411 protein-coding genes, 6 pseudogenes and 2 riboswitches (2 of these 419 running past the window's edge) are annotated in these 461373 nt (G+C 53.9%); of the genes and pseudogenes, 214 read left to right on the forward strand and 203 right to left on the reverse strand.

Annotated features, from left to right (window positions below; translation table 11 throughout):
* From K5Y32_RS10550 to K5Y32_RS10560, 3 genes are all read left to right on the forward strand, one after another.
* Positions 1-830: the 3' portion of a LysR family transcriptional regulator gene (locus K5Y32_RS10550; protein WP_222184288.1), read on the forward strand. 55 nt of this gene lie to the left of the window's left edge; only the last 830 of its 885 coding nucleotides appear in the window; its start codon lies off the left edge, out of view; its stop codon occupies positions 828-830.
* A gap of 305 nt (positions 831-1135) precedes the next feature.
* A complete protein-coding gene (locus tag K5Y32_RS10555; RefSeq protein ID WP_222183490.1) occupies positions 1136-2311 on the forward strand; it encodes a glycosyltransferase family 4 protein in 1176 nt (391 codons plus the stop codon).
* Between the two features lie 210 nt (positions 2312-2521).
* Positions 2522-3427, forward strand: a complete 906-nt coding sequence (locus tag K5Y32_RS10560; protein ID WP_222183492.1) for an alpha/beta fold hydrolase — start codon at positions 2522-2524, stop codon at positions 3425-3427.
* A gap of 45 nt (positions 3428-3472) precedes the next feature.
* On the opposite strand, the gene K5Y32_RS10565 is transcribed toward K5Y32_RS10560, so the two are convergent.
* Complete coding sequence (locus K5Y32_RS10565) at positions 3473-4675, reverse strand: MFS transporter (RefSeq protein ID WP_222183494.1); 1203 nt, start codon at positions 4673-4675, stop codon at positions 3473-3475.
* A 66-nt stretch (positions 4676-4741) separates the two neighbouring features.
* Here K5Y32_RS10565 and K5Y32_RS10570 point away from each other — a divergent pair, with 66 nt between their 5' ends.
* Together K5Y32_RS10570 and K5Y32_RS10575 are read left to right on the forward strand one after the other, a co-directional pair.
* Positions 4742-5764, forward strand: coding sequence for an AraC family transcriptional regulator (locus K5Y32_RS10570; protein ID WP_222183496.1), 1023 nt, complete (start codon positions 4742-4744; stop codon positions 5762-5764).
* Between the two features lie 241 nt (positions 5765-6005).
* Positions 6006-6446, forward strand: a complete 441-nt coding sequence (locus K5Y32_RS10575; protein ID WP_222183498.1) for a GNAT family N-acetyltransferase — start codon at positions 6006-6008, stop codon at positions 6444-6446.
* 133 nt (positions 6447-6579) lie between these two features.
* On the opposite strand, the gene K5Y32_RS10580 is transcribed toward K5Y32_RS10575, so the two are convergent.
* A complete protein-coding gene (locus K5Y32_RS10580; protein WP_154182749.1) occupies positions 6580-6954 on the reverse strand; it encodes a VOC family protein in 375 nt (124 codons plus the stop codon).
* A gap of 353 nt (positions 6955-7307) precedes the next feature.
* Between K5Y32_RS10580 and K5Y32_RS10585 the strand changes: the two are divergent.
* Together K5Y32_RS10585 and K5Y32_RS10590 are read left to right on the forward strand one after the other, a co-directional pair.
* Positions 7308-7655, forward strand: a pseudogene (locus K5Y32_RS10585) (cupin domain-containing protein).
* Positions 7656-7944: 289 nt separating this feature from the next.
* Positions 7945-8160 (forward strand): YdgH/BhsA/McbA-like domain containing protein, encoded by a 216-nt coding sequence (locus K5Y32_RS10590; protein WP_008102115.1) that lies wholly within the window; start codon positions 7945-7947, stop codon positions 8158-8160.
* Between the two features lie 105 nt (positions 8161-8265).
* On the opposite strand, the gene K5Y32_RS10595 is transcribed toward K5Y32_RS10590, so the two are convergent.
* Positions 8266-8622: a DUF4440 domain-containing protein gene (locus K5Y32_RS10595; protein WP_222183500.1), complete on the reverse strand. Its 357-nt coding sequence runs from the start codon at positions 8620-8622 to the stop codon at positions 8266-8268.
* 90 nt (positions 8623-8712) lie between these two features.
* Positions 8713-9183, reverse strand: a complete 471-nt coding sequence (locus K5Y32_RS10600) for a DUF1203 domain-containing protein (RefSeq protein ID WP_222183502.1) — start codon at positions 9181-9183, stop codon at positions 8713-8715.
* 321 nt (positions 9184-9504) lie between these two features.
* On the opposite strand from K5Y32_RS10600, the gene K5Y32_RS10605 reads away from it, so the two are divergent.
* Positions 9505-9957 carry a GNAT family N-acetyltransferase gene (locus K5Y32_RS10605; protein ID WP_222183503.1) on the forward strand — a complete coding sequence of 151 codons (453 nt, stop codon included), beginning with the start codon at positions 9505-9507 and terminating at the stop codon, positions 9955-9957.
* 242 nt (positions 9958-10199) lie between these two features.
* Here the strand turns inward: K5Y32_RS10605 and K5Y32_RS10610 are convergent, their stop codons facing one another.
* Positions 10200-11795 (reverse strand): bifunctional aspartate transaminase/aspartate 4-decarboxylase, encoded by a 1596-nt coding sequence (locus K5Y32_RS10610; RefSeq protein WP_222183505.1) that lies wholly within the window; start codon positions 11793-11795, stop codon positions 10200-10202.
* Between the two features lie 34 nt (positions 11796-11829).
* Entirely contained in the window at positions 11830-13521 is a 1692-nt protein-coding gene (gene aspT / locus K5Y32_RS10615) for an aspartate-alanine antiporter (protein ID WP_222183507.1), read from the reverse strand.
* A 511-nt stretch (positions 13522-14032) separates the two neighbouring features.
* Between aspT and K5Y32_RS10620 the strand changes: the two genes are divergently transcribed.
* Positions 14033-14557 (forward strand): phenolic acid decarboxylase, encoded by a 525-nt coding sequence (locus K5Y32_RS10620; RefSeq protein ID WP_222183509.1) that lies wholly within the window; start codon positions 14033-14035, stop codon positions 14555-14557.
* Between the two features lie 228 nt (positions 14558-14785).
* Here the strand turns inward: K5Y32_RS10620 and K5Y32_RS10625 are convergent, their stop codons facing one another.
* Positions 14786-15253, reverse strand: coding sequence for a hypothetical protein (locus K5Y32_RS10625; protein ID WP_222183511.1), 468 nt, complete (start codon positions 15251-15253; stop codon positions 14786-14788).
* Between the two features lie 615 nt (positions 15254-15868).
* On the opposite strand from K5Y32_RS10625, the gene K5Y32_RS10630 reads away from it, so the two are divergent.
* The 3 genes from K5Y32_RS10630 to K5Y32_RS10640 all read left to right on the forward strand — a co-directional run bounded on the left by K5Y32_RS10630 (position 15869) and on the right by K5Y32_RS10640 (position 20941).
* Positions 15869-17569, forward strand: a complete 1701-nt coding sequence (locus K5Y32_RS10630; RefSeq protein WP_222183513.1) for an ABC-F family ATP-binding cassette domain-containing protein — start codon at positions 15869-15871, stop codon at positions 17567-17569.
* Between the two features lie 262 nt (positions 17570-17831).
* Positions 17832-19007: an efflux RND transporter periplasmic adaptor subunit gene (locus K5Y32_RS10635; RefSeq protein WP_222183515.1), complete on the forward strand. Its 1176-nt coding sequence runs from the start codon at positions 17832-17834 to the stop codon at positions 19005-19007.
* Complete coding sequence (locus K5Y32_RS10640; RefSeq protein WP_222183517.1) at positions 19004-20941, forward strand: MacB family efflux pump subunit; 1938 nt, start codon at positions 19004-19006, stop codon at positions 20939-20941. The genes K5Y32_RS10635 and K5Y32_RS10640 overlap by 4 nt, the downstream gene beginning before the upstream one ends.
* Positions 20942-20996: 55 nt before the next feature.
* Here the strand turns inward: K5Y32_RS10640 and K5Y32_RS10645 are convergent, their stop codons facing one another.
* Positions 20997-21824 (reverse strand): MurR/RpiR family transcriptional regulator, encoded by an 828-nt coding sequence (locus tag K5Y32_RS10645; protein WP_222183519.1) that lies wholly within the window; start codon positions 21822-21824, stop codon positions 20997-20999.
* Between the two features lie 152 nt (positions 21825-21976).
* Between K5Y32_RS10645 and K5Y32_RS10650 the strand changes: the two genes are divergently transcribed.
* Both K5Y32_RS10650 and K5Y32_RS10655 read left to right on the forward strand, forming a co-directional pair.
* Positions 21977-23536: a PTS transporter subunit EIIC gene (locus K5Y32_RS10650; RefSeq protein ID WP_222183522.1), complete on the forward strand. Its 1560-nt coding sequence runs from the start codon at positions 21977-21979 to the stop codon at positions 23534-23536.
* Entirely contained in the window at positions 23533-24222 is a 690-nt protein-coding gene (locus tag K5Y32_RS10655; protein ID WP_222183524.1) for an N-acetylmannosamine-6-phosphate 2-epimerase, read from the forward strand. Before K5Y32_RS10650 ends, K5Y32_RS10655 begins: the two co-directional genes overlap by 4 nt.
* Positions 24223-24424: 202 nt before the next feature.
* On the opposite strand, the gene K5Y32_RS10660 is transcribed toward K5Y32_RS10655, so the two are convergent.
* From K5Y32_RS10660 to K5Y32_RS10680, 5 genes are all read right to left on the reverse strand, one after another.
* Positions 24425-24736 carry a cupin domain-containing protein gene (locus tag K5Y32_RS10660; protein ID WP_110866789.1) on the reverse strand — a complete coding sequence of 104 codons (312 nt, stop codon included), beginning with the start codon at positions 24734-24736 and terminating at the stop codon, positions 24425-24427.
* A 142-nt stretch (positions 24737-24878) separates the two neighbouring features.
* The gene (locus K5Y32_RS10665) at positions 24879-25094 is read right to left on the reverse strand and encodes a YdgH/BhsA/McbA-like domain containing protein (RefSeq protein WP_110866788.1); all 216 of its coding nucleotides are present in this window, start codon (positions 25092-25094) and stop codon (positions 24879-24881) included.
* Between the two features lie 194 nt (positions 25095-25288).
* Positions 25289-25504 (reverse strand): YdgH/BhsA/McbA-like domain containing protein, encoded by a 216-nt coding sequence (locus tag K5Y32_RS10670; RefSeq protein ID WP_007890154.1) that lies wholly within the window; start codon positions 25502-25504, stop codon positions 25289-25291.
* Positions 25505-25625: 121 nt separating this feature from the next.
* Positions 25626-26519: a dihydrodipicolinate synthase family protein gene (locus K5Y32_RS10675; protein WP_222183526.1), complete on the reverse strand. Its 894-nt coding sequence runs from the start codon at positions 26517-26519 to the stop codon at positions 25626-25628.
* Positions 26520-26635: 116 nt separating this feature from the next.
* The gene (locus K5Y32_RS10680; RefSeq protein ID WP_222183528.1) at positions 26636-27724 is read right to left on the reverse strand and encodes a YncE family protein; all 1089 of its coding nucleotides are present in this window, start codon (positions 27722-27724) and stop codon (positions 26636-26638) included.
* Between the two features lie 451 nt (positions 27725-28175).
* On the opposite strand from K5Y32_RS10680, the pseudogene fhuE reads away from it, so the two are divergent.
* Positions 28176-30329, forward strand: a pseudogene (gene fhuE / locus K5Y32_RS10685) (ferric-rhodotorulic acid/ferric-coprogen receptor FhuE).
* 37 nt (positions 30330-30366) lie between these two features.
* On the opposite strand, the gene K5Y32_RS10690 reads toward fhuE, so the two are convergent.
* Complete coding sequence (locus K5Y32_RS10690; RefSeq protein ID WP_101761687.1) at positions 30367-30918, reverse strand: C40 family peptidase; 552 nt, start codon at positions 30916-30918, stop codon at positions 30367-30369.
* A 239-nt stretch (positions 30919-31157) separates the two neighbouring features.
* Complete coding sequence (locus K5Y32_RS10695; RefSeq protein ID WP_222183530.1) at positions 31158-32135, reverse strand: isopenicillin N synthase family oxygenase; 978 nt, start codon at positions 32133-32135, stop codon at positions 31158-31160.
* A 45-nt stretch (positions 32136-32180) separates the two neighbouring features.
* On the opposite strand from K5Y32_RS10695, the gene K5Y32_RS10700 reads away from it, so the two are divergent.
* From K5Y32_RS10700 to K5Y32_RS10710, 3 genes are all read left to right on the forward strand, one after another.
* Positions 32181-32474 (forward strand): hypothetical protein, encoded by a 294-nt coding sequence (locus tag K5Y32_RS10700; protein WP_222183532.1) that lies wholly within the window; start codon positions 32181-32183, stop codon positions 32472-32474.
* A 168-nt stretch (positions 32475-32642) separates the two neighbouring features.
* Positions 32643-33611 (forward strand): ABC transporter substrate-binding protein, encoded by a 969-nt coding sequence (locus tag K5Y32_RS10705; protein ID WP_222183534.1) that lies wholly within the window; start codon positions 32643-32645, stop codon positions 33609-33611.
* Positions 33612-33618: 7 nt separating this feature from the next.
* Positions 33619-35034 (forward strand): amidohydrolase family protein, encoded by a 1416-nt coding sequence (locus K5Y32_RS10710; RefSeq protein ID WP_222183536.1) that lies wholly within the window; start codon positions 33619-33621, stop codon positions 35032-35034.
* Between the two features lie 5 nt (positions 35035-35039).
* Here the strand turns inward: K5Y32_RS10710 and K5Y32_RS10715 are convergent, their stop codons facing one another.
* Complete coding sequence (locus tag K5Y32_RS10715; RefSeq protein ID WP_222183538.1) at positions 35040-36560, reverse strand: MDR family MFS transporter; 1521 nt, start codon at positions 36558-36560, stop codon at positions 35040-35042.
* Positions 36561-36639: 79 nt separating this feature from the next.
* On the opposite strand from K5Y32_RS10715, the gene K5Y32_RS10720 reads away from it, so the two are divergent.
* Positions 36640-37323, forward strand: coding sequence for a TetR/AcrR family transcriptional regulator (locus K5Y32_RS10720; RefSeq protein ID WP_222183540.1), 684 nt, complete (start codon positions 36640-36642; stop codon positions 37321-37323).
* Between the two features lie 56 nt (positions 37324-37379).
* On the opposite strand, the gene K5Y32_RS10725 is transcribed toward K5Y32_RS10720, so the two are convergent.
* Together K5Y32_RS10725 and K5Y32_RS10730 are read right to left on the reverse strand one after the other, a co-directional pair.
* On the reverse strand, positions 37380-37862 hold the full coding sequence (locus K5Y32_RS10725) for a type II toxin-antitoxin system YhaV family toxin (protein ID WP_222183542.1): 483 nt from the start codon (positions 37860-37862) through the stop codon (positions 37380-37382).
* A 17-nt stretch (positions 37863-37879) separates the two neighbouring features.
* Positions 37880-38218 (reverse strand): type II toxin-antitoxin system PrlF family antitoxin, encoded by a 339-nt coding sequence (locus K5Y32_RS10730; protein WP_222183544.1) that lies wholly within the window; start codon positions 38216-38218, stop codon positions 37880-37882.
* 215 nt (positions 38219-38433) lie between these two features.
* Between K5Y32_RS10730 and K5Y32_RS10735 the strand changes: the two genes are divergently transcribed.
* Genes K5Y32_RS10735 through K5Y32_RS10750 form a run of 4 tightly spaced genes read left to right on the forward strand, consistent with a single transcriptional unit; the run spans position 38434 to position 41436 of the window.
* Complete coding sequence (locus tag K5Y32_RS10735) at positions 38434-39000, forward strand: peroxiredoxin (RefSeq protein ID WP_101761694.1); 567 nt, start codon at positions 38434-38436, stop codon at positions 38998-39000.
* 15 nt (positions 39001-39015) lie between these two features.
* Positions 39016-40245 (forward strand): protein-disulfide reductase DsbD, encoded by a 1230-nt coding sequence (locus tag K5Y32_RS10740; RefSeq protein WP_222183546.1) that lies wholly within the window; start codon positions 39016-39018, stop codon positions 40243-40245.
* Positions 40246-40262: 17 nt separating this feature from the next.
* Positions 40263-40820 (forward strand): sigma-70 family RNA polymerase sigma factor, encoded by a 558-nt coding sequence (locus tag K5Y32_RS10745; protein ID WP_222183548.1) that lies wholly within the window; start codon positions 40263-40265, stop codon positions 40818-40820.
* Positions 40807-41436, forward strand: a complete 630-nt coding sequence (locus tag K5Y32_RS10750) for an NrsF family protein (RefSeq protein ID WP_222183550.1) — start codon at positions 40807-40809, stop codon at positions 41434-41436. Before K5Y32_RS10745 ends, K5Y32_RS10750 begins: the two co-directional genes overlap by 14 nt.
* A gap of 40 nt (positions 41437-41476) precedes the next feature.
* On the opposite strand, the gene yiaK is transcribed toward K5Y32_RS10750, so the two are convergent.
* Both yiaK and K5Y32_RS10760 read right to left on the reverse strand, forming a co-directional pair.
* Positions 41477-42493, reverse strand: coding sequence for a 3-dehydro-L-gulonate 2-dehydrogenase (gene yiaK, locus K5Y32_RS10755; protein WP_222183552.1), 1017 nt, complete (start codon positions 42491-42493; stop codon positions 41477-41479).
* The gene (locus K5Y32_RS10760; RefSeq protein ID WP_222183554.1) at positions 42474-44039 is read right to left on the reverse strand and encodes an MFS transporter; all 1566 of its coding nucleotides are present in this window, start codon (positions 44037-44039) and stop codon (positions 42474-42476) included. The genes yiaK and K5Y32_RS10760 overlap by 20 nt, the downstream gene beginning before the upstream one ends.
* Before the next feature lie 289 nt (positions 44040-44328).
* Here K5Y32_RS10760 and yahO point away from each other — a divergent pair, with 289 nt between their 5' ends.
* Entirely contained in the window at positions 44329-44598 is a 270-nt protein-coding gene (gene yahO, locus K5Y32_RS10765) for a DUF1471 family periplasmic protein YahO (RefSeq protein ID WP_222183556.1), read from the forward strand.
* 155 nt (positions 44599-44753) lie between these two features.
* On the opposite strand, the gene K5Y32_RS10770 is transcribed toward yahO, so the two are convergent.
* The 3 genes from K5Y32_RS10770 to K5Y32_RS10780 form a co-directional block, all read right to left on the reverse strand.
* Positions 44754-45890 (reverse strand): HlyD family secretion protein, encoded by a 1137-nt coding sequence (locus K5Y32_RS10770; protein WP_222183558.1) that lies wholly within the window; start codon positions 45888-45890, stop codon positions 44754-44756.
* A 3-nt stretch (positions 45891-45893) separates the two neighbouring features.
* Complete coding sequence (locus K5Y32_RS10775) at positions 45894-46208, reverse strand: DUF3302 domain-containing protein (RefSeq protein WP_222183561.1); 315 nt, start codon at positions 46206-46208, stop codon at positions 45894-45896.
* A 473-nt stretch (positions 46209-46681) separates the two neighbouring features.
* Positions 46682-47749, reverse strand: coding sequence for an SDR family oxidoreductase (locus K5Y32_RS10780; protein ID WP_222183563.1), 1068 nt, complete (start codon positions 47747-47749; stop codon positions 46682-46684).
* A gap of 100 nt (positions 47750-47849) precedes the next feature.
* Here K5Y32_RS10780 and K5Y32_RS10785 point away from each other — a divergent pair, with 100 nt between their 5' ends.
* Positions 47850-48752 carry a LysR family transcriptional regulator gene (locus tag K5Y32_RS10785; RefSeq protein WP_222183565.1) on the forward strand — a complete coding sequence of 301 codons (903 nt, stop codon included), beginning with the start codon at positions 47850-47852 and terminating at the stop codon, positions 48750-48752.
* Positions 48753-48943: 191 nt separating this feature from the next.
* Here the strand turns inward: K5Y32_RS10785 and K5Y32_RS10790 are convergent, their stop codons facing one another.
* The 7 genes from K5Y32_RS10790 to K5Y32_RS10820 all read right to left on the reverse strand — a co-directional run bounded on the left by K5Y32_RS10790 (position 48944) and on the right by K5Y32_RS10820 (position 57068).
* On the reverse strand, positions 48944-49594 hold the full coding sequence (locus tag K5Y32_RS10790) for a methionine ABC transporter permease (protein WP_061719142.1): 651 nt from the start codon (positions 49592-49594) through the stop codon (positions 48944-48946).
* Entirely contained in the window at positions 49578-50678 is a 1101-nt protein-coding gene (locus K5Y32_RS10795) for a methionine ABC transporter ATP-binding protein (protein WP_222183567.1), read from the reverse strand. The genes K5Y32_RS10790 and K5Y32_RS10795 overlap by 17 nt, the downstream gene beginning before the upstream one ends.
* A gap of 2 nt (positions 50679-50680) precedes the next feature.
* The gene (locus tag K5Y32_RS10800; RefSeq protein WP_222183568.1) at positions 50681-51487 is read right to left on the reverse strand and encodes a MetQ/NlpA family ABC transporter substrate-binding protein; all 807 of its coding nucleotides are present in this window, start codon (positions 51485-51487) and stop codon (positions 50681-50683) included.
* A gap of 20 nt (positions 51488-51507) precedes the next feature.
* On the reverse strand, positions 51508-52869 hold the full coding sequence (locus K5Y32_RS10805; RefSeq protein ID WP_222183569.1) for an LLM class flavin-dependent oxidoreductase: 1362 nt from the start codon (positions 52867-52869) through the stop codon (positions 51508-51510).
* Complete coding sequence (locus K5Y32_RS10810; protein ID WP_222183570.1) at positions 52866-54068, reverse strand: SfnB family sulfur acquisition oxidoreductase; 1203 nt, start codon at positions 54066-54068, stop codon at positions 52866-52868. The genes K5Y32_RS10805 and K5Y32_RS10810 overlap by 4 nt, the downstream gene beginning before the upstream one ends.
* A 9-nt stretch (positions 54069-54077) precedes the next feature.
* Complete coding sequence (locus K5Y32_RS10815) at positions 54078-55283, reverse strand: SfnB family sulfur acquisition oxidoreductase (protein ID WP_222183572.1); 1206 nt, start codon at positions 55281-55283, stop codon at positions 54078-54080.
* A gap of 360 nt (positions 55284-55643) precedes the next feature.
* Positions 55644-57068 carry a hypothetical protein gene (locus K5Y32_RS10820; RefSeq protein WP_222183574.1) on the reverse strand — a complete coding sequence of 475 codons (1425 nt, stop codon included), beginning with the start codon at positions 57066-57068 and terminating at the stop codon, positions 55644-55646.
* A 253-nt stretch (positions 57069-57321) separates the two neighbouring features.
* Here K5Y32_RS10820 and K5Y32_RS10825 point away from each other — a divergent pair, with 253 nt between their 5' ends.
* Together K5Y32_RS10825 and K5Y32_RS10830 are read left to right on the forward strand one after the other, a co-directional pair.
* Positions 57322-58716, forward strand: coding sequence for an amidase (locus K5Y32_RS10825; protein ID WP_222183576.1), 1395 nt, complete (start codon positions 57322-57324; stop codon positions 58714-58716).
* Between the two features lie 118 nt (positions 58717-58834).
* Entirely contained in the window at positions 58835-59782 is a 948-nt protein-coding gene (locus K5Y32_RS10830; RefSeq protein WP_222183578.1) for a helix-turn-helix domain-containing protein, read from the forward strand.
* Here K5Y32_RS10830 and K5Y32_RS10835 read toward each other — a convergent pair.
* From K5Y32_RS10835 to K5Y32_RS10865, 7 genes are all read right to left on the reverse strand, one after another.
* Entirely contained in the window at positions 59771-60349 is a 579-nt protein-coding gene (locus tag K5Y32_RS10835; protein ID WP_222183580.1) for an ANTAR domain-containing response regulator, read from the reverse strand. The two genes, K5Y32_RS10830 and K5Y32_RS10835, sit on opposite strands and share 12 nt — an antisense overlap.
* Before the next feature lie 158 nt (positions 60350-60507).
* Entirely contained in the window at positions 60508-61212 is a 705-nt protein-coding gene (locus K5Y32_RS10840; protein ID WP_222183582.1) for an ABC transporter ATP-binding protein, read from the reverse strand.
* Positions 61205-61936 (reverse strand): ATP-binding cassette domain-containing protein, encoded by a 732-nt coding sequence (locus K5Y32_RS10845; RefSeq protein ID WP_222183584.1) that lies wholly within the window; start codon positions 61934-61936, stop codon positions 61205-61207. The genes K5Y32_RS10840 and K5Y32_RS10845 overlap by 8 nt, the downstream gene beginning before the upstream one ends.
* Positions 61933-62961 (reverse strand): branched-chain amino acid ABC transporter permease, encoded by a 1029-nt coding sequence (locus K5Y32_RS10850; RefSeq protein ID WP_222183586.1) that lies wholly within the window; start codon positions 62959-62961, stop codon positions 61933-61935. The genes K5Y32_RS10845 and K5Y32_RS10850 overlap by 4 nt, the downstream gene beginning before the upstream one ends.
* Positions 62961-63830 carry a branched-chain amino acid ABC transporter permease gene (locus K5Y32_RS10855; RefSeq protein ID WP_222183588.1) on the reverse strand — a complete coding sequence of 290 codons (870 nt, stop codon included), beginning with the start codon at positions 63828-63830 and terminating at the stop codon, positions 62961-62963. Before K5Y32_RS10855 ends, K5Y32_RS10850 begins: the two co-directional genes overlap by 1 nt.
* Positions 63831-63841: 11 nt before the next feature.
* A complete protein-coding gene (locus tag K5Y32_RS10860) occupies positions 63842-65083 on the reverse strand; it encodes an ABC transporter substrate-binding protein (protein ID WP_101761714.1) in 1242 nt (413 codons plus the stop codon).
* A gap of 326 nt (positions 65084-65409) precedes the next feature.
* A complete protein-coding gene (locus K5Y32_RS10865; RefSeq protein WP_222183590.1) occupies positions 65410-66522 on the reverse strand; it encodes a lactonase family protein in 1113 nt (370 codons plus the stop codon).
* A 388-nt stretch (positions 66523-66910) separates the two neighbouring features.
* On the opposite strand from K5Y32_RS10865, the gene K5Y32_RS10870 reads away from it, so the two are divergent.
* Entirely contained in the window at positions 66911-67549 is a 639-nt protein-coding gene (locus K5Y32_RS10870) for a LysE family translocator (protein ID WP_101761716.1), read from the forward strand.
* A gap of 36 nt (positions 67550-67585) precedes the next feature.
* Here the strand turns inward: K5Y32_RS10870 and K5Y32_RS10875 are convergent, their stop codons facing one another.
* The 4 genes from K5Y32_RS10875 to K5Y32_RS10890 all read right to left on the reverse strand — a co-directional run bounded on the left by K5Y32_RS10875 (position 67586) and on the right by K5Y32_RS10890 (position 72933).
* Positions 67586-68386 (reverse strand): inositol monophosphatase family protein, encoded by an 801-nt coding sequence (locus K5Y32_RS10875; protein WP_101761717.1) that lies wholly within the window; start codon positions 68384-68386, stop codon positions 67586-67588.
* A 14-nt stretch (positions 68387-68400) separates the two neighbouring features.
* Positions 68401-69462: an ABC transporter ATP-binding protein gene (locus K5Y32_RS10880; RefSeq protein ID WP_222183592.1), complete on the reverse strand. Its 1062-nt coding sequence runs from the start codon at positions 69460-69462 to the stop codon at positions 68401-68403.
* Positions 69459-71681 carry an iron ABC transporter permease gene (locus tag K5Y32_RS10885; RefSeq protein ID WP_222183594.1) on the reverse strand — a complete coding sequence of 741 codons (2223 nt, stop codon included), beginning with the start codon at positions 71679-71681 and terminating at the stop codon, positions 69459-69461. The genes K5Y32_RS10880 and K5Y32_RS10885 overlap by 4 nt, the downstream gene beginning before the upstream one ends.
* 223 nt (positions 71682-71904) lie before the next feature.
* A complete protein-coding gene (locus tag K5Y32_RS10890; RefSeq protein ID WP_222183596.1) occupies positions 71905-72933 on the reverse strand; it encodes an ABC transporter substrate-binding protein in 1029 nt (342 codons plus the stop codon).
* A 217-nt stretch (positions 72934-73150) separates the two neighbouring features.
* On the opposite strand from K5Y32_RS10890, the gene K5Y32_RS10895 reads away from it, so the two are divergent.
* Positions 73151-74185, forward strand: a complete 1035-nt coding sequence (locus K5Y32_RS10895) for a LacI family DNA-binding transcriptional regulator (RefSeq protein WP_222183598.1) — start codon at positions 73151-73153, stop codon at positions 74183-74185.
* Here the strand turns inward: K5Y32_RS10895 and K5Y32_RS10900 are convergent.
* Positions 74143-75078: a LysR family transcriptional regulator gene (locus K5Y32_RS10900; RefSeq protein WP_222183600.1), complete on the reverse strand. Its 936-nt coding sequence runs from the start codon at positions 75076-75078 to the stop codon at positions 74143-74145. The two genes, K5Y32_RS10895 and K5Y32_RS10900, sit on opposite strands and share 43 nt — an antisense overlap.
* Before the next feature lie 132 nt (positions 75079-75210).
* Between K5Y32_RS10900 and K5Y32_RS10905 the strand changes: the two genes are divergently transcribed.
* Positions 75211-75891: an SDR family NAD(P)-dependent oxidoreductase gene (locus K5Y32_RS10905; RefSeq protein ID WP_222183602.1), complete on the forward strand. Its 681-nt coding sequence runs from the start codon at positions 75211-75213 to the stop codon at positions 75889-75891.
* Between the two features lie 135 nt (positions 75892-76026).
* Here K5Y32_RS10905 and K5Y32_RS10910 read toward each other — a convergent pair whose 3' ends face one another.
* Positions 76027-76956 carry a LysR family transcriptional regulator gene (locus K5Y32_RS10910; protein ID WP_222183604.1) on the reverse strand — a complete coding sequence of 310 codons (930 nt, stop codon included), beginning with the start codon at positions 76954-76956 and terminating at the stop codon, positions 76027-76029.
* An 82-nt stretch (positions 76957-77038) separates the two neighbouring features.
* Between K5Y32_RS10910 and K5Y32_RS10915 the strand changes: the two genes are divergently transcribed.
* Positions 77039-77878, forward strand: a complete 840-nt coding sequence (locus K5Y32_RS10915) for an MBL fold metallo-hydrolase (protein WP_222183606.1) — start codon at positions 77039-77041, stop codon at positions 77876-77878.
* A complete protein-coding gene (locus K5Y32_RS10920; RefSeq protein WP_222183609.1) occupies positions 77865-79193 on the forward strand; it encodes an amidase in 1329 nt (442 codons plus the stop codon). Before K5Y32_RS10915 ends, K5Y32_RS10920 begins: the two co-directional genes overlap by 14 nt.
* A 13-nt stretch (positions 79194-79206) precedes the next feature.
* Here K5Y32_RS10920 and K5Y32_RS10925 read toward each other — a convergent pair whose 3' ends face one another.
* Genes K5Y32_RS10925 through K5Y32_RS10940 form a run of 4 tightly spaced genes read right to left on the reverse strand, consistent with a single transcriptional unit; the run spans position 79207 to position 82784 of the window.
* Positions 79207-79614 (reverse strand): DUF2000 family protein, encoded by a 408-nt coding sequence (locus K5Y32_RS10925; RefSeq protein ID WP_222183611.1) that lies wholly within the window; start codon positions 79612-79614, stop codon positions 79207-79209.
* Between the two features lie 34 nt (positions 79615-79648).
* On the reverse strand, positions 79649-80506 hold the full coding sequence (locus K5Y32_RS10930) for an AraC family transcriptional regulator (protein WP_222183613.1): 858 nt from the start codon (positions 80504-80506) through the stop codon (positions 79649-79651).
* Between the two features lie 21 nt (positions 80507-80527).
* Positions 80528-81826: an SLC13 family permease gene (locus tag K5Y32_RS10935; RefSeq protein ID WP_222183615.1), complete on the reverse strand. Its 1299-nt coding sequence runs from the start codon at positions 81824-81826 to the stop codon at positions 80528-80530.
* A gap of 58 nt (positions 81827-81884) precedes the next feature.
* On the reverse strand, positions 81885-82784 hold the full coding sequence (locus K5Y32_RS10940; protein ID WP_222183617.1) for a LysR substrate-binding domain-containing protein: 900 nt from the start codon (positions 82782-82784) through the stop codon (positions 81885-81887).
* A gap of 99 nt (positions 82785-82883) precedes the next feature.
* Between K5Y32_RS10940 and K5Y32_RS10945 the strand changes: the two genes are divergently transcribed.
* A complete protein-coding gene (locus K5Y32_RS10945; RefSeq protein WP_222183619.1) occupies positions 82884-83654 on the forward strand; it encodes a 2OG-Fe(II) oxygenase in 771 nt (256 codons plus the stop codon).
* Here K5Y32_RS10945 and K5Y32_RS10950 read toward each other — a convergent pair.
* Both K5Y32_RS10950 and K5Y32_RS10955 read right to left on the reverse strand, forming a co-directional pair.
* Entirely contained in the window at positions 83649-84722 is a 1074-nt protein-coding gene (locus K5Y32_RS10950; protein ID WP_222184291.1) for a DUF2817 domain-containing protein, read from the reverse strand. The genes K5Y32_RS10945 and K5Y32_RS10950 overlap by 6 nt on opposite strands.
* A gap of 73 nt (positions 84723-84795) precedes the next feature.
* Complete coding sequence (locus K5Y32_RS10955) at positions 84796-85566, reverse strand: transporter substrate-binding domain-containing protein (protein WP_222183621.1); 771 nt, start codon at positions 85564-85566, stop codon at positions 84796-84798.
* A 259-nt stretch (positions 85567-85825) separates the two neighbouring features.
* Between K5Y32_RS10955 and K5Y32_RS10960 the strand changes: the two genes are divergently transcribed.
* The 3 genes from K5Y32_RS10960 to K5Y32_RS10970 are packed head-to-tail and all read left to right on the forward strand — an operon-like array spanning position 85826 to position 88660.
* Positions 85826-86587: an alpha/beta hydrolase gene (locus K5Y32_RS10960; protein ID WP_222183672.1), complete on the forward strand. Its 762-nt coding sequence runs from the start codon at positions 85826-85828 to the stop codon at positions 86585-86587.
* A 22-nt stretch (positions 86588-86609) separates the two neighbouring features.
* Positions 86610-87284 (forward strand): heavy metal response regulator transcription factor, encoded by a 675-nt coding sequence (locus tag K5Y32_RS10965; RefSeq protein ID WP_222183678.1) that lies wholly within the window; start codon positions 86610-86612, stop codon positions 87282-87284.
* The gene (locus K5Y32_RS10970) at positions 87281-88660 is read left to right on the forward strand and encodes a heavy metal sensor histidine kinase (RefSeq protein ID WP_222183684.1); all 1380 of its coding nucleotides are present in this window, start codon (positions 87281-87283) and stop codon (positions 88658-88660) included. Before K5Y32_RS10965 ends, K5Y32_RS10970 begins: the two co-directional genes overlap by 4 nt.
* Positions 88661-88761: 101 nt before the next feature.
* Here K5Y32_RS10970 and nfsB read toward each other — a convergent pair whose 3' ends face one another.
* Entirely contained in the window at positions 88762-89415 is a 654-nt protein-coding gene (nfsB, locus tag K5Y32_RS10975; RefSeq protein WP_222183687.1) for an oxygen-insensitive NAD(P)H nitroreductase, read from the reverse strand.
* A gap of 112 nt (positions 89416-89527) precedes the next feature.
* Positions 89528-90529: a zinc-binding alcohol dehydrogenase family protein gene (locus K5Y32_RS10980; RefSeq protein ID WP_222183690.1), complete on the reverse strand. Its 1002-nt coding sequence runs from the start codon at positions 90527-90529 to the stop codon at positions 89528-89530.
* Positions 90530-90671: 142 nt separating this feature from the next.
* On the opposite strand from K5Y32_RS10980, the gene K5Y32_RS10985 reads away from it, so the two are divergent.
* Both K5Y32_RS10985 and K5Y32_RS10990 read left to right on the forward strand, forming a co-directional pair.
* Positions 90672-91580: a LysR family transcriptional regulator gene (locus K5Y32_RS10985; protein WP_222183691.1), complete on the forward strand. Its 909-nt coding sequence runs from the start codon at positions 90672-90674 to the stop codon at positions 91578-91580.
* 95 nt (positions 91581-91675) lie between these two features.
* Positions 91676-92626, forward strand: a complete 951-nt coding sequence (locus K5Y32_RS10990) for an aliphatic sulfonate ABC transporter substrate-binding protein (protein ID WP_222183692.1) — start codon at positions 91676-91678, stop codon at positions 92624-92626.
* A 42-nt stretch (positions 92627-92668) separates the two neighbouring features.
* Here K5Y32_RS10990 and K5Y32_RS10995 read toward each other — a convergent pair whose 3' ends face one another.
* The 4 genes from K5Y32_RS10995 to K5Y32_RS11010 form a co-directional block, all read right to left on the reverse strand.
* Complete coding sequence (locus K5Y32_RS10995; protein ID WP_061719402.1) at positions 92669-93442, reverse strand: FCD domain-containing protein; 774 nt, start codon at positions 93440-93442, stop codon at positions 92669-92671.
* A 78-nt stretch (positions 93443-93520) separates the two neighbouring features.
* Positions 93521-93838: a PTS sugar transporter subunit IIB gene (locus K5Y32_RS11000; RefSeq protein ID WP_101761733.1), complete on the reverse strand. Its 318-nt coding sequence runs from the start codon at positions 93836-93838 to the stop codon at positions 93521-93523.
* Positions 93839-93847: 9 nt separating this feature from the next.
* The gene (locus tag K5Y32_RS11005; protein WP_222183694.1) at positions 93848-95275 is read right to left on the reverse strand and encodes a glycoside hydrolase family 1 protein; all 1428 of its coding nucleotides are present in this window, start codon (positions 95273-95275) and stop codon (positions 93848-93850) included.
* A gap of 9 nt (positions 95276-95284) precedes the next feature.
* Complete coding sequence (locus K5Y32_RS11010; protein ID WP_061719102.1) at positions 95285-96619, reverse strand: PTS sugar transporter subunit IIC; 1335 nt, start codon at positions 96617-96619, stop codon at positions 95285-95287.
* A 168-nt stretch (positions 96620-96787) separates the two neighbouring features.
* Here K5Y32_RS11010 and K5Y32_RS11015 point away from each other — a divergent pair, with 168 nt between their 5' ends.
* Positions 96788-97099 (forward strand): PTS lactose/cellobiose transporter subunit IIA, encoded by a 312-nt coding sequence (locus K5Y32_RS11015; protein ID WP_222183696.1) that lies wholly within the window; start codon positions 96788-96790, stop codon positions 97097-97099.
* Between the two features lie 93 nt (positions 97100-97192).
* On the forward strand, positions 97193-97822 hold the full coding sequence (locus tag K5Y32_RS11020) for a LysE family translocator (protein ID WP_222183698.1): 630 nt from the start codon (positions 97193-97195) through the stop codon (positions 97820-97822).
* Positions 97823-97891: 69 nt separating this feature from the next.
* Here K5Y32_RS11020 and K5Y32_RS11025 read toward each other — a convergent pair whose 3' ends face one another.
* Together K5Y32_RS11025 and K5Y32_RS11030 are read right to left on the reverse strand one after the other, a co-directional pair.
* A complete protein-coding gene (locus K5Y32_RS11025) occupies positions 97892-98377 on the reverse strand; it encodes a hypothetical protein (RefSeq protein ID WP_101761737.1) in 486 nt (161 codons plus the stop codon).
* Between the two features lie 172 nt (positions 98378-98549).
* Positions 98550-100646 carry a TonB-dependent siderophore receptor gene (locus K5Y32_RS11030; RefSeq protein ID WP_255602602.1) on the reverse strand — a complete coding sequence of 699 codons (2097 nt, stop codon included), beginning with the start codon at positions 100644-100646 and terminating at the stop codon, positions 98550-98552.
* A gap of 369 nt (positions 100647-101015) precedes the next feature.
* Between K5Y32_RS11030 and fes the strand changes: the two genes are divergently transcribed.
* The 4 genes from fes (at position 101016) to entS (ending at position 112570) form a co-directional block, all read left to right on the forward strand.
* Positions 101016-102374: an enterochelin esterase gene (fes, locus tag K5Y32_RS11035; RefSeq protein ID WP_222183715.1), complete on the forward strand. Its 1359-nt coding sequence runs from the start codon at positions 101016-101018 to the stop codon at positions 102372-102374.
* Positions 102367-102588: an MbtH family protein gene (locus K5Y32_RS11040; protein WP_222183719.1), complete on the forward strand. Its 222-nt coding sequence runs from the start codon at positions 102367-102369 to the stop codon at positions 102586-102588. The genes fes and K5Y32_RS11040 overlap by 8 nt, the downstream gene beginning before the upstream one ends.
* A 172-nt stretch (positions 102589-102760) precedes the next feature.
* Positions 102761-111160 (forward strand): non-ribosomal peptide synthetase, encoded by an 8400-nt coding sequence (locus tag K5Y32_RS11045; RefSeq protein ID WP_222183721.1) that lies wholly within the window; start codon positions 102761-102763, stop codon positions 111158-111160.
* A gap of 147 nt (positions 111161-111307) precedes the next feature.
* Positions 111308-112570, forward strand: a complete 1263-nt coding sequence (entS, locus tag K5Y32_RS11050; RefSeq protein ID WP_222183724.1) for an enterobactin transporter EntS — start codon at positions 111308-111310, stop codon at positions 112568-112570.
* On the opposite strand, the gene fepB is transcribed toward entS, so the two are convergent.
* The 8 genes from fepB to K5Y32_RS11090 form a co-directional block, all read right to left on the reverse strand.
* A complete protein-coding gene (gene fepB, locus K5Y32_RS11055) occupies positions 112567-113517 on the reverse strand; it encodes a Fe2+-enterobactin ABC transporter substrate-binding protein (RefSeq protein ID WP_222183726.1) in 951 nt (316 codons plus the stop codon). The genes entS and fepB overlap by 4 nt on opposite strands.
* Positions 113518-113728: 211 nt before the next feature.
* On the reverse strand, positions 113729-114658 hold the full coding sequence (locus K5Y32_RS11060) for an ABC transporter substrate-binding protein (RefSeq protein ID WP_222183729.1): 930 nt from the start codon (positions 114656-114658) through the stop codon (positions 113729-113731).
* 9 nt (positions 114659-114667) lie between these two features.
* Positions 114668-115402 carry an ABC transporter permease gene (locus tag K5Y32_RS11065; protein WP_222183731.1) on the reverse strand — a complete coding sequence of 245 codons (735 nt, stop codon included), beginning with the start codon at positions 115400-115402 and terminating at the stop codon, positions 114668-114670.
* The gene (locus tag K5Y32_RS11070; RefSeq protein WP_222183733.1) at positions 115386-116102 is read right to left on the reverse strand and encodes an ABC transporter ATP-binding protein; all 717 of its coding nucleotides are present in this window, start codon (positions 116100-116102) and stop codon (positions 115386-115388) included. The genes K5Y32_RS11065 and K5Y32_RS11070 overlap by 17 nt, the downstream gene beginning before the upstream one ends.
* Complete coding sequence (locus K5Y32_RS11075; RefSeq protein WP_222183735.1) at positions 116099-117064, reverse strand: HesA/MoeB/ThiF family protein; 966 nt, start codon at positions 117062-117064, stop codon at positions 116099-116101. The genes K5Y32_RS11070 and K5Y32_RS11075 overlap by 4 nt, the downstream gene beginning before the upstream one ends.
* Before the next feature lie 11 nt (positions 117065-117075).
* Positions 117076-117834, reverse strand: coding sequence for a thiazole synthase (locus K5Y32_RS11080; protein WP_222183737.1), 759 nt, complete (start codon positions 117832-117834; stop codon positions 117076-117078).
* 3 nt (positions 117835-117837) lie between these two features.
* The gene (gene thiS / locus K5Y32_RS11085) at positions 117838-118035 is read right to left on the reverse strand and encodes a sulfur carrier protein ThiS (RefSeq protein ID WP_110866723.1); all 198 of its coding nucleotides are present in this window, start codon (positions 118033-118035) and stop codon (positions 117838-117840) included.
* Positions 118019-118963, reverse strand: a complete 945-nt coding sequence (locus K5Y32_RS11090) for an FAD-dependent oxidoreductase (protein ID WP_222183740.1) — start codon at positions 118961-118963, stop codon at positions 118019-118021. The genes thiS and K5Y32_RS11090 overlap by 17 nt, the downstream gene beginning before the upstream one ends.
* A gap of 129 nt (positions 118964-119092) precedes the next feature.
* Positions 119093-119212: riboswitch (TPP riboswitch) on the reverse strand.
* A 175-nt stretch (positions 119213-119387) separates the two neighbouring features.
* Here K5Y32_RS11090 and K5Y32_RS11095 point away from each other — a divergent pair.
* Positions 119388-119825: a 6,7-dimethyl-8-ribityllumazine synthase gene (locus K5Y32_RS11095; RefSeq protein ID WP_007891239.1), complete on the forward strand. Its 438-nt coding sequence runs from the start codon at positions 119388-119390 to the stop codon at positions 119823-119825.
* A 94-nt stretch (positions 119826-119919) separates the two neighbouring features.
* Here the strand turns inward: K5Y32_RS11095 and K5Y32_RS11100 are convergent, their stop codons facing one another.
* Positions 119920-121233 carry an MFS transporter gene (locus K5Y32_RS11100; protein ID WP_222183742.1) on the reverse strand — a complete coding sequence of 438 codons (1314 nt, stop codon included), beginning with the start codon at positions 121231-121233 and terminating at the stop codon, positions 119920-119922.
* Positions 121234-121420: 187 nt separating this feature from the next.
* Positions 121421-122146 (reverse strand): pirin family protein, encoded by a 726-nt coding sequence (locus tag K5Y32_RS11105; RefSeq protein ID WP_222183744.1) that lies wholly within the window; start codon positions 122144-122146, stop codon positions 121421-121423.
* A 123-nt stretch (positions 122147-122269) separates the two neighbouring features.
* Here K5Y32_RS11105 and K5Y32_RS11110 point away from each other — a divergent pair, with 123 nt between their 5' ends.
* On the forward strand, positions 122270-123145 hold the full coding sequence (locus tag K5Y32_RS11110; RefSeq protein WP_222183746.1) for a LysR family transcriptional regulator: 876 nt from the start codon (positions 122270-122272) through the stop codon (positions 123143-123145).
* Between the two features lie 104 nt (positions 123146-123249).
* Here K5Y32_RS11110 and K5Y32_RS11115 read toward each other — a convergent pair whose 3' ends face one another.
* The 5 genes from K5Y32_RS11115 to K5Y32_RS11135 form a co-directional block, all read right to left on the reverse strand.
* A complete protein-coding gene (locus K5Y32_RS11115) occupies positions 123250-124482 on the reverse strand; it encodes an MFS transporter (protein ID WP_222183755.1) in 1233 nt (410 codons plus the stop codon).
* Between the two features lie 203 nt (positions 124483-124685).
* The gene (locus K5Y32_RS11120) at positions 124686-125618 is read right to left on the reverse strand and encodes an ROK family protein (protein WP_222183758.1); all 933 of its coding nucleotides are present in this window, start codon (positions 125616-125618) and stop codon (positions 124686-124688) included.
* A complete protein-coding gene (locus tag K5Y32_RS11125) occupies positions 125615-126481 on the reverse strand; it encodes an ABC transporter permease (protein ID WP_222183760.1) in 867 nt (288 codons plus the stop codon). The genes K5Y32_RS11120 and K5Y32_RS11125 overlap by 4 nt, the downstream gene beginning before the upstream one ends.
* Positions 126481-127401, reverse strand: a complete 921-nt coding sequence (locus K5Y32_RS11130; RefSeq protein ID WP_101761054.1) for an ABC transporter permease — start codon at positions 127399-127401, stop codon at positions 126481-126483. Before K5Y32_RS11130 ends, K5Y32_RS11125 begins: the two co-directional genes overlap by 1 nt.
* A gap of 18 nt (positions 127402-127419) precedes the next feature.
* Positions 127420-128955: an ABC transporter substrate-binding protein gene (locus K5Y32_RS11135; RefSeq protein WP_222183762.1), complete on the reverse strand. Its 1536-nt coding sequence runs from the start codon at positions 128953-128955 to the stop codon at positions 127420-127422.
* A 201-nt stretch (positions 128956-129156) separates the two neighbouring features.
* On the opposite strand from K5Y32_RS11135, the gene K5Y32_RS11140 reads away from it, so the two are divergent.
* The 3 genes from K5Y32_RS11140 to K5Y32_RS11150 are packed head-to-tail and all read left to right on the forward strand — an operon-like array spanning position 129157 to position 133543.
* Positions 129157-130290 carry an ROK family transcriptional regulator gene (locus K5Y32_RS11140; RefSeq protein ID WP_222183764.1) on the forward strand — a complete coding sequence of 378 codons (1134 nt, stop codon included), beginning with the start codon at positions 129157-129159 and terminating at the stop codon, positions 130288-130290.
* An 11-nt stretch (positions 130291-130301) separates the two neighbouring features.
* Positions 130302-131744: a M81 family metallopeptidase gene (locus K5Y32_RS11145; protein ID WP_222183766.1), complete on the forward strand. Its 1443-nt coding sequence runs from the start codon at positions 130302-130304 to the stop codon at positions 131742-131744.
* Positions 131741-133543, forward strand: a complete 1803-nt coding sequence (locus K5Y32_RS11150; RefSeq protein WP_222183769.1) for an ABC transporter ATP-binding protein — start codon at positions 131741-131743, stop codon at positions 133541-133543. Before K5Y32_RS11145 ends, K5Y32_RS11150 begins: the two co-directional genes overlap by 4 nt.
* Positions 133544-133652: 109 nt before the next feature.
* On the opposite strand, the gene K5Y32_RS11155 is transcribed toward K5Y32_RS11150, so the two are convergent.
* Positions 133653-133865, reverse strand: coding sequence for a hypothetical protein (locus tag K5Y32_RS11155; RefSeq protein WP_222183771.1), 213 nt, complete (start codon positions 133863-133865; stop codon positions 133653-133655).
* Between the two features lie 362 nt (positions 133866-134227).
* On the opposite strand from K5Y32_RS11155, the gene K5Y32_RS11160 reads away from it, so the two are divergent.
* Positions 134228-134518 (forward strand): hypothetical protein, encoded by a 291-nt coding sequence (locus tag K5Y32_RS11160; protein ID WP_101761060.1) that lies wholly within the window; start codon positions 134228-134230, stop codon positions 134516-134518.
* Positions 134519-134593: 75 nt separating this feature from the next.
* Here K5Y32_RS11160 and K5Y32_RS11165 read toward each other — a convergent pair whose 3' ends face one another.
* Positions 134594-135868: a Glu/Leu/Phe/Val dehydrogenase gene (locus K5Y32_RS11165; protein ID WP_222183773.1), complete on the reverse strand. Its 1275-nt coding sequence runs from the start codon at positions 135866-135868 to the stop codon at positions 134594-134596.
* 491 nt (positions 135869-136359) lie between these two features.
* Between K5Y32_RS11165 and K5Y32_RS11170 the strand changes: the two genes are divergently transcribed.
* Positions 136360-137787 carry an amino acid permease gene (locus K5Y32_RS11170; RefSeq protein ID WP_370635098.1) on the forward strand — a complete coding sequence of 476 codons (1428 nt, stop codon included), beginning with the start codon at positions 136360-136362 and terminating at the stop codon, positions 137785-137787.
* A gap of 8 nt (positions 137788-137795) precedes the next feature.
* Here K5Y32_RS11170 and K5Y32_RS11175 read toward each other — a convergent pair whose 3' ends face one another.
* The 5 genes from K5Y32_RS11175 to K5Y32_RS11195 form a co-directional block, all read right to left on the reverse strand.
* On the reverse strand, positions 137796-138965 hold the full coding sequence (locus tag K5Y32_RS11175) for an ROK family transcriptional regulator (RefSeq protein ID WP_222183775.1): 1170 nt from the start codon (positions 138963-138965) through the stop codon (positions 137796-137798).
* A gap of 144 nt (positions 138966-139109) precedes the next feature.
* Entirely contained in the window at positions 139110-139376 is a 267-nt protein-coding gene (locus K5Y32_RS11180) for a hypothetical protein (RefSeq protein ID WP_222183777.1), read from the reverse strand.
* 306 nt (positions 139377-139682) lie between these two features.
* Complete coding sequence (locus K5Y32_RS11185; RefSeq protein WP_222183779.1) at positions 139683-141227, reverse strand: methyl-accepting chemotaxis protein; 1545 nt, start codon at positions 141225-141227, stop codon at positions 139683-139685.
* Positions 141228-141776: 549 nt separating this feature from the next.
* Entirely contained in the window at positions 141777-143030 is a 1254-nt protein-coding gene (locus tag K5Y32_RS11190; protein ID WP_222183794.1) for a sensor domain-containing diguanylate cyclase, read from the reverse strand.
* 505 nt (positions 143031-143535) lie between these two features.
* Positions 143536-144408: a LysR family transcriptional regulator gene (locus K5Y32_RS11195; protein ID WP_222183797.1), complete on the reverse strand. Its 873-nt coding sequence runs from the start codon at positions 144406-144408 to the stop codon at positions 143536-143538.
* A gap of 101 nt (positions 144409-144509) precedes the next feature.
* Between K5Y32_RS11195 and K5Y32_RS11200 the strand changes: the two genes are divergently transcribed.
* On the forward strand, positions 144510-145361 hold the full coding sequence (locus tag K5Y32_RS11200) for an alpha/beta fold hydrolase (RefSeq protein WP_255602566.1): 852 nt from the start codon (positions 144510-144512) through the stop codon (positions 145359-145361).
* A 4-nt stretch (positions 145362-145365) separates the two neighbouring features.
* On the forward strand, positions 145366-145968 hold the full coding sequence (locus K5Y32_RS11205) for a glutathione S-transferase (protein ID WP_222183798.1): 603 nt from the start codon (positions 145366-145368) through the stop codon (positions 145966-145968).
* Positions 145969-146936: 968 nt separating this feature from the next.
* Here the strand turns inward: K5Y32_RS11205 and K5Y32_RS11210 are convergent.
* Positions 146937-148925 (reverse strand): sigma-54-dependent Fis family transcriptional regulator, encoded by a 1989-nt coding sequence (locus tag K5Y32_RS11210; RefSeq protein ID WP_222183800.1) that lies wholly within the window; start codon positions 148923-148925, stop codon positions 146937-146939.
* A 113-nt stretch (positions 148926-149038) separates the two neighbouring features.
* Between K5Y32_RS11210 and K5Y32_RS11215 the strand changes: the two genes are divergently transcribed.
* From K5Y32_RS11215 to K5Y32_RS11235, 5 genes are all read left to right on the forward strand, one after another.
* Entirely contained in the window at positions 149039-150586 is a 1548-nt protein-coding gene (locus K5Y32_RS11215) for a sugar porter family MFS transporter (RefSeq protein WP_370635099.1), read from the forward strand.
* A gap of 26 nt (positions 150587-150612) precedes the next feature.
* The gene (locus tag K5Y32_RS11220) at positions 150613-151620 is read left to right on the forward strand and encodes a Gfo/Idh/MocA family oxidoreductase (RefSeq protein WP_222183804.1); all 1008 of its coding nucleotides are present in this window, start codon (positions 150613-150615) and stop codon (positions 151618-151620) included.
* A gap of 9 nt (positions 151621-151629) precedes the next feature.
* Positions 151630-152409, forward strand: coding sequence for a TIM barrel protein (locus tag K5Y32_RS11225; protein ID WP_222183814.1), 780 nt, complete (start codon positions 151630-151632; stop codon positions 152407-152409).
* A 91-nt stretch (positions 152410-152500) separates the two neighbouring features.
* Positions 152501-153397, forward strand: coding sequence for a myo-inosose-2 dehydratase (gene iolE / locus K5Y32_RS11230; RefSeq protein ID WP_222183816.1), 897 nt, complete (start codon positions 152501-152503; stop codon positions 153395-153397).
* Between the two features lie 759 nt (positions 153398-154156).
* Complete coding sequence (locus K5Y32_RS11235) at positions 154157-154393, forward strand: hypothetical protein (protein ID WP_222183818.1); 237 nt, start codon at positions 154157-154159, stop codon at positions 154391-154393.
* Between the two features lie 89 nt (positions 154394-154482).
* On the opposite strand, the gene K5Y32_RS11240 is transcribed toward K5Y32_RS11235, so the two are convergent.
* The gene (locus K5Y32_RS11240; RefSeq protein WP_222183820.1) at positions 154483-155031 is read right to left on the reverse strand and encodes a TetR/AcrR family transcriptional regulator; all 549 of its coding nucleotides are present in this window, start codon (positions 155029-155031) and stop codon (positions 154483-154485) included.
* A 133-nt stretch (positions 155032-155164) separates the two neighbouring features.
* On the opposite strand from K5Y32_RS11240, the gene K5Y32_RS11245 reads away from it, so the two are divergent.
* The 6 genes from K5Y32_RS11245 to K5Y32_RS11270 all read left to right on the forward strand — a co-directional run bounded on the left by K5Y32_RS11245 (position 155165) and on the right by K5Y32_RS11270 (position 159837).
* Complete coding sequence (locus tag K5Y32_RS11245; protein ID WP_222183823.1) at positions 155165-156256, forward strand: alkene reductase; 1092 nt, start codon at positions 155165-155167, stop codon at positions 156254-156256.
* Positions 156257-156330: 74 nt separating this feature from the next.
* A complete protein-coding gene (locus K5Y32_RS11250; protein WP_222183825.1) occupies positions 156331-157113 on the forward strand; it encodes an SDR family oxidoreductase in 783 nt (260 codons plus the stop codon).
* Between the two features lie 132 nt (positions 157114-157245).
* Positions 157246-158064, forward strand: a complete 819-nt coding sequence (locus K5Y32_RS11255) for an oxidoreductase (protein WP_222184297.1) — start codon at positions 157246-157248, stop codon at positions 158062-158064.
* The gene (locus K5Y32_RS11260; protein WP_222183827.1) at positions 158065-159087 is read left to right on the forward strand and encodes an NADP-dependent oxidoreductase; all 1023 of its coding nucleotides are present in this window, start codon (positions 158065-158067) and stop codon (positions 159085-159087) included.
* Positions 159088-159314: 227 nt separating this feature from the next.
* Positions 159315-159539, forward strand: coding sequence for a hypothetical protein (locus K5Y32_RS11265; RefSeq protein WP_222183829.1), 225 nt, complete (start codon positions 159315-159317; stop codon positions 159537-159539).
* A 70-nt stretch (positions 159540-159609) separates the two neighbouring features.
* Positions 159610-159837: a hypothetical protein gene (locus tag K5Y32_RS11270; protein WP_222183831.1), complete on the forward strand. Its 228-nt coding sequence runs from the start codon at positions 159610-159612 to the stop codon at positions 159835-159837.
* Positions 159838-159993: 156 nt separating this feature from the next.
* On the opposite strand, the gene K5Y32_RS11275 is transcribed toward K5Y32_RS11270, so the two are convergent.
* Positions 159994-160422 carry a cupin domain-containing protein gene (locus K5Y32_RS11275; RefSeq protein WP_255602567.1) on the reverse strand — a complete coding sequence of 143 codons (429 nt, stop codon included), beginning with the start codon at positions 160420-160422 and terminating at the stop codon, positions 159994-159996.
* A 303-nt stretch (positions 160423-160725) separates the two neighbouring features.
* Between K5Y32_RS11275 and K5Y32_RS11280 the strand changes: the two genes are divergently transcribed.
* Positions 160726-163188, forward strand: coding sequence for a membrane-bound PQQ-dependent dehydrogenase, glucose/quinate/shikimate family (locus tag K5Y32_RS11280; RefSeq protein WP_370635100.1), 2463 nt, complete (start codon positions 160726-160728; stop codon positions 163186-163188).
* Between the two features lie 517 nt (positions 163189-163705).
* On the opposite strand, the gene K5Y32_RS11285 is transcribed toward K5Y32_RS11280, so the two are convergent.
* Positions 163706-164323 (reverse strand): TetR/AcrR family transcriptional regulator, encoded by a 618-nt coding sequence (locus K5Y32_RS11285; RefSeq protein ID WP_222184303.1) that lies wholly within the window; start codon positions 164321-164323, stop codon positions 163706-163708.
* Positions 164324-164474: 151 nt separating this feature from the next.
* Between K5Y32_RS11285 and K5Y32_RS11290 the strand changes: the two genes are divergently transcribed.
* The 3 genes from K5Y32_RS11290 to K5Y32_RS11300 all read left to right on the forward strand — a co-directional run bounded on the left by K5Y32_RS11290 (position 164475) and on the right by K5Y32_RS11300 (position 166119).
* The gene (locus K5Y32_RS11290; RefSeq protein WP_222183833.1) at positions 164475-164765 is read left to right on the forward strand and encodes a glutathione S-transferase N-terminal domain-containing protein; all 291 of its coding nucleotides are present in this window, start codon (positions 164475-164477) and stop codon (positions 164763-164765) included.
* Between the two features lie 177 nt (positions 164766-164942).
* A complete protein-coding gene (locus K5Y32_RS11295; protein WP_222183835.1) occupies positions 164943-165242 on the forward strand; it encodes a putative quinol monooxygenase in 300 nt (99 codons plus the stop codon).
* A 178-nt stretch (positions 165243-165420) separates the two neighbouring features.
* On the forward strand, positions 165421-166119 hold the full coding sequence (locus tag K5Y32_RS11300) for a FadR/GntR family transcriptional regulator (RefSeq protein ID WP_222183837.1): 699 nt from the start codon (positions 165421-165423) through the stop codon (positions 166117-166119).
* A 42-nt stretch (positions 166120-166161) separates the two neighbouring features.
* On the opposite strand, the gene K5Y32_RS11305 is transcribed toward K5Y32_RS11300, so the two are convergent.
* The 3 genes from K5Y32_RS11305 to K5Y32_RS11315 all read right to left on the reverse strand — a co-directional run bounded on the left by K5Y32_RS11305 (position 166162) and on the right by K5Y32_RS11315 (position 169450).
* Positions 166162-167496, reverse strand: a complete 1335-nt coding sequence (locus K5Y32_RS11305) for an MFS transporter (protein ID WP_222183839.1) — start codon at positions 167494-167496, stop codon at positions 166162-166164.
* A 96-nt stretch (positions 167497-167592) separates the two neighbouring features.
* On the reverse strand, positions 167593-168585 hold the full coding sequence (locus K5Y32_RS11310) for a transketolase family protein (protein ID WP_192413355.1): 993 nt from the start codon (positions 168583-168585) through the stop codon (positions 167593-167595).
* Between the two features lie 28 nt (positions 168586-168613).
* The gene (locus tag K5Y32_RS11315) at positions 168614-169450 is read right to left on the reverse strand and encodes a transketolase (RefSeq protein ID WP_222183841.1); all 837 of its coding nucleotides are present in this window, start codon (positions 169448-169450) and stop codon (positions 168614-168616) included.
* 202 nt (positions 169451-169652) lie between these two features.
* On the opposite strand from K5Y32_RS11315, the gene K5Y32_RS11320 reads away from it, so the two are divergent.
* Together K5Y32_RS11320 and K5Y32_RS11325 are read left to right on the forward strand one after the other, a co-directional pair.
* A complete protein-coding gene (locus tag K5Y32_RS11320; RefSeq protein WP_222183843.1) occupies positions 169653-170615 on the forward strand; it encodes a LysR substrate-binding domain-containing protein in 963 nt (320 codons plus the stop codon).
* Positions 170616-170729: 114 nt separating this feature from the next.
* On the forward strand, positions 170730-170996 hold the full coding sequence (locus K5Y32_RS11325; protein WP_370635104.1) for a VOC family protein: 267 nt from the start codon (positions 170730-170732) through the stop codon (positions 170994-170996).
* Between the two features lie 140 nt (positions 170997-171136).
* On the opposite strand, the gene K5Y32_RS11330 is transcribed toward K5Y32_RS11325, so the two are convergent.
* Positions 171137-172087, reverse strand: a complete 951-nt coding sequence (locus K5Y32_RS11330; RefSeq protein WP_222183845.1) for an AraC family transcriptional regulator — start codon at positions 172085-172087, stop codon at positions 171137-171139.
* 96 nt (positions 172088-172183) lie between these two features.
* Here K5Y32_RS11330 and K5Y32_RS11335 point away from each other — a divergent pair, with 96 nt between their 5' ends.
* The 3 genes from K5Y32_RS11335 to K5Y32_RS11345 all read left to right on the forward strand — a co-directional run bounded on the left by K5Y32_RS11335 (position 172184) and on the right by K5Y32_RS11345 (position 174872).
* The gene (locus K5Y32_RS11335) at positions 172184-172927 is read left to right on the forward strand and encodes an SDR family NAD(P)-dependent oxidoreductase (protein ID WP_222183847.1); all 744 of its coding nucleotides are present in this window, start codon (positions 172184-172186) and stop codon (positions 172925-172927) included.
* Positions 172928-172944: 17 nt separating this feature from the next.
* Positions 172945-173349 (forward strand): VOC family protein, encoded by a 405-nt coding sequence (locus K5Y32_RS11340; RefSeq protein ID WP_222183849.1) that lies wholly within the window; start codon positions 172945-172947, stop codon positions 173347-173349.
* A gap of 620 nt (positions 173350-173969) precedes the next feature.
* Complete coding sequence (locus K5Y32_RS11345; RefSeq protein ID WP_222183851.1) at positions 173970-174872, forward strand: GGDEF domain-containing protein; 903 nt, start codon at positions 173970-173972, stop codon at positions 174870-174872.
* Between the two features lie 184 nt (positions 174873-175056).
* Here the strand turns inward: K5Y32_RS11345 and K5Y32_RS11350 are convergent, their stop codons facing one another.
* Entirely contained in the window at positions 175057-175440 is a 384-nt protein-coding gene (locus K5Y32_RS11350; RefSeq protein WP_101761070.1) for a Rid family hydrolase, read from the reverse strand.
* Positions 175441-175836: 396 nt separating this feature from the next.
* Positions 175837-176433: pseudogene (locus K5Y32_RS11355) on the reverse strand (MFS transporter); the annotation flags it as partial.
* On the opposite strand from K5Y32_RS11355, the pseudogene K5Y32_RS24895 reads away from it, so the two are divergent.
* Positions 176424-176540: pseudogene (locus tag K5Y32_RS24895) on the forward strand (LysR family transcriptional regulator); the annotation flags it as partial. The pseudogenes K5Y32_RS11355 and K5Y32_RS24895 sit on opposite strands and share 10 nt — an antisense overlap.
* A gap of 155 nt (positions 176541-176695) precedes the next feature.
* Here the strand turns inward: K5Y32_RS24895 and K5Y32_RS11360 are convergent.
* A complete protein-coding gene (locus K5Y32_RS11360) occupies positions 176696-179005 on the reverse strand; it encodes an FdhF/YdeP family oxidoreductase (RefSeq protein WP_222183858.1) in 2310 nt (769 codons plus the stop codon).
* Positions 179006-179648: 643 nt separating this feature from the next.
* Complete coding sequence (locus K5Y32_RS11365) at positions 179649-179918, reverse strand: DUF3606 domain-containing protein (RefSeq protein WP_342455165.1); 270 nt, start codon at positions 179916-179918, stop codon at positions 179649-179651.
* Positions 179919-180202: 284 nt separating this feature from the next.
* Between K5Y32_RS11365 and K5Y32_RS11370 the strand changes: the two genes are divergently transcribed.
* Positions 180203-180442: a transcriptional regulator gene (locus K5Y32_RS11370; protein ID WP_222183860.1), complete on the forward strand. Its 240-nt coding sequence runs from the start codon at positions 180203-180205 to the stop codon at positions 180440-180442.
* Between the two features lie 64 nt (positions 180443-180506).
* On the opposite strand, the gene K5Y32_RS11375 is transcribed toward K5Y32_RS11370, so the two are convergent.
* Positions 180507-181385, reverse strand: coding sequence for a LysR family transcriptional regulator (locus K5Y32_RS11375; protein ID WP_217547631.1), 879 nt, complete (start codon positions 181383-181385; stop codon positions 180507-180509).
* A 104-nt stretch (positions 181386-181489) separates the two neighbouring features.
* Here K5Y32_RS11375 and budA point away from each other — a divergent pair, with 104 nt between their 5' ends.
* Genes budA through K5Y32_RS11390 form a run of 3 tightly spaced genes read left to right on the forward strand, consistent with a single transcriptional unit; the run spans position 181490 to position 184757 of the window.
* Positions 181490-182272, forward strand: a complete 783-nt coding sequence (gene budA / locus K5Y32_RS11380; protein ID WP_222184305.1) for an acetolactate decarboxylase — start codon at positions 181490-181492, stop codon at positions 182270-182272.
* Positions 182273-182287: 15 nt separating this feature from the next.
* A complete protein-coding gene (alsS, locus tag K5Y32_RS11385; protein WP_222183862.1) occupies positions 182288-183967 on the forward strand; it encodes an acetolactate synthase AlsS in 1680 nt (559 codons plus the stop codon).
* Positions 183968-183983: 16 nt separating this feature from the next.
* A complete protein-coding gene (locus K5Y32_RS11390; RefSeq protein WP_222184307.1) occupies positions 183984-184757 on the forward strand; it encodes a (S)-acetoin forming diacetyl reductase in 774 nt (257 codons plus the stop codon).
* A 394-nt stretch (positions 184758-185151) separates the two neighbouring features.
* Here the strand turns inward: K5Y32_RS11390 and K5Y32_RS11395 are convergent, their stop codons facing one another.
* Positions 185152-186012, reverse strand: a complete 861-nt coding sequence (locus K5Y32_RS11395) for a LysR family transcriptional regulator (RefSeq protein ID WP_222183865.1) — start codon at positions 186010-186012, stop codon at positions 185152-185154.
* A gap of 101 nt (positions 186013-186113) precedes the next feature.
* Here K5Y32_RS11395 and K5Y32_RS11400 point away from each other — a divergent pair, with 101 nt between their 5' ends.
* Positions 186114-186965 carry an alpha/beta fold hydrolase gene (locus K5Y32_RS11400; RefSeq protein ID WP_222183867.1) on the forward strand — a complete coding sequence of 284 codons (852 nt, stop codon included), beginning with the start codon at positions 186114-186116 and terminating at the stop codon, positions 186963-186965.
* 4 nt (positions 186966-186969) lie between these two features.
* Positions 186970-187572, forward strand: coding sequence for a glutathione S-transferase (locus K5Y32_RS11405; RefSeq protein ID WP_222183869.1), 603 nt, complete (start codon positions 186970-186972; stop codon positions 187570-187572).
* Positions 187573-187777: 205 nt separating this feature from the next.
* On the opposite strand, the gene K5Y32_RS11410 is transcribed toward K5Y32_RS11405, so the two are convergent.
* The 3 genes from K5Y32_RS11410 to K5Y32_RS11420 form a co-directional block, all read right to left on the reverse strand.
* Positions 187778-188383 (reverse strand): N-acetyltransferase, encoded by a 606-nt coding sequence (locus K5Y32_RS11410; RefSeq protein ID WP_222183871.1) that lies wholly within the window; start codon positions 188381-188383, stop codon positions 187778-187780.
* A gap of 124 nt (positions 188384-188507) precedes the next feature.
* Positions 188508-189641, reverse strand: coding sequence for an aminotransferase (locus K5Y32_RS11415; RefSeq protein WP_222183873.1), 1134 nt, complete (start codon positions 189639-189641; stop codon positions 188508-188510).
* A gap of 1 nt (position 189642) precedes the next feature.
* Positions 189643-190605, reverse strand: a complete 963-nt coding sequence (locus tag K5Y32_RS11420) for an ornithine cyclodeaminase family protein (protein ID WP_222183875.1) — start codon at positions 190603-190605, stop codon at positions 189643-189645.
* A 281-nt stretch (positions 190606-190886) separates the two neighbouring features.
* On the opposite strand from K5Y32_RS11420, the gene K5Y32_RS11425 reads away from it, so the two are divergent.
* The 6 genes from K5Y32_RS11425 to K5Y32_RS11450 all read left to right on the forward strand — a co-directional run bounded on the left by K5Y32_RS11425 (position 190887) and on the right by K5Y32_RS11450 (position 197125).
* The gene (locus K5Y32_RS11425) at positions 190887-191522 is read left to right on the forward strand and encodes a transcriptional regulator (RefSeq protein WP_370635105.1); all 636 of its coding nucleotides are present in this window, start codon (positions 190887-190889) and stop codon (positions 191520-191522) included.
* A 578-nt stretch (positions 191523-192100) separates the two neighbouring features.
* A complete protein-coding gene (locus tag K5Y32_RS11430; RefSeq protein WP_222183877.1) occupies positions 192101-193348 on the forward strand; it encodes an extracellular solute-binding protein in 1248 nt (415 codons plus the stop codon).
* A 9-nt stretch (positions 193349-193357) separates the two neighbouring features.
* Positions 193358-194266: a carbohydrate ABC transporter permease gene (locus K5Y32_RS11435; protein ID WP_222183879.1), complete on the forward strand. Its 909-nt coding sequence runs from the start codon at positions 193358-193360 to the stop codon at positions 194264-194266.
* Positions 194256-195095, forward strand: a complete 840-nt coding sequence (locus K5Y32_RS11440; protein WP_222183881.1) for a carbohydrate ABC transporter permease — start codon at positions 194256-194258, stop codon at positions 195093-195095. Before K5Y32_RS11435 ends, K5Y32_RS11440 begins: the two co-directional genes overlap by 11 nt.
* A complete protein-coding gene (locus K5Y32_RS11445) occupies positions 195095-196039 on the forward strand; it encodes a carbohydrate kinase family protein (RefSeq protein WP_222184311.1) in 945 nt (314 codons plus the stop codon). The genes K5Y32_RS11440 and K5Y32_RS11445 overlap by 1 nt, the downstream gene beginning before the upstream one ends.
* A 3-nt stretch (positions 196040-196042) precedes the next feature.
* Positions 196043-197125, forward strand: coding sequence for an ABC transporter ATP-binding protein (locus tag K5Y32_RS11450; protein WP_222183883.1), 1083 nt, complete (start codon positions 196043-196045; stop codon positions 197123-197125).
* Positions 197126-197365: 240 nt separating this feature from the next.
* On the opposite strand, the gene bamA is transcribed toward K5Y32_RS11450, so the two are convergent.
* Both bamA and K5Y32_RS11460 read right to left on the reverse strand, forming a co-directional pair.
* Positions 197366-199798 (reverse strand): outer membrane protein assembly factor BamA, encoded by a 2433-nt coding sequence (gene bamA / locus K5Y32_RS11455; RefSeq protein WP_222183885.1) that lies wholly within the window; start codon positions 199796-199798, stop codon positions 197366-197368.
* Between the two features lie 214 nt (positions 199799-200012).
* The gene (locus K5Y32_RS11460) at positions 200013-201422 is read right to left on the reverse strand and encodes an MFS transporter (protein ID WP_222183892.1); all 1410 of its coding nucleotides are present in this window, start codon (positions 201420-201422) and stop codon (positions 200013-200015) included.
* A gap of 115 nt (positions 201423-201537) precedes the next feature.
* Between K5Y32_RS11460 and K5Y32_RS11465 the strand changes: the two genes are divergently transcribed.
* Complete coding sequence (locus tag K5Y32_RS11465) at positions 201538-202392, forward strand: helix-turn-helix transcriptional regulator (RefSeq protein ID WP_222183893.1); 855 nt, start codon at positions 201538-201540, stop codon at positions 202390-202392.
* 4 nt (positions 202393-202396) lie between these two features.
* On the opposite strand, the gene K5Y32_RS11470 is transcribed toward K5Y32_RS11465, so the two are convergent.
* The gene (locus tag K5Y32_RS11470; RefSeq protein WP_222183894.1) at positions 202397-203389 is read right to left on the reverse strand and encodes a glycosyltransferase family 32 protein; all 993 of its coding nucleotides are present in this window, start codon (positions 203387-203389) and stop codon (positions 202397-202399) included.
* Between the two features lie 336 nt (positions 203390-203725).
* Here K5Y32_RS11470 and K5Y32_RS11475 point away from each other — a divergent pair, with 336 nt between their 5' ends.
* Positions 203726-204433, forward strand: coding sequence for a phage antirepressor KilAC domain-containing protein (locus tag K5Y32_RS11475; protein WP_222184313.1), 708 nt, complete (start codon positions 203726-203728; stop codon positions 204431-204433).
* A 193-nt stretch (positions 204434-204626) separates the two neighbouring features.
* Here the strand turns inward: K5Y32_RS11475 and K5Y32_RS11480 are convergent, their stop codons facing one another.
* Positions 204627-205118, reverse strand: coding sequence for a GNAT family N-acetyltransferase (locus K5Y32_RS11480; protein WP_222183895.1), 492 nt, complete (start codon positions 205116-205118; stop codon positions 204627-204629).
* 261 nt (positions 205119-205379) lie between these two features.
* Between K5Y32_RS11480 and K5Y32_RS11485 the strand changes: the two genes are divergently transcribed.
* Together K5Y32_RS11485 and K5Y32_RS11490 are read left to right on the forward strand one after the other, a co-directional pair.
* On the forward strand, positions 205380-205919 hold the full coding sequence (locus K5Y32_RS11485) for a GNAT family N-acetyltransferase (protein ID WP_255602569.1): 540 nt from the start codon (positions 205380-205382) through the stop codon (positions 205917-205919).
* A gap of 108 nt (positions 205920-206027) precedes the next feature.
* On the forward strand, positions 206028-207455 hold the full coding sequence (locus K5Y32_RS11490; protein WP_255602570.1) for a trehalose-6-phosphate synthase: 1428 nt from the start codon (positions 206028-206030) through the stop codon (positions 207453-207455).
* A gap of 46 nt (positions 207456-207501) precedes the next feature.
* Here the strand turns inward: K5Y32_RS11490 and K5Y32_RS11495 are convergent, their stop codons facing one another.
* Positions 207502-208353, reverse strand: a complete 852-nt coding sequence (locus K5Y32_RS11495) for a DMT family transporter (RefSeq protein WP_222184319.1) — start codon at positions 208351-208353, stop codon at positions 207502-207504.
* Between the two features lie 143 nt (positions 208354-208496).
* On the opposite strand from K5Y32_RS11495, the gene K5Y32_RS11500 reads away from it, so the two are divergent.
* Positions 208497-209831 (forward strand): PLP-dependent aminotransferase family protein, encoded by a 1335-nt coding sequence (locus K5Y32_RS11500; RefSeq protein WP_222183896.1) that lies wholly within the window; start codon positions 208497-208499, stop codon positions 209829-209831.
* 18 nt (positions 209832-209849) lie between these two features.
* Here the strand turns inward: K5Y32_RS11500 and K5Y32_RS11505 are convergent, their stop codons facing one another.
* The 4 genes from K5Y32_RS11505 to K5Y32_RS11520 all read right to left on the reverse strand — a co-directional run bounded on the left by K5Y32_RS11505 (position 209850) and on the right by K5Y32_RS11520 (position 213269).
* The gene (locus tag K5Y32_RS11505) at positions 209850-211031 is read right to left on the reverse strand and encodes an FAD-binding oxidoreductase (RefSeq protein WP_222183897.1); all 1182 of its coding nucleotides are present in this window, start codon (positions 211029-211031) and stop codon (positions 209850-209852) included.
* 118 nt (positions 211032-211149) lie between these two features.
* Positions 211150-212091, reverse strand: a complete 942-nt coding sequence (locus K5Y32_RS11510) for a 2-hydroxyacid dehydrogenase (protein WP_222183898.1) — start codon at positions 212089-212091, stop codon at positions 211150-211152.
* Between the two features lie 141 nt (positions 212092-212232).
* The gene (locus K5Y32_RS11515) at positions 212233-212808 is read right to left on the reverse strand and encodes a PIN domain-containing protein (RefSeq protein ID WP_222183899.1); all 576 of its coding nucleotides are present in this window, start codon (positions 212806-212808) and stop codon (positions 212233-212235) included.
* A complete protein-coding gene (locus tag K5Y32_RS11520) occupies positions 212808-213269 on the reverse strand; it encodes a helix-turn-helix domain-containing protein (RefSeq protein ID WP_222183900.1) in 462 nt (153 codons plus the stop codon). The genes K5Y32_RS11515 and K5Y32_RS11520 overlap by 1 nt, the downstream gene beginning before the upstream one ends.
* Before the next feature lie 256 nt (positions 213270-213525).
* On the opposite strand from K5Y32_RS11520, the gene K5Y32_RS11525 reads away from it, so the two are divergent.
* From K5Y32_RS11525 to crtB, 5 genes are read left to right on the forward strand one after another with little or no spacing between them, the layout of a single operon-like run.
* Positions 213526-214431: a polyprenyl synthetase family protein gene (locus K5Y32_RS11525; RefSeq protein WP_101761112.1), complete on the forward strand. Its 906-nt coding sequence runs from the start codon at positions 213526-213528 to the stop codon at positions 214429-214431.
* A 14-nt stretch (positions 214432-214445) separates the two neighbouring features.
* A complete protein-coding gene (locus K5Y32_RS11530; RefSeq protein WP_222183901.1) occupies positions 214446-215723 on the forward strand; it encodes a glycosyltransferase in 1278 nt (425 codons plus the stop codon).
* Positions 215723-216889: a lycopene beta-cyclase CrtY gene (gene crtY, locus K5Y32_RS11535; protein ID WP_222183902.1), complete on the forward strand. Its 1167-nt coding sequence runs from the start codon at positions 215723-215725 to the stop codon at positions 216887-216889. Before K5Y32_RS11530 ends, crtY begins: the two co-directional genes overlap by 1 nt.
* The gene (locus K5Y32_RS11540) at positions 216886-218367 is read left to right on the forward strand and encodes a phytoene desaturase (protein ID WP_222183903.1); all 1482 of its coding nucleotides are present in this window, start codon (positions 216886-216888) and stop codon (positions 218365-218367) included. The genes crtY and K5Y32_RS11540 overlap by 4 nt, the downstream gene beginning before the upstream one ends.
* A complete protein-coding gene (crtB, locus tag K5Y32_RS11545; protein ID WP_222183904.1) occupies positions 218364-219293 on the forward strand; it encodes a 15-cis-phytoene synthase CrtB in 930 nt (309 codons plus the stop codon). The genes K5Y32_RS11540 and crtB overlap by 4 nt, the downstream gene beginning before the upstream one ends.
* Here the strand turns inward: crtB and K5Y32_RS11550 are convergent.
* Positions 219232-219765, reverse strand: coding sequence for a sterol desaturase family protein (locus K5Y32_RS11550; RefSeq protein WP_222183905.1), 534 nt, complete (start codon positions 219763-219765; stop codon positions 219232-219234). The two genes, crtB and K5Y32_RS11550, sit on opposite strands and share 62 nt — an antisense overlap.
* A gap of 229 nt (positions 219766-219994) precedes the next feature.
* Between K5Y32_RS11550 and K5Y32_RS11555 the strand changes: the two genes are divergently transcribed.
* Positions 219995-221185 (forward strand): MFS transporter, encoded by a 1191-nt coding sequence (locus K5Y32_RS11555; protein ID WP_222183906.1) that lies wholly within the window; start codon positions 219995-219997, stop codon positions 221183-221185.
* Here K5Y32_RS11555 and K5Y32_RS11560 read toward each other — a convergent pair.
* From K5Y32_RS11560 to K5Y32_RS11570, 3 genes are all read right to left on the reverse strand, one after another.
* A complete protein-coding gene (locus K5Y32_RS11560; RefSeq protein WP_222183907.1) occupies positions 221178-221522 on the reverse strand; it encodes a helix-turn-helix transcriptional regulator in 345 nt (114 codons plus the stop codon). The two genes, K5Y32_RS11555 and K5Y32_RS11560, sit on opposite strands and share 8 nt — an antisense overlap.
* Positions 221523-221617: 95 nt before the next feature.
* Positions 221618-222559 (reverse strand): sugar phosphate isomerase/epimerase, encoded by a 942-nt coding sequence (locus K5Y32_RS11565; protein ID WP_101761122.1) that lies wholly within the window; start codon positions 222557-222559, stop codon positions 221618-221620.
* An 8-nt stretch (positions 222560-222567) separates the two neighbouring features.
* On the reverse strand, positions 222568-223746 hold the full coding sequence (locus tag K5Y32_RS11570; protein WP_176972035.1) for a Gfo/Idh/MocA family protein: 1179 nt from the start codon (positions 223744-223746) through the stop codon (positions 222568-222570).
* Between the two features lie 405 nt (positions 223747-224151).
* Between K5Y32_RS11570 and K5Y32_RS11575 the strand changes: the two genes are divergently transcribed.
* The 5 genes from K5Y32_RS11575 (at position 224152) to K5Y32_RS11595 (ending at position 230048) form a co-directional block, all read left to right on the forward strand.
* The gene (locus K5Y32_RS11575) at positions 224152-225165 is read left to right on the forward strand and encodes a LacI family DNA-binding transcriptional regulator (protein WP_110867234.1); all 1014 of its coding nucleotides are present in this window, start codon (positions 224152-224154) and stop codon (positions 225163-225165) included.
* 17 nt (positions 225166-225182) lie between these two features.
* Positions 225183-226007, forward strand: coding sequence for a sugar phosphate isomerase/epimerase (locus K5Y32_RS11580; RefSeq protein ID WP_222183908.1), 825 nt, complete (start codon positions 225183-225185; stop codon positions 226005-226007).
* A gap of 208 nt (positions 226008-226215) precedes the next feature.
* On the forward strand, positions 226216-226944 hold the full coding sequence (locus K5Y32_RS11585; RefSeq protein WP_137387185.1) for a gluconate 2-dehydrogenase subunit 3 family protein: 729 nt from the start codon (positions 226216-226218) through the stop codon (positions 226942-226944).
* Positions 226945-226962: 18 nt separating this feature from the next.
* The gene (locus tag K5Y32_RS11590) at positions 226963-228732 is read left to right on the forward strand and encodes a GMC family oxidoreductase (protein ID WP_222183909.1); all 1770 of its coding nucleotides are present in this window, start codon (positions 226963-226965) and stop codon (positions 228730-228732) included.
* 2 nt (positions 228733-228734) lie between these two features.
* Complete coding sequence (locus K5Y32_RS11595; protein ID WP_222183910.1) at positions 228735-230048, forward strand: cytochrome c; 1314 nt, start codon at positions 228735-228737, stop codon at positions 230046-230048.
* Positions 230049-230103: 55 nt separating this feature from the next.
* Here the strand turns inward: K5Y32_RS11595 and K5Y32_RS11600 are convergent, their stop codons facing one another.
* Together K5Y32_RS11600 and K5Y32_RS11605 are read right to left on the reverse strand one after the other, a co-directional pair.
* Positions 230104-230568 (reverse strand): heme-degrading domain-containing protein, encoded by a 465-nt coding sequence (locus K5Y32_RS11600; RefSeq protein ID WP_222183912.1) that lies wholly within the window; start codon positions 230566-230568, stop codon positions 230104-230106.
* An 82-nt stretch (positions 230569-230650) separates the two neighbouring features.
* On the reverse strand, positions 230651-231001 hold the full coding sequence (locus K5Y32_RS11605; protein ID WP_222183914.1) for a cupin domain-containing protein: 351 nt from the start codon (positions 230999-231001) through the stop codon (positions 230651-230653).
* A gap of 145 nt (positions 231002-231146) precedes the next feature.
* Between K5Y32_RS11605 and glsB the strand changes: the two genes are divergently transcribed.
* The 3 genes from glsB (at position 231147) to K5Y32_RS11620 (ending at position 234675) form a co-directional block, all read left to right on the forward strand.
* Positions 231147-232070, forward strand: a complete 924-nt coding sequence (gene glsB / locus K5Y32_RS11610; protein WP_222183916.1) for a glutaminase B — start codon at positions 231147-231149, stop codon at positions 232068-232070.
* A gap of 379 nt (positions 232071-232449) precedes the next feature.
* Complete coding sequence (locus K5Y32_RS11615; protein ID WP_222183918.1) at positions 232450-232866, forward strand: DUF2946 domain-containing protein; 417 nt, start codon at positions 232450-232452, stop codon at positions 232864-232866.
* A gap of 72 nt (positions 232867-232938) precedes the next feature.
* Complete coding sequence (locus K5Y32_RS11620; protein WP_222183920.1) at positions 232939-234675, forward strand: DUF2534 family protein; 1737 nt, start codon at positions 232939-232941, stop codon at positions 234673-234675.
* Positions 234676-234726: 51 nt separating this feature from the next.
* On the opposite strand, the pseudogene K5Y32_RS11625 reads toward K5Y32_RS11620, so the two are convergent.
* Positions 234727-235742 (reverse strand): annotated as a pseudogene (locus K5Y32_RS11625) (NAD(P)-dependent alcohol dehydrogenase).
* Between the two features lie 261 nt (positions 235743-236003).
* On the opposite strand from K5Y32_RS11625, the gene K5Y32_RS11630 reads away from it, so the two are divergent.
* The gene (locus tag K5Y32_RS11630; protein ID WP_222183922.1) at positions 236004-236771 is read left to right on the forward strand and encodes an FkbM family methyltransferase; all 768 of its coding nucleotides are present in this window, start codon (positions 236004-236006) and stop codon (positions 236769-236771) included.
* 202 nt (positions 236772-236973) lie between these two features.
* Here K5Y32_RS11630 and K5Y32_RS11635 read toward each other — a convergent pair whose 3' ends face one another.
* Positions 236974-237990 carry an NAD(P)-dependent alcohol dehydrogenase gene (locus K5Y32_RS11635; protein ID WP_222183925.1) on the reverse strand — a complete coding sequence of 339 codons (1017 nt, stop codon included), beginning with the start codon at positions 237988-237990 and terminating at the stop codon, positions 236974-236976.
* 122 nt (positions 237991-238112) lie between these two features.
* Positions 238113-238382 (reverse strand): hypothetical protein, encoded by a 270-nt coding sequence (locus K5Y32_RS11640; RefSeq protein WP_222183927.1) that lies wholly within the window; start codon positions 238380-238382, stop codon positions 238113-238115.
* 280 nt (positions 238383-238662) lie between these two features.
* On the opposite strand from K5Y32_RS11640, the gene K5Y32_RS11645 reads away from it, so the two are divergent.
* From K5Y32_RS11645 to K5Y32_RS11655, 3 genes are all read left to right on the forward strand, one after another.
* On the forward strand, positions 238663-239223 hold the full coding sequence (locus K5Y32_RS11645) for a thioredoxin (protein WP_222183929.1): 561 nt from the start codon (positions 238663-238665) through the stop codon (positions 239221-239223).
* A 114-nt stretch (positions 239224-239337) separates the two neighbouring features.
* Positions 239338-240261 carry an extracellular solute-binding protein gene (locus tag K5Y32_RS11650; protein ID WP_222183931.1) on the forward strand — a complete coding sequence of 308 codons (924 nt, stop codon included), beginning with the start codon at positions 239338-239340 and terminating at the stop codon, positions 240259-240261.
* Positions 240261-241016, forward strand: coding sequence for a molybdenum ABC transporter permease (locus K5Y32_RS11655; RefSeq protein ID WP_222183933.1), 756 nt, complete (start codon positions 240261-240263; stop codon positions 241014-241016). The genes K5Y32_RS11650 and K5Y32_RS11655 overlap by 1 nt, the downstream gene beginning before the upstream one ends.
* A gap of 65 nt (positions 241017-241081) precedes the next feature.
* Here K5Y32_RS11655 and K5Y32_RS11660 read toward each other — a convergent pair whose 3' ends face one another.
* The 9 genes from K5Y32_RS11660 to K5Y32_RS11700 form a co-directional block, all read right to left on the reverse strand.
* Positions 241082-241552 carry a heme-binding protein gene (locus K5Y32_RS11660; protein WP_222183935.1) on the reverse strand — a complete coding sequence of 157 codons (471 nt, stop codon included), beginning with the start codon at positions 241550-241552 and terminating at the stop codon, positions 241082-241084.
* Positions 241553-241638: 86 nt separating this feature from the next.
* Positions 241639-242250, reverse strand: a complete 612-nt coding sequence (locus K5Y32_RS11665) for a response regulator transcription factor (protein ID WP_222183937.1) — start codon at positions 242248-242250, stop codon at positions 241639-241641.
* 4 nt (positions 242251-242254) lie between these two features.
* Positions 242255-243586: a sensor histidine kinase gene (locus K5Y32_RS11670; protein WP_222183939.1), complete on the reverse strand. Its 1332-nt coding sequence runs from the start codon at positions 243584-243586 to the stop codon at positions 242255-242257.
* 259 nt (positions 243587-243845) lie between these two features.
* A complete protein-coding gene (locus K5Y32_RS11675; protein WP_222183941.1) occupies positions 243846-244622 on the reverse strand; it encodes an ABC transporter ATP-binding protein in 777 nt (258 codons plus the stop codon).
* Positions 244619-245305, reverse strand: a complete 687-nt coding sequence (locus K5Y32_RS11680; protein ID WP_222183943.1) for an ABC transporter permease — start codon at positions 245303-245305, stop codon at positions 244619-244621. The genes K5Y32_RS11675 and K5Y32_RS11680 overlap by 4 nt, the downstream gene beginning before the upstream one ends.
* 9 nt (positions 245306-245314) lie before the next feature.
* Complete coding sequence (locus K5Y32_RS11685; protein WP_222183944.1) at positions 245315-246034, reverse strand: ABC transporter permease; 720 nt, start codon at positions 246032-246034, stop codon at positions 245315-245317.
* Between the two features lie 12 nt (positions 246035-246046).
* Positions 246047-246895 (reverse strand): transporter substrate-binding domain-containing protein, encoded by an 849-nt coding sequence (locus tag K5Y32_RS11690; RefSeq protein ID WP_222183945.1) that lies wholly within the window; start codon positions 246893-246895, stop codon positions 246047-246049.
* Between the two features lie 16 nt (positions 246896-246911).
* Positions 246912-248102, reverse strand: coding sequence for a M20 family metallopeptidase (locus tag K5Y32_RS11695; RefSeq protein WP_222183948.1), 1191 nt, complete (start codon positions 248100-248102; stop codon positions 246912-246914).
* A gap of 249 nt (positions 248103-248351) precedes the next feature.
* Positions 248352-249242 (reverse strand): LysR substrate-binding domain-containing protein, encoded by an 891-nt coding sequence (locus K5Y32_RS11700; protein ID WP_222183950.1) that lies wholly within the window; start codon positions 249240-249242, stop codon positions 248352-248354.
* Between the two features lie 105 nt (positions 249243-249347).
* On the opposite strand from K5Y32_RS11700, the gene K5Y32_RS11705 reads away from it, so the two are divergent.
* Complete coding sequence (locus K5Y32_RS11705) at positions 249348-250052, forward strand: SDR family oxidoreductase (RefSeq protein WP_222183952.1); 705 nt, start codon at positions 249348-249350, stop codon at positions 250050-250052.
* Positions 250053-250386: 334 nt separating this feature from the next.
* Here K5Y32_RS11705 and K5Y32_RS11710 read toward each other — a convergent pair whose 3' ends face one another.
* Positions 250387-251319 (reverse strand): AraC family transcriptional regulator, encoded by a 933-nt coding sequence (locus K5Y32_RS11710; RefSeq protein ID WP_222183954.1) that lies wholly within the window; start codon positions 251317-251319, stop codon positions 250387-250389.
* A 159-nt stretch (positions 251320-251478) separates the two neighbouring features.
* Here K5Y32_RS11710 and K5Y32_RS11715 point away from each other — a divergent pair, with 159 nt between their 5' ends.
* Entirely contained in the window at positions 251479-252210 is a 732-nt protein-coding gene (locus K5Y32_RS11715; RefSeq protein WP_222183956.1) for an SDR family oxidoreductase, read from the forward strand.
* A gap of 45 nt (positions 252211-252255) precedes the next feature.
* Here the strand turns inward: K5Y32_RS11715 and K5Y32_RS11720 are convergent, their stop codons facing one another.
* The 3 genes from K5Y32_RS11720 to K5Y32_RS11730 are packed head-to-tail and all read right to left on the reverse strand — an operon-like array spanning position 252256 to position 254477.
* The gene (locus K5Y32_RS11720) at positions 252256-252942 is read right to left on the reverse strand and encodes a DJ-1/PfpI family protein (RefSeq protein WP_222183958.1); all 687 of its coding nucleotides are present in this window, start codon (positions 252940-252942) and stop codon (positions 252256-252258) included.
* A 52-nt stretch (positions 252943-252994) separates the two neighbouring features.
* Entirely contained in the window at positions 252995-253963 is a 969-nt protein-coding gene (corA, locus tag K5Y32_RS11725) for a magnesium/cobalt transporter CorA (protein WP_222184321.1), read from the reverse strand.
* A gap of 43 nt (positions 253964-254006) precedes the next feature.
* Positions 254007-254477, reverse strand: a complete 471-nt coding sequence (locus K5Y32_RS11730) for a GNAT family N-acetyltransferase (RefSeq protein ID WP_222183960.1) — start codon at positions 254475-254477, stop codon at positions 254007-254009.
* A 93-nt stretch (positions 254478-254570) separates the two neighbouring features.
* Between K5Y32_RS11730 and K5Y32_RS11735 the strand changes: the two genes are divergently transcribed.
* Entirely contained in the window at positions 254571-255113 is a 543-nt protein-coding gene (locus K5Y32_RS11735) for a GNAT family N-acetyltransferase (RefSeq protein ID WP_222183962.1), read from the forward strand.
* On the opposite strand, the gene K5Y32_RS11740 is transcribed toward K5Y32_RS11735, so the two are convergent.
* Positions 255095-255415, reverse strand: coding sequence for an AzlD domain-containing protein (locus tag K5Y32_RS11740; protein WP_008109204.1), 321 nt, complete (start codon positions 255413-255415; stop codon positions 255095-255097). The genes K5Y32_RS11735 and K5Y32_RS11740 overlap by 19 nt on opposite strands.
* Positions 255405-256079: an AzlC family ABC transporter permease gene (locus K5Y32_RS11745; protein WP_110867038.1), complete on the reverse strand. Its 675-nt coding sequence runs from the start codon at positions 256077-256079 to the stop codon at positions 255405-255407. The genes K5Y32_RS11740 and K5Y32_RS11745 overlap by 11 nt, the downstream gene beginning before the upstream one ends.
* Before the next feature lie 102 nt (positions 256080-256181).
* Between K5Y32_RS11745 and K5Y32_RS11750 the strand changes: the two genes are divergently transcribed.
* Complete coding sequence (locus K5Y32_RS11750) at positions 256182-256730, forward strand: helix-turn-helix domain-containing protein (RefSeq protein WP_061719009.1); 549 nt, start codon at positions 256182-256184, stop codon at positions 256728-256730.
* A 139-nt stretch (positions 256731-256869) separates the two neighbouring features.
* Positions 256870-257391, forward strand: coding sequence for a GNAT family N-acetyltransferase (locus K5Y32_RS11755; RefSeq protein ID WP_222183964.1), 522 nt, complete (start codon positions 256870-256872; stop codon positions 257389-257391).
* On the opposite strand, the gene K5Y32_RS11760 is transcribed toward K5Y32_RS11755, so the two are convergent.
* The 4 genes from K5Y32_RS11760 to K5Y32_RS11775 are packed head-to-tail and all read right to left on the reverse strand — an operon-like array spanning position 257388 to position 262031.
* Positions 257388-258791, reverse strand: coding sequence for an ABC transporter ATP-binding protein (locus K5Y32_RS11760; protein ID WP_222183966.1), 1404 nt, complete (start codon positions 258789-258791; stop codon positions 257388-257390). The two genes, K5Y32_RS11755 and K5Y32_RS11760, sit on opposite strands and share 4 nt — an antisense overlap.
* Positions 258788-259573 (reverse strand): ABC transporter permease, encoded by a 786-nt coding sequence (locus K5Y32_RS11765; RefSeq protein WP_222183968.1) that lies wholly within the window; start codon positions 259571-259573, stop codon positions 258788-258790. Before K5Y32_RS11765 ends, K5Y32_RS11760 begins: the two co-directional genes overlap by 4 nt.
* Positions 259570-260505: an ABC transporter permease gene (locus K5Y32_RS11770; RefSeq protein ID WP_222184323.1), complete on the reverse strand. Its 936-nt coding sequence runs from the start codon at positions 260503-260505 to the stop codon at positions 259570-259572. Before K5Y32_RS11770 ends, K5Y32_RS11765 begins: the two co-directional genes overlap by 4 nt.
* Positions 260505-262031, reverse strand: coding sequence for an ABC transporter substrate-binding protein (locus K5Y32_RS11775; protein ID WP_222183970.1), 1527 nt, complete (start codon positions 262029-262031; stop codon positions 260505-260507). The genes K5Y32_RS11770 and K5Y32_RS11775 overlap by 1 nt, the downstream gene beginning before the upstream one ends.
* 167 nt (positions 262032-262198) lie before the next feature.
* Between K5Y32_RS11775 and K5Y32_RS11780 the strand changes: the two genes are divergently transcribed.
* Complete coding sequence (locus K5Y32_RS11780; RefSeq protein WP_008109189.1) at positions 262199-262384, forward strand: tautomerase family protein; 186 nt, start codon at positions 262199-262201, stop codon at positions 262382-262384.
* A 154-nt stretch (positions 262385-262538) separates the two neighbouring features.
* Positions 262539-263279, forward strand: a complete 741-nt coding sequence (locus tag K5Y32_RS11785) for a GntR family transcriptional regulator (RefSeq protein WP_222183972.1) — start codon at positions 262539-262541, stop codon at positions 263277-263279.
* On the opposite strand, the gene K5Y32_RS11790 is transcribed toward K5Y32_RS11785, so the two are convergent.
* The 4 genes from K5Y32_RS11790 to K5Y32_RS11805 all read right to left on the reverse strand — a co-directional run bounded on the left by K5Y32_RS11790 (position 263266) and on the right by K5Y32_RS11805 (position 268106).
* Complete coding sequence (locus K5Y32_RS11790; protein WP_222183974.1) at positions 263266-264246, reverse strand: PfkB family carbohydrate kinase; 981 nt, start codon at positions 264244-264246, stop codon at positions 263266-263268. The two genes, K5Y32_RS11785 and K5Y32_RS11790, sit on opposite strands and share 14 nt — an antisense overlap.
* Complete coding sequence (locus K5Y32_RS11795; RefSeq protein WP_222184325.1) at positions 264233-265255, reverse strand: ADP-ribosylglycohydrolase family protein; 1023 nt, start codon at positions 265253-265255, stop codon at positions 264233-264235. The genes K5Y32_RS11790 and K5Y32_RS11795 overlap by 14 nt, the downstream gene beginning before the upstream one ends.
* A gap of 17 nt (positions 265256-265272) precedes the next feature.
* The gene (locus K5Y32_RS11800; protein ID WP_222183976.1) at positions 265273-266547 is read right to left on the reverse strand and encodes a nucleoside permease; all 1275 of its coding nucleotides are present in this window, start codon (positions 266545-266547) and stop codon (positions 265273-265275) included.
* A gap of 182 nt (positions 266548-266729) precedes the next feature.
* Positions 266730-268106: an aldehyde dehydrogenase family protein gene (locus tag K5Y32_RS11805; protein WP_222183978.1), complete on the reverse strand. Its 1377-nt coding sequence runs from the start codon at positions 268104-268106 to the stop codon at positions 266730-266732.
* Between the two features lie 481 nt (positions 268107-268587).
* On the opposite strand from K5Y32_RS11805, the gene K5Y32_RS11810 reads away from it, so the two are divergent.
* From K5Y32_RS11810 to K5Y32_RS11820, 3 genes are all read left to right on the forward strand, one after another.
* The gene (locus K5Y32_RS11810) at positions 268588-269517 is read left to right on the forward strand and encodes a RepB family plasmid replication initiator protein (protein ID WP_007886110.1); all 930 of its coding nucleotides are present in this window, start codon (positions 268588-268590) and stop codon (positions 269515-269517) included.
* 1570 nt (positions 269518-271087) lie between these two features.
* Complete coding sequence (locus tag K5Y32_RS11815; RefSeq protein WP_222183980.1) at positions 271088-272287, forward strand: AAA family ATPase; 1200 nt, start codon at positions 271088-271090, stop codon at positions 272285-272287.
* A gap of 7 nt (positions 272288-272294) precedes the next feature.
* Positions 272295-273266 carry a ParB family protein gene (locus K5Y32_RS11820; protein WP_110867047.1) on the forward strand — a complete coding sequence of 324 codons (972 nt, stop codon included), beginning with the start codon at positions 272295-272297 and terminating at the stop codon, positions 273264-273266.
* A gap of 449 nt (positions 273267-273715) precedes the next feature.
* On the opposite strand, the gene K5Y32_RS11825 is transcribed toward K5Y32_RS11820, so the two are convergent.
* Positions 273716-275644: a sigma-54-dependent Fis family transcriptional regulator gene (locus K5Y32_RS11825; RefSeq protein WP_222183982.1), complete on the reverse strand. Its 1929-nt coding sequence runs from the start codon at positions 275642-275644 to the stop codon at positions 273716-273718.
* Between the two features lie 274 nt (positions 275645-275918).
* Here K5Y32_RS11825 and ssuD point away from each other — a divergent pair, with 274 nt between their 5' ends.
* The 8 genes from ssuD (at position 275919) to K5Y32_RS11865 (ending at position 285386) form a co-directional block, all read left to right on the forward strand.
* Positions 275919-277091 (forward strand): FMNH2-dependent alkanesulfonate monooxygenase, encoded by a 1173-nt coding sequence (gene ssuD, locus K5Y32_RS11830; RefSeq protein WP_101761167.1) that lies wholly within the window; start codon positions 275919-275921, stop codon positions 277089-277091.
* A gap of 14 nt (positions 277092-277105) precedes the next feature.
* The gene (locus tag K5Y32_RS11835) at positions 277106-278506 is read left to right on the forward strand and encodes an FAD/NAD(P)-binding protein (RefSeq protein WP_370635101.1); all 1401 of its coding nucleotides are present in this window, start codon (positions 277106-277108) and stop codon (positions 278504-278506) included.
* Positions 278507-278580: 74 nt separating this feature from the next.
* The gene (locus K5Y32_RS11840; protein ID WP_222183985.1) at positions 278581-279975 is read left to right on the forward strand and encodes an LLM class flavin-dependent oxidoreductase; all 1395 of its coding nucleotides are present in this window, start codon (positions 278581-278583) and stop codon (positions 279973-279975) included.
* Positions 279972-280991 (forward strand): methionine ABC transporter ATP-binding protein, encoded by a 1020-nt coding sequence (locus tag K5Y32_RS11845; RefSeq protein WP_192235401.1) that lies wholly within the window; start codon positions 279972-279974, stop codon positions 280989-280991. Before K5Y32_RS11840 ends, K5Y32_RS11845 begins: the two co-directional genes overlap by 4 nt.
* Complete coding sequence (locus tag K5Y32_RS11850; protein ID WP_222183987.1) at positions 280988-281686, forward strand: methionine ABC transporter permease; 699 nt, start codon at positions 280988-280990, stop codon at positions 281684-281686. The genes K5Y32_RS11845 and K5Y32_RS11850 overlap by 4 nt, the downstream gene beginning before the upstream one ends.
* Positions 281683-282558, forward strand: coding sequence for a MetQ/NlpA family ABC transporter substrate-binding protein (locus K5Y32_RS11855; RefSeq protein ID WP_192414680.1), 876 nt, complete (start codon positions 281683-281685; stop codon positions 282556-282558). Before K5Y32_RS11850 ends, K5Y32_RS11855 begins: the two co-directional genes overlap by 4 nt.
* Positions 282559-282735: 177 nt before the next feature.
* Positions 282736-284175: an MFS transporter gene (locus K5Y32_RS11860; protein WP_222183989.1), complete on the forward strand. Its 1440-nt coding sequence runs from the start codon at positions 282736-282738 to the stop codon at positions 284173-284175.
* Positions 284172-285386: an acyl-CoA dehydrogenase family protein gene (locus tag K5Y32_RS11865; RefSeq protein ID WP_222183991.1), complete on the forward strand. Its 1215-nt coding sequence runs from the start codon at positions 284172-284174 to the stop codon at positions 285384-285386. The genes K5Y32_RS11860 and K5Y32_RS11865 overlap by 4 nt, the downstream gene beginning before the upstream one ends.
* A gap of 75 nt (positions 285387-285461) precedes the next feature.
* Here K5Y32_RS11865 and K5Y32_RS11870 read toward each other — a convergent pair whose 3' ends face one another.
* Positions 285462-286409 carry a sulfonate ABC transporter substrate-binding protein gene (locus tag K5Y32_RS11870; protein WP_222183993.1) on the reverse strand — a complete coding sequence of 316 codons (948 nt, stop codon included), beginning with the start codon at positions 286407-286409 and terminating at the stop codon, positions 285462-285464.
* 254 nt (positions 286410-286663) lie between these two features.
* Here K5Y32_RS11870 and K5Y32_RS11875 point away from each other — a divergent pair, with 254 nt between their 5' ends.
* On the forward strand, positions 286664-288721 hold the full coding sequence (locus tag K5Y32_RS11875; RefSeq protein WP_222183994.1) for an FUSC family protein: 2058 nt from the start codon (positions 286664-286666) through the stop codon (positions 288719-288721).
* 15 nt (positions 288722-288736) lie between these two features.
* The gene (locus K5Y32_RS11880; protein ID WP_222183997.1) at positions 288737-289426 is read left to right on the forward strand and encodes an aspartate/glutamate racemase family protein; all 690 of its coding nucleotides are present in this window, start codon (positions 288737-288739) and stop codon (positions 289424-289426) included.
* Between the two features lie 37 nt (positions 289427-289463).
* Here the strand turns inward: K5Y32_RS11880 and K5Y32_RS11885 are convergent, their stop codons facing one another.
* Positions 289464-290531: a LacI family DNA-binding transcriptional regulator gene (locus K5Y32_RS11885; RefSeq protein WP_222183999.1), complete on the reverse strand. Its 1068-nt coding sequence runs from the start codon at positions 290529-290531 to the stop codon at positions 289464-289466.
* Positions 290532-290630: 99 nt separating this feature from the next.
* Between K5Y32_RS11885 and K5Y32_RS11890 the strand changes: the two genes are divergently transcribed.
* A complete protein-coding gene (locus tag K5Y32_RS11890; RefSeq protein ID WP_222184001.1) occupies positions 290631-291398 on the forward strand; it encodes a YdcF family protein in 768 nt (255 codons plus the stop codon).
* A 30-nt stretch (positions 291399-291428) separates the two neighbouring features.
* Here K5Y32_RS11890 and K5Y32_RS11895 read toward each other — a convergent pair whose 3' ends face one another.
* On the reverse strand, positions 291429-292340 hold the full coding sequence (locus K5Y32_RS11895; RefSeq protein ID WP_222184003.1) for a ketopantoate reductase family protein: 912 nt from the start codon (positions 292338-292340) through the stop codon (positions 291429-291431).
* Positions 292341-292708: 368 nt separating this feature from the next.
* Here K5Y32_RS11895 and K5Y32_RS11900 point away from each other — a divergent pair, with 368 nt between their 5' ends.
* The 6 genes from K5Y32_RS11900 (at position 292709) to K5Y32_RS11925 (ending at position 300307) form a co-directional block, all read left to right on the forward strand.
* A complete protein-coding gene (locus K5Y32_RS11900; protein WP_222184005.1) occupies positions 292709-293707 on the forward strand; it encodes a ComEC/Rec2 family competence protein in 999 nt (332 codons plus the stop codon).
* Entirely contained in the window at positions 293704-294828 is a 1125-nt protein-coding gene (locus tag K5Y32_RS11905) for a hypothetical protein (RefSeq protein ID WP_222184007.1), read from the forward strand. Before K5Y32_RS11900 ends, K5Y32_RS11905 begins: the two co-directional genes overlap by 4 nt.
* Before the next feature lie 8 nt (positions 294829-294836).
* Positions 294837-295268 (forward strand): hypothetical protein, encoded by a 432-nt coding sequence (locus K5Y32_RS11910; protein ID WP_222184009.1) that lies wholly within the window; start codon positions 294837-294839, stop codon positions 295266-295268.
* Between the two features lie 6 nt (positions 295269-295274).
* A complete protein-coding gene (locus tag K5Y32_RS11915; RefSeq protein ID WP_222184011.1) occupies positions 295275-297332 on the forward strand; it encodes a hypothetical protein in 2058 nt (685 codons plus the stop codon).
* A gap of 116 nt (positions 297333-297448) precedes the next feature.
* Positions 297449-299545 carry an elongation factor G gene (gene fusA / locus K5Y32_RS11920; protein ID WP_222184013.1) on the forward strand — a complete coding sequence of 699 codons (2097 nt, stop codon included), beginning with the start codon at positions 297449-297451 and terminating at the stop codon, positions 299543-299545.
* Between the two features lie 168 nt (positions 299546-299713).
* Positions 299714-300307: a LuxR C-terminal-related transcriptional regulator gene (locus K5Y32_RS11925; RefSeq protein WP_222184015.1), complete on the forward strand. Its 594-nt coding sequence runs from the start codon at positions 299714-299716 to the stop codon at positions 300305-300307.
* 151 nt (positions 300308-300458) lie between these two features.
* On the opposite strand, the gene K5Y32_RS11930 is transcribed toward K5Y32_RS11925, so the two are convergent.
* The 4 genes from K5Y32_RS11930 to K5Y32_RS11945 form a co-directional block, all read right to left on the reverse strand.
* Entirely contained in the window at positions 300459-301625 is a 1167-nt protein-coding gene (locus K5Y32_RS11930; RefSeq protein WP_222184017.1) for a CfaE/CblD family pilus tip adhesin, read from the reverse strand.
* A gap of 9 nt (positions 301626-301634) precedes the next feature.
* Positions 301635-304373, reverse strand: a complete 2739-nt coding sequence (locus K5Y32_RS11935; protein WP_222184019.1) for a TcfC E-set like domain-containing protein — start codon at positions 304371-304373, stop codon at positions 301635-301637.
* A 76-nt stretch (positions 304374-304449) separates the two neighbouring features.
* On the reverse strand, positions 304450-304953 hold the full coding sequence (locus K5Y32_RS11940; protein WP_101761189.1) for a CS1 type fimbrial major subunit: 504 nt from the start codon (positions 304951-304953) through the stop codon (positions 304450-304452).
* A 102-nt stretch (positions 304954-305055) separates the two neighbouring features.
* The gene (locus tag K5Y32_RS11945) at positions 305056-305853 is read right to left on the reverse strand and encodes a fimbrial protein (protein ID WP_110867068.1); all 798 of its coding nucleotides are present in this window, start codon (positions 305851-305853) and stop codon (positions 305056-305058) included.
* Positions 305854-306341: 488 nt separating this feature from the next.
* On the opposite strand from K5Y32_RS11945, the gene K5Y32_RS11950 reads away from it, so the two are divergent.
* The 8 genes from K5Y32_RS11950 (at position 306342) to K5Y32_RS11985 (ending at position 316687) form a co-directional block, all read left to right on the forward strand.
* On the forward strand, positions 306342-307214 hold the full coding sequence (locus K5Y32_RS11950; RefSeq protein ID WP_222184021.1) for a hypothetical protein: 873 nt from the start codon (positions 306342-306344) through the stop codon (positions 307212-307214).
* A gap of 159 nt (positions 307215-307373) precedes the next feature.
* Entirely contained in the window at positions 307374-308987 is a 1614-nt protein-coding gene (locus K5Y32_RS11955; protein WP_222184023.1) for an ABC transporter substrate-binding protein, read from the forward strand.
* A 734-nt stretch (positions 308988-309721) separates the two neighbouring features.
* Positions 309722-310246 carry a GNAT family N-acetyltransferase gene (locus K5Y32_RS11960; protein WP_110867071.1) on the forward strand — a complete coding sequence of 175 codons (525 nt, stop codon included), beginning with the start codon at positions 309722-309724 and terminating at the stop codon, positions 310244-310246.
* Positions 310247-310282: 36 nt separating this feature from the next.
* Positions 310283-311896, forward strand: coding sequence for an ABC transporter substrate-binding protein (locus K5Y32_RS11965; protein ID WP_222184025.1), 1614 nt, complete (start codon positions 310283-310285; stop codon positions 311894-311896).
* Between the two features lie 13 nt (positions 311897-311909).
* The gene (locus K5Y32_RS11970; RefSeq protein WP_222184027.1) at positions 311910-312902 is read left to right on the forward strand and encodes an ABC transporter permease; all 993 of its coding nucleotides are present in this window, start codon (positions 311910-311912) and stop codon (positions 312900-312902) included.
* Positions 312899-313732 (forward strand): ABC transporter permease, encoded by an 834-nt coding sequence (locus K5Y32_RS11975; protein WP_154190070.1) that lies wholly within the window; start codon positions 312899-312901, stop codon positions 313730-313732. Before K5Y32_RS11970 ends, K5Y32_RS11975 begins: the two co-directional genes overlap by 4 nt.
* Positions 313729-315336, forward strand: coding sequence for an ABC transporter ATP-binding protein (locus tag K5Y32_RS11980; protein ID WP_222184029.1), 1608 nt, complete (start codon positions 313729-313731; stop codon positions 315334-315336). Before K5Y32_RS11975 ends, K5Y32_RS11980 begins: the two co-directional genes overlap by 4 nt.
* Before the next feature lie 10 nt (positions 315337-315346).
* Positions 315347-316687: an LLM class flavin-dependent oxidoreductase gene (locus K5Y32_RS11985; protein ID WP_222184031.1), complete on the forward strand. Its 1341-nt coding sequence runs from the start codon at positions 315347-315349 to the stop codon at positions 316685-316687.
* A 50-nt stretch (positions 316688-316737) separates the two neighbouring features.
* Here the strand turns inward: K5Y32_RS11985 and K5Y32_RS11990 are convergent, their stop codons facing one another.
* Positions 316738-317523, reverse strand: coding sequence for a phosphate/phosphite/phosphonate ABC transporter substrate-binding protein (locus K5Y32_RS11990; RefSeq protein ID WP_370635102.1), 786 nt, complete (start codon positions 317521-317523; stop codon positions 316738-316740).
* Positions 317420-318487: a fatty acid desaturase gene (locus K5Y32_RS11995; protein ID WP_222184035.1), complete on the reverse strand. Its 1068-nt coding sequence runs from the start codon at positions 318485-318487 to the stop codon at positions 317420-317422. The genes K5Y32_RS11990 and K5Y32_RS11995 overlap by 104 nt, the downstream gene beginning before the upstream one ends.
* A 204-nt stretch (positions 318488-318691) precedes the next feature.
* Here K5Y32_RS11995 and K5Y32_RS12000 point away from each other — a divergent pair, with 204 nt between their 5' ends.
* Positions 318692-319714 carry an LLM class flavin-dependent oxidoreductase gene (locus K5Y32_RS12000; RefSeq protein ID WP_008104762.1) on the forward strand — a complete coding sequence of 341 codons (1023 nt, stop codon included), beginning with the start codon at positions 318692-318694 and terminating at the stop codon, positions 319712-319714.
* A gap of 154 nt (positions 319715-319868) precedes the next feature.
* On the opposite strand, the gene K5Y32_RS12005 is transcribed toward K5Y32_RS12000, so the two are convergent.
* The 6 genes from K5Y32_RS12005 to K5Y32_RS12030 form a co-directional block, all read right to left on the reverse strand.
* Positions 319869-321140: an alanine racemase gene (locus tag K5Y32_RS12005; RefSeq protein ID WP_222184037.1), complete on the reverse strand. Its 1272-nt coding sequence runs from the start codon at positions 321138-321140 to the stop codon at positions 319869-319871.
* Positions 321141-321151: 11 nt separating this feature from the next.
* Positions 321152-321889 (reverse strand): amino acid ABC transporter ATP-binding protein, encoded by a 738-nt coding sequence (locus K5Y32_RS12010; RefSeq protein ID WP_008109157.1) that lies wholly within the window; start codon positions 321887-321889, stop codon positions 321152-321154.
* Positions 321886-322530: an amino acid ABC transporter permease gene (locus tag K5Y32_RS12015; RefSeq protein WP_154156654.1), complete on the reverse strand. Its 645-nt coding sequence runs from the start codon at positions 322528-322530 to the stop codon at positions 321886-321888. Before K5Y32_RS12015 ends, K5Y32_RS12010 begins: the two co-directional genes overlap by 4 nt.
* Positions 322527-323264 carry an amino acid ABC transporter permease gene (locus K5Y32_RS12020; protein ID WP_101761202.1) on the reverse strand — a complete coding sequence of 246 codons (738 nt, stop codon included), beginning with the start codon at positions 323262-323264 and terminating at the stop codon, positions 322527-322529. Before K5Y32_RS12020 ends, K5Y32_RS12015 begins: the two co-directional genes overlap by 4 nt.
* A gap of 50 nt (positions 323265-323314) precedes the next feature.
* Positions 323315-324151 (reverse strand): transporter substrate-binding domain-containing protein, encoded by an 837-nt coding sequence (locus K5Y32_RS12025; protein ID WP_222184039.1) that lies wholly within the window; start codon positions 324149-324151, stop codon positions 323315-323317.
* Between the two features lie 142 nt (positions 324152-324293).
* Positions 324294-324686 (reverse strand): RidA family protein, encoded by a 393-nt coding sequence (locus K5Y32_RS12030; RefSeq protein WP_217547803.1) that lies wholly within the window; start codon positions 324684-324686, stop codon positions 324294-324296.
* Between the two features lie 391 nt (positions 324687-325077).
* Between K5Y32_RS12030 and K5Y32_RS12035 the strand changes: the two genes are divergently transcribed.
* The 3 genes from K5Y32_RS12035 to zigA all read left to right on the forward strand — a co-directional run bounded on the left by K5Y32_RS12035 (position 325078) and on the right by zigA (position 328437).
* On the forward strand, positions 325078-325830 hold the full coding sequence (locus K5Y32_RS12035; RefSeq protein ID WP_222184042.1) for an IclR family transcriptional regulator: 753 nt from the start codon (positions 325078-325080) through the stop codon (positions 325828-325830).
* Between the two features lie 116 nt (positions 325831-325946).
* Positions 325947-327053 (forward strand): ABC transporter substrate-binding protein, encoded by a 1107-nt coding sequence (locus tag K5Y32_RS12040; RefSeq protein WP_222184044.1) that lies wholly within the window; start codon positions 325947-325949, stop codon positions 327051-327053.
* 163 nt (positions 327054-327216) lie between these two features.
* Entirely contained in the window at positions 327217-328437 is a 1221-nt protein-coding gene (zigA, locus tag K5Y32_RS12045; RefSeq protein WP_222184054.1) for a zinc metallochaperone GTPase ZigA, read from the forward strand.
* 33 nt (positions 328438-328470) lie between these two features.
* Here the strand turns inward: zigA and K5Y32_RS12050 are convergent, their stop codons facing one another.
* The gene (locus K5Y32_RS12050) at positions 328471-329139 is read right to left on the reverse strand and encodes an O-methyltransferase (RefSeq protein ID WP_222184056.1); all 669 of its coding nucleotides are present in this window, start codon (positions 329137-329139) and stop codon (positions 328471-328473) included.
* 90 nt (positions 329140-329229) lie between these two features.
* On the opposite strand from K5Y32_RS12050, the gene K5Y32_RS12055 reads away from it, so the two are divergent.
* From K5Y32_RS12055 to K5Y32_RS12085, 7 genes are all read left to right on the forward strand, one after another.
* Positions 329230-329868: a TetR family transcriptional regulator gene (locus K5Y32_RS12055; RefSeq protein ID WP_222184058.1), complete on the forward strand. Its 639-nt coding sequence runs from the start codon at positions 329230-329232 to the stop codon at positions 329866-329868.
* Between the two features lie 121 nt (positions 329869-329989).
* Positions 329990-330811, forward strand: coding sequence for a Cof-type HAD-IIB family hydrolase (locus K5Y32_RS12060; RefSeq protein ID WP_101761208.1), 822 nt, complete (start codon positions 329990-329992; stop codon positions 330809-330811).
* Positions 330812-331402: 591 nt separating this feature from the next.
* Positions 331403-332350, forward strand: a complete 948-nt coding sequence (locus K5Y32_RS12065) for a DMT family transporter (RefSeq protein ID WP_222184060.1) — start codon at positions 331403-331405, stop codon at positions 332348-332350.
* Complete coding sequence (locus tag K5Y32_RS12070) at positions 332307-333557, forward strand: ATP-grasp domain-containing protein (RefSeq protein WP_222184062.1); 1251 nt, start codon at positions 332307-332309, stop codon at positions 333555-333557. Before K5Y32_RS12065 ends, K5Y32_RS12070 begins: the two co-directional genes overlap by 44 nt.
* Positions 333558-333580: 23 nt before the next feature.
* Entirely contained in the window at positions 333581-333892 is a 312-nt protein-coding gene (locus K5Y32_RS12075) for a hypothetical protein (protein WP_222184064.1), read from the forward strand.
* A 226-nt stretch (positions 333893-334118) separates the two neighbouring features.
* Entirely contained in the window at positions 334119-334562 is a 444-nt protein-coding gene (locus K5Y32_RS12080) for a hypothetical protein (protein WP_222184065.1), read from the forward strand.
* Positions 334563-334722: 160 nt separating this feature from the next.
* On the forward strand, positions 334723-335325 hold the full coding sequence (locus K5Y32_RS12085; protein WP_255602612.1) for a DUF6421 family protein: 603 nt from the start codon (positions 334723-334725) through the stop codon (positions 335323-335325).
* Between the two features lie 77 nt (positions 335326-335402).
* Here the strand turns inward: K5Y32_RS12085 and K5Y32_RS12090 are convergent, their stop codons facing one another.
* Positions 335403-336296 (reverse strand): SDR family oxidoreductase, encoded by an 894-nt coding sequence (locus K5Y32_RS12090; protein WP_222184069.1) that lies wholly within the window; start codon positions 336294-336296, stop codon positions 335403-335405.
* Between the two features lie 103 nt (positions 336297-336399).
* On the opposite strand from K5Y32_RS12090, the gene K5Y32_RS12095 reads away from it, so the two are divergent.
* Positions 336400-337224 carry a helix-turn-helix transcriptional regulator gene (locus tag K5Y32_RS12095; RefSeq protein ID WP_176973275.1) on the forward strand — a complete coding sequence of 275 codons (825 nt, stop codon included), beginning with the start codon at positions 336400-336402 and terminating at the stop codon, positions 337222-337224.
* Here K5Y32_RS12095 and K5Y32_RS12100 read toward each other — a convergent pair.
* Positions 337166-337597: a helix-turn-helix domain-containing protein gene (locus K5Y32_RS12100; protein ID WP_176973274.1), complete on the reverse strand. Its 432-nt coding sequence runs from the start codon at positions 337595-337597 to the stop codon at positions 337166-337168. The two genes, K5Y32_RS12095 and K5Y32_RS12100, sit on opposite strands and share 59 nt — an antisense overlap.
* Positions 337598-337708: 111 nt before the next feature.
* Here K5Y32_RS12100 and K5Y32_RS12105 point away from each other — a divergent pair, with 111 nt between their 5' ends.
* Together K5Y32_RS12105 and K5Y32_RS12110 are read left to right on the forward strand one after the other, a co-directional pair.
* Positions 337709-338758: an NAD(P)-dependent alcohol dehydrogenase gene (locus tag K5Y32_RS12105; protein ID WP_222184070.1), complete on the forward strand. Its 1050-nt coding sequence runs from the start codon at positions 337709-337711 to the stop codon at positions 338756-338758.
* 405 nt (positions 338759-339163) lie between these two features.
* Positions 339164-339556, forward strand: a complete 393-nt coding sequence (locus K5Y32_RS12110; protein WP_222184072.1) for an adenylyltransferase/cytidyltransferase family protein — start codon at positions 339164-339166, stop codon at positions 339554-339556.
* Positions 339557-339596: 40 nt separating this feature from the next.
* Here the strand turns inward: K5Y32_RS12110 and K5Y32_RS12115 are convergent, their stop codons facing one another.
* Positions 339597-340658 (reverse strand): CDP-glycerol glycerophosphotransferase family protein, encoded by a 1062-nt coding sequence (locus K5Y32_RS12115; RefSeq protein ID WP_222184074.1) that lies wholly within the window; start codon positions 340656-340658, stop codon positions 339597-339599.
* A gap of 284 nt (positions 340659-340942) precedes the next feature.
* Here K5Y32_RS12115 and K5Y32_RS12120 point away from each other — a divergent pair, with 284 nt between their 5' ends.
* Together K5Y32_RS12120 and K5Y32_RS12125 are read left to right on the forward strand one after the other, a co-directional pair.
* Positions 340943-342778 carry a methyl-accepting chemotaxis protein gene (locus K5Y32_RS12120; protein ID WP_222184077.1) on the forward strand — a complete coding sequence of 612 codons (1836 nt, stop codon included), beginning with the start codon at positions 340943-340945 and terminating at the stop codon, positions 342776-342778.
* Positions 342779-342950: 172 nt separating this feature from the next.
* Entirely contained in the window at positions 342951-344027 is a 1077-nt protein-coding gene (locus K5Y32_RS12125) for a diguanylate cyclase (RefSeq protein WP_222184079.1), read from the forward strand.
* 1 nt (position 344028) lies between these two features.
* Here K5Y32_RS12125 and K5Y32_RS12130 read toward each other — a convergent pair whose 3' ends face one another.
* Positions 344029-344490, reverse strand: a complete 462-nt coding sequence (locus K5Y32_RS12130; protein WP_222184081.1) for an OsmC family protein — start codon at positions 344488-344490, stop codon at positions 344029-344031.
* Between the two features lie 352 nt (positions 344491-344842).
* Between K5Y32_RS12130 and K5Y32_RS12135 the strand changes: the two genes are divergently transcribed.
* The 3 genes from K5Y32_RS12135 to K5Y32_RS12145 all read left to right on the forward strand — a co-directional run bounded on the left by K5Y32_RS12135 (position 344843) and on the right by K5Y32_RS12145 (position 346471).
* The gene (locus K5Y32_RS12135; RefSeq protein ID WP_222184084.1) at positions 344843-345346 is read left to right on the forward strand and encodes a hypothetical protein; all 504 of its coding nucleotides are present in this window, start codon (positions 344843-344845) and stop codon (positions 345344-345346) included.
* Positions 345343-345690, forward strand: a complete 348-nt coding sequence (locus K5Y32_RS12140; protein ID WP_222184086.1) for a hypothetical protein — start codon at positions 345343-345345, stop codon at positions 345688-345690. Before K5Y32_RS12135 ends, K5Y32_RS12140 begins: the two co-directional genes overlap by 4 nt.
* Before the next feature lie 232 nt (positions 345691-345922).
* Entirely contained in the window at positions 345923-346471 is a 549-nt protein-coding gene (locus K5Y32_RS12145; protein WP_222184088.1) for a GNAT family N-acetyltransferase, read from the forward strand.
* Here the strand turns inward: K5Y32_RS12145 and K5Y32_RS12150 are convergent.
* From K5Y32_RS12150 to K5Y32_RS12165, 4 genes are all read right to left on the reverse strand, one after another.
* Positions 346452-347531, reverse strand: coding sequence for a mechanosensitive ion channel family protein (locus K5Y32_RS12150; RefSeq protein WP_222184090.1), 1080 nt, complete (start codon positions 347529-347531; stop codon positions 346452-346454). The two genes, K5Y32_RS12145 and K5Y32_RS12150, sit on opposite strands and share 20 nt — an antisense overlap.
* Positions 347532-347780: 249 nt before the next feature.
* Complete coding sequence (locus K5Y32_RS12155) at positions 347781-348650, reverse strand: ATP-grasp fold amidoligase family protein (protein ID WP_222184093.1); 870 nt, start codon at positions 348648-348650, stop codon at positions 347781-347783.
* A gap of 5 nt (positions 348651-348655) precedes the next feature.
* Positions 348656-349891, reverse strand: a complete 1236-nt coding sequence (locus K5Y32_RS12160; protein WP_222184095.1) for an oligosaccharide flippase family protein — start codon at positions 349889-349891, stop codon at positions 348656-348658.
* Positions 349892-350255: 364 nt separating this feature from the next.
* On the reverse strand, positions 350256-350828 hold the full coding sequence (locus tag K5Y32_RS12165; protein ID WP_222184097.1) for a TetR/AcrR family transcriptional regulator: 573 nt from the start codon (positions 350826-350828) through the stop codon (positions 350256-350258).
* 94 nt (positions 350829-350922) lie between these two features.
* On the opposite strand from K5Y32_RS12165, the gene K5Y32_RS12170 reads away from it, so the two are divergent.
* The gene (locus K5Y32_RS12170) at positions 350923-351816 is read left to right on the forward strand and encodes an ABC transporter six-transmembrane domain-containing protein (protein ID WP_222184099.1); all 894 of its coding nucleotides are present in this window, start codon (positions 350923-350925) and stop codon (positions 351814-351816) included.
* A 106-nt stretch (positions 351817-351922) separates the two neighbouring features.
* Here the strand turns inward: K5Y32_RS12170 and K5Y32_RS12175 are convergent, their stop codons facing one another.
* Complete coding sequence (locus tag K5Y32_RS12175) at positions 351923-352675, reverse strand: FadR/GntR family transcriptional regulator (protein WP_222184101.1); 753 nt, start codon at positions 352673-352675, stop codon at positions 351923-351925.
* Positions 352676-352870: 195 nt separating this feature from the next.
* Here K5Y32_RS12175 and K5Y32_RS12180 point away from each other — a divergent pair, with 195 nt between their 5' ends.
* The 8 genes from K5Y32_RS12180 to K5Y32_RS12215 all read left to right on the forward strand — a co-directional run bounded on the left by K5Y32_RS12180 (position 352871) and on the right by K5Y32_RS12215 (position 359306).
* Positions 352871-353611, forward strand: coding sequence for an SDR family oxidoreductase (locus K5Y32_RS12180; protein WP_222184103.1), 741 nt, complete (start codon positions 352871-352873; stop codon positions 353609-353611).
* A 13-nt stretch (positions 353612-353624) separates the two neighbouring features.
* Positions 353625-354473 carry a fumarylacetoacetate hydrolase family protein gene (locus tag K5Y32_RS12185; protein WP_222184105.1) on the forward strand — a complete coding sequence of 283 codons (849 nt, stop codon included), beginning with the start codon at positions 353625-353627 and terminating at the stop codon, positions 354471-354473.
* Positions 354470-355756: an L-fuconate dehydratase gene (locus tag K5Y32_RS12190; RefSeq protein WP_222184107.1), complete on the forward strand. Its 1287-nt coding sequence runs from the start codon at positions 354470-354472 to the stop codon at positions 355754-355756. Before K5Y32_RS12185 ends, K5Y32_RS12190 begins: the two co-directional genes overlap by 4 nt.
* Before the next feature lies 1 nt (position 355757).
* Positions 355758-356612 carry an amidohydrolase family protein gene (locus K5Y32_RS12195; protein WP_222184109.1) on the forward strand — a complete coding sequence of 285 codons (855 nt, stop codon included), beginning with the start codon at positions 355758-355760 and terminating at the stop codon, positions 356610-356612.
* On the forward strand, positions 356590-357366 hold the full coding sequence (locus K5Y32_RS12200; protein WP_222184110.1) for an SDR family oxidoreductase: 777 nt from the start codon (positions 356590-356592) through the stop codon (positions 357364-357366). Before K5Y32_RS12195 ends, K5Y32_RS12200 begins: the two co-directional genes overlap by 23 nt.
* On the forward strand, positions 357363-357713 hold the full coding sequence (locus K5Y32_RS12205; RefSeq protein ID WP_222184111.1) for an L-rhamnose mutarotase: 351 nt from the start codon (positions 357363-357365) through the stop codon (positions 357711-357713). Before K5Y32_RS12200 ends, K5Y32_RS12205 begins: the two co-directional genes overlap by 4 nt.
* 36 nt (positions 357714-357749) lie before the next feature.
* Entirely contained in the window at positions 357750-358976 is a 1227-nt protein-coding gene (fucP, locus tag K5Y32_RS12210; RefSeq protein WP_222184114.1) for an L-fucose:H+ symporter permease, read from the forward strand.
* A 141-nt stretch (positions 358977-359117) separates the two neighbouring features.
* On the forward strand, positions 359118-359306 hold the full coding sequence (locus tag K5Y32_RS12215; protein ID WP_222184327.1) for a YjfB family protein: 189 nt from the start codon (positions 359118-359120) through the stop codon (positions 359304-359306).
* 110 nt (positions 359307-359416) lie between these two features.
* Here the strand turns inward: K5Y32_RS12215 and K5Y32_RS12220 are convergent, their stop codons facing one another.
* The 6 genes and pseudogenes from K5Y32_RS12220 to K5Y32_RS12245 all read right to left on the reverse strand — a co-directional run bounded on the left by K5Y32_RS12220 (position 359417) and on the right by K5Y32_RS12245 (position 366369).
* Entirely contained in the window at positions 359417-360025 is a 609-nt protein-coding gene (locus K5Y32_RS12220; protein ID WP_222184115.1) for an SIS domain-containing protein, read from the reverse strand.
* Positions 360022-361662 (reverse strand): FGGY-family carbohydrate kinase, encoded by a 1641-nt coding sequence (locus K5Y32_RS12225; protein WP_222184117.1) that lies wholly within the window; start codon positions 361660-361662, stop codon positions 360022-360024. The genes K5Y32_RS12220 and K5Y32_RS12225 overlap by 4 nt, the downstream gene beginning before the upstream one ends.
* 28 nt (positions 361663-361690) lie before the next feature.
* Positions 361691-362633, reverse strand: a pseudogene (locus tag K5Y32_RS12230) (ABC transporter permease).
* 1 nt (position 362634) lies between these two features.
* Positions 362635-363624: an ABC transporter permease gene (locus tag K5Y32_RS12235; protein WP_210080148.1), complete on the reverse strand. Its 990-nt coding sequence runs from the start codon at positions 363622-363624 to the stop codon at positions 362635-362637.
* The gene (locus K5Y32_RS12240) at positions 363617-365137 is read right to left on the reverse strand and encodes a sugar ABC transporter ATP-binding protein (RefSeq protein WP_222184120.1); all 1521 of its coding nucleotides are present in this window, start codon (positions 365135-365137) and stop codon (positions 363617-363619) included. The genes K5Y32_RS12235 and K5Y32_RS12240 overlap by 8 nt, the downstream gene beginning before the upstream one ends.
* A 245-nt stretch (positions 365138-365382) precedes the next feature.
* Positions 365383-366369, reverse strand: a complete 987-nt coding sequence (locus tag K5Y32_RS12245; RefSeq protein ID WP_192235288.1) for an autoinducer 2 ABC transporter substrate-binding protein — start codon at positions 366367-366369, stop codon at positions 365383-365385.
* Positions 366370-367006: 637 nt separating this feature from the next.
* On the opposite strand from K5Y32_RS12245, the gene K5Y32_RS12250 reads away from it, so the two are divergent.
* Positions 367007-368302 (forward strand): MFS transporter, encoded by a 1296-nt coding sequence (locus K5Y32_RS12250; RefSeq protein WP_222184122.1) that lies wholly within the window; start codon positions 367007-367009, stop codon positions 368300-368302.
* 15 nt (positions 368303-368317) lie between these two features.
* Complete coding sequence (locus K5Y32_RS12255; RefSeq protein ID WP_222184124.1) at positions 368318-369124, forward strand: substrate-binding domain-containing protein; 807 nt, start codon at positions 368318-368320, stop codon at positions 369122-369124.
* Here K5Y32_RS12255 and K5Y32_RS12260 read toward each other — a convergent pair.
* The 3 genes from K5Y32_RS12260 to K5Y32_RS12270 form a co-directional block, all read right to left on the reverse strand.
* Positions 369099-369998, reverse strand: a complete 900-nt coding sequence (locus tag K5Y32_RS12260) for a LysR family transcriptional regulator (RefSeq protein WP_110867105.1) — start codon at positions 369996-369998, stop codon at positions 369099-369101. The genes K5Y32_RS12255 and K5Y32_RS12260 overlap by 26 nt on opposite strands.
* Positions 369999-370134: 136 nt before the next feature.
* The gene (locus tag K5Y32_RS12265; RefSeq protein WP_255602585.1) at positions 370135-370926 is read right to left on the reverse strand and encodes a cytochrome c oxidase assembly protein; all 792 of its coding nucleotides are present in this window, start codon (positions 370924-370926) and stop codon (positions 370135-370137) included.
* Positions 370927-370938: 12 nt separating this feature from the next.
* Positions 370939-371415 (reverse strand): DUF2243 domain-containing protein, encoded by a 477-nt coding sequence (locus K5Y32_RS12270; RefSeq protein ID WP_222184127.1) that lies wholly within the window; start codon positions 371413-371415, stop codon positions 370939-370941.
* Positions 371416-371655: 240 nt separating this feature from the next.
* Between K5Y32_RS12270 and K5Y32_RS12275 the strand changes: the two genes are divergently transcribed.
* The 5 genes from K5Y32_RS12275 (at position 371656) to K5Y32_RS12295 (ending at position 377928) form a co-directional block, all read left to right on the forward strand.
* Entirely contained in the window at positions 371656-372270 is a 615-nt protein-coding gene (locus K5Y32_RS12275) for a TetR/AcrR family transcriptional regulator (RefSeq protein ID WP_222184129.1), read from the forward strand.
* A gap of 73 nt (positions 372271-372343) precedes the next feature.
* On the forward strand, positions 372344-373444 hold the full coding sequence (locus tag K5Y32_RS12280) for an efflux RND transporter periplasmic adaptor subunit (protein WP_222184131.1): 1101 nt from the start codon (positions 372344-372346) through the stop codon (positions 373442-373444).
* Complete coding sequence (locus tag K5Y32_RS12285) at positions 373441-376491, forward strand: efflux RND transporter permease subunit (protein ID WP_222184132.1); 3051 nt, start codon at positions 373441-373443, stop codon at positions 376489-376491. Before K5Y32_RS12280 ends, K5Y32_RS12285 begins: the two co-directional genes overlap by 4 nt.
* A gap of 835 nt (positions 376492-377326) precedes the next feature.
* Positions 377327-377611, forward strand: coding sequence for a hypothetical protein (locus tag K5Y32_RS12290; protein ID WP_222184135.1), 285 nt, complete (start codon positions 377327-377329; stop codon positions 377609-377611).
* A 65-nt stretch (positions 377612-377676) separates the two neighbouring features.
* Complete coding sequence (locus K5Y32_RS12295; RefSeq protein WP_101761239.1) at positions 377677-377928, forward strand: biofilm development regulator YmgB/AriR family protein; 252 nt, start codon at positions 377677-377679, stop codon at positions 377926-377928.
* A gap of 114 nt (positions 377929-378042) precedes the next feature.
* On the opposite strand, the gene K5Y32_RS12300 is transcribed toward K5Y32_RS12295, so the two are convergent.
* The 5 genes from K5Y32_RS12300 to K5Y32_RS12320 form a co-directional block, all read right to left on the reverse strand.
* Entirely contained in the window at positions 378043-378327 is a 285-nt protein-coding gene (locus K5Y32_RS12300) for a biofilm development regulator YmgB/AriR family protein (RefSeq protein ID WP_101761240.1), read from the reverse strand.
* Between the two features lie 249 nt (positions 378328-378576).
* Positions 378577-378819, reverse strand: a complete 243-nt coding sequence (ycgZ, locus tag K5Y32_RS12305; RefSeq protein WP_101761241.1) for a regulatory protein YcgZ — start codon at positions 378817-378819, stop codon at positions 378577-378579.
* Positions 378820-379159: 340 nt separating this feature from the next.
* Positions 379160-379429: a hypothetical protein gene (locus tag K5Y32_RS12310; RefSeq protein WP_101761242.1), complete on the reverse strand. Its 270-nt coding sequence runs from the start codon at positions 379427-379429 to the stop codon at positions 379160-379162.
* Positions 379430-379855: 426 nt separating this feature from the next.
* A complete protein-coding gene (locus tag K5Y32_RS12315) occupies positions 379856-380116 on the reverse strand; it encodes a hypothetical protein (protein ID WP_192235272.1) in 261 nt (86 codons plus the stop codon).
* Positions 380117-380752: 636 nt separating this feature from the next.
* A complete protein-coding gene (locus K5Y32_RS12320) occupies positions 380753-381370 on the reverse strand; it encodes a dTMP kinase (RefSeq protein WP_222184137.1) in 618 nt (205 codons plus the stop codon).
* Positions 381371-381895: 525 nt separating this feature from the next.
* Between K5Y32_RS12320 and K5Y32_RS12325 the strand changes: the two genes are divergently transcribed.
* Entirely contained in the window at positions 381896-382402 is a 507-nt protein-coding gene (locus K5Y32_RS12325; protein WP_222184139.1) for an ATP-binding protein, read from the forward strand.
* A gap of 257 nt (positions 382403-382659) precedes the next feature.
* On the opposite strand, the gene K5Y32_RS12330 is transcribed toward K5Y32_RS12325, so the two are convergent.
* Both K5Y32_RS12330 and cspA read right to left on the reverse strand, forming a co-directional pair.
* Positions 382660-382989, reverse strand: coding sequence for an NIPSNAP family protein (locus K5Y32_RS12330; RefSeq protein WP_222184141.1), 330 nt, complete (start codon positions 382987-382989; stop codon positions 382660-382662).
* 515 nt (positions 382990-383504) lie between these two features.
* Positions 383505-383717: an RNA chaperone/antiterminator CspA gene (gene cspA, locus K5Y32_RS12335; protein ID WP_007885867.1), complete on the reverse strand. Its 213-nt coding sequence runs from the start codon at positions 383715-383717 to the stop codon at positions 383505-383507.
* 246 nt (positions 383718-383963) lie between these two features.
* Between cspA and K5Y32_RS24900 the strand changes: the two genes are divergently transcribed.
* The 3 genes from K5Y32_RS24900 (at position 383964) to K5Y32_RS12345 (ending at position 386396) form a co-directional block, all read left to right on the forward strand.
* Positions 383964-384092, forward strand: coding sequence for a hypothetical protein (locus tag K5Y32_RS24900; RefSeq protein ID WP_255602586.1), 129 nt, complete (start codon positions 383964-383966; stop codon positions 384090-384092).
* Positions 384093-384331: 239 nt separating this feature from the next.
* Positions 384332-384889 carry a lipid IV(A) palmitoyltransferase PagP gene (gene pagP / locus K5Y32_RS12340; RefSeq protein WP_370635106.1) on the forward strand — a complete coding sequence of 186 codons (558 nt, stop codon included), beginning with the start codon at positions 384332-384334 and terminating at the stop codon, positions 384887-384889.
* Entirely contained in the window at positions 384879-386396 is a 1518-nt protein-coding gene (locus K5Y32_RS12345; protein WP_222184145.1) for a carboxylesterase, read from the forward strand. Before pagP ends, K5Y32_RS12345 begins: the two co-directional genes overlap by 11 nt.
* Here the strand turns inward: K5Y32_RS12345 and K5Y32_RS12350 are convergent.
* Genes K5Y32_RS12350 through K5Y32_RS12360 form a run of 3 tightly spaced genes read right to left on the reverse strand, consistent with a single transcriptional unit; the run spans position 386383 to position 391402 of the window.
* Positions 386383-387348, reverse strand: a complete 966-nt coding sequence (locus K5Y32_RS12350; RefSeq protein ID WP_222184155.1) for an acyltransferase — start codon at positions 387346-387348, stop codon at positions 386383-386385. The genes K5Y32_RS12345 and K5Y32_RS12350 overlap by 14 nt on opposite strands.
* Positions 387345-390407, reverse strand: a complete 3063-nt coding sequence (locus K5Y32_RS12355) for an efflux RND transporter permease subunit (protein ID WP_222184158.1) — start codon at positions 390405-390407, stop codon at positions 387345-387347. Before K5Y32_RS12355 ends, K5Y32_RS12350 begins: the two co-directional genes overlap by 4 nt.
* Positions 390407-391402 (reverse strand): efflux RND transporter periplasmic adaptor subunit, encoded by a 996-nt coding sequence (locus K5Y32_RS12360; RefSeq protein ID WP_245250666.1) that lies wholly within the window; start codon positions 391400-391402, stop codon positions 390407-390409. The genes K5Y32_RS12355 and K5Y32_RS12360 overlap by 1 nt, the downstream gene beginning before the upstream one ends.
* Before the next feature lie 851 nt (positions 391403-392253).
* Here K5Y32_RS12360 and K5Y32_RS12365 point away from each other — a divergent pair.
* Both K5Y32_RS12365 and K5Y32_RS12370 read left to right on the forward strand, forming a co-directional pair.
* Positions 392254-394941, forward strand: a complete 2688-nt coding sequence (locus K5Y32_RS12365) for a cation-transporting P-type ATPase (RefSeq protein WP_110867122.1) — start codon at positions 392254-392256, stop codon at positions 394939-394941.
* 125 nt (positions 394942-395066) lie between these two features.
* On the forward strand, positions 395067-396107 hold the full coding sequence (locus K5Y32_RS12370) for an AI-2E family transporter (protein ID WP_222184160.1): 1041 nt from the start codon (positions 395067-395069) through the stop codon (positions 396105-396107).
* A gap of 69 nt (positions 396108-396176) precedes the next feature.
* Here the strand turns inward: K5Y32_RS12370 and K5Y32_RS12375 are convergent, their stop codons facing one another.
* Complete coding sequence (locus tag K5Y32_RS12375; protein ID WP_222184331.1) at positions 396177-399221, reverse strand: efflux RND transporter permease subunit; 3045 nt, start codon at positions 399219-399221, stop codon at positions 396177-396179.
* Positions 399221-400309 (reverse strand): efflux RND transporter periplasmic adaptor subunit, encoded by a 1089-nt coding sequence (locus tag K5Y32_RS12380; protein WP_222184162.1) that lies wholly within the window; start codon positions 400307-400309, stop codon positions 399221-399223. Before K5Y32_RS12380 ends, K5Y32_RS12375 begins: the two co-directional genes overlap by 1 nt.
* Before the next feature lie 506 nt (positions 400310-400815).
* Here K5Y32_RS12380 and K5Y32_RS12385 point away from each other — a divergent pair.
* Positions 400816-403515: a cation-transporting P-type ATPase gene (locus K5Y32_RS12385; RefSeq protein WP_222184164.1), complete on the forward strand. Its 2700-nt coding sequence runs from the start codon at positions 400816-400818 to the stop codon at positions 403513-403515.
* A 36-nt stretch (positions 403516-403551) separates the two neighbouring features.
* Here K5Y32_RS12385 and K5Y32_RS12390 read toward each other — a convergent pair whose 3' ends face one another.
* The 4 genes from K5Y32_RS12390 to K5Y32_RS12405 all read right to left on the reverse strand — a co-directional run bounded on the left by K5Y32_RS12390 (position 403552) and on the right by K5Y32_RS12405 (position 409725).
* Positions 403552-406617, reverse strand: a complete 3066-nt coding sequence (locus tag K5Y32_RS12390) for an efflux RND transporter permease subunit (protein ID WP_222184165.1) — start codon at positions 406615-406617, stop codon at positions 403552-403554.
* The gene (locus K5Y32_RS12395) at positions 406614-407759 is read right to left on the reverse strand and encodes an efflux RND transporter periplasmic adaptor subunit (protein ID WP_222184166.1); all 1146 of its coding nucleotides are present in this window, start codon (positions 407757-407759) and stop codon (positions 406614-406616) included. The genes K5Y32_RS12390 and K5Y32_RS12395 overlap by 4 nt, the downstream gene beginning before the upstream one ends.
* An 89-nt stretch (positions 407760-407848) precedes the next feature.
* On the reverse strand, positions 407849-409033 hold the full coding sequence (locus K5Y32_RS12400; RefSeq protein ID WP_222184168.1) for a cell wall metabolism sensor histidine kinase WalK: 1185 nt from the start codon (positions 409031-409033) through the stop codon (positions 407849-407851).
* On the reverse strand, positions 409030-409725 hold the full coding sequence (locus K5Y32_RS12405; protein ID WP_101761262.1) for a response regulator transcription factor: 696 nt from the start codon (positions 409723-409725) through the stop codon (positions 409030-409032). The genes K5Y32_RS12400 and K5Y32_RS12405 overlap by 4 nt, the downstream gene beginning before the upstream one ends.
* A 124-nt stretch (positions 409726-409849) precedes the next feature.
* Between K5Y32_RS12405 and K5Y32_RS12410 the strand changes: the two genes are divergently transcribed.
* On the forward strand, positions 409850-410635 hold the full coding sequence (locus tag K5Y32_RS12410) for a MipA/OmpV family protein (RefSeq protein ID WP_222184170.1): 786 nt from the start codon (positions 409850-409852) through the stop codon (positions 410633-410635).
* A 71-nt stretch (positions 410636-410706) separates the two neighbouring features.
* Here K5Y32_RS12410 and K5Y32_RS12415 read toward each other — a convergent pair whose 3' ends face one another.
* The 3 genes from K5Y32_RS12415 to K5Y32_RS12425 form a co-directional block, all read right to left on the reverse strand.
* Positions 410707-410937, reverse strand: a complete 231-nt coding sequence (locus K5Y32_RS12415) for a YgdI/YgdR family lipoprotein (protein ID WP_222184172.1) — start codon at positions 410935-410937, stop codon at positions 410707-410709.
* A gap of 27 nt (positions 410938-410964) precedes the next feature.
* Complete coding sequence (locus K5Y32_RS12420) at positions 410965-411198, reverse strand: YgdI/YgdR family lipoprotein (protein ID WP_007885913.1); 234 nt, start codon at positions 411196-411198, stop codon at positions 410965-410967.
* A 130-nt stretch (positions 411199-411328) separates the two neighbouring features.
* The gene (locus tag K5Y32_RS12425; RefSeq protein WP_222184174.1) at positions 411329-412099 is read right to left on the reverse strand and encodes a GntR family transcriptional regulator; all 771 of its coding nucleotides are present in this window, start codon (positions 412097-412099) and stop codon (positions 411329-411331) included.
* Positions 412100-412178: 79 nt separating this feature from the next.
* Here K5Y32_RS12425 and K5Y32_RS12430 point away from each other — a divergent pair, with 79 nt between their 5' ends.
* The 6 genes from K5Y32_RS12430 to K5Y32_RS12455 are packed head-to-tail and all read left to right on the forward strand — an operon-like array spanning position 412179 to position 419717.
* Positions 412179-413459: a M20 family metallopeptidase gene (locus tag K5Y32_RS12430; protein WP_222184176.1), complete on the forward strand. Its 1281-nt coding sequence runs from the start codon at positions 412179-412181 to the stop codon at positions 413457-413459.
* A 20-nt stretch (positions 413460-413479) separates the two neighbouring features.
* Positions 413480-415078 carry an ABC transporter substrate-binding protein gene (locus K5Y32_RS12435; protein WP_222184178.1) on the forward strand — a complete coding sequence of 533 codons (1599 nt, stop codon included), beginning with the start codon at positions 413480-413482 and terminating at the stop codon, positions 415076-415078.
* A gap of 9 nt (positions 415079-415087) precedes the next feature.
* Positions 415088-416035, forward strand: a complete 948-nt coding sequence (locus K5Y32_RS12440; protein WP_222184180.1) for an ABC transporter permease — start codon at positions 415088-415090, stop codon at positions 416033-416035.
* Entirely contained in the window at positions 416028-416843 is an 816-nt protein-coding gene (locus tag K5Y32_RS12445) for an ABC transporter permease (RefSeq protein WP_222184182.1), read from the forward strand. The genes K5Y32_RS12440 and K5Y32_RS12445 overlap by 8 nt, the downstream gene beginning before the upstream one ends.
* The gene (locus K5Y32_RS12450) at positions 416843-418480 is read left to right on the forward strand and encodes an ABC transporter ATP-binding protein (RefSeq protein WP_222184184.1); all 1638 of its coding nucleotides are present in this window, start codon (positions 416843-416845) and stop codon (positions 418478-418480) included. The genes K5Y32_RS12445 and K5Y32_RS12450 overlap by 1 nt, the downstream gene beginning before the upstream one ends.
* A gap of 10 nt (positions 418481-418490) precedes the next feature.
* Positions 418491-419717 carry a M20 family metallopeptidase gene (locus tag K5Y32_RS12455; protein ID WP_222184194.1) on the forward strand — a complete coding sequence of 409 codons (1227 nt, stop codon included), beginning with the start codon at positions 418491-418493 and terminating at the stop codon, positions 419715-419717.
* 177 nt (positions 419718-419894) lie between these two features.
* On the opposite strand, the gene K5Y32_RS12460 is transcribed toward K5Y32_RS12455, so the two are convergent.
* Positions 419895-420584, reverse strand: a complete 690-nt coding sequence (locus tag K5Y32_RS12460) for an NYN domain-containing protein (protein ID WP_137387070.1) — start codon at positions 420582-420584, stop codon at positions 419895-419897.
* Positions 420585-420920: 336 nt separating this feature from the next.
* A complete protein-coding gene (locus K5Y32_RS12465; protein WP_008110643.1) occupies positions 420921-421187 on the reverse strand; it encodes a DksA/TraR family C4-type zinc finger protein in 267 nt (88 codons plus the stop codon).
* Positions 421188-421310: 123 nt separating this feature from the next.
* Positions 421311-421438: riboswitch (TPP riboswitch) on the forward strand.
* Positions 421439-421539: 101 nt separating this feature from the next.
* Here K5Y32_RS12465 and K5Y32_RS12470 point away from each other — a divergent pair.
* From K5Y32_RS12470 to K5Y32_RS12480, 3 genes are all read left to right on the forward strand, one after another.
* Positions 421540-422622: a long-chain fatty acid--CoA ligase gene (locus K5Y32_RS12470; protein WP_222184196.1), complete on the forward strand. Its 1083-nt coding sequence runs from the start codon at positions 421540-421542 to the stop codon at positions 422620-422622.
* Positions 422619-424067 (forward strand): acyl-CoA reductase, encoded by a 1449-nt coding sequence (locus K5Y32_RS12475; protein ID WP_222184198.1) that lies wholly within the window; start codon positions 422619-422621, stop codon positions 424065-424067. Before K5Y32_RS12470 ends, K5Y32_RS12475 begins: the two co-directional genes overlap by 4 nt.
* Positions 424068-424168: 101 nt before the next feature.
* Positions 424169-424936 (forward strand): 3-oxoacyl-ACP reductase, encoded by a 768-nt coding sequence (locus K5Y32_RS12480; RefSeq protein WP_222184200.1) that lies wholly within the window; start codon positions 424169-424171, stop codon positions 424934-424936.
* Between the two features lie 30 nt (positions 424937-424966).
* Here K5Y32_RS12480 and K5Y32_RS12485 read toward each other — a convergent pair whose 3' ends face one another.
* Positions 424967-426442, reverse strand: coding sequence for a Sapep family Mn(2+)-dependent dipeptidase (locus K5Y32_RS12485; RefSeq protein ID WP_222184202.1), 1476 nt, complete (start codon positions 426440-426442; stop codon positions 424967-424969).
* A gap of 210 nt (positions 426443-426652) precedes the next feature.
* On the opposite strand from K5Y32_RS12485, the gene K5Y32_RS12490 reads away from it, so the two are divergent.
* The 11 genes from K5Y32_RS12490 to K5Y32_RS12540 all read left to right on the forward strand — a co-directional run bounded on the left by K5Y32_RS12490 (position 426653) and on the right by K5Y32_RS12540 (position 439666).
* Positions 426653-428710 (forward strand): hydantoinase/oxoprolinase family protein, encoded by a 2058-nt coding sequence (locus tag K5Y32_RS12490; protein ID WP_222184204.1) that lies wholly within the window; start codon positions 426653-426655, stop codon positions 428708-428710.
* The gene (locus tag K5Y32_RS12495; protein WP_222184206.1) at positions 428707-430737 is read left to right on the forward strand and encodes a hydantoinase B/oxoprolinase family protein; all 2031 of its coding nucleotides are present in this window, start codon (positions 428707-428709) and stop codon (positions 430735-430737) included. Before K5Y32_RS12490 ends, K5Y32_RS12495 begins: the two co-directional genes overlap by 4 nt.
* Positions 430721-431797 carry a PotD/PotF family extracellular solute-binding protein gene (locus tag K5Y32_RS12500; RefSeq protein ID WP_222184209.1) on the forward strand — a complete coding sequence of 359 codons (1077 nt, stop codon included), beginning with the start codon at positions 430721-430723 and terminating at the stop codon, positions 431795-431797. Before K5Y32_RS12495 ends, K5Y32_RS12500 begins: the two co-directional genes overlap by 17 nt.
* Positions 431794-432876 carry an ABC transporter ATP-binding protein gene (locus K5Y32_RS12505; protein WP_222184211.1) on the forward strand — a complete coding sequence of 361 codons (1083 nt, stop codon included), beginning with the start codon at positions 431794-431796 and terminating at the stop codon, positions 432874-432876. Before K5Y32_RS12500 ends, K5Y32_RS12505 begins: the two co-directional genes overlap by 4 nt.
* Positions 432876-433742 (forward strand): ABC transporter permease, encoded by an 867-nt coding sequence (locus K5Y32_RS12510; protein WP_101761280.1) that lies wholly within the window; start codon positions 432876-432878, stop codon positions 433740-433742. The genes K5Y32_RS12505 and K5Y32_RS12510 overlap by 1 nt, the downstream gene beginning before the upstream one ends.
* A complete protein-coding gene (locus tag K5Y32_RS12515) occupies positions 433735-434541 on the forward strand; it encodes an ABC transporter permease (protein WP_217547923.1) in 807 nt (268 codons plus the stop codon). The genes K5Y32_RS12510 and K5Y32_RS12515 overlap by 8 nt, the downstream gene beginning before the upstream one ends.
* Positions 434542-434776: 235 nt before the next feature.
* Positions 434777-435475, forward strand: a complete 699-nt coding sequence (locus tag K5Y32_RS12520; protein ID WP_222184212.1) for a hypothetical protein — start codon at positions 434777-434779, stop codon at positions 435473-435475.
* A gap of 197 nt (positions 435476-435672) precedes the next feature.
* Complete coding sequence (locus K5Y32_RS12525; RefSeq protein ID WP_222184220.1) at positions 435673-436152, forward strand: type VI secretion system tube protein TssD; 480 nt, start codon at positions 435673-435675, stop codon at positions 436150-436152.
* A gap of 1114 nt (positions 436153-437266) precedes the next feature.
* Positions 437267-437746: a type VI secretion system tube protein TssD gene (locus K5Y32_RS12530; protein ID WP_210080182.1), complete on the forward strand. Its 480-nt coding sequence runs from the start codon at positions 437267-437269 to the stop codon at positions 437744-437746.
* Positions 437747-437785: 39 nt separating this feature from the next.
* The gene (locus K5Y32_RS12535) at positions 437786-438304 is read left to right on the forward strand and encodes an O-acetyl-ADP-ribose deacetylase (protein ID WP_222184222.1); all 519 of its coding nucleotides are present in this window, start codon (positions 437786-437788) and stop codon (positions 438302-438304) included.
* 150 nt (positions 438305-438454) lie between these two features.
* Positions 438455-439666 carry a DUF4236 domain-containing protein gene (locus K5Y32_RS12540; protein WP_222184224.1) on the forward strand — a complete coding sequence of 404 codons (1212 nt, stop codon included), beginning with the start codon at positions 438455-438457 and terminating at the stop codon, positions 439664-439666.
* Between the two features lie 183 nt (positions 439667-439849).
* On the opposite strand, the gene malG is transcribed toward K5Y32_RS12540, so the two are convergent.
* The 3 genes from malG to malE are packed head-to-tail and all read right to left on the reverse strand — an operon-like array spanning position 439850 to position 443521.
* On the reverse strand, positions 439850-440740 hold the full coding sequence (gene malG, locus K5Y32_RS12545) for a maltose ABC transporter permease MalG (RefSeq protein WP_008110659.1): 891 nt from the start codon (positions 440738-440740) through the stop codon (positions 439850-439852).
* 9 nt (positions 440741-440749) lie between these two features.
* Positions 440750-442270, reverse strand: a complete 1521-nt coding sequence (malF, locus tag K5Y32_RS12550; protein WP_222184226.1) for a maltose ABC transporter permease MalF — start codon at positions 442268-442270, stop codon at positions 440750-440752.
* A 60-nt stretch (positions 442271-442330) separates the two neighbouring features.
* Positions 442331-443521: a maltose/maltodextrin ABC transporter substrate-binding protein MalE gene (gene malE, locus K5Y32_RS12555; protein ID WP_222184228.1), complete on the reverse strand. Its 1191-nt coding sequence runs from the start codon at positions 443519-443521 to the stop codon at positions 442331-442333.
* 363 nt (positions 443522-443884) lie between these two features.
* Here malE and malK point away from each other — a divergent pair, with 363 nt between their 5' ends.
* The 3 genes from malK to malM all read left to right on the forward strand — a co-directional run bounded on the left by malK (position 443885) and on the right by malM (position 447357).
* Entirely contained in the window at positions 443885-444994 is a 1110-nt protein-coding gene (malK, locus tag K5Y32_RS12560) for a maltose/maltodextrin ABC transporter ATP-binding protein MalK (RefSeq protein WP_222184230.1), read from the forward strand.
* 41 nt (positions 444995-445035) lie between these two features.
* Positions 445036-446337 (forward strand): maltoporin, encoded by a 1302-nt coding sequence (locus tag K5Y32_RS12565; RefSeq protein WP_222184232.1) that lies wholly within the window; start codon positions 445036-445038, stop codon positions 446335-446337.
* Positions 446338-446433: 96 nt separating this feature from the next.
* The gene (malM, locus tag K5Y32_RS12570; protein ID WP_110867146.1) at positions 446434-447357 is read left to right on the forward strand and encodes a maltose operon protein MalM; all 924 of its coding nucleotides are present in this window, start codon (positions 446434-446436) and stop codon (positions 447355-447357) included.
* Positions 447358-447898: 541 nt separating this feature from the next.
* Here the strand turns inward: malM and malQ are convergent.
* A complete protein-coding gene (gene malQ / locus K5Y32_RS12575) occupies positions 447899-449941 on the reverse strand; it encodes a 4-alpha-glucanotransferase (RefSeq protein ID WP_222184234.1) in 2043 nt (680 codons plus the stop codon).
* On the reverse strand, positions 449938-452331 hold the full coding sequence (malP, locus tag K5Y32_RS12580; RefSeq protein ID WP_222184236.1) for a maltodextrin phosphorylase: 2394 nt from the start codon (positions 452329-452331) through the stop codon (positions 449938-449940). The genes malQ and malP overlap by 4 nt, the downstream gene beginning before the upstream one ends.
* A gap of 274 nt (positions 452332-452605) precedes the next feature.
* On the opposite strand from malP, the gene malT reads away from it, so the two are divergent.
* Complete coding sequence (malT, locus tag K5Y32_RS12585) at positions 452606-455308, forward strand: HTH-type transcriptional regulator MalT (RefSeq protein WP_222184238.1); 2703 nt, start codon at positions 452606-452608, stop codon at positions 455306-455308.
* Positions 455309-455328: 20 nt separating this feature from the next.
* Here malT and K5Y32_RS12590 read toward each other — a convergent pair whose 3' ends face one another.
* Positions 455329-456162 (reverse strand): MBL fold metallo-hydrolase, encoded by an 834-nt coding sequence (locus K5Y32_RS12590; protein ID WP_255602589.1) that lies wholly within the window; start codon positions 456160-456162, stop codon positions 455329-455331.
* A 139-nt stretch (positions 456163-456301) separates the two neighbouring features.
* Here K5Y32_RS12590 and K5Y32_RS12595 point away from each other — a divergent pair, with 139 nt between their 5' ends.
* A complete protein-coding gene (locus tag K5Y32_RS12595; protein ID WP_222184240.1) occupies positions 456302-457180 on the forward strand; it encodes a LysR family transcriptional regulator in 879 nt (292 codons plus the stop codon).
* A gap of 2 nt (positions 457181-457182) precedes the next feature.
* Here the strand turns inward: K5Y32_RS12595 and K5Y32_RS12600 are convergent, their stop codons facing one another.
* The gene (locus K5Y32_RS12600; RefSeq protein WP_222184242.1) at positions 457183-457719 is read right to left on the reverse strand and encodes a GNAT family N-acetyltransferase; all 537 of its coding nucleotides are present in this window, start codon (positions 457717-457719) and stop codon (positions 457183-457185) included.
* Between the two features lie 29 nt (positions 457720-457748).
* Positions 457749-458258 carry an N-acetyltransferase family protein gene (locus K5Y32_RS12605; protein WP_370635107.1) on the reverse strand — a complete coding sequence of 170 codons (510 nt, stop codon included), beginning with the start codon at positions 458256-458258 and terminating at the stop codon, positions 457749-457751.
* A gap of 63 nt (positions 458259-458321) precedes the next feature.
* Between K5Y32_RS12605 and K5Y32_RS12610 the strand changes: the two genes are divergently transcribed.
* Positions 458322-458894, forward strand: a complete 573-nt coding sequence (locus K5Y32_RS12610) for an XRE family transcriptional regulator (RefSeq protein WP_222184246.1) — start codon at positions 458322-458324, stop codon at positions 458892-458894.
* A 60-nt stretch (positions 458895-458954) separates the two neighbouring features.
* On the opposite strand, the gene eptB is transcribed toward K5Y32_RS12610, so the two are convergent.
* Entirely contained in the window at positions 458955-460607 is a 1653-nt protein-coding gene (gene eptB, locus K5Y32_RS12615) for a kdo(2)-lipid A phosphoethanolamine 7''-transferase (protein ID WP_222184248.1), read from the reverse strand.
* Between the two features lie 452 nt (positions 460608-461059).
* Here eptB and K5Y32_RS12620 point away from each other — a divergent pair.
* On the forward strand, positions 461060-461373 hold part of the coding region annotated (locus K5Y32_RS12620) for a POTRA domain-containing protein (protein ID WP_304624034.1) (this coding region is incomplete at its 3' end). 141 nt of the annotated region lie beyond the right edge of the window; 314 of 455 annotated nt are visible.

Here is a 461373-nt window from a genome sequence, read left to right on the forward strand (position 1 = left end):
AGGGAAGTTTTACCGCCGCAGCGCAACGCCTTGGACTGGCACAATCAGGTATCAGTCGTTCAGTACGTGAACTTGAAGAAAGGCTGGGCGTTCAACTCATTGTTCGTACTACGCGCAGGTTATCGCTCACTCATGCTGGTGAGCAGCTCTATCAAACCGTTGAGTCAGGATTCGATGCTTTAGATATGGGACTCGCCACGCTGGCCCATTATCGCCAGACGCCATCCGGTACGGTGCGCATCAATGCCAGCCAGCACGCGATAGATAAAGTACTCCTGCCGAAACTTGCGGTATTCAAACAACGCTACCCGGATATCAGGCTGGAACTCATCAGCGAAAGCCGGTTTGTGAATATTATTGCGGAGAGATTCGATGCGGGTGTACGTCTGGGGCCGGAAGTTGGCAGCGGCATGATCGCTATACGCATTTCGCCCGACATGGAGATGGCTGTTGTCGGTACGCCAGAACACTTTCGTCGCTACGGTTTCCCGCAGACCCCCGCAGAATTGGCCGTTCATCCCTGCATCGCTTATCAGTTTGGCGATGGCAGCCTTTATGCCTGGGAACTTCATCAGGATGGCAAAAAAATCACCCATCGACCGCAAGGCCAATGGGTTTTTGCTGACAGCTATATGGAAGCTAAAGCTGCCACTCTGGGGCTCGGGCTGGCTTATGTCCCGGAAGAATTGGTTAGTGAGGATCTGGAACAAGGGAAGCTGATCAGGGTGCTGCAACGTCACAGCCAACGTCTGGAAGCTTCATTTCTCTATTATCCGCATCGCAATGTGTCACCCGCTTTGCGCGCGGTTATTGATACATTGAGAATTTAAGCGATAAAAAGGCTTATTACTTCATTTAGCATTGGTACTTTCTCTCCCGTAGTTTTCCGGAAAGCCATAAAAGACCTACAAATATACGCATTTTGCATGCCTGCCCGTGCATAATTAGACATGTCGGGAAGCGGTTGCAAAAGGCAGATTTTGCGCTGGTATTAACAGCCTGTGTAACCATGACGCATTCAGGTCTTATCTGGAAAACCATAACCTCATATTAAGCCAAACACTTTTTATCCTCGTAATTACAAGGATACTTAAATTTATCCTGTTATTTTTTGCACTCGCCAGCAGGGGGAAGAATGAAAATTATCGTGGGTGGTAACGGCTACCCGGAAAAGAGAAACATCATTACAGACCCTTCACATCGCTATCTTGATTACCGGCCCAGAAACATCTGGACCTGGATTAACGTCATAAGGCAGCGCTTATTTCATAAAAATAAACTTTTTATTTTCCGCCCACTGCCGCTGATGTCTTCAGTAGATGCAGACATTATACACCTTTTTAACGAAGTCTCTTCGGGGTCAGGCGACTGGGTGGCGACCTTTGAAACCGAACTACCCCGTGTTCTACCCGTTAAGGGAATACCCAAATTTGCCAACCCCGAGCTGGCGCGGGAACTCCGGTACGTCTGCTCTCCGCGCTGCAAAGGCATCATCGCTATCTCAGAAGCCACACGGCAGATCCAACTGCGGCTGCTGGAACATTTCCCCAGAGAGCAAGCCATCATCGGGCCCAAACTGCACGTACTGCATCCCCCGCAGCCGGTACTGCAGGAAAAAAAAGCTGTGGTTAAGGAAGGACCGTTGACTTTCACCTTCGTGGGTAATGAGTTTTATCGCAAGGGAGGTGCAGAAATTGTGCTGGCCTTTAGCCAGCTATTAAGGGAAAACCTGATAAGTGTCAACGATGTGCGCGTTAACCTGGTTGGTGATCCTGGCAGAACGCATAACGTGGCTCACCAGGCGTTCCAGGATGACGACGTTTTTAGAAAAAGCGTGGAGGACACGCTACATAATTGCCCGATATTCCGTCACCATACGTCGCTAACCAACGACGCGGTACTGGCGTTAATTAAGACTTCTGATGTCGGGCTGCTACCAACCTGGCAGGAGACATACGGCTTTTCCGTTCTGGAAATGCAGGCCTGCGGCTGCCCGGTAATAACGACGAATGTCAGAGCCTTGCCTGAAATCAATCCGGAAAATGCCGGCTGGCTGATTCGCTGCCCCCTGAATCCGATGTTGGAGCTGACGGTGGCATCAGTAAGTGACAAAACCTCTCTGAGAAGTGCCATAATATCTCAGCTTAAAACCTATATATTGCAAATTATTAGCGATAGAAAAATCGTATCAGAGCGCGCTAAAAATTCATTAGCGCGAATATGTCTGGAACACGATCCAAAATTATTCAGAAAGCGACTCAATACGATATATATGGGTTTTGAGACCGATAAAAATAAAACGTTTTTCTAATCGGAAGCAGTCCATATTGCTTATGGCGGGTGAATTGTTCACTTTTATTCAACTCAAAATACTGCCAGTTATCCACATTTTTGACACGAAACTGTAACCGGAACATTAAAAAAACTTTGTATCTACCCCTTAATAATTTTACCTTTTATGACATACTCTTATGTCAGCCAAACCCGGTTTATCAGGGCTAAAATATAAAGGACTAAATTCATGCCTAGCGCAAATATACGTGCCACGCTCGGAGAGGTGCTTCTATTGATGTCCGTTTTAGTTTCAGCGTCAGAAATTCAGCCGATACCTGCAGTGCATTCGAACTCGCAACGCATCTCTGTAGAGACGCAAGGCTCAGGACCGGATGTCATATTGATTCCGGGGCTGGCGTCGTCTCGCGAAGTTTGGACTGATTTAGCAGCAACTTTACGTAAAAGCCACCGAGTTCATCTTGTTGAACTTGCTGGCTTTGCAAGCACACCTGCCCTTTCGAATCCAGATGGCAAGGTCATCGCTCCGGCAGTTGACGCCATCGCTGATTACATTCAAACCCAGCACATTGAAGCACCGGCGATCATTGGCCATTCTCTTGGTGGTGAGATTGCCCTGATGATGGGGGCCCGTCATCCCGACCAGGTCAGTCGTTTGATGATCGTCGATGCCTTGCCATTCTATACTTTGATGATTGATCCTGCGGCGACCACCGAGACTGCTGCACGACATGCCACAGTGACGCGGGATTGGCTACTGGGACAGTCGCCGCAGCAATTCAAAGAGTTTCAGAAAACATCCATCATCCGTTTAGTGAAGACTGAGGCGGTGAGACCAGCTTTGGTGACTGCGGGACTCAATTCTGATCGCAAAACAGTTTCGGATGCCGTGTATGAACTGATGATTACCGATCTGCGCCCCGAACTTGCCCGCATCAAGGCGCCGATGGAGATCGTGTACGCGTATGACGCTTTATTCGGCGTTCCTGCAGCCAGCGTGGATACCATGTACCGTCAAGCCTATGCATCTGCATCCGATATCCATTTCACGCGAATCGATGACAGCTTTCACTTTGTCATGCTTGATCAGCCAGAACGGTTTTCCCGCGCGGTAACGTCATTCTTAAATCAATAAAGGATGTAGCTGGCCTTCATTTGACGCGTTGTTGTAGGGAAATATTCAGGTCAGCGTGTCCCTCACCTTTAATCCAATAACAAACGTTGCAAAAAACATTATGCAACCAGCGGTGATGAAAACACCGGTTACGCCGCTGATACCAAAGAGTAAACCTCCCAACGCAGCACCCGCAGCAATTGAGGACTGAACGGCTGCGACTACCATGCCGCCAGCAGTTTCAGCCTGATCGGGAACGGAACGCGCTACCCAGTTTGACCACGCAACGGGTACGCCACCAAATGCCATTCCCCACAACGCGACGAACAACATCAATCCTGTTTCCTCAAGTGGCAGCAAAATCATGCTTAATGCAGCTAAACCAACAAGCGCGGGCATCAGTATCAAGGTAAGACGCAGGCTTTTCTCCATCAGCCACCCGGCCAGCAGCGTACCGATAAAATTAGCGACGCCAAATCCAAGCAGAATTAAAGACAAACGATCCACATCAAGTTGAACGATTTTTTCAAGAGCCGGACGAATATAGGTAAACAGCGCATACTGACCCGTATGGGCAATAACACATCCCGTCATTCCCATCGCAATGCCTGGGCGGCGGAGTAAATCCATTACAGATGCCGTTATCATCATTTTACGCGGAGGCATCCCGGGAAGGGTAAACAGCTGGAAGAGCAGTGTCAGCCCGCCTACTGCGGTTGCAGCGATAAAAGCACTACGCCAGCCATAAAGCCCACCTAAATAGCTTCCCAGCGGGATCGAAACCACGGTACCGACAGCAATACCGCTAAAAATAATGGAGAGAGCACGCGGAACGCTTTTAGCAGGTACCAGCCGCATAGCGACGGCAGCAGCCATACTCCAGAAGCCTCCCAGCGCGATGCCCAGCAAAATACGCATGACTAATAGAACAGCCAGACTGGAGGAGAGTGCGACAAGCAGGTTGGAGGCGATCATCAACACGGTGAAACCCAGCAAAACAGTTCGGCGATCATAATTACGCGTCAGGCGTGGAACCATCAGACCCGCAAACAGGGCCACCACAGCCGTTACCGTCACAGCCTGACCAGCAAGCGCTTCGGTCACACCGAGATCGGCGGCCATGGGTGTCAACAGGCTGGCTGGAAGATATTCCGCAGTCAGCAAGCCAAACACGCCCATAGTCAGTGAAATTACGGCCATCCATGCGGATTCTTTGGGTTCCGAACTGTTCAAACTAGCGGATATAGTTTCAGTTGCTTCATTTCTCATAACACACTCTTTTTTTTGGAGAAAAAATGATAACTCCAAGTCTAGAGTCGAGCTGCTGGACGATCTATGATGGTACATCCTGATTTTTTACCCGAAACTCCGATTATGCATGTGAATAACCATTTTGCCCTGTCATCCGAACTCATCAGCGAATTGCTGCTGGAGATGCGCCTGCGTGGCGTGCAGTATCGTCGTTTACAGACGGGTTCTGAGTTTGGCGTCGGTTTTAACAACAGGCCGGGCCACGCCTATTTTCATTACATCGCTGTGGGTACTGCTCTGCTTCGCACAAGCGATGGTACGTTGCACGAACTGAAAGCCGGAAGCATGGTATTCATGCCGCAGGGTGAAGAGCATCAGCTTTTATCGGATGTCAGCTGTTCATTTCAACATATCGACACGTTCGGCTCTGCTCCTTTAGGCGAGGCCGTCAGCGGAATTGATACTTGCCCGAGTTCGCACCCGACACCCAGCACGGTCCTGTTTTATGGTTGTATGGAGTTCGATCTCGGTGGAATGCAGGGCCTTGGTAAACTAATGCCGCACGCGATAGTGGTTGAGGCAAATGAACAGATTTATCCGGGGCTGGTTCCCATTATGGGCGCGATGAAAGCTGAAATCTGTTCTGGACGCGCTGGCTTCGCGGGCATTCTGGCACGCCTCGCAGAAGTCGCGGCTGCCATGATTGTGCGTGGATGGATCGAAAACAGTAGCGAGAACGCCGCAGGCCTGATCGCTGCGTTACGTGATCCACGACTTGCCCGGGCTATTCTTTCCATTCATCGCGATACGAGTCGCGAGTGGTCTGTGGCTGAGCTTGCGGCCCAGTCGCATGTGTCGCGTTCTGTTTTTGCTGAACGCTTCAAATCAATCATCGGCATACCTCCTCTGCGCTATGTAAGGGAAGTACGAATGCGCATTGCAGGTCACTGGATTATGCACGATAAGATCTCAATCGATACCGTTGCTCTGCGCCTCGGTTATGCCTCACAGGCAGCGTTTAGTAGGGCTTTTAAGCGCATCAATGGCTATTCGCCGGGCGCTATGCGTCAGCGACCAGAGAGAGGCTCTAATGCTGTAAATGAGTGAATGTCATTTTTATCATATGCTGGGTTAACTTTAGGGGGCCGTTCTCTACATTAAAAACTGAGCGGTTCAATAAGTGTGTTGCATCCATCGGTTGAACTCACATCACAAAGCGGCCAAACCCGAGGAAAACAACGTCTGCTGTGAGCGAAAAGCTGACATAATTAGCCGCCTTAAATTTTATATTCCGTTGACTTTTTTACATTATTATCAAAATTATTTCGTCATACATTGAGTAAGACTAATGAGTATCTACATAAGAACAGCTCGACTTTCTAATATCGAGGGTATGTTCGACGTCAGAACATCGGTAATCGAGAACCACCTGAGCCGTGAAGAGATGCGGCAGATGGGTATTACCGAAAGCGTCCTAGGCGATATGGTTGAAAAAAGTCTTTCCGCATGGGTTGCGACAGAAAATAATAAAATCATTGGCTTCTCCATAATATTTCCGGATGAAGGCTGTCTGTTTGCGGCCTTTGTTCTGCCTGAATATGAAGGCAAAGGAATAGGTCGCAGGCTTGTTATGCTCGCCGAGCAGGAGTTATTCCAACATCATGAAATTCCCTGGTTGGAAACCGATAAGAATAGTCGCTCGGCGAAATTTTATATGCAGCTAGGTTGGGGTAATGAAACAGATCTCAATGGCACTGACATCAAATTAGAGAAATCTCGTGACGTTTAATTCACAGAATTTTCATCGATTTCCGCTCATGGCACTAAGCGGACAACTAATTTGAACACCGTCCGCTGTGAGCGACGAGCAGACCGTCAGGTTTGCCGCAAGACGGCCAGTGAACTTGCAATAGTAATTTAAATTATACCCATGCCTTATTTTGGATAACCACTCTGTATCCATCTGGGTCAACAAATGTCCTTCCGTTGATATCCCAGTAAGGATTAAATGAATTCGTCATGTTGAATCCGGCTTCTATCATCCTTGCACAGGCATCTATCCACGCATTTTCATCTGAATAATAAAGAACGAGTAAATCCTCCTCAGTTTGCAAAGGTTGAATGGGATGACTAAGGCAAAAGGTGAATTCAATGTGCCAGTCTAAGCCCTTCCGCCCTAACATCAGTCCATTGAAACCGTCATGATCATTGAATTCAGCTATTTTGTGTAAATCCAGTCCCTGACTGTACATCAGAAAAGATCGTTCAAGATTGGAGACGGGTTTGGCAATACGCATATGAGTAAACAATTGGATGTTCTCCGCTGAAGCTTTTTTCTTGAGCGTTAAAATTCAGCTCAAGTTTACACATGATCATATTTTCAATTTATCCAGGAGAGCTTACAAAATGTCGTTATTGACGCGAAGCGACCTGTGCGCTGCACGGTCTGCAATGAGCGAAGGACGGACGTTACGGTCCTGCCTGGATACTGCTATACCATTTCATTCATGACGGCCAGATAGGTTGAATGATGCAGTTCGGGACTTAAAGGAATTAACAAAAAGCATAACCTATTGTGAAGCTAAAGAATCTCTCGGTATAACCTTCTTAAGGTATAGAGAGACGCACACAGGTATAGAGGAGAAGGATAATGATTTCAAAGGATAATGCAGAGCATTATGTCTGGGGCGACGATTGCGACGGTTGGTATCTGTTAAACCGCCCGGACATGCTGGTTATTCATGAACAAATGCCGCCGGGCACTTTTGAAAAAAGACTCTTTCACTCCGTTTCAAGGCAGTTTTTCTTTGTTATTACTGGCATTCTTTCCATGGAGTTGGAAGGTGAAATTCATAATATTAAGGCTCTGTAGGGCCTGGAAATCCCACCGGGTTCAAAGCATCAAGCCAGAAATGACACTGGGTCTCCCGTAGAGTTTATTGTAATTTCGCATCCGACAACACGAGGGGATCGTTCTGACCTTCCTTCACCCTACTGACAGCTCGCGAGTATTTGCCAGTCCGCTACTGGCACGAAGCGGTTATCTGACAGACCTGAAGGTCCACTGTGAGCGAATAGCGGACGTCAAAATGATAGCTACAGGGATGTTCTCCACATCAAACATAATAACCCAGCGCCGAACCCCTCATCGAGTAAACCTATTGCCGCAATAGTTAGCATAATCACAATATCGGCACTTATTGTTAATTTACTAATAGTAACCTTGGTTATCATTAACTCATCGAAAGCAAACTTGCTTTCAACCATAAAAACCAAGGATAAAGACCATGAAAACCATCAAAGCTATGTCTATCGCCGCCGTTGCCGCTCTTTCACTCATGTCAGCCGCCAGCTTCGCGCAGAGCGTTACCGCAACGTCCCTGACTATGGACGGTGCCGAGGCCAAAATCGCCGCGCAAGCCCAGCAGCAGGGCGCGCAGTACAAAATCATTGAGGCCAGCAACGGCAACGTCGTTCATATGACCGCTGAGCTGTACAAATAACGGATGGTCGCAAAAGGAAGTGCCAGGAAAGGTCGCCCACGGGCGGCCTTTTTTGTATCTGAACCGTTATAGAGGCAAATTGAACAGAACTTCTCAGCAGCGAACCTAAGCAGTGCCTTTAGCTGGCGTTCCCTGGTGAAAAACCAGAGTCCAGTGTCCTTTATCCGAAAACAGCCAGCAGGAAGAACGCAATGCAGGACGACTGCCGTCTGCATAAGACGTCCGGTAGTGAAGCATGGCGCAGCCTCCCCCCATTTCGGTGAGTCGGAAATGACTGCTGATAATAGGCGATGCAGTTTTCTCGTTTAATAGCGACGTAATCGTCTCTGAACGATCAACCATCACGCCTGAACGTGTGATTTCCAGAAATTCAGGGTGGAGAAGCCGCTCAAGCCACTCCCGATCTTTTCGCCTGTCATCGTGAAGGCTGCATTCCAGCAACCTGAGCTTTTCCAGAAGCATTCTGCTTGTCCTCAAGTGATCCTACCGGATGATCTCTTCTAACATAAAAGTGCTTCACTGAACCGCTGTAGGCTCTTCTATTTTGTAATTTCATTCAAAACGCTCAGCCAAACATGCGTAGCATCCCTGTTTCGTATTGTGTATCTGGATATAGCTAATCTGCGGGTCGGCAAAGAAAATCTCTATGAAATTTTCTACAGCTTGGCCCTCGCAAATATCTGCCTTTATTAGAAAGTGCTTTTTGTTATATGCTCGTAATGAAAGGACTCTGCCATTCATAACTTCAGGTAATTCGTTGATATAAATTCCTTGCTCGGTACATCCCTCCCAAATATATATTGCATGAGAGCCGCGATAGGGTGTATCTGCTGGCTGATAAATGTGGTTGATAAGCAGAGCGGTTTCGCCAACAGGTATATCGCATAATGAGATCCTGTCGGGATAACCGGGGTATCTAGTGACAATTTGTCTTACTGCTCCGTATCTTCTCAGATAGCCATCACTACGCCCAAAAAGATGAGTAAACTTCTCGGCTCTAAGGCCAAAAATTCTATATTTCATGATGCCTCCAGTAGTATCAGCATCACCTTAGTGGTTTTTCTATGAAGAAACTCGCTGTTTCCGGTCAGGGAAATATTGGTTATTGGCGAGTATGTAATTTTCGCATAATGGCCGCTCCCCATTGCTTAACACAGATTGTTATTAGCTACTTCAGCTCCTGACACGAAGCGGACGCGCATGCCACGTCTACTATGAGCGAAGAGCGGACATTGCATCCCCGATAAAGTCAGGGATCAGTGTTGTCCCATTATCTGTTCTGAAATGGTGATTTTTCATACAGCATACTTTATTCTGGTTAAACTCCCTTTGCAGGATCTAACCATGATAACCGTAGAGAAATCAGATCCATTTTCTTCAGAATCCCATCGCTTAATCGAAATGCTGTCAGCTGAACTTGCCGCTATTACTGGCGATAATGGCAAAACCAACTTCACCGTTGAAGCTATGAACAATGACAAAGCATTATGGGTATTGGCAAAAAATGCATATGGCGATGCGATAGGATGCGGTGCAATCCGCCCATTAACACAAAACATAGCCGAGCTTAAAAGAATGTTTTCAGACCGAAGCGAGCCAGGAGTAGGTCGTGCTTTACTCACTTTTCTGGAAACTTCCGCAAAACAAATGGGATATCGTGAACTAAAGCTGGAAACACGATATATCAATCATCGGGCCATCAGTTTTTACGAGAGAAATGGATACATCCAAATTGAGAATTATGGCCCATACGTAGGTAGAGAAGAGGCTATCTGCTTCTCAAAGGTATTGTGCTGATTATATTTATCAGACCTCACTTCCGCTTCTGGCACAGGGCTGCTGTTGCAGCCCTCATGAATTAGACTTCATTCGATTCAGATATCTCAAGGGCATCATCGACTTCAATGCCAAGGTCACAAATAAGGGCTGCAATGCAACCCTTTGAAAGTGAAATTTTAGGTTTAAGTTTCTGCTTTATCTGAAAAATTACAGTGTATTTTCATCCCTGAAAACAAAAGCGCCTTAACTTAATTAACTATTTATTTTCTCTTCGCTCCGGAACGGTATTTTTCATAATATTGCTCCATCAATTTTCTTAATGACTTACCGATGGCGGCGTACTCATATTCATTTAAGTTAGCCAGAGATATGCGCCCCGCGGGCTTCAGACTGCCGAATCCGGTTCCCGGAAGCATGACTATTCCCGTCTCTTCGGCAATTCGGAACAGGATATCGGTCGGATTGAGCGTTTTATTCACCCAATCAGCGAACTCGTCACCATAAACTTGTCGGGATATCGCTTCGAGATCCAGCAACGTATAGTAATCCACGGCTTCTTCTGTATCGATATGCGTTATACCCAGCTCACGATACAGCACAGCCTGACGGCGACGAATAATTTCTGACACCGCCGCCTTGTATCCATTCTCCCCATCCATAAGGGCAAAAAGACTGAACAACACCATCTGCACCTGTTGCGGGGTGGATAAACCGGCGGTGTGATTCAGTGCTACGCTTCTGCTGTCAGCTACCACCCTGTCAAGAAAGCGCAATCCGGGTACATCCGGAGTCAGTGAACCGTAGCGCTGGTTAAGGCGCTCTTTTTCTACATCACTGATTTTATCTAGTTTCTCATCAAGGACATTGAGCTGATGAGTCGCGATTACACCCAGGCGCCAGCCCGTTGCTCCAAAATATTTAGAAAAGGAATATACCAGTATCGTGTTCTGCGGACAGGTGGCGAACAGTGATTTGAAGTCGTTGGCGAAAGTTCCATATACATCATCGGTAATAATAATGAGATCTGGACGCTGCTCAACAATGCTGACCATTTTCTCGAGCGTACGCTCATCCATTTTGACTGAAGCAGGGTTGCTCGGATTAACACAGAAAAAGATTTTTATCGCAGGATCCAGCAACTTATTCAGCTCTTCATCGGGATACTGCCAGTTATCATCCGGGGACGCATTAATCATTACGCTTTCCAGACGGTAGTCTTCCAGCTGCGGAATTTCGATGTACGGGGTAAATATTGGTGCTCCCATTGCCACTTTATCACCGGCAGTGACCAGGCCATTCGTACGCAGCGTGTTAAAGAGGTAGGTCATGGCGGCTGTGCCCCCTTCAACTGCGAACAGGTCGACATCTTCAGCTGAAATCAGGCCACCGATCATCTCTTTAACGATATATTCACGCGTGATTTTTTCACTGAGAGCCAGCATTCGCGGCGGAACCGGATAATTAGAACCGAGAATGCCTTCCACCATTTCATGTAAAAAATCCGAAGCGGAAAGTCCTAACTGGTCCCGTACATAGCTTACTGCTCGTGATAAAAAAGCCACGCCCGGCTGCTCATGGCCACGTGCCAGGAATGCATCAAAACGCGCCTCGATCCCCTCAATGTGCGGTAACCCTCCAATCCCATGCGGCAGGTAAGAGTAAGAACGCTCCGCCTCTTCGGTAGCAAACAATCCAAGGCGCCAGAAAGCACGGCGTGGCAAGGTGGCAAGAAAGTTGGGATTTCCTCTGCCGGCATTCAGCATCAGGCGGTCGGGTTTGCCCGAAGCTAACTTAATCAGGGCGTCTTTAAGTTCGAAGGGACTAAGTGATGCATATTGTTCGTAAGGATTTGACATAGAAAACATCTCCAGATGATGAAGCATTTAAACGTCATACCAGGGCGACGATCAGCGGGCCCAGCAGGGTAAGAAACACATTTGCCAGACCGTAGGTCACAGCAAATGGCGCAGTCGGAATGGCATTACCAGCTTTATCAAGAATTTCGCCAAAAGCAGGATTGGCGCTGCGGGTACCAGACAACGCACCGGCAAATATCGCCGTATTGTCATAGCGCAGCAGGTAGCGGCCGATCAATAAGGTGATCATCAGGGGGACAACAGTAACCACAATGCCGATCAGGAAAATAGAAATACCGTTGTTCCTGACGGTCTCTACGGCCTGCAGGCCAGACTGTAAACCAACCACGGCAACGAATCCTGCCAGGCCCAGATCGCGAAGCAGGCCAGAGGCTGGCAAAGGCATATTTCCTGTCAGGGGCTTCCGCGCTTGATACCATCCAAACAGCAAGCCAGAAAGCAATGCACCGCCGCCACTGCCGAGCGTCAAAGGAACAGAACCGATGCGAAGTACCAGTAATCCCAGCAGCAGACCAAACGCAAGGCCAAAACCGTGGAACATCAAATCCGTTTTTGGGCTTTTTAGCAGCACCGGTCCCGCCAGCGCCACCGCACGCTGGATATCCTGCTCGCTGCCATAGAGCGTCACAACATCATTGCGTTCAACTACGGAGTCATCTTTGAAAGGCAGCACTGTCTCACCGCGCTTAAGCGCAGTCACATAGATACCGTGACGCACATCGCCCGAAATTTGGTTACGCAGTTCAGCCACCCGCTTGCCCGTCAGCGCGGGATTGGTCAGTAAGACTTCGGATGTCTTCATGGTCATTTCCGGCCCATCCTCCGCATTCAGCTCTTTTCCAAGGGAGGGTGCGAGGGCCACAATACCTTTGCGGCGGCCTACAAGGAGCAGCACGTCGTTATCATTAAGCGGCATGTCAGGCGTAACGGCGATGACTTTATCGCCGCGTTTAATGCGTTCAACGGTAACCGGGAAAAGTGGATTAGCTAACGCTTCAATCTGAGCAACGCTTCTGCCTGCTGCCGGTCCTACCAGAAACACCCTTCCTACCAGTTCAGGTAAAGCAGGCATCTGACCTGGCGCCAGTATGATTGCGCCATGCATCAGTTCCTGTTCAGCTTTTATTGCGTCTTCACGAATAGAGCGCCCCATAATTTTGGGAAGAATGTTAACGCAGATAATGATGGCACCCAGGGAGCCGAAGATGTATGTCACCGCATATCCCACCGCGACATTCCCCTGCATCTGCTGGAGCTGTGCTGGATCAAGATTCAGTTTTGCGATGGCGGCACTGGCAGTACCGATAATCGCTGACTGGGTTAACGCACCAGCGGCGATGCCGGCCGCAATTCCCTTGTCCAGCGCAAATATTTTTGCCATCACGACAAGAGTGGCTAAGGAAGATACAACCAGAACCAACGCAAGGGCGATCTCACGCAATGTCCGCCGGCCCAGAGAGGAGAAAAATTTGGGGCCACTTTCGAAGCCCACAGCGTAAATAAAAACGGCAAATAGAACGTTTTTAATGCCGCTGTCGATGGTGATACCAACCTGGCTTATCAGCACGGCAATGAGCAATGCTCCGGCGACGCCACCAAGCTGGAAAGCGCCCAGTTTAAATTTACCGATCCACGTGCCTACAGCGAGAGAAAGAAAAAGCGCCAGCTCCGGTGATAATCGAAAAACTTCATGAATCAAATCCATAGAAATATATCCCGCAGAGAAAATTCTTAGGGCTCAGGCATATTTTTCTGCCTGAAGAGTGATTATTCAGTTAGAAGAAACGTCAGCGTTTGATGCTTATCTCAGGGTAGCTTTATAATTTACTTTCGCAAATTTAAACCCTAAGAATCAGGTTTAAGGTAGTGCAAAACACTGATAAATAGTCTAATTTTAATCGTTACATTGTGAAGGCGAACCGGCAATTTATTACATACGGTTAACCTTTTTATTCATTTTGCGACTGAGTCAAACTATTTAGCATTATAAAATGGTTAATCATTATGGAAAATTCATGCAAAGTGGCTATATTATCCCTAAGCAAATGACCTGTATCTGTCATCTAAGTGCTAATATTATGTAAATAATTGATATGCAAATGCTTGCGCATTGTTTCATAAAATGCTCACCACGTGACGCTACAGTATTTAGATTACGCGGGTGCAGCAAGTAACACTCCACACTTCGCCACTCTATCGGAAAATATGAGGTCGTTATGTCAAGTGAAACAGTTAATGATATATCAAAAGACTTATCCGCCTTTGTAGGGACGCATTTTGTCTATACCTATGATAATGGATGGAAATATGAATGGTATGCGCGTAATGACAATACGTGTGATTACAGGATTCATCAGGGGTTGGTAGGTGGTCGTTGGGTGACAAATCAAAAAATGAATGCCGTGCAGTTCGCACCTGGCATTTATAAAGTCGACTGGCACGAGCCGACAGGAACCTGTGTGAGCCTGTTATTTGATATTGAAAGAAAGATCATTCATGGCACCATCTTCTTTCCTCAGTGGATTGCAGGTGAAAATCAACATCCTGAAAAAACAATTTGTTATCAAAACGAGTTTATTGAGGATATGCATCGCTTCCGCGATGAAGGACCGGCATATCCCTATGTTGTGATACCCGAATTTGCCAGGGTCACGTATATGAAAAATGAAGGGCCTGATAATGATGCTGTTATTAATATGCCCCCAGGTCAACTTCCGGATGATTTCTTCGATGGGAAGTAATTAATTTCCGCGCCAGGGAAGGTGCCTGTACAGAAAAAATTGCAAAACGCAGCTTGTAATTTTCATATTGTAGCAGTCAATGGTGACAATATTTTAAGAGGATTTTTTATTTTTGCTTTTAATGGTTCTTCTGCTGTTTATAAATTACCATGCGCCAATATTGTTATCTGCTCATGGAACAAAAGGATAGCTGGGAAGGCACCGTCCGCTAAGAGCGAGAAGCTGAAGTTAAACTGATGGTGAATTTCGAGTCGATTTTAATTCCCGAACAACAGAATGCGGTAAGCAACGTCCAGATACTATGGATGAGTAATCTCGGTCAGTATCATCAGTTATCTTACAGGTGCATTGAAAAGGTTCGCCTGAGTTGGTGTCTTCGTACAATTTTGCATGTTTCGCATTAACGTTAAAGTCGATCATAATGACCGCGTTGCTTACCCAGAGGCTAGGTAATTTCTGTTTAAATAAAAGGTTTTTGAGCATTTCAGCGTAGCGGTGAACCGTGTAGATTTGCAAATTAGATGCAGGGTTGGTCATAGGAAAGGTGAGAGGAAAAGTTACTGAAGTAAGGCCGTTATCAAGAGCGTACGATCTAATCTGTCCTATTGACCAGTATCCATTAAAGTCGTTGTTTCTGCTAACAAAACTCTCATTAATACTATTAGCTATACCTTTTAATTCACTACGACGTGCCATAAGTTACTTCCTGATACTGCCCATAATCATTTTGAGCAACTTTAACGTTCATTAACATGAGGGCACAACCTCTAAGGCTTCCTTATGAGCTTAGGAGGATTATCAGCAATTACCACTGGCGATTAATTAAGTCCGCTCTTGGCACAAAGCGGCCTTCCACACTTTCTTTTGGTCTGCCATCTAATAAGAAAACCCAAGCTTAAAAGGCAGAATATTTTTCGACCAGTTTTGCTGGAGTTTTTGCAGAAGAACTCTGAAGGAGATTTTCACCGACGAGGCTCATTATCGATGCCAGCACCCTACCCGGCACGTCATAGCGATCGCTGCCACATCTCTGGCATTTATCACTGGAAAGTGCCGCTTTTCGCCACTATTATCAGCTTACTTATTCACCCACTGATAACTAAGGAGGATTACTATGCTGCTGTGTGAATTGTTTCTTTACTCACACTTCTATAGTAATTGGCCGCGTTCAGGCATTTCCGCACTCGTGCTGCGATAATCCGTCCTGAGCGAAGTTTACTGAAAATCTAATCCCTTCCTCCGGCTTACCGGGTTGTCGTCAGCGATTTCTGATGTCGGGCCTTTTTGCGCCTGCAACTTATGAGTAAGCACATGAGCACATTATTATCCGCCCACGCTGTCGGCTTCGATAATGCCTTCGGCACGCTGTTTCACGATATTCATTTCAGCCTGAAAAAAGGCGATCGCATCGGTTTGCTGGGTGATAACGGCACCGGTAAAAGCACCTTATTGAAAATTCTCAGTGGTGAACTGGAAGCCAGCCACGGCAGCGTTACGCCGGCTAATCACTGTTTACTGGCGCGCATCGAGCAGCATCTGCCAACAGAACTGCATAATGATTCGCTGTTGGATGGCGTAATGGCGCGCCTGCCGGAACAAGCCGATCGCTGGCGCGCCGAAGCGCTGCTGGGTAGCTTGGGTTTCTCGGCTGATCAACAAACGCAAACCGCCGCGACCTTAAGTGGTGGCCAGCATATGCGCCTGCTGCTGGCGCGCGCGCTGATCCTGCAACCTGATCTGCTGCTGCTCGATGAACCCAGCAACCACCTCGATTTGCCAACGCTGTTATGGCTGGAGAATTTCCTTAACGGCTGGAGCGGCAGCTTCGTTCTGGTTTCCCATGACAGCACTTTGCTCGATCGGGTTACCAACTGCAGCTGGATTCTGCGCGATCGCGGTCTGCAATTCTTCCGTCTGCCCTGCAGCGCGGCGCGTCTGGCGCTGGATGAGCAGGATGAAGCGGATGCGCAGCGCTATCAGGCTGAGCAGAAGGAGATCGAGCGCGTCGAGAAGAGCGCCAAACGACTGGCGATTTGGGGTCGCACCTACGATAACGAAGGTTTATCGCGCAAGGCGCAGCAGATGGAGAAGCGTGCCGGCTGGTTGAAAGAGGCACAAACCACGCTGAGCGAAGGATCGCTGTGGCAGCTGCAACTGCAAGGTGAAGCGCTGGATGCCGATCGCGTAATGGCATTGCCGGAGATGTCGATTCATCCAGCCGATGACGCGCCTGCACTGTTTTCATTGCCGACGCTGCAGGTGAAAAGTGGCGATCGCGTGGCGATTGTTGGCCGCAACGGTTGCGGTAAGTCGTCGCTACTGCGGCACTTATGGCGTGAATATCAACAAGCCGATAGTGCGCTGTTTCATCCCCGCGTGCGGCTCGGTTATTACGATCAAAGTCTGCATCAGCTGCACGATACGGAAACGCTAAGTGACGCGCTGGCGCATTTTGCGCCGCTCAGCGATGAGCAGCGCAAGATGGCGCTGATCGGTGCGGGTTTTCCGTATCTGCGTCATCAGCAGCTGATTGGATCACTCAGCGGCGGCGAGCGCTCGCGCTTATTGTTTGTCGGGCTGACGCTGGCGCGCTATTCGCTGCTATTGCTTGATGAACCTACCAACCATCTGGATATGGTAGGTAAAGAGGAGCTGGCGGAGGCGCTGAATCAGTTCGAGGGCGCGGTGTTGCTGGTGTCGCACGATCGTCAGTTAATCGCCAACAGCTGCAATCGTTTCTGGCTGATAGAGGACCAGCAACTCAGCCAGTGGCACGATTTTGACGCGGTGACCGAGCGCCTGCGTGCTGAGCAGGTGATATCCATGTCTGAGGTTGTTGCACCTGCGGCGACGGAAAACGCGTTGGACGAAGATGCTTTATTGCTGGCGTTGCTGGAGGTGGAAAGCAAGCTGGATGAGGATCTGGCGCGCAAGCCGAAGCATCAGAAACCGGCGTTGCAGGCGCAGTGGCGTGAGGAGATCGCGAAGCTGAAAACCCAGCTCGATCTATAGTGAAACGGTCGCCATAAATGGCGACCCTACCGCGCGTTTCGTAAGGTGGTCAATCATGACCACCTATTTTCCGGTGGCCATTCATGGCCACCCTACGCCCAAACAGTGACTCAGATACGCAGTAAACGACTCAGCCGCCATTTCAAATCGGAAAAATTTAATCATTTTTCAACCAGCGCGCATTACCCAGATAAATCCGGCGAATTTTCTCCAGTTTGTTCCCTTTAGTGATTATGATTCTCACTTCATAAAAGGGACGCTTATGCTCAATATCTCAAAAAAGTGGCTACTCGCCACGCTCGCTGCTGTCATTCTCCTGCTGTTGATCTGGCATTTCGCCGGTTCACGCCATAAACCTAACGCGGTGGTCACCGCCGAAGTGCGTCAGGGAAATATCGAAAACGTGATTGCTGCCACCGGCAAAATGGATGCGGTTGAACGCGTCAACGTCGGTGCGCAGGTTTCTGGTCAGGTGAAAAAGCTCTATATCAAAGCCGGCGATAGCGTCAGCAAAGGCCAGCTAATCGCCGAAATTGACGATCAACCACAGCGCAGCGATTTGCGTAACGCGCAGGCGGCGCTGAGCGTGGCGCAGGCCGATCTGGAAACCCGCGAAGCCGCGCTGGTGCGACAGCAAGCGCAATATCAGCGCTTGCAGCAGATGATTAAAACCAATGCGATCTCGCGTCAGGATTTTGATACCGCCGAACAAGACTGGCGCAGTGCACGCGCCGAGCTAACCGCGCAAAAAGCGCGCGTGATTCAGGCGCAGATTGAGGTGGATAAGAAGCAGCTCGATCTCGGCTATACCCGCATCATGGCGCCAATGGACGGCACGGTCATCGCCATCGTCACTAAGCAAGGTCAAACGGTGAATGCGGTACAAACCGCGCCGACCATCGCTAAGCTGGCGCAGCTCGGCACCATGACGATTAAAGTGCAGATCTCCGAAGCCGACATCAACAACGTGCAGCCCGGCCAGCAAGCGTGGTTCACCACCTTCTCCAATCCAGACAAGCGCTACAACGCGACTCTGCGCAGCCTCGAACTGGCACCGGAATCGGTGATGAAAGATGACGCGCTGATGGGCAATAGCGAAAGCACACCGAGCAGCAGCAGCAACGCCGCGGTCTATTACAACGCGCTGCTGGATGTGCCAAACCCCGACAACGCGCTGCGCATCTCCATGACGGCGCAGGTCAATCTGCTGCGTGATTCCGCCAAAGAGGCATTGCTGGTGCCGGTGCAGGCGACGAAGAAAGATGCGGATGGCAAAACCTACGTGGAAATCCCCGATCAGGATAATCAGCCGGTGAAACGCATCATCACCACTGGCATCACTGACAGCGTTGATATTCAGGTACTGAGCGGATTAAAAGTCGGCGAGAAAGTGATCCTTGCCACGCAGACGGCGGGCGCCGACAAGGTGGTGATGTGAATATCATCGAACTGAAAAACATTCAGCGCAGCTATGTTAACGGTTCGCAATCTCTGCATGTGCTGAAAGACATAAATCTGAGTATCGCCAGCGGTGAACTGGTGGCGATTATCGGGCCGTCCGGTTCGGGTAAATCGACGCTGCTGAATATTCTCGGCTGCCTTGATGCGCCGGATAGCGGCGACTATTTCATTAGTGGCCAGAACACCGCCACGCTGTCGCCGGATGCATTGGCGAAAGTGCGCCGCGAGCATATCGGCTTTATCTTCCAGCGTTATCATCTGATGCCGGATCTCAGCGCCTTGAGCAACGTCGAGATTCCGTCGATCTACGCCAATCTGCAGGGCAAAGCGCGGCTGCAGCGCGCGGCGGATCTGCTGGCGCGTTTAGGTTTGCAGGGCCGCGAGCATCACAAGCCGGGCGAGCTGTCCGGCGGCCAGCAGCAGCGCGTCAGTATTGCGCGCGCGCTGATTAACGGTGCCGAAATCATTCTTGCCGATGAACCGACCGGCGCGCTGGATTCGCACTCCGGCGAAGAGGTGCTGCGCATCCTGCACGATCTCAATCGCGAAGGTCACACGGTGATCATCGTGACGCACGACATGAAAGTGGCGCAGCACGCCGATCGCATCATTGAGATTCAGGACGGCGAGATTTTTGCCGATAGCGGCCGCAAACAGGATGCAACGCGCGCGCAATATGCACCCGCCGCGCGTAAAAGTCAGAGCAAGCTGCGCGGGTTTCTCGATCGCTTACGTGAATCATTGCGCATGGCGCTGAATGCGATGAACGCGCATCGACTGCGCACTGCGCTGACCATGACCGGGATTATTTTTGGCATCGCGGCGGTGGTCACGGTGGTGGCGCTCGGCCAGGGCGCGCGGCAAAAAACGCTAGAGAGTATTTCCGGGCTCGGCACCAACGTGGTGTCGATCTATGCCGGCGGTGATTTCGTCGAGGATGAAGCGCATCCGGTATTGACGCTGGTGATGGCGGATGCCGACGTGATTGGGCGTCAGCAGTTTGTCGCGGCGGTCAGCCCGGAGATGATCGCCAATCAGCCGATTCGCTATCTCTCCAACGCCTCCAAAACCTCGGTGTACGGCGTCGGTAAGGAGTATTTCCAGATTCAGGGCATTAAATTGCTTGAAGGCAGCAACTTCAGCGATGAACGTCACGCGCGTCAGGAGATCATTATCGATACCAACACGCGCAACAAACTGTTTGGCGAACACGGGGAAAGCCCAATTGGCAAGATGGTCGTGCTGGGTTCGGTGCCGGTGCGCGTGATTGGCGTGGCGGATAATAACGATGGCTTGTCGCCCAATCGCCTCAGCGTGTGGCTGCCGTGGAGCACCGTGATGTACCGCATCAGCGGGCAAACCGCGCTAACCAGCATCAGCATTAAGCTGAAGGACGATGTGGTGAGCGGCCCGGCGGTGGAATCGCTGACGCAACTGCTAACCGCGCGTCACGGCAGCAAAGATTTCCTGGTGTTCAACCGCGACAAATACCGCAAAGCGATTGAAGATGCTGCCGCGACATTAACGCTGTTGATTCTGCTGGTCGCCTCGATTGCGCTGATGATTGGCAGCATCGGCGTGATGAATATCATGCTGGTCTCGGTAACGGAGCGTACCCATGAAATCGGCGTGCGCATGGCGGTGGGCGCGCGGCGCGGCGACATCATGCAGCAGTTTATGATCGAAGCAGTTTTGGTCTGTCTGGTGGGCGGATCGCTCGGCGTCGCGCTAGCGCTAATGATTGGACCGATTATCAGCCTGCTGGCGGGCGGCATGATCACGGCGATCTTCTCGTGGCAGTCCGCGGGCGCGGCCTTTGCCTGCTCCACCATCATCGGCATGATTTTTGGTTACTTGCCCGCGCGCAAAGCAGCACGCATGGATCCGGTAGCGGCACTAGCTAGCGAATAATATTTTTTCTCCGTAGGGTCGCCATTCATGGCGACCTCCCCCCATCCCACTCAAATCACATCAACATCGGCAAGGTCGCCGTTGCCGTTTGCTGGCTCGCCGCCAGATAACTGGCATCATGCGTCATTAACTCGTTAATCAACACTTCCACCAGCAGCATCGCGCCCACTTTACCGCTCAGCGCGCCAGCGTTGAACGGGCCTTCCGGCCGCGCAGCCACCAGCAGCATATCGGCTAAGCTGCCCATCGGGCTGCGCAGCGTGTTACTCAGCATCAGCACGCGCGCGTTTTGCTTCTTCGCCAGCTTCACTACGTGCATTACATCTTTAGTCGAGCCGGAAGCGGAGATGGCGATCACCAAATCGCCCTCTCTGAGCGTCGAGGCATTCATCGCCGCGCGATGCATATCACCAAACAGCTGCGCCGATTTACCCAGGCGCAACAGGCGATAGTGCAAATATTCACCGGTAATCGCGCTGGCCGCCACGCCGTAGATCTGGATAGTTTTAGCCTGATGCAGCGCTTCCACCGCGCTCTGAAGTATCTCGCGGTTAATGAATTTCCCGGTATCGCGCAGCGCCTGCACCGTTTCCTCCACCAGCATGTCGATGCTGTCACCGCTAGCGACGGCGGCGGGCTGATTGTGTTGCACATCCAGCGCCAGCGCCATTTTGAATTCGGTATAGCCTTTGCAGCCGAGATGACGACACAGCCGCGTCACGCTTGCTTCGCTGGTGTCGGTCTCGCGCGCTAATTCAGTGATGGTGAGATACAGCACTTTCTGCGGGTCGGTGAGGATGAAATCGCCCAGCTTTTGCAGCGTCGGACTGTAGCCCGGCAAGCCCTGGCGCAGGTGCAGCAAGATGTTTTCGTTGTCCGTCATGGCGGCCTCTTCTTCACGACATTAATGGCGCACAGTGTGCAGCAGATTAGGGCATAAGTGAAAGCTATCACAATAATGATGGAAATTTTCATCTTATGAATTAGATTGTGATAATAATTTTTACCACAAAATCACTTCAGGGATAAAAATTTATGTCATCACTGTTCAGCGGTGCCTCTTCAGGGGGTTGGTTTGAAAAAGCCCAGCGGTTTGGTAAGTCGTTCATGTTACCGATCGCCGTGCTACCGGCGGCCGGTTTGCTGCTGGGCATTGGCGGCGCACTCTCCAATCCCAACACCGTCAAAGCCTATCCATTCCTCGATGTCGCCTGGCTGCAAGGCATGTTCACCATCATGGCGAGCGCCGGATCGGTGGTGTTCGCCAACCTCGCGGTGCTATTTGCGGTTGGCGTAGCGGTAGGATTGGCCAAAAGCGACAAAGGCACCGCCGGATTGGCCTCGCTGCTGGCTTATCTGGTAATGAACGCCACCATCAATGCGCTGCTGACGCTGACCGGCGTGCTGGCGCAGGGCAACCTTAGCGCGGTGGGACAAGGCATGGCGCTCGGCATTCAGACGCTGGAAACCGGCGTATTTGGTGGCGTGGTGATCGGGCTGGTGACGGCCATGCTGCATAATCGCTACAACAAAATCGCCCTGCCGCAGTTCCTTGGCTTCTTTGGTGGCTCGCGCTTCGTGCCGATTATCAGCTCCTTCGTCGCCATTGTGGTGGGCGCGGCGATGACCATCGTCTGGCCGCATTTCCAGAAGCTGATTTTTGGCATGGGCGGATTGGTGGATGCCACCGGCTATTTCGGCACCTTTATTTACGGCTTCGTGCTGCGCATGCTCGGCCCGTTCGGCCTGCATCACATCTTCTATTTGCCGTTCTGGACCACCGCACTCGGCGGCAGCGAAGTGATCAACGGACATCTGGTGGAAGGCACGCAGCGCATCTTCTTCGCCCAGCTTGCCGATCCCCACACGCAACAATTCTACATTGGCACCGCGCGCTATATGTCCGGGCGCTTCATCACCATGATGTTTGGCCTGATCGGCGCGTGTCTGGCGATGTACCACACTGCTAAGCCGGAAAACCGTCAACGCGTGGCCGGATTGCTGATGTCGGCGGCGCTGACTTCTTTCCTTACCGGCATCACCGAACCGATTGAGTTCTCGTTCCTGTTTGTCGCGCCGGTGCTGTATGTCATCCACGCGCTGTTTGATGGGCTGGCGTTTATGATCGCCCACATCCTGCACATCACCATCGGCCAAACCTTCTCGGGCGGCCTGATTGATTTCATTCTGTTCGGCGTATTGCAGGGCGAAGCGAAAACCCATTGGTGGTATGTCCCGCTGATAGGCGCGCCGTGGTTCCTGCTCTATTACTTTACTTTCCGCTTGCTGATCACCCGCTTCAATTTCAAAACGCCGGGGCGCGAAGACGTCAGCGTTGAAACTGTGCCTATGGTCGCCGGAGAACGTCCACTGCAGGTGATCGCGGCTTTAGGCGGCAAGCAGAACATCGCCGAACTGGATTGCTGCGCCACCCGTCTGCGCATCACGCTGATCGACAGCAGCAAACTCGATGAAAACGCATTGAAAGCTACCGGCGCACGCGCCGTGATCCAACGTGGCAAAGGCGTGCAGGTGATTTATGGCCCACACGTCACCATAATCAAAAATGAAGTAGAGGAGTTACTCGCGCTATGAAAGCACCGATGCTGGCCCAGATTCAGGGAAAACTGGTGGTCTCGTGTCAGGCTCTGGAAGATGAGCCGTTACACAGCCCGTTTATTATGTCGCGCATGGCGTTAGCGGCGATGGAAGGCGGAGCGGCGGCGATTCGCGCCAACAGCCTGATCGACGTGCAGCAGATTATGCAAACCGTGGATTTGCCGATTATCGCCATTATTAAGCGGGACTATCCCGGCAGCGATGTGTATATCACCGCGACGCTGCGGGAAGTGGATGAGTTGATGGTGGCGAATCCGGCGATGATTGCGCTGGATGCCACGTTACACACACGTCCCGGCGATTTGCAGTTGCCGGCGTTGGTGGCAGCGATTCGCCAACGCTATCCGCAACTGTTGCTGATGGCGGACATCGCCACGGTGGAAGAAGCGCGTCAGGCGTCGCAGTTAGGTTTCGATTGTGTCGGCACCACGCTGCACGGCTACACCGCAGAAACGCAAGGCTGCTATTTGGCCGCCGATGATTGCCGCTTCTTGCGTGACGTATTGGCTGCGGTAAAGGTGCCGGTGATTGCCGAGGGGAATGTTGAAACGCCGGAAATGGCGGCGCATTGTCTGGCGCTGGGCGCGCATGCGGTGGTGGTCGGCGGCGCGATTACGCGTCCACAGCAGATAACGCGCCGCTTTGTGAATGCCATCAATTAATTTTTGAGGTGCCCATTAGGCACCTCGCCTAAGGTTATCCACAATCCCCGTGCGTAGAGTCGCCGTTAACCTGTGGATAAAACTCGCCTCGCACCACACCGCGCCCGATGCGCGCAGGCGGTTACTTTTCGCACGATTGTGAATCTCAAACACGCTAAAACACTTGATGCGTTAGCGTGTTTAGGTGAGTCAGTATCCGGCGTTAAACCGAATCTTCTTTTTCGATCACTAATACGCGCGCTTCGCCTTGCGGGTGCGCAACATGCTCGGTGCCGATGCTGGCGTAAAAAATGTCGCCGCTATTCAGCAGCACTTTCTTGACCTCGCCCGCTTCGCGGTAATGCATTTCTACCGCACCATCCAGCACTGCAAACACTTCTTCGCCATCATTGATGTGCCACTTGTAAGGTTGATTGGTCCAGTGCAGACGCACGCTGGTGCCGGCGAAGTTGGCGATGTCTAACGCTTCCCAGGCTATGGCAGGAGAGAAGTTTTTGCTGACGTAGGTTTTCATGCGATATCCGTGTGGGGGAGAACTGCGTTGATGATACACACAGCCCGGGCGTGCGGCGGGACATGCGTAGGCCATTTACGGACATTCAGATACAACAAAGCCGCCCGAAGGCGGCCTTAACACAACTGCTTGTGCAAATAACTTATTTGTATAACTCGGCAGTCATGTGTACGCGGTTGTTAGTGTTGGCTTCAGTAATTTTGTACTGAGCGCCCTGCTCTTGTGCCTGCGCAGCGATTTTCGCCTCTGCACCATCCAGAGTAGAAGACTCAACAGATATACTCTGTGCAAAGCTAGCAGCAGACATCATTGAAAGAGCAGCAACAGCGGCGATAGACAGTGTTTTGATAGTTTTCATGGTCATAATCCTTAGTGGTTTAACGAGAAGGCTGTGTGCCTTCGATGAGAATAATAATAACTCAGGTTATCGTTTCAATATTAACCATTAGTGCGATCACGATAACTTACGTAACTATACAGTTTCTGCGTTATATCGACAAAAAAGGCCGCCCGTGGGCGACCTGTTCTGGCACATCCGTATGCAACCATCCGTTATTTGTAAAGTTCTGCGGTCATATGTACGACGTTACCGTTGCTCGCTTCAAGAATTTTGTATTGCTCACCATTCTGTTTTGCCTGTGCAGCGATTTTGGCTTCAGCGCCATCCAGAGTCAGCGAAGTGGCTGAAACGGTTTGTGCGAAGCTGGCAGCAGACATCAGAGAAAGAGCGGCAGCAGCGGCGATAGTCAGAGTTTTGATAGTTTTCATGGTTGTATTCCTTTGGTTGTTTGATTTGAAGGCTGTGCGCCTTCGATGGAAACAATGATAACCATTGAAACTATTATCATATTAACTATTAGTGCGATCACAGTTAATCAACTCATTATCACTACGCCAGATCGAGCTCTGTAATGACCCTTTTGACTTCTGCCACATCCGCCGCCGACAGCGAACGTAACGGGCGCGGCAGGGAATCGATCTCTACAAGGCCCAGCGCGCTGGCCGCTGCAGAGATAACGCGGATACTGCCGCCATGTTGGGTAAACAGCGCCCAAAGTGGTTCCAGCCGCTGCGACTGTTCAGCCACCGATGCAAAATCCCCTGCCATCGCAGCATCCGTTAGCGCTTTAGCGGTGCGCGGGAACAGTCCGCCGCACACGGAATACCACACTTCACAACCGGCGTTTAGGCCCACTGCGGCAAAGGCATCACCGCTGACACCAATAGTGACGTCTTCTGGCAATTGAGCGCGCAAAGCGCTGACCCGTTGCGTAGCTGCGGTGATATCGGCAGGCACGCCGGGAATTTTTATCGAGGCGATATGCGGCAGCGTGGCAATACGCGCATGCAGCGCATCGGAGAACACAAAGTGGCTGGTGCCTGGATTGTCATAAATACACACCGGCAGCGAAACGTGGCGCGTGACATCCTGATACAGGCCAAACACCTCGTCATCGTTAAGCTTCTGATAGGAAACCGCAGGCAGCAGCAATGCGCTGGCACCGGCCTGTTGCGCATCCTCGGCAAGTCGTAGCACTTCATCGGTGCTCACCGCGCCAATGCTGACCATAACCGGAATCGCCTCCGCATGCTGCACCGCCAGCGTCGTGATGCGCTTGCGCTGTTCGCGCGTGAAATAGGCGTAGCTACCGGTGGATCCCAGCACGCCAAGCGAATCCACTTTTGCTTCAGTGAGCCTCACGAGGAGAGTGAGAAAAGCGTGCTCGTCGATACCAGAAGCATTCAGCGGGGTCAGGGGAAACGCACTCAATCCTTTAAACATAGCCAGCGCCTTATTCATTATTAACAGAGGAAAACAGCTTAACCTGCACTGTTATAAGCCATCAGAAACAAAAATGCCCTCTTACGAGGGCATGGATTATCGCTACAGGTCGGGGATTATTTCAGTGCGATGCGCGTAATCTGATCCTGGCCTTTGGTTGAGGAGTCTTTATTGAACTCCGCTTTCAACGTGACATACAGCGTGTTGTTGTCCGGGCCAATCAGCAGGCTGTTTGGATTGTTATCAAACGACCAGCTGTTTTTCACTGCGTAAGTGGTGGCATCCAGCTGCAGCACTTTCTTCGATTCGCGCTGGCTGATGTAGATCTCATTACGCTTAGCGTTGAATTTAATCGCTAGCGCATCACCTTCAATACGCTTGATCACTTTACCTGTGCGCTCATCAAACACCAGCGTGGCTTTGCCTTTCGAATCATCGGTTACGAACAGGCGGCCGGTAGCCGGATCTTCCGCCATGTTCAGGAACAGATACTCTTTACCGTCGCCGGCGGTCCAGCGCTTCTCAATTTTGTGGGTGCGTGGATTGATCACCAGAATCTCGCCCGCGCCGTTGGTTGCGTAAATGCGCTCAGTCAGCGGGGAATAGATGATGCCGGTTACCCATTTGCCTGCATTCTTGATGGTGGCTTTCAGCTTGAAGGTTTTCTCATCAACCACCGAGATGTAACCCGGATCGGCTACGCGACCGACATACAGCTCGTTGCCGTGCCACAGCACTTCACGCGCGCCCGCCGGATAACCTTCTTTATCTTTCTTACCTGGGAAGACTAAACGTTCCAGCACTTTGCCGCTCTGCGCATCCACTTTAGAGATAGCGCCATCCAGCGAGTTGGTGGTGTAGAACACGTTGCCCGCTTCATCGATCGCCGTACCAAAGTTTTTCAAATCGGTATGCGTAACGCCTTTGGTTTCCAGTGTGGTTGGGTCGAGACGATAAATTACACCACCGTTAACGTCTTTAAAGCTCTGCGCGCTGGCAACGTATAACGCTTTCGCAGCAGGCGAATACGCCATTTCATACAGGCCATCGCCCAGCGTGCGCTGGGTCAAAGAAGTATCAACTGGCTTGGCAGCGGCGGCTGGCGCTTCGGCTTTTTTCGCCGGAGCCTGGCAAGCGGTCAGGCTGAATGCAGCGACGATCGCTGCCGCTACGGCGGCTTTGCGCGGGCTAAATAACGATTTCATGCTCAACTCCATCAATGGATGAACGGCTCCGTTACGCGCATACGCGTACGGAAAATACAAGAAGAATGAGAATCATACGCATTAGCATGAACTTAGCAACTTTCTCGACGATCTTGCTTACGTTGCCGAAAATCGATTCCAGCAAGCCGCGCACCTTTCTTTACTAAAAACGTCCAAATATCGCCTTAAAAATAGGAAAACGTTAGCAATTAACAGGTTAATTTAAATTGTAACCATATGATTAATATCTAAATTACATATTATTACAATTACAGTTGCAACCTTCCGCAGATTCTTTAAAGCAAATGATTATCATTGGCTTTCTCAATAAATAAGCAGTGGCGCTTTGCGTGCCTTCTCTTCTGCCCTTTTGGGCGAATGAGTTACACCGTAAACGATAAAAAACGAAGCAAAACAGCTTCCTATAACACGCGTTTCAACAGGAAATTTTATGTCTGGCATCAGGAAAACCTCTAACGTCTCACTGCTGGCGGTGACGATCCATGCCCTGCTTACGCCAAGCCTGGCGCAGGCAGCGAGCGATTCGCAGCAGGATTTGGTGGTCGATGCATCCGCAAGAGGCGACAGCGATAACAATGAAAAGCAGGACTACGCGGTAAAAACCACGTGAGCGGGCACTAAGCTGTTGCTGACGCCACGCGATGTACCGCAGTCGATGAGCGTGGTAACGCAACAGCGCATGCAGGATCAGAACCTGCAATCGGTGAACGATGTGCTGACCAACGCCACCGGCATCTCGACCAATCTGATCGACAGCGAGCGCTCGGAATATTATTCGCGCGGCTTTAAAGTCACCAACTTCTCGTTCGATGGCATCCCGACCTCGGTTAATGACGCCTGGAACTACGGAGATGCCGCTTCTGATACCGCCATTTACGAGCGTATAGAGATCGTACGCGGCGCCACCGGATTGATGACCGGTGCGGGCAGCCCGTCAGCCTCGATCAACATGGTACGTAAACACGCCGACAGTAAAACCTTTACCGGTACGGTCAGCGCCAGCTACGGTAGCTGGAACAAACAGCGTTATGTTGCGGATCTCTCAGCACCGCTAAACCAGGATGGCAGCCTGCGCGGACGCGTGGTAACCGGTTACAGCGATGAAGACAGCTGGCTCGATCGCTACCACAAAACCAAAAAATTCCTCTACGGCGTGATTGATGCCGACATCACTGAGCACACCACGCTGTCGCTGGGCTACGACTACGAAGATGCTAACACCGGCAATCCAACGTGGGGCGGCTTGCCGATGTTCTACAGCAACAACGCCACCACGCATTACGAGCGCAGCCTCAACACCGCCGCCAACTGGGCGCGCTACAACACCAATTCGCGCAAAATATTCGCCGACATCGATCATAACTTCGATAACGGCTGGAACATCCACGTCAACGGCACGCACGCCGAGAACACCTTCAACGATAAGCTGCTGTATGTGATGGGCAGCGCCGATCAGGACAGCGGCGAAGGCACCACCGGCTACGGCAGCATGGATCGCGGTAAACGTCAGATGGATTCGTTCGACGGCTACGCCAGCGGTCCGTTTGAGCTGTTAGGTCGTCAGCATCAGTTAATGGCGGGCGTGAGCTACAGCCGCCAGCACAACGCCACTTATAGCCAGGATGGCGTTACCGATCTGGAAAACTACAACATCGCCTCAAACGATATGGGCATTTTCAATAACAGCTGGAACGGCAACATTGCCGAGCCGCAGTGGCAAGGTTGGTATCAGAATGCCGACGATACCATTCGCCAGAAATCGGCTTATACCGCCGCACGCTTCTCGCTGGCCGATCCGCTGTCGCTGATTATTGGTGCGCGTTACACGCAGTGGAGCACCAACGGCAGCAGCGGTGATATGACGAACAATAACACCACGCCGTACGCTGGTTTGGTGTACGACATCAACGATACCTGGTCGGCGTACGGCAGCTATACCTCGATCTTCCTGCCGCAAACCGATCGTGACATCAACGGTAAATACCTGTCGCCGGTAACCGGCAAAAGCTATGAAACCGGTCTGAAGTCCGCCTGGTATGATGGTCGATTAACGGCGACGGTGGCGGTATTCCGTATTGAGCAGGACAACGTGGGTCAGGCGATTAATGGCGTCTACCTGAGCGGCAACGAACAGGCTTATGCGCCCGCCAAAGGTGCGGTCAGTAAAGGTGCGGAGTTTGAGCTGAATGGCGCGCTAACGGATAATCTGCAGCTGACGTTCGGTGCCACACGCTACGTGGCGCGGGATAAAGAGGGACGTTTCAACAGCTATCAGCCGCAAACTTCCTTCAAGCTGTTTAGCCGTTATCAGCTGCCGATGTTGCCGGATCTCACGGTTGGCGGCGGCATCAACTGGCAGAACCGCGTGTTTGAAGATGCCACCAATGCCAGCGGCGATAGCGTGCGTGTTTATCAGGGCAGTATTCCGCTGGCTTCGCTGTTTGCGCGCTATCAGGTGACTAAGCAGGTGGCGGTGCAGGCGAACGTCGATAACCTGTTTGATCGCGAATATTACAGCTACATGAACAGCTACGTTTATGGCGCACCGCGCAGTGTTTCGATGAGCGTTTCGTATCAGTTTTAAGTAAAGTTTCAAGGTGCGCATTTATGCGCACCTCTCATCAAACCTTGTTTTTATAATTGAAACTGATCTGCGAATTCTGTTCTTTCGGCAAACGGCGCGCCTCTAAATAAACCGATTTCCAGTACGGATTATTTAGCGAAGAGCGCATCACGCCCTGACTCACCGACGCGTGCAGGAACTGATGATCGGTGTCATAAAAGCCGACGTGCAGCTCACGTTTAATGCGGAAGAACACTAAATCACCGGGTTGCAAATGCGCCTGATCCACCGGTTTGCCCATGGCAATTAACTCTTTGGTGGTGACGCGATCCATCGGAATATTGAAACGATCTTTCAGCGTGCGCCAGACAAATCCCGAGCAATCGACGCCGGTTAATTGTGTGCCACCCCACTGATATTTGGTCCCTTCCCACGAATGCATTTGATCGTGCAGCGCGGCAATCACCGGGATTAAATCGGGCTGTTTGCCGTTGTCTGCCGAGGTATCAACGCTTTCCTCAGCAGGCGCATGCGAAGACTTCGAAGAACAACCTGCCAGAGTGAAAACAAACAGGCAGGCGATAACTTTGCTGGCGGCAGAATTGATCATGTGTTGGTGATTTCGCTGAGGGAGACAGTGGTCAGAGATTTATACCGTAAAAAAGTTGCAGAAATAAATAGGCGTGCAGTGAAATCTTTTATTTGCGGGTTGTTTTTACCTAAGTTTACGCAACGGTAACATCTTGTATTTGAGTTAAAAATCTATTTCCCGCGCTGCGCTTTTTCTGTGCAGGAGAATATTGGCGCTCCTGCACAGAACGACATCAATTTCGACTTACAGCTGTACGTTTAATACTTGCCGGAGAAATTGGCGCTAATACGCTGCGCCAGATAATCCTTCGCGGAAATAGGCGGATATTTTTTCTCCGGTCCTTCAATAATCACATCTTCGTTAGCCTGGCAGAAAAACGCCAGGCTGTAGCGTGCCGGCACCGATTCACCCGGCAGCGGATTGCTGACGCGATGGAAATTCGACGGCAACTTGTCATCACTCCAGCGCATCAACATATCGCCGATATTACAGGTAATTAAGCCTTCCAGCGGCGGGATCGGCGTCCAGATTTGCTCTTCCATCTCTTTGCCCGGACACACCTGCAAACCGCCCTGCCCATCACGCTGGAACAGCAAGGTCAGACAATCGAAATCGGTGTGCGCCCCGGCGCGCCACGGACCATCTGGCTCGCCGCTGATGGCAAAGTAGTGCAGCATCCGCAGCGTGCTTTGGTAGGTTTCGCGCGAAGGCTCATGCGCTTTGGCAAAGAAATCGTCGGGGAATCCCAGCTTCAGGGCAAAACAGGAGAGCAAGCGCATGCCGACTTCCCAGCACTGACGCTCGAACTTCAGTACATCATGCTGGAAACCCGGCAAGGTGGCCTCATCCGGCCACAAGCCTGCCATGCGCGGACGCGTCACCTGATACGACTCTTTTTGGTCCGGTTTACCGGTAGATGGACGGATTTGCGCGCGGTATTCCCAGCCGGCATTGCGGCTGAGTGGATGACGCGCTTTGTCACTTTGCGGCAGCGAGAAAAAGCGCTCTGCGTTAGCAAAAGCCGCATTGATGTCGTCGAGTGGAATACCATGGCCGGAAACCTGGAAAAAACCAATCTCGGTGGCGGCTTGCCACAGCTGATCGGCTATTTCCGCTTTACGTTGGTCGAAATCGGAGAGATCGATGATACGCACATCACGTGCAGCTTCTTCGCCGCGCGCGCCCATACGCGACTCTTTCGCCAGTTCATGCATGTCATAAGTGGTCTTTTCCATTGGTGCACCTCGTTATTGAGCGATAACGGATGACTTACCCGCAGCGTGGCAGTCATCCCCGCGCCTGCTGAATGCCGCAGGCGATCGAGCAATGACCCACCGGGTGAAACCACGGTTGACAGCTTCTACTCAGTTTCAGCCAAGCAAAGGCTGTGCCAGCACGCTGCGCCGCTTAAAATCAATACGTTAGGGAATCTGCCACATCCGGTCTGCACAATGGCGGTGCAAAACGCGCTGATTTGCCTCATCAATGAGCGGTCAATGAAGCAAAAGCCCGGCATCATCAATATCAACTATATTGCTTTCAGTGGGTTGCACGAATGGCATGCGCTTTGCTAAATCCCCACTGAGTATAAGCGGTCAGCGTGACAACAGATGCACGCAGGACATTGCTCTACAGCATTAGCTGTACCTCGTCAGGGGACGATGCGCATACGCATCGTGAGCACGCCATGCGCCGCTACGCCCCTGATGACGACAACAAACTCAACGTTTATTGGGGGTTATATGACAATGTCGCGTTTCCGTTTCTCCTTATTCGCTGCTCTGCTGAGCAGCTCTGCACTGTCGCACGCCGCCGACAAACTGGTATTGCAAACCACCTGGGTCGCGCAGGCTGAACAAGGCGGTTATTACCAGGCGCTCGCCACCGGCATTTATAAAAAATATGGGCTGGATGTTGAGGTGCGCTCCGGCGGGCCACAGCTGAATAACATGACGCTGCTGCTGGCGAATCGTGCTGATGTCATCGTCAGCTATGACCTGCAAGTGCTGCAGGGCGTTGAGCGCAACTTCCCACTGAAAGCCATCGCCGCGCCGTTTCAGTTTGATCCGCAAGGCATTGTCACCCACGGCGATGTGAAGTCGCTGGATCAACTGAAAGGTAAAACCATACTGGTTTCTGCCAGCGGACAAGCCAGCTGGTGGCCGTGGCTGAAAGGCAAATATCAGCTTCAGGATGGTCAGGCGCGCCCTTACACCTTCAACATGCAACCGTTTCTCGCCGACAAAAACACTGCGCAGCAAGCCTACGCCACCTCCGAAGTGCAGCAAATTGAAGAGGTGCAGCCGGACAGCAAATTCTATCTGTTTGCCGATTATGGCTATCCGGCATACGGCGGCATTCTGGTGACGCGCGACGATTTACTGCAAAAAGAGCCGGATGTCCTGAAGCGTTTTGTGGCGGCATCGATGGAAGGCTGGAAATCCTACCTTGCCAATCCGGCTGCCGGTAATGCGCTGATCAAAAAAGAGAACCCGCAGATGACCGACGCGGTTTTGGCCTTTGGCGTATCGCAGATGAAAGCCCTGCACCTGATTGACGGCGGCGATGCCGCGCAGCAAGGCTTAGGCGTGATGACGGATAAACGCTGGCAGGCAACGCGTGACTTTATGGTCAACGCCGGTTTACTCAAAGCGTCCACCGACTGGCAGAGCGCGTTCAGCACGCAGTTTGTCGCGGCGAAAGCGGAGTGAGGTGCTCATGAGCCAATTGCTAATTCAACACTGCGCCGCGATCCTGACCGGCGATAAACAGCAACCGCGCAGCAGCGCGCGCGATATTCGACTGCGCGATGGCCTGATTGTGGAGATGGGTGAACTCGATGCTGACGCCGATGAAACCGTGATCGACGCCCGCGATTGCGTGGTCTATCCCGGCTGGGTCAACACCCATCATCATCTGTTTCAATCGCTGCTGAAAGGCGAGCCCCAAGGTCTGAATCTAAGTCTGGGCGGCTGGCTGGCGGCGACGCCGTATCGCTTTCGTGGTGCCTTCGACGAACAGACATTTCGCATCGCCGCGCGGGTGGGTCTGGTCGAGCTGGTGCGTTCCGGCTGCACCACCATCGCTGACCATCACTATCTTTACTGGCCTGATATGCCGTTTGATGGCGCAGAAATCCTGTTCGATGAAGCCGACAAGCTAGGCGTGCGCTTCGTGCTGTGTCGCGGCGGTGCGACGCAAAGCCGTGGCTTAGAGAGCGACTTGCCCACCGCACTGCGACCGGAAAGCTTTGACAGCATGATGGCCGATGTTGATCGTCTGGTGGCGCGCTATCACCAACCGCAGGATAGCGCGATGCGCCGCATCGTGATGGCGCCGACCACCACGCTGCACTCCACCACGCCGCAGGAGCTGCGCGAGAGCGCGCGCCTGGCGCGTCAGCTCGGTATTCGCCTGCACAGCCACCTGTCGGAAACCGTTGATTATCTCGATGCCGCACTTGCAAAGTTCGGCATGACGCCGCTGCAGTTTTGCGCCGAACACGACTGGATTGGCGATGACGTGTGGTTTGCGCATCTGGTGAAACTGCTGCCGGAAGAGATCGCCATGCTGGGCGCGGCGGGCAGCGGTATCGCGCACTGCCCGCAAAGTAACGCGCGCCTCGGCAGCGGCATTGCCGATTTGGTGGCGATGGAACACGCAGGCGTGAAGATCTCGATTGGCGTCGATGGCGCGGCCTCAAATGAAGCGGCGGATATGCAAAGCGAAGCCCACGCCGCCTGGCAGCTCCAGCGCGCGCGCAAAGGCATGCTGGCGCAGCCGCGTTATGCCGGTGGAACCTTTGAAGGTGGTGGCGACGCCGCCCGCATTGAAGATGTGGTGCGTTGGGGCACATCCGGTGGCGCGCAGGTTTTAGGCTTAAACACCGGCCGCCTTGCACCTGGCATGGCCGCCGATATCGCCATCTATCGGCTCGACGATCCGCGCTATTTTGGTTTGCACGATCCCGCCATTGGCCCGGTGGCCAGCGGCGGACGCGCCAGTTTAAAGGCGCTGATTTGTGCCGGAAAACTGCTGGTGCAGGATGATGTGATTGCCGGAGTGGATTTGGCGGAACTGGGCCGCGACGCTGCACAAGCGGTAAAAACCTTGCAACAACGCGCGGCGGTTTAACCGCGTTACGCCGCTGCGTCTTTCTTGCGCAGCGGTGATTCTGGCAGAAACAGCGACAGCACAAAGGCCAGCAGCATCACACCCGCCGCCATTTGAAAGGCTGAATGCACCGCATCGCCAAACACCTGCAAATAGGCTTGCTGCACATCATGCGGCAAACGGTGCACCGCATCAGGATCGAGCGTACGCGGCAATGCTTTGCCCTGCTCCACCAGCGTGGTCAAACCCGATTTCAGCACCTGACTAAACACCGCGCCAAACAGCGCCACGCCAATCGAACCGCCAACCGAGCGGAACAGCGTGACCGACGAGGTGGCGACGCCGATGCGATCGGGAGTTACGGTGTTCTGTACCGCCAGCACCAGCACCTGCATCACCATGCCCATTCCCATCCCCAACACGCAGGCAAACAAGTAGATATGCCACAGCGGCGCATCAATGGTCAGCGTGGTCAGCAGCGCCATGCCGACAGTCGCCAGCATAGTACCGCCAATCGGGAACAGGCGATATTTGCCGGTGCGGCTAATGATGCGTCCACTGACAATCGAAGTGATCAGCAATCCGCCCATCAGCGGCAGCAGCTGCAAACCGGCTTCGGTCGGCGTAGAGCCCTTCACCACTTGCAAATAGAGCGGTAAAAACGTCACGCTGCCAAACAGCGACATGCCGACGATAAACGCCATCAAACTGGCGAGCGAGAAGCTGCGATTGCGAAACAGCGACAGCGGAATAATCGGTTCCCAGGCGCGACGCTCCTCATAAATAAAGCCGATCACGCCAATTACACCAAACGCCAGAATGCACCACAGCAGCGGATCGGACCATTCACGTAATGTGCCGCCTTCGCTGGTAAACAGCGTAATGCCCACCAGCGCCAGGCTGAGAAACACCGCGCCGGGATAGTCAATCTCATGCGGCTTGCGTTTGTTGTCGGTCTTAAACACCGCGTTGATGATCAGCAGCGCAAACAAACCAAGCGGCAGATTAATGTAGAAAATCCAGCGCCATGAGGCGTGCTGCACGATAAAACCGCCCAGCAACGGACCAATCACCGTTGCCAGACCGAAAACGCCGCCAAACAATCCCTGATATTTACCGCGCTCTTGCGGTGGAATCACATCGGCGACCGCCGCCATGCTCACCACCATCAAACCGCCGCCGCCTAAGCCTTGCAGCGCGCGGGTGAAAATCAGCTGCTCCATATTCTGCGCCAGGCCGCACAGCGCCGAGCCAATCAAAAACAGCACCACCGAGATCTGCAGCACGGTTTTACGACCAAACAGATCGCCAAATTTGCCGTACAGCGGCACCACAATTGTCGAAGCCAGCATATAAGCGGTGACGATCCACGACAGGCGATCGAGCCCACCCAGCTCGCCGACGATAGTCGGCAATGCGGTGGAGACGATGGTTTGATCCAGCGCCGCCAGCAGCATCACCAGTAATAAAGCGCTCATCAAAAAGCGGACAGAAGGAGGATTCTCCTGCCCACTGCCCGACTGCGGCGCGAGTGTTTGGGGTTTCATAACAGACACCAATTGAAATTAATTAAATACACAATTAATATTGCCTGCAGTCTGACATGAATCAAGTGAGCGAGTAAAGATGACCGCACGAAAAGTCCCTGCTGACGATATGGCCAACGCAGTCAAACCCCGCCGTCCCGGCCGTCCGCGCGGCGGCGCGATCAACGTGCAGCAACGCGAACATCTGCTCGACATCACCTTAGCGCTGTATGCCGAAAACGGCATCGGTGAAACCTCGCTCAACGCGATTGCACGCAAAGCGGGCGTTAGTCCGGCGATGCTGAATTACTATTTTCAATCGCGCGAATCGCTGCTGGATATCGTGGTTGAGGAGCGTTTTTTGCCGCTACGCCAGCGTCTGGTGGCGCACTTTATGGATGACCCGCGCGATCCTGTCACCACGTTCAGCGCTTTTATTCGTGAAGTGGCGGACATTGTCACCACACATAACTGGTTCGCGCCGCTGTGGATGCAGGAAGTGATGCAAGGTGAAGGCGGTTTAGGTCAGCACATCAAAAAGCGCTTTGGTCACGGTGAACGTGATGAGGTGAAAAAACTGATTGAAGGCTGGCAGCAGCAAGGATTACTCAACCCAAATCTGGAACCGCAACTGCTGATGACTTCGATTCTCAGCCTGGTGCTGGTGCCCTTCACCCGCTTTGCCAACGATCCCGCTTATAACAACGATCCCGCTTATAACAGTGAAATCATTGTTCAGCATACGTTGAGTTTGTTTTGTCAGGGGATCCAACCTACTGCGTAGGGTCGCCATTCATGGCGACCTGGAGTTAAGCAAATTTATTCCCTTAAAGGGATAAATTATGAGGATGGTGCCTGGAAAAGAAAACCCGATTCGCCTGTCGATTCACGCAGTAGCTGTTCCCAATCACTCGGTGGATGTCCGGCATCCAACATCCTCTTAAATGTTTTGTATGCATCGTTCTTACTTTCGTAAGCGCGTAATGTGCCAAAATCATTCACCCAGCCAAGAATGATGGTTTTACTCTGTTCGCTACAGCGGAAAAACAATCGAAACTGCTGCAAAAATTTCGCGCGAAACCAATATCGATTTTCATCCCCTAAAGTTCCCCCTTGTCGAAACTGGGGATTCAGCGGATCTCGTGCAATAACTTCTGTAACGACCTTATAAATTGCTGCCAGTAATTTCGTCTGTTTCTTTTTATGGTATTCATGCGGTTTTTCAACTTTAAGCTGCAACACTTCCTGCGCTAAAGACGTTACCTGAGCAGTAAAACAAGCGTGGAAATAAAATTTCCATCGGTTGATTTCCATGTAATCCACACCCTTTCTCCCGCAGTTTAGTCATCCGTGAGCGGAGCATCTAAATCAACATCAATTCCAGCGACCAAATTTTCCAGACCTGACCAAAATTCGACAGGAACTGATTGAATATGCTGGGGATTATTCACCATATCTCGTTCGAGAAAAGTCAGAAAATGCTGTACGGCGGGATCATCCTGCTCGTCATTTTGCTTAGACATGATGACTTTGCCGCCAGACAACAGGGAATATTCGATAATTTCACCCGGTTTAAGCTGTAGAGCATCGCGAATTGCCGCTGGAATAGTTGTTTGACTCCGTTCTGTCAGCCTCGACTCTGCACGGAGTGATACATCCACTAGATCAAATTTAAACACTTCTTTCTCCTCAGCCGCTCACAAAGCAATATCGCTTATAAAGCCGCCTATCCGCCAAGATGCCCCACAGTAATGCATTTGCATTGTACAATGCAAATGCATTACTGCACCTTTTTTAATTATTTTTCCCAGCACCGAAACTTTCCTCCCTGCTCCAGCGAACTGAACTACTGAGACATCCAAACCGGAACTCCCATACATCGCAGGAGCAGAAAATGAAACGCATCAAATCCCTCGTTTGTACCCTGACCATGACCGCAGCGCTGGGTCTTTCCGCCTTTAACGCCGGTGCCGCATTGCCGGTGGGCGCGAAAGCGCCAAACTTCGAACTGCAGGGCGCGTTGGCCGGTAAGCCGTTGACCTTCTCGCTGCAGAAAGCGTTACAGAAAGGTCCGGTCGTGCTCTATTTCTTCCCGGCGGCGTTTAGCGCGGGTTGTACCATTGAAGCGCACGATTTTGCTGAAGCCACAGACAGCTTCAGCAAAATGGGTGCCACGGTAATTGGCGTGACCGCGGGCAATACCGATCAGGTCAGCGATTTCTCTAAACTCGAGTGCCGCGATAAATTCACCGTTGCCGCCGATCCCGGTGCGAAAGTGGCGGCGCAGTATCAAACCACCATGCAGATGAAAGGCAAAACCCTGTCCGATCGCACCTCTTACGTGATCGCGCCCGATGGCGATATTCTGCTGAGTTACACTGACAGAAACCCGGACACACATATCGAGAAAGCGCTTGCCGCCGTTAAGCAGTACGACGCTTCTCACCCGCAAACTCATTAAGTAAAGAGGCCAGCGATGTTAACCGCCATGCTGGCCGCCTTCATCGGCGGCATCATTCTGAACTTAATGCCCTGCGTGTTTCCGGTGATCTCGCTGAAAGCGCTCGGCCTGTTGCGCCATACCGATAACGCCGCCAGCGCGCGTCGCGAAGGCTTGGGCTTTTTACTCGGCGTTGTGGTGACCATGATAGCGCTGGCGGGCATCCTGCTGGCGGCACGCGCCGGTGGTGCGGCGGTTGGCTGGGGTTTCCAGCTGCAATCGCCGCTGGTGATCGCCTTGCTGTCGCTGGTGATCCTCGCCGCCGCGCTCAACTTGCTCGGCGTGTTTGAAGTGGGCTTATCCGTGCAGCGCGTCGGCTCGGTTGATGTTGGTCGCGGTGCCTTTACACGTTCGGCATTAACCGGTGCGCTGGCAATCGTCGTCGCCACGCCGTGCGCCGCACCCTTTATGGCGAGCGCCATTGGTTATGCGTTGGTGCAGCCGCCTGCCGTCGCCTTAGTGATCTTCTTTGCGCTGGCCATCGGCTTCGCCGCACCGTTCACGCTAGTTTCACTGTTCCCGGCGCTGGCGAAATTCCTGCCGCGTCCCGGCGCATGGATGGATGTATTGAAACGCGGTCTGGCGTTCCCGATGTTTGGCGCGTATGCCTGGCTGGTGTGGGTGCTGGCGCAGCAAGCGGGAAGCGCGGCGCTGGCCACCTTGCTGGCCGCTTCCGTGGTGGTCGCCTTCGCCGGCTGGTTGTACGGCATGGCGCAACATCGCCACTTTGCCGGTAAAAGTCACAAGGTGCTGTTTGCCGTTACGGCGCTGCTGATTATCGCGGTGATCGCCCCGCTGCCAACGCTGATCAAGCCCGGCGCAGGTCTGGCAGGCGATCAGCTGACGGCAGAAGTGACCAAAGCCAAATGGACGCCGCAAGCGGTTGAAGCGCAGCGCGGTCATGGTAAAGCGATCTTTGTCGATTTCACTGCGTCCTGGTGCATCACCTGTCAGGTGAATGAGAAAACCTCGCTTTCAACCCAGGCCGTGAAAGAGGCCATCGCCAAAACCGGCACGCTGTACATGGTGGCAGATTCCACTAAATTTAATCCGGACGTGGATGACACCATGAGCGAGTTCGGTCAGGGCGGATTACCGATGTATCTGGTTTACCCTGCCGACGGCGGACCGCCGAAAGTGCTGCCGCAGGTGTTGACACCGAGTATTGTGGTGAACGCGCTGAACCAGGCGAGCAAGAAGGCGTAAGAACAACAAGGCGGATTATGCAAACAAGCGATAGCGCGCGCGAAAGTTGGCCCGCGCTAATGGAACAGGCGCAGGCGGGCGATCAGCTCGCCTACACCCGACTGCTGAAAGCGCTGGTGCCAGTGATTCGTGCGCAAACACGCAAACAAATTACCGATAACGCACTGGTAGAAGATGTGATTCAGGATGTGCTACTCACGGTGCATCGGGTGCGTCACACCTATGATACTGCCTACCCTTTTTTACCCTGGCTGATGGCGATTATTTCGGCGCGCGCGATTGATGCGCTGCGGCGACGTGGCCGTCATCAGCAGTGGGAAATTAACGACGACGCGATGCCGGAAGTGGCCAGTCCGCCCGACGCTCCGCAGCAGGAGACGCAGGATGAGCTGGCCGGCTACCTGCGCCAGCTGCCCTCGCGTCAGCGCGACATTGTCGAACATGTTCATCTGCGCGAAATGAGCCTGACGGAAGCCGCCGCGCATAACAATCTGAGTGTTGCAGCGGTGAAATCGCTGTTGCACCGCGCGCTGACGAATCTGCGCCGTTTTGGAGCCAATCATGACCGATCATGACCTGTTAATTGAAAAACTCGGGCGCGAGATGCAGCCCGTTAAACCGCTGCGATCCACTGGCAGGCGTGTCTTCACCTGGCTGCTGCTGGCGTTACCTTGTGGCATCGCCGCCAGCTTTTTGGTGCAGCGCAGTTTCACCGACTGGGCGCAGCCCGGCGCCTTGCGGGCAATCTTTCAACTGGTGCTGGCGTTTATCCTCGGCACGCTGGCGATTCGTAGCGCCTTCAATATGAGCATCGCCGGACGCCGCAGTATCAGCTGGAAAGCGCTGCTGCCGATTGGCATGTTGTGGCTCGGTATGAGCATCAGCCAGATTCCCGGTGAGGTGCCGATCGAACATGACAACGACAGCGCGCGCTGCTTTACCTTTCTGTTGGTGGTGAGCACACCGATGATGGCGCTGATGATCGCCAGCTTGCGCCGCACTCGCGCACTGCATCCAGTGCGCAGTTTGGCGATGGCGGGCCTGGGCGTTTCCTGCATGGCAGTGACGTTGCTGGCGTTTTGCCATCCGGTGCATCTGCATCCGCTGGATTTTGTCATGCATCTGGCAGCAATAGTAACGATAGTGGCGTTAACCGTGCTGGTGGGGAAACGTTTGGTGACGTTGCGTTAAATACGGATTAAAACGGAGGATTTAAAATCCCCCGTTTTAATCATCGCACCGCCAGCTGCTGGACGTCCTGCCAAACCCCATCATCAACCGGAATCCCTTCAACACGATTACGCTCACGTGTCGCGCGTTGACGCTGCCCCGGCCAGGTGACGTGATTGAATCCCTCCGCAACTTCAGACCCATTCACATACTGCTGAATAGTCTCAGCCAGTTGTTCGCTGAAATCTCTGCCGCTGAGTTGCGCCGGGTCGAAGACCAAAAAGATCTGGCTGGCTCCGGTGCAACTGCCTTGCTGGATAGTGTCAATTTCGGCGGTACAACTTCCGCCTGAAAGTAGAGCGGCCATCGCATCCAGCAAAATTGCCAGACCGGATCCTTTCCAGTAGCCCGTTGGCAAAATACGCATTGATTGCTCAATAGGCGCAGGATCGCTGGTCAAGTTTCCCTGCTGATCAAATCCGCCAGGATACGGCAGTTGTTCCCCGTTCAAACGCGTCACCTGCAGCTTGCCATACGAATATTGCGACATCGCCATATCCAGTACCAGCGGCCCTTCTTTCCCGGGTACCGCCATCACAAACGGATTATTGCCGAGTCGGGTATTTTTACCGCCCCACGCAGGCATGCAAGATTCGGTGTTGGTCCAGCAAATTGCGGCCATTCCCTGTTCTGCCGCACGCCATCCATAGGTGCCACCCCGCATCCAATGCGTCGTATTACGCATCGCTACCAGCCCCATGCCATGTTCGCGCGCTAACTCAGTCGCGCGGTCAACGGCCATAATGGCATTGGTAATGCCCGGCCCGCGCTGCCCATCCCACACTTCCATAACGGCCATACTCTTGACGCGTTCCGGTACGGCGTTGGCATCAACCCAACCTTTCTTTAAATAATCGACGAAGCGGGCGACCCGGTTCAGGCCATGCGATGGAATGCCGTCACAGCTGGTTTCGGTATGAATTCGCGCGCACAACGCCGCTTGTTTCGCCCCTAGCCCGGCGTTTAATAACGCCTGCTCAATCGTAGACTGCATAGTTTCAAAGGTGATGCGTGTCATGTTGCTGGTTTCCTTTAACAGTAAGGTTTTCTGCGCGTGGATCGATGCGCTTCATAATGTCGTTTTTTCCCCATAAACTGGCCCACGGCCAGCCGGTCAGTCTTTCTGCGACCGCGCGCGTCTCTGCGCAAGCTTCGGCGGGATTTCCGCCCGCATGGCGGCGCTGAATCTCAGCAATCAGCAGCGCGTGATTGTGACGGTTCAAACTAAAACCACGGGCGCTTAAGAGTCCGACAGTCAGGAAAATTAGCGCACCAATGCCGAATACCAGCGCGATGCCGTGAATGGCTTCGGGAGGCTGACTTACTGCGCCTTTACCCGCAAAACCATAGGATTGCAGTACCACTCCGACGATAAATAGCGCTACCGCCTGCACAGCTTTGCGCACGAACGTCATCACGCCAGCAAAGATGCCTTCACGACGCTGACCGGTCAGCATTTCATCGACGTCCGGAATAAAGCTGTAGATATTCCAGCACACGTATTGGGTACCTGAACGCCCCATTCCCATCACAATCGCTGCGCCCCAAACCATCCACATCTCCGCGCTAATGCCAAACGCATAGAAGCTGATGAACAGCGCCACGCTGATGAGCATCAGGTATTGCGCCAGCTTGTAAGCCGCGCCATTACCAATGTGAATACAGAAAGGGATCCAGGCGGCGATGCAGAAGAATTGCACCACCGACATAAAGGTCATGCTGTTGGCGGCATCAATGGCGCTGTGGCCCAGAACAAAAATGATGTAATACGCCAACACGGCGCCAAGCACATCAAGCGCCACATAAGCCCCGAGATACATACCAACGTGCTGACGGAAGGTGCGCACCTGGAAGGTTGAGATCAGTGAGCGGAACAGCGCTTTCATGTCACGTTTGAACTCAACCGGCGCGGGCTTCTCGGTGATCTCGATGGCGCGTTCCCAGGTAAAGAAGTAGAGCCCAAAAATTACGATGGCGAACAGCGTGGCAAAGATAACTGCCATATACAGGAACGAGGAGGAGGCGTTATCACCCAGCACGGCAATAATTGCGCCCGGTAGCCAGGCGGCAAGAATGCCGGCTCCCATTGAGAAGAACATGCGCACGCCAGTCAGACGTGAGCGCACGTGGAAATCGTGAGCCATTTCCGCCGCAAGCGTTTCGTAAGGTACGATGACCAGCGTGTAGCAGGCATAAAAAAGGATGTAAGTAGCGAGATAATAGGCGAATCCCATGTCGCTGACCCACATGATGATGTAACTGAAAAACACCAGCGGTGCGCCAATCAGGAAGAAAAAGCCGCGACGACCGAAACGCTGCCCAAGCCGGTTACGCCAGAAGTTATCGGTTACGTAGCCCATCAGAGGATCGAAAAAAGCATCCAGCAAACGCGCAAAAGCAATTACTGCACCTGCTTCTGCCGGGCTTAATCCGCCATAGGTGGTGTAGAAATACATCAGCCACAAGCCAAGAATCGTAAAACTTCCGCCACCAAAAACATCGCCGCCGCCATAGGCCAGCATGTTTCTTAACTTGATGGGTTTCTCTTCCGAACGATTAATCATCAGCAGCACCTTGTCAGGAGTTATGCCATAAGAATTGACCCTTGATTAACTGCCATACAAGAATGTTTCGAATGTTTTGTGAGGGCTGACAAAATTTCAGTGGATCGATTCGACTAAATTGTGACCGGTAAGACGTTTCTGAGATGCTGATGGAAATACAGGGTAACGATGGAATGGATTCAATTTACCAACAAAACTAATCGTAATGACTTGCTTCAGGTTGTAAATATTTCGCTTCTAAACTATACAATAATAGCAACTCAACTTTCTCTCTAACCCAAGGATCAGTATGAAAAAGTTAATTTTAGGCTTAGTCGTAAGCTCTTTATCATTCAGCTCATTTGCGGCGCAACTGATGACCAAGGTCGAGTTTGAAAAAGTAAAAGATCAGTATGTCGAGGTTGGCAATATTTCCACATCAGGCGAAACGGATGCCGCCAGTGCAAAAGAAGAGCTGTCCAAACTGGCAGATGAAAAAGGCGGCGACATCTATATCGTGACGTCCGCGAATACCAATAACAAAATTTATGGTACTGCAATCGTCTACAAGAAAAAGTAATTTCAAAACTGCCTCAGCATGAATATGACTTCTGCTAAGGCAGTCCTTTTCAAATGAAATAATCTTACCTACGCCCTCCGCCAAATCACGTAGGGTCGCCATTCATGGCGACCAATGCAAGCTTGACTAACAAGCATTAAATAATATCTTTTTTATTAATGGTCAAGATAGAGATAATGAACCCAACTGGTCATGCGTAACAATACCTTGCGCATAACTGAAACATGGGAAAAGTGATCAGAATAAACAGCAACCTGCGCAAAAATACCATCCGGCAATGCATCGACTGCCGTATCAGGATTCAATTCAACCACTGCCAGCACGCCATCCGAACCGGGATCAATCGTCAAAGATTGCAAGGTTCCCTGAGCCTGATATGTACCGCCCGACACCACCGGAATAATTCTCAGCAGTTTCGCGCTGAATACTTGCCCCGGTAGCGCATTAAATACCACTTCCGCTTCATCACCGGGCGTTAAACGCAACAATGAATTTTGTCGGAATTGCGCAATAACCTGACGCTTCTGTTCAGGTATAAAAATCATCACCGGCCGCAGTGGTAATGAAGATGCGAAAGAACCGGGACGAATTAATACCTGCGTGACGTATCCATCACTCGGCGCACGAATAATTGTTTGATCAAGGTTATATTGCGCCTCCGCTAACTGAGCTCTGAGGCTGACAATCTGTGATTGCTCGCCGCCGACCATGCTATCCAGCTGGCTTTTTATCTGCCGTTGTTCAGCAACCGATCCTTTTACCAACGCATCCTGTGCGAGATAGTTTTGCCTGGCATCATCAATATCTTGTTCAGAAAAGGGATTTACGCGGGCTTTACTGCCGGAAAGATAACGTTGATAGTTTTTGTATAGCCGGTCTCTTTCCGCACTCACATTTGAGGTATTCGCCAGGGATTCCTCTAATTGCCCACGTAACACCTGAATATTATGGATGGCGGTGACGAGGTCAGCATTTAACCTGTCAACGCGCGCCTTAAACAAGGTTTGATCTAAGCGGAAAAGCATATCCCCTTTCTTAATCCGCATATTTTGTTTGTCAGTGACTTCCGTGACAATTCCGGTCACCTGCGGGGTGACGGGGATGGCGATAACGGCTTTTTGCGCCAGCGACGTATAGGGATGATTATAATTCATTAACAATATCAAGCCGCTGACCAGCACAATACCGCCCAATGCTGCTGTTGGGACTGTCCATTTATTTACCGGTATTCTGAATATTTTGAAAACGGCCCAAGCCAGGGCGACATAGGTCAATATAATCAGTAAGTCCATATGTCACTCCTTTGGAGAATTCTGGTTTACCGTCACTTTTTGTTCCAACGCCGTTATGCGTTGTTCCAGTGACGCGTTCCTACCTTCCATTCCCCAACCTCGATCTGGCCGGTAAAGCGTGGCCCAAATCCATAAGAACGGCCATAAGACGTGAAGTGTAAACAGGCTTACCCAGCCCGCGACATGTATTGCATCTGCGTGTGGATGATTACGTGATTTTGCAATGAGATAAGGGATATCGTGCAGCACAATTATCCCGTAAAAGATGACAAGAAAAACAAAAACTAAAACCCCAAGCGCAAAGTAGTTTAGAAACATACCAGCCTCGAATTTAAGATGTGCGTAAGAATCAATATAGACGGCAATATTTTTCCTGAACATTTAATTGGAAAAAATAATTTATTCAGTGCCCATAATAAATAGCAGGCTATGAATTTAATATGTACAAGATGATTTATATTGTACAACTTAAACTGCAAAAGTGAGGTTCGTGACGATAGGAATAAAATCGGTTGAATGAGCATGTTAATGAATAAAAAATCATTAATTACTTATAGGAATTGAAAACTAATCATAGGCAGGATGTGACTTAGGTGATTTATATTTTTACCTCAACGATTTTAACGCAGGTTTTGCGCTCAATGCCTGATTTTATGTATATAGGTGCGCATGAATGCGCACCCTACGAAAAACGCGCCAAACCTTTGTAGGGTCGCCATTCATGGCGACCATTTTACGCTTTACTGGCGTGCATCAGCCCCGGCAAGCCGCCCTTTTCAATCAGCAGAACGTTACTGCGGAATCACCTTCTCCGCTTTCAACCGATCAAACAGCTGGGTAAATGAATCCAGCGTTGAACGATAACCGGTGAAGCCCGCTTTGCGGCTCTTGCTCATGTCGGTAAACGCTTCCATCGGACGTCCCAAATCTGCGTCGGTATGCCACCATGATGCCAGTTTAGTGATATCGGCCTCACGCAACTGATAACGCGCCGCCACCTCGCGCCACGCTTCAGCGGCATCCTGCATGCGCCCTTCCAGCGGCATCATCTGCGCCGGATACGCTGCCGCTTCCACGCCAAAATAGGCCGCCAGACGTGGCCACAACCAGTTCCAGCGGAACACATCGCCGTTCACCGCGTTGAAGTCCTGATTGGCCGCTTCTGCCGCCGTGGCCGCCCACAGCAACTGTTCCGCCAGTAAACCGGCATCGGTGACATCGGACACACCATTCCACTGCTCGGGCGAACCTGGGAAAATAAACGGCAAACCTTGCTCGCGGCACAGCGTGGCATACACCGCCAGCGTCTGTCCCATATTCATCGCGTTACCCAGTGCAAATCCAACGATCGAGTGCGGACGATGTACGCTCCAGCGATAGCCATATTTCTCCGCACCGGCAAACACCTCGTCTTCCTGTGCGTAATAGAAGTTATCGACCGGCTGGCGGCCCTGCTCTTCGCGGAATGGCGTCACCGGCACTGCGCCTTTACCGTAGGCTTCGAACGGGCCGAGGTAATGCTTCAGGCCGGTCACCAGCGCCACATGCGATCCCTTCAGACGCTCGCCCAGTGCTTCAATGACGTTACGCACCATGCCGCCATTGACGCGGATGTTCTCTTTCTCATTTTCCTGACGCGACCAGACGCTAAAGAACAGCGCATCCGGCTGCTCTTCTGCCAGCGCAGCACGCACCGCATCACCATCCGTCAGATCGGCAGTCAGGCTGCGGCAACCTTCAGGAATCGCGCCACGTCCGCGCGATAAACCGCTGACCTGCCAACCTTCGCGCTGCAATTTTTCCGCCAGCGCACGTCCAATCACACCGCTGATGCCTACAATCAATGCCTGCTTTTGCATTTCAATTCTCCTCGGTTTCAGTAATGATAAGTTTAATAGAGAATTTAATTCCTATCATTGGCATTAATTCACGGCATTCACAACCTGAGTTCACGAATCCATGCACGATCAGCGCCTGAAAGATATTGTTCCGTTTGTTGCCAGCGTCGAGAGTGGCAGCTTTGCCGCCGCCGCTGAGCGGCTGCATCTCACCGGTTCGGCAGTGAGCAAAAGCGTGACGCGGCTGGAAACCCGCCTTGGTTCGCGGCTGCTGGAGCGCACCACCCGCAGCCTGAAACTTACCGATGCCGGTAACGCTTATTACCAAACCTGTTTACGCATTATGGAGGAGCTGGCAGAAGCCGAAGCGGTGCTGGCGGCGCAGCGCACCATTCCTTCCGGGCGCTTGCGCTTAGCGGTACCGAACACCTATGGACGCCTCGGCGTGATGCCGCTGCTGATTCCATTTTGCCACCAGCATCCGGATGTGGAGCTCAATCTGACTTTTTCCGATCGCTTTATCGACCTGTTTGATGAAGGGATTGATGTTGCGGTGCGCATTGGTGGATCGCCGGATCTGCCCGCCTCGCTGGGCTGTCGCCAGATGGGCCGCGAACGCATGGTGTTTTGCGCATCACCCGATTATCTGGCGCGCGTGGGTCGGCCCACCAGCGAAGCCGAATTGTTGCAGCATCAGGCGATCATGTATGAACGCGTCGATGGCAGCACCAAGCCGTGGCTGTTCACCACGGAAGATGGCTATCTGCACTGGCGTAACCTGCCACACCGCATGGCGCTGGGTGATGTGGATGCGCAGATGCAGGCGCTGTGTGCCGGATTAGGCGTGGCACAGATGCCATCGTGGCTGGTGCGGGAGCCGCTGGCGCGCGGCGAGCTGGAGATCATTCTGCCCGAGCAGCAGCCGGATGGTTTGGCCTTAACCCTGATTTGGCCGCGCCGCAAGCAGCTGTTACCCAAAGTGGATGCGCTACTGGCGGCGTTAGAAGGATTACAGATCCGGTAAATCGCGGCCATGTAAAAGGTGCGCATAAATGCGCACCCTACGAAAATGCGCCGTAGTGTCGCCATTTATGGCGACCTCACCAAACACCGCACCCAACGGTAATTCAACCAGCCGCGACAAACCGCAGCACCGCAGTGCGCATCAACGTGCCGTAGGGTCGCCATTCATGGCGACCTCGCCAAACCCCGCACCTAACGGTGATTCAACCGGCGCGACAACCTGTCGCCAAAAAACTGCAGCACCGTCACCAGCGCCACCAGCACCACAATCACCGTCAGCATCACCTGCATATCAAAACGCTGGTAACCATAACGATACGCCAAATCGCCCAAACCACCGGCGCCAATTGCACCGGCCATCGCCGAGGCGTTAATCATCGTCACCAGCGTAATGGTAAACCCGCTCACAATGCCAGGCCGCGCTTCGGGCAATAAGACATGCCAGATAATGTGCCAGCGATGAAAACCCATCGCCTGCGCCGCTTCGGTCAGCCCTTTATCCACTTCGCGCAGGCTCACTTCAGCGATACGCGCAAAGAACGGCGTCGCCGCCAGCGTCAGCGGCACCACCGCCGCCCACACGCCGTAGGTGGTGCCGACGATCCAGCGGGTAAAGGGAATCAGCGCCACCATCAGAATCAAAAACGGGATCGAGCGGAATAGGTTCACCACCCAGCCCAGCACGCGATTCAGCAGCGGGCTGGGAAACAGATCGCCGCGTCCGGTTACCACCAGAATCACCGCCATCGGCAAACCCAGCGCCAGCGCCAGCAGCGACGACACGCCCACCATCAGCAGCGTATCCAGCAGCCCAATCCATAAACGATCAATAGCCAGTGACATAGCCCGGAATCTCCAGTTGGTCCGCAATAGGGGTTAACCGGGTCCGCGCGGCATCAGCGTCGTGCTGCGCATCAAGCAGCAGCAACATTTGCCCGGTCGGTTTGCTGTCCACCCACTCCACCGCGCTATAAATTAACGTCAGTTCCCCGCCAACCCGGGCGCTTAGCGCCGCCAAATCCGGCTGTGCGCCCTGTCCGGTGTAGCGCAACCGCACCAGCAGACGCGAATCGCCACGCTCGCGCGTTGGCGTCAGCAGCGGTTGAATCGCTTCCGGCAGCGCGCTGAACTGTGGATTGAGCAGCTGTCGCGTGGTCTCTTGCTGCGGATCGCTATATACCTGCCACACCGGTCCGCGCTCAATGATTTCGCCCTGATCGATCACCGCCACCTGATGGCAGAGATCGTGCACCACGTCCATTTCATGGGTAATCAGCACGATGGTGATGTGACGTTGCTGATTAATCTTCTTCAGCAGCGCCAGAATCGAGCGCGTGGTTTCCGGATCGAGCGCCGAGGTGGCTTCATCACATAGCAGCAGTTCCGGATCGTGCACCAGCGCGCGCGCAATGCCGACGCGCTGCTTCTGCCCGCCGGACAATTGCGCCGGCCACGCGTGCTGGCGCTGCTCAAGGCCCACCAGCGCCAGCAGTTCATCCACTTTGCGCCGCCGCTCCGCCGCAGGTACGCCCGCCACTTTCATCGGCAGCTCGATGTTTTCGCGCACCGTTTTCGCCGACAGCAAATTGAAATGCTGGAAAATCATGCCGGTACCGCGTCGCCAATCCACCAGCTGACGATCGCTCAGCGTGCCGAGGTCAATCCCGTCAATCACCACCTGACCGCGAGTAGGATTTTCCAGCCGATTGAGGCAGCGGATCAGCGTCGATTTACCGGCACCGCTGCGCCCAATGATGCCGAAAATCTCGCCGCGCTTAACCTGCAGATCGACCTCTTTCAGCGCATCCTGAGTTTGCCCGGGATAGCGTTTACTCAAGCCACGAATCTGCACGTGGATTTTCCCTGCCGTCTCGGCCGTCGGTGACAGCAACGCATCGCGCTCGCCGGGTAGCGTCAGGCTCACCATGCTTACTGGCTCCAGCCCGGCTGATACAGCTTGCCGTAGAAATCATCGAGTTTGGCGCGCACCACCGGCGAATGCTGGTAGATATCAACGAACTTCGCCAGGCGCGGATCGTTCTGATGACCGTCGCGGATCACGAACTGAATCACGTATTCCGGATGTTCCAGGCCATCAAACAGCAGCGCATTGTTCGGATCGATGGTCTTCGACAGGCGCAGATAGTGCGGATAACCCTGCGCTAAATCGACTTCATCCAGCGAACGCGACAGCTGCACCGCTTCCACTTCGATAATCTTCAGATGCTTTGGATTACTGACAATGTCATCCACGGTAGATTTGAGGCCCGCGCCCGGTTTTAAGGTAATCAGCCTGGCTTTTTGCAGCAGCAACAAGCCGCGCGCGCCGTTGATCGGATCGTTGGCAATTGCCACCGTGCCGCCATCGGGAATCTGGTCAATCGCGGTATGTTTTTTCGAATAGAGGCCGATGTTGTTGATGATCGCTGGCGCGAACGGCACCAGATGGAATCCGCCCTGCTGATTGGCATTCTCAAGGAACGGTTTGTGCTGGAACAGGTTCACATCGATATCACCGTTTTCCACGCTGACGTTCGGCGCGGTCCAGTCGGTGAACTCCACCAGCTCAACGTTCAAACCCTGTTTTTTCGCCTCAGCCACCGCGGTTTCCAGCGGCGGCGCAAAGGCTGCTGTAGTACCGACTTTCAGCGGCCCGCTGTAGTTTTCGGCGGCGACGGCGCTAAACGCCAGCAGTGCGACGCTGGCAGCCAGCGCAAAATGACGTGCAATGTTCATATCAGATCCCTGAGGTTAAATTAAAGAAGGTTAACGCCGTCGCGCCAGCGCGCCGCCGGATGGCGATCGGGCAAACGGTCCTGCTGTTGAAAAATTTTCTGCCGCAATGAACCGGGCTGATACGCGGTCTTGAAGCGGCCGCGCTGCTGTAATTCCGGCACCACCAAATCGATAAAATCGCGGTAGCTCTGCGGATTAAGGATGCGCGTCAGGTTAAAGCCGTCGATATCGCCTTCATCGATCCACTTAATCAGCGCATCCGCGACCTGGCTCGGATTGCCGACGATCAGTGGATAGCGGCTGCCCATCGCGTGCTGCTCCAGCAAACGACGCCGCGTCCAGCCGCTGAAGGCTTTGCTCACCGATTCTATGGCGCGCGTGTCGCCGGTCTGAATCGGCTCATCGAGTTCGAATGCCGCAAGATCGAGGCCAATCGAGCTGGAGAAGTGCGCGATGCCGGCTTCCGGGCTGGCGTAGGCGAGGTAGCTTTGATGCTTCTCCTGCGCTTCACGTTCGGTAGGCGCGACAATCACGCTGACGCCCATAAAGATGCGCAGATCGTCAGGATGGCGTCCGGCCTCCACCGCCGCCTGGCGCAAGCGCGTCGATTGCTCGCGCATCGCTGCCGGTGACGCGGCATTCACAAAACTGCACTCGGCGTGACGTCCGGCGAACTGCACGCCGCGCGCCGAGGAACCGGCCTGAAACAGCAGCGGCGTGCGCTGCGGCGACGGGCTGCTCAGGTGATAACCCTGCACCTGATAGAACTCGCCCTGATGATTGATTTGGCGGATTTTATTGGCATCGGCGTAGCGACGATTGGCTTTATCCTGCACCAGCGCATCATCCTGCCAGCTGCCTTCCCACAGCTTGTAGGTGACATCGAGAAACTCATCGGCCTGATCGTAGCGGCGATCGTGCGCCAGCAGCTGTTGCTGGCCCATGGCACGCGCGGCGCTATCAAGATAACCGGTGACGATGTTCCAGCCGATGCGCCCTTTGGTCAGGTGATCGAGCGTAGAAAGGCGGCGCGCGAACGGATACGGCGCTTCATAACTCAGGTTGGCGGTGACGCCAAAACCCAGATGCTGCGTAACGCTGGCCATGCCGGAAATCAGCATCAGCGGATCGTTCACCGGTAGCTGAATCGACTCTTTGGCGGTCAGACCAATGCCTTGTTGATAGACGTCATATACACCGAGAATATCGGCGATAAACAGCCCATCAAACAGCCCGCGCTCCAGCAAACGCGCCAGATCCAGCCAGTAATCCAGTGAGTTGAAATCCACCGAACGATCCTGCGGATGCGTCCACATACCGTGATGAATGTGCCCAACGCAGTTCATATTGAAGGCGTTGAGCAGAATCTGTTTGTGGCTCATATCGTCCCCCGACGCGGCGGCAACACGCCATTCAGCAGGTAGTTGCCGATGGCCGGATATTTCCAGCGCACCGGATCGTGCAAGGTGTGGGTACGCGCATTGCGCCAGTGGCGGTCAAAGTTATGCTCGCGCAGGCTGGATCGCGATCCGCCAAGTTCAAACAGCAGATTGCTGGCCTCCAGTGACACGTCCGTGGTCCAGGCGCGCGCTTTTGCGACTTCCACCGACGCCAGCGCCACGTTTTCGGCGCTGGGATCGCGCTGCGCTACGTCAACAGCATCACCCGCAATTGCCAGCAGCGCATCGCCGGCGCTCAAACGTGCGGCCAGACGACCGGTGCGATCGAGCGTCAGCGGATCGTCGCTGGCACGATCCACGCCGCTGTCCGGCCACGGCCGCGCGCGCTGACGCAGGAAATCGAGCATGTCGTCAAACGCCGCCCGCGCGATGCCCTGATCGATAGCGGCATGCATAATCTGCGCAAATGGCCCAACGGTGCTCGGACGCTCAAACGCCGTCTGGAACGGCACCACATCTTCCGGCGCAATGGCTACGTCGCGGAACTGCACGCTGCCGCTGCCAGTGGTGCGCTGACCAAAGCCGCTCCAGTCATCAATCACGTTGACGCCGTGCTGATGGCGCGGCACAAACACCAGCTGCTCTTTGCCATCATCGGCAATCGCCAGCGTCGGAATACGGTCGGCATACAGCGCGCCAGTGCAGTAAAACTTGTTGCCGTTGAGGCGTAATCCATCCGCCTGCTGCGAAACCGCCGTAGAACGTTGATGCGCGGCAGGCGAACTGAATTCCGCCAGCGCGTTGCCGTGATGCACGCCCGCCAGCACTTCGGCGTAGAGCCGCTGTTTCTGCGCCTCGCTGCCGTTGATGCGCAACACTTCCAGCGCATAAAAATGGTTCTGCGGCACCTGACCAATCGAACCGTCGGCGGCGCTCAAAAGCACGAAAATTGCTGCCAGTTCGGCGGTAGAAATCTCAATGCCGCCAAAGTCACGCGGCACGGTGATGGCGCCGAGTCCGGATTGAAACAGCTGCTGCAACTCGGTGTGCGGCAGTTCACGTTCGCGGTCGCGCTGGGCAGAACCAGCACGAAAACGTTCCGCCAGCTCCTGCGCGACCTGCAACGCCTGCTGGGCATTATTAATGCGCGTCGCGCGCTGTTTAGGTGATACCTGCGTCATGGTTGCTCCTTAAATCCACGCATGACGCGCAGGCAGCGCATCATTGAGGTAATAGTTGCCGATGGCATGAGTTTTCCAGCGCACCGGATCGTGCAGCGTGTGGGTGCGCGCATTGCGCCAGTGACGATCGAGTCCGTGGCGCAGCAAGGTGCCACGACTGCCGCCCCATTCCAGCAGTTTCTCGCTGGCACGCAGCGCCACTTCAGTGGTGAGCACTTTGGCTTCCGCTACCGCAATCGATGCGCGTGCGCAGTTTTCAGCGGTCAGCGCCTGTTGATCGATGCTGTCGAGTACGCGGGCAGCACGCGTCAGCAGCGCGTTGGCGGCGCTCAGTTCAGTGCTGATGCGGCCCACATCGGCGAGGATGTAGGGATCGTCAGCATTACGGCTGACATTGGCATCCACCCAGGGTCGCGAGCTGCTGCGCACAAACTCCAGTGCCTCATCCAGCGCGCCTTGCGCAATACCCGCATCAATCGCCGCCTGAATCAGCTGAGAAACTGCGCCGCGCAGCGTCGGCTTTTCAGCGGGAGGCAACGACATCAATAACGCTGGATCAACCACAACCTGTTGCAGCTTCACCGTGCCGCTGGCGGTGGTGCGCTGACCGATACCGGACCAGTCATCAACAATCTCCACGCCCGGCGTCGGCAGTGGAATAAAGGCCATCTTCGGCTGCTGATCGTGCATCGCCGTGGTGACCAGAATGTCGGCGAACAGCGCGCCGGTAGAGTAGAACTTCTCGCCGGTGAGCTCTACGCCCTGTGACGTTGTCACCAGCTGCGCCTGCACATCACGCGTGTGTTTGGTGTTTTTCTCCGGTCCGCCGTTGCCCAGACGCTTGCCCTGCACCACCGCGCTCAGCAGCTGCTGCTGTTGCGCGGCAGAACCTTCGCCGAGGATGAACTGAATCAGACCAAAGTGGTTTTGCGGGATTTGCCCCAGCGACGGATCGCTGGCGGAGATCAAACGAAACACTTCGGCCATGGTTTGGTACGACAAACCTGCGCCACCAAATTCGCGCGGCACGCTGATGCTGCCAAGTCCTAATGCGGTGAACTGGTTGAGCAGCGCGATGGGGTAAATGCGCTGCTGGTCGCGCTCGACTGCGCCGCCTTTCGCCTGCTCGGCCAAATGGCGTGCGGCGGCGATGGCTTCTTCATCGCTGTTTAATACCGCCGCGCGGTTAATAATCTCGTCACTGTTTTGCGTCATAGCTGATTTCACTTTTACTGCACAGCGAATAGTAAGCCTGCACTGAAAAACTCAGCAGGCCGTGGAATTAATAACGGATTGAAAGCGATGATAATCAGCGGGGTTAAAGCAAGTAAATAGCGCGGTTATGCTATATCCGGCAATGCGTTGCCATTATTAAGCTATGGATTTATTTAAGCACAACAACAGGCTAGCGGCGGCGCTGCGGAGAATTAACGAGTATAAAAAATCGGCGAGTTATTCTTAAGATCAAATAACGCAATTGAATTTTAAATAATGCATATAACGTAGGGTCGCCATTAATGGCGACCTTGTGGAACTGTGCGGGATTTTATAAGGTCGCCATTAATGGCGACCCTACTATATTTGTGTATCAAACTGCGCGGCAGCGAAACTGCGGGTGGATTCGCTTTTCACACTATGCGGAATCTGCACGCTATCGATCAACTTCGCCAGCTGATAGGTTTTCACCGTCTCATTTTGCGTTAGCTGCTGCGCATAATTCGCGGTCAAATCCCCTTTCTTATTCTGCGTCACCGACGTCTGGCTGCGCTCTTCATCATCGATCAAATGATACTTATAGTTTTGCGACGACTTCTGTTCAGTCAACTTCGCAGCTGAGGCAGAATCCAGCGCGGTGTGGAAGCTGGCCTTGAGTTTAAACAGCGTTTGCTGGGTCAAATCCTGGGTATCACCATGGGTTTGCGCAGCGGTTTTTTGCGCCACGTTCAGGGAGAAGGTGTCTTGCTCTTCCGGCTTATACGGATTGCCGGAAACCGGCGTCTGCTGATAGCTCGCCGAGAAGTCCGCCAGTCCGCTGATCGCACCGTTCTTCGCCGCGTTGGCATCAATCGACTTCACGCGCTGCGTATTGATGCTTTCCGCCGCTTTGCCTTCGGTGGTATTGAGCGCGCGGAAGCTGTCTTTAAACAGCGTCAGCATGTCGCGATCGCCGTGACCACGCGAAGCTGCCTGATCAAATTTGCTGCTCCACTGATCCAGCGCCGCTGCCTGCTGTGCCGCGCTGCCCGCCTGCGTCAGTTTCGAAACATCGGTATCGAGTTTGATGCTGACATCGCCGTTGTGGAAGCCAAGCCAGCGCTCCTGATCGTCAGCATGCAAGTTCAGCGACTGCGTGACATTATTGCCATTACGCAGATCGGTCTTCAAATCGACGCTTTTCAACACTGAACTATCGAACTTCATCAGATCGCTGATATCGAGTTTAGTGGTGCTGCCATCCAGGCCATCCAGCGCCTTCTGCAAACCGGCGGATAGCTGACCCATCGCCGCCGCTTCATCGTTACTCAGTTGGCCACCGCTGGTCTTAAGCTCCACCACCATGCCGCCCTGTTGACGCGTCATCTGCAAACTCACCTGCACGCCAGATTGGGTAGTGATGGTCAGCGCCAGCGCACTTTGGCTGCTGCTCCGCGCACCATCTACCGCTTCCGTCGCTGGCACGCTTAAGGTTACGTCGCCGCGATGGCTGGCCAGATTACTCAATAAGGTGCTGCCGAGACCGTTCATGCCGACGCCGCTGGCATGCGCGGCACCGTTGAGCTGCGCTTGCAGGCTGCTGGTGACATCGACGGAACTCTTGACCTGCGCGGGCTCTATTTTATAGATTGCAGCGATGGCGTCACTCGCCTCGCTGAAGGTGACTTTGGTCGACGCTTCCGCCGTAAGGGCGTTTTGCGCGGATTTGTTGTTCACCGCCGGCGTCACCACCGCATTCGATGCGATTAAATTTCTCAGTACGCTGCTGCCAATCCCATTTAGCATGAAAATAATCCTCGTTGTGTACTATTCCTGAGAGTTATCGGCGTATTAACGAGCAGCTTTAGTCACCTTTACATTATTCGGTCGCCATAAATGGCAACCCTACTGTAGGGTCGCCATTAATGGCGACCTTCTCAAAACAACATCCCAACCTGGCATTCCAGACATACCATCTGTCCGCCTAAACACAGCCGCACTTCGCGCAGTGACTTAGGTTATTCATCAACACGTCTCTCACTCACGAGGTAAGGTCACGATGGATAACCTGCATTACAAAAGTTTGCTGGAAATTGGCCGCTTGATTCAGTCGGGCGAAATCTCTTCGGTAGAGGTCACGCAAACCCTGCTGACGCGCATCGATACGCTCGATCGCGACTTACACAGCTACTTCTACGTGATGCGCGACAGCGCGCTGCAACAGGCGGCCGAAGCCGATGCCGAAATAGCTCAGGGCAAAATGCGCGGTCCGCTGCACGGCGTGCCGATCGCGCTCAAAGATCTGATCTGGACCAAAGATGCGCCCACCAGCCACGGCATGATCATCCACAAAGATCGTTACCCATCAGAAGACTCCACTGTGGTGGAGCGCTTCCGCGCGGCGGGTGCGGTGATTCTTGGCAAACTGACGCAAACCGAAAGCGCCTTCGCCGATCACCATCCCGATATCACCCGGCCAAATAATCCGTGGGGCAGCGCGCTGTGGACCGGCGTCTCCTCCAGCGGATCCGGCGTCGCCACCGCCGCAGGTTTATGCTTCGGCTCAATTGGCACCGATACCGGCGGCTCGATTCGTTTTCCCTCCAACGCCAACGGCCTGACCGGCATTAAACCGACGTGGAGCCGCGTCACGCGTCACGGTGCCTGCGAACTGGCGGCATCACTGGATCATATCGGCCCGATGGCGCGCAACGCCGCCGATGCCGCCGCCATGTTGCAGGCGATTGCTGGTCGCGATGACAAAGATCCCACCTCCAGTAGCGAGCCGGTGCCGGATTATCTGGCGCTGATGACGCGCGGCATCAGCAAGATGCGCATCGGTGTTGATAAAAGCTGGGCGCTGGAGAAAGTCGACGAGGAGACACGCGCTGCGCTGCAATCAGCGATCGCCACCTTGAGTTCGCTCGGCGCGACGCTGGTAGATATCACCTTACCCGATACCGAAAAAGCCGCCGCCGAGTGGAGCGCACTCTGCGCCGTGGAAACCGCGCTGGCGCATCAAGACACTTATCCGGCGCAGAAAGATCACTACGGTCCGGGCCTCGCTGGTCTGCTGGATCTCGGTCACAGCGTCACCGCGCTGGAGTATCAACGTTTGCTACTCAGCCGTGCGGCGCTGCGCGGCGATATCTCCGCGCTCTTTACTCAGGTTGATCTGATTCTGGCACCGGCTACCGCGTATGCCGGATTAACCTGGGACACCATGACCCGTTTTGGTACCGATCAGGCACTGTTTAACGGCGTGCTGCGCTATACCAGTGCATTCGATGCCAGCGGACATCCCACCATCACCTTGCCGTGCGGCAAAACCGCAGGCGGCGCGCCGATTGGCTTCCAACTGGTGGCAGCACATTTCGCCGAAACCACCATGATTCAGGGCGCGTGGGCCTTCCAGCAGGTCACCGACTGGCATAATCAGCATCCTGCGTTGTAAATCTGCGTTGTTTGCCGCCCCGATAGCTTCGGGGCGGTCATTTCACCCGCTCATGGCCTGAAACTTGCTTCAACTTCCTGACTTCCGCCCTTTTTCGCCATGTTTAGGGGATGCTGATATGAAAGAGCTTTTCACCACCGACGATCTCGATAACCGTCATCGCTTCGATGCCTGGCGTGATGCGGTGTGCTCGCGTCTGATCAACGCACAAGCGCGACAGATGCATTCAGGCACTTTTTCCGGCAGCTTTGCCTATTCGATGCTCGGTCACATGGATATTGCCAATCACGTATCGCATACCGCGCTGATGTGGCAACGCACGCCGGAGTGCATCCGCCGCCATCCTAATCACGATTTCTATCTGGGCTACGTTTGCGCCGGCAGCGGCACGCTGCGGCAGAATGGCCATCAATCACGCGTCAGCGCGGGCGACGTGGTGATTTACGATGCCGCGACGCCGTTTGATTTTGCCATGGAGAAGGTGGCGATCAATATCGTGCATCTGCCACGTCACATCATGGAGAAGGAAGCGCCAGCTACTGCCAAACTGGCGGGCAAAACGCTTGATCTCACGCGCCCCGGCATGGCATCGCTCAAGTTGCTGCTGCAGGAAGCGTTCGTGTTTAATCCCGACCGCGAGAACCCGTTTCTGGCTGAGCAGTTTGCCAACACGCTGCTGAATATGATTTCGGTGAGCGTCAATTTGCAGCACAGCGAAGAGGCGCTGAAGCCGGATCTCTACTCACGCGTGGTGAGTTTTCTGCGTCACAACCTGCAGGAGCCAGAGCTGTCGGTGGCGCAGATCGCCAATGCGCATCATGTCTCGCCGCGCACTATCAGCCGGGTGTTTGCCGCGCACGGCACCACGCCGATGAACTTCCTCTGGCAGGAGCGTTTGCAGGCGTGTCATCGCATTCTCGCCGAAGGCAAAGCGCGCAATATCACCCAGGTGGCGTTGGATCACGGCTTTAGCGATATGTCGCACTTCAGCCTGGCGTTCCGCAAAACCTTTGGTTATACGCCCAGCAGCCTGTTACGGCAGCCGGACGCACCGCTACTTTTGTAGCGTGGTGATCACGCGCTCGGCGGTGTATTCCATGCTGCTGCGCGTGTTCATCGCTTCACTGCGCATCAAGCGGTACGCCCCCGATTCATCCAGCCCGAAGGTTTGCATCAGCACGCCTTTGGCCTGCGCCAACCTTTCCCCGCGCGCTTTACGCGCCTGCTGCACAGCACGCAACCGCTGCTGATGACGCACGGTTTGTAGCGTGCCAATCATCTGCACAATCAAGGCAAACGGATTGAGCTCACGCTCGGCGATAGCGTTCGGCTGGAGTTGCAGTAGCAGCGGAAACAGCCGCGCGTTGTGGCTATCCGCCAGCGCGATGAGGGGAATATCCTTTTCGCGCGCGCTGTTAAACAGAGTGGATAAAGGCTGCTGCTGATGGACATCGATCGCCACCAGCAGCAGCTGCGTATCCGTGGAGAGTGACGCGGCAGGCGGCCAGCTGTGCTGCGCGTGACAGCCCAACTGCGTCAGCGAGGCGCAAAACGCGCGCACGCTCTGTGAATCAGGATGGAAAATATGCAGCCGGACACCAGAAAGCGTTGCCAGTAATGATTGTTCAGTCATGGTTCACCCTATGCGCATCCCGAATGAGGAAAGCTCACAGTAAGCGAGCGGATGGGTTAACGCTTTGCTGATGCTGCCGGGTGCTGTGTCAGGGCGGACAAGGAAGCGGTTCGGTATTTGGCAAGGTCACCATGAATGGTGACCCTACAAAATGATGCTCAAACATGAAACCCCAAAAACTGCTCCGCCACGCTGGCGCTCGACTGGGTTCTCGGATCGATCTTCTGCACAATCTGCCCCTTTTCAATCACATGAATCTGGTCAGAGAGCGCGTAAAGAAACTCGATATCCTGCTCCACCAGAATGATCGAAATATCCATCTCATGGCGCAGCCGCCGCAACGTCTCGATAATCTCCTCGCAGATATTCGGTTGAATCCCTTCCGTTGGCTCATCCAGCAGCACCAGCTGCGGCTGGCCGCACAGGCATCGCGCCAGCGCCAATAGCTGCTGCTCGCCGCCCGATAGCGCACCGCCCGGCTGCGCCAGCAGGCGTTTCAGGCGCGGAAAATACGCCAGCATCTGCTCGATAATCTCTCCGGCGCGGGAAAAATGTTTCACGCAGCCCATGCGCAGATTTTCCTCAACCGTCAGCTGCGGGAAAATCTGTCGGCCTTGCGGCACAAAACCGATGCCCGCAACCGCCCGCTGGTGCGCCTGATAACGGGTAATATCGATGCCGTTCAATGCGATCTGGCCTTGCCAGGCCGGCAGTTCGCCCATAATGGTGCGCAGCAGCGTGGTTTTGCCCATGCCGTTGCGGCCCAGCACGCCGGTAAACGACTTCGCGCCGACAAACAGCTCGGATAAGTTCAGCACCGGAATCTTGTTGTAACCCGAGACCATCTCTTTGATTTCAAGCATGTTTAATCTCCAGATTGCCGAGATACGCCTCTTTCACCCGCGGATTTTGCGTCACCTCGCGGAAGCTGCCTTCCGCCAGCACCGCGCCCTGGTTAAACACCGTCACCTGCTGCGCAATCATGCTGATGAACTCCATGTCATGCTCCACCACCACCACCGTGCTCTGCTGATTAATCGCCTTGATCAGCTGCGCGGTTTTGCGCACTTCCTGATGCGTCATACCCGCCGCCGGTTCATCCAGCAGCACCAGCTGCGGTTTGGAGATCAGGATCATCCCCAGCTCCACCCACTGCCGCTGACCATGTGCCAGTTCCGAGAGCACCGCATGTTGCAGATCGACCAGACCGATATCCTCCAGCACCTGTTCTATCGCCGCCGGCAGCGCCGCTTTCGCCAGCTTATTTGCTGCCGCCTGCCACAGGTTTTCCCGCACGCTTAAGCCTTCGAACACGCTCGGCACCTGAGTTTTAATGCCAATCCCCAAACGCGCGATTTCCCATGACCGTTTGCCGGAGATCACCTGTTCGCGATAGCGGCACTCGCCGCGCGTCGGCGTGACCTGGCCGCTCAGCATCTTGAAGAAAGTGCTTTTGCCTGCGCCGTTAGGGCCGATCAGGCAGCGCAACTCACCTTCACGTAGGGTGAAATCCACCTCTTTCACCGCATGCACGCCGCCAAAACTGACGCCCATTTTGCGGGTTTCCAGTAACACGTTGGCCGTCATGGTTTCACCTCACTGACCTGCGCGCGGCTGGCGGGCGCGGCGGGACGCTTGCGCCGCCACAGACGCTGCAACGTTGGCAGAATGCCGCCCGGAATCAGCAACACAAACACCGCCAGAATCACGCCGAGCACTAAATTGACATCCACGGTTTGCTGCGCGCCCAGCCGCGTCACCATCCACTGTAACAGCACGCAGCTGATCACCGGACCCAGCAGCGTGCCGCGTCCACCGACAATCACCCAGATGATGATCTGCGCCGACTGGCTGATGCTGAACACGCCGGGACTGACAAAGGCGCCCCAGTTGACGTACAAACAGCCCGCCAGTCCGGCAATGGCCGCGCCGATGGCGAAGGTTGCCAATTTATGCGCCGGCACGTTGTAGCCGAGCAATCCGGCGCGCTGCTCGTTCTCACGAATCGCCACCACGGTTTTGCCAAAACGGCTCAGCAGCACGAACTTCAGCAAGGCGTAGCACAGCGCCAGACATCCGGCGGTGACCATAAAGATCGCCTCGGGCGATAAAATCGCCTCCGGCTGGAACGGCAGGTTAAGCGTCGGCACCGAAGGAATGCCGTTAAAGCCGCCCAGCAACGCCTCGCCGATGTGGTATTCGCTGCCGGAGGTGGAGTTGACCCAGTTAAACAGCACCAGACTCACCGCCAGCGTGATGGCGCCGAGATAGACATCGCTGACGCCGCCATAAAAAATCACATAGCCGAGCAACAGCGAGAACAACGTTGGCAGCAGCACCGCCATCACCACCGCCCAGGTCGAATCGCCCCAGTTGATAGCGCAAATCGCATAGGTGTAGGCCCCTAATCCGAAAAACGCCGCCTGACCAAAGCACAGGATGCCGCCGTAACCCCAGATGAACGCCAGGCTGAGCGACAACAAACCCATCACCAGAAACACCGTCAGCGACAGCAAGGTGTAGAGCTCAATCGCGCCTGACAGCCACAGCGCCACCAGCACCATCGCCAGTGAGATGACGATAATCTGGATCTTTTCCGAGAACAGTTTCATTACAGCGATCTCCTGAAGAAGCGTCCGGTGATGCCCTGCGGCAGCAAGCGCAGCAGCACAATGGCGCTCAGCAATAGCGCGACGGCACCAAACACCGGCGTGGAGAAGTACGTCACCAGTTGCGAAATGGTGCCGAATAACGTCGAGGCGGAGAGCGTTCCGGCGATGATGGCGCTACCACCGCCAATCACCGTGATAAAGGCTTTGGCGATAAAGCTGACGCCAATGGTCGGGATCACGCCGGTAATCGGCGCTAATAGCGCGCCGCCTAAACCCGACAGCGCTGCGCCCAGGCCAAACGTCAGGCTGTAGATTTTGCCCGGATTGCTGCCGAGCGCCGCCGCCATGCGCGCATTCTGCATGGTGGCGCGCGCGCACAAACCTAAAGTGGTGAAGCGCAGCAACAACCACAGCGCGCCGAGCAAGGCGATCGCAAACACAATCATGAACAGCGAATAACCGCTGGTGCTGTAGCTGCCGATGCTGACGCTGGGCAGCGGTGAACTGATGCCCAGCGTGGTGTTGCCGAACAGCATGGTGGCGGCACCAATCAGCGCCAGACTCAGCCCCCATGTCGCCAGCATGGTGTCGATCATCCGCCCATACAGATGACGGATAATTACGCGCTCGATTACCGCGCCAAACACCCCCACAGTGAGCGGCGCAATCACCAGCATCGAGATCCAGATCGGCACGCCCCACTGATTGGTGGCGAGAATGGCGCTGTAGCCGCCCAGCATCATGAATTCGCCGTGCGCCATGTTGACGATTTTCATCATGCCGAACACCACCGCCAGCCCGACGCTCATGATCACCAGCACGGCGATGGCATTGAGCACTTCAATGGCGTAGATAATGAACAGATCCATAGCGGCTCCTGTTACAGCTCAATTTGATACTGTTTGGTATCGCGCGGATTTTTCTTCAGATCGCACACCATCGCGGTATCCACCGGCGCTTGATCGGTGAAGGTTTGCAGAATTTTCATCTGATGGTTTTCCACTTCGGCGATATGCACATCCAGCGAACAGTGATGCGTCGCCGGATCAACGCTCAGCTTGCCGCTCGGCGAGGTCAGCGTGACGCCGGACTCCAGTGCCTCAATCACCTTCATGCGGTCGATATCGCCCGCTTTGCGCACCCCTTCCGCCCAGATCAGCATGCCCTGATATGCGCCCATCGCGAGGTCGCTGATGTACGGCGTATTTGCGCCGTAGCGCGCATGGAATCGCTCGACGAAAGCTTTGTTTTCTGGCGAGGGGATTTCCTGCATATAGTTGGCGGCCACCAGAATGCCGTTGCTCTCTTCCGGTGACAGAATGATATGTTCGTTGCCGCCGCCAAATACCGTGGAAGCAATCGGGATCTTGCCGCTCATACCGGCGGCATGCCACTGGCGATAGAAGGAGATGTGCGCGCCACCGACCAGCGCTGACCACACCATGTCGGGTTTGGCGCTCTGGATTTTGGAGATCGCCGCACCAAAATCGGTGACATCCAGCGGGAAGAATTCAACCGTCACCACTTCGCCGCCGTTATCGTGCACCGACTTTTTCACCCACGCCGAGACGATTTGGCCGTAGTTATAATCCGCCGCCAGCACGTAGACTTTTTTGCCCCACTTCTTCACCGCGTAAGGCACCAGTTTTTCCACGGTTTGCGCCGGCGTCGAACCGGAAGAGAAGTAATTGCGATCGCACACGCCGCCTTCATATTGCGCCGGATAAAAATAGAGCGAGCGAAAACGATCCAGCACCGGACGAATAACTTCACGCGAGGCCGAGGTAATGCCGCCGTGCACCACCGCCACTTTATCTTTCAGCGCCGCCTGCTGCGCATATTGTGCATAAAGCTGCATATTGGATTGCGCATCGTAATTAATCACCTGCAACGGGCGACCTAATAAACCACCGGCTGCGTTGATCTCCTCCGCTGCCAAATTAATAGCGTTCGACATCGGCTTACCGTAGATATCGAGCCCGCCAGATAAGTCGAGAATACTGGCGATTTTGATGGCGTCTTTGCTGTCGGCGGCGAAAGAAAATTTAGGCGCAACGCCCGCTGCCAGGCCTAATGCCGAAACTGCTGAACCCTGGATAAATGAACGACGACTAATAGCCATAGCAACCTCTTGAAAAGAGAAGGATCAAATAGAAGTGTTTCCGGGAGGCCGGAGAGAATAAAAGCGATCGGCAGACGGCGCTGTCTGCATTTACAAGAGGGTTGCCACATCGTTGGGGCGTTATTTTTTATAAAGCAAGAAGTAGGCCAAATAAATTAAACAGCGCACATTCACGTAGCGGCGCGATTAATCGCGCAATAAATTGCGCCGCTACGACAACGTGCGCACTGTTAAATGGCAATTGGCACCAATTAAGTGCGCGGTCGCCATAAATGGCGACCCTACAAAACCGACAATGTCGCCATTTATGGCGACCTCAATAAAACTCAATTAAAAAACTTAATATCCGTCGGCGTGGCAATCTTCGCCACTTCACCCGCTGCTTTCAACGTGCCGCTTTCTGCATCGAAATGGAACAGAGTGATGTTATTGGTGAACACGTTTGCCACATAAAGGTATTTGCCGCTGGCATCAAAGGCGAAAGCTCGCGGTTCAATGCCATCCGCTTTGTAGCGCACCGGCGATCCCAGTGAACCATCTTGCTCAATACGGAACACCACTAAGCTGTTATCCGAACCGCGATTGGCCGCAATCACAAACTTGCCGTTCGGGCTGAGGATAATGCCGCCGCCGCTGCGATACTCGGCGCTGCTGTTTTCCGAATTCAGTTTGACCTTAGCCTGCTGCTCCAGACGATCGTCCTGCACCGCAAACACCACCACTTCACCGGCCATTTCGGTGGTGACATAGGCGTGTTTACCATTCGGTGAAAACACCATGTGGCGCGGGCCAGAGCCGGCCGGGAAGGTGACATCGCGTGAAGTATCCGCTTGCAGCGGCTGAGCGTTGCCCGCGTGATAGGCATAAGCGTGCAGTTTGTCGCCGCCGAGATCTGCGGCGTAAAGGTATTTGCCATCATGAGTGAACGTGGTGGAGTGCGCATGCCCACTATCCTGACGATCTTTTACCGCACCGCTGCCGCTGGCAAACGGGAAATTCTGTGCCTGCTCGCCGAGCGAACCGTCGTGATGAATCGGGAATACCGCCACGCTGGCACCGCCTTTGGCCACCGAATAGTTGGCGACAAACAGGAATTTACCGTCCGGGCTAATGGTGGCATGCGTCGGCTGCTGGCCGTGGCTATCCACCGCGTTAATCACGCGCACCTTGCCACTGTGATCAATCGCCAGCGCAGTGACGGCACCAGCGTTTTCTTCATTGGTGGTGTAGGCAAAACGTCCATCGTGCGATTTCACAATCCACGATGGGCTTTTCATTTTGATGAAATCGAGCGGCGTCAGCGTGCCGTCGCTATTGACCTTCAAACGGTATAAACCTTCGCTGGGATGACCTGGATTTTGCACTAACGGCGCATCCGGGATGCTGGTCCATGTGCCCACTAAGGCCGTTTGGTTATGATGTTCCGCTGCAGTTGCCATTGCACTTCCCGCTAATGTGAAAACAGCTAGCGATAATGCCACGCTTAAACGTGACGCCATACCGCCAGACACCGTTTTATTGTGATTTTTCATTGTGGTACCCACCATAATCGGAATGTTCTTTATAAAAATCGTTCGCAGAGTTGGATTTTTTATTGTGATTGCGGCCAATGCTGCAGGCCGCATAACGACTATAGTGGGATTGCTTTGATTCGCGGCGAACAGGCGTGATCGTGTTCACATTATCGTGGATTTATCCGCCGGCAGAGCACGATTACCTCCAAACGTGGCAGCCGGAATAGCACAAATGCGTAATTCTTATTATTACTGCGTTTTCCTGCATGCTTTAATACAGCCCTATTAACATGCCAGGGATGCTGACGTTGCTATGCTGCAGTTTTCAAATGGTTTTCTGCTGAGTTTGTCGTTATGCCTTGATATCGGTCTCGCCAATATCGCCATGATCACGCTGGCGATGCAGCGCGGCTATTTTCACGGTTTCTGGTTGGGGATTGGCACCTGCATTGGTGACTTAATCTATGCGGTGCTGGCGCTGGCGGGCATGGCGATTGTGTTGCAGTTCACCGCCGTGCGCTGGGTATTGTGGATTGGCGGCGGTGTGATGCTGCTGTGGTTTGCCGGGAAAATGCTGTATGCGGCGTTGCAAAAGCAGGCTGCACTGCCGGAAACCGAACAACAGCCCTATCGATCGCTGCTGCGCGAGTTCAGTCGTGGCGTGATGCTGGCGATGTCATCGCCGACCGCGATTTTGTGGTTTGCCAGCGTCGGCGGTGCGTTGATTTCCCGCATGGGACACGGCAGCGCGGCGGCAACCTCATCGTTTCTTGGCGGCTTCTTTATCGCGGGCGTAGTGTGGACCTGCGTGCTGTGCCTGGTGGGGAGCATGGGCGGCAAGCTGCTGGGGCAGCGTTTGCTGAAGTATTCCTATCTTGCTTCGGCGTTGATTTTTGTTTATTTCGCCATCTATGTGATTTGGTCGGGTTACCGGGAATTTATTCTGGTTTGATAGAAGGTCGCCATTCAATGGCGACCGCAACCAACATCACAATCCGGCAATCCGCTTCAAATCCGCTTCCGCGCCTGGCGCAACCGCCAATACCTGTGCGCCTTTCAACAATCGTTCACCTTCGGTATTGAACGGGTGATACCAGCCGCCCGCTTCTTTCACCAGGCAATAACCGGCCAGGCAATCCCACGCATGCATATAGGGTTCGTAATAACCGACCACGCGCCCAGCCGCGACCCACGCCAGCATCAATGCGCCGGACCCAATGCGGATAAAATTCCCCCCTGCCGCCAGCAGCGATGCGAGGATTTTCCCTACTTCATCCGGGCTGACGTGGCTGTTGGCACCAAAACCGGTGACATGATTTTGCAGCGTGCGCGACGCATCCACCTGCAAGCGCTTGCCGTTGAGCGTGGCCCCCTGACCCATCGCCGCCACGTAACACTCCTGATAAGTGGGCGCGAAAATCACGCCAATCACCGGCACGCCGTCATGCAGCACCGCCACGGACACGCACCAGTTCGGCATGCCGTTAAGGAACGGGCTGGTGCCGTCGATCGGATCGACCACCCACGTATAACCCGATGAACCTTCCTGCAATCCGTACTCTTCGCCGAGGAAACCGTCGTCGGCAAACTGCGCGCGAATTTGCTGGTCGATCATCTGCTCCACTTCGCGGTCAGCGCGCGACACCACATCCTGCAAATCGTATTTGGTCTCCACCACCAAGGTTTCACGCTGATGGAAATACTCCAGCGCCTTCGCGCCGCCGGCGCGTGCCACCTTCTCCGCCAGAATCAGGCGCGATAACAGCGGGTCATTGTCTAATTCACTCATCATCCATCCTTACATTAACCGGCAATCAGGGCCAAACCCTGAGGTTTAAAATCAATCGCGACGTTCGAGGCCAGCGGCAACTGCTGCTCCATCTCGGCATCGACAATAAACAGTGAACCCAATTCGGTGGCGACTTCATATTCGATATGGTCGCCGAGCCACGTGCTGTGCGTCACTTCGCCGCGCAGTGCACCTGCGCCTTCTCCGCGCAGGGTGATGAATTGCGGTCGCACCGACAGCTGCGCTGCGCCGGTTTTCAGGCCGTTGCCGCGCACGCGATAGCGCTGACTGCCGAGTCGCACCAGCGCTTCGCTGCCATCAAGCTGCTCCACTTCGCATGGCAGGATATTGGCCTCGCCCATAAAGTCGGCGATAAACACCGAGTTCGGCGCGTGATAAAGACTTTCCGGCGCGCCCTGCTGGGCAATATCCCCCTCTTTCATGACAATAATCTTATCGGAGACCGCCAGCGCCTCTTCCTGATCGTGCGTGACGTACACCGCGGTGAAGCCGAGCCGCTGTTGCAGATCGCGGATATCGGTGCGCACCCGGCGACGCAAACGCTCATCGAGATTCGAGAGCGGTTCATCCAGCAGCAGCACCTGCGGCTCCAGCACCAGCGCGCGCGCCACCGCAATGCGCTGCTGCTGCCCGCCGGAGAGCTCAGACGGCAATCGCTGGCCCTGATGTTCGAGGCCCACCAGCTTCAACCCTTCGCGCGCGCGGTCCTGCGCTTCACGCTTATTCATACCTAACGACTGCAAGCCATACATGATGTTGTCGAGCGCGCTCATGTGCGGGAACAGCGCGTAAGACTGAAACACCATCGCCACATCGCGCTCATTGGCGGGCAAGTTGGTGACATCTTTGCCGCCAATCAAAATGCGTCCGGCGGTGGGATGCTCCAGCCCGGCCAGCAGGCGCAGCGTGGTGGTTTTGCCGCAGCCGGACGGACCCAGCAGCGTTACCAGCGTGCCGGGCTCCACCGTCAGCGAGAGATCGGGAATCGCATCAAAACCAGCAAAGCGTTTAGAGACGTGTTCAAACACCACAGATCCAGCGGTTACGCGTGTCATATGGCTCTCTCCTGCGTTAATGAGGTTGTAGCGGGCGTCACCGCAATATCGACCGGACGGGCCACGCGGCGCAGACGCCGTTCGCCCACCAGCCACTGGAACATACCGATGATCAGCAGCATCACCACGATCAAGACGGTTGAGTAAGCAATCGCCACACCATATTCGCCGTTTTCCACCAGCCCGACGATGTAAGAGGTTGCCATGTTGTATTGCGCGCTCACGAGGAAGATCACCGCACTGATTGAGGTAATGGCGCGCACAAAGGCGTAGACCAGCGCGGCGCTGATGGCCGGTTTCAGCAGCGGCAGCACCACTTTGCGCAGCGTGCGGAAGCTGTTGGCCCCGAGCGTTAATGACGCTTCATCCAGACTTTTATCCAGTTGGCTCATCGCCGCGATGCCGCCGCGCACGCCAACCGGCATGTTGCGGAACACAAAGCAGGCCACGAGGATCATCGCGGTACCGGTGATCTCCAGCGGCGGCAGGTTATACGCCATCACATAACTGACGCCGATCACCGTGCCGGGAATGGCAAAGCTCAGCATCAGCAGGAACTCGAAGGTCTGACGACCGGCAAACTTCTGACGCACAATCAGCCATGCGGTGAGCAGGCCGACAATCGCCGTCAGCGGTGCGGCAATCAGCGCGATCTCCAGCGTGGTCCAGAACGAATTCCACGCCACGCCGCTCCACAGCAGATGCCCATCGCTGAAGCTGACGCCGAAGGCGCGCACGTAATGCTCGATGGTCAGCGCATCATTCAATCCCCACGACTGCACAAAGCCGCCGACCACAATCATGCCGTAGATCACCAGCGTGAACAGGCCCCACGGAATCACCATGCCGTACACGCCAAAGCGCAGCACGCGCGGCAGCTGCACATGTTTGCCGCCGTCGCCTTTGCCGGTGACGGTGGCGAAGTTCTTGCCGCCGAGCCACCAGCGCTGCAGCACAAAGGCCGTCAGCGTGAAGCACAGCAGAATCATCGCCAGTACCGCCGCGCGGCTCGGATCGTTCTGTGCGCCAACTACCGAGAAGAAGATCTCCGTGGAGAGCACGCCGTGACTGCCGCCCAGCACCATCGGATTACCGAAATCGGCCATGCTTTCGATAAAGCTAATCAGGAAAGCGTTGGCTAAACCCGGCGCCATCAGCGGCAGCGAGACGCGCGTGAAGGTGCGCCAGCGATTGGCGCGCAGCGTTTGTGATGCCTCTTCCAGCGACGGACTGACGCCTTCCACCACGCCAATCAGCACCAGAAACGCAATCGGCGTAAACGACAGCACCTGCGCGATCCAGATGCCGGTTAAGCCATACAGCCAGCGGCCCGGTTCGATACCAAACAGCGCCGCCAGATGTTCGGTTACCACGCCGGAGCGACCAAACAGCAGGATCAGCGCCAGACCAATCACAAACGGCGGCGTGATGATCGGCAGAATGGTCAGCATGCGCAGCGCTTTCTTAAACGGCAGCGGCGTGCGCGTGGCGGCTAAGGCAAACGCCAAACCGAGCAGCGTTGATCCTGCGGCGGTCATCAGCGCCAGCCACAATGTGCGCCACGCGGTGCCGCAGGTGCCGCCCGACAAACAGGACAAGCTCCAGATCGACGGATCCTGAATGTTGCTGATCAAGCCATCCGGTTTGAAGCTGCCGTCCACGTCCTGTACCGACACCACAAACATGCTGAGGACCGGATAGAGCACGAATATGCTCACTAGCGCGGTGAGCAGCACCAGCGACGCCACCACAAAGGCGTCGCCTTTCATCACGCCGCGTTCGGCCAGCGCGAAGGAGAACAGCAGCAGGAAAGTGGTCAGCAACAGCAGCGCACCCGCGCCCATCGCCGGCTGGCCCGATGCGAGCGCGCCGAAGCGGTTTTCCAGCCACAGCCAGCTCCAGCCGCTGTAGCCAATGGCGTGACCTTCAATGATGAGGAACAGCACGCCAAGCGCGCTGAACAGCAGCAGCAAACGGCTGCGCGCCGCGCCTGGCAGGAGGCCGCAGCCGGCGCACAGCACGAATAGCGCGATGGCGATGATTAGCCACGGATGTTCGCCCACTTGCCACAGCGCAGGCGCGTTGGCGCTGTCGCTCCACAGGCTGGTTAACCAGCCGCTGCTGAAGAAACCGGCTTCCAGGCTGAACCACGGCAGTAGCAGTAACGCCACTGCGCCGATGAGCAGCGCGCCTGTCAGACGGCGATTATTTGCATTCATCACATACCTCGAATTCGGGTTTTTGTGCGGTGCTTAACCAGGTCGCCATGAATGGCGACCCTACGGAGTTGGGTACGGTGATTGACCCGGTCGCCATGAATGGCGACCCTACGGAGTTGGGTACGGTGATTGACCTGGTCGCCATGAATGGCGACCCTACGTGGATTCATCGGGTTTTGTAGGGTCGTCATTTATGACGACCGTCCCACAAACCGCACCGATTTCACTGCGCGCTGGCACCGATCTCTTTATCCCAACGTCCCAGTAATGCTTTACGTTTGGCCGAATCGCCGTAGGTCTTGAAGTCGTAATCGATCAGTTTGATGTTCTCAAAGCGCGGCGCGTACTCCGAAATCTCCGCGTTGCGGTTCGACGGCAGCTGGAAGGATTTGGCCTCTTTCATATGCGATTGCGCTTCAGCGCTCAGCGCCCAGTCGTACCAGACTTTGGCGTTAGCGAGGTTACGCGCCCCTTTCACAATCGACATGGAGCCAATCTCATAGCCGGTACCTTCGCACGGCGCGACGGTTTTAATCGGGAAACCGTCCACTTCCATCGCCACCGCATCATGCATAAACACGATGCCGACGGTGGTTTCGCCACGCGCCGCCGATTTCACCGGCGCCGAGCCCGATTTGGTGTATTGCGAAATATTGGCGTTTAGCTTTTTCAGGTAATCAAAGGCCTGATCTTCACCCATGATCTGCACCAGCGTCGCCAGCGTGTTGTAAGCCGTACCCGACGAGTTCGGGTTGGCGATCTGGATTTCCCCTTTGAAGCTTGGGTCCAGCAGATCGGCCCAGCATTTCGGCTCTTTCAGTTTTTTCGACGCCAGTAATTTGGTGTTGTAGCCCCAACCGAGCGCGCCAGCGTAAATGCCTACCGTGCGGTAACTGGAGTTTTCCGCCTGCTTCTGCGCCCAATCCTGCTGCTGATCGAGCAGCGGCGATTTGTACGGCTGCGTCAGCCCCTCTTCCGCCGCCTGCATATGCGGATCGCCGGTGCCCGCCCACCAGATATCAGTACGCGGATTACGTGCTTCGCTGCGCAGGCGTGCATAAGCTTCGCCCGCCGAGAGGCGCACCATGCTGACTTTGATATCCGGATGCGCCTTGCTGAAGATGTTGGTCATGTGCTCGCATACCACCACATCGGCGGAGCAGACCATGTTCAGATTGCCCGCCGCCGAGGCGGCAAAAGGTATGGCAGTGCAACAGAGGGATAGCGCGATGGCCATTGAGGTGACTCGCATAGTGTTCTCCTGGATTGTAGGGTTGGTGCTTCATTGGCACCTTTTCTTGCACGTGTGTGCAAAGTAGTAATGAACAAGAAATGTCCTGTCAAACACCACGCTGCGCAATTGTTAGGCGATGTCACAAAAATGCAACAAATGAGATCTAAAGCGGTTTGCACAGCTTTGCAATCTGAGGCAGACTCAGTTGCAGCCAGATTGTGAAGAGGTGTTGAACATGCAGCATGAGAAAGCGGTGGTGAGCGCGCAGGATGTCGCTGAACGCGCGGGCGTATCGCGCTCAGCGGTGTCGCGCGCGTTTACGCCGGGCGCCAGCGTGTCACCGGCAACGCGAGAACGGGTGATGAAGGCGGCGGAAGAGTTGGGTTATCACGTCAATCATCTGGCGCGCGGTCTGGTGCGCAATCGCAGCAGCATTGTCTGCCTGATCGTCTCGGAAATCGCCACGCCCTATCGCGCCAGTCTGGTGCGCTGGCTGACGCAGTTTTTGCAGGAAGCGGGCAAAGTGGCGATGCTGATTAACACCGATCGCTCGGATAACAGCGTTTCTGCGGCGCTGCAGCAGGCGATTAATTTCCGCGCCGATGCCTCAATCATTCTCTCCGGCATGCCGGATCGCACCATCACGCGCCAGTGTTACAAGCACGGCCAGCGCATCATTTTGATTAACCGCGATGAAGCGCTGCCGGGCTCGCTTAGCATCAATCTCGATGCCGAAAGCGCCGCGCAAACGGCGGTAATGGCGTTTCAGCGCGCCGGTTGTCAGCATCTGGCATTTGCCAATTCGCTGGCGGGCACGCCGAGCTTGAAAAAGCGCGAAGACACCTTTGTGCTGGCGGCCGAACGGGCGGGATTAACCGTGACCATCGAACGTTTTGGTACCACTTCGTACGAGAGTGGGCAGATTCTGGCGCACCGCTTGCTGACGCGTCATCAGCGGCCCGACGGCGTGTTTTGCGTCACCGATTTGGTGGCCTGCGGCTTTATGGATGAAGCGCGCCATCGCTTTGCCATGCGCGTGCCGGAAGATCTCTGTTTGATCGGTTACGACAACATCGCGCAGGCCGGTTGGTCATCCTACAATCTCACCACGTTTTCCCAGCCGGTTGAGCAGTTCGCGCAGGACGCGGTGAAGTGGTTGATAGAAACCGAGCAGGAGGAAACCGGCTTCACGCCGCAAGGTGAACAGCAGCACGACAGCCTGCTGTATCAGGCCGATGTGGTGTGGCGTGGATCGGTGCGCGGCGGCTGACAAACACTTTTTACCACGCCGCGCAGCCAACGATGCGCCGCGTCATTTTCCAGTCGCGGATGCCACAGCTGGGACACGGTCATTTCTGGCGTGGCGAACGGCAGTTCAAACATCGCTAAGCGGGTGCTGTTTTTGATCAACGGATGATGCAGAAACAGCGAACGCGGCACCAAAGCGATGAGATCCGATTCCTGCGCCAGCGCCACCGCGCTGGAGAATGCCGCTACCACCGCCGCCACTTTTCGGGTTAATCCAGCCTGCTGCAGCGCATCATGAATCGGCCCGCCAAGCTCACCGCGCCGTGACGCCACGATATGACTAAAGGCGGCGAACTGGGTGATATCCAGCTGCTGCGTGAGCGGATGTCCGGCGCGCACCACGCCAACGAAGCTATCGCGGAACAGCGCCTGCAGGCGAATCTCCGGGCCCATATTGCCCAGCACGCCAATCTCCAGATCGATGTTGCCTTCACGCAAATCGCGCGCGCTTTTTTCCGGCTTGGGCACAAAACTCAGCCACGCGTGCGGCGCCTGGTGCGCCACGGCAACGATCAGCGCGCTGCCAAACGCTTCGACGAATCCTTCATTGGTGCGCAGGGTGAAGCAGCGGTCTAACTGATGCAGATCCAGCGACTGCGCCGTTGGGCTTAACACCGCACGCGCCTCGCGTACCGTGTGATGCGTGCGCTCGCGGATCGCTTCGGCATAAGGTGTCAGCACCATGTTGCGTCCGGCGCGTACTAACAGCGCATCGCCGGTGGTGGCGCGTAAGCGTCCCAGCGTGCGGCTCATCGCCGATTCGCTCAAGCTCAAGCGACGCGCAGCGCCAATCACGCTGCCTTCAATCAGCAGTGCATCCAAAGCAATTAACAGATTCAAATCGGCATCATTCATACGCTTTATCCTCGCCTATTGCGCACTTTGAGACAAGGCGTTTGATGCAGGTTAATACTGCGAGTGCTGCGCGTTCCGCCTGCCCTTGCCCGGCACTACACTCTTCTTATCGCAAACACCGAGGAGAACAACATGAAGATATTACTGATTGGCGCATCGCGTGGCCTGGGTTTGGCACTGGCGGAAACCATGCTGCAGCGCGGTTATCAGGTGATCGCCACCGGACGTGAAAACTCGACAGGAAATTTACAACAACTGGCCGATCGCTTCCCCGCACAGTTGACGGTGGAAAGCGTGGATATCAATGAACCGGAACAGGTCCAGGCACTGCATACGCGGCTGGCGGATCGGCAGTTCGATATGCTGTTCGTCAACGCGGGGGTGAAAAATGATGACCGAGAAACTATCGCCGATGTCACAACCAGTGAGTTCACCCGCGTGATGGTGACTAACGCGCTAAGCCCGCTGCGGGTAATTGAAACCTTTAAAGATAGCGTTACGCCCAGCGGCACTATTGCGGTGATGTCATCTGGCCAGGGCAGTTTGACCAACAACACCAACGGCAATTACGAGGTGTATCGCGGCAGCAAAGCGGCGCTGAATATGTTTATGCGCAGCTTTGCTGCACGCAGTGGCGGCGATCGCACATTGTTGCTGATGGCACCCGGGTGGGTGCGCACCGATATGGGCGGCCCGGAAGCGCGCCTGACCATTGAGGAGAGCATCCCGAATCTGCTGAACACCATGGAAAGCTACGCTGGGCGACGCGGGATTCATTATCTGGATTATTTAGGGCGTGTGGTGCCGTGGTAAATGAGCAGGTCGCCATACTGGTTCATAAATGGCGACCCTACAAATTCACGCCGCTCTGTAGTGGGGTCGTCATTCATGGCGATCCCACGAAATTCCCACCGACCTGTCGTAGGGTCGCCATTCATGGCGACCTTATCAAAGCGGCTTACTGTTTATTAATCCGCGCAGCATCTCCCGCAGCCAGCGGTTGGCTTCATCTTCGCTGCGCGCGTTGTGCCACAGCAGCGACACTTCATAATCCGGCATGCTCACCGGCACGGGCGCGGCGCTAAGATCATACAGCTCGCACCAGGATGGCACTAAACCCTGCGGCACCGTAGCGAACAGCGGTAGACGCTTAAGCAGCATCGGCAACGCGGAAAAGTTCGGCGTCACATAGCGCACGCGCCGCGCCACACCTTGCTGTTGCAGCTGCCGATCCAGCGCGCTTTCGCTCACACCGCGATACGACACCAGCGCATGCTCGTAGCTCACGAACTGCTGCAACGTCAGCGGCGCGTCGAGTTCAATTTGCTGCCGATGCCAAACCGTGCGAAAACCGGCGCGCAGGATCTTTTCGCGCGTGAGGTCGCGGCTGGTTTCATTGCCAACCGTTATCACCACATCGGCCTGCTGCTGCTCCATCAGCGGAATCGCCTGCCACGGATCGGTGGCGATCACTTTCACATCACTATTCGGCGCCACACGCGCCAGTTCTGCCAGCAGATCCGGCATCAGCCAATGCTCCAGCCAGTCGCTCATGCCAATCCGAAAACTGTAGCTATCTTCTGCCGCGTTAAACGGCTGCTGCGTGAAGATCACGCGATGCAGATTCTGCATCAGCGGCGCGAACTGCTGCACCAGCTGTTCGGCGCGCGGCGTTGGCGTCATACCGTTTGAGGCGCGCACAAACAGCGGATCGTCAAACATCTCGCGCAGCCGTTTTAACGCCGCGCTTACCGCCGGTTGTCCGAGATAGAGCCGATTTGCCGCCTGCGTGACGCTGCGCACCTCGTACATCACCAGCAACACCACCAGCAAATTCAGGTCGATGCGCGAGAAATCATTTTCGTTGATGCTTTGCATGATTCTAATCGATTTAAATAATGATCGTGCCGCCATTATAGTGAGACATCTTCGCAGCAACCAAAAAATTTAGGAGCACCTCATGACGATTCGCGTCGGCGATTGCCTGATTACCAAAGTGAGCGAACAAACCGCCGCCTTCCCGCTGGGCGTGCTGTTTACGCCGCATCGCGCGGAAATGAGTGACGAATTAGCCAATCAACCTGATGAAATGTCGATTCACAGCTGGGTAATACGTACCGGCGAACACACCATCATTATCGATACCGCCACCGGCAACGGGCGTAACCGCGACAACAAACCGCTGTTTCACCAGCTGAATACGCCGTATGCCGCAAACCTCGCGCAGGCGGGGGTTGATCCGGCAAAAGTGACGCTGGTGCTGATGACGCATATTCATACCGATCACGTTGGCTGGAATACGCATCAGCGTGATGGCGAATGGCTGCCGATGTTCCCGAATGCGCGCTATATCTGCTCGGCGCGGGAACTGACGCACTGCCAGCAGAATCCGGCGGCGCAGGAGCTCTATCGCGACAGCATTCTGCCGCTGATAGCAAGCGGACAGCTTGAGACTATCACCGTGCAGGATTCACCTTTGTTTGCTGGCGTGCTGCGCTATCTCTCTACGCCCGGTCACAGCGTTGATCATGCCTCGATCGTGTTGGAAAGCGCCGGTGAATCGGCCATCTTTGCCGGCGACGTGATGCATAATGCTATCCAGTTTCAGTACCCGCACTGGAACTCACTGTTTTGCGAGAATAAAGCGCTGGCGGTCACTTCACGGCAACGGGTGGTGGACTGGTGCGCACAACATCAGGCAATCTGGTTCAGCACCCACTTTAATGGCAGCGCGTGCGGACGCGTCACGCGCGACGGGCAATGGATTCCGCTGGAGGTTTACCCTGATGCAATACGCTGATTATCTCACCGCTTCGATTGACGATTTACAGCAGGCGCTGACCCAGCACAGGGTGAGCGCGCGCCAGTTAGCCACCTTCGCGCTGCAGCGTATTGCCGAGGTGGATCAACCGCGCTACAACGCCATCACCTGGCTGTTTGCCGAACAAGCCTTAGCGGCAGCGGACATCAGCGATGCGCGTCGTCAGCGCGGCGAGGTTGCGGGACCGCTGGAAGGGATTCCGGTGCTGATTAAAGACAATATCGAAGTGCAGGGCTGGCCAACCAGCGCCGGTTCGGTGCTGCTGCGTGAGGTTATCGCCAGCGACGATGCGCCGCTGGTTACCCGACTGAAAAAGGCAGGTGCGATTCTGATCGGCAAAACCGCCATGCACGAGCTGGCGGCAGGCATCACCGGCGCGTCGTCGTTAAGCGGATTTACCCACAATGCGTGGGTTGAAGGCCGCTCGCCGGGCGGATCGAGCAGCGGTTCCGCCGTGGCGGTCGCAGCCGGTTACGTGCCGCTGGCGATCGGCAGCGATACCGCCGGATCGGTGCGCATTCCGGCAGCGTTTAACCATCTTTTTGGCCTGCGCATGACGCGCGGTGCAATCAGCACCGACGGCATTGTGCCGCTGTCGCCAACTCAGGATATTCCCGGCCCGCTGGCGCGGTCGGCGGCGGATTTACGTTTAGCGTCTGAAATTCTTAGCGGACAACAGTTTGCGGAGAGCGATGAGCCGCTGCGCATCGGCATCTGGCTGGAAGGGTTTGCAGCCGATGAAGGCGAGATTAATCAGGCGGTGCGCGCGGCGCTGGCGGATTTCGCGCCGCGTGAGGTGAGTTATCCGCAGCTGGAGACGTTGGCCGCCGACGCCAATATCATCGGCTACGAATTTGCCGCTGCGCTGGCGGCGTATCTGGCGGATAAATCGCAGGCGCAGGTCCGCACGCTGGCGGAAGTGGTGGCGTCCGGGCGCTATCATCCTCAGCTGGAAACGGTGTTTACCACGCGGGCCCAGCATCCGGGCGTTGAGAGTGAAGGTTACCGGCGGGTGCAGCAGCGTCAGCGCGATCTGTATTTGCAGCTGGCAGAGTTTTTCGCCGCGCAGCAGATCAATCTGCTGGCTTATCCGGTAGTGCGCCGTGCGCCGGTTAAGCACGGCGAGATGCAGGAAGGCAGCAACGCGCTGATTTCAGCGGTGACCGGCGCGCCGGCGATCAGCATTCCGGCAGGATTCAGCGCCGAAGGTTTGCCGATTGGGCTGGAGTTGCTGGCGCTGCGTGGGCGGGAAGATTTGTTGCTGAGTGTGGCGGATAAATTCAGGTGCGCATAAATGCGCACCCTTCTTACCCGTGCAACGCCAATCCCTTAATCGCCTTATCCACCGCTTTCTTCGGCCCGCGTAGCCCAATGCCGACCAGATTTAAATTATCGGCATCCTCCGCCCTAAACACTTCGCGGTTCGCCGCGTCGTGGCCGGTAGAGAACATCGCTTCCACGTAAGGAATAATGGTTAACTCGCGCTCCATTCCCTGACGGTGCGCACGCTGTAAACCGGCTAAATCTCCGGCAAACACCAGCATCGGCTGGCCCGCCATGTTGCCGTACTGTCGCGCTTTGGCATCAACATAGGGTTCACCCATCATCTCGGGGGCGGCGGACGCCACGCCGGTAGCGAGGAACGCCACCACATTCAGGCGCTGCCAGGTGGCTAAATCATCACGTACGATCAGGGCGATTTTGGTATCAAACATCTGCAACAACTCTCCAATGACAACGAAAACCTCATCATCTAAGAGCAGGCGGGGAAGCGTATAGAACGTTTGTGCACTGACGTTGATAAGCGGCGGGCGTCATGCGATAGGCGCGCTGAAACCAGCGGCCCAGATGGCTTTGATCGGCAAATCCAACCTGCGCCGCCACCTGCACCGGCTCAATGCCCTGCGCCAGCAACGTGCGCGCGCTGCGCAAACGCAAACGCACCAGATAGGCATGCGGCGATTGGCCGAACGCCTGTTTGAACTGGCGCGTCAGGCGGAATCGATCAATGCCGGAAAGGCGCGACAGCTCATCCAGACCAATATCCTGCGCCATAAAATCGTGCAGATAGTCGCGCAGCAGCTGCATCTGACGCATCGCTTCGCTGTGCTGCAGGCTGGGTTTGGTATCCAGATGGCGTGACAGCAGGGTGAGCAAATGATCGAGGCTTTGATCGCGCGCCAACCGCCCTTCGCCCTGATGTACGGCAAACCAGGCTTGCTGAATGGCGCTGGCTAACAGCGGATCGTCAGTCAACGTGTGGCGGAAAGCGCCTTCGATATTCGACACATCGCCCAAGCCGCGACGCTGCATCATTTCCGCCACCCAGCTTTGCGGCAGATAGAGCATCACGTAGGTGAATCCCTCTGCGTCCGGCGCATGTCCGTCGTGTACCGCGCCCGGTTCAATCAAAATCGCCCGGCCCGGCGTGCTGGTGTGCAGCGAACGATGGCAGTTGAAACGTTGTAAACCTTGCTGTGTCACGCCCACCAGCAGCTCGTCGTGATCGTGCGGATCGTAAGCGTGCCCGCGAAAATGCGCGTTGACGCTTTCAATTCCGGTCTCATCGTCACGACGAAAATCAACCCAATCATTATTGGCTGGCATAGGCAATCTCTGGCAAAGACATCAGGCATAGCCTAGCAGCCGAAACCACAGATAATCCAGCGGTAACAGCAACACCGCGCTAAGCAGAAAAATCAGTGCGCACAACTGTAAACCGGCCTTGGCCGGAACGTTGCCGAGTCCCATCGCCACCACCACCGGCGATGCCTGATACGGCAGCAGCGGCGTAGCGTAGGCAAATACCTGCAACATGATCACGGTGAGCAGCGGAAAGCCAGATGCGTTCGCCAGTTCTTGCGCCATCGGCGTTACCATCGCCGGTACGCCGTTGGCGGTGAGCACAAAATTCAGTAGCGACACCAGCGCATTGAGCACCGCGAAATTGCTGAAAGATGGGTGTTCGTGCAGCGGCAACACGTTAAGCAACGCATTGGCGATCATCCGTCCCAGGCCTGAATCCACTACCAGTGTGGCGACGCCAAGAATCCCGGCAATGTAAATGCAGGTGCGGAAATTTACCCCGCTGGCAAAGTCCTCGCTGGAGATAAAACCTACGCGCGGCAATAAACAGATACAGGCTGCCGCCAATCCCACCCACGCAGCCGGTAAGCCGTGTACGCTGTCGGTCATCCACAGCAGCAAGGTGATCGCCAGCAGGCCAATTAAGCGCCACTCGCTGCGGCTAAGCGCGGCTAAGCTGTCGCGCTGGTGGACCGCTTTGGGCTGCGCACGAAACAGATACAGCAGGCAACCTATCAACAACAAGCCCTTAGCGATGCCCACCACCGGCATATGTAGCAACCACCACGGCAACCATTGCAGATGTAATTGATACGCGCTCTCCGCCGCGCCGCTCAGCACCAGATTCGGCACATTGGCGGGCAAAATACTGGCGGAGAGCTGGAAGGTGCCAAATCCCACCGCCAGCGCCAGGCCAATACTGCCTCGACTGCCCGCTTTGATTCCCGCACGTTCGCCCATCGCCAGCACCACCGGCATCAGCAGCGCGATGCGTCCCATATTTGAGGGCATAACAAACGCCAGCAGATAAGTCAGCAGCACGGTTCCCGCAATCATACGCGGCCAGCTTTGGCTAAGCGGCACCACCAGCCAGTTCGCCCAGCGCTGCGCCAAACCAACTTTGCGGATCGCCGCGCCCAGCACAAACCCGCTGAGCACCAGCCAAAACGCCGACGAGGCAAAACCGCTGAATACGCTGCTGGCAGGAGCCAGCTGGAGCAACATCGCCGCCGTGAAAAACAGCAGCGCGGTGACGTATTCCGGCAAACGCGCGCTGGCCCACAGTAAAATGGTGATGCCGACTACCAGCGCGGTGAGCCAGAAGTTGAGATCTAAGGGCATGGGTGAACTCCCTTTCTATTCCAGGTCGCCATAAATGGCGACCCTACGAGTGGGTGCGTTAACCCGCCAGCTGCGAGAGCCAGTGGATTAGCGCAGCGCTGCCCGGCTGGCTGAGCGAGCGCTGCGGCCAGGCGAGGAAATAGGGTTTGCTAAGCGGCAAGCTAAGCGGATCGACCACAACCAAATCGCCGCGCGCCAGTTCGTTGGCAATCAAACGGCGCTGGCCGAGCAGCAAACCCGCGCCTGCCACGGCAGCATCAATCGCCAGCGAGGTGAGATTGAAGCTGAACGACGGCTGCGGCGGGGGATCGTCAATGCCTTTGGCTTGAAACCAACTAAGCCAGTCAGGTAAGAAGCGCCCTTCGTTACCCCAGTCGAGGTGGATAAGCGGCGCACGCTGCAACACATCCATACCGGCAAAACGTAGTAGCAGTGCCGGGCTCGCCACCGGCAGCACCTCGTCGAGAAACAGCAACTGCTTATCCAACTGAGGATAGCGATCTTCGCCGAAGCAGATGACAAAATCGGCCGGCGTGGCGTTGAAATCCACCTGCGTATGGGTGCCGTGTAGCGATAAATCGATTTCTGGACACTGCTCACGCCACTGCGCAATATTCGGCAGCAGCCATTTTGACGCCAGCGCCGGCAGCGAATAGAGCGTTAATCGCGGCACCGACGCCGCATGGCGCAGGTTTTGCTGGCCGAGGTGTAGAATGTCGAACGCCTCAGTGACATAACGCAGATACTCTTTGCCCATCTCCGTCAGCATCACGCCGCTTTGCGTGCGCACAAACAGCGTGCTGCCCAACTGCTCTTCCAGCTGGCGAATTTGCTGGCTCACGGCGGCTGGCGTTAACGCCAGCTGCGCAGCCGCTTTCGCCAGGCTGCCCAGTTCCGCCGCCACTTTGAAGGATTGAATGACGCTGATTTTGGGCAAACGCGGTGATGGCGCGGGCATTAAGGTTTCCTTAGCAAGGTGTTAAATTTTTATCGTTACGTATTAACATATCAGCGAGTTACAGTCTTTACACACCTGTAACACATGAGAAGTAAAACTATGTCTGCCTTGATTCGTTTCGATCTGCATCCGCTGGCCGATGCCGACTGGCGTCGCACCTGCCGTGAGCAACTTAATCAGCACGGCGCTTTAGTTTTGCGTCAGTTCCTGCAGCCCGCTGCGCTGCAGGCCATCATTGCCGAAGGCGATGCGCAGCGCCATCTGGCGTATCACACCGCCAGCAAACACAACGTTTATCTGATGAAAAAAGATGAGGCCTTCAGCGCCGATCATCCGCGTAATCGCGATGTCATTAGCACCAAAGGCTGCATCACCGATGATGTGATTGCCGCCGATTCGCCGCTGCGCCAGCTCTACAACGATGAACTGTTCAAAAGCTTCCTGTGCGATGTGCTGGGTGAAGAGGCGCTCTATCCGTATGCCGATCCGCTTTCGTCGATCAATCTGCACTACGCGCCCGACGGCCAGGAACTGGGCTGGCATTTTGATAACTCGTCGTTCGCCATCACGCTGCTGGTGCAGAAACCGCGCGCCGGCGCCGTGTTCCAGTATGTGAAAGATCTGCGCGATGCCGATGCCGGTGAGATGAATTTCGACGGTGTGGCGGCGGTGCTGGATCAGCGCCAACCGGTAGAAGCGCTGGCGATTGATGCCGGAGATTTGGTGCTGTTCCGTGGGCGCAATTCGCTGCATCGCGTTACGCCAACCCAAGGCGATATCACCCGCATGCTGGCGGTGCTGGCGTATAACACCGAGCCAGGCATTGCCCTGTCGGAAACCGCCCGCATGACGTTTTACGGACGCTTATAAATCGATTAACGCCCGCCAGCCACGCACAAAAATCTGCTGGGTGCGAAAAGCCACCAGCGCGCGCCAGTCAGCGTCGGCGGGCCAGAATCCTTCCACCAGCTCCTGCTTAATCGCCCGCCCGCTTTCACTGGCTGGATCGCCTTGCAGATGCAGCCAGTGATCGTCGCGCACGCGGCGATGCATCTCCTCGCCAGGATAGGTGCCGCACTCCACCACCAGCGGCAAAATCTGCGTCTTCGGTAGCGACGTCAGCAGAAATTGCGACACATAGCCGGTAGCCGTCGCGGTCACGCCGGTTTCGCTGTCGCGCCCTGCGCCGGTGAACAGCAGCGTTAACCATTCTCCATAAATCTCCTTGCCCCAGTCATGTGCGGCAAAACGCTGCTCGGCAATCGACAGCAGCATCGGATGTCCCCACGCGCCCGCGCCGGTGTGCAGATCGAAGCTGATGATGGTTTTGGCCTGCGACAAGTGATCGGCGATGATGGTTTGCAGCGTGCGGTACGACCAGCCTGGCTGTTGGCCGCCGAAGAAGATACCGTCCGCCGCGCCATATTGCCCCGCTTCCACCACGCGTTTTATCGCCGGCCAACCGGCGCTGTTGAGCGCGTCAGCTAACAGCTTATCGGCGCGGGCACGTTCCCCGTGGTAAATGCCATGCCACGCAGCGTAATCGGGATTGGCGGGTGTGGGCTGTGAAAAATCGATAAAGTTGCGATTGAGGTCGATGTTGTCTTCATTGACGCGGCGTAAATGCGCCGCGCCCCACGGATTGAGCAGATGCAGCATCACGATAGCAGTATCCGCCGGCAGCGCCGTGAGGTTGAAGGTTTCCAGCCAGGCGATCTGGCAATCGGAACCGTAATAGCCTTCTACGCCGTGCGTGCCGGAGATCACCAGCATCAGCCGTGATGCGTTGACATCGCCGATTACCGCTACGTCAGTGAAAAGTTCCTCGCCCTGCGGACCGGGTAACGGATGCGCGTAGGACGTTAATGCGCCGTTTTGCCGTTTGACGGCGGCGAGAAAGCGGGCGCGTTGAGTTGGGTAGTGCGGTAAGTTCGTCATGATTTTTGAGTGAGTGTGGGTGCGGTTGGTGGGCAAGGTCGTCATCAATGGCGGCCTTGCGTGCATATGAATTTTACGGATAGACCTTAAATTTGAAGTACTTCTTCGCCAGTTGATCGTAAGTGCCGTTGCTGTGCAGTTCGGCCAGCGCGGTGTTGATCAACTTCAGATTGGCCGCATCGTCTTTACGCAATCCAATGCCCACCCCATTGCCCAACACCTCTTTATCCACCAGCGTGGCGCTGATGACATAGTCTTTGCCGGCTGGCGTGTTAAGAAAACCTTGTTCTGCCGAGACTGCATTCGCCAGGCTGGCGTCGAGCCGTCCCGCCACCAAGTCAGGGTAGATCTCCATCTGATTGGGGTAAGAAACCACACTCACGCCTTTGGTTGCCCATTGCGCTTTGGCGAAAGTTTCCTGAATGGTGCCCTGCGCGACGCCGATTCTTTTGCCGCGCAGCGCAGCAATGTCGCCGGACAGCGGGCTTTTTGCCGGTGTGAGCAGCGCGCTCGGTGTGACATAAAGCATGTCGCTGAAGGCCACTTGCTCGCGGCGTTTCTCCGTCATCGACATCGCCGAAAGAATCGCATCAAATTTTCTCGCCTGCAGCGCCGGAATGCTGCCATCAAAACCGATCTGCACCCATTGGCACTTCACTTTGGCCTGGGCGCAAATCGCGTTGCCGAGATCGATATCAAAGCCCTGCAGCGAACCGTCGCTGGCTTTGGATTCAAACGGCGGGAACGTGGGATCGACGCCGAAACGCAAGGTTTGCTGAGCAAAAGAAGCGTGGCTGAAAGCGCTCAGTGAAAGCAGTAAGGCAAAGGACAAACTCTTCTTCATTGTTATCTCCGGCAGGTAGCTAAATTCACAACGTCATACAGAGTTAATAACATGGTGGACATGATCTCACTACAGAAATTACGGATTTAATGTAGAGTAAATACTTATAATTGTTAGTAGGTTAGCTTTTATTTATGCCCCATTAAGTTTTACTTAATGCTCTCCAGTTGCATGTCATTCTTTTGTCATAACTCGCTCACGCTGATGTCAGAGCCGATTGCTTATCCTGATGGCCTACCTTGCCATCTGGAGCATTACGATGAAATTGAACAAACTTACCCTTGCAGCGGGCATGCTGCTGGCTATCGCCGGCGGCGCAGCGCAGGTTCAGGCGCAGCCGGTTAAGAATATTGTGCTGGTGCACGGCGCGTTCGTCGGCGGTGCGGGCTGGCGTCCGGTGTATGACCGTTTGACGCATGACGGCTACAACGTGACGCTGGTACAAGAACCGCTGACCGGCTTCCCGGAAGATGTGACGGCGACGCGCCGCATTATCGATCAGCAAAATGGGCCGGTGATTCTGGTTGGTCACAGCTACGGCGGCGCGATCATCAGTGAAGCCGGTAACGACACTAAAGTCGCTGGGCTGGTTTACATCGCGGCGCATGCGCTGGATAACGGTGAAACCGAAGCCAGCAACGGCAAAAAATTCCCTAATAGCGCGCATCCGTTTGCTAAATCCAGCGACGGTTATCTGACCATCGCGCCGGAAAATTACCACAGCGATTTCGCTGCCGATTTACCCGCGGCGCAGGCTGATTTTGAAGCGCACGCGCAGATGCCCACCAACTTCGCGGTGTTCACCGCCAACATTCCTGACCCGGCGTGGAAGACCAAGCCTAGCTGGTACATGGTGGCGAAAGCTGACAAAATCATCAGTCCCGATCTGGAGCGCATGTACGCCAAACGCGCGCACAGCCACACGGTGGAGATTGCCGGCGCCAGCCATTCGGTGTATCAATCGCATCCTGACGACGTCGCGAAGTTGATCGAGCAAGCCGCGTTACACGCCCAGCCCTGAAACCCCTCCCGCGGAGAAGCGCATGAAAATCTTGGTGATTGAAGATGAAGCCAAAGCGCGCGATTACATGCGCAAAGGATTGACCGAAGCGGGATTTATCGTTGATGTGGCGGAAAACGGACAGGATGGCTTGTTCTACGCGCAGGAGCATCATTACGATTTGATTCTGCTCGACGTAATGATGCCCGGCATCGACGGCTGGCACGTGATGGCGGCGCTGGATAAGCAGATCCACACGCCGGTGATTTTCCTCACCGCTAAAGGCACGCTGGAGGATCGCATCAAAGGGCTGGAATTGGGCGCTGATGATTATCTGGTTAAGCCCTTTTCGTTCGCTGAACTGCTGGCCCGCGTGCGCACCCAACTGCGGCGCGGCGGTCAGCAGAAGTTACCGGATATTCTCCAGCTGGCCGATCTACAACTGGATATCCTGAAACGTCGCGTTGAGCGCGGCGGTCAGCGCATTGATCTCACCAACAAAGAGTTCAACCTGCTGCACTTGTTCCTGCTGCATCCCGGCGAAGTGCTGACGCGCACCGTGATTGCCTCGCGCGTGTGGGACATGAATTTTGACAGCGACACCAACGTGGTGGATGTGGCGGTGAAACGCCTGCGGCAGAAAATTGATGGCCCGTTTGCCCAGCCGCTGATTCACACCGTGCACGGCGTGGGATATCGCTGCGAAGCTGAATCATGAAAACCCGCTCTCTCGCCGCGCGCCTGTCGCTGCTGCTGAGCGCCACGGTGATCGTCATCTTCTCACTCAGCGGCATCGCGCTTTATCACTCGCTGGCAACGCAGATTGGCGTGCGCGACGACGCGGCGCTGCTGACGCGCATCGATCAGATTCGCACGCTGTTGCGCGATGAAGATGCGCTTAAGCTGATCCAGCAAAAACCGCGTCTGTTTGCCAATATGCTCGGCAATACCGAATCGTTATTGGTGCTGCGTTTTCCCGGCCAGCCGCCGCTGATTGTGGTCAATCCCGGCCAACGTCCGGTTCCCGCGATTACGCCGGTTGCCGCCGATCAGCCGCTGGCGCTGTCGTCGGTGCATCATCTCGCCGCCGCCGACGGCACGCCGTTTATCTCGGCGGCCGCGCTGGCACCAACGCGCGATGGCAACGGCCAGATTGAGATCATCACCGGCCGCCTGATGAGCGACCGCACGCAAACGCTTAACAGTTATCGCAATCAAATTATTCTCGCCACCGCGCTGGCGGCGTTGCTGGTGGCGGCGATCAGCATCTGGCTAGTGCGGCGCGCTTTAACCCCGCTGCGTCGTTTGGCGGCGCAGGCGGATGCGATTGACGCACGTCATTTGTCGCAGCGCATGCCACAACAGGCAGCGGCGGAATTGCAGCCGCTGGTGGCGGCGTTTAATCAGATGTTGAGTCGCCTTGAGCTGGGTTATCAGCAGTTGAGCCAGGTTTCTGCCGATATGGCGCACGATCTACGTACGCCGATTAGCACGCTGATCGGCCAAACCGAAGTGGCGCTGAGCCAGACGCGCAGCGTCGGCGATTATCAGGCGCTGCTCGGTTCCAATTACGAGGAGCTGGAACGGCTGGCGAAGATGATCGACAACATGCTGTTTCTTGCCAAAGCGGAAGATGCCAGCCAGGCAATGGATTGGCAGAACATCGATCTGGCGCTGCTCGGCGAGAAGTTGCAGGACTACTTTGACGGCATGGCGGAAGAGCAGTCGATGCGGCTGGAGATGGCGCTGCACGGCGAACTGCGCGCCGATTCGCAACTGCTGCAACGAGCGCTGGCGAATCTGATGGCGAACGCCTTGCGCTACGGCGATCGAGATTCCACCGTGCGCATTTTCAATCGGGGCAGCGCTTTGATGGTGGAGAATCAGGGTCCGGCGCTGAGTGCTGAACAGCAGGCGCGCATCTTTGATCGCTTCTGGCGCGCCGATGCGTCACGTCATCAGGGCAGCAGCGGTTTGGGATTGTCGATTGTTCGCAGCATTATGCGGCTGCATCAGGGAAGTTGTGAGGTGCACAGCGAAGATGGCGTTAATCGTTTTACGTTGCGATTTCCGTCGGTTAGATGCGGCCATTGAAACTGTGCGCATAAATGCGCACCCTACGAAATCACGTTCTCGGGTCGGCCCCCTATATTGCAAACCTGCGGTAGGGTCGCCATTCATGGCGACCGCAAACTTTAGATAAATGTAAAAATCTCGTCACGCGGCAACCGTGATTTCGGCAGCGCGGCGTTGAAATCCGCGTCGCTGCGATAACCCAGCGACACCAGCACCACGCTGGTGAAGCCCTTCTCACGCAGGCCCAGCGCCTGATCCAGCGCGCGCGGGTCAAAACCTTCCATTGGCGTGGCGTCAATGCCTAACATCGCCGCGCCTAGCAGCAATCCACCCAGCGCCAGGTAAACCTGTTTTTCCATCCACTGCGGCACATCGCGCTGCTCGTAACGATGCATATCCACGTAGCTGCGGCGGCTCTTATCCTGCCCCGCTTTGCCTTCTGGTTTGGCGAAACGGCCATCTTCCTCTTCCTGCGCCAGCACGTTCTGTAAGTGTGCTTCATCGAGATCGGTACGCATACACAGCGCGATAACGTGCGACGCGTTCAGCACTTTCGGGTTGTTGTAGACGAACGCGCCTTCGGTGGATTTTGCCATCTGCTCGCGACCGGCAGCGGTTGACGCCACCACAAAATGCCACGGCTGGGAGTTCACCGAGGACGGGCTGTTGCGCAGCACGTTCAGCAGGGTTTCGATTTCATCCTGCGGCAGGCTTTTACCGCCCTCAAACGCTTTGACGGTGTGACGACGAGCGACTGCATCATTGAGTGTCATGGTCTATTCCTTATATTGTTCAAATAGAGAATGTTTTACGGTCGCCATAAATGGCGACCCTACGGATGTTCGGTGCTGTTTTGTAGGGTCGCCATTCATGGCGACCACAAACTCAAAATCCGCTCAACACGATCTTACCGCGGGCGCGACCGCTCTCGATCAGCGCATGCGCCTTGCGCAAATTGGCAGCATTGATGACGCCGTGATGTTCGCCGGCGGTGGTTTGCAGCGTTTGCTCATCAATCAGCTGGCTTACGCGCTGCAGGATCTCATGCTGGCGCTGCATATCGGCGGTATGGAACAGCGAACGGGTGAACATCAATTCCCAATGCAGTGAAATCGCTTTGCGCTTCAGCGGCACCGCATCCAGCGTCTCGGGATCGTCGATCAACGCCAGCTTGCCCTGCGGCGCGAGCGCATCAATCAGCTGATCGTAATAGCTGTCGGTGTGCGTCAGCGACGCGACATAACGCACCTCTTTATGCCCAATTGCCGCCAGCTGTTCGCCCAACGGTTGAGAATGATCAATCACATGATGCGCGCCCAGCGAACGCACCCATTCCGCCGTTTCCGGGCGCGATGCGGTGCCAATCACCGTCAGCTTGGTTAGCTTACTGGCGAGCTGCGTCAGCATGGAACCGACGCCGCCGCCTGCGCCAATAATCAGCAGCGCGGCGTTGTCATCGGCTCGTACTTCAAGGCGATCAAACAGCAGTTCCCACGCGGTCAGCGAAGTCAGCGGCAGCGCGGCGGCATCGGCGTCGTTCAGCGAACGCGGTTTGTGCCCGGCGATACGTTCATCCACCAGCCCATATTCGGCATAGCTGCCGGCGCGCGTGATATCACCGGCGTAAAACACCTCGTCGCCCGGCTGGAACAGCGTGACGTCTGCGCCCACCGCTTCCACCACGCCGACCGCATCCCAACCCAGAATGCGCGGCTTATCGGTTGGCGCACCGGCGCGCACTTTGGTATCCACCGGATTCACCGCGATGGCGTGAATTTTTACCAGCAGGTCGCGCGCGCCCGGCGTTGGCTTCTCAACCTCCAACTCATAAAGCGCATTTTCATCGGAAATCGGTAAACCGTTTTGGCTATAAACAATGGCTTTCATCAGGCAGATCCTTATTCATCAGCAGATTTCATGAAGTGAATTCAGCATAGCGGGCCGCAGCGCAATGAAAAATGCCAGTTGCAGGTGAACACTTTCACTCTTAGAGTGAAAATCCCTGCCGACTACCACGATGAATAAGAAGATGATCCGACTGGAAGATGTCACCCTGTTTGTGCGTTCCGCCGCACTCGGCAGCTTTTCACGCGCGGCGCGCGAGGTGAATTTGCTGCCCGGACAGGTCAGCGCGGCGATTCAGCGACTGGAGCGGGAACTGGATCGCCGCTTGTTCGCCCGTTCCACCCGCAGCCTGCGCTTGACCGCCGAAGGGGAGAAGTATCTGCCCTATGCGCAGGAGATGCTGGCGCTGATGCACGCCGGTGCCGACAGCTTGCAGAGCGATGAAGATGCGCTGAGCGGCGAACTAAAAATCGCGCTGCCGTCGGATATTGGCCGCAACATTCTGCTGCCGCTGATCACCGACTTTTGCCGCGCGCATCCGGCGCTGGCGGTGCGGCTCTCGTTTTCCGACCAGATCAGCGATGTGTTCCGCGATCCGGTGGATATCGCCATCCGCTACGGCAAGCTGGAAGACAGTAGCTACGTGGCGCTGCCGCTGGCGGAGGACAATCGCCGCGTGATGGTGGCATCGCCGGATTACCTTGATCGTCACGGTCGCCCGCAACAGCTGGAGGAGATCGCCCAGCAGCATCATGGACTGCTGTTTATTATGGGCGGCCACGTTTACGACAAATGGACCTTTCCGCAGGATGGCATGCGCCGCCAGATCACGGTGAAAAGCCGCATGCTGTGTGATGATGCCGAAGTGGCGCGCCGCTGGGCCATCGCCGGCATGGGCATCGCCTATAAATCGTGGATTGATGTGTGTGACGATGTGCTGGCCGGCAGGCTGGAGCGCGTACTGCCGGAGATGCCGGGCGAAAGCACGCCGCTGCACCTTATCTGCCCGCATCGCAAACAGTTTTCCCCAGCGATCCGCGCACTGCACGAGGTGCTCCGCACGCCGCTGCGTGCGTTAACCGCGAAGCTGTAATGCGGAATTGCGCAAAGCTTATGCAAACATGCCTTTTGGTTTAGCGGGACCCGGGCTTTATGATTTTTAACATCATAAACTTCAATGGATTTCCCATGCACACGCTCTCTTCCCGAATGATCGGTTCACTGATTCTCTCTGCGGCACTCTCTTTTTCGGTTCACGCGGAGGAGACGCTGCGGATTGGCTATCAGAAATCCTCCACCTTATTAACGTTGATCAAACAGCGCGGCGAACTGGATAAGTCGCTGGCCGATCGCGGCATTAAAGTGAGCTGGCACGAATTCACCAGCGGCCTGCCGCTGCTGGAGGCGCTGAATTTAAACAACGTTGATTTGTCTGCTGATGTGGCGGATACCGTGCCGGTATTTGCCCAGGCCGCTGGCGCTGATTTGACTTACTACGCGCGTGAAACGCCCTCGCCTGATGCTCAGGCCATTCTGGTGCCCGCCAACTCGACCATCAAGACCCTGCAGGATTTGAAAGGAAAGAAGATCGCGGTAACCAAAGCCGCTGGCAGCCACTATTTGTTGATTGCGGCACTGCAAAAAGCCGGGCTGAAATTCAGTGATATTACCCCCGCCTGGCTAACGCCCGCAGATGGACGCGCTGCATTGGAACATGGCAGCGTGGATGCATGGGTAACCTGGGAACCCTTTGTGACCAGCTCTAAAGTCGAGCAGCATTCGCGCGTGTTGGTCAGCGGCAACGGCCTGGCGAGTTATCAGCGTTATTACCTGGTTTCAACGCCGTATGCGCAAAAACATGGTGAGGTACTGAATGTTGTTTATCGTGCGCTATCGCAGGAGTCGGCATGGTTAAAAGCCCATCCCACTGAAGCCGCCAGGATTTTGTCACCGCTATGGGGTAATTTGCCGTTAGCCACCATCGAGCAGGCGAACAAGCAGCGCAGCTACGCTATCGAACCGGTGAAGAAAACCGACCTCGTCGAACAGCAGAAAATCGCCGACGCGTTCTATAACGCCAAACTGCTACCGAAACCAATCAATGCCGCGGATGTAGGAACCTGGCAGCCGTCGAATTAATGGTTGTCGGGGTTGGGATGGTCGCCATGAATGGCGACCTCATCACATCAACTTACCCTGGAAAATCGGCACCGATTCGAACAGATAGCCATCAAAGTCTGGCGCATCGGCATCAGATAACTCCAGCAGCGTGTTCTTGACGTTTTCCAGGTGCTGCCACATCGCCTGCCAGGATCCCATCACATCACGGCGGCGCAGCGCGGCCAGAATCGTTTGATGATCGCCCAGCCACTTTAGGCGATAGGCGCGGGTTTCATACTGCGGTCGCAGCTGCTGCCAGAGCGGGCTGGCTTCGTGATGACGCCAGACGCTGGTCACCGTATCGAGCAACATCTGATTTTGCGTCGCGCCTGCCAGCAACAAATGAAATAACTTGTCGTTATCCTGGCTGCTGTCGTTGAGCGCGATGGCGCGCTGCTCCTGCTCCAGCGTGCGGCGTAGGTTTTCGATATCGGCTTTGGTAGCCATTTTGGCGGCGAAGGCCGCGATGTTGCTCTCCAGCAGCTGACGCGCCTGCAACATCTCGAACGGGCCGACATCGCTGCGGAAAAAGGCCTCTTCCGCATCCTCACTTTCCGAAGGAATACGCATCACGTAAACGCCGGAACTTTGACGAATATCCACCGTGCCTTCCAGCTCCAGCATCAGCAACGCTTCACGCACAATGGTGCGGCTCACGCCCCAGGTTTCGGCCAACTGGCGCTCTGGCGGCAGTCGTGAGCCAACCGGGTAATTGCCATCAAGGATTTGTTGACGCAGATGCTGACCAATTTCCTGATACTGCTTTTTCTCTTGTGGCGCTTCGGCTTTTTCCACGCTCTCACCCTTTTGCATCATGGTGCATTCGGCCCGGCCGCGTCCTGTGCGAGCCGGAACCTGACTGCTATCTGGGCGCTAGTGTACCAAAGCCAGCGCCTGATCGAGTACCTTTGCACCATTCAACGTGCCGTAAGCCACGCTATCGATCACCGCAATCGGCAGCTGATAGCTGTCTGTCAGCTTTTTATTCTCCTCCAGCTTAAAGCGCACCTGCGGTCCCAGCAGCACCACCACCACGTCCTGGCCGTAGTTTTGTAACTCTTCACGCAGGTTTTGTTCCGGAATGGCGTAGATCTGGTACTCAAGACCGCGTGCTACCGCCTCTTTCTCAATGCGGGTGACTAACATCGAAGTCGACATGCCTGCCGCGCAGGCCAGAATAATGCGTTTCATTGGTGGTCCTTATTTGGCTTCATCGTCAATGTTGAGGGTCAATTGCTGGGTATCGCGCAACTGACGGAACCAGTGCGCGGATTTCTTCATCCGCCGCTGCCGCTGGTTTTCGAGGTCGATCTCGATCAGTCCGTAGCGGTTTTTGAAGGCGTTCATTGGTGAAACGTTGTCGGTGAACGCCCACAGCATATAACCCTGACAGTTGCTGCCCGCTTCACGCGCACGCACCGCCTGGTAAAGATGTTCAGCAATAAAGTTGATGCGGTAGTCGTCCTGAATTTCGCCCTGCGCATCCTTAAACTGCGCTTCGTTCTCAATGCCCATGCCGCTCTCGGCCACAAACCACGGCAGATTGCCGTACTCCTCTTTCATACGCTGCGCCATGTCGAAAACAATGCGCGGCTGAATCTCCCAACCGCGCGAACTGTTCATGCGGCGGCCCGGCAGCTCGAAATGTTCGTAGTAAAAAGCCGGATGGAATGGCGTCTCCGGGTGCCAGGCGCGTGACGGCGCTTTGACGCGATGCGGATAGTAAAGATTGAGCCCCACTTCATCGACGGTGTTGGCGGCGATGATCGCCAGCTCTTCCTCGGTCACGTCCCACTGCACCTCATGTTTATCCAGCAGCTGCAACAATTCCGCCGGATAGACGCCTTTGATCGCCGGATCGAGAAACACCCGGTTGTAGAACAGATCGTAGATTTTTGCGGCTTTAACATCGTGCGCCGCCGAAGAGCGCGGATAGGTCACTTCCGGATTAAGAATGGTGCCTACCGTACCGGCATAACCCTGCTGGCGGAAAAGTTTGACCACCTTCGCCGTGGCGAGATTTTTATGGTGATTCCACTGCATCCACTTGTGCGTGTTCTGCTCATACGGCCAGCGGAGCGCATCAAGATAGACGCGCGTCTGCACCACAATCGGCTCATTGAAAACAAACCAGCGCGTCACTTTTCCGGCGTAGCGGGCAAACACCTTCTCGGCATAGCGAGTAAAAAGCTCAACCACATGTTTTGATTGCCAGCCGCCGTACTCTTCCAGCAACTGCAGCGGCAGTTCGTAATGTTCGAGACACAACATCAGTTCAATGCCCTGTCGCTGCATCTCATCAATCAACTGGTCGTAATAGGCCGCATACTCCTCATCAACCACCGCGTTTTCATAATCGGTGAGAAAACGCGACCAGTTGATCGAGGTGCGATAGTGCGTCAGCCCCGCCGCTTTCATCAGCGCCACGTCTTCGCGGAAGCGGTTGATAAAATCCGTTGCTACCGCCGGTCCATAGCCTTTATGCCAGACATGACGATCCTGCTGATACCAGGCATCCAGATACGAATCCTGGCCGGCTTTTTTGCCGCTCCAGCCTTCGGTTTGCCAGGCCGATGCCGCCGCGCCGAGAATAAAACCCTGCGGCAGCGCAATGGTGTGCTTACTCATAGATCCTCCTTAATTTTGTGCCAGTTCGGCCTGCAGATTTTTCGCTTCCGCCGCTTCAGCGCGACGCGCAGCCACTTTGACAAAAGGCAGATAAATCAACACCGAAACTACAATGCAGATGATTTGCGTCACCACCGCGCCCATCGAACCGGCGGTAGAAAGCCACGCATTGATGATCGGCGGCGTAGTCCACGGAACCATCACCACCGCCTTACCGGCAAAGCCCATCACCGTGGCGAAATAGCCAATCGAACCGGTTACCAGCGGCGTGATGATGAAGGGAATGGCGAGAATGGGGTTGAGCATGATCGGCATACCAAAAATCACCGGCTCATTGATGTTGAATAAGCCAGGTCCAAACGACAGTTTGGCGATTTCACGCATCTCTTTGCGTTTGGTGGCAATCATCACGGCGGTTAAAAGCCCGATAGTCAGGCCGGAACCGCCGATGCTCATGTACACGTCCCAGAATGGCATGGTGATGATGTTTGGCGCTTCCTTACCCTGCTCGAAGGCGTTCATGTTGACCAGAATCGCCCCCAGCAGCAGCGGCTCACGAATCGGTTTCACCATCTGGTTGCCATGAATACCAATCACCCAGAACAGCTGGGCAACGAACATCAGCAGCAGAATGCCCCACAAGCTCTGCACCACCGATTCCAGCGGCTGCTGCACCACTTTGTATACCGCGTCGTACAGGTACATGCCGGTGATCTGATGGAAGATAAAGCCAAAGGTGGCAACCAGCGTGACGGTGATGATCGAAGGAATCAGCGCGGAAAATGACGCGGCAACGTTCGGCGGCACGGTATCCGGCATTTTGATTTTCAGCCGTTCAACCTGCTCCAGCCGGCAGTAAATCTCCACCGACAGAATGGCGATAAACATGCCAAGGAACAGACTTTTGGTATCGGAGAACTGTTTTGCCAGCACATCGGTCACCACATGCATCTGGCCATCCACCAGCATTTGCAGCGTGGTGGGCGTCACCGAGATGAAGCAGATGATCGCCAGCAGGCCGGGAAACAACGTTTTGATACCGTTAATGCGACCCAGTTCGATACCAATCAGAAACACCGCGCCGATATTCAGAAAGCTCAGCGTGGCGTAGTTAATGCTGCTGGTGATCGGTTTCAGATCGGCGAGAAACGACAGTGCCGAGAAACTGGCAAGGCCATTTTTTGGGTCCAGCACCATGTTGGAAATCAGCACCGAAAACGCGCCGACGATGATCACCGGCATCAGCGTAATAAACGAGGCTTTGATCGCCATGATGTAGCGGTAGCTGTTGAAGCGCGTGGCAAAGCTACCCAGTGAATCGATAAGACGTTCCTGTAGAGACATTGGTCAACCCTCAGCGGTTTTAGGTGTTATGCATCAGCTTGATGGTTCGTGGCATACCAAAATGGCGATATTCGCCGTTAATTTCTGTGATCATGCTCGCGGAACTCCTTTTTGGTATTCCGGTAGCATCATTATTACAAATTTGGCATACCAATAAGTGAGGCGGATATGGATTTTGAACAAACGATGATGGAGTTGCTGATTAATGCCGGTGAAGCGCGATCGCAAGCCATGATGGCGATCCAGCGGGCGCGTAAAGCTGACTGGCACGGTGCCGATGAGGCTTTAGCCGCATCCGACGAGGCGGCTAAAGCGGCGCATAAAATCCAGACCGCGTTAATTGGCGCCGATGAAGGCAGCGGCAAAGTGCCGGTCACGCTGATTTTGGTGCATGCGCAGGATCATCTGATGACGGCGATGCTGTGCCGCGATTTGGCGGGCGAGTTGGTGCTGTTGCGGAAGGAGTTGCATGGGAAGTAAGGGTGCAGCAAGGATGAATCGTTAAACCATTCTGGAAGAATGCATCTTCAGGCGATATAAAGTGAGTTCCCTTCCGCCATCGCAGAGGAACCTATGGCGCTGTCACATGAACTGATTCTGATCTACACCACCTATTTCGTCGCGACCGCCAGTCCCGGCCCGAGCAATATGGCGATTATGGGCACGGCGATGAAGCAGGGACGCGGCGCGGCGCTGGCATTAGCGAGCGGCGTGATTGGCGGTTCGATGATGTGGGCGCTGCTGGCGGCGTGCGGGGTTCTCACCGTGCTGGCCACCTTTGCGCAGTTACTGATTGTGCTGAAAATTGGCGGCGGGCTGTATCTGCTGTGGCTGGCGTTTAAGGCGGGGAAATCGGCGCTGCGTCGGCCCGATGCCAGCGAATTCGCACCGGTCAGTGAAAAAGCGCGCTTCGGCAGAATGTTTCGTCAGGGCATTTTGATGCACGTCGGCAATCCTAAAGCGATTTTGACGTGGGTGGCGATCATGTCGGTGGCGTTAAAACCGGGTGCGGCGGCGTCAACCTTGCCGATGATTATTGCAGGCTGCGCGGCGATTTGCGTGCTGGTGTTTGGCGGTTACGCGGTGCTGTTTTCCACTGCGCTGATGGCGGCCTTTTATCGCCGCATCCGTCGTGGGCTGGATGCGCTACTGGCTTGCTGCTTTACGGTTGCGGGATTGAAGCTGGTGTTTAGCCGGAGTTGATGTGGGAAGGTCGCCATAAATGGCGACCCTACAAAACCGTGCCGGTGCGCATATATACGCACCCATACATCACGAATTATTCGGCGGCGTGGCGTCGGTTTCACTGAACGCGGGCTTCTGGCGTGTTACAGAATAGACCACGTTTTTCGGGCTGTTCGGATCGGTGGTGACATCCACGGATGCGATGGTCACTTTGCCAAAGCCAAACAGCGTCTGCACGTAACCACCAATCTGGTGTTTACCTGGCGCGACGCGAATTTCTCGTTTTTCACCCTTCTTCAGCAGACCCGCATCCTGACCATCTACCGTCACATAGACCGAAGAACCGTCATCGGTACGCGTCACCAGATGCGAAACGTTGATCACCGTTGGGCCGGTCTCAAACGGAGAAGGCGAATCATTATTGTCGATTGGCGCGCCGGTTGCAGGCTGAGCGGCGGACGCGTCCGCAGTCGCAGTGCTGTCATGAGATGTACCAGTAACGGCGGCAAGGCGGGCGCAGCCGGTAAGCATGATTGTTGCCATCAAAGTGGCTAAAGTGAAGCGCGATAACATCGTGACGAAAAACCCCTGCTAAATGAGAAGCGTTCATTTTAACGTGCCTTGCAGAGTGATGACAGTCACACAAATACAGTATTTTCCGAAAACCGCTCAAGAAATGTCTGACTGGAAAGCGCGTCGCACGGAATGCAAACGAAACGGCGGCCACGCAGGCCGCCGGAGGGAATTACCAGCTGTAGCTGACGGAAGCCACGATGGTGCGACCGCTGCCGTAGAAGCAGGCGCTTTCATTACTGCATGACGCCACGTAGTGCTTATCCGCGATGTTGTTGACGTTGAGCTGCAGCGTGGTGCCGCGCAGCGAGTTCGCCGCTTCGCCCAGCTCATACTTGGCCATCGCATCATACAGCGTGTAATGCGGTACTTTGTCGACGCCAATTTCGTCCGCTGGCGCGGTGCCGGTGTAACGCACGCCGCTGCCCAGCGTAAAGCCGCTCAGCACACCATCAAGGAAGGTATAACTGCCCCACGCCGACGCCGCATGACGCGGAATGCTCGACGGTGAATGGCCGATGCGCTGCGTGATACTGCTCTCTTTGGTCACCGCATCGGTGTAGGTATAGGCCGCTAACAGTTTGATCTCTGGCGTAATCTGCGCATGCGCTTCCGTTTCAATGCCTTTCGAACGCACTTTACCAATCTGCTCGTTATAACCGGTCACGCTGTTATAAGCGGTGATGTTTTTCTGCGTGATATCAAACGCTGACACGGTAAACACCGCATCCCAACCCACCGGCTGATACTTCACGCCGACTTCGGTCTGTTCGCCGGTGGTCGGTTTGAAGGGATCGGTGCCCGGCGCGCCGCTGTTGAGGTTTGGCTCGAACGACGTGCTGTAGCTGACGTACGGTGAAATGCCGTTATCAAACGCATACAGCAGACCCGCGCGGCCGGTGAACTTGTCGTCATTCTGCTGGGTTTGGCTGTTGTCGGTGCGATCCTGCGTGCGTACTTCGCTCCAGTCGTGACGTCCGGAGAGCAGCAGGTTCCACCGATTCCACTCCAGCTGATCCTGCAGATAAACACCCACCTGATCGAGCTTCTTGCGCGTGCTGGTAGTGAGTGTCAAATCACTCTCGTTGATGCTGATGCGCGTTGGATTCGCCCAGTCGAGGATGTACTGATCGCCGCTGTCGCGCCACAGTTTGTTATCCACGTCGCTCCACTTGTAATCCAGCCCGCCGAGCACGGTGTGCGCGATGTTGCCGATTTCAAAGGTGGCTTTCAGCTGGTTATCAAGGCCCAACTCTTTCGACTTGATCTTGTCATGCTGCGGACGACGGTTGATCGAGTGATCGTTATCAGCATCAAAGGTATACACCAGATATTTGTACGATTCGTCCATGTTGCTGTAGCGCAGATTCTGCGTGAAGCTGACGTTATCGCTTAAATTGTGCTCGAAGATATAGCCAATCGAGGTCTGTTCGCGCTTGGCTTCGTTAAAGCTTGGATCGCTGACGTTGAAATCGTAAGGGATAAAGCCCGCGCTGCTCTCTTTCAGCGTACCGCTGGCCGGAAGGAAGTTACGGTATCCCGCTTTCGGCTCGTTTTGATACATCGTCAGCAGCGTAAAGCTGGTGTCCGCATTTGGCAGCCAGGTTATCGCTGGCGCAATCGCCATGCGCTGCTGTTTATTGTCCTTAACGAACTCATGTTTAGTGCTGGCAATACCGTTCAGGCGGTAAAACAGCGTGTTGTCATCATTCAGCTTGCCGCCAAAATCAAACGCCGCTTCACCCAAATGCTGATTGCCGGTGCTGAGCTGAACTTTGTGAATGCTCTGCGCGGTCGGGCGCTTGCTGGTCATGGCCACGATACCGCCCGGATTCACCTGGCCGTACAGCACTGAAGCTGGACCGTGGATCATCTCTACGCGCTCCAGCAACCAGGGATCGATCTGCCCCGCTGCGCCCGCCTGGCCGGATAAACCGTAGCTCAGGCCATCAAGGAATTTTGGCGCATAGCGGAAACCGCGCGCGATGATCTCATCATTACGGTTGGAGTTACCGCGATAGTTGGTCAACACGCCGCTGCTGTAGCTCAGCGCATCCGCAACGGAAGCCGCAGCCTGATCGTCCATCTGCTCGCGGGTAATCACCGAAATGGATTGCGGGGTTTTGCGCAGCGGCGTAGCGGTTTTGGTGCCTGCCGCGCTCTCTTTCGCCACGTAGCCCTGCAGCGGCGAAGTCACGCTTTCACGCGTGTCGGCGTTTACGGTTAGGGTCTCTTCGGCAGCAATGCTGAAGGCGGCTGGTGTCACCATCAAAATTGAGGCCAGAGAAAGGTACAGAGGATTGAATCTGAACTGCCGTGCCACAGCAGGTATTGCTGAATTTTTAGCTTTAACAGACATAGTTGCCATCTCTATTTCAAACTGCCTTGTAAATGAAATAATCCGTTCAGTCGCCCTCACCCAACGACAAGGGCTGTAACGGATTGAAATATTAGTCTCTTGCGTTATTGACGGTCCTAATCTCCCCCGCGTGACGTCCTTCACAAAATAATCCACTGAAATTACGGAGGTTTATCAGGCACGAAAAATCATATTGCAAATGTAAATCGTTATCAATAGCATTTGCATTAGCTTTGATTAAGTAAAGACAGTGAACAAAATGTGGAGATGGGTTGCAGGATGTTTCTAACAAGCGCAGAAAATACGACGCAGACGTGGTTGCCCGCCGGAACAGTTGCGCAATGGTTGCAGCAGGCCGAAATAGGAAGCGAAAGCTGGTGGCAGCGGCTATATGCGGTAGGTACGCCGCTGGTGGAGCGTGACGAAAGCGGTCAAACGACCATGCACTTCTTCTGGCGCGATCCCGAAGGACTTTCCGCACGTTCTTCCACTGAACGGGTTTATATCGATATTAACGGCGTCACCGATCACCACAGCGAAGCGCCAGAAAGTCTGGCGCGCGTCGGCGACAGCAACGTCTGGCATTGGTCGACCGCCATTGAATCTGACTGGCGCGGCAGTTACAGCCTGATCCCCGCCACCGCGCAGCAGTTACCGCCGCTGTTTTGTGGCGATGATGCCGAATGCCGCGCGCTGCAGCGTAAGTGGTGGATCTCGCTGATGCCGCTGGCGATCCCCGACAAATTCAATCGCACGCCGCCGTTTCTCAGCAGTCGCCGTTTTGCGCTGAGCAACGCGCACATGCCGGATGCGCCGGATCAATCGGCCTGGCGCGCGCTGGATGCCGGCATGGCGGAAACCTGGCCGGATACGCTGCAAACCCTGCAGTGGCACAGCGCGTTGCTCAACGTCACACGCAACGTCTGGCTTTATAGCACCGGAACAACCGCTCAGCCCGAACAGCGTCCGCTGGCGATTCTGCTCGATGGACAAAACTGGGTCTACGGCCAACCGATTTTCAGCGCGCTGGATCAAGTCACCGCCGATGGCGAACTGCCGCCCGCCTGCTGGCTGTTTATCGATGTCATCGACAGCCAGCATCGCGAAGCCGAATTGCCGTGCAATGAAACCTTCTGGCAAGCGGTGCAGCAGGAACTGTTACCGCTGGCGCGCCAGCACGCAGCGTTCAGCTGCGACGCCGACCGCACGCTGGTGGCCGGGCAAAGCTACGGCGGACTCGCCGCGCTCTATGCCGGTTTGCACTGGCCACAGCGTTTTGGCCGCATTCTCACGCAATCCGGCTCCTTCTGGTGGCCGCATCTGCAATACATCCGCGACTACGCCAACCGCGAGCAGCACGCACCCGGCTTGCTACTCGAGCGGCTGCAACAGGGCGATTTACCGCCGGGCAAGCTGAAGATTTTCCAGGAAGTGGGCGATCGCGAGGCGGACATGGTGTACGTCAACCAACAGATCGCCCCGGCGCTACAGGCCGCAGGCCATGAATTACATTTTCGCCGCTTCGCCGGAGGGCACGATGCGTTGTGCTGGCGTGGCGGTTTGATCGACGGCTGCCGCTGGCTGCTGGCCGATTTTCTCTCCCCTACATCAACCTCTGAAGGTAACCACCATGTCTGAACAACAGAATCCGTTTGATAACGATGCGCTCGATTTTCTGGTGCTGCTTAACGCGCGCCAGCAATACAGCCTGTGGCCCGCTTTTGCCCCGGTTCCGGCAGGTTGGCACAACGTGGCGGGACCGCTGACGCGCAGCGCCGCCATTGAGTTTATCGAAGCAAACTGGCACGACATGCGGCCAGCGACGCAACAGACGTCGTCTACCGAAGCTTAATTTTATTTTTTCATTTTCTTTCAATAATTTATTCCCAAAATCATTCGAGCTGCAGCAAGGCGGCAAGTGCGCGAATCCCCAGGAGCTTACTGAAGTAAGTGACTGGGGTGAACGCATGCAGCCAACGCGGCTGCAGCTTGAAGGATGACGGGAATTAGACAGGAATTGTCCTTTGGCATCGCTAAACAATCATTCTCTAGCCTATCCACTCGTTGCGGCGCAGCCCGGCATCTGGATCGCTGACAGCATTGCGCAGCAGCGCAATCAATTTACCGTGGCACACTACAGCGTGCTGCACGGCGACATCAGTCAGGCGGCGCTGGACAGCGCCATTCAGCAGGCGATGGCGGAAGCCGATACCGTGCAGGCGCGCTTTGGCCTTGACGATAATGGTAATCCGGCGCAGTGGTTCGGAGCGCAAGCGCCGGTCGCGCCGGAGTGGCACGATTTCAGCCAGCGCGCCGATGCCAGCAGCCAGGCGCACAAACTGATGCAGGCCGATCTCGCCGCCGAACTGCCCGCCGACGGCGACAAACCGCTCTATCGTCACGCGCTGATGCGCATCGGCGACGGCAGCTGGCTGTGGTATCAGCGCTATCATCATTTGCTGGTAGATGGCTTCAGCTTTGAAGCGCTGACTCAACGCGTCGCAGCGATCTACGCCGCCCTTTGCGCCGGCGAAGCGCCCGCGCCCTCGCCGTTTACCCCGTTCACCACGGTGATTGAAGAGATTCAGCAGTGGCAGGATTCGCCGGCTTTTGCCCGCTCCGCTAGCCACTGGCAAAGTTACGCGACGGATTTGCCGGAAACCCTGACGCTTGCCAGTGAAAACGTCAGCGATCCCGGCGATCGCCCGATCAGCTGTCAGGTAACGCTGCCGCAACTGGCCACGCTGCGACAGCAGCAACCACTCGCCAACAGCAGCGAAGGCGATATTGTCAGCGCGCTGTTGGTGGCCTATCTGGCGCGCTTCAGTAATAGCCAACGTTTGTCGATTGGCTTCCCGTTTATGCGCCGCATGGGTTCGGCAGCAATTTCTACCCTCGGCCCGGTGGTCAACGTGTTGCCGCTGATTTTCAGCGTCAGCGATGAGATGACCTTGCCGATGCTGGTACAGCAGGTGCAAGGCGAAATCCGCAAAGCGCGCCGTCATCAGCGTTATGAAGCGGAACAGCTGCGCCGCGACCTTGGTCTGGTCGGCAGCAGCCAGGCGCTGTATGGTCCGGTGATTAACGTCAAGGTTTACCACGACGATCTGCAGTTCGATGGCCATGCAGCCCCAACGCACACGCTGGCGATGGGCCCGGTCGACGATCTCGAGTTTGAAGTTGGCTTCCGCGATGGCGCATTGCAGCTGACGCTGGTGGCAAACCCGCGCCGCTACGATGCGCACACGCTACAACGTCACGCCGAGCGCATCAGCCATCTGCTCACGCAGTTCGCGGCGGATGCCGATACGCAAATCGGCGCGCTGTCTCTACTGGCGCCACAGGAACAGATCGATCTGCAACGCTGGTCGACCGGACCAACCATCGTGCCGCCCGCCGATACCCACACCATCGTCGATATCCTGCTGCAAGCCGCTGAGCACTACGGCGAGCAGACCGCAGTGGTGTGCGGCGATCGCAGCCTGAGCTATCGCCAGTTAGCCGATCGCGCGATGCAACTGGCGCATCTGTTGATCGCGCGCGGCCTGCAGGCTGACGACGTGGTGGCGATTGGCATTCCGCGTTCGGTGGATTCACTGGTCGCGATGTTCGGCGTGCTGGCAAGCGGCGCGGCCTATATGCCGCTCGATCTCGACTATCCGCGCGAACGCCTGGCGCTGATGTGCGATGACGCGCAGCCCACGCTGCTGCTGACGCACTCCAGCACGCTGGCGCAAATGCCGGAGTTAACGCATCTGCTGATCGATCAGATTGCGTTGAGCACCCTTTCCACCGCACGACCAGATACCCAGCTGTGTGGCGACGATCTGGCCTACATGATCTACACCTCAGGATCGACCGGCCGCCCGAAAGGCGTGATGAGCACCCATCAAGGTTTGCTCAATCTGTTCCTTTCGCACCGCGAGCATCTGTTTGGCCCGGCGATTGCGCGCTTTAGCGCCAGCAGCCCGCGCCGCATGCGCGCCGGTCACACCGCTTCCTTCTCGTTCGATTCTTCATGGGAACCGCTGTTTTGCATGCTGATGGGCTGCGAGCTGAATATCTTCGACGAAGAGCTGCGCCGCGATGCGTGGGGCCTGATTCAGCAGATGAACGCGGTGCCGGTTGATTTGCTGGATATCACCCCGTCGTTCTTCTCGCAGATGATCGACAGCGGCCTGCTGGAAGCCGACAACCATCGTCCCTCTTTCGTGATGATTGGCGGTGAAGCGGCCACGCCAACGCTGTGGAAGCTGATGCAGCAACAGCAGCAGATGGAGATCCACAACTATTACGGCCCATCGGAATACACCATCGATACGCTGGGCGCCAGCGTCATGGCGTCACCGCAGCCGGTGATTGGTCGTCCGGTGGGCAACAGCGAAGTCTATTTGCTGGATAACCAGTTGCGTCAGGTGCCGATTGGTTCTGCTGGCGAGCTGTATATCGCCGGAACCGGCATCGCGCGCGGTTATCTGCGTCGTCCCGATCTCACCAGCGGACGCTTTGTCGCTAACCCCTTCCGCGATGGCGATGTGATGTACCGCAGCGGCGACCTGATGCGCTGGCGTCAGGATGGACAGCTGGCGTTTATTGGCCGTACCGATCACCAGATTAAAGTGCGCGGTTTCCGCGTCGAACTCGGTGAAGTGGAAAATGCGCTGGTGGCGCTGCCGGAAGTCAGCACCGCCGTGGTGATCGCCGAAGTAATGGGCGCCACGCATCGCCTGATTGGTTACTGCTCGGTGCAGGATGATGCGCTGCGCGCCGATGCCGATCTCAACGCCCGTTTGCTGGCGCAGCTCGCCACGCAGCTGCCGGATTACATGGTGCCTGCGGTGCTGATGGTGCTGGACGAATTGCCGCTCAACGTTAACGGCAAGATTGATCGTCAGGCGTTGCCAAAGCCGCAACAGGCGCAGCAAAGTCAAAGTCGCGCCGCCAGCACGCCGCAGGAGCAGCTGATTTGCCACGCGATTGCCAGCCTGCTGGGGCTGGAGAGCGTTGGCGCGGAAGATGATTTCTTCGCGCTCGGCGGCGACAGCATCTCAGCGATGGGGCTCAGCACCGCCGCCCGACGCGCTGGCTATCTGTTGCGTCCACGCGAAATCTTTGCCGAACGTACCGCCGCCCGCATGGCGCGGGGTTTGCAGCCGCTGGCACAACACCACACCGGCGCGCGCGTCGCGCAACAGGGCGCGATTGGCGGCTTGCCAATTCTGCACTGGTTCAACGCCCAGGCGGGCATCAATGCGCGCTTTGCTCACGGCGTACTGCTGTCGGTGCCGCCGCAGTTGCAGCTCGCACAGGTAAAACAGCTGATCGATCAGCTGGCGCAGGCGCATCCGGCACTCAACGCCTTTACGCGTGGCGATCAGCTGATTGTCGGCGAAGCGCTGACGACGCGCCCTGCCCGCGTGCGTGCGCTGGAGGTGCAGGACCGCGACCAAGCAGCGGAACGGGCGTTCCGCCAGGATGCTGAGGCGCTCGACCCGGCTAACGGCGCGCTGCTGCACGCCACGCTGCTGCAGCAAGATGGCGCCAGCTGTGGGCTGGTGTTAACGCTGCATCACCTGATTGTCGATGGCGTCTCGTGGCGCGTATTGCTGGAAGAACTGCAACAGGCCGGTGACGCGCTGCTCAATAACACGCCGCTGGTGATCCCCGCCGAGGAAACCTCACTGCACGACTGGTCTGCCGCGCTGCTGGCGAACCTTGCGGCGCGCGCCAGCGAGTTACCGTTCTGGCAACAGATGCTGGCGGAACCGCTGCCGCTTGTCGGTCAACGGGCGATTCAGTCCGGCGATCGCCAACAGCATCAACGCACGCTGCTGGATGCATCAACCACGCACGCGCTGCTCAACACGTTGCCGCAGCACTATCGCGCCACCAGCGAAGAGCTGCTGCTGACCTTGTTGACCCTCGCTCTGCGCCAGCTCAACGGCAGCGCACAGCAGCGCGTCACGCTGGAATCGCATGGCCGTGCTGAACTGCATGCGCAGCAGGATCTGGCGCGCACCGTCGGCTGGCTGACGTCCGAATTCCCGCTGCTGCTGCCGTTGCCAGAAAATCCTCATGCGCCGCTCAATGAGTGCGTACGCGCGGTAAAAGCGGTACTGCGTGCGGTGCCGGATCGCGGTATTGGCTACGGGCAGCTGCGCTGGCTCGATGCACATCGCGGCGTGACGCTGGAAAAACTGGCGGCACAACACGCGCCGCAGGTGCTGTTTAACTACCTCGGGCGCTTTACACCGCGCAGCGGTGACTGGACGCCACAGCGCACCGCGCAACAGTTCCGTGACACTTTCGCGGTATTACAGGATGACGCGCTGCCGCTGCAGCACGCGCTGGAACTCAACGTCTTCGTTGAGGAGCAGCCACATGCGGCGCAGCTGGCGCTGAACTGGAGCTGGGCGGACGGCGTGCTCAACGCCGAAGCGATTGCCGATTTACATCGGGCAATGGCGGCTGCCGCGCAGGCGCTGATCGCGCTGGCCCAACAGCAACCGCAGCACGCCGCCCACACGCTGGTGGCCGCCGAGGTGGCGCTGGAAGGCGTTGATGACGCGCTGCTGCAACAGCTGCATGCGCGTCACGGTGCGTTTAGCCATGCGCTGCCGCTATTGCCGCTGCAGAAAGGTTTGCTGTTCCACGCGCAAACCACCGCGCAGCAAGGCAGCTATAACTCGTTAACCCGCCTGACGCTGAGCGGCGACATCAGCGCCGCAGCGGTACAAACCGCGCTCGACGCGGTGTTACAGCGTCATCCGCAGCTGGCGGCGCGCTTCGACGCCGAACTCAGCCTGCAACCGCTGCAGCTGATACCGGAAGGCGAATTGCACTGGCCGCTGACGCTGCTTCAGTTGGGCGAGGAAGAGGACATTCAGGCGTTGGAACATCAGGCGCTGGCGCAGGATCTGTTTAGCCAGCCAATCATGCTGCACGCCACGCTGATCGCCCATCGCGATGGCGCGCGCTGGACGCTACTGCTCAACGCGCATCACTTGGTGGTGGATGGTTGGTCAACGCCGGTGATCCTCAACGATCTGCTCAGCGCGCTGCGCCAGCAAATCTTGCCCGCGCACAGCAGCAGCTACGCCGACATCGTGCGTCAGCTCAGCCAGCGCGACAGCCATGAAGCGCGTCAGCAGTGGCAAGCTTGCCTGAAAGACGTGCGTCCGACGCTGCTTTATCCGCAGGCCGCCGATAGCGCGGTTAACGAAAAGCGCATTACGCTAGATGCCACACTGGAGCGGGAACTCTATGCGCTGTGCCGGGCGCGCGGCTTAACCCTGAACACCGTGATGCAGGGATTGTGGGGCTTGCTGCTGTCGGTCGCCAGCGGCCAGCAAGACGTGGTGTTTGGTGCGCCGGTTTCTGGCCGTTTTGGTCAGATTGACGGTATCGATCAGCACGTTGGCCTGTTCAGCAACACGCTGCCGGTGCGGGTGCGTTTCGATCATCAACGTCCGTTACTGGCGCAGCTCGCCGATCATCAGGCGCAGCAAATCCAGCTGATTGAGCAGGATTGCCTCGGCCTCGCCGAGATTCAGCAGTTGGTCGGCGCCGGTACGCTGTTCGATACCTTGCTGGTGGTGGAGAACTATCCGGACAACCAAACGCTGCTGGATGCCAAAGCCACCGTGCGCTGCGAAGCGATCCATAATCGCGGTTACACGCACTATCCGCTGACGCTGCTGGTGCTGCCGGGCGAACAGCTGACGCTGCTGATGGAGTATCGCAACTGCGTTAGCGAGCCGGAACGTCTTGCCGAGCGGCTGTTACTGCTACTGCAACAGCTGGTCAGCACGCCGGATCTGCCGCTGACGCAGTGGAAATTGCAAACGCTGGCCGAGCAATCGCTACTCGCCTGGGTGAATAACACCGGCGTGCAGCTGGAGAATGAAACCCTGCAGCAGGCGATTGCCCAGCAGGCGGCGCGCACGCCGGACGCGCTGGCGCTAATGGATGTGGATCACCGTCTGAGCTACGGCGACATGCAGCGTCAGGCCGCGCTGCTGGCGGATCGCCTGATTGAAGCGGGCGTGATGCCAGGCGATATCGTCGCCGTGGCGCTGCCGCGCTCGGTGCGTCTCAGCATTGCGCTCACTGCCATCCTGCAGGCGGGCGCGGCGTACTTGCCGCTGGATATCGGTTATCCCGATGAACGTCTGGCTTATATGGTAGAAGATGCGCGGCCGTGGGTGCTGATCACCGAATCCGCGCTGGAAACCCGCTTTGCCACGTTTGGCACGCTGATGATGTTTGATGGTTTAGCCAGTGAAAACCTTCAACCGCGCCACCCTTTACCGCAGGCGGACGCCAGTCGCCCGGCTTACGTGCTTTACACCTCGGGCTCGACCGGTAAACCAAAAGGCGTGGTGGTGAATCAGCGCGCCATCGTCAATCGCCTGCGCTGGATGCAGGCCAGCTACCCGCTGCGCGCCGACGATGTAGTGTTGCAGAAGACGCCGTGCAGCTTTGATGTATCGGTGTGGGAGTTTTTCTGGCCGCTGATGACCGGTGCGCAGCTGATGATGGCGCCGCCGGAAGCGCACCGCGATCCGCAGGCGCTGTGGCAGCTGATCGACGATTATCGCGTGACCACCCTGCACTTCGTGCCCTCGATGTTAGCGGCCTTTGTCGGCCATCTCGCCGCGCAAACCGAGCAAGCTTGCCCAACGCTGCGCCGCGTATTCTGCAGCGGTGAAGCGCTGGCGTGCGACCTGGCGCGCAGCTATCAGGAGATGATCGCCGCGCCGCTGCACAATCTGTATGGCCCAACCGAAGCCGCCGTCGATGTCACCTGGCAACCGGCCAGCGGCAGCGCGCTGGAAGGCCTTAACGGGCCGGGCGTGCCGATTGGTCGTCCGGTGTGGAACACGCAGCTGCATATTCTCGATAGCCTGCTGCGACCGGTACCGGTTGGCGTGCCGGGCGATCTCTATCTCAGCGGCGTGCAGTTGGCCGATGGCTATTTGCATCGCGCCGATCTTACGTCACAGCGTTTTGTCGCCGCGCCGTTTGCCGAAGGCGAGCGCATGTATCGCACCGGCGATATCGCCAGCTGGCGCGCCGACGGCGCGGTGGAGTATCTCGGCCGCAGCGACGACCAGCTGAAGATGCGCGGACAGCGTATCGAGCCGGGCGAAATCGAACAGGCGTTAGTGGCGCTGCCGGGCGTGGCGCAGGCGGTGGTGGCGGCGCGCGCGCTGACGCAGCACGCCACGCCGGGCGTCGATAACCGTCAGCTGCTCGGCTGGCTGGTGGCCGAAACGGGCGTGGCGCTGGATATCGACGCGGTGAAGCAGCAGCTGGGCGAACGTCTGCCGGCGCATATGCAGCCGGTCAGCTATCTGCTGCTCGACCATCTGCCGCTCAGCGCCAACGGCAAGCTGGATCGTAAAGCGCTGCCGATGCCGCAGCTCAGCGCGCGCAGCGGCCGCCTGCCGCACAGCGCCAATGAACGTCTGCTGGCGGATCTGTTCCAGCAGCTGCTTGGTTGCGACAGCGTGTTTGCCGATGACGACTTCTTCGCTCTCGGTGGTCATTCGCTGCTGGCGATGCGTCTGGCGGCGGAACTGCGCCGTCGTGATGTGCCGCCGCTCAGCGTCGGGCAGATCATCGCCGCGCGCAGCGTGGAGAAGCTGGCGGCGCTGCTTGACGGCGGTGCCAACATTGAAAGCGGTGGCAACGGCGAACTGCTGCCGCTGCGCGCCGGTCACGGCCCGACGCTGTTCTGCATCCATCCGGCATCCGGCTTCGCCTGGCAGTATAGCGCCCTGCTGCACTATCTCGACGGCGACTTCCCGATTGTCGGCCTGCAATCGCCGCGACCAAACGGCGTGATTGCTGCCTGTCACAGCGTGGAGGCGATGTGCGAACGTCATCTGCAGGCAATTCGCCAGCAGCAGCCGAGCGGTCCGTATTTCCTGCTCGGCTATTCACTCGGCGGCACGCTGGCGCAAGGCATCGCGGCACGTTTGCAGGCACAGGGTGAAACGGTAGCATTTCTTGGCCTGCTGGATACCTATCCGGCAGAAGGTCAGGACTGGCGCACGCCGGATGCCGATGAAGCGGAACAGGAAGTGGCGCGTGAGCAGGCCGAGTTTATGGCTGCGACCGAAGATGAGCGCGATCCGCTATTGCGTGAAGAGAAGGCGGCGATGTTTAGCACCATCGTCGCCAACTACAAAGACACCGTTGCACGCCTGGCTGAAGCGCGAACGCCGCGCTATGCCGGCCACGCCACGCTGTTTATGGCCGGGAAAACGCTGCCGCCGGAGATGGATGTGCGCGCCAGTTGGGCACCGTTCGTTGATGAATTGACGATTTTCCCGCTGGATTGCGAACACGCCGATATTCTTTCAGCAGATTCGTTGCAGGTGCTGGGACCGTTGATTAATCGTTTGTTGGCGGGTTGAGGAGTTTAGTGCGGGCATCGAAACGGTGCGCATGAATGCGCACCCTACGAAAACCCACACCGTAGGGTCGCCATTAATGGCGACCGGAAATATACACGCTGTAGGGTCGCCATTAATGGCGACCTCGTTCACATACACTGGAGAATCATGTCTAAGCCCTCGATATTCTTAGATTTCAGTTTGCTCAAAAACAACGCATCGTTCCGCGCGATATTCTGCGCGCGCATGCTCTCGGTATTCGCCCTTGGCATGCTGGCGGTTGGCGTGCCAGTGCAGATTCAGGCAATGACCGGCTCCACGCTGCAGGTCGGCGTGGCGGTAATGCTCGACGGCATCGGCATGTTTATCGGCCTGCTGCTCGGCGGCGTGCTGGCCGATCGCTACGATCGCCGCAAATTAATCCTGTTCGCGCGCGGCACCTGCGGCATCGGCTTTGTGCTGCTCAGCCTCAACGCCTTCAGCCCAGCACCTTCGTTGCTGGCGCTTTACTTCCTCGCCTTCTGGGATGGCTTCTTTGGCGCGCTTGGCATGACCGCGCTAATGGCAGTGATCCCGCTGATCGTCGGACGTGAACATCTGGCGGAAGCCGGTGCGCTCAGCATGCTAACGGTGCGCCTCGGCGCGATTTTGTCGCCCGCGCTCGGCGGCATGATCATCGTTGCGGCGGGTGTCGGTTGGGCGTTTGCGGTCGCCGCGATTGGTACGTTAGCAACGCTGATTCCGCTGGTGCGTTTACCGTCGATGAAGCCCGAACAACAGGAGCCGGAGCATCCGCTGCGCGCGCTGGCGAGCGGCATGCAGTTTGTCTGCCAGCATAAAGTGGTGGGCGCGGTGGTGCTGGTTGGCTTGCTGCTCAGCATGGTTGGCGCGGTGCGTATTCTGTTCCCGGCGCTGGCGCTGACCTTCCATGCCGATGCGTCCGCATTAGGATTGATGTACTCAGCGGTGCCGCTGGGCGCGATGATCGGTGCCTTCACCAGCGGCTGGGTGCGGCAGTTAACGCGCCCGGGATGGGTGCTGATGGGTTGTGCGCTGCTGGCATTTGCCTGCATCGCCTCGCTCGGTCTTTACAGCCATCTACTGCCCGCGCTGCTGGCGCTGGTGTGTTACGGCTACAGCAATGCCATCGCCTCGCTATTGCAGTTTATGCTGACGCAGCACCACACGCCGGATGCGCTGCTGGGACGCGTCAACAGCCTCGGCACCGCGCAGGATGTGACCGGCGATTCGGTTGGGGCATTGGGTTTAGGTGCGCTGGCACGCGTGCTGGCACCGCTGAGCAGCGTGCTATGGTTTGGTGGACTGGCGGCGGGATTGCTGGTGCTGCTGTCGCTGGCGGCGCGCGGCCTGCGCACGGCGCGCCTCGGTGCACAACCGGACGCGCCGCAGCCCGCCACCGCAGAGGCTTAACGGGTAAACTGCCGCTCGATGCTACTGAGCATATTGCTGGCGCTGTAGTAATCGAGGCGGAAAGTATCGTTACCCACGGCAAAGATGTCGTGCTGCTTTACCGCCGGCAGATGGGCGAGGAACGGATTCTTCGCCACCTGCGGCACGGTTTTCTCATCGGCGGCGAACAGCAACAGCGTGTTACCGGTGATGCCATCGGCCATGTTTTCACCGTTCAGCTGAATAATGTCATTGCGCTTACCCATGCTGGTGCTGCCCTGAAAACTGGCGGGCGGCGCGGCCAGGGTAAAGCCCAAATCCTGCAACAGCGCGCCCTGCGCCGATGCTGGCGTCCACAAGTTCATTCCGCGTCCATCTTCGTAATAGACCAGCGCAGAGGTTGGCTGCGGCGGCAGCGTAATCTTGTGACGCACCGTTTCTACTCGTTTGTCGAACGCTGCGATCACCTCTTTGGCATCGGCTTCATGGCCGGTAATCTCGCCCAACTGCAAGGTCAATGCCTGCCAGCTTTTATCGCCGTAGTCGATCACTAACACCGGTGCGATGGTTTGCAGCTGATCGTAGAGACGCAGCGCCGAATCGCCGCCGGTGGCGGCTATCACAATCAAATCCGGCGCTTCGGCGGCAATGGCTTCAGCGTTTGGCTGTGAGATGTAGAGCGGTTTAACCTGCCGCGCTTTTGCCACCGCGCTCCATTGCGTGAAAAAGCCCTGCGCATCCGACACGCTGCTGCTGCGACTGGTGGCGCCGGAGCCGACCAGCGGCGCGTTAATCGCCAGCAAGGTGCCACTTAGCGTGACGCTGGTCGAGACAATGCGCTGCGGCGGCTGTTGCAGAGTGAACGGGCCTTTCGGTGTGGTGATAGTGCGCGGCCAGGTTACGTTGGCGTGAACATGGGTGCAGATGAAAAACAGGCTAAGCAGCAGAGAAAGAGCGGGGAAACGCATCAGGTTGTCCATCACTTGATAGTTGAGAATAAATATCATTATCAAAAATAAGTGTGGGTGCAAGGGAAATTGTGCGTGGTTTCCCTCACCCTAACCCTCTCCCGCAAGCGGGAGAGGGAATGATTAGGTGGTGAGAATGGTTAGGTGGGCGCGGTCGGCTCCCTCTCCCGCGCGCGGGAGAGGGCTGGGGTGAGGGGCAAATCGCACCAACCTACAACGAATAACGCCCCATCGGCGCCACAGCCTTAATCACACCATTACCCTTCATATACTCACCAAACGCCTGATAACGCGCCTGATCAAACGCCGCACTGTGCTGGGCGAAATATGGCAACGTCGCCTGCCACGCTTCGTGATTGAGCGGCGTATTCAGCTCGGGATATTGTTTAATAAACGCAAGCCAGGCTTCCTGCGGATGCGCGCGCAGCCACGCCACACCGGCATCCAGGCCACGTAAAAACGCCGGAATGCGTTTGTCCTGCGCGGCAGTTTTCTGGTTTGCCAGAATGATCAACTCATCATAAGCAGGCACGCCATAATCTTCCGGCTTGAACACCGTTGGCTGCGCGCCTTTGTCTTTCAGATCCAGCAGCTCATAGTTGCGGAAAATAGTCATCGCGCCATCAATCTTGTGTGTCAGCAGCGCTGAAGTAACATCCATATTCAGGTTGATAAGTTTGACTGAGTCAGCATCAACGCCCTGCGCTTTCAGCATATTGCGAATCGCCACATCTTCGGTTCCCGGCACCGCGTAGCCGATGGTTTTGCCAGCGAAATCTTTAAGCGAGTGGATATCGTCTGACACCGTAGTCAGCGTGTTCAGCGGCTGATTGATTAAAGTACCGACGCGAATCACCGGCACCTCTTTATCCACCAGCGTGTAGAGCTGCGGCTGGTAGCTGACGGCGAGATCGACTTTGCCCGCCGCCAGCAGCAGCGGCACGGACGCCGAATCGGCGGGCGCGATCATCTCGACATCCAGCCCCTCTTTCTTAAACGCGCCGCTGTGCTGGGCAGCAAAAATCGCCGCGTGATTGGGGTTGATAAACCAGTCAAGCAGCAGGCGAACTTTCTCCGCCGCCTGCACGTTAGCGGTCGCCAGCAGCAGCAACGCGGTCAATGCCATTCGTAGGGTTTTCACGGTATTTCCTTATGTAGATTGCCAGAGGATTTTCTTGCGCATCAGCGCCACGCTGCCCGAAAGCAGCAGCGCCAGAATCAGTAACAGCAGCAGCGCCGCGAAGCTGGTGGCGGTTTCGAGTCGCGCGTTGGATTGCATCATCAGATAGCCGAGCCCTTCGCTGGCGCCGACCCATTCACCAATCACCACGCCAATCGGGGCCAACACCACCGCCATCTGCAGGCCGGAGAAAAACTGCGGTAACGCGGCAGGCCAGCGCACGCGCCAGAAGATGCGGAAACGCGACGACGTGGAGGTTTGCGCGAGCTCCAGCCAACCGACCGGCGTACGGCACAGCCCATCAAACAGTGACAAGCACAGCGGGAAGAACAGGATCAAAGCCGCCACCACCACTTTTGAGGCGATGCCAAAGCCGAGCCACAGCACCAGCAGCGGCGCGAGGGCAAACACGGGAATTGCCTGGCTGGCGGTGACCAGCGGAAACAGCACGCGACTCAGCAGCGAACTGGCGGCCATCAGCACCGCCAGCGTCACGCCCGCGCCGACGCCCAGCAGCAGCGCCAGCACAATTTCCGCCAGCGTATAGAGCGCGTGATGCCACAGCAGTTGACGATGCAGCCACAGCGCCTCCAGCACCGCCTGCGGCGCGGGCAGCAGGAAACTCGGCACGCCGCTGTGACGCGCCAGTAACCAGCCGCACAGCAGCACCACGATCAGGTAGATCGCGCTAAACACTGTTTTCATGGGTATTCAGTCGGGAGAAGAGTTGCGCCTGCGCCTGCAGGACGTCGGGATGATCAAACGGACGCGGCGCGTCACCGCCGGGAACCGGCCAGCTTTCGATAGCCAGCGGCTGGCCTTGCAGCAGCAGAATGTCATCGGCCATGCGGCACGCTTCAAGCGGATCGTGCGTCACCAGCAGCACAGTTTTGCCCCGCAGTAATCGGGCGGTCAGCGTTTGCAAACTGAGTTTGGTCATCACATCCAGCGTGGCGAAGGGTTCATCCATCAGCACCACGTCGCGCTGCGCATAAAGCGTGCGTGCCAGCGCCACGCGTTGCCGCATGCCGCCGGAGAGTTGATGCGGGGGTGCATGCGTAACGTCGCTGAGTTTTACCTGCTCGAGCAGCGCCAGCGCACGCGGGCGATCCGGCTTGTCGCCGCTGAGCCGCGCCGACAGCATCACGTTGTCGAGCACCGTCAGCCACGGATACAGCAGATCCTGCTGGCCCATCCACGCCACGTTGCCGCTCAAGCCCCGCACCGCGCCCTGCTGCGGTTGGAGTAAACCGGCCACCAACCGCAGCAGCGTACTTTTGCCGATGCCGCTGCGTCCCAGCATTACCGTGGTTTTGCCACCGCGCAGGTGCAGATTCAGCCGCTGACACAGCGGTTTATCGCCCCAGCTAAAGCTCACATCGTTGAAGAGAATGTCCTGATTCATGGGCGATTGGCCGCCAGAATCGCCAGCTGGTGAAATCCGCGCTGCGCCAGCGCGTTAGCGGCCTGCGCGGCACGGATGCCGCTGGCGCACACCAGCACGATGCGCTGCTGGGCGGGCGGCTGCCACGCGGCGATCGCCTGCGGCAAGATGCGCTCAACGCCATCCGCCACGCTGACCGGCGCTTCTTCATAGCTGCGCAGTTCGACAATGCAGTCATCGGCGGCCAACTGCTGCGGATCGATAAACGGCACCGCATATTCCGGCTCTTCAGCATCATCAAAGCGGAACTTGCGGAAGTGCCAGTTCACAAAATCGCAATTCACCAGACAACCGAGCGGTGAAGGTTGTAATTCCAGCAGTACGCTGAGCGCCATCTGCGCCTGCATCGCGCCGAGCGCTGCCACCGCCGGGCCCATCACGCCTGCGGTGTTGCAGTTCGCTGCCGAGGACGGCAAGCGCGGGAACAACGCGCGATAGCTCGGCGCGCCGCCACAGAATCCGCCGACGTAACCTTGCCGTCCCAGCACTGAGGCGCTGATCAGCGGCATGCCCGCCTGCATGCAAGCATCGGAAAGTTGGTAGGTGACGGCAAAGTTATCGGCGGCGTCGATCACCAGATCGCATCCCGCCAGCGCCTGCTGCAGATTGCTGGCGCTCAGCAACTGCTGCAGCGCCTCGATTTGCACCTGCGGATTGCGCTGCTGCAAGGCGTGCTGCGCGCGCAGCACTTTGGGCTGGTTAATATCCTGCTCAGTAAACAACGTTTGCCGATGCAGATTATGCAGCGCCACCACATCGTCGTCATACAGCCGAATATGGCCGACGCCCGCGCCCACCAGCTGCGGCAGGAGCGTGGCGCCTAGTCCGCCCGCGCCCGCCACCAGCACGCGCGCGTTAAGTAGCTTTTGCTGCCCGGCTTCGCCGATTTCCACCAGCATCATCTGGCGTTGATAACGTTGCATTTTTGCCGTCCTTAACTCAGATTTGCCAGGCCGAAGATCGGCGTGGACGCGGCTGCCATATCGCGCTTCTCCATCAGTCCGGCAGCGCGCGCGGCCTGTCCGGCTTCAATCGCCAGCCGGAAGGCGTTGGCCATGCCGACTGGATCGCCGGCTTTGGCGACGGCGGTGTTGAGCAAAATGCCATCGAAGCCCATTTCCATCGCCTGCGCCGCCTGCGACGGCGCGCCAATGCCCGCATCAATGATCAGCGGGATGTCGCTGAACCACGCGCGCATGGCGCGCAGGCCGTCGATGTTACGCAAACCCTGGCCGGAACCAATCGGCGCGCCCCACGGCATCAACAGTTCGCAGCCCGCCGCCAGCAGCTTTTCGCCGACGATCAGATCTTCGGTGGTGTACGGAAATACCTGAAAACCCTCTGCGCTGAGGATGCGCGCGGCTTCCACCAGTGCGAAAGGATCGGGTTGCAGCGTGTCGGCATGGCCGATTACTTCCAGTTTGATCCACGCGGTGTTGAACAGTTCGCGCGCCATGTGCGCGGTGGTGACGGCCTCTTTTACCGTGTGACAACCGGCGGTATTCGGTAACACGCGGATATTGAGGCTGGTCAGCAGTTCGCGGAAAGCCGCGCCCGCCGCGCCTTCGCGCCGCAAACTGACGGTGATGATGTCGGTGCCGGCGGCGGCAATCGCCTGCTGCAAAATGGCGGGCGACGGATAACCGGCGGTGCCGAGCAGGAAGCGTGATTGCGGTTTAAAATCGTAAAACATCGCTTAACCTCCCTGCATCGGTGACAGCACTTCGAGCTGGCAACCTTCATCCAGCCGCTGCGTGTCGTACTGACTTTTTGGCACAAACGCACCGTTGTAGGCGGTGGCGACGCAGGCCACATCAATTTGCTGCTCGATCAGCAATTCGCTCAGGCTTGTTGCCTGGGTGCTGATGGCGCGGCCGTTAAGCTGAATATTCATTATTGAGTTCCCCAGAAATGCGTTGCATCAGCTGCTCTGCCAACATGGGTGCCAGCAGAAAACCGTGGCGATACATGCCGTTGAGATAAAAGGTGTGATTGTGATAGTGGATTTCCGGCAGATTCGCCGGATAGGCCGGACGCAGCCCGCTACCGCTCTCAATCACGCGCGCTTCGGCTAAGGCGGGATGGATGGCGTAGGCGGCGCTGAGTAACTCCATCATGGCGCGCGCGCTGATGGCGCTGGCATCGTCGCTCTCAATCATGGTGGCGCCGAGCATAAAGTGGCCGCCGCGACGCGGCACCAGATAGCAGGGAAAACGCGGATGCAGCAGACGAATCGGGCGGGAAAACTGCACTTCATCGCTGTGCAAAATCAGCATCTCGCCGCGCACCGCACGCAGGCGCGGCAGTTGCGGCGCGGCGTGGATGCCGCGACAATCGATAATTTGGCCGCTCGGCGCGTGATTGCTGAATGACACGCCGCGCGCGATCAGCGCGTCACGCATCTCCTGCAACGCCAGACGCGGATCGAGATGCGCTTCCCCGGCGAAAAACAGACCGCGCGCAAAGCGCCCTTCCAGCGCCGGTTCAATGTTGGCGGGATCGACCCATTGATGCTGCTCGGTCATGCGGGCGAAACGGTTGAGTTCCAGGCTATCGCGCGGCGGCGCAACCACCAACGTGCCCTGATGCTCGACGCTGCTGACGCGCTGTTGCCACCACGCGGCGGCGTGTTGCCCAACAGTGATAACATCGCGCGGCGCGCTTTCGGCTTCACACCAGGGCGCTAGCATGCCGCCAGCAAACCACGATGCCGGGCGGCGCGCGTCATCGCCCATCACCTCAACGTCTTCACCGCGTTCCGCCAGCAAAGTGGCTACGCATAGGCCCGCCACGCCGCAGCCAAGCACGCTCCAGCGGCTCACAGCGCCGGTTCCAGGATGTTCAAACAGGGGGAATTCACATCGGCCTCTCAGTGTTAGCTGAGACCCGCAGATACAGGAGAAGGGAAATGGCGCGTCCATCGAGATTGTTTGGGCGCCAGACAGCCCAAAAAACAAGACTGTCAGTCTTCCTACGCCAGTATCAACTGGGTCAGGTTCAAAGGGTCGCTAAACCGCGCAGTGCGCTATTAGCCTCTCAGTCTCTTTGGCGAGACTCCCCCGACGCGTCTATTTGTATTGCAGGCGATGGTCGCCGTCAAGCGCGGAATAACCGGATGCTTTACGTGGCTTTTAGCATCACGGCATTTATCGCTACTTAGGCTTTGTGGATCACAAACGTAACATATGGTATACAAACACATTATTTTATGCGCAAGAAAACATTACAGGTGATGTCGGAATAACCATGAACAATATTAAAATTGCATTTATTAAAGCCGGCTGGCACAAAGAAATTGTCCATAATGCCCTGGTGGGTTTTGAAAAAGAATTAGCCGATCAATCCGTAGAAGCACAATTAAAAGTGCTGGAAGTGCCTGGCGCATTTGAAATGCCGCTGCTGGCTAAGCGTCTGGCTGAAACCGGCAAGTACGATGCGATTGTCTGCGCTGCGCTGGTGGTTGACGGCGGTATCTATCGCCATGATTTCGTTGCCGCTGCGGTAGTTGATGGTCTGATGAATGTGCAGCTGACCACCAACGTACCGGTGTTCTCAGTTTCATTAACGCCACATAATTTCCAGCCGGTTGATGTTATCGAAAACTTCTATACCGAGCATTTCATTAAGAAAGGCAAAGAAGCGGCGCGCGCGGTGCTGGCTATTCACAATCTTTCGATTGATTGATGCATTAAAAAGGGAGCACCTCAGCAGGCGCTCCCTTTTTATTAATTCTGCCTTTCAATAGTTAATATTCAGAATAGTGCCATCCTCGCCTCATTCAATGTTTTACACTCATCAAATGATTACTCTTCATATGTCGGCGCGTTTCAGACGGATTGATATCGCACTCCTTAGGCAGCATTAGCGTAAAGATTCCGGCAATCACCAGCGAACCCGCCAGCCAGCAGATCGCCACGTTTTGGCTGTACAGCAGCGTCATGATCCCGACTAAGTACGGTCCGCAGAATCCGCCCAGATTACCCAAGCCATTGATTACGCCACGCGCGCTGCCCGCCACTTCCGGCGCAGCGATGCGTCCGGGAATCGACCAAAACGGGCTGGTTGCCGCTTTGAGGAAGAAGCCGCACACCACCAGCGCGATATAGGCCGCAACCACGTTGTCGTGCAATACCACCGACGCCAGCAACGCGGCGGCAAAGCAGAACAGCGACACCATCACCCACAAACGGCGCTTGCCGGTGCGATCGCTTAACCATGAAATGGCGTAGATGCCGAGCACCGTCGCCACAAAAGGAATCGCCGCCAGCAGGCCAACGCCCGCCATATTGGTGCCGGTGAGATTTTTCAGGATACTCGGCAGCCACAGCGTGTAACCGTAATCGCCAGTTTGATAGAAAAAGTTGAGCGCCACCAATTTCATCAGCCCCGAGTTGCGAAACACCGCTTTCAACGGCGCTTTGCTGACCGGCTCCTTTTGCAGATGCTGGGCTTTTTCGCGCGCCAGTTCGCGCAGCAGATACTCCTTTTCAAGCGCCGGTAACCAGCGCGCCTCTTCAGGACGATCGGCGATCACCAGCCACCACACCAGCAGCACCACCGCAGACAGCAGGCCTTCGATAATGAATAGCCAGCGCCAGTCCAGCACATTAATGATGTAACCCGATATTGGCGCGGTAAACATGCCGCCTAACGGCGCGAACATCATGACAAAGGCGTTAGCGCGACCCAGCTCTTTCTCCGGGAACCAGTTGCTGACCATGGTTAACACCACCGGCAACATGCCGCCTTCGGAAATCCCCAGCACGAAACGCAGCGCCAACAGCTGATAGTGATTGGTGACAAAACCGGTGGCGATGGAGACCACCATCCACGCGGCCAGCGACCAGGCAATAAAGCGTTTGCCGCTGCCATTCACCGCAATACGTCCGCCCGGCACCTGTAAAAACAGATAGCCGATAAAGAAGATGCCGCTCACCATGCCGGCCATTTGGCTGGTGATCGCTAAATCCTGATCCATGCCGCCAGGCAGCGCAAAGCTGATATTGACGCGATCCATGAATGAGACAATGCAGGTGATAAGAATTGGGGCGATGACGCGATACCAGCGCGTTCCGGGGATTTTTTCTTGCATGCTGCCCTCTCCATGTTAAGCCGTGATGCTTAGGTTCATTGGCTAACCATTAAAGAGAGTATGGAAATAATTATTGCGATCGTAATCACTGCAATTAATGTTAAGAAAAAGTGTTACATACGCTGTGATCGCGCATAAAAAAAAGCAGCGCGATGGCTCGCACTGCTCTTTGCGGTATTTTTAATCATTAACGCTGTGGATGATTCACTTCCAGCGGACGCAGATCAAACACTAGCACTTCCGCATCATCACCGTTAGCGAACTGCAGCGCGCGTTCGTTGCGAACGCGTGCGCCGTCGCCTTCTTTGAACTTCACGCCGTTCACTTCGATGCTGCCGCGTGCCACGTGAATGTAGGCGTAACGATCGGCATCCAGCGCGAGGGTTTGCTGCTCGACGCCGTCGAACAGTCCGGCATAAATGCGGATGTCCTGACGTACGCTGAGTGAACCGTTGTCCCCTTCCGGCGAGATAATCAGGCGCAGCTGACCACGTTTGTCACTTTCCTCCACCGAAATCTGCTGATAACCCGGAGGCGAATTACGTTCGCCAGGCACAATCCAGATCTGCAGGAAGTGCACGTTATCCGTTTTTGAGTGGTTAAACTCGCTGTGCGTGACGCCGCTGCCGGCGCTCATCAGCTGCACATCACCGGGCACAATCACCGAACCGGTGCCCATGGAATCTTTATGCTCCAGCGCGCCTTCCAGCACGTAGGAGATGATCTCCATGTTGTTGTGCGGATGCGCACCAAAGCCGCGACCCGGTGCAACGCGGTCATCATTGATCACCAGCAAGTCTGAGAAGCCGGTTTGTTTTGGATCCCAGTAACTGGCGAAAGAGAACGTATGATGCGAATTCAACCAACCATGGTCACCCACTCCGCGTTGTTCTGATAGGCGTTGTTCAATCATGGTCTGCTCCTCAAATTTGCTGTTGGGGGGCGATTGCCCTTCCCGTTGCAAACAAGTATACGTAAACTGATTTGCCTAACAATGCGTCATAATGACAATGACTGTCACCGATAAGTGGACAATATGCAGATTGAAGATCTCCGTATTTATGTAGCCGTGATCAAGGCCGGTAACTTCACCGCCGCCGCCGAACAGCTGATGCTGTCGAAGCAGTATGTCAGTCGCCGCATCGCCACGCTGGAGGAGTCGCTCGGCGCGCGGCTTTTGAATCGCAACACGCGTAAGCTGTCGGTGACCGATAACGGTCAGCTGTTTGCGCAGCACGCGCAGCGCATTCTCGATGATGTGCAGGAAGCCGAGCTGGCGGTATCGGGGCGTCGACAGGTGCTGCAAGGCAGTTTTCGCCTGAGCGTGCCGATGTCGTTTGGCATCAGCCATCTGTCGCCGTTTATTGCTGAGTTTCTGAGCCAGCATCCGGGTTTGCAGTTTCAGGTTGAGCTGGCGGATCGGCATGTCGATATGGTTGGCGAAGGATTTGATATGGCGATCCGCATCGGTACGCTGCCGGATTCGAGTTTGATCGCCAAGCGGCTGGGCGAGTTTCGTCGCGTGATCTGCGGCAGCCCGTCATACCTGCAGGGCGCAGGCGCGCCGCTTACGCCGGAGGAGCTGAGCGAGCATTTGTGCCTGCGCTATGGACGCGAAAGCCAGACCGGCTGGGAATTGTTTAACGGCGACCAGCGCAAAGTGATTAGCGTGCATGGGCCGATGGTGAGTAATAACGGGGAAATGCTGCGTGACGCGGCGGTGGCCGGGTTGGGTTTGATTCTGCTGCCGGAGTTTATTGTGGCGCCAGCGCTGGCAAGCGGTGAGTTGGTGACGGTGTTAGAAGAGTGGCAGCCGACCTCGCTGCATCTTAATGCGCTCTATCCGCAGCATCGTCAGCGCAGTGAGATCAATCGGGTGTTTATGACATTTTTGCAGCAGAAGTTGGCGTAAAAATTAATTACCCCTTGCGGCGCGATCTATTGCGCATATTTAGGGCGGCAATGTGCCCAGCCCGGCAATACGTAATATATCGCGCCGCTACGGTAGGTAGGGTGTTAATGACTTTCGTGCGCGAAGGTAATCGATTTACGGCGCGCATCGCGCATCGCCACCGCATGGATCAGCAGACCCAACACCGCCAGAATCGCGCCCACCCAACCGGTGGATTGCCATCCCAGACCAGCAGAAATGGTCACACCGCCCAGCCATGCGCCAAGCGCGTTGGCGAGGTTAAACGCCGAATGGTTCATCGCCGCCGCCATGGTTTGCGCGTCACCGGCGACATCCATCAAACGGATCTGCAGCACCGCCGCCAGCGCCACCATGGTGCCCACCAGCATCACGTTGATGGCACCTGCCAGCGCATAATGCGCGGCAAACACGAAGGCGCTGAGCACCAAAAATGACCAGATCAGCAAAATGCGGATGGTCTTTTCAATGCCGCGATCGGCCAGACGACCGCCAGCGATGTTACCGATGATCATGCCTAAACCAAACAACGCCAGCACCGCCGGGATCCAGCTCACCGGCATCTGCGCCAGTTCGGTCATGGTCGGCTTCACGTAGCTAAACACCGAAAACAAACCGCCGCTGCCCACCGCGCCAATCGCCAGCGTCAGCAGTACCTGTTTGCGCGTCAGCGCCGACAATTCGCGCAGCGGGCTGGCATTTTTGTCGCCCGCCACGTTTGGCACCCACAGCCAAATCAGCAGCAAGGTTATCACCGCCAGACCGCCGACAATGGCGAAGGCATCGCGCCAGCCAAACCATTGGCCGATAGCCGTGACGGCGGGCACGCCGAGTAAGTTGGCGATGGTCAGGCCAAACAGCACCATTGAGACCGCTTGCGCGCGTTTACGCCGTTCAACCAAACCGGCTGCGACCAACGCCGCCACGCCGAAGAAGGTGCCGTGCGGGAATCCGGCGAGGAAACGCGCCAGCAGCATGGAATAATAACCCGGCGCAATGGCGCTTAGCAGGTTGCCGGCGGCAAACAGGCCCATCAGCGTCATCAGGAAATTACGGCGTGAGGCGCGCGCGCCCAGCACCGCCAGCAGCGGCGCACCAATCACCACACCCAGCGCGTAGATACTGATGAGATGTCCCGCCGAGGGGATCGATACGTTGAGACCTTTGGCTGCATCGGGCAGCAGTCCCATGATGACGAATTCGCCGGTACCAATGGCAAAGCCGCCGGTGCCGAGCGCGAACAAAGCTTTCTGCACGCTTTGACGCGGCAGCGATGCCTCATCCGGCAGCTGAGTAAGTTGGGGTTGTACTGATGACATGAGTTTTCCGAACCGCAAGTGAAGAACTCAGTCAGGATCGTGGGCGCTTAACGCGACAGCCATCGTCGAGACCGAGAAGAGTGAGCGGCATATGATAGCGCAAATACGTGTGAAGGGTTGGCGTTACGGTGCGGCAGCGCTTTGGCAGAGGTCGCCATGAATGGCGACCCTACATCGTAGGGTGCGCATTTATGCGCACCGGGTTAAATGATGCGCGCCAACAGCGCTGCGCCCATCATGCCGCCGTGATGCGCGAACTCGCCTGGCACCACCAGACGATGCGTGGTGCGGCGTAATACGTAACCCTGCACCACCTCATCTAACGCCGCGATCAGTGGAGCCACCGATGCCAATCCGCCGCCAACCGCCACGCGCGATGCGCCGGTGATATTGATGCTGTACGCCAGCGGCTGACCGACAATTTGCAGCCATGCCTGAATGGTTTGCTGCGCCTGTGCATCCTGCTGCTGCCAGCGTTCGATGATCTCAACGCTGCTCGCCGTGCGGTCATGCAACGTCTGATGCAGATTTTCCAGCCCGCGCGCACCGCCGTAGCTGTCGAGACAGCCTTTTTGCCCGCACGAACACGCTTTGCGCGGCAGCCGCCGCGTAACGCCATCGATCTCCACTTCGGTTAATGTGATCGGCCCATGTCCCCATTCGCCGGTCAATCCGTTCTGCCCGGTAATAATGCGGCCATCCGCCACCAATCCGCCGCCAACGCCCGAACCCAGAATCGCGCCAAATACCACTTTGTGCCCTTTTCCCGCGCCCGCCAGCGCTTCCGCCAGCGTGAAGCAGTCGGCATCGTTATGCACAATCACCTTACGTTGCAGCAGCGCCCCTAATTCGTTCGCCAGACGGCGCTGATGAAACGCGGGAATATTGCTGGCAAACATCTCGCCAGAATCGGGTGCCACAATGCCGGCGGTAGAGATCGCCACCGCACTGCTGGCGGTATAATGCAGGTGATGTTGGGCAATCATGCGACTCACCAGCGCGGTGAAGTCGTCCCAACTGGTTGCCGGAATTTTTTGCTGATCGAGAAGGGTTAATTGATCCTGCGCACTCATCACGCCTAACTTAATAAAAGAACCGCCCAGATCGAGGCAAATCACCGCAGATTGTCTACTCATAAACGTTTATCCATCACATCACGCAAACCGTCGCCCAGCACATTGAAGCCCAGCACGGTAATCAAAATCGCCAATCCTGGGAAGAGTGACACATAAATATTCAGGCCGAGGAAGTTGCGCCCATCGCTCATCATGGTGCCCCACTCCGGCATCGGTGGCTGCACGCCTAAACCGAGGAAGGACAAACTGGCGGCAGACAGCACCACCGCGCCCGCCGTCAGCGTCGATTGCACAATCAGCGGACCAATTGAGTTACGCAGAATGTAGTGCGTAATGATGCGCGGATAGCGCACGCCGAGCATATGTGCCGCTTCGATGTACTCCATGTTTTTCAGGCCCAGCGTCAGGTTACGGCTCAGACGCGCATAAACCGGTATTGAGAACAGCGAAATGGCGATCAGCATATTGGTGAGCCCTTCCCCGAGCACGCTAACGATCAAAATCGCCAGCACAATGCCAGGAAAAGCGAAGATGATATCCATCACCCACATGATCAGCGCATCAATTTTGCGTCCGGCTAAGCCAGAAATGATGCCAAGCGGAATGCCGATCACCATTGAGATCGCTACGCTGAGGCTCACTTCAAACAGCGTGATGCGCGCGCCGTAAATCACGCGCGAGAAAATGTCGCGGCCATAATCGTCGGTGCCAAACCAGTGCGCGGCCGAGGGTGCTTGCAAGGTGTTGAGCAGATCCTGCTCCACCGGATCCCAATGGGTAATCAGCGGAGCCAGCGCGGCGGCGAGCACCACCAGCAGCACCAATGCACCGCCGATGGCAATGGACGGGTTTGCAATTAGAGTGCTGATCAGGTGTCGGCTGCGCGAACGCGGCGGCAGCACGGAAGTATCAATGCTGTTCATCAGTCGAACCTTATTTTTGGATTGAGCAAGCCAATCAGGATTTCGCCCACCAGATTCATCAGCACCACGCCAGTCACGGCCACCAGCGTCACACCCTGAATCACCGGATAATCGCGGTAGCGCACCGAATCCACCAGCAAGCGGCCAATGCCCGGCCAATTGAACACCGATTCAGTGACCACCGCGCCGCCAATCAAGCTGCCGAAGTTGAGCGCCACAATGGTGACAATCGGGATCAGTGCATTTCGCAACGCATGCTTCCAGTTAATGCTGGCGGAGGATAATCCCTTGGCTTTGGCGGTACGGATGTAATCCTGACTCAGCACATCCAGCATGCTGGAACGCGTCATGCGGGCGATCATCGCCATCGGCAGGATTGCCAGCGTAACCGTGGGCATGATGTAGTTTTTCCACGAATCGGCGCCCAGCAGCGGTAACCAGCCCAACTCGACCGCGAAGTAATTCATCGCCAGTAGCGCCAGCCAGAAGTTGGCAATCGACGCACCGGCAATGGTCAGCACCATCACGATTTGATCCGGAATACGCTGGCGATAAATGGCGCCTGTCATGCCCGCCGGAACACCTATCGCAATCGCCAGCAGATACGCCAGCGCCGCCAGCGATAAGGTGTACGGCAAACGCTCGCTGATCTCCGTCATCACCGGACGCTGCGACTGCAACGACAAGCCAAGGTTGCCGTGCAGCGCTTCCGCCGCGAACCTGACATATTGCAGCGGCAGCGGCTGATCGAGCCCCAGCCGCACGCGCATACTGTCCACCGCTTCCTGCGGCGCTTCCGGTCCCGCCATCAGCCGCGCCGGATCGCCCGGCAGCGCGCGGATGGCGATAAACACGATAATCGACACGCCGAAAATGATTAACGGCAGCGAAAGCACCTTTTTTGCGACATACGCTTTCATATCACATCAGCCATGAGGTTATTGCTTCACTGCGTCGCGCACGACGATTTGTCCGCCCGGCTGCATAACCACGCCGCTGATATTTTTACGTGCGGCATAGAGATCGTCCTGATAGAACAGCAACACCTGCGGCGCTAATCCGCTGATCTGTTTTTGCGCCTGGAAGTAGAGATCTTTGCGTTTGGCATCGTCGAGTGTGGATGCGGCGGTATCGATCAGATCATCGGTTTGCTTGTCGCTGAAGAAGCCCAGATTGGCCCCGCCCGGCGCGAAACTGCTGGTGTGATACAGCGGACGCAGCTGCAGATCGGAGCCATATAAACCGGAAGACCAGGACGCCAGCACCGCATCGGTGCCCTGCGCGGCTTTCTCTTTGCCATCAGCAAATGCCGCTTTGGTCCACACGCCGCTCTCCATCTGGCGCACGTTAAGTTTCACGCCGATTTTGCTCCACATGCCCTGCAGGACTTGTGCGGTACGCGCATCCGGCGCCTGCACCGCAATCGACATCGGGAAACCGTCGGCGTAGCCCGCCGCTTTCAGCAAATCTTTGGCTTTTTGCAGATCATACGGATAGTCATGCAAGCTTTTGTCGTAGTTGGGATCGACCGGTGCCAACGCGGAGTTTGCCGGTTGCGCATAACCAAACATGATGGCTTTCACCAGCGCCTGCTGGTCGGTGGCGAAATTCAGCGCCTGACGCACGCGCACATCGCTCAGTGCTTTGCTTTGGGTATTGAGATCGACCCAGAACACCGCCGCACCCGGCGACTGTTTAAGACTTACGTTGGCGTTGTTTTTCAACATGCCGGCAAACTGCGGTGGCACCGGGTTAATAATATCGACCTGACCCGATTGCAGCGCCATATTCATCACCGAAGGCTCGCTGCTCCACGTCCATTTAATTTCATCCGGCCCGGAAGATTTCCCCCAATAGTCGGGATTCTTTTGTTCAAGTACATATTCACCGGATTTGTACTGCACCAGTTTATAAGGCCCGGTGCCGTCGGCTTTATTGTTGATGCTTCCGGCTTTATCTGCTTTCGGGCTCACCATTAATCCCGGACCGGAGGCTAAAACAGTTAAAAAGGCCGGGTTAATTTTTTTCAGCTGAAACGTGACAGTGAGATCGTCTTTTTTCTTCACATCCTGAATAAAGGTGCGAATTTTCCCACTACCCGCTAAACCGCGCTGCGTATTTAAATGACGCTGGAAGTTTTCAACTACCGCATCGGCATTAAAGGGCGTGCCGTCGTGGAATTTCACATTGGGTCGCAGGGTAAAGGTCCAGTTAAGTCCGCTGTCATCGGATGTCCAGGATAATGCCAGTGCCGGAATGATTTTGCCGTCATCACCGAGACGCGTCAGGCCTTCGTACATTGGGTCCAGCACCGTGCCGGTAAAGGTCGCGGTTTGGTTGCCGGGATCCATGCTGCGCGGCGGTTCGTTCTGCATGATCACCAGTTGGCTGGCAAAAACGGAGGCGCTCGCCATCGACGCCAGTAAACAACCGGCCAGCGTCAGTACCTTGAAATGCTTATGTTTGCTTTCCATGAAGACCCTCAATGAATCATTGAAACGATCGGTGAAATATCCACGCTATATAAGCCACACTCACTAAACAAAAGCCAATAGGTTGGTTCATATAATTTACTTATAATCAGATCTGCATTCAGAAATTTAACTAAATATCGTTGTATTTGTTTTCTGTCCTTATTATTGTCAGCGCATAATGCTAATGCCGTGAGAACCTCAATGCTCAATGCCCACCAGCAACAAATTCTGCGCTTGCTTATTGCGTCGCATGGCATGAGCCGCACCGTGCTTGCGGAAAAAATGAAACTAAGCAAAGCCGCAATTAGCATGCTGGTGAAAGAGATGCTGCAGGCCGGATTGCTGGAAGAGAGTATTCCGGAATCCAACGGCCAGGGTCGTCCATCGGTGTTATTAAAAATGCGTGCCGATAGCGCCTATTTTCTCGGTGCTTCGCTGCTGGGCGAACGCGTGATATTAGTGCTGATTGATATGCACGGCCGCACGCTGGCCGTCACCCAGATGCCGTTGAATCTCGATCCGCCGCAGCTGGCAAAAAACATTGCGGCGGCGATCCCGGATCTAATTGCGCAGAAATCAATTACGCAGGATCAGCTGATTGGCCTGGGCGTGACGCTGTCCGGGTTTGTCGATGAACATCAGGCGATTTGCGTGCAGTCGGCGCTGCTGGGCTGGAAGAACGTGCCGCTGGCGGAACTGCTAAAACAGCAAACCGGGCTGGAAGTATCCTTAGAGAATGATGCCAAAGCGCTGGCGGTGAGCGAGAAGATTTTCGGCGTGGCAAAAAAGGCGCGCAACTTCACCCTGATTTCGCACGGTGACGGCATTGGGTCGGCGCATTTCTTTCAGGGCCAACTGCATCGGGGCGCACACGGCGCTGCCGGTGAAATCGCCCACTGCACCATCGAGCCCGGCGGACGTCCCTGCCGCTGCGGCAAACGCGGCTGCCTCGATACGCTGGCCTCGTTAACCGCCATCCGCGAAAGCGTGCGTGATAAAGCGCTGGAGTGTGAATCGATTACCGAACTGGAAGCGCTGGCGGTGAAAGGTAACAGCGCGGCGATTGCCATTTTGCATCAGGCCGGCCATGCGCTAGGTTTATCCATCGCCAATATCATCCAGATGAACGATCCCGAGTTGATTGTGATTGCGCATCAGCCCAATGAGTTCGATGGATTGCTAAAAACCGTGGTGATGCAGGCCATCGACAGCCATGTGCTGCCGTCGATTATCGGCAAAACACCGATCGCCAGCATGGTGATCAACGAAGAGAGCTGGGCCAGAGCCGCAGCCAGTGTGGCGGCGTATCGTTTTATCATTCATTTACCCGACTAGCGGAGGCTGCTATGCGCATTGCTTTTGGTGGCATTCATACTGAGTGCAGTACTTATAATCCGGTGCTGAATTATGCCGACGACTTCCGCATCGTGCGCGGGGATGAACTGACCACCAATCCTTATTTCGCCTTTTTGCAGGATTATGATGCCGAGTTTCTGCCGACCTTACACGCGCGCGCCATTGCCGGTGGTCCGGTGGCGCGCGTCACCTACGACGATTTTAAGCAGGATTTCCTGACGCGCCTCGCGGCACATTTGCCGGTGGATGGCGTTTATCTCGCGATGCACGGTGCGGTTTATGTTGAAGGTATGGAAGATGCCGAAGGCGACTGGATCAGCGCCACGCGCGAGCTGGTCGGCGCGGAGTGCCCGATCACCGTCAGCTACGATCTGCACGGCAACGTTACGCAACGCATCATCGATGCCATTGATATGTTCTCGACCTATCGCACTGCGCCGCACATTGATGTGGAAGAGACCATGCGCCGCTCGGTATCGATGCTGGTGAAAAGCCTGCAAACCGGCGTCAAACCCGGCGTGGTGTGGGCGCCGATTCCGGTGGTGTTACCCGGTGAACGCACCAGCACCGAAGATGAACCCGCCAAAAGTTTGTATGCCCGTTTGCCCGCGATAAACCAGCTGGAGCACGTCTGGGATGCGTCGCTGATGGTCGGTTACGTCTGGGCCGATGAACCGCGCGCCACCGCCGCCGCGATCATGACCGGCACCGATGCCGATGTGCTGGCGGAACAGGCGGCTAAACTGGCGCTGGCTTACTGGCAGGCGCGCGATGAATTCAGTTTTGGCTGCGTCACCGGCAGCATTGAAGAGTGCGTCAGCATGGCCATCGCCAGCGAAACCGCGCCGGTGATTCTGGCTGATTCTGGGGATAATCCCACCGGCGGCGGCGTCGGCGATCGCGCGGATGTGTTGGCGGAACTGATTCGCCAGGGTGCGCAGCAGGTGATCGTCGCTGGTATCACCGATAAACCGGCCACTGACGCGGCCTTTGCTGCTGGCGTTGGCGCAAGCTTAACGCTGAATGTCGGCGCATCACTCGATCCGGCCGGCGGCAAAGTGCAGGCCGAATTTGTGGTGAAACATCTCAGCGATGATGCGCGTTCGCTGGCGAAACAGGCGCTGCTGCTAACCGGCGGCATTACGCTGGTGGTCGCCGACCGTCGCCGTCCTTATCACAATCTGGCGGATTTCGCCCTGCTCGGCCTCGATCCTGCAGCGGCCAAAATCGTGGTAGTGAAGTCCGGTTATCTGTCGCCGGAGCTGGCCCCGCTGGCCAATCCCAACCTGATGGCGCTGTCGGAAGGCGTAGTCGATCAATATGTGGAACGCTTAACTCGCAAGCGTAAATTACAGCCCGCCTATCCGTTCGATACCGATTTCACTTATCTGCCGGTTAGCCACTTATCGGCACGCTTTATGGCAGCGAAATGAACGCGCCCGCTTCAGCAGTCGAACCGGTGCTGCGCATCGAAAATCTGACCGTCGCCTTTCGCGTTGAGGATCACTGGCGCGAGGTGGTGAAGAACCTGTCGCTCACCGTTAATGCCGGTGAAACGCTGGCGATTGTCGGTGAATCCGGTTCGGGGAAAAGCGTCACCTCGATGGCGATCATGCGCTTACTCAACATGCGCCACGCGCGCGTCAGCGGCAAAGTGCTGCTGAACGGCGTAGATCTGCTGACGCTGAGTGAATCCGCCATGCGTGACATTCGCGGCAATGCGGTGGCGATGATTTTTCAGGAGCCGATGACCAGCCTGAATCCGTCGTTCACCATCGGCAATCAAATTGCTGAGGCGCAGATCAATCACCGCAAAATCAGTAAACGCGTCGCGCGTGAAGAGACCATTCGGCTGCTGGAGAAAGTGCGTATTCCCAACGCGGCGAAACGCTTCAATGATTATCCGCACCACTTTTCCGGTGGCATGCGCCAGCGCGTGATGATTGCGATGGCGCTGGCGCTGCGGCCAAAACTGCTGATTGCCGATGAACCGACCACCGCGCTGGACGTCACCATTCAGGGGCAGATTCTTGACCTGATTAATACGTTGCAGGAAGAGGAAGGCACGGCGGTGCTGTTTATCACCCACGATATGGGCGTGGTGGCAGAGGTGTCGGATCGCACGCTGGTGATGTATCAAGGCGATGTGATGGAAACCGGCACCACCGCCGCGATTTTCTCCGCGCCCGCCGCCGATTACACTCGCACGCTGATTGCGACCGTGCCGCAGCTTGGCGCGATGCGCGGCATTGCTGGGCCGCGTAAGTTTTCCTTTGACCAGCGCGACGCATCTGAGACCAACGCTGTATCGACATCGCAGCAGCCGCTGCTGTCAGTGAAAAATCTCAGCACCCGCTTCAGCATCCACGAAGGCGTATTCAGCCGCAAAACCGGCGCGGTACATGCGGTGGAGAACATCTCGTTTGATCTAATGCCGGGCGAAACCTTGTCGCTGGTTGGTGAATCGGGCTGTGGAAAATCCACCACCGGACGTTCACTGACGCGCCTCGTCACACCCGACGCGGGTGAAGTGGCCTTTGATGGTTACGACGTACTGAATCTTTCTGTTCATGAGCTGCGTACTTTGCGCCGCGCCATGCAGATGATTTTTCAGGATCCGTTTGCCAGCCTCAATCCGCGCATGTCGGTGCTGGAAGCGCTGACCGAACCTTTTCTGCAACACCGTTTAGGCAGCAAAACCGAGGCGCGCACGAAAGCCGCCTCACTGATGGAGCGCGTCGGATTACCCGCCAGCATGATTAAGCGCTATCCGCACGAATTTTCCGGTGGCCAGCGCCAGCGTATCTGTATCGCCCGCGCATTGATGCTCGATCCGAAAATGATCATCGCCGATGAATCGGTGTCGGCGCTGGACGTCACGGTGAAAGCGCAAATCATCAATTTGCTGCTCGACCTGCAACAGAGCCTTGGCTTGTCGTATCTGTTTATTTCGCACGATATGGCGGTGGTTGAGCGCATTAGCCATCGCGTGGCGGTGATGCTGCTGGGTGAAATCGTTGAGATCGGCCCGCGCGCGGCGATTTTTGAAAATCCGCAGCATGACTACACCCGTAAATTGCTGTCATCGGTGCCGGTGCCCGATCCGGCGCGCCGTCATGTAAAGCGCCAGATTGACATCAGCGAGCTGAAAAGCCCGGTGCGTGCATTGGGATTTGTGCCTGAAGCACGGCGTTATCGTGAGGTGAGTGACGGGCATTGGGTGATGGAGTAAGCGCTTTTGTAGGGTGCGCATTCATGCGCACCAGGAAGAAGGTCGCCATGAATGGCAATCCTACGACAATCTGTGATTACCTATCGATCCGTGCAGAATGTTTCCCGCATTATTCTTTCATACACAACAGGCAAAATACCGCTCGGCTGTTGGGATGATGTGTGTGGAAATATTGCCAGGCATGCTCAGGAGAATAAAACGATCCCATGAACACACGATTATCATAGGCGGGAGCCATGCGGCAGCTTTCGCGATGAAGATTGCAGCAACCTTCTGTATCTGCCTGACTAAAAACATAAAAATCCGTGATGTTTAATTTCATCCGCTACTCCTCATGGGCAGAAATAAATACCAATTAATAAAACTCTTTAAAATCGCCCGTTGCGGATACTATTTGTACACTTTTTAGTAATCAGCCCAAAATGAGCCATAAAATAATTATAGTCTGCGTGGAGTCGGCTGTCTTTAATTAAAAATAAACTTATTTAAGCCGAACGTAATAAAAGAGTAATTTAATAACTATTATTTAACCCTTTTTGTCGCTGCGCTTAATAGGGCCAGTATTTACTGTTAACGGCGGTCATCACTTATAAATTCGCGCTAAGATTTATCTTAAAAAAATGAAATTCATTTCTGGTCAATTAAACTTAAGTAAACTTAAATTAAGCCACCGGAGATAATATCATGCTCAGTTATACTATCCGTATCGAATTGAAAGAACCCACCGCTGGCGCGCAAATTGAATTGCTCTATGCGATGCTTGAGAATGGTTTCGCGCGTAGCTTGGTGTGCGAGAAAGGCTACACTTATGTGTTACCCACCAATGAATACGTTTATGTAGGCAGCGAGAATATAAGGAGTTTAACCGACCGGGTGGTGACTTTAGTGAGCGAGTTCAGTGAGGATCCTTCGGTGATGATTACTCAATCCGCCGCAAGGTGCTGGTCAGGTTTACGCGGCGTAAACCTCGCTTAATAGCGAAGATAAACGCCCTCTGCCCACTACGAAGGCGTTTATCCTTTGATTTAAATAAACTTAAAATATAATTAATTAGCCCGGATAAATACCGCGATCTTTGCGTGCCAGCAGAATACGTTCGCAGGCAACAATATAAGCAGCAGTGCGCAATGAGCAGCGCTTTTCAGCGGCCTTATCCCAAACGTGCACCATCGCTTCGGTCATGATGCGATCCATACGCTGGTTAATCTCATCTTCGCTCCAGAAGAAGCTCGCCATGTCCTGTACCCATTCGAAGTAACTCACCGTTACCCCACCGGCGTTACAGATTACGTCTGGCACCACCTGCACGCCGCGACTCGCCAGCATATCATCCGCATCCGGATACGTTGGGCCGTTGGCCCCTTCCAGCACCAGTTTGGCACTGATAATTTCTGCGCGCTCGCGGGTAATTTGCCCTTCAAGCGCAGCCGGGATCAGTATATCCATGGCGGTGGTCCAGAACTGCTCTCTGTCGATCTCACGCGCACCTGGGAAACCGGCAATCTGTTTATGCTCGATCTGCCACGCAGTCAGCGCAGCTAAATCGATGCCGCCTTCGTTGAGTAAGGTTGCGGTGTGATCCTGAATCACCACCACGCGCGCACCGGCTTCGGCGAACAGACGCGCCGCTTCGCTACCGACATTACCAAAGCCCTGCAAAGCCACGCGTGCGCCTTCAATGGTGATGTTAGAACGTTGTGCCACTTCACGACCGGTAATAAATACGCCACGGCCTGTCGCTTTCTCACGGCCTAACGAGCCGCCAAGATGGATCGGTTTACCGGTGACCACGCCGGTAATAGTGGTGCCGTGATTCATCGAGTAGGTATCCATCATCCACGCCATCACTTTGCCATTGGTGCCGACATCAGGCGCGGGAATATCTTTCTGTGGACCAATAATCAAACCGATTTCACTGGTGTAGCGGCGGGTTAAGCGCTCCAGTTCACCTTCAGACAACGAGTGCGGATCGACGCGAATACCGCCTTTCGCGCCGCCATAAGGCAGGTTGACCGCCGCACATTTGATGGTCATCCAGGCTGACAGCGCCATCACTTCATTCAGGTCGACTGCAGGATGGTAACGCACGCCCCCTTTGCCCGGCCCGCGCGAAAGATTGTGCTGTACGCGATAGCCTTCGAAGTGGCGAATCGAACCGTCATCCATCTGCACCGGGATGTCGACAATCAGTGCTCTTTTGGGATGACGCAGGGTTTCTATCCAGCGAGACAATTCACCAAGATGAGGCGCAACGCGGTCAATTTGGCTCAGGTAGGTAGTCCAGGGAGATGTACTGCTTTCAGAAGCGTAAGATAACTTTTCCATGAGAAGCCTGTAGGTTCAGAGTTATTTATATTGAAAAGAGGTGGAAAGGTGATGCATTGCACTAGACGGAAAGTAATTTAACACCTTTTCAGAAAAGCGGGTCACGCCAAATAAGGAGGATTTAACTTTTTCGACGCAAAAATGCCTGAATTAATGAATAACTAAGCATAAAAAAAGGCCATATATGGTGCATATTTATGCATTTATTATTCACATTTCTGCATAAAATTTGATTTTATTCCTATTTTTCAGTTCTTTGATAGTCATCAAAAAGTGAATAAACTGTTATTTTTGCGCATTGACTTTGTTAACTCACGCCACCACGATGAGTAAAACCCAGCCGGATACCTCCATCATGAATTAGCGTTTTATTAATTTTGTTTTCTTTCATCTATTTAAACGTGCCTCTTTAAGGTTTAACCCCTTATTTACCATTGATGCTTGCGGGCAGGCATCGTCACGCGTCTTTTTGCCAGACTGAAGGAATCATTGTGTCTAACAAACCTACTCAAGGGCAGATTCAGCCTGCTCGGGCTCACGACGCCCCGCAAAAACTGCAGCGAGGGCTGAGCGAACGCCATATTCAGATGATCGCGCTGGGCGGATCGATCGGCACCGGGCTGTTTATGGGCGCGGGACGCAATATTGCGGTGGCCGGGACCTCGATATTAATCATCTACATATTGGTGGGTTTCTTTAGTTATATGGTGATGCGGGCGATGGGGGAAGTGCTGCTTAGCCGGCTTGACTATCGCTCTTTTGCCGATTTCGTCAGTGATTATCTCGGCCCCAAAGCCAGCTTCTTTCTCGGTTGGTCGTATTGGCTGAGTTGGGTGGTGACTTGCATCGCTGATGTGGTGGTGTGCGGCGCGTATATGCAGTACTGGTTCCCGGAAATGTCGGCGTGGATACCCGCGTTGTTCACCCTCGGCATTCTGTGTCTGTTTAACATGTTGTCGGTGAAGGCTTTTGGTGAGGCCGAATTCTGGTTTGCGCTGATCAAGGTGATCACCATCATCGCGCTGATCATCACCGGCGGATGGATGGTGTTTACCGGCTGGACCTCGCCGGATGGCGTTAAAGCCTCGGTGCACAACCTCACCGATCCTGCCGTATTTATGCCGCATGGCATCACCGGCTTTCTCGCCGGTTTCCAGATCGCGATTTTCTCTTACACCGGCATTGAGCTGCTCGGCACCATGACGGCAGAAACGCGCGATCCCGAGAAAATTTTACCGCGCGCGATCAACTCCTTACCGCTACGAATCGTGATTTTCTACATGCTCTCAATGATGGTGATCATCGCGGTGACGTCATGGCAAGGCGTATCGCCGGATACCAGCCCATTCGTGACGCTGTTTGCCAAAGCCGGATTGCCCGCAGCGGCGGCGATCATTAATTTCGTCGCGCTCACCTCGGCGATGTCTTCCGCCAATAGCGGCGTCTACTCCAGCACCCGCATGTTATATGGCTTGTCAGTCGAGAAGCATGCGCATTGGCAGTTTCGGATTCTGTCGCGTACCACGCGTATTCCACTGCGTAGCCTACTGTTCTCCTGCTTCTGCATGCTGAGCGGCACCCTGCTGCTGTTCCTGGTGCCGAATGTGACAACGCTGTTCACCATCGTCTCGACGCTGGCCGCCATTCTGGTGATCTATTGCTGGGGCATGATTCTGGTCTCTTATCTGGTGTACCGCCGGCATCGTCCGGATCTGCATCAAAAATCCAAATTTAAAATGCCTGGCGGCAGAGTGATGGCCTGGGGGACGCTGATGTTCTTCCTGTTCTCGGTGGTGATCATGATATTTGATTCCGACACGCTCGCCGCGTTAGCCGCTTCACCGGCGTGGTTTATTGCGCTGTGGCTGTGTTGGAAGATGAAAGAGAAGCGGAAAACGGCAGTGAAGGTGGCGGCCTGATTGGGCCGCTACTTCATCAGTACCTGAAACTGCGGATTGAACTCATCGAAAATAGGCAGCGCGGCGGCACCTAACGCGGCGGTATCGCTGCCGGTCATACCAACTTTGACGCGAGTTCCGGTGAGGTAGCGACCGCGCACCGATTGATAGAGCGGCGGCAGGCGGCGAATAATTTTATCCAGCAGCACCGCAGGCATCATGCCGCCGATAATCACGCTTTCGGCATCGAAGATGCACTCCAGCAGGTTAATCGCCTGACGCAGCGGCGTTAACACCGTATCGATCCATTTATCGAACAGCGCCGGATCGACTTCCAGCAAATCTTCCGGCAACGCAGTCATCGGATCGAGCCCGCAAAATTCATAGGCTGCCTGCAGTGAAACATAGCGTTCTAAACAACCATGATTGCCGCAGTAACATTCGCGTCCGCCCGGCTCCACCACCACATGCCCGACCTCCCCGGCGTTATGCGCATGGCCGCTATAGACGTGGCCATCCATGATGATGCCAGCGCCCAAACCGGTGCCGATGTAGAGATAGACAAACGAATTGAGCTGACGCGCCACGCCATGAAAGCGTTCACCAATTGCCGCCACCGTGGCATCGTTTTCCAGCGTTACCGGCACGCCGCTCATCGCGGCCAGTTTGGCTTCGATATCCACCTGTTCCCAGCCGTGCAGCGTGGTTGGCCCCATCGACGAGATGCCCTCAACGCCAAACGGACCGGGCATCACCACGCCAATGCCCAACACTTTCTGCCAGCGCTCGTCCAGCTGCGTTTTAATCTCGCTGAGCACGTCGGCGATGCGCGCTAAGGTGGCATCAGGCTGGGGTTTTTGTACCAGAATAAGGCGGCGGAAATGGATTTCGCCGGTGAGATCCACCAGCACAATCAGCAGCGTTTGGTGATCAAGATGGATGCCGATCGAAAAGGCGCTGGCGGGATTGAGCGTCACCGGAGTCGCCGGTTGCCCGCGTCCTTGTTTGCGCGGCGCACGGCTGGTGAGCAGTTCGGCCTGCTCCAGCTCCGCCACGATATTCGACACGGTTTGCGGTGTCAGCGCGGTGAGACGAGCCAGCTCGGCGCGGGTCAGTTCACCATGCAGGCGAATGGCTTCAATGATCACGCGGCGATTGTGCGCCCGTGCATGTTCCAGATTGGTTCCCGACGTTTTCACCTTGCTCCCTTCCCTTTAATTCCACGCGCTGCGGATAGCCGCATCAATATCTATGATCGGCCACACATTTTACAACCCTTTCGGCCAGGTGATAGGTTTAGGCGGGGATTTCGATAAATCAACCTTTAGTGACCATCCCAACGGTTATTTGATAAAAAGCCAACTCGCTGCTGCTACCACGCCCACTAACAACGATGCGAATACTGCGCCTGTTACGAATGAATGAGTTGTAGTTTGCTCTTCGTTGCGGATGTCTATAAATCTGGCAAGTGCGCGCTTAACATCCGGGGCATTTAATTCTTCAAACTGCTTTTCATAGCCCTTGTTCGTCAGAGCGAAAGCTCCTGCTTTATCTGTTTTCTCCAGCGCGGTGATGTGGTTACCCTTTTTAAAAAAACAGTACTCCGGCATAAGATCCTCCGAGGAGAGAGTTGTCGTCTGAAATAATAGATGAACGGGTATGGCTTCGTATAGGTATCTGGTTATTGCCACTAGCGGACGTTGCTAATACTAATCTACGGGGAGCAGGCCAACCGCTATTCATTTTTTTCGCCCGAAATATAATTATGACTTGAAGATGCACGAAGGCATTAGTCAACGCGCGGAGAGCCACAGAGGAAGCATGCCTGAGCCTGTTTTCTCACGGAGTCGAACAAAAAGAATTCAAACAATGCGGGGCCCAGATTATAGAAGGGCCCCCAATGTAAATGAGATTTATTAAAGCTGGAACGCTTCAACCATGCCTCGTAAAGCATGTGCCTGAGCAGAAAGCTCTTGCGACGCAGAGGAGGACTCTTCAACCAATGCAGCATTGTTCTGAGTTACGCCGTCCATTTGACTGACGGCAATGCTGACCTGTGAAATTCCCTGCATTTGTTCGGAAGAAGCCAGAGATATCTCGTCCATCGCATCCGCAAGCTCACCTACCATGCTGACGATTTTCATGATGCTCTGCCCGGTTCCTGTCGCCACGTTCACACCACTTTCCACCTGCCCTACGGCCTGCTCAATGAGTTGTTTGATATCCCGTGCAGCAGTCGCACTTCGTTGTGCTAACGTTCTGACTTCACCGGCAACCACGGCAAATCCCCTTCCTTCTTCACCGGCGCGAGCAGCTTCAACGGCGGCATTGAGTGCAAGAATATTGGTCTGGAAGGCAATGCTTTCAATGACGGAAGTAATATCCCTCACTTTTGTCGCGCTGAGAGAAATCTCGTTCATCGTATCCGACATTTTCTGCACATCCGCCTCACCAGCTCGCGCCAGCTCTGCTGTCCCACGTGCAACTTGTGCCGTCTGCTGTGCACCTGCAGTATTACTTTTCACCGTTGCCGTGAGTTGCTCCATACTCGCGGCCGTTTCCTGAAGCGCAGCAGCCTGCTGTTCAGTACGGGATGAGAGTTCAGTGTTGCCTTTTGATATCTCATCCGCAGCTAACGCAACGGATCCTGCCGAGTCTTTAATTTGTGATACCAGTCCACGTAGACTCTCCTGCATACGATCTAACGATGCCAGAAGGCTGTTCTTATCGTTACGGCGCAAGGTTATTGAGGTTGTCAGATTCCCCGCGGCGATGGCTGCCGCAAGTGCCTGTGCCTGGGCGGGCTCGCCACCTAGCTGACGCATCAGTACACGTACGATTAAATAACCGGTCAATACAGATATAATCACCGAGAGCGCCGCCATTATTAATAAAATAAACGCTGTACGTGTCGTGGATGCACTATTCTCAGCCATCGTCTCCTTGCTGAGTGTCATTTCGATATTTGTTAGCGCATCCAGCGATCCCATTAATGCCTGCTGCGCCGGTCGCGCCGTTTTCATGAGGTAAACCGTTGCTTCCTGCTGACGGTTATCGAGTCCCATCTGCCCTGCGATCATTAACGTCTCCATCGCGGCGCTCTCAGAGGCAACGACTTTTTCAAGAGCCTCCTTCCCGTGAGAGGAAACATTGATCCTCATGCTATCCACCAGCTCACGGCGCTTCTCAATATAATTTTTCTGCTGCGAGATTAATCTTTGCCATTCAGGCTGCATTTCTACGGGATCGCTCAGTAAAGCCAGGTTGCGAACGGCAATGGCCATATCTCGAGCAATTCCCCGCATATCCTGAACCAGCGTAAAGCGCTTCATCTTGTTATTGACCGTATCTTCCATCCCATCCCGCGCCTGCCATAATGCGTTCAGAGCAATCCCCGTGCACAATACGAAAAGAATAATGAGCAGACTGAAACCCGCAGCCAGACGTGTAGATATTTTCATTTATAATTCTCTAAAAGTTCAAGATGCTTTGCCGAAGAAGAGGAATTATAGACAGTGAAATTAACCCTGCCTGAACGGCAAATTAAGAATGGCTTCACCAAAATTTATCACGCACGTAAATTATAAGAACTACTTTAGTTACTCCGCATAACTTAAGTTAAATCAAGCTTTTTTAAGGCTTTGGTTTTAATTAGTTTCGCCAATAACTAAATTTAAATTAATCTTTGTTTTAGGAAAAATATTCCCTCTTTTTTTAGTTACATTATTTTAGAAACGGCGATTGTTTTAAAAACATTCGTAATTTAAGAATAATTTCCCTTAAGTTGCGCTCTTTCACCTCTCTGATTGGCTTCAAAAGGACATCATTGCTGTCTGTAATGCCAGTAGAAGTCAAAATCATACTGAAAGTCGGGCCTATTATGCCCACACCGCGGCAACGGCGATCGGCATGCCCTCTTTTGGCAAAATTGATTGTACATATGAAGATCATGCTAAGCGGCAAACAAGTTGAGCCCCGAAGATAGTTAGCAAAAGCGGGCTTACTTAATCTTACAACGGCAGAATATCAGGTTGGAAAAATTGATATGACCCATCACGTCGTGCTTTAGCCTGATACATCGCTGTATCGGCATTTTCAAATAACGTTTTTACCGTTTTTGTCCCAAATCGTGCCAGGCTGATGCCAATCGATGCGCCGATCTTTACTTCTACGCCATTGATAGCAAAAGGGTCTTTCAGGCCGTCTATGAGGCGCAGTGCAATAGCGGCTGCAGCATCATGACTACTGCACGTTGCTGCCACGACAAACTCGTCTCCTCCCTGGCGTGCTAACGAGTCGCCCTGGCGCATGCAACTTTGTAGCCGTTCGCTTACCTGCTGCAGCAACATATCCCCTATTGCGTGCCCCATCGAATCGTTAACTGCTTTGAATCCATTCAGATCGATAAACAGGACAGTCGTATACGCAGGATCTTCTACGTGCGTAAGCATGGATTGTACTTTGTCGTTGATCCAGGCTCGGTTTGGCAGTCCGGTTAAGGTGTCGCGGGTCGCGAGCAGCTCAAGCATCAACATCTTTTCTTTATCACGGGTGATGTCACGCGAAACCAGCACTGCTCCGATATTTTTACCTGTAGAGGGATCGCTTACGCCGCAGGCCTTAGTGCCAAGTGTAATGTAGTGACCGTTACGATGCCTTTTACGCACCTCGACGACGTCTGGTAACTCAGCACCGTTGAAGATATTTGCCAGAACTGCCGCAGCAGGCTGCTGATCGTCGATATGCAGGAAGTCCACCACCAGCTGGCCCACCATTTCATCGGCTGACCAGCCTATCATTTCGCTATACGAAGGAGAGATCGAAACGTACCGACCATCCGCATCACAGTGGGCGATCAGATCAGTACTGTTTTCAATCAACAAACGATATTCTGTCGCCGTGCGCAGCGCGTCCTGAAGGGCTTTGCGCTGTCCGGTAACATCTAAAACGAAGCCGCTAAACTGTGTATGAGAATCACCTGGTTGGCATGCCGGCAGACCTGAAACAATCACATGGCGCATCGTTCCATCCAGACACTTGATCGGCACCTCTATATTAAATGGCGTCTTAAACTCTAATGCCGCTGTCAGCTGCATCGCGATTTTTGCATCTTCCTCTACCAGCGCAAGGCTAAGCCACTCACCAAGCGTTATGCCTTTAAGTAGTGGCAATAAGCCTTCAGGGCTTTCCTGGCTGGCAATGCAAATGCCCCGTGCATCCGTCGACCAAACGGCAGAAAGTGTGGGTTTGATCGCGATATTCATGCTGGTGATTCCGTTGTTTGCCGATGATGCTGAACACATTTATTTCTGCTGCTAAAACCCATCAGGTGCTAAAAAAGTGCCTGATAATGATAACGTCATGCTTTTCATCGCAGCACTGCCAGAGCCTGTTATCAGGCATCTTAGGGCCGCAAAAGCTGATCTCTATTTATCGGCTGATGAGTTCAGGATCTTTAGTGACCGGCATTAAACATCGCCGATCTCGACACGGCGTTTCGCTTCGAGCTTTTTATCGAGCAGGTATTATCCAGCGACATGTGATGCTCATGCCATACGCGTGGGCGCGACTAAAAATGCATAGGCAATATTCACCGCTCCGTCTTCAGTCGGGCAAATATAGGTGAGTATTGAGTCATCACACTTTGCTTTCTTCTCATCGCTCTCAGAGCTGTAAACACATGACCTGCTTCGTGGTTAAAGTGGATCGTGCAGTGCGCATGTCAGCTTTGTGCCAGAAGCAGACATGACTAATATCGCGTTGTATTCATCAATTAATAGCAGGCTTATGCATAAGCCTGGTCAGCATCTCGCAGAAAGCCTCGCTCGCGGGATTGAAGCAGTGTCTATTCAGGCGAAGCAGGCAATCAACCAACGGCAGAGGCATCAATTTCTCAAGTTCATACACGTTACAAATCGTTTTCTCTACGCTGTATTGATTGAGTATCCCTACTCCCAGCCCTGTGGTAATCGCCGCGAGCATACCGGCTACTGAAGGACACTCCAGTATCACTGCAAATGGAATTTTTGCCTGGCGAAGCTTCTCCTCAGCCAGGTTACGGTAAAAGCAATCCGGTCCCCAGGTAATAAGTTTCAGGCTCTTATCTGATTCATGCCGCCAGGCAGGCGTTGCGTACCAGTATAATTTTTCACTCCACAATACCCTATCTTCCGGCGAGGCCGTGCCCGTGAAATCCTGATGTAAGATAATTTCCAGGCTTCCTTCAGAAAAATGCTGACGCAGGAGATGACTTTGCTCCACCACCAGTTGTACATCCACCTCGGGGTGATGGTGAGTAAAGGTTGAAATGACCCCGCATACTTCTGTCATTGAGATATGTTCAGTGACCCCAATTCGCAGCTTGCCACGTAGTTCCGAAGGCGAAAAATACGCCACGGCATGATCGTGTTCAGTGAGGATTTTTTCCGCATGGCGTAGCAGGACGCTGCCCTTTTCTGTCGGAACGGCTTTTCCGGCGGTGCGCGTAAGTAGCTGGCATTGAAGTTGATCTTCTAGCCTTTTGAGCTTCCAGCTTACTGCAGACTGGCTCAGGTTAAGAAGTAATGCAGCCTTACTCATATTGCCCGTTTGCACCACGGTTCGGAATACTCTGAGCGCATCAACAGAGAGTCGTTTATTCATTTTTGTATGACAAAAGTGGGTTTACAGATGGAAACAATGTCACTGGTGTCATAGGCAGTCAACGGATAGCCTGAACGAAACAATCACAATGGAGAAAGCTAATGTCCGCTAACAACCCATTACTGAATGACGACGTTTTGATAAAAGGTTGTCGCATTGCGACCGGGGTCCATGGTTCAGGTACACCTCTGGTGCTGGTTCATGGCACGCCCGCACACTCAGTGATCTGGCAGTCACTGGTGCCGGTATTTGTCGATGCGGGTTTTCACGTTCACCTGTATGACCTGCCTGGGTTTGGCGCATCAGAGCGCCCGTTGACGGCTGATACTTCGGTTTCCGCACAAGTCGGTTTTCTGCTGAAACTGCTGGAACACTGGCAGCTCGAAAAAACGCATCTTTTTGGTCACGATATTGGCGGGGCAATTTCACTCAGACTGGCATTCGGCAACCCATCCCTGCTGAAGACGCTTACGATTGCCGATATTCCGAGTTACAACTCATGGCCTTCGCCCACATGGAAAGCTATGCGGGATAACTATATGGATTATGCGCTGAACCCTGCCACTGAGCATTATCGCGCGATGTCTCGACAGTTAAAGATGGCTGTTTTTAATAAGCATCTTATGACAGAGCAACGGCTGGAAAGTTATCTCGCGCCACTTTGTGGCGTGGTGGGCCAGCCCTCGTTTTATCAGCATCAGGTTGCGCATTATAGTGCCTGTTACACCAGTGACTTTGCAGAAAAATTGCCGCAACTCCGGCTGCCTGTGCAGATTTTATGGGGCGCCGAAGATGAGTGGCAACCCGTTGAGTATGGAAGGCGTTTACAACGCGACATTGTCTCATCCACCCTGCATATCTATGAACACGCCGGACACTTCTTAATGGAAGATGCCCCCTTAGCTGTCGCCGCACAGTTAATTGATTTTGTTAATCAACATAATATGAGGTAGCGCCATGATCCTAATCGGAATGCTGGATTCACCTTACGTCAGACGGGTTGCTATTTACTTAAAAGTATTAGGTATTCAATTTGAACATCGGCCGATCTCTGTATTCAGCGATTTTGATGCCTTAACGAAAATTAACCCTGCCGTTAAAGTTCCGACGCTTATTACAGATGATAATCAGGTAGTTATCGACTCAACATTAATCATTAATTACCTTGAGAAATATTTCGGTCATTCACCTGCACCCACATCAGCGTCCAGAGCGGAAGATCTGAGAGATTTGCATCTTACCGGATTCGCCCTGACTGCCTGTGAAAAAGCGGTGCAGATTGTGTACGAACAGCGTCTCAGACCGGTAGAAAAACAGCATCAACCCTGGCTGAATCGGATAACTCAACAACTTCATGGTGCCTGGCAGACGCTGGAGAACGGGCTGCGGGAAAGTCATCCTGACATGCTGTCCGTGGCCGGTATCAGCATCGCAGTAGCCTGTAGTTTTACAGAATTGATGCTTCCGGATACCTTCAGCCGTACGTTGTATCCGGAAGTAACCAGATTTACATTGCTGGCCGAACAGCGACCGGAATTTTTGGCAACACCTTCGAGTTAGTGAGAGTGAGTTGCTTATTAATTTTTGAGACGGCAACGTCCACGTCAGTCCGGGCGAGATCTATGTTGTAACAAATGCATTACACTTAGAACGTCCGATGAAAATGCGGTAAAAATGATGACAGAACCTTGTGGTTTACTGAATACCGGAGAGGAAGGTGAGGAGCGCACCGAAGAAAACGATATCGGACCAGCCTACCAGGCTGTCTGATATACCTCGGCTACATGGACATAACCTTAAGCTTATTTTTAACCTGAACGGCCGATTTTGGCTCATAGCAGCCCTTTCGCCCATGTACTTTGGTGGTTTCAATCCAAAAGCATACTCCAACCATTTATTCTCTCACTTTTAGCATGATCGATCTGTACAGTTCGATGGCCCTCCAGATGTCATCCTGTGTATCTCCATCCCAATCAGCAACTGTGGCCAACTCGGATTTGAGCTGCATAATGAGGATATGCGCATCTGCAACTTCATCCTTTCGGCATTTTGATGCGATACGTGATATCGACTTTGAAGATAGGCTTGAGTAAGGCGAAAAAGCGGTACGCTCAGCGGCAATTAGTTTTTGTAATTTCCTCATATAATCTATGAATTCTGAATAGTGGGAGGGTAATGCATGGTAATTTTTACTGATCACAGAAACCAATAAAATAGCCGAATTTAATATGTTCGGTCTTCGCTCATAAAGGCATTATTAATGCATACCTTTGCAGGTTCGTACCGCATCGAACTTGATTAAACCCGCACTTTTTTTCATTAGCTAGCGAAGCAAACTATCCACCTGAATACCTGATTTTGCGTGGTAATCACCACGCCAGCAATTTTTGCAAACGTAGTGCGCCACCATTCCGCACTGTCAGTGATGGATGTAAGGAATGCAAAAATTGATTGCTTACTCTGGCCTGTTAAAGTTCAGGAATAGCGATATGCAGACCTCCTGATGAAAATTGTGTGTTTTGTAGGGGTCAAGCTTCATGGTTTAACCCGCGGTAATCACTGGGTTCAATCCCATATCTCTTAATCTTGTTATACAGTGCACCGCGTGAAAGATTAAGCGCGATGGCGACTTGTCGCATGTTGCCCAGTTTTTCCATCAGGCAAAGTTCGATCAACGTCTTTTCGCCATCCTTAAGATTGAAACTTTTCACTTTCTCACGTGGTAGACCTAAATCAGCATAAGCGGGTAGACGAAGCTCCTCTGGAAGGTCCTTATCCCGGATATCGTCCGTTTCCGTCAGATTTATGGTTCGCTCAACGATATTTTCCAGCTCACGCACATTTCCTGGCCAGTCGTAGCTTTCCATCAACTGCAACGCCGAGCTGGAAAAGAATGCGCGTTCTCGATTGAGTGCGCGACAGATTTTTTCACAGAACCAGTTAGCCAACTCTTTAACATCTTCTTTTCTCGAACGTAATGGCGGAATCGGCAAGCTGATCACATTCAGGCGAAAGAAGAGATCTCGACGGAAAGAGCCATTTTCAATATCTTTTTTCAAATCGCGGTGGGTTGCAGCTACGATACGTACATTCACTTTCAGCGGTCGTTTACCGCCGATACGCATCACTTCACCCTCCTGCAACACTCTTAACAGACTTGCCTGAGCTTCAAGAGGCATATCACCGATTTCGTCGAGGAATAGTGTTCCTCCATCCGCCAGTTCAAATTTGCCCGCTGCACCACCGCGTCTCGAACCGGTGAAGGCGCCATCTTCGTAGCCAAATAATTCGCTTTGCACCAAATCACGAGGAATCGCGCCACAGTTTACCGCAAGAAACGGACCGGTATTGCGGGTGCTGCCATTATGGATAGACTGAGCAAATAACTCCTTGCCCGTTCCGCTCTCTCCTGTCAGAAGCACGGTGCTGTCACTGCGTCCGGCATTTCGAGCTTTATTACGGGTATCCTGCATTACTCTTGACTGGCCGAGGATCATATCAAAGTTGTAGCTGGCGCTGCTACCAATAACACGACGCGTCATATCTCGCACACGTCGGTTATCACGCATTGAAATGACGCGACCACCTTCGGGAGTAACGACAACTGAAATCACACATAAAATACGTGAATCAGGGCTTGGGCAAAGAGCAATATTTCGATCCTTACAGGCTGGCAACTCCCTCAACGAGCAACCTTCAGGAAGTAATACTTGATCAGCATCCCGGAAGCGGACATCCCCCTGTATGCCGAGCACCTCACGGGCATAACGGTTTATCTGCCGAATAATGCCTTGTTCACTGACGACCAGAACACCTTCATTCAGCGCTTCCATCACTGATTCCTGCTCATTCACCAGATGCCGCAAAATAAGCTGCTGTGAAATCGCCTCGGCAGCGGCCTGGACGGTTCCAAGCGTGTGATAGTGGAAACAACCGGGGTTTGCAGTCAAAGTCAGAACGCCAAGCATAACGCCGTTCTCGTCCCTGATAGGGGCAGCCGCACAATGTTTGCCACGAATGCGCAGCGCTTCTTTATAGTTCTCTGCGCTGAGCATATAAACCAACTTATTCTCTTTCAGGCACCGGCCAGTGCAGTTGGTGCCTGATATGGCCTCACTGAGAATACTGCCTACTGGCGTTAAATCCTGGCCACAAAAATGCAGTGTTATGCCATTGGCATCGGTCAGATTAATGTGGCCATCAGGATTGTAGGCAAGCAGATTACGCATGATGTCGCGCGCGATGGAGATTAACAGCGCGTTCCGCGCCAGTATTCTTCGTAACTCGCTCTCATCGCAGAACTGATATTCAAAACGATAGGCATTAATGCCTTCCGTATGGCTACGTAACCATGATGCGTGAATAGCCGAACGAAGGCCTTTAGGGGTATCGCCCTTTTCGAAGGCTTTCCAGGCCATTCCCAGTTTTTCATTGTACTCGGCAAATCCCTGCTCATGGTTAAGCTTCGCGATAAGCTCCCATTCCTCGTCCCAAGTCATCTCGTGAAAATGGTCCATAGATTTCATTCTTTGTAGCTTTGAATGTGTTCATTCTATAGACATGTGATGAAGACATGTCTTTTTAATTAACACTTTGTGACCGATGTCTTTTTTTATTTCCTTATAAAACAGTGGAGTGTGACTTGGCACACCCGTTGCTAAGTAGTTATGTCTTACCTACAAAGACAAATAACTTAAAAAAACCAACGTGGAGAAGTAATGAAATGTCTACACGAAAGCACAATGTGCCTTACCTCATATTCATCTGTGCCATCGCTTCAGTCAGTGGAATCATTCTCGGCTATGACGCCTCCGTCATTTCTGGCGTTATTGATCCCTTAACCGAACATTTGTCGCTCACACCAGCGGAAAGTGGCTGGGCTGTTTCTAACGTGATTTTGGGATGCGTCATTGGTGCCTGGGGGGTCGGTCGCTTGACTGACCGCATCGGGCGCAAATCGACACTGATCATTACCGCAATTTTGTTCGCGATCTCGGCTATTGGCGCGGCATTGGCCAATGACCTGACGTGGTTTGTTGTTTACCGTTTGATAGGTGGCTTGGCTGTAGGCATGGCTTCAGCGGTCACGCCTCTCTATATCGCTGAAGTATCGCCGAAAGATTTGCGTGGCCGCATGCTGGGTATGCAGCAAATGCTGATGGTAAGCGGTCAGTTAGTTGTTTATGTGGTCAACTATCTGATTGCTAAGGGAGCAGCTCACGAATGGATCGTTTCTATGGGCTGGCGCTGGATGCTGGCATCGGCATTGGTTCCCTGCGTGCTGTTCCTGATAATGGCTTGCTTTATGCCGGAATCACCACGTTGGTATGCGATGCACAACAAGAAAGAACAAGCACTCAAGGTGCTTACCTCTCTTTCAAACGCAGCACATGCTGAACGCCTTTATAGCGCGATTCGTGGTTCTATCGCTGCAGATTCTGCCTCAAACGATGGTCAACCGCAGCGCGGCATCCTGAAAGACAAAAAAGCCTCTTACATTCTTTGGATCGGTTGTGCGATTGCCGTCCTTCAGCAAGTTTCGGGCATCAACATCCTGATGTACTTCGCACCATCGTTATTACAGAACGTCACCGGTAATACCCAGGATTCGCTATTCCAGAGCATATTCCTTGGATTGGCGCTGCTTGCCGGTGTAAGCATTGCGCTGGTTGCATTTGACCGGGTAGGCCGTATTCCCCTGCTGCGCTGGGGAGCATTGGGGTGTGCTGCCTTCCTGTTCTTCACTTCCTGGGCATTCATGAATGAAGCAAAAGGCTACTTACCGGTTGTGGGATTAGTCGGTTTTATTTTTGTTTTTGGCCTGTCATGGAGTCTTGGTGCATGGCTGCTGATCTCCGAAATTTTCCCGAACCGTATGCGAGCTGTCGCCATGGGCTACGCGTTCTGTTCCCTATGGGTTTCAAACTTCATCGTGACGCAGAGCTTCCCAATGATGAACCGAAGCCCAGTGCTGATGGAACACTTCAATGGCGCTTTCCCGCTGCTGTTATGTGGAGGATTCAGTGTCATCGCGTTTTGGTTTGTTGGCCGCTTCCTGCCGGAAACTAAAGGCGTCTCGCTGGAGCATATCGAACCATTGATGCTTTCAAAATCCCGTCGTTTTGGTCATGAGCAACCGCTCATCACACCAGAATCTGTATCACAAAGTAAGCCGTAAATACCCTACATACTGAGGAGAGTTACATGTCTGTTAAAAATATTGTGCGCGTTGGTCTGATTGGCGCAGGTCGTATGGGCAGTTTCCACGGTGAAACGGTTGCCCAACGTATTCCAGGTGCAACATTAGTCGCAGTTGCAGATCCTGTTCCGGGTGCCGCTGACAAGCTGGCCGCTAAGCTGGGCGCGCAAAAATCTTATACCGACCCACAGGCAATGCTGAATGATCCAGAAATCGACGCAGTGGTCATTGCATCACCAGCTCGTACTCACGCTGAGCTGGTTGTAGCCGCAGCTAAAGCAGGTAAAGGTGTATTCTGTGAAAAGCCAATGGCTGTCACGCTGGAAGAGGCTGATAAAGCCATCAACGCGGCTAAAGAAGCCGGTGTAGCTCTGCAAGTTGGCTTTAACCGTCGTTTCGTGAGCGGTTTCGCTGCAGCCTATGAAGAGATCAAAGCAGGTAAGATTGGCGTACCTCAACTGCTTCGTTCAATCACGCGTGACCCAGGTCTGGGTGATCCAACGCCAATCCCACACTGGACAATTTTCCTGGAAACATTAATCCACGACTTTGACATCCTTCTGCATCTGAACCCAGGCGCGAAACCGACTCAGATTTATGCCGTTGCCGATGCGTTAGTGCGTCCTGATTTTAAAGATCGCGGTTTACTGGACACCGCCGTAGTGAACATTCGTTTTGATAATGGCGCGATCGCCACTGCTGAAGCTAATTTCCAGGCCGTTTATGGATATGACGTTCGTGGTGAAGTGTTCGGCAGCAAAGGCATGTTGCAGGCTGGCAACATCAATGTGAACAACTGTGTGCGTTACACCACCGAGGGCATCTCTATTGATACTGCTCGTCGTGATACCGATCTGCTGCGTGACGCTTATGTGGCTGAGTTGACCGACTTCGTTCGTTGTGTTGCTACTGGTGAAATCCCGAAAGCAACTGGCGAAGATGCGCGCAACGCACTGGAAATCGCACTGGCATGCATTGCTTCTGTTCAACAGTCTCAGCCAATCAATCTTTAAGGATTTTAGATGTCTAACTACTCATTGTCCGTCTGCGCAGAAATGGTGTTTCTCGACCTGCCATTTCTTGAGCGCGTAGAACGTATTCACGCTATGGGCTTCGGTGTTGAAATCTGGGACTGGACCAAGAAAGACATTGATGCGCTGGTTAAAATCGGTGCTCGTATCACTTCAATGACCGGATATATCTCTGGCAATCTTACCGACAGTGGTGAGATTGCCAAGCTGCTTTCCAGCGCTAATGAGTCAATCGAAGTTGCACGTCGCCTTGGCTGTCCTTCTCTCAACTTGCACGGTACTGGTCTGAACAATGTTGGCCTGCCAGTGAAACCTGTTGAAATTGTTACTGGTGAAATGTGGCTGAAAGCGAAGAGCACTCTGGATGCACTCGCTACGTTGGGAGAGAAGGCAGGCAAGGTTTTCACACTCGAGAACCTTAATACTGCTGTTGATCATCCGGGTACGCCTTTTGCAAAAGCGGAAGACACTCTGGCGTTAGTTGCCGCCGTAAACAGCCCATACCTGAAAATGAACCTGGATATTTATCACGCTCAGATTGGCGAAGGTAATTTGGTAGAACTAATCAAGAGAAGTGAGAAGCATATCGGTGAAATTCAGGTTGCTGACGTTCCGGGCCGTAAAGAACCGGGAACAGGTGAAATCAACTATAAAGCCATTGCTCGTGCCCTAAAGGGTATCAATTATCACGGCGTAGTAGCACTGGAAGGTTGGGCATCAGGTGATTCGGTGGTGGCGTTAGAATCCTTCCGCGAAGCGTTCACTTTGTAATACTGAAATTTCCTCAGAGTCTCTGAGAACCTACTTAGCATCGTTTCTCAGGTCATCGGAAGCGATGCTTTTTATTTTGAAGGATAGAATTATGAGCGTATCAAAGCGTATTCGTGTTGGCGTTAGCCCACTGTCCTGGACAAATGACGTGTTGGAAGATCTTGGCGGTGATATCCCGCTGGAAACCTGTCTTGAAGAAGCCGCGGCAGCGGGTTATGAAGGGATTGAGTTAGGCCGTAAATTCCCCAGAACAGTTAATAAACTTCAGCCAATACTTTCCAACGCAAAACTCAAGTTAGCCTCTGGCTGGTTTAACGGATTCCTTATCGAACGTAGTTTCGAAGAAGAGCTTGAAGCTGTTCACGATCATGCATTGCTTCTGAAGTCACTTGGTGCAAAAGTTTTGGTTTATGGAGAATGTGGGGCAATGCCCGGAAGTGCACCTCTGGATGAGCCATTATCCCTGTCTCCAGCCTTAGCGAATATTAGCCTTGAGCAGTACGCACAGAAAGTTAATAACCTGGCTTTCTCACTGTTGAAAATTTATGGCCTGCGCCTCGCTTACCATCATCACCTGATGATGGTGGTTGAAACTAACGATGAGCTGAAAGCATTCCTTGAAGCAACTGATGATTTAGTGGGTATCGTGCTTGATTGTGGCCACGCAACCGCGGCAGGCGTGGATATCGGCTGGGTACTTGAAAACTACGGCAATCGTGTTGCACACATTCATATGAAGGATGTGAGAGGCGATGTTTTAGACAATGTGATCAACAATAACCTCAGTTTTAATGATGCAGTCAGAAACGGTTTATTCGCAGTTCCTGGAGACGGCATTGTTAATTACGCTCCAGTAATTAATTACCTTAAAGATTCAACCTATGATGGTTGGATAATTATTGAAGCAGAACAAGACCCCGAAAAAGCACCGCCTTTAGAAACTGTCAAGAAAGCGCGCTCTTGGGTTAAAGATGAGATTGGAATTTGAGTCTCCAATAAAAAGTAACCATTGAGTTACTATGTAGGATCGCCTGGCGCTCATTGAGCGCCTTTTTTTGAATTCAATCTTTAAAGCTAATTGACAATCCAATACGTCTCCACTCTTCTTTTTTTAATATCCAGAGCTATCTGAAGCCTCGCAACCTTATCAGCTATGACAATCATTGCAAAATACTTATCTGCGTTATTAGTCGCGTTGTCCGCCTGCCATTCCCAGAACTTGATATCTAATAATATTACTTCTATTCTGCAATCAAGTTCTGCATCGTAGCGTTCATTTGGTTACATAGTAAAATGGATTTAAGGACCAGGTAGAAATTATACACTAATCTTAATCGATAGGAATTAAAACCAACAATCAGAGTGATACTTTTAGCAGGGTAATCAATAACAATTGAAATTAATTCAAAGTGTGGGAAGTGAGATAACTGATTATCTCTTGACTGAATTTATTGATTTGTAGTCTGATAGAGGTGGGTTAATTAAGAATAATGATTTTTACATAAAATCTCATCTAACATCTTGTTGTTTTAAAGTTCAACAGAAAAAGTTGATGTATTTAATAAGATAAATTCAAGCAAGGCCAGGATTTACAGCCAAAACAACCTTATTTATGTTGGTTAATATATTGCCAGGTTAGCAACGCCCGCATTTCGCTCATAGCGGACCGATGCAAGTTATATTCAGGGATATGTTTTATTACGCTAGAACAAGGCATCATTAACAGGAAAAATGGAGGATTATATTTATGGCTAAGATCCAATACAACCTTACCTGTGGAAGCGATGTCATCCGTGATGGTATGTACCTCGAACTTTCTGAGGCTGGAACATCCCCGCTCCGGCAAATTGCTGAAGTCTTCTATTCCGACGTAACTCATGAATTCTCTTTTTCTTGCTACGAAGGATGCATCCCTTTGGAAGAGATTGAAAAGCTCATTCACGAAGCTAAAAAATTGCTTCCGCCAGCGAAGCAGGAACCATGATGGGCCTGAACGTCTGCTGAGTGCCAGAAGCGGACGTTGGTGATTTATTTATATGCACTGCTGAAAAAAGTCCCCTAAGCCCAACACATTCAATCCTCACTGGCTTCATGATTAACAAGACGCGCACGGCAGACATCCAGAATTTCATCAGCCAGAGCGGAATTATCTGGGCAGGCACGAGACAACACCAGTGCACCCACAAGATGGGCGATGGTATCTATCAGGTCAGCGCGCGTGCCATTTTCAGTTCCTAAAACGGCGAGTTGGCGTTCAATTCCAGCGGCAAATGTCGCCTTGATTGATTCAGACTGACGGGATGTATCGGTGCCCAGTGCTGACATCACGCACCCTTTTCCCATATCATCGCGATGTTGTCGGGAGAGGTAGTATTCAATAAATTTTTCCCGGTCCACACCTGCCGTGCTTTCTGCAGTACGCGTAAATCCGCAGCTCATCGCTTCCGCCATCAGGTCTGCCTTTGAACCAAAGTGCTTGTAAAACCCGCCATGGGTTAAGCCTGCCGCTGACATCAGTTCCGCCACGCCCACGCCATCGTAACCGCGTTCGCGAAAGAGTTCTGAGGCCGTTTCAACAATGCGTGTCCGATTTTCCCGAACCTGCTCTTTCGACACTTTCATGCTTTCCTGCCCCTCTTAAAAATTGAGTTTAAGTATACATTGATGATGACCGTAATCAAACGAGTTGACATTATAGATTATGATCATCATCATTATATTGACACCTTAACCCACCATTAACGGGCGAATAAGCATGACGAATCAGACATTATTTCAACCCTATGAACTTGGCTCACTAACTTTGGCCAACCACATCGTGATGGCGCCGCTGACACGTAACCGGGCCGGAGCGGGGCTGGTACCGGGCGAACTGGCGGCGACCTACTACGCCCAGCGTGCCACAGCAGGATTGCTGATCACTGAAGCCACGCAGATCTCCGCACAGGCGCAGGGCTATCAGGATACGCCGGGGATCTACACGCAGGCTCAGATCGATGGCTGGCGTAAAGTGACTGACGCGGTGCATGCCAAAGGTGGGCGCATATTTGTACAGTTATGGCACGTAGGACGAATTTCGCATGTCGATTTACAGCCGGGTGGCGCTGCACCGGTCGCGCCGTCAGCCATTCGCGCCGAGACAAAAACCTTTGTGAACAATGGCTTTGCTGATGTTTCTGAGCCACGTGCGCTGGAGTTGCAGGAAATACCGGGGATTATTGACGATTTCAGAACGGCATCGGCCAATGCCATTGCCGCCGGCTTTGACGGCGTAGAGATTCACGGCGCGAATGGTTATCTACTGGAACAGTTCCTCAAAGATGGCGCAAATCAGCGAACTGATAAATACGGCGGCTCTGTCGAGAATCGTGCGCGCCTGCTGCTGGAAGTCACGGCGGCCGTAAAAGATGAGATTGGTGCTGACCGCACCGGCGTACGTATTTCACCGGTTTCTCCTGCAAATGCGATTTCGTGCAGTGATCCGCAGCAGCAATATGATTACGTCGCTGACCAACTCAGCGCATTAGGCATCGTGTACCTCCATGTAGTTGAAGGTGCGACGGGCGGCCCGCGTGATGTATCCCCGTTCAATTACGACTCCCTGCGCCGGCGTTTTAAAAACACTTACATTGGCAATAATGGCTATGACCTGGAACTGGCGTCCGCTCAGCTTGCGCAGGGTAAAGCCGATCTGTTCGCGTTTGGTCGCCCATTCATCTCCAACCCCGATCTGGTCGAGAGGCTGAAGACGGGCGCACCTCTGGCCTCAATCAATCCTGAAACACTTTATGGCGGTGGCGCAGCGGGATATACCGATTACCCGTCGCTGACTGAGACCAGTAAGTAAAGCACCGGTGTGACGGTTCTTCATACATCGCACATGGCGAATTCAGTTTACACTTTAATAAAGAAGATCAAATTATGACTAAAGCTTCAGTTCTCATTACAGGCGCATCCACGGGTATTGGTGCGGTTTACGCTGAACGGTTCGCCCGCCGGGGCCACGACCTGGTTTTGGTTGCGCGCGACAAAACGAAGTTAGAAATACTGGCCGATCGTCTGCGACAGGAAAATGGCATTTCTGTCGATGTTTTGCCTGCTGACCTTACGCAAACGAGCGATTTAGCTGTGGTCGAAGCTCGCCTGCGTGAAGACGCGCAGATTGGCATTCTTATCAATAACGCGGGTATTGCACAGTCCGGCAGTTTTACAGAGCAGACACCTGATTCAATAGAAAGCCTTATCGCGCTTAATGTTACTGCGCTGACGAGACTTGCTAGTGCCGTGGCACCACGCTTTGTGCAAGCAGGCGAGGGATCGATCGTCAACATCAGTTCCATCGTCGGCCTCGCCCCAGAATTTGCCATGACGGTTTACGGCGCCACCAAAGCCTTCGTGCTTTTCCTGTCTCAGGGAATGAATGTCGAGCTGTCATCTAAAGGCATTTATATCCAGGCGGTGCTCCCTGCCGGCACTTACACGGAAATCTGGGACCGTGCGGGTATCGACATCACTAACTCGGCAAAATTCATGGAAGTGGGCGAGTTAGTGGATGCCGCACTGGTAGGTTTTGACCGCCGTGAACGGGTCACCATTCCGCCTTTACATAATGCTGCCCGCTGGGACACCCTCGATGCTTCGCGTCAGGCTCTGCTTTCAGACATCAAACAAGATGAATCCGCAGAACGATATAAAGCACTGTAATCAATGAGATGTCCTGTGCAGAACGGTCTTCCGGCTGTTCTGCACAGCGGTAAATCCGACATAAATCCATTACAGCCTGTCGTCTCATCAGCGATGAGAAACCTGAAACATCTCATGAAGGCCTTATTCAGCATGGCAAAAAAACGTGTTGCACTGGTTACCGGCGCGTCCTCGGGTATCGGCGAAGCGTCTGGTCACAAACTTTTAGCCGCAGGATTTACGGTATATGGTACGAGCCGGCGTGGCGCTCAGGCGGGAAAGCATCCATTTCCTATACTGGCGCTGGATGTGACGGACGACGCTTCTGTCGAGGCCGCCATTGAGGAGTTGTTGCGTCTCGAGGGGCGAATCGATGTTCTGATTAATAATGCGGGCTTTGGGGTTGCTCCAGCGGCGGCGGAAGAGAGTTCTGTCGAACAGGCCAAACACATTTTCGACACCAACTTTTTGGGCATCGTCAGGTTGAGCCGCGCAGTGATCCCTCATATGCGCCGTCAGGGCAGCGGGCGCATCATCAATATCGGTTCGATACTCGGCATCGTTCCGTTGCCGTATGTGGCACTTTATGCTGCCAGTAAGCATGCGGTCGAAGGGTATACCGGAGCACTGGATCATGAACTGCGCACACAGGGCATCAGAGTGTCTGTCATCGAACCTGCCTACATGAAAACACAGTTTGAAGCCAATAATATCGAGGCGGATGCAAAGCTTGAGGAGTATGACCAGATCCGGGCTAAGCTGACGAAAGTGGTGAGCAAAGCAATGGCTGAGGCGGAAAGTCCGGAGGTGGTGGCTGACGTGGTGGTTAAAGCTGCTCAGACTTTACGCCCGAAGGTGCGCTACACGGCGGGAAGGCTGGCAGGTCAATTGAATTTTATTCTCAGATTCGCCCCTGCGTCATTCCTGGATAATGTGGTGCGCAAAAGTCTTCAGCTTGATGCGAAAAAATAAATGAAGAATAAGACGATGAAAGCACTTACGTTTAAACGCTATGGTAAATCCCCTGAGCTGGGATTCGATAACATCGATTGCCCTTCCCCCAATGATAATGAAATCCTGGTAAAAGTTTTCGCTGTGGGTCTGAACCCGATTGATAACATGATCCCAACCGGAATATTCAAACCGGTTTTGCATTTTAAACTCCCCGCCACTTTGGGAAGCGACTTAGCCGGGGTTGTCATCGCCGTGGGGAGTCGAGTGATGCGGTTCAAGCCAGGTGACGAAATTTTCGCCAGCACTTTCGACACGGGAATAGGTTCTCTTGCGGAGTTTGCAGTGGTGCCAGAGAGCGCTGCAGCCATAAAACCCACGAACCTGGATTTCGTGCAGGCGGCTTCGCTCCCGATGGTGAGCCTCACATGCTGGCAGGCGCTGACAGAGCGAGCCGGGTTGCAGCCTGGTCAGAAGGTCTTCATCCCGGCAGGTTCCGGGGGGATTGGCAGTTTTGCCATCCAACTGGCGAAGCACCTTGGCGCACAGGTGGCCACGACAACCAGCACAGACAACGCCGGATGGGTGAGTTATCTTGGCGCAGACGAAGTGATTGATTATAAAAAACAGGAATTTGAAAACGAGCTGAGCGACTACGATGTGGTTCTCGGCACTATCAGAGGCGATTCAATTGAAAAATCCACCCAAATTCTCAAGCCGGGTGGAAAGATTGTTTCTCTCATCGGTCCATTAGATGCTGCGTTCGCCCGGTCGCGGAGACTAAACGTCCTGCTGCGTTTAGTTTTCGGGTTGATGAGCCGCAAGATCATGCGTCTTACAAAAAATCGAGGCCTCATTTATTCATTTCTTTTTGTCCGTCCTGATGGCGATCAGCTCGCCCAAATCGGCAAACTCATTGAGGCGGAACAAATCAGGCCGGTGATCGACAAGGTATTCCCTTTTATAGAAGCAAAGGAAGCTCTTGCCTATTTGGGTCAGGGGCACGCGAAGGGCAAAGTAGTCGTTAAGATGCAGGAGTCATAACTAATGAAATTTGAATCTGTTTAAAGAATTTCGAAAGAAAAACGCCACTAATTTGACGATATATCAAGGGCATGTTGTCAGCTAAATTGATGGCCGTGAATGTCCGCTATTCGCTCATAGCGAGCCTGACGCGCGCGTCCGTTTCCTGCCATTAGCGGATGCGACGGCTCTGAATGAGAAATTAATAGTTGAAGGTATAAGATCTCTGGCTGACGGTGATTTTAAAAATGAGCGTAAAGATCATCGGTTTAGTATCTCGTACACGAATATCATTACCGCCCATGAAACGCTCTTTGTTGAATTATTCATTAATGCGTATTAATAAATATGATTTATACATTGCCGAATTTATTGAAAAGGCCAAAACCGAGCTCAAATTCAGCAAAGAGATCATCGCCCTTACCTTCCAAGGAGAACTGGTTGAAAAATCAGGGAAGCGCTTATCAAAGTAGTGAAGGAGCATCATATCAGCGCTAGTTAGCATAATGCTGCTCGTATTAAAAAAGCGATTTAAAGCCACCTTTGATATTTATCTGCGAAGCGCCAATTGATGCTATCGAATTAGCTACGTTAAAACCTAAACATCTGGTGCATCGTGGCGGAAAGAAAAAAGACGGAAATGCGGTCGTGGTGACAGATCATGATTTGGATGAGTTAATTGATAATGCCATGGCTATAGGTGAGAACATTCACCTCAGTCTGGAAAATGCGATTAATGGTGAATCGGTTGAAACAAATACTGATTTCTAAACCGGCTTTAGCTGACTTATTGCTTTTGAATGAAATCACACTAACTGAACTCTGCATCAGAAGATCATGCCACGCATGACAGGTACAGCTTTGATATGTGGCCTGCCCGACCTCTGTCGCCAGAACACTCACGGCAGAACATCGGGCAATTGCGCGCTATCCCTGCCCGTTACGTAGCATAAAATCAGACGCAGAGCCGTCCTCAGGGTTCACAAAAATGATATCATCAGGTTCCCGACGGGGACTGTCGATGGACAGGAAAACGACGGGCTCTTCAATGAGCGTTGGCAGCGCATGAACCACGTTACGCTCAAAAAACAACAGGTGACCCGGAGCAAACTCGGCCTCGGTGCTTTCATCTTCCATCCAGAACGTCCCTCTGCCGGATACAACATATAAATACTCATCACACTGTTGATGGAAATGCGGGGGAACACCTTTGTAGGCTCGGAAGACCCTGCAACTGGCTTGAGGCCTGTCCGTCAGATATTCATCCGCCAACATGCTTTCCGAGGTATCAGGGAGTTTTTTGGCTATTTCAGCAGGAATGAACCGCTCGGATTTCTTTTGACTTTTAATCCCCATGTTTAATCCCTTTTCAATTTAGCGAAATTGTAGATGCAGGTTTTAATGAGACAAATAAGTAAGATTTTTTTAATCCACCAGACTGATTATCACCTCATTATTCAAATGCACCTGCCCCATAAAACTATAGGCGTACATTTTCATTTTTAATATGATGAGTTTTTTCTCATGCACTCATGAATTAAAGGCTCATTGGATAATTAGTGCTTAAAATAAATAACTGGTGTGACAAAATACTTACATCGTGATAACAATTTGCGCGCTTTATTTAGTTTAATTATTCATACAGGCAAGGTCATAATCGTGAATCAACCTTCAAACCTCAAGAACCGTCCAGGATGGGTCGGTAAACTGCTTGCAGCAATACTGTTGCTGCTGGGAATCTACATGCTTGCCGGCGGTGTCTGGCTTATTTCGCTGGGAGGTAACTGGTATTACGCCATTGCAGGCGTCCTCAGCATTTTGTCTGGGGTGGCCCTTTTCAGGGGGAAAGCTATTGCGGTTCTCTGGTTCAGCCTGCTGTTCTTCGGCACGCTGTTCTGGACGATATCTGAATCCGGTACGGATTACTGGCGCTGGGTGCCTCGTTTCGCACTGATACTTGTGCTGGCGATCGCGTTCTCCTTCCACCTGTCAACGCTGCTTCCACGCCTGCAGCGTAAGCACAGCGGGGCTGTGACGGGAGTACTGGTTCTCACCTTTATTGGCGCGGGCGGTCTGGCATTTCTTCCTCATAACACGACCGAAGCCAATGGTTTTCCGGCACCTGACGGTAAAAACTTTTCCGCTGACACCGGCACCGGCACTACGTCACAGGAGGTCAAAAATGACTGGCCTGCCTATGGTGGAAATCTGTCTGCAGCGCGTTATTCCTCTACCTCACAGATTACGCCTGCTAACGTCAGTAAACTGAAGGTTGCCTGGCAGACGCATGCGGGAGATTTGCCACCAGGCGCTCGCTGGGGTACGGAGAACACACCAATCAAGGTGGGTGACTTCCTGTATGTCTGTACCGCTGCCAACAACATCGTCGCCTTAGACCCTGCGACGGGAAAACAAAAATGGCGCTTTGACCCTAAAATTAACCGGGATGCGCTGCCTTACACTCCTGCATGCCGCTCTCTGGCCTATTTTGACGGTACTCGGAAACCCTCTCAACAACCTTCGCAGCCAGCTTCGGCTCCTGCTATCGCTGCTGTTTATCAACACTGTGATCGCAGGATCATTCTGGGCACGCTGGATGCCCGTGTATTCGAGGTGGATGCGCAGGACGGAACCCGTTGCACTGATTTCGGCAATAACGGCGAGGTATCGATCCTTAAGGATATGGGTGAAACCTACACCGGCTACGTTTCGATTACCTCCGGAGCGGTAGTGATCAGGGATACGATTGTTGTTGGCCATCAGGTCATCGACGGCCAGCGTGTCTTTGGCCCGCCAGGCGTTACTAAAGCCTACGACGTTCGAACCGGCAAGCTAAAGTGGGCATGGGATGCTGCTAATCCTGAGGACGCCACGCCTAAGCACGGCAATAACGCTTACAAGCGCGGAAGTCCTAACGTTTGGACCTCGTTTACCGGTGATGAAAAACTGGGGCTGGTGTATCTTCCTGTCGCTAACCCTTCCGGTGACTACTGGAGCGCGCCGCGTACCCCTGCTGAGCTGAAGTACGGCGATTCGCTGGTAGCACTTGATATCAACACCGGGCTCCCGCGATGGAACTTCCAGACGACCCATCATGACATCTGGGATTTCGATCTGGGCTCACCTCCTACCCTCGTTGACTATCCTCAGGCCGATGGCAGTAAAATTCCCGCCATCATTCTGCCGACCAAAAACGCTGAGCTTTACGTTCTTAATCGTGAAAACGGCAAGCCGCTGTTTGATGTGATTGAAAAGCCAGCGCCACAGGGAGGAACCGACCCGGATAAGCGTTCGCCGACCCAGCCATATTCCACTTTCAATAGCATGCGCAAACCGGATCTGACACCTGCCAGCACCTGGGGGCTGACGCCATTGGACCAGCTGTACTGTCGGATTAAATTCCAGCAGGCTGACTACAAAGGCTCCTACACGCCGGGATCAATCGGCAAACCGTTTATTTCATACCCGGGCTACAACGGCGGAAGTGACTGGGGTGGAGTTTCAGTTGACCCTGTGAATGGTCTTGTCATTGCCAACTATAACAACACCGTTAACTATACCGAGTTTGTGGCAAGGAGCGTTGCGGATAAGCTTCACGTCCATCCTTCGGATAAAATTGGCTATAACCTTGACACCCATGCCAGTCCGCTGACACCACAGAGCGGCGCGCCGTTTGCGCTGAACATCAATCCGGGCTGGCAGAATGGCTTTACCGGCATGCTCTGCAACGAGCCCGCGTACGGTGGCATTCGTGCAATTGATTTGCGTACCGGGCACACCGTCTGGGATCGCCCGCTAGGGACGGCCAGGAAAAACGGTCCATTTGGCATTCCAACCGGCATGCCGATCAACATCGGAACGCCTAACAATGGGGGTTCTGCCGTAACTAAAGGCGGGCTGGTCTTCATTGCAGCAGCGACGGATGACCTTATCCGTGCCATTGATATTAGAACCGGGAAAACGGTCTGGTCAGCGCCGCTGCCGGCAGGTGGCCAGGCAAACCCAATGGTTTATGAACAGAACGGTAAAGAGTATGTGGTGATCGAAGCAACCGGACATCATTTCATGAGAACAGGTAAAGGCGATTACGTCATCGCCTACGCGTTACCGGACACAATCTGATAGCCATCACGGCACCTGCGGGTGCCGTTTTGGCGGCTGCTACACTCAGCGATAATTAAATTTAAGGAGAGTGTATGAAGGATGAACACGCTAAAAAAACCGCAGCAGGTTTACCTGCAGCACGAACTCGTACTTCAGAGCGACAAAGCATGGAGTGGGCAGCCTTATTAGCACTATCCTTCGGGCAGGCCACAGATTTCCGTCATGCGTATGACCCTCCCACCCCACACGGAATTACCTTGGCATATCCACCCATGCCGATGCAGCCTAAGTGCTGTCAGGCAAGTTAACCATTCAGTAAAAAGAGACGGGAAAAGCTATACACTTTATGCGAGTGAAACGCTTAACGAGACCACAGGCAGCACGCAACGGGGATTTACCCTCGATGATGCGGTAGAAATGGTTAAATTTTATGCAGGCGTGGAGGTGCAGGCTCTATCAGTGCAATTACAAGTACAGATGTCTGAGTTTTAGTTTTTTTGCCGCCACTTTTTTGATTAAGGGTGTAAAACCCGACTCAATGCCCTATGCCCTTACACAGCACACGCGCACAGCCCATTGCCAGCTCTTCCAAAGTCATTTCATCCCGGGGAACTCTGGCAGCCTGATCGATCATCCCGACGAAGCATCGCGCGACCGTCAGCGCATCGACGTCCTTGCTGAATACCCCCAGCTCCTGCTCCTGTGCAATATTGTCCGCGATCCATATGGCGAGAGAGGCTTTAGTTTCCGTGCAGCCCGGCGGCTGGAACAGACCAATTTCAGTCAGATCCGGATCTTCTGCGAGAAAACTCAGGAAACTGATAAAGCTGAACTGGAGACTTTTGACCAAGGCTTCTCCGCCGATGGGCTTTTGGATCAGCAAATCTTTCGTGATGATCCTGAGTCTGCGGCGAAACTCATGAACGAGCTCCTCATATGCGGCTTCTTTGCTGTCAAAATAGATGTAAAACGTGGGTTGGCTCAGCCCGCTGGCTTTGACGATATTGCTCACTTTAGTGCTGTGAAATCCCAGTCTGGCGAATTCGCGGCAGGCATGCTCCAGCAGGCGCTGGCGGGTTACTTCGCCTCTGGTGGGCTGCGGACTGTTTTGATGCTGGGTAACGCGATGTGACAAAGCAGGGCTCCGATAAATAAACTGGATCAGCAACGCATCTAGTGTAATCACTCTCTAACAGCTAAGTAAAATAAAGGATTATGTGTGGACACCAATATTACTCGCAAGTAACATTACTTTTTAGTAATGTTACTTGCGAGTAATCTAAAATCTACAGGGAGGCTGCTTGATGAAGTTATATATTTACGAGCATTGTCCATTCTGCGTCCGGGCACGCATGATTTTAGGGATAAAGAAAATTCCTCTGGAACTGCGCCTCATGTCTGAAGCTGATGCTGAAACGTCCACAAGAATGGTAAGTAAAAAAATTGCCCCTATCCTCGAGAAGGACGACGGTACCTTCATGGCTGAGAGTAGGGATATCGTTCACTACGTTGATGGGCAGTATGGCGGGAGGTTCCTGAAAAGCACAGGGAATGCCAGGCTCGGTGAACTCGAGACTCTCCTGAAGTACCGGTAAGAGATCAATGAATCGGACTTCAGGCTTTATCCATTATTGCGCTCGCTCACGATTGTCAATGACATCCGATTCGGTGCAAAGACACCCATCTATCTTGATTTCATGTCTGCCCTGAGCGGCTTGAATAACTTGTTTGATCAGGCTCATTAAGCCAATTGTTACTATTCAGGAGGCACTATGACTGTACCAGTCGTCGCATTATTTACCGTTAAGGAAGGCTTTGAAGATAAGGTTCATGAAATGTTTTGCAGCGTCATTGCGAGAACTCTGAGTGAAGAAGGCTGCATTACTTATCAGCTTAACCAGGACGCAGAGAATCCCCGTCGTTTTGTCTGGACCGAAGAATGGTCTTCTCTTGACCTACTGCAAAAGCATCTGAATGCTGACCATATCGTTAAACTCTTCAGCGAACTCCCGCCGTATATTGAGCATTCAGAAGTCGTGGCACTGAAAAAAATAGCGGGCGGAAACGCCTGAAACCATCTGACCGGCAGGTAATGGTCTGATTTCATTACCTGCGGGGAGAACAGATAACTTTTGCTCAGAATGCTGTTCTGTCCCCGCCCGGCACGCCTCTTATGTTGTCATCCCCTGATGCAGGCGTTAGGATATTCGGTAACCCACCCGCCCTCTGTAATCATCTTATGTGATAAACATGACCGGAATCCCCGAAGAAAGTCAGTCCCTGATCAAACGGATACTCGCGACTGCTGCGATTGATAAAAATGGCATATACAGACTGCCTTCTGAACGGGTCCTGGCGGAAAAAATGGGGGTTCAGCGATCCATTATCCGAAATGCCCTTTCCTCTCTGGAATTTTTTGGTTTTATTGAGCGTAATCAGGGAAGCGGAACGTTTCTCAGAATGCCTCGCCTGTCATTTGCCAACCTCTATTTTGATATTGCCTCACAGTTAGGCTACATCTCGCTCGATACCATCGAAGACGCCCGGGAAATGTTCGAGAAAATGCTGGCCGAGGAAGCGGCCACGCATGCATCTGATAAAGAAATTGCCGAGCTCGAACGCCTGAGCGATCTGATGGTGACAGTTGAAGGTTTTGAAGAAAAGGTCGAGGCAGACTATCAGTTTCACCTGGTGCTGGCTGGTATGACCCATAATCCTGTCATCATGCTTTTTTATCAGAGCATCGCTTCTTTCATCGCCGATTTGCTGAGAAAACGACGCAGCATCATGAAAGGTCTGAACGAATCGGAAACCCGCATTAACAGCAATCACAAAGATATTGTTAAGGCCATTGCGGCCCGCGATCCTGATGCGGCCAGAGCGGCCATGGAGGCACATTTCGCCCACTGGGAGCGGGAAAATATGCTGATGAATCTGCTTATGCAGTGATCATGTAACCGGCTGCATGCCGCCGGTTACATTGGCTGTTTGTCACTCCAGTTCGGCACCTGCAGGTAGGGGCTCACGAATGGTAAAGACCACCACCAGACACAGTGCCGCGGCGATACCCAGCGTGATGAACACCGCATTCCAGCTGTAGTTATCCAGCAATACTCCGACGATCAGGGGCATACACACCGCTCCCAGTTGCCCGCCCATGTTAATAATGGCGTAAGCGACCGGATAAGTCTCTCTGGACGCCCGGGCCATGGCATATACCGAGTAAGCTGAGTACCCCAGTGCTATCAGAAAGCCCAAACAGAACAGCAGCAGGCCCAGCAGATAGGGATTCTGGGGTGCTACGGTCATCAGCCCTGTCATCACAATCGTGCAGACAGCACTGAACATCATCAGGGGCTTCCGGCGCTTGGCCAGCAGATTATCCGAAATCCAGCCGCCGCAAAGATTCCCTATCACGTTTCCGGCAAACGGCGTGGCAGCCAGCGCCGCGGAAGCCACGATGGACAGCTTGTGTTCCTGCAGAAGATATTTGGGCAGCCAGGACATGATCACGCCGTCAACAATCCCCACCATGCACATATAACCGATGGCTGCTCCGTAAATATCCCATGACCGGAAAATGGACCGGGATGAGTCGATTGGGGTGAGCTTTGTCGTTCTGATCATGCGGTCAATAAAGCCATAGCGGAACGCCCGGCTTTTGAAACGTCGCTTGCTCCCCTCTTCATCACGGCTGACTTCCGCGATGTAATCCGCCTCCTGTTGATTCACAAAGCGACTTTCTGCCGGGGTATTCCTGACCAGGACATACCACACCAAAGCCAGAATGACTCCCGGTATTGAAAAGAACAGAAAGATATGGCGCCAGTCATAATGAATCAGAATCCAGGCACAGATGGGAGGAACCAGCAACGGCCCGAATTTTGAACCGGCCAGAAAAATGCCCGTGGCCGTCCCCTTCTCTTTCGTTGGAAACCAGTTGTTGATGGTGGCTGTTGAGCTGATCACGACGGGAGCTTCGCTGACGCCCACCAGCGCGCGCAGAATTTTAAGGTGCCAGACAGAATCAACTTTGCCCATCATAAACGTGAAGACGGATGTCAACAGCATACCGGCGGCATAGGAAAACCGGATCCCTTTACGTTTAACAAAAAAGCCCGCCGGGATCTGACATAGTCCGTAACCGGCAAAAAACAGGCTGATGATGAGACCTATCTCTGAATTGGTCAGGTCATATTCTTTCTGGATAAAAGGAATAGCGAAGCCGATGTTTGCCCGGTCTGCCTGTGCAACCATAAAGAGTATAAAAATGAGTGCTATCACAAACCATCTGTACTGACTCTTCCTTTTTAATTTATCAATCATGATAAGCCCTTTATCTTTCGGATATTTTCAATGGCAAGGCTTTAAAACAGAGTTGCACACACCCCTGCACACGCAGAGGCGTGTGGATGAGATGCTTTATTGTTTAATCCAGGATGCAATGTTGGAGGCAAGTGAACGTGCGGATATCTCATAGCGGTCATGAAGTGTTGGCAGCGCGCCAGCATCCAGGAATCTATCCGGCAGCCCGACCTGCCTGAATGGCCGGAATATTCCGTTTCGCATCAGCGCGGAGGCTACGGCTTCGCCCAGTCCGCCAATCACCGTGTGGTTTTCTGCAGTTATCACCAGACAGTTACGTTTTTCCGCCTCACGGCAAATAGTTGCTTCATCCAGGGGTTTAATGGTTGGGGAGTGCAGTATCGCGACGCTGATACCCTCTTTTTCCAGCAGGTCACGGGCCTGAATGGCGCGCATGGTCATCAGGCCAGTCGAAATAATCAGCGCCTGGTGGCCGTCTGCCAGCAGCTTCGCTTTTCCGACCTCGAACCTGTAGTCAGGGAACCGATCCAGAATGACCGGCACTTTTCCTCGCAGCAAGCGCATATAGACAGGACCTTCATGTTCATATATGGCCGGAATAGCCTGCTGAATATCAATGGCATCGCATGGATCGATGATGGTCATGTTCGGCATGCCGCGAAAAATAGCAATGTCCTCTGTTGCCTGATGGCTGGGGCCATATCCCGTTGTGAGCCCCGGCAATGCACAGATGATTTTGACGTTAAGCTTTTCCTCTGCGATAGCCATACAGATGAAATCATAGGCTCGTCGTGCGGCGAACACGGCATAGGTGGTGACAAAAGGCGTAGCCCCCTCGCGGGCCAGCCCTGCAGCGGCGCTCATCAGCAGCTGCTCAGCCATACCCATCTGATAAAACCGTTCCGGGAACTCGCGCGAGAAAATGTGCAAATCGGTATAGGCCGCCAGGTCTGCCGACATGCCGACGATATCATTGTGTTTTTTTGCGAGCTCGACCAGGGCATGGCCAAAGGGAGCCGGAATGGTTGCCTGCCCCTCTTCAGCAATTGAAGCAATCATGGCAGATGTGGTCAGTTTTTTAGTGGTCATAGTGGCCTCATTGAGTCGGAAGTGATTTTCAGATATGGCGTTTCAGGACATCAAGTGCCTGCTGCCACTCGGCATCAGCTACGCGAATGAAGTGATTTTTGTCTCTCTCTTCCAGGAAAGGCACTCCCTTGCCCATCAGCGTATCGAGAATGATCACGCGTGGCTGGTCGCCCGCGTGATGCCGGGCCGCATCGAATGCACTGACAAGTGCCTGCAAATCGTGCCCCTTCACGCGCTGAGCAAACCAGCCAAACGCCTCAAACTTTTTATCGACCGGCTCGGTGGCCAGAACTTCCTGACTGTCTCCGTCCGCCTGTTGGCGGTTAACATCTACCAGCGCGATCAGGTTGTTGAGCTTCCAGTGGCTGGCGGAAAGCGCGGCCTCCCACGTCGACCCTTCATTCAGCTCACCGTCCGACAGCAGGTTATACACCGCCGCATTGTTCCCTTTTCTCTTAAGGCCCAGCGCCATGCCAACAGCAATACCCAAACCATGCCCTAGCGAGCCGCCGGTGATTTCCATCCCCGGGGTATAGGCCGCCATGCCGGACATCGGCAGAATGCTATTGTCGCTACCGTAATTCTCTATCTCGTGCTCAGGAATGATTTTTGCCTCGATGAGAGCGGCGTACAGGCCAATTGCGTAATGACCGATTGAAAGCAGAAAGCGGTCACGACCTTCCCATTCAGGATCTTCCGCCCGGAAGGACATGGCATGGAAATAGGCCACCGTGAGCGCATCGGCAATGCCCAGTGCCTGCCCTATGTAGCCCTGTCCCTGCACGGCGCCCATACGCAGGGCATGCCGCCGAATCGAATAAGCATGTTCAGAAAGGCCGTGAAGGTTGTGATTCAGTTTTGTCATCAGAAGTTCCCTTGAGTGGTAGATCTTAATGGTTTACCAATAAACTACAGACCTCGTCCTTAAGTCCATTTACGCTTGCTTTGTAAATAAAGAATTGTGAGAGTGATCTCGACAAATGGTTAACCATTTAATGATGAACAACTGTGACCACCTTTTGTAAGCTGATAAAATAGGAGCAGTTTGGTGTTACAAGGTTTGGAAAATGAGAAATTATGCGGAGATCCCTTCACTGAAGTGTCTTCAGGTTTTTGAACATATTGCCCGGGCGGGCAACGTGGTTCGTGCGGCTGAAGCGTTGGGTATTTCCGCTTCAGCCGCAAGCCATCAGCTAGCCACGCTGGAAAAGAGCCTGGAGTGCCAGCTGTTCGAACGTCACGCTGCCGGCGTGAAACTGACCGCCAGGGGAGAAGCTTACCTGGAGATCATTGGCGTGCATCTACAGGGGCTGATTCAGGCAACCGCGGAGATGAAGGCCGCAGGCCGCGTGAACAAAATCCATATTCACAGCTCCCCCACCTTCGGCTACCTGTGGCTTTTACCGCGCATTCAGTCATTTCAGAAGCAGTATCCCGGCACTGAAGTCACGCTGGCCTGCTCGTATGAGGACGTGGATTTCGGACGCGGCGAAGTGGATATCGCTATCCGACATGGCTTTCCGTCATGGGAAGGTTTCGATATCAGGTCCGTGAGAAATGAACGCATTCTGCCCATGGCATCACCGGAGTACCTTGCGTACGCACCCGTCAGTTCGCCAGAGGATTTGATCTCACGCAGGCTTATCTATTCGGAAAATACATTACTACGCTGGCCTGAGTGGTTCCGGGCACATAACATCGCCCAGCCCGCCCAGCCCTGGCTTTTCAGGTTTGATCGCTCATATATGAGCCTGGAAGCCGCAGCGATGGGGCACGGTGTGGTGCTTGAAAGCGAGCTTCTGGCAGAGAAATTCCTGCGTCAGGGTACGTTAGTCAGGATCCTTCCTGAGCAGTTCAGCCATGCCATCAGCGCACATCATCTCGTCATGCCGCTGGGCTACCGGAGCAGGCCAAAGCTGCAGAATTTTCTGGGATGGTTTGAAGAAAATTTAGCCTCTGCCGGGACTGTAAATTCACCTGCCCTTACCGGCCCGTCCAACAGTCAGACAACGTTCGTATCTCCATCATAATCCGGGTGCATAAGATGCTCTTTAGCCCTATAGCTTTAGGCTGAAGACTTCCTTTTCACTTGATGAAAGAGAGGAAATATCCTTAGGGCTGATAGCAAAAGTCAGCATTATGAACTGACGCTTCTCACTCATAGCGGGTATACGCTCCCTGCATCGAGGCTCTGGCTTCATGATAAAGACATAACAGGCGCTTCAACACATCTGGCTTTTGCTGCCAGTGAACGGGCCATAGTCGACGAATTCTGGCGTGCCGCTCTACAGGTAGGCGGGAGAGACAATGGCGAACCGGGAATTCGCCATCATTACCACTCTCACTATTACGCCGCTTATATCTTAGACCCTGACGGTAATAACATCGAAGTCGTCTGTCAGAAAGGATGAGTAAGATGGCCGGACGACACTTTGCGAAATTGAACCCCATCTGAATTACGGCCTGCTAGTTTCGCCTGTCTGCTACCCGCGAAGTGAAATATCGTGTGGTGAGTTATTGCTTTGTTACGGCAGCAAAATTTACTGCCGCATCAAACGTGTTGATTCAGCGGGCTTTCTGCACCATCAGCGTCGTACCTTAGACTTGCAACGTCTTTCAAAGGAGAGCGGCCAAAGAAACGGGCGTACTCGCGATTAAACTGAGGCACGCTGCGATAACCCACCTCCATGGCAACAGACGTAACGCTCTGCTGGCGCGCCAGTAATTTGGTTCTGGCATGGAGAAGACGGACGCGCTTCTGATACTGGACCGGACTCATGTTTGTCACGGACTTAAAATGACGATGAAAAGCCGATACGCTCATGGCTTCCTGTGCGGCCAGTGATTCAACCACAAATTCATCAGCAAAATTATGTCTAATCCAGCGAATCGCATTACCTATACGCGCCAGCATGGTTCCCGGTGAAGCAATATCCCTCAGCATCCAGCCATGTGGGCCTTTCAGAACATGATAAAGGATTTCACGTTCATATACCGGTGCGAGAGCCGGGATATCTTCAGGGCTCTTCATCAGGCGAAGCATTCTTACCCAGGCATCCAGCAGCTCGGGCGTGACGGCAGCAACGGAAAAAGCACCCGACTGCGGATCAGCCTTCACGGGAGGTAAATCAGCCAACATCGTCGCTATCCTCTCAGGTTTCAGGGTCAGACTGATCGCGAGATAAGGAGCACCGGTGGCCTCGGGAAGGACTTCGCCTACGGCTGGCAAATCTACTGACATGACAAAGTAAGAAGCAGGATTGTAGTGGAATATCCGGTCACCTACCGTCATGGATTTACTTCCCCGCAGTATGAGATTAATCATCGGCTCATAGACCGCAGCCAGCGCATGCGCGGGAACGTCCCCCTGCACCATTGCCACACGCGGTATACCGGTTTCGGTTCGCCAGTTTCGGGCATGAGCGGCCATAAGGCGCAGTTCGTCAAGCAGGGGTTCCAGTGTCAAGGTCAGCCTCCTCCGTATGATGATTAAAGCGAGCATAAAGCAGAAAAAGGCAAGAATCGAGCAGGAACGCAGAGGCAGAGCTGTCCCGGAGGTTTTATCCTTTTTCCTCTCGCAGACAGAAAGGATGAAACCTTGAAAATTGTACTGATTACCGGCGGCAGTGGCGGAATTGGCGCCAGTGTGGCGCAGCAGTGCGCGGCTAAAGGGATGGGGGTGATTGTGACTTATAACAGCCATCCTGAATCTGCCCTGAGGGTTGTGAAGGAGATTGAAGCGTCAGGCAGACATGCCGTTGCGCTGCATCTGGATGTGGCTCGCACCGAAACCTTCGGCACTTTCCGCGATGCCTTACTTGAGATAGTCAGTATCACCTGGGAACGTGAGCACATTGACGTGCTGGTAAACAACGCCGGGTTTGGGCTCTTCAACCCGATTGAAACGGTGACGGAGAGTGAGTTCGACACTCTTTTTGCCGTGCACCTGAAGGGCCCTTTTTTCCTGACCCAAAAGCTGCTGCCTCTGATTTGCGATGGAGGACACATCATCAACGTTACCAGCGCCACCACGCGCGTGGCCACGACAGGTGTTGCGCCCTACGCTGCCTTTAAAGGCGGCCTTGAAGTACTGACCCGCTATATGGCCAAAGAGTTCGGGCCGCGGCGCATCAGGGCAAACGCAGTCTCTCCGGGTGCAATCCGTACGTCGCTGGGCGGAGGACTGAACGAAGAATTTGAGAAACTGCTCGCCTCACAGACCGCGCTGGAACGCGTGGGGGAGCCGGATGATGTCGGCCGGGTAATCGCAGGCCTGGTCTCTGATGACAGCGTCTGGATCAACGCACAATCCATCGAGGTCGCCGGCGGCTACCAAATCTGAATCCTTCCGGAGGTTTTATGCTCGATCATCTGTTTTTAACGGTCAGCGATACAGACCGTTCTGTCCGTTTTTATACGGAAGCGCTTGCCCCTCTCGGCATCACCGTTCGTCATGATTATGACGGAAAAGAGGGGCCGCCAGGCCATCCGAATTTGAAAGGGTTCGGTGTTCAAGGCCGGATCTTTTTCTGGCTACGCGAAGGAACTGTTGCGCCAGCTGCTGTACATGTCGGGTTTGTCGCGCGAAATCAAACAATGGTGAATGAAGCCTATGCTTCAGCCATGCGTGCCGGAGCGTCTGACAATGGCGCACCTGGCGCCCGGCTTCACTACGATCCCCGCTACTACGCCGCCAGCGTTTTCGATCCCGATGGCTACAGCCTTGAATTTGTCTTTAAAGAATGGCAGCACCCTCAATCATGAAAACACTACTGATTTATGGCGCCACCGGATACACGGGACGCATAACCGCCGCCCAGGCTAAAAGTGCCAGCCTGAATATTATCATTGCCGGCAGAACAGGCAGCGGCTGGGAGTATTTGCCGGTGAACTTGACGTCAGTATGCGGGTTTTCGGCCTGGAGGACGCTGGTGAAATCGCGCACGCGCAGTTGCGGAAGTTACAGGGGCTGACGGGAAGATCAACCTACTTATGGCGCTGAGTATAAAGCCGCCAAGTTTTTATGCTGCATATGGCAGTAAGGTTAGAATGTATGAACGGAGCCTGAAGCGTTATTTTTCCCTCTTCACTCATTGCAGACCTCATTTCTAAACATGTCCCCTTTGTGCCAGAAATGGGCGCTGGTAGTCCTGCATTACATTAATAGTCTCAGAACAGGTCAGGTATATCCTGAACAATATTGAAACCATAAGTATCTAATCATAAAATGAAAGCAAATCAGCAGGATTGAGTTGGAAGCCTTTTTTTTATTCATGTGAAACAATAAATTAGCATACCTGGTTAATCACCTCCGCCACACAAATCATCACCTCCATAAATAATTATGTGGTACTATTTATACCTGACCAAAACAGGATAGCGTGATGAATTTCAAGATACACGACAAACTTATACATGAAGTTGAATCTCCTAAAGGACTTCTTTATAGGATGGTGATCACTTATACTTGCTTTATGGCAACCTTGATTATTGTTCTCTCTTTTGCTATTGGTGACACTTCAAAAATCAACTTTTATTTCTTCATTAATTCTTGCACTGTAGCAGTGATGGCATGGTTTATCAGGAAATCTTTTAATATCCAATCTACTGAGGTGAACTTGCTTGTTTTTAGAGTGAGTTTGTTTCTGCTTTTGAACTCATCCCTGGCTTCAATGGCAGGCGGACTTGGTTTGATTGAAAGAGATACAGCATCATTAATTGCTTCAATTATTTATATTCCAGCCATATTAATGATTATTTTTTTATTTGAAAAGTTCATATTCTATGTGAACCATAATTATAAATCAGCGGTTAATCTTTCACTTACAGACGAATTAACAGGGTTGCCTAACAGAAGACATTTGAATGTTATATTGAGAGGATTGGAGAACCGGTCAGGAACTATCTGCATTGCTGATATTGACCACTTCAAAAAAATTAATGACACATATGGTCATGAGGCTGGAGACAGGGTGCTGAGAGATACCGGGCTGAGACTAAGTAACCTTGTAAGCGAGAATGTTTTTATTGCAAGATCGGGTGGTGAAGAATTTGCCATCGTTATCTATGACAATATCAACGCAGAAGATATCATCAGAAAAATTAAAACTTCGGTTTCAGATGCATGCAACGGAAGTTTCGGTATCACGCTAAGTATTGGTGTGGCAACCAAGCTTAAACATGACTCATCTTCTTCTGCTATCAATGCAGCTGATGATGCCCTGTACAGAGCTAAGAGAGCAGGTAGAGATTGCATTATCTACGACCAGTCTTTTAAAAATAATTAATTTTCCATAAAAGGGAGGAAGAAAGTTTATGAGAATTTCCGCCCTCTTTTGTTTGATTAACTGAAAGCTAACGGTTTTCATGGAAAAGTCGGATGTCCGCTTCTCGCTCATAGCGGACCTGACATACCAGTCCGCTTAATGCCAGAAACCGACACAACTATTATTTTAGTGCCCACGCCTAAAACTATCTTTTGGCTACAATCCGCATTTCCACAAGGGCATTCTCAGGAATGAACTCTGACACGCCTATAGCTGACCAAGCTGGATATGGCGCCTTTACATACTCATCTTTTACTCTGGAAAAAACGTCGATATGTTTTTTGAGGTCAATGTGAAAAGTGGTCATCTCAAGGATGTGTTCATAGTTTAAACCAGCGGCATTTAAATAAACGCCAAGCTTATAAAAGGCATCATGAAATTGTTCTTCAGGATGCTTGCTTATAGGTTTATCCCTTCGTGCTGCGGTAACCCCGGAAAGATATACTGTGCCATCAGCTTCGATAACGGGGGAAAAGTGCCAATCATCGAAATAGTGTTGAAATTCTTCAGGGACGATAGATTTTTTCATAATTTCATCACCAGTTGATGAGTTAATAAATTTCAGCATTTACAACATTAAATGCCCTCAGCGCTCAGGATGTTCAACCTATCCATCCATTGCTCATTGCTCATTGCTCATTGCTCATTGCTCATTGCTCATTGCTCATGGAAGATATTGCCATGCGCGCATGTCCTTATTGTGCCAATAACGGACGACTCTGATGTCACGATTTATTCATGAATACCGAATAAACTCCTGATACGATAAAAAATGATCTGCCTGAAGTACGTGCAAAACGAAGAATTATCGTTGTACATACTTCCTGCAAAAACTGAACAGCCTGTCAGGAAAATAGAAATAAAAACAAGTCCTCAGCTTGATGCCTAATTATATGGCGCTTACCGTCAGCTGAGAACTGTCGCGTTACCTTTGAGATAAGCCATCCGGATTCATAGAGCGATCAAAGGAACGCCGAATTAGCCTGATACTTAACCCTGCCCCTATAGCCAGGCAGATAGCCATCCTCAGAAGCGCGACGATAAAAGCATGTGTAATTATTGCGACGCTGTTACCGTTCCCCACCATGCTGTAAAAAATGCCGCCGATAACCGCGACACTTAACGCGGTGCTAATTTGTAATGTCGAGCTGGTTATGCCTGCAATCATACCTGAAAACTGTGGCGCGACCCGGCCTGTCACCATCCGCACCAGAGTTGGCATCGCCAGCACCTGCCCCAGCCCAGTCAGGAAAAGCAGCATGGCGAGCGGCAGCATCGCGGGAGAGTTACCGGGCATCGTCGTAGCGATCAATCCTGCCATACCTGCCAAACCTGCGGTTTCACATCCCATTCCGATGGCGCTAAGGTAATTTCCGGCATACTGCCTCAGGTACGGTGTCAGTAACGGACCAATGAGAAAGCCGACACCAAAGGGTAGAAAAAGCGTGCCTGCAACCAAGGCATTTAAATGTAAGGCACTCTGCAGATAGACAGAAAACAGAAGAAAGAACGCGCCGATTGATGCGTGTGCCTTATGCGCTTTATGGCACGCCACAGAATGCACAGGCACTGCTCACCGCCCCCTCTTCGGTGGGGCTGATCCTGATGAATACTGGACAGTCACACTTTCCTTCTGAAGTGACCCCGTTCCCGTAGACATTTGCTGTCCTCACGATGAGGGCTCTGCTCCTCGCTCATAGCAGACCTCAAGACATTGCAAACTGGCGCCTCTTTTGCCACGGTTGTGGCAATCATAAGGCAGGCAAGCCTGCCTTATTTTCAATTTAATGGGATTCAACAGCCTGCGGAGTGACAACGTCGCGTGACCGCAGCGTGATACGTACCGGCGCAGATTTATACGATGGCGTACCGCTCTCCTTGTCGATGTAATCCAGCGGGATCAGGACGTTAGCCTCCGGATAATAGGCTCCAATCGATCCTTGTGAGATGGCATAGCGAATCACCGTCATGGATTCCAGACGCATACGGTATCCCGGCACTGCTGACTCCAGATCCACAACATCCCCGTGCTCAAGCCCCAATCGTTCCAGATCAAAGTCACACATAAACAGGACGTCACGGCGGCCAAATACTCCGCGGTAGCGATCATCCATGGCGTAAATCGTCGTGTTGTATTGATCGTGACTGCGAAGCGTAATCAGACGTAGCACGTCGTCGCCCGGCACCGTCAAGTCTTCATGCGTGCCTTGATAAAGCGAAAACATCGCTTTACCGCTCGGGGTCGGCCAGATGCGATCCCGCGGCGGCAGTGGCATCTGAAAACCGCCGGGTTGGCGAATGCGGGCATTGTAATCATCGAATCCGGGTATGGTTTTTTCAATCAGGTCGCGGATGAGATCGTAATCGGCTATCAACTCATTCCAGTTAACCCGCGTTCTCGGCAGAGCCGCGCTGGCCATCCCGGCAACAATGGCCGGTTCAGAACGCAGCAGCGGCGACGCTGGCTTCAACTTTCCGGAAGAGGCGTGCACCATCGACATGGAATCTTCAACAGTGATCGACTGGCGATTGCCAGACTGCTCATCCAGTTCGGTACGGCCGAGGCACGGCAGCAGTAGTGTCTCTTTCCCGGTCAGAAGATGAGTACGGTTCAATTTGGTCGCGATGTGAACACTGAGTTCAAGTTCACGCATCGCCGGAAAGGTCACGTCTGAATCGGGCAGCGCCACGGCAAAATTTCCTCCGAGGCAAATAAGCGCCTTCGCCTGCTTGTCGACTATCGCTTTCATCGCCTGCACCGCATCATGACCATGATGCGACGGTGGTGTAAAACCAAACACGTTTTCCAGCTTATTGAGAAAATCGGACGACGGTTTCTCAGTGATCCCCACGGTACGGTTACCCTGCACGTTGGAGTGGCCTCGTAACGGACAAACGCCTGCGCCGGGTTTACCGATATTGCCTCGCATTAGCAGCAGATTGACCAACAGGCGCACATTATCCGTACCGCGGTTGTGCTGTGTAATGCCCATACCATACGTCAGGATAGTGGCATTCGATTTGACGTAAGCTTCAGCGACGCGCCTGAGATCTGCCTGCTTCAGGCCAGAGTCTTGCTCGATTAATGCCCAGGATGTGGCTTCGATGTCCTCCGCGAAGCGCTCAAACCCTTCTGTGTGCTCGCGGATAAAAGCATGATCCAGTGCCGTACCGGTTTCAGCCTCAATCGCCAGCACCGCTTTGGCGATACCCTTAAGCGCAGCCGAATCGCCACCGGCACGGACTAAATAATACGTTGACGCGATATCGGTTGAGCTGTTGGTTGCCATCTCCATGACATTCTGCGGATCGGCAAAACGCTCAAGCGCGCGTTCGCGCAGCGGATTAAACACGATAATCGGTACGTTACGGCGCGCCAGCTCGTGCAGCGTTCCCATCATGCGCGGATGATTGGTCCCTGGGTTATGACCCATTGAGAGAATAAGCTCTGCGCTATCGAAATCGTCCAGTGACACGGTTCCCTTACCGATCCCAATCGACTGAGGCAAACCTACGCTGGTTGCCTCGTGGCACATATTTGAACAATCAGGAAAATTGTTAGTGCCATACTCCCGGGCAAAAAGCTGGAACAAATAGGCCGCCTCGTTTGATGCTCGACCAGAGGTATAAAACTCAACTTCATCAGGCGGCAGTGCAGCTAACTTATTAGCAATACGCGTAAAAGCCTCTTCCCAGCTCACTTCGATAAAGGTGTCGCTTGCTGCATCATAGCGCAGCGGCGTGGTTAACCTGCCGTATCCCTCCAGCTCATAATCGGAACGCTGCAGCAGCGACGTAATAGTATTTTCGGCAAGAAATGCCGGCGTAACGCGCTTGGTGGTCGCTTCCCATGTGACCGCCTTAGCGCCATTTTCACAGAACTGGAAGGTTGAGCCATGATCCTTATCCGGCCAGGCACATCCGGGGCAATCAAACCCATCGGGCTGATTAGTGCGCATCAGCGTAGGCGGCGCTTTTAAGGTATCCATTTGGTTTTTAACGGCTATTGCGGTTGCCTTAAGTGCTCCCCAGCCGCCTGCCGGGCCATCATAGGGGTGTACGCCTGGTACTGTGCGATGATTTTTTTTGCTCATACAAATTCGGCTCACGTGAATGTAATTTATGATGCTGCAGCCCCTGTGAGGGTTGCTTAACGTAACAGCGATATGTGCAGGTGTTACCTGAGCCTGAATATCCCTTCATCCACTGGTGTTATGGATAGTTTGAAGGTAGCAAAAAAAAACAGATCCCCCACTCTGGTTATCAATTGGTTACTTTTTTAATTCATTCCTCTATGTGGCTAGCCAAGAGCAACGACCGGAATTTTGATCTGTTTACTCAGTGGAAATGTATTACCGCTTAAGGAAGGCGTACCTGAATGATTATTCGGGAACGTAAAGAGTGTCCCGTCGGGAAAGCCGTCATTTGTACTTTCTTCAACGAAATAATTATCTAATGACGATACATATATTTCATCGTGCAAACGTTTTACTTTTTCCAGCTAACTGTCACAATAAAAAAGCTACATAAATAGCGCACTATTATAAAGCGCGCGATATATATAAATGATAAAAATTCTTATTTATAGTGACAACACCGGGGAAAACCTTATGCACACACGCTTTTGTTGGGCAGATTTACGACGCGCCGCAGGTTATCGCGGGCGTTTATAAGCAGCACTTCGCTACCACAAGGTCCGTTCGCCACCCTCACGGGGTGGTTAACGGTTGACCGGCACTAACGTTTTGGGCGAGAAGTGGGGGTTGTCTCAAGCCACGCGCGCACGTTCTCCAGATCCGGTCCGACTTCACGTAGGGCCTGACTCAGTCGGTCTTGTGTGGTGCTTAACTTCAGAGTCCAGAAAGTGATTTGCCACTGCTCGCGTATCTCTACCTGACTGAGGTCTGCGGGAATACGCCGCTGAATATATTGACGGTTTTTCATTATTTTTATCCTTTTCTGTTTTATGCAGGAACGCCCGGCATGAGGCTTGCCAGCGCAATACATTCCCTATATTGAACAATCACCCTGGATAAAATAGAGGAATATTCCTGCTGTTGAGGTGGGGATAAAAAAGAGGAGTAATCCTGGCGAGGCCAGCGATTTATTCTGACATGTGTTAACAATATCTATTTCATTAAACTAAAAAATAATTATTTTCATTTCTTCTTAATAAGCCTCTGATAAATGAGAAAATTAAAACACTGCATCCAGGTCAAGTTAACGTGATGTTTAGAGGCGGGTGAGTGATACACCCAAATTCACTCCATCCCGTATTTAAGGAGTTTTCTTTGAGAAATCAACTTTTAGAGCGGCCCGTGGCCGTACAGCATAATATTCGTGATCTCAGGCTTGCCGCTGGCCTTTCACAACAGAGTGCCGCTGAGCGTTTCGATCTTAGCCTGCGTGTTTGGCAGACGAAAGAGTCTGCGAAAAATCCAGGGCAGCTCAGCCAGGGCGAATATGAATTGTTATTGTTGCTGGCTGGGCAACATCCATATTTTGCACTGGTGTCGCAACAAAAAAAGTAAGCTGCCTTGTCCGTATCATTCGATAAAGATCAAGCACTGCATCAATGTCACAGAGTTAGCCGTATCACTGGCTAATCAAACTGAGTAGATGCATCACCGTCCTGGAGGGATTGTTGCGCCGCCAGGCAAAGGCGATATCGGTAAACAGGGTGTTATTCTCTATTTCGCAAAATGTAACATGCGGGTTGTTCACACAGCACATGGACTCTGGTACCAACGCGATGCCGCAACCTGCTCCAACCATGCCGAGAGACGAGGTGATTTGGGGAGCCTGAATAAATCGTGTTGTGGTGAACCCCGCGCGCAGACAGGTGCTGACGATGAGCTCATACAGGCTGGGAGCGACTTCACGCGGAAACATAATCAATGTTTCGTCCACCAGCTGCGCTAATGCAATGGTGCCAGAGGAGCTACATGCATGGCCCGCAGGTAACGCAATCATCATTCTTTCGGTAGCGATGACTTTCAAATTGAACGCTTTGCTGCTTTCACACGGCAAACGAATAAACGCCGCATCAAGCAACCCATCCCGCAGATCCTGCATCAGCAAAGCCATATTCTCTTCCCTGGCAATGAGTTCCATTGCCGGATAACGCGCTCTAAAACGCTGAAGAAGGTCAAACACGGGTGCCCCGAAAGCGACAGAACTGGCAAACCCGAGCGACATCTGTCCGCTTATACCCCGCGCCATACCACGGGCTTTCTCAAGCGCATGGTCGGCCAGCTGCACAATCTCAGTGGCGTCATTTAGGAATGCCCTTCCCGCCTCGGTGAGTTCAACGCCGCGCGTCAGGCGTTTCAGCAATGGTGTCCCAATCTCATGTTCCAGCCGCTGTATTTGCTGGCTCAGCGGTGGCTGAGAAATGCCGAGCATTTCTGCAGCGCGGGTGAAATGAAGCGTCTCGGCGACAGCAACAAAATAACGCAGATGGCGAAGTTCCATATCAAAAACGTCTCAAAGTTAACAGGTTTCGCTATTGGATTCGTTAAGCCAAAAAGCCCACCATGATATTAACACGGCTTAACTATTGGTTTGCGAGGTGGCAAATGTGTAATTTTGTATCTGCCTGTTCATGCGAGGAACAGCTGAAAGAAACCGTCTTTAAACTCCATGATGATTCACCAGAAAAGGTTATCTATCAGACTTCACTGATGAGCGCGCTGCTAAGCGGTGTTTATGACGGATCCACCACGGTGTCCGATCTGTTAAAGAAAGGCGATTTTGGCCTGGGTACGTTCAACCAGCTGGATGGAGAACTCATTGCCTTCGACAGCAAGGTCTATCAGTTACGCTCCGATGGCAGCGCCAATCCTGCCCAGCCCGAGCAACAAACGCCGTTTGCTGTGATGACTTTTTTCAAACCTGAAAATCGCCACCGCTTTACTGAAACCGCCACGCGAGAAGAGGTTCATCAGGTTATCGACAGCAAAATCACTTCAGATAACCAATTCTGTGCCATGCGTATCAGTGGTCGCTTTCATGCCGTACGGACTCGAACCGTTCCCTGCCAATGTCGCCCTTATCGCTCGATGCCGGAAGTGCTGGGCGATCAGCCAACCTTCGCATTTAAAGAGACGCAGGGTGAACTGATTGGCTTCCGTACGCCGCAGTACATGCAGGGAATCAACGTGGCGGGTTATCACGAGCACTTTATTACGGATGACCGGCAAGGCGGTGGGCACATCCTTGATTATGTGCTGAAGGAGGGAACGCTGACCTTTGGCTCCATCAACAAGCTTGTCATTGATCTACCCCGGGATACCGAATTTCTTCAGGCAGAGCTCACGCCGCACAATCTTGATGAAGCCATTCGCGCCGTCGAAAGCTAACAATAGGGGGGCAATATGAAAACGTTAAAAACCCACACTCACTGGAACAGCGGCGCCGATCTCGTGGTCGCGCAGCTTGAAGCACAAGGCGTAAACCACGTGTTTGGCATCCCCGGAGCCAAAATCGACAAAGTGTTTGATTCGCTAGTGGATTCTCCCATTCAACTCATCCCTGTCAGGCATGAGGCAAATGCTGCCTTTATGGCCGCAGCGGTAGGCCGACTTACGGGACATGCCGGTGTTGCACTTGTGACCTCCGGACCAGGCTGCTCGAATCTGGTTACCGGCATGGCAACCGCCACCAGCGAAGGCGACCCGGTGGTGGCTATTGGCGGAGCGGTGAAACGATCGGATAGCGCCAAACAGGTTCACCAGAGCCTGGATACCGTGTCGATGTTTCGTCCGGTGACGAAATATGCTGTTGAGGTCACCGCCCCCTCCGCACTGACCGAATGTATTTCTAACGCATTTCGTCATGCAGAAAACGGACGCGGTGGAGGTGCCTTTATCAGCCTACCGCAGGATATTGTTGATCAGCCGGTTTCCGGCAGCCCTTTGCAAAACAGTGGACACGTTAAGTTGGGCGCGGCCCCCGATGCCTTAATTGAGGCTGTCAGCCAGGAAATCAGCCGGGCGAAAAATCCGGTCATCCTGCTGGGCCTGATGGCCAGCCAACCAGAAAATAGCGCCGCAATCCATGAACTGCTGTCAAAAAGCCAGATCCCCGTGACCAGTACTTACCAGGCTGCAGGCGCAGTCAGACAGGAGCACTTCTCAAGGTTTGCCGGACGGGTTGGATTATTTAACAACCAGGCAGGAGACCGGTTATTACAGCAGGCGGACCTGATCATCACTATCGGTTATAGCCCGGTTGAGTATGAGCCGGCAATGTGGAACAGCGGCAAAGCCATCCTGGTACATATTGATGTGCTACCGGCTGATACGGATAACCGCTACCAGCCCGACGCTGAACTGGTAGGCGACATTGCGCAGACCGTATGCAAGATTGCCGCCCGTATCCTCTCACCATTAACGCTAAGCCACTCTGCGGCCACTGTACTGGAAGACCGCCAGCAGCAACGGCAATTACTGGCGATGCAAGGTGCCAGCTTAAATCAATTTGCGCTGCATCCTCTGCGCATCGTCCATGCGATGCAAGACATCATTAACTCTGACATCAGCCTTACCGTTGATATGGGAAGCTTTCATATCTGGATAGCGCGCTATCTGTATAGCTTCCGTGCGCGCCAAATCATGATCTCTAATGGTCAACAGACCATGGGTGTCGCCCTACCCTGGGCTATTGGTGCCTGGCTGGTTGATCCTTCACGCAAGGTGGTGTCGGTCTCCGGGGACGGCGGATTTTTGCAATCGAGCATGGAACTGGAAACTGCCGTCAGGCTGAAGGCCAATATCCTGCACATCATTTGGGTTGATAACGCCTATAACATGGTCGCCATGCAGGAAGAGAAAAAGTATCAGCGCATTTCAGGCGTCAGTTTCGGTCCGGTGGATTTTAAAGCCTATGCCGAAGCTTTTGGCGCAGCCGGCTTCTCCGTTAACAGTGCGGCAGAACTTGAGCCAACATTGCGCAAAGCAATGGATGTCAGCGGCCCTGCTGTGGTCGCAATTCCGGTCGACTACAGCGATAACCCGCTACTGATGAGTCAGTTACACCTGAGTCAAATTCTCTAATTGAAAGGACATGATTATGAAAAACAGAGTTGCGTTTGTAACCGGCGCCGGACAGGGCATTGGCGCAGCCATTGCCTTACGCCTGGCAAAAGACGGCTTTTCCGTAGCCATCGCGGATTTCAATCTTGAAACGGCGCAGCATGTCGCTGATGAGATTGTCACATCAGGAGGAAAGGCCATCGCGCTGCAGGTTGATGTCACCCAACGCGATAAGGTTTTTCACGCCGTTGAAGAAGCGCGCCATGCGCTGGGTGATTTCAACGTCATTGTGAACAACGCCGGTATTGCGCCATCAACACCGATTACCGATATCACCGAGGAGATTATTGATAAGGTTTATAACGTCAACGTTAAGGGTGTGATTTGGGGGATGCAGGCGGCGATTAGCGCTTTTTCCGCGGAGAAGCACGGTGGCAAAATCATTAATGCCTGCTCTCAGGCAGGACACGTCGGCAATCCGGAGCTGGCAGTTTATAGCTCCAGCAAATTTGCCGTTCGCGGGCTGACGCAGACAGCGGCTAAAGATCTTGCGTCGAAAGGCATTACGGTCAATGCCTTCTGTCCGGGTATTGTTAAAACCCCCATGTGGGAATCGATCGACAGGCAAATTTCACAAGCGGCGGGTAAACCGGCTGGCTTTGGGACGCAGGAATTTGCAAAACGCATTACTTTGGGCCGGTTATCTGAACCGGAAGATGTAGCCGCATGCGTCGCATTTCTGGCGGGACCGGATTCCGACTACATGACCGGCCAATCGCTACTGATCGACGGCGGAATGGTATTCAACTGATTCGCGGATCGTGCTTACCCATACTGCGGTGTGGGTAAGCTATTGATCATGCGCAGTTGCTCATCGATCCCCGCCCATCAGCACCTTCCTGCGATTCGCCCTCGTGGCCTGTAAAAAAGCGGGACAGCGAGTTTATATACAGCATCACAGGCTGTCATTGGCCGTTATCAGTATCACAGTGGCGTGACGTTTTCAGAACTGATGCTGCCGGATACCATGATCCGTGCAGAGTCCGGAAGTAGCCACCTTCACAAAGTTGGCCGAACAGCGATCCGCATTTATCGGTTTTCGCCCCATAATGGACATGCGTTCTCCACAGGCAGCTTTGTGCCGGAAGCGGGCATTACTAACAACACGAAAATTTCATCAATTAATAGTAGCCAATACACTATTGCTATTTTTGCATCAGCTTAATCAGCATCTCGCAGAAGGCCTCGCTTGCTGGATTTAAGCGATGTTTATTCAGGCGAAGCAGGCAATCAACCGACGGCAGAGGCATCAATTTCTCAAGTTCAGACACATTACAAATCGCTTTCTCTACGCTGTATTGATTGAGTATTCCTACTCCCAGCCCTGTGGTTATCGCCGCAAGCATACCTGCTACTGAAGGACACTCCAGTATCACTGCAAATGGAATTTTTGCCTGGCGAAGTTTCTCCTCAGCCAGGTTACGGTAAAAGCAATCCGGTCCCCAGGTAATAAGTTTCAGGCTCTTATCTGATTCATGCCGCCAGGCAGGCGTTGCGTACCAGTATAATTTTTCACTCCACAATACCCTATCTTCCGGCGAGGCCGTGCCCGTGAAATCCTGATGTAAGATAATTTCCAGGCTTCCTTCAGAAAAATGCTGACGCAGGAGATGACTTTGCTCCACCACCAGTTGTACATCCACCTCGGGGTGATGGTGAGTAAAGGTTGAAATGACCCCGCATACTTCTGTCATTGAGATATGTTCAGTGACCCCAATTCGCAGCTTGCCACGTAGTTCCGAAGGCGAAAAATACGCCACGGCATGATCGTGTTCAGTGAGTATTTTTTCCGCATGGCGTAGCAGAACGCTGCCCTTTTCTGTCGGAACGGCTTTTCCGGCGGTGCGCGTAAGTAGCTGGCATTGAAGTTGATCTTCTAGCCTTTTGAGCTTCCAGCTTACTGCAGACTGGCTCAGGTTAAGAAGTAATGCAGCCTTACTCATATTGCCCGTTTGCACCACGGTTCTGAATACTCTGAGCGCATCAACAGAGAGTCGTTTATTCATTTTTGTATGACAAAAGTGGGTTTACAGATGGAAACAATGTCACTGGTGTCATAGGCAGTCAACGGATAGCCTGGAAGAAACAATCACAATGGAGAAAGCTAATGTCCGCTAACAACCCATTACTGAATGAAGACGTTTTGATAAAAGGTTGTCGCATTGCGACCGGGGTCCATGGTTCAGGTACACCTCTGGTGCTGGTTCATGGCACGCCCGCACACTCGGTAATCTGGCAGTCACTGGTGCCGGCAATTGTCGATGCAGGTTTTCACGTTCACCTGTATGACCTGCCTGGGTTCGGCGCATCAGAGCGCCCGTTGACGGCTGATACCTCGGTTTCCGCACAAGTCGGTTATCTGCTGAAACTGCTGGAACACTGGCAGCTCAAAAAAATACATCTTTTTGGTCACGATATCGGCGGGGCAATTTCACTCAGACTGGCATTCGACAACCCATCCCTGCTGAAGACGCTTACGATTGCCGATATTCCGAGTTACAACTCTTGGCCTTCGCCCACATGGAAAGCTATGCGGGATAACTATGTGGATTATGCGCTGATCCCTGCCACTGAGCATTATCGCGCGATGTCTCGACAGTTAAAGATGGCTGTTTTTAATAAGCATCTTATGACAGAGCAGCGGCTGGAAAGTTATCTCGCACCTCTTTGTGGCGTGGTGGGCCAGCCCTCGTTTTATCAGCATCAGGTTGCGCATTATAGTGCCTGTTACACCAGTGACTTTGCAGAAAAATTGCCGCAACTCCGGCTGCCTGTGCAGATTTTATGGGGCGCCGAAGATGAGTGGCAACCCGTTGAGTATGGAAGGCGTTTACAACGCGACATTGTCTCATCCACCCTGCATATCTATGAACACGCCGGACACTTCTTGATGGAAGATGCCCCCTTAGCTGTCGCCGCACAGTTAATTGATTTTGTTAATCAACATAATATGAGGTAGCGCCATGATCCTAATCGGAATGCTGGATTCACCTTACGTCAGACGGGTTGCTATTTACTTAAAAGTATTAGGTATTCAATTTGAACATCGGCCGATCTCTGTATTCAGCGATTTTGATGCCTTAACGAAAATTAACCCTGCCGTTAAAGTTCCGACGCTTATTACAGATGATAATCAGGTAGTTATCGACTCAACATTAATCATTAATTACCTTGAGAAATATTTCGGTCATTCACCTGCACCAACATCAGCGTCCAGAGCGGAAGATCTGAGAGATTTGCATCTTACCGGATTCGCCCTGGCTGCCTGTGAAAAAGCGGTGCAGATTGTGTACGAACAGCGTCTCAGACCGGTAGAAAAACAGCATCAACCCTGGCTGAATCGGGTAACTCAACAACTTCATGGTGCCTTGCAGACGCTGGAGAACGGGCTGCGGGAAAGTCATCCTGACATGCTGTCCGTGGCCGGTATCAGCATCGCAGTAGCCTGGCGTTTTACAGAATTGATGCTTCCGGATACCTTCAGCCGTACGTTGTATCCGGAAGTAACCGGATTTACATTGCTGGCCGAACAGCGACCGGAATTTTTGGCAACACCTTCGAGTTAGTGAGGGTGAGTTGCTTATTAATTTTTGAGACGGCTACGTCCACGTCAGTCCGGGCGAAATCTGTGTCGGCTCTTCGCTCGTGGCTGCCATCGGATCCTTACCTGAGGCAGCTTCGTGCCAAAAGCGGACATTCATAATTGTTATCGCTTTCTGGGTTAGAGTTGATACGTATAACGTTCTTTGGCAATAAATGCGTTACAGATGTTTAAACAATAAGGGGGACATGTTGGGAAAATTCAGTTGGCAGATGGCCTGTTAATCGTGGATCAGCCAGTATTTCAATTTCTGTGGCATAAGCCCTGAACCCTACACGCTGATAGAATCGCAGAGCAGCAGGATGATCGAAAGTGCAGGTATGCACCCAGAAACGTTCGACTGGACGGGCCCAGACCCTATCCATCACTGAGCTCATCAATGCTTTACCGAGTCCCTTGCCGGTCAGTGAGGAATCAATTCCGAAAAAAGACAATTCGCACTGACCGGGCGTATTGAAGTCCAGCTCAAACATGCCGACATCTTCATTATTGCTCTGTACTGAAAAAACCTCTGTGCCGTGGCTGGTAAGTATCTCTTCCAGCTCCTTCTCACTGATCATTAGCCGCGAACACCAGAGCCAGTCTCCGCCAATTTTACGGTACAATTTTTTATATTCTTCAGGAGCGGGGTTAATGATCCTGCGTAAAGTAATACCTTCAGGAAGCTCTATGTCGATTCGCTCGGGCCTTTTTGACATTTCAAGATGCGTGACGATACAGGCGATATGTCCGACAGGAACGGCTGTTTGCACCGAGTAGAAGGTTTTGTCATGCATGAATTATATCCTTTCGATGGTTTCAGCGGCGTCTGAATCTCTTCAGCAACAAGCCGCTTTGCCGGTTATTGCGCTTTTCAGATATTGCCAGCGCACGTATAAAGGAGATTCGGGCGAAAGACGATTAACTTATATCTTCTGCGAGCTTTTTAATGAAGCGACTCACAAGAGGCAGCCCCTGCTTCAGAACTTCTCTGTTGTTGGCAAATCCGATGCGTACATATCCCTCCATATCCATCGCCTCGCCGGGGGTAAACATTACGCCGTAACGTTCCAGCAGACGGATGCAAAATTCGCGCGAGCTGATCGGCAGCTCATATTTCAGCAGTGCAGTGGTCCCGGCGCGGGGTCTGACATAGCTGATGAGCGGCTCTGAATTGACCCAGGCGTCAAGCATCTGAAGGTTATCACGTAATATTTTATGATTGCGGGCCAGAATTTTGTCCCGGTTCTCCAGCGCCAGTGAGGCGAAGTAGTCATCCAGCACGCCCACGCTGATCGTTGTATAGTCACGGTGGATTTCAACCTCTTTGAGCAGAGAATGAGGACCGGCTATCCATCCAAGGCGCAGACCGGCCAGCGAGTAAGACTTGGACATGCTGGCGGTGCTGATACCTTTTTCATAAAGGTCAGCGATTGCGGGACCATAACCATCGCCTTCCTGATTGGTACCGCGATAGACTTCATCGCACAGCAGCCAGGCATCTGCTGCTCGTGCAACCTCTACGATTTCCTTCAATAGTGTTTCATCCATCAGCGATCCGCTCGGGTTGTTCGGATTATTAATGGCAATAAGCTTTGTTTTGTCATCAATGAGCGATTTCAGCTCCTCCGGGTCGGGAAGAAAGTTATTTTCTTCACGCAAAGCCAGAATTCTGACGTTCGCCCCGTAACTTGCAGGGATAGAATAATGTTGCTGATAGGTTGGCAAAACGGAAATTATCGTGTCACCCGGCTCAACAAGGGTCTCATAAATCAGGGCGTTAGCCCCGATTGCGCCGTGCGTGATAAGAATGTTTTCAGCCGACTGTTTGCTGTATTGCTCAGAGATGAGCTGACGCAGTCTTTGTGAACCGGTGATATGCCCGTAAGTCATTTTAATATTCAGCATGTCATCCAGAACCTTCCGGGGTTTACCGGTCATGTCCAGCAGTTGCTGCATGGTCAGGGATTCAACACAGGTTTCGGCAAGATTATATTTACAGTTGTTTTCCCAATCATTCATCCACTGCTCTACACCAAACGGTCTGATTTTCATCTTATTTATCCTGTTCTTTGAGGTAAGACAGCACGCTGTCTGCAATTGCCACATCTTCCAGCCCCAGCCCCAGGGAGCGGAAAAATGCATGTCGTTTGTAACTGGGGCTGATGGCGCTTCCAGTGACCAATTCCGGTAAGTCCCCCCGGATATCCCCGGTGCTCCAGCCAGTTTCGCGGGCCGCGATGACCATCTCGCCTGCGTGCGAGGGAGTGGTCTGCCTGTAATCACAGTAAACGTCCATTTCCTGTAGTGCCCGGGGAGAAACCTCGTGCGCACCTGGCGCGTTCGTGCTGATGGACGTAATCAGGCAGGGCCGGATCAGTCGTTTCACATCGATGACCGGTGTTGCTGAGGAGGTGCATAACATCAGTACATCTGTATCTTTTGCGGCGTCTTCTGCGCTGTGGCAGATTTTCAACATCCCTTCAGTCAGCCCGCATTCACGCTGGATAGATTCAGCTGACTGTGAGCCGCTCCGGCTCCAGATCCTGATTTCTTTCCAGTTGCGCAGCGTCAGGGCATGGCGGATATGAGCGCGCGCAACAGGTCCTGTGCCGATGACCGTTAATATCTGTGCGCTTTCCCGAGCCAGTAGCTCTACAGCCAGCGCAGTGGTGGCAGCCGTGCGTTCTATGGTCAGCAGAGAGGCATCGCACAGCATCAGCGGCATACCATCACTTGCAGACATAAGCAGCGTCCAGGCGGTAATGACCGGCTTATGCTCAGTTACAAGATAAGGCGATATTTTCGCGCCGAGCATCTGGCGAGACATATCCGCGCCAAAATAGTTTATGAAGTCCCCTCTGCAGTTTGGCAGCAGGACGACTTTCTGTGCAGGCTGAACAGCCTGTCCACGCGCAAGACTGGTAAAGACCCGGCGCATGGCCTCTTTGACATCGACATGCAGAAGGATTTCTGCGGTTTGTTCTGCGGTAATAACGGGGATGCCCTTGGAATGCATATGTTTTCCTGACGGACCGCCAAACTGGCTGGCCTGTGGTAAGGTGTGTACTTAAAAGTACATTATGCACAAATTGTTTACAAGATGGTTTTATGTGGCCTGGCATTGCCGTTCAGGTATGAGATGGCGGAACAATGACGGATTCCGGAGATTTCTATAGCGGTACCGGAATATCGTTTTGCTTAGCCAGCGATGCAGTATTTATCAGGTACATCATGATATGGTTCGCCCCCGGAAAAACGGCATTATTTCAATCTGCACCAATCGCACGGAATGAGGATATGAAAATGGTAAATATGCACGGCCCGGACAATGTCCAGCTGAGTTTGCTGAAGTCAGTTGCAGACGGTATTGCCGCGCTTTTCTTTCCGAGCGTGGAAGTCGTTATCCACGATGTAGAAGCGGGCACTGTGGCCTACATTGCGAACAATCTTTCAAAGCGCAAGCCAGGCGATGATGCGGGTCTTGATGATTTTCAACAGGACAAACTGGCACCGGTAAGCGGCCCATATGAAAAGCTCAACTGGGACGGAAAAAAAATGCGCTCCGTCACGATCGCGACAGGAGACGATAAGACACCGGGTTACCTTCTTTGCATTAACCTCTGCACAGCGGTGTTTGAAGACGCCAGGAACGCGCTTGACATGTTTCTTTCCGTTACGCGGCTTCAGCCTCAGCCAGAACAACTTTTCCGTGATGACTGGCAGGAGAATATCAATACTTTTCTGCATGAATGGATTCGACGCGAGGGTACATCGCTGAGCGCTCTGACGCGAGAACAGAAGAAAAATCTGGTACAGAGCATGCACAGTGAGGGTGCTTTTCGTGCAAAGAATGCAGCCGATTACATAGCGGGCGTACTTTCACTGGGACGTACAACCGTTTATAAATATCTTAGAGAGTTAAAAAAACAGTGATCTGCCAGAAATTTAGTTGAATATTCAAATCTCATTACAGCGGGTATGGCTTACCGCTTCTCACTAAAGGTCCGCTTCTCGCTCATAGCGGACTAAACGTTAGTTTGTTTAGCTGGATATTGCACGTCGTTCATCCAGCCAGGTCATTACCCACCCCAAGCGCTGCTAATGCTCGTTATCACGCGCGGCTGTGCCATCAGCAAAAAACCTCATCCTAACAAGCTCCTGATAACGGCATTTCGTCGTAATGAAATGCGCCTTCATGCAGCAAGTCATCACGCATCTGCACCTAAACAATGCATTCTGCAAACGGCTTATCTCCACCTTTCACAACTGCCCTCCTTCAAAACCCAAATGAATATCTATGACCACCCACACATTTTACAATCTGTTTACCTGACAGCGGCCAAAATCTGTGCAAAGTAGTGTCCAGCGGCAAACGAGATTTATGCCCTGGCACGTCAATTGCTTTAGCTAACCGATGTCAGCCGCAGCAACCTGACAACCTGTGCGCGTTATTAAATCCATCAAATTGATTTAATAAAACACCCTCTTTTTGCATCAAGGCGGAAAACACCATGAAAATCCGATTCAACCCAGTCATAAAAGGATGTTTTGCAGCGGTTCTGTTAGCCAGCGTAGGCAGCGCGGCAGCGGCGACCACGTTGAATGCGCTGTTTATGACGCAGGCGGCGTATAGCGAAAATGATATCCGCGCCATGACGCAGGCGTTTCAGAAAACGCACCCAGACGTGCAGGTTAATCTTGAGTTTGTGCCGTACGAAGCGCTGCATGACAAAATTGTTGCGGCGCGTGGCGCGGGCGGTAACGGCTACGATGTGGTGCTGTTCGATGCCATCTGGCCGGCAGAATTCACTAAGTTCGATCTGTTGCAGGACGTCAGCAGCCGCATCAGCGCTGATGAAAAAGGGCAGATTTTCCCCGGCGCAATGAACACCGTTGAGTTCAAAGGCAAAACCCTCGGCATGCCGTGGATCCTCGATACCAAATATCTCTATTACAACAAAGCGATGCTGGAAAAAGCCGGTATCACCACGCCGCCGCAAACCTGGCAGCAGGTGATGGATGACGCGCGCATCATCAAGCAGAAAAACATCGTGAAATATCCGCTGGTGTGGAGCTGGTCGCAGGCGGAAGCGCTGGTGTGCGATTACACCACGCTGGTATCAGGTTTCGGTGGCAAGTTCTATAACAACGACAAACTCGATTTCTCCTCACCGGCCTCGCTGCAAGCGGTGAAGCTGATGAAAAGCTCGCTGGATGAAGGCTTGAGCAATCCGGCTTCACGCGAATATCTGGAAGAGGATGTGCGTAAAGCCTTCTCCAATGGCGATGCGGCTTTCGCGCTTAACTGGACCTACATGTACAACATGGCCAACGATCCGAAGCAAAGTAAGGTCGCCGGTCAGGTGGGCATCGTTCCCGCGCCAGGCGATGCGCCGGGCAAATTCGGTGCGGTAAACGGTTCGATGGGCCTTGGCATCACTAAAGGCAGCACGCATGCGGATCAGGCATGGCAATACATCAGCTACATGACTTCACAGCCGGTGCAGAATAAATACGCCACGCTGAGTCTGCCGATCTGGAAAAGCTCGTATCAGGATCCGGCGGTGCTGAAAAACCAGGAAAGCCTGATCGCGGCGGCGGATAAGTCGCTTAACGTGATGCTGTCGCGTCCGGAAACTGCTGACTATTCGCGTCTCTCCAACACGCTGCAGCAGCAGTTGCAGCAGGTGCTGGTGGGCAGCGCAACGCCAGATGCCGCGCTGCAAGCGGTAGATAAGAGTGCGGCGCGTCTGCGCTAAGGGGCAACAATGCTGAGTTTGCGTCAACGCGAACAACGGCAGGCATGGGTGCTGCTGGCACCCATGTTGTTGGTGATGCTGTTGCTCACCGCATGGCCGCTGTTACGCACTATCTGGCTGAGTTTCACCGATGCCGCCCTGATCGGCAGCGGTGAAGCGCCGGGCTGGATTGGCTTTGAAAATTACCTGTTCGCCATCACCGATGCGGATTTCCGCAGCTCGCTGTGGCGCACGCTCTATTTCACCGTGGTGTCGGTGGCGATTGAAGGCGTGATCGGCGTGCTGGTGGCGCTGTTGCTGAACCAGAAATTCGCCGGTCGTAACGTGCTGCGGGTGCTGGTGATTCTGCCGTGGGCGCTGCCGACCATCGTTAACGCCATGATGTGGCGTCTGAATTTCAACCCGGATTATGGCAGCATCAACGCCCTGCTGACGCAGTTAGGGATCATTGATGGCTATCGCAGCTGGCTGGGTTCGCCGAATTCGGCGCTCAACGCGGTGATGTTCGCCGATATCTGGAAAAACTATCCGCTGGTGACCTTGCTGGTGCTGGCGGCACTGCAATCGATTCCCGACGATCTGTTTGAAGCCGCACGGCTGGATGGCGCATCGGCGTGGCGGCGTTTTCGTGCCATCACCTTCCCGGCGATTGTTGGCCCGCTCAGCGTGGCGCTGGTTCTGCGCACCATCGACGCCTTCAAAATCTTCGACATCATTTACGTGATGACGCGCGGCGGTCCGGTCGATAGCACCAAAACCCTGAGTTTCTACGTGTATCAGGAGTCGTTTAGCTACTTGCGGGCCGGCAGCGGCGCGGCCTACGCGATGTTGATGACCTTGCTGTGCGCGGTGCTGATCACGCTTTACATGTTGTTACTGTGGCGCCAGCGCCGCAAAGGAAGCGCTCATGAAGATTAAATTGCGCCATGTCGGTAAATACGCCGCCGCGCTGCTGGTAGCGTTTTCGGTGTTAGCGCCGATGGGCTGGCTGTTTTTGATGAGCGTCAGCGCCGCCAGCGATCTCACCCGCGTGCCGCTGGAGTGGCTGCCGCGCCAGTGGGATTTCACCCGCTACGGCAAGCTACTGTCGCTGGAGCCGGGCCAGCCGGGGGTGTTGTTTCTGCATGCGCTCGGCAACAGCCTTTTAGTCGCCACCGGCGCGACAATTATCTGCTTATTACTGGCGATTCCGGCGGCATTCAGCTTCTCGCGCTATCGCGGGCGCGACGGTTGGCTGTTCGCCTCACTTGCCATCTATATGGTGCCGCCGGTGGCGTTCGTGTTGCCGCTCTACTTCCTGTTGCAGCAGTTCGATCTGCTCAACACGCGGCCCGGATTGATCATCGTTTACTGCTCGCTGATTCTGCCGTTCCTTACCTGGATGCTGAAAAACCAGTTCGATACGCTGCCGCAGGATATTGAGCAGGCGGCGCGGCTCGACGGCCTGCGCGTCTGGCAAGTGCTGTTACGCATTACGCTGCCGCTGGCGAAGCCGGTGTTGGGGGCCGCCGCACTGTTTGGCTGGCTGCTGGCGTGGGACGAATTTTTCTATGCGCTGCTGTTTACCAGCAATATCGCCGCACAAACCTTACCGGTCACCATTGCCGGATTTACCGCCGGACGCGCCACCGATGATGGCTTGATCGCTGCCGTCGGCATTCTGGCGTCGGTGCCACCGCTGTTTATTGCCATCTGGCTGCAGAAGACGCTGGTTAGCGGCCTTGCCAGTGGCGGGAGCAAAGGATGATGGAGCAGAAACTCACCGCCACGCTGTATGTGGTGGGCAACATTAATGTCGATTTGATCATGGGCACGCTGGATAACTGGCCGCAGCGCGGTACTGAAGTGATGCTGAATCACAGCGAACTGCGTCCTGGCGGTTCGGCGGGCAACTGCGCGCTGGCGCTGGAAGCGATGCAGGTGCGCCATCGCGCGGTCGCCAATCAGGGCAATGATGGCCTGAGCGCCTGGCTGGCAAGTCATTTTCCGCACAGCGCTGCGCACTGGACGCGCTACAGCTGCGAAACCTCGCTTACCGTTGGCGTGACGCATTCGGATCACGAACGCTCTTTCCTGAGTAATCTCGGCCATATTGTGCAACTCACCGCGCAGGATGTGCTGGATCAACTGCCGGCTACCGCATCTGACGGCGATATCGTGCTGCTGTGCGGCACCTTTTTGTGTCTGCATCTGTATAACGATTATCCTGCGCTGCTCGCCGAGTTACAGCAGCGCGGCTTTGTCACCGCCGTCGATACCGGCTGGCCGCCGCAGGGCTGGACAAACGAAGTGCGTCAGCAGGTCACGCACTGGCTACCGCTGTGCGACTGGCTGCTGCTCAATGAGGTGGAAACGCTGGGATTGGCGGCGAAAGACGACTTGCCTGCCAGCGCGCACATGCTGGCGCAGCAGCTGAGCGGACGCGGCGGCTGCGTAGTGAAATGCGGCCCGCAAGGCGCACGTTGCTGGCAGGCCGAACATGCAGCGAGTCAGCCAGCGCGTGCGGTCACGGTGGTGGATACCATCGGCGCAGGCGACAGTTTTAACGCCGGATTTCTCACCGCCCTGCTGCATCAGCAAGATCTTAATACGGCTCTGCAATGGGGTATTTCGGTGGCGTCACTGGCTATCAGCACCTTGCCGCGTCGTTATCCCGACTGGCATCAACTGCAACTTTCCCAGGAGTTTTAAATTATGGCCAGTGTTGAACTCGTAAAAGTGGCCAAACGCTACGCAAAACAGTCGGTGCTGCATCCGCTCGATCTCACCATTCCTGACGGCAGTTTTACCGTGCTGGTGGGCCCATCCGGCTGCGGGAAGTCGACGTTGCTGCGTTTGCTGGCCGGGCTGGAGAGCCTGTCGGATGGCGCGATCCTGATGGATAAAGTACAGATCAACGATCGCGATCCGGCCGACCGCGATATCGCCATGGTGTTTCAGAGCTACGCGCTTTATCCGCACTTAACCGTGGCGGAGAATCTGGCGTTTCACATGCAGGTGAAGAAGGTGAAGCGCGAGGAGCAGCAAACTAAAATTGCGCGCATCGCCGGAATTCTTGGCATCGATAAGCTGTTGCAGCGCTATCCGCGTGCGCTATCGGGCGGACAGCGTCAGCGCGTGGCGATGGGCCGCGCGATGGTGCGAAATCCCAAAGTGTTCCTGTTCGATGAGCCGCTGTCAAACCTCGATGCGCAGCTGCGTATGGAGCTGCGCGCCGAGATCAAATCACTGCATCAGCGTTTCAAAACCACCATGGTTTATGTGACGCACGATCAGGTTGAGGCGATGACGCTGGCCGATCAAATTGTGGTGATGAAGGATGGCCGCATCGTGCAGCAAGGCGCGCCGCTGGCGATTTACGACCGTCCGGCGGATACCTTTGTCGCACGCTTTATCGGCTCACCGCCGATGAACCTGTTACCGGCACAGTTGATCACCCGCGATGGCGTGCCCGGCGTGCAGTGTCAGGATCTGTGGCAGCCGCTGCCCGCGCGCTGGCAAGCGGCAGCGCGCGAGCGTGCAGGCGCAGCCGTGACGCTCGGCGTGCGCCCGCACGATCTGCTGGAAGCCAGCAGCAACGCCGCAGCGTTGGTGAAAGTGGTGGAGATCACCGGCGAATCAACTTTGCTGCATCTCGAATGGCACGGTCAGCCGTTGCATATGCAGATCGCCGGTCGCCACGCAGCGGTGAGCGGCGACAGCATTACGCTGGGCTTTAACGCCGAGAAAATTCATCTGTTTGATGCAGAGACGGGAATGCGTTTAAGCGAATCGTAATCGTCTGTTTGCACGGCCGTCGTAGGGTCGCCATTTATGGCGACCGCTCTAACAAATAAAAAAGCCACCCAAACCTGGGTGGCGAAATAAAATTCATCGCATGCATAACAACGATATTCGCGAACACTCATTCCTTAAGCATTTCACAACGGCTATTTTACTCTGCTGGCTATTTTATTCTGTCTTCACCGTTTAAAGATAATGTAAAACTCCTCTCAACCTTTAACGGATTAAGTACATCTACCAGGTTTTACCGATATTAAACTGGAACTGCTCTGACTTATCGCCCTCATATTTCTTAATCGGCAACGCATAAGAAAATACCAGCGGCCCCAGCGGTGACTGCCATTGCAAAGCCACGCCGCTTGATACGCGAATCTGGCTGGGATCGCCATAATCGGCAATCCCCGCCGCTTTGGTGGCAGCGGTGTTCTGCCAGCCGGTATCCCACACGGTGCCGGCATCGACAAACAATGAAGTGCGTAGCGAATCGGCATAGCGCTCGCTGATAAACGGCGTTGGAACAATTAGCTCCGCGCTCACCACCGCCATCGCATTGCCGCCCACCGCATCATCCGATTTCTCCACCGGGCAAGCACCGTAACTGCTTTCGCTGCCGCTGCAGCGGTAATAGGCGGCTTTTGGGCCGATGGTGTTGGAAGAAAATCCGCGTACCGAACTGGAACCGCCGGCATAGAAGTTGTCGTAGAACGGCACTTCTTTGCCGCCTAAACCGTCGGCGTAACCGGCTTTACTGCGGCCCATTAGCACCCAGCGATGGTCGCTGCTCAGCGGCAAGTAGCCGTTGGCGGTCAGCGTGCTTTTGTAATAACTGTTGGTGGAACCTGGAATGGTCACTTTGGTGTTGAAACCGGCGCTCACGCCCGAGGTGGGGAAGAAGCCACGATCCAGCGAGTTGTAGCTCCAGCCAATATTCCAGAAGAAATCGTTGGCGGTAAATTTGTCCGCCACGGTGGCATCGTCATCGTCGTCATCGCTGGTGATGACTTTTGGATGAATGCCTTGCGAACCGAGATAGCGCCACATTGCTACCTGCGGTGCCATATTGCTGACACGGTTATAGACGTAATCCAGTCCGCTGTTCACGCTGCTGTTTTCGCCGATCGGGAAGCTTAACGTGCTGCTCGCGCCGAAGCTCTTCAGCGTGTATTCGGAAAGATCGTTATCCTCCGCGCTGTAATCGTTGTAGAACAGTTTGCCGCCCAGACTCACCCCATCCACGGTGAAATAGGGATCGGTGGCGGCGATTTCGACATAAGTTTGATAGCTGTTTTTCGTGCCGCTAAAACTCACGGTATTGCCGGTGCCCATCCAGTTATCCTGGCTGACACCAAGCTGATAACTGATGCCGCTGTCGGTGCCGTAACCCAGCCCAACGTTAAAGGTGCCGGTATTGCGCTCCTTCACTTTGTACACCACATCCACCTGATCCGGGCTGCCCGGCACGCGCTGCGTATCAACATCCACGCTTTCAAAATAACCGGTACGATTAAGGCGCGCCTTGCCCTGCTCCACCTGATTGCTCGCCAGCCATGCGCCTTCCATCTGACGCATTTCACGACGCAGCACCGCATCTTTCGAGGTGTCATTGCCCGAGAAACGCACCTGTCGCACTGAGAAGCGCCGCCCGGCATCGACATTCACGTGTAGCTGCACGGTTTTATCGCTGTCGTCTATTTCCGATTGCGTATTCACCTGCGGGAACGCATAGCCGTAACGACCGAGCAGGCTTTTAATCGCCTCTTCGTTTTGGCTGATTTTTGCCCCGCTGTATAAGCTGCCCGCCGGCATGTGCGCCAGTTTTTCAATTTCGGCGGAATAGCCGGCCATATTTCCGCTCAGCGTTACGCCGCTAACATGATAAACATCGCCTTCATGAATATTTATCGTGACGTAAATATGCTTTTTATCCGGCGTTAAACTGACTTGTGTGGAATCGAGGTTAAAGCGTGCGTAACCGCGATCGAGATAATAACTGCGTAGCGTCTCTAAATCGCCCGAGAGTTTCTGTTTCTGGTATTTCTGATCGGCGATCAAATTCCACCACGGCACATCGTCGCGCAGCTGGAAATGCGATATCAGTTCGTCAGCGGAAAAAGCGTGGTTGCCGACAATGTTGATCTGCTGAATTTTAGCCGACACGCCTTCGGTGAAAATGAACTTCAGATCGACACGGTTGCGCGGCAACGGCGTGACGACCGCTTTGACGCTGGCAGTATATTTCCCGGCGCTGTAATAGAAATCTTCCAGCCCTTTTTCCATATCCGATAGCGTGGTGCGGTCCAGCGCTTCACCCACGCGCACGCCCGAGGCATCAAGGTTCTGCTTGAGCTGATCCTCTTTAATCGCTTTGTTGCCAGAGAACGAGATGCTGGCAATCGCCGGGCGCTCTTTGACTTTAATCAGCAGCGCATCCCCGTCACGCAGCACCTGCACATCGTCAAAATTGCCGGTGGCGAACAGCGCGCGGATGGTGTTGCGAATATCATCATCATTGACGCGATCGCCAACACGCAGCGGCATATGCAGCAGCGCCGCGCCGGGTGCGACGCGCTGAAGCCCAGCAAAGTGAATATCCTTTAGGGTGAAATCATCTGCACCAAAGGCAGTGGTGGTTACCATAAAAAGTAACCCGGTTAACATCTTCTTCATCTGTTGTGAGCCTGCCGTTTTTCCTGTGCCTGATTCAAGCGCCTTGCTTCCGCACCACATAAAAACGGGCTGAACACGCGGTTCAGCCCGTTAACTGCGGCGATATGTTCCGGAAAAAAGACCGCTGAGCCAAAGGTAAATTCAGCGCGACTTGTGGATTTTCGGTTGTTTTACAATAAGGTGGAAAGCTCCTGCTGAAATCTGCTCACAAGAATTACCCTTCTGCCGTTACCGGCTGAAACGTACGGCGATTGAGGCTGGTGAAGATCACCAGCAATGCCATCAACACCAGCTCAACGCCGAGCGTGCCGGTGATTGCCGCCAGATGATTGCCGTGCGTATAGATCTGCGTGAATACACCGCCCAGCAGCATCGGGCCTAAACCTAACGCCGATTGCTGAACCGTCGACAGCACCGCGCTGCCCGCGCCCGCCTGATGATGCGGCACGCCGCTCATGCCAATGCGGTAGAAGGTGCTGACGATAAACGACTGACCAAAGCCAATCAGCACCGTCGCGGGAATCAGGGTGAAAATACCGACCTGCGGCCAGGCGAGTTGCAGCGTGGCGATCAGGGCCAGCAACCCAACCATCTGAATGCCGCAGCCCATCAACAAGGCGCCGCGCTTACCTAAACGCTCAACGATGCGCGTGGATTGCATCGCCCCGATAAAATAGGCCACGCCCAATGCGATAAACGCATTCCCGGACTGAAACGCCGTCAGCCCTAAACCGGCCTGCAGCGTCAGCGCCACTGAGAACATAAAGCCGCTCCAGCAGGAGAAAAACAGCACCGCTAGCGTCAGGCCAAAACGCACGCTGGGCAGACGCAGCAGTGAAGGCGGCAGCAGCGGCGCGCCATTTGCCGCTTCCAGTCGCAGCGAACTCTGGCGCAGACGATGCAGAAACAGCGGGAATAGCACCAGCAGCAAGATGCACGGCCACGACCAATGCAGTAGCGGGCCGAGCGCCAGTGCCAGCATCAGACAACCAATCGCGCCCGCCAGCAGCAACGTCCCGCTAACATCCACCGGCACGCGCTGCGTGTTATGCGTTTCCGGCACAAAGCGGCGCGCGGTGATCAGCACAAACAGGCAAATTGGCAGGTTAATCAGGAACACGCTGCGCCAGCCGTAGCCGCCGATATCCGCTTTGATGAGAAATCCGCCCAACACCTGACCGATGATAAAGGCCAGCCCGCCAATGCCGCCGTACAAACCGATGGCGCGCGCATGCGCTCTGCCCTTCAGCGTGATGTGCAGCGTGGCAAGGATTTGCGGCACGATAAAGGCCGCGCCTACACCTTGCAGCGCGCGGGCAAACATCAACAGGCCGACGCTGTTGGCGATGCCGCATAATAAAGATGCAATACCGAAGATCCATACTCCGGCAAGGAACACGCGGCGGCGGCCGTAGTTATCCCCGAGGCGACCGCCCATCGCCAGGCAGATGGCAAAGGCGATGCCGTAGACCGCGACGATCAGCGCCAGCTCAATCGCCGTGGCCTGCAACGAGTGGGCCATCGCGTCTAACGCTACGTTAACGATAGAAAAATCAATCATGGGCAGCAGTTGCCCGGCAAGCAGGACCATCAATCCTGTGCGCTGAAGTTGCGATGTCTGCATCGGTTTTACCTTGTTTTTGCTATCAGTACGGCATAGCATCACCTAACCGTTAAACGGGTACCAGTTCTTGATTATCATGGTATAAATACTACCCGTCTTGTCGAAGGATCTGCTTATGAGCCTGGCATCTGCGCCTGTTACCACCGAACAAAACAACCGCAAATTACTCGGTACATTTCTGCGCACGCGCCGGGAAAATCTCGATCCTAACCGACTCGGTTTGCCACGCATGCGCCATCGCCGCACGCCGGGTTTACGCCGCGAAGAAGTCGCGCAGTTAGCGGATGTTGGCGTGACCTGGTATACGTGGCTGGAACAGGGACGCGATATCAAAGCCTCGCCGAAAACCCTGACGGCGATTGCTAGCGCGTTGCAGTGCAACGATGTGGAAACGCAGCACCTGTTTTCGCTCGCCGGACATGCGTTACCTTCGGTGCGCGTGGTGGCCGCCTGCTGCAAAATTGCCGCGCACAATCAGCAGATGCTCGACGCGATCCAGTTACCGGCGATTATTGAGACGCCGCGCTTTGATATTATCGGTTACAACGCCGCGTGGTGTGCCTTGATGGGCGTGGATTTAGCCAAAATCGCGCCAGAAGATCGCAACTGCATCTGGCTGGCCTTCAATCACCCAACCTGGCGCAAAGCGCTGAATGACTGGGATGAAGTGATGCCGCAGATGGTGGCGATGTTTCGCGGGCAGATGGGCGAGCACCTTGGCGATCCGCACTGGGAAAGCTTTCTTGCTCGCTTGCTGAACAGTTCAGATGAGTTTGCTCACACCTGGCAGCGCTATGAATTGGGCCAGGTGGAGAATCGCGTGAAACGCTTTTACCGCGACGAAGTGGGTGAAATGACGCTGCGGCAAAATAACTGGTGGTCGGCGTCACGCAACGGCGATCGCCTGCTGGTGTATGTGCCGGACGATGAAACCAGCGCCGCGGCACTGCAGCAGTTGATCAATCCCTGATGCGTTAGGCCTTGCTGGTCAGCGCCGGAACCGGTGTCTGCGGGTGGGTGCCCTTCTGGCTGGTTAACAGAATCTGACCCAACAAGCTGTCTTTGTTTACCACGCCATATTTCAGGTTGGTGTCGAGATATTTGCGATCAAATCCCGTCAGTTTGGTTAGCGGCGGCAACACTGCCGGCAGACGATCCACCATCAGCATGCGGCTCAGCTTTACCGGACGCCACTCTACCAAACTTTGATACAGCAACGCGCTGGCTTCGCATTTACGCAGATAGAAGTTGTACTGATTGTTCTCACGCAGCGCCTGCTGCTGGGCGATATACACCACCAGATAATCCGGTGGCGTGATGCCCTGAACAATGGTTTCGTAATTGGGCAGCGCGAGTAGACGACGGAAAAATTCGTCGGCACCCACTTCAACAATCGGACGGAAAAAGTGCAGCCAGCGTGCAATAAAGGCGTTATTTTTCGGCGCGGCCAGGAACCAGGATTCAATCACCGGATAGGCTTTATCCAGCGTCGAACTGTCGCGGTAAAAGGCGATCAGGTCATACTCATCGTGAATATTCACCGCCAGCAATTCGTCCATTGTGCGGTTGAGAATGATGGTGGCATCCATCCAGATTCCGCCATAGCGATGCAGCAGTTCCAGCCGAATCACGTCACTTTTATGTGAAGGTCGCATATCCTGATGCACGAAGTGCAGATCGGGCAGATAGTGCTGAATATTCAGGTTATTGATGACGGTTACTTGATAGGCGGGATTTTCACGCACGATTTTATCGACAAAAATCTGCACTTCTTTCGGCAGCGTTTCACTTTCCCAGTACATCCAAATCTGACGCGGAATGGCAGCGGGCGCGGTCTGGCGTGCAACCAAATTAATATCCTGCTCTGCGGCAGGATTGTAATCAGGCAGCGTTCTGCGTTTGGTCAGCTTTTTTTCCGCCAGTAAACCTAATGAAACCAGATGGGTTTTGAATTTATTCTTTTTCATCGTTTCTCCAGCAGCACAGCCGCCAGTTAACTACTTATTGCTGTTAAAAAGGCACACATCAGCCCTGCACCTAATGCTGCAGAAAGCCGACAAAAGCCCGGAAAATTGGCTCAAAATTATCAAACAGTACTCAGCGCGACAATTTAATAAACCGCTAAAAACTCACTTTAAGAGAATACGTAGAGCGCCGGGTTTGCGGGATCTGACTTTGTGAAACGTTACGCAAAGCTGAACATCTTAGGTGAACGGTTAAAAATAATACTGGATATATAAACAGTGTTGCGTATACTTATTCAACAGCTACAAGGCTGAGTAAGTCTGCAAGAGGTGATAATGATGATGATCTCAACGGAAAGTCTGTCTGCTTTGAATGCATCAATGATGATGAGCAGCCGCGAAATTTCCCATGTCACGGGTATTACGCACGGCGAAGTGAAGCGCCTGGTGAAAAGCCTGGAAACCGCACAGCGTCTTTCCCAGCCTTTGACGGTGAATCTCTATGAGCATCAGGGTGAAGTGCGTCAGGAGTTTCATCTTAACAAGCGCGATTCATTACTTGCCGTTGCCCGGCTTTCGCCTGGCTTCACTGCGGAAATACTCGATCTTTGGCAGCAGCGCGAACAATTTACCCATCTGCCTGATTTCACCAATCCGGCGGAAGCGGCCCGCGCCTGGGCGGAGCAATTTGAGCAGCGCCGGGCGGCTGAGCAGCAACTGGCGTTGTCGGCACCTAAGGCTGAATTTTTTGATCGCTTTGTCGAGATCGAAGATTCACTCGGCTTTCGTCAGCTGTGCAAGATGTTGAAGGTGAAGGAAACTGAGTTTCGTGAGTTTTTGTTAGAACGCAACATCATGTATCGCGAAAAAGGCATGCTGGCACCGCAGCAGCACCATATACAGGCGGGATATTTCACCCTGCGCTCTGGACGTGGCGAGAATCAGCATGCTTTCTCCCAAGCGCGTTTCACCGCCAAAGGCGTGAAATGGGTGGCCAGTTTATGGGCGGGACATCTGTCGGCTCAGCCGAAAGGTGTGGCTGCGTAGGATGTGCGCAGGCATCGTCGCGGGGCAATGTTTTTGCCTCATGTTAGTTAAGCGTGAATTGGTCGCCATGAATGGCAACCCTACAGCGGTTTGGCATTGGATTTCGTAGGGTGCGCATTCATGCGCACCGGCATACATATGCATTTCATCGCTTAAACGAGCGGTAATACGCTATAGATGTTTACTCAGTGAATTACAGTGTCATCAGCATCTCATGCCACGCCATGCCGCCGTGGTCTGACTCGGACGGTTTGACGTAGTGATAGCCCCATTGTTTATACAGCTCAACGTGCTGGGTTTTGCACATCAGATGAATGGTGCGCTTATCCATGTTCTTCATCAGGTTGATAAACTGGCGCATCAGCAGCGACGCATAACCTTTGCCCTGATAAGCGGGATCAAGCACCACCGACATAATCACGGCGTTGGGTGCCGCAGGATCATGCCCGATTAACTCTTTGAACGCTTCATCCGACATCACCACATCCCACGCGCATCCGGCGTTGATAAAACCAATCACCTTGCCGTCGGTTTCCAGACATAAAAACCCCTGCGGATACTGCGCAATGCGGGTGGCAATTTTTTCACGCGTGGCGGCTTCATCCCCTTCGTAAGCCTCAATTTCGATCGCATAACAACGATCCACATCTGCCAGCCTGGCTTCTCTAAACACTAACGTCGACACAACTCAACCTCTTCGATTCCCCTCTGAACGGCGGTCATTCTAACAGGCCAAATGTTCCATTGCGCACAAATACGCCCCTCAAACCGTAGGGTCGCCATTCATGGCGACCGTTAGAATATTTACTCCAGCCCTTTCCCCAACTCTAAATAAAATCTATTAAATTTTTATAACTCTCAGCGCCTTTTTTACGACATTTTTACGGGTTGGTCGGCTAGATTAATTTCATCGACAGCCCTGAAGGATTCGGAGAGGTAGCGCGAGATGAAAAGTATCGAACTCACTAACATTGGTTCAATTAATAGCGTATCGGCGGTTGCTGACCTGGCAGAACAACAACGCATTAAAATGTTGTCACCCCGCAAATGGTTTAAAGGTGTGTTCTCGATCAACACAGATAAAAGGTTACTGAATACTCACTTCTTATTTTCGACATTGAGCCATCACGATAGCGATAAGCGACATATTGCCTTAGCGTTGCGCGGCAGCCTGTGTTTTGGTGTTTACCGTAATGAACGCCAGATTGGTTTCGCGCGTATCGTCACCGATTTAGCCGGTACCGCAATTATCCGGGATATTTATATTTCCCCGGAATACCGTTTTATCGGATTGGGATCATGGTTGCTGAGCTGCTGCCTGACACATCCGGCGATGCTGAAGAGCCAAACTGTCATTGGCTGGGGCAGCGACGCCTCACTATTCCTGATGAAGAATGGCTTCAAACCGATTGAAAATATGCCGGAAATGCACGTTGTGCAGGTTCATCCGCATAACGTTAGCGGTCAACACGCACCAATCCATTAACGCCTGTGAGCGTAAATCATGAGCGGCATGCTGCAATATCTACTGCGCCAACCTCTTTTAAATTCTCTGCCAACTATTCATGGGCAGATTAAGCAACGGGTCAAAACTATGTCAGGCTTGATTTTGGTATCACACAATCAAAATAATCACTCAACGCTTTCTAACATTTATGAAAGCATATTGACGCGTCGCGGTGGCATGTGGGTGAAGTGGAGTGGCGAGTTTGAATCTTTTACCACTGAACCTCATCGTGAGCTAAATTTTACTAGCGGCAAAGCATTCGACACACTGACATTCCGCTTAACCAAAGCAGAATATGAAGAAGGTTATCATCAATATATTCATCAGGGATTGTGGCCGGTATTTCATCAGCGCCCCGATATGGCGCGTTTTTCCACCAGCAGCCAAATCGGTTATATGAAACTGAATGAAACCTATACGCGCGCCATCAGTGAATATGCCATGCCTGATGATGATATTTGGCTGCAGGATTATCACCTGACTCCCAGCATTAAAATGCTGCGCGATGCCGGCCTGATAAATCGTATCGGCTTCTTTTTCCATCAGCCTTTCCCGGCGGGACAATCCTTCGAATCGGTGCCGAACTGGCGCTATCTGGCCGATTCATTACTGTGCGCCGATTTGATTGGTTTCCAGACCACTCATGACATGAACAATTTCACCGCCTGGGTTGAATCCCGCTTCCGTTGCGAACGTCAAACGCCTTACACGCTGCGTATTCATGGTCGCCAGATTCGCGTAGGCGTTTTCCCGGTGGGAATTGATACCGTGGAAACCAGCGCGCTTGCCGAAAGCAACAGCTGCCAGTATATGGAGCAGCAATGTCGCGAAACCTTACCGGAGAATCTGATCCTCAGCGGCGGCCATTTTGACGACAGCACCGGCACGCCCTACCGCATCAGCGCGATAGAAGTTTTACTGCGTCAACACGAGGAGTATCACCACAAGTTTTCCATGGTGCAGCTGGCTTCTGCGGCGTCAGGTTACAGCCATCGCATCAAGGAATTGTCGCGCGATTTAGAAACCCGCTGCGGCGAAATGAACGGCGTGCATGGCGAGCTGAACTGGTATCCGGTGAGTTATTTGAGCAACCATTATTCGCATGAAGAACTGTGCGGATTTTACCGTGCGGCGCGCGTGGCGCTGGTCACACCGCTGATAGCCGGGATGAGTTTGATGGCGAAAACCTATGTGGCGGTGCAGGATCATGCCAATCCCGGCGTGCTGATTCTGTCGCAGTTTGCCGGCGCCGCCGAACAGATGCAGGGCGCGCTATTGGTGAATCCCTACGATCCCGACGCCATCGCCGATGCCATTCATACCGCGCTTATCATGCCGCTTTCGGTGCGTCGCGAACGTCACGCCAGCCTGATAAAAAATCTGCATCTGCATGATTGCCACAAATGGGCCGAAAGCTTCATCAACGCGCTGCAGCCGCGAGAGCAGGAATGTGATTTAACGCTAAAGTCGGGTGCGCTGATTTCCAATGGTTTTAGTGGGCGACTGCGTTATTAATCCAATATGCAAGAGGCCGCCTGCGGGCGGCCAACATGCATGAACTTTAACGCGCAAATTTTCGCGAACCGATGACGCAGAGAATGACGCCAAGCGTGACAGCTATCATCAGCGGGCTGACGCTCTCGTGCAGCAACGAAGCCGACAGACCCAGTCCAAAAAATGGCTGGAGCAACTGTAGTTGCCCGACAGCGGCAATTCCACCAATAGCGAGCCCTTTGTACCAGAAGATAAAACCAATCAGCATACTGAAAAGCGAGACATAGCCCAGCGCAAGCCAGGCTGAAGTGCTGATGTGGCTCAGGGATTCAGGCAAGGTCAAATATGACGCGATCAACACAAAAGGCAGTGAAATAATCAGCGCCCAACTAATCACTTGCCAGCCTCCCAGCTCACGCGACAGTTTTGCCCCTTCGGCATAGCCCAGGCCGCAGATGATCACTGACGCGAGCATCAGCAGATCGCCTTTGAGTAATACGGCAGCAAGATGAGAAAACGCAAAGCCCACAACCAGCAAACTGCCGCAGAGGGAAAAGAGCCAGAAAGCGCGTCGCGGTCGTTCACCACCACGAATGACGCCAAAGACGGCGGTTGCTAGCGGAAGCAACCCGAGGAAAACGATCGAATGTGACGAAGTTACGTGCTGCAAAGCCATGGCGGTCAGCAACGGAAAACCGATCACCACGCCCAAAGAGACGCTCAAGAGTGAGAAGAGTTGGCTGGGATCAGGTCGCTTTACCTTAAACAAACAGATCAACATGAGCGCCAACACACCCGCTATCGATGCGCGGATAAAAGTCAGGAAAAACGGGTCGATGTCCTGAACGGCAATGCGCGTTGCTGGTAGCGATCCGCTGAAAATAATCACACCCACCAGGCCGTTGAGCCAACCTGACATTGCCTCAGGACGCGTCTTTTGTATCACCACGTTAAACCTCTTTCAGTAGCTGAGTGAAGGCAATTTACTCCTTCATGAATTGACGCTACGGAGGATAAACGCCATGATCCAGAACAATCAAAATATTGTCATGGATACATTCGGTGAGAGCACGTTATAAGGATGTGGTTGACGAATACGCAGCGGCTATACGCAGCGGAGAATTGTCGGCAGGCACGCGCCTGCCAACCCATCGCGCGCTGGCGGCGGAAAGACGGATCTCACTAGCAACCGCTACACGCGTCTACGCTGAACTTGAAACAATCGGGCTGGTCAGCGGTGAAACCGGACGCGGGACTTTCGTCCGGGAAATTTCTTTGCCTCTGGGTCTCGGTGTCGATCAGCATGTGGTTGCAACCGATGTGGTGGACCTCAATTTCAATTATCCCGCATTGCCCGATCAGGCCGATCGCCTGCGCGATGCCCTGCGCAATCTCTCCAATGCGGGGGATATTGAATCGCTGCTGCGTTATCAGCCGCATGCCGGGAAAGAGAGCGACCGGCATACCATTGCATCATGGCTTAGCTCAACCGGGATCACGCCTTCGGCTGATGGCGTTCTGATTGTCAATGGCGCACAGCACGGCCTTACCATTGCGGTGATGGGATTGCTAAAACCCGGCGATGTTGTGGCGGTAGACGCGTTGATTTATCCCGGCTTTAAGGCGCTGGCGGCGCTTTATCATCTTGAACTTGCCGCCATACCTGCTGGGCCAGACGGTCCTGATTTCAATGCATTAAAACAGATTTGTCAGCGCAGACGCGTCCGTGCGATTTATACCATGCCTACGTTGCACAACCCGCTTGGCTGGGTTCTGGGTGCTGCTCAGCGCAGAGAGCTCGCCCTGATTGCCCGAACATTTGATCTTCTGGTAATTGAGGATGCCGCCTATGCTTATCTGGTGCCTCGTCCGCCGCCGCCAATGGCTTTTTATGCCCCTGAAAGGACACTTTATGTAACCGGCTTTGCGAAAAATATCGCTACCGGGTTGCGCGTCGGCGCCGTCGTCTGCCCCGCTGGCATGCGTGCAGCGCTTGAGCGCGCTATTCGTGCCACTACGTGGAATACCCCTTCTCTGATGGTCTCGTTAGTGTGTGGCTGGATTAAGGATGGGACGATCAAACGTCTGGAAACACTGAAAAGACGGGATGCTCGTGAACGCCAGTCGATCGCCCGCCAGATTCTTGCGCCCGAGGATTTTATCAGCCATCCCAACTCTTATTTTCTCTGGCTACCGTTGCCATGCGAAGTCAGGGCTGAACGGGTGGTACAGCGTTTAATCCACCAGCAGATCTCGGTATCTTCGGCTGAACCGTTCAGTACCTCAATCAATGTGCCGCATGCCATTCGTCTTGCGTTGGGATCGGTCAGCAAGGATAAACTGCGGCTTGCCGTGGCGGCGGTGAAAGAGACTATCGATTATGAAAGAGACCTATAAAAACACAGTCTCATCGCGTTATTGCGCCGCCGGGAAATTACGCTTAATGGGCGCAAACGCTTCCACGCTTTTGCCCAGCAGACGCTGCGGACGGAAATCGCTCAGCAGCTCACTTGCCACATCACCGATCAGCTCTTCAGCCACCAGCTTGCCAATCAATGGCGAAAGGGTGATACCGCTGTGTGTCACCGCCACATAGACGCGATGATGCGCTGTGACATAGCCCAGCGCCGGTAAACCATCGGCAGGTCGTGCGCGTTGCCCCACCACAATCTGTTCAATCTGCAACTCGCCCGCATCCGCAAACAGCGCGTAATAACGCTCGCGGAACTGCGCGGCGATGTCGCTGGTGATTGAGGGTGGCGCAGCAGAATCGGCCAGGTGATCCAGCTCTAAGGCTTGCAGCAGCAAACGTCCGCCGCCGTCCGGGCGTACGTTGAGTTGCGGAGAGATAAGGTTGGCATTGAGCGACAGCGGCTGCGGCGCGGTGCGCACCAGAAAACTACAAGCCACCGCGTTCGGTTTGCTGGTATCCAGCAACGCCAGATTGAGTCCCAGTGAATTCAGCAGCTGATTGGCCCAGCGTCCGGTGGCTAACACGATACGATCGCCCTGCCACTGCTCACCGTTTTCCAGCTGCAGCGTAACCCGATCGGCACTTTCGCTGATGCTATTGATGCGCTGATGCTGGTACAGCACCGCGCCGCGCGCTTTGGCTTCTGACCATAAGCGCGCCAGATAGAGCGCCGGATGCAGCACCGATTCGGTTGGGAAATGCCACACGCTGCCGCTGATGGCCTGCGCCCGCAGCTCCGGAATATCACGCAGCACATCTGCGGGCGACGCTTGACGCGCCGCGTAACCCGCCGATTGCAGCGACGTGGCGCGCTGCAGCAAACGTTGCTGCGCATCGCCTTCGGCGGCCCATTCCCATGTACCGCCGGTTTCCAGCCAGCGCAACCCGTTCGGCTGCGCGTGCTGCAGTTTGAGATGCTCTTCCATCGAGAGCGCATTAAGCAGGTGATAACTTTGCGGCTGTTTGCCATTGGAGTTCACCCAGGCAAACGTGGTGCTGCTGGTGCCCGCACCAATGTGTTGTTGTTCGAAAACGGTGACGTCAACGCCCTGCAACGCCAAGGCGCGCGCCACCGCTAATCCGATAACGCCGCCGCCAATAATTGCAATTTTCTGTGCTGTCATGATGGGCTCCTGAATTAAGTGCCGATATCATAACAGCCTGGCCGAGCGAAAATTGCTATGGCTAAATAGGGATTATTGCGCAGGATATAAGAATTTCATCTTAATCCGGATGTTTAAATTATACCGATGTCAGAATCTTCCCATCGGCAAAATAGGCCAGTAAATTCTCCAGCACATTATTGGTCATTTGCGCACGCGTTTCGTGGGTTGCGCTGGCAATATGCGGCGTTAACAGCACATTATCCAGTTCACGCAGCGCGGAATTAATTTTCGGCTCATCCGGATAAACATCCAGCGCCGCCCCTTTAATGATTCCCTGCTGCAAGGCAGCGATTAGATCGGGTTCATTGATTACCGTGCCACGCGCGATGTTGATGACTACGCCTTCTTTGCCGAGCGCCGCCAGCACCTTCGCGTTGACCAGCTGCAAATTCTCTTTACTGCCCGGCAGTGCCAGCACCAGAAAATCGCTAAAGGCGGCGAGTTGTTCGATGGTGTCACAGCGCTTATAGCTGACGTCTTTCGCCGAACGCGCGGTATACGCCACTTCCATACCAAAGGCTTCGGCACGGCGCGCAATGGCTAAACCAATTGCGCCCAACCCAGCGATACCGATTCTTTTTCCGCTGGCACGGCTGGAGAGTTCAACGCCGTTATTTTCCCATGCCCCGGATTTCGCAAACTGATGGTAAGCCACCAAATTGCGCGAGAACGCCAGCGTTAACGTCATGGCCAAATCGGCGACATCATCAGTCAGAATGTCACGAGTAATGCTGACCTGAATATCCTGTGCAGCAATATATTTGAGGTCGATACGATCGGTGCCGACGCCGAATACCGCAATGGCTTTACATTCCGGCAGTTGCTCCAGCAGTGCAGTTTCCACCCCGACATCGCCGCGCGTAACAATGGCGTTGATCGCTTTGCCATGCTGCTGGATAAATAGCATTGCGTCATGCTGCTCATATAAACGATGGCAATGGAAATGTTGCGTGAGCTTTTCATCTAACTGCGGCATTAGCGGCTGAATAATCAGCACGGCAGGTTTAGTATTCGTCATTTTATTTTCCATTAGCGGTATTTATTTACCACCAGCCTAACGGAGTTATTTATGTTACGGCGTTGCTGTTACTTTTTTCGCCGATAAGATCACGCGGAAATAGATGGCATGCCGTGCAGCAGCGTAATGATTTAATCGTTGCTAAATGAGAAAACGAAACTTATCTAATGCGCTTACTGTCATCGGTAAACCCTGGCGTAATAACGAATCCAGATAAACCGTAACGCCCATTGCTGGTTGTCTAAAACTCGCGCGTTGCGCATTCACTGCCTTCAAAACCAGCGCCTGATTTAAGTCGAACAGATCCATGATGAATTCGTCAGGATGAAGAGCTTCAATTTCAAATTCAGCCATGAGTTTTCTCGGGAAATCCTTCAGGTTCATTGTGACAATCACTTCAGCTTTACACCGTATAGCGGCAGCGACAACATGGCAGTCATTGGAATCAGGTAATGTAATGCCAGAAATAAGCGGTTCAAATCCCGATACCATTGCATCTGGAAGCGCTTTATTCATCAATGTCTGCGTGCGCGCCAACTGATCTTCAGCAATATCTGGTCTGTTAGTGCGTAAATTACGCTTCCATTCATCCTGAATGGTGGCCGTCCATTTTGGCTGGTAGAGCCCCGTCAGACCGAGGCGAAGCAGTACATCGCGCAGTATGGATGGATACAACACACATGCATCCAGTACCACGGCATAGGGTGAATGGTTCATCAGTAGAAATTGAGATCCTGTCCCTGGTCTGCCAATTCCTGCATTGCATCATTGCTCTCTTGCGCACGCTTGTCTTTAAACTGCATAAGATCCGCAAAAAGCACGCGACGATGGCGACCTGTTTTATGGTACGGAAGCTGACCTTGCTCTAACAGTTTCACCAAATGCGGGCGTGAAACGTTTAAAATATTTGCCGCTTCCTGCGTAGTTAATTCAGCGTGAACAGGCACAACCTGAACCGCATTTCCCACCGCCAACTCGCCCAAAACAGCCATGAGTAGTGTCAGGGCAGACGTTGGCAGCTCAATCTGATGAGTTTCGTTGTGCGCATCCTGAATCGATATTTTTTGCGTTTCCTGCTTGGTGGATAGATAAGTTGCGAGCTCCCTCTGCCCACGCAAAGCGGCCTCAATCTCCTTCGGAGCCGGAAGGCTCAAGCTATCCAGAATTGTGTGTTTCATGCGTTTTCCAATTGATAGTTTGTGGTTTCAAATTGCAGTCACCGAATGATAATCGCAATAAACGAAACAATCAATATTCGAAATAAACGAAATGCTCTCTCTTTAGCCGACGCTTGAGCATTACTTCTCTACGTAATTCTCATCCATTATCGGGTTTGGAGTGGTTTAACCACGCTGCCCTCGCTGGCAAACTCACCTTCCGCAGTCTACGGTTAATCAAAAAGCATAATAATTTCATCAACCATGGATAGCCATTATGACCACCCATGTCGATAGCACAGCGCATCAGACAAGCGAACTGCTTCAGCTGCAGCAAATTTTACAGGCGCATCTCGAACATTTACTGCCTGCAGGACAGCAAAGCGATCGCGTGCGTGCCGCGATGCGTGCCGGTACGCTGGCGCAGGGCAAGCGCATCCGTCCTTTATTACTGATGCTGGCAGCGCGCGATATGGGTTGCGAGCTGACGCAAAATGGCATTCTCGATCTCGCCTGTGCCGTGGAAATGGTGCACGCGGCATCGCTGATTTTGGATGACATCCCGTCAATGGATAACGCGCAGATGCGCCGTGGTCGCCCAACCGTGCATCGCGAGTTTGGTGAAAACGTGGCGATTCTCGCCGCCGTCGCGCTGCTGAGCCGCGCATTTGAAGTGATTGCCATTGCACCCGATTTGCCTGCGGTGCACAAATCTGAAGCGATTGCCGAACTCTCCGCCGCCGTGGGCCTGCAGGGATTAGTGCAAGGGCAGTTTCAGGATCTGCACGACGGCACCCAGAGCCGCAGTCCGGAAGCGATCGCCTTGACCAATGAACTGAAAACCAGCGTGCTGTTTCGCGCCACGCTGCAAATGGCGGCGATTGCCGCTGACGCTTCACCGCAGGTGCGGCAACGTCTTAGCTTCTTTGCTCAGGATCTGGGCCAGGCATTTCAGCTGCTCGACGACCTCGCCGACGGCTGCAAACACACCGGCAAAGATGTGCATCAGGATCAGGGTAAATCCACGCTGGTACAGATGCTCGGGGCTGACGGCGCAGAACGTCGTCTGCGCGATCATCTGCGCAGCGCCGATGCACACCTTGCCTGCGCCTGCCATCGCGGCATCGCCACTCGCCAATACATGCACGCGCTGTTTAATCAACAGCTAGCGATGTTCAACTGAGCGCGGCTAAGCCGTTGGGCCACTTTGCGGTGATCGCGCCGCCGCTTTATAGCCACTTTCACGCGTTGCAGGCGTTAGCACAAACGCTGCTGGCGCGTGGCCATCGCATCACCTTCATCCAGCAAGCCGACGCCCGCACTTTGCTCAGCGACGAACGCATTAATTTCGTTGCAGTAGGCCAGCAAACGCATCCGGCCGGTTCGCTGGCGCCCGTACTGCATCGGCTGGCTTCGCCGGGCGGCCTGTCGCTGTTTCGCGTAATCAACGATCTCGCCTCCTGCACCGATATGCTGTGCCGCGAACTGCCAGCGGTACTGAAATCATTGAACATTGATGGTGTGATCGCCGATGAAATGGAAGCAGCAGGCGGATTGGTCGCTGAAGCGCTGCATCTGCCGTTTGTTTCGGTAGCCTGCGCCTTGCCGGTCAATCGTGAAGCCAGCATTCCGCTGCCGGTGATGCCCTTCCGTTATGCTCAGGATGAAAAAGCGCTGAAACGTTTTCAGGCTAGCAGCGATATCTATGATCGCATCATGCGTCGTTACGGCGACGTCATCCTCAAACACGCGCGGGCGTTCAATTTGACGGAGCGGCGCGGATTGCATCAGTGCCTTTCACCGCTGGCACAAATCAGCCAGATGGTGCCCGCCTTTGATTTTCCGCGTCAGCAACTGCCGGCCTGCTATCACGCCGTCGGACAACTGCGCGCGCCGCTTGCGGCAGCGCCGCTCAATGCGCCCTGGCCGGCGCTGCGCCAGCCGGTGGTTTACGCCTCGCTGGGTACGCTGCAAGGCCATCGCTTCCGCCTGTTTTTGCATCTGGCACAGGCGTGCCGCCGCCAGCAACTTTCTCTGGTGATCGCTCATTGTGGGGGATTGAACGCCGATCAGGTGCACAAGTTGCAACTGGCTGGTGCGGCGTGGGTGACGGATTTTGTCGATCAACGTGCCGCCCTGCAACACGCGCAGCTTTTTATTACTCATGCCGGATTAAACAGCGCGCTGGAAGCACTGGAATGCGGTACGCCAATGCTGGCGCTGCCCATTGCCTTTGATCAACCCGGCGTGGCAGCGCGCATTGAGTGGCATGGCGTTGGACGGCGCGCATCGCGCTTTAACCGCGTTCATCAACTGGAGCAGCATCTGCGACAATTACTTACCGACGATCGCTACGCGTTACGGATGTCAGCGATACAGGCACAGTTGCAGCGCGCAGGCGGTTGCCAGCGTGCGGCCGACATCGTCGAACAAGCGCTGTGCCAGCAACAAGTTGTGCTGGCGGAGGCCACCTGATGCGTGCGCACTACGATGTGATTCTGGTCGGTGCCGGACTGGCAAACGGTTTGATTGCGCTGCGTCTGCGGCAACTGCAGCCGCAGCTCAAATGCCTGTTGCTGGAGAGCGACGCACATCCGGCAGGCAATCATACCTGGTCATTTCATCAGAGCGATCTTAGCGCCGATCAGCTGCGCTGGCTGCAGCCGCTGATCACGGCGCGTTGGCCTGGCTATCAGGTGCGTTTTCCCGCGTTGCGCCGCAACCTGGACGGGGATTATTGTTCCATCGCGTCAGGCGATTTTGCCCGGCATCTACTCGCGGCGATGGGTGACGATCTGTGGACAAATGCTGCCGTTAAACAGGTAAAACCCACACAGGTGACGCTGGCGGATGGCCGTAAACTTGATGCGCAGGTGGTGATTGATGGCCGCGGCCTGCAGCCAACGCCGCATCTGCAGCTGGGCTATCAGGTGTTTCTCGGACAAGAGTGGAAGCTGGCGCAGCCGCACGGCCTGCAGCAGCCGATCCTGATGGATGCCACCGTCGATCAACAAGCGGGCTATCGGTTTGTCTACACGCTGCCGCTCAGTGCCGATCGGTTACTGATAGAAGATACCCATTACGTTAATCAACCTACGCTGGCGGAGAACTCCGCTCGTCAGCACATCGCTGACTATGCTAAACAGCAAGGTTGGCGGCCTGGCACGCTGCTGCGTGAAGAGCATGGCATATTACCGATTACCCTGAGCGGCGATATTGATCGATTCTGGCAACAGCAGCGCGGCCAGCCATGCAGCGGCCTGCGCGCCGGACTGTTTCACGCGACAACCGGTTATTCTTTACCGTCCGCCGTGGCGCTGGCGGAGTTGATAGCCACGCTGTTGCCCACCGATGCCCGCACGCTCAGTCAACACATCGAACGCTTTGCCCGTCAGCAGTGGCGCGAGCAGCGATTTTTCCGCCTGCTGAACCGCATGCTGTTTTTGGCCGGAAAGCCGCAGCAGCGCTGGCGTGTAATGCAACGTTTTTACCGGCTCAATGCCGGGTTAATTAGCCGCTTTTATGCCGGACAACTCCGTCTACATGATAAAGCGCGGATTCTTTGCGGCAAGCCGCCGGTGCCCATCGGTGAAGCGCTGCGCGCGCTGTTGAATTCTGTCGAACCAGGGAAGAAAAAATGAAACGCACTTATGTGATTGGCGCAGGCTTTGGCGGCCTGGCGCTGGCGATTCGCCTGCAAGCGGCGGGCATACCAACCACCTTACTCGAGCAGCGCGACAAACCGGGCGGACGCGCCTATGTGTTTGAAGATAGCGGCTTTACCTTTGATGCCGGGCCCACGGTGATCACCGATCCCAGCGCTATCGAAGAGTTGTTCACGCTGGCGGGAAAATCGCTAAGCGATTACGTCGAGCTGATGCCGGTCACGCCCTTCTATCGCCTGTGCTGGGAAGATGGCAAACAGCTCGACTATGACAACAATCAGCCGCTGCTGGAGCAGCAGATCGCGACCTTCAATCCACAGGATGTCGCCGGTTATCGTCAGTTCCTCGCCTATTCGCGCGAGGTATTCAAAGAGGGTTATCTGAAACTCGGCACGGTGCCGTTTCTGCAGGTGCGTGACATGCTGCGTGTTGCACCGCAGCTGGGACGTTTGCAGGCGTGGCGCAGCGTCTACAGCATGGTGGCGAAATTTATTCAGGACGATCACCTGCGGCAGGCGTTCTCCTTCCACTCATTGCTGGTGGGCGGTAATCCTTTTGCAACGTCATCGATCTATACCTTAATTCATGCGCTGGAGCGTGAATGGGGCGTGTGGTTTCCGCGCGGCGGCACGGGCGCGCTGGTAAATGGCATGGCGCGGCTGTTTGAGGATTTGGGCGGCGAACTGTTATTGAATGCCGAAGTGAGCCAGCTGGAAACCAGTGGCAGTCAGATTAGCGGCGTCCAGTTAAAGGATGGACGACGCTTCGATGCCGCAGCCGTAGCCTCCAATGCCGACGTGGTGCATACCTACGACAAACTGCTGCGCCATCATCCGAAGGCTAAGAAACGTGCGACATCGCTCAAGCGTAAGCGCATGAGCAACTCGCTGTTTGTGCTCTATTTTGGCCTTAATCAACCGCATGAACAGCTCGCGCATCACACCGTCTGTTTTGGTCCGCGCTATCGCGAATTGATTGATGAGATTTTTAATAGCAGCCAACTGGCAGAGGATTTTTCACTCTACCTGCACGCGCCCTGCAGCAGCGATCCGTCGCTGGCACCACCCGGCTGCGGCAGCTTTTATGTGTTAGCGCCGGTGCCGCATCTCGGCACCGCTGACATCGACTGGCAACAGGAAGGACCGCGCTTGCGCGATCGAATTTTTGCTTATCTGGAGCAGCACTACATGCCGGGATTACGTCAGCAATTAGTGACACACAGAATGTTTACGCCGTTTGATTTTCGCGACACGCTGCATGCCCATCACGGCTCGGCGTTTTCGCTGGAGCCAATTTTGACGCAAAGCGCCTGGTTCCGACCGCATAACCGCGATGCCGATATCAGCAATCTCTATCTGGTGGGTGCGGGTACGCATCCAGGCGCGGGCGTGCCCGGCGTAATTGGTTCCGCCAAGGCCACCGCTCAGCTGATGCTGGAGGATCGCGCTGAATGAATCGACAGCCTTTACTCGAGCAAGTGACACAAACCATGGCGGTGGGCTCGAAGAGTTTCGCCACCGCCGCCAAGCTGTTTGATGCACCGACACGCCGCAGCACGCTGATGCTGTATGCATGGTGTCGTCATTGCGACGATGTGATTGATGGGCAAACGCTGGGCGAAGGCGGCACGCAGCATGCCGTCGAAGATGCACAGGCACGCATGCAGCACCTGCAGATTGAAACGCGCCGCGCCTACAGCGGCGCGCACATGGATGAACCGGCGTTTAAAGCGTTTCAGGAAGTGGCGATTATTCACCAACTGCCGCAGCAATTGGCGTTTGATCATCTGGAAGGCTTCGCCATGGATGCCCGCGACGAACACTATGCCAGCTTCGACGATACGCTGCGTTACTGCTATCACGTCGCGGGCGTAGTCGGTTTGATGATGGCGCGCGTAATGGGCGTGCGCGACGAAGCGGTGCTCGATCACGCCTGCGATTTAGGCCTGGCGTTCCAGCTCACTAACATTGCGCGCGATATCGTCGAAGATGCCGAAAATGGTCGCTGCTATCTGCCGCAATCCTGGCTCGATCAGGCGGGATTACGCGCCGATACGCTGACAGCACCGCAACATCGTGCGGCGCTGGCCACGCTGGCAGCGCGTTTAGTGACGGAAGCGGAACCCTATTATCACTCAGCGCGGTCCGGCTTGCCGGGTTTGCCGCTGCGCTCGGCGTGGGCCATCGCGACGGCACGCGGTGTTTATCGCGAAATCGGGGTGAAAGTTCAGCACGCCGGTGTTCACGCCTGGGATTCACGACAGCGCACCAGCCGCGGCGAAAAACTGGCGCTGCTGGTGAAAGGGGCCGGCCTGGCGATCACTTCGCGTGTGGCTCGTCCGACGCCACGTCCGGCTGGTCTGTGGCAGCGTCCTCGTTGATTTTTCTCCCGTGGCGCTGACGCAGCGTGGCTTGCAGCTTATTGAGCGGTGGCGCGTAGAGGAAACCAAACGACACGCAGCCTTCACGCCCGCGCACTGCATGATGCATGCGGTGCGCCATGTATAAGCGCTTGAGATAGCCATTGCGCGGGATATAGCGAAACGGCCAGCGTTGATGCACCAGGCCATCGTGCACCATGAAGTAAAGCGCGCCGTAGGTCGTCATCCCGGCACCAATCCACTGCAGCGGCCACATGCCTTGCACGCCGACATAGATCAGCACGATCGCCAGCACCGCAAACACCACCGCATACAGATCGTTAAGTTCAAACTTGCCGCTGTGCGGTTCGTGATGCGACAAATGCCAGCCCCAACCCCAACCGTGCATGATGTATTTATGCGACATCGCCGCGACGATTTCCATCACCACCACGGTTGCCAGCAAGATAAGCACGTTCCATAACCAGATCATTGTTCGTCCATTTGTGGAAAAGGGAAATACTAAAGGTGGACGCGGATGAGCGATGGCGCAAGCGACAAATTTAATATGACCGCACTCGATAATCCGTCGACTTTACATCTCCCCACTCACTCGTTAGTATTGCCCTCCTTTCAGCAGTTAATCGCCGCTGCGTAAGCGTTAACGTCAACCAACGCACCATAAGCAGACTCGCTCTGCCTCATTGCTATGGTGCGAAAATATGACCCATACCGTTTTATCTGCGAATCCTGCTCTGCGTCGTTCTGGTTTTTTCCTGTTCTTACTGCTGCTGACAGCGGCCAACTTGCGCACGCCTATTACCGCGGTTGGCCCGGTGCTGGAAAACATCCGTCTGACGTTTGGCTTGAGCGCCAGTGCGGCGGGCGTGATCAACTTCTTGCCGCTATTGATGTTCGCTACCTTAGCACCACCCGCAGCATGGTTCGGCAACCGTTTTGGTCTTGAGCGCAGTTTATGGGGCGCATTGCTGCTCATCACGCTGGGATCGATTCTGCGTATCAGCGGCAGTGAAAATGCGTTGTGGGTGGGAACGATCATCCTGAGCTCGGGGATTGCGGCGGCCAACGTGCTGCTGCCGCCGCTGATTAAGCGTGATTTCACCGAACACACCGCGCGATATGTTGGCTTGTACGCGATGACCATGGCGATCACCGCCAGCATTGCATCGGGCGTGGTGGTGCCGCTGGCTGAGCTGAGTCGCGCGGGTTGGCGACTCTCATTGGCGGTGTGGCTGATTCCGGCGATTATCGCTCTGTTGGCCTGGCTGCCTTATCTGAAAAAGCCTGCATCTCAGACAAATAACAGCGCCAATAGCACATCAACACGCTCACCGTGGCGCGCGGCCTTAGGCTGGCAGGTTTCGCTGTTTATGGCCTGCCAGTCGCTGGTGTTTTACACCTTGATCGGCTGGTTTACGCCTTTTGCGCAAGACAGCGGCATTAGCCAGCTGGAAGCGGGTGGCATGCTGTTTGTCTATCAAATTGTGGCCATCGTTTCGAACCTGGCCTGCATGAGCGCACTGAAAAAAATGCACGATCAGCGGACGATTGGTTTTCTCGCATCGCTATCGATTTTTATCGCCGTCGCGGGACTATTAATGGCACCGCAATACGCGCTGCTGTGGCTGATTCTGGCGGGACTGGGCGCCGGTGCATCAATGGTGATTTGCCTGTCGCTGTTTAATCTGCGCACCCATGATCATTTGCAGGCGTCGAAATTGTCGGGCATGGCACAGTGCGTTGGTTACGGATTAGCGGCGCTGGGCCCACTCTGTTTTGGCCTGCTGCATGATGTCAGCGGCAACTGGCAGTGGCCGCTGATGCTGCTATTGGTGATTGCGGGGTTGCAGATGATTGTGGCTACGCTGGCTGGGCGTGCGCGGGTTATTTAACCAGGAAATCGTCCAGCGTGGTGCGGGTCAGGGGATCTTGCTGGGTGGCGCTTAGCAGTGAATCAAGCAGACCCGGGAAACGGGCATCGAGATCGTCGCGCCGCAACGACAGCAGGTTTTCACGTCCAGAGGGTTTCTGCCAGATAATGCCGCCTTCGCGCAGCACGCGCCAGTGATGGGTCAACGTGGATTTGGAGACGCCTTTCAGCAGCGATCCGCAAGTATGTTCGCCGCCGTCCGCCAGAATGCTGATTACCGTCATGCGCATCGGGTTGCCCAACGCCGCCAGCACATTCTCCAGCCTGATTTCGTCGCGCTGTGGATGTTTTTCCAGCATGGCGTGCCTCTTAATAGTGGGTGAACCACGGATTATCAGGCAGGCAAGGCTCGATGTACAGAACACGGCGAGCGGTTGCCCGCCGTGAATTGACATTACTGGCTAAGGGTTTGCTTGAGTGCCGCAATTGAGGAGGTTACGCCCGCTTCCACCGACATGGTGAGATCTTCCATTTCCAGCGATACCCAGTCGTTGTAGCCCATCATGCGTACCACCGAGAAGAACTCTTTCCACCACTGCAGATCCTGGCCGCAACCAACGGCAACATAGTTCCAGGCGCGATTGGCGACATCTTCCACCGGTTTGGTTTCCAACAGACCGTTGATATCCACCAGCCCGCGCTCCAGACGCACATCTTTGCCGTGACAGTGATGAATCGCCGGGCCGAGCGCGCGCGCTGCCGCAATCGGGTCCGCGCCCATCCACAGCAGATGGCTGGGATCGAGGTTGAGTCCCACCATCTCACCCACCGCGTCGCGCAGACGGAACAAGGTTTCCGGATTCCACACCAGCATCGAACTGAAATTCTCCAGCGCGAATTTCTCCACGCCGCTCTCTTTAGCGCGTTGCACCAGCCCTAGCCAGTAAGGGATCGCCACTTCATTCCACTGATAATCGAGGCAGTTTTTCAAGGTCGGCGGCCAACTTACGGTGTAAGTGATCCAGTTTGGAATGGTGTCGTGCGGGCTGGCGGGCGGCAAGCCGCTCATCATGACGATTTTCTTCACCCCCAGTTCTCCGGCCAGCGCCAGCGCGTTTTCCGTATCGCGCTTATGTTTGTTGCCTAATTCGCCTGGATCGAGCGGATTACCCGACACATTCAGCGCCGCAATCGACATGCCGCGGCTCTCCAGCGCCTGCAACAACTGTTGACGCTGCGTGGCGCTGCCGAGCAACGCTTCGGTACGCAGATGCGGCGCTGGTGACCAGCCGCCGGTCGTCATCTCAACGCCGTAAACACCCAGCTCCAGCAACTTATCCAGCATCTGTTCAAACGGCAGATGACCCAGGCTATCGGTACAAAACGAAAGTTTCATGGCAGTCCTTATTCGTAGTTAACCCAGCTCGCGCCGTTGTCCGCAGAACGCACGCAGTTTTCGATCCAGCGCACACCTTCAATTCCGGCGTTAATATCGGGATAGATCAGGTTATCAAGCGTGGTTTGGTCGCCCTGTTGGGTGGCGTGGATGGCGATAGCAAATTTCAGATAGATATTGGCCCAGGATTCCGCCAGGCCTTCAGTGTGCAGCGCGCCCAGACGCTCATCGGCCAAGGCGCTTTCATGCAGGTACGGCATTCCGTGATGCATAATCTGATTCGGCTGGCCCTGCACTTCATATTTCAGCTCACCTGGGTTGTAGTCGCTCCACTCCAGACTGGCGCGCGAACCAATCACGCGAATACTTTGGCTATCCATCGAACCGGCATTGATCGATGAGGCCCACATGCGTCCTACCGCGCCGTTGTCGTAATGCATCAGCACCATGGCGTTATCTTCCAGAGGCGCACGCGACGGAATAAAGCTCTGGCGATCGCACAGCAGTGATTTCACTTTCAGTTCTGGCAGCACCAGTTGGGAGATGTAGAATGTATGCGTAGAGATATCGCCGAGCACAAACGACGGACCGGCAATCTTCGGATCGACGCGCCATTTTTGCGCTTCGCTGAATTTGTCGGCGCTGTCATTGGCGCTAAAGCCGTGGGTGTATTGCAGCTCCACCATGCGCACATCACCGATTTCGCCATTGGCGATCATCGCGCGCATCTGCATCAGCAGCGGATGGCCGGAGAAACCGTATGTCACGCCAACGATCAGCCCTTTTGCCGCCGCCAATGCTTTGATTTCCAGCGCTTCGGCGGTGGTGAAGAACAGCGGCTTTTCACAAATCACATGAATACCGGCATTCAATGCCGCTTTGGTGATCTCAAAATGGGTGCCGTTTGGTGTGGCGATGGAAACCACTTCAACGCCATCCGCACGCTTCGCCTCTTCGGCCAGCAACTGCTGATAAGTGGCGTAGCAGCGATCCGCATCGAGCCCTAAGTTGACACCAAAATCGCGACCACGCTCGGCGTCGATATCAAAGGCGCTGGCAACCATCTGGTACGCCGTGTTATCTCGCAACGCCCCGCAACGGTGTTTATAACCAACCTGGCTGAGACGGCCGCCACCGATCATGGCCCAGCGCAGTGGGCGTGGAATACTCTTTTCACCGATGAGCATAACAACTCCTGTTTATTTTGCACTCGGGTGCAAAATGGTTTGAGGTAAGAGATCAGAGATTAATTTTTAGCGTTTTACTTTTTTGCTACCGGGTGCAAAATAAGCTGCACACGACAGGTAAAAACGAGATTTGCTTTGTAGTGGTGAGCAAAATGTCAGCTAAGACGACTTTTTAGTCAATCTGGCAAAGTGCAAATCAGCGAAATCGATCACAAAAAGTTAATGAAATGCACCCGATTGCAAAAAACGTTGCAATCGGGTGCAAAGATCAAACATAATCGCAACATCCTAAAAACAGGGTTATTTGTCGCACTTTACGCCAATTGCGTGCGCTTAGGTGTTTATTTTCCGTTGGGTTTCACGTTCAATGCTGTGGGTCTCCGCTTTTTCCCCTATGCAGGTGCTATGAGTAAACCAACCGCAAAATCCCACAAAGCCACCGCCAGCGATGTGGCAAGACTGGCTGGCGTCTCGAAATGGACGGTATCGCGTGCCTTTACGCCCGGCGCGTCAATTTCCGAGAAAGCGCGCGAACGCGTAATCGCGATTGCCACCGAGCTGGGTTATCGCCCTAACCTGCTGGCCCGCAGCCTGTCGCAGAAGAAGACACAGATTATTGGCGTGGTGATCGACGAGCTTAAAAATCCGCACTCGATGCTGATGCTCGACACCGTCACCCGCCAGCTACAGCAGCGCGGCTACATGGCGCTGCTGCTGAATATTGGTAGCGGTGAAAACTACCGCGCGGTGCTGTCGCTGGCCGATCAGCTGCAGGTCGATGGCATGCTGTTTCTCGGCACGGTGCTGAGTGATGAGCTGGTCGCCGTGGCGCGTGAAATGCACCACATTCCGCTGGTGCAGGTGTGCCGTAACAATGACGAGCCGGATATTGAAGTGGTCAATATCGATGGCTTGCAGGCGGGCAAACAGCTGGGCGAACTGCTGCTGGCGCAAGGTTATACGCGCATCGGGTACATGATGGGCCCGGCCACCAGCAGCCATCACACGCTGCGTTTGGAAGGTCTGCAACTTGCGCTGAACCAAGCTGGCCTGGCGCTGGAAGTGCTACTCACCGCCGGTGAATACGCCCGCGAACGCAGCTACGCGGCGTTGACTGAGTATCTCAACGCGCACGCGCCCGATCAGCGGGTTGAAGCGCTGTTTTGCGAAAACGATGTGCTGGCGCTCGGCGCGCTGGCGGCCTTACGCGAAGGTGCAGGCAACAAATTCATGGCGGTGGTGGGTTTCGATGACATCGATGAAGCCAGCTTGCCCAGCTGGCAGCTCACCACTTTCAGTCAGCGTATTGATTTGATCATCACTGAAGCCCTGAACCGGTTGATTGATGAACGTGCCACTCCGGGTGGCGTTTGGTCTCAGGGAGAATTGCGTATTCGACGCTCTCACCTGAAGCCGTGAGGTAACAAGGAGGAGAGATGAAGTTGTCGTTGCATGGCGTGTCTGTTTGGTACAGCAATGCCGTCACTCAGTTACGCATCGCCCATGAGACTGGCTTTAGCGGGCTGGAGATCCTGCCAGAACATCTTTATCGCTATCTGGATAACGGTGGCAGCTATGCTGCCTACCGCGATCTGATGGCGAAATACAGCGTCGATATTACCTGCATCAATGCGCTGAAACGTATTGGCCGCCATGAGCCGGAAGCGCGAGCTGAGCTGCTGCGCGAAGCGGAAAAAATCTGCCAGGCCGCGGTGGAACTGCGTTGTACGGTGGTGCAAATCATGGCGCTGACCGAACTCGATCACCTTTCCGCCGCCGAGCGTGATGCCATCCTGCTGAAGAATATCTCCGCCATCGCCGATATCGGCGCACCGCACGGCATCAAATTCCAGATTGAAGTCGTCGCCTTTACCGCGTTCAATTCGCTGCAACACGCGCTGGATCTGATTAAACAGAGCGGCAAAGACAATCTTGGCGTGGTGGTGGATTTCTGGCACCTGCATGCCGGCGGCGGCACCACGCCTGCTGAAGTGGCGCGCATGGATAAAGATCTGATTTACGGCGTGCATTTCTGCGATGGCCGCGCGGCCAAGCCGGGTGAAGCCTGGGATGAGTGGGTACAGCGCGACTACGCACCAGGCCAGGGCGATGTGGATATTGCCGCCTGGGTGGCGGCGGTAAAAGCTACCGGCTACGACGGCGTTTGGTCACCGGAATTATTAAGCCCGCAAAACTGGGAAGACGATTTGTGGGATATTTCCCGTCACTGCTATGAAGATATGAATAAATATATTCATTGACACAAAGGGAGCCCGATAAACGGGTTTCCCGTAAATACGGTCACCATAAATGGCGACCGTATATTTACCCTACCTCTGAAAAAAACAATAACGAACGCAGATTCGTCGCTAGCGCCTGCGCGCTATTTGCGCACGGTCATTGCGTCTGAAATATCTGAACGTCGTGCTCTGTCAATATTCATCTGTTGAAGTTTAAGGGATAAAAAGTATGAACCGAAGAGAAGCGCTCTTTTCGCTCAGTGGAATTGTGGCATCCCTCGCTGTCGCGCCGCAGCTACGGGCGAAAGAGCTGCACAATGTCCCGCTGGAAACCCAACTCAGCACCGATCACCTGCCGCAACCGGCATGGCAAGATGGTTATCAGGTGCTCACCAATCCGCTGGATCGCCAGAATCTGGCAGCCATCTTTGACCGCCTAATCCCCGCCGATGACCTTGGCCCGTCCGCCAGTGAAGCGGGCGCGATTGAGTTCCTCGATAACCAGTTAGCCGGTGATTATGGCTCTGGCGCGGCGCTCTATTTGCAGGCGCCGCTGCATCCGGAAAATGAAGCGGCATTGATGGGCAGCCCGCAATTTCTTACCCCGCCAAAAGCGCGCTATTTAACCGGCTTAGCCGCGCTGGAAAAGTGGGCGCAGCAACAGCATCAGGCTTCATTACATACCTTATCAGCTGAACAGATCGATACATTCCTGACAGCAATGGAAGACGGCAAGATCGATTTAGGAAAAGACGTGAATAGCCAGGCGCTGTTTGAATTAATGCTGCAAAACGCGCGCGAAAGCTATTTAGCGGATCCGATTTATGGCGGAAATAAAAATATGGTGGGTTGGAAGATGATCGGTTTTCCCGGCGCACGCTATGACTATCGCCCTTATATCGAACGCCGCAACGAAAATCTGGCGCTTATTCCCGTCAGCCTCATTCCTAACGATTAAATATCCGGAGCTGAGTCAATGTCATTAGTAAGAAATAAAGCTGACGTGGTCATCGTCGGCTTAGGTTGGGCCGGTTCGGTGATGGCGGAAGAGCTTACCCGCGCGGGACTTAACGTGGTCGCCATTGAACGCGGTGCCTGGCGCGATACTTCGACCGATTTCCCGGTCGCCATTGATGCCGATGAACTGCGTTTCCACACGCGCCGCAAAATCCTGCAGCCGATGAGCGTGGAAACCACCACCTTCCGCAACCGCAGCGATCAGCTGGCGGCACCGGTGCGTAACTGGTCAGCGTTTCAGTTTGGCTGGAACGTTGGCGGTGCAGGCACGCACTGGGCCGGCATGTCATGGCGCTTTACGCCGTGGGATTTTGAAGTGGCGAAGCAAACCCGCGAACGTTACGGCGCGCAGAAGATGCAGGGTTTGCAGCTGCAGGATTGGGGCGTGACCTACGACGAAATGGCGCCGTTCTACGATCGCTTCGAGCGTATTGCGGGCACTTCCGGTATCGCGGGCAATCTTAATGGCCAGCCGCAAAAAGGCGGCAATATCTTCGAAGGCCCGCGTTCACGCGACTATCCAACCCCGCCGCTGAAAGATACGCACTGGATGAGCAAGTATCGCAAAACCACCGAAAGCATGGGGTATCACCCGTTCACGGTGCCGGCCGGTAATCTGTCGCAAGCTTATGTCAATCCGCTCGGCGTCAGCATGGGTCCGTGCACCTATTGCGGCTTCTGCGACTTCCACGGCTGCGGCAACTTCTCCAAGTCATCGCCGCAAGCGTGCATTCTGCCGGTACTGATGCGACGTCCAAATTTCACGCTGCTGACCGAAACGGAAGTGTTGCACGCCGTAAAGCATGACGACGGTAAAACGGTGAAAGGTGTGAAATTTATCACCCAGGATGGCGTGGAGGGCTTCCAGCCGGCGGATATCGTCTGCATCACCGCTTATCAGATGGATAACGTGCGTCTGATGCTGCTCTCCGGCGTGGGCGAACAATACGATCCGCTGACCGGTCGCGGCACCATTGGCCGTAACTACAACTATCAAACCTGCTCCAGCGTCACCGGCTTCTTCGATAACGAATTTATGAACCCGTTCATCGGCGGCGGCGCATTGGCGGTGCAGATTGATGACTTCAACGGCGATAACTTCGACCACAGCGATCTCGATTTCATCGGCGGCGCGGGCATCATGGGCTTCTCCACCAACGGTCGTCCAATTCAGAACATGAACGGCCTGCGTCCCGGCACCAAACGCTGGGGCAGCGAGTGGAAAGCGGGCTACAAGCGCGATTACCAAACCGCCGGTACCATCTTCTGTCAGGGCACCTCGATGCCGATGCGCGAAGCCTATCTCGATCTCGATCCCAACTACAAAGATCGTCACGGCCAGCCGCTGATCCGCACCACATTCGACTGGAACCAGAACGATGTGCGCATGGCGAAATTCGTTACCGATCGCGCCATCGACATCATGAAAGAGACCGGCGGCCAGCATATCGTGGTGGATAACCAGGCGGAGAAGAGCTGGAATCCGTACCAGCAGCACAGCTCGCACACCATTGGTGGCGCGGTGATGGGCAGCGATCCCAGCACCTCCGCACTCAATCCCTATCTGCAAAGCTGGGATGCGCACAACCTGTTTGTGGTCGGCGCATCCGCCTTCCCGAACAACGGTGGTTATAACCCGACCATCACCATTGGTGCGCTGGCGGTGCGTGCTGCACAAGCGATCCACCAGAAGTACATCCATAATCCGGCACCGCTGGTGGGGGCGTAATCATGGCGAAAGCAAAGAAAATTACCTACACGCTCGCCGCATTGGCGGTGATTGCGGGCATCGCGGCGTCGGGCCGTTTGTGGGTGGTGTTAGACAGCGCGCGCTCAAACGTTGCCGACGACAACGTGCAGTTGGCCGATTTCCACAGCAATGACGATGCCGCTATTAAACGCGGTGAGTACGTGATGCGCCTCGCCGACTGTGCCGCCTGTCACAATGCGGACTTCTCCGGCGGCTACACAATCGATACGCCTTTTGGCGCGCTGCAAACCTCGAACATTTCACCAGACCGTGAAACCGGCATCGGCAACATGACCGAGCGCGATTTCTTTAACGCGGTGCGTCAGGGACGCGGCGAACACGGCTTCCTCTATCCGGCGATGCCGTACACCGCTTATACACAGATGAGCGATGATGATATGCACGATCTTTGGGCCTATTTTTCGGCACAAAAACCGGTGCACAACGCCATCGATGAAAATGCGGGCATGAATTTCCCCTACAACATTCGCCTGGCAATGGCTGGCTGGAACCTGTTGTTCTTCGATAACAGCGCGTTCAAGCAGCAAACCGCGCAGAATGATGAGTGGAATCGCGGCAAGTATATTGTTGATGGTCCGGCGCACTGCAGCGTCTGTCACACCGCGCGCAACGCGCTGGGCGGCGAAATCAGTAGCCAATATCTGCAAGGTGGCAATCTGGGAAGCTGGTACGCGCCGGATATTACGCCGAATCCTCATGCTGGCATTGGCAAATGGAGCGACGCGCAGATCGCTGACTACCTGAAAACCGGTTCGAACGGTGCAAGCGTGGCGGCGGGTCCAATGGCCGAAGCGGTCGAGCACTCGACGCAATATTTTAACGATCGTGATTTGCACGCTATCGCCACTTACCTGCGCAGCTTACCGGCTTCTTCCACGCCGCAAGCCGCCGGATTCGTGATGGATAAAACGCGTCACGATCGGGCCGCCCTGCGCTATGAAGTGGATTGCTCGGCGTGCCACGGTTTGTCGGGTGAAGGTATCACCGGCATGGTGCCCGCCTTTGCGGGCAATGGTGCGATGCAGAACGATCCCACCAACATGATCCACGCCTTGCTAGACGGTGCACGCGCGCCGCACACCGCAGGCCGCCCAACGTCCGCGGGCATGCCAGCATTCTCCTGGAAGCTTAACGATCAGCAGATGGCCGATGTGCTGAACTACGTGAGGAATTCGTGGGGTAATCAGGCTGCCGAGGTGAAAGCTAGCCAGGTCGCCGATCTGCGCAAAACCACCGGCGCCGGCGATAAGCTGAAAGTCCCGGCAATGAAATAGCGTTTGTTTACCGTAGGGTCGCCATTCATGGCGACCTTTTTATCGGTTTCCTCGATCAACGCAGCAGCTGGGCAATCCCCCACAGCGCTAACGCATGATCGTGTTCAGACGGTAAACCGCTGATGGTAACTGCGCCGATGATTGCGCCCTGAGAAGTGAGCAGCGGGAAAGAACCACCGTGATCGGTGTAATCTTCCTGGCGGATATTACGTTGCTGCGCCATACGCTCGCCCTTCTGCTCGTTCAAAAGCCCCACATACATCGAAGAGTGGCTGGTCAGCAACACGGTATTACGCTTACGGCGCATCCATTCCAGGTTTTCCGGGGCGGATCCTGGCAACGCCGCCAAAAACAGCACCTGCCCAAATGCAAAGACTTCGATAGCCACAGGCGCATTGTCCTCACGCGCGCGCTGCTGGATGCTTTGGCCGATTTGCCACGCTAAATCGAAATCAAACTGCGGTAAACGATGCTCAGCTTCCTGCTGCAACAGGGTTTCAAGGGATGGCAGCGATGACATGATAGAATTCTCTCAATTTGAAATAAATTTTCCATATTTTATATCATGGAATATAATTTTCACACGTGATGAGCTTCTCACTTCACATTTCGCTAACCGGAATCGCGCCATAATGCACCGCGAGCCACACTGTTGGGCCGCTGCTGTCCGTCCAGTTGACGCGATGGCGGCAGCCAGCGGGAATCTCGACAAAATCGCCGACCTGCAAGTGACGCTCCTGCGCTTCCCCTTCCAGCTGCAATCCTGCCGATCCTTGTAAAACGATTACCCATTCCCCTTGCGTCTGGCAGTACCAGAAATCGGGCGGACTGGCTTGTCCATATGAAACGATGCGTTCGATATGCAGATTGGGCTGCGTCAGCAGCGCTTCAAACGTCTCTTCACTGCCATTTCGTGCTGAAGTGGGGAAATCGCGAAACAGGTTAATTATCATCGCGCGGGCTCGACATTTAATGAAATCAGCTCGCACTGTAACGCAGGCTTCACCCAGAAGGCTCACAGAATTTTGCGCCGCCGATTGACTCGCTGCACGCAAATCACCATCATCCTGGCCACCAATGGCTACACGGAGCGTAAAGGTGTCGGAACTCAGTAATGCATTGCTAGAAGAGATTGTCAGCGAAGTTCGCCCGCTCACCCAGCAGGGAAAAGTGGCGGATTACATTCCGGCGCTGGCCGACGTGGATGCCGATCAGCTCGGCATCGCCATTTGCACGCCCGACGGACGCTGTTTTCAGGCGGGCGATGCCACGACGCGCTTCTCCATCCAGTCGATCTCCAAAGTGTTGTCGCTCAGCGTGGCGCTCACCTTGTATGAAGATGGCGAAATCTGGCAGCGCGTCGGTAAAGAGCCGTCCGGCCAGGCGTTTAACTCGCTGGTGCAGCTGGAGCTGGAACAGGGCAAACCACGTAATCCGTTTATCAATGCCGGTGCGCTGGTGATGTGCGATCTGCTGGAAAGCCGCCTGACCGCGCCGCGCCAGCGCATGCTGGAAATTGTGCGCCGTCTGGCGCAGCAAAATGACATCCATTACGACCGCGTCGTCGCGCGCTCCGAATACGAACATTCGGCACGCAACGCTGCAATCGCCTGGTTGATGAAATCCTTCGGCAACTTCCATAACGATGTCAGCAAAGTGATGGAAACTTATTTTCATTACTGCTCGCTGGCGATGAGTTGCGAAGAACTGGCGCGCACCTTCCTTTATCTCGCCAATCATGGCAGCACGCAGGATGATGAATCGGCGGTGATCTCACCGCGCCAGGCACGTCAGGTAAATGCGTTGATGATGACCAGCGGCATGTACGATGGTGCCGGGGAATTCGCCTGGCGCGTGGGCATGCCGGCGAAATCGGGCGTCGGCGGCGGCATTGTCGCGGTGATCCCCGGTGACATGAGTATCGCCGTCTGGTCGCCCGCGCTGGATCATTCGGGCAACTCTTTAGCAGGCACCGCGCTGCTGGAAAAACTCACCGAGCGATTGGGAAGATCAATATTCTAAAGCGCCCGGGAACTACGGATTTCCACCACCGCACAAGCCGTAGCGGCGCGATTTATCGCGCAATAGATTGCCGCTGTATCCAGGTGCGCATGAATGCGCACCCTACGAAAAACCCGCAAAATACCTGTAGGGTCGCCATTCATGGCGACCGCCCCACATTAACCTGCATCACGCAATAAACGTCATTCACTGCCACATGCTTACCCTTATGTTTCCTCTCTGTTTTTATCAGGTTGCATTTACGTTAACAGCCGCATCTCTTTAAGTGACTATTTTCAAAAGGTGCGAATTTTTTCTTAAATAGCCTCTATTTTTTTAACCCATCAACGTCAATCGCGTTACACTTCCGCCTCATTTACGGAATCATCCACTAGCAACCATGACGTTTACACACCACTTCCGCCAGCGTTTGACTGCCTGCGTCGCCATTGTGGCGGTGCTGCTGCTGTTCGTCGCGCCGATTGTGTCGAAAACGTTGATGGAGCGTCAAAGCCAGCTGCTGGCGATGCCGCAGCACAGCATGATGGATATCTCAATGAGCCATCATGAAATGATGATGGCGGATATGCCGATGCCCGGCATGAGCCACCACATGATGGACGACGGCGAGTTTGCCTGTGGCTATTGTGATCTGCTGGTGCATGTCCCGCTCCTGATGTGGGTGTTTATTCCGTTTATCTGGCTGATCATGGTGATCTCGCGCGCCCCGCCGCTGCCCCACGTGGTTGCGCCGATTGTGCGTCGCGTTAGCAGCATTCATCGTCCGCGCGCCCCGCCTGCACCGCTTTCCTGCTGACCTCATTTATTGCAGCGCACGCTCAGCTTGAGCGATGTGCTAAGACAATTTCTTTTTGGAAGGAAGACGGCTTTGTCTGCTGCTCACTCTGCAGCACCGCGCGGCGCGGTGCTTAATTTGCTACGTCGCTTACATTTTTATATTGGTCTGTTTGTCGCCCCGTTCATCTTTGTTGCGGCGCTCAGCGGCACGCTTTATGTGTTGACGCCCCAGCTGGAAAACCTGATTTATGCCGATGCGCTAACCGCCGAACCTCAAGGCAACGCGCAGCCGCTGTCCGCACAAATCAGCGCGGCACGCGCCTATGCGGGCGAAAATCAGCACATCTACGCGGTGCGTCCTGCGCCGGGCGCAACGGATACCACGCGCGTGCAGTTCAGCGACGCCACGCTCGGTGCGTCACTGTCGCGCGCGGTGTTTATCGATCCCTACAGCCTGAAAGTGAAAGGCGATATGCCGGTTTACGGCACCAGCGGCGTGTTGCCGCTGCGCACCACCATCGACTTACTGCACAGCAGTTTGCTGCTCGGCGATTTCGGTCGTAATTACAGTGAACTGGCGGCGTCATGGCTGTGGGTGGCAGCACTGGGCGGCGTGGTGCTGTGGCTGGGAACGCGTCCGAAACGTAAGCTGAAACAGCCGCGCAGCGGTTTTGCCTTCAGCCGCCACTGGCACATTACGCTCGGTCTGACGCTGGCAATCGGTTTGGTGTTCTTCTCGGTGACCGGCCTGACGTGGTCGCAGTGGGCGGGCGGCAATATCGATCGCATGCGTACCGAACTGAACTGGCTGACGCCACAGGTGAATACCTCGCTCAACAGCGATGCGCCTGCTGCACCGGCCGATCCGCACGCCGATCACATGCCGGATAGGGATATGTCGGGCATGAGTATGCCGATGTCTTCGATGACCAAACCAACGGCAGCGCCCGCCAAACCGGCGCGCAATAACGCCGCCGATGCCGACTGGGATCGCGTGCTGAATGCGGCGCGTCAGGATGGACTGAGCGCGGCGAAGCTCGAACTGCGTCAGCCGAAAAGCGCAGATAAAGCGTGGGCGGTGACGGAGATCGATCGCAGCTGGCCTACGCGAGTCGATGCGGTGTCAGTAAATCCGCAGGATTTTAGCGTGGTGGATCACGTCTACTTTGCCCGTTTCCCGCTAGTGGCGAAGCTGACGCGCTGGGGCGTGGATGCGCATATGGGCGTGTTGTTTGGTTTGCCTAATCAGCTGCTGCTGGCGTTCTTTGGCCTCGGTTTATGCAGCATGATCGTGTTCGGTTATCGCATGTGGTGGATTCGTCGGCCAAAAGATGTCGACGCGAATCCGGCACAAACCCTGACCGAAACCTGGATGGCGTTACCGCATTACGCCAAAGTCGCCTGGTTAATGGTGGCGCTGGCGCTGGGTTATGCGCTACCGGTGATGGGCGCGAGTTTGCTGGCGTTCCTGCTGCTGGACATCCTGCGCTGGCGCAAACAGCAACGCGCACCGCTCGATGAAGCCGCGCTGTTGGCTTCACAGCAATCTCCGCTGGGCATTATTCGCGCGCGATTTGCCGTGAAGCGTAAAGAGATGCGCTACTTTCTGCGCGGTTTGTTTATCCTGGCGCTGATTGTCGGCACGGTGATGAGCAATGCGATTATCGGCGGCGTTATCGATCAATATGGCATTCCGTTCAGCCATTGGTCGCTGACCATGTACATCACGCAGGGCTTTATGATTGCGTTGTATACCACGGTATTTACCGCGTTGACGTCGATTCCGCTGTGGTACTTCTTCCTCGGCGAAAAGGATGATCGGGGATAAGAGCGCGTAGGGTCGCCATTCATGGCGACCTTATTACCAACCGCACCGTCCTTAAAAATCGGCCTTCAACACCACGCGATAATTGGCTTTCCCGGCGCGCAGATGTTCCAGCGCGTCATTCACCTGCGACATCGGGAACTCTTCCACCTGCGGCGCGATATCGCTGCGCGATGCCAGTTTCAGCAAGGCGCGCTGCTGTGCCGGTGAACCAGTAGACGATCCGGTTAACGAGCGATCGCCGACAATCAAACTGAACGCCGGCACTTCAAACGGTTTCATCACCGCGCCAACGGTGTGGAACGTGCCTTTGCGCGCCAGCGCCTGATAATACGGCTTCCAGTCCAAATCCACCGCCACGGTGCTGAAAATCAAATCAAACTGCCCCACCAGCGCACTAAGCGCCTGCGGATCGCGGCTGTTGACTACGCGATCGGCACCCATCGCTTTAATCGAATCGGTTTTCGCCGCCGAAGAACTGAATGCGGTTACGTGCGCGCCCATGGCCCGCAACAGTTTGATCGCCATATGCCCCAATCCGCCAATGCCGTGACGCCCACGCGGCTAGTGGCCGAGATATTATGCATCAGCAGCGGCTTGAACACGGTGATACTGCCGCATAGCAGCGGTCCGGAGGTGGCGATATCCATCGCGTCCGGCAACGGAATCACCCATTGCCAGTTGGCGCGCAAGTGGCTGGCAAACCGGCCGTTATTATTGATGGTGGAGGTTTTTCCGTTTTCGCAGTTGACCTTAACGCCTTCGATACATGCATCGCAGTGATGGCAGCTTTTCGCCGTCCAGCCAATGCCCACGCGCTGCCCGACTTTCAGCCCTTTATTCTGCGACGTATCACCCAGCGCGACGACGCGACCAATCACTTCATGGCCGGCAATTAAGGGATAGCGCGAGCCGCCCCATTCGTTATCAATCATCGACAAATCGGAATGGCAGACGCCGCAATAATCCACCTCAACCTGTACATCTTCCGCGGCCAGTGGACCGGCATCGTATTCGTAAGGCACCAGCGCCTCACCCGCTTGCAGAGCGGCATAGCTGGAAATCTTCATCGCTGTCCTCGGTGAGTTTGATTTGACGACAGCAGTTTACCAAAGCATTACGTCATATAATGCTGATTGATCAGGGGATTAAGTGAGTGAATGCTGTTTTTATTGAATGCGAAAACCATCAATTTTGTTCTACAGGCAATAATTAAATCCCAACGTAATTATGCTGAGATTGAATTACTATCTTGCAAAAATATTTACATTTAAGTTTTCTACTGTTGTGCCGCTATCTTAGTAAGGATAACAATTTTTGAGAGAGATGAAATGGCACCGTCCTATACTATAAAAGTACCAACAATTCATGGCGATATGCTGATCAACAGATTTGATATAAATCAAACTAATGCCATTGTAAAAACAGGTGCGGCGTTAGACTATCAGCAAATTGATGTGGCACAAAAGATATGTTATTTAGCGGGTGAAGGAAGCGTAATGCTTGATATTGGTGCAAATTTTGGTGCCTATGCATTAAGTTGTGCCAAAACCTTAAAAGAAAAAGGAGGAGCAGTTCACGCCTTTGAGGGGCAGCGAATTCTGGCATATATGATTTGTGGTTCGACCGTATTAAATAGCATTGAAAACCTATTTGTACATCATAACTGCGTTGGGGATTCTCATGAAGACATTCCGATACCAAAATTTGATTATAGCCAGCTTATGAATTTTGGAAGCATCGAATTTGGAGACTCTCAAAATGAAGAACTTCACCAAAAGAGATCTACATCTCATGAAGTTGTTCAACAAGTAAAAATTGATGATTTTAGTTTTGAGAAAGTTTGCTTCATAAAAATAGATGTTGAGGGTATGGAATCCCAGGTTTTAACTGGGGCAAAAAAAACCATCGGACATAGCCTACCAGTATTGCAAATAGAAGTTTTGAAATCTGACCTGAGCGTGATTATTAGCCAAATAAAAGAAATATCACCAAATTACATAATATGTCAGTATGGGCCATATGACATATTGTGCTTTACAGAAGATAAAATGTCAGCACTTGGCATAAATAAAAATAATATTGATATTTTAGGGTAAATTCATTCATTTTAAATTCTGATGCAATTTTTCATCACCGTGATACTGATACACCGGAAAATTTCATTACCCATTAAGCAATGATAAACCGAATAGAACTCTTGCGGTTAATCGCGAAACAAATTGCAGAATGTCCCGCGAGTGGTGTGTTGTTGGATAAACGGTGCATGGTCTTATGCACCGTTTTAATCATGGCGAAAAATCAGAAATCAGCTTTCAACACCACGCGGTAATTGGCTTTACCCGCGCGTACGTGCTCCAGCGCTTCATTGATTTTAGACATCGGGAACTCTTCCACCTGCGGTGCGATATCCGCACGCGATGCCAGTTTCATCAGTGAACGTAGCTGGCCTGGCGAACCGGTAGAGGAACCGGTCACCGCGCGATCGCCCATAATCAGGCTGAACGCCGGCACTTCAAACGGCTTCATTACTGCGCCGACGGTGTGGAATTTACCGTGCGGAGCCAGCGCCTGGAAGTACGGTGCCCAGTCGAGATCCACCGCCACTGTGCTGATGATCAAATCAAACTGACCGGCCAGCGCATTCAGCGCCTGCGGGTCGCGGCTGTTAACTACGCGGTCCGCGCCCATCGCTTTGATTGACTCGGTTTTGCTGGCGTTGGAGCTGAATGCCGTCACTTCGGCACCCATCGCACGCAGCAATTTAATCGCCATGTGGCCCAGGCCGCCGATGCCGATCACGCCGACACGGCTGGTGGCGGTGACATGATGCATTAACAGCGGTTTAAACACGGTGATGCCGCCACACAGCAGCGGACCCGCCGAGGTGTAATCCATCGCTTCCGGCAGCGGGATCACCCATTGCCAGTCGGCGCGCAGATGGCTGGCAAAACCGCCTTTGTTCATGATGGTTGGCACCGAACCGTTTTCACAGTTAACGTGCTCGCCATTGATACAGGCATTACAGTGCTGGCAGCTTTTCGCCGTCCAGCCGATGCCCACGCGCTGGCCCACTTTCAAGCCTTTATTCTGCGCCGCGTCGCCTAACGCGCTGATGCGACCAATTACTTCGTGGCCGGCAATCACCGGGAACGAGGAGATGCCCCACTCGTTATCAATCATCGACAAATCTGAGTGACAAACACCGCAGTAATCGACCTCAACCTGCACCTCTTCAGCAGCCAGTTCACCGGCTTCATACTCATGAGGCACCAGCGCTTCACCCGCGTTCAAGGCGGCATAACTTTTGATTTTCATTACTGTCCTCTGTATCCACGTTTTTGACAGGGCAAGTCTAGCAGAGCGTGTTTCCCGCTCTTGACCATTAATCCGTCACTTAGCCGCTTTAACCTGATTAAACCGCTGAAAAGCATCAAGGGTTAAAGCGGATCGTGATTAAGCGGCGTGCGGTACGCGACGCGCGCCTCTTCAATCAGTTGGCTGGCGGTCACCGTGGGCGGCAAGCGCGTCAGCACTTTGCTCGCTTGCCAGTAACACAACACCATGAGTTCATCGGATTCGCTTTCCGCCATCTCCAGCAGCCGCTCGCGCAGAGCGGGAACGTCCAGCGTTTGGTGTTCATCCATTAACTCGGCAATGGTTTCATTGAGAACCTGATGAATGATTTTCCAGGAGAGATTGGCAAACACATTGAACCTCGATGCTCTTGACGTTTGGCTCCAGGCAAATGAATCAAAAATGCTACAAGTAAGAAGATTGAAACAGGATTAACTATAGCCGCTTATTTTCTGTGCAAAGCCGTTGCAGGCTGAGTTTCTTGTAGCTCGCGGATCTATAAAACGATTTTTCTTTCGCTACATTTGCAGCAATCGAATGGCCTTGTAACAAAAAAGCACAAGCCCGCGCTGGCTGTCCGTCCAGGGCTTTGCCAAAGTAAGGCAACTTTTATCGCTGCAACAGGGAATTACCATGAGCCAATCCACCGCATTACACGCCGATCCGCTGGTTTGGGGCCACGGCCCAAAAGTGTTCGAAGTGTTTCTGGAACCTACCTGCCCGTTCTCCGTGCGCGCATTCAACAAGCTAGACGCGCTGCTGCAACTGGTGGGCGAAGAGAAGATGACGTTAAAAATCCGTTTGCAATCACAGCCGTGGCATATGTATTCCGGCGTGATTGTGCGCTACATCCTTGCCGCCTCAACCTTGCCGGAAGGCAAAGCAGCGGCCAAACAGGTGCTGCAGGCGGTGGCGGATCATCGTGAAGAGTTCGAGTTTACCGATCATAGCCACGGCCCGAATATGGATGCCACGCCGAATCAGATTCTCGATCGTCTGGAGCAATACAGCGGCGTTAACGCGCGCGAACCCTTCCTGCGTGCCGAGCTGCAGAATGAGATTAAATGGCACAGCAAATACTCGCGGCAAAACGGTATCCACGTTTCACCAACCTTCATCACCAACGGTTTGGTACAGCTGGATATCGGCAGCGGCGACGAGATCGAATCCTGGGCGAAACGCATCCTCGCTTAACGCTTCGGCCCGTTGCGGCGGGCCTTTAGTATGATTTCGCAATAGATTTTCGCTTGCGCTGCTTATTTCAATTTCGATAATCGCTATCTACCTAATTATATAGCGAGAAAGTGAATGCGATTTACTCACCTCACCGCGCTGCTGCTGACTGCCAGCGCGGGCGTTAGCTGGCATGCACAAGCGGATTCCGATATCCGCGTAACTTATGCCGGTTCCATGGGCAAAGTGATGGACCAATCATTAGGTCCAGCCTTTGCTAAACAAAATAACGGCAGGTATGAAGGCCAGGGTCAGGGCGCTTATGGCATGGCGCGTTTGCTGGCGAGCAAGAAAATCACCGCCGATGTGTTTGTTTCAATCACGCCGGGGCCGATGCAGATCCTGAAAGACGCCGGATTGATTGATGATGCGATTCCGGTGGCGAGTACCAGCATGGTGGTGGCGTACAGCCCGAAAGGAAAATACGCGCAGCAGTTCGCGCAGGCCAAAGGCAGCGATGCCAGCTGGTTAAATGTGCTGGCAACGCCGGGCATTAAGTTTGGTCGCACCGATCCGATCAACGATCCGAAAGGTCAAAACATCATCTTTACCCTGTTGCTGGCAGAGAAGTATTATCAGCAGCCGGGCATCGCCTACAAAATTATGGGCGGCTATCAAAATTCGGCGCAAACCCATCTGGAGGGCGGCCTGCTGACGCGGCTGGAGAGCGGCCAGGTTGATGCTGCAGCAGGTTACGAGAGCGAAGTGATCTCCGCGCATCTGCCGTATGTGGCACTGCCCGAAGAGATTAATCTGAGCAATCCGGCGATGGCAAAACAGTGGTACGACACGGTGAGTTTCAGCGTGAAAGACAGCACGGGCAACGACAAAGTGCTGCACACCCAGCCGCTGGTTTACTATGCCGCGGTGTTGAAAAACGCCCCGCACGGCGCCGCAACTGGCAAAGCCTTTGTTGATTTTATGCTGAGTCAGCCGGGTCAGGCGCTGTTTAAACAGAATGGCTATGCCGCGCCGAAAGGCAGTTCGATCTACCGCTAATGAAAACCCGTCACGCCACCGCGCTGTGGCTGTCACTACCGGCATTATTGTTGCTGGCGGTGCCTTTTCTCACGCTGATTGGCGTCACCAACTGGCAGCATCTGCAGCTGGCGTGGGGCGATGGCAATGCTATCGCCACGTCGCTAGGTTTGGGGGTGATCGCGCTGTTGCTGATTTTTGTCAGTGGATTGCCGCTGGCGTGGTGGCTGTCGCAGGCACGCGGTCAGGCACGGTTGATTGTCGAACTGCTGGTGATGATCCCGTTGCTGACGCCGCCGCTGGCAATGGGGATTTTGTTGGTGAGCGCTTACGGGCCGTATAGTTTGCCGGGCGAGTTGTTGGGGAAGTTTGGCTGGACGCTGGTCAACAATCCGGCCGCGTTTATTCTCGCGCAATGGTACGGTGCGTTGCCCTACTTCGTCACCACCGCGCGTTCCGCGTTTGCCGCTGTGCCGAAGGATATTCTGGAAGCGGGCCGCACGTTGGGTGCATCGCCGTGGCAACGTTTCTGGCGTTTGTCGATTCCGCTTGCCGCGCCGGGACTGGCAACGGCCAGCGCACTGGCGTGGGCGCGTGCCATGGGCGAGTTTGGCATCGTGATGATCTTCGCTTATTTCCCACAGGGCATTCCGGTTCAGCTGTATAACAATCTGCAAAATAACGGCATTGATGCAGTGTATGTGCTGCTTTGGTTGCTGCTGCTGTTTACCTTGCCGATGCCGCTGATCTGTTTTGCACTGTCGCGCCGCATGTAACCAGATCGCGCGAGGTTTTCGTAGGGTGCGCATTTATGCGCACCTGGTCGCCATGAATGGCGACCCTACATGACTTTCAGCGCATCCATCGCGCAGGCTTCATCCAGATGGCCGCCTGGTGCGCCGCCGATGCCGATTGCGCCAATCACCTGATCGCCGCTTTTCACCGGTACACCGCCCGCCAGCAGCAGGAAGCCTGGGATATCACGCATGTTCTGCGCACCAGCATTATTCTGCGCGGCTTCCATCACTTTACCGCTCGGGTTTTTGGTGCTCAGCGCGGTGTAGGCTTTCATCTGGCTGGCTTCAACGGTGTGCGGACCGGCGTTATCCATGCGCTGCACCGCTTTCACTACACCAGCACGATCCACCACGGTTACCGTGACGTTGTAGTTTTTCGCCGCACACGACTGAATCGCGGCGCTCGCCAGCTTCTGTGCGTCAGCCAGTGACAGGTTGGATTCGGTTAATGCAGCGTGGCTGCCGAAGGATACAAAGGCCGCCGCAGCGGCAATCAGAGAAAGGCGGATGTTCATGTGTCACTCCTGTTTAATAGTGAGTGACACTGTAAAGCGCGGCGGGCAAAAGAAATATTCGGACGATTACTCGTTCGGCCTGGTAGTTATACCTGGTTCAACTGCTGCCAGGCGTGAATCAACTGTGCGAGATTATTGAGCTCCAGCTTGGCAAACACCGCTGCGCGATGCGCTTCCACGGTGCGCGGCGAAAGTGATAAATCACGCGCGATCTCTTTACTGGTTTGCCCGGCAATTATCAACTGCATCACTTCATTTTCACGCGCCGATAACAGCGCAAACCGCGCCTGCAAACCCTGCTGCGACTGCCAGCGATCGGCTCGCTGTTCACTTTCATTGAATGCCAGATGAATGGTTTCTAATAGCGGTTCTATGTCCAGCGGCTTGGTATAGAACTCGAACGCGCCCTGACGAAATGCGCGACGACAGGCATCAATGGTGCCGTGACCGGTCATGATGATCACCGGCAGCAACGGATGGCGATCGCCCTGCTCCGCCAGCCAGCTCAGACCGCTAATGCCCGGCATGCGCACATCCAACAGCAAGCAGCCGCGCAGCGGCTGCTGCGCCTGCGTTGCCGCTTCAAATGCGGCCAAATCGGCAAAATCTGCCACGTCGTAATCCAGCGTCTTAAGCAGAAAACCGAGCGATTCACGCACGGATAAATCATCATCCACTAACCAAACCTTTGCGACCATTCCGTTACTCCGCCAGTTGGAAAATTAAGGTAATCTCCGCGCCACCTGCAGCGCGATTTGCCAGCCGCAGCTGGCCGTTCATGCGTAACATCAGGCTCTCGACCAGCGTCATGCCTAATCCCATGCTGTTGGCGCGCGAGCTGTAAAACGGCATGCAAGCCTGCGCTAATCCTTCCGCCGAGAAGCCGGGGCCGTTATCGCTAATGATGATTTTGATGCCGTGAGGAATATGCTCAGATGCAATGTTCACCCACGCATCGGGACGTCCTTGCTGCATGTGGATGGCGTTTTGCAACAGGTTGTGGAACACCTGTTCCAGCCATTGGGGATCGCTCAATACCTTTGCCTGACCGTGCTGCCACTGCTGACGCAACATGACATCGCCATCATCCAGTTCCTGTTGCAGCAGCACCGTCACGCGCCGCCAGACGGCTTCAGGATTCACGGCGGTCATCGCCACCGGACGTTCGCTCACGATGTCGCGAAAGCGTTGCAGCAACGCCGCGAGGCGCTCGGTTTGCAGGTTCATCGCAGTGAGCGCCTGCGGCAGATTCTCGTACTTGCCCTGTTTCAGCAGCAGCTGACTGCTGTGCAGCCAGGTGTTGATGGCCGTCAGCGGCTGATTGATTTCATGAATGATGCCAGCGGTAAACTCGCCCAGCGCTTCACGTCGGGTACGCTGGAAATAGTCGGCGCGCAGACGCATCTCCACATGCTGACGCCAGTGACGCAGCAGCCACCAGCCCAATCCACCAATAACCAGCCACAGCAGCAGCGCCAGGGAAAATGGCAGTGCATGCAGCGCACGCCAGTCAGGATTGGCGCTACCTTTCAGCAGGAATGGCTGATAGTGATTGATGAACGGCCGCTGCCATTGCCAGCGCGCGGTGTCCGAATAGTTCGCTGTCTGCATGGCGGGCGGTGCGTGGATATGAAAAGCCAGCGCCAGCGCTACATCCGAGGTTTGCAGGGCAAAATGCAAATCAATCAGCATGCGAATCTGGCGGTAAGGATTGTAGAGCCAATAGCGCCCGCCGCTGATCTCCTCAATACGTGGCGCGGTTAACGGACGATTTACGGTGTGTTCCAGCAGGACAAGCTGCGGGAATTTGCTCTGCAAAGCAGCGAGTTCTTCATCGCCATTCAGCAGCGGCAGCAGCGTTTCGTTTTGCGTTTGGTAGGCGGCGAGGCGATTAAATTGTTGATTAAATTGCGCCTCGCTGACGCGCTGCTGCTGCAAAATTTGATCGGCAAATAACGCTATCAAGGTGATCAGCGTTAACAGTAGCCAGACCAGCCAATACCTTTTCATCCATGGTCGGTAAGTGTGCGGCATAGAGTTCCGTGGTTATGCAGTAAAGAAATACTCCATCGAAGGAGGCCTAACTAAAGTCAAACGTTGTAACCCGCGCCGTATTGGGATTCAACGACTTTTCCCGGTCGGCTCGTGTTTTCAGAAGTGTGCCTGGCGCGCGGTCGCTGCGATTCGGACCAACAGATGCAACAGTAATGGCGTTAATTACGAGGAAATTAAGGGAACACATAAGGTGCACCAGCTCGTCATGGAGCTGGTGCAAACAGAAAGGATGCTGTTATTAACTATTCCGATTTAAGTGACTGCTCACAAACGCGCGACAGCGCGCGGAGATGGGATCGCTGAACACTTGCTGCGGCGAACCGGCTTCTTCAATCTTGCCCTGATGCAAAAACACCGCTTTGTTCGAGACATCGCGTGCGAAGCCCATTTCGTGCGTGACGATGATCATGGTGCGCCCCTCTTCCGCCAGGCTGCGAATCACGCGCAACACTTCGCCCACCAGCTCGGGGTCAAGCGCGGAAGTCGGCTCATCAAACAGAATCGCTTTCGGCTGCTGCGCCAGCGCACGGGCAATCGCCACGCGCTGTTGCTGACCACCCGAAAGTTGCGATGGCCACGCGTTACGCTTTTCGTACAAACCCACTTTTTGCAGCAGCGCTTCGGCCTCTTCAATCGCCTCTTTAATGCTGCGCTTCTGCACATGAATCGGCGCTTCGATGATGTTTTGCAGAACGGTTTTGTGCGGCCACAGGTTGAAACTCTGGAAGACAAATCCGAGCTGCATACGCATCAGCTTGATACGGCGCTGCTGCTCTCGGCTTAGCTTCTCATCGGGATTATCGATAGTGACCACTTCGTCACCCACCGCAATTTCCCCGCCCTGTGGCACTTCTAAAAACGGAATGCAGCGCAATAAGGTACTTTTGCCGGAGCCGCTGGCACCAATCAGCGAAATCACGTCGCCATCCTGCGCCGTCAGGCTGATATCGTGCAGCACTTCGTGCCCGCTATAACTTTTTCTGAGATGACTCAGGGCGATAGTGGGTTTACTCATGGACGTGCTCCAACGTGATAAGGGGACAAACGGCGCTCCAGCAGCGCCACCGCTTTACTCACCATCACGGTCAGTAGCAGATAGATTATCGCCGCGCTGATAAACACCTCCAGCGCGCGAAAGGTCTCAGAGACGATTGAATCCGCGATGCCGGTCATCTCCATCAAACTGATGGTGCTGACCAGCGAGGTCGATTTGATCATCGAGATAATTTCATTGCTGTAAGCCGGTAATGCCTGACGCACCGCCAGCGGCAGCGTAATGCGGCGCAGCGTGGTGAAGCGCGACATGCCGCTCACTTTGGCGGCTTCCAGCGACTGCACGCTCACTGCGTTTAGCCCGCCGCGCAGAATCTCCGAGGTGTAAGCCGCATCGTTAAGAATTAATGCAATCAAACCGCACCAGTAAGGATCGCGCAGCAGCGGCCACAGCACGCTTTCGCGCACCGCCGGCAAGCTACCAAGGCCGTAATAGATCATGAAGATCTGAATCAGCAGCGGCGTGCCGCGAAACACCCAGACATAAAAGCGCGTAACGTAGCTACCAAAGCGGTTCTGCCGCAGTAGATTGAGCAGCAGCGCCAATACGCCGCCGCCTAACAGCGATAACAGCGCCAGATTCAGCGTCAGCGGCAGGCCGCGCAGCAGTGCAGCTAAGGTGTGCTGCAGGAAAGTGACATCCATCGTGGCTCCTTACAACCGCGCGCGTTGTTGCCCGCGCATGGCCACTTTTTCCACATAGCGGAAAACAAAATCGGAACAGGTGGTGATGATCAGGTAGATCACCGCGCCAACGCTGTAGAAGAAGAACGGCATTTGCGTCGAGTTGGAGGCGGTGGAGATCTGGTTCATGGTTTCCACCAAACCGGTGACCGAAACCAGCGCCGACTCCTTGATCACCGATTGCCACTGATTGCCCATGCCCGGCAGCGCGGTTTTCAGCGCCTGCGGCACAATCATGCGGCGGAACAGCATCAAACGGCCCATGCCCGTTACCGTTGCAGCTTCCAGCGTGCCTTTCGGGATTGCATAGAACGCACCGCGGAACACGCTACTTTGATATGCGCCGGAGATCAGGCCGATGGCAATCGCGCCGGCGACAAAGCCGTTCACATCAAACGGTCCTTGCAGGCCTAGACTTTCCCCGACAAACGACACCACCTGACGTCCACCAAAATAGAACAGGTAGATCACTAGCAGCTCCGGCACACCACGAAACAGCGTGATGTAGCCGTTGGCGAGGCGCTGCTGCCAGCGCCTTCCACCAATCTGCATCCAACACAACAGGCTGCCGAGGATTGCGCCCAGCAGCCATGCACACAATGAAACGGTGACGGTCACCGTGGCGGCGTTAAGCAACACGCCGCCCCAACCTTCGTCACCAAAACCTAAGATTTGCCAATCAATAGCCATAAGCGCCTGGAATTACTCTTTAGGTGCGACGTTTTCGCCGAACCATTTTTCAGACAGCTGCTTCAGCGTGCCATCTTTGATCATTGAATTTAACGCGCTATCCAGCGCCTCTTTCAGCTCCGGATTGTTTTTCTGAATCGCAATGGCGGAACCCTGGCCCAGCACGCCGCCCGAGAAACCGTAACCGGTGCTGTTCACCGTATCCGCATGCTTTTTCACATAGGCATTCAGGTTGGTGCGTGACGCCATCACCGCATCAACGCGGCCGTTCAGCAGATCGGCGAAGGTTTCCGGACCGGCCTGATACGTGCGAATGGTTGCCACATCCGCCAGATATTTGTTGAGGAAGTCCGCCTGAATGGTGGCAACCTGCACCGCGATGGTTTTGCCCTTGAATTTGGCTTTCAGCGCATCGATAGATTTGGTCATCGCGGCTTCGTCATCCGCCAGCACCACTTCGCCATTGCCGGGCAAGGTATCAACTGCGCTGCCCTTCAGGGTGACGAAACCTGAAACGCTGACGGTGTACTGGCGTGAGAAATCCACCACTTCTTCACGCTTCGGCGTGACGGTCACGGCATCGATCACCGCATCATATTTGCCGTCTACCAAACCCGGAATCATACCGGACCATTTCTGCGCCACGATTTCGTATTTGAAACCGGCTCGTTTAGCGATTTCAGCCACCATATCCGGCTCATAACCGACGATTTTGCCGTTCGGCGTAGATTGGTTAAACGGCGGATAAGCGGCCTCAGTGGCGAATTTCAGCGTGCCAAAATCTTTTGCCTGCACCAGAGCAGAAGAGGCAATCAGCAGCATGCCCACAGAAGCGGTAAACAGTCCTTTACGCATCATCATAAAACCTCGAAGTTCGTTATTTTGAGAGTAAATCAATGGCTAAACGGGCTAATGCCTGCGTGCCGGCATGGATACTGCGCTCGTCGGGTTGGTAATCCGAATTGTGCAGATGGTCGTCGCGTCCCGGTGCGCCGGATCCAATGTGGATCTGGCAACCGGGAGCGCGCTCGGTAAACAGCGAGAAATCTTCGGCGCCAAAGCTGGCGCTCGGTTTGGCGATAATCGCTTTACCAAACTGATGCGACAAAATCGGTTCCAGCGCATCAATCAGCGCATCGTCGTTCATCAACGGCGGTACACCGCGCTGATAATTCACCTCAACGCGCACATTCAGCGACAGCGCGACGCCCGCGCAGATACGTTTAAACGCGTCTTCGATATGCGCGCGCGCCGCCGGTGATTTGGCGCGTACCGTGCCCTGAATCAGGCAGCTATCGGAAATGATGTTGTGCGTGCTGCCGCCATGAATGTGGCCGATGGTTAGCACCGCCGAGTTGGCGGGATCGAGCTCGCGCGAAATAATGGTTTGCAGCTGGCTGACCAGATTGACAGCGGCAATGATCGGATCGGTTCCAATGTGCGGACGGGCGGCGTGCGTTGATTTACCGTGCACCACCACATCAAACTCATCGCTGGAAGCGGTGCTGGCGCCGCGCGTTAAGCCGATTTCACCGGCGGCCAGTTCTGGTTTGTTGTGCAGCGTGATGGCCAGATCGACGCCATCTGCCGCGCCATCAGCGATCATCGCTTCGGCCCCGCTATCGGGCGTCTCTTCCGCAGGCTGGAAAATCAAACGCAAGGTGCCATGCAGCTGCGCGCGGTAGTGCGGCACAATCGCCGCCACGCCGAGCAGCGTCGCGGTGTGAATATCGTGACCGCAGGCGTGCATTTTGCCGGGATACTGGCTGCTGAAAGGCAAGCCGGTTTGTTCGTGGATTGGCAACGCATCCATATCTGCGCGTAACAGCACGGTTTTACCGGGATGCGCGCCGACAATATCTACCATCACGCCGGTTCTGCCGACGCCGGTTTTCGGCGTCAGACTCAGGCGCAGCAGTTCCTGCTCAACGATGTGGGCGGTGCGAACGGTGTCAAAACCCAGCTCCGGATGCGCGTGAATGTCACGGCGGATGGCGATGAGATGCGCCTGCATGCTTTCGCTTTTGGCGCTGATGTCCCTGGCTAAAACATCTTTATGGTCGGTCATATGCAATGATCTTTTTCAGGCGCGAGCCTGGCCTTAATGGCATTTTTATTAAAATTGACTCCGTATTTATTCACAGCATCCGACAGAATGCAACGCGCAATCTGTTGCTTTACTTGCTGAATTTTCGCGATATTTTGCTAATTCACTGCCTTTACAGGATAAAACCCCACGTCTGCATTATTAAGCAGTTATAACATTCATGATCCTGTGCGGATCATCAGTTTTACTGATTTCGTTGCTGAACAAATATCAGCCGCTAACCTGCGCTAAAAGCCAATCGCGCACCGCCATCACTGGCGCTTGCTCGCGCGGACGGCGCGGCCACACCAGATACCAACCGGCATCCATCATCATTTGCTGCGTAAACGCCGGCACCAAACGTCCGCTGGCCAGATCGTTCTGCACGAAATGCGGGCTGGTAAGCGCAATGCCCTGCCCGCTGATCGCCGCTTCCAATGCCAGCGCGGTTTGATTGAAACGCAGGTGATGCTGATGATGCAGCGATAAATTCGGGAAGGTAAACGCGAGAAATGCTGGCCACAGATGGTGACCATCGTGCAACAAGGCGTAGCGCTGACAGTTGTCGCTTGCAGCCGGAGCGCCAAGCTCGGCTAACAGCGCAGGACTCACCACCGCTAAGACCGTTTGGCTAAACAGCAAAGTGGCATCCAGACCCGCGCCAAACGGCGGCCTGCCGTAGCGCACTGCTAAATCAACGCCTTCATGATGAAACTGCACCAGCCGCTCAGAAGCCAACACGCGCAGATCGATATCCGGCCACGCGGCGGTAAAACCCGGTAAGCGCGGCAGCATCCAGCGGCTGGCAAAGGTGGGCGTTACGCTCAACGTTAAGCGATTCGGTTCCGGACGCAGCGTGCGCGTGGCTTCATCGATCAGTTCAAACGCCTGACGAATACTGACTGCATAACCTGCACCCGCGCCGGTCAGCGCCAGCGTGCGCGGCAATCGATCAAACAATTTCAACCCAAGGCTGGCTTCCAGACCGCGAATTTGCTGCGCCACCGCACCCTGCGTCACACCTAACTCTTCCGCCGCCAGGCGAAAATTCAAATGGCGCGTCACCGCTTCAAACACTTTCAACGCATTAAGCGGCGGCAGCTCGCTGAATCCCTGGCTCATCCTGTAGTTTTCCTATCGTCAATTGGCAAACAGACTGACTCTCTGCTGCCGAAATTACCTTTTATACTGGATTTAATCGATTTTTAATTAACAGGAAGATCAATAATGACAGTAGAAAAAGTGGCAGTAATCGTCGCCGGTGGCAGCGGCATGGGTGCAGCAGCAGCGGAGAAACTGGCGAGCAACGGCTTCAAAGTGGCAATCCTCTCTTCATCCGGCAAAGGTGAAGCGCTGGCGGAGCGACTCGGCGGTTTAGGAGTAACAGGATCCAATCAATCCGTTGATGATTTGCAGAAGCTGGTAGATCAAACGCTGGCGCGCTGGGGACGCATTGATGTGCTGGTGAACAGCGCCGGTCATGGTCCGCGCGCGCCAATTCTTGAGTTAACCGACGCGCAATGGCAGCTCGGCATGGAAACCTACTTTTTGAATGTGGTGCGCGCCACGCGTCTGGTGACGCCAATCATGCAGAAACAGGGCGGCGGCAGCATTATCAATATCTCGTCGGCGTGGACCTTTGAGCCAACCGATATGTTCCCGACCTCAGCGGTGTTCCGCGCCGGCCTGGCATCCTTCACCAAAATCTTCGCTGATACCTACGCGACCGATAACATTCGCATCAACAATGTGCTGCCTGGCTGGATCGACAGCTTGCCGAAAACCGATGAACGCCGGGATAGCGTGCCACTACAGCGTTACGGCACGTCTGAAGAAGTGGCGGCAACTATCGCCTTTCTCGCGTCGCCCGGCGCGGCCTATATTACCGCTCAGAATATTCGCGTTGATGGTGGCGTGACGCGAAGCGTGTAATGAGGAATTTCCTTCTGTTAAGCCATGAATAGTTTCCTGATGTTCATGGCTTTTTGTATTACTACCGTTTATTTATCAAGCAAAAAACAAGACCGGTCTTGTCGATTTTCATCCTCAAAAAAAGCCAGAATGTTCTTATTCGCTGACAGAATTTTCCTGCTTCAGCTCATTTAATTATGAACATTTTAATTTGAGGTCACTATGCAATCGATTCTACGTGCTCGTATGTCTACTCTTTTCACCGCACAACGCCACCAGGTTTGGCAATTGATGTTTACCGGCTGTGCGGTATTCTGGATTTTTATGGTCGTCGCCATCATGAGCATTCGCTAAGTTAATGCGCCTGTAATCGGCCGGACAGCTGCTCCGGCGGTAACAACTCAAACGCCCGCTTCATCTCCCGCGCCTCTTCTGCCGGACTACGACCAAACATTCGTTTGAACTCACGATTAAACTGCGAATCACTTTCATAGCCGACGCGAGCTGCTGCGCCAGCGGCGGTGAGATTGTCGCGGATCATCATTAAGCGCGCCTGATGCAACCGCAGCGATTTTAAATATTGAATCGGTGAGGTTTGCGTCACGGTTTTAAAATGCAGATGGAAGCGCGGCACGCTCATCCCGGCTTCATTCGCCAGATGCGGTACATCCAGCGGCTGACGCCAGTCGGCATGGATGCGCTGCAAAGCCCGCGCGATACGACCAAAATGGCCTTGATAAGTTAACGCCGCACGCACAGCGCCGCCCTGCTCGCCCATCAATATGCGAAAACAGATCTCTTCGACGCGCGCCGGCCCCAACACTTTGGCTTCAAGGGGATCGCTCAACGCTTCCAGTAAACGCAGCGTGCTCTCCGCTAGCGTTTTGTTGATCGGTGTGGAGATAATGCCAGCCGGCGCATCGATTACCGCCGTTTCACTGCTGGCCAGTTGCGCCACCAGCCGCGCCACCATGGCAACATCCAGACGAATCGCGATGCCCAGCAGCGGCTCTTCTGATGTGGCTTCCGTCTCAGCAGAAAACGGCAGCGGCACTGACAACACCAGATAGTGCTGCGAATCATAGCGATACATTTTGTCGGCGAGGAAAGCTCGCTTCGAGCCCTGGCAAATGATAATGATGCTCGGCTCATACAGCACCGGCGTGCGCGCCCACTGCCGATCGGCACGCATAAAGCGCACGCTATCAAGCAGTGATTCGGTATAGCCTTCCTGACGCGCCAGCTGGCTGAGTAAGGCGCAGGTGCGCTGTTGTACGGATTGCGACATGAGTGATTTCCGTTGAGAGATTCAGGCAAAGCATAGCCATCAAGCAGCTGTTTGCACAATGCACACGAGAGGATCAGGCAAAGATGCGCCACAATCCGGTCTGTTGCGCACTGCATGATTTATCAACAATAGCCTCGTCAACTCAACGAGGAATGCATCATGAACACAGCGAAAAAAGTGATTATTTTGACGGGTGCCAGCAGCGGCATTGGCGAAGGCATTGCACGTTATCTGGCTCAGCAAGGTCATCAACTGGTGCTCGGCGCGCGCCGCACCAATCGTCTGCAGGCGTTGTGTGATGAGCTGCGCTTTGGCGGCGCGAGTGTAGATTATCTTGCCACCGATGTGACTAAGCGCGCCGATACCCAGCAGCTGGTCGATTTTGCACGGGAGAAATATGGCCGTATTGATGTAATGATCAACAATGCGGGCGTAATGCCGCTGTCGCCCATGAGCTCAATGAAAGTCGATGAATGGGATCTGATGCTGGACGTCAATATTCGCGGCGTGCTGTATGGCATTGCGGCGGTGCTGCCGACCATGCAGGCGCAGCAGTTTGGTCACATTATCAATATCGCCTCGGTTGGCGCGCTAACCGTTTCGCCGACCGCCGCCGTTTACTGCGCGACTAAATTCGCCGTACGCGCCATTTCCGATGGCCTGCGTCAGGAGTCGCAACATCTGCGGGTTACGGTGATCAATCCTGGCGTAGTCGAATCTGAACTGGCAGATACCATCAGCGATAGCACCGCGCGTGAAGCGATGAAGAGCTATCGCCAGATTGCGCTCCAGCCAGAAGCTATTGCCAAAGCGGTGAGTTGGGCCATCGATCAGCCTGGCGAAGTGGACACCAGTGAAATCACGGTGCGCCCTACTGCCAGCGCACATTAAGCGGTAAAAACAGTGGCGATTTCAGGCTGAAATCGCCAGCTTTTATCAGTCGCGCTTGAGCCGCGCTGCGGCACTTTCGGTCGCCGCACGGCGCCGAGAAATAAAATCCTGCATCTGGCTTTTTGCCTCAGCCAAACGTTGCGGCGAGGCGCTGCGTGGCGAACCTGAATGGAATGGCGGCGCCGGATCGTACTCCATCTGCAGCTGGATGTTTTCCGCGATTTCACGTCCAAGCAGCTCTTCCGCTATGGTTAAAGCGAAATCAATGCCCGAAGTGACGCCCGCGCCAGTGATGCGGTTGCGGTCGCGCACCACGCGTTCCGCCACCGGCGTGGCACCGAGCAGGCTCAGTTGATCAAGCGAACCCCAATGCGACGTTGCGCGATATCCCTGCAACAATCCCGCAGCACCTAACACCAGCGAACCGGTACACACCGAAGTCACCCACTTTGCGTTCTCCGCCATGCGACGGACAAAATCCAGCGTTTCGTCATCATCCATTAGCGCAATTTGTCCGGGACCGCCGGGAATGCAGATCAAATCGAGTTGCGGGCAATCGTTAAAGGTCACGGTGGGTACGATCGCCAGCCCGCGATCCGACATCACCGGCTGGCGATCTTTCCAAATCAGATAGTTGTTAACGTTGGGCATGCGGGCAAACACTTCCCATGGACCGGTTAGATCGAGTTGCGTGAGGTTGGGGAACAGCAGCAGACCAATATTAAAAGACATCTTTCGCTCCGGGTTGCAGCAAGTTGTTCAAAAAAATGCTGGCATTTAACGGTTATAACCAACCGGCCTTTTTCAGCCGCCACCACATTACGCAGCAGATAACGACGGTTATGCCCACCACCGCGGGATAGCCAAAGTGCGTGTGCAACTCCGGCATATCGGGGAAGTTCATGCCGTACATGCTGAAAATGATGGTGGGCACAATCAGGATCGCACCCCAACCGGCGAGCTTTTTATTCACTTCGCTTTGCTGCACCGACACCAGCGCCAGATTGACCTGCATCGCGCTGGTGAGCATTTCACGCATATCTTCCGCATCGATCATCACATGATGCGCGTGGTCCTGCACGTCACGCAGGTAGGCGCGCAGATTTTTTGGAATGATATCTTCATGGAAGCGCACCAGCTGCTGACAGATTTCGGTCACCGGCAGCGCGGCGTTACGCAGCGCCAGCAGTTCACGGCGCAGGTGATAAACGTTTTGCAGCGCGTCGCTGTCAAAACGCGTGGTGAACATGCCCTGTTCCAGCCCGCTAATGCGATCGTTGAGTGATTCGGTGATTTTGCTATAGCTATCAACGATGAAATCGAGGATGCAATAGAGCGCATAACCCGGACCTTCACACAGTAATGCGTGGTTCTTTTCGGCTTTGGTGCGGATGTCTGCATAGCCTTCCGATGATCCGTGACGCACGGTAATCAGGAAATTTTTGCCGAGAAAGAAGTGGGTTTCGCCGAAGGTGATGCGCTGCAAATCGTCCATGTGGGCGGTTTTTACCACGATAAATACCGAATCGCCGTACTGCTCGATCTTCGGTCGCTGATGCGCCACCAGCGCATCTTCAATCGCCAGTTCGTGCAGGCTGAACTCCTGCTGCAGCGTCTGCATAAAGGCCGGTTCGGGTTGATACAAACCCATCCAGACGAAGGATTTATCCTCTTTTAATACTTCACTAATATCGGCGATGTCGACATGCTCTTCGCGCTTGCCGTGGCGATACGCTACGCAGTTAATGACCATATTCGCGCCGTCCTTGTTGTTTGCACTCTTTTTCATTTTAGCCTTAAAGATTACGTACCATTTCGACGCAAGGAAGATCGGCTTGCGCCAGCGCCGAGGGATAAAGCGCTTCACGCACCACACGAAAACCGTGGCGCTGATAGAAGCTACTGGCGTTGGGCGTGGCGGCGAGCGTCAATTGAGTAAAACCACGCTGACACGCTTCATCGATAATTGCCTGCATGATGGCGCTGGCATAACCTTTGCCATTACAGGCCGGCAGCGTAAAGATCGCTTCAACGCTGCCGCTGTGCAGATCAAGAAATCCGGTCGCAGCCACGCCATATTCAGCATCCTCGACCACATAAAACGGATTGCTTTTTACCGCCTCAAAGTAGCCAGACGGCAACGCATCGGGCGTCCATGCGGCGATCACATCAGCGGGATAAACGTTTTGGCAACCGTGGCGAATGGCAAGGTTGCGGATGCGCCACAACGTGGCCGTTTCATCACAGCGGGCTAAACGCGGTTTCATACGTTTTCCTCTATGCTAGTAATCCGTGGAGTATCACAGTAACAAAACTCATCAGGAAGATAACGCCGAATCCGGCTACAAAAGGTTACGACAATGCAGCTCACTTCATCACGTTTATTTCTTCGTCCGGTTGCTCCAACCGATGTTCAGCGACTGTTTGCCATCTATGGCGATCCCGCTACCAATATGTTCAATCCGGCGGGTCCGTTTCCCGATTTAGCCTTTGCAGAGGAGGTGTTAAATCGCTGGCTGGCGCACTGGCAATCCTTTCCCTTTGGTAATTGGGCAATTTGCCTGCGGGAACAGCCGGATGAGGTTATCGGATTTGGTGGTTTATCGGTGCGCGAGTTTGCTGGCAAGCCGGTAAACAATCTTGGCTATCGTCTGGCGAAAGAGGCGTGGGGAAAAGGTTTCGCCACCGAGTTTGCACGAAGGGTTATCGCTTATGGCTTCGATGAATGCCAGCTTCCGGTTATTGATGCGGCGGTGCGTCAGGAACATATTGCATCACAGCAGGTACTGGAAAAGGCGGGACTACGCTGTTACGGCCAGGTTCACGATGTTCCGGGCGCGCCCGCCAGTTTGGTATATGAATTACGCGCCCAAACCTGGCGCGATCAAGGCACGCCGAAATAGCGCAGCAGCGCGGTCATCAGCGCAGCACCAATAATCACCAGGATTAGCGGTGTGCGGCGCCAGGCCAGAAACACCGCAAACAGCACGCCGGCGATGCGCGCCACGCCGGCAAAATGCGTGCCTTCAAACAGCGCGGTGGTAACGGCCACCGCCAGCAGCAAAACGGTGGCAGCATCGGATAGCATATTGCGTGCGCGATCCGACATCTGCATGCGGCTGCCCAGGCGATAACCGGCGAAACGAATCGCATAAGTGCCTACCGCCAGCAGCGCGATGCCGCCAATGATCAGATTATTTTGCATTTTTACGCTCCCGCCAGCTCAGTAATCCCAGCAGTGAAAACAGCACCGGCATGCCCGCTGGAACAAACGGTGTCGCCAGCACAGACAGCGTGGTGCCCAGCGTAGCGGGGATCAGCGTACGACGCTGACGCAGCGCCGGGAATATCAGGGCAATCAGGATCGCTGGGAACACCGCATCCAGACCAATGGCCGATACGTCGGGAATAAAGCGCCCGATCACCGCACCGCCAATTACCGACAGCGGCCAGATGGTGAAAATACCTAATCCGCAAATCCAGTACGCGGCACGACGTTGCGCCAGTTTTGGCTGGGAAATACCAAACACCACGCTTTCATCATTCATGATGTGGCATCCCAACAAACTGCGGCTGCCTTTACCAACCAGATCTTTCACCGCAATGCCAAACGGCAGATGACGCGCGTTGACCAGCAAACCCGCCGCCGCCGCCGTTAACGGACTGCCGCCGCCAGCCACGATGCCGATAAACAGGAATTCCGACGCGCCCGCCAGCACCAGCGTTGATAGTGCAATCGGCACCCACAGCGGAAACCCTTCCGCTGCCGCCAGCGAACCGTAAGAGAGCCCGACAATGCCGTCGGCAAGACAAACCAGGAAAATGGCTTTTATTACTCCGCGATCAAGCGGTACTGCACCCAGACGCATCACAATTTGATCTCATATCGAACAGGAAAGCCGTTATAATGAACGCGCCAGAATCGTTTTACAAGACGAACAAATCGTTCGATATAAAGAACAGGAGAGGGTTTGACCACGCCAATTGATATTATTGCTGTCGGATTACTGCGCGAACGTCAGCGCGCGGGGCTTTCACTGACAGAGGTGGCGCGTCGCGCCGGTATCGCCAAATCTACGCTGTCGCAGCTCGAAGCGGGCAATGGCAATCCCAGCCTTGAAACGTTGTGGGCGCTGTGTGTGGCGCTGAACATTCCTTTCGCGCGTTTGATGGAGCCGGAAGTGAAGCGATTGCAGGTAATTCGCCGTGGCGAAGGCATGATCGTCTCGGCGGAGATGGCGGATTATCAGGCGGCATTGCTGGCAAGCTGCCCGCCCGGCGGACGCCGCGATCTCTATCTGGTCACCAGCCAACCGGGCGCGCCGCGCGATTCAAAACCGCATCCGCCGGGCTCGGTGGAGCATGTGATTATCGCGCGTGGCCGGGCGCTGGTTGGGCCGCGCGATGCGCCGGTCGAACTGCATCCCGGCGACTACATTTGCTATCCCGCCGACGAACCGCATGTGTTCGAGGCTTTAGAGGCGGATACTATGGCGGTGCAATTATCGGAGCAGAATTGATCGGGGTTGGCCAGGTCGCCATAAATGGCCACCCTACGCAACTGCAGAGTAACCATCAGAATTTCCTATTATTAAATCCGATGATTCGCGTGCGGCGCGGTGGCATGCTGTGATCTTCTCCGCTATGAATCAGGAACATATGGACATTATTCCCGCCCGACCTCATCACGCCGCTGCCATTCAGAAAATCTACGCCTGGCATGTGCTGCACGGCACCGCGACCTTTGAAACTGAACCCCCTTCGGCGAGCGAAATGCAGAATCGCGTGCAGGATGTGCAGCAGCGCGGCGGTTTTTGGCTGGTGGCGCAGGAGGATGATCAGGTGTTGGGTTACTGCTATCTGGCGCCGTATCGCCCGCGTTATGCCTATCGCTTCACGCTGGAGGATTCGATTTACCTCGATCAGCAGCAAACCGGCAGAGGCATTGGTCGCGCACTGTTGCAAAAAGCCATTGCGCTGGCAGAAGCGGCGGGATTTCGCCAAATTATCGCGATTGTTGGCGATAGCGCGAATGCCGGATCGCTGGGATTACACCGGGCGCTCGGTTTTGAGCACACCGGTGTAATGAAATCAGTGGGATTCAAACATGGCCGCTGGCTGGATACCGTAGTGATGCAGCGTTCACTCGGTCACGGCGACAGCCTGCAGCCAGAACGTTAAGCGACCGCCTCCATCGCGATCATACGATGCGTGGCCTTTTCCAGCAGATCGCGATCGTGGCTCACCAGCAACACCGCGCACTGCTGCTCGCGCGCCAGCGAGGTGATGAGCTGGATGGTTTGCTGCTGCACCAGCGGATCCAGACGCGATGTGGGTTCATCGGCAAACAGAAATACCAGATCCAGCAGCATCACGCGTAACAGCGAGAAGCGCTGCAGCTCGCCGCCCGACAGTGAATCGGGACGGCGCGTCAGCAGTTCCGGTGACAGCGCCAATTGCTCCATCAGCGCATCCCGCCGCGTGGAGGCGATGCGATGACGGCGCAACACATCGTCCAGGCTTTGCGCCAGCGTGCGGGTCGGCGGAAACAGCGCAGACGGATCCTGATAAATCTTCTGGTATTTCAGCCCATCGACCGCCGCATGCCGCGTCACCTTGCCTTGCTGCGGCGTTAGCAGGCCGAGCAGCACATCGCCAAAGCTACTTTTACCGCTGCCGCTGGCACCGTGTAATCCAACGATTTCTCCGGCGTGCAGCCTGAAGTCTTGCGGCACGCCGAGCGATTTACCGCCGCGCTGCAAGCGGATGCCCTCAGCACTCACCACCGGTTTGCTGCCAATAACGGTTTGTTGCCGTGCAGGCCAGGCGGTGGGATCGGCGGCGAGTAATTCACGCGTATAGCGCTGCTGCGGTGCATGTAACACCTGTTCCGCCCTGCCCTGCTCAATCACCTTGCCTTTGTGCATCACGATCACTTCACCGCCCAACTGGCGCGCCAGCGCGATGTCGTGGGTGATGGTGAGCAGTGTGCCGCCGTCGGCCACTTCCCGGCGCAGCAAAGCGGCTACTTCATCACGACGTGCCACATCCAGCCCTTTGGTGGGTTCATCGGCAATCAGTATCTCCGCGCCACCTGCCCGTGCGGCGGCAAAGGCGGCGCGCTGCGCCATCCCGCCGGAGAGTTGCCACGGAAAACGCGGCGCCGCGTCCTGTAAACCAAGCTGCTGTAAATCGCGCTGGGCCGACAGTGCGCTGGTGGATTTCGCCTTTCCGCGTACATAACGATAGCCTTCCGCAACCTGCTGCTGCACTGACATGGTGGGATCCAGCGACAGCCACGGCTCCTGCGGCAGCGACGCTAATGTGCGGCCCCATAATTCACGCAACAATCCGGCATCCTGCGGCAGGGTAAAACGCTGTTCGTTGATGATTAGCGTACCGCTGGACTGTAAATCGTCAGGCAAAATGCCCATGACCGCTTGTGCCAGCAGGCTTTTACCTGAACCGGTTTCACCCAGCAAGGTCAGCGGTTGTCCGGGCTGCAAGGTGAAATCAACCGGTTCCACCAGCGTGGCGCTGGCGGTTGTGACGCTGATGCCGATAACCTGTAATCCTTTCATTTACGCTCCTCTTTCATTAACAGATTCAGGCTGATCAACAGCAGAAACAGCGCGATTACCGGCTGCATTAGCAGCCACGGTGCTTCCCAGGCAAACGGCAGCAGTTCGGTCATCATCAAACCCAGTTCTGGCGTCGGCGGACGTACGCCGACGCTGATAAAGCCAAGCGCAGAGACCGCCATGATGGCGCTGCTGAACGAGAACAGAGTCAACGTGGTTAATACCGGCGCTAACGCTGGCCACAGGTGTCGGCGGAAACGGTAGAACGCCGAAAAACCGAGCAACTTTGAGGCCTGCATGCCGGGTGCCTGCACAATCGGGCGCAGGGTTGCGCGCGTGACGCGGAAGAACTCCACCCACAGCACCAGCGAAATCCCCAGCCACAACATGCCGGGAGAATCCGGCGCAATCGCCGCTAACAGCAGCACCAGCAGCAATCCCGGCAGCGCCAGGCACATATCGCCGAGCATGCTGAGCAGACGATCCAGCCAGCCGCCATACAGCGCGCTGAATACGCCAGCCAGCACGCCCGCCAGCAGCGCGCTCATCACACAGAGCGCGGCGAGACCGAGCGAAAGGCGCAACGCGGCACTGAGGCGCGGCAGCATGTCGCGACCAAGATGATCAAACCCGAGAAGATTGCCGCCGCTCGGCGCGTGCAGCATCTGCAGCAGATCCTGTTCCAGCGGGTCGCCGTGGTGAATCAGGGGGAGCAGGAAAGCGAAACCAAGCAGCAAGCACAACAGTAGCAGGCCAATCAGACGCGAAAATGAAATTGTCATGCGCGCGCTCCTCTGGGATCAAGCAGATGACACCCCGCATCCACCAGCATATTCAGCAGCACGAACAACAGTCCGAGCGTCATGGCGCAGGCCTGAATCACCGGCACATCGCGGGCGAAGATGGCATGCACCAGCGCGTGACCAATGCCAGGCCAGGCAAACAGCGTTTCTACCACCACCACGCCTTCCACCAGCCAGACAAACTGCATGCCGAACCAGGTCAATACCGGCGATGCGAGGTTGCGCAATCCATGACGCCGCATTAGCGTTGCGGGCGCTAATCCTTTTTGCGCGCCCCAGCGGTAATAGCCCGAGCTGACAACCTGATACGTGGCTTCACGCACCACGCGCACGCCCACCGCGGTTAACGACAATGCCAGCGTCAACGATGGCAACAGAAAATGACGCAGCTCGCCATGCCCGGCGCTGGGTAGCCAATCGAGCTGCAGCGCCAGCAGGACAATCAGCAGCATACCAAGCGCAAAATGCGGCACCGATTTCAGCAGCGCGCTCAGCCAGAATAACGCGCGGTCGAGCTTGCCATTGGCGTGGCATCCTGCCCAAATGCCCAGCGGCAAGGTAAACAGAATCGTCAGGAAAAGCGATGAACCTGCCAGCGCCAGCGTTTGACTCAGCTGCCAGCGCAGTTCATCCATCACCGGTTCGCCGGAGACCAGCGAACGACCAAAGTTGAACTGCAGCAGATCGAATAGCCAGTGCAGCAACGCGCTGCCCTGCTGCAGCGATCCGCTCAGTTCCTGCTGCACCCGCGCCACCGCGTTGGCATCCACACGATCGTAGCCATAACGCCCGCTGGCAATGCGCCATGCCATATCGCCGGGCAAGGACTGCACTAAAAACCAGGTGAGTAATCCCACCGCTAGCACCACAAAAGCCGCCTGCGCTACGCGCCAGCTAACAAGTTTGAACATCATTGCTCCCACTGCATCTGACGCAGACCAAAGTGGCGTTCAAACGGATCTAGCGTGACGTTTTTCAGCTTGCTGTTAATCGCGGCCGATTGCTGATACCAGGCAATCGGGATCACCGGCAGATCTTGCTGTAACGAGGCAGTGATCAGGTTACGCGCCTGCGCACGTTCGTCCGCATCGGTGGATTGCGTTAAGGTGTGCAATGCCGCGCTAAAACCGGCCGGATGCCAGTTCATCGCGCCCCAGTCGCCGCCCTTTTCCGCATAATCCTGCAGTAACGTGCCGGTTGGGTCAGGCGTGAGTGCAAAGTTGCGGGAAAACAGCGCCAGTTGTAGACGATTGCTGTGATGCTGCGCCGGAATTTCGCTGGCGTTGGTGGAGTTGATCTTCACTTCAATGCCGACTTTGCGCAGCTGCTGCTGGATAACCATCGCCATCAGCGGCAGTTCGGGACGATCGGGGAAGGTCAGCAGCGTCACACTAAAGCGCTGGCCGTTACGTGCTAACACGCCATCTGCACCCATTTTCCAACCCGCCGCCTGCAGTTGCTGTGCCGCCTGCTGCGGATTGAACTGCAGCGGTTGCAGTGCGTTGTTGTGCCATTCACCCATATTCGGCGGGAATAACTGAGTGGCCGCGCCTGGATAACGCAATACCGCCATCGCCAGCGCGTTACGGTCTATCGCCATGCTGATCGCTGCACGCACCGGCTGTTCGGCTAACAGCGGATCGCCCGCATTCAGTTTTAGCATCAGTGTGCGCGGCACCGGAATGGCGGGCAGCTGCAGCGCTGGCTTGCGTGCTAAACGCTGACGGCTGGCAGCATCCAGGTTGAATACGTAATCCGCGTCGCCGCTCTCCGCCAGCAAGGCGCGGGTTTCGGCGCGTCCGGAAGAGAGATAGCTGGCGGCCGCAATCGCCGGCTTTTCGCCCCAGTAATCGTCAAACCGTTGTACCGCCAGCGATTGCGGTGGCTGGAATGACGTCAGCATAAACGGGCCGCTGCCGATGATGCGGGTGATGTTGTCCTGCGCATCCCAGCTAGCCAACGCCAGAATCTGGGAACGGCTCTCTGCTAAAACCGAAAGCAGCGGCGTAAATGGTTCGCTCAAGGTGATGGTGACGCGTTGCCCTTCCCCGCTGATAGCGGTGATCGGCGTTTTACCCAGCAGACCCGCTTTGCTGCGCGCGGTGTTGAGTGATTTCACCACCGCGGCCGCATCCAATGGCGATTCATCATGGAAGCGCACGTTGGGACGCAAATTCAATTGCCATTGCAAACCATCTGCCGATACCTGCCAGCTTTGCGCCAGCGCCGGAATGGGCTCGGCGCGTTCGTTCACTTCCACCAGCGTTTCCACCACATCCATTCGCAACAAAATGTCGCCGGAGAGTGCGGGATCGGCGCCTTTGATTTCAAACGGTGCCGCAATGCGCACCGTTTTATCCTGATGTTCAGCCGCCATTGAGGCGTAAGAAGCCAGGCCTAACGCCGAAGCGATAAGCAAATTTTTCATTGATTTCATTAAGATTTCCGACTGAAGCCGCTACAAATTATGTGAGTTAATTACGTTATAACATAACAATACACATTTCAACACAGATTGCTGGCAAAGACGGGTAATTGACGCTGCGCGCAGTGCTTTTGCTGCGCTATGCTGAAAACCAACGTTTACTTTAAGGAGCAGCAGAGATGCCAGAAATCGTTGTATATGCGGCAGAAGGTCGCACGATTGAGCAGAAAAAGAAGTTGTTGAGAGCCGTCACCGCGGCGGTGGCAGATTCGTTTGAGATCGATGCTAATTCAGTAACGGTTTCCATCATCGAAACGCCAAAACATCATAAGTCGAAAGGCGGCGTGCCGTTTGATGAGCGTTGAGTTCGGGTTCAGTCCGAGAAAAGCCCCTTTGGGGCTTTAATTGTTTTTAAAGCGATTATTCGTGATATCCATACTCATCGAATGCTTCGCGAACGTCGAAATGTCAGTATCATAGACGTTCTGCCGCTTACCAGAATGAGTGAATCCGCCCGCTATGACCGACCAAACTGCACTATTTTCGCGGCTTACTTCTACCCTTGCTGATGACAGCCGCACGCCACTGTACAAACGCTTTGCCACTGCAATCAAAGATGCGGTGCGTGATGGTGTGCTAGTGCATGAAGAGATCCTGCCGAGTGAGCGTGACTTCAGCCAGTCGCTGAGCATTTCGCGTATTACCGTGCGTAAAGCTATGGACGCGCTGGAAAAAGAGGGCATGGTGTTGCGCTCGCGTGGCTACGGCACGCAAATCTGCAGCCAGTTCGAGTATTCGCTTAAAGAGCCGAAAGGCTTGTCGCAGCAAGCGGTATTGCGTGGTAAAAAGCCCGACACCGTGTGGATTAACAAAAGCAAAATCCATTGCGATGCAGCAATCGCTGAGAAATTGGGGCTGGACAAAGGCAGCGACGTCTATTTGCTGAAGCGCATTCGTTATGTCGATCAGCAAGCGGTGTCGGTGGAAGAATCCTGGGTGCCGGCGCGCTACATCGCTGATGCGGATGCGATTGGTATTTCGCTGTACGACTATTTCCACCAGCAGCAAATTCTGCCGGTAAAATCGCAAAGCAGAGTGAGTGCTCGCATGCCTAATGAGGCGCTGCAGCAGCAGATCGCCCTACCCGACAACGTACCTGTTTTGGTGATCAAGCAGCTGGCGTTAGATGCGCAGGGCAATCCGCTGGAGTACAGCATTAGCTACTGTCGTAGCGATATGTATGTGTTTATTGCGGAGTAAAGCGCTGCTGCCAGTAAGCTGTTAACGTGGCGCGATCGGGCGCGCAATCCCCGCCGCGTTGTGACACCACATAAGATGCCACCGCGTTGCCCAGCGCGACGCTTTCTGCCAGCGACCAACCCGAAGCTAAACCCGCCAGTAATCCACCCGCGTGGCTATCGCCTGCACCGATGGTATCGACCACTTTTGTCGGCAGCGCCGGCATCCAGCCCTGTGTTTCCGCGTTAACGAAACCGGCGCCTTCGCTATCAAGTCGCACCACCATCGCGCCATCGAATCGCTGCTGCCAGCACGTCATTAACAGATGTGCATCAAAGGATTTTGTTTGATTCAAACGTTCATGCCACAGCAGTTCGGCTTCCTGTCTGTTCACTGTAATCAGTGGATGGCACGCCATAACGCGTTCGAACTGCGCATCACCGATATCCGCCAGACGCGGACCGAAATCCACCAGCAGCTGATACGGCTGGCTTTGCTGCTCCAGCCAGGCGATCAGCACATCACCGCTTTTGCTGGTGAGCTGATAGCCGGAAAGGTAGATCCAGCGATTGGCCGGCTGCGGCAACGTGTTCAGCAGCGCTGCATCCCACTGATTTTCTACGCCGCTCACTGACAGAAAAGTACGCTCACCGTCGGGCTCCACTAACGCTAAACACCAGCCATTATCGCCTTTCGCCGTTTCAAGCACGCTGTGGATGCCATATTCCGTCAGCTTCTGCCGCACAATGCTGGCCCAAGTGCCGTTGCCGAGCGGCAGCGCATTGATGGACGGGATGCCAAGCCGGTGCAGCGCAATCGCCACATTCAGCGCGCAGCCCCCCACGTTGACGCCCTGCTGGTGGAGCTCAATATCGCTGCCACGATGGGGCAACGAGTAAGCATCAGCAATCACATCCACCACCGCCGCACCAATCACACACACCGGCAGGCGGCCTTCAAGTCTCTTCAGATCATCAGGCGTTAGCATAAGCGGCCTCGCGCTGCTGGCGGAAACGCGTAAATGCGGCGCTATAACGGCTGAAATCCAGCGCGTTAGCGGCATCCAACTCGGCTTTCAAGGCAACGTCGATGCTGTCGATGCCGTGCAGCGCACCGCAAATGGCCACCGCCATCGCCCCGATGGTATCGGTATCGCCGCCGAGGTTAGCGCAAAGGATCGCGCAACGATTGGGATCGGTCTCGGCCAATTCCACCATCGCAATCGCCGCCGGTACCGATTCAATGGTGCTGGTGCCGGTGCCCACCAGATCGTAAATCTGCTGCATGATGGATTCCACGCCCCTGCCCTGCGAGACCACGCTTAACGCCAGTTCGAGGCGTGACGCCATCGAGGCGCTAAAGGTGGTAACACGCTTTTCCTGCGCCGCGCGAGCGATCGCGGGCAGTTCATCGCGAATCGTTGCCCAGCTGGCACCGTCAATGGCGCGTGAAACTGCCCACGCAATCACCGTCGCACCGGAAATCGCGACATCCGATTTGTGCGTAGGGCTCGACGCCAGTGCGACGGCATCAATGAAAGCGGATAAATCGCGTGCTGGCAGCAGACAGCCAAGCGGTGACACACGCATCGCTGCGCCGTTAGTCGTGCCGTTATTTTCCAGCTGCGACACCGGCGTGCCGGCTTTCATAGCTTTGAGCGCGATTTTTGAGGTCGGTCCAAGCACATTCTTGTTGAAGGCATCAAACGACTCGGCCCAGTGCAAAATATTCGCACCAATGGTTTCGGCGTTGATCTCGCCATCGTGAGTGACGATCGCATCAGCCAATGCCAGCGCCATCGAAGTGTCATCGGTAAAGGCCGCACGGCCAAAGTAGCAGGCGGCGTTGTTTTCAGCCGGGCCTGGCAGGAAGCGATCGATCCAGCCAAAGTGCTGCTTCACGCGTGAGCGCGGCCACAATTCCGATGGCATGCCCATTGCATCGCCCAGCGCCTGGCCGTAAAACGCGCCTAAAATCCGTTTTTCCTGCGTTGTCATCGTCATGGTGAAATCCCTTATTTATGGCTGTCAGCGGTTGCTGAATTTTCGAAAACGGTAAGTTCATCGCTGCGTTTTTTGCCATCGCGGAACAGGACGATAAAGGCGATGGTGATCATTACGATCATTACGCTGCCAAACATCCACATGCCGGCCCAGTTAAAGGTCTGGCCGTTGCGGGGTTGGTCGTAGGCGAACATTTCCTGCATCAGATAGCCGCCAAGGCGATAACCGAGCAGGCTGCCGATACCCTGACAGGCCAGCGTGATCAGCCCTTGCGCGGCATTACGCATTGCCACCGGCGCTTTCTTATCTACGTAGATGTAAGCGGTGATGAAGTAGAAATCGTAGCTGACGCCGTGCAGCAGAATACCCATGAACAGCAAGCCGTAAGTCAGCATGTTTTGATCGCCACCGAACACAAAGAACACATAGCGCAGTGCGGCGGTGGTTAATCCCAGCAGCAGCACTTTGCCGATGCCAAAGCGTTTGATGAAGAACGGCAGCGCCAGCAGGAAGAAGATTTCCGAAACCTGGCCGAGCGTCATCCAGCCGGTGGCATGTGGCAAACCGACTTCCGTCAGATAGCCTTCGGCAAAGATGTAGTAAAACGCCAGCGGCATACTGAACAGGAAGGAGCAGACGAAGAACACAAGGAAGCTGCGATCCTTCAGCAGATGCAGCGCATCCAGACCAAGCGCCACGCGCAGGCTAAATTTGCCGGTACTTTTCGGCTCGGTGGCGGGCAGCGTCAGGGCAAAAATGCCCAGTAACAGCGAGCTTGCGGCGGTGATCAATAACGGCACGTTGCTGGCTGAGATATCGCCATAGCCCAGCAGCGGCGGCAGGAAACCACAAACGATGCCGGACGCGATCCAGCCAAGTGTGCCCATGACGCGAATGCGCGGGTAATCACGCTCCACATCCGCGACGTGCGAAAACGCGATGCTATTGGTTAAGGCGATGGTTGGCATGTAAGTGAGCGCATACAGCAGCAGCAGCGGGAAGAAACCGCCGAAATGCGTTTGCTGGGCTGCGAAGAACATCAGAATCGATCCAACGATCGTCAGCAGCGACAATACTTTTTGCGCCTGGAAGAAGCGATCGGCCAGCGATCCGACAAGGATCGGTGACAGGATGGCGGCTATCGAAGTACAGGCGTAGCACCAGGCGATCTCAACCGGCGAGAAGCCGTTTTTACTGAGAAATGCCCAGAGCGGCACAAACCATGCGCCCCAGATAAACCACTCAAGAAACATCATGAACGATAGTTTTGGGATTGTTGTTTTCATTTAAAAGGACTCCCCGGTGTAGGTGGAGGCAAATCTAACACCAGAAATAATACCTTTATAATACCACTGGCGGATTTTTTGAACTGGTCCACAACATTTTAACCGATGTGGAACGGTCTGAGATGGGAGCTAACTGGATGCGGGGATGGAAATGGGGGCGCGAATGATGCGCCCGGTGATACTTAGCGGCGGTTTTTCCAAACCGTCTGAATGTTGCAGAATTCGTGGACGCCAAAGCTCGACAGTTCGCGACCATAGCCGCTCTTCTTCACGCCACCAATCGCTACACGCGGATCTGATGCGCCATTGCCGTTGATAAATACCGCGCCGGTCTCCAGTTTTTCCGCCAGTTCGTTGGCCAGCGCTTCGTTGCCGCTCCACACTGTTGCACTCAGCCCAAATTCGCTGTCGTTAGCCAGCTCTAAGGCATGTTGTGCATCATGAGCGACGGTAATTGCAGCAACCGGCCCAAAGATTTCCTGCTGGAAAGCGGTCATGGCTGGCGTGACATCGGCGAGGATCGTCGGGGCGTAATAGTTGCCTGGGCCGTCGATCTTATGGCCGCCTAATACCAGACGTGCGCCTTCCTTGATGGTCTGCTGCACCTGATTATCCAGCTCGTCACGCAGATCGTAACGCGCCATTGGTCCGATGTAGGTATCTTCTGCCAGAGGATCGCCGATCTTCAATGCCTGCACCGCTGCGCTGAAACGCGCTTCAAACGCTTCTGAGACACTTTCTTCAATGATGAACCGCTTGGCTGCCATACAGACCTGTCCGGTGTTCTGATAGCGTCCTATGACCGCTGAGGCCACTGCAGCATCAAGGTCTGCATCCGCCAGCACGATGAAAGGATCCGCGCCGCCCAGCTCCAGTACAGTTTTCTTCAGTACCGCACCGGCTTGCGCTGCAATTGCACCGCCTGCACGCACGCTGCCGGTTACCGCTACAGCGGCAATACGCGGATCTTTGATCGCCGCCGAAACGCCATCGTTATCGACGTTGATCACGGTAAAGCCGCCTTTAGGCAGTTCGGTGGCGTCAAACAGTGACTTCATCAGGTTGGCGGATCCCATCACACTTGGCGCGTGCTTCAGCACATAGGTATTGCCCGCCAGCAGCATGCTGACTGCGCCGCGCAGAACCTGCCAGTAAGGGAAGTTCCATGGCATCACGGCAAGGATCACACCAAGCGGACGAAATGACTGCCACGCTTGCTGGTTTTCCACCAGCGTGGGTTTGTCGGCAAGGATCGCCGGGCCGTGCTCTGCATACCAGTCACAGAGATTGGCGCATTTCAGTACTTCAGCACGTGCCTGAGTAATAGGTTTGCCCATTTCCAGCGTGGCCATGGTTGCGAGCTCATTCTGACGCTGGCGAATCTGTTCTGCCAGTTGACGCAGCACTTTCACTCGCTGCGGCATTGCGGTATAGCGCCATTCTGCATAAGCATGAGCACTTTGCTTCAATGCGGCTTCCAATTCGGCTGCGCTCTGCAGCGGATAGGTTGCGAGGATTTCGCCGGTGGTAGGGTTACGGGAGATAACGTTGTCAGTCATGAAAGATGTCCTCGTCATAAGTGATGTGATGTTCGATGAAGTTCACTTTACGCCGGGATATAGTTTCTTAAAAATGAATAATAATGAGGAAGTTGTTCATTTAAGGAGAAGCTGAGGGATCCTGATCGCCTATAACTGATAATTTGGTGGGATCAAACAGGATGTTATTGCGATGGGGCTGTTTTAAACATTTTACCGGTCTAAAGCCGCTTCAGTCCTGGCGTTATTAAGTTATACAGTGAATAGATCTTAAAGAAAGATCATATAGAGATCTTAAAGAGATCCTAAGAGATCCCCGATCGTCGCAGGCCGCACCCCACAAGGGCTCAGAAGGTGATCGCGTTCACTATAATGAGTAAAGTGTTCACTGGAGTCAGTAGTTTATTCACTATAGAGAGTAGAATGTTCACTATAAACAGTGTTAATGTTCACTGTAATCAGAAAACGACCCTTTTCATCCACAGAATGAAGATCTCAGGCTATGGCAGATAAAGAGAGTGAAAACAAGGCGTTACTCGAGCCTTTTCTGTCGGTGACAAAAAACAGCGGTGAAGTTATTCAACTCCACCCCAATAAAAACAACACCGTACAACCGGTCGCTTTAATGCGCCTGGGTCTGTTTGTTCCAACATTGAAATCCACCGCGCGCGGTAAATCAGGCGCGATGGCATCGACCGATGCAACGAAAGAGCTAAAGAATCTTTCTTTAGTGAAATCAGAAGGTTATGAAAAGATTACCATTACCGGCGCAAGGCTGGACATGGATAATGATTTCAAAACCTGGGCCGGTATTATTCAATCTTTCTCGCGATATCCCTCAAAGGGCGACACCGTGACGCTGCCGTTTATCGATTTCGTTAAGATGTGCGGGATCCCTTCGGCAAACTCTTCAGCAGCGCTACGTAAGCGCTTAGATGCCTCCCTTCGACGCATTGCGACCAATACGTTGTCTTTTGAAGGTAATGGCAAAGCCTATCACACTCACCTTGTGCAATCGGCGTATTACGACCGTGAAAAGGATCTGGTGCGCATCCAAGCCGATCCAAAGTTATTCGAGCTCTATAATTTCGACCATAAAGTGTTACTGCAGCTGCGAGCCATTTCACGTTTGAAGCGTAAAGAATCGGCTCAGGCGTTGTATACCTATCTCGAAAGTTTGCCAACGAATCCGGCGCCCATCTCTCTGGCGCGTTTGCGTATGCGTTTAAACCTGGGCTCGAAAACCACCACGCAAAACCACGTGGTGCGACGTGCGATGGAGCAGCTCAAAGAAATCGGCTATCTCGACTATTCGGAAGTGAAACGCGGCCGCTCGGTGTTCTTCATCATCCACAGCAGGACGCCAAAACTCGACGGCATCAGCAATCTTGAAAGTATCGATTCGCTGGAAGATATCGAGTTTGAAGAGTGATCTTGCCCGTTCACTGTAGTCAGTAATCCCCTTCAAGCTGTGTCACTTTTTGAGCAGAAGTGACACATGCTCTTCCGCTAACATTCACTGCAATCAGCTGTCCTCGCGTCATGCACTGTAATCAGCAACGTTCACTGTAATCAGAAGCCTTCTGCTTTTGCTATGTCTTCTGCGATGTCTTCAACCGCGTTGTGCCCTTTCTAAGGTACTTTTAAAGATAGTGAGTACTTACAAGGGCGGTAACGCTTCACTCAGATTCCCTTTTCACTGCCTTTCTACTGATCACAGTGAACGTTTGTTCGAGCGTTCGCTTTCACTGATTACAGTGAATGCTAATCACAGCGCTGCGTGCTGAATACAGTGAACGATCAAATGCAACGTTATGATTTATAAGTATCAACAAAGCCTGTTCCAACGTAATTCACTGTAATCAGCAGTTTAACTGTTAATACAGCCAGTAAAAGTGACAGGGTTGGTCACAACGCTGATTACAGTGAACGTTTGGCCTGTCTTATGACTACAGTGAACGAAAGTGCGGGACGTTTCTACTGGGGCTTATATTCTGTTTTAAGCGCACGTCACGCTGTCACTGATTACAGTGAACGTTACCAACTCGTCCCCTGCCCTGCCGGGTTTGCAGCATGAAACAAACTCACTCAGCGCGTCTTGTTTACTGAATACAGTGAACGTTAGGCGTTTAAGTCAGCAGCGTGTTTCACTGATTACAGTGAACATCAGCGTCACACAATTGGAATCAAGTAAGCCGTTTAACGTGATGCGTGACTGATTACAGTGAATGTTGAAGACAACATTCTGAGCATTTCGCTGTATTGCTTATGGCGATTTTAGGCACATCAATTTGTCGGCAAATGACGCTCTACTGAATACAGTGAACGTTCTGCTCAGCTTCATAACTTTTACTGATTACAGTGAATGTTCTCTCAGTCTGGCCGATTTAACTTACTGATTACAGTGAACGGGTAATCGAAGCGCTGACTTCTGCTGATTACAGTGAATCTTTGCCGATGAAGAGTACAAGGCTTTTACTGATTACAGTGAACGTTTGACGTTACGTGAAAAAGTCTTTGGGATTTACTGATTACAGTGAACATTTCACCAGCCTGATACTCATCGTTGTTCTCTCGCCTGCATTCAACTTCCACGCATCATCTACTGATTACAGTGAATCTTCAGCTACCGCTTGCTGATTACAGTGAACCTCTTACTGATTGCAGTGAATGTTGCTAATCGATGCTCATCAGCTTACTGATTACAGTGAATGTTCCAGCATTTCAGCCGCAACCACCCTTCTTTTCTCTTTTTAAAAAGAGAAACCCGCTACTGACTACAGTGAAGCTTTGTCCCAATGAACAATAAATCGGCGGTTCAAAATCGTACAAAAATCTGTAATGGCTGAATAACGATCGCTGATTACAGTGAATCTTTGCGTTAAACCGCTCTTAATCAAGGTGTTTTCACATAACTTATTCTTCCTGTGTAGAAGAGATATATTTGCCTCGTGTGCTGGATTTATGTATAAAGTCATAAATCCTACATGTGTGGAGCAAGTATGGCTAACGATGAGAAGCAAGTTCTGAAGGTCGCACAACGTTCAGAAAGAATGCTGATGAACCTGACTGAACAGATTCAGGCGCAGAAAGAAGAGTTGCGGGAAAACACGTTCTATCAGGTTTACGCTAAAGCGGCGTTAGCCAAACTGCCTAAACTAACGCGTGCGAGCGTGGATTACGCTGTCAACGAAATGGAAGAGAACGGTTATCCTTTCGATAAGCGTGCTGCGGGCAGCTCAACCAAGTATGCGATGTCGATTCAGAACATCATCGATATCTATCATCATCGCGGTGTTCCAAAATACCGCGATCGCCACCATGAAGCCTTCAGCATCTTTGTCGGCAACCTCAAAGGCGGCGTTTCAAAAACGGTCTCTACCGTTTCGCTGGCACATGCCTTACGTGCGCATCCGCATCTGCTGTTTGAAGATCTGCGTATTCTGGTCATCGATCTGGACCCGCAATCATCCGCCACCATGTTCCTGAACCATCAACGTTCAGTGGGATTAGTGGAAGCGACCGCCGCACAGGCGATGCTGCAGAACGTTAGCCGCGAAGAGTTGCTTAACGAATTTATCGTTTCATCGATTATTCCGGGCGTCGATGTACTGCCGGCTTCAATTGATGACGCCTTTATTGCCTCGCGTTGGGAAGAGTTGTGTGCCGCTCACCTGCCCGATCAGAATATCCACGCGGTGCTGTATGACAACGTGGTGGCCAAGCTGAAGAAAGATTATGACTTTATCTTTATCGACAGCGGCCCGCATCTTGATGCCTTCCTGAAGAACGCCATTGCTGCTTCAGACTTACTGATGACGCCGGTGCCGCCCGCGCAGGTGGATTTCCACTCCACGCTGAAGTACTTAACGCGTTTGCCGGAGTTGATTGGCATCATTGAAGAATCGGGTGCAGCCTGCCGTTTGCAGGGCAACATTGGCTTTATGTCTAAACTGTCGAATAAAGCGGACCACAAACTGTGTCACAGCCTGGCGAAAGAGATTTTTGGCGGCGATATGCTTGATGCTGCATTGCCGCGTCTGGATGGCTTTGAGCGCTGCGGAGAGTCGTTTGATACGGTTATCTCAGCCAATCCATCAACCTACGTGGGCAGCACCGAAGCCTTAAAGAATGCGCGTTCAGCGGCGGAAGATTTCGCGAAAGCCGTATTTGACCGTATTGAATTCATTCGCCTGAACTGAGGTTACTATGAGCGCAAAAAGAATCACCATTGGCCGAACCTTCAGCCAGACACCATTGCAGACTGAGGAAAGCGCCGATGGCCATTCTCAGACATTTATTCTGGCGACGGGTAAACGCGCCCTGTTCACACTGGAGCACATCCCGGCGAAGGAAATTGAAGAGAAAACCTTCGTTAAGATGGAAACCAATGGCCGCGATCAGTCTGGCCTGACGCCAGAATCGCTGCGCGACATCATTCGCACCATCAAATTGCAGCAGTTTTTCCCGGCGATTGGCGTAAAGCGTGACGATCGCATTGAGATTCTCGATGGTTCACGTCGTCGTGCAGCGGCTCTGCACTGCAAAACCGGGCTGGATGTGCTGGTCACTGACGTCGCTATCTCGGCGGAAGAAGCGCGTCGTTTAGCGCAGGATATTCAGACCGCACGTGAGCACAATCTGCGTGAAGTAGGCATGCGTTTGCTGTCGCTTAAAGAGAGTGGATTGTCGCAGAAAGAGATTGCGCAAAGTGAAGGCTTATCGCAGGCCAAAGTAACGCGTGCATTACAGGCTGCGAGCGTGCCGCTCGAGCTGGTGACGCTGTTCCCGAATCATTCTGAGCTGACCTATCCTGATTATAAATCGCTGCTGCAGGCGTATGAGAAGTTGCAGGAAACCGGACAAACGGTTGATGCCCTGATCGATACTATCGGTATGGATGTTGATACTGTATGTGCGCGTGATGGATTGGCCGAAGACGAAGTAAAGAATGGCATCCTGCGTTTAGTGCGTAACGGCAGCCAGACGCTGATTCAGTCACCGGCGAAAGACAAAACCGTGGCGACGCCTTTGTGGAGCTTCGCCGATAAAGACCGCTTTGCGCGTAAGAAAACGCGCGGACGCATGTTCAGCTACGAGTTTAATCGCCAGTCAAAAGAGTTGCAGGAAGAGCTGGATAAGGTGATTAACGAGACGCTCAATAAGTATCTTAATCAGTAAGTGAAATGCCGCCTTCGGGCGGTTTTTTTATGCCCTTCTCAAAGCCTCGCCAACGCAATTTCATCGCTAACTGTATGAAATATCGATTGTCGCTGCGTAAATTTCAGCCTGAAATCGCCACAGTTTCAGCCAGCAGCCAAAAGGTATTCGTTAATAAATCACCAATACCGATTAACTAACTGCAGCCAATTTAACCAGCTGTGCGCTAAAGCGGCAACAGCCAGTCACAGCAGAAACACCGTCAATACACCGAATGAAATTTCATCTGCTCGCCTAAGTGATTTCATGGCTAGTAATATGAAATGTAAGGAGTTTTAGATAAAATTTCAGGCTGAAATCGCCAATTAAGCCTGTAATTTCAGCCATCATCAAAAGTCCCTAAGCGAGATTAGCCAGATGATATTCAATGATTTATCCACAGAAAACGTGGATAACTTTCAAGACTAACCTTACTCAATCAACGCCAGCGCTGATGAAAATTGCCAGACCGCATCGCGCACGCGCACCGGTTTATTAATCAGCCCCAACACATAAAAGCGATCGGCGATGGTCTGCTGCTCTTTGATTACTTCGAAGGCCATCGCACGTGTTTTGTGGCTGCGGCGAGTCAAGGCACGTTCAACTGATGCGATTTCCAATCCAAGCTCCTGAGCCAATAACATTGATGCTTCGTGGCGATGGCTATCGATGAACAAACCCGTTTGTTGCAAATTCTCCACCAGCTGTCTGAGGATGTCATCGTGCTGTTCAACGTAATCACGCCGCGCCAGATAGAATTGATGATTACGTACGCGCCCTTCACCATTAACCAAAATCCGCAGCTCGGGATTGCTCTCCGCAGCGCTAAGCAGCGGATCCCACATCATCCACGCATCAACCGAGAGATAATCACTGGCGGTCAGCGGATATTTCGGCGGCGTATACACCACTTTGAGTTCATCCAGACCAATGCCCGCTTCCTCCAGTAACTGCAGCAGTAGCCAGTGAACGTTCGAGCCTTTATTAACCGATATGCGCTTACCGCGCAGATCGCTGATGGTGCGAATATCGCTGTCATGCGGTACCACGATGCCAACGCTGCTCGGCGCTGGCGGCTCCCAAGCGATATAAGTAACCGCATTGCCACTCGCCTGGGCGAAAATCGGCGGAACTTCGCCGGTGGTACCAAAGTCGATTTCGTTGTTTTGCAGTGCATACAGTAGCTGCGGCCCGGCGGGAAACTCACTCCACAACACGCTAATGCCTTGCTGAGCGAAACAGTGTTCAAGGCTCTGACGGGCTTTTAACACCCCGAGATTGCCAAACTTCTGATAGCCAATGCGCAGCTCACGCTCCAGCGTCCCGTGCACATTGGATGTCGATGCCGTTACCGGCGCTTTGCGCCGTCCTTTAATCATTCCCTGATTCGCCAGATGCGTGCGCAAGGTGTGGCGGCTGATACCTAATAGCGCCGCGGCCTGGGTTTGATTCTGATCTGTCATCGACAGCGCATTGCTAATCAGGCTGCTGATAACGCGATCAAACAGTTGTTGCGGCTGGCTGGTTAGCTGCTGCTGAAGAAAACTGTCGAGCGTTGAATCGTTGGACTCGCTAAAACCATGTTCACTGTAACCAGCAAGTCGCAGCTGTGCGGGCGTCAGCGTCTCTTCGCGGCTCAGCAATACGGCGTTATGTAGTGTGTTTTCAAGTTCACGGATATTGCCGGGCCAGCTGTATTCGCGCAAAGCTTCAAGCGCATCAGGCGAAAGACGCCGTGCCGGGCGGCCTAAACGTCGTGCGTAGAGGGCGAGGAAGTGTTGCGCCAGCAGCGGAATGTCTTCACGACGCTGACGCAGCGGCGGTAATGGCACCACCGCAATATTCAGGCGATAGAACAGATCTTCGCGGAAGCGTCGCTCGCGAATCGCCTGCGCCAAATCCACATGCGTAGCCGCGATAACCCGCACATCCACCTTGATTGCTTTACGCGAGCCCACGCGCGTAATCTCACGCTCCTGCAGCACACGCAGCAATTTAACCTGCAGTGAAGGGCTCAGCTCGCCAATCTCATCCAGCAGCAAGGTGCCGCCTTGCGCTGATTCAAACCAGCCGGGATGTGACTGCGTCGCGCCGGTAAAAGCGCCTTTCTCATGGCCAAACAACTCGGCTTCAGCCAGGCTTTCCGTCAGCGCGCCGCAGTTAACCGCGAGGAAAGGGCCGTGACGTCGCTGGCTGTGATGATGCAGATAGCGCGCCACCACTTCTTTACCTGTGCCGGTTTCGCCGACAATCAGCACGGTGGCATCTGTGGGCGCGAACTTATCCAGCAGCGATTGAAACGCCAGAGAAGCGGGATCGACTAAGCGCGGTGAATCGGTGGGATTATAGGTGGTTAACATGGCATTGAGTCCTGTAACGAGCATATCGTTAACCTAAATGCTCACGCTGACTATTAACACCATGTAAAAAGCATAAGCAGTTGCATATGCAGCAATTGCTGTTGCGCCAGAGTCGCAAATGCAACTGTTTTGGTTGACGGCGACAAGGCTAACCGCCTGAAATACGGGGATTCGCGCCCGTTAACAACCTGGCACGCTTTCTGCTAACAGCTATATAACCAAATAAGCAGTTCAAAATGATCATTTTTTAATAAAGTTATATAGGAAAAGCATAATGGCCGATTCCGCGAACGATAAAATTAATGTCTTCTGGTTTTTACCGACGCACGGTGATGGACGCTACCTCGGCACCACGCAAGGCGGACGCCCGGTCGATTTACCCTACTTACAGCAAGTGGCGCTCGCCGCCGACAATCTTGGCTTCTATGGCGTATTAATTCCTACCGGCAAAAGCTGCGAAGATTCCTGGCTGGTGGCCTCTGCGTTAGCGCCGATCACCAAACGTCTGCGCTATTTAGTGGCGGTGCGTCCTGGCCTGCAGCCGCCAACGCTGGCAGCCCGCATGGCGACCACGCTTGATCGTCTGTCTGAAGGGCGTTTATTGATTAACGTGGTGACCGGCGGCGATCCGATTGAGAACAAAGGCGACGGCATTTTTCTCAACCACAGTGAACGTTATGAAGTCACCAAAGAGTTCCTCGACGTCTACAGCCGCCTGATGCGCGGCGAGAAAGTGGATTACGAAGGCAAACACATTCACGTTGAAGGCGCAGAAGTGCTGTTTCCGCCGGTGCAGGAAAAGGGGCCGCCGCTCTATTTTGGTGGTTCATCGGAGGCGGCGATTGATGTAGCAGCGGAACAGATCGATACCTATCTCACCTGGGGCGAGCCACCAGCGCAGGTTGCCGAGAAGCTGGAAGTGGTGCGCGCACGTGCAGAACAGCGCGGACGTAAGCTGGAATACGGCATTCGTTTGCATGTGATTGTGCGCGAGACCGAAGAAGAAGCCAAAGCGGCGGCAGATAAGTTGATTGGTCATCTTGATGAAGAGACCATCGCGCAGGCGCAGAAAATCTTTGCGCGTATGGATTCCGCCGGTCAGGCACGAATGAGCGCGTTGCACAACGGCTCGCGCGACAACCTCTATATCTCGCCAAATCTGTGGGCGGGTGTGGGTCTGGTGCGCGGTGGCGCGGGCACTGCGCTGGTCGGCAGCCCGGAGCAGGTGGCTGAGCGTATCCGCGAATATCAGGCGCTGGGTGTCACCAACTTCATTCTGTCCGGTTATCCGCATCTGGAAGAAGCGCATCGCGTGGCCGAATTACTGTTGCCGCTGCTACCGCTGGCTAACGCACAGCAGCAGCGTGAACGCACCATTAACACCGGCCCGTTTGGTGAAACCATTGGCGGCGATAAGCGTCCGTCAAAACAGACGAGCGCCAGCTAATGCAGGAGAAGGCAATGGCACGGGTAATCATTGTTGGCGGTGGCTTTAGCGGCACAGCGTTGGCGATTCATCTCGCACGAACCTCATCGAGCAGATTACTGATTACAGTGGTCGAACCGCGCGCCAACCTCGGCGGCGGCGTTGCCTATTCCACGCAGGAGCCTGCGCACCGCATCAACGTACCCGCTTCGCGCATGCAGTTAAGCGGTGAAGAGCAGGGCGCGTTTGACCGCTGGTATCGCCAACAGCCGGAATGTTCACTGGACTCAGTAGCGCACTGTGAAGATGGCGCGGTCTATCCGCAGCGCAGCCTGTTCGGTCGCTATCTGGCAGAACAGTTTGCGCAAGCTGCGCAGGCGTATCCGCACGTCACGCTGCGCCATGTTCAGGCCAGCGCCGTGGCCTGGGAAGGCGAGCAGCTGTTGCTCAGCAACGGCGAAACGTTGCGGGGTGATGTACTGGCGTTAGCGATCAGTCATCCGCCACCATCGTTGCCGCGTGCGCTGCAACCGTTCTCGGCGCATCCGGCGCTGATTGCCAATCCGTGGCAGCACGGCGTATTAGACGCTATCGATCCTCAATCCTCGGTGGCGATTATCGGTACCGGCTTGAGCATGGCGGACGTGGTGGCTTCATTGGGCAGCAGACAGCATCACGGCCCGTTAATCGCCTTCTCGCGCCGCGGACAGCTCTCACGCGATAACCTAAGCGGTGAGTGGCCGGAATGGACGTTAGCCCCGCAGCAAGCGTCCAGCACACGTCTGTGGCTGCGACATATCCGCGCAGAGGTTGCGCGTGCCGCTGAACAGGATTTGCCGTGGCAGCGCGTGCTCGATCAGGTGCGCGTGCAAGGTCAGGATATATGGCAATCGCTGCCGCTGCGCGAGCAGCAGCGCTTTGTCCGTCATTTGCGCTCGTGGTGGGATGTGCATCGCTATCGCATCGCGCCGCAGGTGTCAGCGGTGATCAGCGCACGTCGTCAGCAGGGCAGTCTAAAGGTGCTGGCCGCGCGCCTTAGCGACATCTCCTATGTCGGCAACCAGCTGGACATCATGCTGCGCACGCGCGAGGGTGCCAGCGAAACCCATCGCCTCGATCATCTAATTGTCACCACCGGTCCCGGCCATGAAGCCTTAACCGCCAGCCAGCCGCTGCTACAGTCGCTCAGCCAGCAAGGGTTAATCCGCGCTGACCTGCTCGGTTTTGGTATTGATGTCGACAGCCAGTCGCACACGCTTAATGTTACCGGCCAGCCCAACGCGCGACTGTTTGTCGTCGGTCCCGCTGCGCGTGCGCGCTTCGGTGAACTGATGGGATTGCCGCAGGTTGCCGATCACGCCGCCGCTGTGGCGAAACATATTTTACAAGAACTGCAAATCGCTCCCGCCGAGCGATGTCCCCCTTCAGCGCTTTAATCTCTCAACATCCTAAAAATTAACTGACGAACGCCGGGTCGTAACACGATCACGGCCTCGCTATGGAGATTGCTATGCCATCGCAACGTGAAATTCGCTTGAACGCATTTGATATGAACTGTGTCGGACACCAGTCGCCGGGCCTGTGGGCGCATCCGCGTGACCGTTCCTGGCAGTATAAAGATCTGGAGTATTGGGTCGATTTGGCGTGCCTGCTGGAGCGCGGCAAATTTGACGGCCTGTTTATCGCTGACGTGCTCGGCGTCTACGACGTACTCAACGGCAACGGCGATGCGGCGATCCGCCAGGCGACGCAGGTGCCGGTCAACGATCCGTTAGCGCTGATTACGCCAATGGCGCTGGTCACCGAACACCTCGGCTTTGGTCTCACGGCGTCGCTGTCGTTTGAACATCCCTATCCGTTTGCGCGCCGCTTATCCACGCTCGATCACCTGACCAAAGGCCGCATCGGCTGGAACATCGTCACCTCGTATCTGGAGAGCGGGGCGCGCAACATTGGGCACAAAACCCAGACCGATCACGACAGCCGCTACGATTACGCCGACGAGTATCTGCAAGTGGTGTACAAGCTGCTGGAAGGCAGCTGGGAGCAGGATGCAGTATTGCGTGACCGCGAACGCCGTATCTTCAGCGACCCGCGTAAAATCCATCCCATCAATCATCAGGGCACTTTCTTCAACGTGCCGGGCATTCACCTGTGCGAACCGTCACCGCAGCGCACGCCGGTACTGTATCAGGCGGGCGCATCGAGTCGTGGCAAACAGTTTGCCGCAGAACATGCCGAATGCGTATTTGTTGCCGCGCCGTCGAAAGTGCTGCTGAAGAAAACCGTCGCCGATATTCGCCGCCGCGCGGCGGAAGCGGGGCGCGATCCTTACAGCATCAAAATCTTTAATCTGCAAACCGTGATTGTTGGCGAAACCGATCTGGCGGCGCAGGCGAAATGGAAAGAGTACACCGGCTGGGTCAGCTACGAAGGCGCGCTGGCGCTGGTATCAGGCTGGACCGGTATCGACTTCGGCCAGTATCAGCCGGATCAGGTGCTGAAATATATCCACACCAACGCCATCCAATCGGCGGTCGAAACCTTCTCCACCGCCGATCCAGATCGTCAGTGGACGGTAAAAGCGCTGGCGGATTGGGTCGGTATCGGCGGTTTTGGTCCGCTGATTGTTGGCAGTGCGGAAACTGTCGCGGATGAGTTGCAAAGCTGGGTTGAAGAGACCGACGTAGATGGCTTCAACTTCGCCTACGCACTGACCCATGAAACCTTTGAAGATGTGGTGGAGCTGCTGATCCCGGAGCTGCAAAAGCGCGGCGTCTACAAAAAAGAGTACGCGCAGGGCACGTTGCGCGAGAAGTTATTCTCCGCCGGCCCGCAGCTGCAAGCACCGCATCCGGGCGCGGGCTATCGCGTTAAATCCTCCACGCCGCAGGAGGTCTTATGATCGAAATAGATCAGCTTAGCAAACACTATCGCGCGCCCGACGGCCGCATCACCGAGGTGCTGAAATCCATCAGCCTGCAAGTACCGCAAGCCAACATCACCGCGGTAGTTGGGCCGAGCGGCGCGGGTAAATCGACGCTGGCGAAGTGCATCAGCCTGCTAGAGCAACCGAGCGCCGGCAGCATCCGCGTTAACGGCAGCGATCTTTCTCGTCTGGATGGCGAAGCGCTGCGTCAGGCGCGTCGCTCAATTGGTACCGTGTTCCAGTCTTCCGCGCTGCTGCAACGCAAAACCGCGTGGGAGAATATCGCCTTGCCGCTGCACTATCTTGGCGTGGTGGATCGCGATATCGCCGCGCGCGTGGGCGAACTGCTCGATAGCGTCGGCCTCAGCCACAAAGCCAAAGCCTATCCGGGCCAGCTTTCTGGTGGTCAGCGGCAGCGTATTGGTATCGCGCGTGCGCTGGCATTGCGCCCGTCGGTGTTGCTGGCGGATGAAGCCACTTCAGGGCTCGATCCCGAAGCCACCGTCACCGTGCTCGACCTGCTGAAAAAACTGCGTGATGACTACAAGCTGGCGATTGTGCTGATCACCCATGAAATGGACGCGGTGCGTCAGGCGGCAGATGCGGTAGCGGAAATTCGCGACGGCCAAATCGTGCAGTACGGCGTGGTGAAAGAGCTGCTGGCGCAACCCGATTCGCTATTGGGACAGCGCCTGTTCCCGCTGGCGGCGCAGGCGGGCGATGCCGAACTGGTGTTGCAGCTGAGTTATCGCACCGATGTGCCAGTCGCCAGCGACTGGATTTCGCGCCTCAGCCAGCAGTTTGGTCTGCGTATTGATCTGCTCGGCGCGCACGTTGAGCAGGTGAATGGTCTGCAAGCTGGCCGCCTCAAGGTGGGCATTCACTATCAACAGGAACGCGTGCCGCTGGCGCGTTTGCTATCGCAGCTGGAACAGCTGGGCTTAGTTGCCAGCGTTTCCGGCAGCGTGCTGCTATTGCGGGAGGCGGTATGAGCGTATCAGTGATGAGTCAGGATACGCCGTGGCCAGACATCCCGGCGCTGATGTTGCCCGCTCTGGGCGAAACCGCATTGATGGTGGCGATCGTGATGCTGTTCGTGATCACGTTTGGCGGCATCGTCGGCGTGGTGCTGTTCAACACCTCGGTGCGCGGTCTGTTTCCGCATCGCGGAATTAATAGAGTGTTGAGCTGGATCGTCAACATGGGCCGTTCGCTGCCGTTTCTGGTGCTGATGGCGGCCATCATTCCGTTCACCTTCTGGCTTACCGGCACCACCATCGGCATTCCTGCCGCCGTTGTGCCGATGATCGCCGCGGGTATTCCGTTCTTTGGCCGTTTGGTGGACAACGCGCTGCGTGAGCTGCCCGATGAAGTGACGGCGGTCGGCTTGGTGTGCGGCGGTTCGCGCTGGCAGATCATCCGCTCGGCACAACTTAGCGAAGCGCTGCCGGCGATTGTGGCGGCAGTGACGCTCAACCTGATCTCAATGATTGAGTACTCCGCCATTGCCGGCACCATCGGCGCGGGCGGTATCGGCTATCTGGCGGTGGTGTACGGTTATCAGCGCTTCGATAATCACATCATGATCGCCACCATCGTGGTGCTGATCGCCTTAATTCAAACCATTCAATTTCTCGGCGACCGTTTGGTCACCGCATTACGCCATCCTCAGGGGACATCGTTATGACAACACAAGATTTCGAGCTGCGTAAAACCCGCCGCTGGCCGTGGCTGCTACTGATTATAGTGGTCGTTTTACTTGCAGCAGGCGGCTGGTTCTGGCGCAGCCAACAGGCGCAGGCGGTGGTCTTTGGCACCACGCTGAAGGTGCATTTTGAACCGGCGATGGCGGGCGAGCAGAAGCTGATTGAATACGTTGGCGAGCACATCGCGCCCGATTACGGCCTGAAGCTTGAGGCGGTTGGCGTGCAGGATCCGGTGCAAGCCGACCGCGCGGTAGCGGAAGGGCAGTATGCCGCCACCGTATATCAGCATCAGTGGTGGCTAAAGCAAGTGGTTGATGCCAACGGTTTTGCGCTGACCTCAACGCTGCCGCTGTTCCAGTGGGCGTTTGGCATCTACTCCGATCGCTACACATCGGTAGCGGATCTGCCGCAGGGCGCGACCATCGTGGTGCCGGATGATGGCGCCAATCAGGGCCAGGCATTATGGTTGCTGGCGCGTCAGGGTTTAATCACGCTCGATCCCAACGTCGAGCCGCGCACGGCCAAACTGAAGAACATTGTCGGCAATCCGCACGGTTTCGTGTTTAAAGAGCTCGATTTGCTGACCATGCCGCGTGCGCTCAACTCGGTGGATGCGGCGATTGGTTACGTCTCGCAATTTGATGCCGGTAAAGTGCCGCGCGAAAAAGGCATTCTCTTCCCGCCTGCGCCGCGCACTTTCGCCTCACAGCTGGTGATTGGCACGCCTTATCTGGACCAGGAAAACATCGAGAAGCTGAAAAAAGCCTTCTCCGATCCGCGCGTCCAGCAGTGGTTAAAGACCACCGACGATCCGCTGGTAAAAGGCGTGTTGGTGCCGGTCTCAGCCGAATAAATTGTTGTTGTTTGAACACCCGGACGCGTCAGGCGCGCCCGGGTTTTTGTGTTGGCTAAAAACCATTTATCTAATTGATTTTAATGTAAATTAATATCAAGAATTGTTGTTTTGGCGCAGCCAGAAAAACGCTTATAACAACCTCACCTGCACTACAAAACAACAACGTGAGGCGTTATGAGTTCTCTTCCTTTAGAAAACACCATTCCGGTTTCCGAACCGGTACGTTCGGTCAGTGATGTGGCAAGGCTGATAAACACTCGCACCAAAAATGACAACTACGCGCGCATGATTGTGTTCCTCGCGCTCGGCGGCGTGTTCCTCGACGCCTACGATCTCACCACGCTGTCGTACGGCATCGATGATGTGGTGCGCGAGTTTCAGCTCTCGCCGCTGCTCACCGGCTTAGTCACTTCCTCAATTATGGTTGGCACCATCGTCGGCAATCTGGTGGGCGGGTGGCTGACGGATAAATATGGCCGCTATTCGGTGTTCATGGCCGACATGCTGTTCTTTGTGGTTTCAGCGATTGCGGCGGGGTTAGCGCCGAACGTGTGGGTGCTGATTGGCGCGCGCTTCCTGATGGGCGTGGGCGTCGGCATCGATTTGCCGGTGGCGATGTCATATCTGGCGGAGTTCTCCAAATTCGCTGGTAAAGGCAACAAGGCATCCCGACTCGCAGCCTGGTGCCCGATGTGGTACGCCGCCTCAACGCTGTGCTTCCTGCTGATCTTCGCGCTCTACTTCCTGCTGCCGAAAGAGCATCTTGACTGGCTGTGGCGCGCGTCGCTGCTGTTCGGTGCGGTACCGGCGCTGCTGATCATCGCGGTGCGCAGCAAATTCATGAACGAATCGCCACTATGGGCGGCGAATCAGGGCGATCTGAAATCCGCGGTGCGCATTCTGCGTGATTCCTACGGCATTCACGCGCACGAAGCGGAACACGAAGCGCCACCGGCTGCTGCGGCACCGAAAGTGAGTTTCCGCGTGCTGTTTGAGAAGCCGTGGCGCGAACGCACCATCGTCGCGGGCGTGATGAACATCTGTATCTCGTTTGAATACACCGCCATTGCCTTCTTCCTGCCGTCGATTCTGGCGCAGTTCCTCGGCGCGGGCGTGTTTGAAACCATCTCGGCATCGCTGGGACTCAACGCGCTGTTCGCCTTTACCGGCGGCCTGCTTGGCATGCGTCTGGCGTGGAAATATCCGTCGCGCCACGTCGCGATTGCTGGCTTTGCCCTGCAATTCTTTGCGCTGATCGCGCTGGCGTTAATTGGTCATCCGCAAGCCATCGCCGGAATCGTCTTTGCAGTTTTGATGCTCGGCTTGTGGCTGTTTGCCGAGGGCTTCGGGCCGGGCGCGCAGCTGATGGTCTATCCAGCGCTTTCCTATCCAACCTCGATTCGCGCCACCGGCGTGGGCTTTAGCCGCGCACTTTCCGGCATCGGTAGCGCGTTAGCGCTGTTCATTCTGCCGATTCTGCAGGCCGCGCTCGGCACCAACATGTTCTGGGTGGTTTCGCTGGCAGCGATCATCCCGATCTTCTTCCTGCTGGCGGTGCGCTACGAGCCCACGCTGCATGACATCGACGAACTTTCACATCAGGAGTCACCATGAGTTTACTGGCAACAGGCACCGATTATGAGGCGCTGGCGGCGCACTTCCGGCCGATCTTCGCGCGCATCGCTGAAGGAACGGTGGCGCGCGAGCGGGAACGTACCTTGCCGCATCAACCAATTAGCTGGCTGAAAGAGGCGGGATTCGGCACGGTGCGTATTCCGCAAGAGAAGGGCGGTTGGGGCGCATCGCTGCCGCAGCTGTTCCAGCTGTTAACCGAGCTGGCAGAAGCCGACTCGAATCTGCCGCAGGCGCTGCGCGCGCATTTCGCTTTTGTCGAAGATCGATTGAATCAGCCGGATAGCGCGGAACGCGATCGCTGGTTTGGCCGTTTTATTGATGGCGAGCTGGTGGGCAGCGGCTGGACGGAAATTGGCACGGTAAAACTCGGCGATGTCATCACGCGTGTTACGCCAAACGAAAGCGGCTGGACGCTGAGCGGCGAGAAGTTTTACAGCACCGGCACGCTGTTCGCCGACTGGATTGATGTCTATGCGCGCCGCAATGACAATCAGGGCGACGTTATCGCTCTGGTGAACACTCACCAACCCGGGGTGACGCGTGAGGACGACTGGGACGGCTTTGGCCAGCGCTTAACCGGCAGCGGCACCACGCGTTTCGCTAACGCCCATGTCGAGCAGGAACACGTCTACGATTTCGCCACCCGCTTCCGTTATCAAACCGCTTTCTATCAGCATGTCTTGCTGGCCACGCTGGCGGGAATTGGCCGTGCGGTGGCGCGCGACGGTGCGCAGGCGGTGGCGGCGCGAAATCGGGTTTACAGCCACGGCAACGGCGGCGCTGTGCGTCAGGATGCGCAGATTCTGCAGGTGATCGGGCAAATCACCAGCCTGGCGTTTGCGGTGGAAGCCACGGTGATCCGCGCGACACATTCACTGCAATCAGCATATGTTGCCCACGTCAGCAACGATGAAGCGCAAATTGCCGCCGCGAATGTGCTGGCCGAAGCCGAAGCGGGGCAGGCGCAGGTGATTGCCAGCGAGCTGGTGACACGCGCCGCCACCGAGCTGTTTAACGCACTGGGCGCATCGGATACGCGCGTCAGCAAAGCGTTGGATCGTCACTGGCGCAACGCGCGAACTCTGTCATCACATAATCCGGTGGTGTACAAAGCTCGTGATATCGGCGACTGGAAAGTGAATGGCACCGCACCCACCAGTGTGTGGCAGATTGGCAGCGGCGAGGGCTGATAAAACCCGGTGCGCATAAATGCGCACCGGGCATGCAAGGTCGCTATTCATGACGACCTGGTTGTTGGTAATGACTTACTTCTTATCCAGCGACCAGGTCGCGCTGCGCACATCCACTTTCACCGGCAACAGACCCACGCGCGTAAAGGTATCTGCTAACGCCTGCTGCTCATCAAACACCTGCGGCGACATGCGTGACGCGCCGTAAGGCAGACGTTTAATGGTGGTTTGCCAGATGGATTTATCCAGGCCGGTTGATTTCGACAGAATCGCTGCCGCGTCATCCGGGTTCTTGTTGGCCCAATCGCTGAGTTTGCTCAACTCATCGACAACCTGTTTCGCAGTATCAGGATGACCTTCCGCGAACGGACGGCTGGCGAGATAGAAGGTGTAATGTGGCACTAATCCTTCCGCATTGCGGATTTCACGCGCACCGGCGTTGGCTTCCACTTCGGCAAGGTACGGATCCCAAATCACCCATGCATCAATCGCGCCTTTCTGGAAAGCCGCGCGTGCATCGGCGGGCGGCAGATACACCGGCGTCACGTCTTTGTAGTTAAGCCCCGCATCTTCCAGCGCTTTCACCAGCAGATAGTTAACGTCAGAGCCTTTGTTCAGACCGACGCGTTTACCTTTCAAATCCGCCACGCTCTTAATCGTGGAATCTTTCGGCACCACGATGGCTTCGGTTTTTGGGTTAGCCGGGGAATGACCGAGATAAATCAAATCGGCTTTCGCGGCCTGCGCGAAGGCCGGCGGCGCATCGCCGGTTGCCGCCAAATCAATGCTGCCGACATTTAAGCCTTCCAGCATCTGCGGACCAGCCGGGAACTCCACCCAGCGGATAGCGATGCCTTCCTTCTTAAAGGTTTCATCCAGCGTGCCGCGATATTTCAGCAGGGCAAAGATGTTGGCTTTCTGATAGCCGATGGTGACGGTTTCTGGGTTAGCGGCAAAGGCGTGTGTGGAGATCAGGCCAAAGCTGAGAGCTAAAGCGCTCAGGACAGGAAGTTTTGCTTTCATGATGATTCTCGCGTGGTTTTTTTGCCACCTTAGCAAAGCCCTTATATAACCAATAAATAACTAATTTTGATCGCTTATAACTATTATCTATGTGATCTGGATCATTCACTGTAATCAGCAATCACGTTCGACATTTCCATAGATGCCCATATAATTAGCACGGTAATAATTTGTATAACAAATCAAAATGCCATTACCAAAAGCTTCTGTCAGGATAAGCAATTCCGCTGCCTGCATAAGGTTTTACCCGTTCTATGAAGTGGTTTTCACGAAGCGCAGTGCTGTTTTCTGCCAAAACCTGTCTTGCTGCCTTTCTGGCTTTTTACATTGCTCTGGAACTCAATCTCGATAAACCGGCCTGGTCACTGACTACAGTGTACGTTGCCTCGCAGCTCTATTCGGGATCAACGGTATCGAAATCGGTTTTCCGTTTCTTCGGCACCTTACTGGGCGGCCTGTTTACCTTGCTGATCTATCCCGCCACGGTGCAGGATCCGCTGCTGTTCAGCCTGTGCATCTCACTTTGGGTAGCGGTTTGCCTCTATCTCTCGCTGCACGACCGCACGCCGAAGAGCTATGTGTTTATGCTGGCGGGCTACAGCGCGGCGATCATGGGTTTTCCCGATGTGGTATCGCCCTCGGCCATCACCTACACGGTGATCTCGCGTGTTGAGGAGATCACTGTCGCCATCGTCTGCAGCAGCCTGGTGCATCGCCTGCTGTGGCCGGTCTCGATGCGCAATCTGTTAGAGCAGAGCGTGAACCTGTGGTATCAGAACGCGCGCAAGCTGTGCAGCGAACTGGTTACGGCGATGCCCGCTGAGAAGTCGGTGGAGCGCGAAGATATCCTGATTCAGATGGCCAACTATCCGCTCAACGTCGAAACGCTCATCACGCACTGCGTGTATGAAGGCGATGCCGCGCGGCGTCTGGTGCGCTTAGTCAGCGTGCAGTATCAGCATCTCTCCTATTTCATCCCCACGCTGACGGCAATCGAATCGCGCCTCAATTTGCTGGCGCAGCAGCAAATCCGTTTTCCCGACCATATCGCAGAGGTGTTTCAGCAATTTTTGCTATGGCTAAACGGTGAAGAGCAACTGCCGGTGCGCGACCAGCTCAGCCACGCGCAAGAGCAGCTGAAACGGGCGTGGCAACAGGGCAGGCTCAACAGCGAAGAGAGCATTCTGCTGATAGGATTGCTGGAGCGCTTACTCAATTTTGTGCGCATCGTCGATGCCTATCAAAGCGTGAGCGAACGCGTTAGTGAATGGACGCCCACGGTGAAAGCCGGAAAGATGGCGCGTGCGCATAAACACGTCGATAAGGGATTGTTGCTGCTGTCGTCGTTCACCGCCTTTATCGCCACCTTCGTCACCTGCGTATTTTGGATTGGTAGCGGCTGGGTGGATGGCGCCACCGCGCCGATGATGGCTGCGGTGCTCTGTTCCTTCTTTGCCGGCATGGATAGCCCGATTGCGCCGATGAAGCTGTTCCTGAAAGGTGTGCTGATCTCCGTGGTGATCAGCCTGCTGTATATCACCTTGCTGATTCCGCAAGCGGTGACCTTCGAAGCGCTGGTGATCTGCCTTGCGCCGGGCTTGCTGGCGTTGGGATTGGTTATCGCCAATCCCTCGACCAACCTGATTGGTCTGATTGTCGCCACGCAGATTCCCGGCTTGATTGGCATGAGCCACAACTTCAAGCCCGATCTACAGCTTATAGTGAATGCTATCCTTTCGACGCTGGTGGGCATTACCTTCGCGGTGGTGATCACAGCGCTGATCCGCAACAAGCGTCCGTCGTGGACCGCCAAACGCGCGGTGCGCAAAGGCATCCGCGAGCTGCTGCAGTTTATCGCGACGGTGCGGCTCAACAGCGTCACGCTGACCGCGCGTCAGCAGTTTGTTTCGCGCACGCTGGATAAGGTCAACATTATTCTGCCGCGTAAGCGTGTCGATCCGGTGCCAGAATTGGTCTCCGGCGGTAATCTGATTGCCGAAGCCTGGCTGGGCGCAAACTGCTACGACTATTACACGCGTCATCGTGAGCTGCTGCTGGCGCATCACATCGAAAGCGCGGCGATGTTCCATGAGCTGAGCCAGTTTCTCAAGCGCCGGTTAAAATCGCTGCAAACCACGCCGCAGCCGGCATTGCTGGCGGAACTAAACACGCTGTTGCTGCGGCTGGAAGCGGCGGCGCTGCAGGAAAATACGCTGTTTGCGCCGATGTTCCACTTGTTTAATATTCGCTTCTCGTTGTTTCCTGCAGCGCGCTGGCCGGAAAACCATTACAGTGCTGAGCAGCATGTTTAAAACGGAGTTAAGCAGATGAAAATGATCGGTTTGATTGGCGGAATGAGCTGGGAATCCACTGCGCTCTATTACCGAATTATCAATGAGCAGGTGAAGCAGCAGCTGGGCGGTTTGCACTCCGCGCGCAGCCTGATGTACAGCGTCGATTTCCACGAAATTGAAAAGCTACAGGCCGCTGGCGAGTGGCAAAAAGCCGGCGAGATCCTGGCAGAAGCGGCGCTCAGTCTGGAAAAAGGCGGCGCGGATTTTATTGTGCTCTGTACCAACACCATGCACAAAGTCGCGCAGCAGATCACTGATGCGGTCAGCATTCCGCTGCTGCATATCGCCGATGCCACCGCACAGCGCATTCGTCAGGCGGGCGTAAAAAAAGTCGGCTTGCTGGCAACGGCGTTCACCATGGAGCAGGAATTCTACAAAGGCCGACTTCATCAGTCGAAGATCGACGTTTTGGTTCCCGATGCAGCCGGTCGCAAAGTGGTGCACGACATCATTTATCAGGAACTCTGTCTTGGCGTGATCCGCGATGAATCTCGTGCGCAATACCGCAAGATTATTGCTGAGCTGGTGGATCAGGGCGCAGAAGCGATTATTCTCGGCTGCACCGAAATCACCTTACTGGTGAAAGCCGAGGACGCCAGCGTGCCGCTGTTCGATACCACCTTGATTCACGCAGAAGACGCCGTAAAGCTCGCACTCGGGTAATTACGACCAGGTGCGCAAATCTGCGCACCTAACCTATTTATGAGGTGCGCTTTAACTTGCGCGCCAACACCTGCAACTGCTGCGCAATCTCCGCCACATCCACCTCATCTTGCTGCGGCGTCGCCGTGGTTTCCCGCAACACTAACTCGGTTTCCAGCGTCTTCTCTGCCACATCGTCGCCTTCCAGCTGCGCCAGCAAGCGATCCACGCTTACCGCGCCCAACTGCTGCAAATCCTGACGCACGGTGGTTAATGGCGGCTGATACCACGCGCTTTCTGCGGTATCGTCGTAGCCAATCAGCGAAATCTCCGCCGGGATCTTCACGCCGTGCTGATGCAGCGCGCGCATCGCGCCGAGCGCCATTTGATCGTTAGCCACCAGCAGCGCTTGCGGCAGAGTGTTGGGCAACCGCGCCAGCAGCGCCTGATAGCCCGATGCCGCGCTCCAGTCACCGCTCAGCACGCAGAATGGCTTGAGCTGATGCGCCGCCAGCGCCTGTTGCCACGCGGCGAAACGCGCGCGCGCCGAGGCAGAACTTTCCGGTCCATTTAACACGCCAATCTGGCGATGGCCGAGCGCCACCAGATGATCGACCGCCTGCTGCGCACCGGATTCGCTCTGATACTGGCACTGCGCCACTTCAGCGCTGCGCTCCACATCAAGAAACAGCACCGGCTTGTTGTCGCACTGTTGCTGAATCTGCGCAGCCTGCGCCGCATCGAGCGGCAGGTTGATTAGTAGCGCATCCACGCGCTGCGCCAGCAGTTCATTCACTGTATCCTGCGGCGCATTATCGGGATTCGCCATGGCAATCACCAGATGATAACCCTGCGCCGCCGCCCGTTGCTGAATCGCTGAAGCGATCTGCGCGGGCGCCATCAAGGCTAAATCGCTGGTGGCGAGACCCAGCGTGCGGGTGTTTTTGCCCGCCAGCTGCTGTGCCACGCGATTCGGCACATAGTTGAGCTGCTGCATCGCGGCTTCGACTTTGACGCGGGTGCGCGGCGAAACCTGTTCGGAATGGTTGAGGACGCGGGAAACGGTTTGATAAGAAACCCCAGCCAGATGTGCAACATCGTCGAGGGTTACGGAGCGCGCAGTCATGAATCTCTCCTGAAGATTAAGCTGCGAGTGTAGCAAATTTTTCCCTGCCGACACGCACTTAAGCCGCTACACTGCCAAAGGTAAAAAGAGGAGAACCGGATGCAGCTCAATAACCATCAGATTCAGGATATCAACACCCTGGCGGCCTGGCTGGCGCTGGATCAGATGCCACAAGATGGCACGCTCGACATCGATTTAGCCATTCTCGCTGGTCACGCGGTACTGCCGAACGTGGAAGCGGTGATTGCCGTGGCGAAAAAGTATCAGCTACCGTTATTGATCAGCGGCGGCACCGGTCACTCAACCTCGCTGCTGGTGGAGATGCTCGCCGCACATCCGCTGTATCGCCAAATCGACAGCAAAGGCAAAAGCGAAGCCGAGTTGCTGGGCGATGTCGCCCGCGTATTTGCCGCGCTGCCGGACGATTTGCTGCTGCTGGAAACCGCCTCACGCAACTGCGGGGAAAACGCCGCCTTCAGCCAAAAGCTGCTGGATGAGCACAGCTGGCAGCCGCAGCGTGTGCTGCTGGTGCAGGATCCGCTGATGCAGCGTCGCACCTGGGAAACCTTCCGCTATCAATGGCGCGATCGTGCGGATGCACCGGAATTTATCAGCTGGCCGGTATTTGTGCCGCAGGTGATAATGGATGCGGGCATGCTGCGCATCATTGGCGCGCCGCCGCAAGGGTTATGGTCGATGGAGCGTTTTCTGTCGCTGCTGATGGGTGAAATCCAGCGCCTGCGCGACGATGAAAACGGCTACGGCCCGCGCGGCAAAGGTTTCCTCGGCCATGTCGAGGTGCCGGAAGCGGTGGAAGCCGGCTGGCAACGCCTGAAGCAGTTGCCCGGCGTGCAGTCACGGTTGTGATGTTTCGGTCGCCATGAATGGCGACCAACGTTATCGGTTCTGCACATACACCTGCAAATTGACATACACCGCGTTCAGCAACGGCGTCACTACGCCGCTGCGTGCGCCGCGCACCAGCAGATCGCCAATCACCTGATCGGCCTCAATCTCAAAGCCCTGGGTTAAATCGCGATACATCGACGAGGTCATCGCCGCTTGAGGATTGTTCAGCGTCTCATAAATCTTCGCCGTCACCGCCGGACGCTGCTGATAACCTTCCGCACTCAGCACCGCCAACACTTCACCAAAAACGCTTTGCAGCAGCGCTTCGCCACCTTGTGACGTCAGCACCTGTTGCGTATTGCCGCGTGCGATGCAACACACCGCACCCAAGGTGCTAAGCAACAACCATTTTTCCCACAGCTCGCTGATGATGTTGTCGGCAAACACCGTATCAAACTGCGCCGCACGCAGCGCTTCATCCACGCGCTGCAAACGCGCATCGTTATGACCGTCCAGCGCGCCGTAATAGAGAATATGCAGCGGCGTCATCTGCAGCACTTCGCCGTTTTCACCCAGCGTGGCGTTGATTTTGCACAAGCCGCCAATCACTTTGTCGCCAAAGCGCGCGCGCAGCGTATCGATATGCCGCATGCCGTTGAGGATCGGCATGATCAGCGTGTCCGGACCGACGGCGGGCGCGATGTCGTTCATCGCCTGATCCAGCGCGAAGCTTTTCACCGTCAAAATAATCAGATCGTAATGGCCATCAAGCGAATTGGCCTGCGCCAGTTGCGGCTGAATCACTTCGCTGCCAGCGGGGGTTTTCAACACCAGACCGGTTTGCTGCAACTGCTGAAAGCGGCGCTCGCGCACCAGAAAAGTCACATCACGTCCTGCTTGCGCCAGACGCGCACCGAAATAGCCGCCGGTGGCGCCGGCGCCGACTACCAGAATACGCATGGTCAATTTTCCCGTTGAGAGTGAAAGCCTTACCTTAAAGTGCAAGAAGTTCTCGCGCAATTAAGAATCATATGAAGTTATAGATTTTAACTCTATTTAGCTTTTTATTGGCGAGATGAAAATCTTCTATGGAACATTTATTTGGTAATAAGACAATTAATTTGATTTAAGCTCGAATTGAGCAAGTTTTTACAATTAGTGAGAAAATCAAAGGTCATGATGACCACTTGATGTGATTGATATCATATTCAGAAGGCTAAATAGAATTACAGGGTAGTGATTATATGTACAGTGTTTTTTTGAACAGTACTAATTGAACATACTTAATGATAAGATTTATAGTCCTTATTATTTCATGGATGACAAATATGAAGATTACCATTTTTAAAGCTGGAAAAGGAGATTCGCTGCTCGTAGAGTGGAATAATAATAAAATGCTTGTTGACAGTGGTATCCCATCAACAATAAATAAAAAGAAGAATCACAACTTTCCCTCTACAGAATGTTTAGATTTTTGTATTTTCACACATATTGATTATGATCATATCGGCGGATTTTTGAAAATAATTTCCAAATCGGAAGTTAATCCTTTCAAAAAGGAGATGGTCATATATGGAAATTGCTTTCAAAAGATCTCGATCGATAATGACGAGTTTGTAGGGTTTAAACATGGAGTGCTACTTCAGGATGAGCTTATTAGACTCGGATTAGACAGTAATAGAATGATTAGTGGTAATTTTTTCGAACTAAATGGAGCATTATTAACGGTTCTCTCGCCTGAAAGACAACATTTAGATTTGTTATTGGAAAAGTGGGATGGTCATATAAAATCCAATGAATCTTTTAAAATAGAAAATGAATACGTTTCTGTTAACGATAAAGAGTTTTATGTTGAACTAGCAAATGAGAGTTTAACGCCAATGCTTGATTTAGAAAATGATATAATTAACGTTACATCAATTGCATTTTTATTTGAACATGAAAGAAAAAGAGTAATGTTCTTAGCTGACTCACATCCAAAAATTGTTTATGATAACGTCAAAAAATTACTCGATTGTAGAGGCGAAAAATTTTTAGATGTGGATCTAATAAAGTTATCGCATCATGGTAGTAGATATAACACTTCTAATGAGTTGCTTTCAGTATTAAAGTGCAATAGATTCATAATCTCAACTGATGGTAGTGAACCATATAATCACCCGCATCATCAAACATTATCAATGCTAATAGCTTCAGCGATAGATCAGGGTTTTGAAGATTTGTATTTATATTTTAATTATGAAAGAGCTTCTGATTTTATCATATTAAATGAAGATAATTTAAACATTAAAATTTATAAAATTGTATGTGTAGAGGTGATATTATGATAGGGACTTCAATCAATATAATGAAAGATGTATGTGCCCATGTTTACTTAAACGGAATTTTTTCTGGGTGTGCCATAATTTTTTCTAATAATAATATTATTTATTTGGTTACAGCTTTTCATGTGGTAAAGCCTATCATCATGCACGAACCTATAAATTTAGAATGTATAGCAATCCAAGATGAAAACGGAAGGTTTTTTTCTATCTCAAGCATTAGATCAGATAAATCAAGCTGGGAAAAAACAGATATTGTAATGTGTATTTTGAATGGTCCTATTGATGGTTTACGGGATCTGTTTTTTTTGTCAGAATCACCAAAACCACATTTCAAATTAATGTCTAGGGTTAAAAGTAATAGTATTAAACAACCTTCCGCTATCTTTTCCTTACATCAAAATGAAAATGTCAACAATGATTTTTTTCTTTTTACAACTGACAAAGCACTCATGGAAAATTCTAGTGGAGATGTTGGTGCTACAGCCTTAAAAGGTATCTCAGGTTCAGGCGTGTTTTTAATGGAACATAACTCTCTTGTTTTAGTCGGTATTATTTCATCAATTCCAGATGAAGCTATGCTGGGTAAAATAAAGTGTTGCTGTACATCAGCTTTGATAAAATTAGAACCTAATCTGAAAAAACATGATGATCAATCAGGTTATGGAATCAATAATTTATTATTCAACATAGAATTAATTCGGAGAGAAACAATGGAGAAAACAATTTCATCATGGGAGTCTAATCCTGAAAATGTTATTTTCTCCAATAATATTGATCGTAAAATAAATGAATTATTGCCTGATTATAAAGTCACCGCTGAAAAAATAAAAATAGTATGCAATTTGCTTAATGGAAATAGTTTGTTAAATGAAATTTCAAAGGTTAATTTTCTTAAATCTGCCTATGAACAAGCAAATGTCATTTTCGATGGAAGAGATCTGAATGTTTTCTTTAGTGACGCAAGTAGCGCACATGCAGAATATAAAAAAATACATAATGATTATATGAATATATTGGCAGATAAATTGATTCCATTAGGAATGAGTCGTGATGAAATCCTTCTTTTGAGTAATAAAGATATAGCGACTTGGCTTGGGAATTGTGATCTAGATTTTATCAAGTAGGACTAAATATGATTAATATGAAAATAAGTAAAAGACGTGTGGTTTCAGATAGCCATAATACTACAGATATTTTTGTTGTGATAATCATGTTTTGTGTATTCCATGCGCTTAAGGGCAAAAGGAAATCGGTGAATTTAGATTATCTAAATTTTTGTTTTGAAAGTGTTATTAATTCAGATGTGCTAGATGATGTCAAGTTCGTCAAGCCATGGGGTATAAACAAATCATTAAAGCCAATTTTAATAATGATGGTAAAGCAAGGTTTATTGAATTTTCAAGTTAAAAACTACAATTTAGAAATACTTATATCCGAATACGGAATTCTATATCTTAATGAAATAATGCAAAATTCCTTGTTTACAGAAATAAATGAAAGTGCCGCCTCCGTGACTCAAAAAATAAGTGCGGTTAAGTTGAATAAGCAAAAGTTTATTTGGTGAATAAAAATGGAAATAGTAAAGGTCAGTGCGAGATTAGACGTTAAAAATGATATAAGACAATTTGGTTTTGATGTGAATTTCAAATCAGGATTGAATATTATATCGGGTCACAATTCAAGTGGTAAATCGACAATTATCTCAAGTATTTATTATTGCCTGGGTATGGAGCAATTATTAGGCGGTAATAGGGCTTCCGTTTTAGATCTAAGTTTACAAAAGAAATTTGAGTTTTCTGGCCGGTCATATGAAGTTCTGCAATCTACTACTGAACTTACTATAAAAAATTTGGATAGAGAGGCGACTTTAAAAAGATATATAAAATCATTTGATGATGAATCTAAGAATAAAATAATAATTACAGAAAGTGGAATTAAAAAAAGCTTTTATTTGCACTCTCAAGGAGATCATGAACGTGACGAGGGATTTTATAAGTGGTTGTGCGAATTTATTGGAATTGTACTCCCAAAAGTTGAAGATATAGATAATGGCATCGTAAAAACAATTTACTTACAGAATATTTTTCCATGCGCATTAATTGAACAAACTAAAGGTTGGTCTGATTTCTTTGCACAAATGCCTAATTTTGGGATTAAAGATTCCAAGCAGAAACTTGTGGAATTTCTTCTTGACCTTGAGAGTTTGAAAAATGAATTCCAATACGACGTGCTAAAGCAAAAAGAAACAAAAGTTAAGCAAGAGTGGGTTGATCGCTATTCTAACATTGAAAAAATATGTAATTCAAATGGTCTAATAATTAGGGGTATTGATCCGGATATATCATCTAATACTTTAAGAAAAATATTTTCAGCGAAACTGAGACAGGCAGTTAGTGATGATGCTTTATCATTAGATTCTTATATTGAAAAGTTAATAGAAGAGAAAAATGTCTTAGTGGTGGAGTCAAAAAATATAACTTCTCATGAATTATCTTCTGAAGTTAAAAAAAATGTTGGCAGAGTGAGGTATGAGCTATCTCAATTTAATAGGCAATTAGGGATTATCAATAAGGAAATAGCAAATGAAAAGTTGAAATTTATTTCGTATAAAGATTCATTGCAAAAAATAAATATAGAAATTCAGAGAATCGATAGTGCTATAAAATTGGAGGATTTCTACTCATTGTCTGAAAATATTGAAAATTGTCCACTATGCGATAATGAACTTGCATTAGATCAAAGATTGAATATAGCTGATTCTAAAATTGATCTTAAAGAATCATTAGTGTTTTTGAAGTCGCAAAGAAACTTGTACGAATCATATTTTGTTAAATACAATAAACTTATTGAGGATTTCGAAGGTATAAACGAATTTATAAGTTCTAAGATTGCCGATAAAAAAGATGAACTTAAATATATTATGAAAGATGTGAACTCAGTTGACCATTCACTTGTAAGACTTAATGTGTATAAAACAATCTCTATTGAAAATGATATTAAAAATCATTTGAAGATAAAGAAAGATTTTGAAAAAATAAAATCAGACCTAAAGTGTCTTTTAATTGAATTAGATGAAATTAATGATAAAAAAGATGAACTTAAAATTTCCGATAAAAGTGATAACATTAAAATAAACGTTTTCAAAGAGGAGATGAAAAGATTACTTTATAAAGATTATTTTTACTACACTAGCAATGAAGTTGAAAATATAACAATCAAGAATAAATCTCCTTCAAGGTTACTGCCAGTAGTAGAGATTAAAGGTGATGTACAAAACGTTCGCCTTAGTTCTTCTGCAAGTGATTTTATTAGAGTACAATGGGCATTTTATTTAACTTTACTTAAGATCTCCAAAAATCATCCAGGATTTGTTGTGTTTGATGAGCCCGGACAACATGCAATGAATTTAGAAAGTATGATTTCTCTTTTAAAATACTCCTCAAAAATTAACAAGCAAGTAATCATGTGTATTTCAAAAGAGACAAGAAATGATAGTGACACAAAGAATTATAATAGATTGTTGAGTAGTTTGGATGAACTTTACCCTTGTCATTTAATTGATATCGATTCAAATAAAAATGCTAATAAATGTATATCCCCACTTGAATCTATAGGTTTAGAACAGTAAAGCTCAAAAAAAAGGCTCAAACTGTTCGTATTTACTCGTACAATAGGTTTAGGCTGTTGCGTAGCGGCGGGCAATGGTGCGCGCCGCAGAACGAGTCGAATGACTAAGGACGCATCATGCCCCGAACCCTCCCCATCGAACGTTATCGCAACATCGGCATCTCCGCGCACATCGATGCCGGTAAAACCACCACCACCGAGCGCATCCTGTTTTACACCGGAATGAGCCACAAGTTAGGTGAAGTGCACGATGGCGCGGCAACCACTGACTGGATGGCGCAGGAGCAGGAGCGTGGGATCACCATTACCTCGGCGGCGGTGAGCTGCTTCTGGCCGGGCATGGACGGCAGCTTTACGCCGCACCGTATCAACATCATCGATACGCCCGGACACGTCGATTTCACCATTGAAGTTGAGCGCTCAATGCGCGTACTCGATGGCGCGGTGATGGTGTATGACGCGGTTGGCGGCGTGCAGCCGCAGTCTGAAACCGTGTGGCGCCAGGCCAACAAATATCATGTGCCGCGCATCGCCTTCGTCAATAAAATGGACCGTCAAGGCGCGGACTTCTTCCGCGTGGTGCAGATGATGAAAGATCGCCTGCACGCCAATCCGGTGCCGATTGTCATTCCCATCGGCGCGGAAGAGCACTTTAGCGGCGTGGTCGATCTCAACAAAATGCGCGCTATTTACTGGGACGACGCCAGCCAGGGCATGAGTTTCAGCTATGCGCCGATTCCTGCTGAGTTGCAGGCACTCGCCGCCGAGTGGCGCGAGAATATGGTGGCAGCGGCGGCAGAAGCCAGCGAAGCACTGATGGACCGTTATCTGGAGCAGGGCGATCTCAGTGAAGAGGAGGTGGTTGCCGGATTACGTCAGCGCACCTTGCTCGGTGAAATTCAGCCGATGCTGTGCGGTAGCGCGTTCAAAAACAAAGGCGTGCAGCGCATGCTCGACGCGGTGATTGAACTGATGCCTTCGCCGCTCGACGTACCGGCGGTGAGCGGCGTCAACGAGCAGGGCGAACTCGATGAACGTCATGCGGATGACAGCGAGCCGTTCTCGGCGCTGGCGTTCAAGCTGATGAGCGATCCCTACGTGGGTCAGCTGACTTTCGTGCGCGTCTACTCCGGCGTGCTGCGCAAAGGCGATAGCGTGTGGAACGCGGTGAAAGGGCGCAAGGAGCGCATCGGTCGCGTCGTACAGATGCAGGCCAATGACCGTATCGAGATCGAAGAGATTCGTGCCGGTGATATCGCCGCCTGCGTGGGTTTGAAAGAGGTCACCACCGGCGAAACGCTGTGCGATCCCAATGCGGTGATCACACTTGAGCGCATGGAGTTTCCCGATCCGGTGATTTCGCTGTCGATTGAGCCGAAAACCAAGAGCGATCAGGAGAAAATGGGCCTGGCGCTGCAGCGGCTGGCGGCCGAAGATCCGTCGTTCCGTCTGCACACCGATGAGGAATCGGGCCAGACGATTATTTCCGGCATGGGCGAGCTGCATCTGGAGATTATCGTGGATCGCATGAAGCGCGAGTTTGGCGTGGAAGCCAACATCGGTCGGCCGCAGGTTACCTATCGCGAAACCATTCGTAAAACGGTGCGTGAAGTGGAAGGTAAGTTTGTGCGCCAGTCGGGCGGTAAAGGTCAGTACGGCCATGTGGTGCTGACGCTGGAACCGCAGCAGGCGGGGGCCGGATTTGCCTTTGAAGACGCCACCAAAGGCGGCGTGGTACCGCGCGAGTTCATTCCTTCGGTGGAGAAGGGGATTCGTGAAGCGCTGAACAGCGGCGTGCTGGCTGGTTATCCGGTGGTGGACATCAAAGCCACGCTGACGTTTGGTTCGTACCACGATGTTGATTCATCGGAAATGGCATTCCGTATGGCGGCGATCTTTGGTTTCAAAGCCGCCGCGAAACTGGCCGATCCGGTGATCCTCGAACCGCTGATGCAGGTGGAAGTGGAAACGCCGGAAGAGTATGCCGGTGGCGTGATGGGCGATTTATCGGCGCGGCGCGGTACGCTGCAAGGCATGGATGAACGCTTTGGTGCACGCATTATTCGCGCCGAAGTGCCGCTGTCCGAGATGTTTGGCTACGCCACCACGCTGCGATCGATGTCGCAAGGCCGCGCCACTTACAGCATGGAGTTTGCGCACTATGCGGAAGCACCCCGCAACGTGGCTGAGAGCATCATCGCCGCGCGCGCCTAAGCTTTAGTGTGAAATCAGACCGGGCACAGAGGTAACACTTTGTACCCGGCCTACTTTTAAATCGACCTGTCGATCGCGTGAGTCATTTAGCACCAAAAATGGACAGTTAATTTCCGCCAGGAAGCCGATAGTATTCGCAGAATCAGGGATATTTATCGGAAATTAATCATGGATGTCATTTATCTGGATCAGTCTTGCTATCACCAGCAGGGCTTAATTGCGCTGCTGGAACATTCAAATATCACGTGCTGTAATACGCTTCGAGAAATGAAGGCGCTGATGCGTGACAGGGAAAAAACCGCCACTCTTTCGCCAATCATTATTTTTGATCTGCCAGAAAACTTCCGCGCGGCGCTGGCTCAGATAGATTATCTGACCAGACTAAAAATCACCTTGAACGCGACGCTGATTTTCTTTTCAGATTCAGTGAAAAACAAGATTAACTATAGCAGCCATGCCATCGCAGCCGATTGTTTTATCGATAAAAAATCTTCAACCGGTACCATTAGTACTAAGTTGGCAATGATGCTGTGCCAGCATAAAAGCGACCAGCTAATGACGGCTCCCGGATTAAATAATCATTTAACCAGGAAGGAGTTTAACTTTCTGCGATGCTTATTCACTTACGAATCGATTGAAGATGTGGCGAAAATAACCGGGATAAATAAAAAAACGCTCTATAGCCATCAGAATAAAATCGTTAAAAAACTCAATCTGAAAAACAGCCTGCATCTCTATCAGCGTTTCACCAATAATTTTTAAATCACAAATCTAATGCATAATACCGATAATTTGATAGCTGCGTCTAATCATCGCACATTCCGTAGCGGCGCGATTTATCGCGCAATAAATTGCGCCGCTACAGTGTGTGCGCTCGGTAATTACAGTTTTTATGACATTACCGCCCGCGCCATTATTGCGTCGTCGGGGTATAAATAATTCTCAACGTCCCCTGATAACGGCCCGCTGTTTTTGACGATAACGTGAAGGCGGGTGTAACAAGCTGCATCGGCGCAGGAACGCACAGCACTGAATTGCTCTGTCCCGGTAACACAACCCGTCGCAACACACCTCTGTTGGTGCCACTCCAGATAATCTCACTGCCGTTCTCAACCACCTGACGCGCTTTGGTCAGCGGGTTGATTACTTCAATCGCATAATCGAGGCGATTTTGCGCCAGAGTTTTATCCGCGCCTGTGCGATATAGCGAAAACAACCCCGTTCCCCGGCCGGGCGCGGCTGCACCTTCGTCCTGAAACAATAGGCTAACCCGGTTGCTGTCAGAATTATTGCCGTCGTACAGGCACATATCCAGCGAACGGCTGCCGCTAACGGTGGTAGTGGCGCGCCCACCGGGGAAGGTTTTTAAACCGAGATCCACAGTGGCGGCCGCATTGCCAAACTCAGGCAGATAGATCTGCTGGTTGCCGTAATCTGTCACCTTAAAGGTCATGTTGGCGATCCAGTCACCCATTTTCGTCACGTTGGTACAACCCACGTTTACGTTTTGCGAATTTCCGGTGCAGGAGGTCACTGGCCACTGCATCAGCGACATTTTCAGCGTCGCGCTCCAGGTGCCCGCCGATGGGAATTTACTCAGCTCGGAAGAGGGAAGATAGGCCGAATAATCGGTGCCATCGCCACGTGGCGTGACGGCCCCGCCAAAGGCATTCATCGGCACCAGATTGGTCGCCACCACCACATTATTCAGTGAGCGCCTTTTGGTGAGATAGACATTCAGTACCAACGTCTGTTTGGTGCTGCTTTCGGTAAACAACAGCGGCACGGGATAGGGTGACGGCGACGCTTCCAGCCAGACCGGTAATGTCAGGCAGGCACCATATTGATTGCTGGTGCGCGACTGGCAAACCAGCGTGTTGCGGCCCCATTTTGGCGCATCGTTGGTATCATAACCGCCGTTTTCATTGGTCCAGATCGGCAATTGCGCCGGTACTGACATGCGGTCAAAGCTCACGGCAACGCTGGTATTGCGCCCTGAAGGCGTGAGCATGGCGGCCTGCACCTGCATGCCCGCGATGAGGGCCAATAGCGTCAACGCGCGAATAACTCTACTTTTCATTCCAAATCCCTATTGTTGTTCCGGCGAAGAAGGCGCGGTGCGTGCCAACGGAACTTCATCCGCCTGGCGGGTGACAATCAGCATTTTTGCTCGTTGCTGCACATCCTGCGGCACTGAAGCCAGCTCGATGGGTTTGCAGTCGCTGTCGCCGACATAGCGCACTACGTCATGGGTACTTTTCACCTTCATTTCACAGCGATACATCTGCATCCCGCGCACCATGTACAGATTTTTTATGCGGTGATCGGTCTCAGCGCTGAATCCGCCCTGGCCTAAACCGGACCAGCTGGCGACATTCAGCGGCGTGGCACCTTCCAGTGGACGCTGTTGGTTGATCATCAGCCTGCCAAGCCAGGTGTAGCGCGAAACAATGTTCACTTTGCTCACCAGCATGCGGCCCGGCGCGATAAACAGCGTGCGTCGTCCGGCACCCTGGGTGATTTCACTGCGCATGCCGTCGGTGGATTCGATGGAATCGTTGATGCTGATCGCGCTCTGGGTGTAAGCCGGTACGCTGAATAAAGTGCGGCCGGTGCCGTGCAGGCTGGCGCTGCCCGCGCCATCAACGGAGACATCCACGCGTGTGTCGCGGCTTTCATCGCTGCTTGCCACATGCACGCCCACCGCCGCCCCGGGCAGGCCGTTGCCCCATTTGCCCCAATAGAGGCCGGAACGTGCTACCGCCAATGAGGAGTTGTAGCTGCCGCTGCTGCTGAATCGCTGAGCGGATGAACCGGACGACGCAGAGCTGAATGCCAGGCTGCCGCTGCCGTATTCGCCCGCAGTTTTGCCGTAAACGGAAGCATTCAAAGTATTTTCCTGATTACCGTTGAGGTTCACGCCGATCTCCTGCTGATTCTGCGCATCGAAATACCAGTTTTGCGCCACGTTATAGCCAACCTGATCCTTGTTGTTGCGATCGGTTTGGTAGGTCATGCCGAGCGAACTGTAGCTCGAACGTGAATCGATGGTTGGCGTGCTGACGCGCGAGAGTGAGACGGAGAGGAAGCCACCGTTGTCGCGCTGAGTTCCGCTGCTGCTGGTGCGGGTAAAGAGATTGGCGCTGGTATTAATATTGAGTCCGTTGACGCTGAAGCCGCGCCCCAGGCCAGCCTGCCAGGTGGTAGTCTGCGTTTTACTGTAGATGTTGCGGCGCGCCCACTGCGGCACGACGCCGTTATCATCCCACTGCACCGGAAGCACATTGCGGCCCTCGTTCTTGCTGGCGCTATAACCGGCATTCAGATACCAGCTTTTTACCGGCACGCTGAACATCAGGCTGCTGCTCTGGTAACACCCGCTGAAACCGTACTGCCCACCGTTGTTGCTATAGCAATCCTGCGCATACAGGGCGCTGCGGTAGAAACTGAGGGAGAATCCGTCGTTATAAGCGACCTGCTGGATATTGCCGCGTGAGCCTTCGCTGCCTTTCAGGTAGCTAAAGCGGGTGGTGAGGATGCCGTCGAGCAGCGGATTATCAAATCCGTGGCTCCAGTCGAGTGCGCTTTCGATAAAGCGGTTGCGGTTGGTCACGGCGACACCGCCGGTCAGCGCAGCGTCTTGCATCACAGGCACTTTGATGCCCGCCTGCATCACACGGCGATCGGCACCCGATTGCGACGCAGCGCCGTTGCCCTGCATCTCGCGATCGGGAATGGAGCCGCCTTGCACAAACCATTCAATGTTCTGGCTGGTGGCATTACCGGTGCGGCTGAAAGGAACCTGTTGGGTACGCGACAACTGATTATCTTCATAGATACGCAGCGTCACGCTGTAGCTGCCATTGGGAAAAGCGCTGGTATCAAGATTTTGCGTGCCGGCATTGAGGTAAAAGGTGCCAAGCAGTTGCTGCCCGCGATAAGCATCAATACGCGACGGGCGGGTAATAAAGACAGTGACCGGCGTGCCTTGCGCCGCCTGTGCGCGGTTCATCCAGGCGAGCGTCGAACCCACGCGCGCCCCTTCGATAGTGCTGAGCGGCAGCTGGCTTAAGGTAATGTTGCCGCCGGCGTTGCTGAAGATATCGCGCGAATCCATGCGTCCGGCCTGCACGTAATAGCGTTTGCCGAGATCGCGGCGCAGAAACACGTTGTTAAAACGCACTTCCTGATGACTTTGCTGACGGTATTTTTGCGCCAGATAGTCCCAGTCAATTCCGGCATAGCTGTTTTCAGTGAATCCTAGCGCGCCCGCCCCCTGCAGCGATAACGTCTGGTCATCGCGGTTGGTGACGAAGTTAATATTCTGCTGATGAATAAACGCCGCTTCCGTTTCGGCGGTCTGCTGGTAATAGGGCGATGCGTTGTCAGCCGCAAGCGGCACAAATTCCGGGCCGAGAAACAGCGCCACTTTGGCATTATTTTCGTCATAGATCAGCGCGAGGGAATCGGTCTCCAGATAGTCACAGCCCGCTGCGCCGCCATTGCTGCTGCATGCCTTATTACCGTTGCGTGCCAAAGGTTCACTGATGAGATGGTCTAAGCGCTTTTCCTGCTGCGGATCCTTTTGATAATGCTGCATCACCGCCCGTGCAACCTGATGCGGTTTCAAGAACCTGACGCTATCCAGCGAAACAGAAGCTTCAAACAGGCCAAGCGATTGCCCGTAAACAGAAAGGTTGACCCACAGCGTCTGGCCGGTGACCAGCGATTCAAAACCAGGCGGAACCTGCGTGGCAGCACGAGGAGCAAGAGAAGGGATCAGGGTAATGAAAGAGGCTATTAAAGCGACGTGAATATTGACCTTCATTACAGCATCCTGCTGAAAAAGAATAATAAGGGGGCCGAGCGGCCCCCGAAATAATTGATCAGTCAATGCCGACAAATTAGCTCTGCGTGGTGGCCTGCGTAATTAACAGGCTCACTACGCCGGAATAGGTGCCGGTTGCCAGCACGCCCGGCGTAGTCTGCGAAATTTTCAGTGGCAATACTGACGAACCGTTTGCGGTGCCCGCCGGGAACAGCGAGGCGTAAGTCAGGGCCGTGTTCGTGGTGGTGATCGGTTTTAAATCCGCACCCAGCGTGACGGTCAAAGGTACCGCTGTACCGGTAACGGTATTGTTAAGCTGAGCGGCACTCACCAGCGCAACGTTGATATTGGCAGTTTGCGAGTTCGACCAGATTTTGGTGTCCAGAGAATAGGTAGATAAACCACGGCCCGGAATATATTGCATATTAATGGTGCCGGGTAATGCGGTTCCGTCCGCCTGCGTCATATCCACCGTCGAATCAACATTCGCATTCACCGTAATATCTTTCTGCACCGCCTGTGCATTAAATACAGCCGTTAACGCAGCAGCGATGACTAGTGGTTTGATTAATTTTTGCATTTGTAGCTCCGTGAAAATCCTTGTACTGGCCGTAAATGACCGTCTCATGGGTAATGAACTGCTTTATAACAAACAGGTTGTTATTCCTTTAATACGTGTTGATCAGTGTCCGATAACGTACTCGGCGATATTCCGCGTATTGAGATCAACATGTTTTATTCTGACTTCCTGAGCAGCAGCTAATTCTGCCGAACTCCAGGCTTTAAAACGCAATGTCTCATCCGGATAAACCGTGGCGTGTTCTTTTTTCCACTGACAGCTGCTGCTGCTATGTTGTTTTGAGCAAACCGCGACCTCACGAATCACTACGCGAACCGTGCCAGCGTTTTTGACTTCGCCTGATGCTGATTGCGTGAGCGATAATCTGGCATTACGCGGCGGAATATGTACCAGCACGCCCCAGACTAAATTGATGCCGACCTGGTTACTAATGTTATTATTCTGCGGCGATTTATCTTTCAATTCATCCGGGGCAGCCACGGCCTCGAAGTAAACGCGCCAGGCAGTCTCTTTTTCTGGCGGTTGTAATGAAATCAGCCGAATAATGCGTTGTGAACCGGAAGCCAGCGCGAATTTATCCGGAGTGGCGATAAGCGATGGCGAAACGGCATCTTCAACCAATATTTCTTTTTCAAACGGTGTTGCAGGGCGCTCAATTCGCTTGATGCTGACGCGAATAAACTGCGCTTCACCGCTTTGCGATAATGTCTGCACCTGTGCCGCACCCTGATTATTTAGGGTGACTTCCATCGGATAGACACTCATATTCGCCCATGCCGCTGGCATGGAAATAAAACCCATTAGAATCAGTTGGTAAGCGAGTTTTTTCACCAGAGTGTTATGGCTTAAAATAGCCATTGAAAGGCCGTGACGCAGTGTCTTATGCGGTGAGTCGTCCATGATAAATCCTTATAAATTCCATCAAAAATCTGTCGGATATTCCCTGTATGAATCGGCTTAGCTATAAACCAGTCTCACTTAACCAAGTGGAATAACCGTGCGTTAAGAAAGTTCTCATAGGGGCTTTGTTAAGTCACTGTCCATTTTTGTGGTTAATTTTTTTAAGCCGTGCTACAAAGGGAATACTTGAGGAAATATCGCGACCTAACTTAATGAAATAATTGTAAAAACAAAGATTAATTTTCAGGCTTAGAAATGGGCATGTCAGCTCAGAATAAATCAAGCTTTACATAAAATAGTCCATTGATGGTAAGATCGTGCCCAGAAGGGCAAAAAGACCTATGTTAATCTTAAAATATTAACCTCAGAAATAATACCTCCATAAAGCATCATCAACCGCCTCTCAACAGGATTTAAATAAATCCAGGAGCATGAGAGTGATTTTCTAAAAATTTTATAATTGATAACCAGGCACACCACACAGCAATATGAAAAGCAAACAGCAACTCACAGCATTAATTCACCAACGCGCCGCTGAGATTAAGTCAAATGACAACATCTCGTTAGTTATGCAGAAGCATTACAAACTGTTGTTCAGACTGTATCTGACTAAGCCGCTCTATTTTAAAGTCATTTTCAAAGCTAATCGCTTTATTATCGGCTCGGCCATCATGGCGTACGCCTTCACTTCAGCAAACCCAACGCTGCGTGATGTTAAAGACTTCTGTAAAAAAACCGGTCTGATTAGCGACAACACTATTGATTCCTTTCTGCTCTTTATTCGGGTAGGTGGGCGTATGGAAGTTAAAAAGGACGCGCAGGATAAACGTAAATTAACCTACACGGTGACCCGTAAAGCGCTGGATGAAACGCGGGCTTTAATTAATACCATGATGATTCCTTACGGTATGTTATACGACGATTTCGATGTTTCGGCTTGCCTGAAAATGGAAAACTTTCATGCGGAATACTTCAAAAATTACGCTGAAATCACGCTCAAGCATGTTTACTTGTTCGATATGGTGCCAGAGAGTAAAGCCTTCATTTTCAGGGATGCCGGGCACATGCTGTTGATGGATCTGTACATCGAGAGTCTGCAACAAAAAACCACTGTTATTGAGTACAACTACCTGAAAGCGTCAGTGAAATGTGGTGTTTCGCGTTCGCACATTAAACGCTGCCTGCAGGACGCTGAAGCAGCCGGGTTGCTGACGCTGAATAAAACCAGTAATACGCTCATTTTGCATCTCTCCTTTATGCAGATGGCGCTGGATTATTTTGCGGTCTATATGGCCATGGTCGAGTACGGATTACGCGGTTTATCGGGTGTGGCTCCACTACCGGCGAGCCTGGCACGATAATCTGTTTTTTCGCTGACTGGTGAATTGCCAAATTCAACAAATCGATTGCCACTATTGTCGTTTTACATTTATTTGTCCGGGTTTTAATAATTCAGCGGGAATTAATACTGGCCAGATTAAGGCCTTACATAATATTTACCTGCAATTACCAAGGACACTATGAAATTCACTTCAATAGCTTTGGCATTAGGTTTTAGCCTCCTGGGAAGCACGATTAACGCAGTAGCCGCCGACCAACCGGTAAGCGGCGGCAGCCTGACGGTCGGTGTTGAAACCGAGCCGACCACTTTTAACCCGCAGCTTAACGGTCAGGACAAAGCGGAAATCACGCTGCGTAACTTCTGGGAATCGCTGCTGGCGCGCCGCCCAGATGGCAGCTTTGTGCCGTGGCTGGCGCAGAGTTACGAAGCCAGCCAGGATGGCAAAGTGATCCGCTTTAATCTGCGTCAGGACGTCACATTCTCTAACGGCGAGAAGTTTGATGCCAACGCGGTGGCAGATAACTTCCGTCAAACTCAGGTCGCGCAATACTGCGCCGGCACCAGTTTGTGCCTGATGGGTTCGCATATTGAGAAGATTGAAACGCCGGACGATCACACGGTGGTGATCACCCTGAAAGAGGTCTACTCACCGTTTCTGTCCTTCGCTGCGGGCTTGCAGATTCTGGCGCCGGCCAGCTGGAAATCTCCACAGCTGAAATCGGGCGGCAAAGATCTGGCGGGCACCGGGCCGTTTATTCTCGAAAGCTATGAGAAAGGCCAGCAGGTGACCTACGTTAAAAATCCAAAATACAACTGGGCGCCAGCCACCGCGCAGCATCAGGGACCGGCGTATCTCGATCGCGTGACCTATCGCTTCCTGCCGGAATCCTCGGTGCGCACTGGCGCGCTGCTGTCTGGTCAGGTTGATGCCATTGAAGGCATTTCCGGTAACGATGCCGGTGAATTCAAAGACAATCCCGACTTTACCTATCAGCATGCGCTGAATACCGGTACGCCATATTCGCTGTTCCTCAACGTGGAATATGGCCCGACGCAGGATGTGAAAGTGCGTCAGGCATTACTACAAGGGCTGGATATCGATCCGCTGCTGAAGTCGGTGTATCGCGGCGAACGCACCCGCGCGTGGGGCATCACGTCACCCATCGATCCGCTTTACAACAAAGAGCTAGAGGGCAAATACGGCAACAATCCGGATGCGGCCAACAAGCTGCTGGATGAAGCGGGCTGGAAAACCCGTGATGGTGAAGGCTTCCGCACCAAAGATGGCCAGCGTCTGCGCATTGAGCTGATTCAGGCACAGGCAACGGTGCGCGACCAGCGCGATGTGCTGCTGCAGGCGATTCAGGCGCAGGCGCGTCAGCGTCTTGGCGTGGATCTCAAGCTGAACTACGTTGATTCTGGTACTTATGCCGATGTGCGTAAAAGCGGTAAGTTCGGCACCATCGCTAACTCCAACACGCCAACCGATGGCGTGGATATCGAAAACCACTATCGTCCGATCGCTCAGGGCGGCGCAATTAACTATAGCCGCGTCAACGATGAGAAGATCAATGGCTTGCTGGATAAAGCCGCCAGCACGCTGGATCTTAAGCAGCGTCGCGATTTCTACAGCCAACTGCAGCAGGTCGCATTACCGCAACTGGCATTGGCAGTGCCGCTCTACGAACCGGAAGATCAGTTAGCCACCGCCAGCTACGTGCACGGCTACGGTTTCCGCAGCTATAAGCAGATGCCAGAAAGCGTTTACGATGTGTGGGTAACTAAACCGTAATATCGCCCGTTCGGTCACCGTAGGGTCGCCACAAATGGCGTAATGCTTGTCAGTTAAGCCAACGACGAGTGCGCAGACCGGGACCACTTTTGGTCCGGCGGTCCTCGCGCCGCTAGCGCGGTACCTTCACTTTGCTCGTCTGCCTGACGGACCAGCGGAGACGGGACGTCCTGTCCCGGCTCCGCCTTTCGCCCGCGTCCTGCGGGCTCTCCTGGCTTCCTCGCTGCGTTCAGCGCTGCGGATTGCCTGCCCAAAAGTGGCCCCGGCCTGCTTAAACTTCTGTGCGTGTTTTTAGAAAAGGCACATTTGCTAAAGGCGCTGGCGCGTCTGCTGCGGCAAAAGGGCTATCCGCAGCGCTGAGGCTTTTACGTTGGGCCAGGAGCCTCACGCAGGGATGCGTGAGGCAGTTCGGGGCCGGCCAGGACGGCCGATCCGCGAACGGTCCGTTTGGCACAACGTTGAAGCCGAAGGTACCGCGTAAGCGGCGCGAGGACGGCCCGTGACGCAGCAGATGTGTCAGAGCCCGCTACCTGTTCAAAGCAAAATGCTTGCTTAACTGACAAGCATTACGCCGTTAATGGCGACCCTACGAGGGTTTTATTTCCGTGGGCATTATTGCATCGCAATAAAATACCATTTCCCATATTCAACAAATCGATTGCCGTTATTCTCGGTTTACTTTAATCCGCCGGATTTTAATACTTTCGGCAGGATTGAATAAGGAAATGGTCACCATGAGTCAGCTAATTGAAGTTGCCAAGCCCGACGATGCGGAAGAAATATTTGCGCTATTGCAACGCGCCTATGCTGCGCTGGTGGCACTGGATGTGCATTTCACCATTTCACAGGGCAACGTCGAGCAGGTGCGCCGCGTCATCGAGCAGGAAACCGTGCTGGTGCTACGCAAATGGAAACGCGCGGTGGCGACCGTCACGGTGCGTTTTCCGTGGCAGCAGGATGAACATGCGCCTTCGTCGCTGCCGTTTATTCACTGGTTCGCCGTCGACCCTGATTACAAAGGGCAGGGCTACGGCCGCGACATCATCACCTACGCGGAAGAAACCCTGCTGAAAGAGACGCTGAAAGCGCCGGGCGTCTATCTCGCCACCGCCACCAAGCATCCATGGCTGAGCGAGCTCTATCTGCGTCGCGGTTATCAACCGTTTCATCACCGCACCAATCCATTAGGCGAAGCGCTGGTGTTTCTGAAAAAGGAATTCAACCCGCCAGCCGATCAACCCATCGCCAAAATCGCCTGAACAACTAAAAAAGCACCTGCAACCACCAAGGATCTTATGAAAGCGAATTCAATCACTCTCGCGCTGGGTGTGACCTGCCTGCTGGGAAGTGCATCACTTTTCGCCGCTGAGCAACCGCGCAGCGGCGGCAGCTTAACCTTCGGCGTCGAAACCGAACCCGTGCCGTTTAACCCGCAGCTGAATGGGCAATCCAAAGCGGAAGTGACGCTGCGTAACGTGTGGGAATCGCTACTGGCGCGCCGTACCGACGGCAGCTTTGTGCCGTGGCTGGCGGAGAACTATCAGGTCAGCCCAGACGGCAAAGAGTATCGCTTTAGCCTGCGCCGCGATGTCACCTTCTCCAACGGCGAGAAGCTGGATGCCAATGCGGTGGCTGAGAATTTCCGCCATGTGCAGGATGCGAAGTATTGCGCCGGTAGCAGCATCTGCGCGTTGGGCGCGAGAATTGCCAGCGTGGCGACGCCGGACGATCACACCGTCACCATTACGCTGAAGCAGGGCTATTCGCCGTTCCTGTCGTTCGCCGCCAAATTGCAGATTCTGGCACCAGCCAGCTGGAACTCACCGCAACTCAAAGCCGGTGGCAAAGAGATTGCGGGCACCGGGCCGTTTATTATCGAAAGCTACGAAAAAGGCCAGCAGGTGACATTGGTACGCAACCAGCATTACAACTGGGCACCCGCCACCGCTAAGCATCAGGGCCCGGCATATCTGGAACGCGTGACCTATCGCTTCCTGCCGGAATCCTCGGTGCGCACCGGCGCGCTGCTGTCCGGGCAGCTGGACGCGATTGAAGGGATTTCCGGCAATGACGCCGGTGAATTCAAAGACAATCCCGACTTCACTTATCAGCACGCGCTGAACACCGGCACGCCATATTCGCTGTTCCTTAATGTGGAATACGGCCCGACGCAGGATGTGAAAGTGCGTCAGGCGTTACTGCAAGGATTGGACATCGCTCCGCTGCTGAAATCAGTGTATCGCGGTGAACGCACCCGCGCGTGGGGCATTACCTCGCCGGTTGATCCGCTCTACAACAACGATCTCGAAGGCCAGTACGGTAACAATCCCGCTGCCGCCAACACGCTGCTGGATGAAGCGGGCTGGCAAACGCGCGACAGCGACGGTTTCCGCACTAAAGACGGTCAGCGTCTGAGCATTGAGGTGATTCAGGCGCAGGCAACGGTGCGCGATCAGCGCGATGTGCTGCTGCAGGCGGTTCAGGCGCAGGCGCGCCAGCGTCTCGGCGTGGACATCAAACTGCGCTACGTCGATTCTGGCACCTACACCGATGTGCGCAACACCGGCCACTTCGGCTCGATTGCCAACTCGAATACCGAAACCGACGGCATCGATATCGAAAACCACTATCGCCCGGTGAAAGCTGGCGGGCCGATTAACTACAGCCGCGTCAATAGCCCGCAAATCAACGGCTGGCTCGATCAGGCGGCAGCGACGCTGGATATCAATCAGCGCCGTAAATTCTACAGCCAGCTGCAGCAATACGCGCTGCCACAGCAGGCGCTGGCGATCCCGCTGTATGAACCAGAAGACCAGATCGCCACCGCCAGCTACGTGCACGGTGCCGGTTTCCGCAGTTTTAAACAGATGCCGGAGAACGCGTACGACATCTGGCTCAGCGACCATTAATCAGGAGGCGAAGATGAGTCTGGAAAGCATTGTCACCCGCACGCCACGCGCGCGTCGGCCATCGGTGTGGCGCAGCGACCTGACGCGCCGCATCGTCAGCCGTCTGCTGGGCGGCGTACTGGTGCTGTGGGCGGCGGTTTCGCTGGCCTTTCTCGGCGTGCATCTGGCGCCGGGCGATATCGTCAGCCTGCTGGTCGGTGAGCAGCTGCGCACGCCAGCCATTGAGGCGGCGATCCGCGCCGAATGGGGCCTGAACGAACCGCTGTGGTGGCAATATCTGCACTATATGTGGCGCGTGCTGCACGGCGATTTTGGTCGTTCTTACATGCTGAATACCGAAGTCAGCCATCTGCTGGCCACGCAGCTGTGGCCAACCATCAAACTGACGCTGGCGGCGCTGCTGGTCAGCATTATTTTTGCGGTGGTGATTGCCGTCGGCACCGCGCATCGTCGCATTGGTCGCCGCGTGGCTAACGGTGTCGAGCTGCTGCTGGCCTCCACGCCCTCTTTCTGGATGGGCATTGTGCTGCTGTTTATTTTCAGCTTCACGCTGCGTTGGTTCCCGGTGGCGGGCGATCGCTCGCTGTCGTCGCTGGTGCTACCGGCGCTGGCGCTCGGTCTGGCGCAGGGCGCGGTGATCGCTCAGCTGCTGCGCCGCGAGCTGGAGCGCGCGCTGGATGCGCCATTCACCCTCACGCTGCGCGCGTGGGGCGTAGGGGAAACCACCATTCGTCTGCGCCACGCGCTGCGTCATGCGGCGCTGCCCGCCGTCACGTTAACCGGCTGGCTGGTGGGCGGATTGCTGAGCGGCGCGGTGATTACCGAGCAGGTATTTGGTCGTCCCGGCCTTGGCAAACTGACCGTCGATGCGGTGCTGGCGCAGGATCTGCCGGTGGTGCTGGCGGTGGCGATTCTCTCGGCGCTGATCTACGTGGTGATGAGCACCTTAGTAGACATCCTGTCGCTGTGGATTGATCCGCGTCTGCGCGGGGAGAGCAAATCATGATTGCCGCACTGCAACGTCTTCCGGTTGCGCTGCCCGCCGCGGTGTGGGCAGCGATTCTGTTTCTTATTGTATTGGCTATCGCGGTGATCGCGCCGCAGTGGCTGGCGCACAGCGATCCGCTGCTGGCCGATCCAGTTAACGCGCAGCTGCCGCCGTCGGCGCAGCATTGGTTAGGCACCGATCAGCTGGGACGCGATCTGCTGACGCGCGTGATCTACGGCAGCCGCTATTCGCTGCTGATCAGCGTGGCGGCGATGGCGCTGGCGGTGGTGTTTGGCACTTTGCTGGGATTGGTGGCGGCGCTGGCGCGTGGCGTGGTTGATGAGCTGTTGAGCCGCGCGGTGGATGTGATTTCCGCCTTTCCCGATCTGCTGCTAGCGCTGATGCTGATCGCCTTTACCGGGCCCGGCACCAACAACCTGATTATCGCGCTCGGCGTCGCATCGGTGCCGCGTTTTGCCCGCGTGGTGCGGGCACAAACCTACAGCGTGATGACCTCCGGGTATGTTGAACAGGCGCGCACCTTTGGCCTGTCACGCTTCACGCTGATCACGCGCCACATTTTGCCGCACGCCATTGCGCAGGTGCCGGCGCTGGCCACGCTGGGGCTCGGCACCGCGATTATCGGTACCGCCGGACTGAGTTTCCTCGGCATGGGGCCGCAGCCACCGACCGCCGAATGGGGCCTGATGCTGGCGGAAGGACGCAATTATCTGCGTAACGCATGGTGGATCGCCGTGTGGCCGGGCGTGTTTATCACGCTGACGGTGATTGCGGTGAATACGCTGGGTCGTTACTGGCAGGCACGTTTTGAAGGACGATCCGCATGAGCCAGCCGTTTATTGATATCCAGAATCTCTCGATTCGTTTCGGGCCGCAGCAGGTGGTGAAAAACCTCAACCTGCAGGTCGCGGCGGGCGAATCCGTGGCGCTGGTCGGGGAATCCGGTTCCGGCAAAACCCTGACCGCGCGCAGCCTGCTTGGCCTGCTGCCGGAGGGCGCGGTGTTAACCGCCGACCGTTTCACCATTGACGGACGCGATATGCGCCACGCCAGCCGCAGCGACTGGCGCGCGCTGCGCGGTCGCCGCATTGGCTATGTGTTGCAGGACGCGCTGGTGTCGCTCGATCCGCTTCGCCGCATTGGTCAGCAGCTGAGTGATGCCCTAAGCGCCGCCGGTCATCGCGACAATTTGCAGGACAAAAGCCTCGCACTGCTGAAGGCGGCGGGCATTCACGATGCCGAAAGCCGCCTCGAACGCTATCCGCATCAGCTCTCGGGCGGCCAGCGCCAGCGTGCGTTAATTGCTACCGCGCTGGCCGGTACGCCAACCTTGTTGATCGCCGATGAACCGACCACCGCGCTGGATATGACGGTGCAGCGCCAGATTCTGCAACTGCTGGCGCAGCGCCGTCGCGACGGCCACGGATTGCTGCTGATCAGCCACGATTTGGCGGTGGTGGCGGAACTGGCGGATCGCGTGCTGGTGATGCGCGATGGCGAAGTAGTGGAGCAGGGCAACAGCGGCCCGCTGCTCAATCGTCCACAACACGCCTGGACGCAGCGCCTGCTGCGCGCGGTGCCAACGCCCGCCACGCGCGGTCTGCGCCTGAGCGCGGCTGAGCCGACGCCGCTGCCGCCGCGCCCGACATGCAGCAGCGCACCGTTGCTGGAAGGCATCGGCCTGCATAAAGCCTATGGCGATCGCCTGGTGCTCAACGACATCAACTTCACGCTGCACGCCGGAGAGACGCTTGGCGTGGTCGGCGAATCCGGCTCCGGCAAAACCTCGCTGGTGAAAGTGGTGATGGGCTTAACCGAACCGGACAGCGGCACGCTGCTGCTGGAAGGTGAGCGCTGGGATCGTCTGCCGGAGAAAGCGCGCCGCGCCCGGCGTGCGCGCTTGCAGCTGATCGCGCAGGATCCGTTCAGCTCATTCGACCCGCGCTACACGGTAGAGAAAATTATCGGCGAAAGCCTCGATAGTGCCGGAATTTACGGCGATGCGCGGCGTCAGCGCGTGCGTCAACTGCTCGATGAAGTGCAGCTCGGCGACCGCTTCCTGCAGCGTTATCCGCAGCAGCTGTCCGGCGGCCAGCGCCAGCGCGTGGCGATTGCGCGCGCCTTTGCACCGAATCCGGCGCTGCTGGTGGCCGATGAACCGGTCAGCGCGCTCGATGTTTCGGTGCAGGCGCAGGTGCTGGATCTGCTGGCCGATATGCAGGCCGAACACGGCACCGCGCTGCTGTTTATCTCTCACGATCTCGGCGTGATCCAGCATCTGGCGGATCGCGTGCTGGTGATGCAGAACGGGCAAGTGGTGGAGAGCGGGGCGCTGCAGCAGGTGTTCGCCGCGCCGCAGCATCCGTGGACGCAAAAACTGTTACAGGCGCTGCCGGTCATTCCTGACTGGCAGCCCGCGAACGCATACTAAGGAGAGCAGAATGAGTCAGACACAACGCCAGCTGCGGCTGGGCGCGATTATTCAGGGTGTATCCGGCAACATGTCGGCATGGCGTCATCCCGATGCGGTGGCGGATGCCAGCATTAACATCGATTACGTGCTGGATCTGGCGCGCAAAGCTGAGCAGGCGAAGATCGATTTCCTGTTTGTCGCCGATGGCTTGTACATCACGCCGCAGTCGATTCCGCACTTCCTCAACCGTTTTGAGCCAATTACCTTGCTGTCGGCGCTGTCGCTGGTGACCCAAAAAATCGGTCTGGTCGCTACGCTTTCCACCTCCTACAGCGAGCCGTTTACCGTGGCGCGCCAGTTCGCCAGCCTCGATCATCTGAGCGGCGGTCGCGTTGGCTGGAACGTGGTGACTTCGCCGCTGGAAGGATCGGCGAAAAACTTCTCGCGCAGCACCCATCCAGAACACGACGAGCGTTACCGCGTTGCCAGCGAATATTTGCAGGTGGTGAAAGGGCTGTGGGATTCGTGGGAAGGCGATGCCTTTGTGCGCGACAAACAGAGCGGAGAATTCTTCGCCGCCGACAAGCTGCATACGCTAAATCATAAAGGACATTACTTCTCGGTGCAGGGACCGCTCAACGTCGGTCGCTCGCCGCAGGGCCGCCCGATTGTGTTCCAGGCGGGCGCGTCGGAAGCGGGCAAAGCCTTTGCCGCCGAAGCCGCCGATGCCATCTATACGCGCCAGGAAACGCTGGAGCAGGCACGCGAATTTCGTGAAGATGTGCGCCGCCGGCTGGTGGCACGCGGGCGCGATGCCGATGATATCCGTGTGTTCCAGGGCATCAGCGTGATTATTGGCGAAACGGAACAGGACGCTGAGCGCCGCTATCAGCAAACCGCTGAGCTGGTGACCATCGATAAAGCGCTGGAGTATCTTGGACGCTACTTCGAGCATCACGATTTCAGTCAGTACACGCTGGATGCACCTTTCCCGGATATTGGCGAGCTGGGCAGCAACAGCTTCCGCAGCACCACCGACAAGATCAAACAGAACGCGCGCGAACGTGGCTTAACGCTCCGCCAGGCGGCGCTGGAAGAAGCCACACCGCGCCCGAGTTTCCTGGGTACGGCGGAGCAGGTTGCCGAAGGGCTGGCAAACTGGTTCCTGCAGGGCGCAACCGATGGCTTTATCGTGCGCGGTGGTACGCCAACGGCGTTTGATGATTTTGTGGCGCAGGTGATCCCGCTGTTGCAGGCGCGGGGAATTTATCGCAAAGAGTATCAAGGCGAGACGCTGCGCGATAATCTCGGGTTGGCGGAACCGGAAAACCAGTTCGCGGCAGAGCGTAGTCGTCAGCAGGTAGCGTAATTTGGCAAGGTCGCCATAAATGGCGACCGTTCCGAATGATAAACAGATGATTACAACGCCGTCACGCCCAGCGCGGCGGCGCGATCTTTCCACTCACGCACTTCGTCATAAAACGCCCGATCGCTCACGCTGAATCCGCTAATTAAACTCTCCGCCAGAAGATCCCGATAACGCTTATCGCTGGTCAGTTCGCTCAACGCACTGCGCAGTTTTTCAAGGGTTGATGCGTCGGTTTTGGCTGACGTAATCAGCGGCAACGCGGCGCACAGCGGCGTTTCTCCGATAATCTCCAGCCCCGCCAGCTCCTGCGGGAAATTGCGGCGCAGCAGCGCCCAGGTGATGCAATCAATCGCCGCGATATCCGCCTCGCCCGCACGTAACGCCGCCAGCGACTGGCGATGGCTGCCGCTAAAACGGGTTGCGCTGAAGAATTTCCCGGCCTGCGCCAGCGGCGCAATCACGTAGCGCAGCGAGTTGAAACCGGAGTGGGAATCGTTGCTGTTGCACACCGCGCGCCGTCCGCGAAAGTCGCTTAGCGTCAGGTTCTCATCTGCGCTGCGCGCTACCAGCCAGCTGCGATAGCGCTGGCCGTCGCAGCCTTGCGCGCTGGAGTGAAAGGTGCCTACCAACTGCACATCGGGCAGCAGCTCCACCAGCGGATAACCGCAGGTTTGGCTCAGCAGCAGCCGGTCATCGCGCCAGTGCGGCAGTAAATCCTGCGGCCAGCTAACCTCAGCCTGCACGCCGCGTTGTTGCAACAGCGTCGTTAGCGCTGAGGTCAGGCCGATAGTCGCCTGATGATTGATGTCGTACATCGGTAACGAAAGAGTGGGCATCCTGTGCATCCTTTTGCGTACCCGGATGGGCATTAACCTCGACCGATTTGCGCCAGAAGCGGCTTATCCATTCGCCATAACCGGCGACGCGAAAACCGTGGTTACGCTGGTGATAACCATCGCGATACAGCAAATAGACTTTGCGTAATCCGTACCACGGCAAACCGGGTAGATCGTGATGTACAGAATGATAGTTGAGATTGAGGAACAGCAAACGCCATGGCAACGCGGCTTCGTTATTGACCGAGCGCGCCAGCGGCTCCTCGTCGGCACGATGCTCGTAGAAGGATCGCACTTTGGTCAGCATCAACGCCGGATAACTCACCGTCAGCACCAACCACAGCGGCGAGAAGCCATGCAGCGCCATCCAGTAAAACAGCCCGCTCAGTAAGGTGAGATGAATAATCCACATCGCCATCGCCGGTTTATCGCGTTGAATAAAGGCATGCACCAGGGTTTTGAGGGTCGCGCCCATATCCAGCAGCGGGCCGATCAGCAAACGTCCGGGAAAGGTGTTGCGCAGATGAATCACCTGCTGCTGCCACGGCTTGAGTTGCGCCCAGCGCGCCGGCGAAAGGTAGTAGGTTTCCGGATCTTCATCGGGATCGGTCAGCGTGTGGTTGCGATGATGCGCCAGATGCGAGTCGCGGTATAAGCCGTACGGATACCACACCGCCAGCGGCAGCGTGCCGAACAGCTGGTTGAGACGGGGAAAACGCGTCGGGTGGCCGTGAATCAACTCGTGCTGCAGCGACATATACCAGGTGGTAAACAGGACCAGCAGCAGCGTGCTCAGCGTTAACCCCAACGTTCGCCAATAGACAACGCTGGCGAACCAACCGCCGTACACCGCCACCATCAATAGCCACGTTGGCAATTCGCTGCGCCACAGCCAGCTGCGCGCCAGTTGATGCACCACGTCACGCTGTTGCGCACTGAGATAGGCGGATGTCCCTTTACTCATGGTGAAGCCGAACCTGTAAACAGTGATTAGGCTTTTGACGATGATTGATCACCGTGATGAACACAAAGAATCTGTTTTTCTTAGTTATGCAAAAAAGTTGATGAAGCGCGCGAAATCTATTGGCTATCAGTCACCTCGTCTGTGGCGTAACCTTGCTGCATTGGAAACGTTCGAGCCGGCACGGCTCACGAGGAGAATTTCAGCATGAAAAAGATTGGCTTCTTATCTTTTGGTCACTGGACCCCATCATCACAATCCGCCACCCGTTCGGCGCAGGACGTGCTGCTGCAATCCATTGATTTAGCAGTTGCCGCCGAAGAGTTGGGTGCCGATGGTGCCTACTTCCGCGTGCACCACTTTGCGCGTCAGCTGAGCTCGCCGTTCCCGCTGCTGGCGGCGGTCGGTGCGCGCACTAAAAAGATTGAAATTGGTACCGGCGTGATCGATATGCGCTACGAAAACCCGCTGTATATGGCGGAAGATGCCGGTGCGGCGGATCTGATTTCCAACGGGCGTCTGCAGCTCGGCCTGAGCCGTGGCTCGCCCGAGCAGGTTATCGAAGGTTATCGCTACTTTGGCTTTGATCCGCAAAACGGTGAGAGCGATGCCGATATGGGCCGTCGCCATACCGAGGAACTGTTGGAAGTGCTGCGCGGTGAAGGTTTTGCTAAACCCAATCCGCAGCCGATGTTTCCCAATCCACCGGGCTTGCTGCGTCTTGAGCCGTTCTCAGCCGGTTTGCGTGAGCGTATCTGGTGGGGTTCTGGCTCCAACGCGACATCTATCTGGGCGGCGCAGCAGGGTATGAACCTGCAAAGCTCCACCCTGAAAGATGATGAAACCGGCGAGCCGTTCCACGTGCAGCAGGCGAAGCAGATTCGTGCTTATCGTCAGGCGTGGGAAGCGGCGGGCCATCAGCGTACGCCGCGTGTTTCGGTGAGCCGCAGCATTTTTGCGCTGACCAACGATACCGACCGCGCCTACTTTGGTCGCAGTGGACAGGATCAGGATTCGGTGGGTTTCCTCGACGAGAAAACCCGCGCCATCTTTGGTCGCAGTTATGCCGCCGAGCCGGATCAGTTGATCAAACAGCTGGCGCAGGACGAAGGGATTGCCGAAGCGGATACGCTGTTGCTGACCATCCCGAATCAGTTAGGCGTGGATTACTGTGCGCACGTGATTGAGAGCATTTTGACCCACGTTGCACCGGAGTTAGGTTGGCGTTGAGTGTTGGGTGCGCAGCCGTGCGCACCGTTTGTCATAAGGTCGCTCCGCAACGTTTGTCATAAGGTCGCCATAAATGGCGACCCTACAAAATTTGCACCGTTTGTCGTAAGGTCGCCATTCATGGCGACCTTACAAAACCTGGCACAAAAAACCATCAAAACGCTGTTTCCAGTGAATCTGTGACGCAATAATCATCATCCACCAGCGGCAGATAGCGCCATTTATCAAAGGCGGTACAAGGATGCGAAATACCGCAGCCGACCCAATCGCCCACCTGCAGCGGCTCATCCTCCGGCAATAACAGATAAGCATGCTGATCGTTCACATCACTGATACGCAAATGCGTCGCCGCGCGTGGCGCGCTGCCATCGGCGTTGCGGATCCACAGCGGATTGGGCAGATCCTGATCGAACGGGACATCGCGGCGGCCAAAATCGACGAATGCCAGGCCCGGCTCCGGACGCGACAACACGCGGCCCCAAATCTCCAGCGCGGCAGCAAAATGATGCGTTGCGCCCGGCTGAGCAAAGGGCGCGATGCGTGCATAGAGTCCGCTGTCGTGCGCCATATAGGCGCCGGAGCGGATCAGCGGCGTCACCGGCAGCGGCAGTTTCGCCGCGGTGAAGTACGCTGTCACCACATCAAACCAGGCGCCGCCACCGGCGCTGAGGATGATGTGGTCGCTGGTAAACAGCTGCTTTTCCGCCAGCAATTCAGCGGTAGCGATCATCATCTGGCAGTAATCCTTCACACGCTGAATGCCGCTTTCATCGCGGCCTGCACCGAGCGCGCCTTCATAACCGGCGACGCCCACCAGCTTGAGCGCCGGGCAGGCGGCGATCGCTTCGGCAATCGCCAGCGCATCTTGCTGAGAACGACAACCGGTGCGGCCGCCGCTGACAGACATCTCCAGCAGCACCGAAATCTGGCTGTCGCCGAGGTTCTGCGCCAACAGCTTCACGCCCTGCAGCGAATCGACGTAGCACAGGAAGCCGTGATCGGGATGCTGCTGTTGCCACTGCGCAATCCAGTGAATACCCGCCGGATCGACCAGCTCGTTGGCAAGAAACACATTGCGGATACCGAACTGACGCAGCGCGCGCACCTGCGCGGGCGTGGCGGCACCCAAACCCCACGCGCCGCCTTCGCTAATCGCGCGGCGCAAAACGGCAGGCGACATCGAGGTTTTACCGTGCGCGGCCAGCATCACACCGTTTTCGCGGCAGAAGTCTGCTAGCTGGCGCAGATTGTTCTTCAGCGCCGACTGTTTCATGATCATCAGCGGCGAAAACACCTGATCGCTGCTCAGCACCGCCGTGCCGAGAGCCAGCGGCGATTCGCCGGCTCCGGCAACCGATTTAAAACGTGGCGCGGTTTGCTGCGCATCCAGTAATCCATCCGCCTGCAGCGGAAAGCGAATCGACATAGATCCTCCTGTTAGTGCTCAAGTACGCGCGATAAAAACTGCTGCGTGCGCGGGTTCTGTGGATTGACGAAAATCTGCTCGGGCGAACCTTGTTCGGCAATCACGCCCTGATCCATAAACACCACGCGGTCAGCGGTTTTGCGCGCGAAGCCCATTTCGTGTGTCACCACCACCATCGTCATGCCTTCACGCGCCAGGCTGCGCATCACTTCCATGACTTCGCCTACCAGTTCTGGGTCCAGCGCCGAGGTAGCTTCATCGAAGAACATGATTTTCGGTTCTACCGCCAGCGCACGGGCAATCGCCACGCGCTGCTGCTGACCACCGGAAAGCTGCGCCGGATAGTGATGCGCGCGCTCGGCCAGTCCGACGCGCGTCAGCGCCGCCATGCCGCGTTTATTGGCTTCGGCTTCCGACAGCTTTTGCGCTTTGATCAGCGCCAGCGTGACGTTGCCGAGCGCGGTTTTGTGCGGGAACAGGTTGAACTGCTGGAACACCATGCCAACGTGACCGCAGATTTCGCTGGCGCGCTTGCGTTGGTGCAGCGGAACGTCGTTGACCCACACTTCACCGCCGTCGGCCACTTCCAGCCCGCTCATGATGCGCAGCACGGTACTTTTGCCAGAGCCGGATGCGCCAATCAGCACCAGCACTTCGCCCGGTGAAACATCCAGACTGATCTCTTTCAGCACCTGGGTTGCGCCAAACGATTTGGTTATCCGGCTTAAGGTAATCGCGGATTTGCTCATGAGATTTGGCTCCTGGTTTGATGATGTTGAACCCAACGGGAAAGCGGGAAGCAGACGGCGAAGTAGAGCAGGGCGACCAGACCGTAAACCACCACCGGCTGACCGATGCGGTCGACAATCGCCTGGCCCTGATGCATCAATTCGGACATGCCGATCATGCTGACGATCGAGGTGTCTTTGATCAGGGAAAGATACTGGCCCGCCAGCGGCGGCAGCACGATGCCGCGCGTTTGCGGCAGGATCACGCTCATAAAGGTCTGACGCTTCGACAGGCCCAAAATCCATGACACTTCCCACTGGCCTTTTGGCACCGCTTCGATGCCGGCGCGGAACACTTCCGCGATATACGCGCCCTGATAGATGCTCAGGCCAAGAATACCGGCGGCAAACAGGTTGATGTCATAGCCGAAATAGGCGACGCCGAAGTAGATGAACATCAGCGTGATCAGCACCGGCGTGCCGCGAAACAGCTCGGTGTAGATCACCGCAATCTGCTTCAGAACGGGCAAGCGGCTGGTGCGCAACACCGCCGCCAGCAAGCCCAGCAGCGTGCTGCCAATGATCGCGGCCACCGACAGCAGCAGCGTGATACCGAGCCCTTTTAGCAGAATCGGTAACGAACTAATGATTAACTCGTTCATAGCGCGTTCTCCCGTTTCACTGGATTAGTCAGCCATTTTCTTGCCCACCACCAGGCGGACTTTTTTACCGGGGTCACCAGCGGCGGGTGGAACATGCGCCGTCCTGCCATCGTTCCCAGCCAGGAGAACAGGTTGCTCAGCACCAGATAGACCAGGGCAACGACGCTAAATGTCTGGATATACAGCAGCGTGCGCGCATTAATCACTGTGGCGGTGCCGGTCAGTTCAGGCAGCGCAATCGCTGACAGCAAAGAGGTGCCGAGCAGCAGCTGAATCAGGTTGTTGATAATGGCGGGCCACACCGCGCGCGCCGCCTGCGGCAGCACCACGGTGAGAAACACCTGACGACGGGGAATGCCCAGCACCCATGCGGCTTCAAGCTGGCCTTTCGGCACCGATTGAATGCCTGCGCGGAAGGTTTCGGACAGGTAGGCACCGACGTTAATCCCCAGCGCCAGCACGCCAGCGGTAAAGGCGCTCATGGTGATGCCGAGCGACGGCAGACCAAAAAAGATGATGAAGATCTGCAGCAGCACCGGCGTGTTGCGGATGAACTCAACGTAGCAGTGACTGATCCAGCGCAGCGGGGCCAGCGGCGACGCTTTCGCCAGCGCCGAGAGCAAACCGAGCGCCACCGCCAGCGCAAACGCCAGCAATGTCACTTGCAAGGTGAGCCACGCGGCGGCAAGAAAAGTGTCGGCGTAGCGCCACAGGGTTAGCCATTGATAACTCATGGTTCTGCTCCTTCGGGCGGCGCAGCAGCAGTTGCCGCGCCGCGTGGGGATCAATATTGCGGATTCAGCGGATAACGCGGTTTGTTGCCGAACCATTTCTGATACAGCTGGGCGTTTTCACCGGAGGCGTTAATTTCAAACAGGAATTCGTTGAGATAGTTGGTCCAGACCTGATCGCCCTGCTTCACGCCAAAGGCGTTGTATTCCAGCGGCACCAGCGCTTCATTGGTCACGGTTAACGTTGGGTCGAGCTTGGCCTGATAGGCGAGGAAGTTGTTATCCTCGATCATCGCATCAGCCTGGCCCTGTTTCACCGCGAGGATGGCAGCCTGCGATGAGTCGTACTCCTGAATCTTCACGTCAATGCCTAGGTTGCGCACTTCGTCACCGTTGGTCGAGCCTTTCACCGTGGCGATGGTTTTGCCGCCCATATCGTGTGCGGACTGGATGCCGCTGTTCTTGCGCACCAGCATCGCTTCACTTGCCACCACATACGGGTTGGTGAAGCCGATCTCTTTGGCGCGTTCCAGATTGCGGGTGAAGTTGCAGAACACCACATCCACTTTATTGGTTTGCAGATTAGGAATGCGGTTGGCGCTGGTGGTGTTGATCATTTCCAGTTTCACGCCCATCTCTTTGGCCAGCGCTTTGGCGAGATCAACATCGTAGCCGTCCGGGTTACCGTCTTTATCGTAAAAACCGAACGGGGCGAAACTCAGGCAGTCACCGACGCGCAGCGTGCCACGTTGCAATACGGTTTGCAGCGCTGACTGCGGCGCAGCGCCCGCTTCTTTTTTCTCTTCGGTTGGCGTACAGCCCGCCAGCGTCAGTAATACCAGCGCGCCGGCTAGCGCGTGGAGGCTCACTTTTAGCGATGTTGTCTTCATTGTTATGCTCTCTTTAGAAATTTTGACGAGACGGTGTAATACCGTTATTTCACAGCAAAATAGAAAGGCATCAATTAATAACAGGCTGTCCTGGTGTGGGCGGAGAAAGTAAAAGTTCGCCAGCCTGTTTTAACCGTAATGTTTATTTACGATCGGCGCGGAAGCATTTCATATCGACTTCGACTTTGCAGTCGACGACTAAATCCTGCACGCTACAAATACGCGCCGGGGGATTTCCGCTAAATATCTCACTGAATACTTTATTAAATGAACTGAAATAACGCGCATCAGTTAATACCGCCGTGACATGCACCACATCCTCGACGCGATAACCGGCTTCGCGCATGATGGCGAGACAGTTTTCGAACGCCAGCTGCGTCTGTTCGATGATGCCACCTTCCACCACTTCGCCGTCGCGCATCGGCGTTTGGCCGGAGATGTAGAGCCAGCCATCGGCTTCAACCGCGCGGGCAAACGGCAGTTTCTGCCCGCCGGTACCGGTTCCGCCTTCTACGCCATAACGTTTAATCGTCATCCCTTTCTGCTCCTGTTGCAGCGAAAATCTGCTTACCGTATTGTCTGATATACCAGACTGCTATCTGCAATACTGGATAGAGCAAGATTTGCACAGGAATTTTTCTTTTGCAATATGTGCACAGCTATTTAATTTTTTGTGATGTCGTCGGGGTCGCAAAATAAAATTAACTTGAGCGTGAGTTTATATTGGAGTGTGATCGCTATCGTGGTTTTATAAAAGTTGAGTGAGCGTATTGCGCCATAATGAGGCACCAAAATTGATCGTGCTAATTAATGGCAGGTAATTAATATTTATTTAATCCGGGATGGGTAAAAGCCGATGCGCGGTGTATCATGCCCTTCTTTCATTGCCTTTACCTTTTGTACCCAAGCCACCAAGGAGTGAGTTTATGCCGGACGAAAAACCCTCGCGGGCGCGCGGCGTTGACCGGGTTATTGATATCTTTCGGCAGTTGCACAGCGCACGTCAGCCGATGTCGATGCGCGCGTTGATCGACGCCACCGGCGCACCCCGTTCCAGCATCTATGAATTAGTCAGCCTGCTAAGTGAAGCCGGTTTGGTGGAGCTGGATGCCGAAGGCGCAGTGTTCTTTGGCCGTGAGATGCACTATTACGGTGCGGATTATATGGCGCATAACGATCTGATCCGTCGGGCGCATCAACTCATGGTGGAGATTGTGGCGCGCCACGGTGAAACCGTGCAGCTCTGCATGCTGGAAGGCAACAAATACACCGTGGTGCTCTCTGAGAGCAATGCGCATCCGTTCAAAATCACCTCCGATATCGGCGTGCGAGTGCCGATTACCTGGACCGCGACCGGGCGTTTGCTGCTGAGTAACTGGTCGGACAGCGCGATTCTGGATTTGATTCCGGAGGAGGATTATCGCCTCGCCACCGGCAAAATCCTCGATAAGCAGGCGTTTCTTGATGAAATTCATCACGCCGGAAAACTCGGTTACTGCATGACGGAAGGATTATCGGAAAGTTTCACCTGCTGCATGGCAGCGCCGATCCGTTCGCGCAGCGGTCAGGCCGTGGCGGCGATCTGCTTTATGGTCAGCCGCGATACGCCGCAGGAGCGTCGCCAGATGCTGCTGCAGGAACTGATCACCTCCGGACAAAAACTCTCTGATTTCACCTAACCGCGCCCGCATAAAACTCTGTTACAACTGATTGAAGTGGCGTTTATTCTCGCCACTTAAGGTTGTGTTAAGGTAATTGATAATAATAACTATTCTTTTTACCACGGAGTTTTGGCATGAAAAAGCGCCTGCTTTTGGCAATGGGATTACTGGCTTCAACGGCGGCTGCCGCCTCCACCTATCCGCTGACCGTCACCGATATGGACGGCAACACGCAAACTATCAACAAAGAACCTCAACACATCATTCTGCAGGATGGCCGCGACATTCTGACGTTGGCGCTGCTGGATCGCGACGATCCCTTTAAGCGCGTGGTGGCGTGGAATAATCTGCCGAAAAAGCAGGACACGCAAACCTGGGATGTACTGAAAGGGCGCTGGCCGGAAGCGACGAAAATCGTCGATATGGGCTTTAACGATCAAGGCCAGGTTAATCTCGAAAGCGTGCTGGCGCAGAAACCCGATTTGATGATTGCACAGCTGCGCGCCAAACCGGCGTTACAGCAATCGGGCGTGCTCGGCACCTTGCAGAATCTGCATATTCCGGTGGTGTTCGTGGATTACGAGCTGCATCCCGCGCAGAACACCGCGCCGAGCGTGACGCTGCTTGGCAAAGTGCTGAACCGCGAAAGCCAGGCTAAAGCTTATACCGATTTCTATCAGCAGAAATTCACCCACATCACTCAAGGCGTGGCGCAGGTGAAAGACAAGCCGACGGTGTTTATCGAACCGATAGCCGGGAATAGCGACAACTGCTGCTTTACGCACAGCCACAATGGCTGGGGCGGATTGGTGGAAGCGGTGGGCGGCAAAAATATCGGCTCTGAACTGCTGCCGGGCAATGCCGGATTTGTGGCGCTGGAAAAAATCATCGCCATGAAACCGGATGTCTACATCATGACCGGATCGAAACGTCCGAACGCCAATGTGCTGCCGTTTGGTTATGGCGTGCAACCGCAGGAAGTGAAAGCCACCTTCCAGACGCTGCTGAAGCGCACCGGCCTGGCGCAGATTGAGCCGGTGAAACAGGGCCGCGTATATGGCGTGTACCACCACTTCTATAACCATCCGTACAACATTATCGGCATGGAAATTCTGGCGAAAGATCTCTATCCGCAACAGTTTGCCGATCTAAAACCGAACGCGGATTTCCGCACCATCGTTAAAAACTTCACCACGTTGCCGGATAACGCCATCGATTTGAGTTATCCCGACAACCAGTAATCGCAGGTTTCCCCGTCGCCGTAAGGTCGCCATTCATGGCGACCAATCCGCTCCATCAACATTCCTCAATGACAACCTTAATTGTTATGTTATAACATAACTAAAAACACCATTGCGCGTATGCCTATACGTCTTGTGAACCTTGTCATTTAGAGGAGTTGCTATGTCAGCATTAACCCAAAATCAGAATGGTTTCAAAAAACTTCCTGTCACCGTGCTTTCCGGCTTTCTTGGCGCAGGTAAAACCACGCTGCTCAATCATATTCTCAATAACCGCGAAGGCCGTCGTGTGGCGGTGATCGTCAATGATATGTCGGAAGTGAATATCGATGCCGCGCTGGTGCGCGAGGGCGGGGCAGAGCTGTCGCGCACCGACGAAAAGCTGGTGGAAATGAGTAACGGCTGCATCTGCTGCACATTGCGTGAAGATTTGCTGCTGGAGGTCAATCGTCTGGCGAAAGATGGCCGCTTCGATAATTTGGTGATCGAATCGACCGGCATTTCTGAACCGTTGCCGGTGGCGGAGACTTTCACCTTCGCCGATGAAGAGGGGCAAAGTCTGTCTGAAGTTGCCTCGCTCGACACCATGGTGACGGTGGTCGATGGCTTTAACTTCCTGCGTGACTATGAATCGAATGAGAGCATTCAGTCGCGCGGAGAATCATTGGGTGCTGAGGATGAGCGCACGGTGGTGGATTTGCTGGTCGATCAAATCGAGTTCTGTGATGTACTGATTCTTAACAAAACCGACCTGATTAACGAGACGGAAAAAGCGCGGCTGATGGCGATCCTGACGTCGCTCAATCCGCGCGCCAACATTATCACCTCTGAATTCGGCAAAGTGGGATTGGATCAGGTGCTCAACACCGGTTTGTTTGATTTTGATGCCGCCGCGCAGGCGCCGGGCTGGCTGCAGGAGTTGCGTGGAGAACACACGCCCGAGACCGAAGAGTACGGCATTCGTAACTTCGTGTTCCGCGCGCGTCGTCCTTTCCATCCGATGCGCTTTGCTCACTTGATTGAAAATGAGATGCACGGAGTGGTGCGTTCCAAAGGCTACTTCTGGCTTGCCAGCCGTCCGCGTCATGCCGGTTCATGGTCGCAGGCAGGCGGCGTATCGCGTCAGGGTTTAGCCGGCATGTGGTGGGCCAGCGTGCCAAAAGATCGCTGGCCGGAAGATGCGGAAAACCTTGGCTACATCTTAGAGAACTGGGTTGACGGCAGCGGCGACGCGCGACAGGAACTGGTGTTTATCGGCATAGAAATGGATGAAAACGCGCTGCGAAGCAAACTGGAAGAGGCGCTGTTAACCGATGAGGAAATGGCGCTCGGACCCGATAACTGGGTGGAATTCCCCGACCCGTTCCAGCCATGGTTTAACTAATTGTAGGGTCGCCATTCATGGCGACCTGCTCAATTACGCTGCGCCCAACCACATCGACACCTCAACCCCATCGTTAAACGGCAGCGACATAAAACCACGATTACTGTGCATCAGCTCCAGATACTCCGGGCTGAAGTCGGCATCGTCGGCAACAATCAGCGCGCCGGGACGCAAAAACGGCTGCACCAACGTAACAATATCCGGGTAAATCGCTTTTGCGCCGTCCAGCACCAGCATATCGATGGAGGCGGGGAGATCGCGGCTCAATGTCTGCAACGCATCGCCCACGCGCACCTCAATCAAATCGCTGACGCCGGCATCGGCGAAATGGTTACGGGCTAACGCCACTTTCTCCGGCTCAAACTCGCAGGTGATGATGTTACCGCCGCCGTTATCGCGCAGCGCCGCCGCCAGATGCAGCGTGGAAATGCCGAATGAGGTGCCGAATTCAACGATGGTTTTGGCATTGCTGCTGCGCGCCAGCATATACAGCAACTTGCCGGTTTCACGTGATACCGCTAACGGCACCTCTTTTAGATGTCCATAAAGTTCCAGGTAATCGGTTTTGCTGTGTAGCAGGCGATGTTGCTCGGCGTCAGTCATGGTTCTGAAGGCATTATTGGTTGGATGCGCCATATTATCGGCCAGCTCAAACAGGTAATTCAGCAGCGGCGCCAGTGGCGCAGAGGTTAAGGTATTCATGTTGTTCTCCGTGCAGACAAATGGATTTTGCTGTGCCAACAGAATACGATGAATCATTCGCATTTCACTATTCGTGTTCAGGAGATGATAGTGACTGAGCCACGTAACATTAAGATTTCAGAGAGAAAAAGACCCAGGCAGGCGCGTTCCACCGAGCTGGTTTCCGCCATTTTGCAGGCGGCTACTCAGGTTTTGGCGCTGGAAGGCGCCGCGCGTTTCACCACGGCGCGGGTGGCGGAACGCGCGGGCGTCAGTATTGGATCGCTGTATCAATATTTCCCCAATAAGGCAGCTATTCTTTTCAGGTTGCAAAGCGAAGAATGGCTACGCACTAGCGATTTGTTAGGTGCGATTCTGCGCAATACCGCCAACACGCCGCGTCAACGACTGCACGATCTCACACTGGCGTTTTTGCATTCGGAATGTGAAGAGGCGGCGATGCGCACCGCGCTGAATGACGCCGCACCTTTGTATCGTGATGCGCCGGAAGTGCAGGAAGCGCGCGCGGCGGGTGAAAATGTCATCAGCGATTTTCTGCGTGAAATATTACCGCACTCAGAGGAAAGTGAACAATCGCGCGCCGCAGATTTATTGAACAGTACGCTGGGCAATGTTGGGAAACATTTTTCCGAATCGCCGCGCACGCCAGCTGAGATTCAGGCTTACGCGCAAGAGATGGCGGCGATGTTTTGTGCCTGGATCAGGGAAAAAGGCGCCGATTTACAGTAAAAGATGGACTGGAAATCTCTGAAAGCGGTTAACAAACTCATTATTCACATTCTCAATAATCCACACCGCGAGTAAGCTTAACAAAACTTTATTGAGCCGAATGAGCAAACGGGAGAGCAAAATGGCAGTGAAGATGATTGCGGTGGATATGGATGGCACTTTTCTCGATGACAACAAACAATACAACGCGCAGCGCTTTGCGCGTCAGTATGCGTTGCTGAAAGAGAAGGGCATTCGTTTCGTGGTCGCCAGCGGCAATCAGTATTATCAGTTGCTACGCTACTTTCCTGATATCAAAGACGAGATCGCTTTTGTTGCGGAAAACGGCGCCTGGGTTTCTGACAGTAATGAAGAGATCTTCTGCGGCGAACTGGCGCAGGAGCGCGTGCATCAAATTCTCGATATCCTCGCCAAAGAGCCGGACATCAGCACCGTAGTCTGTGGCCGCAACGGCGCGTACGTGCACACCTCAATGTCCGACGAAGTGATTGCCATGCTGGCGAATCACTATCATCGTCTGGAAAAGCGCGACAATCTCTACGATATCGACGACACCATCTTTAAGTTCTCGCTGAATCTGGCGCACGAAGGCGTTGATGCCTTGATGGAACGTCTGCACGCTGAGTTGGGCGCGATTGAAAACATCATGCATCCGGTTTCCAGCGGTTTTGGGTTTGTGGATTTGATCATTCCTGGCTGCCACAAAGCGCACGGCATCGCGCTGCTTCAGGAAAAATGGGGCATTGATGATTGTGAAGTGGTGGCGATAGGCGACAGCGCCAATGACATCGAAATGTTGCGTCAGGCGTGCTATAGCTTCTCAATGGCGAACGCCGCCGCGCCAGTCAGCGCCGTGTCGCGTTACAGAACCGAAAGCAACAATGACGAAGGCGCGCTTAACGTGATCGCCCGCATTTTGGCGCGCGAAGTGCCGTTTGGCTGATGTTACTGATGCGGAGCGTCATTGCAGGCAATGACGCTCAAGCAGAATGGTTGTTGTTAATTCATCTCACTTACTAGTACCCGTCATATACCTCATTGAGAAAGGGTTATAACGCATAAACCCGCCTGATTTGTCAAAAGTGACCAATGTTGTCGTTCTAATCTTTCCTTTATATATAAGACAATCAAGTGTTATTGGAGTTGAATCCGAAATTTACTGATAAAATAAAAGCATTATAATGCAATGGTTTGAGGGCTTTTTTACCCTCAACACGTCTTGCTATAATTTCACTTGTCTTATAATTAGGTGGGAAAATTCCCTCGAATTAACTTATTACTCTGTTTTTATAAGTTCATCCAGTTGAAAAAATAATTATTATAATTGAAAGGCAATTTAATGCTCGATGCTGACTCGATTAACTGAGTGTTTTTTTTCTTTTAATTTAAAAGTAATTAAATAATGGTTACAGCTTTAATTATGCTTTGATAAGCTGAGATTAACTTTTAGATCGCAGAGGATTGATTTTAATCTTAAGATGATATCTTTATTCAATCTTATGCATTAATATTCAACGCAGGGAGTGCTCGAGTTATGTCATCTCCATTTAACTTTCTAATAAGAATTCGTTTTTATTTGTTTTTCATCCTTCTTTGCTTTATTGGAGGCACAACATGGGCATTGCAAAAGCTTGGGCTAAATAATAGCCTTCCATTGTGGTCAGCAGGGATGCGGTTTTTGATTGCAAGTGTAATTATTATTTTTTATTTGATTTTAAGTAAAAGGATTTATATTAATTACGCCGTTTTCAGTCTTGCTGCAGCTAACGGCCTGTTTTATTTTTCGATTCCATTTGGAACAGTTTATTGGGCATCAACATATATACCTAGTGGATTGGTAGCTGTTTTAGCTTCTGGAATTAGCGTATATGCACTACTTCTAAACCATTTCTTACGCGGAAAGCCAGCAACTGGAAGGCAATTATCAGGTGTTTTCTTTGCCATCACAGGTGTATGTGTGGTTTTTGGTGAAGGAGCATCTTTACCGGGCAATGAAAAAAGTATAATTGCTATGTTAGCAGTGTTAGGAGCCATGGGCAGTTCAGCCGCTATAACGCTCAAAGTTCAAAAGCATATTAAAACTCTTCCACTTCTTAGTTTTGTTGCATTTTCCATGCTGAGTGGTGGTTTTTTACTCTTGATTACGAGCTTAATAATTGAAAGTGGTAACCGTTTCTTTTATGGGGAGAGCTTAGGAGCGCTCCTTTATTTAGCAGTAATAGGATCAGTATTAGGATTTACGCTTAATATTACTTTGCTTAAACATTGGCATATTTCTAAAGCTACATCTCATTTATTCATCTCCCCAGTTATTGCATTGTATATGGGCTTCATACTTCTTGATGAAAATATTACCACGACTGTGATTATAGGCACCGCGGTTGTTGTCATCGGCGTAATGTTAATCGTTTTGCCAAAACGCGAAAAGGAAACTCTTAATGTCAACTCTACAAAAAAACCTGGCCATAATCTGTCAGAATAGAAAGCTACCATTTGTGTTTGAAGAAGCTAAGGCAATGGGTGTCGAAATTACATTTTTTTATAACGATAATGAGTCTCCACTGCCGGGAATTCCCGGTGTTGTGAGAAGCATTGCTTTACCATTGTTTGAAGATGAAGATAAAGCACTAAATATAGTCATGTTAGAAAATAAAGTGCGCCGAATTGATGGTGTTTTAACACTATTTGAACCGGCGTTAGATTTCGCCGCTAAAATTGCTAACAGGTTGGGATTACCTTTCTTACCTGAATTCGTAGTAGAGCAATGTAGAAACAAAAATATGACTCGGCGCGTTCTGTATGATAACGGATTAAATACACCCTCCTTTATCGAAATAAAAGAAGAAAAATACCCAGACATTGACCAAATTAAATTTCCGCTTGTAGTGAAGCCTACTAATGGCTTTTCCAGTCAGGGTGTTACCCGAGCTAACAACCCTGATGAATTGAGAAATGCTATTGATAAAGTATGGGAAATTAACCGCACGCAATTGAAAGATTTCATCTATGACAAGGGTGGTGTTTTACTTGAGTCATTTATCGATGGGCCGGAGTTCGCAATCGAAACATTTTCGCATCGTGGTGAGGTAACAGTGCTCTCAATCGGCGATAAAGGTAATGGCAAAGGTCCATACTTTGAAGAAGGTGTTTATATCGCACCTGCTGATATTGATGAGAAACTGCGAGATGAAATCGTAGATGAAGTTAGACGTGCAGTTAAGGCGCTAGGAATTAATGAGGGACCAGCACATGTGGAACTGCGTATTGACCAAAAGCAAGTGCCTTTTGTTATAGAAGTCGCACCACGCGTGGGTGGATCCGGAATATCACATTATATTGTGAAAGCAAGCACGGATATAAACTTCCTGCAGTTGGTTATTTGCCACGCTTTGGGTATGGAATTTCCCCAAAAAATCGGGGCATTATTAAAGCCGATATCTACTGCCGGAAATTATATTATTCCTGTGCAGGGAGATGGAATCTTTGTCGAGATTGATGGATTAGCAAATGTCCGTGAGAAATCTGAGGTGGAATATGTTTTTGAATTTATGGAGCCTGGGCATAAAGTTCTTCCATACCCTCATTTTTCAGGTTACCCAGGATTTATTTTAACACGTCATACTGACCATGAAGCTTGTGAATCTTTTTATAACGATTTACAAAAAAATCTAAAAATAAAATATTTATAGATTCCATAGTTAAGGAGAATGATATGGATCGTAAAATAATAATTCACACTTTGGGGCCAGAAGGAACTAATTGTGAGAAAGCAGGTTATCTTTGGCTGGAAAGTAAGAAGGTTTATGGTGATGTTAAGCTTTATTCAACTCTTGAGGATGCTCTCATTGAAGTCAGGAAGAATACACATGATCTATTATTAGGATGTGCCGTCTATCCAGACTTACATAAAATTGTATTTGAGAACTTAGACTTTTTAGAAATTCAGGATAGTTTTTTAATGCCAACATGGAACATGGTATTAGCAAAAAATCATCGTAGTTCGTCAAATATGGAAAAATTATAATTGCTTGCCATCCTGCGCCATCCCATCTCGCTTATACATACAGCCAGAATGTTCGTTTTGTATCAAGTAATGTACAGGCAGCGCTGGAGTGTGTTAGTGGAAAGGCTTCCGCGTGTATAACAACATTAAAAGCTGCACAAGATAATAATTTAAAGGTCATTCAAGACTTTGGTGAAGTACCAATGTGTTTCACTCTTCATGGTCATAAACGCTAAGGAGTATTTTTATGGAATGGGTTAAGGATAAGGTTATTATTGAATTATGTCCTCGTATACATGAGTTCAATAAATTGCAAAGTGCTACAGGCGCGGTAGTATGTAACATAGATAAAGCTGAGTATTTGCTTGATGAAATTATAGGTTTGGCTGGTGAGATATTGTCTGCTCTGAAGCAATCCGATTATGCCCTACAATTGAATACAGACCTTCGTGAATGGAAAAAAGCTGGATTAAATACTGTACCATGTTTTAAACGGTCATTAGATAGCTATGAACCACCTGTAGATGGCGGCAAAACTTTTTACCTGGCTACAATTATTACGCCTAATAGTCACAAAGAAAAAGGATATTGGCTGGAGTGCTTTTGGCTCAACGAAAACAACCCGATGTCTTGCTGCCAATTATGTCTGATTTACCACACCCACAAAATGTCAGCCAAACCATGCACCTGATTGCTTCGTCTTTTGGTTTCAGTGTTGGACACTGCTTAGTTTTCTTTCCAGAAAACGTTAAAACAAAAAATAGGGTTGTTAAACAACATTTTGCGATGTTTTTTTTAATAAATTTCATGCTATCTATCAAAAAGACACATTGCGTAGAGTAGAATCATTATTGGAGTTTGAAGGGAAATCATCTCATTTACTAAGCGCAGAGAATTGCTATGCAGCGCGCTCGGTATGGGGATACTTGCACGACTATTATCACCACTGCGGACCCCGTCCTTTTAATAAAAATATTCACGTTATAATGAATTTTTGGGTAGGTGTTTTAGAAGAAATAAAAGTTGATTGCCAAACCATTATTAGAGTGCAACAGCAGCATTATCCTTGGTGGCGAGAAGTGACCGAGTTTATTTTATTTGAGAGGTTGGTCCGTTACCCTGCGCAACACGATGCTACGAGTAACTTTGATGCAGCAACTGGGGTTTTATTATTCTCCTGGCTTAAACGCCGTGGACATGGTGTTAGCATTAGCGACTCTTCAGGTAAAGTTATACTTGATTTTGAAAAGTGTTTGATTGGCTTGCATGTCCTTGTTAAGGAAATACAAGCGCTTGAAGAGATTGAGGGTGACACAATATATAAGCAAGCAGTTGAAAATTTTGTAATGAAAGAACTTCAGCCAGGTGATCAGAATGAACGATATATTATCCCTGATGATTATTTAATTCATGATATGAATATGAAAGTCAAGATACCAATTCTCTTCTTTTAGACCCCCCATAAATTTGCGAAATTTTAGACGATGAAAGTAGAAATGAGCGCACCAATCACGGTGCGCTACTCATTCGTTTAAACCTTATGAAAATACCCGCTTTCACGCATATCCTGCAATAACCCCGGCCCGCTCGGCTGCCAGTTAAACGTCTGACGCGTCCACGCGCTGGAGGAGGGATTATCGGTAGACGCAAAAAATGCCATCCAGCCTAACCACGCTTTAGCTTCTTCCAGTGTCAGGCTTTTCACCGGCAGTGATAATCCGGCGCCGATGGTTTCGGCAATCTGCCGGAACGGCACGCCTTCTTCCTGCACCGCATGCAGAATCGCACCCGGCTCAGCCTTTTCAGCCGCAAGGCAAAACAGTTCAGCGGCATCATCGCGATGTACCGCAGGCCAGCGATTATCACCCTCGCCGACATACACCGCCGCGCCTTTTTCCTTCGCCATATTGATGATCATCGGAATAAATCCGTGATCGCCTACGCCATGTACGGTTGGCGGTAAGCGCACCAGCGCCACGCGCACGCCGCTGTCGGCCAACGCCAGCGCCGCGACGTTGGAGTTGGAACGTGGATGCGCGCCCGCTGCCGGTAGAATCTGTTCGGTGGCGAGATGTCCCGGCGACACTAGCGCGGTGCCGGTGGTGACAATCAGCGGGCGATCTGAACCTGCCAATACGTCACCCATCGCCAGAATCGCACGCTGATCGACATCGGCGGCATGATCCATGCGGCTGAAATCGTGGATATACCCGGCGTGGATCACCCCATCGCTCTGTTCTACCGCCTTGCGTAGGCCGTCGAGATCTTGCAGATCGCCGCGAATCACCTGCACACCTTGCTGCTGCAGTTTTTCTGCGGAAGCCTCGCTGCGCGCCAGACCTTGCACCTGATAACCGCGTGCCTGCAATTTTTTCACAATGGCGGAACCGATAAAGCCGCTCGCCCCGGTCACAAAAATTCGCATATTGGTGCTCCACTTTTTCAAAGTTGAAGCACTATCATAAAAGTCTGCGACGCGACGAAAAGTCGTGAGCTTATACAGGTATAGGCACTAACAGGATAAAGGCATGACTCAGCAAGATGACAACCTGCTCGGAAACTATCTGCGTGAACGTCGCCAGCGGTTGGATGCGGCGAAACTCGGCTACACCTTATTGCGTCGCCGCACGCCGGGCCTGCGCCGGGAAGAAGTGGCGGTGCGTGCGTGTGTCAGCACTACCTGGTATACGTGGCTGGAGCAGGGCAGAGGCGGCGCGCCATCGGAAGAAGTATTGGAACGCTTAGCCCGCGCATTAGAGCTGAGCGCCGCCGAGCGCGATCATCTGTTTTTGCTGGCGCAAAATCGTCTGCCTGGCGTGACATGGCAGGCGGGCGTGGATGTTTCGCCATCGCTGCAGCGCGTGCTCGACAGCATGGAGAACACGCCTGCGCTGGTCAAAACCGCCGAGTGGCAAGTGGTGGCGTGGAACCGTGCGGCAACCAAAGTGTTTGTCGATTACGCTGAACTGCCGCCGGCCCAGCGCAATATCCTGCTGATGATGTTCCGTAATGAAGAGATGAAAAAGCGTCTGCCGGACTGGCACAAAGTGACGCGCGGCATGGTGGCGAATTTCCGTGCGGATGTGGCGCGCACCGGCGCCAGCGAGCATGTGCGTGCGCTGGTGGATGAGTTGTGCGAGATGAGCGACACCTTCCGCCAGCTGTGGCAATCGCAGGAAGTGAGCCAGCATGGCGAAGGTATCAAACAGCTGTGGCTGCCGGACGAAGGCGTGCTGGAGCTGGAATACAGCACCTTCGCGGTTGAAGGCAAACCGGGTTTAAGTCTGGTGGTGTTTAATCCGCGTCAGCAGCACGATCGGGATTGTGTGGCGCGGCTGATGGCGCGTCCGTAGCGGCGCGATAGTGGGCTTCCATCTCATCCAGCGCCGCCTGATTCTCCAGCCCCCATTGATACATCTGCTCAATCGGTGCCGCGAACGTCATGCCGAGCGGAGTTAAGCGGTAATCCACTTTCGGCGGCACCACATCATAGACGTGACGCGCAATCAGCCCGCGCTGCTCCAGCTCTTTTAACGTCTGAAATAGCATCTTCTTCGAAATTCCCTGCAGGCTGCGCTGCAACTCGCCGGTGCGCGCGCGATGGTTCGGCCAGTGATAGAGCGCGTGCAGAACCATGCTGCTCCATTTGACCGAGAACAGATCCATTAACCGTCGCGGCGGCGAATCCGCATAAAAAAACAGTTTACCGTCAACAATCGCGGGCATAGTTCGCGCCTCCATTATGGTTACCAAAAGGTAACTACTATCAATTTTGCACCATGTTCACTATAGTCTGCCGCCTTCAGCTAGCCAAAGCCAGTTCATTTCGGAGGCACTATGAAAATCAATGCATTAGTCGCACACGACGCGGCCCAGCCGCTCTCTTCCAGCCAGATTGCGCTGCGTCCGCTGCAGCAGCAGGATGTCAAAATTGAAATTCTGTACTGCGGCGTGTGCCATTCAGACCTGCACATGGCACGTAACGAATGGGCGGTGAGCCGTTATCCGCTGGTGCCGGGACATGAAATCGTCGGACGCGTGGTAGAAACCGGCGCGGACGTAACGAATTTCAAAACCGGTGATGTGGTTGGCGTCGGCGTGATGGTCGATTCCTGCCGCGAATGCCATTTCTGCCAGCAGAAAGAAGAGCAGTATTGTGAATCCGGCTTTGTTGCGACCTACAACGGCATCGACAAATACACCGGCGACAGCACGTGGGGCGGCTATGCGCAGAATGTGGTGGTCGATCAGCACTTTGTGGTGTCCGTACCGCAAACCTTGCCGTTAGCTGGCGTTGCGCCGTTGCTGTGTGCGGGCGTCACTGTTTGGTCGCCGCTGCGTCACTTTAACGTGCAAGCGGGAGATAAAGTCGGCGTGGTCGGTTTGGGCGGATTAGGTCATATGGCGGTTAAGCTGGCGAGCGCGATGGGCGCGGAAGTCACGCTGTTTACCACGTCACCGGCCAAAGGTGAAGATGCGTTGCGCTTGGGGGCGACGCGCGTGGTGGTTTCACGTGACGCCGGGCAGATGGCCGCCGCGCAAACTTCACTGGATTTCATCGTAGACTGCGTCTCGGCTCCGCACGATCTCGATCCTTACCTTGCAACGCTGAAAACCAACGGTCGCTTAGTGCTGGTCGGTATTCCTGAGCAACCGCACCAATCTCCAAATGTCACGCCGATGGTAAATCGTCGTTTGAGCATTAGCGGCTCATCAATTGGCAGCATTCAGGAAACTCAGGAGATGCTGGATTTCTGCGGTAAGCACAATATCACTGCCGATATTGAACTGATTGCCGGTCAAGAGATCGAAATGGCGTTCGCGCGCATGTTGAAGGGTGATGTGAAGTATCGTTTCGTTATCGATATGCAAGCGACCCGCTGGTAAAGCGTTTCTGCCCGCACGTTGTTGTGGGCAATTTCATGCTGAAATCGCCTGGATAAAAAATTTCATACCATTGAAATAACGGATTTTTATTCCTTAATCCGTTGTACCAACTCGCCAGAAAAAAATGGCGCATATAGTTACAACATACTTTTACATTATAACGTAACAACACTCGGTTTTGACTCTCTTGCGGCCTGTTAGTCGGACAGCAAAAATCGAGATTTTTATGCCCAACTGAGGTAATCCATCCATTCACAATTCACCGCATCAATCCTTTCCGCTTAAATGGAAGTGTCACTTCCTCTAAAACAATGTGTTTTGACTATCTTATTGAAATTAAGCATTTATTTTTGTGGCATGTAAATTGCTAAGTTTGGTTTTAACTTTTCAATCGATATCAAATAAATGAAAAAAATCATCACATTCGGCACCTTCGATGTGTTTCATGTTGGGCACTTACATATCTTACAGCGAGCAAAAAAGCTGGGTGACTGGTTAGCCGTCGGGGTTTCTTCTGATGCCCTAAACTTCCATAAAAAAGGGCGCAACCCGGTTTACGATGAAAGTGACAGAATGTCGATTATTGCGGGCATTAAATATGTCGATGAAGTGTTTCTGGAAGAATCGCTGGAATTGAAGGCTGACTATATTAAAAAATACAACGCCGATACGCTGGTAATGGGCGATGACTGGAAAGGGAAGTTTGATAAGTTTTCTTCACTGGCTGAAGTCGTTTACCTTGAGCGCACGCCCAGCATCTCCACCACGTCTTTAATTGAGATAATAAAGAAGCGCTAATGCCCTCAGCCCGCGTTCCAGGCTGAGGGCAGTCTTGCGGCTACATTATCGCATCAATGATAACCTGCGCTGCACGCTTACCGGCGTTGCCGTCATTAAATGCATCGCAATACTCGGTTTTGATGTGTTGCATCATCTCCGCTTGTTCACTCCATGGATAATCATCAGACAAATAATTTCTGATATCGACCATATCCCGCGCAACCGGTAAAAACTTGCGAACCTGCTGTTCTGGGCTTTCATGCGTGCTGAATGAGTTATTATCTTTCAACAGATTTTCCCTGCCGTCCCAATCCAGCAAGATGATGTTTTTATCGGCGTTGATAGCATCAAAAATAAAGCCGCTGTTATCGCTAATAACATAATCCGCCCGTTTCAGCAGCGTAAACGTGGACGTCTCAGGCTGGACGATTTTTTTCAGGAAGCGTTTGGCCGTTTTCAGTGCCAGTCGCTCGCTCTTTTTATACAGCGTTCCATGATGAAGTTTAGCAATAACATTAAACTCATTGCTAAGCCGACTCAGTTTCTCTGCCCAGTGAATGATTGAACTCAACTCGCCAAAGGTTGGCGCATAGAGCAGAGTCGGTTTTGTCGACGATAACTTTAAGTAATCGGGGCAATCCAGCGTGTATGCGTTGTTATGCCAGTCATCAAATCGCGGGTTACCCACCACCTTGGTGCGGTCGGCCAGATTCAGCGATTTTTCCGTGTAGTGGCTGTAGCATAAAATGTGGTGATACTTATTATTCCATTCAGCATGGTTCCACTCGTTTTTAGCCAAACCATAGACCGTACGAATATGCACCTTCGCAACATCCACCGCATAAGGAAGATGATAAGGACTTACCAGACAGGCGTATTTTTTGGACTCTTGCAAAACGGTGGAGAGCAGGCTGAAGCGTAATCCAGGAACATTTAGGGTGCGGAGATGGCTAACCATATTATTAACGAAGTCATCTTCAATTAAATTATTGATAATGATTTCGCAAGGTACTTTCTGATGCATTAGCTCGAGAATAATATTGCGGTAAACATCATAATGGAATGACGTTTCCATAAAAAATCCTACAACCTGTTCGTTGTTTATTGCGTTTGCTGACACGGTTTTTCCCATCCTGTACAAAAAGATACTAAATTCTTAGCAAAAACCATGCCAGGCGATTTTACTCGGTTTTTAAAGTGATTTTGCGAACTCACGGAAATGTTATTTCCATTTGCGGAAGGGATGATACCCAACATTGATACAGCAATCGTCACGTTCCACGTCGTCGCGGCGCGTCACATCCTGCAATCACTTTTTGCACAATCCTGAATAAACATTTCCCGCACTGCTCCGATAACTCCCTTACAAACCATAGAAAAATAATCAACGCAGGAGCAGGGAACATGGGGCTGGTATCCCGATTACGTAATGTGCGCATCACGCGTAAGCTGTCGGCAGGATTCGGCATTGTGCTGCTGTTAGTGGCACTGGCAACCGGATTGAGCGTGCAGCGCTTCAACGCCATTCATGACATCTATCAGAAAACTAACCTGATTTATGACATCAACATTGAAGTGTTCCAGGCCAAAATCAACCGCCTTAAGTATCTGTATGGCGATGACAAATCCGGCCAGGTGATGGCGAATTACGTTACGCATGCGCAGCAGCTCACCAGCGATGCGAAGCAGCTGTCATGGTCGGAAGGTGCCAGAGCGCGGGTGGATGAACTCGGAACGCACCTCGCCAGTTTCCAGAACAGCATTGGCGCGATGACGCAAGCCACGCAGCAACTCAATAGCTTGCGCTCGCAGCTCGATTCCTTAAGCCAGCAAGACATGACTCCGCGCTACACCCAACTGATTCGCACACCGGTTACTAATCCTGAACTTACCAATCAAATTTACCAGCAGCTGTTCGCTATCAGCAATGTGCGCGAAGAAGCCTGGGCGCTGCGTTTTAACGTCAGCGATGCGCTGCGTAAAACGCTGGAGAATCATTTCCAGCAGGCGGATCAAGGCATGAAAGCGCTGCTAGCGCAGTTGCCGTCGGAACAGCAGGGCGAATTCACCGCACTGTGGCAGGACACCGAGAAATTCAAAAGCCTGAGTTTGCAGGCGGCGGATGCCTATGGTCAGCTGCGTGCGGCGGAAGATACCGTCAAAGTGGCGGGCGATAAGAGCAGTGCGGCGATCAAACAGATCATCACCATCGTTAAAGCGCGTAACGATGAGCTGGCCAACGGCTCGGCGGCGATTTCCCTGCTGATTGGTGGTCTGGCGATTCTGTTCGGCGTGCTGGTGGCGTGGTACATCATTCGTCAGATTACGCGTCCGGTATTCCATAACCTGGAACTGGCGGAGCGCATCGCCAATGGCGATCTCAGCTCGCAGTTTGCCACCGATCGGCATGATGAACTCGGCAAGCTGACTTCGGCGATGGGACGCATGAACGAACGGCTGCGCAGCATGATCGGCGATGTGTTGAGCAGCGTGAGCAGCGTGTCGCAGGCGGCCAGCGCTATTAATCAGGGCAATCTCGATTTGTCATCGCGCACCGAACAACAAGCGGCGGCGGTGGTGGAAACCGCTGCCAGTATGGAGCAGCTCACTGCCACGGTGAAAAACAACGCCGCCAATGCACTTCAGGCAAGTCAGATTGCGGCGGAAGCGTCACACAACGCCAACAAAGGCGGCATCGCGGTGCGTGATGTGGTGAACACCATGGGCGAGATTTCTGATAGCTCGAAAAAGATCGCCGATATCACCGCCGTGATTAACAGCATCGCTTTTCAGACCAACATCCTCGCGTTGAACGCGGCGGTAGAAGCCGCGCGTGCCGGCGAGCAGGGACGCGGTTTTGCCGTGGTCGCCAGCGAAGTGCGCAATCTGGCACAGCGCAGCGCCGGGGCGGCGAAAGACATCGAACAGTTGATCAATGAATCGGTCGGACGCATCAGCAATGGCCACCAGCAAGTGGCGCGCGCCGGTGAAACCATGGATCAGATTCTCGGCAGCATTGCGCGCGTAAATGAGATCATGGGAGAGATTTCCGCTGCATCGGATGAACAGAGCCGCGGCATCGAGCAAATTGCCCGTGCGGTCGGCGAGTTGGATACCACCACGCAGCAGAATGCCACGCTGGTGAGCGCCTCTTCGCACTCGGCGAACTCGCTGGAAGAGCAGGCGCTAATGCTGGAGAGATTGGTGTCGCAGTTCCGCTTGCAAGGTGCTGCACGTTAGAAAAACAGAGTGGAAGTAGATCCAGATTTACTTCCACTGTCTCTGTTTTGATCAGAATGCCACATTTTTGTGCGGTTGCAGAACTACAAGGTAAATATTCTTAAAATAAAGCGACCTGCCGCCAATTTTTCCCGTTAAACTGCAATTCTTGTCGTCCTGATACTTCCCGTGCATGAACTACTACTCACCTGACGATAGCCATTTGAAGCGGCGCTCCCAACGCTTCGTCCGCCGCATGTTTATCATGCGTCAGCTAGGCACGATTTTATGTTTTTTCCCGATTCTCTCGGTACTGATGGAGAGGGATCGTGGCCTGCCGTTTAGCGCCCTGTTATTTGTGAATGCGTTTCTCTGGCCGTGGCTGGCTTATCATCGTGCGTTGCGGGCCGAAGATTCCACCACTACCGAGCGGCAAAATTTAACCCTCGATGCCGCCTTCGGTGGCATTTGGGTGGCGCTGATGGCGCTGAGTCCCCTACCTTCATTTGTCATCATGGCGGTGCTGGCCTCGGACCGCTACGCTGCGGGCGGTGCCGCGCAGCTCATCGCAGCGATGCAGGCATTTCTCTGCGCATTTGTGCTGGTATGGCTGGTGGATGGCGCGGGCGTTGATTTGGCATTCAGCACGCGAACCGTCTGGCTAAGCTTGCCGCTGGCAACCTGCTACATGCTGGTGCTCAGCGTCACCTCGTACAATCTCACCTGGCAACTGCGCAAACGTAACCGTGAGCTGGAGCGCATTGCGCTGATGGATCCCGGGCTGGAAATCCCGAATCGTCGCTTGTTTGAACGTCGGCTGGAGAGCGAATTTCTCAGCACGCGTCGTGGCGACAGCGCTGGCTATTTACTGCTTATAGACCTCGATTATTTCAAATCGGTAAACGATACGTGGGGACACGAGGCGGGGGATTTCCTGCTGGCGGAAATTTCATCGCTGCTGCGAAATCATGTGGGATTGCAGGATATTCCAGCGCGTTTTGGCGGCGATGAGCTAGGCGTGATTGTGCATCATGCCAGCGACGAATCGGTGGTGGCGCTGGCCCAACGTTTGCAGGAAAAGATCGCGCAGGTGCGTTTACCGGCATCGGCGGAGTTTCGTTGTTCGGTGAGTATAGGTATTGCATCGGCAGCGCATGCAGAATCCATACGTCACTGGTTGCGGCATGCCGATGAAGCGCTGTATGAGGTGAAACGCGCCGGACGCAACGGCGTACGCTTGTGGCAACCGTCACTGGCCGGCGCGGCCTGAATCACACGAACTCGGGTTCGCAGTTCACTGGGAAGTTAAGCGAGTTAGCAATAAAGCAGGCTTCGTGGGCCTGATGATGCAGTTCACGCGCGCGGTCCGCATCCGCCGGATCGCGCAGCGCAATGCGCGGTTTCAACGTGATATTGGTAAACCGACCGCGCGTGCCCTCAATCATTGTCCCTTCCGCTGCATCTTCATAAGCTTCCACCACAATTCCGGCGTCAGAACATAAATGCAGATACCACAATTTGTGGCATGCCGAGGCCGAAGCCAGCAGTAACTCTTCCGGATTCCAGCGCGCCGCATCCCCGCGAAACGCCGAATCGGCGCTCAGTGCAACCGTCTCTTTGCCAGCGGCAATCAGCTCCGCGTTACGGTCGTAAGCGGTGTAAGATGCGGTACCATTGCCGCGGTTGCCAGTCCAGCGCACCGTGACCTGATAATGGTGTTTCTTTGCTGCCATTTCTGATGCTCCTTTTATGACGGAAGCACGCAGTCTAACCTGTGTGCAGCAGAGTCGCCATTTATGTCAGATAAGCACGTATGTATGCAGGTGCGCATGAATGCGCCCCTTCAATAACCTGCCAAATAAACGTAGGGTCGCCATTCATGGCGACCAGAAATCAAACACGAGCGGCAAATCCTCATCAATCCGTTTACCAACATGCAATAGTAAAACGCATAAAAAAATAAAGTTATAGCAAATATTGCCGATAACCTTTTTCGCATTTATCAGAAGACCATTCCATCTTATATCTCTTGAACTTCACTCTTTCATTTTTGTTGGTTTTTTAAGATTTGAATAAGGAAATTTTATGAAGTGTTTAAACGCCTTGTTAATCCCCGTAGTACTGAGCCTTTCAGGTTGCTCTAATTTATTCCCTGAACCCAAACAATTCACACCGCCAACTGAAAATTCTGATGTGGCAAAAATTCGTCTTATCGGTGCTCCAATGAGTTATGCATTGTATCAGACGGACAGTTCAGGTAAAAAAACCGGTGGATGGGTTTTAAAGCATAATGCATATCTTAATCCTTTTTTAGGTTCTACAAAGGATATCGGATTACCAAAAATAACAGGCAAGAAATATAAGGACGATTATATCGAGACATTGCTTGTTCCTGATGAAAAAACCATCATTCATCACTCATTATATCAGGGGTGTCACGTGAATCTGCCGTTTGTCCCTGAAAAGAAGAAAATTTATGAAGCTCATATCAGCTATGGCGATAAGACAGGATATTGTGTTCTATATCTCAAGGAAGTTGTGCTTGATAGCGTAAATGGAATCTACGTTGAAAAGGAACTTTCAAAATGAAATGGGGGAGATTAATTCTCACAGGATGGATTTGCGCGCTCATCTCTTCATGTGCAGCTAACGTTGATCGTACAAAAGAGACTCGTCTTTCAGACTATTCAGAGAAAGAAATTAAGCAGAAACTCGTCCCTGAAGTGACGAGCCGTAAAGAAGTACTGCTCACTTTTGGCACTCCGATAAATTCAGTCAATTATAATAATGCTAAGCGTTGGGAATATCACTCTAAAATTGTTGATAGACGCATCTATTTTCTCATCCCATTAATCAATGACAGAGAGCAATCTCTCACTATCGATTTTTCAGATAAAGGAATAATCACAGCTTATCACTATGATGAAAAGTGATTGCGAAGTTTGAACTACCAACATTCCGCAACAACGCCATTTATTGCGCAATAACCTGCCGAATAATCGTTGGGTCGCCATTAATGGCGACCTTTTCAAGCATTACTCACTCATTGGCATCGCTAAAGTGTATGCGCTTGATGACATCAATTTTCATCGATGCAGATGGGATTTTCGAGGCGCTATTAGGTAAAATCAGGAAATCGTTAGCGTTTTTTAAGGTAAATTTAAAATGTTAGAGACAAGCCGCCTGATCCTCCGACAATGGCAGGAAAAGGACTTACAACCCTTTGCCGAACTCAACGCTGATCCTGAAGTAATGAAGTATTTCCCAAAAGCGCTGAGTCGCAAGGAAAGTGACAACGTCGTTGCAAGATTCATGGATATGATTATTGCAAATCAGGGTTGGGGTTTTTGGGCCGTTGAGATGAAAGATTCCGGCGAATTTGTCGGTAGCGTGGGTTTAGCACATCAGCCAGATCGCTTCGACTTTTCTCCCTGCACGGAAATTGGCTGGCGTATCAATAAAAAATTCTGGGGGCAGGGAATTGCCAAAGAAGCCGCCGAAGCATCGCTAGCTTATGCGTTTAATGTTTTGCATCTTCCCGAGGTCGTTTCGTTTACCAGCATTCATAACACGCCATCTGAAAATCTGATGCAGCGATTGGGGATGCAGAAACAAGCTACCTTTCTCCATCCCGCATTACCTGCCGATCATGCGCTGGCTAAGCATGTGCTGTATAAGATTTTCCACAAGAACTTTATTGACTCGCCTCTCTAACTCCGGCGTCAGTCAATGTCGCCCGCACATGAGGAAGACTCTGCGGATAATTTTGCTGAATAAACTCAATCATCTTTTCCCGCACGTAACAGCGTAAATCCCAGGCGGTGGGGGAATTCTGCGCCGTCATCAATAGTCTGATGGTCATGGTTTTATCGGTGGTATCCGTAACCTGTAGCACCTGAGTTTGTTGATCCCAAAGTTTGGTTTCACTGAGGACTTTTTCAAAATGCTTGCGCAGAGGATCTAATGGCATGGAATAATCGAGGTAGAGAAAAACCGAGCCTAATATTTGGGCGTTATTGCGCGTCCAGTTCTGGAAGGCATTTTCGGTAAAGTAGGTAATGGGCAGCACCAAACGACGCAGATCCCAGATACGCACCACCACATAAGTCAGGTTGATCTCTTCAATCCAGCCCCATTCATTTTCCACCACCACAGCATCATCAATTTTTATCGGTTGGGTAAAGGCGATTTGAATCCCGGCAAACAAGTTAACCAGCGATTTCTGCAGGGCAAAGCCAATGATTATACCGGCAACGCCGGCACCGGCGAGGATGGTGGTGCCGAATTTTCGCACCCCAGGGAAACTGAGCAAAATTAGCGAAAGACACAATGTCACCAATACGACGATTGCTACTTTTTTCACATACATTATCTGCGTGCGAATTTTTCGGGCACGAAGGTTATTCGACAGATTGATATCGTAGCGAATAAAAAGCATATCCTGCGCCACATTAATTAATCGAATAAGCACAGAACAGAAGGATAAGATAATGAATATATTAACGGTGGTGGTAATAAAACTCAGGGATCCCGGTTGGATGTTAACAGAATTAAGTCCAGCACTGATTAACAGTAAAGGAATAAACAGGAACATCGATCCGCGCAGATGCTTTTCCAGTGATTTGAACAGTTTTCTGTCACGATTCTGCCAGTAGCGGATAAATCTGAGAAGGATAAAACGCGCCAGAAATCCTATTGCGAGGGAGAGAGTGACAAGCAAAACAGCAGGCACCCATGTTGGAGCACCAGATAACTCATCAAATAATAATGGCATTACTTTCCCTTTTATTAAGCCAACAACCTGGGTTGTCAGATAAGTCAAAAAAATCAGTAACCATTCTGTTATCGGTTATCTGCGGATTATTTATTCATGCACATCAGTATAGACGCTGTGACAGCAGGGGATGAATAGTAAGTGCATTGGTCGCCATGAATGGCGACCCTACGGCAGTTTGGCGAGGTTTGCAGGGGGGCACATTGATGCGCACCTGTTACGATAGTCGGTAAATCAATCACTTTGAAACTACAACTTTAGCTGGCTGCCTAAAATAGCATCGGCTTCCTGCAATGTCACATCGAGTCCGGCTGAAGGCGTAAATGTCAATTCGCCAAAAATAACCTTACCGTTGAGAAGGTAGAAGTCAGCGCGCACAAATTTAAAATCAGCTGCCAGCTTAACCGCATACTCTTTCATTTTGTTGAAACCTTCCGGCACTTTGGGATAGCTGTTGGTATTGATCAATTCAACAGTGTCTTCAAAGGGAAGCGGGTTCCAGTTCATATCAAAATAATAAAATTTCGGTGTGCCTTTCTCTCGCTCCATGCAAACCATTACCGCATAGGGTTTTCCATTGAAACAGTAGAATTTGTAATCCTCTGGAAAGCCACCACGTTCATTCTCAATATATTTTTCGCATAAGATTTTGCGATCTATTTTCTTATACTGGGGTTCAATAAAATGGGTTGAGAAATCCTGTTTTAACCATTTATTGAGCTGCTTGTTGGTTTGTCCAATGTCCAGTGAAGCTTTGTTGTCACAGATGATGTTATAGCCTGCACCATGGTTACACTTGAGGGCAAACTTATCGGGTAATGCGCGGTAGTCAATATCCTGTGGGTCATCATAAACGCCGTAGAGTTCATTCAGGATTTCACCACATCCTTTCGCTATCACATAATCCCGAACTTTATACTTATCCGCGCACAAAGTATAAATATCACCATTTAACTCATTGAATTTGAGCCACTGAATTTTTTCATTAAAATTGATTGGGTTGGTTAAGTTCAGCTTTTTCTTAAACTTAATATAGTAATGTGTTTTAGCGCAAAATTCTGGGTACATGTATGCGCTGATTTTTAACGCTGATTTGACTGTGTGTTTTATCATCTTCATTAAAATTATCTCAGTTTGAAAATGTTAAGATGCATTTTGATGATTGTTTTATTTCTAAAGAAGTAATTGAGTAAAGTGCAAGACAAAATCTCAACGATCAAAAAACAGTATGCAGCCCCATTAATACCGTAGGAATTAATCATTAGCCAGGATAGCGGTATGGTTAAGATACAGCATAAAAACATCTTTTTAGCCAGGTAACTGTATCCGGACTCTTTTATCATGTAGCGATAACAAATTGTGCCTAATGCAGAGAACATGGTACCAATTATAATAATGGGAATGATATTTACCGAATCCATATACTTATCGCCATACAGTAAATGAATAAAGTAAGCACCAAAAATATAAAATCCACCTAATGCAATAAGCGAAAAAAGGATGACAATGCGATTGATTTTAATCAGCAGCATTTCAACGGTGATTTGATCTTTTTCGCTGTAGATCTTTGAGAAGAAGCTTGTTATTAATGCCAATACGATAAAAGACCAGGCACCTCCTATGGTTAACGCGACGCTATACACGCCCAGGTTTGAGTAAGAAAGGATTTTTGCCAAAAAAATGCTCGATATCTGCGTATAGATGTCAGCCGATAGACTCGACAAAATCAACGCTCCCCCGGTGAATAACATATGGCGGTTATACATCCCGGCGCCTTTACGACTCGCATTTATTTTTGTGGTGTATTTAAAATAGATAAGTCGCAGGATATAAGGTATGAGCGGGATGACAATAATAGGAATGGTGAAGTAGTACACGGGCATTTTAAAGTATGAAATCGAGAATCGAATCAACAGAGCGACTGATAATCCAATCACATTGGTGATGGTGTTTATTTTTGATTTTAACTGCGTGTTGTTGTAGATGGAAAAGAAGTCCATCACGATGTAGTAAGTGGCAATGCAGTTGGCCAAACCAAATAGAAACACAATGATGTCAGTGAAGAGGTAGAGGTAAATCAACACTGCGCTTGATGACAGGAGGAAGAAGAACCGCCGTTGATTTTGCGTGTGCATCGCTAATGCGATTCCAGACTTACTATTTTCACTCATGCGTTTAAAAATGATGTTCTGACCGCCAAACCACGATAGCGTTTGCACAAATATAAACAGAGAAGTAGAAATGTTGATTTTGCCAAAGTCTTCAGGGCCAATGTATTTTGCCATAAGCGCATTTATATATATCAGCCCGATGATATTGACCGACTTTTCTAACATGATCCATATTGAGTTAGAGTACATTGCTCGTTTCTCATGTTTATAGCAGTATTGATGATGTTCAGCGTGTATAATTAATCATCCACAATATGAAACTTTTTGCTATATGCGTTAATGTTATTTTTTATTGCAACATGCTCATATATAAGCAGCGTTCAATGTCATATCATTTATTTATACTTGATTAATTTGGTTGACAGTGTGGCTGCTGAAATTGAATTAGTGAAGGGTTTTTAGATTAATCAGAATAGTGACATGGATTTCTAAATAATGAGTCCATTATTTAATGTTGTTTGCAGTAAATAATATGATGAGAAATGAGCTGATCAGTCAGAGTGGCAGGTAACAAACATATAACTGCTCTGCCAATCAACTCACTTGAAGCACCTCAAAGCGTCAGCCGAATAAACGCCTGAATATCCTCAACAGCTTCACGGTGTTTTGCCGGAGTCGGGCTGATCGTCAGGCTGTCGGCATAGCCGTTGAGCATGGCGGCGAGCTGGCGGGTGAAACGCGCTGTTTCAACAGGCCGGTAAATACCATTAGCGATCCCTTGCTCAACGATTGTGGTGATGAAATGGCTCCACTTCTGAATAAATAATTCTGCTAGCTCAGCAAAGGCTTTATCGCGGCCCGCCATTTGCCATAGTGAACCGTAAAGCTGCCAGACAGCGTCCGGGGCATCCGGCAGATAATTTTCTATGACGGTATGCAGTTTTTCAGCAGGTAACGTGGATTCAATGGATCGTGAGAAATCATCCAGCTCGTTCTGCAAATACCTTGTAAGGGCTGCGATGCACAGCGTCTGCCAGTCGCTGAAATAATAGTAAATATGACTACGTGAGATTGAGAGCCGTTCGGTCAGTTCGCGTGTCGAAACGTTTTCGATACCTTTCTCGGCGAACAGCATTGCAGCGCCATCCAATATGCGGTCTTTCAGCGCTTCCCTGGTTTCTTTCATGTTGCGGCTCCGTTGACTTTGAGCAGTTGCTCAAATAGACTTCCGATCAGAATTTGAGCATTCGCTCAAATTAATATTAACAGAAAATGATCCTATGCAAACGCATGAAATTATTGAACCGGTCAAAGTAACCGGCAGCGCGATTCAAACTTTAAAACACCTTGGGCGCCGTCATTACAGAAAGCTTTTCTTTACCTTATTGCTGGTTATTGCTGAAAACGTGACCTATTTGCTCTATCCATTGCTGGCCGGTTTTGCCATCAATGCCATCGTCGCAGGTAAGGCATGGCATGCATTATTTTATGCCCTTATGGTTTTCACCATGTGGGTTATCGGTGCTGCGAGGCGCAGCCTTGATACGCGCACCTTCGCGAGGATTTATGCCGAACTGGCGGTGCCGGTAATTGTTGCCCAGCGTCGGGAAAATCATAGTCATTCGACTATCGCCGCGCGCGTTGCGCTTTCAAGAGAGTTCGTCGACTTCTTTGAAAAACATCTGCCGGTATTGATTACTTCGCTGGCATCTATCAGCGGGGCAGCGTTGATGCTGCTGGCGATTGAATTCTGGTCGGGAATTGCCTGCCTGGCTGTTTTAGTGTTCTTTTCGTTTTTTCTGCCGGGTTACACCACTAAAAATGAGGCTCTATTTTTCCGGCTTAATGGTCGACTTGAAAAAGAAGTGGGCTTTATCAGCAGCGCTCCGGTGGCCTCTTTAAGCAGACATTACCGCGTGCTGGCGGGGCTGCGCATTCGCCTGTCCGATCGCGAAGCGATGGGATACCTTGCGATTGGCGCGGTCACCGCTTTGTTGTTTGCCATGACCATTTCCACCATGGCGTTACGGGGTGGAACCGATGCTGGCCATATTTATTCCGTCATGACTTATCTCTGGATGTTTGCGATGAGTCTGGATGATGCACCGCAACTGCTTGAAAAATATTCCCAGCTGAAAGATATCGGGAAAAGAGTGAATACCGATTCTGTCTAGATGCCAGCTGCAAGGACGGCAACTGGCTCGAAATGCCGCTCGATCCCGGAGGATCACCATTCATGGTGACCAGGTGCGCATGAATGCGCGCCCTACGAATAACCTCTCACTCCTGCACACGCTCAAAGGTGGCAATCACCCGGTCGATATGCTTCTTCATCGCGCTTCTCGCTGCTTTCGCATCGCGTTTTTCCAGCGCGGAGAGAATCGCCATATGTTCGGACTCTGAGACAAACGGCATATCGCTTGGCGTGTAGTGCGCCTGTAGCATGCGGAACATGCTGCCATAGCGATGGCCGAGCAGGTGGCCGATGATAAATCCATAGGCAGGATTACCGCTCGCCTGGGCAATGCGGATATGGAACAGGCGGTCGCCGGGATGAGTACGCGACTGCGCGCGGTTGTCCTCGCAGTTTTGCAAATACGCTGCGCGAATCAGCGCCAGTTCCTGCTCGCTGGCATGCACAGCAGCAAGCGCAGCGGCTTCCGGTTCAATCAGACGGCGGGCTTGCAGCAGCGAGAAGGGCGGCAGCTCGGTGGAGAAATCCAGATTGATGCCCAGTTCATCGTCCGGCTCGTTCCACTGATCGCGTCCGGCCTGCATCATCACCGGCTCCTGCGTGCTGGAACGCGCTTTCACAATCACGCCATTGCCGACCTTCACATCCACCAGACCAATCACCTCGAGTGCGATCAGCGCTTCACGCACCGATGCACGACTCACTTGTAGCTGCTCAGCCAATTCGCGCTCCGCTGGCAAGCGGCTACCGGGCGGAAATTCGTTATTGTCGATAAGTCGCGTCAGTTGATCTGCTATTTGTCTGTAAAGCCTGGGGTTTTCCATCTTTTTGATCGGCATTGCGCTGCTCCCTGTCTAAATAAATTAAGTGATCAGTTGCACAAATAATCGTCAGGACACTTGTCAATGTTACGCAATTGTCAATAAAACGTAATGCGTAAGAGAAAAAGTAGCCAGCGTTATTTTGCTATCCCGCTGGGAAAAAATCACCTTTCAATGGCCTGACCATTAGATCTTTGGGCCAGAGGAAATGCAATGAATTTACATGGAAAACGCGTGTTGATCACCGCCGCCGGACAAGGCATCGGGTTAGCCAGTGCGCGCTACTTTGCGGAGCAGGGCGCAGACGTCATCGCCAGCGATATCAACATTGCCGCGCTGCAGGATCTGCCCGGTATTCGCGCGTATCAGCTGGATGTCACCGACCGCCAGGCGATTAGCGCGGCGGCGCAGGAACTCGGCACGCTGGATGTGTTGTTCAACTGCGCGGGCGTAGTACACAGCGGCAGCCTGCTGGAATGCAGCGAGAAAGAGTGGCAGTTCGCGCTCGACCTCAACGTCACCGCGATGTTTCGCATGATCCAGGCGTTTCTGCCCGCGATGCTGCAACAGCAGAAAGGGTCGATCATCAACATGTCATCGGTGGCATCGAGTGTGAAAGGCGTGGTCAATCGCTTTGCCTACAGCGCTACCAAAGCGGCGGTGATTGGCCTGACGCGTTCGGTGGCGGCGGATTACATAGGCGAAGGTATCCGCTGCAACGCGATCTGCCCCGGCACCATCGATTCGCCGTCGCTGCGTCAGCGCATTGCCGCGCAGGCGCAAGCGGAAGGACGCAGCGAAACGGAGGTTTATAACGGCTTTGTCGCGCGCCAGCCGATTGGCCGTATCGGCACTACAGAAGAGATCGCTTATCTGGCGGCCTATCTGGCTTCCGATGCCAGCGCTTACACCACCGGCACCGCGCAGATTATTGATGGCGGCTGGAGCAACTAACAGGAGTGGAACAATGAAATTATTACGTGTTGGCGAACCGGGCAAAGAGCGTCCGGCAATGCTGGATGAGCAGGGCGAACTGCGCGATTTGTCGCACTTCATTGATGATTTGGCGGGTGATGCGCTGCTGCCGTCCGCGCTGGAGAGATTGCGCCAGCTGCCGCGTAGCGAACTGCCGAAAATCAACGGTCAGCCGCGCATTGGTGCCTGTGTCGGGCAGATCGGCAAGTTTATCTGTATCGGCCTGAATTATGCCGATCACGCCGCCGAAACCGGTGCCGACATCCCGCTGGAGCCGGTGGTGTTTAGCAAATGGACCAGCGCGGTAGTCGGGCCGAACGACGCGGTGCGCATTCCGCGCGGATCGGTGAAAACCGACTGGGAAGTGGAACTGGGCGTGGTAATTGGCAAAGGCGGCAGCTACATCGCTGAAGAGGATGCGCTGTCGCATATTGCGGGCTACTGCGTGGTGAACGACGTCTCGGAACGTGAATATCAGATCGAACGCGGCGGCACATGGGACAAAGGCAAAGGCTGCGACACTTTTGGCCCGATCGGTCCCTGGCTGGTGACCGCCGATGAAATTGCCGATCCGCAGCAGCTTGATCTGTGGCTGGAGGTCGACGGCAAGCGCTATCAAAACGGCAACACCCGTACCATGATCTTCTCGGTCGCGCACATCATCAGCTATCTCAGCCGGTTTATGAGTCTGCAGCCGGGCGACATCATCTCCACCGGCACGCCGCCGGGCGTCGGCATGGGGCAGAAACCGCCGGTTTATCTGCATGCCGGACAAGTGATCCGCTTGGGCATCGCCGGGCTGGGCGAGCAGCGTCAAATCACCGAGGGCAGCGCACAATGACCAAAATTACTGCACTGCGCGTAGAAGATATCCGTTTTCCCACCTCGCAGCATCTCGATGGTTCGGATGCGATGAATCCTGACCCCGATTATTCAGCCGCTTACGTCATCATCGAGACGGATAACGCGGCGATCAGCGGTCATGGCCTGACTTTTACTATTGGGCGCGGCAATGAAATTTGCTGTGCCGCGATACGTGCACTTGAGCATCTGATTGTTGGCCGCCAGCTGGAGTCGATCACCGCCGATATGGGGCAATTCTGGCGTGATGTCACCAGCGACAGCCAGCTGCGCTGGATCGGTCCGGACAAAGGCGCAATTCATCTGGCGACCGGCGCGGTAGTCAACGCGGTTTGGGATCTGTGGGCGAAATCAGAGGAGAAGCCGCTGTGGCGGCTGGTGGCCGATATGTCGCCGCAGGAATTGGTGCGCTGCATCGATTTCCGCTATCTCACTGACTGCATCACGCCGGACGAAGCACTCGCCTTGTTGACGGCGCAGCAGGCGGGCAAAGAGGAGCGCATCCGCCAGCTGGAGCAGCACGGCTATCCTTGCTACACCACCTCGGCGGGCTGGCTTGGCTACGACGACGACAAACTGCGCCGCCTGTGCCAGCAAGCAGTCGATGCCGGCTTCTCGCACATCAAGCTGAAAGTTGGGCGTGATCTCGAAGATGATATTCGCCGCGTGCGCATTGCGCGCGAAGTGCTGGGGCCGGATCGCCAGCTGATGATTGACGCCAACCAGGTTTGGGAAGTGAATGACGCGGTGGATTGGGTGCAGCAACTGGCGTTCGCTCGTCCGTGGTTTATTGAAGAGCCCACCAGCCCGGACGATATCGAAGGACATCGCAAGATTCGTCAGGGCGTTGCGCCGGTGAAAGTGGCCACCGGCGAAATGTGCCAGAACCGCATCATCTTCAAGCAGCTGATTATGCGCGAGGCGATTGACGTGGTGCAGATCGATGCCTGTCGTCTCGGCGGCGTGAACGAAGTGCTGGCGGTGATGCTGATGGCGGCGAAATATCAGCTGCCGGTCTGTCCGCATGCTGGGGGCGTTGGCCTGTGCGAATACGTTCAGCATCTGTCGATGATCGACTTTGTTTGTATTGCCGGCAGCCATGAAGGCCGGGTCATCGAGTACGTCGATCATCTGCACGAACATTTCCTCGATCCGTGTGAAATCCGCGGCGCTGCTTATATGCCGCCGACTGCGCCTGGCTTCTCAATCGAAATGTATCCCGCTTCGCGTGAGCAATACCGCTATCACGCGCAGGGAGGCTGACGTGCGAATCGACGCTCATCAGCATTTCTGGCGCTACGACGCGGCGCACTTTCCGTGGATCGCCGATTCTATGACGCGGCTGCAACAGGATTATCTGCCCGACGATCTCGCCCCGCTGCTCGCACAACGTGATTTGCAAGGCTCGATTGCGGTGCAGGCGCGGCAGTGTGTGGCAGAGACGCAGCAGCTGTTGCAGTGGGCGCAGCAGCAACCGGCAACACAGGTGGTTGGCTGGATCGACGTCACCGCCGCGGATTTGGCGGAGCAGTTGGCGGCATTGCAGCATCCGTTACTGCGCAGCTTTCGTCATCAGGTGCAGGATGAACAGGATCCTGCTGCATGGTTGCAGCAATCGCGCGTGGCAACCGGCATCACTCAGCTGCAGCAGCGTGATTACGTGTGGGAAATGCTGGTCACCTGGCGACATCTGGCGGATGCCTCGCGCTTTGCCGCGCAGCACGATCGCCATTGGCTGGTGCTCGATCATCTGGGAAAACCGGATATTGTGCGCGGCGCTCAGGCGTGGGGCGAGCAAGTTGCGGAACTGGCCGCGATGCCGCATGTGGTCTGCAAATTGTCCGGACTCGTCACCGAAGCACCGCACGGCCAGTGGAGCAGCGCGCAGCTGCGGCCCTTTATTGATGAAGCGCTGGCGCGTTTTGGTCCGCAGCGCCTGATGTTTGGTTCAGATTGGCCAGTTTGCCTGTTGGCAGCGGAATATCACGCGGTGGCGCAGCTGATTGACTACGCGCTAGCGGAGCTGTCCGCCGACGAACAGGCCGCCATTTGGGGCAACACCGCCGCGCAGGTTTACAGCCTGACAGGAGAGAATAATGAATCTGTTTTTGCAGGATAAAGTGATTATCGTCACCGGCGGCGGATCGGGCATTGGTGCCGCCATCTCACGTCTGCTGGCGGAAGAGGGCGCAATTCCCCTTATCGTCAGCAACGCCCAGCCTGAAGAGATGTGGCTGGCCGCGCTGCGCGAACTGCAGCCGCAAACGGAAGTGCTGCTAGCCGATCTCTGTGATGAGCAGAACTGCCAGCGTGCGGTGGAAGCCGTGCAGCAGCAGTTTGGTCGCATCGACGGTTTGGTGAATAACGCCGGCGTCAACGATGGCGTCGGGCTGGAAGCGGGGCGCAGGGCGTTTATTTCCTCGCTGGAAAAGAACCTTATCCACTATTACCAGATGACGCATTTCTGCCAGCGCGCGCTGGAAAACAGCCGCGGGGCGATCGTCAACATTGCGTCCAAAACTGCGCTGAGCGGGCAAGGCGGCACCAGCGGTTACTGCGCGGCGAAAGGGGCGATTCTGTCACTGACGCGCGAATGGGCAGTATCGCTACGACATAGCGGCGTGCGGGTAAATGCCGTGGTGCCCGCCGAAGTGATGACGCCGCTTTACGAACGCTGGATCGGCACCTTTGCCGATCCGCAAACTGAACTGGAGAAAATCACCCAGCGTATTCCGCTTGGCCAACGCATGACCACGCCGCAAGAGATAGCTAACACCGTGGTGTTTTTGCTTTCGTCGCGTGCTTCGCACACCACCGGCGAGTGGTTGAGCGTCGATGGCGGCTATCTGCATCTTGATCGGGCGCTGTTATGAGTGGCGCAACTGAGCGTTATTGTCTGGCGCTGGATCTGGTGGATGAGGCCGAGAAGATCGCCGAATACCAGCGCCTGCATCAGCGCATCTGGCCGGAAGTGGCGCAGCATTTGCGCCAGCACGGCATCGTGAATATGGAGATTTACCGGCTTGGCACCCGACTTTTTATGCTGATGGAGGTGAACGATCGCTTTAACACGCAGGATTTTGTTCAGGCATCTGAACAGGACCCGCAAATTCAGCGCTGGGAAGCGCTGATGTGGCAGTTCCAACAGCCAACGCCCTGGACGCCCGAAGGGGAAAAATGGGTGGCGATGGCGCGAATATTCTCTTTGCAGGACCAATAACAACACTTACCGACCGTACCCTACGAGGATATAACCATGTCAACACAACGCGTCGAGACGCCTGAAAATATGGGCGTCAGGGGAACTATTAGCCTGCGCTGGGCGTTCATGCTGATTACCACCCTGTTTTTCATGTGGGGCGTTTCATACGGCCTGCTGGATGTGCTTAATAAACACTTTCAGGAAACATTAAACGTCACCAAAGCACAATCGGGATTATTACAGGCGGCCTATTTCGGTGCCTATTTTATCGTCGCATTACCTGCCGGTTATTTTATGCAGCGTCACGGCTATAAAGCCGGAATATTGGCGGGATTATCGCTGTATGCCATCGGCGCACTGCTGTTTGTGCCAGCGGCGATGGTCAATGATTTCTCGGTATTCCTGTTTGCGCTATTCGTGCTGGCGTGCGGGCTTGGCTGCCTTGAAACCGCCGCCAATCCGTATGCCACGGTGTTGGGCGATCCGAATGGTGCGGAACGTCGTCTCAATCTGGCGCAATCCTTTAACGGGTTAGGACAGTTTGTTGGACCGATGATCGGTGGATCGTTGTTCTTTACCCAGGCTAGCCAGGACGCGGCGCAGGACAGCGTGAAAATCACCTATGTGGTGATTGCGTGTGTGGTTATCGCGATCGCGCTGTTATTTAAACGCACCGCCTTGCCGGATATTCGTGAATCCGCCAGCCAACATATTCAGCAGCCCGGCGCTACCTTATGGCAGCAAAAACATTTTGTCGGCGGCGTGATTGCGCAGTTCTTCTATGTTGCTGCCCAGGTTGGCGTTGGCGCCTTCTTTATTAACTACGCCACCGAACACTGGCACGGCGTGACCAACCAAAGCGCGGCTTATATGCTTTCGGTCGCGATGATCTGTTTCATGCTGGGGCGTTTCTTCTCAACCTGGTTATTGGGACGAGTGAAACCGGCCGCGATGCTGGCGGCTTACGCGCTCATCAACATCGTACTTTGCGCGGTGGTTATGGTGGGCGCAGGCGATGTTTCCGTCGTTGCGCTGATCGCCATCTTCTTCTTTATGTCGACCATGTTCCCAACCATCTTTGCCATGGGCGTAAAAAATCTTGGCGAATCTACCAAACAGGCCAGCTCGTTTATGATCATGGCAATTGTCGGCGGCGCGATTATGCCCTATTTCATGGGGCTGATTTCTGACCACGTCAGTACCGCTGTGGCTTACAGCCTGCCGCTGCTGTGCTTTGTCGTGGTGCTGGCCTATGCATTGAGGCAGCGCAGACATTCATAATGCGGTGAGTGGTTTGAGGGGCGATTCTGCGAAATCGCCTTACGAGTGAACGTTAAAGTAATGCGTGCAAATGCCGATAAACGTTTCAGGCTTTTAAAAGCTGTTTTTGTACTCAATATTCGTATTAATCAGGAGAGCAAGATGGATGTATCACAAATTACATCACTGGCTACCGGCCTTGATAACATGGAACTGGCTAATAAAATAAGCACGTTAGTACTGAAGAAGACGTTAGATAATCAGCAATCGATGGCGAACGGCATTCTGGATTCGATTCCTCAGTTACCTGCAAACCCTGCAATTGGGCGCAACATTAATACCACTGCCTGAAGTCAGCATTAACGGTTTTATGGAGTGATGTCGATCGGGTATCACTCATCAAATGGTTAAGTAGTGTTGGCATGTTATTAGCGGAAGAAATTACAGGATGAAGGTGTCGATCACATATCCTGTTCGCGCAGTATTTTGCCGACATTTCCGCCCGGATGGACGTTGAGCAGCCGCTGCTGATCGAAGCCGTTACGCAGCATGATGTTACAGCACAGCGCATCGAACACCGCCAGCACCAGCATGATAGAAGTGGTAGCCAGCATATTGAGCGGGTCGATCTCCCGCTGGATATGCGTTTTCACCACCAGCGTAGCGGCGTCGGCAATCGCTGAGTCCAGGTTTTCCGTCACGCTGATGATAGCAACGCCTTTGGTTTTAAGCGTCGGCAGCAGGCGCGTCAGTTCTTCAGAATTACCGCCACGTGAAATCAGGATCATCAGGTCGTTGGTGCGCATAAAACCCAGGTCGCCGTGGGCTGCATCGGTAGCATTGAGGTACACTGCCGGTTGCTCGACGCACGCCAGCATGTGGGCGATTTTCCGCGCGGCAATGCCCGAGGTGCCAACACCGGTCACAACAATTTTACCGTGACATCCGGTAACCAGCATCAGGAGCTGATGCCAGGTTTCGGCATCAAGATTACGCTGTAACGCCAGTAATTCCTCGCTATAGGTCTGCCAGGCCTGACATGCCTGAGTAAATTCTTCTTCCGCATTCATTCGGTTTTCCCCTGCATCAGGTCTCGATATTTCATGCTGTCGTGATACATCTCGTGGAATACGCGGTATTTGCGATCGTAATACTCTTTAATTTTGTTGGTCTGAGGTGTGATGGTTTTACCAATGCGGCTCATAGCAGCCATGGCTTCCGGCAGCGAATCATAGACACCCGCTGCAACGGTGCCCATCATGGCGCTGCCGAGCAACATCGCTTCACTCTCTTCCGGCAACAGCATTGCGCAGCCTGTCGCGTTGGAATGCTCCTGCAAAAAAATCGGGTTTTTAGTGCCGCCACCACTCGCCATCATGGTATCAATGCAATAACCACTCTGGTTCATGGTTTCAATAATATGACGAGTGCCGAGCGCCAGCGCCTGAATGGTGGCGAGATAATGCAGCGCCATGTCTTCCGGCGTGCGAGACAATTTCAGGCCAGTCAACGTGCCCGTCAGTGTTGGATTGGCACGCGGTGAGCGGTTGCCGTGGAAATAGGGCAACATATGAATGTCTTTGGTCAGGAACGCGATATTTTCTGGCTCACCCGCCATCTTGCGCAAAATACCATTCAGAATTTCATAAATCGTTTTGCCGCTGTCTTTGCCCTGTTTGAGCAAATCCTGATAACACGGGTGTGACTGAATGACATGATCAATTAACGCGCCGGTAGTCGATTGTCCGCCTTCATTCAGCCAGTAATCCGGCAGAATCGCCGAATAATATGGCCCCCAGATCCCACCGATATAGCGCGCGCTACGCGACATTGCCATATGAGCAGTGGACGTCCCGCCAATCAGCGCGATGCGATTATCGAAATCCGCTGATTCGCCGGATACGCCGCTGGCACCCAGAATGCCGAGGCTACCCGCGTGGGCATCAATAATGGAGACGCTGACCGCCGTACCGGCAATCAACCCCATTTCTGCAGCGGCGCGCTGAGTTAATCCATGACCCAGCGGCTCACCCATGGTTTTTACTTCACTGCCGATTTTTGACGCGTTGTTTTCCAGCAAATCTTCCAGACCGATCTGGCGGAAATAGCTCGAGTCCCAGCGGTCTTCGTGACCGATATACGTCCATTTGCAGACGGTGGAGCACAACGAACGCGTGGTGTCCTGCGTGGCGCGCCAGGTAAGAAAATCAGGCAGGTCGAACAGATGCCCGACGTTGCTCCAGGTCGTCGGCATGTGTTGCTTCAGCCACAGCAGTTTTGGCGTCTGCATTTCTGGTGAGATGATTCCGCCGACAAATTCCAGCACGCGGTGGCCGGTGGCATTGATGCGTTCTGCCTGCGTGATAGCACGGTGATCCATCCATACAATAATGTTCTGCTCGCTTCGCCCGGACGGGCTGACGGTCAGCGGTTTACCTTCTTTATCCAGCACCACCAGCGAACAAGTGGCGTCAAAACCGATGCCTTTCACCTGAATAGGATTGATATCTGCCTGATTAACCGCGTCTTTTACGGCGTTACAGACGGACTGCCAAATCTCATCGGAAGACTGTTCGACGAAATCGGCTTTCGGGCGGTACAGCGTGATCTCACGGCTGGCCTGGCCGACCATGCGGCCGGTCATATCGAAGACGCCTGCGCGGGCGCTGCCGGTTCCTACGTCTATTCCAATAAAATATGTCGCCATGTTTTTTCCCTTCGTAAAAATCTTTCGCTTATGATTTTCTGTTTTGCAGAGCGATAAACAGGATCAGGACACAACCCCACAGCGCCATGGTCAGATAACTGCTGACGCCCATCAGGTTAAGGCCGCTCTCGAGCATTTGCAGGACGATCAACGCCAGTACCAGTCCGATGACCCGGCCAAACCCGCCGTCGGGATTAATTCCGCCAAGTACAGAAGCCAGAATGGTCACCAGCAAATAGGAGTCGCCATAGCCTGCTTTGGCCGAGTTGAATTTGGACATCATCAGCAGTGCCGCGCCCCATCCGAGGCACATACACCGCGAGGGTAACTTTGTGGGTGTTGACGCCACTGAACCGCGTGGCCTGTTCGTTGGAACCCATCAGATACAGGCTGCGTCCCAGCGTGGTATGTTCCAGTAACACCCACAACAGCAGCGCCACCAGCAGAAATAACAGCAGCGCAACCGGAATGCCGAGCAGGCTGCCGTTGCTGAGATATTGAATGGCTGCCGGGAAACCGGAAATCACAGCACCATTGGTTAGCAGAATATTCAGCCCGCCAATCAGCGTCATGGTACCGAGGGTCGCCAGAATCGGCGAAACACCGACATAGGCGATCAGTGCGCCATTGAGCGCGCCAATGAGCACGGCGACCACCAGACCCGCGAGCATCGCCAGCGCGAAATATTCTGGCTGGTTCGGGTGCGCCACCAGAATGGCCGCCATCGCCAGCGAACAGGCATTGGCTCCGGCAATGACCGAAAGATTGATACCGCCGGTGAGCATGGTGATACCCATCCCCAGCGCCAGCATGCCCAGAATCGGTAATTGAGAGGAGATCGACTGGAAATTGCCGACGCTGTAAAAACTGCCGCCCAGCGTGAACGAGAACAGCACGGCAACGGCGACGATGATCAATAACTGCAAGCGGATGATGCGATCGCCCGGAAAGAAGCGGTTTAAGGTTGTCATGTCACATTCCCTTTGCCAGTTTGCGTTTTTCATTCCACGCGGTGCTGCTGATGCTGACCAGAATGATCACGCCGCTGAAAACCTGATGCCAGTAAGATGAAATGCTCAGCAAGGTCATACCATTTTGCAGGAAGGCCAGCAGCATTACCCCCAGAATGGTGCCGGTCAGCGAGCCACGGCCGCCGGTCATACTGGTGCCGCCTAATACCACCGCTGCCAGCACCGTCAGCTCATAACCCAACAGGGAATTGGGGGCGACAGACTGGGTGATTTGCGCCTGAACCACGGCCGCTATACCCGCCAGCAATCCCATAAAACCGTATACATAAAAATGCAGTCGCAGGATGTTCAGGCCGAGACGCGACGCAGCGTCACGGTTGCTGCCCATAGCATAAATCTGGCGCCCCACGCGTGTGCGGTTCATCAACACGCCGGTGGCGATGATTACGCCCAGCAAGCTAAGCAGCGGCAGAGTCAGGCCATAGTCGTAGCCGTCGGCGGCGGTAAAAGAGAACCAATTAATACCGTTCATAAACCAGTCGGGAAAGCCGTACAACCAGGTGCCATTGGTGACATACACCAGCAGACCGTAAAACAGGTTTAACGTGGCAATGGTGATAATGATGGCCGGAACGCGCAGCCAGTACACCAGAAAACCGTTGACCAGCCCGAGCAACAACCCGCTGCCCATCGACAGGGCAAATGCCAGTGGAAAGCTACCGCCGTGATGGATGATGTAACTGGCCATCACGTACTGACCGATTGAGGTGATTGCCGGGAAGGAGATGTCGATGCCCCCGGCAATTAACACCACAAACAGACCACAGGCCAGAATGGCGAGAATGGCGTAACTGGTGGCGACGTCAGTCAGATTACCCAAGGTCATAAATTCACTGGTGCCGACGCTCAAGCCAATCACCAGCAGCAGAACCAGTAATCCCAGCCAGAACTCGTGCTGGGAAAACAGTTTCGACAGAGATTTGTTATCCATTAATCACCTCCGCAATCTGCGCTTCGCTGCTCTGGTGTGGCGCGAATTCCGCTACCAGTTCGCCTTTGCGCATCACCAGCACGCGATGACTGTTGTAATACGCTTCCGGGATTTCATCGCAAATCATCAGCACCGCCATGCCGGATTCCGCCAAATCGCGTGCGATGCGGTAAATTCCCTCTTTGTTAGCAATATCCACGCCTACAGTCGGCGAATCGAGGATCAGAATATGGGGTTGTGTTGCTACCCATTTGGCGATGGCGATACGCTGCGCGTTACCACCGGAAAGGGTTTTAACGGGTAACTGGCTATCCGAGACTTTGATGTTCAAATCGCGGATCAGGTCTCTCACCACCGCTGCGGCTTTCTGATGGTCCATTAATCCTGCGCCGGTGTGCAGCTTGTCGAAAATGGACACCAGCGTGTTGTCATAAATGGATTGCTCCATGATCAGACCCTGCGTCAGACGGTCTTCTGAAACATAAGCAATGCCGTGACGGATGGCGTCGCGGTTACTGTGGAATTGCACCACATTGCCGTTAACGCGGATTTCTCCGCTATCTGGTTGGCTCATGCCGAACAGGCTCAGACAGAGTTCCGTCCGGCCCGAACCGAGCAGGCCAATAATCGAGGTGATTTCACCCTGGCGCAGCGCCAGTGAAATATTCTGATACTGACCTTTGCGGCTTAGTTGTCTGACTTCAAGGAGTGGCATTACGTTGGCTGGCGCACGATGCGGCAGATGACTGTAGGTAAAACGTTGTCCGGTCATCAGGAATGCCAGTTCATTACTGTCGAGTTCGCTGGCCGGATAGGTGCCAACCAGTTTGCCGTCGCGCATCACGCTGATGCGATCGGCCACTTCCATCACCTCATCAAGACGGTGGCTGACAAACACCACGCAGATACCGGCGGATTTGAGCTCATTCACCACGCGCAATAGACCATTCACTTCAGTACGAGTCAGCGATGCGGTCGGTTCATCCATAATCACTAAACTGGCGTCAGCGGCGATAGCGCGGCATATGGCGACTAATTGGCGATCGGCGATCGACAGCTTTTCGACTTTACGATCCGGGTCCAGAGAAACGCCGACCCGTTGCATCGCCGCCACCGCTTTTTTGCGCATTGCCTGGCGATGCACCCAAAAATCTCCGCCCGGTAAATAACGGTGAATCGCAATATTTTCGGCAACCGACAGGTTCGGAAATAAAGACAAATCCTGATAAATAACCTGAATGCCGTAGTACGAAGAGAGCTGCGGTGTCAGAGTATGAAATAGTTTTCCGTCCAGCGTAATAGCCGCGCCTTTTTCCGGCTGATAAACACCAGAAATGACTTTAATGATGGTACTTTTGCCACAGCCATTTTGACCAGCAAGGCAATGCACTTCGCCTTTATTTAACGTCAGGCTGACATTGTCTAATGCTAGTACGCCGGGAAATTTTTTGCTGATTCTTTCAAGGCTGATAAATGCCTCATAAGGGGCAGGGGACGTATTAAGCGTATTCATCACCGATCCTTAAGCATATCCTTTGTAATTCCAGTGGGCATTGGCTGCGCAATTTAGAGCTAATCAATGGGTTATGTTTGCGCATTGGCCGCTTTGCTCTGCTGGAATTATTTAGGGTATAAATTTTCATGTCTGATTCGAGATCTAAATACGGCACAACATACAACGCCGTATTTATTTCTCTTAGCCTGGTGTGGCGCTGGAGATAATCTGTCTCCAGAAAATACCTGAATTAAAAAGCCTGATCAGAAGCCAAGTGATTTCGCATTCTCTGGTGTTACTTCCAGAATTTTATTAAAGCGAATCACTTTTTTATCCATATCCACGTCGGCTTTTCCCAGCCCTTCGATGGTCAGGTCTTTGGTGACTTCTTTACCCTGTAGCAGCTGATCAGCAACCGTTACTAAGGCATAGCCGGCATCTTTTGGATCCCACAGCAGCGCTTTCTTAATATCACCGCGCATTAAATACGGAGCAGCTTGAGCGGGCATAGCGATACCAACAACGGCGATTTTATTTTTAGCGCGTTTCTGTTGAACCGCCTGACCCGCACCAATCGGGCCGAGCGAACCGAAACCGATAATCCCTTTCAGGTCGGGATAGGTCTTCATTAAATCCAACGTGGTGGAGTACGACTTATCAATATTTTCCGCCACTGGCAGGCGAGACGTTACTTCATGCATATCCGGGTACTTTTCTTTCTGATATTTGATCGCAGCATCCGCCCACGCGTTATGCAGCGGCACAGTCAGGGATCCGACATAAATGGCGTACCCTCCTTTGCTACCCATATCTTTTGCCAGTTCATCCATATTGGCTTCAGCATATTTCTGGCTGTCGATGGTTTCGATATCCCATTGCCCAATTTGTTGGTCCGGCGATTCATGGGTTAATACGACGATGCCCTGGTCACGCGCTTTCTTTAATACTGGTTCCAATACTTTGGCATCGTTTGGCACCACGATGATGGCGTCGACTTTTTTAGCAATCAAATCTTCAATCACTTTGACCTGCTGGGCCGGGTCTGGAGTCGAGCCGCCGACTTGATAAGCGTTGACATCCAGTTTTTGCGCGGCTTCTTTCACGCCGACTTCCATACGGGTAAACCATGGAATGCCGGTGACTTTGGCGACCACAGCAATATCGTAAGGCTTAGCGGCGAAAGAGGGTGTTGTGAATAACATGCATGCTGAAACCACACATGCACTGACTAATGCGAGGTTAAATTTCATTGCGATACCTTTCTTATGATGTTTTGCAGTAGGGAGCGGACGGTTGGTATTCAATTCACACTCAGAGATTAACTGAAGGAGACACCGGTTTTCGCATGATTGTGATTAAAATGTGAACAATGCCCAAATTTGTTAAATTTTGAGCTCATTTATGTTAATAAAAAGTAAATAAATACTCTTTCCTTTCCTGAAACCTGAATTTCAGAGGTGTTTATCCAATTTTATTAACAATTTATTTTCAATTAAGAAACAAAAGAGAAATGTTTGACTGCGTCGTATCTTTCTTGCAGCGAAGAAGGCGGTGCCAGAAATTTTATTTGCACGGAATGTGAACAGCAGCGCATTCCTGGCGATTTTAAGATTCCGAAAACGACGTTTCCCGATCGACGTCATTTTCATCCTCACCAGATATGAGCCTTGTCACAAAATACGTATGACGTTTTTAGCCCTCAAAAAGTAACGCTAATAAGTGAGGGGCTGTTAAAGGCCCGTTACAGCTTGTTAATGAAATTGTTAGCGCGGATTCATGCGTCAAACGCATCAACCCATGAGTTAATTGCGCTTATATAGTTTGTTTTGCTCATCCAGTCTGCAGAAACAGGCGCTGTAAAACGCCAATAACAAACTGGAGATAACCATGCATTCCTCTGACCTACCCATGACGACTCGATCCCGATGCAGTGCGATACTGCGAGTGACCTCTGGCAACTTTCTGGAGCAATTCGATTTCTTTCTATTCGGTTTTTATGCCACTTACATCGCCCATACTTTTTTTCCGGCCAGCAGTGAATTTGCCTCGCTGATGATGACCTTCGCGGTCTTTGGCGCGGGGTTTTTAATGCGACCGGTCGGTGCAATCGTACTGGGCGCGTACATTGATAAAGTTGGCAGACGTAAAGGGCTCATTGTTACCTTGTCGATCATGGCGGCGGGAACCTTCCTGATCGTTCTCATTCCGTCTTATCAAACGATTGGGCTCTGGGCACCCTTTTTAGTGCTATGTGGTCGCTTATTGCAAGGCTTCTCAGCGGGCGCAGAGTTAGGCGGCGTATCCGTTTATCTGGCAGAAATTGCCACGCCCGGCCGTAAAGGTTTTTACACCAGCTGGCAATCTGGCAGCCAGCAAGTGGCCATTATGGTGGCAGCGGCCATGGGCTTTGCACTGAATGCGGCTATGGAAGAAAGCACCCTTCGCGAGTGGGGATGGCGTTTGCCTTTCCTGTTCGGCTGCCTGATTGTTCCGTTCATTTTTGTTCTGCGCCGTAAACTGGAAGAGACCGAAGCGTTCACTGCTCGCCGCAACCACCTGGCGATGCGTGACGTATTTAAAACGTTGTTAGCGAATTGGCAGGTTGTGATCGCCGGAATGTTGATGGTCGCCATGACCACCACCGCGTTTTATCTGATCACTGTATATGCCCCTACCTTTGGTAAAAAAGTGCTGATGCTGAGCGCTTCTGACAGCCTGCTGGTGACTCTGCTGGTGGCGATATCAAACTTCTTCTGGCTACCGGTTGGGGGTGCCCTGTCAGACCGCTATGGCCGTAAACCTGTATTGGTGACCATGGCGGTGCTAGCGCTGATTACTGCCTATCCGGCTCTTAGCCTGCTTGCTGAAGCGCCCAGCTTTTCCATGATGCTGACAGTGCTGTTGTGGCTCTCCTTCCTTTACGGTCTGTATAACGGCGCGATGATCCCGGCGTTAACAGAGATTATGCCGGTAGAGGTGCGAGTTGCAGGCTTCTCTCTGGCCTACAGTCTGGCTACGGCTATTTTCGGTGGATTTACGCCAGTCATTTCAACTGCACTGATTGAGTACACCGGCGATAAAGCTTCACCCGGCTACTGGATGAGCTTTGCTGCAGTATGTGCATTACTGGCCACCTTCTATTTATACCGTCGCAGCGCGTTATCACTTCAAACCGCTGGTTAGTTCCGGAAAGACATCATGAAAAAAATACATCGTTCACTTCTCGTTACGCTGTTAGTGAGTTCCGTTAGTTTTTCAGCGGCGGCCAAAGATGTCACCGTTATGATTTCGGGCGGATTTAAAGCGGCGCTGGAAAAACTGGCCCCACAATTTGAAGCAAAAAGCGGCGACAAGATCATTTTGATCTCCGGTCCTTCGATGGGGAGAACGCCTCAGGCGATTCCCGCGCGCCTGGCGCGCGGGGAGAAGGCGGATGTGGTGATTATGGTCGGTGATGCGCTAAAAAACCTGGAGAAGGATAACTGGCTTCAGCCGGGCTCGCGCGTTGAGCTAGCCGACTCTTCAATTGGTATGGTCGTTAAAGAAGGTGAGCCTAAACTAAATATTAAAACGGATGCAGATCTGCGTAATGCCCTTTTGCAGGCCAAATCTATTGCTTATTCTGACAGTGCCAGCGGCCGCTATGTCAGCAGCCAACTGTTTAAAAAACTGGGAATAGAAGACCAGGTAAAAACAAAAGCGCATAGGGTAGAGCGCATTCCGGTGGCATCCGAAGTGGCTAAAGGCAATTATGCCGTCGGTTTCCAGCAAGTGAGTGAATTGCTACCTGTGCCGGGCGTCACCTTTGTGGGTGAACTGCCTGAAGATGTGCAATACGTTACCCGTTTTGCCGGTGCGGTGACCGCCAAAGCAACAAACGGGCATGAGGGCAAAGCGTTACTCAACTTCCTCTCTTCGGCTGAGGCGCAAGATACTGTGCGCGCTACCGGATTGCGATCGGTGACGGCTGAACTGCCGGTTAAACAACACGATACTGTTCAGTGATCAGCTTCTCTAACTCAGCTGCAATGTAGGATTGCATACGGCCACTGCGCCTGATCAGGCCAACCGTACGCTTTACCACCGGCTCAGTGAGTGAAAGGTGTGTGAGTACTGAATGCTCTGACATCGGCATTGACATAGCGGGTACGGCAGCCATGCCGATACCCGCTTCAACCATACCTAGCATGGTGGTCACATGACGGGTTTCGCAGATACTGGGGCGCTCAGGAACGATGTGATCCAGCATCTTATCAAGTAGATGGCGGTTACCGGAGGTCTTATCCAGCTCAATGTAATCCTGCTGATAAAACTCTCGCCAGGTCAGGTTTTTTTTATTGGCTAATGGATGATCCCGCCTGCAGGCCGCCACGTAGACATCGCTCGTCAAGGGTATAAATTCGATAGTGGTTTGCAAATCTCTGGCGAAACAGATGCCGAAGTCTGCCTGACCACTGGCTACTGCTTCAATGACGTTTCCAGCGCTACTATCAATGATTTTCACACGCACTCGTGGATAGCGTGTCTGGAAACGGCGGATAACATCGGGCATAAAATAGTAGGCTGCCGAGGGCACAGTGGCAACGGTGACCAGCCCTACACGATCCTGACTCACCTTATTAATATCCGCTAATACCAGTTCAACATTCGCCAGCAGCTGATCTGAGCGTTCAGCAAAGGTCCGTCCATATAGTGTCAACGTGACACGCCGGGTCGTTCTGTCGAACAACTTGATCCCTAACGCGGATTCCAGCTTTTCAATCCTACGACTCAACGCTGACTGGGAAAGGCAGATGGACTCAGCGGCAAGCCGAAAATTACTGTATTCAACCAGCGCACGGAAGGCATAAAGATCGTTAAGGTCAAAGTTTACAGGCATAGCAGCAGACAGTCCTTTGGAGCCAGCGGGTGTTCAAAGGGCAATGATAGCCACATTATTGATTACGGTAACCACGTCTTACCTACAAATGTTATTACTTTTCATGTTGGCAAATAATTTTGTCATGGAATGGTCATTATTTCCCCATCAGCATTTCTGGCAGCGTGCTGCGTTGCCGGAACCACGCGGCAAAAAAGCCGAAGATAATGCAAAACTCGGCAATATCTCCGCCGTAATACATCCACTGCGCAGCCTGCTGGATTTCTTCAGAGCTGGCTAAGGTTCCACGTGGGTATCCGAAGCCGTACATCAACTTCGCAAGAATAGCGTGAGCGGCCGTAGCAAAAAAAATTGCCGCCAGACGCACAGTTCTCGATGGACGGTGAGGCGCGGGATCGGGCCCGGCGATAGACCAGGTAAACAGGTAGCCGGAGAGGACAAAATGCAGATGAAGAAAGATAAACAGGGCGGGAATGGCCATGCTCAACGCATATAACGGAGTGAGATAAAGAAGATACATCCCGCCAATATCCAGCGAAGCAGCAGTAAATGGATGGATTAAAAAACGTATCGGGCGGGTGCGGAGAATATTCATCATACCGCGCGCCCATCGTGCGGAAATAGTGCGTAACATCAGGGAGCCGGGCGCACCAAATACCAATCCCAGAGGTCCAAACATGCCGAGGAAAAGATGCTGCAGCATATGATCGCGTAAGTCATGATGCGCCCAGTTAGCCAAAGGCGGCAACATGGATACCACGATCAGGGCGATGCCGGCGGTAAAGCTGGCTATGCGCCAGGCGCTCCAGCGGGCAACCCGGCGTATACGGAAAGCGGCGATCAGGTAAATAAAGAGGATGACAGCAGGAGCTATGACCAGAAGAATAAATAGCGCGACTGAATGGGACATCGCCGCAGGATGCATCATGGGATCCACGGATTAAACTTCCGTTTTAGCGGATAGAGCAGACCGCGCGTGACGATAAATCAGCAAGCCTGCCACCAATAACAGCACAGCAGACAGATTCCAGATAAGGTCATAAAGCAGCACGTTATCAACATAGCGGATCTGATGCAGCCTGAGCAGTTTGTGATCGACAATCCCATCAAACAGCTGAAAAGCCCCCAAACCCACAATGAATCCCGCCCACGCTGCCGTGCGGTTGAGTTTTCCACGGCTTCGCAGGTCCGCAAACATGAAAAAACCAAGCACGAAAAGAATCAGCTCGCCTGCGTGCAATAATCCATCTGAAAGCAGGCTAAACGCGGGTGTGCCCCAGTCAAAGAAGTGATGCCAGGCCAGAATCTGATGAAATATCACTTCATCAATTGCCGCCATCATACCGATACCCAGTGGAAGGGTGGCTATGAATGAACGTTTCAGGTCGGGATGAGGACTGGAATTTAAAGTTGGCACTACGTTCTCCGGGCAAAAGTTAAATTTTACTTAAGAAGCGTAGATGATAATTTCCGCAGCCCGGCCAATTTACGCCAGCGTTATGTCGGGCAGGGCGCACGACATTACCGAAAGCGGTTTTTCAGAGATTCCGCTGAGATTGTGATGATAGCAATCAGGCCTTGAAGCGATGAGAAATTGTGACCAAAATATCCACTGGTCACTCATCGTTTACATCAGCTCACCGAGCAAAGTTGAAATATGACAGAGAAAAAAACTACCGCCGCCACGCGTGGGCCTTCCGATCACACCATCCGCGATCAGATTGTGGCTGCCGCCATGGAGTACTTTAGCCATTACGGCTTTGAGAAAACCACCGTATCCGATCTCGCGCGATCAATCGGCTTCTCCAAAGCCTACATTTACAAGTTTTTCGGTTCTAAGCAGGAAATCGGTGAAGTCATCTGCGCCAATTGCCTTACGGATATCACGGAAAGGCTGAACGCTGCGCTGGAGCAGTCACCTTCCGCCACGGAAAAAATAAAGCAGCTGTTTCAGACGCTTGCTGTGGCAGGCTGCGAGCTGTTTTTCCGCGAGCGTCGGCTGTATGACATCGCCGCCGCCTCCTCGCGTGAGCACTGGCCTGCTGCTGTGCAATATGAGGATTCCCTGCGTGAAATCGTGCTCGCCATCCTGCGCGCAGGACGCACTGCCGGGGAATTTGAGCGTAAAACGCCGCTGGATGAAACGGCCGCCGCCGTCTATCTGGTACTCAGACCTCTTGCCGATCCACTCCAATTGCAATCCTCACTTGATACGGCCAGAGAAGATGCAAGCCAATTGGCTGCATTAGTACTTAGAAGTCTCGCTCCGTAATTTGTGACCATTGACATAATTGGTCACTAGTCAGAGAATGGCGTCCTCATACTTTCCTTGAGTAAGGTAACCCATGCTCCGGCATCTCCCTTTGTTGTCCGTCATCTGCCTGCTGCCGGTCATTCTGACTGGCTGCGGCGAACCTCTATCAGCCGCTGACGATCCGCGCTCCCGGCCGCCACTCATCAGGACGGCGACCGTCGAGCCTGCGGCGGGTCAATCTCGCGTTTTTACCGGCATTGTGGCCGCACGTTTTCAGAGTGACCTGGGTTTTCGCGTGTCGGGCAAGGTGCTTGAGCGTCTGGTTGATAAGGGGCAAAGCGTCAAACGCGGCCAGCTGCTGATGAGGCTCGATCCCGCTGATCTCGCGCTGCAGGTCCGCGCTGCGGAGGGTGCGGTAAACGCCGCCCAGGCACGCGCGCGCCAGACCGGCGATGATGAGAAACGCTATCGTGGATTGGTGGGTTCTGGCGCGGTCTCTGCATCCTCTTACAGTCAAATTCGTGCAGCGGCAGATGCCGCGCGTGCCGATCTGAGCGCCGCGCAGGCGCAGGCACGCGTGGCGCTCAACGCCTCGCAATATGCCGTACTGAGTGCTGATGCCGATGGCGTGGTGGTGGATACGTTGGCCGACCCAGGCCAGGTGGTTAGCGCCGGTCAAACGGTTGTGCGCCTCGCCCGCGCTGGTCAGCGTGAGGCGATGGTCAGTCTGCCGGAGACATTGCGTCCGCAGGTTGGATCGCCAGCCACGGCCATCCTGTATGGCAGTGGAATCGAGAACCATGCCAGGCTGCGCGAGTTGTCAGACTCGGCGGATGCAGCAACCCGCACCTACGAAGCACGCTATGTGCTGAGCGGTGCCGCAGCCGGTGCTCCACTGGGTTCAACCGTAACCCTGCGTATCCCGGAATCTGCGGCGACGCAAGAATCCTGGTCAGTACCGCTCAGTGCAGTGTGGGATGCGGGACGCGGTACTGGCGTCTGGCTGGTGGAAGGCAAACCCGCCAAAGTCACCTGGCGAGCCGTGACGCTGCTCGGCATCAGCGACGACAGTGCGCGCGTGTCGGGTCCGCTTCAGAGCGGGGAACAGGTGGCCGCGCTGGGCGCACATCTGCTGCATGAAGGTGAAGCCGTCCGCATCGGAACGCTTGGGTCGCAAGGAGCCGAGCCATGAGCCGCAATCGCTTTAACCTCTCGGCCCTCGCGGTGCGTGAACGATCGGTTACGCTGTTCCTGATCATTCTTGTTACGGTTGCCGGCATAGTGGCTTTTCTTGGTCTGGGAAGAGCGGAAGATCCCCCGTTTACCGTCAAGCAGTTGACGGTGATCACCGCCTGGCCTGGCGCCACCGCGCAGGAGATGCAGGATCAGGTGGCTGAGCCGCTGGAGAAGCGGCTGCAGGAGCTGAAGTGGTATGACCGCACCGAGACCTATACTCGTCCCGGAATGGCATACACCATGCTTTCCCTGCAGGACAGCACGCCGCCTTCTGAAGTGCAGGAGCAGTTTTACCAGGCACGCAAAAAGCTCAGCGATGAGGCGCGCAACCTGCCGGCAGGTGCGATCGGGCCGATGGTTAACGATGAATTCTCGGATGTGGTTTTTGCCCTCTATGCACTGAAAGCAAAGGGTGAACCGCAGCGATTTCTGTCTCGTGATGCCGAAAAACTCCGCCAGCAGCTGCTACACGTTGCGGGCGTAAAAAAAGTCACCATTACCGGCGAGCAGGCAGAACGTATTTATGTTTCCTTTTCCAGCGATCGCCTCGCTACGCTGGGCATTACACCGGAACAGATATTTAACGCCCTGAACGGGCAAAATGCCCTGTCACCCGCCGGTTCGATACAAACGCGCGGGCCCGAGGTGTTTATCCGCCTCGACGGAGCGCTGGATACGCTCGAAAAAATCCGCAACACGCCGGTCGTCTCCGGTAATCACACGCTACGGCTTGTCGACGTGGCCAAGGTCGAACGTGGCTATGTCGATCCGCCCGATTTTCTCATCCGTAATGAGGGTGAACCTGCACTAATGTTGAGCGTGGTGATGAGGGAAGGCTGGAACGGTCTTGAGCTGGGTAAGGCGCTGGAACAAGAGGTCCGAAATATAAATAGCGACATGCCGCTGGGCATGACGCTCACCAACGTTTCCGACCAGGCGGTTAACATCAGTTCGGCTGTCGATGAGTTCATGGTGAAGTTCTTCGTGGCTCTGCTGGTGGTGATGGTGGTGTGCTTTGTCAGCATGGGCTGGCGCGTTGGCATCGTGGTTGCTGCCGCGGTTCCGCTGACGCTTGCCGTGGTATTTGTGGTGATGGCCGCCACGGGAAAAAACTTTGACCGCATCACGCTGGGTTCACTCATCCTCGCACTGGGTTTACTGGTTGATGACGCCATCATTGCGATAGAGATGATGGTAGTGAAAATGGAAGAGGGCTATGACCGCATCAAAGCATCGGCCTACGCCTGGAGCCATACGGCCGCGCCGATGCTCGCCGGCACGCTGGTAACCGCGATCGGCTTCATGCCCAACGGCTTTGCGCAGTCCACCGCTGGTGAATACACCAGCAATATGTTCTGGATCGTGGGGATTGCCCTGATTGCCTCGTGGGTGGTGGCAGTATTGTTTACCCCTTATCTGGGCGTGAAGATGCTGCCCGACATCAAGCCGGTGGCCGGTGGCCACGCGGCAATCTATAACACCCGCCACTACAATCGCTTTAGACGGTTGCTAACTAAAGTCATCGCGCATAAGTGGTGGGTGGCAGGCGCGGTGATTAGCTGCTTTGTGCTGGCCATCATTGGCATGGGGCTGGTGAAAAAACAGTTCTTCCCGACCTCCGATCGTCCTGAGGTGCTGGTTGAAGTGCAAATGCCTTACGGCACCTCAATAGAGCAGACCAGCCAGACCACGGCGCGAATTGAGCACTGGCTGAAAAAGCAAAAAGAAACCCGCACGGTAACCGCGTATATCGGGCAGGGCGCGCCGCGTTTTTATCTGGCGATGGCCCCGGAATTGCCGGATCCCTCATTTGCCAAAATCGTGGTGCTGACCAATGGCGAGCACGACCGTGATGCGCTGAAGCAGCGTCTGCGAGAAGCGGCAGCAGATGGGCTCGCGCCTGAAGCGCAGGTGCGCGTTACACAGCTGGTTTTCGGTCCCTATTCGCCTTATCCGGTCGCTTACCGGGTGATGGGTCCCGATCCAGACGTACTGCGCCAGCTGGCCGCGAAAGTGAAAGTATTAATGCAGGCCAGCCCGATGATGCGCACCGTCAACACCGACTGGGGTTCACGTGTGCCGGTAATGCATTTCAGGCTGGATCAGGATCGGCTGCAGGCGATGGGGCTAACGCCTGCCGGAGCGGCTCGTCAACTGCAGTTCCTGCTAAGCGGGGCATCTATCACGGCGATTCGTGAAGATATCCGATCTGTGGAAGTGGTTGGTCGTGCAGCCGGAGAGGTGCGCCTCGATCCCGCGCGCCTTGACGCTCTGACGCTAGCCGGAGCCGATGGGCAGCGCATTCCACTCTCGCAACTCGGTGAAATCGACATCCGCATGGAAGATCCGCTGCTGCGCCGCCGCGACAGAACGCCAACCATAACGGTGCGCGGCGATATTGCTGACGGATTGCAGCCACCGGATGTCTCAAGTGCGTTGAGCCGGGAACTTCAGCCATTAATCGCGTCACTGCCGCCGGGGTACCGTATTGAACAGGCGGGCTCGATTGAGGAGTCGGGTAAAGCGACCAAAGCGATGCTGCCGCTGTTCCCAATTATGATTGCCCTGACGCTGCTGATCATCATCCTGCAGGTGCGTTCCATGGCAGCGATGGTGATGGTTTTTCTGACCGCGCCGCTCGGGCTGGTTGGCGTTGTGCCCATGCTGCTGCTATTCCAGCAGCCCTTTGGCATCAATGCACTGGTTGGGCTGATCGCGCTGTCAGGGATTCTGATGCGTAATACGCTGATCCTGATCGGACAAATCCATCAGAATGAGCGAGAAGGCCACGATCCTTTCAAGGCTATCGTTGAGGCAACGGTGCAGCGCGCCCGGCCGGTTCTGCTGACAGCGCTAGCGGCGATTCTGGCATTTATTCCACTGACGCACTCCGTGTTCTGGGGCACGCTGGCTTACACGCTGATTGGCGGGACGCTGGGCGGCACCATTATGACGCTGGTGTTTTTACCGGCGATGTATGCCATCTGGTTCCGTGTCAGGTAGGCTAATGCTGAAAAAAAATCCCCGCCTGGAGCGGGGAAGGAAATATGAACAATATGCAAAGACTCTCGCACGCTGTGCGTGCTGTGTGTAACCTTCGTACCAAGTATGAAGCGATAAAAGAGTAGTAGCAGTATTTAACGCCTGCAACTCAGGTCCACAAATAAAAAATGAAAAGGCTCGGGGACGAGGCCATTATCACTTCAATCATCACAGCAATGGTTTGGTGGACAGTCCTGAAATCACTGCCTGGCTTCGTTTATCCTCGTCAGTAAAACCCGAGCGTTTTTTTCAACGTGGTCATTTTAAAAATGAGAAATCGATTAATAAATGGCATTTATTTGGAATAGCCAAATAAAAATTATCAATTATCTTGATGATTGAGTTCATAAATAACCGAAGCGGTTTCATTTTGATAAAGATGCAATTTAAATGACTGTAATAGGAGCTAAAATAAAAAAATATAACCCGTGCATTTTTTTTTATCTCCTATAAATTGACCCAGCGGTACTCTCCGCACGTAACGAATGATGCTTTGCATCGCCTCTGAAAGCGTTAGAGATTTCCACTTTCAGAGGTCATTTTTTCCTGCCATAAAAGTCCAATCCTTTTTTACTTGCCCTATCTCATATTAAATATTCATCAATTCACGCCAATAAAGCTGTACAACATTGCGATCATTGTATAAGTTTACTGCATGACGATCTGATTAAATTATGAACACGTGAGGTTTCCTTGCAACAGAACCTGGGAAAATGCCATTCAGTAAATGATATTGCAGCGTTTTTCAGCCGCAGCTCTCTCTCTTCTCAACACTAAATGTTGAACAGAGAGTGATATGAAAAATCACCATGAACAAAAGTTGAGTGATCTTCTCATCGGCGAGGCGGTAATAGCATTGCTGCGCGAAAAAGCCGGCATCTCGCGACGTGCGCTCCTCTCGAAGCTTGAATGTATGCTGAAAGCCGAAAAGGATGAAGAACGCGCGCGCGCAATACTTCTCGCTATGCAGGATGTGAAGAAAGAAATTGCCGAGAGTGAACCCCCTAAAGTTGGAGACCGGGAGCATATGGCAAATTTTGATATAGACAAATTCGGTAATGACGACTCAACCCGACATTAACGCCGGCTAAGGGCTTAAGTGCTTGGAAGAGAGACAAAAAATGCGCAACTCATTAAGGATATTTTATGCAGCAGAATACTATCGAGTCAGACCTGCAGAGTTATTTACACAGCACCGGTGACCAATATGCACAGGAAAAAGAAGTCATTGGTATCATCGTAAAGTCATTGATCGCAGAGAGAGGAAGAGTAACGAACAAGGCCATCATTATGAGTCTGATAGCGGAGCTGGAAAGTGCGACAGATATTGAGCAACTCGATGTGCTGCGCAACTGCCTTGAAATCGTTGTAGGCCGTACGCCTAATGATGATGATTAATAAAACCAATCTATTCTATTTGCCTATCAGCGGGGAGAGTTGTGTCAATTCCCCGCTTTTCTAACCGCTACATCCATATTAAAAATACTGATCCTCATGTCCCTGAGACTTTACTCACCAGTAAAAAAATGCCCAACGTTCTTCTTCACCCGGAGTAAAGCCCACCACCATTTTTAACGCGTTGAGTAACGCGTCAAGTTGCAACGGGTCCGTGGTATTTTCAATTTCCGAGATGAAGTACAAAATAATGGCGCTATTGGAGACACTCTTACCCTGACTCTCAAGCGTCTGGATGGCGGAGTCAATCAGTGTCTTCTCCGCAGAAAGGTTGTCACCTGCGTTTTGGAGATAGTCAGTAATGTCTATTTCGCGGGACGTTTGCTGTGCGCTTTGTTGCATTTTCTCTCCTTGTGATCAGATATTTCTGCGGCAACGTTTGAAAGATGTTTACGCTATTGCGTTGGGTGTTGGCTAAACAAACCCATGCTTTCTGGGCTATTTACCCAGTTAAAAGTCATTCAAAACTAAATTTAGCGCATATTTCTGTTATGGCACGCCTTTCATGGATAAAAATTCATTAATGAGCGGTTTAAAGCCTGAATCCCTTCGACGGGATCGTGACTGGCTTATCTCGCCAACAGATAAAACTTAGCGATCAAACAGCATGCCGATTAATGTCTGATAATGGCGTTCTTCTTCTTGAGTGGCTGCGACTTCGAGACGTCTTAACAGTTTAGTACAGATAGCCTTACGATTAAGGTTCTTGCCTGCCCGCAGGATTTCGACAACAATTTGACCTAGCGTTTCTTGCTGAGTTGGCGCGCTTGCTTTGCTAAAATAATGTGCAATATCGCTGGCTGTATCGGGAAATTTAGAAACACTCTGACGCATGCGAACCTCGTAAAAGTTGGGATAGTCGATTCTGTCTGAACATAAAGTTAGACAATCTTTTAAAACTTGTACAGGATTAATTTATCTGTACAGATTTTCTTTTTAAGCAAAAGATGCTTATCCTTTTTATTCAGGTGGTTATGTTTGGTTGTGAGAACAGCTGTCGGGTTCTGGTTGTTGAAGATAAGGGTAAATTTGTACAAAGAGAAAGGAGGCGATTAACTGGAGGAGGGGGTATTGAAAGGTTCAGGGAATGAAGTCTGTTTAACTCACTTACTTATCGACATAATGCGGAGCGCCCTGAGGCGCATCCTCTGCCTGAATCAACGTTAGTCACCCATTAACGATCATTGTTGATAGCGCGTAAATGTCTGGATGCTGAAAGCCAACGTAGCTCTTCGCGGTTTCGTGGGGAGGTTTCGACAAAGGCTTTTAGCCAGCGTCTGGCGTCGGCTATCTGAGCAAGTCTATTGTCGCTGGCATCGCCTTCGGCCATGGTGCCCAACTCAATGATGAGGGAGTGAATGTTGATTTCCTTCTGACTCACAGCAAGATTAATCACTGCCTCGCCAATAATGATATGGCCTTGTTCTTCGTCATGAAATAACACTGCGTTTCCTCCAATATTTTCGATTACCGTAGGAATAGTGTAGTAACAAACTTCCTTAAGGTCTTTAAGATTGTTTAGAGATTACGGTTTATCAAATTTTGCATGTTAACGTTGCTGCTCAACTTGCTGATAATTATCTTAAATTATGCCAGATGTAAACGCATTGCTTGATGATAAAGAAAAGTCTCAAATTTCGAGGGAAAATAATGAAATCGTTTTCAAGATAAAACTTGCCTCAATTAATGAAGATTTTGATACGTAATTTGGGAATGGGAAATGAATATTGCCAAATAACAGGTGGGGATTAATTAAGGAAGGGGAGAGTGTCGTCCCTGACATTTTCTCCAGCCGGTACACGTTAAACGCGACCGTTGAGGTCATCTTCGTCGTCGTCTTCCGGCCAGAGCCGGACTACGTCCTTAGGCGTCAGTTCGTTTCGTCGTTCAAGCCTGCAAGCGTTTGCAGGTATGGCACGTTATGGACAGCGCGATCGGGCTCTTCGAAACTCTTCAGCCATTTTGTGGCTTCAGAAATATCAGACAACCTTGCCTTGCTGCCGCCTGCATTTGCCATATGTTCCAGTTCGTCAATCAGTGATTGTACGCTGACAACTCTCTGTCCCAAGGCAATACTCAGTGCCGCTTCGCCAATAATGACGTAGCCTTTCCCGTCGTGTTGAAAAGACATTAACCATCCTCCATTTTCACGTTTATGACAACCTCGACTTAAACTGTAGGCGCTATGACGGATTTAGCTAAAGGTTAATTCCTAAAAGTCATGAAATCTTAGATTTATATATTTTCTAAGTGACTATTCACTGCCGTTATTAGGTGCTAATGCAGGGTGATATTATGTACAATTTTGCATGAAAGAGGTTTAATGTTAAAGGTGTTAAGCGCTTCTCAATGATGGATATTGACTCGGTGAAATAATGGGAAGGCACTACAAAAAGGGCTGATATATTTAATTCTAAAGTAATCCATGAACAGCTGTATAAATATGAAAGCGCAAGGATGCAATAAAACCCTTTGCAGGTAACGATATTGGTTTCGTTACATTTACGGATAGCCAGCTTATTACGCGGAAATTGGCGGACACCAGCTGCATATTATGCACCGCGCTGTTATATCTGGAGCCCCACCCAGCCATAGCGTATCCACAAGACGTGCGTCTTAACAACTTTCAAGGATTACACCGATGTACAGTTGGCCCGAGTAGCAACTGATAACCATAGACGGATGTGTTCAGTGTGCAGTCAGAGTGATGTGTTTCCACTAATAGGTTTAACCGAATGCGGCAGAAAAAGGGTCTCAGAACTGATACCTAAAGCGCATTCAGCAGTTTGTAGATCTCATTTACAACCTGCATGGCTGCGTGTTCGATCATCCCTTCATTACGACATAAAACCCAGCCGTGTTCTGCAACGGCTCGCTCGAACGACTGAGTACAAGCGACATGATCTTCCAGCTTATGCATCACCGTACTACTTAACCCGCGCGTTCTGGCCGCAGCCCTTGCCCATGAAATTTCAGGCGCAGTAACAACCCCGACATGCAGGTCCGGCTCTTGCACGTTTCGATCAATGTTTAACTGTAAAATCTCAGCAAATGGAACCATCCGGCGAAACGCGGCATCCGACGGGTACCAGCGATCCATCAAAATGATGCTGTCCGGTGGCTGTTTAGTCAGCACATGTTGGGAAATCCATGCACGGCTATCAGCAAAGCGCGCACAAACTTCCCACTCTAAATCCATGGAGGGATTTCTGGCCAGCCTGTTCACCAGAGCCATTGTTTCTCTCCTGAAGGGATCGCTTTTTTTCTCGCAAAGCCGGATTACCTTAATGTTATCTGACCTGAGTACTTTCGTAATGGCTTCCAACAGCGTGGTTTTGCCAACCCCTTTGGGCCCATCCAGAGAAACAAACAGCGGACGGCTCATAGTCGAAATGACGGGTGATGTAGCGTTTGTGTGAAATTCAAACCGGGCAAAAGCATCCTATTAACCGGTGTCCACTTTCTACGTCCGTTGAAGCTGTCTGGCGCGTCAGCGTGAACTAAATGAAAGGCTCTCATAACAGACTCTGATGGACATTGTGGCAATGGCTTTAAGTTACGAGTCTCATTTTCTGATGGTAAATTCATTTTAGGTCAATGCCCATATGTTGCGATCTACACGATGGAGTTTAGGGGATCCGATTAGCAAAAGGAAAACTTCTCTCAGTACGCTTGTTATTTAAGCAGAGAGGCGTTAATGGGCAGCTTTGGGCGAGCAGCGGACGTTTAAAAGTAAAAAGTTAAAAAAAGCTGATTTTTATGTTGTCGCCTGTTAGCCTGGAAAAATGCAGCAACCGGCTCAGTACAATCTCACCCACTCATTATCATCACTTCCAATTTTTAGGTGGGATTACGTTCGCCATTTCCCGCCAGTAAAGTGGGCCTTAACGAACAAACCATTGAGGTAAATATGGACTTCGATACAGTGGCAACTTCAGCAAAACCAACCCTGCATCTTTTATGCGGAAAAATTGCATCAGGCAAATCCACATTATCCACAAAATTAGGTACATTACCTGGCTCCGTAATTGTTAGTGAGGACAACTGGCTGGCTGCGATCTATGAAAATGAAATGCAATCATTGGCGGATTATATTCATTTTTCTTCAAAGCTCAAAAGGGCTATGAAGCCCCACCTGGTGGCACTACTCAAAGCGGGTTTATCCGTTGTTCTGGACTTTCCGGCAAACACACGAACACAGCGTGAATGGATGATGAGTATTATTAAGGAGTCAGGTGCTGATAATCGTCTGCATTATTTGAACGTATCTGATGAAGTCTGCAGAGCCCGGTTACACGCCCGTAACGCAGAAGGTACGCACGACTTTGCAGCTACAGATCAACAGTTCAATACCATTACAAGTTATTTCTCAGAACCTACAGTTGACGAAGGATTTGAAATTATCGAATACCTCTAAATGCGTCATCCGCACTTAAGCCACCATTGAGTAGTTTTATTGTTTTCCGAAAAGTGATGGCACTGATGATGCCTTAATGCAGAAAGCCTCGGCTTCTGGCCAAAGTGGACAGCGTTTAACGCTGTCCGGCATGAGTGATGCGAGGTATCTCATAACTAATATCTGGTGACATCTTATAGTTTTCACGCTTCATCATCCAAAGCGATAAGGTAATTTATATCAACAATGCATGTAATGTCCCTTTTATCACCTTGTTTTTAATTACTTCTAAGCCCCTCAATTGCCATAGTCGGTAGTATCAATACCGATTTTACGCTGGTTTGAATTCGTTCGATGATTGCTTCTCGAGGGCCATTTATCCATTCATCACTCATATAAAATTTTTCCTGAGACGCTTTCATATGTTCAATATCATCAAATGCCCGAATCAGAAAGTAAGAATCCTCATCATGAATCGAGTTGCCAAATGCAATGATGTCGATACCCGCTCCACGATGGAGAGGAGCACTTATTTCAACCATGATTGTATGGAATTCTCGTCCAGTGCCTGGCTTCAGAATGTACTGCAATAACTCGACTGCTCTCATTAATTTCATTCCCTTGGTTTACGTTAGATACCTGGATTAGCGGTAACTTCCTGGCTACGCACATAATCAAATCGTAGTAAATATAACCATCAAAGCTACGCTTAAAAAGATTTTTATAAACAAGCAATTCTAACATCGTTGTTTTTACAGCTCTTCGCTTGTGGATAAGGCAAAAAAAACCTACCTCATTTTTTCTTAGATTCAAAACTGTAATCTTCTATGCAGAGTTGGGCTTGAGCTGTGCGCAAGATACTGGATAATGCCACATTCGATCCGAGTAAAGTCGCACAACCACAGACGTACATTACCTGCATTGCAGCTTTAACGACTGGAAGGCGCTGCTACTACGTAAATTCCGCTGGCGAGCATTTTATTCACTACGCAAACCTTAGTCACACCAAATTTCAGGCAATAAAAAACCCGCACAAGGCGGGTTTTTTTATTATCAGCGGTGCTTATCTGCTCAGACTATTGTCTTCATCGCTATTGTAAGCGCTGCTGATAATGAGCGCGGCTTACAGCGGAGTAACGTTGCCCGCTGCTGGGCCTTTGGCGCCATTTTCGATGGTGAAGGAAACTTGCTGACCTTCATCAAGAGTTTTGTAGTTGTCGCTCTGGATTGCAGAGAAATGGACGAAAACATCCTTGCTGCCATCGTTAGGAGTGATAAAGCCAAAACCTTTATCAGAGTTAAACCATTTTACTAAACCAGTCATTTTGTTAGACATAGATAATTCCTTAATTGATGAGCCACTTGTAGCGGCGAAAATTGGCCTGAAGTGAAAGATTTACTTATTGGGCACTTAGGAGGAGGCTCTCGAAGAAGGATATCTAGGGATAACACTTGAACTGAGGACTGCTTTACTAAAACTGCTTTCATAAGGTCTGTGTTCCAAACCGATGACGCATTAAGACATAGCGATAATAATTTAGCAACGAATATGTTTATTTATTTTAACCATTTAAAGGCCTGGATGGCTGAACGGCCGGTTACGCTTCATCTTTGGCTGCGCTTTGCCGCGCCGGTCATCGCCGTATGGTTTGTTATCTGCGTAATGATGCTACTGATTGGCGTGGCGATTATCTGGGGACCGTTCTGTTAAAAAACTAAGGAGCCCACATTGGGCTTCTCGATCTCTTTTGACATGTTTAAAAAAACGCATTTTATCGACATATCTCTTTGGCGTGTTTTGGTTGAAAGCGCGATAACAGCTAATCCAGGTCATTTCCTATAGCAATAACAAGCAACTATAATCTTACCGGTTAAGTGGCTTGATCTGCTTGGTGAGCACGTCAGCTTTTCCACTCCTTTTCGCGGCGGTGAATTTCAGAGGCATACATGATGCGTACTCTTCAGGCGGCCTGGTTGCTTACTCTGGCCCTATTTGTCTGTCCCGCCTCGGCGGCCAACACGATCAGCGATGGCTGGGAATGGCTCAAGCAGGACGTTTCACAAACCTGGCAGGAACCGCAGTATTACGATCTCTATCTGCCTTTCATCAGCTGGCATGCCCGTTTTGCTTACGATAAAGATAAAACCGATAACTACAATGAAACGCCGTGGGGCGGCGGGTTGGGCGCCTCGCGCATCAATGAAGACGGTAACTGGAGCGCGCTCTATGCCATGGCGTTTAAAGATTCCCATAACGAGTGGCAGCCGATCATCGGTTATGGCTGGGAGAAAGGCTGGTATCTGGATCAATCGCGCGATTTTCGTCTCGGTCTCGGGCTAACCGCCGGTATCACCGCGCGCGATGACTTCGCCAATTACGTGCCGCTGCCCATCGTGCTGCCACTGTTCTCCGCCGGTTATAAACGTTTCAACGTGCAGTTCACCTATATTCCCGGCACTTACAATAACGGTAACGTGCTGTTTGCCTGGGTTCGCTATGCCTTCTGATTCCGCCAACGCGTTGCATAAAGATCGCCTCAGCAAAGTGCTCAAGCGCGTAGCGTTGGGCTTGCTGGCTTTGCTGGTGATGTTCCTGGTGATCCGTGGTTATCAATCCGAACAGGGACCGCCACTGCATCGCTGGCATACGTGGTCGGCGGATGAAATGTCGGTGGATGAGATCGATCGCGCCAGCTTCGCGGATTATCTGACGCGCGAAGCGGCGATTTTCCACGATATGAAACTCAACGTGACCGACCAGCTCAGCGACGATGAGAAAACGGCACTCAACCGCTTTAACGCGCAAAGCCCGGTTTATCCGGCGCAATTCGACACCGACTGGAATCGCTCTTACATCCTCGAACCAGAAGGCGAAGTGAAAGGCGCGGTGGTGTTGCTGCATGGATTAACCGATTCGCCGTACAGCATGCGCTATCTGGCGCAGGCGTATCAGCAGAAGGGTTTTGTGGTGGTGGTGCCGCGACTGCCGGGACACGGCACCGCGCCCGGTTCACTCACCAAAGTTGACTGGCAAATGTGGATGGCGGCAACCCGCTTAGCGGTGCGCGAAGCGACACGTCTGGCGGGCAGCAACGTGCCTTTGCATCTGGTTGGATATTCGAACGGCGGCGCGCTGGCGGTGAAATACAGCCTCGATACGTTGCAAAATAACGCGCTGCACAAGCCGCAACAGCTGGTATTGCTGTCGCCGATGATTGGCGTCACCGCCTATGCGCGATTTGCTGGCTTAGCCGGCTGGCCCGCGATCATTCCCGGCTTCGCCAAAGCGGCGTGGCTGAGCATCATCCCGGAATACAATCCTTTCAAGTACAACTCGTTCCCAGTGCGCGCGGCGCGGCAATCGTGGTTGCTGACGCAGGCGATGCAGGATCAGCTGCTGCATGTGATTCGCGGCGGCAGCATGCCGGCGTTTCCGCCGGTGCTGACCTTCCAGTCAGTGCTGGATTCCACCGTCAGCACCCGCGCGGTGGTCAATGCGTTCTATCGCTATCTGCCGGATAACGGCAGTGAACTGGTGATGTTCGACGTCAACCAGGCGGCGAACTTGCGCGCGCTGTTCAGGCCCGCGCTCTACTCAGCGGTCAATAATTTGTTGCCGCCTGCGCCGCGCCGCTATGCCTCAACGGTCATCACCAACGCGTCACCGACCACCTATCAGACCGTGGCGCGCATTACAGCGGCGGATCAAACGCAAGAAATCGTGAGTTCGATGCATGAAGCGTGGCCGCAGGATACCTATTCGTTATCGCACATTGCCGTGCCGTTCCCGCTCAGCGACTCGCTGTATGGCCGCGAGCCAACGGAAAAGAATCGTTATGGCATTAGCTTTGGCACCATCTCGCTGCGCGGTGAAACCGCCAGCCTGATCGTTGGGCTGGATACGCTGATGCGCAACACCTCCAATCCGTTTTTCGATTACATGATGTTGCAAATCAAGGGGCGCATTGATTGCAGCAGTCAGAGCAATCTGCCGGCCTGCATCAAAGCGTTATGACTTTTTTCAGCCAGCCGCTGGCGAGGATCACTCTGGAGAGCAGCACCGAAGCGGCAAAGGTCACGGCAATCAGCGTCAGCTTAGTCGCCAGCGAGGTGATGGGAATCAGCGCGGTGAGCAGATGGAAAACCGAGTAGTGAAGAATATAGACGCCGGTCATGGTTTTGCTGATGGTCGCCAGAATGGTCTCTTTAACCGCCACATTGCGGCGAAAGCGCACCTGACTGGCGGCGATCACCAGCACCACCACCAGCAGATAAATCTGCGAGCCGGTGAGAATAAAGGCGTTGCGATCGGCTTTGAATAGCGCGAAGAAGAAGTGCTGCTCATAAAACCAGGTAAACAGATAGATAAAGGGCAGGGCGATCACCGCGCCGCGCGCCACCTTTTTGCGCTCCATCCAGTCATTAATCAGCGGATCGCACAGCAGCTGGCCGGTTAAGTAAAACAGCAGCCAGGTCCAGAGCCGATACTGCGGTTCAAGCCGGAACAGCGGGTCGTCCGGATGCAGCACCGCCAGCAAATCGTAGCAATATGAGAAGGCCAGCATCGCAAACACCAGCGCAACGAACGCGCGTCGATGCTGGCTAAGCCAGATCATCAGCGGGTGAAAGCTGTAGATGATAATGAATGAGAAGATGAACCACGGCTGGATCAGGTAGCCGCGCTGATAGGGTTCCCACAGGTAATAGACCGTCATCCAGAACAGAAATACGATCACCAGATTGCGAATCTTGCCTATCTGCCAGTTAACATCCTGCTCGGAACGGGCATCCATAATCCCGGCGACGACAAAAAACAGCGGCGTCGCGATGGTGGAGATAAAGGTCAGAAACGCCAGAATCCAGTGATAATCGTAATCGTAGCGATCCCAGGTGTTGTACACGGTGAAAAACGTCACCGCCGTCATACATCCCAGCGTTTTAATCACATTAAGGCCGGTCACATTCATGATGCGCTAGCCACCGTTTGGCGATGGAAGCAGGCGTAAATCACCGGCAGCACCAGCAGCGTCAGCACCGTGGCAAAACCCAGACCAAACATGATCACCACCGCCATGCTTTGGAAGAACACATCGCGCAGTAGCGGCGCCAGCCCAAGCACGGTGGTGAAGGCGGTCAGCAGAATAGGGCGCAGACGCGAAGTGGCGGCGTAGATGATCGCTTCAACCTGCGGCTTCAACAGCTTCTGCTGTTCAATCTCTTCGACCAGCACAATGCCGTTACGAATCAGCATGCCGCTCAGACTTAGCAGCCCGATTAACGCCATAAAGCCAAACGGAATCCCGGTGATCAAAAAGCCCGGCGTTACGCCAATCAGCGCCAGCGGCACCGTCAGCCAGATAGCGACGGCGTTTTTCAGCGAGCTAAACATCAGCACGGTGATGACGAACATCACCAGATAACCCAGCGGCAGCGAAGTAAACACGCCTTGCTGCGCTTCACTGGAGCTCTCCGCATCGCCGCCCCACTCAATGCTGTAGCCGTGCGGCAGCGGAATCTGCTCAATCTGCGGCTTCACGCGCGCCACAATATCGCCGGACGTATCGTTGCTGAGCGGATTGGGGTCGGTCTGCACGGTGAGCACGCGGCTGCGATCGCGGCGCAGAATCAGCGGGTCTTCCCATTGCAGCGTAAAACCGCTCACTACGTTGCTGAGCGGAATGTACTGCTGCTGGCTCTGGCTCCACACCAGCACGTTATTGAGATGATTGGCGTCTTGCCGTTCACTGGCCGGCGGCCGCACGATAACCGGCAGCAGGTCAGCACCTTCACGATACAGCCCAACGCGGCTGCCGGTGAAATTCATCTCCAGCGCGTTATCCACTTCCTGCTTATCGACGCCCAGCTCGCGGCCCAGCGCCAGATTGAACTGCGGGCGAATTACCTTGCTGCGGTTTTGCCAGTCATTGCGCACGCTGTCGGTGGCGGGATCGGCGGTGAGGATGTCGGCCACCTGGCTGGCGATCAGGCGCATTCTGTCAGGATCGGGGCCTTTGATACGCACCTCAATTGCGCTGCCGCCTGAAGGGCCAAACATCACGCGTTTGGTGCTGGCATTCACCTGCGGATACTGGCGCGCAATATAGGCATCGATACGGTGTGACAGCGCGGCGATATTACGCTGATCGTCCATGCGCACCATGATTTGCGCATAATTGCTGTACTGACGCTGCCCGTTGTAAGTGAGGATAAAGCGCATGCTGCCCTGGCCAATGGTGGTGACGGTAGACACCACGCCTTGCTGCCCGGTAATCGATTTTTCAACGTCGCTGGCCATCTGCTCGGTGGCGTTGATATCGGTGCCGTACGGCAGCCAGAGATCGACGAAGAAGATCGGCGTATTGGCTGAAGGGAAGAAGTTTTGCCGCACCGATCCAAAGCCCCAAATCGCCAGCGCCAGCAGCACCGCCATCAGCGAAAGCGTGAGGGTTTTTTGCCTGAGCAACACCTGCAAGATGCGCTGATAAAGGCGATAAAAACCGCCGTCATAAGGTGAAACTTCAGCCGCAGCTTTAGTAGGTTCCTGTGTTTTAAACAGCCACCATTTGATCAGCACTGGCGTGATAGTGAGCGCCGAGAACCAGCTCAGCAGCAGGGAAATCAGCAATACCTGAAACAGCGATTTGCAGTACTCGCCGGTGGAATCCTGCGAAAGACCAATTGGCGCAAACGCCAGAATGGCGATAATCGTCGCGCCCAGCAGCGGGAAGGCGGTGCGGCGAATCACAAAGTTGATGGTGGTCATCAGCGGCGAGTTTTGCTGACGCGCGATCAGCACGCCTTCGACAATCACAATTGCATTATCCACTAGCATGCTCAGCGCGATAATCAGCGCGCCCAGCGAGATGCGCTGCAACTCAATGCCGCACAGATACATGATCAGCAGCGTGCCCAGCACATTGAGCGCCAGCGACAGCGCGATGATAATGCCACTGCGCACGCCCATAAAAATCAGCAACACGCCGACGACAATCGCCAGCGCCATCAGGAAGTTGGCAATAAATCCATTCACCGAGTGCGCCACTTCGGCGGCCTGATCGTAGAACACGTTGATCTGGATGCCCGCCGGTTTTTCTGCCGACATCTGCTGCAGTTTAGCCTCCAGCGCGCGCCCGACATCAATCACATTCACGCCGGGAATAAACGAAATTCCCATGGTGACCGCCGGACGTCCGCTGGCGTGGTAAATGCTGGAGGGCGATTCGCTCAGCCCGCGCGACAGCGAGGCGATATCGCGTAATCGGGTGGTGGCGTGATCGCCCGGCGGGCTGACCAGCAAGTCGCCCAACTCCTCAATGTTCTGAAACTCGCCGGTCGGATGCAGACGGATCGATTCCGTGCCGGCTTTGATGTCGCCCGCATTGGAGACCACGTTGAGGCGGCTCAACACGCTGGCGAGCTGTGGCAGCGTAATGCCGCGCGCGGCCATCATCGTCAGGGAGACATCGATATTAATTTGCTGCGGGATTACGCCGCCCAGCGCCACCTTGCCCACGCCCGGCACCAGCACCAGCTCACGCCGCAGCTGCTCCGCGTATTGCACCAATTCCGGGTTGCTGAAGTTGTCGCCAGAAATGGCGAAGAAGAAACCAAACACATCGCCAAAATCATCGTTAACGAACGGCGCGGCCACGCCAGGAGGAAAGAAACGCGCCGCATCGCCGACTCTGCGCCGCAGTTCGTCCCAGATTTGCGGCAACTCGTTGGAGTGATAACGCGAGTCAATGTTGACGGTAATCTGCGACAGGCCGTTGGAAGAGATGGAGCTGACATTGTCCAGATAGGGCAACTGCTGCAGCGCATTTTCCAGTGGCAAGGTGACTTCCTCTTCTACCTGCTGCGCAGACGCGCCGGGATAATGGGTGACAACCACCGCGGTCTTAATGGTAAAGGCTGGATCCTCGAGACGGCCAATATTGAGCAGAGCAAAAATGCCGCCGACGCCCAGTAACAGAATCGCCAGCCAGACGCGGACCGGATTATCGATAAACTGCCGGGAGATATCCATTACAGCCCCCGCTCACGCGTCCAGATGCGTACCGGTTGCTGAGCATGCAGCTCGTTGACGCCAGCAGCGACCACGCGTTCACCGGCATGCAGCCCGGCGGTGATCACCACGCCACGATCGGTTACTTCGCCCACGCTGACTTTGCGATCTTCTAACGTCAACTGATCGCCGCTGCCTTGCACCACCCAGACATGCGGCTCGTTGCGCTGGCTGTTATCGGGATTGAATACCGCTTCCACCGGCACCACTAACGATTCGCGATTCACGTTGGCGGGCAGATTGGCGAGGTTAATCGTCACCGTGCCACTGACGCCGCCCACCGCCGGGAAATCGGCCGGGCGCGGCATGGTTAAAATGATCTGCCACGTCAGCGAGTTGCTGTTACTGCTGCCGGTGTGCTCTTTGTACTCGGCCTGGAATTCGCGATCCGGCAATGAGTTGATGCGCACCACCGGGCGATAGGTTAGGTTGCGCATATCCAGCGCGGTAAACAGGTTTTCCGGTACGCTGAAAACCACGTCGAGCAGATCGTTGCGAGTCAAGGTGGCAATGGTTTGTCCGGCGGCAACTACCTGATGATTGCGCACGTTAACCACGGCGGCCACGCCGCTAAACGGCGCGGTTAGCGTCATCTGGCTTAACTCCTCACGGGCAATTTGCAGCGCGGCATTGGCCGCATCGCGGTTGGCGCGCTGCACGTCCATGTCTGCCTGCGAAATCGCCTGGCGGCCGGAGAGCGTCTGGAAGCGGGCAAATTGCCGCTGGGCAAGCGTGGCGGCGGTCTGGCGCTCATTAACGCGCTGCTGCGCTTCCCGCGCCGTAAGCCTGGCGATGAGCTGGCCCTGCTCGATGCGGTTGCCCTGGCGAATATCCAGCGATTCAATCTGTCCTGCACGTTTGAACGACAAATCGGTGGAGTCGCCGGATTCAATGCGCGCCGGGAAGATACGTTGCTGAGATTCGCCGGACGCCACAACTTCAACGACTTTCACCATGCGTGGCGGTGGCGTGACTTCCTGTGTTTTTTGATCGCAACCCGTTGTTAAAAATATAACAATGGCAGTCAGTGTAATATAACGAGTCACTGTTTTATCCTCAGCAACAACGAATCCATTGTTGGCAATAATGTGAGTGGATAATTTAATTACCAAGCATAGAGACAACCGCGTAGGTGAATAGTCCTACGGCGGAGCAGGTAACGATCGCAATGACAACATAAAGACTTAAACGGAGCAGACTATAACCATACATCGTTGCCTCCATTAACCATGACCACAGAAAAACTGCGCCATCGCCTTGAAAGGTGAGAAGTATTAACAGGATGTTTTTGTTATCGATGAGCATAGACGCAGATGTCAAAAAAAGTAAAGCCTGATAGCTTGTAATATTTTTGATGAAATCAACCAGATTTAAATCTAATAAAAATGATTTTCATGGATGTTTAATCCGCAATATCGATATAAAATATCAGATTAAAGTAACCTGAATATTGGCTTTAAATTACCCAGCCTTATGAATTATCACACTATATTTTTATTATTATCCGCGATCGGATAAGTCTGGTGAGATAAATGGTTTTCGCCTCGCGACTTTTATTGAGAAATGAATGCGTTGAATATCCCTGTGCTACGTTTATAGCGTTCATTTTACAAAAAACTTTCAATTTCGTATAGAAAATAGGGCTGCTCCATTGCCGCTGAGCAGCCATTAACGACATATTTTTCAATCTGAAACGGACCGCTTCTTCCACCGGATAAGTCAGGTCTGATCTTTTCGTTCAATGGCGACTTGTTAAATACGGGATATCACCGCCTTGATTTCCGAAACAGGATTTGAGGAGAAAGCGATGAATACTGCTAAACCGGAAAGTACCTATTATCAACTTTCTGTCGATGAAACGCTGGCCAGTACGCAAAGTTCCACCGAGGGAATCAGTAGTGCTGAAGCGGCGGCGCGCCTAACACAGTACGGGGAAAATGCCCTGCCACAGAAACCCGGCAAGCCGGTTTGGCTGCGTTTTCTCGCTCACTTCAACGATGTGCTGATCTACGTTTTGCTTGCCGCTGCGCTGCTAACTGCCGTCATGGGACACTGGGTTGATACGCTGGTGATTCTCGGCGTGGCGGTGGTGAATGCCCTGATTGGCCACATTCAGGAGAGCAATGCGGAAAAATCCCTGCAAAGTATCCGCAATATGCTCTCCAGCGAAACGGTGGTGATCCGCGCGGGTAATCACGAGACGCTGCCCACCACTGCGCTGGTGCCGGGTGATGTAGTGGTAATCCGCGCCGGTGACCGCATCCCGGCGGATCTGCGCGTCATTGAGGCGCACAACCTGCGCGTTGAAGAAGCGATTCTGACGGGCGAATCCACCGTGGTTGAGAAGGGCACTGACGCGCTCATCGGCGAGTTGCCGCTGGGCGATCGTACCAATCTGCTGTTCTCCGGCACCACCGTCAGTTCGGGCGGCGGCAAAGGGCTGGTGGTCGCTACCGGTGGCGCCACGGAACTTGGGCACATCAACCAGATGATGTCCGATATCGAAAAGCACCGCACGCCGCTGCTGGTGCAGATGGATAAACTCGGTAAAGCCATTTTCCTGATCATCCTGGCGATGATGGCCGCGCTGTTTGTCTTCAGTTTGCTGTTCCGCGATATGCCGGTTTCAGAGCTGATGCTGTCCCTGATTAGCCTTGCGGTGGCATCGGTGCCCGAAGGATTACCGGCGATTATCTCGATCATTCTGTCGCTTGGCGTGCAAACCATGGCGAAGCAGCAGGCGATCATCCGCAAGCTGCCTACCGTGGAAACGCTGGGCGCAATGACGGTGATCTGCTCGGATAAAACCGGCACGCTGACCATGAATGAAATGACGGTGAAAGCGATTATCACCGCCGATCAGATTTACCGCGTTGATGGCGTGAGCTATGAACCGGTGGGCGCCATCCACAAAGCCGATGACGCTGTGCCGGTGAAAGTGGCGCAAGGCTCGATCCTCGAGCGCTATCTGCGCACCATCGATCTGTGTAACGACAGCCAGCTGATTAAAGACGAAAATGGGCTGTGGAAAATCACCGGCGGCCCGACGGAAGGCGCGCTTAAAGTGCTGGCCGCCAAAGGACATCTGCCTTCAGTCACCACCGAACTGCGCAATAAAATCCCCTTTGATTCGCAATACAAATACATGTCGACGCACTATCTGATTGGCGATGAAGAGTGCGTGCTGCTGACCGGCGCGCCGGACGTACTGTTCAGACATTGTCAGCAGCAGCAAACAGAAGCCGGATTGCAGCCGATCGATCTGCCGTGGTGGGAAGCCAAAATTGAGGAGTATGCGCGCGAAGGATTACGCATGGTGGCGGCGGCCTGGAAACCGGCCACACCAGGACAAACTGAGCTGACGCATCAGGACTTGCATCAGGGCATGATTTTGCTCGGCATCGCCGGGATGATGGATCCACCGCGACCGGAAGCCATAACCGCGATTGGCGACTGCCTGCAAGCCGGCATTCGCGTCAAAATGATCACCGGCGACCATCCGCAAACTGCGATGAGTATCGGGCAGATGCTGGGAATCGGTAACGCCAGCACCGCCATCACCGGACGCGAGCTGGAAGTGATGGATGACCAGCAATTGAGTGAGGCGGCGCAGGCGTACGACATCTTTGCCCGTACCAGCCCGGAAGATAAATTCCGTCTGGTGCAGGCGCTGCAAAGCAAAAAAGAGGTGGTCGGGATGACCGGCGATGGCGTTAACGATGCGCCCGCGCTGAAGCAGGCGGATGTCGGTATCGCCATGGGGATTAAAGGCACTGAAGTGACTAAAGAAGCCGCCGATATGGTACTGACGGACGATAACTTCGCCACTATCGCCAGCGCGGTGCGGGAAGGGCGGCGTGTTTATGACAACCTGAAAAAGACCATTTTGTTCATCATGCCGACCAACCTCGCGCAGGGCTTGCTGATCATCATTGCCTTGCTGGCAGGTAACTTAATTCCGCTGACGCCGGTGTTGATTCTATGGATGAACATGGCGACTTCCGCCACGCTCTCCTTCGGCCTGGCATTTGAAGCGGGTGAACAAAATATCATGCGCCGTCCGCCACGCGATCCCAAGCTGCATGTGATGGATGGGTTCGCCATCTGGCGCGTGATTTTTGTTGGTTCGATGATCGCCATCAGCGCCTTCGTGCTGGAAGCCTGGCTGCAACCGCGCGGCTATTCACCAGAATTTATTCGTACCGTGTTATTACAAACGCTGGTAACGGCGCAGTGGTTTTATATGCTGAACTGTCGTGTTTCCGACGGCTTCTCATTGAGCAAAGGTTTGCTGATGAATAAAGGCATCTGGATCGTCAGCGGCGTGCTGTTAGTTCTGCAATTGCTGATTATCTACGCGCCCTTTATGCAGCTGCTGTTTGGTACCACCGCACTACCGTTACGTTACTGGATTATTACCTTGATCATTGGCTTCGTAATGTTTTTGATTGTCGAAATCGAAAAGCCATTAACGCGGAGATTCAGAATCAATTAATAGCGCGTGACATTCAGGCCGTTTCTCTTACGGCCTGAATGTTTTTCGTCACTTGACCTCAAACAAGGCCCAGCGCACAGGTTTTTCTCTATAATACATTTTGTATAAGATGAAGGATCTTAATAATGGGACTGAACGAGTTTCCTTTATGGTCAAGGCTTTTGCGCGTACTGATAATTCTCGCCACGTTGACCATAATTCTCACCGGTATCTATCTGGCATCGGCATTAATTAATCAGGTAATGCTGTCACTGTTTCTGGCGATTATGCTCGATCCGTTAATCAGTCGGCTCGAAAGAAAACGCGTGCCGCGTCTGCTGTCATCGCTGCTGGTGATTGTGCTGCTGTTATTGGTGATTGTGTTCACCATCATCAAACTCACCGTATTAACCCCCGATTTAATCCAGCTCAGCCGCCAGGCACCGCAGCTACTGGCCGAACGCTTCGAGCCGGTGACGCAGACATTTAGTCATTTGGGCCTGGTTTTAACGCCCAACGACATGCTGGCGTTTGTTGATGCGGGTGCGGTGGTGCGCTTTGTCACGGGTTTTCTCACGCAAATACCCAGCATTCTTTCCTGGTGGCTGATGGTATTTCTGATGCTGTTTTTCATGCTGTATGAAATGAGAAATTTAAAAATCCTGCTACGCAAACAGGCCGAAGGGAAATATCAGCGCTATTATGTGGCGCTTGAAGAGGGTGTGCAAAGCGTTATCGTTTATGCCCAGGTTAAAACCCTGACCAGTATTGTCGGCGGCATTATTGTCTGGGCGGGTGCGCAACTTCTCGGCCTGAAGTTCGCCTTTTTCTGGGGTGTGTTGATGTTTGTCTTCAACTATATTCCGGTGCTGGGTTCATTTATGGCGGCCATCCCGCCAGTGCTGCAAAGTTATATGCTGTACGATATTCAAACCGCATTGGTGGTCGCGCTGTTCTTTGTGGCGTTGAATTTAATCCTGAGCTCAGTGATTGAGCCATTATTATTGGGCAAGCGGTTGAATATGGCGCTCACCACACAGCTGCTGGCGTTTCTTATCTGGCAATCGTTGTTGGGCATCATCGGCGCAATTCTTGCGATTCCACTGACGTTTATGTTGAAAAAGATTTTGCTGGCGAGCGCAGGAAATGAAAAGCAGGGAGAGCATTTTTCAAAAAGGTCGCCATAAATGGCGACCCTACAAACACCGATCTCGCTTTTGTAGGGTCGCCATTTATGGCGACCTCAACCCCAAGCATCAAACCTTCTTACCCGGATAAAAACTCTGATAAACAACCGGCAACACCAGCAGCGTCAGCACCGTGGCGAATCCCAAACCGAAAATGATCACCACCGCCATGCTCTGGAAAAACACATCGCGCAGCAGCGGTAGCAGGCCGAGCACGGTGGTGAAGGCGGTGAGCAGAATTGGGCGCAGACGCGACGTTGCGGCATCGAGAATCGCTTGCTGCAACGGCTGATGCGGCGCCAGCTGGCGCGTCTCCTCAACCAACACAATCCCGTTACGAATCAGCATTCCCGACAAACTCAGCAAACCAATCAACGCCATAAAACCAAACGGAATGCCGGTGAGCAGAAAGCCGCAGGTGACGCCAATCAGCGCCAGCGGCACGGTAATCCAAATCGCCAGCGCATCGCGCAGCGAATTAAACATCAGCACGGTAATCACAAACATCGCGAGGAAACCTAACGGCAGCGAGCCAAGCAGGCCGCTTTGGGCATCGCGCGAACTCTCCAACTCGCCACCCCATTCCAGATGATAGCCGGCGGGCAACTTCAGCTGATCGATGGCCGGCTGCACGCGCGCCACAATCTCTGCGGCGGTGCGGCCGCTGGCGGGATCGGGATCGGTTTGCACCGTTAAGACGCGCATGCGGTCGCGGCGCATTATCAGCGGATCTTCCCATTCCAGCTGGAAATCGCTCACCAGATTGGCCAGCGGCACATAACGCTGTTGCGCCTGACTCCACACCTGAATATTGCCAAGATGGTCGATATTCTGCCGCTCCAGCTCGGAAGTCTGCAGCATGATCGGCATCAGCCGCGAGCCTTCGCGCAGCAAACCGACGCTATCACCGGTGAAGTTGATACGCAGCGCGCGGTCGATATCGCGCTTGTCCACGCCCAGCTCCTGACCGCGCAGCGGCGAATACTGCGGACGAATCACTTTACTGCGCGCCTGCCAGTCATGACGCGGCGGAAACGCGCTGCCCTCGGCGAGGAAAATGTCGTCAATCTGGCTGGCAATCTGCCGCAGCGTAATGGGATCGGGGCCGGTAATCCGCAGCGCAATGGCGCTGTCGCTGGCACTGCCGAAATTGATGCGTTTGATGCGCTCTGTCACCTGTGGGAAGTGCTCGCCGATGTGCTGCTCGGTGTGCTGCGCCAGCATTTCCAGCTGCCTGGCGTCCTGCACGCGCACCATGATCTGCGCATAATTGCTGTACTGACGCGTTGCATCGTAAGTCAGCGTAAAGCGCATCGCGCCCTGACCAATGGTGGTCACGGTACTGCTGACGCCCGGCTGCTGGTTGATCCAGCCTTCAATCTCGCGCGCGGTTTGTGCGGTGTAATGGATGTCGGTGCCATACGGCAGCCACAGATCGGTGAAGAAAATTGGCGTATTGGAGGCGGGGAAGAAGTTCTGCTTCACGTAGCCGAAGCCATAGATCGAGGCGGCCAGGCACGCGGCCATCAGCACTAAAGTAGTGATGCGGAAGCGCAGCAGCGTGGTGAGCACGCTGCGATACAGACGGAACACCACGCCCTGATACGGCTGCGCGTCTTGTTTGCTGATCGCCTGGCGACCATCCATCCACTGCACGAACACCGGCGTCAGCGTCAGCGCGGTGATCCAACTGAGCAGCAGAGAAATCAGCAGCACCTGGAACAGCGATTTGCAGTATTCGCCGGTGGAATCCTGCGATAAACCAATCGGCGCGAAAGCGATAATGGCGATCACCGTGGCGCCGAGCAGCGGCAGCGCGCTGCGTTTCACCATCTGCATCATCGCCTGTTGCAACGGCTTGCCGCGCTGGCGATCGACCTTGATGCCTTCAACCACCACGATCGCGTTATCCACCAGCATGCTGAGGGAGATAATCAGCGCACCCAGCGACACGCGCTGCAGCTCAAGCTTAAACAGATACATGATCAGCAGCGTGCCTAGCACATTGAGCGCCAGCGAGGCGGCGATCACCATACCGCTGCGGACGCCCATAAACAGCAGCAGCGTGCCCACCACAATCGCCAGCGCCATCAGAAAGTTATTGATGAAACCATCCACCGACTGCTTCACTTCCTGCGCCTGGTTATAAAACACGTTCAGGTCGATGCCGAGCGGTTTGGCCTGCTGATGCTGCTGAATTTTGGCGCTTAACGCATCGCCGACATCAATCACGTTGACGCCAGGCGCAAACGAGACGCCCATCGCCAGCGCAGCATTGCCGTTGGCGTGATAGAGATTGCCCGGCCGATCGGTAACGCCATAGCTGAGCGAGGCGATATCGCGCAGCAACACTTGCTGGCTGCTGCCGGGCGCAGAGATTGGCAGCGCACCGATCTCATCCAGTGAGTGAAACTCGCCGGTCGGATGGAAACGAATCGCTTCATTGCCGAGGCGAATCTGGCCCGCATCGGAGACGGCATTGACGCTGTTGAGCAAAGCGGCCACGCGCTGTGGCGTCACGCCCAGCGCCGCCATCTTCTGGCTGGAGAGCGTGATATTCACCTGCTCCTGCTCAATACCGGCAATCGCCACTTTCGCCACGCCCGGCACCAGATTCAGCTCACGCCGCAATTGATCGGCGTAGGTGCGCAGCTCGCTGTTGGTGAAGTTCTCGCCGGAAAGGGTAAAGAAGTAGCCGTAGACATCGCCAAAGTCGTCATTTACCAGCGGCGCGCTGACGCCGGGTGGAAACTGGCGCGTGGCATCGTCAACGCGGCGACGCAATTCATCCCACACCTGCGGCAAGTCGTCGGCGCGATAGTGGCTGTGAATCGTAACGGTGATCTGCGACAAACCGTTGCTGGAGATCGAACTGACGTTGTCGAGCGATGGCAAGCGCTGCAAGGCGTTCTCCAGCGGCAGCGTCACTTCCTCTTCCACCTGCTGCGCTGACGCGCCGGGATAGTGCGTCACAATCACCGCTGATTTAATGGTGAAAAGCGGATCTTCCAGACGGCCAATATTGAGCAGCGCAAAAATGCCGCCCACGCCGAGCAACACGATCACCAGCCAGCTGCGAATCGGGTATTTGAGAAACTGTTCCAGCAGGCGCATCACAAACCTCGCTCGCGTGTCCATAGGCGCACCGCCTGACCATCACGCAGATCGCTGACGCCCGCGACCACAATGCGATCGCCCACTCGCAGGCCGGAGAGAATTTCGATGCCCTGCGCATTGAGTTTTCCCACCACCACCGGCTGCTGCTGAACGTTAACCACATCACCGTCACCGCTGATCAGCCACACGTAAGGCTGATTCGGCAGGCTCTGATCCGGGTTAAACACCGCGTTGGCCGGCACGCGCAGCAGCGGCGTGCCGTCGGAAGTGGGCAAGTTATGCATCTGCACTTTCACCGTGCCGCTCAGTCCGCTGACCTGCGGTAAATCCGTTGGACGCGGCATCGTCAGCACCACTTGCCAGGTTAGCGTGGCGGCATCAGCTGCTGCACGATGCTCTTTATATGCCGCGCGAAACGTGCGGCCTGGCAGCGCATTCAGGCTGATCTCTGGCTGATAACTCACGTTTTGCACGTCAAGGCTGGTGAACAGGTTTTCCGGCACGCTGAAAATCACATCCAGTACATCGTTGCGGCTGATCACCGCCACCGTTTGTCCGGCGGTAACCACCTGATGATTTTGTGAGGCCACGCTGGTGACGATGCCGTCAAACGGTGCGCGCAAGGTGTGATAATCCAGCTCCTCTTTGGCGATGTTGAGCGCCACGGCGGCGGAGTCGCGGTTCGCCTTTTGCACATCCATGTCTGCTTGCGAAACCGCACTGCGCGTGGCCAGCGCACTGAAGCGCTGATACTGACGATCCGCCAGCTGGAATCTGTTCTGCTGATCGTTGACGCGCAGCTGCGCATCGGTATCGATCAGTCGGCCAATTACCTCGCCAGCCTTCACATGGCTGCCTTCACGCACCTGCAACTGCGCCAGCCGCCCGGTACGCTTAAACGCCAGTTCGGTGTAATCGCCCGCCGAAATACGCGCTGGAAATACCCTGACTTTCTCTGTGGTATTTTCCGTCAGTGTTAGCGCTTTAATTACGCGAGGTGCGCTGAGTTCATCACCGCTTTTATTGTCACAACCGATCAAAACCAAACAAATTACAAGTGCGCCCAGCACTGGCCAATTATTCATGCCCCTGCCTCAATAAGAAAGAAAGGGCGGAAATATGCCATTTCCTGAAAGAGGGAATAATGACCCTCCGCAAAATAAGGGTCATTAGGTGGAAACAATTATGTGCGTTTAAGGTTGGTTTAATTTAGCGATGTCTGGCGAAATCAATTATGCCACCATGCGCGAAACCACATGATAAGAGAGTAAGCCGATGGCGGTAGCTGATGATACCGCAATGATAATAAAGGAAATGATCATCGGTATTGTCAGGTTGTGTAATTTATTCATAATAATTCCCCCTATGATTAATACATTTCGAGATGAAACTAAAATTAATATGTGTCATGTGCCTTTCTATTTGCTTTTAAATAATAACATTACGCAATCAGTGCTATCACTATTAGCATCACACTTCTGAATCGGTAAAAACATGACCACGGTCAGTATGCTTCGGGAAAATATAATTAAAATGTGGTTTTTATTTTCGCACGCTTTTTTATTTTCAATTCAATGTCACGGGGTTAATTATGACCGTTATTCCTATTCAGCCAAAACGTCCGGAAGCATCCGCGCGTCCCTATTATCAGCAGGATAACGCCGCCGTATTTAAAGCCATCAACAGCTCACCCGCGGGGTTAAGCACAAAAGATGCACAGCAACGACTGGACGCCAACGGGCCGAACGTGCTGCCGCAAAAAGCGGAAAAATCACTGCTGATGCGTTTTCTGGCACATTTCAAAGATGTGCTGATTTACATCCTGCTGGCTGCGGCGGTGATCACCGCGGTGATGGGCCATTGGGTAGATACCTTTGTGATTCTCGGCGTGGCGGTGATCAACGCCCTGATCGGCTTCATTCAGGAAAGCAACGCCGAAAAGTCGCTGAAAAGCATCCAGAACATGATGTCCAGCGATGCCATGGTGCTGCGCGACGGCCAGCAGATCACCATCGCCACTCAGCATCTGGTGGTCGGCGATGTGGTAATGCTGCGCCCAGGCGATAAGATCCCGGCGGATTTGCGGCTGTTCGAGGTACATAACTTGCGCGTCGAAGAGGCGATTCTGACCGGCGAATCCACGGTGGTATCAAAGAACACCGTGGCACTTGAAGGTGAAAAAGGGCTCGGCGATCGCCTGAATCTGGCCTATTCCGGCACCACCGTCAGTTCAGGTACCGCACTGGGCGTGGTGATCGCCACCGGCGGCGACACCGAGCTGGGCCACATCAATGCGATGATCTCCTCGATTGAAGAGGCGAAAACCCCGCTGCTGGTGCAGATCGACAAACTCGGAAAAGCCATCTTCGGCATCATCATGTTGATGATGGCGGCGCTGTTTGTGTTTGGTTATCTGCTGCGCGACATCGCGGTGACGGAGCTGCTGCTGTCGGTGATCAGCCTCGCGGTAGCGGCGGTGCCGGAGGGTTTACCGGCGATTATTTCGATCATTCTGTCGCTTGGCGTGCAGTCAATGGCACGCAATCACGCCATCATTCGCAAGCTGCCGACGGTCGAAACGCTCGGTGCCATGACGGTGATCTGCTCGGATAAAACCGGCACGCTGACCATGAACGAGATGACGGTGAAAGCGGTGGTGCTGGCGAACAGCCAGTGGCGCATCAGCGGTAACAGCTATGAGCCCAAAGGTGAATTTACCCTTGAAGCGGGCCAGCAGAGCGATGCGCTGATGCAGGGCTTCCTGCAGGTGGTGGATATCTGTAACGAAAGCCAGCTGCGTCAGGATGCCAACGGCAACTGGGGCATTGTGGGTGGCCCAACCGAAGGGGCGCTGAAAGTGCTGGCCGCCAAGGCGGGTATTCAGAGTGACAAGGTGCAGATCCTCAGCAAGCTGCCATTTGACTCGGCCTACAAATACATGGCGGTAAGCTGCCTGATTGATGGCAAACCGTGCCTGCTGATGACCGGCGCGCCTGATGTGTTGCTGTCGCTGTGTCAGCAGCAGCAGGGTGCTACCGATGCGGAAGTGATTGATCGCGAATATTGGGAAGCGGCGATCACCACCTACGCCAGCGAAGGGTTGCGCACGGTTGCCGCCGCGTGGCGCTGGCTGCCGGAAGCGCAGCACCACATCGATCATGAGGATTTACGCAACGGCATGAAGATGCTGGGCCTGGCGTGCATGATGGATCCGCCGCGTCCTGAAGCCATCACCGCGATTCGCGACTGCCAGCAGGCAGGGATTCGCGTGAAGATGATCACCGGCGATCACCCGGAAACCGCGATGGCGATTGGCCAGATGCTGGGCATTGGTAACAGCGATTCTGCCATCACCGGTTACCAGCTAGAGCACATGGACGATGCCGAGTTGGGCGTGGCGGCGCGTGAATACGACATTTTTGCCCGCACCAGCCCCGAGCATAAGCTGCGTCTGGTGAAAGCGCTGGAGAGCAGCGGTGAGATCGTCGGCATGACCGGTGATGGCGTCAATGATGCGCCCGCGCTGAAGCAGGCCAACGTTGGTATCGCGATGGGTATCAAAGGCACCGAAGTGACCAAAGAGGCGGCGGATATGATCCTCGCCGACGACAACTTCGCCACCATCGCGGCGGCAGTGAAAGAGGGCCGACGCGTCTACGATAACCTGAAGAAAACCATTCTGTTTATCATGCCGACCAACCTCGCGCAGGGATTGCTGATCATCATTGCGATTCTGATGGGCAACCTGCTGCCGCTAACGCCGGTGCAGATTCTGTGGATGAACATGGCGACCTCAGCAACGCTGTCGTTTGGTCTGGCATTTGAACCGGCAGAGCGCAACATCATGCGCCGCCCGCCGCGTAACGCACGCAGCCCGGTGATGGACGCTTACGCCATCTGGCGCGTCATCTTCGTCGGCCTGCTGATTTCGATTAGCGCCTTTGTGCTGGAAGCCTGGCTCCAGCCGCGCGGCTACACGCCGGAGTTCATCCGCACCGTGCTGCTGCAGATGCTGGTCACCGCGCAGTGGGTTTATATGCTGAACTGCCGCAACAGCAACGGATTCTCGCTGGATGCCGGCTTGTTGAAAAACCGTGGCATCTGGCTGGTCACCGTGGTGCTTATCGCGCTGCAGGCGATGATTATCTATGTTCCACTGATGAACACGCTGTTTGGCACCGCGCCGCTGCCGTTCAAATACTGGCTGATTTCGCTGGCGGTGAGCGCCGGGATCTTTGTGCTGGTGGAGATAGAGAAGCGCCTGACACGCGGCTGGCGCCTGGCACGTTAACGTATGTTGGCTGGCGCCATGCCAGCCAACCCTTTTTCATTCGGCGGAAAACGCTGATTCACGCTGCATCACCAGACTGAGCGCAGCGGGCAACACCGTCAGCGTCATCAGCGTTCCCACCAGCAATCCACCAATGATGGCGTAGGCCATCGGCCCCCAAAACACCTGATGCGAGATGGGAATCATGCCTAAAATCGCGGCGCAGGCGGTGAGAAGAATCGGGCGGGCACGATGCTCAGCCGCTTGGCTTACTGCATCGTTGCGCGACATGCCAGCACGCAGATTGCTATCGGCTTCCATGATCAGGATCACCGCGTTGCGGATGATCATGCCAGCCAGCGCAATCATACCGAGCAGGGCGACAAATCCCATCGGCGTGCCGCTGGGCAGCATCGCCAGAACAATGCCAGGCAGTCCAAAAGGCGCCATCGACAATGCCAGCAACATGCGCGATACGCGTTGCAGCTGCACCATCAGCAGTATCAGCATGACAAACAACGTTACCGGTAAAACGGCAAACACTGAGCCGTTACCTTTATCCGATTCGGCAACCGTGCCCTCTTCATCAAGGGTGTAACCCGGCGCTAATCCGGCACGCAGCTGCTGGACATCTGCGCTGAGCTGCGCGGATGTGGTCTCCGCTTGCATGCCCGCCGCTACATCAGTTTGTACCACCACATAGGGAAAACCCTGGCGACGCCACATCACCGGATCCTGCAATCCCCACTGCAGTGTCGCAACCTGGCCGATGGCAATCTTCGCGCCTGACGCGGTGGTCAGTTTCAGCGCAGCGAGGCTGGTTAAATCCAGCCGGTCAGCATCGTTGGCGCGCAACAGCACATCAACCAGCCGGTTATGATCTCTCACGGTAGTCACGCTTTGACCGGACCACACGCGGTTCAGCAGCTGCGCGATATCCTGTGAAGAGACGCCAGCCGCGCGGGCTGCGGTTTGGTTCACCGCAAAGGTGATGACGCGTTCCGGCTCGCCCGCTGTCAGGTTTACGCTGCGCGTCGCGCGGGATTGCCCGAGGATGCTGGCCAGCTTTTCCGCATACTGTTTCACCCGCTCGTAGTGCGGCCCGCTGATGCGATAGCGGATCGGCCAGCCAACCGGCGGACCCAGTTCCAGCGGCGATACGCGCGTCACCACATCGCTGAAATCGCGTGCCAGCAGGCGATCGAGTTCAGCTTTCAACCGATCCCTCGCCGCCAGATTTTTGGCTACCACCACCAGCTGGGCGATGTTTTCATCATCGTTCAGCACGTCCATCGGCAGATAAAAACGCACGGCGCCGCTGCCGCTATAGGAGGAGAAATGGTCGATATTGGTGTTGCCGCTGAGTTTCGCTTCGAGCTGTTCTACCACGCTTAAGGTGCGCGCCTGCGAGGCGTTCGCCGGCAGCGTGAGGCTGACCAGCAGCTCCGGGCGATCGGATGCCGGGAAAAACTCGCCCTGCAGGTGGCTCATGCCCCAGATGGCTAGCAGCAGCGATGCGCCCGCCAGGCCGAGCGTCAAGCCCCGATGGCGTAACACCTGTGAAACCAGACGGCGATAGAGGCGCAGCAACCAACCGGGCTCAGCGTGCGGTTTACCTGGCCTTGATGACAGGATCCAGCTGCCGGTCAGCGGAGAGAACAGCACCGCAACGACCCATGAACTGAGCAGCGAGATCAGCACCACCACAAACAGCGAGTAGCAATACTCCCCCGCGCCGGACGCGGCGAAGCCGACGGGAATGAAACCGGCAATCATCACCAGCGTGCCGGTGAGCATCGGAAATGCGGTGGTTTCAAAGGCTACTGTAGCGGCGCGCCAGCGGGAATCACCGGCTTCGAGTCGGGCGACCATGGTCTCCACGGCGATCATCGCATCATCCACCAACAACCCCAACGCGATGATCAGCGCGCCAAGGGAAATGCGTTGCAGCCCAATGCCCGCCAGCATCATGCCGGTAAAGGTCATCGCCAGCACCAGAGGAATCGCCGCCGCCACCACTAAACCGGCGCGCAGGCCGAGCGAGACGAAAGAGACGGCCAGCACGATAACGATGGCTTCACCGAGCACCCGCACAAATCCGCTGACCGCGTCGTTGACCACCCGCGACTGATCCGCCACTTTCGTTACCTCAATTCCGTGCGGCAGTTGGCTGGCAATCAGCGACATTTTGTCCGTTAACGCGTGGCCAAAATCCAGCATATTGCCGGTCGGCACCATGGAGATCGCCAGCCCAATCGCTGGCTTACCGTTGACGCGATAGAGCGGCGTTGGTGGTTCCGCCGCCACACGCGTCAGCGTGACGATATCGGTCAGGGGAATGTAGCGATCGTTGATATGCAGCGTCACGGCGCGCAGGCTCTGTTCCGAGTTGAAGGCACCGCTGACGCGCAGCGCGATGTTATCGCTGTCGGTGCGAATGACGCCTGCGGGTGACAAGGCATTCTGCGCCTGCAAGGCATCGGTGACCTGTTGCAGGCTCAGGCCCATTCCCGCGAGCGTGCGCGGAGAGAAGCTCGCCACAATCTGCTGCTCCTGCACGCCGAGCAACGCAATTTTGCCGACATCCGGTACGCTCATCAGCCGATCGCGAATCGACTCAACGCGATCGCGCAGTTCACGCGTGCTGAATCCTTCCGCAGTAAAACCGTAAATCGTGCCAAAAGTATCGTCAAAATCATCATTGACCGCCGGTGCCGCAACGCCCGCAGGCAGCGCGGAGCTGACATCCTGCATTTTCTTGCGTACCTGATACCAGATGTCCTGCACTTTGCCGGGCGGCGTGCTGTCGCGCAGATTGACAAAGATAACGGTTTTACCGGGATGCGTTTCGCTCTGCACGTAATCCAGATAGGGCACTTCCTGCAGCTTTTTCTCCAGCGGTTCAGTCAGCAGTTGCACCGTATCGTCGAGATCGGCACCGGGCCACTGCGCGGAGACCACGGCGGTTTTGATGGTAAAGGCGGGATCTTCGTTGCGCGGCAGCGCCTGATAGCTGAGCACGCCAGCGCCAAGGATCATCAGCATCAGAAAAGCCATCAGCTGTTGATGAGCCAGCGCCCAGGCGGAAAGATTGAATTTATCGCGTGCGGAAGGTTCACTCATGGCTGCTCATCTCCCCGCGCAACCGCTTCGCCATCGCGCAGTGTGCTGACGCCTGCCGTGACCACGCTTTCGCCTGCCGTGAGACCACTGGCGATATAGACTTCGCTGGCGGTGAAGCGGGAAATCACCACCGTGCGGCGTGTGACCTTGCCGCGCTGCGCATCCAGCACAAACACCGCTGGTTTGTCCGCCAGGCGCGTCAGCACGGATGCAGGAAGGATAAAGGTGCGGGGATCGCTCTCCGGTAGTGCCACGCTGACGCTGGCGCCCAACAGCATCGCTGGCGGTGGATCGTCTAGCGTTAATCGAACCCGCCAGGTCCGCGTTTGCGGGTCGGCCTGCGGGCTGATATCGCGCAGATGCGCCTGCGCGGTGATCGCCGGTGAAGAGAGCAGAGTTACGCGAAAGGCATCGCTGGGGAGCGAGGAAAATGCTGCCGGGAAAGGCACATCCAGAACCACATCCCGCCGCGCACCGCTTGCCAGTGTCATCACCGTTTGACCGGTGCTCACGACCTGTCCGGCAGAGGCGCTGACGGCGGTGATCACGCCGCTAAAAGGAGCCGTCAGCTGCGTCCAGCGTAGATTTTCCTGCGCGCTATTGAGTGCGGCTTCGCTGCTTTGCAGGTGCGCCGCAGCGGATTGCCAATCGGATTGCGCGCTGTCGAGCTGCGCCCGTGCAATCGCACCGGAAGGCATCAACTGTTTCATACGATGTAGATTCAGCGCCGCAACGCGTTCAGCTGCCCGCGCGCTGTCGGTGTCCGCCATCGCGCTGCGTAACGCATTGGCGGTAGTGCTGCTCTCTAACGTTGCCAGCACCTGACCGGCGTCAACACGATCGCCCACTTCGGCAGGGCGCGTCAGAATCCGCCCATCCAGCCTGAAACCCAATGATGTTTCGTCGTGGGCATGAATGTCGCCGGTCATCTGCACCTGTTGCCCTTGCAGGGCGGGCTTCACGGTGATGAATTTTACCGGTCGGGGAGGCGCGGGTGGTAAGGGATCGCGTGGCCCGCAGGCAGTCAGCGACAAGGCGATGGCCACCATGCAGGGCAACAATGGCAGCAACGTTATCAGGCGTTGTGCATCGATAAGATGGTCGGCGGCCTGTTTGACCAGGCCGGTGAAAGAGTCAGTCATGGCGCCACTCCGTACAAGGATTTGGCGCCATTAAAACGGCGAACTGTCGAGATTCGTTGTACGGCGAGTCAAGATCCTGTCAAGAGCGCTTAAAACGGTGCCGGACTGACGTCCGGCAGGAAAATCGCCAGGCTGAGGCCGCCCTCTTTGGGTAGTTTGGCGCTGATCCTGCCGCCATGCGCCGCGCAGATGGCGCGGGCGATCGACAAGCCCAGCCCGCTGCCGCCTGAGTGGCGCGCGCGCGAGGATTCACCGCGCGTGAAACGTTCAAACATCTCGGGCAGAAACTCAGGCGCCACGCCGGGGCCATCATCCCTGAATTCGATGCTGCAGCCTCCCGGCACCGCGCGGGCAGTAATCTGCAACTGTCCCGCAGGCTTGCCATAGCGCAACGCATTTTCAATTAACACGCTAAACACCTGACCCAGGCGGAAGGGATCGGCGCGGCAGGTGAGCGTGCTGTCTGCTGCCACGCTGATGATCATGCCGCTGGCTTCGGCTTGCGGTCGCACCCAGGCCACGCGCTCCCGCGCCAGTTCTCCGGGGTTGATCTCATGCAGATCCAACTTGAGTTGTCCGGCGTCGGCCAGCGACAGCAGGTGGAGCTCATCGATCAGTCGGCTCATGTGGCGCAGCTGTTTCATGATCATCTCCAGCTGCTGCGGTTCCGGCTGAAACACGCCATCCAGCAGACCTTGTAACCGGCCAATGGCGGCCGTCAGCGGCGAACGGAGTTCGTGTGCCAGCGCCACGTGCGAGGCGCGTAGTTCACGATCGTAGAGCGCCAGCTGTTGGCTCATGCGATTAAAGTCGTGTGCGAAGTGCAACAGCTCCGCCGGCGCGCTTTTTACCATGGTGGCGGCGGAACCAAACTGCCCTTCGGATACCCGATCAGCGGTTTTTTTCAGGTGGCTAAACTGCAACGCCAGCGGGCGGGCGTTGCGCAGAACAGTGAAGGCAACAAACGGCGTAATGATGAAAATCAGGATGATCACCATCAGCCAGTCAGCGGCACCCACCGAAGGATCGGAGTAGCGCACGCCCCAGCGTTCATCAACGATCTCGTGGAAGCGCGGCAGATTGGTTTGCGGATGCGCACGCAGCGTCAGAAATTCCTGGCGCATCGCCGGCGGCATATGGTGGATGATCCACAGGTTTTGCAGCGCAAAGCGCAGGAACATAATGCCGGCGACGGCAATCACCGTGACGATGGCCAGCGTCAAAATACGCACGCAGATCCAGCGCCATAGCGTTTGAGGAGGTGACTTTTTCATGGCTGTCTGAACCTGTAACCCACGCCGCGCACGTTAAGTAATATCTCGGATAAACCGGCGTTTTCGAGCTTCTTACGCAGGTTGTAGACGTGGGTGTCAATCACCCTTTCCAGCGCCTCGCTTTCAGGCATGCAGGTTTCGATCAGATAGTGACGGCTGAGTGCGCGCACCGGCGCTCGCATCAGGGTCACCAGCAGGGAAAATTCGGTTGGCGTGAGTTCAACGCGTGTTGGCTGTTGCTCTGGCTGCGCGACCATTGCAGTCATCGCGGCGGTATTAACCTCAAGCGCCTGCCAGCGCAGCACTTCATCCTCCGCAACGGCCGCCCGGCTGCGGCGCAGCACCGCCTGCACGCGCGCCACCACTTCGCCCGGATGATAGGGTTTCACCACGTAGTCATCCGCGCCTAAGCGCAGCGCGCCGATTCTGTCGGGCGTGTCGGTCATCGCGGTAATCATAATTACCGGCGTGTCCGCGCGGCGTCGCACGGCAGCCAGCACCTCGGTGCCGTTCATGCCGGGCAACATGATGTCGAGCAGAATGAGATCGGGTTTCCACTTCTCAACGCGCTCAAGTCCGCTATGCCCATCGCCGGCAATCTCCACGGCGTATCCTTCACGTAGCAGATAGGCTTCCAGCACGTCTGCCGCGTCTGCATCATCCTCAATAACCAATACTCGTCTGTTGTTCATGGCTCACCTTGACAGTTTCTTCATAAATCCCTGGCACGTTATTGACAATGCTTCGGGATACTCCAATCCGTGACGCAACGCCCGGGCAAGGGGCTAAAAACAGATGGGTAACTGAGGTGACACGATGATAACGAGAAAAAAGGCGCTGTACAGTGGCTGTTTGTTACTGGTCAGTATCAGTGCCAGCAGCCGCGCTGATGACAGCGCAGCGCAGGATGGCGTGATGATTGGCGTGGGCGCGCAGACCACGCCGACATACAGCGGCGCGGACAAGCAACGCTGGCAAGCGGTGCCGATGTTACAGGCCAGAAAAGGCGCCTTTTTCGTCGATTCGCAAAAGGGGGTCGGCTACGATCTGCAAAGCGACAGCGGCCTGTATCTGGAGCATTCGCTGGGATATGGTCTGGGCAGGGCAGACAAGGATTCCGGCTGGCGCGACGGTTCTGACAAGCTGCGTGGCATGGGCACAATAAATGCCACGCTCAACACCGCTATTGCGGCCGGTTGGGCGGTCTCGCCGTGGCTGGTCCTCGAAGCGAAAGCCGTGCTGCCGCTGACAGACAGTCAGGGCGTGAATTACCGCACCTCGGTAACGTTAATTCCGCTGCAAAGCCAGCAGGATAGCCTTTCCTTGCAGACCTCCGCGCTGTTTGGGGATGCGCGTTACATGCAAACATGGTACGGCGTCAGTGCGCGTCAAAGCGTGAAAAGTGGCTATGCGACTTATTCACCGGCAGCGGGATTTTATGGGGTAGAAACCGACCTGACATGGAGTCATCAGTTTACCCAGCACTGGGGCGGCGCGTTAAGTGCGGGCTACACGTGGCTGGACGATCACGCGGCGGACAGTCCCATTGTGTTCAGGCAGAATCAGCTGACCGCAACAGCGGCGGTGACCTATACGTTTTAAGATTTGAATGGCGTTTAAGCCCGCACCGCTGTAAGGAAATCCATTACAGCGGGCGGCTTGAGTGAGAAAGATTATTTATGCGGAACTTCAGAAATCTCTTTCACATCACTTTTATTGATTTGCTGCTTCACGCCATTGGCATCGACGTAACCCAGCAGGCCGGTTTCAGCATCCTGTGGTTTGCCATCGGTGACGATGGTGCGTCCATCATTGGTGTGGATAGCGTACGAGGTACGCGTGCATCCGGTTAAAGCGGACAGGGCAATAAGCGCAGTAATAGAAAGCAAAATTGATTTTTTCATTAGTCTCTCCAGGCTGTTAAAAGGATATTAATTATCCAGTTCGCTCATGTTGGTAATCTTGTCGCGATTGATCTGCTCAGTTTTACCGGTTTGCGCATCCTTGTAAGAAACAAGGCCCGTGTCACTGTCGATTTGCGGCTTACCAGACGTCACAATCGTGCGTCCGTCGGTGGTCTTAATCGCCTGATTTGAAGAGCAAGCGGTCAATGTCATTGCCATAAAAGTGCCAAGAAATGCCGTTGCCAGTACTGTTTTTTTCATCGTGATGAGTTCCTTTCAGTGGAATAAGTTTTAACTACCTAAATAGCTTAGAACATTTTCCCGAAACAGCCAGAAACCCGGCGCATCTGCGCTGTTTAACCCGACTCAGATGGCGGTTCATGCCGCGCGCTTAGCGGATCTCATTCACATACATAAAGTGTTCGGTACTAAAACGGTGGTGCGCCAAAATTACCGGCAGGGCACTTTGATCAAACGACACTTCATCAATCACCATCACGGCGTGCGGCAGACTCAGTTCTAGTAGCGTCGCATCCTCTTCATTTGCCAGCGTGGCGGTAATTTGTTCACGCACGGCGGCGACGCGCAGGTCGTAGCGTTCAAACAAATAGCGATAGAGCAGCGGCGGTAACTGCTCGGCGGGTGGAAAATCGGCCAAACGCGCCGAGGGCAACACCAGCGTTTCATGCATCGCGGCGATGCCCTTCACGCGACGCAAACGCTTCAGCCGGATCACTTCATCGCCCTGACCAATTTGCAGTTTCTCTGCTTCGTCGGCGCTGGCAAGACTCAGCTGATAATCCAGTAATCGGGTATCGGATTGCAGCAATCCGCCGGTTTTATCATGCAGGCGAAAATACTGGAAAAAGTGGCTGAGATTGTGCAGCGGCGCCCAGCCGGTTACCACGGTGCCGGTTTTGCGGCGTCGCATCAGCATGCCTTCCGTGGTCAGCGCCGCCAGCGCTTTGCGCACTGTGCCCACCGACACACCAAACTTCGCCGCCAGGCTATTTTCACTCGGCAAAATCGTGCCTGCGGGCAGTTCACCTTGCAGGATCGATTCGCTGATATGGCGCTTGACCACTTCGTACAGCGGCGCACCTTCACCTTCGCTGAGTCTGGCGAAAGGTTGAGCGTGGTTCGCGTCATAGTTTTTTTGCATGTTTCCGATTACCGATTGACCTCAGTCGTTGAATTGCATTATCTATAAACTATATAGAAATACAACAGACGATAATCCTATGACGCAAAATCCACGGTTTAACAACGCATTAGCGATGATTGCTCATGACGGCGCGCAAATGACGGATGACCTCAAACAGATGCTGGAGGTGGATACCTGCTTCCCGCCGGGCAACGGTTATGGCGCATTTGCTGACGTGATGACGCACTTGTTAACACCGCTGGATTTTCATTTTGCGCGCGTCTCCGTGCCGGAACATTTATGGCAGGCACCGGACGGCAGCGCGTACGGTGAACGTGTCAATTTGCTGGCATCGCTTGATGCCGGTGCCGCTGAAAACTGCAATCTCTATTTCCACACCGATACCGTGCCCGCCGGCGATGGCTGGCGTTTTCCGGCGCTTACGCTGACCGCAGCAGAAGGCAAGCTGTTTGGGCGCGGCGCGGCAGACATGAAAGGCACCATTGTTGCCGCGATGGCGGCAGTGCGCGCGGCACAGGCGGCGGCCATCCCGCTGCGTTTTAATCCGGTATTTCTGCTGTGTAGCGATGAAGAGGGCGGCTTGTATCCCGGCATTCGTTATCTGGCGGAACAACAGCTTTTCTCCGGTCACCTGCTCAGCTTCAACGGCGGCGCGGTGCCGCGCATCTGGGCCGGTTGCTTTGGCAGCATCGATCTCAAAGTGATTATCACCGGACGTTCGGCGCACTCCGGCGATCCGGTTGACGGCATTAATGCTATTGAAGCGGCGCTACCAATGATGAACGCGCTTTGTCAGCTGAAGCTCGAGGTGGAACAACGCACCTCGGCGATGCCTTCTCCGCCGCACTATCACGGCAAACCGTTGACGTCACTGTTAACGCTGGCCGCTGCGCAGGGCGGCAGCAAAGGATCAACCATTCCGGAACGGTTTGAGCTGCTGATTAACCGCCGCTACGCGCCGGAAGAGCGCTTTGACGCGGTGTGGCAGGAGCTGACGCACTGTGTGGAAAGTGCGATGCGCGACAGCCCCGCGCTCGACGTCACGCTGCAAATGATTGGCCATCTGGCGCCGGTCGCTAATCCGGACGGTCCGCACTGGCCGCGCTGGCAGGCGGCGCTGAGTCAGGGTTTTGGCTTCCAACCCAGCGAGTTCAAGCCCTGGGGATCGTCCACCAGTTCCGATATGGGCTGGGTCCAGCAAACCGGGATTCAGGAGATTTTACTCGGCGGCCTCGCCCGTCCTGACAACCGCATTCATGCCGCCGATGAGTACACCACGCTGGCAGATGTGATCGCACTTTCGCAGTCCATTCTGGCGTATCTCGCCGATGATTTTCAGCCAACCCAGGGTAATTAACTAATCACGAGGAAGAGAAGATGTGCGCAATGAAAGGGTTAAACCGCAGACAGTTTATCGCCAGTTCTACCGCTCTGACGGGCGCAGCGATGCTGCCCTGGTCGTTCTCGGCCCATGCCGCACAGGTGGCGAGCGCCACGCCGGGCGGCACGGCGCGTAAAGGCGGTGTGCTGCGTATCAGCGTTGATCAAGCCGTCGGCGTGTTAAATCCACATCAGGTGCGCGTCAACCCGGAATATCTGGTGGCGGAACTGCTGTACAGCGGTTTAACGCGTCTGACGCAGGAGATGAAAGCCGAAGCCGATTTGGCGCAATCCTGGCAGGCCAGCGCCGATCTTAAACAGTGGACGTTTACCCTGCGCCCGAACCTGAAGTTCAGCGACGGTTCCGCGCTGACTTCCGCCGATGTGGTCGCCAGCCTGCAGGCGCTGCTTGATCCGAAAAATGCCTCACCAGCGCTGCATAACATTGGGCCGATTAACGCCGTCAGCGCGCCAGATACCAACACGGTTTTGATTGAAACCGATGCGCCTTACGCCGATTTGCCGGTGATGCTGGCTTATCCGGATGCGAAAATCATCCCCGCCAGCATCGCGCAAGGCCAGTATGACAAGCTGAGCAAAGCCTCGTTCGGCGCCGGTCCTTTCCAGCTGGTCTCCTACGATCCAGAACGCAAAATTGTGGTGAAGCGCAATCCGCATTACTACGATCCGGCGCGTCCCTATCTGGATGGCGTAGAAGTGGTGGTCTATCCCGATGGCATCGCGGAGAGTTCCGCGCTGATCTCCGGTGACACCGATCTGATGCTGAGCGCGCAGTCGAGCGAGTTCGCACGCCTGTCCAAATCTTCCGGCGTGCTGCCGCTGCGCGTGGCCTCCGGCCAGTTCCTCAATGTGAACATGGGCTGCGACCAAAAACCGTTTAACGATGTGCGGGTACGTCAGGCGCTGGCACTGTGCGTTGATCGTCAGGCGTCGATGGATTTCGTGGCGGATGGCCTGGGTTCACCGGGCAACGACACGCCGATTAACGGCGCGTATCCGTTCTTCGCCAACCTGGCGAAAAAAGCGGTGGATTACAGCAAAGCCAAAGCGCTGCTGGCGGAGGCCGGTTATCCCAACGGTATCGATTTAACACTCATCGCTTCCGACAAACCGGCCACCCGCACGCAACTGGGCATTGCCCTGCGCGAGATGGCGAAACAGGGCGGTTTCCGTATCAACGTGCAAACCATGGCGCACAGCACCTATCTCGATCAGGTGTGGAAAAAGGGAAATTTCTACGTTGGCTTCTACAACATGCAGCCGACGCCAGACGCGGTGTTCTCGCTGCTCTACACCTCAACTGCATCCTGGAATGAAACGCGCTGGAACAACGCGGAGTTTGATAAAGCGGTTGGCGCAGCGCGTGAAACACGCGATGAAGCACAGCGCACCACGCTGTATGGCAAAGCCCAGCAGCTGATGCATGATGAAGTGCCATCGGTGATCCCGACCTTCTTCGATCTGCTCGCCGCCAGCCGTGATTATGTCGGCGGCTATCATCTGCATCCGCGCGGTGCGGTATTCCGTCTTGACCATATCTGGTTAACCGACAAAGCGCCGAAGCGCGCAGTGTAAGGAGCGAACGTGACAGCAAGTTATCTGCTTAAACGCCTTCTGCTGATGGTTTACACCTTGTTAGTGGTGTCGCTGCTGGTTTTTGGCATCACGCAACTGTTACCGGCCGATGCGGCTGTCACCTTGCTGGGGCAAAACGCCACGCCGGAAGCGCTAGCGGCGGTGCGTGAACGTCTGGGGCTGGATGCCCCAGCATGGCAGCAATATTGGCATTGGCTGACGCAGGCGCTGCAGGGCAACTTTGGCGTATCGATGCGCAATGGCCTTGAAGTGGCGCCGACGCTGCTGACGGCATTATCACGCTCGCTGCTGCTGGCGGTGTGCGCCTTAATTCTGATGCTGATCATCGCGATTCCCCTCGGCATCTGGGCGGCGGTGCGCCGTGGCAAAACCGCCGATGTGCTGGTGAGTGTTATCTCCTATATCGGCATCTCCTTCCCGGAGTTCGTCACCGCCACGCTGGTGCTGCTGCTGTTTGCTGATGTCTGGCAGATTTTGCCCGCCACCGGCTATGTGCCGCTCAGTGAGAACGTCGTCAGCGGGATCCAGCACCTGATTCTACCTTCGGTGACCGTGGCGCTGATTCTGGTGGCGCACGTCTCGCGCATGGTGCGCTCAGAAATGGTCGATGTGTTGCATACCGATTACATCCGCGCCGCGTGGCTAAAGGGCTTATCGCGTCGCCGCATTCTCTGGCGACATGCGCTGCGCAACGGCTTGTTGCCGACCATCACTATTGTGGCGCTGGATGTTGGTTACCTGCTGGGCGGCATTGTGGTGGTGGAGGAGATCTTCGCCATTCCCGGCATTGGCCGCGAACTGATTGTCGCCGTGCAGGCGCGCGATCTGCCCACCATTCAGGCTGGCGTGATGATTCTCGCCGCGACCTATTCAGTGGTGAACCTCCTGGCTGATTTGGCCTATGTCACTCTCGATAAGCGGATCTCCTATGCCTGATATGTTGAAACGTTTGCTGCGTTCACCGCAGGGTGCCGCTGGCGTGCTGATTATCTTGCTGGCGCTGCTGATGGTGGTGGGCGGTGCGCACGTCGCGCCTTTTGATCCCGAATCGATCTCCATCCTGACGCGCTATAAGCCGCCCAGCGCGGAACACTGGTTTGGTACCGATCAGATGGGCCGCGACATCTTCAGCCGCGTAATGGTGGGCGCACGCTCAACCATTCTACTGTCGCTGCTGGCGATGACAATCGGTTCGGTGCTTGGTACCGCCAGCGCCTATCTGGGCGGCAAATTTGATGAGTTCATGATGCGCACCATGGATGCGGTGATGGCGATTCCCAGCCTGCTGTTTGCGTTGCTGATTGTCAGCACGCTTGGGCAGAGCAGCATGAACGCGGTGCTGGCGATCACTATCGCCTTTGTGCCGGGCATGGTGCGCATCTCGCGCAGCGTGGCATTGGCCGCCCGCCAGCAGGATTACATCAACGCCGCCATCGCGCGCGGCGAAGCCGGGCGCTACATCATTCTGCGAGAAATGCTGCCGAATATTCTGGCGCCGATCATCGTGGAAGCCACCATTCGCGTTGCCTTCGCCATCATGCTGTTTGCCACCCTGAGTTTTCTGGGGTTGGGCGCGCAGCCGCCAGAGCCAGAATGGGGATTGATGGTCTCTGAAGCGCGCGCTTACTTCTTTAATGCGCCGTGGATGATGATGATTCCGGGCCTCGCCATCGCATTGGTCGCCATTGGGTTTAATTTACTGGGTGACGGGCTGCGTGATGTGCTCAACCCAAGGAGCCACTGATGAGTGACAAGCTTACACCGGTGCTGTCGGTGGAAAATTACAGTCTCGATTACGCGTTAGCCAAAGGACATGCACTGCCGGTACTGCGTGACATCAACCTGCAGGTGATGCCCGGCGAAGTGATGGGGCTGGTGGGCGAATCGGGTTCCGGCAAAACCACGCTCGGCTGGGCGATCATGCGCTGGCTGGCGGGCAATGCGCGCGAGCTGCAGGGCGATATTCGTCTCAACGGCGAGAGCCTGCTGACTTTACCCGCAGCCAAACTGACAGCGCTGCGCGGTGCCAAACTCGGCATGATTTTTCAGGATCCCAGCGCCTCGCTCAATCCCACGCTGACATTGGGTGAGCAGGTCACCGAAGTGTTACGCCGCCATCGAGGTTTATCGGCGCGTGAAGCGCAGGAGATGGGCGAATCGCTGCTGCACGACGTTGAACTTAAAAATCCGGCGCGCATGATGCGCCGCTATCCGCATCAGGTGTCGGGTGGCGAGAAGCAGCGCATCCTGATCGCCACCGCGTTTGCCTGCCAGCCGGACTGCATGATTTTTGATGAGCCAACCACCGCGCTGGATGTGATCAGTTCGGCGCAAATCCTCGATCTGTATGAGCGTTTGCGCGAAGAGACCGGCGTTGCGTCGCTCTACATCTCGCACGATCTGGCGTTGGTGGCCAAAGTGGCCAATCGCGTCTGTGTGCTGGAACAGGGACGCATTGTCGAACAGGCCGACACGCGCAGCCTGTTCAGCGCGCCGCAAAACGCCTATACGCGCAAGCTGATTGAGGCGGTACCCAATCCGCAGCACCGGCTGGTGCAGGACGCGCCCGGCAACCAACCGTTACTCGGCCTGAAGCAGCTGACCATCGATTACGGCAAACAAGGTCTTCTTGATCGTCTGCTGAAGCGTGAAGGCAATACCACGCGCGCCGCCAATGCGGTTGCGCTCACCGTGCATCAGGGAGAAATTCTCGGCGTGGTTGGCGAATCGGGTTCCGGCAAATCCTCGCTCGGTAAAGCCATTACCGGCCTGGTGCCGTTCAGCGGTGAGCTCGACTTTTGTGGCTACGCGCTGCATGGCCGGGCGCAAATGGATAAAGAGTATCGCCGCCGCGTGCAGATGATTTTCCAGCATCCAGATGCCTCGCTGAATCCGCGCATGACCATTGGCGAAATCATCGCACGGCCACTGCGGTTGTATGGTTTAACCGCAGGTGAAACCGAGGCGCAGGCGGTCGCGCGCCTGCTGCAGGAAGTGCGTTTGCCGGCGGAGTTTGCGCAGCGTTATCCGCATGCACTGTCCGGCGGGCAGAAGCAGCGCGTCGCAATCGCCCGTGCCTTTGCCAATCCGCCGGATTTGGTGATTTGTGACGAGATCACCGCCGCGCTCGACGTCTCGGTGCAGGCCACCATTATCGAGCTGCTGCTGGAACTGCGCCGCCGCTACGGCACCGCGTATCTGTTTATTACCCACGATCTCAACCTGATTCGCCAAATCGCCCATCGTGTCGCCGTAATGTATCGCGGTGACGTGGTGGAAGTGCTGCCCGGCGACAACATGACGGCGCTGGCGCAACATCCTTATACCCGTGCACTGCTTGATGCGGTGCATATTCCCGACTTATCCAAGTCCGTTGCATGACGAGAGAAACATGAAGCCTGAACAGTTGATTCATCATATCGATCGCGATTTTTGCCTCTCATTCCTGGCAAAAATGGTGCAGCACAAAAGCTACAGCGCCACCGATGGCGAGCGTGAATTGGCGAAATACATGGCCGCGCAGATGGCGCAGCTGGGCCTGGAAACCGAACTGCAGAACGTGCCCGGCGACAGGCTGAATGCCATCGGACGATTGGCAGGCAGCGGCGGCGGCAATAGCCTGCTGTTCAACGGGCATCTGGATACCAATCCGGTCACCGAAGGCTGGACTGTCGATCCCTGGGAAGGAAAAGTCGACGAACAGTTTATCTACGGTATTGGCGTTTCGAACATGAAAGCGGGCGATGCCGCCTATTTTTGCGCGTTAAAAACGTTGATTGATGCCGGTATAAAGCTAAAAGGCGATGTGATTTTGACCTATGTGGTGGGTGAGTTGCAGGGCGGCATTGGTACGCTGGCGGCGATTGAGCAAGGTGTGCGCGCCGACTACTTCATCAATGCCGAACCCACCGATCTGCAAGCGCTGACCATGCACGCCGGTTCGCTGATGTTTACTATTGAGCTCACTGGCGATACGCGGCATCTGTCAAAACGGGAAGAAGCGGTGGATGCGATCAGCGCCGCCGTCGAGCTGATCCCGCAGATTAACGGCATGACCTTTAGCGGCGCGAAAACCGCTGAGCATCGCAAGATTAATCGTGGGCATATCGGTACCGTGCATGGCGCGTTAGGCCGCGATCTGGAAGAGTGGCGACCGCCGCAGGTGGCTGACTTTGTGCGCTTAAAAGGCTCGGCACGTTTCGCGCCAGGACAAACGGTGGAAGGTGTGCTCGCCGATCTGCAGACGCTGCTGAACACCTTATGCCAACGCTATCCGGGCCTGAAAGCTGAACTTTATGATGATGGCATCCGTGATAAACCCACCATGTTACCGTTCGAAGTGTCACCGAAGTCCGCCATCGTCAAAGCGGTGAATCGCGGCTGGAAAACCGTGCGCGGCACCGAACAGCCCACCGGCGTGATCACGCCTCCGGCGTTCTTCGGCACCGATGCGGCACATCTCTATCAGCATGCGGGCATGGAAGGGATCGTCTGTGGGCCAGGCGGCAAATACAACACCATGCCGGATGAGCGCGTTGAAATCAGTGAATTCCTCGATATGGTGCGCATTTATCTGCTGGCCATTCTGGAGATTTGTCAGACGGTTGAGGCCGCTTAATGCAGGTTTAAGCGCTGATGAGAGCTGATAGGATTTAGCCTGACGCAGGACGTTGAACTGAATGATTTATCAGTAACCGTTCCCGCATTACGTTTCGATATGAAATAGGCTACGACGGAGAACATCGTGAGCTATGCCATTTACCGCGAGGCGCATTAAATGGCGTGGTTTTGATGCTTACCAATATTCGGGTTTAACCGCAGGTTTTTTATGCGTTGCAACCCGAACAGGAAACTGGCATGCATCAAGCTCTTCATTGGTGATCGTTCTGCGTATCCAGTGACTATGATTCTGCAGTGAACCCGGAACACCACGTACGTTGCCCTGGCGGTGCGGCAAAATGATCCCGATACGAATGTCGGGAAAATCTTCGCGAATCGCCTTAAGTGCTGGCGTCATGTCGGTGTCAGCCGATACTAACACCAGCTGCGCGATCCTCTCTTCTATTGGCAACGTCTGCTGTTTAGCAAACAAACGATACATGCTGATGGCAATATTCACGTCGGTTTCTTTCTCTTCCAGCTCCCAGATATCTACCTTATCCAGACGTGATGCGGGTAGTTTTTTACTAATGAAACGTGGAGCCCGAGCGTGCTCAAGTCGATGACGTCCGGTGAAGATATTTATTCCGGTCGTTTTCAGCGCGCGAATATAAGTATCCTGAGCGTGTCGGGATTCAATACCGCGTGTGGCGAGGTGGGGAATAACCGAGGAGGTATAATAATTTATTGTTTCAATTATGGCAGTCGGATCCTGTACCCGGCATATATGCGACAGCAGCAATGACAAGTTGAGCCATTTATAAGGCGTACCTGCAAGGAGTCCATAAAATACATTGTATCCATCAATGAATATTGCAGTACGCACTCTTATCCTTCCTTAAGATACGAAAAAACCGGCCTGAGCCGGTTTTTTCACCCTAACGGCCAGCGAACTGAATCGCTGCGTACAGGGTTGAGTTGTGTGGCTAACTTATCAGCATTACTGGCTAAACTCAAGTTGCTCAAGGTGAAATTTAAGCCATAAAGTTTGTAAAATTAGGCTCTTCTTTCGGCTTCAGCAATAGTGCTGCAGTATTTAACTTTGAAAAATCGGGAGATATGCGAATGGTCTTGCTTCAGATTAATGGTAATTCTAATTAAAAGTAACGAGTGCAAATGAAATTTTAAAATATCCATTAACCTGAATTGCTAATTTAAATAACTATCTCAACTGACTATCCTTACTTCCGCGGCGGTTATAACCGCTGATCGCCGCCTGTTTTTTATCGATCTTGCTCTGGCAATTCACGCAGTAACGCACGCCAGCCAATGCTGCGCGACGCGCTTCCGGGATCGGTTCGCCGCACTCGTCGCAAAATTCAGCACTTTCACCATGCCCGAGATTTTCACGAGCGCGGGCCACCGCATCATCTACCGTGGCATCAATTTGTTTGTGCACCGCACCGTCTTCTGACCAACCGCCAGCCATACTTCACCTCCGCAAATACGCATGCTCTGAGTATAAGACATGACGTGATTTGTGCCGGGCAGCTCAAATTTTCACGCGTATTTAACATGGTTGACACATCATCGCGCGCCATCCTAGACTGCGGCTTGTTCCAAGGGGTGCTCTGTTAGGGGGCTGAGATTCTACCGGCTGGCGTGTATGCGCGGGCAACGTAGTGACCCTCCGAACCTGATCCGGCTAATACCGGCGTAGGGATGCGGAACCGCAGGGCGATATTGCGCCCTGATTCCCTCTTTGTGCTTTGTAGCGGACAGTTCGCGCTCTTCAGGCGTTGCCTGAGAGTCTCTGCGCAATCGCAAAGGTGGCGACGCACATGAACGAAACTCACATCATCCAGGCTCTGCTGACATTTCTGCAGCGCGAAGATAGCTCAGACGACGATTTCAACCAGCTGGCCCTCGAAATCTTCGCTTATCAGTTCGCACACAATTCCCCTTATCGCCGCTTCGCCACCCAGCGCGGACGCACGCCGCTGACGGTGAAAAAGTGGCGCAACATTCCCGCCATCCCGATTAATGCCTTCAAAGATCTGACGCTCAGCTGCCGTCCCACCGACCAAATTGCCGAGATCTTTATGACTAGCGGCACCACCGGCACGGTAAAAGGGCGCAGTTACCATTCGACGCTGGAGGTGTGGAAAAAATCGATGCTGCTCAACTTCCGCCGTCGCTTTATGGCGGGCCGCGATCGCATTCGCATGGGCATTTTGTTCCCGGATACCGTGGCGATGCCGAACTCCTCGCTGGCGACCTATCTTAAATTGGCGCTGCAGGAGTGTGGCACGCCGGACAGCGAAGTAATGGTGGGCGAACATGGCCTCGAAACCAGTCGTCTGTTCACTGCGCTGGAACAGGCCGAAGCGGGCGGCGAACCCTACGCGTTGCTGGGCGCCAGTTACAGCTTTGTGCCTCTGCTGGATAACATGCAGCGACAAAAACGCCGCTTCGCGCTGCCGGTAGGCAGTCGCATTCTTGATACCGGCGGTTTCAAAGGCCAGTCGCGCGAGATGGGTGCGGAAGAATTCTACGCTTCGCTCTCTCATGCCTTCGGCATTCCGCGTTCCCACTGCATTAACATGTACGGCATGACGGAAATCAGCACGCAGTTTTACGACGCGGGCAATGAGCGCTGCCCGCCGGTGAAATCCGGGCCGCACTGGATCCGCACGCGCGTGGTCAATCCGCTTACCGGTGATGATGTGCCGGACGGCGAAGTTGGCGTGCTGGTGCATCACGATCTGGCGCATTTCAACTCGGTGTCCGCTTTGTTAACGGAAGATGCAGGCGTAATGGTGCCAGGGGGATTCCATCTGCTGGGACGCGCGACCGGCGCTGATGCCAAAGGCTGTTCGCTGACCATGGAAGCGTTTCTCGCCAGCGCGCAGGCGGCGCTGTGAAGGAAGTTGCCGGACATCTGCCGGGCCTTTCCGCGGACGAAGTGCAGTGGCATACGCTGAGTTTCAGTCGTCGTGGCGAAAGCCTCGAGGTTTGCGTTCCGCAACTTGATGACGCACAGATTAAGGCGCTCGCAGCGCGCATACGCACCAACGCTCGCGCTTATCTACTCCAGCTAAGCGTCGCGCAGATCATCGCCATTATTGATGAAGCGGTGGCGCGACTGCTCGATCGCCAGCATCCATTGCGTATTAAAGCCGAAAAGCTGCTGCCCATCGTCACCGGTTACGATGCTGAAATGGTGCGACTTGGCCTGACCGGCTATCTGAAAACCTTTCGTCAGCCGCAGATGAAGCGCTTTCTGGCGGAGGATTTCGCCGATCCGCAGATGCTCGACGATTTCCAGCCGCGCCCCAAAGGCGGCTTCGCGCGCGCGTTTGGCCCACAGCTGTTGATGCATATCTGGGCGGGCAACGTGCCGGGCTTGCCGCTGTGGAGTTTGATCTGCGGTCTGCTGGTCAAGGCGGGCACCATTGGCAAGCTGCCGGGCAATGAGCCGCTGATGGCGAGCTGGTTCGCGCAGTTGCTGGCAGAGATCGATCCAAAACTCGGCGAGTGCATTGCGGTGGTGTGGTGGAAAGGCGGTGATGCGCAAACCGAGCCAACGTGGTTGCGTCAGCCCGATACGGTGGTGGCTTATGGTGGAAACCCAACGCTGGCGGCGATCCAACAGCGTTTGCCGGTTACCACGCGCTTTCTGCCGCACGGCCACAAAATCAGCTTCGGAATGGTGGCGCGTTCGGCGCTGAATGCACGTCAGGGCGCGGAGCTGGCGCGTCGCGTGGCGTATGACGTGATGCGTTACGACCAGGCCGGTTGCTACTCGCCACAAATGCTGTTTGTCGAGCGCGGCGGCAAGGTGTCGCCGGATGAGTTCGCCAGCTACATCGCCCATGAACTCGCCGCTCTGGCGCACAAACATCCGCGCCGTCCGCTGGCGAGCGAAGAGATCAACAGCATTGCCGCGTGGCGTAATGGCGAGGAGATTCGCGCGCTGGGCGGCGATCGTACGCTTTACGGCGAGGCGGCAGACGATTGGGCGGTGGTGAGTGTTGATCATGCGGAGCCTTTATCGCCGGTGGCATTGGGCCGTACGTTGAAAGTGGTGTGCGTGGATGCGCTGGAGGAAGTGGTCGATTTGGTGGCGCCGCAGTGGCATTTTCTGCAAACCGCAGGCGTGGCGGCCGCGCCGCAGGCGTTGTTCGGCATTTCCGCTCTGCTCGGGCAAGTGGGCGTTACGCGCATCGCGGCGTTCGGCAATATGACCTCGCCGGAAGCGGGCTGGCATCACGATGGACGTTTTAGTTTGCTCGATCTGGTGACCATCACGGAGATCGAGCAGGGCGCAGAAGCGACCGCCGAGAGTTATGCACCGTACGCGGAGTGACACGGTCGCCATGAATGGCGACCCTACAACGCGCCGGGTTTTGTAGGGCGCGCATTTATGCGCACCTTGCTGAAGCACACTCGATCCCTAAGGAGCCAAAAATGAAATTCTCCAACCAAACCGTTCTGGTAACCGGTGCAAGTCGCGGCATTGGTGCGGCAATCGCTAAAGCCTTCGCCGCTGAAGGCGCATTCGTGGTGGTGAACTATCTGCGCAATGAAGCTGCTGCAGCGGGCGTAGTTGCAGAGTGCCGCGCATTAGGCGGCGACGCATTGGCGATTGCCGCCGATGTCACCTCTGAGCAGCAGGTCAACGCGATGATGGAGCAGATCGTCAACGCCACCGGCCGTCTTGATGCGGTGATCAACAACGCTTTCGCACCTTACGTTTTCGACACTGAAAATCGTTCACGTTTCTGGGAAACGTCGTGGTCGGGCTATCAGTCGCAGTTCGATGGCGCGGTAAAAGCCGCCTATAACGTTTGCCAGGCGGCGCTGCCTTCAATGCGTGCGCGCGTGCGCGGCAGTATCGTTAATCTCACCAGCGATCTGGTGGCGCGTCCTTCAGTGCCTTACCACGATTACATCACCGCCAAAGCGGCATTGACCGGCTTTAGCCGCACGCTGGCGATGGAGCTGGGCCCGCTGGGGATCCGCGTGAACTGCGTGGCGCCCGGCCTGGTGTATCCCACCGATGCCAGCCAGGCAATGCGCGAGGAGGTGCGCGATTCTCTCACCGCGCAAACCCCGCTGCGGCGCATCGCGCGACCGGAAGATGTTACCGGCCCGGTGCTGTTTCTCGCCTCCGACTGGAGTGAATTTGTTACCGGGCAAACGTTGTACGTCGATGGCGGATTAGTGATGAATTGATCCCTAAGGTCGCCATTCGCGGCGATCGGTTTAATCCTGGGCAAGCAAATAACTATCCAACCTGATCAACGCGATCACATATTTCGGCAACGCCTCCAGCAGCGATGGCAGATGGATTGTCTCGTCGGCACCGTGCGGCAATCCATGGCCTTCGGGTAAAAAATCGGGCGTGTTTGCTGCGGTTTTCCGGTAACCGGGCCCAAAGGTGATGGCGTTTGGCAGCTTCTTCGAATGGGTCACGCCGCCCATCGCGTAAGGGCGATCGTCATTGCCGGTGGTGTCATTCCACACTTGCTGCAGCAGCGAAATCACCGGATGTGAGGCCGGCAGGAAGAACGGAGCCACGTCGCGCCAGCCGGGATCGAGCGTAATGGTAGTAGCGGCTAACTGCTGCTGCAGCATCTCGACGATCTGCTCGCCGCGCCACGAAACCGGATAACGGATATCGCAGTCAATGCTCAGCGTGTCGGCGTGATGGCTGTACCACACGCCCGCGTTCAGCGTCAGTTTGCCGGACTCCGCATCTTCCAGCCCCAATCCGGCGCTCTCGCCATACGGCGACGCAAACAGCTGTACCAGCGTTTCCGCCAGCTGACGTTCGTGGTCGCCCAGCAGCTCCAGCTCAATCAGCGCCGCGAGCAGCACCTGCGTGGCATTCAGCGTGCCGTCGGGGAAGGCGGCATGCCCGCCGTTGCCGCGCGCTTCCAGGGTGAAAGCGCCGTCGTTTTCCGGCTTGATCGACACATAGGTCGCGGCAATGCCCTGCAGCAGCGCCAGCTTTTCACTAACCGCATGCTGATCGGCCTGCGCAATTCGCACGCTGGCGAAATCCGGCACGCTATTGCTGGCCGATCCGGCAACAATATCCGCCAGCACGCCCGATTCGGCGACATTCAGGGTAAAACTGAGTTGCCCTTTCTGCGCATTATTCACCGGGAACATGCCATCGGTGACAATCGAATAATCAGGCACCGGACCGTTCTCCGCGAACCACGCCATATCGGCCATGTTGGTCTCTTCCGCCAGGCCATAAACGATGCGCAGATTGTGATGCAGCGGAATTTTCAGATCGCGCATCAGCTTTAACAGATAGAAATTGAGCACGCCGGGCCCTTTGTTATCCGCCACGCCACGACCAATCACAAAATCACCGTGCTGCGTCAGCGCAAAGGGCGGAAAGGTCCAGTTATCGCCCGCCGGCACCACATCCAGATGGTTGATCAGCCCGATGTCGCGCGCGTGCTCGCCATAAATCACCGAACCGGCGTAGCCCTGATGCTGTTCGGTTTTGAAACCGGCCTGCTCGGCCTGATCTAACACCTGGTGCAAGATTTGCGCGCACTCGGGGCCAAAAGGCGCGCCGGGCGCTGCGCGGTCGGCGCGGCTGATGCTGGGAATGGCAATCCATTCGGCCAGATCTTCGGTTAATGCGGCGCGGTGCTCCGCAATCCATTGCTGGATCTGTGGCAACAGCGCGCTTTCCTGAGGTGATAACGACGCGGACATAAGGCTTCTCCTTCAATTTATGCACAACATAAAACATTCCACCGCGTCGGCTTAGACGCATTTGCGCGAACCATTGCTACCACGCAGCTAAGCGCCACTTCATGCGCATTCCTGCAAAGCTTAGCTATTTTTGTTTCTCGTATTGCATGGCAAAGCAACGGAGATTAACGCCCTACGACGCTAAGTCACCAGTAATGCAGGAGAATTAAGGTGGATAACAGCCCCGCAGCCGGAGCGACAGTCGGCGTGGATGTCGGAGGAACCTTTACCGATTTTGTTTTATTTGATCCGCAACGCCAGCAACGCTTTTTCCATAAACAGCCCAGCACGCCCGCCGATCCCGCTCTGGCGGTAAGTGACGGGCTGCGCGCCGTGCTGCTGAAAAGCGGTTTGCCCGCCAGCGCGCTATCGCTGGTGTTGCACGGCACCACGCTGGGCCTCAACGCCATTATCCAGCGGCGCGGCGCGGATATCGCGCTGGTGATCAGCGCCGGTTTCCGCGATGTGCTGGAGATCGCGCGTGCGCGTATGCCGTCCTCCTTTGATTTTCATGCCGACCGCGAGCCGCCTTTTTTACCGCGTCAGCGCGTGCTGGAGATCCCGGCGCGTTTTAGTCCCGCCGGTGAAGTGACGCAGTGGCCAACTGAGGCCGAACTGGCGATGGTGGCATCCGAGGTTCTGCAACTCAAGGTAAGCGCGGTGGCGCTGGTGACCATCAACGGTTATGCCAATCCCACGCGTGAAGCGGAACTGGCAAGCGCGCTGGCCGCAAAGTTAGGCGCTGTGCCGGTGCTCTCTTCGGCGCAGCTGTGGCCGGAGATTCGTGAATATGAACGCACGCTGGTGGCCGGGCTGAACGCCTATATTCAGCCGCTGATGCAGCGCTACTTTAACCGCCTGAGCGATTTACTGGCGCAGCAGGCGATTGACGTTCCCTTATTAATCACCGCTTCTAATGGCGGCGTGCTGCCGCTGGACGCCGCGCATCAGCGCCCGGTGGACACGCTGCTCTCCGGACCGGCATCTGGCGTGATTGCTGCGGCGCATCTGGCGTCCGGAACGGGCTTTGTCTCCTTTGATATGGGCGGCACCAGCAGCGATATCTCGCTGTCGGAGCAGGGCGAAATCGAACGCGTTAACCGCACCGAGATTGGCGGCCTGCCGCTGATTCTGCCGGTGGTGGGCGTATCGGCGATTGGTGCCGGCGGCGGCTCCATCGTGCATGTCGATGATTTCGGCATTCTCAAGGTTGGCCCAGAAAGTGCGGGCGCGGATCCGGGCCCGGTTGCCTATCAGCGCGGCGGCACGCAACCCACTCTCACCGATTGCTATCTGGTGAGCGGCATCTTATCCGCCGACGCGGCGCTGGCGGGCACCATCACGCTGGATCACGCCGCCGCACTTCGCGCACTCAGCGAATTGGGCGAAACGTTAGGTTTGGCGGCCGAACAGGTGGCAAGCGGCGCTATCGCAGTAGCGACGGCGCAGATGGCGACCGAACTGAACAAAGCGCTGGCGCAGCGCGGATTGACCGCCGATGGCTTGACGCTGATTCCGTTTGGCGGTGCGGGCCCGACCCACGCCAACTTCTTCGCCGAAGAGGCGGGCATCAATCGCATTCTGGTCCCGCTGCGTCCCGGCACGTTCTGCGCCGAGGGCGCAATCAGCGCCGATATCCGCCGCGACTTTGTGCGTAGCCTGCGCATCAACGTTACAGCGGAGAGCTACGGTAAAATCGCCGCCACCGTTGCGGAGCTGCATCAGCTGGCGCAAAAGTGGTTTGCCGAACAGGCCAGCCGCCTCAGCGAGCGCGCCCATTATCGGGTGGAAGCGGATATGCGCTATGCCGGACAGGCCTACGAACTCAGCGTCACTCTCGGCAGCCCGGCAAGCATCACGCATCAGCAACTGCTGGAACGTTTTCAGCAGCTGCATCAGCAGCGTTATGGCTTTAACACGCCTGACGCGGCCATTGAACTTACCACGCTGCGCCTGTCGCTGAACGCCGCGCTGCCGCGCCCTACCGACAAACCTTTTAACTCTGAGAATGAGATTGATGAGCCAGTTTCGCGCCCACTTTATCTGCGCGGTGCTTGGGTGAATGCGCGCATCTGGCAACGTGTGAACATCGGCAAGCAGAGCCACATTCACGGCCCGGCGGTGATCGAACAAGAGGATACCACCACGCTGATCTTGCCTGGCTGGTCGGCGTGCACCGATAGCAGCGGCAATCTGTTGATTGCGCGTGTAACGGGAGACGCAGCATGAAACTGGATGCCATCACTCTCGAAATCCTCAATCAAAAACTCACCGCGCTCACCGAAGAGATGTGCCACATCCTGCAGCGCACCGGACGCACGCTGTACGTCAAGGAAACCGCCGATTTTTGCTGCGCGGTGGCTGATCTGCAAGGCCGCTTCTTTGCCTATCCGAAAGGTATTGGCGTTTCCGGTTTTGTCGGGCTGAACGCGCTAACCGCGATTCAGGCGGTCGGCGAGGTTGCGCCCGGTGATGTGATTCTGACTAACGATCCCTGGCGCTCGCGCGGGCTGGCGACGCATCTGCCAGATTTGCAGGTGCTGGCGCCGTGGTTCATCGAAGGCGAACTGGTGGCGTGGGGCTGGGCTTTTTTACACGCCTCCGACGTTGGCGGACGCGTGCCGAGCAGCATCTCACCGACCAACAGCGACATTTATCAGGAAGGCTTGCAAATTCCGCCTGTTAAGCTGGTGCGCGCCGGTGAGCTCAATCGTGATGTGATGAACATTCTCACCGCCAACAGCCGCACGCCGGATGCGATTGCTGGCGATATTCAGGCGATGCTGGCCGCGCTCAATGCCGGTCGCGATCGCCTTAATCGCATCGTGGCGCAGCATGGCGTTACGGACGTGGTGCAGGCGCAGCAGGATTTGCAGGCATATTCGGCAATTCGCGCGCGCCAGGTGCTGCGCCGCATTCCCGACGGCGTTTATCAGTTTGAAGATTACCTCGATGACGCCGCAGGTAGCGGCTTGCCGGTGCGGCTCACCATCACCGCCACCTTTAACGACGGCAAGGTGCATCTCGATTTCACCGGCAGCGATGCGCAGGTGGCGGCGGCGATCAACATTCCCAGCCACGGCGATCCGCATGCGTGGCTGACGCTGCGCATTTTGGCGCTGGTGTGCACGCTGGACAAAGACGTGCCGCTGAATGCCGGATTACTCGCGCCAGTGACGCTGTTTGCGCCCGCCGGATCGCTGGTCAATCCGCACTATCCGGCGGCAGTTGGCGTACGCCATGCGGCGGCGGTGCGCGTGAATGATCTGCTGAACGGTTTGCTGGGTCAGCCGTTGCCGGACGTAATGCCCGCCGCCAGCGGTGGCACCATCATTCCGCTGGTGATCGCCGAAGTGGCGCGCAATGGCCGCGAGCAGAATGTGCAGGTGATCGAACCGCTGGTTGGCGGCGGCGGGGCGCGTTGGGGGCATGACGGCATCGACGGCCGCGACAACAGCATCTCGAATCTGGCGAACAATCCGGTGGAGATGGTGGAAGCGGAAACCCATATCGAAATCCGCCAGTACGCGCTGCGCCCGGGTTCTGCCGGCGCAGGACAATGGCGCGGCGGCATGGGCCAGCAGATCCGCGTGCGCATTCTGCAAGATGACAGCACGCTGCTGGCGCGCGGCATGGAGCGCATGCTGTTCCAGCCGTGGGGCGTGCAGGGCGGTCAGCCGGGGCAATCTACCACGCTGACGCTTAATCCTGATGTCGCGGGCGGCCAGCCACTCGGCAAGATCGATCTGCTGAGCGTCAACGCCGGTGACGAAGTGCTGCTGCAAACGCCCGGCGGCGGCGGTTGGGGCGATCCCTTCAAGCGCGATGCGCTGGCGGTGCAAAACGATGTCGATAACCATTTGCTGAGCCACGCCGACGCGACGCAGCACTATGGCGTGGTGTTTACCGATCACGGCATTGATGCCGCGGCCACCGCCGCCTTGCGCAGCCAACCGCGTGCGGCGTCATCTTCCTTCGGCGCGGCGCGCGAGAACTGGCAAACGCTGTTTGAGGGCGATGTGCTGACGCGGCTCAATCAGCTGCTTTATCCACTCAGTCCGGCCGAACGCCAGCGCCATCGCTCAGCGGTGTTTGCCGCCGCGTTAGCGCTGTTACCGGCAGATTTTCCCCGTTCAACTTCTCCAGCTATCGCGACGGCGCGCCAGGCGTTTTCCGCTGCGCTGCGCGCGCTGGAGAGTGAACTTTCAGCGTCAATGACCTCAATACCAGGAGATGGCCATGCGCCAGTTAAATAACAAAAAAATCCTGCTCACCGCGCTGGTGGGCATGTTGATCAGCGGTGCGGCGAGCGCGGCTGAAACCACAGACTCGGTGATCGTTGGCGTTTACGGCGGTGACTGGGAGAAAAATATCCGCGCGTCCGGTCTGGAGCAGTTTGCCAAAGATAATCACCTGAAACTGACCGTGGTGCCGGGCGCGGATGCCGAATGGTTTGCCAAGTTGCGTGCCGCCAAAGGCCGTCGTTCGCCGTATGACGTGGTGGTGTTCCAGCCCGATACCGTGCAGCGCGCGCAGGCGGCGGGCTTGCTGCAGCCGCTGGATGCCAAAGATATTCCCAACCTGAATAATCTGTATAAGAGCGTGCAGTCGCGCTTTGTGTATGACAACAAAACCTACGCCGCCGCCTTCAGCCTCGGCCAGCTCGGGCTGGCTTATCGCAGCGATCTGGTGAAAACCCCGCCAAAAAGCTGGCTCGACTTGTGGAATCCGGAATACAAAGGCCACGTAGCGATTTCATCGCCAACCTACGCCGCCGGTTTGCAGTTCTTCGCGGGCTTAGTGCACGCGTTGGGCGGCGAGCTTAATCAGCCTGCCGCCGTGGATAAAGCCTTCACCAAACTGGCGGAACTGCGCGGCAACGCGGTGGCGTTCCCGGACAGTCCGGGCGCGATTCAAACTCTGCTGGAGCGCGGCGATGCGTGGGTGGTGCCGTACTGGGATGGCCGCGTGTTTGCGCTCAAGCAGCAGGGCATGAAAGTTGACTTCGTCTATCCGTCCGATGGCCCGGTTGTCGGTGCTGCGAACTGGGTGATTCCAAAGGGCGCGCCGAACCTCGCCAACGCCTATAAAGTGGTTAACGCCATGTCTGCGCCTGACGTGCAGAAAGCCTTCTCGGATAAATCACTGTATGGCATGACCAACAAAGACGTGCAGTACAGTGACAACCTGAAGAAGCAGGTGAAAGTGGGCGAAGCAGCCTACAGCAAACTGATCTGGATTGATTACAGCACCGCCACGCCGCAGCTGGCGGACTGGACGCGTCGCTGGAGCCAGGCGCTGGGTGGTGCCAAATGAGTTCAGTCGTCATTGACGGCGTAGCGCGGCAGTTTGATAACCATCGCGCGCTGAATGACGTCAGCATCACCATCGAGCAGGGCGAGTTTTTCTCTCTGCTCGGGCCGAGCGGCTGCGGCAAAACCACGCTGCTGAATATCATCGCCGGATTTTTGTCGCCGAATAACGGACGCGTGTTGATTGGTGGCAAGGATGTCACCGCGCTGCCGCCGTATCAGCGCCACATCGGCATGGTGTTCCAGAACTACGCGCTGTTTCCGCATCTGAGCGTGGGCGATAACGTCGCGTTCGGGCTGAAGGTGCGCAAAGTATCGCGCAGCGAAAAGCAGCGTCGTGTCACCGAAGCGCTAAAGCAGGTGCGACTGGAAGGGCTGGCGCAGCGCATGCCGCATCAGCTTTCCGGCGGACAGCAGCAGCGCGTAGCGATTGCGCGTGCGCTGGCGATTGAACCGCAGGTGCTGCTGCTGGATGAACCGCTGTCGAACCTTGATGCGCGCCTACGCAAGGAGATGCAGGACGAACTGCGCGCGTTGCAGCAGCGCGTCGGCATCACCACGGTGCTGGTGACGCACGATCAGGAAGAGGCGCTGACGCTGTCGGATCGCATTGGCATTCTCGGCCAGGGCGAGCTGCAGCAGATTGGCGCGCCCGCAGCGCTCTATCGCCAACCGGCGAATCGCTTTGTCGCGGAGTTTGTCGGACAGGCCAATCTGTTCCATGCCTCTGCGCACAACGGACTTTACCAAGCGCGCGATCACTTTGTTGTCGCCGGATCAGCGCTGCAACTCAGCGCCGCGCAACCGGCAAGTGCCTCATCGTTGCTCATTGTGCGTCCCGAGCGCGTGCAGTTCTCCAGCGAGCCGCAGCAATTTACCAGCAACGGCAGCGCCGCCAGTGTGAAAGAAGTGAGTTTTGCCGGTGCGACTTTACGGCTGGTGTGCCAGCTGCCGGGCGGCGGCGAGATCCGCGTGCAGCCCGCAGAAGCACACTTTTCACAGCTGCCCGCGCCGGGCGATCGCTGCTATCTGCACTGGCAAGCGGCGGATGTCATCGTGCTGCCTGCGCAGGAGCGCGCCTGATGAAGATCGCCACGCGTAATCTGTTTCCCTGGCTGCTGCTGACGCCATCGCTACTTTTTCTGCTGCTGTTTTTGCTGGTGCCGCTGCTGCTGCTGTTCGACCAAAGCCTGACCAACGTTGATAGCCTGCTCAATCCGCTGCCCGGTTACAGCCTGGCGCAATATGTGACGGTGTTTGCCGATCCGCAATATCTGCACGCGCTCTGGACCACACTGTGGGTGTCGTTGCTCACCGCCGCGATTACCGTATTGCTAGCGTGGCCAGCGGCGTGGCTGCTGGTGACGACGCAGCGGCGCGGCTGGCGCACGCTGCTGTATGTGATCCTGATTTCTCCGCTGCTCACCAGCGTGGTGATCCGCACCTTCGCGTGGATTGTGCTGCTGGCGCAGAACGGTTTGATCAACGGCTTCCTGCTGTTCACCGGTCTGATTCCACAGCCGCTGAGCCTATTGTGGAACATGAATGCGGTGATCATCGCTTATGTGCAGGTGATGCTGCCGTTTGCCGTGCTGCCGCTGATTACCTCGCTGAATGAAATCGCGCCCTCGCTACGGCTGGCGGCGATGAGTCTGGGTGCTACGCCCGCGATGACCTTCCGCCGCGTGGTGCTGCCTTTGACGCTGCCCGGCATGCTGACCGGTTTCATCATCGTCTTTTCCCTCGCGGCGGGCAGCTACATCACGCCATTGCTGATTGGTGGACGCTTACAGCCGCTGCTGCCGATTGCCATTTATCAACAGGCGATGCAGATCGCTAACCTGCCGCTGGCGGCGGCGCTGTCGTTGACGTTGCTGGTGATGACCTTGATTGTCGCCGGGATTGCGGGCGCGTTCCTGAAACGCTGGGAGAAGAAAAATCATGGATAACACGCAAAGCCTGGCGCAGCGGCTGACGCAGTTCGGCGTGACGCTGGCGGGCATCGTGATTTACGCCTTTTTAGCGCTGCCGGTGCTGGTGATTGTGCTCTCGGCGTTTAGCCCGGAACCCTATCCGCAGTTTCCACCGCAGGGATTTTCGCTGCGCTGGTTTAGCGCGCTTTTACAGGATGACGGCTGGATCGCGTCGCTGTGGATCAGCGCCTTGCTGCTGGTGATCGTCACGCCAATCACCGTGGTGCTGGGTACGTTTGCCGCCTGGTCGCTGGCGCGGCTGGAGTTCCGCTATCGCGAAGCCTTGCAGGCGTTTATTCTGTCGCCGCTGATGATTCCGCAAGTGGTGCTGGGTATTGCGTTGCTCTATGTGCTGACGGCGGCGGGTATCGCCGGGATGATCAGCGGGCTGGTGATTGGCCATGTGGTGGTGGCGCTGCCGTATGTGGTGCGCACCGTTAGCGTGAGCCTGGCGGCAATGGATAAGCGGCTCGAAGCGGTATCGATGAGTTTGGGCGCGGGGCGCTGGTATACGTTTCGCCACGTCACGCTGCCGCTAATTAAGCCCGGCATTCTGGCCGGTGCGGTATTTGCGGCGGTGACCTCGTTTGGTGAAGTCTCCGTGAGCCTGTTTCTCAGCGCGCCAGACACCATCACCGTGCCGGTTCGGGTATTTAATTACGTCGATCAGACTTTCGATCCTACGGTGAATGCGATTTCGGTGATCTTTATTATCTTCGCGGTGCTGATTTTAATGGTAATTGAGAAAACAATTGGGCTGGTGAAGTTGAGTTAGATTGTTTGGTTATCGCCGCCGTAATGGGGAAATAATGGGATCGTTGCGTGATAAATAATGGATATTGCGTTTACGGATCTTTCTCAGAAAATTCTTTAATTAAACAAGTAAACCGCACTGGCATGTGCGGTTTTTTTTATGAATAGGGATCACAACTGGCTAAATTTTCGCTTCACTGAATTTTATTATTCCCCTATGGTTTGCATGGTTAACAGGATTAACTATAGGGATATATATGTACCACAGTGATGCGGTGATACGGCAACTTCAGGCGCAAAGGATTCTGGCAGAAAAGCTCGACAACGCCGTTTCCGGCGTTATTGATGCAGTTTCCGATCAGGTCAGTAAGATCAATAAAGGGGCGACCCGGCTTTCATTTTATGCATCGTGTTTTACTGATGAGTATTATGATGTTTGTGAAAAACAGGCGCTGGAGGATAATCGATTCCTGATGGGGGTAGCGCAGTTAGTAAAAGAGCGAAATATTGTTTTCTCACTGCTAAAAACATACTTAGATTATCAACTGCAAAACAGAAACTTCCGGCAGCTTGAAGTAATAAAAATGCATCTTATGCGGGCTAACATCCATATCGCTGCAAGTACACTCACTTCATCTTCGTTTAGTCTGGGCGCAACTCTTGCGGTCGTAGCGGGACTTAACATTACGCTACCTATTGGAAGGAACATTGGACAAGTCGTTGGGGTTGTGGCTGGTGGCTTGGGAATATATGGTGTAGTTCAGAATGCAGCAGACAGCGCGAAGCGCCTGCAGTTAATGCATCCGCCTTATTATCACGCATTATATGTTCGTGAGCTCGAAATGATGTATTTCCTTGTTGAAACTTCACTAATACGTGCAGGCGCCCTTAAAAACGAATGGCTATCAGATTATGAGATCGCTGAAGTTTTAATGAAATTGATGGGGAGAACATGAAGAGATTTTTAAAACAGTGGTTAATAACTGAAGGAAAGTTTTTGCTATGTATCTATGGCCCGGTTATCACTACTTTAATATTTGGAGTGTTAAAGGTAATTTATTATCCAGATAGTGGAATGTTGAGTGTAGGGATATTTTATTTATGCGCTCTGACATTCTTTATTTATAAGTTTCGTTAATTTAAAGGATTAAATATGTCAACTCCAGCACATCTCTGGTTAGAAGATGAAAGCGGTTCGCTGATTGTGGGCTCGTGCATGATGCCGAGCAGACTCGGTTCGATAGAGCTCAACTCCGTCATGCACAACATTACCATCCCGGTGGATCCGCACACGGGAAGGCTTACGGCCACAAGAATTCATGCACCAATATCCGTTCAAAAGGAGTTTGATAGAACAACGCCGGTGCTGTTTCGTGCATTGTGCCAGGCCAGAACGCTGAAATCAGCGACCATCAAGATGTACCGAATTAACGAAGCGGGTATTGAGGTTGAGTATTTTAATATCCACCTGGATAACGTCAAAATCTCCAGCATCTCTCCGGCTCTGCTGCCAAACGGCCAGACCAGCACGCATCTGGAAAATATTGAGCTACGATATGAAACGATCACATGGAAATACGTGGACGGTAACATTGTGTTTAAGGATGGATGGAATGAGAGGATGATTGCTTAGCTTCTGGCTAAGATTGCTGACGCTGAGGATCAGAAATAGATGAACAAAATAATATTGCTCAAAGACGATATAACCAAAGTCCCAGCAGACGTATTTTTTAACGCGACAAATACCTCCTGAGCCGTTTTTAACGGGTAGGCGAATAAGACACTGAATCGTTTTGTTTCCCTATATCAGCACAGGGGTACATAGATTTCCTAAAACGTTGAAGACTGAGATTTAGCTTCACGTCATAGTATCATTGTCCTATAGTTTGCAAGGTTAATGGAATCAAAATAGGGATATATATGTACCACAGTGATGCGGTCATAAAACAGCTTCAGGCGCAAAGGATTCTGGCAGAAAAATTCGACAACACAGTTTCTGGCGTTATTGATGCAGTTTCCGGTCAGGCCAGTAAGAACAATAAAGGGGCTATCAGGCTCTCCTTATCACGCATAATATATACGTGAGCTCTAAATAATTTATTTCCTTATCGAACCTTCATTCATGCGCGCTGATGCGCTAAAAAGCCAATGGCTTTCAGATCACGAAGTTGCTGAGGGATTGATGAAGTTAGTAGAGAAATAATGAGAGAGTTTTTAAAAAAATGGTTAATATCAGAATCGAAATTTCTGATCTGCACTTACGTGCCGATAGTATTAACAATACTTTTTGCGTTGCTACAAATTTACTTTTTCCCAGATAGCAGTATGTTAGGTGTAGGGATATTTTATCTATGCTCTCTGTCATTTGTTATCTACAAATGTCGTTGAATTAACTTTGCAGTATGTTTGTTTAGGTGCCTATTTTTGCAGGCTAAGCATATGTTCTTGATTGTGAATCTAAGACTCTTAGAGAAATAGCATATGTTCAATGTAATTAGGTGTAAATACTCGTCAGACTTGTATACAAGTAGGTTGGAGTAAAACTATGAGAGGGTTTTTAAATCGGTGGTTGATAACGCAATTACAATTTCTATTACGCATATACGTTCCCGTTTTATGTGCGCTCGTGTTTGGTATGTTGAAATTTTATTTCTATCCCGAGAGTGGGATGATGAGTGTATGGATAGTTTACCTGTGCGCGTATATTTTTGTTGTTTATAAATGTCGAAAACTATAAAGGATTAAATATGTCAACTCCAGCACATCTCTGGTTAGAAGATGAAAGTGGTTCGCCGATAGTGGGCTCGTGCATGATGCCGACCAGACTCTGTTCGATAGAGCTCAATTCGGTTATGCACAATATTACCATCCCGGTGGATCCGCACACCGGAAGGCTTACGGCCACAAGAATTCATGCACCAATATCCGTTCAAAAGGAGTTTGATAGAACAACGCCGGTGCTGTTTCGAGCATTGTGTCAGTGCAGAACGCTGAAATCAGCGACCATCAGGATGTACCGAATTAACGAAGCGGGTATTGAGGTTGAGTATTTTAATATCCACCTGGATAACGTCAAAATCTCCAGCATTTCACCGGCTCTGCTGCCAAACGGCCAGACCAGCACGCATCTGGAAAATATTGAGCTACGATATGAAACGATCACATGGAAATACGTGGACGGTAACATTGTGTTTAAGGATGGATGGAATGAGAGGATGATTGCTTAGCTTCTGGCTAAGATTGCTGACGCTGAGGATCAGAAATACATGAACAAAATAATATTGCTTAAAGACGATATAACCAAAGTCCCAGTGGAAGCCATTGTGAACGCCGCCAACACCTCCTTGCTGGGCGGCGGCGGAGTTGATGGCGCCATCCATCGTGCGGGCGGGCCGGCGATTTTGGCTGAGTGTCAGCAAATCAGGAATCGACAAGGTGGCTGCAAAGTCGGAAATGCAGTGATCACCACGGCGGGTGATTTACCGGCAAAATACGTCATTCACACTGTTGGCCCACACTGGCATGACGGGCAACATGATGAAGAAACGCTGTTGAAAAATGCCTATCTGAGTTGTTTTAAATTGGTAGAAGAATACGGCATTCAGACCGTTTCGTTTCCAAATATCAGTACTGGCATATATAGGTTTCCTAAACAGTTGGCGGCTGAGATCGCATTAGGTGTGATTGAACAGTGTTTGCGTGAGAACTCCAATATTGAGCAAGTCAATTTGGTTTGCTTTGATGAGGAAAATTACGACCTGTATTCAAAAATGCTTGGGCAATAAAGTTCTGTATAATTTCATTCAGCCGCACTCGAATAACGATATATTTACGGTTGGCTAGACAACATTGATGGCTATCTTATCGCCATCTTAAGCCGGGAAAAATGGCAATTTTTTACCCTTACTCAATAATCAAAAGGAATGGTTAATAACATGGGGTTTAGATTTCGAAAATCGATAAGCATTATTCCCGGTGTAAGGATGAACCTGAGCTCCTCGGGTGCGAGTATGAGTGTTGGGCCGCGAGGGGCATCCGTTTCGTTCGGCAAACGCGGTACTTATGCCAATCTGGGACTTCCAGGGACGGGATTGAGCTATCGAACTCGTTTAGATCGAGCAAGTGCAGCGAGCAGAAAACGCAATGCTTCTCGACAAGAGGATCCCTATTTACGGCAAGAGCTTGAGCAAGAGGTGGAAGCGCTTAATCAGGCTGTAGACGATATTGTGAATATCTATCTCCTTACACCTGATTCTCGTACGGGGCATTCCTACTCCGAGCTCGAAGCGCATTATCGGCAGTTGATGTTGCAGCCCTACAATGTGCCTGCACCTGTCCGTCCCGAAAAGCCCGTTCCTCTTATTGCACCTGAACAACCTGAAGACAATCAAGGTCGTGGTCTTATTGGACGAATATTTGAATCAGCTTCTGCTCGCCAGGATCGGCAAACACGTAATATTGAGCAATGGCAACGAGAAGTAAAAGAGTGCGAACAGGAAAACGAACTTTCTCTGAAGCGATATCAGGCGATGCGTCAGCGCTGGGCGGAGCTATACGCTAACTGGAAATTCGATGCGGCTGAACATGAAAAGAAGATTGCAAGCAAGTTGGCAAATATTGAATCGCAATTCGCCACCGATAACAGCTATTTCGAATCACTTCTGTCCGAAGTCATTCAAGCTGCAGACTGGCCACGCGAGACGCTGGTGTCGTTTCAGGTGAATGCCTCCACATCTGAAATTCTCATTGAAGTAGATTTGCCAGAATATGAAATGCTGCCTACTTCATCAGTACGGGTGAATGCCCGTGGAACAGAGATTATTGAAAAAGAGTTGTCACAAAAGGCGATGCGAGAACGTTATGCTTTGCATGTGCACGGTATCGTATTGCGGCTGGCTGGTATGGCTTTTTGCGCGCTGCCATTTAATACCGTTATCATTAGCGGCTTTACTCAGCGAATCAGTAAACAGACCGGGCACTTAAATGATGAATACATCCTATCCTCACGTATTGAACGTTATTTATTTGAACGGCTCAACTTTAGCAATCTGGAAAATGTCAGCCCGATTGACGCTTTTGATAAATTCCAAACACAGCGTCGCATGAGCGCAACATTCATTTTTCAACCCGTTACACCTATTGTTTGAGAAGATGATCGCGGCCTCTACTACTCGGAAACCCTAACCAAATTTGACGCGACCGCATTGATTCAGTCTATATCGGGTGACAAAAGGATCTGTAATAACCCCACATCCCATAAAAAAAGCGGCACTAAGGCCGCCAAAACCCTCAACTGCAGTGAACATTGAGGAAGGAGGATAACAAACGGATTAGCCTTTCACGCCGCCAGCCGTCAGGCCGCTGACCAGCCAGCGTTGGGCCAGCAGGAACACCAGCGTAATCGGAATCGCAGATAGCACCGCCGCTGCCGCAAAGTCGCCCCACAGATAGTTTTGCGGGTTGAGATATTGCTGCATGCCAACCGCCAGCGTGTAGCTATTCACATCGCGCAGCAGCAGTGACGCAACCGGCACTTCGGTGACGGCGGCAATAAATGCCAGAATAAACACCACCGCCAGAATCGGCACCGAAAGCGGCAACAGCACTAGCCGGAACGCCTGCCACGGCGTAGCGCCATCCAGCGCGGCGGCTTCTTCCAGCGAACCGTCGATGGTTTCGAAATAGCCTTTAATGGTCCAGACGTGAAGGGCGATGCCGCCGAGATAGGCAAAGATCACGCCGCCATGCGTATTCAGGCCGATAAATGGCAGATATTGTCCCAGGCGATCAAACAGCGCATAGAGCGCGACCAGCGACAGCACGGCTGGGAACATCTGGAAAATCAGCATGCCTTTTAACAGCGTGGCGCGCCCGGCAAAACGCATGCGCGCAAAGGCATACGCGCAGGTGGTGGAAAGCGCCACAATGCCAATCGCGCTGATGGCGGCGATTTTCACCGAGTTCCATAGCCACAGCAGCACCGGGAAGGGCGGCGGCGTCACGCGGCCATCGGCGTGCTCCACGCTGAAACCTAACGCCAGCTGCCAGTGTTCCCAGGAAATCTGCTCCGGGATTAGCGAGCCGGTGGCGAAGTTACCGGCGCGCAGTGAGATGGCGAACACCATCAGCAGCGGAAACAGAATTCCCGCAATAAACATCAGCAGCAGCAGATGCGTCATCAACAGACGCAGCTTTTGCGATTTGGGTTGCACCATAGCCATAACGCCTCCTTAATCGAATTTCATCCGCACGGCTTTAAGATTGATCACCGCCAGCGCGCCCACCAACAGGAAGATCAGTGTGGCAATTGCCGCCGCCAGACCAAAGTCCTGTCCGCCGCCACCTTCAAAGGCAATGCGCCAGGTGTAATTGACCAGCAAATCGGTGTAACCCGCTGGCGTGGTGGTGCCGATACGATCCGGTCCGCCGTTGGTCAGCAGCTGCACCAGCACAAAGTTATTAAAGTTAAAGGCAAAGCTGGCGATCATCAGCGGCATCAGCGGCTTTAACAACAGCGGCAGGGTAATCAGGAAGAAGTTCTGCAGCGGCCCGGCACCGTCCATCGCCGAGGCTTCATAAAGATCGTCCGGAATCGCTTTCAGCAGCCCCATGCAGAGAATCATCATGTAGGGATAACCCAGCCAGGTATTCACGATCACCAGCATGGTGCGCGCCAGCGTTGGATCGCTGAACCACGCGGGCTGGAAGCCAAACAGCGCTTTGAGCATCACGTTGATTTCACCGAAGCTTTGGTTGAACAAGCCTTTGAAGATCAGTATCGAGATAAACGCAGGCACGGCGTAAGGCAAAATCAGCATCACGCGATACACCGCTTTGCCTTTCAGCGCTTCCCACTGCACCAGGCAAGCCAGCACCATGCCGACCGCCACGGTGAGAATCACCGTCACAAACGAAAACAGCAGCGTCCAGCCAAAGATCGCCAGAAACGGTTTCTGAATCCCTTCATCGGTAAACACGCGAATGAAATTCTTCCAGCCGGTATTCACCGTGAAGCCCGGACTCAGCGCTTCGCCGCTGCTGTTCTGATAAAAACCGCTTTGACGATTGGCCTGATACAGCGCGCCGCTTTGCTGATTTTTCAGGTCGCCGTTGGCTTGCAGTAGATACAACGGGCGCGTGCCGGAGAACTGACGCAGCGAGCTCATCACCACCTGACGACCATCCGGCAGTTCGGCCTGAATCTGGTTCAGCGCCTGACGATTGGTGGTGACGATGCGCAACGTGGCGCGTTCGCCCGGCGGTGGCGGGGCGCTGGTGAGTTTCAGCTTTTGCGCTCCGCCAAAGGCAAACGCAGGTGAAACGAAGGTTTGTCCGTTGGCCGCTTCGGTCAGCACCAGCTGCCAGCGATCGCCCGCCGGGATCAGCGAGAAGTTCAGCGCCGAACCATCCTGATACTGACGGCTCAGCAACACCTGTTGCGCACGTTCCAGCGTCAGCTGGTTGGTGCTGCTGTAGTTGGTAAAGGCAATCGCCACGGTACAGGCGAGCGGAAACAGTACGAACAGCGCCATGCCGGCGAGTCCGGGATAGACATAGCGCCAGGCATAAGCGCGACGATTGGCATAAATCCAGATGCCGACGGCGCTGATAATCAGCGTCACCAGCGCAAACAGATATTCACCTTTTGCATACATCAGCACGAGCAGATAGCCGACCAGCAGACAGCAGATACCGAGAAAAAGAGCCTTCAGCACGGCGCTGAACCGTGCTGTTTTCGGTTTTCCTGACATGATGCGGTTTTCCTTAACAGCCAGTAACGAGCCGGATTGCGCCGGCTCTGGTAGAGAGGATTACTTGTTGAGTCGTGCCTGCGCATCTTTCAGCGCCGCATCGACGCTTTGACGTCCGCTCAGCGCATTCAGCGTGGCGGTGCGCATCGCGTACCAGAAGGCGGCCATCTGCGGAATGTTCGGCATGATGTCGCCGTTGCGCGCGTTGGTCATGGTGGCGGCAATGCGCTCATCTTTTTCCAGCGTCTGCTGGAACGATTTCAGCGCCACCGCGCCGAGCGGTTTGTCTTTGTTAACCGCATCAAGACCGGCGTCGGTCAGCAGGTAATTTTCCAGGAACTCTTTGGCCAGCTCTTTATTCGGGCTGGCGGCATTGATGCCGGCACTCAGCACGCCGACGAAGGTTTTGGAATTTTTGCCATGCAGCGTAGGCAGCAGCGTGACGCCGTAGTTGATTTTGCTCTTATCGATGTTGCTCCACGCCCACGGCCCGTTAATGGTCATGGCGGTTTGCCCCTTGTTAAAGGCGGCTTCAGCGATGGAGTAATCAGTATCGGCATTCAGCGTTTTGGCCTTCACCTGATCAACAAGGAAGCTCATGCCCGCTTTGGCCCCCGCGTTATCCACGCCGGTATCTTTTACGTCGTAGCGGCCATCGTTGAGCTTAAAGGCATAAGCGCCGCCCGCCGCTAGCAGCGGCCAGGTGAAATACGGCTCCTGCAGATTAAACATCATGGCGCTCTTGCCCTGCGCGCGCATTTTCTTATCAATGGCGGCGATCTCTTCCCAGGTTTTTGGCGGCTCAGGCAGCAGATCTTTGTTGTAGATGAGGGACAAGGACTCAACCGAAATCGGATAACCGATCAGCTTGCCGTTGAAGCGCACCGCGTCCCAGGTGAAGGGGAAGATTTTCTCCTGGAAGCGCGCGTCCGGTGAAATCTCCGCTAACAAGCCTGACTGCGCATAGCCGCCAAAGCGATCGTGCGCCCAGAAGATGATGTCCGGGCCGTCGCCGGTGGCGGCCACCTGCGGATACTTCTCTTCCATTTTGTCCGGATGCTCAACCGTCACTTTAATGCCGGTCTCCTGCTCAAACTTTTTACCCACTTCAGCCAGGCCGTTGTAGCCCTTGTCGCCGTTGATCCAGATGACCAGCTTTCCCTCTTCAATCTTTGCAACGGCAGAAGCTGAAAACAGCACGGCCGTCAGGGCGGAAAGGGCAAGAATGCGTGCACCGGTTTTCATTGTCATAACTCCATCCTGTTAGCGGAAACGGAAATCGTTTTACCTGCCACATTGTGAGTATCTGCCGCCGCTTCTCATCCTCCCCGGCTCTACGCCTGCCCGACAACTGATGTGATCTGCGTTGCAAAACCACCCGGTTATCACGGGCTGGCGCACACAATCGTCGCTCTGCTCTGCGTCATAGCTCACAAAAATGGTTGCCTGCCGCGTTTTATCAGACGGGTCTGCGCAATCTCCTCCTCCCGTCTCCTCCCCCACGCTGACGCCGTGCGGTGGAGGATGTCGGCCTTGATGTCCTTGCCCATAGTGGTCGCCGGGGTCTGTCCGCCGACTTGCGGACAAGGAATAGCAAGCTGAGAGGAAAGCATCATGTCGAGCGTTACGTTGCGCAGTGTCTCCAAGGTGTGGGGCGAAACCGAGGTGTCGAAAAACATCAGCCTTGAGATCGCTGAAGGCGAGTTCGTGGTTTTTGTCGGACCTTCAGGCTGCGGCAAATCGACGCTGCTGCGCATGATTGCCGGTCTGGAAACCATCACCAGCGGCGATCTGTTTATTGGCGACAAACGCATGAATGAGGTGCCGCCCGCCGAGCGCGGCATCGGCATGGTGTTTCAGTCCTACGCGTTGTATCCCCACCTTTCGGTGGCTGAGAACATGTCGTTCGGCCTGAAGCTGGCCGGCACGCGCAAAGCGGAGATTCAGCAGCGCGTCAATCAGGTAGCGGAAGTGCTGCAGCTGGCGCATCTGCTGGATCGCCGTCCGAAAGCGTTGTCGGGTGGTCAGCGTCAGCGCGTAGCGATTGGCCGTACGCTGGTGGCGGAACCGCGGGTGTTTTTACTCGATGAGCCGCTCTCCAACCTTGACGCGGCGCTGCGCGTGCAGATGCGCATCGAGATCTCACGCCTGCATAAGCGTTTGAAGCGCACCATGATTTACGTCACCCACGATCAGACCGAAGCGATGACGCTGGCCGATAAGATCGTGGTGCTGGATGGCGGCCACGTTGCCCAGGTCGGCAAGCCGCTCGAGCTGTATCACTATCCCGCCAATCGTTTTGTTGCCGGTTTTATCGGCTCACCGCGCATGAATTTCTTACCGGTGAAAGTTACCGCCACCGCCATCGATCAGGTTCAGGTGCGTTTGCCCAATACCCAGCTGGTGTGGCTGCCGGTCGACAGCGCCGGTGTGCTGGTGGGCAGCAACATGTCGTTAGGCATTCGTCCCGAACATCTGCTCTCCAGCGATATCGCTGACGTCACCCTCGAAGGCGAGGTGACGGTGGTGGAGCAGCTGGGACACGAAACGCAAATTCACATCCAGATTCCCGCCATTCGTCAAAGCCTGGTTTATCGCCAGGAGGACGTCGTGCTGGTAGAAGAGGGCGCCCTGATGGGCATCGGCCTGCCGCCAGAGCGTTGCCATCTTTTCCGTGAAGATGGTAGCGCCTGTCGCCGGCTACATCAGGAACCCGGTGTTTAGCCCTGCAAAACAATAAAAGCAATGACCTCAGGAGATAGAAAATGTTAACTCTGCGCAAACTCCCTATCGCGGTTGCTATCGCGGCAGGCACGCTCGCTGCCCCGTCGATGGCAGTCGATTTTACCGGCTATGCCCGTTCCGGCATCGGCTGGACCGGCAGCGGCGGGGAACAGCAATGTTTTCAGGCCACCGGCGCTCAAAGTAAATACCGTCTGGGCAACGAATGTGAAACCTACGCTGAGCTGAAGCTGGGCCAGGAAGTGTGGAAAGAGGGCGATAAGAGCTTCTATTTCGATACCAACGTCGCCTATTCGGTTTCTCAGCAGAATGACTGGGAAGCGACCTCGCCCGCGTTCCGCGAAGCCAACGTCAAGGGCAAAAACCTGATCGAATCGCTGCCGGGTTCCACCATCTGGGCCGGTAAGCGTTTCTACCAGCGTCATGACGTGCACATGATCGACTTCTACTACTGGGATATTTCCGGTCCTGGTGCCGGTCTGGAAGATGTCGATCTCGGCTTCGGCAAACTCTCTTTTGCCGCCACGCGCTCCTCCGAGGCGGGCGGTTCTTACACCTTCTCCAGCGATCAGATCCGTGATTACGCCACCAGCACCGCCAACGACGTGTTTGATGTGCGCCTCGCAGGTCTTGAAACCAACCCGAACGGCGTGCTGGAGCTGGGCGTCGATTATGGCCGCGCCAACGCGCGTGACGGTTATCGCCTCGAAGATAACGCCTCCAAAGATGGCTGGATGTTCACCGCCGAACATACGCAGAGCATGCTGAAGGGTTACAACAAATTCGTGCTGCAGTACGCCACCGATGCGTTGACGTCGCAGGGCAAAGGGCTGCCGCAGGGCACCAACATCAACAACAGCGGCAGCATGTATCGCGTACTCGATCACGGTGCAATTAGCCTCGCCGATCGCTGGGATCTGATGTATGTCGCCATGTACCAGAACACCGATCTCGATAACAACCGTGGTACCGAGTGGTACACCGTGGGCGTGCGCCCCATGTACAAATGGACGCCAATCATGAGCACGCTACTTGAAGTGGGCTACGACAACGTGAAGTCGCAGCAGGTTAACGAGCGCAACGGCCAGTACAAAGTGACGCTGGCGCAACAGTGGCAGGCGGGCGACAGCATCTGGTCGCGTCCGGCGCTGCGTCTGTTCGCGACCTACGCCAAGTGGGATGAGAAATGGGGCTACAGCAAAGACAGCTCAGGTGATTTGACCTCCTTTGCTTCTAACGACAGCAGCGGCAACGGCATTCTGACCAACAGCCGTGGCAACGACGATGAGGTGACATTCGGGGCGCAGATGGAGATTTGGTGGTAATGCACCCGCATGTGGCTTAACTGAGACAATCTCTTTTCGGCGCGGCGCGCCATTGCCTGGTTCGCGCCGCCGCCTGACAGTTTTTGAGGTTATACAATGAGAATGAAAAAAACGGTTTTTGCGCTCTGCCTGAGCGCCGCGCTGCTGGCCGGTCAAAGTTTACCGGCGCTCGCGGATGTCAATCTGGTGCCACAGGATCTCTCTGCCGCGCCCACATTCCCCGCCGCCAGCCTGCAAACGCTGAGCTGGCTGCCGGTCGATACCTCCCGCACGCAGGTCACTACGCTGAGCGAGAGCCACAGCAATCTGAATGCAGCGGGCGTAACGGGTTCGGTGGCGGCCTACAGCTTGCCAGCCAATATCGGTGAACTCACCATTACGCTGAGCAGTGAAGTGAAACAAAATCAGGTGTTCGCACCGAATGTGCTGGTGCTGGATGAGAACATGCGTCCGGCGGCCTGGTTCCCGGCGCGCTTTTTCACCTATCAGCAGCCGGGCGTGATGGCGGCGGATCGGCTGGAAGGTGTGATGAAACTGACGCCTGCGCTGGGTCAACAAAAGATTTATCTGCTGGTATTCACCACCGAGAAGGATTTGACCGAAACCACCACGTTATTGGATCCGGCGAAAGCCTACGCCCGCGGTACCGGCAATGCGGTGCCGGATATCCCCGATCCGATTGCGCAGCACAGCCGCGATGGCACCTTGAAACTCAAAGTGAAAACCAGTTCAGGTTCATCCATTTTGGTTGGACCGCTGTTTGGATCATCGAGTCCTGCGCCGGTAACGGTGGGCAATACGCAGCCGGTTGCGCCGGCGACTTATCGTGCTGCCCCGGTTTCGGATGCAAAACCTAAACCGATCATGACGGATACCGAAGGTTACTTTAATCAGAACATCCGCGAAGCCGTTGAGAAGGGCAATATCGATAAGGCGTTGAAGCTGCTGGATGAGGCCGAGCGTTTAGGCTCCACGTCGGCCAGACAGGTGTTTATCAGCAGTGTTAAAGGCAAGGGGTAATCCGCCCCGGCAGTGCTGATTTGTCCCATCTGGTGCGCTTCGGCGCACCTTTTTTTCAGGAGTGGGAACTGGCGTATCTGCTTCGTCACGGGCCGTCCTCGCGCCGCTAGCGCGGTGCCTTCAGCTTTCACGTCGTGCCGACGGACCATTCGGGGATCGGCCTTCCTGGCCGGCCCCGAACTTCCTCACGCATCCATGCGTGAGTCTCCTGGCTCAACGTAAAAGCCTCAGCGCTGCGGATAGCCCTTATGCCGAAGCAGATACGCCAGTGCTGCTAGCAATGTGCCCATTTAACAGCAGGCACTCGAGCTCATTGGCAGGCCGGGGTCACTTTCGGGCAGGCGATCCGCAGCGCTGAACGAAGCGAGGAAGCCAGGAGAGCCCGCAGGACGCGGGCGAAAGGCGGAGCCGGGACAGGGAAGTCCCGTCTCCGCCGGTCCGTCAGGCAGACGAGTGAAGTGAAGGTACCGCGCATGCGGCGCGAAGGCTGCCGGACCGAAAGTGACCCCGGCCTGCAACCATGCAAGGCAACCAATAGCGACTAAGCATTACGCCTCCGTTGATCGATATCCGCCAACAACGCATTGATCTGCGGGTCAGCAAACATCGCCTCCAGCGAAGCGCTGAGTTTGCGGCGCCAGTTGGGATATTGGCTGGTGGTGCCGGGAATATTCACCGGGGAAGCCATATCCAGCCACTCTTCAGGTTGCAGGCCCAGCAGCGCGCTATTGCTGTCGGCCAGATAACGCTGCATCGCCGCACTTAACCCGCGATCCATCACCTGCGGTTCGGCCTGTTCGGGCAAGCAATTGCTGCGTTGCAGGCTCTTAAACAGCGCGCGGCGCGCGGCTAAGCGTGACTTACTCAGACCGGCAAGAATCTGCTTATCAGGATAAAGCCCCAACTCGCTGCCCAGCCGTAAATCGTCGCTTTGCCACCAGCCGCGCAGTGTCGGCATATCGTGGGTAGTAGCGACCGCCATCGCCTGACGCGGCCAGCGGGCGGGGGCGCGAAAGGCCACTTTGGACGTCTGCTCAAAATAGAGCACTTTGTAGGAGTAAACGCCCGCCTGGCAAAGCTTGCCGATGATCTTCTCCGGCACCGTACCCAAATCCTCACCAATTACCATGCAGTGATGACGCTGGCTCTCCAGCGCCAGAATCGCCAGCAGATCGTCGATGGGATAATGCACATACGCGCCTTCGGCCGCGCTTCCGCCCTGCGGGATCCACCACAGTCGCAGCAGCGCCATTACGTGATCGATGCGCAGTGCGCCGCAGTCATGCATGTTGGCGCGCAGCAGATCAATCCACGGCTGGTAGGCGCGCGCCTGCATAATCTGCGGATCCATCGGCGGCAATCCCCAGTTCTGGCCCAGCGGGCCGAGAATATCCGGCGGCGCGCCAACGCTGGCCTGCAAGCAGTAAAGCTCGCGATCGCTCCAGGTTTCCGCGCCGCCCTGCGCCACGCCCACCGCCAAATCGCGGTATAAGCCAATCGGCATCGCCTGCTGCTGGCACACCGCCCAGCAATCAGCAAACTGGCGCGCGGCCAGCCATTGCAGCCAAAGATAAAAGCGCACGTCATAGGTGTGTTCGATGCGGAACGCCCGCACCGCCGCGCTGTTGGGCAACTGTAACGCCGCAGGCCAGGTTGTCCAGTCGTAACGCTGAGGGTCTTCGGCGATCTGCGCGGCGTGCAGCGCATCAAACACGCCCTGATGCAGTAGACTTTCACCGCCTTGCTGCATAAAACATTCAAAGGCGACAACCAGGCCATCATCCGCACCGCGCTGCCTGAACTGCTGCCAGGCGAGACGCAGCGCCTGCAGTTTGAGCGCAGTGACCGCTGAATAATCGACCCATTCAGCGTCCCGCGCCGCCCGTAGCACTTGCTGCGTGCTGTCCGCCTGCCACCAGCGTTGCGCTTCTTCACTCAGCGTAAAATCCTCAACGGCGGCGACATCGATATACAACATGTTGAGCCAGCGCCGCGACGAAGGGCTGTAAGGGCTGGCGCTTTCCGGCGTTGCCGGGAACAGCGCATGCAGCGGGTTCAGCCCAATACAGGCACCGCCGCGCTGCGCGACCTCGACCAGCATCTGCTTTAAGTCGCTAAAGTCACCGATTCCCCAGTTGGACGCCGACCGCAACGTATACAGCTGAATGCAGGCGCCCCACAGCGATTGCCCTTGCTGGATGGCCGGTGGCTCGTAGCAGCGCACGGGCGCGACAATAATCCGGCAGTGAAACGCCTGCTGTTGGGCGCTAAAGCTGAGCTGGTGATAACCCAAAGGCAGCGCAGGCAAAACGATCGGCTGGTTGGCGATTGCGCGACCTTGCCAGCGTTCGCCCTGTTCCGCGATCAGCTGCCATTCGCCTGTTATGCCGGGCGCAGGCAGCACAATCTCCGCGTGTTCTTCCTGCACGATCAATACCGGCGGCAGCGGCGAAGCGTGCGGTTGCGCGGGATGCATCGCCGCCAGCAAACGCTGGCGGGTACCGGCAGAAACCGATTGCAGCTGGCCGTGGGCGTCAATGTATTCGCTGGCGATTTCGGCGGTTGGCGTCATGGTGCTGTTCATCGCGCGGCCTGCCAGATGCGTTGCTGATAGTCGCGGATGGCGCGGTCGGCGCTGAACATGCCGCAGCGCGCGGTGTTGAGAATCGCGGCGCGCGTCCAGCCATGCTGATCGGCCCACAAGGTTTCTGCTTGCGCCTGCGCGTTGAGGTAGTGACGAAAATCGGCTAGCACCAGATAAGGATCGCCGCCTTTGGCGCTCAGGCTGTGCAGCAGCGGCTCGAACGCGCTGACGTCGCCGTCGCTAAAGGTGCCGTCTTCTAACGCTTTCAATACCCGATCCAGCTGCGCATCTTTTTTGCGCCACGCGTCAGGCGAGTAACCTTCTGCTTGCAACGCGCTGACCTGATCAACGGTATGACCAAAGATAAAGATATTGTCGCGCCCAACCTGCTCAGTGATCTCCACATTGGCGCCATCCAGCGTGCCGATGGTTAAGGCGCCGTTCAGCGCCAGCTTCATGTTGCCGGTGCCGGATGCCTCTTTACCGGCGGTAGAAATCTGCTCGGAGAGATCCGCCGCTGGGATCAGCCGCTCGGCAACCGTAACGTTGTAATCAGGCACAAACACCACTTTCAGGCGATCGCCAATGCGCGGATCATTGTTGATGGTGGCCGCCACTTTGTTAATCGCGTAGATGATGTTTTTGGCCAGCACATAACCCGGCGCGGCCTTGGCACCAAACAGCACCACGCGCGGCGTCAGGTTGGCCTGCGGATCGCTCACCAGCGTTTGCCACAGCGCGATAATGTGCAGCAACGCCAGATGCTGACGCTTGTACTCGTGCAGGCGCTTGATCTGCACATCAAACATCGCCTCAGGATTCACCTGGATGCCGGTGCGTTCTGCGATCCATTGCGTCAGCGCAACCTTGTTCTGCTGCTTAATGGCGCGATACTGCGCCTGGAATGCGGCGTGATCGGCGTAGGTTTCTAGCGCTTTCAGCTGATCGAGATCGGTGAGCCACGGCTGATCGAGAGTTTGGCTGATCAACGCCGCCAGCGCCGGATTGCACTGATTAATCCAGCGGCGCGGCGTGATGCCGTTGGTGACATTATGGAATTTCTCCGGCCACAGCGCGTGATATTCCGGGAACAGATCTTTCACCACCAGCTGCGAGTGCAGCGCCGCCACACCGTTCACCGCAAAGCCGCTGGTGACGCAGAGATTGGCCATGCGCAGCTGGTTATTGTGAACCAGCGCCAGTTTCGCCCAGGTCACTTCGTCGCCCGGCCAGCGCGCTTCAACCTGCTTTTTCAACTGAGCATTGAGTTGGGTAACGATCAGCATGTGGCGCGGCAGCAGGGCGCGCACCATGCGCACATCCCAGCACTCCAGCGCTTCAGGCATCAAGGTGTGATTGGTGTACGCAAAGGTGCGCTGGGTAATGTGCCACGCCTCGTCCCAGCTCAGCGCGTGTTCATCCAACAGCAGGCGCATCAGCTCGGGGATCGCCAGCGTGGGATGGGTATCGTTGAGCTGAATCACTTCATGATCCGGCAAGCTGGCAATGCTACGGCCGGCGCGCTGATGACGGCGCAGAATATCCGCCAGCGAGCAAGCGCACTGGAAATACTGCTGCATCAGGCGCAGCTTTTTGCCGTTGTCGTGATTGTCGTTGGGGTAGAGCACTTTAGTGAGTTTTTCAGCTTCAATGCCCGGCTGCTCGGCGCGCAGAAAATCCCCGTTATTGAAGCGCTGCAGATTAAACGGCTGCGCATGTTTCGCCTGCCACAAGCGCAGCGGCTGAGTGACGCCATTCTGATAACCGACCACCGGCAGATCCCAGGCTTCGCCGAGAATTTGCACCGCCGGCTCCCAGCGCGCAACGCCATTATGGGAGCTGACTTTGCCGCCGAGATGCACCGGCACAGTTAACGCCGCGTTATGGTTAAACCACGGATAGCTGTCGCGCTGCCAGTCATCCGGCATCTCCTGCTGCGCACCATCAACAAAGTGCTGGCGGAACAGGCCGTACTGATAATTGAGTCCGTAGCCGGTAGCGGGTTGTCCCACGGTCGCCATCGAATCGAGAAAACAGGCGGCGAGCCGACCCAAACCGCCGTTGCCTAGCGCCGGATCGGTCTCACACGCTTCCACGTCGCTCAGCGTGATATTCCACTCGGCCAGCACCTCGTTCACCTCGTCATACCAGCCAAGGTTGAGCAGATTGTTGCCGGTGAGACGACCAATCAAAAACTCCATCGAGATGTAGTTAACGTGACGCTGCGGCGTGGCAGCAGGCGGCGCAGGCATCTCCGCCAGCATGTCGGCTAGCGCGCCGCTCAGCGCCTGCCACCATTGGTTTGGCGTCATCTCTTGCGCATCGTGCAGACCAAAACGTTGCCATTGTCGGGTTAGCGCGTGTTTAAAACGGGTGCGGTCAAATTTCATAATCAATCCTGTCAGGGCGGAGGTGAATGTGCTTCATTCTGCGCGTCAGCTATTACGCGCTCCTCCTCCTGCACCAAATTCAGCGGGGAGGATGAGCGGGGAGGAGGGGCTGAGGGAAATCTTAAAGTGTGACAGGAATGTGATAACCGTCGCTTTTGTTAAGACTGCTTAATGGGTTAGCTTGCATTAGGTAAACGAATATCTGAACGTATGTGACTATTAATTACGAAGCGTAAAATAATGATGCGCCACGTTTAGGGAGAAGCGTTTACCGATGTTAATACCCTCCAAACTTAGCCGACCGGTCCGCCTAGAGAACACGGTTGCGCGCGAGCGCCTGATGCAAAAACTCGGCGCGGCGGGCAATTACCGTTTGGTGTTGGTGACCAGTCCGGCGGGATATGGCAAAACCACGCTGATCTCACAATGGGCGGCGGGGAAAGCCAATCTGGGCTGGTATTCACTGGATGAGGGCGACAATCAGCCTGAACGCTTCGTCGATTACCTCATCGCGGCTCTGCAGCAGGCAACGCAGGGGGGCTGCGCCTCCAGCGAAGCGCTGGCGCAGAAACGGCAGTACATAAATCTGAACGCGCTATTCGCCCAGTTGTTCAGTGAGCTGGCGGCGTGGCAGCAACCGATTTGGCTGATCATCGATGATTACCATCACATCACTAATCCCGCGATTCACGACGCAATGCGCTTCTTTTTACGTAACCAGCCGGAAAATGTGACGCTGATTTTGCTGTCGCGCAATCTGCCGCAGCTCGGCATTGCCAACCTGCGCGTGCGCGAACAGCTGATTGAGTTAGGCAGCCAGCAGCTGGCGTTTACCCATCACGAAGCCAAACAGTTTTTTGATTGCCGCCTGACAACGCCGCTGGAATCGGAAGAGAGCGGGCGTCTGTGCGATGACGTGGCGGGTTGGGCGACGGCGCTGCAGCTGATCGCGCTCTCGACGCGTCAGGGCGCGAGCTCCGCTCAGGATTCCGCGCGCCGCCTTTCCGGCATTAACGCCAGCCATCTGGCGGATTATCTGGTTGAGGAGGTGCTGAATAACGTGGATAGCGCCACACGACATTTCTTACTGAAAAGCGCGCTGCTGCGATCGATGAACGATACGCTGATCGCCTGCGTAACCGGCGAAGAACAAGGGCAGATGCGGCTGGAGGAGATTGAGCGTCAGGGCCTGTTTTTGCAGCGCATGGATAACTCGGGCGAGTGGTTTAGCTATCATCCGCTGTTTGGCAGTTTTTTGCGTCAGCGCTGTCAGTGGGAACTGGCGGCGGAACTGCCTGCGCTGCATCGCGCGGCGGCTGAAAGCTGGATGCGGCTGGGTTTCCCTGGCGAAGCGATCCATCATGCGCTGGCCGCCGGTGATGCGTTGATGCTGCGCGACGTGCTGCTGCAATACGCCTGGACGCTGTTTAATCAGAGCGAACTCACGCTACTGGAAGATTCTCTCAAGGCGCTGCCGTGGGAAATTCTGCTGGAAAATCCAAAGTTAGTGCTGTTACAGGCATGGCTGATGCAAAGCCAGCACCGGTTTTCCGAGGTGAGCAGTTTGCTGATGCGCTTTGAGCACTCGTGCAGCGAACAGATTGATGATGTGCTGCGCGGAGAATTCAACGCGCTGCTGGCGCAGGTTTCGATTAACGACGGTAACGCCGAGGAAGCCGAGCGGCTGGCGTTGCTGGCGCTCAATGCGCTGCCGGAAAGCCGTCAATACAGCTGCATTGTGGCGACGTCGGTGTTGGGCGAAGTGATGCACTGCAAAGGCGAGCTAAGCAGTTCGCTGAAGCTGATGCGCCAGACCGAGCAGATGGCGCGCCGCGAAGAAGCGTGGAATTACGCGCTGTGGAGTCTGATTCAGCAGAGTGAGATTCTCTTTGCACAGGGGTTTTTACAGTCCGCATATGAGATACAGGAGCGGGCATTTGTGCTGGTGAAAGAGCAGCATCTGACGCAGTTCCCGATGCATGAATTCCTGCTGCGAATTCGCGCGCAACTGTTGTGGGCGTGGGGCCGACTCGACGAAGCAGAACATGCGGCGCGCGAAGGGATAAAAGTGCTGAAAGGCTATCAGCCGCAGCAGCAAATTCAGTGCCTCGGTTTGTTGGTGCAGTGTTCACTGGCGCGCGGCAATCTCGATAACGCGCGCAGCCACCTGAGTCGGCTGGAGAATCTGCTTAACAACGGATCGCTGCACAGCGACTGGATCGCCAATGCCGATAAGGTGAGGGTGATTTTCTGGCAGATGACTGGCGACAGCCAAAGCGCCAGTAGCTGGATGCGCCAGACGGCAAAACCGGAGTTCGCCAATAATCACTTCCTGCAAGGGCAGTGGCGCAACGTGGCGCGCGCGCAGATTCTGTTGGGAAATATGAGCCAGGCCGAAGTGGTGTTGGATGAGCTGAATGACAATGCGCGCGCGCTCAACCTGATGAGCGACATGAATCGCAATCTGCTGCTGTTAAATCAGATTTACTGGCAAACCCAGCGCAAAGCGGAAGCGCAGCAGGCGCTGACCGAAGCGCTGAAACTGGCGCGTAGCACCGGTTTCGTCAGCCATTTTGTGATTGAAGGTGAAGCCATGGCGCAACAGCTGCGTCAGCTGATTCAACTCAACACGCTGGATGAACTCGATAACCATCGCGCCAGACGCATTCTCAGCGAGATTAATAAATATCATCGCCATAAGTTTGCCCATTTTGACGAGGGCTTCGTTAGCCGCCTGATTAATCATCCTGATGTGCCGGAACTGATTCGCACCAGCCCGCTAACCCAACGTGAATGGCAGGTTTTGGGGCTGATCTATTCGGGATATAGCAACGATCAGATCGCTGGTGAGCTGGATGTTGCGGCCACCACCATCAAAACGCATATCCGCAATCTGTATCAAAAACTCGGCGTGACGCACCGCGCGGAAGCGATGAATCAGGCGCAATCGATGCTGCGGATGATGGGGTATGTTTAAGGCGGACAGCGGCTCGCGGTTCAGACATATTCCAGAAAATAATGTCCCTCTGAAGGGGAGCGGATATACGCAAACCCAGACACGCCCAAGTGCATACCTGCAATCAATAGGTTTTCTCGTGAAGCGCGCTCAAGAATTGCTCTTCGTGTTTGCTCTGCCTGGTCAGGATCGTAATCGAAGGCGATTGAAACTTCCGGATGGGCAATTTGAATATGCGGATAATGCGTAATATCACCCCAAATCAGTAATTTTTCATCGCGTGAATCTATCAGGTAGCCGCTGTGACCAGGCGTATGTCCCGGTAGGCTGACTGCAGTGATATCTTCAGCAATCGCTGTTTCTTCCGTAAATCGAACAGTTGAATAAGCTTCGAACGTGCGACGAAACAGCGAACCATTCATCAGTGCGCGTTCACTCAGGCTAGTTAATTTTTCATTATCCAGCCAGAAGTTTGCTTCTGCTTTGCTAATGTAGAGTGCTGCATTTCGGTAAGCGGGTCGCCCATTCTCACCCAGCAGACCGCCAATATGATCGGGATGTGCGTGGGTCAACAACACGGTATCAACCTCGTCAGGCATGATGCCGGATAAAAGGAGGTTTCGTCTTAATTCTCCACCGATATGATTGAGGTTTCCCATACCCGAATCGATCAATATTATTCGTCCCGTTCCACGGATGAGATAGCTATTAATTTGGATATCATCCGCTGCTTTTATTCCGGCGTGTTGCTGTATATTTACCGCTGCTTCAGGTTCTATTCCAGATAACAGACTCAGGCTGGCTTTCATCACGCCATCACTAAGCGCAGTGACCTTATAATTGCCGATATCCCTTGTGCTGAATACGTTCGTCAAAATTACCTCGTCAAATGTAGATAACAAAAATAGAAGATGACTCTGTTTGCTTAATTAAACGTCGCATTACTTAAGATGTTGCGACAATATTTATTGTGTGGCTATCATCATTCTCGACTGAGTTGTGACCGGAAAAGTTATGGACATTAAGTTATTGCGCTCTTTTGCTCTCGTCGCCGAACTCGAGCACATCGGTCAGGCAGCTGAGAAATTGCATATTTCAGCATCCCCCTTGAGCCGCCAGATTCAGCAACTGGAAGATGAGTTAGGTGTGGCACTTTTTCATCGGGAAAAGAAACGCCTCTATCTCAGCGCCGAGGGCAAGCAGTTCCTGACAGAAGTGAAGGCATTGCTTTTGCACCATGATCGTCTGAACGGACTGGGTAAAAGTTTGAAGAATGGTCAGTCAGGCAGGCTTGATATTGGCTATGTCGAAGCGGCCATTCACTCACTTCTGCTTCCTGAAAGCCTTGCCCGGTTAAATTGCTCGTCAAAAGTTGATATACAGCTCCATGCCTTACGCTCACAGGCACAAATCGATGCGCTAGCGAATCATGCGCTGGATCTGGCACTGGTTTATAACGAGCCCGAAGAGGATGACTGTTTTGCCTTTCAAAGCGTGTTAGTTGAGCCGGTGGTGCTGGCTATGCCAGGAGAACAGGCAATTAGGGATCCCAGACCTGAGCAGTTACACATGAAGCGCTGGATCGCCGATAAGCAAAGTCTAAATACGGCAGTGTCCAACCGCTTGCTTGAGGTGTGTGAAGGGAGTGGGTTTACGCCTGATATTCGGCTTGAGGTTAGTGGACCACTGGCGGCGCTCTCCTGTGTTGAAGCAGGGCTGGGATTTACCTTTATTCAGCGAAGTCTTGCGCGGCTGGCTTCGTCGTCGGTCATTGTTGTTGAAGTACCCTGGCTGGCGCTGTATGTGAATCTCTATGCGGTATGGCGGAGAAATGAGGCCAAACCGCTGGTCAGCCGCTTACTGACGGCATTGAGGGAACACGTCCCCTCTTGATGTTAATGTGATAGCCACTCTTCGCGGGTCAATTCCCACAATTCATAATCGAGAACACCCGCGACATACTCTTTTTTGCCGGTTTCTATCAGACGCATGCCGGATTTACGTGAGATCTTCACTGAGCCTGTATTCACCGCCGCTTTTGGCACACGTAATACTTCGCGGCCCAGCGTTTTAAACCAGAAATCATTCACGGCGTTGCACGCTTCACTCATATAGCCACGTTGCTGCCACTCAGGTACCAGCCAAAATCCGCGGTTATCATTTTCTGCATCGCGCAGTTCGATCAGACCGATCAATTCCTCAGGCTTCTCCTGACGTCTGATACTCCAGCACCAACCTCGACCTTCCTTAACGGCGGGCAACACCACGTTATCAACGTAATTCTGTGCGGCACCTTCAGGATAAGGCCAGGGCACGGCAGCATTGAGATAACGCACGATCTCCCAGCGCGGAAAGGCGATTTGCATCGCCTGCCCATCACCGCTTTCCAGAGGCTTCAGGATTAATCGTTGCGTTTTGATTTCTGGCGTCATAGTTCCTCCATTTAGCACGTCATCGTCAATTAAGGATTGTCCCTGTTATCCAGCCGTAATTGCATGAATGTCAGATCCAGCCAGCGGTGAAATTTCGTTCCTACCTGATGAATCTGTCCGGCGTCGGTAAATCCTAACTTACGATGTAACGCGATTGAAGGTGTGTTTTCAGACTCAATACCCGCCACCATCACGTGTTTTCCCTGCGTGGTTGCGTACGTGATAAGTGACCGCATTAAGGCCAATCCAATACCTTTCCCCTGAGCGGCATTATGGACATAGACCGAATGTTCGACCGTATAACGGTATCCATCCCAGGGACGCCAGTCACCATAGGAAGCGTAACCGAGCGCGATATCCTCTTCATTTACGGCGACCAGAACCGGGAATCCTGCTGATTGCCGATCCAAGAGCCATTTGATTCGGTTTGCAATATCTACCGTTTTATCGTTCCAGATGGCTGTGCTGTTCAGCACTGCATCGTTATAAATATCCGTGATTACTGGTGCATCTTTTTCAACTGCCGGACGTATGTTCACCATAGACACCTCGCTTGTATGCCACTAAAGTAGACCCTCCGTACACTATCTTATGTATCTACTATGTCAGACGAAAAATCCACTAAAGAAGATGATTTAAACGCGCGAATTGGCAAAAAAGTGAAAGCTGAAAGGGAAAAGCGCAGTTGGTCACTGACCGAATTGGCTGAGCAGTCTGGCGTTTCAAGGGCGATGATCCATAAAATTGAACGTGGCGAAAGCAGTCCTACGGCGACGTTGCTGGCACGTTTGGCGGGTTCGCTTGATATGAGCATGTCGCAATTGATCGCGTTGAGCGAAGTGCAGACTGGCACATTACTGAAACAGCATCAGCAACCGATTTGGCAGGATCCTGAGACGGGATATATCCGACGACATGTGTCGCCGGGGCAAATACCGCTCGATCTTGTCAGTATAGAATTGCCGCCCGGCGTTAGCGTGCCGATGCCGGTAATTTCCTATCTGTCGCGCCGTCAGCTTATCTGGATTTTAGAGGGCGAACTGAGTTTTCATGAAGGCGAAAAAATCTTTGAAATGCAGACGGGTGATTGTCTTGAACTGGGTGATCCCGCCGACTGTATTTTCAGGAATGACTCGGAACAACCTTGTCGCTATGCGGTGATAGTACTCAAATAAGGTCAGCAGCAGTTGAACATCCATGTTTAATGGACCTAAAACTGCCGCCTGGATTGTGCTTTAATGCGCGCACCAGTTCCTGAGCGAATTAATTCCGCCATCTGGTGAGGTAAAGCCAGCGCAGCCTAATATCGAGTCGAATAACTTCTCATGGAATACCGACGTTTTGTCGTTCTGCAATTGCTGCAGTTTGGCAAATGACGCTTTGTTATTACTGTCACTTAAAAACTTATCGGATGCCCAAACCATAATTGGCACCGTGCGTTGCGCCATCGGCGCATGATCGCGTGGCGTGCCGTGGAAATGCAGATTGTCGGAAATCGATTCTCCGTGATCGGAGGCATAAAACACGATGGCATTTTTATCTTTCAGGCTATCGAAAGTCTGCTTAAGGAAATAATCAGTGTACAAAAGACTATTATCGTAAGAGTTGATCATCTCCTGCGTGCTACAGGCATCATCAATGCCTTGACACTCCGGTGTGTAACGCGCGAATGCACGTGGATAGCGTTCGGTATACATATAATGTGAGCCTTTGGTGTGAAGAATTACAATATGTTTACCCTGCGGATGGCGCTGAATGGAGTCCTGCAGTTCATTAATTAACGCCATATCATCCACCGGCTTACCGACATTACGCTTCTCCGCCTGAATAGATTCGCGCATTGAATAACTGTCGGCCATGACTTTGTTATAGAACCAGGCTTCGCTCTGCATGGAATAGAGATCTTCCGAGAAACCTTGCTTCTTCATCACTGTGAAAACATTCATCTCTTTCAGCGTGCGCTGCGGAGCTTCTGAGGCGCCGCCTTCTCTGACAAACATACAGCGCAGCGAGAGCTTGGTTGAGGTATCACAAGAATAACCCTGCAAGTGAACGAGGTTTTTTTCGTGATCGAGATAAGGTGTATTATCGCGATCGTAACCGTATAAACCCATATGATCGCGGCGGGCACTTTCACCAATCACAAACACAATATACAAATTATCCGCATTTTTTGGTGGAACGTATTTAAAGTGCTCAGCGGGATCGTAAAGATTACGGTTGTCTTCAGCCTGACTGAATGAACTGTATGCCAGCAAGCCAACGCCCGATAACCAGTTAGAAGGCGAATAGGTGCCGGCAACAATGCCGCCGTAGCTGGCCATCATGCGATTATTTTTCTTATCCTGCTCATCCTGCACCTTACCCATTAAATTCAATGGCAACCAGCAACCTAACGCGGCAATAACAATGGCGATGGTTTTATAAGACCAATAACGCTTTTTGCTGATATTTGAAACGGTATTACTGCGCACTCCGCGCCAGATTAGCCATAGCGGAATGACGTTGATAATTACCATCCACAGCACAAAGTGCCAGCCAACGGATTCCTTAGAAAGATCCAGTGAATCGGTGGCTAAAACGGCGGCGATGATTCCATAACCAATATCAATATTAAAGAAAATCATGTAATAACTGGCCGCGCTGGAGAAAATTACCAGCATGGTCATCAATACGCGCGACAGATATTTTCCGGTTAATGAGGTTAACAACGTTAACAGCATCACCAAACAAAATGCAGCGATGACCTCAGTCACTAATGAAAGGGTATTATCAAACTGCAATTGCGTATAGCGGCGGATAAAAATCGGAATGTTAAGCAATACGCCGATATAGAGCGAAATAAACGCCGGTAGATAAAACTGTTTAATCCAACCCTTTATAAACATGTGTTCCCCGTTCTTATAATAAACAACTCAATCACTTGCCTGAAAATTGACAACCTTAAGTGAGAGGGTGGATTTGGAGAACAGTTCAATCGTTGCTGGGCCTAAAGTATGTTATAATGTAACAACAAAATTCAGGCACTTATGCCTCAGTTAGGGCACATCCAACCGCCTTACCCGCAGATTTCTAATCAATGCAGTGAAAATCCTCACTCGATATATGCATTAATCTCACCATTACACCTGGCATGCGTGATCACCAATGTAAGTATTATTGGTTAAACTTAAGGAATGACTACCTATTTGTGTTAAGGAGGGATTTCATGATTTTTAAAATTGAATAAACAGCGAATTAATATTTTTATAATAAGTCAGGAACTTTCTAATTGTTAAGGTGATATTCTGCACAAAAGAGCTTACACAAATCTTACAATCAATTTCGCTTAAGTCTTATTATGATGGCAAAAACAGGGATGTCACTGGCGCTGAGCGTCGGTCTGATCACAACTTCTGCATTGGCGGCGCCGTTAAATCCTGGCGACCGTGATTATATTCAAAACCAGCAACAGCAACGTTTGCAAAATGACCAGCAGCAGCGTGACGCATTGTGGAATGCTACCGCGCCGCAGAGCACACCAGCAGCGGATTCCGCTCAGGCCGGCCCCTGCTTTCCGGTGCAGCATATCGCTATTCGCAACGTCACGCTAATTTCTGCCGGCCAGCAGCAATCGCTGGCCGCACCTTATATTCATCGCTGCCTGAACTTAAC

The sequence above is a fragment of the Pantoea sp. DY-15 genome (assembly GCF_019795935.1).
GTDB classification, from domain to species: domain Bacteria; phylum Pseudomonadota; class Gammaproteobacteria; order Enterobacterales; family Enterobacteriaceae; genus Pantoea; species Pantoea leporis.

What these genes read in the sequence shown, in the direction of transcription:
- K5Y32_RS10555 (WP_222183490.1), top strand. Translation starts at nt 1,136, where the DNA reads ATGAAAATTATCGTGGGTGGTAACGGCTACCCGGAAAAGAGAAACATC.
- K5Y32_RS10560 (WP_222183492.1), top strand. Translation starts at nt 2,522, where the DNA reads ATGCCTAGCGCAAATATACGTGCCACGCTCGGAGAGGTGCTTCTATTG.
- K5Y32_RS10565 (WP_222183494.1), bottom strand. Translation starts at nt 4,675, where the DNA reads ATGAGAAATGAAGCAACTGAAACTATATCCGCTAGTTTGAACAGTTCG.
- K5Y32_RS10570 (WP_222183496.1), top strand. Translation starts at nt 4,742, where the DNA reads ATGATGGTACATCCTGATTTTTTACCCGAAACTCCGATTATGCATGTG.
- K5Y32_RS10575 (WP_222183498.1), top strand. Translation starts at nt 6,006, where the DNA reads ATGAGTATCTACATAAGAACAGCTCGACTTTCTAATATCGAGGGTATG.
- K5Y32_RS10580 (WP_154182749.1), bottom strand. Translation starts at nt 6,954, where the DNA reads ATGCGTATTGCCAAACCCGTCTCCAATCTTGAACGATCTTTTCTGATG.
- K5Y32_RS10590 (WP_008102115.1), top strand. Translation starts at nt 7,945, where the DNA reads ATGAAAACCATCAAAGCTATGTCTATCGCCGCCGTTGCCGCTCTTTCA.
- K5Y32_RS10595 (WP_222183500.1), bottom strand. Translation starts at nt 8,622, where the DNA reads ATGCTTCTGGAAAAGCTCAGGTTGCTGGAATGCAGCCTTCACGATGAC.
- K5Y32_RS10600 (WP_222183502.1), bottom strand. Translation starts at nt 9,183, where the DNA reads ATGAAATATAGAATTTTTGGCCTTAGAGCCGAGAAGTTTACTCATCTT.
- K5Y32_RS10605 (WP_222183503.1), top strand. Translation starts at nt 9,505, where the DNA reads ATGATAACCGTAGAGAAATCAGATCCATTTTCTTCAGAATCCCATCGC.
- K5Y32_RS10610 (WP_222183505.1), bottom strand. Translation starts at nt 11,795, where the DNA reads ATGTCAAATCCTTACGAACAATATGCATCACTTAGTCCCTTCGAACTT.
- aspT (WP_222183507.1), bottom strand. Translation starts at nt 13,521, where the DNA reads ATGGATTTGATTCATGAAGTTTTTCGATTATCACCGGAGCTGGCGCTT.
- K5Y32_RS10620 (WP_222183509.1), top strand. Translation starts at nt 14,033, where the DNA reads ATGTCAAGTGAAACAGTTAATGATATATCAAAAGACTTATCCGCCTTT.
- K5Y32_RS10625 (WP_222183511.1), bottom strand. Translation starts at nt 15,253, where the DNA reads ATGGCACGTCGTAGTGAATTAAAAGGTATAGCTAATAGTATTAATGAG.
- K5Y32_RS10630 (WP_222183513.1), top strand. Translation starts at nt 15,869, where the DNA reads ATGAGCACATTATTATCCGCCCACGCTGTCGGCTTCGATAATGCCTTC.
- K5Y32_RS10635 (WP_222183515.1), top strand. Translation starts at nt 17,832, where the DNA reads ATGCTCAATATCTCAAAAAAGTGGCTACTCGCCACGCTCGCTGCTGTC.
- K5Y32_RS10645 (WP_222183519.1), bottom strand. Translation starts at nt 21,824, where the DNA reads ATGACGGACAACGAAAACATCTTGCTGCACCTGCGCCAGGGCTTGCCG.
- K5Y32_RS10650 (WP_222183522.1), top strand. Translation starts at nt 21,977, where the DNA reads ATGTCATCACTGTTCAGCGGTGCCTCTTCAGGGGGTTGGTTTGAAAAA.
- K5Y32_RS10655 (WP_222183524.1), top strand. Translation starts at nt 23,533, where the DNA reads ATGAAAGCACCGATGCTGGCCCAGATTCAGGGAAAACTGGTGGTCTCG.
- K5Y32_RS10660 (WP_110866789.1), bottom strand. Translation starts at nt 24,736, where the DNA reads ATGAAAACCTACGTCAGCAAAAACTTCTCTCCTGCCATAGCCTGGGAA.
- K5Y32_RS10665 (WP_110866788.1), bottom strand. Translation starts at nt 25,094, where the DNA reads ATGAAAACTATCAAAACACTGTCTATCGCCGCTGTTGCTGCTCTTTCA.
- K5Y32_RS10670 (WP_007890154.1), bottom strand. Translation starts at nt 25,504, where the DNA reads ATGAAAACTATCAAAACTCTGACTATCGCCGCTGCTGCCGCTCTTTCT.
- K5Y32_RS10675 (WP_222183526.1), bottom strand. Translation starts at nt 26,519, where the DNA reads ATGTTTAAAGGATTGAGTGCGTTTCCCCTGACCCCGCTGAATGCTTCT.
- K5Y32_RS10680 (WP_222183528.1), bottom strand. Translation starts at nt 27,724, where the DNA reads ATGAAATCGTTATTTAGCCCGCGCAAAGCCGCCGTAGCGGCAGCGATC.
- K5Y32_RS10690 (WP_101761687.1), bottom strand. Translation starts at nt 30,918, where the DNA reads ATGATCAATTCTGCCGCCAGCAAAGTTATCGCCTGCCTGTTTGTTTTC.
- K5Y32_RS10695 (WP_222183530.1), bottom strand. Translation starts at nt 32,135, where the DNA reads ATGGAAAAGACCACTTATGACATGCATGAACTGGCGAAAGAGTCGCGT.
- K5Y32_RS10705 (WP_222183534.1), top strand. Translation starts at nt 32,643, where the DNA reads ATGACAATGTCGCGTTTCCGTTTCTCCTTATTCGCTGCTCTGCTGAGC.
- K5Y32_RS10710 (WP_222183536.1), top strand. Translation starts at nt 33,619, where the DNA reads ATGAGCCAATTGCTAATTCAACACTGCGCCGCGATCCTGACCGGCGAT.
- K5Y32_RS10715 (WP_222183538.1), bottom strand. Translation starts at nt 36,560, where the DNA reads ATGAAACCCCAAACACTCGCGCCGCAGTCGGGCAGTGGGCAGGAGAAT.
- K5Y32_RS10720 (WP_222183540.1), top strand. Translation starts at nt 36,640, where the DNA reads ATGACCGCACGAAAAGTCCCTGCTGACGATATGGCCAACGCAGTCAAA.
- K5Y32_RS10735 (WP_101761694.1), top strand. Translation starts at nt 38,434, where the DNA reads ATGAAACGCATCAAATCCCTCGTTTGTACCCTGACCATGACCGCAGCG.
- K5Y32_RS10740 (WP_222183546.1), top strand. Translation starts at nt 39,016, where the DNA reads ATGTTAACCGCCATGCTGGCCGCCTTCATCGGCGGCATCATTCTGAAC.
- K5Y32_RS10745 (WP_222183548.1), top strand. Translation starts at nt 40,263, where the DNA reads ATGCAAACAAGCGATAGCGCGCGCGAAAGTTGGCCCGCGCTAATGGAA.
- K5Y32_RS10750 (WP_222183550.1), top strand. Translation starts at nt 40,807, where the DNA reads ATGACCGATCATGACCTGTTAATTGAAAAACTCGGGCGCGAGATGCAG.
- yiaK (WP_222183552.1), bottom strand. Translation starts at nt 42,493, where the DNA reads ATGACACGCATCACCTTTGAAACTATGCAGTCTACGATTGAGCAGGCG.
- K5Y32_RS10760 (WP_222183554.1), bottom strand. Translation starts at nt 44,039, where the DNA reads ATGATTAATCGTTCGGAAGAGAAACCCATCAAGTTAAGAAACATGCTG.
- yahO (WP_222183556.1), top strand. Translation starts at nt 44,329, where the DNA reads ATGAAAAAGTTAATTTTAGGCTTAGTCGTAAGCTCTTTATCATTCAGC.
- K5Y32_RS10770 (WP_222183558.1), bottom strand. Translation starts at nt 45,890, where the DNA reads ATGGACTTACTGATTATATTGACCTATGTCGCCCTGGCTTGGGCCGTT.
- K5Y32_RS10775 (WP_222183561.1), bottom strand. Translation starts at nt 46,208, where the DNA reads ATGTTTCTAAACTACTTTGCGCTTGGGGTTTTAGTTTTTGTTTTTCTT.
- K5Y32_RS10780 (WP_222183563.1), bottom strand. Translation starts at nt 47,749, where the DNA reads ATGCAAAAGCAGGCATTGATTGTAGGCATCAGCGGTGTGATTGGACGT.
- K5Y32_RS10785 (WP_222183565.1), top strand. Translation starts at nt 47,850, where the DNA reads ATGCACGATCAGCGCCTGAAAGATATTGTTCCGTTTGTTGCCAGCGTC.
- K5Y32_RS10790 (WP_061719142.1), bottom strand. Translation starts at nt 49,594, where the DNA reads ATGTCACTGGCTATTGATCGTTTATGGATTGGGCTGCTGGATACGCTG.
- K5Y32_RS10795 (WP_222183567.1), bottom strand. Translation starts at nt 50,678, where the DNA reads ATGGTGAGCCTGACGCTACCCGGCGAGCGCGATGCGTTGCTGTCACCG.
- K5Y32_RS10800 (WP_222183568.1), bottom strand. Translation starts at nt 51,487, where the DNA reads ATGAACATTGCACGTCATTTTGCGCTGGCTGCCAGCGTCGCACTGCTG.
- K5Y32_RS10805 (WP_222183569.1), bottom strand. Translation starts at nt 52,869, where the DNA reads ATGAGCCACAAACAGATTCTGCTCAACGCCTTCAATATGAACTGCGTT.
- K5Y32_RS10810 (WP_222183570.1), bottom strand. Translation starts at nt 54,068, where the DNA reads ATGACGCAGGTATCACCTAAACAGCGCGCGACGCGCATTAATAATGCC.
- K5Y32_RS10815 (WP_222183572.1), bottom strand. Translation starts at nt 55,283, where the DNA reads ATGACGCAAAACAGTGACGAGATTATTAACCGCGCGGCGGTATTAAAC.
- K5Y32_RS10820 (WP_222183574.1), bottom strand. Translation starts at nt 57,068, where the DNA reads ATGCTAAATGGGATTGGCAGCAGCGTACTGAGAAATTTAATCGCATCG.
- K5Y32_RS10825 (WP_222183576.1), top strand. Translation starts at nt 57,322, where the DNA reads ATGGATAACCTGCATTACAAAAGTTTGCTGGAAATTGGCCGCTTGATT.
- K5Y32_RS10830 (WP_222183578.1), top strand. Translation starts at nt 58,835, where the DNA reads ATGAAAGAGCTTTTCACCACCGACGATCTCGATAACCGTCATCGCTTC.
- K5Y32_RS10835 (WP_222183580.1), bottom strand. Translation starts at nt 60,349, where the DNA reads ATGACTGAACAATCATTACTGGCAACGCTTTCTGGTGTCCGGCTGCAT.
- K5Y32_RS10840 (WP_222183582.1), bottom strand. Translation starts at nt 61,212, where the DNA reads ATGCTTGAAATCAAAGAGATGGTCTCGGGTTACAACAAGATTCCGGTG.
- K5Y32_RS10845 (WP_222183584.1), bottom strand. Translation starts at nt 61,936, where the DNA reads ATGACGGCCAACGTGTTACTGGAAACCCGCAAAATGGGCGTCAGTTTT.
- K5Y32_RS10850 (WP_222183586.1), bottom strand. Translation starts at nt 62,961, where the DNA reads ATGAAACTGTTCTCGGAAAAGATCCAGATTATCGTCATCTCACTGGCG.
- K5Y32_RS10855 (WP_222183588.1), bottom strand. Translation starts at nt 63,830, where the DNA reads ATGGATCTGTTCATTATCTACGCCATTGAAGTGCTCAATGCCATCGCC.
- K5Y32_RS10860 (WP_101761714.1), bottom strand. Translation starts at nt 65,083, where the DNA reads ATGGCTATTAGTCGTCGTTCATTTATCCAGGGTTCAGCAGTTTCGGCA.
- K5Y32_RS10865 (WP_222183590.1), bottom strand. Translation starts at nt 66,522, where the DNA reads ATGGCAACTGCAGCGGAACATCATAACCAAACGGCCTTAGTGGGCACA.
- K5Y32_RS10870 (WP_101761716.1), top strand. Translation starts at nt 66,911, where the DNA reads ATGCTGCAGTTTTCAAATGGTTTTCTGCTGAGTTTGTCGTTATGCCTT.
- K5Y32_RS10875 (WP_101761717.1), bottom strand. Translation starts at nt 68,386, where the DNA reads ATGAGTGAATTAGACAATGACCCGCTGTTATCGCGCCTGATTCTGGCG.
- K5Y32_RS10880 (WP_222183592.1), bottom strand. Translation starts at nt 69,462, where the DNA reads ATGACACGCGTAACCGCTGGATCTGTGGTGTTTGAACACGTCTCTAAA.
- K5Y32_RS10885 (WP_222183594.1), bottom strand. Translation starts at nt 71,681, where the DNA reads ATGAATGCAAATAATCGCCGTCTGACAGGCGCGCTGCTCATCGGCGCA.
- K5Y32_RS10890 (WP_222183596.1), bottom strand. Translation starts at nt 72,933, where the DNA reads ATGCGAGTCACCTCAATGGCCATCGCGCTATCCCTCTGTTGCACTGCC.
- K5Y32_RS10895 (WP_222183598.1), top strand. Translation starts at nt 73,151, where the DNA reads ATGCAGCATGAGAAAGCGGTGGTGAGCGCGCAGGATGTCGCTGAACGC.
- K5Y32_RS10900 (WP_222183600.1), bottom strand. Translation starts at nt 75,078, where the DNA reads ATGAATGATGCCGATTTGAATCTGTTAATTGCTTTGGATGCACTGCTG.
- K5Y32_RS10905 (WP_222183602.1), top strand. Translation starts at nt 75,211, where the DNA reads ATGAAGATATTACTGATTGGCGCATCGCGTGGCCTGGGTTTGGCACTG.
- K5Y32_RS10910 (WP_222183604.1), bottom strand. Translation starts at nt 76,956, where the DNA reads ATGCAAAGCATCAACGAAAATGATTTCTCGCGCATCGACCTGAATTTG.
- K5Y32_RS10915 (WP_222183606.1), top strand. Translation starts at nt 77,039, where the DNA reads ATGACGATTCGCGTCGGCGATTGCCTGATTACCAAAGTGAGCGAACAA.
- K5Y32_RS10920 (WP_222183609.1), top strand. Translation starts at nt 77,865, where the DNA reads ATGCAATACGCTGATTATCTCACCGCTTCGATTGACGATTTACAGCAG.
- K5Y32_RS10925 (WP_222183611.1), bottom strand. Translation starts at nt 79,614, where the DNA reads ATGTTTGATACCAAAATCGCCCTGATCGTACGTGATGATTTAGCCACC.
- K5Y32_RS10930 (WP_222183613.1), bottom strand. Translation starts at nt 80,506, where the DNA reads ATGCCAGCCAATAATGATTGGGTTGATTTTCGTCGTGACGATGAGACC.
- K5Y32_RS10935 (WP_222183615.1), bottom strand. Translation starts at nt 81,826, where the DNA reads ATGCCCTTAGATCTCAACTTCTGGCTCACCGCGCTGGTAGTCGGCATC.
- K5Y32_RS10940 (WP_222183617.1), bottom strand. Translation starts at nt 82,784, where the DNA reads ATGCCCGCGCCATCACCGCGTTTGCCCAAAATCAGCGTCATTCAATCC.
- K5Y32_RS10945 (WP_222183619.1), top strand. Translation starts at nt 82,884, where the DNA reads ATGTCTGCCTTGATTCGTTTCGATCTGCATCCGCTGGCCGATGCCGAC.
- K5Y32_RS10950 (WP_222184291.1), bottom strand. Translation starts at nt 84,722, where the DNA reads ATGACGAACTTACCGCACTACCCAACTCAACGCGCCCGCTTTCTCGCC.
- K5Y32_RS10955 (WP_222183621.1), bottom strand. Translation starts at nt 85,566, where the DNA reads ATGAAGAAGAGTTTGTCCTTTGCCTTACTGCTTTCACTGAGCGCTTTC.
- K5Y32_RS10960 (WP_222183672.1), top strand. Translation starts at nt 85,826, where the DNA reads ATGAAATTGAACAAACTTACCCTTGCAGCGGGCATGCTGCTGGCTATC.
- K5Y32_RS10965 (WP_222183678.1), top strand. Translation starts at nt 86,610, where the DNA reads ATGAAAATCTTGGTGATTGAAGATGAAGCCAAAGCGCGCGATTACATG.
- K5Y32_RS10970 (WP_222183684.1), top strand. Translation starts at nt 87,281, where the DNA reads ATGAAAACCCGCTCTCTCGCCGCGCGCCTGTCGCTGCTGCTGAGCGCC.
- nfsB (WP_222183687.1), bottom strand. Translation starts at nt 89,415, where the DNA reads ATGACACTCAATGATGCAGTCGCTCGTCGTCACACCGTCAAAGCGTTT.
- K5Y32_RS10980 (WP_222183690.1), bottom strand. Translation starts at nt 90,529, where the DNA reads ATGAAAGCCATTGTTTATAGCCAAAACGGTTTACCGATTTCCGATGAA.
- K5Y32_RS10985 (WP_222183691.1), top strand. Translation starts at nt 90,672, where the DNA reads ATGATCCGACTGGAAGATGTCACCCTGTTTGTGCGTTCCGCCGCACTC.
- K5Y32_RS10990 (WP_222183692.1), top strand. Translation starts at nt 91,676, where the DNA reads ATGCACACGCTCTCTTCCCGAATGATCGGTTCACTGATTCTCTCTGCG.
- K5Y32_RS11000 (WP_101761733.1), bottom strand. Translation starts at nt 93,838, where the DNA reads ATGAAACGCATTATTCTGGCCTGCGCGGCAGGCATGTCGACTTCGATG.
- K5Y32_RS11005 (WP_222183694.1), bottom strand. Translation starts at nt 95,275, where the DNA reads ATGAGTAAGCACACCATTGCGCTGCCGCAGGGTTTTATTCTCGGCGCG.
- K5Y32_RS11010 (WP_061719102.1), bottom strand. Translation starts at nt 96,619, where the DNA reads ATGTCTCTACAGGAACGTCTTATCGATTCACTGGGTAGCTTTGCCACG.
- K5Y32_RS11015 (WP_222183696.1), top strand. Translation starts at nt 96,788, where the DNA reads ATGGATTTTGAACAAACGATGATGGAGTTGCTGATTAATGCCGGTGAA.
- K5Y32_RS11020 (WP_222183698.1), top strand. Translation starts at nt 97,193, where the DNA reads ATGGCGCTGTCACATGAACTGATTCTGATCTACACCACCTATTTCGTC.
- K5Y32_RS11025 (WP_101761737.1), bottom strand. Translation starts at nt 98,377, where the DNA reads ATGTTATCGCGCTTCACTTTAGCCACTTTGATGGCAACAATCATGCTT.
- K5Y32_RS11030 (WP_255602602.1), bottom strand. Translation starts at nt 100,646, where the DNA reads ATGGTGACACCAGCCGCCTTCAGCATTGCTGCCGAAGAGACCCTAACC.
- fes (WP_222183715.1), top strand. Translation starts at nt 101,016, where the DNA reads ATGTTTCTAACAAGCGCAGAAAATACGACGCAGACGTGGTTGCCCGCC.
- K5Y32_RS11040 (WP_222183719.1), top strand. Translation starts at nt 102,367, where the DNA reads ATGTCTGAACAACAGAATCCGTTTGATAACGATGCGCTCGATTTTCTG.
- entS (WP_222183724.1), top strand. Translation starts at nt 111,308, where the DNA reads ATGTCTAAGCCCTCGATATTCTTAGATTTCAGTTTGCTCAAAAACAAC.
- fepB (WP_222183726.1), bottom strand. Translation starts at nt 113,517, where the DNA reads ATGCGTTTCCCCGCTCTTTCTCTGCTGCTTAGCCTGTTTTTCATCTGC.
- K5Y32_RS11065 (WP_222183731.1), bottom strand. Translation starts at nt 115,402, where the DNA reads ATGAAAACAGTGTTTAGCGCGATCTACCTGATCGTGGTGCTGCTGTGC.
- K5Y32_RS11070 (WP_222183733.1), bottom strand. Translation starts at nt 116,102, where the DNA reads ATGAATCAGGACATTCTCTTCAACGATGTGAGCTTTAGCTGGGGCGAT.
- K5Y32_RS11075 (WP_222183735.1), bottom strand. Translation starts at nt 117,064, where the DNA reads ATGCAACGTTATCAACGCCAGATGATGCTGGTGGAAATCGGCGAAGCC.
- K5Y32_RS11080 (WP_222183737.1), bottom strand. Translation starts at nt 117,834, where the DNA reads ATGTTTTACGATTTTAAACCGCAATCACGCTTCCTGCTCGGCACCGCC.
- thiS (WP_110866723.1), bottom strand. Translation starts at nt 118,035, where the DNA reads ATGAATATTCAGCTTAACGGCCGCGCCATCAGCACCCAGGCAACAAGC.
- K5Y32_RS11095 (WP_007891239.1), top strand. Translation starts at nt 119,388, where the DNA reads ATGAACAATATTAAAATTGCATTTATTAAAGCCGGCTGGCACAAAGAA.
- K5Y32_RS11100 (WP_222183742.1), bottom strand. Translation starts at nt 121,233, where the DNA reads ATGCAAGAAAAAATCCCCGGAACGCGCTGGTATCGCGTCATCGCCCCA.
- K5Y32_RS11105 (WP_222183744.1), bottom strand. Translation starts at nt 122,146, where the DNA reads ATGATTGAACAACGCCTATCAGAACAACGCGGAGTGGGTGACCATGGT.
- K5Y32_RS11110 (WP_222183746.1), top strand. Translation starts at nt 122,270, where the DNA reads ATGCAGATTGAAGATCTCCGTATTTATGTAGCCGTGATCAAGGCCGGT.
- K5Y32_RS11115 (WP_222183755.1), bottom strand. Translation starts at nt 124,482, where the DNA reads ATGTCATCAGTACAACCCCAACTTACTCAGCTGCCGGATGAGGCATCG.
- K5Y32_RS11120 (WP_222183758.1), bottom strand. Translation starts at nt 125,618, where the DNA reads ATGAGTAGACAATCTGCGGTGATTTGCCTCGATCTGGGCGGTTCTTTT.
- K5Y32_RS11125 (WP_222183760.1), bottom strand. Translation starts at nt 126,481, where the DNA reads ATGAACAGCATTGATACTTCCGTGCTGCCGCCGCGTTCGCGCAGCCGA.
- K5Y32_RS11130 (WP_101761054.1), bottom strand. Translation starts at nt 127,401, where the DNA reads ATGAAAGCGTATGTCGCAAAAAAGGTGCTTTCGCTGCCGTTAATCATT.
- K5Y32_RS11135 (WP_222183762.1), bottom strand. Translation starts at nt 128,955, where the DNA reads ATGGAAAGCAAACATAAGCATTTCAAGGTACTGACGCTGGCCGGTTGT.
- K5Y32_RS11140 (WP_222183764.1), top strand. Translation starts at nt 129,157, where the DNA reads ATGCTCAATGCCCACCAGCAACAAATTCTGCGCTTGCTTATTGCGTCG.
- K5Y32_RS11145 (WP_222183766.1), top strand. Translation starts at nt 130,302, where the DNA reads ATGCGCATTGCTTTTGGTGGCATTCATACTGAGTGCAGTACTTATAAT.
- K5Y32_RS11150 (WP_222183769.1), top strand. Translation starts at nt 131,741, where the DNA reads ATGAACGCGCCCGCTTCAGCAGTCGAACCGGTGCTGCGCATCGAAAAT.
- K5Y32_RS11155 (WP_222183771.1), bottom strand. Translation starts at nt 133,865, where the DNA reads ATGAAATTAAACATCACGGATTTTTATGTTTTTAGTCAGGCAGATACA.
- K5Y32_RS11160 (WP_101761060.1), top strand. Translation starts at nt 134,228, where the DNA reads ATGCTCAGTTATACTATCCGTATCGAATTGAAAGAACCCACCGCTGGC.
- K5Y32_RS11165 (WP_222183773.1), bottom strand. Translation starts at nt 135,868, where the DNA reads ATGGAAAAGTTATCTTACGCTTCTGAAAGCAGTACATCTCCCTGGACT.
- K5Y32_RS11180 (WP_222183777.1), bottom strand. Translation starts at nt 139,376, where the DNA reads ATGCCGGAGTACTGTTTTTTTAAAAAGGGTAACCACATCACCGCGCTG.
- K5Y32_RS11185 (WP_222183779.1), bottom strand. Translation starts at nt 141,227, where the DNA reads ATGAAAATATCTACACGTCTGGCTGCGGGTTTCAGTCTGCTCATTATT.
- K5Y32_RS11190 (WP_222183794.1), bottom strand. Translation starts at nt 143,030, where the DNA reads ATGAATATCGCGATCAAACCCACACTTTCTGCCGTTTGGTCGACGGAT.
- K5Y32_RS11195 (WP_222183797.1), bottom strand. Translation starts at nt 144,408, where the DNA reads ATGAATAAACGACTCTCTGTTGATGCGCTCAGAGTATTCCGAACCGTG.
- K5Y32_RS11200 (WP_255602566.1), top strand. Translation starts at nt 144,510, where the DNA reads ATGTCCGCTAACAACCCATTACTGAATGACGACGTTTTGATAAAAGGT.
- K5Y32_RS11205 (WP_222183798.1), top strand. Translation starts at nt 145,366, where the DNA reads ATGATCCTAATCGGAATGCTGGATTCACCTTACGTCAGACGGGTTGCT.
- K5Y32_RS11210 (WP_222183800.1), bottom strand. Translation starts at nt 148,925, where the DNA reads ATGGACCATTTTCACGAGATGACTTGGGACGAGGAATGGGAGCTTATC.
- K5Y32_RS11220 (WP_222183804.1), top strand. Translation starts at nt 150,613, where the DNA reads ATGTCTGTTAAAAATATTGTGCGCGTTGGTCTGATTGGCGCAGGTCGT.
- K5Y32_RS11225 (WP_222183814.1), top strand. Translation starts at nt 151,630, where the DNA reads ATGTCTAACTACTCATTGTCCGTCTGCGCAGAAATGGTGTTTCTCGAC.
- iolE (WP_222183816.1), top strand. Translation starts at nt 152,501, where the DNA reads ATGAGCGTATCAAAGCGTATTCGTGTTGGCGTTAGCCCACTGTCCTGG.
- K5Y32_RS11235 (WP_222183818.1), top strand. Translation starts at nt 154,157, where the DNA reads ATGGCTAAGATCCAATACAACCTTACCTGTGGAAGCGATGTCATCCGT.
- K5Y32_RS11240 (WP_222183820.1), bottom strand. Translation starts at nt 155,031, where the DNA reads ATGAAAGTGTCGAAAGAGCAGGTTCGGGAAAATCGGACACGCATTGTT.
- K5Y32_RS11245 (WP_222183823.1), top strand. Translation starts at nt 155,165, where the DNA reads ATGACGAATCAGACATTATTTCAACCCTATGAACTTGGCTCACTAACT.
- K5Y32_RS11250 (WP_222183825.1), top strand. Translation starts at nt 156,331, where the DNA reads ATGACTAAAGCTTCAGTTCTCATTACAGGCGCATCCACGGGTATTGGT.
- K5Y32_RS11255 (WP_222184297.1), top strand. Translation starts at nt 157,246, where the DNA reads ATGGCAAAAAAACGTGTTGCACTGGTTACCGGCGCGTCCTCGGGTATC.
- K5Y32_RS11260 (WP_222183827.1), top strand. Translation starts at nt 158,065, where the DNA reads ATGAAGAATAAGACGATGAAAGCACTTACGTTTAAACGCTATGGTAAA.
- K5Y32_RS11265 (WP_222183829.1), top strand. Translation starts at nt 159,315, where the DNA reads ATGAGCGTAAAGATCATCGGTTTAGTATCTCGTACACGAATATCATTA.
- K5Y32_RS11275 (WP_255602567.1), bottom strand. Translation starts at nt 160,422, where the DNA reads ATGGGGATTAAAAGTCAAAAGAAATCCGAGCGGTTCATTCCTGCTGAA.
- K5Y32_RS11290 (WP_222183833.1), top strand. Translation starts at nt 164,475, where the DNA reads ATGAAGTTATATATTTACGAGCATTGTCCATTCTGCGTCCGGGCACGC.
- K5Y32_RS11295 (WP_222183835.1), top strand. Translation starts at nt 164,943, where the DNA reads ATGACTGTACCAGTCGTCGCATTATTTACCGTTAAGGAAGGCTTTGAA.
- K5Y32_RS11300 (WP_222183837.1), top strand. Translation starts at nt 165,421, where the DNA reads ATGACCGGAATCCCCGAAGAAAGTCAGTCCCTGATCAAACGGATACTC.
- K5Y32_RS11305 (WP_222183839.1), bottom strand. Translation starts at nt 167,496, where the DNA reads ATGATTGATAAATTAAAAAGGAAGAGTCAGTACAGATGGTTTGTGATA.
- K5Y32_RS11310 (WP_192413355.1), bottom strand. Translation starts at nt 168,585, where the DNA reads ATGACCACTAAAAAACTGACCACATCTGCCATGATTGCTTCAATTGCT.
- K5Y32_RS11315 (WP_222183841.1), bottom strand. Translation starts at nt 169,450, where the DNA reads ATGACAAAACTGAATCACAACCTTCACGGCCTTTCTGAACATGCTTAT.
- K5Y32_RS11320 (WP_222183843.1), top strand. Translation starts at nt 169,653, where the DNA reads ATGAGAAATTATGCGGAGATCCCTTCACTGAAGTGTCTTCAGGTTTTT.
- K5Y32_RS11330 (WP_222183845.1), bottom strand. Translation starts at nt 172,087, where the DNA reads ATGCTCGCTTTAATCATCATACGGAGGAGGCTGACCTTGACACTGGAA.
- K5Y32_RS11340 (WP_222183849.1), top strand. Translation starts at nt 172,945, where the DNA reads ATGCTCGATCATCTGTTTTTAACGGTCAGCGATACAGACCGTTCTGTC.
- K5Y32_RS11345 (WP_222183851.1), top strand. Translation starts at nt 173,970, where the DNA reads ATGAATTTCAAGATACACGACAAACTTATACATGAAGTTGAATCTCCT.
- K5Y32_RS11350 (WP_101761070.1), bottom strand. Translation starts at nt 175,440, where the DNA reads ATGAAAAAATCTATCGTCCCTGAAGAATTTCAACACTATTTCGATGAT.
- K5Y32_RS11360 (WP_222183858.1), bottom strand. Translation starts at nt 179,005, where the DNA reads ATGAGCAAAAAAAATCATCGCACAGTACCAGGCGTACACCCCTATGAT.
- K5Y32_RS11365 (WP_342455165.1), bottom strand. Translation starts at nt 179,918, where the DNA reads ATGTATTGCGCTGGCAAGCCTCATGCCGGGCGTTCCTGCATAAAACAG.
- K5Y32_RS11375 (WP_217547631.1), bottom strand. Translation starts at nt 181,385, where the DNA reads ATGGAACTTCGCCATCTGCGTTATTTTGTTGCTGTCGCCGAGACGCTT.
- budA (WP_222184305.1), top strand. Translation starts at nt 181,490, where the DNA reads ATGTGTAATTTTGTATCTGCCTGTTCATGCGAGGAACAGCTGAAAGAA.
- alsS (WP_222183862.1), top strand. Translation starts at nt 182,288, where the DNA reads ATGAAAACGTTAAAAACCCACACTCACTGGAACAGCGGCGCCGATCTC.
- K5Y32_RS11390 (WP_222184307.1), top strand. Translation starts at nt 183,984, where the DNA reads ATGAAAAACAGAGTTGCGTTTGTAACCGGCGCCGGACAGGGCATTGGC.
- K5Y32_RS11395 (WP_222183865.1), bottom strand. Translation starts at nt 186,012, where the DNA reads ATGAATAAACGACTCTCTGTTGATGCGCTCAGAGTATTCAGAACCGTG.
- K5Y32_RS11400 (WP_222183867.1), top strand. Translation starts at nt 186,114, where the DNA reads ATGTCCGCTAACAACCCATTACTGAATGAAGACGTTTTGATAAAAGGT.
- K5Y32_RS11405 (WP_222183869.1), top strand. Translation starts at nt 186,970, where the DNA reads ATGATCCTAATCGGAATGCTGGATTCACCTTACGTCAGACGGGTTGCT.
- K5Y32_RS11410 (WP_222183871.1), bottom strand. Translation starts at nt 188,383, where the DNA reads ATGCATGACAAAACCTTCTACTCGGTGCAAACAGCCGTTCCTGTCGGA.
- K5Y32_RS11415 (WP_222183873.1), bottom strand. Translation starts at nt 189,641, where the DNA reads ATGAAAATCAGACCGTTTGGTGTAGAGCAGTGGATGAATGATTGGGAA.
- K5Y32_RS11420 (WP_222183875.1), bottom strand. Translation starts at nt 190,605, where the DNA reads ATGCATTCCAAGGGCATCCCCGTTATTACCGCAGAACAAACCGCAGAA.
- K5Y32_RS11425 (WP_370635105.1), top strand. Translation starts at nt 190,887, where the DNA reads ATGAAAATGGTAAATATGCACGGCCCGGACAATGTCCAGCTGAGTTTG.
- K5Y32_RS11430 (WP_222183877.1), top strand. Translation starts at nt 192,101, where the DNA reads ATGAAAATCCGATTCAACCCAGTCATAAAAGGATGTTTTGCAGCGGTT.
- K5Y32_RS11435 (WP_222183879.1), top strand. Translation starts at nt 193,358, where the DNA reads ATGCTGAGTTTGCGTCAACGCGAACAACGGCAGGCATGGGTGCTGCTG.
- K5Y32_RS11440 (WP_222183881.1), top strand. Translation starts at nt 194,256, where the DNA reads ATGAAGATTAAATTGCGCCATGTCGGTAAATACGCCGCCGCGCTGCTG.
- K5Y32_RS11445 (WP_222184311.1), top strand. Translation starts at nt 195,095, where the DNA reads ATGGAGCAGAAACTCACCGCCACGCTGTATGTGGTGGGCAACATTAAT.
- K5Y32_RS11450 (WP_222183883.1), top strand. Translation starts at nt 196,043, where the DNA reads ATGGCCAGTGTTGAACTCGTAAAAGTGGCCAAACGCTACGCAAAACAG.
- bamA (WP_222183885.1), bottom strand. Translation starts at nt 199,798, where the DNA reads ATGAAGAAGATGTTAACCGGGTTACTTTTTATGGTAACCACCACTGCC.
- K5Y32_RS11460 (WP_222183892.1), bottom strand. Translation starts at nt 201,422, where the DNA reads ATGCAGACATCGCAACTTCAGCGCACAGGATTGATGGTCCTGCTTGCC.
- K5Y32_RS11465 (WP_222183893.1), top strand. Translation starts at nt 201,538, where the DNA reads ATGAGCCTGGCATCTGCGCCTGTTACCACCGAACAAAACAACCGCAAA.
- K5Y32_RS11470 (WP_222183894.1), bottom strand. Translation starts at nt 203,389, where the DNA reads ATGAAAAAGAATAAATTCAAAACCCATCTGGTTTCATTAGGTTTACTG.
- K5Y32_RS11475 (WP_222184313.1), top strand. Translation starts at nt 203,726, where the DNA reads ATGATGATCTCAACGGAAAGTCTGTCTGCTTTGAATGCATCAATGATG.
- K5Y32_RS11485 (WP_255602569.1), top strand. Translation starts at nt 205,380, where the DNA reads ATGAAAAGTATCGAACTCACTAACATTGGTTCAATTAATAGCGTATCG.
- K5Y32_RS11490 (WP_255602570.1), top strand. Translation starts at nt 206,028, where the DNA reads ATGTCAGGCTTGATTTTGGTATCACACAATCAAAATAATCACTCAACG.
- K5Y32_RS11495 (WP_222184319.1), bottom strand. Translation starts at nt 208,353, where the DNA reads ATGTCAGGTTGGCTCAACGGCCTGGTGGGTGTGATTATTTTCAGCGGA.
- K5Y32_RS11505 (WP_222183897.1), bottom strand. Translation starts at nt 211,031, where the DNA reads ATGACAGCACAGAAAATTGCAATTATTGGCGGCGGCGTTATCGGATTA.
- K5Y32_RS11510 (WP_222183898.1), bottom strand. Translation starts at nt 212,091, where the DNA reads ATGACGAATACTAAACCTGCCGTGCTGATTATTCAGCCGCTAATGCCG.
- K5Y32_RS11515 (WP_222183899.1), bottom strand. Translation starts at nt 212,808, where the DNA reads ATGAACCATTCACCCTATGCCGTGGTACTGGATGCATGTGTGTTGTAT.
- K5Y32_RS11520 (WP_222183900.1), bottom strand. Translation starts at nt 213,269, where the DNA reads ATGAAACACACAATTCTGGATAGCTTGAGCCTTCCGGCTCCGAAGGAG.
- K5Y32_RS11525 (WP_101761112.1), top strand. Translation starts at nt 213,526, where the DNA reads ATGACCACCCATGTCGATAGCACAGCGCATCAGACAAGCGAACTGCTT.
- crtY (WP_222183902.1), top strand. Translation starts at nt 215,723, where the DNA reads ATGCGTGCGCACTACGATGTGATTCTGGTCGGTGCCGGACTGGCAAAC.
- K5Y32_RS11540 (WP_222183903.1), top strand. Translation starts at nt 216,886, where the DNA reads ATGAAACGCACTTATGTGATTGGCGCAGGCTTTGGCGGCCTGGCGCTG.
- crtB (WP_222183904.1), top strand. Translation starts at nt 218,364, where the DNA reads ATGAATCGACAGCCTTTACTCGAGCAAGTGACACAAACCATGGCGGTG.
- K5Y32_RS11550 (WP_222183905.1), bottom strand. Translation starts at nt 219,765, where the DNA reads ATGATCTGGTTATGGAACGTGCTTATCTTGCTGGCAACCGTGGTGGTG.
- K5Y32_RS11555 (WP_222183906.1), top strand. Translation starts at nt 219,995, where the DNA reads ATGACCCATACCGTTTTATCTGCGAATCCTGCTCTGCGTCGTTCTGGT.
- K5Y32_RS11560 (WP_222183907.1), bottom strand. Translation starts at nt 221,522, where the DNA reads ATGCTGGAAAAACATCCACAGCGCGACGAAATCAGGCTGGAGAATGTG.
- K5Y32_RS11565 (WP_101761122.1), bottom strand. Translation starts at nt 222,559, where the DNA reads ATGAAACTTTCGTTTTGTACCGATAGCCTGGGTCATCTGCCGTTTGAA.
- K5Y32_RS11570 (WP_176972035.1), bottom strand. Translation starts at nt 223,746, where the DNA reads ATGCTCATCGGTGAAAAGAGTATTCCACGCCCACTGCGCTGGGCCATG.
- K5Y32_RS11575 (WP_110867234.1), top strand. Translation starts at nt 224,152, where the DNA reads ATGAGTAAACCAACCGCAAAATCCCACAAAGCCACCGCCAGCGATGTG.
- K5Y32_RS11580 (WP_222183908.1), top strand. Translation starts at nt 225,183, where the DNA reads ATGAAGTTGTCGTTGCATGGCGTGTCTGTTTGGTACAGCAATGCCGTC.
- K5Y32_RS11585 (WP_137387185.1), top strand. Translation starts at nt 226,216, where the DNA reads ATGAACCGAAGAGAAGCGCTCTTTTCGCTCAGTGGAATTGTGGCATCC.
- K5Y32_RS11590 (WP_222183909.1), top strand. Translation starts at nt 226,963, where the DNA reads ATGTCATTAGTAAGAAATAAAGCTGACGTGGTCATCGTCGGCTTAGGT.
- K5Y32_RS11595 (WP_222183910.1), top strand. Translation starts at nt 228,735, where the DNA reads ATGGCGAAAGCAAAGAAAATTACCTACACGCTCGCCGCATTGGCGGTG.
- K5Y32_RS11600 (WP_222183912.1), bottom strand. Translation starts at nt 230,568, where the DNA reads ATGTCATCGCTGCCATCCCTTGAAACCCTGTTGCAGCAGGAAGCTGAG.
- K5Y32_RS11605 (WP_222183914.1), bottom strand. Translation starts at nt 231,001, where the DNA reads ATGATAATTAACCTGTTTCGCGATTTCCCCACTTCAGCACGAAATGGC.
- K5Y32_RS11615 (WP_222183918.1), top strand. Translation starts at nt 232,450, where the DNA reads ATGACGTTTACACACCACTTCCGCCAGCGTTTGACTGCCTGCGTCGCC.
- K5Y32_RS11630 (WP_222183922.1), top strand. Translation starts at nt 236,004, where the DNA reads ATGGCACCGTCCTATACTATAAAAGTACCAACAATTCATGGCGATATG.
- K5Y32_RS11635 (WP_222183925.1), bottom strand. Translation starts at nt 237,990, where the DNA reads ATGAAAATCAAAAGTTATGCCGCCTTGAACGCGGGTGAAGCGCTGGTG.
- K5Y32_RS11645 (WP_222183929.1), top strand. Translation starts at nt 238,663, where the DNA reads ATGAGCCAATCCACCGCATTACACGCCGATCCGCTGGTTTGGGGCCAC.
- K5Y32_RS11650 (WP_222183931.1), top strand. Translation starts at nt 239,338, where the DNA reads ATGCGATTTACTCACCTCACCGCGCTGCTGCTGACTGCCAGCGCGGGC.
- K5Y32_RS11655 (WP_222183933.1), top strand. Translation starts at nt 240,261, where the DNA reads ATGAAAACCCGTCACGCCACCGCGCTGTGGCTGTCACTACCGGCATTA.
- K5Y32_RS11660 (WP_222183935.1), bottom strand. Translation starts at nt 241,552, where the DNA reads ATGAACATCCGCCTTTCTCTGATTGCCGCTGCGGCGGCCTTTGTATCC.
- K5Y32_RS11665 (WP_222183937.1), bottom strand. Translation starts at nt 242,250, where the DNA reads ATGGTCGCAAAGGTTTGGTTAGTGGATGATGATTTATCCGTGCGTGAA.
- K5Y32_RS11670 (WP_222183939.1), bottom strand. Translation starts at nt 243,586, where the DNA reads ATGCCGCACACTTACCGACCATGGATGAAAAGGTATTGGCTGGTCTGG.
- K5Y32_RS11675 (WP_222183941.1), bottom strand. Translation starts at nt 244,622, where the DNA reads ATGAGTAAACCCACTATCGCCCTGAGTCATCTCAGAAAAAGTTATAGC.
- K5Y32_RS11680 (WP_222183943.1), bottom strand. Translation starts at nt 245,305, where the DNA reads ATGGATGTCACTTTCCTGCAGCACACCTTAGCTGCACTGCTGCGCGGC.
- K5Y32_RS11685 (WP_222183944.1), bottom strand. Translation starts at nt 246,034, where the DNA reads ATGGCTATTGATTGGCAAATCTTAGGTTTTGGTGACGAAGGTTGGGGC.
- K5Y32_RS11690 (WP_222183945.1), bottom strand. Translation starts at nt 246,895, where the DNA reads ATGATGATGCGTAAAGGACTGTTTACCGCTTCTGTGGGCATGCTGCTG.
- K5Y32_RS11695 (WP_222183948.1), bottom strand. Translation starts at nt 248,102, where the DNA reads ATGACCGACCATAAAGATGTTTTAGCCAGGGACATCAGCGCCAAAAGC.
- K5Y32_RS11700 (WP_222183950.1), bottom strand. Translation starts at nt 249,242, where the DNA reads ATGAGCCAGGGATTCAGCGAGCTGCCGCCGCTTAATGCGTTGAAAGTG.
- K5Y32_RS11705 (WP_222183952.1), top strand. Translation starts at nt 249,348, where the DNA reads ATGACAGTAGAAAAAGTGGCAGTAATCGTCGCCGGTGGCAGCGGCATG.
- K5Y32_RS11710 (WP_222183954.1), bottom strand. Translation starts at nt 251,319, where the DNA reads ATGTCGCAATCCGTACAACAGCGCACCTGCGCCTTACTCAGCCAGCTG.
- K5Y32_RS11715 (WP_222183956.1), top strand. Translation starts at nt 251,479, where the DNA reads ATGAACACAGCGAAAAAAGTGATTATTTTGACGGGTGCCAGCAGCGGC.
- K5Y32_RS11720 (WP_222183958.1), bottom strand. Translation starts at nt 252,942, where the DNA reads ATGTCTTTTAATATTGGTCTGCTGCTGTTCCCCAACCTCACGCAACTC.
- corA (WP_222184321.1), bottom strand. Translation starts at nt 253,963, where the DNA reads ATGGTCATTAACTGCGTAGCGTATCGCCACGGCAAGCGCGAAGAGCAT.
- K5Y32_RS11730 (WP_222183960.1), bottom strand. Translation starts at nt 254,477, where the DNA reads ATGAAACCGCGTTTAGCCCGCTGTGATGAAACGGCCACGTTGTGGCGC.
- K5Y32_RS11735 (WP_222183962.1), top strand. Translation starts at nt 254,571, where the DNA reads ATGCAGCTCACTTCATCACGTTTATTTCTTCGTCCGGTTGCTCCAACC.
- K5Y32_RS11740 (WP_008109204.1), bottom strand. Translation starts at nt 255,415, where the DNA reads ATGCAAAATAATCTGATCATTGGCGGCATCGCGCTGCTGGCGGTAGGC.
- K5Y32_RS11745 (WP_110867038.1), bottom strand. Translation starts at nt 256,079, where the DNA reads ATGCGTCTGGGTGCAGTACCGCTTGATCGCGGAGTAATAAAAGCCATT.
- K5Y32_RS11755 (WP_222183964.1), top strand. Translation starts at nt 256,870, where the DNA reads ATGGACATTATTCCCGCCCGACCTCATCACGCCGCTGCCATTCAGAAA.
- K5Y32_RS11760 (WP_222183966.1), bottom strand. Translation starts at nt 258,791, where the DNA reads ATGAAAGGATTACAGGTTATCGGCATCAGCGTCACAACCGCCAGCGCC.
- K5Y32_RS11765 (WP_222183968.1), bottom strand. Translation starts at nt 259,573, where the DNA reads ATGACAATTTCATTTTCGCGTCTGATTGGCCTGCTACTGTTGTGCTTG.
- K5Y32_RS11770 (WP_222184323.1), bottom strand. Translation starts at nt 260,505, where the DNA reads ATGTTCAAACTTGTTAGCTGGCGCGTAGCGCAGGCGGCTTTTGTGGTG.
- K5Y32_RS11775 (WP_222183970.1), bottom strand. Translation starts at nt 262,031, where the DNA reads ATGAAATCAATGAAAAATTTGCTTATCGCTTCGGCGTTAGGCCTGGCT.
- K5Y32_RS11780 (WP_008109189.1), top strand. Translation starts at nt 262,199, where the DNA reads ATGCCAGAAATCGTTGTATATGCGGCAGAAGGTCGCACGATTGAGCAG.
- K5Y32_RS11785 (WP_222183972.1), top strand. Translation starts at nt 262,539, where the DNA reads ATGACCGACCAAACTGCACTATTTTCGCGGCTTACTTCTACCCTTGCT.
- K5Y32_RS11790 (WP_222183974.1), bottom strand. Translation starts at nt 264,246, where the DNA reads ATGCTAACGCCTGATGATCTGAAGAGACTTGAAGGCCGCCTGCCGGTG.
- K5Y32_RS11795 (WP_222184325.1), bottom strand. Translation starts at nt 265,255, where the DNA reads ATGACAACGCAGGAAAAACGGATTTTAGGCGCGTTTTACGGCCAGGCG.
- K5Y32_RS11800 (WP_222183976.1), bottom strand. Translation starts at nt 266,547, where the DNA reads ATGAAAACAACAATCCCAAAACTATCGTTCATGATGTTTCTTGAGTGG.
- K5Y32_RS11805 (WP_222183978.1), bottom strand. Translation starts at nt 268,106, where the DNA reads ATGACTGACAACGTTATCTCCCGTAACCCTACCACCGGCGAAATCCTC.
- K5Y32_RS11810 (WP_007886110.1), top strand. Translation starts at nt 268,588, where the DNA reads ATGGCAGATAAAGAGAGTGAAAACAAGGCGTTACTCGAGCCTTTTCTG.
- K5Y32_RS11815 (WP_222183980.1), top strand. Translation starts at nt 271,088, where the DNA reads ATGGCTAACGATGAGAAGCAAGTTCTGAAGGTCGCACAACGTTCAGAA.
- K5Y32_RS11820 (WP_110867047.1), top strand. Translation starts at nt 272,295, where the DNA reads ATGAGCGCAAAAAGAATCACCATTGGCCGAACCTTCAGCCAGACACCA.
- K5Y32_RS11825 (WP_222183982.1), bottom strand. Translation starts at nt 275,644, where the DNA reads ATGTTAACCACCTATAATCCCACCGATTCACCGCGCTTAGTCGATCCC.
- ssuD (WP_101761167.1), top strand. Translation starts at nt 275,919, where the DNA reads ATGGCCGATTCCGCGAACGATAAAATTAATGTCTTCTGGTTTTTACCG.
- K5Y32_RS11835 (WP_370635101.1), top strand. Translation starts at nt 277,106, where the DNA reads ATGGCACGGGTAATCATTGTTGGCGGTGGCTTTAGCGGCACAGCGTTG.
- K5Y32_RS11840 (WP_222183985.1), top strand. Translation starts at nt 278,581, where the DNA reads ATGCCATCGCAACGTGAAATTCGCTTGAACGCATTTGATATGAACTGT.
- K5Y32_RS11845 (WP_192235401.1), top strand. Translation starts at nt 279,972, where the DNA reads ATGATCGAAATAGATCAGCTTAGCAAACACTATCGCGCGCCCGACGGC.
- K5Y32_RS11850 (WP_222183987.1), top strand. Translation starts at nt 280,988, where the DNA reads ATGAGCGTATCAGTGATGAGTCAGGATACGCCGTGGCCAGACATCCCG.
- K5Y32_RS11855 (WP_192414680.1), top strand. Translation starts at nt 281,683, where the DNA reads ATGACAACACAAGATTTCGAGCTGCGTAAAACCCGCCGCTGGCCGTGG.
- K5Y32_RS11860 (WP_222183989.1), top strand. Translation starts at nt 282,736, where the DNA reads ATGAGTTCTCTTCCTTTAGAAAACACCATTCCGGTTTCCGAACCGGTA.
- K5Y32_RS11865 (WP_222183991.1), top strand. Translation starts at nt 284,172, where the DNA reads ATGAGTTTACTGGCAACAGGCACCGATTATGAGGCGCTGGCGGCGCAC.
- K5Y32_RS11870 (WP_222183993.1), bottom strand. Translation starts at nt 286,409, where the DNA reads ATGAAAGCAAAACTTCCTGTCCTGAGCGCTTTAGCTCTCAGCTTTGGC.
- K5Y32_RS11875 (WP_222183994.1), top strand. Translation starts at nt 286,664, where the DNA reads ATGAAGTGGTTTTCACGAAGCGCAGTGCTGTTTTCTGCCAAAACCTGT.
- K5Y32_RS11880 (WP_222183997.1), top strand. Translation starts at nt 288,737, where the DNA reads ATGAAAATGATCGGTTTGATTGGCGGAATGAGCTGGGAATCCACTGCG.
- K5Y32_RS11885 (WP_222183999.1), bottom strand. Translation starts at nt 290,531, where the DNA reads ATGACTGCGCGCTCCGTAACCCTCGACGATGTTGCACATCTGGCTGGG.
- K5Y32_RS11890 (WP_222184001.1), top strand. Translation starts at nt 290,631, where the DNA reads ATGCAGCTCAATAACCATCAGATTCAGGATATCAACACCCTGGCGGCC.
- K5Y32_RS11895 (WP_222184003.1), bottom strand. Translation starts at nt 292,340, where the DNA reads ATGCGTATTCTGGTAGTCGGCGCCGGCGCCACCGGCGGCTATTTCGGT.
- K5Y32_RS11900 (WP_222184005.1), top strand. Translation starts at nt 292,709, where the DNA reads ATGAAGATTACCATTTTTAAAGCTGGAAAAGGAGATTCGCTGCTCGTA.
- K5Y32_RS11905 (WP_222184007.1), top strand. Translation starts at nt 293,704, where the DNA reads ATGATAGGGACTTCAATCAATATAATGAAAGATGTATGTGCCCATGTT.
- K5Y32_RS11910 (WP_222184009.1), top strand. Translation starts at nt 294,837, where the DNA reads ATGATTAATATGAAAATAAGTAAAAGACGTGTGGTTTCAGATAGCCAT.
- K5Y32_RS11915 (WP_222184011.1), top strand. Translation starts at nt 295,275, where the DNA reads ATGGAAATAGTAAAGGTCAGTGCGAGATTAGACGTTAAAAATGATATA.
- fusA (WP_222184013.1), top strand. Translation starts at nt 297,449, where the DNA reads ATGCCCCGAACCCTCCCCATCGAACGTTATCGCAACATCGGCATCTCC.
- K5Y32_RS11925 (WP_222184015.1), top strand. Translation starts at nt 299,714, where the DNA reads ATGGATGTCATTTATCTGGATCAGTCTTGCTATCACCAGCAGGGCTTA.
- K5Y32_RS11930 (WP_222184017.1), bottom strand. Translation starts at nt 301,625, where the DNA reads ATGAAAAGTAGAGTTATTCGCGCGTTGACGCTATTGGCCCTCATCGCG.
- K5Y32_RS11935 (WP_222184019.1), bottom strand. Translation starts at nt 304,373, where the DNA reads ATGAAGGTCAATATTCACGTCGCTTTAATAGCCTCTTTCATTACCCTG.
- K5Y32_RS11940 (WP_101761189.1), bottom strand. Translation starts at nt 304,953, where the DNA reads ATGCAAAAATTAATCAAACCACTAGTCATCGCTGCTGCGTTAACGGCT.
- K5Y32_RS11945 (WP_110867068.1), bottom strand. Translation starts at nt 305,853, where the DNA reads ATGGACGACTCACCGCATAAGACACTGCGTCACGGCCTTTCAATGGCT.
- K5Y32_RS11950 (WP_222184021.1), top strand. Translation starts at nt 306,342, where the DNA reads ATGAAAAGCAAACAGCAACTCACAGCATTAATTCACCAACGCGCCGCT.
- K5Y32_RS11955 (WP_222184023.1), top strand. Translation starts at nt 307,374, where the DNA reads ATGAAATTCACTTCAATAGCTTTGGCATTAGGTTTTAGCCTCCTGGGA.
- K5Y32_RS11960 (WP_110867071.1), top strand. Translation starts at nt 309,722, where the DNA reads ATGAGTCAGCTAATTGAAGTTGCCAAGCCCGACGATGCGGAAGAAATA.
- K5Y32_RS11965 (WP_222184025.1), top strand. Translation starts at nt 310,283, where the DNA reads ATGAAAGCGAATTCAATCACTCTCGCGCTGGGTGTGACCTGCCTGCTG.
- K5Y32_RS11970 (WP_222184027.1), top strand. Translation starts at nt 311,910, where the DNA reads ATGAGTCTGGAAAGCATTGTCACCCGCACGCCACGCGCGCGTCGGCCA.
- K5Y32_RS11975 (WP_154190070.1), top strand. Translation starts at nt 312,899, where the DNA reads ATGATTGCCGCACTGCAACGTCTTCCGGTTGCGCTGCCCGCCGCGGTG.
- K5Y32_RS11980 (WP_222184029.1), top strand. Translation starts at nt 313,729, where the DNA reads ATGAGCCAGCCGTTTATTGATATCCAGAATCTCTCGATTCGTTTCGGG.
- K5Y32_RS11985 (WP_222184031.1), top strand. Translation starts at nt 315,347, where the DNA reads ATGAGTCAGACACAACGCCAGCTGCGGCTGGGCGCGATTATTCAGGGT.
- K5Y32_RS11990 (WP_370635102.1), bottom strand. Translation starts at nt 317,523, where the DNA reads ATGCCCACTCTTTCGTTACCGATGTACGACATCAATCATCAGGCGACT.
- K5Y32_RS11995 (WP_222184035.1), bottom strand. Translation starts at nt 318,487, where the DNA reads ATGAGTAAAGGGACATCCGCCTATCTCAGTGCGCAACAGCGTGACGTG.
- K5Y32_RS12000 (WP_008104762.1), top strand. Translation starts at nt 318,692, where the DNA reads ATGAAAAAGATTGGCTTCTTATCTTTTGGTCACTGGACCCCATCATCA.
- K5Y32_RS12005 (WP_222184037.1), bottom strand. Translation starts at nt 321,140, where the DNA reads ATGTCGATTCGCTTTCCGCTGCAGGCGGATGGATTACTGGATGCGCAG.
- K5Y32_RS12010 (WP_008109157.1), bottom strand. Translation starts at nt 321,889, where the DNA reads ATGAGCAAATCCGCGATTACCTTAAGCCGGATAACCAAATCGTTTGGC.
- K5Y32_RS12015 (WP_154156654.1), bottom strand. Translation starts at nt 322,530, where the DNA reads ATGAACGAGTTAATCATTAGTTCGTTACCGATTCTGCTAAAAGGGCTC.
- K5Y32_RS12020 (WP_101761202.1), bottom strand. Translation starts at nt 323,264, where the DNA reads ATGAGTTATCAATGGCTAACCCTGTGGCGCTACGCCGACACTTTTCTT.
- K5Y32_RS12025 (WP_222184039.1), bottom strand. Translation starts at nt 324,151, where the DNA reads ATGAAGACAACATCGCTAAAAGTGAGCCTCCACGCGCTAGCCGGCGCG.
- K5Y32_RS12030 (WP_217547803.1), bottom strand. Translation starts at nt 324,686, where the DNA reads ATGACGATTAAACGTTATGGCGTAGAAGGCGGAACCGGTACCGGCGGG.
- K5Y32_RS12035 (WP_222184042.1), top strand. Translation starts at nt 325,078, where the DNA reads ATGCCGGACGAAAAACCCTCGCGGGCGCGCGGCGTTGACCGGGTTATT.
- K5Y32_RS12040 (WP_222184044.1), top strand. Translation starts at nt 325,947, where the DNA reads ATGAAAAAGCGCCTGCTTTTGGCAATGGGATTACTGGCTTCAACGGCG.
- zigA (WP_222184054.1), top strand. Translation starts at nt 327,217, where the DNA reads ATGTCAGCATTAACCCAAAATCAGAATGGTTTCAAAAAACTTCCTGTC.
- K5Y32_RS12050 (WP_222184056.1), bottom strand. Translation starts at nt 329,139, where the DNA reads ATGAATACCTTAACCTCTGCGCCACTGGCGCCGCTGCTGAATTACCTG.
- K5Y32_RS12060 (WP_101761208.1), top strand. Translation starts at nt 329,990, where the DNA reads ATGGCAGTGAAGATGATTGCGGTGGATATGGATGGCACTTTTCTCGAT.
- K5Y32_RS12065 (WP_222184060.1), top strand. Translation starts at nt 331,403, where the DNA reads ATGTCATCTCCATTTAACTTTCTAATAAGAATTCGTTTTTATTTGTTT.
- K5Y32_RS12070 (WP_222184062.1), top strand. Translation starts at nt 332,307, where the DNA reads ATGTCAACTCTACAAAAAAACCTGGCCATAATCTGTCAGAATAGAAAG.
- K5Y32_RS12075 (WP_222184064.1), top strand. Translation starts at nt 333,581, where the DNA reads ATGGATCGTAAAATAATAATTCACACTTTGGGGCCAGAAGGAACTAAT.
- K5Y32_RS12080 (WP_222184065.1), top strand. Translation starts at nt 334,119, where the DNA reads ATGGAATGGGTTAAGGATAAGGTTATTATTGAATTATGTCCTCGTATA.
- K5Y32_RS12090 (WP_222184069.1), bottom strand. Translation starts at nt 336,296, where the DNA reads ATGCGAATTTTTGTGACCGGGGCGAGCGGCTTTATCGGTTCCGCCATT.
- K5Y32_RS12095 (WP_176973275.1), top strand. Translation starts at nt 336,400, where the DNA reads ATGACTCAGCAAGATGACAACCTGCTCGGAAACTATCTGCGTGAACGT.
- K5Y32_RS12100 (WP_176973274.1), bottom strand. Translation starts at nt 337,597, where the DNA reads ATGCCCGCGATTGTTGACGGTAAACTGTTTTTTTATGCGGATTCGCCG.
- K5Y32_RS12105 (WP_222184070.1), top strand. Translation starts at nt 337,709, where the DNA reads ATGAAAATCAATGCATTAGTCGCACACGACGCGGCCCAGCCGCTCTCT.
- K5Y32_RS12110 (WP_222184072.1), top strand. Translation starts at nt 339,164, where the DNA reads ATGAAAAAAATCATCACATTCGGCACCTTCGATGTGTTTCATGTTGGG.
- K5Y32_RS12120 (WP_222184077.1), top strand. Translation starts at nt 340,943, where the DNA reads ATGGGGCTGGTATCCCGATTACGTAATGTGCGCATCACGCGTAAGCTG.
- K5Y32_RS12125 (WP_222184079.1), top strand. Translation starts at nt 342,951, where the DNA reads ATGAACTACTACTCACCTGACGATAGCCATTTGAAGCGGCGCTCCCAA.
- K5Y32_RS12130 (WP_222184081.1), bottom strand. Translation starts at nt 344,490, where the DNA reads ATGGCAGCAAAGAAACACCATTATCAGGTCACGGTGCGCTGGACTGGC.
- K5Y32_RS12135 (WP_222184084.1), top strand. Translation starts at nt 344,843, where the DNA reads ATGAAGTGTTTAAACGCCTTGTTAATCCCCGTAGTACTGAGCCTTTCA.
- K5Y32_RS12140 (WP_222184086.1), top strand. Translation starts at nt 345,343, where the DNA reads ATGAAATGGGGGAGATTAATTCTCACAGGATGGATTTGCGCGCTCATC.
- K5Y32_RS12145 (WP_222184088.1), top strand. Translation starts at nt 345,923, where the DNA reads ATGTTAGAGACAAGCCGCCTGATCCTCCGACAATGGCAGGAAAAGGAC.
- K5Y32_RS12150 (WP_222184090.1), bottom strand. Translation starts at nt 347,531, where the DNA reads ATGCCATTATTATTTGATGAGTTATCTGGTGCTCCAACATGGGTGCCT.
- K5Y32_RS12155 (WP_222184093.1), bottom strand. Translation starts at nt 348,650, where the DNA reads ATGAAGATGATAAAACACACAGTCAAATCAGCGTTAAAAATCAGCGCA.
- K5Y32_RS12160 (WP_222184095.1), bottom strand. Translation starts at nt 349,891, where the DNA reads ATGTACTCTAACTCAATATGGATCATGTTAGAAAAGTCGGTCAATATC.
- K5Y32_RS12165 (WP_222184097.1), bottom strand. Translation starts at nt 350,828, where the DNA reads ATGAAAGAAACCAGGGAAGCGCTGAAAGACCGCATATTGGATGGCGCT.
- K5Y32_RS12170 (WP_222184099.1), top strand. Translation starts at nt 350,923, where the DNA reads ATGCAAACGCATGAAATTATTGAACCGGTCAAAGTAACCGGCAGCGCG.
- K5Y32_RS12175 (WP_222184101.1), bottom strand. Translation starts at nt 352,675, where the DNA reads ATGCCGATCAAAAAGATGGAAAACCCCAGGCTTTACAGACAAATAGCA.
- K5Y32_RS12180 (WP_222184103.1), top strand. Translation starts at nt 352,871, where the DNA reads ATGAATTTACATGGAAAACGCGTGTTGATCACCGCCGCCGGACAAGGC.
- K5Y32_RS12185 (WP_222184105.1), top strand. Translation starts at nt 353,625, where the DNA reads ATGAAATTATTACGTGTTGGCGAACCGGGCAAAGAGCGTCCGGCAATG.
- K5Y32_RS12190 (WP_222184107.1), top strand. Translation starts at nt 354,470, where the DNA reads ATGACCAAAATTACTGCACTGCGCGTAGAAGATATCCGTTTTCCCACC.
- K5Y32_RS12200 (WP_222184110.1), top strand. Translation starts at nt 356,590, where the DNA reads ATGAATCTGTTTTTGCAGGATAAAGTGATTATCGTCACCGGCGGCGGA.
- K5Y32_RS12205 (WP_222184111.1), top strand. Translation starts at nt 357,363, where the DNA reads ATGAGTGGCGCAACTGAGCGTTATTGTCTGGCGCTGGATCTGGTGGAT.
- fucP (WP_222184114.1), top strand. Translation starts at nt 357,750, where the DNA reads ATGTCAACACAACGCGTCGAGACGCCTGAAAATATGGGCGTCAGGGGA.
- K5Y32_RS12215 (WP_222184327.1), top strand. Translation starts at nt 359,118, where the DNA reads ATGGATGTATCACAAATTACATCACTGGCTACCGGCCTTGATAACATG.
- K5Y32_RS12220 (WP_222184115.1), bottom strand. Translation starts at nt 360,025, where the DNA reads ATGAATGCGGAAGAAGAATTTACTCAGGCATGTCAGGCCTGGCAGACC.
- K5Y32_RS12225 (WP_222184117.1), bottom strand. Translation starts at nt 361,662, where the DNA reads ATGGCGACATATTTTATTGGAATAGACGTAGGAACCGGCAGCGCCCGC.
- K5Y32_RS12235 (WP_210080148.1), bottom strand. Translation starts at nt 363,624, where the DNA reads ATGGATAACAAATCTCTGTCGAAACTGTTTTCCCAGCACGAGTTCTGG.
- K5Y32_RS12240 (WP_222184120.1), bottom strand. Translation starts at nt 365,137, where the DNA reads ATGAATACGCTTAATACGTCCCCTGCCCCTTATGAGGCATTTATCAGC.
- K5Y32_RS12245 (WP_192235288.1), bottom strand. Translation starts at nt 366,369, where the DNA reads ATGAAATTTAACCTCGCATTAGTCAGTGCATGTGTGGTTTCAGCATGC.
- K5Y32_RS12250 (WP_222184122.1), top strand. Translation starts at nt 367,007, where the DNA reads ATGCATTCCTCTGACCTACCCATGACGACTCGATCCCGATGCAGTGCG.
- K5Y32_RS12255 (WP_222184124.1), top strand. Translation starts at nt 368,318, where the DNA reads ATGAAAAAAATACATCGTTCACTTCTCGTTACGCTGTTAGTGAGTTCC.
- K5Y32_RS12260 (WP_110867105.1), bottom strand. Translation starts at nt 369,998, where the DNA reads ATGCCTGTAAACTTTGACCTTAACGATCTTTATGCCTTCCGTGCGCTG.
- K5Y32_RS12265 (WP_255602585.1), bottom strand. Translation starts at nt 370,926, where the DNA reads ATGATGCATCCTGCGGCGATGTCCCATTCAGTCGCGCTATTTATTCTT.
- K5Y32_RS12275 (WP_222184129.1), top strand. Translation starts at nt 371,656, where the DNA reads ATGACAGAGAAAAAAACTACCGCCGCCACGCGTGGGCCTTCCGATCAC.
- K5Y32_RS12280 (WP_222184131.1), top strand. Translation starts at nt 372,344, where the DNA reads ATGCTCCGGCATCTCCCTTTGTTGTCCGTCATCTGCCTGCTGCCGGTC.
- K5Y32_RS12285 (WP_222184132.1), top strand. Translation starts at nt 373,441, where the DNA reads ATGAGCCGCAATCGCTTTAACCTCTCGGCCCTCGCGGTGCGTGAACGA.
- K5Y32_RS12290 (WP_222184135.1), top strand. Translation starts at nt 377,327, where the DNA reads ATGAAAAATCACCATGAACAAAAGTTGAGTGATCTTCTCATCGGCGAG.
- K5Y32_RS12295 (WP_101761239.1), top strand. Translation starts at nt 377,677, where the DNA reads ATGCAGCAGAATACTATCGAGTCAGACCTGCAGAGTTATTTACACAGC.
- K5Y32_RS12300 (WP_101761240.1), bottom strand. Translation starts at nt 378,327, where the DNA reads ATGCAACAAAGCGCACAGCAAACGTCCCGCGAAATAGACATTACTGAC.
- ycgZ (WP_101761241.1), bottom strand. Translation starts at nt 378,819, where the DNA reads ATGCGTCAGAGTGTTTCTAAATTTCCCGATACAGCCAGCGATATTGCA.
- K5Y32_RS12315 (WP_192235272.1), bottom strand. Translation starts at nt 380,116, where the DNA reads ATGTCTTTTCAACACGACGGGAAAGGCTACGTCATTATTGGCGAAGCG.
- K5Y32_RS12320 (WP_222184137.1), bottom strand. Translation starts at nt 381,370, where the DNA reads ATGAGCCGTCCGCTGTTTGTTTCTCTGGATGGGCCCAAAGGGGTTGGC.
- K5Y32_RS12325 (WP_222184139.1), top strand. Translation starts at nt 381,896, where the DNA reads ATGGACTTCGATACAGTGGCAACTTCAGCAAAACCAACCCTGCATCTT.
- K5Y32_RS12330 (WP_222184141.1), bottom strand. Translation starts at nt 382,989, where the DNA reads ATGAGAGCAGTCGAGTTATTGCAGTACATTCTGAAGCCAGGCACTGGA.
- cspA (WP_007885867.1), bottom strand. Translation starts at nt 383,717, where the DNA reads ATGTCTAACAAAATGACTGGTTTAGTAAAATGGTTTAACTCTGATAAA.
- K5Y32_RS24900 (WP_255602586.1), top strand. Translation starts at nt 383,964, where the DNA reads ATGGCTGAACGGCCGGTTACGCTTCATCTTTGGCTGCGCTTTGCCGCG.
- pagP (WP_370635106.1), top strand. Translation starts at nt 384,332, where the DNA reads ATGCGTACTCTTCAGGCGGCCTGGTTGCTTACTCTGGCCCTATTTGTC.
- K5Y32_RS12345 (WP_222184145.1), top strand. Translation starts at nt 384,879, where the DNA reads ATGCCTTCTGATTCCGCCAACGCGTTGCATAAAGATCGCCTCAGCAAA.
- K5Y32_RS12350 (WP_222184155.1), bottom strand. Translation starts at nt 387,348, where the DNA reads ATGAATGTGACCGGCCTTAATGTGATTAAAACGCTGGGATGTATGACG.
- K5Y32_RS12355 (WP_222184158.1), bottom strand. Translation starts at nt 390,407, where the DNA reads ATGGATATCTCCCGGCAGTTTATCGATAATCCGGTCCGCGTCTGGCTG.
- K5Y32_RS12360 (WP_245250666.1), bottom strand. Translation starts at nt 391,402, where the DNA reads ATGGTGAAAGTCGTTGAAGTTGTGGCGTCCGGCGAATCTCAGCAACGT.
- K5Y32_RS12365 (WP_110867122.1), top strand. Translation starts at nt 392,254, where the DNA reads ATGAATACTGCTAAACCGGAAAGTACCTATTATCAACTTTCTGTCGAT.
- K5Y32_RS12370 (WP_222184160.1), top strand. Translation starts at nt 395,067, where the DNA reads ATGGGACTGAACGAGTTTCCTTTATGGTCAAGGCTTTTGCGCGTACTG.
- K5Y32_RS12375 (WP_222184331.1), bottom strand. Translation starts at nt 399,221, where the DNA reads ATGCGCCTGCTGGAACAGTTTCTCAAATACCCGATTCGCAGCTGGCTG.
- K5Y32_RS12380 (WP_222184162.1), bottom strand. Translation starts at nt 400,309, where the DNA reads ATGAATAATTGGCCAGTGCTGGGCGCACTTGTAATTTGTTTGGTTTTG.
- K5Y32_RS12385 (WP_222184164.1), top strand. Translation starts at nt 400,816, where the DNA reads ATGACCGTTATTCCTATTCAGCCAAAACGTCCGGAAGCATCCGCGCGT.
- K5Y32_RS12390 (WP_222184165.1), bottom strand. Translation starts at nt 406,617, where the DNA reads ATGAGTGAACCTTCCGCACGCGATAAATTCAATCTTTCCGCCTGGGCG.
- K5Y32_RS12395 (WP_222184166.1), bottom strand. Translation starts at nt 407,759, where the DNA reads ATGACTGACTCTTTCACCGGCCTGGTCAAACAGGCCGCCGACCATCTT.
- K5Y32_RS12400 (WP_222184168.1), bottom strand. Translation starts at nt 409,033, where the DNA reads ATGAAAAAGTCACCTCCTCAAACGCTATGGCGCTGGATCTGCGTGCGT.
- K5Y32_RS12405 (WP_101761262.1), bottom strand. Translation starts at nt 409,725, where the DNA reads ATGAACAACAGACGAGTATTGGTTATTGAGGATGATGCAGACGCGGCA.
- K5Y32_RS12410 (WP_222184170.1), top strand. Translation starts at nt 409,850, where the DNA reads ATGATAACGAGAAAAAAGGCGCTGTACAGTGGCTGTTTGTTACTGGTC.
- K5Y32_RS12415 (WP_222184172.1), bottom strand. Translation starts at nt 410,937, where the DNA reads ATGAAAAAATCAATTTTGCTTTCTATTACTGCGCTTATTGCCCTGTCC.
- K5Y32_RS12420 (WP_007885913.1), bottom strand. Translation starts at nt 411,198, where the DNA reads ATGAAAAAAACAGTACTGGCAACGGCATTTCTTGGCACTTTTATGGCA.
- K5Y32_RS12425 (WP_222184174.1), bottom strand. Translation starts at nt 412,099, where the DNA reads ATGCAAAAAAACTATGACGCGAACCACGCTCAACCTTTCGCCAGACTC.
- K5Y32_RS12430 (WP_222184176.1), top strand. Translation starts at nt 412,179, where the DNA reads ATGACGCAAAATCCACGGTTTAACAACGCATTAGCGATGATTGCTCAT.
- K5Y32_RS12435 (WP_222184178.1), top strand. Translation starts at nt 413,480, where the DNA reads ATGTGCGCAATGAAAGGGTTAAACCGCAGACAGTTTATCGCCAGTTCT.
- K5Y32_RS12445 (WP_222184182.1), top strand. Translation starts at nt 416,028, where the DNA reads ATGCCTGATATGTTGAAACGTTTGCTGCGTTCACCGCAGGGTGCCGCT.
- K5Y32_RS12450 (WP_222184184.1), top strand. Translation starts at nt 416,843, where the DNA reads ATGAGTGACAAGCTTACACCGGTGCTGTCGGTGGAAAATTACAGTCTC.
- K5Y32_RS12455 (WP_222184194.1), top strand. Translation starts at nt 418,491, where the DNA reads ATGAAGCCTGAACAGTTGATTCATCATATCGATCGCGATTTTTGCCTC.
- K5Y32_RS12465 (WP_008110643.1), bottom strand. Translation starts at nt 421,187, where the DNA reads ATGGCTGGCGGTTGGTCAGAAGACGGTGCGGTGCACAAACAAATTGAT.
- K5Y32_RS12470 (WP_222184196.1), top strand. Translation starts at nt 421,540, where the DNA reads ATGAACGAAACTCACATCATCCAGGCTCTGCTGACATTTCTGCAGCGC.
- K5Y32_RS12480 (WP_222184200.1), top strand. Translation starts at nt 424,169, where the DNA reads ATGAAATTCTCCAACCAAACCGTTCTGGTAACCGGTGCAAGTCGCGGC.
- K5Y32_RS12485 (WP_222184202.1), bottom strand. Translation starts at nt 426,442, where the DNA reads ATGTCCGCGTCGTTATCACCTCAGGAAAGCGCGCTGTTGCCACAGATC.
- K5Y32_RS12495 (WP_222184206.1), top strand. Translation starts at nt 428,707, where the DNA reads ATGAAACTGGATGCCATCACTCTCGAAATCCTCAATCAAAAACTCACC.
- K5Y32_RS12500 (WP_222184209.1), top strand. Translation starts at nt 430,721, where the DNA reads ATGCGCCAGTTAAATAACAAAAAAATCCTGCTCACCGCGCTGGTGGGC.
- K5Y32_RS12505 (WP_222184211.1), top strand. Translation starts at nt 431,794, where the DNA reads ATGAGTTCAGTCGTCATTGACGGCGTAGCGCGGCAGTTTGATAACCAT.
- K5Y32_RS12510 (WP_101761280.1), top strand. Translation starts at nt 432,876, where the DNA reads ATGAAGATCGCCACGCGTAATCTGTTTCCCTGGCTGCTGCTGACGCCA.
- K5Y32_RS12515 (WP_217547923.1), top strand. Translation starts at nt 433,735, where the DNA reads ATGGATAACACGCAAAGCCTGGCGCAGCGGCTGACGCAGTTCGGCGTG.
- K5Y32_RS12520 (WP_222184212.1), top strand. Translation starts at nt 434,777, where the DNA reads ATGTACCACAGTGATGCGGTGATACGGCAACTTCAGGCGCAAAGGATT.
- K5Y32_RS12525 (WP_222184220.1), top strand. Translation starts at nt 435,673, where the DNA reads ATGTCAACTCCAGCACATCTCTGGTTAGAAGATGAAAGCGGTTCGCTG.
- K5Y32_RS12530 (WP_210080182.1), top strand. Translation starts at nt 437,267, where the DNA reads ATGTCAACTCCAGCACATCTCTGGTTAGAAGATGAAAGTGGTTCGCCG.
- K5Y32_RS12535 (WP_222184222.1), top strand. Translation starts at nt 437,786, where the DNA reads ATGAACAAAATAATATTGCTTAAAGACGATATAACCAAAGTCCCAGTG.
- K5Y32_RS12540 (WP_222184224.1), top strand. Translation starts at nt 438,455, where the DNA reads ATGGGGTTTAGATTTCGAAAATCGATAAGCATTATTCCCGGTGTAAGG.
- malG (WP_008110659.1), bottom strand. Translation starts at nt 440,740, where the DNA reads ATGGCTATGGTGCAACCCAAATCGCAAAAGCTGCGTCTGTTGATGACG.
- malF (WP_222184226.1), bottom strand. Translation starts at nt 442,270, where the DNA reads ATGTCAGGAAAACCGAAAACAGCACGGTTCAGCGCCGTGCTGAAGGCT.
- malE (WP_222184228.1), bottom strand. Translation starts at nt 443,521, where the DNA reads ATGACAATGAAAACCGGTGCACGCATTCTTGCCCTTTCCGCCCTGACG.
- malK (WP_222184230.1), top strand. Translation starts at nt 443,885, where the DNA reads ATGTCGAGCGTTACGTTGCGCAGTGTCTCCAAGGTGTGGGGCGAAACC.
- K5Y32_RS12565 (WP_222184232.1), top strand. Translation starts at nt 445,036, where the DNA reads ATGTTAACTCTGCGCAAACTCCCTATCGCGGTTGCTATCGCGGCAGGC.
- malM (WP_110867146.1), top strand. Translation starts at nt 446,434, where the DNA reads ATGAGAATGAAAAAAACGGTTTTTGCGCTCTGCCTGAGCGCCGCGCTG.
- malQ (WP_222184234.1), bottom strand. Translation starts at nt 449,941, where the DNA reads ATGAACAGCACCATGACGCCAACCGCCGAAATCGCCAGCGAATACATT.
- malP (WP_222184236.1), bottom strand. Translation starts at nt 452,331, where the DNA reads ATGAAATTTGACCGCACCCGTTTTAAACACGCGCTAACCCGACAATGG.
- malT (WP_222184238.1), top strand. Translation starts at nt 452,606, where the DNA reads ATGTTAATACCCTCCAAACTTAGCCGACCGGTCCGCCTAGAGAACACG.
- K5Y32_RS12595 (WP_222184240.1), top strand. Translation starts at nt 456,302, where the DNA reads ATGGACATTAAGTTATTGCGCTCTTTTGCTCTCGTCGCCGAACTCGAG.
- K5Y32_RS12600 (WP_222184242.1), bottom strand. Translation starts at nt 457,719, where the DNA reads ATGACGCCAGAAATCAAAACGCAACGATTAATCCTGAAGCCTCTGGAA.
- K5Y32_RS12610 (WP_222184246.1), top strand. Translation starts at nt 458,322, where the DNA reads ATGTCAGACGAAAAATCCACTAAAGAAGATGATTTAAACGCGCGAATT.
- eptB (WP_222184248.1), bottom strand. Translation starts at nt 460,607, where the DNA reads ATGTTTATAAAGGGTTGGATTAAACAGTTTTATCTACCGGCGTTTATT.